At 66.3% G+C, this 340,747-nt stretch carries 313 protein-coding genes, 1 tRNA gene, 1 other RNA gene and 3 pseudogenes; 174 read left to right on the top strand and 144 right to left on the bottom strand.

Going from position 1 to position 340,747, the window contains the following annotated elements:
• The 5 genes from sucB to AAIO73_RS14255 all read left to right on the top strand — a co-directional run.
• Positions 1-712, top strand: a 712-nt coding sequence (gene sucB / locus AAIO73_RS14275) for a dihydrolipoyllysine-residue succinyltransferase (protein ID WP_345878861.1), incomplete at its 5' end; no start/stop codon positions are given.
• 23 nt (positions 713-735) lie between these two features.
• Positions 736-1,227: a DUF1877 family protein gene (locus AAIO73_RS14270; RefSeq protein ID WP_345878860.1), complete on the top strand. Its 492-nt coding sequence runs from the start codon at positions 736-738 to the stop codon at positions 1,225-1,227.
• Positions 1,228-1,242: 15 nt separating this feature from the next.
• On the top strand, positions 1,243-2,643 hold the full coding sequence (gene lpdA / locus AAIO73_RS14265) for a dihydrolipoyl dehydrogenase (protein WP_345878859.1): 1,401 nt from the start codon (positions 1,243-1,245) through the stop codon (positions 2,641-2,643).
• A 294-nt stretch (positions 2,644-2,937) separates the two neighbouring features.
• Entirely contained in the window at positions 2,938-4,485 is a 1,548-nt protein-coding gene (locus AAIO73_RS14260; protein WP_345878858.1) for a TadA family conjugal transfer-associated ATPase, read from the top strand.
• The gene (locus AAIO73_RS14255; RefSeq protein ID WP_345878857.1) at positions 4,476-5,687 is read left to right on the top strand and encodes an aspartyl protease family protein; all 1,212 of its coding nucleotides are present in this window, start codon (positions 4,476-4,478) and stop codon (positions 5,685-5,687) included. The genes AAIO73_RS14260 and AAIO73_RS14255 overlap by 10 nt, the downstream gene beginning before the upstream one ends.
• Here the strand turns inward: AAIO73_RS14255 and AAIO73_RS14250 are convergent.
• Together AAIO73_RS14250 and AAIO73_RS14245 are read right to left on the bottom strand one after the other, a co-directional pair.
• Positions 5,681-6,460 (bottom strand): c-type cytochrome, encoded by a 780-nt coding sequence (locus AAIO73_RS14250; protein ID WP_345878856.1) that lies wholly within the window; start codon positions 6,458-6,460, stop codon positions 5,681-5,683. The genes AAIO73_RS14255 and AAIO73_RS14250 overlap by 7 nt on opposite strands.
• An 81-nt stretch (positions 6,461-6,541) precedes the next feature.
• Positions 6,542-6,739, bottom strand: a complete 198-nt coding sequence (locus AAIO73_RS14245; RefSeq protein ID WP_345878855.1) for a hypothetical protein — start codon at positions 6,737-6,739, stop codon at positions 6,542-6,544.
• Between the two features lie 25 nt (positions 6,740-6,764).
• Between AAIO73_RS14245 and AAIO73_RS14240 the strand changes: the two genes are divergently transcribed.
• The gene (locus tag AAIO73_RS14240) at positions 6,765-7,565 is read left to right on the top strand and encodes a class I SAM-dependent methyltransferase (RefSeq protein WP_345878854.1); all 801 of its coding nucleotides are present in this window, start codon (positions 6,765-6,767) and stop codon (positions 7,563-7,565) included.
• 123 nt (positions 7,566-7,688) lie between these two features.
• On the opposite strand, the gene AAIO73_RS14235 is transcribed toward AAIO73_RS14240, so the two are convergent.
• The 4 genes from AAIO73_RS14235 to AAIO73_RS14220 all read right to left on the bottom strand — a co-directional run bounded on the left by AAIO73_RS14235 (position 7,689) and on the right by AAIO73_RS14220 (position 12,202).
• A complete protein-coding gene (locus tag AAIO73_RS14235) occupies positions 7,689-8,252 on the bottom strand; it encodes a GNAT family N-acetyltransferase (RefSeq protein WP_242120888.1) in 564 nt (187 codons plus the stop codon).
• Positions 8,249-10,132, bottom strand: coding sequence for a signal peptide peptidase SppA (gene sppA, locus AAIO73_RS14230; protein ID WP_345878853.1), 1,884 nt, complete (start codon positions 10,130-10,132; stop codon positions 8,249-8,251). The genes AAIO73_RS14235 and sppA overlap by 4 nt, the downstream gene beginning before the upstream one ends.
• 141 nt (positions 10,133-10,273) lie before the next feature.
• Positions 10,274-11,386, bottom strand: a complete 1,113-nt coding sequence (gene dnaN, locus AAIO73_RS14225) for a DNA polymerase III subunit beta (RefSeq protein ID WP_242120892.1) — start codon at positions 11,384-11,386, stop codon at positions 10,274-10,276.
• Positions 11,387-11,542: 156 nt separating this feature from the next.
• On the bottom strand, positions 11,543-12,202 hold the full coding sequence (locus AAIO73_RS14220) for an outer membrane protein (protein ID WP_345878852.1): 660 nt from the start codon (positions 12,200-12,202) through the stop codon (positions 11,543-11,545).
• A gap of 131 nt (positions 12,203-12,333) precedes the next feature.
• Between AAIO73_RS14220 and AAIO73_RS14215 the strand changes: the two genes are divergently transcribed.
• From AAIO73_RS14215 to rlmN, 3 genes are all read left to right on the top strand, one after another.
• On the top strand, positions 12,334-12,999 hold the full coding sequence (locus tag AAIO73_RS14215; RefSeq protein ID WP_345878851.1) for a histidine phosphatase family protein: 666 nt from the start codon (positions 12,334-12,336) through the stop codon (positions 12,997-12,999).
• Entirely contained in the window at positions 12,996-13,439 is a 444-nt protein-coding gene (locus AAIO73_RS14210; RefSeq protein ID WP_345878850.1) for a hypothetical protein, read from the top strand. The genes AAIO73_RS14215 and AAIO73_RS14210 overlap by 4 nt, the downstream gene beginning before the upstream one ends.
• A gap of 270 nt (positions 13,440-13,709) precedes the next feature.
• On the top strand, positions 13,710-14,888 hold the full coding sequence (gene rlmN, locus AAIO73_RS14205; RefSeq protein ID WP_526023809.1) for a dual-specificity RNA methyltransferase RlmN: 1,179 nt from the start codon (positions 13,710-13,712) through the stop codon (positions 14,886-14,888).
• Positions 14,889-14,930: 42 nt separating this feature from the next.
• Here rlmN and AAIO73_RS14200 read toward each other — a convergent pair whose 3' ends face one another.
• A complete protein-coding gene (locus tag AAIO73_RS14200; protein WP_345878848.1) occupies positions 14,931-15,317 on the bottom strand; it encodes an HdeA/HdeB family chaperone in 387 nt (128 codons plus the stop codon).
• A gap of 190 nt (positions 15,318-15,507) precedes the next feature.
• On the opposite strand from AAIO73_RS14200, the gene AAIO73_RS14195 reads away from it, so the two are divergent.
• A complete protein-coding gene (locus tag AAIO73_RS14195; RefSeq protein WP_345878847.1) occupies positions 15,508-16,266 on the top strand; it encodes a sulfite exporter TauE/SafE family protein in 759 nt (252 codons plus the stop codon).
• 65 nt (positions 16,267-16,331) lie between these two features.
• Here the strand turns inward: AAIO73_RS14195 and AAIO73_RS14190 are convergent, their stop codons facing one another.
• Entirely contained in the window at positions 16,332-16,937 is a 606-nt protein-coding gene (locus AAIO73_RS14190; RefSeq protein WP_345878846.1) for a flavin reductase family protein, read from the bottom strand.
• A 78-nt stretch (positions 16,938-17,015) separates the two neighbouring features.
• Here AAIO73_RS14190 and AAIO73_RS14185 point away from each other — a divergent pair, with 78 nt between their 5' ends.
• Together AAIO73_RS14185 and AAIO73_RS14180 are read left to right on the top strand one after the other, a co-directional pair.
• Complete coding sequence (locus tag AAIO73_RS14185) at positions 17,016-17,705, top strand: cytochrome b/b6 domain-containing protein (RefSeq protein ID WP_345878845.1); 690 nt, start codon at positions 17,016-17,018, stop codon at positions 17,703-17,705.
• Positions 17,702-18,454, top strand: a complete 753-nt coding sequence (locus AAIO73_RS14180; RefSeq protein WP_345878844.1) for a molybdopterin-dependent oxidoreductase — start codon at positions 17,702-17,704, stop codon at positions 18,452-18,454. Before AAIO73_RS14185 ends, AAIO73_RS14180 begins: the two co-directional genes overlap by 4 nt.
• Here AAIO73_RS14180 and AAIO73_RS14175 read toward each other — a convergent pair.
• The 5 genes from AAIO73_RS14175 to AAIO73_RS14155 form a co-directional block, all read right to left on the bottom strand.
• Positions 18,430-19,527, bottom strand: coding sequence for an NAD(P)/FAD-dependent oxidoreductase (locus AAIO73_RS14175; protein ID WP_345878843.1), 1,098 nt, complete (start codon positions 19,525-19,527; stop codon positions 18,430-18,432). The two genes, AAIO73_RS14180 and AAIO73_RS14175, sit on opposite strands and share 25 nt — an antisense overlap.
• A complete protein-coding gene (locus AAIO73_RS14170) occupies positions 19,506-20,192 on the bottom strand; it encodes a methyltransferase domain-containing protein (protein WP_345878842.1) in 687 nt (228 codons plus the stop codon). The genes AAIO73_RS14175 and AAIO73_RS14170 overlap by 22 nt, the downstream gene beginning before the upstream one ends.
• The gene (locus AAIO73_RS14165; RefSeq protein WP_345878841.1) at positions 20,189-21,268 is read right to left on the bottom strand and encodes a type III polyketide synthase; all 1,080 of its coding nucleotides are present in this window, start codon (positions 21,266-21,268) and stop codon (positions 20,189-20,191) included. The genes AAIO73_RS14170 and AAIO73_RS14165 overlap by 4 nt, the downstream gene beginning before the upstream one ends.
• Positions 21,269-21,307: 39 nt before the next feature.
• The gene (locus AAIO73_RS14160; protein WP_242120916.1) at positions 21,308-21,916 is read right to left on the bottom strand and encodes a class I SAM-dependent methyltransferase; all 609 of its coding nucleotides are present in this window, start codon (positions 21,914-21,916) and stop codon (positions 21,308-21,310) included.
• A gap of 161 nt (positions 21,917-22,077) precedes the next feature.
• Positions 22,078-24,366 carry a CDC48 family AAA ATPase gene (locus AAIO73_RS14155; RefSeq protein WP_345878840.1) on the bottom strand — a complete coding sequence of 763 codons (2,289 nt, stop codon included), beginning with the start codon at positions 24,364-24,366 and terminating at the stop codon, positions 22,078-22,080.
• A gap of 279 nt (positions 24,367-24,645) precedes the next feature.
• Here AAIO73_RS14155 and AAIO73_RS14150 point away from each other — a divergent pair, with 279 nt between their 5' ends.
• Entirely contained in the window at positions 24,646-25,533 is an 888-nt protein-coding gene (locus tag AAIO73_RS14150) for a LysR substrate-binding domain-containing protein (protein WP_345878875.1), read from the top strand.
• Positions 25,534-25,669: 136 nt separating this feature from the next.
• On the opposite strand, the gene AAIO73_RS14145 is transcribed toward AAIO73_RS14150, so the two are convergent.
• Positions 25,670-26,131, bottom strand: coding sequence for a peptidylprolyl isomerase (locus AAIO73_RS14145; RefSeq protein WP_242120920.1), 462 nt, complete (start codon positions 26,129-26,131; stop codon positions 25,670-25,672).
• 125 nt (positions 26,132-26,256) lie between these two features.
• On the opposite strand from AAIO73_RS14145, the gene mgtE reads away from it, so the two are divergent.
• The gene (mgtE, locus tag AAIO73_RS14140; RefSeq protein WP_345878839.1) at positions 26,257-27,648 is read left to right on the top strand and encodes a magnesium transporter; all 1,392 of its coding nucleotides are present in this window, start codon (positions 26,257-26,259) and stop codon (positions 27,646-27,648) included.
• 31 nt (positions 27,649-27,679) lie between these two features.
• The gene (locus AAIO73_RS14135; RefSeq protein WP_345878838.1) at positions 27,680-28,078 is read left to right on the top strand and encodes a DUF1489 family protein; all 399 of its coding nucleotides are present in this window, start codon (positions 27,680-27,682) and stop codon (positions 28,076-28,078) included.
• 188 nt (positions 28,079-28,266) lie between these two features.
• On the opposite strand, the gene msrA is transcribed toward AAIO73_RS14135, so the two are convergent.
• The 5 genes from msrA to pabB form a co-directional block, all read right to left on the bottom strand.
• Positions 28,267-28,923, bottom strand: coding sequence for a peptide-methionine (S)-S-oxide reductase MsrA (gene msrA, locus AAIO73_RS14130; protein ID WP_345878837.1), 657 nt, complete (start codon positions 28,921-28,923; stop codon positions 28,267-28,269).
• Between the two features lie 60 nt (positions 28,924-28,983).
• Positions 28,984-29,130, bottom strand: coding sequence for a hypothetical protein (locus AAIO73_RS14125; protein WP_242120926.1), 147 nt, complete (start codon positions 29,128-29,130; stop codon positions 28,984-28,986).
• A 150-nt stretch (positions 29,131-29,280) separates the two neighbouring features.
• Positions 29,281-30,462 carry a GGDEF domain-containing protein gene (locus tag AAIO73_RS14120; RefSeq protein ID WP_345878836.1) on the bottom strand — a complete coding sequence of 394 codons (1,182 nt, stop codon included), beginning with the start codon at positions 30,460-30,462 and terminating at the stop codon, positions 29,281-29,283.
• Between the two features lie 70 nt (positions 30,463-30,532).
• Positions 30,533-31,732 (bottom strand): pyridoxal phosphate-dependent aminotransferase, encoded by a 1,200-nt coding sequence (locus AAIO73_RS14115; protein ID WP_345878835.1) that lies wholly within the window; start codon positions 31,730-31,732, stop codon positions 30,533-30,535.
• A gap of 38 nt (positions 31,733-31,770) precedes the next feature.
• A complete protein-coding gene (pabB, locus tag AAIO73_RS14110) occupies positions 31,771-33,531 on the bottom strand; it encodes an aminodeoxychorismate synthase component I (protein ID WP_345878834.1) in 1,761 nt (586 codons plus the stop codon).
• A gap of 85 nt (positions 33,532-33,616) precedes the next feature.
• Between pabB and AAIO73_RS14105 the strand changes: the two genes are divergently transcribed.
• The 9 genes from AAIO73_RS14105 to AAIO73_RS14065 all read left to right on the top strand — a co-directional run bounded on the left by AAIO73_RS14105 (position 33,617) and on the right by AAIO73_RS14065 (position 42,295).
• On the top strand, positions 33,617-34,276 hold the full coding sequence (locus AAIO73_RS14105) for an MBL fold metallo-hydrolase (protein ID WP_345878833.1): 660 nt from the start codon (positions 33,617-33,619) through the stop codon (positions 34,274-34,276).
• 292 nt (positions 34,277-34,568) lie between these two features.
• On the top strand, positions 34,569-34,748 hold the full coding sequence (gene rpmF / locus AAIO73_RS14100) for a 50S ribosomal protein L32 (RefSeq protein WP_055762192.1): 180 nt from the start codon (positions 34,569-34,571) through the stop codon (positions 34,746-34,748).
• A gap of 26 nt (positions 34,749-34,774) precedes the next feature.
• Complete coding sequence (plsX, locus tag AAIO73_RS14095) at positions 34,775-35,806, top strand: phosphate acyltransferase PlsX (RefSeq protein WP_345878832.1); 1,032 nt, start codon at positions 34,775-34,777, stop codon at positions 35,804-35,806.
• Positions 35,803-36,771: a beta-ketoacyl-ACP synthase III gene (locus AAIO73_RS14090; protein ID WP_345878831.1), complete on the top strand. Its 969-nt coding sequence runs from the start codon at positions 35,803-35,805 to the stop codon at positions 36,769-36,771. Before plsX ends, AAIO73_RS14090 begins: the two co-directional genes overlap by 4 nt.
• A 25-nt stretch (positions 36,772-36,796) precedes the next feature.
• Positions 36,797-37,141, top strand: a complete 345-nt coding sequence (locus AAIO73_RS14085) for an integration host factor subunit alpha (RefSeq protein WP_345878874.1) — start codon at positions 36,797-36,799, stop codon at positions 37,139-37,141.
• Between the two features lie 10 nt (positions 37,142-37,151).
• On the top strand, positions 37,152-37,511 hold the full coding sequence (locus AAIO73_RS14080) for a MerR family transcriptional regulator (RefSeq protein ID WP_345878830.1): 360 nt from the start codon (positions 37,152-37,154) through the stop codon (positions 37,509-37,511).
• A 190-nt stretch (positions 37,512-37,701) separates the two neighbouring features.
• On the top strand, positions 37,702-40,212 hold the full coding sequence (locus AAIO73_RS14075; RefSeq protein WP_345878829.1) for a penicillin-binding protein 1A: 2,511 nt from the start codon (positions 37,702-37,704) through the stop codon (positions 40,210-40,212).
• A gap of 197 nt (positions 40,213-40,409) precedes the next feature.
• Positions 40,410-41,537 carry a peptide chain release factor 2 gene (gene prfB / locus AAIO73_RS14070; RefSeq protein ID WP_345878828.1) on the top strand — a complete coding sequence of 376 codons (1,128 nt, stop codon included), beginning with the start codon at positions 40,410-40,412 and terminating at the stop codon, positions 41,535-41,537.
• Entirely contained in the window at positions 41,537-42,295 is a 759-nt protein-coding gene (locus tag AAIO73_RS14065; RefSeq protein WP_345878827.1) for a class I SAM-dependent methyltransferase, read from the top strand. The genes prfB and AAIO73_RS14065 overlap by 1 nt, the downstream gene beginning before the upstream one ends.
• 341 nt (positions 42,296-42,636) lie before the next feature.
• Here the strand turns inward: AAIO73_RS14065 and AAIO73_RS14060 are convergent, their stop codons facing one another.
• The gene (locus tag AAIO73_RS14060; RefSeq protein ID WP_345878826.1) at positions 42,637-43,161 is read right to left on the bottom strand and encodes an NUDIX hydrolase; all 525 of its coding nucleotides are present in this window, start codon (positions 43,159-43,161) and stop codon (positions 42,637-42,639) included.
• Positions 43,162-43,238: 77 nt separating this feature from the next.
• Here AAIO73_RS14060 and mscL point away from each other — a divergent pair, with 77 nt between their 5' ends.
• Complete coding sequence (gene mscL / locus AAIO73_RS14055) at positions 43,239-43,703, top strand: large conductance mechanosensitive channel protein MscL (RefSeq protein WP_345878825.1); 465 nt, start codon at positions 43,239-43,241, stop codon at positions 43,701-43,703.
• A 202-nt stretch (positions 43,704-43,905) separates the two neighbouring features.
• On the opposite strand, the gene rpmG is transcribed toward mscL, so the two are convergent.
• Entirely contained in the window at positions 43,906-44,073 is a 168-nt protein-coding gene (gene rpmG / locus AAIO73_RS14050) for a 50S ribosomal protein L33 (protein WP_055757016.1), read from the bottom strand.
• Between the two features lie 180 nt (positions 44,074-44,253).
• On the opposite strand from rpmG, the gene AAIO73_RS14045 reads away from it, so the two are divergent.
• From AAIO73_RS14045 to AAIO73_RS14030, 4 genes are all read left to right on the top strand, one after another.
• On the top strand, positions 44,254-44,538 hold the full coding sequence (locus tag AAIO73_RS14045; protein ID WP_345878824.1) for a hypothetical protein: 285 nt from the start codon (positions 44,254-44,256) through the stop codon (positions 44,536-44,538).
• An 11-nt stretch (positions 44,539-44,549) separates the two neighbouring features.
• Positions 44,550-45,110, top strand: a complete 561-nt coding sequence (locus tag AAIO73_RS14040) for a TMEM165/GDT1 family protein (protein ID WP_345878823.1) — start codon at positions 44,550-44,552, stop codon at positions 45,108-45,110.
• A 107-nt stretch (positions 45,111-45,217) separates the two neighbouring features.
• Positions 45,218-45,709 carry a Dps family protein gene (locus AAIO73_RS14035; RefSeq protein ID WP_056455515.1) on the top strand — a complete coding sequence of 164 codons (492 nt, stop codon included), beginning with the start codon at positions 45,218-45,220 and terminating at the stop codon, positions 45,707-45,709.
• A gap of 49 nt (positions 45,710-45,758) precedes the next feature.
• On the top strand, positions 45,759-47,369 hold the full coding sequence (locus AAIO73_RS14030; RefSeq protein WP_345878822.1) for a cisplatin damage response ATP-dependent DNA ligase: 1,611 nt from the start codon (positions 45,759-45,761) through the stop codon (positions 47,367-47,369).
• A gap of 107 nt (positions 47,370-47,476) precedes the next feature.
• Here the strand turns inward: AAIO73_RS14030 and AAIO73_RS14025 are convergent, their stop codons facing one another.
• From AAIO73_RS14025 to AAIO73_RS14010, 4 genes are all read right to left on the bottom strand, one after another.
• Positions 47,477-48,286, bottom strand: a complete 810-nt coding sequence (locus AAIO73_RS14025) for a glutaminyl-peptide cyclotransferase (RefSeq protein ID WP_345878821.1) — start codon at positions 48,284-48,286, stop codon at positions 47,477-47,479.
• A 31-nt stretch (positions 48,287-48,317) separates the two neighbouring features.
• On the bottom strand, positions 48,318-49,268 hold the full coding sequence (locus AAIO73_RS14020; protein ID WP_345878820.1) for a glutathione S-transferase family protein: 951 nt from the start codon (positions 49,266-49,268) through the stop codon (positions 48,318-48,320).
• Positions 49,269-49,366: 98 nt separating this feature from the next.
• The gene (locus AAIO73_RS14015) at positions 49,367-49,723 is read right to left on the bottom strand and encodes a bleomycin resistance protein (RefSeq protein WP_345878819.1); all 357 of its coding nucleotides are present in this window, start codon (positions 49,721-49,723) and stop codon (positions 49,367-49,369) included.
• Positions 49,724-49,819: 96 nt separating this feature from the next.
• Positions 49,820-50,635 (bottom strand): cold-shock protein, encoded by an 816-nt coding sequence (locus tag AAIO73_RS14010; protein WP_345878818.1) that lies wholly within the window; start codon positions 50,633-50,635, stop codon positions 49,820-49,822.
• A gap of 218 nt (positions 50,636-50,853) precedes the next feature.
• Between AAIO73_RS14010 and AAIO73_RS14005 the strand changes: the two genes are divergently transcribed.
• From AAIO73_RS14005 to rpoN, 6 genes are all read left to right on the top strand, one after another.
• Entirely contained in the window at positions 50,854-51,672 is an 819-nt protein-coding gene (locus AAIO73_RS14005) for a TerC family protein (protein ID WP_345878817.1), read from the top strand.
• Between the two features lie 9 nt (positions 51,673-51,681).
• Positions 51,682-52,302, top strand: coding sequence for a ribonuclease D (locus AAIO73_RS14000; protein WP_345878816.1), 621 nt, complete (start codon positions 51,682-51,684; stop codon positions 52,300-52,302).
• Between the two features lie 9 nt (positions 52,303-52,311).
• Positions 52,312-52,950 (top strand): LPS export ABC transporter periplasmic protein LptC, encoded by a 639-nt coding sequence (lptC, locus tag AAIO73_RS13995; RefSeq protein ID WP_345878815.1) that lies wholly within the window; start codon positions 52,312-52,314, stop codon positions 52,948-52,950.
• A 5-nt stretch (positions 52,951-52,955) separates the two neighbouring features.
• The gene (locus tag AAIO73_RS13990) at positions 52,956-53,501 is read left to right on the top strand and encodes an LptA/OstA family protein (RefSeq protein ID WP_345878814.1); all 546 of its coding nucleotides are present in this window, start codon (positions 52,956-52,958) and stop codon (positions 53,499-53,501) included.
• 123 nt (positions 53,502-53,624) lie between these two features.
• Entirely contained in the window at positions 53,625-54,410 is a 786-nt protein-coding gene (gene lptB, locus AAIO73_RS13985) for an LPS export ABC transporter ATP-binding protein (RefSeq protein WP_345878813.1), read from the top strand.
• 5 nt (positions 54,411-54,415) lie between these two features.
• Positions 54,416-55,897, top strand: a complete 1,482-nt coding sequence (gene rpoN / locus AAIO73_RS13980; protein ID WP_345878812.1) for an RNA polymerase factor sigma-54 — start codon at positions 54,416-54,418, stop codon at positions 55,895-55,897.
• Between the two features lie 518 nt (positions 55,898-56,415).
• On the opposite strand, the gene AAIO73_RS13975 is transcribed toward rpoN, so the two are convergent.
• Positions 56,416-57,087: a glutathione S-transferase family protein gene (locus tag AAIO73_RS13975; protein WP_345878811.1), complete on the bottom strand. Its 672-nt coding sequence runs from the start codon at positions 57,085-57,087 to the stop codon at positions 56,416-56,418.
• Between the two features lie 45 nt (positions 57,088-57,132).
• On the opposite strand from AAIO73_RS13975, the gene AAIO73_RS13970 reads away from it, so the two are divergent.
• Both AAIO73_RS13970 and AAIO73_RS13965 read left to right on the top strand, forming a co-directional pair.
• Positions 57,133-57,711 carry a hypothetical protein gene (locus tag AAIO73_RS13970; protein ID WP_345878810.1) on the top strand — a complete coding sequence of 193 codons (579 nt, stop codon included), beginning with the start codon at positions 57,133-57,135 and terminating at the stop codon, positions 57,709-57,711.
• 130 nt (positions 57,712-57,841) lie between these two features.
• Entirely contained in the window at positions 57,842-58,186 is a 345-nt protein-coding gene (locus tag AAIO73_RS13965; protein ID WP_345878809.1) for a hypothetical protein, read from the top strand.
• Between the two features lie 18 nt (positions 58,187-58,204).
• Here AAIO73_RS13965 and gltB read toward each other — a convergent pair whose 3' ends face one another.
• The 6 genes from gltB to AAIO73_RS13935 form a co-directional block, all read right to left on the bottom strand.
• A complete protein-coding gene (gene gltB, locus AAIO73_RS13960; protein WP_345878808.1) occupies positions 58,205-62,737 on the bottom strand; it encodes a glutamate synthase large subunit in 4,533 nt (1,510 codons plus the stop codon).
• Positions 62,734-63,207, bottom strand: coding sequence for a hypothetical protein (locus AAIO73_RS13955; protein ID WP_345878807.1), 474 nt, complete (start codon positions 63,205-63,207; stop codon positions 62,734-62,736). Before AAIO73_RS13955 ends, gltB begins: the two co-directional genes overlap by 4 nt.
• On the bottom strand, positions 63,204-63,503 hold the full coding sequence (locus tag AAIO73_RS13950; RefSeq protein ID WP_345878806.1) for a nucleotidyltransferase domain-containing protein: 300 nt from the start codon (positions 63,501-63,503) through the stop codon (positions 63,204-63,206). Before AAIO73_RS13950 ends, AAIO73_RS13955 begins: the two co-directional genes overlap by 4 nt.
• Complete coding sequence (locus AAIO73_RS13945; RefSeq protein WP_345878805.1) at positions 63,500-64,945, bottom strand: NAD(P)-dependent oxidoreductase; 1,446 nt, start codon at positions 64,943-64,945, stop codon at positions 63,500-63,502. Before AAIO73_RS13945 ends, AAIO73_RS13950 begins: the two co-directional genes overlap by 4 nt.
• Positions 64,946-65,096: 151 nt before the next feature.
• Complete coding sequence (locus tag AAIO73_RS13940; RefSeq protein WP_345878804.1) at positions 65,097-65,942, bottom strand: undecaprenyl-diphosphate phosphatase; 846 nt, start codon at positions 65,940-65,942, stop codon at positions 65,097-65,099.
• Positions 65,939-66,883, bottom strand: coding sequence for a complex I NDUFA9 subunit family protein (locus tag AAIO73_RS13935; RefSeq protein ID WP_345878803.1), 945 nt, complete (start codon positions 66,881-66,883; stop codon positions 65,939-65,941). The genes AAIO73_RS13940 and AAIO73_RS13935 overlap by 4 nt, the downstream gene beginning before the upstream one ends.
• Positions 66,884-67,026: 143 nt before the next feature.
• Here AAIO73_RS13935 and AAIO73_RS13930 point away from each other — a divergent pair.
• Positions 67,027-67,113: transfer RNA gene (locus tag AAIO73_RS13930), tRNA-Leu, on the top strand.
• Positions 67,114-67,632: 519 nt separating this feature from the next.
• Here AAIO73_RS13930 and AAIO73_RS20305 read toward each other — a convergent pair.
• From AAIO73_RS20305 to AAIO73_RS13900, 6 genes and pseudogenes are all read right to left on the bottom strand, one after another.
• Positions 67,633-68,706, bottom strand: a pseudogene (locus tag AAIO73_RS20305) (recombinase family protein); the annotation flags it as partial.
• 13 nt (positions 68,707-68,719) lie between these two features.
• A complete protein-coding gene (locus AAIO73_RS13920; RefSeq protein WP_345878801.1) occupies positions 68,720-68,974 on the bottom strand; it encodes a hypothetical protein in 255 nt (84 codons plus the stop codon).
• Positions 68,975-69,002: 28 nt separating this feature from the next.
• On the bottom strand, positions 69,003-70,346 hold the full coding sequence (locus tag AAIO73_RS13915) for a hypothetical protein (protein WP_345878800.1): 1,344 nt from the start codon (positions 70,344-70,346) through the stop codon (positions 69,003-69,005).
• Positions 70,347-70,393: 47 nt separating this feature from the next.
• Positions 70,394-72,283 carry a hypothetical protein gene (locus AAIO73_RS13910; RefSeq protein ID WP_345878799.1) on the bottom strand — a complete coding sequence of 630 codons (1,890 nt, stop codon included), beginning with the start codon at positions 72,281-72,283 and terminating at the stop codon, positions 70,394-70,396.
• Positions 72,284-72,323: 40 nt separating this feature from the next.
• The gene (locus AAIO73_RS13905) at positions 72,324-73,121 is read right to left on the bottom strand and encodes a hypothetical protein (protein WP_345878798.1); all 798 of its coding nucleotides are present in this window, start codon (positions 73,119-73,121) and stop codon (positions 72,324-72,326) included.
• Positions 73,118-73,753, bottom strand: a complete 636-nt coding sequence (locus AAIO73_RS13900) for a hypothetical protein (RefSeq protein WP_345878797.1) — start codon at positions 73,751-73,753, stop codon at positions 73,118-73,120. The genes AAIO73_RS13905 and AAIO73_RS13900 overlap by 4 nt, the downstream gene beginning before the upstream one ends.
• A gap of 238 nt (positions 73,754-73,991) precedes the next feature.
• Between AAIO73_RS13900 and AAIO73_RS13895 the strand changes: the two genes are divergently transcribed.
• Positions 73,992-76,502, top strand: coding sequence for a MobA/MobL family protein (locus AAIO73_RS13895; RefSeq protein WP_345878796.1), 2,511 nt, complete (start codon positions 73,992-73,994; stop codon positions 76,500-76,502).
• On the opposite strand, the gene AAIO73_RS13890 is transcribed toward AAIO73_RS13895, so the two are convergent.
• Positions 76,490-76,789, bottom strand: coding sequence for a hypothetical protein (locus tag AAIO73_RS13890; protein WP_345878795.1), 300 nt, complete (start codon positions 76,787-76,789; stop codon positions 76,490-76,492). The two genes, AAIO73_RS13895 and AAIO73_RS13890, sit on opposite strands and share 13 nt — an antisense overlap.
• Positions 76,790-76,994: 205 nt before the next feature.
• Here AAIO73_RS13890 and AAIO73_RS13885 point away from each other — a divergent pair, with 205 nt between their 5' ends.
• The 7 genes from AAIO73_RS13885 to AAIO73_RS13855 all read left to right on the top strand — a co-directional run bounded on the left by AAIO73_RS13885 (position 76,995) and on the right by AAIO73_RS13855 (position 82,955).
• Positions 76,995-77,810 (top strand): ribonuclease H-like domain-containing protein, encoded by an 816-nt coding sequence (locus AAIO73_RS13885; protein WP_345878794.1) that lies wholly within the window; start codon positions 76,995-76,997, stop codon positions 77,808-77,810.
• 77 nt (positions 77,811-77,887) lie between these two features.
• Complete coding sequence (locus tag AAIO73_RS13880) at positions 77,888-78,502, top strand: hypothetical protein (RefSeq protein WP_345878793.1); 615 nt, start codon at positions 77,888-77,890, stop codon at positions 78,500-78,502.
• Positions 78,499-79,434, top strand: a complete 936-nt coding sequence (locus tag AAIO73_RS13875) for an AAA family ATPase (RefSeq protein ID WP_345878792.1) — start codon at positions 78,499-78,501, stop codon at positions 79,432-79,434. Before AAIO73_RS13880 ends, AAIO73_RS13875 begins: the two co-directional genes overlap by 4 nt.
• A gap of 86 nt (positions 79,435-79,520) precedes the next feature.
• Positions 79,521-80,072 (top strand): hypothetical protein, encoded by a 552-nt coding sequence (locus AAIO73_RS13870; protein WP_345878791.1) that lies wholly within the window; start codon positions 79,521-79,523, stop codon positions 80,070-80,072.
• Between the two features lie 26 nt (positions 80,073-80,098).
• Positions 80,099-81,004 (top strand): MobA/MobL family protein, encoded by a 906-nt coding sequence (locus AAIO73_RS13865; RefSeq protein WP_345878790.1) that lies wholly within the window; start codon positions 80,099-80,101, stop codon positions 81,002-81,004.
• 18 nt (positions 81,005-81,022) lie between these two features.
• Positions 81,023-81,508 (top strand): hypothetical protein, encoded by a 486-nt coding sequence (locus AAIO73_RS13860; RefSeq protein ID WP_345878789.1) that lies wholly within the window; start codon positions 81,023-81,025, stop codon positions 81,506-81,508.
• Between the two features lie 271 nt (positions 81,509-81,779).
• A complete protein-coding gene (locus AAIO73_RS13855; protein ID WP_345878788.1) occupies positions 81,780-82,955 on the top strand; it encodes a hypothetical protein in 1,176 nt (391 codons plus the stop codon).
• Positions 82,956-83,065: 110 nt separating this feature from the next.
• On the opposite strand, the gene AAIO73_RS13850 is transcribed toward AAIO73_RS13855, so the two are convergent.
• The gene (locus tag AAIO73_RS13850; RefSeq protein ID WP_345878787.1) at positions 83,066-83,521 is read right to left on the bottom strand and encodes a very short patch repair endonuclease; all 456 of its coding nucleotides are present in this window, start codon (positions 83,519-83,521) and stop codon (positions 83,066-83,068) included.
• Positions 83,522-83,595: 74 nt separating this feature from the next.
• On the opposite strand from AAIO73_RS13850, the gene dcm reads away from it, so the two are divergent.
• Positions 83,596-85,104, top strand: coding sequence for a DNA cytosine methyltransferase (gene dcm / locus AAIO73_RS13845; RefSeq protein WP_345878786.1), 1,509 nt, complete (start codon positions 83,596-83,598; stop codon positions 85,102-85,104).
• Positions 85,105-85,108: 4 nt separating this feature from the next.
• Here dcm and AAIO73_RS13840 read toward each other — a convergent pair whose 3' ends face one another.
• From AAIO73_RS13840 to AAIO73_RS13820, 5 genes are read right to left on the bottom strand one after another with little or no spacing between them, the layout of a single operon-like run.
• Positions 85,109-86,911 carry an AIPR family protein gene (locus tag AAIO73_RS13840; RefSeq protein WP_345878785.1) on the bottom strand — a complete coding sequence of 601 codons (1,803 nt, stop codon included), beginning with the start codon at positions 86,909-86,911 and terminating at the stop codon, positions 85,109-85,111.
• The gene (locus tag AAIO73_RS13835; RefSeq protein ID WP_345878784.1) at positions 86,908-87,915 is read right to left on the bottom strand and encodes a PD-(D/E)XK motif protein; all 1,008 of its coding nucleotides are present in this window, start codon (positions 87,913-87,915) and stop codon (positions 86,908-86,910) included. Before AAIO73_RS13835 ends, AAIO73_RS13840 begins: the two co-directional genes overlap by 4 nt.
• Positions 87,899-90,766: a Z1 domain-containing protein gene (locus AAIO73_RS13830; protein ID WP_345878783.1), complete on the bottom strand. Its 2,868-nt coding sequence runs from the start codon at positions 90,764-90,766 to the stop codon at positions 87,899-87,901. Before AAIO73_RS13830 ends, AAIO73_RS13835 begins: the two co-directional genes overlap by 17 nt.
• Positions 90,763-92,211, bottom strand: a complete 1,449-nt coding sequence (locus AAIO73_RS13825; protein WP_345878782.1) for an ATP-binding protein — start codon at positions 92,209-92,211, stop codon at positions 90,763-90,765. The genes AAIO73_RS13830 and AAIO73_RS13825 overlap by 4 nt, the downstream gene beginning before the upstream one ends.
• 39 nt (positions 92,212-92,250) lie before the next feature.
• Positions 92,251-94,566, bottom strand: a complete 2,316-nt coding sequence (locus AAIO73_RS13820) for a sigma-70 family RNA polymerase sigma factor (RefSeq protein ID WP_345878781.1) — start codon at positions 94,564-94,566, stop codon at positions 92,251-92,253.
• A 471-nt stretch (positions 94,567-95,037) separates the two neighbouring features.
• Here AAIO73_RS13820 and AAIO73_RS13815 point away from each other — a divergent pair, with 471 nt between their 5' ends.
• From AAIO73_RS13815 to hemN, 7 genes are all read left to right on the top strand, one after another.
• Entirely contained in the window at positions 95,038-96,054 is a 1,017-nt protein-coding gene (locus AAIO73_RS13815) for a helix-turn-helix transcriptional regulator (protein ID WP_345878780.1), read from the top strand.
• A gap of 50 nt (positions 96,055-96,104) precedes the next feature.
• On the top strand, positions 96,105-97,817 hold the full coding sequence (locus AAIO73_RS13810) for a hypothetical protein (protein WP_345878779.1): 1,713 nt from the start codon (positions 96,105-96,107) through the stop codon (positions 97,815-97,817).
• A 64-nt stretch (positions 97,818-97,881) separates the two neighbouring features.
• Positions 97,882-98,631 (top strand): PGN_0703 family putative restriction endonuclease, encoded by a 750-nt coding sequence (locus AAIO73_RS13805; protein WP_345878778.1) that lies wholly within the window; start codon positions 97,882-97,884, stop codon positions 98,629-98,631.
• Between the two features lie 11 nt (positions 98,632-98,642).
• Positions 98,643-100,145 carry a DUF2779 domain-containing protein gene (locus AAIO73_RS13800; protein ID WP_345878777.1) on the top strand — a complete coding sequence of 501 codons (1,503 nt, stop codon included), beginning with the start codon at positions 98,643-98,645 and terminating at the stop codon, positions 100,143-100,145.
• Positions 100,142-100,567 (top strand): hypothetical protein, encoded by a 426-nt coding sequence (locus AAIO73_RS13795; RefSeq protein ID WP_345878776.1) that lies wholly within the window; start codon positions 100,142-100,144, stop codon positions 100,565-100,567. Before AAIO73_RS13800 ends, AAIO73_RS13795 begins: the two co-directional genes overlap by 4 nt.
• Positions 100,560-101,483 (top strand): tellurite resistance TerB family protein, encoded by a 924-nt coding sequence (locus tag AAIO73_RS13790; RefSeq protein ID WP_345878775.1) that lies wholly within the window; start codon positions 100,560-100,562, stop codon positions 101,481-101,483. The genes AAIO73_RS13795 and AAIO73_RS13790 overlap by 8 nt, the downstream gene beginning before the upstream one ends.
• A gap of 409 nt (positions 101,484-101,892) precedes the next feature.
• Positions 101,893-103,215, top strand: a complete 1,323-nt coding sequence (gene hemN, locus AAIO73_RS13785; RefSeq protein ID WP_345878774.1) for an oxygen-independent coproporphyrinogen III oxidase — start codon at positions 101,893-101,895, stop codon at positions 103,213-103,215.
• Here hemN and AAIO73_RS13780 read toward each other — a convergent pair.
• Positions 103,199-103,369, bottom strand: coding sequence for a hypothetical protein (locus AAIO73_RS13780; protein ID WP_345878773.1), 171 nt, complete (start codon positions 103,367-103,369; stop codon positions 103,199-103,201). The two genes, hemN and AAIO73_RS13780, sit on opposite strands and share 17 nt — an antisense overlap.
• Between AAIO73_RS13780 and AAIO73_RS13775 the strand changes: the two are divergent.
• A pseudogene (locus AAIO73_RS13775) lies at positions 103,322-103,459 on the top strand (Crp/Fnr family transcriptional regulator); the annotation flags it as partial. The gene AAIO73_RS13780 and the pseudogene AAIO73_RS13775 overlap by 48 nt on opposite strands.
• A gap of 223 nt (positions 103,460-103,682) precedes the next feature.
• The gene (locus AAIO73_RS13770) at positions 103,683-103,805 is read left to right on the top strand and encodes a hypothetical protein (RefSeq protein WP_345878772.1); all 123 of its coding nucleotides are present in this window, start codon (positions 103,683-103,685) and stop codon (positions 103,803-103,805) included.
• Here the strand turns inward: AAIO73_RS13770 and AAIO73_RS13765 are convergent.
• Together AAIO73_RS13765 and cydD are read right to left on the bottom strand one after the other, a co-directional pair.
• On the bottom strand, positions 103,802-105,400 hold the full coding sequence (locus AAIO73_RS13765; protein ID WP_345878771.1) for an amino acid ABC transporter ATP-binding/permease protein: 1,599 nt from the start codon (positions 105,398-105,400) through the stop codon (positions 103,802-103,804). The genes AAIO73_RS13770 and AAIO73_RS13765 overlap by 4 nt on opposite strands.
• Positions 105,382-107,028 (bottom strand): thiol reductant ABC exporter subunit CydD, encoded by a 1,647-nt coding sequence (cydD, locus tag AAIO73_RS13760; protein ID WP_345878770.1) that lies wholly within the window; start codon positions 107,026-107,028, stop codon positions 105,382-105,384. The genes AAIO73_RS13765 and cydD overlap by 19 nt, the downstream gene beginning before the upstream one ends.
• Positions 107,029-107,152: 124 nt before the next feature.
• On the opposite strand from cydD, the gene AAIO73_RS13755 reads away from it, so the two are divergent.
• The 4 genes from AAIO73_RS13755 to AAIO73_RS13740 are packed head-to-tail and all read left to right on the top strand — an operon-like array spanning position 107,153 to position 110,772.
• Entirely contained in the window at positions 107,153-108,721 is a 1,569-nt protein-coding gene (locus tag AAIO73_RS13755) for a cytochrome ubiquinol oxidase subunit I (RefSeq protein ID WP_345878769.1), read from the top strand.
• 12 nt (positions 108,722-108,733) lie between these two features.
• Positions 108,734-109,873, top strand: coding sequence for a cytochrome d ubiquinol oxidase subunit II (cydB, locus tag AAIO73_RS13750; RefSeq protein WP_345878768.1), 1,140 nt, complete (start codon positions 108,734-108,736; stop codon positions 109,871-109,873).
• A 14-nt stretch (positions 109,874-109,887) separates the two neighbouring features.
• Entirely contained in the window at positions 109,888-110,004 is a 117-nt protein-coding gene (gene cydX / locus AAIO73_RS13745; protein WP_028966425.1) for a cytochrome bd-I oxidase subunit CydX, read from the top strand.
• Between the two features lie 57 nt (positions 110,005-110,061).
• A complete protein-coding gene (locus AAIO73_RS13740) occupies positions 110,062-110,772 on the top strand; it encodes a Crp/Fnr family transcriptional regulator (protein ID WP_345878767.1) in 711 nt (236 codons plus the stop codon).
• Here AAIO73_RS13740 and AAIO73_RS13735 read toward each other — a convergent pair.
• Together AAIO73_RS13735 and AAIO73_RS13730 are read right to left on the bottom strand one after the other, a co-directional pair.
• A complete protein-coding gene (locus AAIO73_RS13735; RefSeq protein WP_345878766.1) occupies positions 110,769-111,305 on the bottom strand; it encodes a hypothetical protein in 537 nt (178 codons plus the stop codon). The two genes, AAIO73_RS13740 and AAIO73_RS13735, sit on opposite strands and share 4 nt — an antisense overlap.
• A 65-nt stretch (positions 111,306-111,370) precedes the next feature.
• A complete protein-coding gene (locus AAIO73_RS13730; RefSeq protein ID WP_345878765.1) occupies positions 111,371-112,408 on the bottom strand; it encodes a sigma-54-dependent Fis family transcriptional regulator in 1,038 nt (345 codons plus the stop codon).
• A gap of 185 nt (positions 112,409-112,593) precedes the next feature.
• On the opposite strand from AAIO73_RS13730, the gene adh reads away from it, so the two are divergent.
• From adh to AAIO73_RS13710, 4 genes and pseudogenes are all read left to right on the top strand, one after another.
• Entirely contained in the window at positions 112,594-114,105 is a 1,512-nt protein-coding gene (gene adh, locus AAIO73_RS13725; protein ID WP_345878764.1) for an aldehyde dehydrogenase, read from the top strand.
• A gap of 68 nt (positions 114,106-114,173) precedes the next feature.
• On the top strand, positions 114,174-115,205 hold the full coding sequence (gene adhP / locus AAIO73_RS13720) for an alcohol dehydrogenase AdhP (protein ID WP_345878763.1): 1,032 nt from the start codon (positions 114,174-114,176) through the stop codon (positions 115,203-115,205).
• A gap of 50 nt (positions 115,206-115,255) precedes the next feature.
• Positions 115,256-115,661: pseudogene (locus AAIO73_RS13715) on the top strand (propionyl-CoA--succinate CoA transferase); the annotation flags it as partial.
• 89 nt (positions 115,662-115,750) lie between these two features.
• Positions 115,751-115,888, top strand: coding sequence for a hypothetical protein (locus tag AAIO73_RS13710; RefSeq protein ID WP_345878762.1), 138 nt, complete (start codon positions 115,751-115,753; stop codon positions 115,886-115,888).
• Positions 115,889-116,306: 418 nt separating this feature from the next.
• Here AAIO73_RS13710 and AAIO73_RS13705 read toward each other — a convergent pair whose 3' ends face one another.
• The 5 genes from AAIO73_RS13705 to AAIO73_RS13685 all read right to left on the bottom strand — a co-directional run bounded on the left by AAIO73_RS13705 (position 116,307) and on the right by AAIO73_RS13685 (position 125,711).
• Entirely contained in the window at positions 116,307-117,431 is a 1,125-nt protein-coding gene (locus AAIO73_RS13705; RefSeq protein WP_345878761.1) for an acyltransferase family protein, read from the bottom strand.
• Positions 117,428-119,740 carry an alpha-N-acetylglucosaminidase gene (locus AAIO73_RS13700; protein ID WP_345878760.1) on the bottom strand — a complete coding sequence of 771 codons (2,313 nt, stop codon included), beginning with the start codon at positions 119,738-119,740 and terminating at the stop codon, positions 117,428-117,430. Before AAIO73_RS13700 ends, AAIO73_RS13705 begins: the two co-directional genes overlap by 4 nt.
• Before the next feature lie 74 nt (positions 119,741-119,814).
• Positions 119,815-122,589, bottom strand: coding sequence for a TonB-dependent receptor (locus AAIO73_RS13695; protein ID WP_345878759.1), 2,775 nt, complete (start codon positions 122,587-122,589; stop codon positions 119,815-119,817).
• A 498-nt stretch (positions 122,590-123,087) separates the two neighbouring features.
• Positions 123,088-123,927 (bottom strand): SUMF1/EgtB/PvdO family nonheme iron enzyme, encoded by an 840-nt coding sequence (locus tag AAIO73_RS13690; RefSeq protein WP_345878758.1) that lies wholly within the window; start codon positions 123,925-123,927, stop codon positions 123,088-123,090.
• Positions 123,924-125,711, bottom strand: a complete 1,788-nt coding sequence (locus tag AAIO73_RS13685) for an arylsulfatase (RefSeq protein WP_345878757.1) — start codon at positions 125,709-125,711, stop codon at positions 123,924-123,926. Before AAIO73_RS13685 ends, AAIO73_RS13690 begins: the two co-directional genes overlap by 4 nt.
• Positions 125,712-125,886: 175 nt before the next feature.
• On the opposite strand from AAIO73_RS13685, the gene AAIO73_RS13680 reads away from it, so the two are divergent.
• Entirely contained in the window at positions 125,887-128,274 is a 2,388-nt protein-coding gene (locus AAIO73_RS13680; RefSeq protein WP_345878756.1) for a TonB-dependent receptor, read from the top strand.
• A 166-nt stretch (positions 128,275-128,440) separates the two neighbouring features.
• Here the strand turns inward: AAIO73_RS13680 and AAIO73_RS13675 are convergent, their stop codons facing one another.
• From AAIO73_RS13675 to AAIO73_RS13620, 12 genes are all read right to left on the bottom strand, one after another.
• Positions 128,441-129,877 carry a TolC family protein gene (locus AAIO73_RS13675; RefSeq protein WP_345878755.1) on the bottom strand — a complete coding sequence of 479 codons (1,437 nt, stop codon included), beginning with the start codon at positions 129,875-129,877 and terminating at the stop codon, positions 128,441-128,443.
• Positions 129,874-130,956, bottom strand: a complete 1,083-nt coding sequence (locus tag AAIO73_RS13670) for an efflux RND transporter periplasmic adaptor subunit (RefSeq protein ID WP_345878754.1) — start codon at positions 130,954-130,956, stop codon at positions 129,874-129,876. The genes AAIO73_RS13675 and AAIO73_RS13670 overlap by 4 nt, the downstream gene beginning before the upstream one ends.
• Entirely contained in the window at positions 130,940-132,625 is a 1,686-nt protein-coding gene (locus AAIO73_RS13665; RefSeq protein ID WP_345878753.1) for an ABC transporter transmembrane domain-containing protein, read from the bottom strand. Before AAIO73_RS13665 ends, AAIO73_RS13670 begins: the two co-directional genes overlap by 17 nt.
• 198 nt (positions 132,626-132,823) lie before the next feature.
• Positions 132,824-133,237, bottom strand: coding sequence for a Na+/H+ antiporter subunit G (locus AAIO73_RS13660; RefSeq protein WP_345878752.1), 414 nt, complete (start codon positions 133,235-133,237; stop codon positions 132,824-132,826).
• The gene (locus AAIO73_RS13655; RefSeq protein ID WP_242118594.1) at positions 133,234-133,503 is read right to left on the bottom strand and encodes a K+/H+ antiporter subunit F; all 270 of its coding nucleotides are present in this window, start codon (positions 133,501-133,503) and stop codon (positions 133,234-133,236) included. The genes AAIO73_RS13660 and AAIO73_RS13655 overlap by 4 nt, the downstream gene beginning before the upstream one ends.
• On the bottom strand, positions 133,500-133,988 hold the full coding sequence (locus tag AAIO73_RS13650; RefSeq protein WP_345878751.1) for a Na+/H+ antiporter subunit E: 489 nt from the start codon (positions 133,986-133,988) through the stop codon (positions 133,500-133,502). The genes AAIO73_RS13655 and AAIO73_RS13650 overlap by 4 nt, the downstream gene beginning before the upstream one ends.
• Complete coding sequence (locus AAIO73_RS13645) at positions 133,985-135,508, bottom strand: monovalent cation/H+ antiporter subunit D (RefSeq protein ID WP_345878750.1); 1,524 nt, start codon at positions 135,506-135,508, stop codon at positions 133,985-133,987. The genes AAIO73_RS13650 and AAIO73_RS13645 overlap by 4 nt, the downstream gene beginning before the upstream one ends.
• Positions 135,505-135,858, bottom strand: a complete 354-nt coding sequence (locus AAIO73_RS13640) for a Na+/H+ antiporter subunit C (RefSeq protein WP_345878749.1) — start codon at positions 135,856-135,858, stop codon at positions 135,505-135,507. The genes AAIO73_RS13645 and AAIO73_RS13640 overlap by 4 nt, the downstream gene beginning before the upstream one ends.
• A complete protein-coding gene (locus tag AAIO73_RS13635) occupies positions 135,855-138,665 on the bottom strand; it encodes a monovalent cation/H+ antiporter subunit A (protein ID WP_345878748.1) in 2,811 nt (936 codons plus the stop codon). The genes AAIO73_RS13640 and AAIO73_RS13635 overlap by 4 nt, the downstream gene beginning before the upstream one ends.
• 558 nt (positions 138,666-139,223) lie before the next feature.
• Positions 139,224-140,093 (bottom strand): MipA/OmpV family protein, encoded by an 870-nt coding sequence (locus AAIO73_RS13630; protein WP_345878747.1) that lies wholly within the window; start codon positions 140,091-140,093, stop codon positions 139,224-139,226.
• A 68-nt stretch (positions 140,094-140,161) separates the two neighbouring features.
• Complete coding sequence (locus AAIO73_RS13625; protein ID WP_345878746.1) at positions 140,162-140,536, bottom strand: DUF2141 domain-containing protein; 375 nt, start codon at positions 140,534-140,536, stop codon at positions 140,162-140,164.
• Positions 140,517-141,329: a sterol desaturase family protein gene (locus AAIO73_RS13620; RefSeq protein ID WP_526023807.1), complete on the bottom strand. Its 813-nt coding sequence runs from the start codon at positions 141,327-141,329 to the stop codon at positions 140,517-140,519. Before AAIO73_RS13620 ends, AAIO73_RS13625 begins: the two co-directional genes overlap by 20 nt.
• A 323-nt stretch (positions 141,330-141,652) precedes the next feature.
• Here AAIO73_RS13620 and crtY point away from each other — a divergent pair, with 323 nt between their 5' ends.
• The 4 genes from crtY to AAIO73_RS13600 all read left to right on the top strand — a co-directional run bounded on the left by crtY (position 141,653) and on the right by AAIO73_RS13600 (position 146,140).
• On the top strand, positions 141,653-142,816 hold the full coding sequence (gene crtY / locus AAIO73_RS13615; RefSeq protein WP_345878745.1) for a lycopene beta-cyclase CrtY: 1,164 nt from the start codon (positions 141,653-141,655) through the stop codon (positions 142,814-142,816).
• On the top strand, positions 142,813-144,291 hold the full coding sequence (locus tag AAIO73_RS13610) for a phytoene desaturase (protein ID WP_345878744.1): 1,479 nt from the start codon (positions 142,813-142,815) through the stop codon (positions 144,289-144,291). The genes crtY and AAIO73_RS13610 overlap by 4 nt, the downstream gene beginning before the upstream one ends.
• Before the next feature lie 326 nt (positions 144,292-144,617).
• Positions 144,618-145,199 (top strand): LOG family protein, encoded by a 582-nt coding sequence (locus AAIO73_RS13605; protein WP_345878743.1) that lies wholly within the window; start codon positions 144,618-144,620, stop codon positions 145,197-145,199.
• Entirely contained in the window at positions 145,196-146,140 is a 945-nt protein-coding gene (locus AAIO73_RS13600; protein WP_345878742.1) for a phytoene/squalene synthase family protein, read from the top strand. The genes AAIO73_RS13605 and AAIO73_RS13600 overlap by 4 nt, the downstream gene beginning before the upstream one ends.
• Positions 146,141-146,258: 118 nt before the next feature.
• Here the strand turns inward: AAIO73_RS13600 and AAIO73_RS13595 are convergent, their stop codons facing one another.
• A complete protein-coding gene (locus AAIO73_RS13595; RefSeq protein ID WP_345878741.1) occupies positions 146,259-147,323 on the bottom strand; it encodes an AI-2E family transporter in 1,065 nt (354 codons plus the stop codon).
• A gap of 174 nt (positions 147,324-147,497) precedes the next feature.
• Between AAIO73_RS13595 and AAIO73_RS13590 the strand changes: the two genes are divergently transcribed.
• On the top strand, positions 147,498-149,582 hold the full coding sequence (locus AAIO73_RS13590) for a TonB-dependent siderophore receptor (protein ID WP_345878740.1): 2,085 nt from the start codon (positions 147,498-147,500) through the stop codon (positions 149,580-149,582).
• Positions 149,583-149,648: 66 nt separating this feature from the next.
• On the opposite strand, the gene AAIO73_RS13585 is transcribed toward AAIO73_RS13590, so the two are convergent.
• On the bottom strand, positions 149,649-150,182 hold the full coding sequence (locus AAIO73_RS13585; protein WP_345878739.1) for a thiamine phosphate synthase: 534 nt from the start codon (positions 150,180-150,182) through the stop codon (positions 149,649-149,651).
• A 22-nt stretch (positions 150,183-150,204) separates the two neighbouring features.
• Between AAIO73_RS13585 and AAIO73_RS13580 the strand changes: the two genes are divergently transcribed.
• Positions 150,205-150,867 (top strand): YggS family pyridoxal phosphate-dependent enzyme, encoded by a 663-nt coding sequence (locus tag AAIO73_RS13580; RefSeq protein ID WP_345878738.1) that lies wholly within the window; start codon positions 150,205-150,207, stop codon positions 150,865-150,867.
• A gap of 19 nt (positions 150,868-150,886) precedes the next feature.
• On the top strand, positions 150,887-151,570 hold the full coding sequence (locus AAIO73_RS13575) for an HAD family hydrolase (RefSeq protein WP_345878737.1): 684 nt from the start codon (positions 150,887-150,889) through the stop codon (positions 151,568-151,570).
• A gap of 238 nt (positions 151,571-151,808) precedes the next feature.
• Here the strand turns inward: AAIO73_RS13575 and AAIO73_RS13570 are convergent, their stop codons facing one another.
• Entirely contained in the window at positions 151,809-152,489 is a 681-nt protein-coding gene (locus tag AAIO73_RS13570; protein ID WP_345878736.1) for a c-type cytochrome, read from the bottom strand.
• Between the two features lie 169 nt (positions 152,490-152,658).
• On the opposite strand from AAIO73_RS13570, the gene AAIO73_RS13565 reads away from it, so the two are divergent.
• Entirely contained in the window at positions 152,659-153,549 is an 891-nt protein-coding gene (locus AAIO73_RS13565) for a prephenate dehydratase (protein WP_345878735.1), read from the top strand.
• A gap of 4 nt (positions 153,550-153,553) precedes the next feature.
• Here the strand turns inward: AAIO73_RS13565 and nudC are convergent, their stop codons facing one another.
• Genes nudC through AAIO73_RS13550 form a run of 3 tightly spaced genes read right to left on the bottom strand, consistent with a single transcriptional unit; the run spans position 153,554 to position 156,749 of the window.
• A complete protein-coding gene (nudC, locus tag AAIO73_RS13560) occupies positions 153,554-154,402 on the bottom strand; it encodes an NAD(+) diphosphatase (RefSeq protein ID WP_345878734.1) in 849 nt (282 codons plus the stop codon).
• Positions 154,399-155,721 (bottom strand): serine hydrolase domain-containing protein, encoded by a 1,323-nt coding sequence (locus AAIO73_RS13555; RefSeq protein ID WP_345878733.1) that lies wholly within the window; start codon positions 155,719-155,721, stop codon positions 154,399-154,401. Before AAIO73_RS13555 ends, nudC begins: the two co-directional genes overlap by 4 nt.
• Positions 155,718-156,749 (bottom strand): A/G-specific adenine glycosylase, encoded by a 1,032-nt coding sequence (locus AAIO73_RS13550; RefSeq protein WP_345878732.1) that lies wholly within the window; start codon positions 156,747-156,749, stop codon positions 155,718-155,720. The genes AAIO73_RS13555 and AAIO73_RS13550 overlap by 4 nt, the downstream gene beginning before the upstream one ends.
• 28 nt (positions 156,750-156,777) lie before the next feature.
• On the opposite strand from AAIO73_RS13550, the gene AAIO73_RS13545 reads away from it, so the two are divergent.
• The 8 genes from AAIO73_RS13545 (at position 156,778) to AAIO73_RS13510 (ending at position 167,214) form a co-directional block, all read left to right on the top strand.
• On the top strand, positions 156,778-157,311 hold the full coding sequence (locus tag AAIO73_RS13545; RefSeq protein WP_345878731.1) for a DUF721 domain-containing protein: 534 nt from the start codon (positions 156,778-156,780) through the stop codon (positions 157,309-157,311).
• Positions 157,311-158,006, top strand: coding sequence for a DsbA family protein (locus AAIO73_RS13540; protein WP_345878730.1), 696 nt, complete (start codon positions 157,311-157,313; stop codon positions 158,004-158,006). The genes AAIO73_RS13545 and AAIO73_RS13540 overlap by 1 nt, the downstream gene beginning before the upstream one ends.
• 25 nt (positions 158,007-158,031) lie before the next feature.
• Positions 158,032-158,763, top strand: coding sequence for a thioredoxin domain-containing protein (locus tag AAIO73_RS13535; protein ID WP_345878729.1), 732 nt, complete (start codon positions 158,032-158,034; stop codon positions 158,761-158,763).
• 46 nt (positions 158,764-158,809) lie between these two features.
• Positions 158,810-162,208: a chromosome segregation SMC family protein gene (locus tag AAIO73_RS13530; RefSeq protein WP_345878872.1), complete on the top strand. Its 3,399-nt coding sequence runs from the start codon at positions 158,810-158,812 to the stop codon at positions 162,206-162,208.
• 81 nt (positions 162,209-162,289) lie between these two features.
• Complete coding sequence (locus AAIO73_RS13525; RefSeq protein ID WP_345878728.1) at positions 162,290-163,507, top strand: argininosuccinate synthase; 1,218 nt, start codon at positions 162,290-162,292, stop codon at positions 163,505-163,507.
• A gap of 42 nt (positions 163,508-163,549) precedes the next feature.
• The gene (locus AAIO73_RS13520; RefSeq protein WP_345878727.1) at positions 163,550-165,157 is read left to right on the top strand and encodes a hypothetical protein; all 1,608 of its coding nucleotides are present in this window, start codon (positions 163,550-163,552) and stop codon (positions 165,155-165,157) included.
• A gap of 87 nt (positions 165,158-165,244) precedes the next feature.
• A complete protein-coding gene (locus tag AAIO73_RS13515) occupies positions 165,245-166,885 on the top strand; it encodes a hypothetical protein (RefSeq protein ID WP_345878726.1) in 1,641 nt (546 codons plus the stop codon).
• An 11-nt stretch (positions 166,886-166,896) separates the two neighbouring features.
• A complete protein-coding gene (locus AAIO73_RS13510; RefSeq protein ID WP_345878725.1) occupies positions 166,897-167,214 on the top strand; it encodes a hypothetical protein in 318 nt (105 codons plus the stop codon).
• 157 nt (positions 167,215-167,371) lie between these two features.
• On the opposite strand, the gene AAIO73_RS13505 is transcribed toward AAIO73_RS13510, so the two are convergent.
• From AAIO73_RS13505 to AAIO73_RS13485, 5 genes are all read right to left on the bottom strand, one after another.
• On the bottom strand, positions 167,372-168,556 hold the full coding sequence (locus AAIO73_RS13505; protein ID WP_345878724.1) for a GNAT family N-acetyltransferase: 1,185 nt from the start codon (positions 168,554-168,556) through the stop codon (positions 167,372-167,374).
• Positions 168,557-168,655: 99 nt separating this feature from the next.
• The gene (locus tag AAIO73_RS13500) at positions 168,656-169,936 is read right to left on the bottom strand and encodes a mechanosensitive ion channel family protein (protein WP_345878723.1); all 1,281 of its coding nucleotides are present in this window, start codon (positions 169,934-169,936) and stop codon (positions 168,656-168,658) included.
• Entirely contained in the window at positions 169,933-171,126 is a 1,194-nt protein-coding gene (gene metC / locus AAIO73_RS13495; protein WP_345878722.1) for a cystathionine beta-lyase, read from the bottom strand. The genes AAIO73_RS13500 and metC overlap by 4 nt, the downstream gene beginning before the upstream one ends.
• Positions 171,123-171,944, bottom strand: coding sequence for a sulfurtransferase (locus tag AAIO73_RS13490; RefSeq protein ID WP_345878721.1), 822 nt, complete (start codon positions 171,942-171,944; stop codon positions 171,123-171,125). The genes metC and AAIO73_RS13490 overlap by 4 nt, the downstream gene beginning before the upstream one ends.
• Before the next feature lie 80 nt (positions 171,945-172,024).
• Entirely contained in the window at positions 172,025-173,572 is a 1,548-nt protein-coding gene (locus AAIO73_RS13485) for a cryptochrome/photolyase family protein (protein WP_345878720.1), read from the bottom strand.
• Between the two features lie 29 nt (positions 173,573-173,601).
• Between AAIO73_RS13485 and queF the strand changes: the two genes are divergently transcribed.
• From queF to AAIO73_RS13470, 3 genes are all read left to right on the top strand, one after another.
• Entirely contained in the window at positions 173,602-174,045 is a 444-nt protein-coding gene (queF, locus tag AAIO73_RS13480) for a preQ(1) synthase (RefSeq protein ID WP_345878719.1), read from the top strand.
• Between the two features lie 140 nt (positions 174,046-174,185).
• On the top strand, positions 174,186-176,453 hold the full coding sequence (locus AAIO73_RS13475) for a glycosyltransferase family 4 protein (RefSeq protein ID WP_345878718.1): 2,268 nt from the start codon (positions 174,186-174,188) through the stop codon (positions 176,451-176,453).
• Positions 176,454-176,491: 38 nt separating this feature from the next.
• Positions 176,492-177,772: a glycoside hydrolase family 130 protein gene (locus AAIO73_RS13470; RefSeq protein ID WP_345878717.1), complete on the top strand. Its 1,281-nt coding sequence runs from the start codon at positions 176,492-176,494 to the stop codon at positions 177,770-177,772.
• Between the two features lie 172 nt (positions 177,773-177,944).
• On the opposite strand, the gene glpX is transcribed toward AAIO73_RS13470, so the two are convergent.
• The gene (glpX, locus tag AAIO73_RS13465) at positions 177,945-178,904 is read right to left on the bottom strand and encodes a class II fructose-bisphosphatase (RefSeq protein ID WP_345878716.1); all 960 of its coding nucleotides are present in this window, start codon (positions 178,902-178,904) and stop codon (positions 177,945-177,947) included.
• A 115-nt stretch (positions 178,905-179,019) separates the two neighbouring features.
• Between glpX and AAIO73_RS13460 the strand changes: the two genes are divergently transcribed.
• Together AAIO73_RS13460 and AAIO73_RS13455 are read left to right on the top strand one after the other, a co-directional pair.
• Positions 179,020-179,379: a hypothetical protein gene (locus AAIO73_RS13460; RefSeq protein ID WP_345878715.1), complete on the top strand. Its 360-nt coding sequence runs from the start codon at positions 179,020-179,022 to the stop codon at positions 179,377-179,379.
• Positions 179,380-179,436: 57 nt separating this feature from the next.
• A complete protein-coding gene (locus tag AAIO73_RS13455; protein WP_345878714.1) occupies positions 179,437-179,712 on the top strand; it encodes a hypothetical protein in 276 nt (91 codons plus the stop codon).
• A 37-nt stretch (positions 179,713-179,749) separates the two neighbouring features.
• Here the strand turns inward: AAIO73_RS13455 and AAIO73_RS13450 are convergent, their stop codons facing one another.
• Both AAIO73_RS13450 and hisN read right to left on the bottom strand, forming a co-directional pair.
• On the bottom strand, positions 179,750-180,265 hold the full coding sequence (locus AAIO73_RS13450; RefSeq protein WP_242118679.1) for a YciE/YciF ferroxidase family protein: 516 nt from the start codon (positions 180,263-180,265) through the stop codon (positions 179,750-179,752).
• A 61-nt stretch (positions 180,266-180,326) separates the two neighbouring features.
• Positions 180,327-181,109 carry a histidinol-phosphatase gene (gene hisN / locus AAIO73_RS13445; protein WP_242118962.1) on the bottom strand — a complete coding sequence of 261 codons (783 nt, stop codon included), beginning with the start codon at positions 181,107-181,109 and terminating at the stop codon, positions 180,327-180,329.
• 98 nt (positions 181,110-181,207) lie between these two features.
• On the opposite strand from hisN, the gene AAIO73_RS13440 reads away from it, so the two are divergent.
• The 3 genes from AAIO73_RS13440 (at position 181,208) to AAIO73_RS13430 (ending at position 183,969) form a co-directional block, all read left to right on the top strand.
• Positions 181,208-182,203, top strand: a complete 996-nt coding sequence (locus tag AAIO73_RS13440) for a phospholipase A (protein WP_345878713.1) — start codon at positions 181,208-181,210, stop codon at positions 182,201-182,203.
• Between the two features lie 40 nt (positions 182,204-182,243).
• Positions 182,244-182,795, top strand: a complete 552-nt coding sequence (locus AAIO73_RS13435; RefSeq protein ID WP_242118683.1) for a peroxiredoxin — start codon at positions 182,244-182,246, stop codon at positions 182,793-182,795.
• A 178-nt stretch (positions 182,796-182,973) separates the two neighbouring features.
• Positions 182,974-183,969, top strand: coding sequence for a GGDEF domain-containing protein (locus AAIO73_RS13430; protein ID WP_242118685.1), 996 nt, complete (start codon positions 182,974-182,976; stop codon positions 183,967-183,969).
• A 261-nt stretch (positions 183,970-184,230) separates the two neighbouring features.
• Here AAIO73_RS13430 and AAIO73_RS13425 read toward each other — a convergent pair whose 3' ends face one another.
• A complete protein-coding gene (locus tag AAIO73_RS13425; RefSeq protein ID WP_345878712.1) occupies positions 184,231-185,853 on the bottom strand; it encodes an NAD(P)/FAD-dependent oxidoreductase in 1,623 nt (540 codons plus the stop codon).
• 78 nt (positions 185,854-185,931) lie between these two features.
• Between AAIO73_RS13425 and AAIO73_RS13420 the strand changes: the two genes are divergently transcribed.
• Positions 185,932-188,322 carry a DUF3772 domain-containing protein gene (locus AAIO73_RS13420; RefSeq protein WP_345878711.1) on the top strand — a complete coding sequence of 797 codons (2,391 nt, stop codon included), beginning with the start codon at positions 185,932-185,934 and terminating at the stop codon, positions 188,320-188,322.
• A complete protein-coding gene (locus AAIO73_RS13415) occupies positions 188,319-189,071 on the top strand; it encodes a dienelactone hydrolase family protein (RefSeq protein WP_345878710.1) in 753 nt (250 codons plus the stop codon). Before AAIO73_RS13420 ends, AAIO73_RS13415 begins: the two co-directional genes overlap by 4 nt.
• A 265-nt stretch (positions 189,072-189,336) precedes the next feature.
• Here the strand turns inward: AAIO73_RS13415 and AAIO73_RS13410 are convergent, their stop codons facing one another.
• Positions 189,337-189,759 carry a CoA-binding protein gene (locus AAIO73_RS13410; RefSeq protein ID WP_345878709.1) on the bottom strand — a complete coding sequence of 141 codons (423 nt, stop codon included), beginning with the start codon at positions 189,757-189,759 and terminating at the stop codon, positions 189,337-189,339.
• A 1-nt stretch (position 189,760) separates the two neighbouring features.
• Entirely contained in the window at positions 189,761-190,732 is a 972-nt protein-coding gene (locus tag AAIO73_RS13405; protein WP_345878708.1) for an Mrp/NBP35 family ATP-binding protein, read from the bottom strand.
• Positions 190,733-190,801: 69 nt separating this feature from the next.
• Between AAIO73_RS13405 and hflK the strand changes: the two genes are divergently transcribed.
• The 8 genes from hflK to ribA all read left to right on the top strand — a co-directional run bounded on the left by hflK (position 190,802) and on the right by ribA (position 200,258).
• A complete protein-coding gene (gene hflK / locus AAIO73_RS13400; RefSeq protein WP_345878707.1) occupies positions 190,802-191,920 on the top strand; it encodes a protease modulator HflK in 1,119 nt (372 codons plus the stop codon).
• Positions 191,917-192,786 carry a protease modulator HflC gene (hflC, locus tag AAIO73_RS13395; protein WP_345878706.1) on the top strand — a complete coding sequence of 290 codons (870 nt, stop codon included), beginning with the start codon at positions 191,917-191,919 and terminating at the stop codon, positions 192,784-192,786. Before hflK ends, hflC begins: the two co-directional genes overlap by 4 nt.
• A 94-nt stretch (positions 192,787-192,880) precedes the next feature.
• On the top strand, positions 192,881-194,413 hold the full coding sequence (locus AAIO73_RS13390) for a Do family serine endopeptidase (protein WP_345878705.1): 1,533 nt from the start codon (positions 192,881-192,883) through the stop codon (positions 194,411-194,413).
• A gap of 116 nt (positions 194,414-194,529) precedes the next feature.
• Complete coding sequence (locus AAIO73_RS13385; protein WP_345878704.1) at positions 194,530-196,200, top strand: helicase HerA-like domain-containing protein; 1,671 nt, start codon at positions 194,530-194,532, stop codon at positions 196,198-196,200.
• Between the two features lie 74 nt (positions 196,201-196,274).
• The gene (locus AAIO73_RS13380; RefSeq protein WP_345878703.1) at positions 196,275-197,129 is read left to right on the top strand and encodes a hypothetical protein; all 855 of its coding nucleotides are present in this window, start codon (positions 196,275-196,277) and stop codon (positions 197,127-197,129) included.
• 404 nt (positions 197,130-197,533) lie between these two features.
• Positions 197,534-198,154 (top strand): LolA family protein, encoded by a 621-nt coding sequence (locus AAIO73_RS13375; protein ID WP_345878702.1) that lies wholly within the window; start codon positions 197,534-197,536, stop codon positions 198,152-198,154.
• Between the two features lie 251 nt (positions 198,155-198,405).
• Positions 198,406-199,200, top strand: coding sequence for an exodeoxyribonuclease III (locus tag AAIO73_RS13370; RefSeq protein WP_345878701.1), 795 nt, complete (start codon positions 198,406-198,408; stop codon positions 199,198-199,200).
• Positions 199,197-200,258: a GTP cyclohydrolase II gene (gene ribA, locus AAIO73_RS13365; RefSeq protein ID WP_526023806.1), complete on the top strand. Its 1,062-nt coding sequence runs from the start codon at positions 199,197-199,199 to the stop codon at positions 200,256-200,258. Before AAIO73_RS13370 ends, ribA begins: the two co-directional genes overlap by 4 nt.
• Here ribA and AAIO73_RS13360 read toward each other — a convergent pair whose 3' ends face one another.
• The 3 genes from AAIO73_RS13360 to AAIO73_RS13350 are packed head-to-tail and all read right to left on the bottom strand — an operon-like array spanning position 200,259 to position 202,218.
• A complete protein-coding gene (locus AAIO73_RS13360; RefSeq protein ID WP_345878700.1) occupies positions 200,259-200,708 on the bottom strand; it encodes a c-type cytochrome in 450 nt (149 codons plus the stop codon).
• Positions 200,684-201,535, bottom strand: coding sequence for an SGNH/GDSL hydrolase family protein (locus AAIO73_RS13355; protein WP_345878699.1), 852 nt, complete (start codon positions 201,533-201,535; stop codon positions 200,684-200,686). Before AAIO73_RS13355 ends, AAIO73_RS13360 begins: the two co-directional genes overlap by 25 nt.
• Before the next feature lie 26 nt (positions 201,536-201,561).
• A complete protein-coding gene (locus tag AAIO73_RS13350) occupies positions 201,562-202,218 on the bottom strand; it encodes a GntR family transcriptional regulator (RefSeq protein ID WP_345878698.1) in 657 nt (218 codons plus the stop codon).
• 208 nt (positions 202,219-202,426) lie between these two features.
• On the opposite strand from AAIO73_RS13350, the gene AAIO73_RS13345 reads away from it, so the two are divergent.
• Together AAIO73_RS13345 and AAIO73_RS13340 are read left to right on the top strand one after the other, a co-directional pair.
• Positions 202,427-203,116 (top strand): extensin family protein, encoded by a 690-nt coding sequence (locus AAIO73_RS13345; RefSeq protein WP_345878697.1) that lies wholly within the window; start codon positions 202,427-202,429, stop codon positions 203,114-203,116.
• 49 nt (positions 203,117-203,165) lie between these two features.
• Positions 203,166-204,029, top strand: a complete 864-nt coding sequence (locus tag AAIO73_RS13340) for an LOG family protein (RefSeq protein WP_242118718.1) — start codon at positions 203,166-203,168, stop codon at positions 204,027-204,029.
• A gap of 185 nt (positions 204,030-204,214) precedes the next feature.
• Here the strand turns inward: AAIO73_RS13340 and AAIO73_RS13335 are convergent, their stop codons facing one another.
• Positions 204,215-205,783, bottom strand: coding sequence for a lysine--tRNA ligase (locus tag AAIO73_RS13335; protein WP_345878696.1), 1,569 nt, complete (start codon positions 205,781-205,783; stop codon positions 204,215-204,217).
• Between the two features lie 81 nt (positions 205,784-205,864).
• Between AAIO73_RS13335 and AAIO73_RS13330 the strand changes: the two genes are divergently transcribed.
• The 4 genes from AAIO73_RS13330 to AAIO73_RS13315 all read left to right on the top strand — a co-directional run bounded on the left by AAIO73_RS13330 (position 205,865) and on the right by AAIO73_RS13315 (position 210,540).
• Positions 205,865-206,758: a bestrophin family protein gene (locus AAIO73_RS13330; RefSeq protein WP_345878695.1), complete on the top strand. Its 894-nt coding sequence runs from the start codon at positions 205,865-205,867 to the stop codon at positions 206,756-206,758.
• A 49-nt stretch (positions 206,759-206,807) separates the two neighbouring features.
• Positions 206,808-207,128: a hypothetical protein gene (locus AAIO73_RS13325; protein WP_345878694.1), complete on the top strand. Its 321-nt coding sequence runs from the start codon at positions 206,808-206,810 to the stop codon at positions 207,126-207,128.
• Positions 207,129-207,307: 179 nt separating this feature from the next.
• Positions 207,308-210,010: an ATP-dependent DNA helicase gene (locus tag AAIO73_RS13320; protein WP_345878693.1), complete on the top strand. Its 2,703-nt coding sequence runs from the start codon at positions 207,308-207,310 to the stop codon at positions 210,008-210,010.
• Positions 210,007-210,540: a SixA phosphatase family protein gene (locus AAIO73_RS13315; protein WP_345878692.1), complete on the top strand. Its 534-nt coding sequence runs from the start codon at positions 210,007-210,009 to the stop codon at positions 210,538-210,540. Before AAIO73_RS13320 ends, AAIO73_RS13315 begins: the two co-directional genes overlap by 4 nt.
• Positions 210,541-210,833: 293 nt before the next feature.
• Here AAIO73_RS13315 and AAIO73_RS13310 read toward each other — a convergent pair whose 3' ends face one another.
• On the bottom strand, positions 210,834-212,120 hold the full coding sequence (locus AAIO73_RS13310; RefSeq protein WP_345878691.1) for an N-acetylmuramoyl-L-alanine amidase: 1,287 nt from the start codon (positions 212,118-212,120) through the stop codon (positions 210,834-210,836).
• A 464-nt stretch (positions 212,121-212,584) separates the two neighbouring features.
• On the opposite strand from AAIO73_RS13310, the gene AAIO73_RS13305 reads away from it, so the two are divergent.
• Positions 212,585-215,353, top strand: coding sequence for an Rne/Rng family ribonuclease (locus AAIO73_RS13305; protein ID WP_345878690.1), 2,769 nt, complete (start codon positions 212,585-212,587; stop codon positions 215,351-215,353).
• Between the two features lie 57 nt (positions 215,354-215,410).
• Here AAIO73_RS13305 and AAIO73_RS13300 read toward each other — a convergent pair whose 3' ends face one another.
• The gene (locus AAIO73_RS13300) at positions 215,411-216,814 is read right to left on the bottom strand and encodes a PAS domain-containing protein (protein ID WP_345878689.1); all 1,404 of its coding nucleotides are present in this window, start codon (positions 216,812-216,814) and stop codon (positions 215,411-215,413) included.
• 234 nt (positions 216,815-217,048) lie between these two features.
• On the opposite strand from AAIO73_RS13300, the gene AAIO73_RS13295 reads away from it, so the two are divergent.
• Positions 217,049-217,558: a Ros/MucR family transcriptional regulator gene (locus AAIO73_RS13295; RefSeq protein WP_345878688.1), complete on the top strand. Its 510-nt coding sequence runs from the start codon at positions 217,049-217,051 to the stop codon at positions 217,556-217,558.
• A 38-nt stretch (positions 217,559-217,596) separates the two neighbouring features.
• Here AAIO73_RS13295 and AAIO73_RS13290 read toward each other — a convergent pair whose 3' ends face one another.
• The 3 genes from AAIO73_RS13290 to AAIO73_RS13280 form a co-directional block, all read right to left on the bottom strand.
• Complete coding sequence (locus tag AAIO73_RS13290) at positions 217,597-218,697, bottom strand: ATP phosphoribosyltransferase regulatory subunit (RefSeq protein ID WP_345878687.1); 1,101 nt, start codon at positions 218,695-218,697, stop codon at positions 217,597-217,599.
• Between the two features lie 110 nt (positions 218,698-218,807).
• Positions 218,808-220,385, bottom strand: coding sequence for a phosphoglycerate dehydrogenase (gene serA, locus AAIO73_RS13285; RefSeq protein WP_345878686.1), 1,578 nt, complete (start codon positions 220,383-220,385; stop codon positions 218,808-218,810).
• A gap of 126 nt (positions 220,386-220,511) precedes the next feature.
• Positions 220,512-221,642 carry a phosphoserine transaminase gene (locus AAIO73_RS13280; RefSeq protein WP_345878685.1) on the bottom strand — a complete coding sequence of 377 codons (1,131 nt, stop codon included), beginning with the start codon at positions 221,640-221,642 and terminating at the stop codon, positions 220,512-220,514.
• Between the two features lie 183 nt (positions 221,643-221,825).
• On the opposite strand from AAIO73_RS13280, the gene AAIO73_RS13275 reads away from it, so the two are divergent.
• From AAIO73_RS13275 to AAIO73_RS13250, 6 genes are all read left to right on the top strand, one after another.
• A complete protein-coding gene (locus AAIO73_RS13275; protein ID WP_345878684.1) occupies positions 221,826-222,272 on the top strand; it encodes a response regulator in 447 nt (148 codons plus the stop codon).
• Positions 222,273-222,343: 71 nt separating this feature from the next.
• The gene (locus AAIO73_RS13270; protein ID WP_345878683.1) at positions 222,344-223,699 is read left to right on the top strand and encodes a M48 family metalloprotease; all 1,356 of its coding nucleotides are present in this window, start codon (positions 222,344-222,346) and stop codon (positions 223,697-223,699) included.
• Between the two features lie 2 nt (positions 223,700-223,701).
• On the top strand, positions 223,702-224,433 hold the full coding sequence (locus tag AAIO73_RS13265; protein WP_345878682.1) for a DsbA family protein: 732 nt from the start codon (positions 223,702-223,704) through the stop codon (positions 224,431-224,433).
• A gap of 39 nt (positions 224,434-224,472) precedes the next feature.
• Positions 224,473-225,408, top strand: a complete 936-nt coding sequence (locus tag AAIO73_RS13260; RefSeq protein ID WP_345878681.1) for an ABC transporter ATP-binding protein — start codon at positions 224,473-224,475, stop codon at positions 225,406-225,408.
• Complete coding sequence (locus AAIO73_RS13255; RefSeq protein WP_345878680.1) at positions 225,405-226,172, top strand: ABC transporter permease; 768 nt, start codon at positions 225,405-225,407, stop codon at positions 226,170-226,172. The genes AAIO73_RS13260 and AAIO73_RS13255 overlap by 4 nt, the downstream gene beginning before the upstream one ends.
• A gap of 10 nt (positions 226,173-226,182) precedes the next feature.
• Positions 226,183-226,962: an SDR family oxidoreductase gene (locus AAIO73_RS13250; protein WP_345878679.1), complete on the top strand. Its 780-nt coding sequence runs from the start codon at positions 226,183-226,185 to the stop codon at positions 226,960-226,962.
• 210 nt (positions 226,963-227,172) lie between these two features.
• Here the strand turns inward: AAIO73_RS13250 and AAIO73_RS13245 are convergent, their stop codons facing one another.
• A complete protein-coding gene (locus tag AAIO73_RS13245; protein ID WP_345878678.1) occupies positions 227,173-229,290 on the bottom strand; it encodes an AsmA family protein in 2,118 nt (705 codons plus the stop codon).
• Between the two features lie 156 nt (positions 229,291-229,446).
• Here AAIO73_RS13245 and rpmI point away from each other — a divergent pair, with 156 nt between their 5' ends.
• The 7 genes from rpmI (at position 229,447) to AAIO73_RS13210 (ending at position 236,850) form a co-directional block, all read left to right on the top strand.
• On the top strand, positions 229,447-229,650 hold the full coding sequence (gene rpmI / locus AAIO73_RS13240; RefSeq protein WP_056457646.1) for a 50S ribosomal protein L35: 204 nt from the start codon (positions 229,447-229,449) through the stop codon (positions 229,648-229,650).
• Positions 229,651-229,663: 13 nt separating this feature from the next.
• Entirely contained in the window at positions 229,664-230,035 is a 372-nt protein-coding gene (gene rplT, locus AAIO73_RS13235; protein WP_055757215.1) for a 50S ribosomal protein L20, read from the top strand.
• A 167-nt stretch (positions 230,036-230,202) separates the two neighbouring features.
• A complete protein-coding gene (locus AAIO73_RS13230) occupies positions 230,203-230,541 on the top strand; it encodes a GIY-YIG nuclease family protein (RefSeq protein ID WP_526023805.1) in 339 nt (112 codons plus the stop codon).
• 34 nt (positions 230,542-230,575) lie between these two features.
• Entirely contained in the window at positions 230,576-231,745 is a 1,170-nt protein-coding gene (gene pheS, locus AAIO73_RS13225; protein ID WP_345878677.1) for a phenylalanine--tRNA ligase subunit alpha, read from the top strand.
• On the top strand, positions 231,742-234,105 hold the full coding sequence (gene pheT, locus AAIO73_RS13220) for a phenylalanine--tRNA ligase subunit beta (protein ID WP_345878676.1): 2,364 nt from the start codon (positions 231,742-231,744) through the stop codon (positions 234,103-234,105). Before pheS ends, pheT begins: the two co-directional genes overlap by 4 nt.
• Entirely contained in the window at positions 234,102-234,971 is an 870-nt protein-coding gene (locus AAIO73_RS13215; RefSeq protein ID WP_345878675.1) for an aldose 1-epimerase family protein, read from the top strand. The genes pheT and AAIO73_RS13215 overlap by 4 nt, the downstream gene beginning before the upstream one ends.
• Positions 234,972-235,278: 307 nt before the next feature.
• On the top strand, positions 235,279-236,850 hold the full coding sequence (locus tag AAIO73_RS13210; RefSeq protein ID WP_345878674.1) for a peptide chain release factor 3: 1,572 nt from the start codon (positions 235,279-235,281) through the stop codon (positions 236,848-236,850).
• A 116-nt stretch (positions 236,851-236,966) separates the two neighbouring features.
• Here the strand turns inward: AAIO73_RS13210 and AAIO73_RS13205 are convergent, their stop codons facing one another.
• Both AAIO73_RS13205 and AAIO73_RS13200 read right to left on the bottom strand, forming a co-directional pair.
• On the bottom strand, positions 236,967-238,178 hold the full coding sequence (locus tag AAIO73_RS13205; RefSeq protein WP_345878673.1) for a spinster family MFS transporter: 1,212 nt from the start codon (positions 238,176-238,178) through the stop codon (positions 236,967-236,969).
• 167 nt (positions 238,179-238,345) lie between these two features.
• A complete protein-coding gene (locus tag AAIO73_RS13200; protein WP_345878672.1) occupies positions 238,346-240,583 on the bottom strand; it encodes a TonB-dependent receptor in 2,238 nt (745 codons plus the stop codon).
• 113 nt (positions 240,584-240,696) lie between these two features.
• Here AAIO73_RS13200 and AAIO73_RS13195 point away from each other — a divergent pair, with 113 nt between their 5' ends.
• Complete coding sequence (locus AAIO73_RS13195) at positions 240,697-241,317, top strand: TetR/AcrR family transcriptional regulator (RefSeq protein ID WP_345878671.1); 621 nt, start codon at positions 240,697-240,699, stop codon at positions 241,315-241,317.
• A gap of 203 nt (positions 241,318-241,520) precedes the next feature.
• Here the strand turns inward: AAIO73_RS13195 and AAIO73_RS13190 are convergent, their stop codons facing one another.
• Positions 241,521-242,039, bottom strand: coding sequence for a YceD family protein (locus tag AAIO73_RS13190; protein ID WP_345878670.1), 519 nt, complete (start codon positions 242,037-242,039; stop codon positions 241,521-241,523).
• Positions 242,036-242,548 carry a ubiquinol-cytochrome C chaperone family protein gene (locus AAIO73_RS13185; protein WP_345878669.1) on the bottom strand — a complete coding sequence of 171 codons (513 nt, stop codon included), beginning with the start codon at positions 242,546-242,548 and terminating at the stop codon, positions 242,036-242,038. Before AAIO73_RS13185 ends, AAIO73_RS13190 begins: the two co-directional genes overlap by 4 nt.
• A gap of 116 nt (positions 242,549-242,664) precedes the next feature.
• On the opposite strand from AAIO73_RS13185, the gene AAIO73_RS13180 reads away from it, so the two are divergent.
• The 6 genes from AAIO73_RS13180 (at position 242,665) to AAIO73_RS13155 (ending at position 248,166) form a co-directional block, all read left to right on the top strand.
• Positions 242,665-243,141, top strand: coding sequence for an outer membrane protein assembly factor BamE (locus AAIO73_RS13180; protein ID WP_242118779.1), 477 nt, complete (start codon positions 242,665-242,667; stop codon positions 243,139-243,141).
• 193 nt (positions 243,142-243,334) lie between these two features.
• Positions 243,335-243,844 (top strand): RcnB family protein, encoded by a 510-nt coding sequence (locus tag AAIO73_RS13175; protein ID WP_345878668.1) that lies wholly within the window; start codon positions 243,335-243,337, stop codon positions 243,842-243,844.
• A gap of 251 nt (positions 243,845-244,095) precedes the next feature.
• Positions 244,096-245,472, top strand: coding sequence for a glycosyl transferase family protein (locus tag AAIO73_RS13170; protein ID WP_345878667.1), 1,377 nt, complete (start codon positions 244,096-244,098; stop codon positions 245,470-245,472).
• A 236-nt stretch (positions 245,473-245,708) separates the two neighbouring features.
• The gene (locus AAIO73_RS13165; RefSeq protein WP_345878666.1) at positions 245,709-246,446 is read left to right on the top strand and encodes a hypothetical protein; all 738 of its coding nucleotides are present in this window, start codon (positions 245,709-245,711) and stop codon (positions 246,444-246,446) included.
• A gap of 47 nt (positions 246,447-246,493) precedes the next feature.
• Positions 246,494-247,408, top strand: a complete 915-nt coding sequence (locus AAIO73_RS13160) for a sulfite exporter TauE/SafE family protein (RefSeq protein ID WP_242118788.1) — start codon at positions 246,494-246,496, stop codon at positions 247,406-247,408.
• Complete coding sequence (locus AAIO73_RS13155) at positions 247,405-248,166, top strand: TIGR02186 family protein (RefSeq protein ID WP_345878665.1); 762 nt, start codon at positions 247,405-247,407, stop codon at positions 248,164-248,166. The genes AAIO73_RS13160 and AAIO73_RS13155 overlap by 4 nt, the downstream gene beginning before the upstream one ends.
• 39 nt (positions 248,167-248,205) lie before the next feature.
• Here AAIO73_RS13155 and AAIO73_RS13150 read toward each other — a convergent pair whose 3' ends face one another.
• From AAIO73_RS13150 to AAIO73_RS13100, 11 genes are all read right to left on the bottom strand, one after another.
• Complete coding sequence (locus AAIO73_RS13150) at positions 248,206-248,703, bottom strand: MmcB family DNA repair protein (protein WP_345878664.1); 498 nt, start codon at positions 248,701-248,703, stop codon at positions 248,206-248,208.
• A 61-nt stretch (positions 248,704-248,764) separates the two neighbouring features.
• Entirely contained in the window at positions 248,765-249,382 is a 618-nt protein-coding gene (locus tag AAIO73_RS13145; protein ID WP_345878663.1) for a cell wall hydrolase, read from the bottom strand.
• Positions 249,383-249,530: 148 nt separating this feature from the next.
• Positions 249,531-249,866, bottom strand: a complete 336-nt coding sequence (locus tag AAIO73_RS13140) for a DUF1491 family protein (protein WP_345878662.1) — start codon at positions 249,864-249,866, stop codon at positions 249,531-249,533.
• A gap of 2 nt (positions 249,867-249,868) precedes the next feature.
• Positions 249,869-250,327 carry a PaaI family thioesterase gene (locus tag AAIO73_RS13135; RefSeq protein WP_345878661.1) on the bottom strand — a complete coding sequence of 153 codons (459 nt, stop codon included), beginning with the start codon at positions 250,325-250,327 and terminating at the stop codon, positions 249,869-249,871.
• Positions 250,314-250,781, bottom strand: a complete 468-nt coding sequence (locus AAIO73_RS13130) for a PTS sugar transporter subunit IIA (RefSeq protein ID WP_345878660.1) — start codon at positions 250,779-250,781, stop codon at positions 250,314-250,316. Before AAIO73_RS13130 ends, AAIO73_RS13135 begins: the two co-directional genes overlap by 14 nt.
• A gap of 1 nt (position 250,782) precedes the next feature.
• Positions 250,783-251,382, bottom strand: coding sequence for a ribosome hibernation-promoting factor, HPF/YfiA family (hpf, locus tag AAIO73_RS13125; protein ID WP_066692624.1), 600 nt, complete (start codon positions 251,380-251,382; stop codon positions 250,783-250,785).
• Positions 251,383-251,440: 58 nt separating this feature from the next.
• Positions 251,441-252,127: a DNA polymerase III subunit epsilon gene (dnaQ, locus tag AAIO73_RS13120; protein WP_242118803.1), complete on the bottom strand. Its 687-nt coding sequence runs from the start codon at positions 252,125-252,127 to the stop codon at positions 251,441-251,443.
• A gap of 7 nt (positions 252,128-252,134) precedes the next feature.
• The gene (coaE, locus tag AAIO73_RS13115; RefSeq protein WP_345878659.1) at positions 252,135-252,731 is read right to left on the bottom strand and encodes a dephospho-CoA kinase; all 597 of its coding nucleotides are present in this window, start codon (positions 252,729-252,731) and stop codon (positions 252,135-252,137) included.
• 136 nt (positions 252,732-252,867) lie between these two features.
• Entirely contained in the window at positions 252,868-253,677 is an 810-nt protein-coding gene (gene aroE, locus AAIO73_RS13110; RefSeq protein WP_345878658.1) for a shikimate dehydrogenase, read from the bottom strand.
• Positions 253,674-254,270 carry a Maf family protein gene (locus tag AAIO73_RS13105; protein ID WP_345878657.1) on the bottom strand — a complete coding sequence of 199 codons (597 nt, stop codon included), beginning with the start codon at positions 254,268-254,270 and terminating at the stop codon, positions 253,674-253,676. The genes aroE and AAIO73_RS13105 overlap by 4 nt, the downstream gene beginning before the upstream one ends.
• Positions 254,267-255,085, bottom strand: coding sequence for a pyruvate, water dikinase regulatory protein (locus AAIO73_RS13100; RefSeq protein ID WP_242118812.1), 819 nt, complete (start codon positions 255,083-255,085; stop codon positions 254,267-254,269). The genes AAIO73_RS13105 and AAIO73_RS13100 overlap by 4 nt, the downstream gene beginning before the upstream one ends.
• 307 nt (positions 255,086-255,392) lie before the next feature.
• On the opposite strand from AAIO73_RS13100, the gene hemE reads away from it, so the two are divergent.
• From hemE to AAIO73_RS13050, 10 genes are all read left to right on the top strand, one after another.
• The gene (gene hemE / locus AAIO73_RS13095) at positions 255,393-256,427 is read left to right on the top strand and encodes a uroporphyrinogen decarboxylase (RefSeq protein ID WP_345878870.1); all 1,035 of its coding nucleotides are present in this window, start codon (positions 255,393-255,395) and stop codon (positions 256,425-256,427) included.
• Positions 256,424-256,879 (top strand): CopD family protein, encoded by a 456-nt coding sequence (locus tag AAIO73_RS13090; RefSeq protein WP_345878656.1) that lies wholly within the window; start codon positions 256,424-256,426, stop codon positions 256,877-256,879. Before hemE ends, AAIO73_RS13090 begins: the two co-directional genes overlap by 4 nt.
• A 141-nt stretch (positions 256,880-257,020) precedes the next feature.
• Complete coding sequence (rho, locus tag AAIO73_RS13085) at positions 257,021-258,277, top strand: transcription termination factor Rho (protein ID WP_242118816.1); 1,257 nt, start codon at positions 257,021-257,023, stop codon at positions 258,275-258,277.
• Positions 258,278-258,646: 369 nt separating this feature from the next.
• Positions 258,647-258,877 (top strand): DUF6489 family protein, encoded by a 231-nt coding sequence (locus AAIO73_RS13080; RefSeq protein ID WP_242118819.1) that lies wholly within the window; start codon positions 258,647-258,649, stop codon positions 258,875-258,877.
• Positions 258,867-260,156 carry a tRNA uridine-5-carboxymethylaminomethyl(34) synthesis GTPase MnmE gene (mnmE, locus tag AAIO73_RS13075; RefSeq protein WP_345878655.1) on the top strand — a complete coding sequence of 430 codons (1,290 nt, stop codon included), beginning with the start codon at positions 258,867-258,869 and terminating at the stop codon, positions 260,154-260,156. The genes AAIO73_RS13080 and mnmE overlap by 11 nt, the downstream gene beginning before the upstream one ends.
• Before the next feature lie 21 nt (positions 260,157-260,177).
• Positions 260,178-262,004 carry a tRNA uridine-5-carboxymethylaminomethyl(34) synthesis enzyme MnmG gene (gene mnmG, locus AAIO73_RS13070; RefSeq protein WP_345878654.1) on the top strand — a complete coding sequence of 609 codons (1,827 nt, stop codon included), beginning with the start codon at positions 260,178-260,180 and terminating at the stop codon, positions 262,002-262,004.
• Complete coding sequence (gene rsmG, locus AAIO73_RS13065) at positions 262,001-262,621, top strand: 16S rRNA (guanine(527)-N(7))-methyltransferase RsmG (protein WP_345878653.1); 621 nt, start codon at positions 262,001-262,003, stop codon at positions 262,619-262,621. Before mnmG ends, rsmG begins: the two co-directional genes overlap by 4 nt.
• Positions 262,618-263,397: a ParA family protein gene (locus tag AAIO73_RS13060; protein WP_056457743.1), complete on the top strand. Its 780-nt coding sequence runs from the start codon at positions 262,618-262,620 to the stop codon at positions 263,395-263,397. The genes rsmG and AAIO73_RS13060 overlap by 4 nt, the downstream gene beginning before the upstream one ends.
• Positions 263,394-264,320 carry a ParB/RepB/Spo0J family partition protein gene (locus AAIO73_RS13055; protein ID WP_345878652.1) on the top strand — a complete coding sequence of 309 codons (927 nt, stop codon included), beginning with the start codon at positions 263,394-263,396 and terminating at the stop codon, positions 264,318-264,320. The genes AAIO73_RS13060 and AAIO73_RS13055 overlap by 4 nt, the downstream gene beginning before the upstream one ends.
• Before the next feature lie 73 nt (positions 264,321-264,393).
• Positions 264,394-266,007, top strand: coding sequence for an ATP-binding protein (locus AAIO73_RS13050; RefSeq protein WP_345878651.1), 1,614 nt, complete (start codon positions 264,394-264,396; stop codon positions 266,005-266,007).
• On the opposite strand, the gene AAIO73_RS13045 is transcribed toward AAIO73_RS13050, so the two are convergent.
• Complete coding sequence (locus AAIO73_RS13045) at positions 266,008-267,459, bottom strand: M23 family metallopeptidase (RefSeq protein WP_345878650.1); 1,452 nt, start codon at positions 267,457-267,459, stop codon at positions 266,008-266,010.
• A gap of 199 nt (positions 267,460-267,658) precedes the next feature.
• On the opposite strand from AAIO73_RS13045, the gene AAIO73_RS13040 reads away from it, so the two are divergent.
• The 6 genes from AAIO73_RS13040 (at position 267,659) to AAIO73_RS13015 (ending at position 273,037) form a co-directional block, all read left to right on the top strand.
• A complete protein-coding gene (locus tag AAIO73_RS13040) occupies positions 267,659-270,166 on the top strand; it encodes a helicase-related protein (RefSeq protein ID WP_345878649.1) in 2,508 nt (835 codons plus the stop codon).
• Positions 270,166-270,489, top strand: a complete 324-nt coding sequence (locus tag AAIO73_RS13035; RefSeq protein WP_345878648.1) for an RNA-binding S4 domain-containing protein — start codon at positions 270,166-270,168, stop codon at positions 270,487-270,489. The genes AAIO73_RS13040 and AAIO73_RS13035 overlap by 1 nt, the downstream gene beginning before the upstream one ends.
• Before the next feature lie 39 nt (positions 270,490-270,528).
• Positions 270,529-270,867, top strand: a complete 339-nt coding sequence (fdxA, locus tag AAIO73_RS13030) for a ferredoxin FdxA (protein WP_242118839.1) — start codon at positions 270,529-270,531, stop codon at positions 270,865-270,867.
• Positions 270,868-271,129: 262 nt separating this feature from the next.
• Positions 271,130-271,663, top strand: coding sequence for a CarD family transcriptional regulator (locus AAIO73_RS13025; RefSeq protein WP_345878647.1), 534 nt, complete (start codon positions 271,130-271,132; stop codon positions 271,661-271,663).
• A gap of 119 nt (positions 271,664-271,782) precedes the next feature.
• Positions 271,783-272,478: a head GIN domain-containing protein gene (locus tag AAIO73_RS13020; protein WP_345878646.1), complete on the top strand. Its 696-nt coding sequence runs from the start codon at positions 271,783-271,785 to the stop codon at positions 272,476-272,478.
• Between the two features lie 40 nt (positions 272,479-272,518).
• Positions 272,519-273,037, top strand: a complete 519-nt coding sequence (locus tag AAIO73_RS13015) for a GIN domain-containing protein (RefSeq protein ID WP_345878645.1) — start codon at positions 272,519-272,521, stop codon at positions 273,035-273,037.
• Between the two features lie 160 nt (positions 273,038-273,197).
• Here the strand turns inward: AAIO73_RS13015 and AAIO73_RS13010 are convergent, their stop codons facing one another.
• Positions 273,198-274,286 (bottom strand): alkene reductase, encoded by a 1,089-nt coding sequence (locus tag AAIO73_RS13010; RefSeq protein ID WP_345878644.1) that lies wholly within the window; start codon positions 274,284-274,286, stop codon positions 273,198-273,200.
• Between the two features lie 94 nt (positions 274,287-274,380).
• Here AAIO73_RS13010 and AAIO73_RS13005 point away from each other — a divergent pair, with 94 nt between their 5' ends.
• Positions 274,381-275,253, top strand: a complete 873-nt coding sequence (locus tag AAIO73_RS13005; protein WP_345878643.1) for a DMT family transporter — start codon at positions 274,381-274,383, stop codon at positions 275,251-275,253.
• Here AAIO73_RS13005 and AAIO73_RS13000 read toward each other — a convergent pair whose 3' ends face one another.
• The 6 genes from AAIO73_RS13000 to AAIO73_RS12975 all read right to left on the bottom strand — a co-directional run bounded on the left by AAIO73_RS13000 (position 275,254) and on the right by AAIO73_RS12975 (position 279,466).
• A complete protein-coding gene (locus tag AAIO73_RS13000; protein WP_345878642.1) occupies positions 275,254-275,859 on the bottom strand; it encodes a hypothetical protein in 606 nt (201 codons plus the stop codon). It lies immediately after the preceding gene.
• Positions 275,856-276,875 (bottom strand): M48 family metallopeptidase, encoded by a 1,020-nt coding sequence (locus tag AAIO73_RS12995; protein ID WP_345878641.1) that lies wholly within the window; start codon positions 276,873-276,875, stop codon positions 275,856-275,858. Before AAIO73_RS12995 ends, AAIO73_RS13000 begins: the two co-directional genes overlap by 4 nt.
• Positions 276,872-277,057 (bottom strand): hypothetical protein, encoded by a 186-nt coding sequence (locus AAIO73_RS12990; RefSeq protein WP_345878640.1) that lies wholly within the window; start codon positions 277,055-277,057, stop codon positions 276,872-276,874. The genes AAIO73_RS12995 and AAIO73_RS12990 overlap by 4 nt, the downstream gene beginning before the upstream one ends.
• Complete coding sequence (locus tag AAIO73_RS12985) at positions 277,054-277,833, bottom strand: hypothetical protein (RefSeq protein ID WP_345878639.1); 780 nt, start codon at positions 277,831-277,833, stop codon at positions 277,054-277,056. The genes AAIO73_RS12990 and AAIO73_RS12985 overlap by 4 nt, the downstream gene beginning before the upstream one ends.
• 98 nt (positions 277,834-277,931) lie before the next feature.
• Positions 277,932-279,122 carry an amino acid aminotransferase gene (locus AAIO73_RS12980; protein ID WP_345878638.1) on the bottom strand — a complete coding sequence of 397 codons (1,191 nt, stop codon included), beginning with the start codon at positions 279,120-279,122 and terminating at the stop codon, positions 277,932-277,934.
• Between the two features lie 89 nt (positions 279,123-279,211).
• On the bottom strand, positions 279,212-279,466 hold the full coding sequence (locus AAIO73_RS12975; RefSeq protein WP_345878637.1) for a glutaredoxin domain-containing protein: 255 nt from the start codon (positions 279,464-279,466) through the stop codon (positions 279,212-279,214).
• Between the two features lie 99 nt (positions 279,467-279,565).
• Between AAIO73_RS12975 and AAIO73_RS12970 the strand changes: the two genes are divergently transcribed.
• The 3 genes from AAIO73_RS12970 to feoB are packed head-to-tail and all read left to right on the top strand — an operon-like array spanning position 279,566 to position 282,425.
• Positions 279,566-280,252 carry a COQ9 family protein gene (locus tag AAIO73_RS12970; protein WP_526023804.1) on the top strand — a complete coding sequence of 229 codons (687 nt, stop codon included), beginning with the start codon at positions 279,566-279,568 and terminating at the stop codon, positions 280,250-280,252.
• Positions 280,253-280,302: 50 nt separating this feature from the next.
• The gene (locus AAIO73_RS12965; protein ID WP_345878635.1) at positions 280,303-280,560 is read left to right on the top strand and encodes a FeoA family protein; all 258 of its coding nucleotides are present in this window, start codon (positions 280,303-280,305) and stop codon (positions 280,558-280,560) included.
• An 11-nt stretch (positions 280,561-280,571) separates the two neighbouring features.
• Positions 280,572-282,425 (top strand): ferrous iron transporter B, encoded by a 1,854-nt coding sequence (gene feoB / locus AAIO73_RS12960; RefSeq protein ID WP_345878634.1) that lies wholly within the window; start codon positions 280,572-280,574, stop codon positions 282,423-282,425.
• A 133-nt stretch (positions 282,426-282,558) separates the two neighbouring features.
• On the opposite strand, the gene AAIO73_RS12955 is transcribed toward feoB, so the two are convergent.
• Positions 282,559-282,735 carry a DUF4169 family protein gene (locus AAIO73_RS12955; RefSeq protein WP_345878633.1) on the bottom strand — a complete coding sequence of 59 codons (177 nt, stop codon included), beginning with the start codon at positions 282,733-282,735 and terminating at the stop codon, positions 282,559-282,561.
• Positions 282,736-282,853: 118 nt separating this feature from the next.
• On the opposite strand from AAIO73_RS12955, the gene AAIO73_RS12950 reads away from it, so the two are divergent.
• Positions 282,854-283,753 (top strand): endo alpha-1,4 polygalactosaminidase, encoded by a 900-nt coding sequence (locus AAIO73_RS12950; RefSeq protein ID WP_345878632.1) that lies wholly within the window; start codon positions 282,854-282,856, stop codon positions 283,751-283,753.
• Positions 283,754-283,821: 68 nt separating this feature from the next.
• On the top strand, positions 283,822-284,388 hold the full coding sequence (locus AAIO73_RS12945; protein WP_345878631.1) for a single-stranded DNA-binding protein: 567 nt from the start codon (positions 283,822-283,824) through the stop codon (positions 284,386-284,388).
• A gap of 139 nt (positions 284,389-284,527) precedes the next feature.
• Here AAIO73_RS12945 and AAIO73_RS12940 read toward each other — a convergent pair whose 3' ends face one another.
• Together AAIO73_RS12940 and AAIO73_RS12935 are read right to left on the bottom strand one after the other, a co-directional pair.
• Positions 284,528-286,024: a glycoside hydrolase gene (locus AAIO73_RS12940; RefSeq protein ID WP_345878630.1), complete on the bottom strand. Its 1,497-nt coding sequence runs from the start codon at positions 286,022-286,024 to the stop codon at positions 284,528-284,530.
• A 56-nt stretch (positions 286,025-286,080) separates the two neighbouring features.
• The gene (locus AAIO73_RS12935; protein ID WP_345878629.1) at positions 286,081-286,785 is read right to left on the bottom strand and encodes a FadR/GntR family transcriptional regulator; all 705 of its coding nucleotides are present in this window, start codon (positions 286,783-286,785) and stop codon (positions 286,081-286,083) included.
• A gap of 159 nt (positions 286,786-286,944) precedes the next feature.
• Here AAIO73_RS12935 and AAIO73_RS12930 point away from each other — a divergent pair, with 159 nt between their 5' ends.
• The 10 genes from AAIO73_RS12930 (at position 286,945) to AAIO73_RS12885 (ending at position 302,137) form a co-directional block, all read left to right on the top strand.
• Positions 286,945-289,788, top strand: coding sequence for a TonB-dependent receptor (locus AAIO73_RS12930; protein WP_345878628.1), 2,844 nt, complete (start codon positions 286,945-286,947; stop codon positions 289,786-289,788).
• A gap of 60 nt (positions 289,789-289,848) precedes the next feature.
• Positions 289,849-290,550, top strand: coding sequence for a DUF6445 family protein (locus AAIO73_RS12925; protein ID WP_345878627.1), 702 nt, complete (start codon positions 289,849-289,851; stop codon positions 290,548-290,550).
• Positions 290,547-292,064: a tryptophan halogenase family protein gene (locus tag AAIO73_RS12920; RefSeq protein WP_345878626.1), complete on the top strand. Its 1,518-nt coding sequence runs from the start codon at positions 290,547-290,549 to the stop codon at positions 292,062-292,064. The genes AAIO73_RS12925 and AAIO73_RS12920 overlap by 4 nt, the downstream gene beginning before the upstream one ends.
• Before the next feature lie 55 nt (positions 292,065-292,119).
• Complete coding sequence (locus AAIO73_RS12915; RefSeq protein ID WP_345878869.1) at positions 292,120-295,320, top strand: glycoside hydrolase family 2 TIM barrel-domain containing protein; 3,201 nt, start codon at positions 292,120-292,122, stop codon at positions 295,318-295,320.
• Complete coding sequence (locus AAIO73_RS12910; RefSeq protein WP_345878624.1) at positions 295,320-296,675, top strand: family 43 glycosylhydrolase; 1,356 nt, start codon at positions 295,320-295,322, stop codon at positions 296,673-296,675. Before AAIO73_RS12915 ends, AAIO73_RS12910 begins: the two co-directional genes overlap by 1 nt.
• A gap of 275 nt (positions 296,676-296,950) precedes the next feature.
• On the top strand, positions 296,951-298,162 hold the full coding sequence (locus AAIO73_RS12905) for an alpha/beta hydrolase (RefSeq protein WP_345878622.1): 1,212 nt from the start codon (positions 296,951-296,953) through the stop codon (positions 298,160-298,162).
• Positions 298,163-298,231: 69 nt separating this feature from the next.
• Complete coding sequence (locus AAIO73_RS12900; RefSeq protein WP_345878620.1) at positions 298,232-298,420, top strand: hypothetical protein; 189 nt, start codon at positions 298,232-298,234, stop codon at positions 298,418-298,420.
• Between the two features lie 115 nt (positions 298,421-298,535).
• Positions 298,536-299,432, top strand: coding sequence for an amidohydrolase family protein (locus AAIO73_RS12895; protein WP_345878619.1), 897 nt, complete (start codon positions 298,536-298,538; stop codon positions 299,430-299,432).
• Between the two features lie 9 nt (positions 299,433-299,441).
• Positions 299,442-301,127, top strand: a complete 1,686-nt coding sequence (locus AAIO73_RS12890; RefSeq protein WP_526023808.1) for an alpha-L-fucosidase — start codon at positions 299,442-299,444, stop codon at positions 301,125-301,127.
• Positions 301,124-302,137 (top strand): zinc-binding alcohol dehydrogenase family protein, encoded by a 1,014-nt coding sequence (locus AAIO73_RS12885; RefSeq protein WP_345878614.1) that lies wholly within the window; start codon positions 301,124-301,126, stop codon positions 302,135-302,137. The genes AAIO73_RS12890 and AAIO73_RS12885 overlap by 4 nt, the downstream gene beginning before the upstream one ends.
• A gap of 114 nt (positions 302,138-302,251) precedes the next feature.
• Here the strand turns inward: AAIO73_RS12885 and AAIO73_RS12880 are convergent, their stop codons facing one another.
• Both AAIO73_RS12880 and AAIO73_RS12875 read right to left on the bottom strand, forming a co-directional pair.
• The gene (locus tag AAIO73_RS12880; protein WP_345878613.1) at positions 302,252-303,328 is read right to left on the bottom strand and encodes a serine hydrolase domain-containing protein; all 1,077 of its coding nucleotides are present in this window, start codon (positions 303,326-303,328) and stop codon (positions 302,252-302,254) included.
• Positions 303,329-303,420: 92 nt separating this feature from the next.
• Entirely contained in the window at positions 303,421-304,722 is a 1,302-nt protein-coding gene (locus AAIO73_RS12875) for an MFS transporter (RefSeq protein ID WP_345878868.1), read from the bottom strand.
• 216 nt (positions 304,723-304,938) lie between these two features.
• On the opposite strand from AAIO73_RS12875, the gene AAIO73_RS12870 reads away from it, so the two are divergent.
• From AAIO73_RS12870 to AAIO73_RS12855, 4 genes are all read left to right on the top strand, one after another.
• Positions 304,939-306,711, top strand: a complete 1,773-nt coding sequence (locus tag AAIO73_RS12870; protein WP_345878612.1) for a sensor histidine kinase — start codon at positions 304,939-304,941, stop codon at positions 306,709-306,711.
• On the top strand, positions 306,692-307,996 hold the full coding sequence (locus AAIO73_RS12865; protein ID WP_345878610.1) for a sigma-54-dependent transcriptional regulator: 1,305 nt from the start codon (positions 306,692-306,694) through the stop codon (positions 307,994-307,996). The genes AAIO73_RS12870 and AAIO73_RS12865 overlap by 20 nt, the downstream gene beginning before the upstream one ends.
• On the top strand, positions 307,993-309,333 hold the full coding sequence (locus AAIO73_RS12860) for an FAD/NAD(P)-binding protein (RefSeq protein ID WP_345878609.1): 1,341 nt from the start codon (positions 307,993-307,995) through the stop codon (positions 309,331-309,333). The genes AAIO73_RS12865 and AAIO73_RS12860 overlap by 4 nt, the downstream gene beginning before the upstream one ends.
• Positions 309,334-309,397: 64 nt before the next feature.
• Positions 309,398-310,696, top strand: coding sequence for a dicarboxylate/amino acid:cation symporter (locus AAIO73_RS12855; protein ID WP_345878867.1), 1,299 nt, complete (start codon positions 309,398-309,400; stop codon positions 310,694-310,696).
• 2 nt (positions 310,697-310,698) lie between these two features.
• On the opposite strand, the gene AAIO73_RS12850 is transcribed toward AAIO73_RS12855, so the two are convergent.
• Entirely contained in the window at positions 310,699-311,295 is a 597-nt protein-coding gene (locus AAIO73_RS12850) for an ankyrin repeat domain-containing protein (protein WP_345878607.1), read from the bottom strand.
• A gap of 54 nt (positions 311,296-311,349) precedes the next feature.
• On the opposite strand from AAIO73_RS12850, the gene AAIO73_RS12845 reads away from it, so the two are divergent.
• Genes AAIO73_RS12845 through AAIO73_RS12835 form a run of 3 tightly spaced genes read left to right on the top strand, consistent with a single transcriptional unit; the run spans position 311,350 to position 313,180 of the window.
• Positions 311,350-311,958, top strand: coding sequence for an SCO family protein (locus tag AAIO73_RS12845; protein ID WP_345878606.1), 609 nt, complete (start codon positions 311,350-311,352; stop codon positions 311,956-311,958).
• On the top strand, positions 311,946-312,389 hold the full coding sequence (locus tag AAIO73_RS12840; RefSeq protein WP_345878604.1) for a YcgN family cysteine cluster protein: 444 nt from the start codon (positions 311,946-311,948) through the stop codon (positions 312,387-312,389). The genes AAIO73_RS12845 and AAIO73_RS12840 overlap by 13 nt, the downstream gene beginning before the upstream one ends.
• Positions 312,386-313,180, top strand: coding sequence for a M48 family metallopeptidase (locus AAIO73_RS12835; protein WP_345878602.1), 795 nt, complete (start codon positions 312,386-312,388; stop codon positions 313,178-313,180). Before AAIO73_RS12840 ends, AAIO73_RS12835 begins: the two co-directional genes overlap by 4 nt.
• Here AAIO73_RS12835 and AAIO73_RS12830 read toward each other — a convergent pair.
• The 11 genes from AAIO73_RS12830 to rimP all read right to left on the bottom strand — a co-directional run bounded on the left by AAIO73_RS12830 (position 313,147) and on the right by rimP (position 326,629).
• Positions 313,147-315,297 (bottom strand): transglycosylase domain-containing protein, encoded by a 2,151-nt coding sequence (locus AAIO73_RS12830; protein WP_526023803.1) that lies wholly within the window; start codon positions 315,295-315,297, stop codon positions 313,147-313,149. The two genes, AAIO73_RS12835 and AAIO73_RS12830, sit on opposite strands and share 34 nt — an antisense overlap.
• Positions 315,298-315,434: 137 nt before the next feature.
• Positions 315,435-317,771: a polyribonucleotide nucleotidyltransferase gene (gene pnp / locus AAIO73_RS12825; RefSeq protein WP_345878601.1), complete on the bottom strand. Its 2,337-nt coding sequence runs from the start codon at positions 317,769-317,771 to the stop codon at positions 315,435-315,437.
• A gap of 230 nt (positions 317,772-318,001) precedes the next feature.
• Positions 318,002-318,271, bottom strand: coding sequence for a 30S ribosomal protein S15 (gene rpsO / locus AAIO73_RS12820; protein WP_242118915.1), 270 nt, complete (start codon positions 318,269-318,271; stop codon positions 318,002-318,004).
• Between the two features lie 11 nt (positions 318,272-318,282).
• Positions 318,283-319,290: a tRNA pseudouridine(55) synthase TruB gene (gene truB, locus AAIO73_RS12815; protein WP_345878599.1), complete on the bottom strand. Its 1,008-nt coding sequence runs from the start codon at positions 319,288-319,290 to the stop codon at positions 318,283-318,285.
• Entirely contained in the window at positions 319,290-319,853 is a 564-nt protein-coding gene (locus AAIO73_RS12810; RefSeq protein WP_345878597.1) for a thymidine kinase, read from the bottom strand. Before AAIO73_RS12810 ends, truB begins: the two co-directional genes overlap by 1 nt.
• A complete protein-coding gene (gene rbfA, locus AAIO73_RS12805; RefSeq protein WP_345878595.1) occupies positions 319,854-320,261 on the bottom strand; it encodes a 30S ribosome-binding factor RbfA in 408 nt (135 codons plus the stop codon).
• 3 nt (positions 320,262-320,264) lie between these two features.
• Positions 320,265-320,870 (bottom strand): hypothetical protein, encoded by a 606-nt coding sequence (locus AAIO73_RS12800; protein ID WP_345878594.1) that lies wholly within the window; start codon positions 320,868-320,870, stop codon positions 320,265-320,267.
• Positions 320,867-323,704: a translation initiation factor IF-2 gene (gene infB, locus AAIO73_RS12795; RefSeq protein ID WP_345878592.1), complete on the bottom strand. Its 2,838-nt coding sequence runs from the start codon at positions 323,702-323,704 to the stop codon at positions 320,867-320,869. The genes AAIO73_RS12800 and infB overlap by 4 nt, the downstream gene beginning before the upstream one ends.
• A 4-nt stretch (positions 323,705-323,708) precedes the next feature.
• Complete coding sequence (locus AAIO73_RS12790) at positions 323,709-324,464, bottom strand: DUF448 domain-containing protein (protein WP_526023802.1); 756 nt, start codon at positions 324,462-324,464, stop codon at positions 323,709-323,711.
• Complete coding sequence (nusA, locus tag AAIO73_RS12785) at positions 324,445-326,067, bottom strand: transcription termination factor NusA (protein WP_345878590.1); 1,623 nt, start codon at positions 326,065-326,067, stop codon at positions 324,445-324,447. Before nusA ends, AAIO73_RS12790 begins: the two co-directional genes overlap by 20 nt.
• A 1-nt stretch (position 326,068) precedes the next feature.
• Positions 326,069-326,629, bottom strand: a complete 561-nt coding sequence (gene rimP / locus AAIO73_RS12780; protein WP_345878588.1) for a ribosome maturation protein RimP — start codon at positions 326,627-326,629, stop codon at positions 326,069-326,071.
• 185 nt (positions 326,630-326,814) lie between these two features.
• On the opposite strand from rimP, the gene AAIO73_RS12775 reads away from it, so the two are divergent.
• A complete protein-coding gene (locus AAIO73_RS12775; RefSeq protein WP_345878586.1) occupies positions 326,815-327,981 on the top strand; it encodes a PQQ-dependent sugar dehydrogenase in 1,167 nt (388 codons plus the stop codon).
• Here the strand turns inward: AAIO73_RS12775 and AAIO73_RS12770 are convergent.
• Together AAIO73_RS12770 and ubiG are read right to left on the bottom strand one after the other, a co-directional pair.
• Positions 327,978-328,394, bottom strand: coding sequence for a DUF1810 domain-containing protein (locus AAIO73_RS12770; protein ID WP_345878584.1), 417 nt, complete (start codon positions 328,392-328,394; stop codon positions 327,978-327,980). The two genes, AAIO73_RS12775 and AAIO73_RS12770, sit on opposite strands and share 4 nt — an antisense overlap.
• Positions 328,391-329,158, bottom strand: a complete 768-nt coding sequence (ubiG, locus tag AAIO73_RS12765) for a bifunctional 2-polyprenyl-6-hydroxyphenol methylase/3-demethylubiquinol 3-O-methyltransferase UbiG (protein ID WP_345878583.1) — start codon at positions 329,156-329,158, stop codon at positions 328,391-328,393. Before ubiG ends, AAIO73_RS12770 begins: the two co-directional genes overlap by 4 nt.
• A gap of 53 nt (positions 329,159-329,211) precedes the next feature.
• On the opposite strand from ubiG, the gene AAIO73_RS12760 reads away from it, so the two are divergent.
• A complete protein-coding gene (locus AAIO73_RS12760; RefSeq protein ID WP_345878864.1) occupies positions 329,212-330,459 on the top strand; it encodes an aspartate kinase in 1,248 nt (415 codons plus the stop codon).
• A gap of 140 nt (positions 330,460-330,599) precedes the next feature.
• On the opposite strand, the gene AAIO73_RS12755 is transcribed toward AAIO73_RS12760, so the two are convergent.
• Positions 330,600-331,016: a secondary thiamine-phosphate synthase enzyme YjbQ gene (locus AAIO73_RS12755; RefSeq protein ID WP_345878863.1), complete on the bottom strand. Its 417-nt coding sequence runs from the start codon at positions 331,014-331,016 to the stop codon at positions 330,600-330,602.
• A gap of 89 nt (positions 331,017-331,105) precedes the next feature.
• Between AAIO73_RS12755 and AAIO73_RS12750 the strand changes: the two genes are divergently transcribed.
• Positions 331,106-332,092 carry an NAD(P)H-dependent flavin oxidoreductase gene (locus AAIO73_RS12750; RefSeq protein ID WP_345878862.1) on the top strand — a complete coding sequence of 329 codons (987 nt, stop codon included), beginning with the start codon at positions 331,106-331,108 and terminating at the stop codon, positions 332,090-332,092.
• Between the two features lie 263 nt (positions 332,093-332,355).
• On the opposite strand, the gene AAIO73_RS12745 is transcribed toward AAIO73_RS12750, so the two are convergent.
• Entirely contained in the window at positions 332,356-332,751 is a 396-nt protein-coding gene (locus AAIO73_RS12745; protein ID WP_345878582.1) for a hypothetical protein, read from the bottom strand.
• 93 nt (positions 332,752-332,844) lie between these two features.
• Positions 332,845-333,858: a polyprenyl synthetase family protein gene (locus tag AAIO73_RS12740; protein WP_345878580.1), complete on the bottom strand. Its 1,014-nt coding sequence runs from the start codon at positions 333,856-333,858 to the stop codon at positions 332,845-332,847.
• Between the two features lie 120 nt (positions 333,859-333,978).
• Here AAIO73_RS12740 and AAIO73_RS12735 point away from each other — a divergent pair, with 120 nt between their 5' ends.
• A complete protein-coding gene (locus tag AAIO73_RS12735) occupies positions 333,979-334,269 on the top strand; it encodes a chorismate mutase (protein WP_242118945.1) in 291 nt (96 codons plus the stop codon).
• Positions 334,266-335,375, top strand: a complete 1,110-nt coding sequence (locus AAIO73_RS12730) for a glycoside hydrolase family 130 protein (RefSeq protein WP_345878577.1) — start codon at positions 334,266-334,268, stop codon at positions 335,373-335,375. The genes AAIO73_RS12735 and AAIO73_RS12730 overlap by 4 nt, the downstream gene beginning before the upstream one ends.
• Positions 335,376-335,526: 151 nt before the next feature.
• On the opposite strand, the gene AAIO73_RS12725 is transcribed toward AAIO73_RS12730, so the two are convergent.
• Together AAIO73_RS12725 and ssrA are read right to left on the bottom strand one after the other, a co-directional pair.
• On the bottom strand, positions 335,527-336,300 hold the full coding sequence (locus AAIO73_RS12725; RefSeq protein ID WP_345878575.1) for a TSUP family transporter: 774 nt from the start codon (positions 336,298-336,300) through the stop codon (positions 335,527-335,529).
• A 78-nt stretch (positions 336,301-336,378) separates the two neighbouring features.
• Positions 336,379-336,724, bottom strand: a transfer-messenger RNA (tmRNA) gene (gene ssrA, locus AAIO73_RS12720).
• Between the two features lie 43 nt (positions 336,725-336,767).
• On the opposite strand from ssrA, the gene AAIO73_RS12715 reads away from it, so the two are divergent.
• Positions 336,768-337,199, top strand: coding sequence for an RrF2 family transcriptional regulator (locus AAIO73_RS12715; protein ID WP_345878573.1), 432 nt, complete (start codon positions 336,768-336,770; stop codon positions 337,197-337,199).
• 57 nt (positions 337,200-337,256) lie between these two features.
• Here the strand turns inward: AAIO73_RS12715 and AAIO73_RS12710 are convergent, their stop codons facing one another.
• The gene (locus tag AAIO73_RS12710) at positions 337,257-337,559 is read right to left on the bottom strand and encodes a hypothetical protein (RefSeq protein WP_345878571.1); all 303 of its coding nucleotides are present in this window, start codon (positions 337,557-337,559) and stop codon (positions 337,257-337,259) included.
• A gap of 88 nt (positions 337,560-337,647) precedes the next feature.
• On the opposite strand from AAIO73_RS12710, the gene AAIO73_RS12705 reads away from it, so the two are divergent.
• Entirely contained in the window at positions 337,648-338,070 is a 423-nt protein-coding gene (locus AAIO73_RS12705) for a CBS domain-containing protein (RefSeq protein ID WP_345878570.1), read from the top strand.
• A 47-nt stretch (positions 338,071-338,117) separates the two neighbouring features.
• Positions 338,118-339,044 carry a hypothetical protein gene (locus AAIO73_RS12700; protein ID WP_345878568.1) on the top strand — a complete coding sequence of 309 codons (927 nt, stop codon included), beginning with the start codon at positions 338,118-338,120 and terminating at the stop codon, positions 339,042-339,044.
• Here AAIO73_RS12700 and AAIO73_RS12695 read toward each other — a convergent pair.
• Positions 339,041-340,510 carry a lipopolysaccharide biosynthesis protein gene (locus tag AAIO73_RS12695; RefSeq protein ID WP_345878566.1) on the bottom strand — a complete coding sequence of 490 codons (1,470 nt, stop codon included), beginning with the start codon at positions 340,508-340,510 and terminating at the stop codon, positions 339,041-339,043. The two genes, AAIO73_RS12700 and AAIO73_RS12695, sit on opposite strands and share 4 nt — an antisense overlap.
• Before the next feature lie 53 nt (positions 340,511-340,563).
• On the bottom strand, positions 340,564-340,747 hold a 184-nt coding region (locus AAIO73_RS12690), incomplete at its 5' end, for a hypothetical protein (RefSeq protein WP_345878565.1).

Genomic DNA, 340,747 nt, shown 5'->3' with positions numbered 1-340,747 from the left:
CGCCGCCCCGGCGCGTGGCGAGGAACGCGTCAAGATGACGCGCCTGCGCCAGACGATCGCCCGCCGCCTGAAGGAAGCGCAGGACAATGCCGCGCTGCTCACCACCTTCAACGACGTCGACATGACGGCGGTGATCGAGGCGCGCGCCAAGTACAAGGACCTGTTCGAGAAGAAGCACGGCGTCCGCCTCGGCTTCATGGGCTTCTTCGTGAAGGCCGCGACAATGGCGCTGAAGGACATTCCGGCGGTCAACGCGCAGATCCAGGGCGATGAGATCGTCTACCACGACTATGCCGACATCTCGGTCGCGGTCAGCGCGCCGCAGGGTCTGGTCGTCCCGGTCATCCGCGACGCCGACAAGCTGTCGGTCGCGGGCGTCGAAAAGACGATCGGAGACTTCGGCAAGCGCGCCAAGGACGGCACGCTGAAGATGGACGAGATGAAGGGCGGTACCTTCACCATCTCGAATGGCGGCGTGTTCGGATCGCTGATGTCGACCCCGATCATCAACCCGCCGCAGTCTGCGGTGCTGGGCCTGCACCGCATCGAGGAACGCCCGGTCGTCCGTAACGGACAGGTCGTGGTGCGCCCGATGATGTATCTGGCGCTTAGCTACGACCATCGCCTGATCGACGGTCGCGAGGCGGTGACCTTCCTCGTCGCGCTGAAGAACGCGATCGAGGACCCGACCCGCCTGCTGATCGACCTTTAAGGGCGAACGCGAAACCGATGGGCATGGTGATCTATCTGCGTCGAGCCGGCGATGCCGACATCGACCGGCTGGTCGCCGACCCATCGGTGTTCGAGGATTTCCTGTTCGAGGAAGGCGTCGAGAATCTCGACTTCCTCGACCTTGGCGAAGCGTGGCACGCGGTCCATTATCTGTTGACCGGGTCGGCCGACGATATCGGACACACGCTTGGCATCATCATCGCCGCGCTGCCCGAATTGGGCGCCGATGAGAATGGCGAGGGCGGGATCGGTCTGATCGCGCCGTCGCTGATGCAGGCGTTCGCCGACGCGCTCGACAAGATCGATGACGCCACGCTGGCGGGCCGTTTCGACCCCCGTGCGATGGCGAAGGCCGATGTCTATATGGCGGACACCTTCGGCAGTGCCGACGCGCTTGATTATGTGATGCAGGGGATACCGGCCCTGCGACAATTTGCGGCACAATGCCGCCGTACCGGCGACGGCGCGATCCGCGTGATCGCCCACAACGACTAGGACGGGATAGAGACTATGGCTGAATATGACTTCGACGTCCTCGTAATCGGTGCCGGCCCCGGCGGCTATGTCGCGGCGATCCGCGCCGCGCAGCTGGGGCTGAAGACGGCCTGTGCCGAGGGTCGCGAGACGCTGGGCGGTACCTGCCTGAACGTCGGGTGCATCCCGTCCAAGGCGCTGCTGCACGCCTCCGAACTGTACGAGGAAGCGACCGGCGGCCATCTCGCCAAGTTCGGCGTCGAGATCCAGGGCGCGTCGCTCAACCTCGACCAGATGCATGCCGAAAAGAAGAAGGCGGTCGGCGAGCTGACCGGCGGCATCGAATATCTGTTCAAGAAGAACAAGGTCGAATGGCTCAAGGGCTATGCGTCGTTCGAGAACGACCATAGCGTCAAGGTCGGCGATCGCACCGTCACCGCGCGCGATATCGTTATCGCCACCGGTTCGTCGGTTACCCCGCTGCCGGGCGTGCCGGTCGACAATGACGCGGCGATCATCGTCGATTCGACCGGTGCGCTGGCGCTACCCAAGGTGCCCGAACATCTGGTCGTGATCGGCGGCGGCGTGATCGGCCTCGAACTCGGCAGCGTGTGGCGTCGTCTGGGCGCCAAGGTCACCGTGGTCGAATATGCCGACCAGATCCTGCCGGGCTTCGATGGCGAGGTCCGCAAGGAATCGGCCAAGCTGTTCAAGAAGCAGGGCTTCGACCTCAAAACGTCGACCAAGGTCACCGGCGCGTCGGTCGATGGCGCGACCGCTACGCTGACGCTCGAACCCGCGGCGGGTGGCGAGGCGACGACACTGACCGCCGATGCGGTGCTGGTGTCGATCGGTCGCCGTGCGAACACCGAACATCTCGCGCTCGACAAGGCCGGGCTGTCGGTCAACCAGCGCGGACAGGTCGATATCGACGACGAATTCCGTACCAAGGTCGACGGCATCTGGGCGATCGGCGACGTGGTGCATGGGCCGATGCTGGCGCACAAGGCGGAGGACGAGGGCGTTGCGGTTGCCGAGTTCATCGCCGGCCAGACCGGCATCGTGAACCACGACGTCATCCCGAGCGTGGTCTACACCATGCCCGAAATCGCGGGCGTCGGCCTGACCGAGGAAGCCGCCAAGGAAAAGGGCGAGGTGAAGGTCGGCAAGTTCCCGTTCGCCGCCAACAGCCGCGCCAAGACCAATCGCGACACCGACGGTTTCGTGAAGGTAATTGCCGACGCAAAGACGGATCGCGTCGTCGGCGTGTGGATCGTATCGAGCCTTGCCGGCACGATGATCGCGCAGGCGGCACAGGCGATGGAATTCGGCGCGACCAGCGAGGACATTGCGTACACCTGCCACGCACATCCGACCCATGCCGAGGCGCTGAAGGAAGCGGCGATGGCGGTGCAGGGCAAGCCGATCCACATCTGACCGAGTCCGCGAACGCGACATAGGGGGCGGGGCATGGCGACATGCTCCGCCCTTTTGCTGTTGGCCTTCCGGCCAATGATATCTCGGGCCCAATCGTCCTGAGTAGTCGTTGAGCTTGTCGAAATGGCGTATCGAAGGACCGCCGAAGGTGCTTCGATACGGGTCTTCGACTTCGCTCAGCCCCTACTCAGCACGAACGGTTGGGGTTCACCCATCGCGCCCCCCAGACATGCTTAGGCAATTGTAAAAGCTTCCCTCCTAGCCTGCCCGTCACGAATCAGAAGGGTGGCGGGCGTGAACGCATTCGGACGGCGGAGCGGCATAAGCGGGGCGGGCGGCGGCAGGCCGTCCTTCGGGGTGGCGCGGCCGATGCAGGGATCGGGGCCGGCGCGGGCCGCCGATCTCGACCTCGCCTCGCAATTCCCGCCGCTGACCCAGTTGCCGCTGTCGGGCGACGATTTCGCGCCGATGCCCGGCGAACAGGCGGGCAGCCTGCCGCAGGGGGTGGGCGACGCGATGCAGCGGCTCGCCGATCGGCAGGCGCTGTCGGGCGAGGCGGGCAACAGCCGTGTCGAGGGGTTCGAATCGTCGATCCACCGTATCAAGGAACAGGTACTGCCGCGCCTGCTCGAACGCGTCGATCCCGAAGCCGCCGCGACGCTCAGCAAGGACGAACTGGCCGAGGAATTCCGGCCGATCGTGGGCGAGGTGCTGGCCGAATTGAAGCTGACGCTGAACCGGCGCGAGCAGTTCGCGCTGGAAAAGGTGCTGGTCGACGAGTTGCTGGGCCTCGGGCCGCTCGAGGAATTGCTGGCGGATCCGGCGGTCAGCGACATCATGGTTAACGGCCCGGAACAGACCTTCGTCGAGCGCAAGGGCAAGCTGGAACTGGCCAATATCGCGTTTCGCGACGAGGAGCATCTGTTCCAGATCGCACAGCGCATCTGCAATTCGGTCGGGCGTCGCGTCGATCAGACCACGCCGCTGGCCGACGCCCGGCTGAAGGACGGCAGCCGCGTCAACGTGATCGTGCCGCCGCTCAGCCTGAAGGGCACCGCGATCTCGATCCGCAAATTCTCGGCGAAGCCGATCACCATCGACATGATGGCCGGGTTCGGATCGATGAGCAAGGAAATGGCCACCGCGCTGAAGGTCGCGGGCGCCAGCCGCTTCAACATCGTCATCTCCGGCGGCACGGGTTCGGGCAAGACCACCATGCTCAACGCGCTGTCGAAGATGATCGACCCCGGCGAGCGCGTGCTGACCATCGAGGATGCCGCCGAACTGCGCCTGCAACAGCCGCACTGGCTGCCGCTCGAAACCCGCCCGCCCAATCTGGAAGGGCAAGGCGAGGTCACCATCCGCGATCTGGTCAAGAACGCGCTGCGTATGCGCCCGGACCGGATCATCCTCGGCGAAATTCGCGGCAGCGAGTGTTTCGATCTGCTCGCGGCGATGAATACCGGCCATGACGGATCGATGGCGACGCTCCACGCCAACTCCCCGCGCGAATGCCTCGCGCGCATGGAGAACATGGTGATGATGTCGGACATCAAGGTGCCGAAGGAAGCGATCAGCCGCCAGATCGCCGATTCGGTCGATCTGGTCGTGCAGGTGAAGCGCCTGCGCGACGGTTCGCGCCGCGTCACCAACATCACCGAAGTGATCGGGATGGAAGGTCCGGTGATCGTCACCCAGGAACTGTTCAAGTTCGAATATCTGGACGAAAGCGCCGACGGCAAGATCATCGGCGAGTATCGGTCGATGGGGATGCGCCCCTATACGCTCGACAAGGCACGGCAATATGGCTTCGACCAGGCGTTGCTGGAGGCGTGCCTGTAGCGCCGGTCAAACGCGCGCCCTACATCCGGGTGGTGCTGTTTCGCCTGATCCTCGCGCTGCTGCTCTGCGCGCCCGCCGCTGCCCATGCGCAGGGCACGCTGTCCGCCGATGCCGAGGCGCGCTGGGTGCCGTTCACCCTCACCGCCGCCAACCATCTGCGCTTCGCGATGACGATCGACGGCGTCGCGGCGCAGGCGCTGCTCGACACCGGGCTGAACCATAGCGCGGTCAGTCGGGAGTTCGCCCGGCGGGCGAAACTGACCATCGATACGAAGGACGCCGCCGCCGGGGTCGCGCTGGGCGGGTCGATCCGTGTCGACTGGGCAGCGACCAAAGCGGTGGCATTCGGCGCGCTCAGCCGCAGCGGCGGGCGGGTGGCGGTGATCGACCTGCCGAAACTGCTCGCCAGCGCCTCCGGCGATGCCGACATATTGGTGGGAACCGACCTGATCGGCCCGCACGCGCTCGACATCGATTTCGCCAATCGCCGTTTCCGGCTGCTGCCGAGCGGGCGGATGCCGTTCACCGGCACCCGCGTGCCGATGTCGCTGCAGTCGGATAGCGGCCTCTACCTGACGCAGGCGACGCTTGGCCGGACCCGCATCCGCCCGTTGCTGGTCGATACCGGCGACGGCGGGGCGCTCAGCATCGCGCGCAGCCAGTGGCGGGCGGCAGCGATCAAAGGCGCGCGCGTCACGTCGACCATCGCCTATGGCGCGGGCGGGGTGGTCGATGCCGGGCTGACCGTGACCGACGCCGTGGCGCTGGGTGGGCTAAGGACCGGTCCGATCGAACTCAGGATCGAAGCGGACGGCGGCTTCGCCAAACAGGTCCGAGTCGCCGGGCGGATCGGCACCGGCCTGCTGCTGCGCTACCGCGTGCTGCTCGATCCGGGGTCCGGACAGATGCTGCTCTCGCCCAATCCCGCCGCCCCGCCCGCCCCGCTCAAATCGACCAGCGGGCTGCTGCTCGGCTATGACCGGGCGCGGCTGCGCGTGCTGCACGTCATGGCCGGCAGCCCGGCCGCCAAGGCGGGGTGGAAGGCCGACGAACTGATCTGTCAGGTCGATGGACAGGCGGTGGCGCTGACCCCCGATGGCGGTGTCGATGTCCGCTGGGGCACCGATGCGCCTGGCCGCGTCGTGCGGCTGACCCTGTGCGATGGCGCGACAAGGACGCTGACACTGGCGCAATTTTACTGAACGCGCGGCGTTGCGCCGTTACCCGGCGCCGCCGCTCTGGCGACCAGATATGCCTGGATCGCCGCCATCTCCTGCCGGGTCAGGCTCGACAGACGCTTGCGGGCCTCCTGCGCCATATCGCCGGCGGGCTGGCCGTTGCGGTTGATGCCGGTCGTGAGCAGGTGTGCGAACTCGCCCGGCGTATAGGCGGCGGCGATCGACAGGTCCGGCGGATCGCCCGGACGCGGATCGCGTGGGCCCGACAGCTCCGGTCCGTGGCATTCGGCACAGGCGATCGTCGCCAGATAGCGTCCCTGCCGGAACCGGTCGTCCAGCACGACCGGCTGGCGCGCCTTCAGCTGTTCGGCCTGCGCCGCCGAGTCCTGAAACCCATGCTCCATCGCCACCGCGAACATCGGGCCGCGTCGGATCGGTGGATGGTCGGTCCCGCTCGGCGGGACGGTGCGCAACCATGCGATCAGGTCGCGCAGGTCATCGCCCGATAGCTGGCGTTGCGCGAACGTCGGCATGAACCAGAGCGCACTGCCATCCGGCCGTCGTCCGCTGCGCAGCACCTGTTCGATCTGCCGATCGGACCAGCGCGGCAGGATGCGCGACAGGTTGCTGCTCCAGGCAAGGGCGAATTGCGGGTCTTCCTCGAACAAATGGCCGTCGAGCTTCGCGCCATGGCAACTGGTACAGCCCATAACCGTCGCCAGCCGATGGCCATGGTCGATATCGGCCGATCGCCGTGTCGTCCCGCACCCGGCCAGCAGCAACAGCGCGTCAACCATTCCCCATGATCGCATGACGTCCCCCCGACGCATCCTGTCGGGGACAGGATAGCAGCTTTGCGACCGGCCGGAAATCGTGCCCTATTTTTGCGCCAGCGCCATCGCGACGCTGAACACCATTAGCAACACCGCCAGCAGTTGCAGCAGCGTCCATGGTACCCACCCGACCCGATCGGGATCGCGCCTGCGGCTGCGGCGGCGTTCGGCCAGTACCGAACCGGCGAAGAGCATCGCCGCGCCCGTCGCAATAGTCCATAACATCATCATCCTATCGTCCACCCAGCGCCCCTTTCGGAGAATCGCCATGCGTCGAACCGCCCTGTTGCTGCCAGCGTTAAGTGTCGCGCTGCTCGCCCTGACCCCGGCCCCGGCGCAGGCGCCCAAAGGGCCGATCGCCGCTGCCATCGCCTCGCCGCTGCGCGATCCGGCGAATACGCCCCGCGACCGTTATCGCCACCCGGCCGAGACGCTGGCGTTCTTCGGGGTGAAGCCGACTGATACGGTGGTCGAGATCTGGCCGGGCAATGGCTGGTACAGCGAAATCCTCGCCCCGATGCTGCGCGAAAAGGGGCGCTATGTCGCCGCCGGTCCGCTGCCGCGCACGGCCGAGATCCTGACGAAGCTGCAGACCCGCGACGCGACCGCGTTCGGCAAGGCACAGGCCGTCGCCTTCCCGACCGATGCCGGGCAGGCCGGCGTGCCCGACGGCGTGGCGGACAAGGTGCTGACCTTCCGCAACGTTCATAACTGGCGCTTCGGCGGGGCGGATCAGGCGCAGGCGGCGTTCAATGCGATGTTCCGGATGTTGAAGCCGGGCGGCGTGCTGGGTGTGGTCGAACACCGGCTGCCGGAAGGTCGCGATGCCGCCGCCGAGGAAAAGTCGGGCTATATGAAGGAAAGCTCGGTCATCGCCTTTGCGACCAAGGCTGGGTTCAAGCTGGCAGGCAAGTCGAACGTCAACGCCAACCCGAAGGACACCGCCGACTGGCCGCAGGGGGTGTGGACTCTGCCGCCGACCTATCGGCTGAAGGATGTCGACCGCGCGAAATATGCGGCGATCGGCGAGAGCGACCGGATGACGCTGCGCTTCGTCAAGCCGAAGTGAAAGGGGGCGGTACCACGCCGCCCCCACGAGTATCGCAGTCGAGGAGGAGTGCATCCCGCAGCGCCTCCTTGACGGACGCTCCTCGACTTCGCGCCAGGCTGCTCGAACCGAACGGGACAGGGTTCAGCTTCGAACGACCCCGGTTTCGCGGAACGGCCGCGGCTCCTTCGGCGGAACCGTCCCTTCGTTCAGTCGGCATTGCCAGAAGCCGACATCGATCCAGCGGCCCTGTTTGAAGCCGACCTCGCGGTACACGCCCGCGCGGCGGAAGCCGACCGCTTCGTGGAGCGTGATCGACGCGTCGTTGGGGAGCGACAGCACGCCGATCGCCTGGGTAAAGCCTTGCGCGCGCAGCGTGTCAATCAGCGCCTCGTAGAGCAGCCGCCCCGTCCCCTTTTGCTGCGCGCTGCCGGCCATGTAGATCGAGGTTTCGACGACATAGCGATAGGCGGGTCGTTCGCGGAATTTCGTCGCATAGGCATAGCCAAGCACGGCGTCGCCATCCGCCTCGCCCGTCGTCGCGACCAGCCACGGATAGAAGCCGTCGCTCGCGGCCATGCGGTGGCGGATTGCGCGGGTGTCCGGCGCCTCGGTTTCGAACGACACCGTGCCGCCCAGCACATAGGGGGCGTAGATCGCGGCGATCGCGGCCGCGTCTTCGGGCCGGGCGGCACGGATCGCAATCATGCGAATAGCCGTGCGACGATCAGGTCGAACAGCGACGCATCGTCGGCCGACGGGGTGACCGGCCCCAACCCGGCACATTCGAGGCAGCGCGCCTGCACGCCGGTCCGCGCGGTCAGCATCCGCCGGGCATCGCCCAGCGCCTGCGCCATCAGCGCGCGCTGTTCGATCGCGGCGGCGCCGAGTAGGTCGGTGGCGGCGTCGGTCGTCTCGCCCTTCTCGCGATCGGCAAAGCCCTTCATCAGTTTTTCGAAGGCGCTGGGTTCGCGGTCGAGATAGACGGCGCGCGCCTTGGCGGGGTCGAGCTTCGCCCGGCGCGCGGCCTCGGCGACGGCATCGCCCAGATTGCCGAAGCGGTCGACCAGCCCCAGTTGGCGCGCGGTGCCGCCGTCCCACACCCGGCCCTGCCCGATCTGATCGACACGCTGCGGCGTCAGCTTGCGCGAGGTGGCGACGAGGCCGGTGAAGCGGCGATAGATATCCTCGACATTGCCCTGCATGATCGCGTCGAACGCCGGGCTGGTACCGCGCATCACGTCGGGCTGGCCGCTCAAGGGGGTGGTGGCGACACCGTCGGCAGTGACGCCGATCTTGGCGAGGGTGTTTTCGAAGGTTGGGATGACGCCGAACACGCCGATCGATCCGGTGATGGTATTGGGTTCGGCGAAGATCACGTCACCCGGCGTCGACACCCAATAGCCACCCGATGCGGCGAGGCCGCCCATCGAGACGACGACCGGGATCTTCGACACTTGCTTGGCCTGCAGGATCGCCTGCCGGATACGTTCGGAGGCGAGCACCGACCCGCCCGGCGAATCGACGCGGACGACCAGCGCCTTCAGATCCTTGGTGGCGAGCCCATCGAGCAGCAGCTTGGCGACGGTGTCGCCGCCCGCCGTCCCCGCCTTCGCCTCTCCATCGACAATCGTGCCGGCGACGGTGATGACGCCGACCGCATCGCCGCCGGTCGGGACCGGGTTCCCCGCCAGCCAGTTGTCGTACTTGATCGTGCGGAAGCTGCCGGCGCCCTTGCCCTTGTCCTCGCCCGCCAGTGCGGCGACGCGGTTGCCGAAGGCGATGCGGTCGCCGAGCTGGTCGACAAGGCCGCCGCGCAGATTGGCCTGCGCGATATCGCCGCCCGCCGCCTGCACCGTTTCCGCCGGGCGGGTCAGGAAGGCGTCGATTTGCGCCTTGGGCCGCGCCTTATGCACCGCCGCGCGCCATTGGTCGAAGATCGCGCCGTACAGCGCCTGATTGGCGGCACGCGCCGGTTCGGACTGGTCGGCGCGGGTAAACGGTTCGACAGCGGACTTAAATTGCCCGACGCGGTAGACATGCGCATTGACGCCGAGCTTGTCGATCAGCCCCTTGTAATAGGGCTGCGAGCCACCGGGGCCGCGGAACAGCGTGCCGCCGAAGGGATTTTCCCAGACCTCGCTGGCGTTCGACGCGATGCGATAGCCGCCATCGGTGTAGAGCGTGGCATAAGCGAGCACCGGCTTGCCAGACGCGCGCACCCGCGCGACCGCGTCGCCGACCTCGGCCAGCGCGGACGGATAGCCGCCCGCGAACTTGTCGAGGTCGAGCACCACGACCTTGACCCGCGAATCGCCCTTTGCCGCATCGAGTGCGCGGACGACGTCGCGCAGGCGCAATTGCTGTGCCACCGGCTGGCCGCTGAGCAACGCGACCGGATCGGCCTCGGCCGGTTGCTCGACGATCGATCCCGACAGGTCGAGCAGCAGCGCGCCGTCGGTCACCCGCGTATTGGGGCGGCTCGACAGGGCCGCGAACAGACCGCCGAAGAACAGCAGCATCAGGATCAGGACCAATGCGTCCTTGATCCCGACCAGCAGCTTCCACGCACCCCGGACCAGTTTCACGGCAATTCCTTCATTTATCGTCTAGCGATAAATAGCTTGATGGTCGGGGGAGTAAAGCAGAGTCCGCATCTTCCCCCGAACGAACGACGGCCCCGCACGCGAGCTGCGTACGGGGCCGCGGGATGGCTCGGATGCGGCGCGTCAGACGCGCATCGGCATCAGCACGTAGAGCGCGGGCGACGCGTCGTTCTCGCGGATCAGCGTCGGGGCAGCCGCGTCCGAGAGATGGACCTCGCACAGATCGCTGTCGATCTGGCCGAGAATGTCGAGCAGATAGCGGCTGTTAAAGCCGATCTCGAACGGGAGCGCGGCATATTCGCCGGGCACTTCCTCCGCCGCCGCGCCGTTTTCGGGGCTGGTGACGGACAGGGTGATCTTGTCGCGGTCGAGCGCCATCTTGACCGCGCGGGTCTTTTCGGTGGCGATGGTCGACACGCGATCGACGCCGGCCATGAAGCTTTTCGGGTCGAGCTTCAGTAGCTTGTCATTCGCGGTCGGGATAACGCGCGAATAATCGGGGAAGGTGCCGTCGATCAGCTTGCTGGTCAGGATCGCCTGTCCGAGGTCGAAGCGGATCTTGCTGCCCGACAGCGATACGCCGACCGAACCGTCGACCTCGTCCAAAAGCTTGCGCAGTTCGGCGACGCATTTGCGCGGTACGATGACGTCGGGCATCTTCTCCGCGCCCTCGGGCCGGTCGACGGTCATGCGGGCGAGGCGATGGCCGTCGGTCGCGGCGGCCTTCAGCACCGGCTTGCCGTCATTTTCGGCGACGTGCAGGAAGATGCCGTTCAGATAATAGCGCGTCTCCTCGGTCGAGATCGCGAAACGGGTCTTGTCGATGATCGCCTTCAGCGTGGTCGCGGGCAGTTCGAATTGCGTCGGCAGTTCGCCCTCGGCAATCACCGGAAAATCGTCGCGCGGCAGCGTGGCGAGGCTGAAGCGCGCGCGCCCGGCCACCACGGTCAGCCGCCCTTCGGCCGCCGACAACTGCACTTGCGCGCCCTCGGGCAGCTTGCGGGCGATGTCGAACAGCGTGTGCGCCGACACGGTGATAGCGCCTGCCTGATCGATCGCCGCCGCGATCGTCTCGTCGATCTGAAGATCGAGGTCGGTCGCCATCAGGCGCAGCGTCGATTCGCCCGCTTCGATCAGGACGTTCGACAGGATGGGGATGGTATTGCGCCGCTCGACCACGGACTGGACGTGGCTGAGGCCCTTCAACAGGGTCGCGCGTTCGATCGTCGCCTTCATGATGTTCCCCTGCGCGGATGCGCTCGCACTCGGGCCGGCGGATTCGGTGCCGACCCCTTAGAAAACCGAGCAGGGTGTCTAGCGCAAAGAAGGGCCGGAGCAAACTGCTCCGACCCTCCTCGCGCAACTTGGTTACCGAGATGTAAACAAGTGGGTTCAGAAGCGGATGCCGACGCCCGCGACGACCTGATGCCGGTCGGTGTCGATGTCGAACTGCGACGTGGTGCTGCCGTCGCGGAACTGCAAATCGGCGTTGTTGTAGTTCGAATAACGATATTCAAGCTTGGCATAGGCGCGCGAGCCGATCGCCTGTTCGACACCGGCGCCCAGCCGATAGCCGTTCAGTTCAAAATTCTCGCGGCTGTCGACGGTGCCGTCGCTGGCCAGCACGTTGAGCCGGGCGTTGGTGTAGCCGCCCTTCACATAGGCGAGCGTGGTCGGCGCGACGAGCAGGCCGGCACGGGCGCCGACATAGAGGTCGCGGCCGGTCGAGACGCTGCCGAAGCCGAAGAAGTTCGGATCGGTGCGCGCGGTCTCCACCTTGCCGGTCGATCCGGTATATTCACCCTCGACACCGATCAGGAAGTTGCTGAGCGCGAAGTCGTAGCCGGCATCGACGCCGTAGAGCAGGCCGTTGACGGTCTGGTCGTCGCCATCGAGGTCGGTATCCTGGGTGCTGCCCGGACGGATACCGTCATAACCGGCAAGCGCGCCGACGCGGAAACCGGTAAAGGCCGGGTTGACGTCCTGCGCCATGGCGGGCGCGGCGGAAAGGGCAGTGCCGGCAGCGGCAAGACCGAGGATGAGGGTACGCATAGTCGAAACTCCATTGTCACCGCCCATATGGGCGCCGGGGTTCAATGGACGCATTCGCCGGGCGTTGCATGAACCTCACCTAAACAGCGAAAACCGTTGCAATCGCGCAACACGGGCTTGAAAGCAGGACCATGACGACCCATCCCCACGCCGCCCGCAAGGGACGCGACTTCATCGCCCGCCACGGCGAGACCGTGTACAATATCGCGCAGCGGATGCAGGGCGATCACCCGCACACCCCGCTGACCCGCAAGGGCTTCGCACAGGCCGATGCGATGGGCGCGGCGTTGCGCGAACTGCTGGGGGCGAAACCGAAGCTGACGCTATGGGCGTCGAGCGCGGGCCGCGCGCTCCAGACGCTGGCGATCATCGCCGAGCATCTCGAACTCGATTGGCACGCCGCGCGGCGCGACGACCGGCTGGTCGAGATCGGCATGGGCGAATGGTCGGGGCGCTATTATCACGAACTGGTCGGGGCGGACGCCGACTTCCTCGATGTCGAGGCGCGGCTGTACCGCCGCCCGGCGCCCGGCGGCGAATGGTATGACGCGATTGCGGCGCGGGTCGGCGCCTGGGCGAGTGATACCGACGCCGATCCCGGCGATCGGCTGGTCATCATGCACGGCATGTCCAGCCGGGTGCTGCGCGGCGTGCTGACCGGCGTGGACGTGCTGCCGCAATTCGACGCGCCGGTCGCGCCCGACCTGCCGCAGGGATCGATCGCGCTGATCGAGGGCGGGCGCGAGACGATCGCGCATCTGGGCAGTGGCGGACCGTCGATGGCGGCGCCGGCTTGATCGCGTTGCTGCTGGCGGTGGCGGCACCGCAGGCGATCGGCATCCACCAGCGCTGGGGCGCGTTTCGAGATGAGGCGCCGACGCGCTGCTATGCGATCAGCCGTCCGGTGCGCGGGAAGACCGGCGCGCCCTTCGCCAGTATCGGCAACTGGCCGGCGGCCGGCGCGCGGGGGCAGGTCCATGTCCGGCTGAGCCGGCCGCGCAGCGACCGGGCGCAGGTGGTGCTGGCGATCGGCGAGCGGCGGTTCGAACTGAAGGCCGGGCGGGTCGACGCGTGGAGTCCCGACGCCGCCACCGACCGTGCGATCGTCGCAGCGATGCGTGGTGGGCGGTCGATGAGCATCGAAAGCGTCGCCGAGAGCGGCGCGCCGTTCGTCGACGTCTATGCGCTGGCGGGGGCGGCGACGGCGATCGATGCGGCGGCTTTGGGGTGTTTATAAGAAGCGGCGGACATCCGTTCGTGCTGAGTAGGGACTGAGCGAAGTCGAGGATGATGGGGTCGGATCGTCCCCCGGACGATCCTGAACCATGCGGGGCATGGTTCACCGCATCATTATCGAAGTACACGCCCCAAACGGTCCTTCGATACGCCATTTCGACAAGCTCAACGGCTACTCAGAACAAACGGACAGTGGCCGGTAGATCGGCGAGTGGAAATCCCACCTGAAATCGGCTATATCCCGCCGATGCTGACAGTCTCGTCGCCCCCCATGCCGATTCCCGGCCATGTCGATCCCGTGCCCGTTCCGCGGCCGCTGGCGCCGCGTCCCGATGGCCGCACCGATCTGGTCGGGCTGTCCAAGCCGGAAATCCGTGCCGCGCTCGAAGCCGCCGGGTTCGATGCCAGACAGGCGAAGCTGCGTGCCAAGCAGATCTGGCACTGGATCTACAATCGCGGCGCGACCGAATTTTCGGCTATGACCGACATCGCCAAGGCGCAGCATCCGACGCTCGACAAGCACTTCGTCATCGGCCGCCCCAATGTGAAGGAAGCGCAGGTCTCGACCGACGGCACGCGCAAATGGCTGCTGACCTCGCCCGACGGGCAGGATTACGAGATGGTGTTCATCCCCGACGCCGATCGGGGGACGCTGTGCGTGTCGAGCCAGGTCGGCTGCACGCTCAACTGCACCTTCTGCCACACCGGCACGATGCGGCTGGTGCGCAACCTGACGCCGGGCGAGATCGTCGGGCAGGTGATGCTGGCGCGCGACGCGCTGGGTGAATGGCCGAGCCAGCCCGAGGGGCGGATGCTGACCAACATCGTGATGATGGGCATGGGCGAGCCGCTCTATAACTTCGATGCGGTGCGCGATGCTCTGAGCGTCGTGATGGACGGCGACGGCCTTGCCCTCAGCAAGCGGCGGATCACACTCAGCACGTCGGGCGTGGTACCGATGATGGCGCGCGCCGGTGAGGAAATCGGCGTGAACCTCGCCGTGTCGCTGCACGCGGTGACCAAGGAAGTGCGCGACGAGATCGTGCCGCTCAACCGCAAATACGGCATCGAGGAATTGTTGCAGGCATGCGCCGACTATCCCGGCGCCAACAATGCCCGGCGCATCACCTTCGAATATGTGATGCTGAAGGACAAGAACGACAGCGACGACGATGCGCGCGAACTGGTGCGGCTGTTGCGCAAGTACCAGCTGCCGGCAAAGGTGAACCTGATCCCGTTCAATCCATGGCCGGGCGCGCCGTACGAATGCTCGACGCCCGACCGCATCCGCGCGTTCAGCGACATCGTGTTCGAAGGCGGCATCTCCGCCCCCGTCCGCCGGACGCGCGGGCAGGATATCGGCGCGGCGTGCGGACAGCTGAAGACCGCGGCCGAAAAGAAGAGCCGCGCGGAACGCGACCGCGAGGCGGCGGAAGCGGCGGCGATCTGAACGATGCGGCCCGGCGGCGATGTGCCGCCGGGCCGCATATCGTCAACCGCGGTGCTTCAGCGCGGCGTCGACCGACGCGGCGAAATGATCGCCGGGCCGCGCCTTGCAGCTTGCCACCACCATCGGCCGGATCGTTTCGACACCCGCGACGGTGACGGTCGGATGCGGCTTGCCCTTCGGACCGTAATTGGCGGCATAGCGGATCGCTTCCGGCTTGAACGATTCGTCGAGCATGTTGAAGTCGCGACAGCTGACGGTTTCGAGGTTCCTGCCGCTCTTGATGACGGCGACGGTCCGTTCGGTGCCGGCATGACCTGGAAGCTGCGCCGCTTCGGTTACCCATGGCTTCTTCGCCGGCTGGGTAGCGAGGGCGGCCCCGCCGCTCAGAACGCCAAGGGTGCCGACGATCGCAAAAACCAGTTTCTTCATGATGTCATCTCCTCTTTGCCAGAGGCCGATGAATCGCGCGAACCGATGGGTTGTTTCGCCTCCGATCCGAATATGACGGACGTTTAATCGCACGACGCGCCGTCCTTCCGTACGGAATGAAATGGCGGTAATGTGTGTCGGATCGGGTGGCCCCTCGACAGTCCCGGGCCGATAGTATCTAGCCCGCCCGATGCTCGATACCTCCTCCCTGTTGCTCGCGGCCGGTGCCGGTGTGGTCGGCGGCGCGATGAACGCGCTGGCCGGTGGCGGCACGTTCGCGACGATGCCGGCGCTGATCGCGCTGGGGCTGCCCGGATCGATCGCCAATGCGACATCGAACGTGGCGTTGCAGCCGGGCGCAATCGCCAGCGCCTGGGCCTATCGCAAAGGACTGGGGCCGCTGGGGGGGCTGCCGATCCGGTTGCTGGCCGCCATCACCTTCGTCTCGGGACTGGTCGGCAGCCTGTTGCTGGTATGGACGCCCAGCGACCTGTTCGACGTCATCGTGCCGTGGTTGCTGCTGGTCGCCTTCCTCGCCATCGCCCTCGGCAAACGGGCGGCGGTATGGTTGCACGACCGGGTGACGATCGGGCCGGCGACGCTGGTCGTCGCGCAGGCGCTGCTCGGCGTCTATGGCGGCTATTTCGGGGGTGGCGTGGGCATGATGGTCACCGCGACCTATGGCCTGCTGGCCGGGACCGATCCCAAATCAATGGCGGCGCCGCGCACGCTGATGCTGGCCACCGCCAACAGCGCGGCGGCGATCGTGTTCATCGTGGGGGGCATGGTCGCATGGGCGGCCTGCATCCCCATGCTGCTGGGCGGGATATTTGGCGGCTGGCTGGGCGCGAAACTGGGGGTCAGGCTGACATCCGGACAGGTGCGGGCGTGGACGTTGCTGGTGACGTTCAGCGTGACGGTGGCGTTTTTCGTCCGCGCGTACGGATAGCGCTCGTCCGCGGGACGCCCCCTCCACCATGCTGCGCATGGTCCCCCTCCCCGTCCCGGGGAAGATTATTTTGGCCGGCGCAGGTCGAAGCGTTCGCCCGGTTCGAAATAATCCCCCGCCCCGCCGCCGCGCAGGATCGGATGGGCGCGTTCGGTGCGGTAGATGCCGTCCTCCAGCAAGGCGGGGTCGATATGGACCTGCACCACTTCGCCGAGCACCAGCCACGTATCGATTTCGCCGCCGGCATGATCGGTCAGGCGGACGATCTGGGTCGATCGGCATTCGAACTGGACCGGCGATCCCGCAACGCGCGGCGGAGCGACGGTCGTCGACGCAAGCGTGTCGAGCCCGGCGAGCATGAACTCGTCGGCGTCGGTCGTCGCCGACGTCGCGTTCATCGCATCGGCCTGCGCCCGGGTCGCTAGGTTCCAGACGAACTCGCCCGTCGCGCGGACATTGGCGAGCGTGTCCTTGGCCCCGGTCGAGGCGAAGCCGATGATCGGCGGGCGATAGTTGAAGGCGTTGAAGAAACTGTAGGGCGCGAGATTGCGTTTCCCTTCCGCCGACATGCTGGCGATCCAGCCGATCGGGCGCGGCGCGATGATCGCGTTGAACGGATCGTGCGGCAGGCGATGGCCCGCGGCCGGCGCATAGGAGTGAAATTCGGTCATGCCCGCCCCCAACGCACGATCCGCACCATCGACGCAAGCACCCTTCGCACGCGCCCTGATTCGGCCTAGACCAAAAGCATGACGCCTTCGATCCATCGCCACCGACTGGCCACGCGCCTGTGGCATTGGGTCAATGCGGTCGCGATCATCATCCTGATCGGCAGCGGGCTGATGATCCTGAACGCGCATCCCCGGCTCTATTGGGGGCGCTATGGCGCGAATTTCGACCATGCGTGGTTGACCTTCGACCGGTTTCCGGGATGGGTGACGATCCCGCAAAATTACAATCTGGCGCTGGCGCGCAACTGGCATCTGAGCTTTGCCCTGGTGCTGGGTTTTGGGCTGCTGGCCTATATGGTCGCGAGCCTGCTCAACCGGCATTTTCAACGCGATCTGCGCATCCGACGGCGCGAATTGTCGCGGGCGCATCTGATCGCCGATATTCGCGCGCATCTGGCGTTCCGCTTCCATGATCCCGAGGCGCCGGGCGACTACAACGTGCTGCAGAAACTCAGCTATGTGCTGGTGATCTTCGGGCTGCTGCCGCTGGTGATCCTGACCGGGATCGCGATGTCGCCGGGGCTGAACGCGGCGTTTCCATGGGTGCTGGAGGTGCTCGGCGGACGGCAGTCGGCGCGCTCGATCCATTTCCTCGCCGCCAGCGGCATCACCCTGTTCGTCATCGTCCATCTGGTGCTGGTGATCCTTGCGGGCGCGGTGAACGAGGTGCGGTCGATGATCACCGGGCGCTGGCGGGTGCCCGAATGAGCCGGCTGCTCTCCCGCCGGTCGGCGCTGGTGGTCGGGGCCGGCGGGTTGGTCGCGGCGTGCGACCGGGTGGCGCAACTGCCGGCGGCGCAACAGCTATCGGGCGGGGCGGAGGTCGCGCATCGCGGGTTGCAGCGGGCGATTACCGCGCGTGATGCGCTGGCGGTCGAGTATCGGCCGGAACAGCGGTCGCCCATCTTTCGCGCCAACGGCACCAACAATCCCAACACGCCGGACTATAACGCGCACGCCGCGAACCGCTTCGCCGACTGGCGGGTAAGCGTCGACGGGTTGGTGACGCGCCCGCTGTCGCTGCGGCTCGACCAGATCCGGTCGATGCCGTCGCGTCAGCAGATTACGCGGCATGACTGCGTCGAGGGGTGGAGCGCGATCGGGAAGTGGACCGGGCCGCGGCTGTCGCGCATTCTCGACCTCGCCGGGCTGCGGCCAGACGCGCGCTACCTCGTGTTCCACTGCGCCGATGCGATCGGCGGGCGGCCTTATTATGAATCAATCGACCTGATCGATGCCTTTCATCCGCAGACGATATTGGCATGGGCGCTCAACGACCGACTGCTCGGCGTGCCGAACGGCGCACCACTGCGGCTGCGGGTCGAGCGGCAACTGGGCTATAAGCACGCCAAATATGTCGAGCGGATCGAGGCGGTGGCGTCGTTGAACCCCATTGCCGGCGGCAAGGGCGGCTTTTGGGAGGATGTCGCCGGTTACGACTGGTATGCCGGCATCTGATCGACGCGGGTCCATGCCGCCGCCTTGCCGACCAGCCATGGCACCCGCCCCCCTGCCAGCAACGGCGCGCTGCCCCGCCGGTCCTCGGCCAGCGTCCTGAGCAGCCCCGCCAGCATGATCGGGCGGCGGAGCGCAGCGGCCAGATCGCGCTGATAGCCGATCGCGCCCGCCGCCCCCTGACGCTGCCACGCCGCGACCGCGCGGATCGCGCTGGCGATGGCGATGCCCATGCCTTCGCCGGCCAGCGACGGGATCACCCCCGCCTGATCGCCCAGCCGGTACACCCCCGCCCCGGTCGTGCGCGCGCGCCAGCCATAGGGCACGTTGGCGACCGCATCGATCGTCGGGGTTTCGGCCAGATATGCCAGCCGTTCGCCGAGCGCCGGACATTCGGTCGCCAGCACCTGCAACAAGCCCGAAAGATCGCCCGCCGCGCGCAACCGCGAGCGACGCAGCGCCATGCACAGATTGGCGCTGCCATCTTCCTGCAGTACCAGCCCGCCATAGCCACCGGCAAAGGCGTGGAGTTCGATCGCATCGCCGACCAGCCGGGTCAGCGCTGGATGTGCGGCGAGCCGGACCCGTACTCCCATCGCCGGATCGGCACCCGGATCGGCATCGCGCATTGCCCCGCGCAGGTCATGCTTGCCGGTGGCGAGAAACAGCGTCTCCCCGACAATATCCGCCCCGTCGCCGGTATGGAGCGTGCGCTCGTCGGCCGACCGGATCGTCACGCCGCGTTCGCCCCCCGCTCCCGCGGCCTGCGCCGCTGCCAACAATTGGGCATCGAGCCGCCGCCGCGACAGGCCGATTGCGGGCGCGGGCAGCGGTGAGTCGGATCGCCCGCCCCCGGCGAACAACACCACCCGGCGTACGACATGGCCCTCCACCTCGATCCCGATCTGCCGGAGCGATGCCAGCGTCCGCCACGACAGGAATCCGCCGCACAGCGCATCAGGCGTGCCGCGCGATCGCTCCAGCAGCACCGGCCCGGCCCCGCCGCGCGCCAGCAGCAGCGCCGCGACCGCCCCGGCCGGGCCGCCGCCCGCGATCAGCGCCGACGTTCGACGCATAGCCGGAAGGGGAAGCGCCGCCGCACCTGCGCGTCCGCAATCCCCGCCTCGGCAAGGATCGGCGCCCATTCGTCGGGGCGATAGGAGCGCGCGATTGACAGCGTGCCATCCGCGCGGACAATCGGGTGCCAGCGCATCAGCGTAGCGAGCAGCGGATAGCCGCGATGCGCGAAGCGGTGGCGATGCAGGTCGTTGACGAACCAGCCGCGTGCCGCCTCCGCATCCATGAAACGCAGGAACGCGACCAGCTGCTCGTGGGTCATGTGGTGCGCGACAAGGCTGGAGACGATCACGTCCCAGCCCTGCCCCGCCAGATCGGCATAATCGCCGGTGCGATAGGTGATCGGCAGGTCCGATGGCGTATCGGCGCGGGCGATGGCTTCGCTGCGCGGGTTCAGGTCGATCCCGACCAGTTCCGCTTTCACCCCCTTGGCCGCAGCCCAGCGCGCGATCCGGCGCAGCATGTCGCCATCGCCATAACCGACATCGAGCAGCTTCAGCCGATCGCCCCGCCCGACGATCCCCGACAGAAAGGCGAGCGTGGGCCGCGCCGCCATCGTCACCCGATTGACCCGCGCCAGATCGCGCAGCACCGCCGCATAGATTGCCGGATCGAGCCCTGGATCGTCCATCGCCTCCTCGGCATGAACCCGCGCGAAGCTCATGAAGCGCTCCGGAAGCCGAACCCCTCGGCGGCAAGGCCGGGGCCGAAGGCGAGCGCGATGCCATTGGCGACCGGTGGACCGGCGAGCAGTTCGGCCAGGACGAACATCAGCGTCGCCGACGACATGTTGCCGTTCGCCGCCAGCACCCCGCGCGACGCGTTGAGCGCGTCCTGCGACAGCGACAGGCTGCGTTCGACCGCGTCGAGGATCGAACGTCCACCGGCATGGACCGCCCAGCCATCGACCTCGGCCAGCGATCGTCCGCCGGTCGCCGCCGCCGCGAAACCCGGATCGGTCAGCGCGGTGGCGATGCGCCCGGGCACTTCGCCCGACAGATGCATCGCGAAACCGGCGTCGGTAATGTCCCAGCGGATCAGATCGGCCGAATCGGGCAACGCCGCGGCAAACGGCGTCTCAATCGCGATACCGGCCGGGTCGGCAGTCACCAGCGCCGCCGCCGCGCCATCGCCGAATTGCAGCATCGCCAGCAATGGTTCGAGGGTGACCGCCGGTTGCAGATGCAGCGTCGACAGTTCGACGGTGATGACCAGCACCCGTGCACCGGGTTCGGAGCGGACGATATGGCGGGCGCTGCGCAGCGCGGCAACGGCGGCGTAGCAGCCCATGAAGCCAATCAGCAGCCGCTCGGTCGCAGATGGCAGGCCAAGCCGCGCGGCAATGATCTGATCGATGCCCGGCGCGACGAAGCCGGTGCAGCTTGCGACGACGACATGGGTGACGTTCCCCAGCGGATGCTGCGCAGCAAGCCGATCGATCGCCGACATCGCCAGGGTCGGGGCGGCATCCGCATAGACGGTCATGCGGGCGGCGGTGCCCGGCATCGCATCGGCATAGAAACCGCCCGGCGCGACCGGCGATCCACCATCGACGCCCGGTGGCAGCACCGACCAGCGCCGGCCGATCCCGGCGCGCTCGACCATCCGGTCGAACAGCCGTGCCTCCCGCAACGGCAGTCGCGCGCGCGCCCAGTCGATAAAGGCGTGATGAATGTCGTGGGCAGGCGTCGCGGTGGCGACCGCGTTGAGCCAGGCGACGGGCGCTACGGGAGAGGTCATTGCGGCTTCAACGCACTGGGGCCGCAAATGGCTACGAAATCAGTCCTTCCACGCCCACCAAAGCTGGGCCGGCGGCACGTTCCACCATTCCATGTCGTGATCGATCCGCGCGAATTGCCGGTCGAGGAAATCACGGACCCGCGGGTTGAATTGATAGACGAGAAATGCCCCACCCGGCCGCAACACCGCCTGCGTCGCGGCGGCAATATCGTCCCCCACGCCGGCGGGGAGCGTCGAAAAAGGCAGGCCCGACAGCACGTAATCCGCGTGCGGCTGACCATGATCGGCGACGATCCGTTCGACATCGGCCGCCGATCCATGGACCGCCGAAAAGCGCGAATCGAGGATCGTGGCGTTCAGATAGTCGATGAAATCGGGGTTGGTATCGATGACGATCAACTGCGCATCGGGGGCGAGGCGTTCGAGGATCGGGCGGCAGAAGGTGCCGACGCCCGGACCATATTCGACCACCACCTTGGCCGTGGCCCAGTCGATCGGGGCCAGCATCTTACGGATCAGGCGGTTCGACGACGGGATGACCGACCCGACCATGACCGGATGCTTCACGAACCCACGGAGGAAAATGCCGGCCGGCGATGGTACGCCGCGCGGCTTCCGTCGGGTCGCGGCGTTGGAAGTCGTCGTCATGGAAATCCTCGAACGGATGGCCGGGCGGCCATGGTCATCGCGTCGTCGCAAAAGCGAAACGAACTTGCAAGCATATCGGTTTCGCTTCGGCGTTTCGGTCCGCCGCACGTCGTTCCATTTCGATGCCGCTCCGCCACCGGCGGGGCGGCATCGCTAACGTGCTATCCCTTCGGTCCGCGTCCCTCGACCATGCCCGGCGCGATGAAGCCAAGCGGCTGGATGGACAGGGCATCCTGCTTCAGCCGCGACGACATGGCGCGATATTCCTCCTCCATCTCGGGCGTGACCGATGCACGCGATTCCCCCAGCGCCGCCTCGAAATGCGCCATCGTCACCGCGCGCGTGTCGAGCGAGTCGCGCAGCGCAAACAGGCCGGCACGGCGCACCACATCCTCCAGATCGGCACCGGTGAAGCGTTCGGTGCGCCCGGCGATGACGTCGAGATCGACGTCATCGGCCAGCGGCATCTTCTGCGTCTGGATGCCGAGAATGCGTGCACGTCCCGCCCGGTCGGGCACGCCGACATAGATCAGCTCGTCGAAGCGGCCGGGACGCAGCAGCGCCGGGTCGACCATGTTCGGCCGGTTGGTCGCGCCGATCACGACGACCGACTGCAATTCCTCCAGCCCGTCCATCTCCGCCAGAATGGTGTTCACGACTCGCTCGGTCACCTGCGGCTCACCAAGGCCACCGCCGCGCGCGGGGACCAGCGAATCGAGTTCGTCGATGAAGATGACGGTCGGCGCGACCTGTCGGGCGCGCGCGAACAGGCGGGTGATCTGCTGCTCGCTCTCGCCATACCATTTGGACAGCAGGTCGCTCGATTTGGTGGCGATGAAATTCGCCTCGGCCTCACGCGCGACTGCCTTCGCCAACAGCGTCTTGCCGGTGCCGGGCGGGCCATAGAGCAGGAACCCCTTGGCCGGACGAATGCCCAGCCGCCGGAAGGATTCGGGCGACTTGAGCGGCAGCTCGACCCCTTCCTTCAGCTTGACCTGCGCATCATCGAGGCCGCCGACATCGTCCCAGCGGACGGTCGGCGCCTGCACCATCACCTCGCGCATCGCGCTCGGCTGCACGCGCTTGAGCGCCTCGACGAAATCATCGCGGGTCACCGACAGGCTGTCGAGCACGTCCTGCGGGATCGTGCCTGCCGACAGGTCGATGCGCGGCATGATCCGCCGCACCGAATCGATCGCCGCCTCGCGGGTCAGCGCCGCCAGGTCGGCGCCGACGAAACCATAGGTCGTGCGGGACAATTCGCTCAGATCGACATGCTCGTCGAGCGGCATGCCGCGGGTGTGGATGCCAAGGATTTCGCGCCGCCCGCGCTCGTCAGGTACGCCGACTACGATCTCGCGGTCGAACCGGCCGGGCCGGCGCAGCGCCTCGTCGATCGCTTCGGGCCGGTTGGTCGCGGCGATGACGACGATGTTGGCGCGTGACTCAAGCCCGTCCATCAGCGTCAGCAGCTGTGCGACCAGCCGCTTCTCCGCCTCGCCCGATACCTGCCCGCGCTTGGGCGCGATCGAATCGATCTCGTCGATGAACACGATCGACGGCGATGCCTTGGTCGCTTCCTCGAACACCTCGCGCAACCGCTTTTCGGACTCGCCATAGGCCGATCCCATGATCTCGGGACCGTTGATCAGGAAGAATTCAGCATCGGATTCGTTGGCGACCGCGCGCGCAAGCCGCGTCTTGCCGGTGCCGGGCGGCCCGTGCAGCAACACCCCCTTGGGCGGATCGACGCCCAGACGCTGGAACAGTTCGGGATAGCGAAGCGGGAGTTCGACCATCTCGCGCAGCTGGTCGATCGTCTGGCCCATGCCGCCGATATCGTCATAGGTGACGTCGGCGCGGCGCGTCTCGCGCGGCTCCTCATATTCCGAGCGCAGCTCGATCTCGGTCGATTCGTCGATATGGACGACGCCCTTGGGCGTCGCCGAGACGACGGCGAGGCGAATCTCCTGCAGCGAGAAGGCGGGTGCGTTCACATAGCGGCGGACATTGGGCGACAGATTGTCGACGCGCTGGTGGCCGGTGGTCGCGACGATATCGCCCTGGCACACGGGCCGCCCGAAAAAGGTGCGCTTGAGCGCGTTCGACGATCCCTGCAGCCGCAGATTCTGCTGCGCCGGCGCAAAGACGACGCGCGTGGCCGGGCGCGATTCGGCCTTGCGGACCTCGACCTGGTCACCTGATCCGACGCCGGCATTGGCACGCTGCAACCCGTCGATGCGGACGATGTCGAGGCCCTCGTCCTCGGGGTAAGGCGCGATGGCGCGCGCGGGCGTCGTCTTCTTGCCGACGATCTCGACCACGTCGCCCTCGTTGATGCCGAGCAGCGCCATGACCGAGCGGGGGAGATGGGCGATGCCGCGCCCGCTATCCTCGGGCCGCGCATTCGCCACCTGCAACCGCCGTCCGCCTGTTTCGCTGTCCGCCATGCACTATCCCGTCCTGCTGGAACGATTTGAACAGCGGAGATAGGCGGCAGGTTGCCCGCAACAAGGCGAAAAAAAAGGCCGATCGCAAAGGACCGGCCGGAAAGTTTTTAGGAGAGGATGCCTGAAAGGCCTGCTCTATGTGCAGTGCGGGATGGTTTGCTGCAAGTGCGAACGACGCAATCGATATTGCAAAAACTGCAATGGTTAATTGCGGCGGTGGTTGCAACGGAGACGATCGCGGTGCAGCTTGTGCCGCACCGCAACCAGATAGGGACCCGGATGCGCCGCCTGCCGCCACTCACCGCAATCGAAGCGTTCGTCCACGTCGCGCGGCTGGGATCGGTCAAGCTCGCCGCCGACGAACTGGCGCTGTCCTCCCCGGCGCTCAGCCGGCGAGTGCAGGCGCTCGAGCGCTTCATCGGCAAGCCGCTGTTCGAACGCCGGCATCAGGCGCTGCGCCTGAACGACGATGGCGAACGGCTGCTGACGCTGCTGTCGGGGGCGCTCGACACGCTGTCCGACGCGGTCGAGCAGATGTCGGGCGCGGTCGAGGTGCTGCGCCTGCGCCTCGGCGTATTGCCACTGTTCGCGATCCAGCGGTTGATGCCGCGCATGGGCGACCTGCACGAAAAGCATCCCGAACTGCATCTTGATTTCGATACCGCGCATCACGGACTGGGGCGGCTGGGCGAGGGGATCGACGTCGCGATCGTGCTCGACCATGCGATCGATCCCGCGCTCTACGCCCGGCGGCTCGACCGCAATCGCGTCTATGCCATTGCCGGACGCGCGCTGATCGACCGGTCGCCGATCACCGATCCGGCGCAGCTGGCGCAGCACACCGCGCTGATCCACCGCGACATGCCCGATACCTTTGCCGACTGGATGCATGCGGCAGGCCTACCCGATCTGGAACCGGCGGCGATCGATCGATTCGATTCGGGAACGCTGATGCTGGAGGCGGCGGCACAGGGGCTGGGCGTCGCCTTCATGCTCGAATCGCATTTCGAGACGGCACGCGACGAACGGCTGGTGCCGCTGTTCGATCGCGCGGTCGATTCGACCTACAGCCACTGGTTCGTGTGCCGCCCGCGCATGTTGCAGCAACGGCCGGTGAAGCTGTTTCACGACTGGCTGGTGCAGGCGCTGAACGCACCGGCGGAGTAGGAAACCACCCCGCCCCCGCCGTCATTCCGACGAAGGCCGGAATCCATCGTGTCGGACGTTCCCGATCGATCGCCGCCGTCCCCCAAACCGTGGATCCCGGCCTGGCGGGATGACGGACGAGGGACGGCTGGTCGAACTACGCCTCGCTGCGTGCGGTCACGATCTTGCCCGGGTTACGCGGCGGCTCGCCCTTGGGCAGTGCGTCGACGGCGTCCATGCCGCTCTCGACCACGCCCCACACCGTGTACTGACGGTCGAGGAAGGTCGCATCGTCGAGGCAGATGAAGAACTGGCTGTTGGCCGAATTCGGGTCCATCGTCCGCGCCATCGAGCATACGCCACGGACGTGCGGCTCGGCGTTGAATTCCTGCTTGAGGTTCGGTTCCTTCGAGCCGCCGGTGCCGTCGCCGCGACCGCCGTCGCCGCCCTGCGCCATGAAGCCGTCGATCACGCGGTGGAACGGCACGCCGTCATAAAAGCCCGAATCGGCGAGCTTGACGATGCGTTCGACATGGTTCGGCGCCAGATCGGGGCGCAGCTTGATGCGCACTTCGCCGGTGTCGAGCGTCATCACGAGCGTGCTGGGGGTATCGGCCATTAAAAGCTCCTTGAAAGTCGGGGCCTAGCTAGGGTGCCGGAACCGCACTGGCAACCGCACAGGGTTTGCACGGCGATGCAGCATGGCTACAGCGTTGCGACGCACGCGGCAGGAGGGTTGCGACCATGACCGAACTCGACCTTCCCGACGCGACCGGCGAACTCGACGAAGACGACCGGCTGAAGCCAGAATTCGTCCGCGCCGTCTGCGAGGCGGTCGATCGTGGCGACGACGAGGCCGCGCGCGAGCTGGTCGAACCGCTCCACCCCGCCGATCTCGCCGACCTGTTCGAACTGGTGCCGGGCGAACAGCGTGCTGCACTGGCGGCGGCAATCGCCGAGCGGCTGAACGGCGACGTCCTCGCCGAGATGAACGACTGGGTGCGCGAGGCGGTGATCGAGGCGCTGACCGCGACCCAGGTCGCCGATCTCGCCGCGCAGCTCGATACCGACGACGCGGTCGCGATCATCGAGGATCTCGACGATGCCGAGCAGCGCGCGGTGCTGCGCGCGCTCGACCCCGACGATCGCGCCGCGATCGAGGAAGCGCTGTCCTACCCCGAGGAATCCGCCGGCCGCCTGATGCAGCGCGAGCTGGTCGCCGTGCCCGAACACTGGACCGTCGGCGACGCGCTCGACTATCTGCGCGCCGACGAGGCGCTGACCACCGACTTCTGGGAAATCTTCGTCGTTGATCCGGCGCACCGGCCGGTCGGCACCTGCCAGTTGTCGTGGATCCTCCGCACGCCGCGATCGGTCGCGATCAGCGACGTCATGGCGCGCGAGCAGACGTTGATCCCGGTCGACATGGATCAGGAAGAGGTGGCGCTCCGCTTCCAGAAATATGCGCTGATCTCTGCCGCGGTGGTCGATGGCAGCGGGCGGCTGGTCGGCATGATTACCGTCGACGACGTGGTCCACATCATCCAGGCCGAAGCGGGCGAGGACGCGCTGCTGCTGTCGGGTGCCGGCGAAGGCGACATCAACGAACCGATCCGCGATTCGTACAAGGCGCGGGTGCGGTGGCTCATCACCAATCTCATCACCGCGCTGCTGCCGGCGACGATCATCGGCGCGTTCGGGGCGACGATCGACCGGATGGTGACGCTGGCGGCGCTGATGCCGATCGTCGCCGGGCTTGGCGGCAATGCCGGCACCCAGACCATGGCGGTCACCGTCCGCGCGCTCGCCACCAATCAATTGACCCAGTCGAACACGCTGCGCGCGATCCGGCGCGAGATGGTGATCGCGCTGATGAACGGGGCGACCGTCGCCGCGCTGATCGGCACCGGCGTGACTTTGTGGTTCGGCAACCCGCAACTGGGTGCGGTCATCGGCAGCGCGATGCTGCTTAACGTCGTCATCGCCGGCTTTGCGGGGGTGTTCGTGCCGCTGACGCTCGACCGGTTCAATGCCGACCCGGCGGTCGCGTCGTCGATCTTCGTGACGATGACGACCGATTCGATGGGGTTTCTGGTTTTCCTGGGGCTTGCGACCGTGAGCGGACTGACCGGTTGAGGAGGAAGCCGGCGCTTCCCATCTGGGGCGCGTGCCGCTGCATCTGACCAAAGTCGCCTTCGCCATCGAATCGGTCGAACAACTCGCCGACCGGCTTGCCGTCCGCCATGCCGAGGGCGGGGCGCTGACCACGCGCTACCTGCCGAAACGCGCCGCCGAGATCGCGGGCGGATCGCTGTTCTGGATCCTCAAGCACCGGCTGGTCGCACGCTCGCCGATCCTGGGGTTCGGCGAGGCGGAGGGCGGGCGCGTCGCGATCCATCTGGGGCCGAAACTGGTGCTGGTCGAGGCGCGGCCGAAGCGCGCGCATCAGGGCTGGCGCTATCTGGAGGAAGCCGATGCCCCGGCCGATCTGGGCGGCGAAGGGACGGGAGCCGATGAACTGCCGTCGCGGCTGATAGGCGAGTTGGTGGCGCTGGGGTTGTTGTAAGAAAAAGGAAGGTCGTTTTCACGCGAAGGCGCGGAGACGCGGAAGAGGTTGCGTTCGCTGCAACTGGATCGCGTAGCGATCTGTCCTTCCGATCATTGCCATAGGTATAAAGGGTTCCGCTGACGCGGAACGGCAGGGAGCCACGCCCCTCCGCGTCTCCGCACCTCCGCGTGAAACCGAATCTTCTTCTACCCAACCAACCCCGGATACGCCGCCCGCGCCATAGCGACCTTCGGCTTGTCCCAGCGCACGATATAGGGATGCGTCGGGTTCCGCCGGGCAAAATCCTGATGATAGGCTTCGGCTGGATAGAAGGCGCCGGTTTCGACCTTCGTGGCGATCGGTTGGGGAAACGCCTTTGCCTGCGTCAGTTGCGCGATATAGCGGCGCGCGACCGCAGCCTGTGCCGGGGTCTGTGGAAAGATCGCCGAGCGATAGCTGGGACCGCGATCGGGATATTGGCCGTCGACCTGGGTCGGGTCGTGCGCGACCGAGAAATAGAGCCGCAGCAACGTGCCATAGCTGACGATGCGTGGATCATAGGTGATGCGGATCGCTTCGGCATGGCCGGTGCGTTCGGTCGATACCCGGTCGTAGGTCGCGGTGTCGCGGTTGCCGCCGGCATAGCCGCTGACTACCGACTTGACCCCCTTCACCCGTTCGAACACCGCCTCCATGCCCCAGAAACAGCCGCCCGCCAGTACGGCGGTGGCAAGGCCGGGGGTCGGGGGCACATCGGTGGCGATGGCGGGGACCGGCACCGCGCGTTCGGCGGTGGCGGGCGGGATCGAGAGCGCGGCGGCAATACCGATCGCGGCGATCGACAGTGGCAGCAGGGACTTCATGACCGGTTCCTCGCAGGACGAACCGACAGAAGATGGGGCGCGGGCGGCCGCCGCGCCAGATCAGCCGATACGTTCGACGACGGCGGGTGCGGAACGGACCGACTTTGCATCGCTGGGATCGGCGACCTGCACCGCAACGAGCGCGACCGCGCCCAGTGCGAAGCCGCTGATGAAATGGCGAAGGAAACCGGTGCGCTTGCTCGTCATCTGCCTCATCCTCTTGCCGGACCGCGCGCCCCCATGGTGCGCAGCAGCGGATCGATCGCCATCGCGGCGGACGACCCGTTCGTTCAGCGGCAAGATATAGTGGGTGGCGGTGAACCGACGCTGGCGCGTCCGTTCATCTCCTGCACAGCCTCAACCATGTTGCGCGTGCGAAATCAAGCCGCTGGAGGGACCGGTTTCGGCAACGCTGCGTTGCGTGGACAGCGCCTCGACCCGATTGCGCTGCTTGATGCCGTACATGTCCCGGTCGGCTTCGTCGATCAGGTCGGTGACCCGGTCGAGCGTCCCGGTCGCGCTGCCGATACTGAGCGCGATCGGCAGGTCGGGTGGTGCGATCGCGGTCATCGCATGGGCATAGCGCACGGCGATGGCGGCGGCGGTGGCATCGGCCCCCGCCTGATCGGTACCGGGGAGCACGCAGACGAACTCGTCGCCGCCCCAACGGAACACCAGCCCGCCCCGGGGCACTGCCGCCGACGCCGCGCGGACCAATGCCACCAGTGCCGCATCGCCCGCGGCATGGCCGCAGCGGTCGTTGAGCGGCTTGAACTGGTCGAGATCGATCATCAGCACTGCCCCCTCGCCCCGCCATTTCGCGAGCCGCCGGTCGAAACCGGCGCGGTTGAGCGCGTTGGTCAGCGGATCGCGTTCCAGCAGCGTCGACAGCAGCTGATGCCCGCGCTCGGCATCCATGGTCAGCAGCGACACGCCGCGAAACAGGATGAACGAGATCGGAAGTACCGTCAGCCACGCCGCCGCCCCGTGCTTCAGTCCGATCAGGCTGGTGCCGATATCGCCGTTGAACGCCGACCATGCGCGCGCAATGAAGAGCGGCACGGTCGGCGCGAACAGGGCGACGACGATCCACGCGCTGTGCAGCGACTCGCGCCGCGCCAGCCGGATGGCGATCAGCACGATGGCACAGTCGAACAGCGCGCGCAGGATGCTGAGATAGCCGACGCGAAACCCCAGTTCGGCGGTGCTGACCGAAAAGAACAGCGGGATGGCCGCGACCAGCGCCGCCGCGAGGATCAGCCGGTTGCCGCTGTCCGGATAGGCGAAGGTCCTGAGGCCGATGAAGATCGCGGCATAGGCGACCACCGCCAGCGGATTGCCCAGCCAGACGATATAGTCGCCGCCGCCCATCTCGCGGAACACGGCGGCGCCGGCGGTGATGCCGAGCAGGATATGGCCGAACCCCCACCACGCCGCGGACGAATCGAACCGCCCGGTCGCCCACGGGACGACATGGATGACGCCGGCAACGATCGATGCCAGCGCGACCATGACGTACATAGTGGAAAGGTCGAGCAAATCATCCTCACTATCGCGAACGGTGCCGCGATAGATCGGGATGCACTAATAGTCCGTTTAATCTATGGACTTACTTCAGAGCGGCGCAAGCGGTACGAATACGCGCGCAAGCCTCGCGCAGCAATTCGTCCGACGTTGCATAGCTGATCCGCATCGCCGGCGACAGGCCGAACGCCGCGCCCTGCACCGCCGCGACCTTGGCATCCTCCAGCAGATAGCCGACGAAATCCTCGTCGGTCTCGATCCGGCGGCCACCCGGCGTCGTCTTGCCGATCAGCCCCGACAGCTCGGGATAGACGTAGAAGGCGCCTTCGGGCGTCGGGCAGGTCGCGCCTTCGATCGCGTTCAGTTCGGCGACCACCATGTCGCGACGACGCTGGAAGGCAGCATTACGCTCGGCGAGGAACGACTGGTCGCCGTTCAGCGCGGCGACGGCGGCGGCCTGCGCGATCGAACACGGGTTGCTGGTCGATTGCGACTGCAGCTTGGCCATCGCCTTGATCAGCCATGCCGCACCACCCGCATAGCCGATGCGCCAGCCGGTCATCGCATAGGCCTTCGAACAGCCGTTCACGGTCAGCGTGCGGTCGTACAGGGTCGGGTTCACTTCCGCGATCGTCGCGAACTCGAAGCCCGGATAGACGATGTGTTCGTACATATCGTCGGCGAAGATCCAGACATGCGGGTGCCGTTCCAGCACCTTGCCCAGCTCGCGCAGTTCGGCGCGGGTATAGCCCGCCCCCGTCGGGTTGGACGGCGAATTCAGGATCACCCACTTGGTGCGCTCGGTGATCGCCGCGTCGAGCTGTTCGGGGGTGATCTTGTAATTCTGCGCCGCGCCCGCCGCGATGAACACCGGCGTCCCGCCCGCGAACTGCACGACATCGGGATAGCTGACCCAATAGGGCGCGGGCACGATCACCTCGTCGCCGGCATCGACCGTCGCGACCAGTGCGTTGAACAGCGTGTGCTTGCCGCCGACATTCACGCTGATCTGGTTCGCGGCATAGGTCAGGCCGTTGTCCCGCTTGAACTTCGCGGCGATCGCGTCCTTCAGTTCGGCGGTGCCGTCGACGTTCGTGTACTTGGTCTTGCCGGCACGGATCGCCTCGATCGCGGCATCCTTGACGAATTCGGGCGTGTCGAAATCGGGTTCGCCCGCGCCCAGCCCGATCACGTCGACGCCCTGCCGCTTCAGTTCGAGCACCTTCGACGTGATGGCGAGGGTCGGCGACGGATTGATGCGGTCGAGCGCGGCGGAGGGCTTCATGGGACGTCCGATGCTGAGAAGGAACAGGTGCCGCGCCCTTAGCCGCCCCGTTCCCCGTCCGCAACCAGCCGCGCATGAATCAATCCGCGAACCGCGTTGCCGATGTAAAATCCTTGCGCGAGATCGGCGAGTGTCAGCGGCATCTCGACCGCTTCGCCGCGCGCGATCAGGTCGTCGCGCAGCACGCCGGGCAGCAATCCCCGGTCGATCGGCGGGGTCAGCAACTGCCCCCCCTCCTCCCGCCGGACGAAGATGGAGGTGAAACTCCCCTCGGTCACCTCGCCATCGGGGCGAATGAAAATCGTTTCGAAACAGCCGGGCGGCGGTGCCGGCCAGAAGCGCCGGTCGCTGGTCTTGTAGGCGAGACGCAGGTCGGCGACCGACAGCGGCAGGGGCGCGATCGCGACTGCCACCGGCCCGGCGGGCGGCGACGGCAATGGCGTGACATCGACCGCGATCGCCCCCGATCGCGACAGCAGCAGCCGGATGCGCGACGGATTGCGCAAACGAAAGGTCGCCGCCTGCAATTCGTTGCGCGTCGCATGCCGGTCGATCGCGAAACCCAGCCGCCGCGCACTTTCGGTCAGCCGCGCGACATGACGTTCGAGCAACGCGATGCCGTTCAGCGGATCGAACGCCATCGTCTCGACCAGATCGAATCGCGCCGGCGGCAGGTCAAGGAAGCGCGCCTTGGCCAGACATTCGCACCATTCGTCGGCAGCGGACGAATCGGCAACGATCCCCGATCCCAGCCCGAGCGTGGCACGGCTCGCGCCGGCAGGGAGGTGCAGCGTCCGGATCGCGACGTTGAACGACGCGTCGCCCTTGCCGTCGATCCAGCCGATCGCCCCGGTATAGATGCCGCGCGCGCGATCCTCGATCGCATCGATCGCCTCCATCGCCCGCTTCTTGGGCGCGCCGGTAATGGATCCGCACGGGAACAGCGCCGCCAGCGCATCGACCGCGGTCTTGCCCGGGGACAGTTCGGCGGTCACCGACGACACCAGCTGGTGGATGCTGGGATAGGTTTCGACGACGAATCGCTCGGGCACGCGCACGCTGCCCGCTACGCCGACGCGCGACAGGTCGTTGCGCATCAGGTCGACGATCATCAGATTTTCGGCGCGCTGCTTGGGATCGGCGGCCAGGTCGCGCGCGGCGACGGCATCGCGCACCCGATCGGGATCGCGCGCGGCGGTCCCCTTCATCGGCCGGGCAGTGATTCGCCGCCCCTCCACCGCAAAGAACAGTTCGGGCGAGAAGGACAGGATCCAGTCCTCGCCGGTCCACACCACCGCGCCATGCCCCGCCGCTGCGCGCGGCCGGATCGCGGCATAAATGGCGAGCGGATGACCCGCGATCGGCACCGTCGCCCCGAAGGTCAGATTCGCCTGATAGAGATCACCCGCCGCGATCAGGTCGAGGACCGTGTTGCACTGCGCCGCATAGCGCTCGGCGTCGATCGCCGGCTCGACCTCACCGATCCATGCACCCGCCGGGTCGGGCAGCCCGGCGGTGACATCGACCGTATCGGCCGAATCGAACACGCCGAACCACAGCAACGGGGCGGCAGCGCTGCGGGCGTTCAGCCCCGGCACCAGCGCCGCGCCGGCTTCATAGTGGAGATAGCCTGCGACCGACGCACCTTCGCCGATCGCGCGCGACAATTCCGCCAACGCCGCCGGCACTTCTGCCGCGCGATCGGCGCGGATGATGCGAATCGGTGCCTGATACAGCGTTGCCGAACCACCCGGCCGGGCATCGTCGAACAGCACGAAAGGCCGGGTCGTATCGAACATCGCCCACGCTTGCCGCTTGCCGCGGCGCGGGGCAAGCGCCGAACCGCGCTTTGTCGTTACGGCTTTCGCGGGTAAAGGCAGCGACATGACTCCATCCCCGATCCGTGCGGCGATCATCCCGGTGACTCCGCTCCAGCAGAATTGCACGTTGTTGTGGTGTACGAAGACGATGCGCGGCGCCTTCGTCGATCCCGGCGGCGACCTGCCGCGCCTGATCGCCGCCGCCGAACAGCATGGCGTCCGGATCGAAAAAATCCTCCTGACCCATGGCCATATCGACCATTGCGGCGAGGCGAAGCCGCTGGCCGAGCAACTGGGCGTACCGATCGAGGGACCGCACGAGGCCGACCGGTTCTGGATCGCGCGGCTCGACGAGGACGGCAAGCGCTGGGGCCTGCGCGGCGTGCCGTTCGAACCCGATCGCTGGCTGGTCGAGGGCGACACCGTGACCGTCGGCGAGGCCAGCTTCGCGGTGTACGAGACACCCGGCCATACGCCCGGCCATGTCATCTTTCACCATGAAGACGCGAAGTTCGCGCTGGTCGGCGACGTCCTGTTCCAGGGATCGATCGGCCGTACCGACTTTCCGCTGTCGGATACGCAGGCGCTGATCGATTCGGTGGTGACCAAACTGTGGCCGCTGGGCGACGACGTGGCGTTCGTGCCGGGGCACGGTCCGGGCAGCACCTTCGGCCATGAACGCGCGACCAATCCGTTCGTCGGTGACCGGGCGCTGGCTGGATAGGCCGGTCCGTATCCCCGCGTAGGCGGGGATCGAGGGTAAAGCAAAGCGGCGGCAGCGTTCGACGCTCTGGATCCCCGCCTGCCTCGGGATACGACGAAAAAGCCGGAGGGTGTTCCCGCAACCCGAAGCTTGCAACCTTTCGCGAAAACGCTATAGGCGCGGTTCGCTTCGCGACCAGCCTGTCTGCCGGTCCGGCGGGTCGCCGGTCGCGAAAAGCGGTCGGGCACTTGCCTGGGCCGCGTCGTCAGTTGGTGGCGAAACCAAGTGATACCCAAGTTATAAAGGTGCCGAAATGGCAGTTCCCAAGAGAAAGACCTCGCCCTCCAAGCGCGGTATGCGTCGCAGCCACGATTCGCTGAGCGTCGAGTCGTTCCAGGAATGCCCGAACTGCGGCGAACTGAAGCGTCCGCACAATCTGTGCAACGCCTGCGGCCATTATAACGGTCGCGAAGTCGTCTCGGTCGAAGCGTAACCGCCAGACCGGACAGGGAAGCACGCATGGCCGACGGGTCCTGGATCGCCATCGATGCGATGGGCGGTGACGAAGGGCTTGCCACCATGCTGGCGGGCGTCGCCCATGCGCGACGCCGCCACGAATCGATGCGGTTCCTGCTGGTCGGGGACGAAGCGGCGATTCGTGCCGGGCTCGAATCGCACCCCAACCTGTCCGCCGCGTCGGAAATCGTCCACGCCCCCGAAGTCGTCGGATCGTCGGACAAGCCCAGCCAGGCGATCCGCCGGGCCAAGACGACGTCGATGGGCGTCGCCATCGGTCTGGTGAAGCAGGGTCGCGCCGCCGCTGCGGTGTCGGCGGGCAATACCGGCGCACTGATGGCGATGGCGAAGCTGGCGCTGCGCACCATGCCGGGCATCGATCGCCCGGCACTGGCCGCGCTGTTGCCCAGTCTGGGCGACAATGACCTCGTCATGCTCGACCTCGGCGCCAATGCCGAGTGCGATGCGCGCAACCTGGTCCAGTTCGCGGTGATGGGTGCGGCCTATGCCCGCACCGCGCTCGACCTCGAATCCCCCCGCGTCGCGTTGCTGAACATCGGCACCGAGGAACTGAAGGGCATCGACAGCGTCCGGGAAGCGGCAGCGATCCTGCGCGCCTCGCCGCATCTGCCGATGACCTTTTCGGGCTATATCGAGGGCGATCGCTTGTCGCGCGGACAGGTCGATGTCGTGGTGTGCGACGGTTTCTCGGGCAATATCGCGCTGAAGACCGCCGAGGGCACCGCGCGATTCGTCGCCGATCTGCTCAAGCGCGCCTTCCGGTCGTCGATCCGCTCCAAGATCGGGTTCCTGATCTCGCGGCCGGCGACCGAATTGCTGCGTCATCACCTCGACCCCAACAATCATAATGGCGCGGTCTTCCTTGGCCTCAATGGGCTGGTGGTCAAAAGCCATGGCAGCGCGAACGAGGCCGGTATTTCGAACGCGATCCAGGTCGCGGCCAAGATGGTCCGCGACGACCTGACCCGCAGCATCGCCAGCGATCTGGCGGGTATAGAGGCACGCGCGGCATGATCCGTTCGGTCGTCACCGGCACCGGTTCGGCGTTGCCGGCGCAGCGCGTATCGAACGCGGAACTCGCCGAGCGCGTCGACACCTCCGACGAATGGATCGTCGAGCGCACCGGCATCCGCTTCCGCCACATCGCCGCCGCACATGAGACGACGGCGACCCTCGCCGCCGATGCCGCCCGCGCGGCGATCGCGGCCGCTGGCGTCGAGGCGCAGGCGATCGACCTGATCGTGCTCGCGACCGCCACCCCCGACCAGACCTTTCCGGCGACCGCGACCAAGGTGCAGGCGATGCTCGGCATCGACGACTGCGTCGCGTTCGACGTGGCGGCGGTGTGTTCGGGCTTCCTCTACGCGGTACAGGTCGCCGATGCGATGCTGCGCACCGGTGTTCACCACCGGGCACTAGTGATCGGAGCCGAGACATTCAGCCGCCTCCTCGACTGGGAAGACCGCACGACCTGCGTCCTGTTCGGCGACGGGGCGGGTGCGATCGTGCTGGAAGGGCGCGAGGCCGAGGGTGACATGCCGCGCGGCATCCTGTCGACCCGGCTCCATGCCGATGGCCGCCATAACGGCCTGCTCTATGTCGATGGCGGTCCCTCGACCACCGGCACCGTTGGCAAGCTGCGGATGAAGGGCAAGGAAGTGTTCCGCCACGCGGTGGTCAACCTTGCCAGCGTCATGGGCGAATCGCTGGAACTCGCGGGACTTACCCCCGACGATGTCGACTGGGTCGTGCCGCATCAGGCCAATGCCCGCATCCTCGATGCGACCGCGCGCAAGCTCGGCCTCGCGCCTGAGAAGGTCGTGGTGACCGTCGACGTCCACGCCAACACCTCGGCGGCGTCGGTCCCGCTTGCGCTCGACGTCGCGACGCGCGACGGCCGCATCCAGCCGGGCGACATCGTCGTGCTGGAAGCGATGGGGGGTGGTTTCACCTGGGGCGCTGCTGTAGTCCGTTGGTAATCCTTTAGTATTTTTGAATCTTCGTATACGCTGTGCTAGCGGAAGCGGCGTACACGAAAAGAGGATTTCTCCAATGGTTTCCGATGGTACGCTGACCCGCGCCGATCTCGCCGAAGAAATGCATCGTGAGATCGGTCTGTCGCGTGCCGATTCCGCGCGCGTCGTCGAACAGATTCTCGACCATATGTGCGAGGCGCTGGCCGCGGGTGAGAACGTCAAAATTTCGGGCTTCGGCAGCTTCGTGCTGCGCGACAAGGGCGAACGGATCGGCCGCAATCCCAAGACCGGCATCGAAGTGCCGATCGCGCCGCGCCGCGTGCTGACCTTCCGCGCCAGCCAGATGATGCGCGACCGCATCGTCGCCAACTGAACGGATCCGGTTGCCACCCCCGGTCGACAAATCCGCCAACGCCTATCGCACGATCGGCGAAGTGGCGCGCGACCTGGGGGTGCCGCAGCATCGGCTGCGCTATTGGGAAGGGCGTTTCCCACAGATACGCCCGCTGACCCGCGCCGGCGACCGCCGCTATTACCGGCCGGAGGACGTCGCGCTGCTGCGCCGGATACAGGCACTGCTCGGCGAACAAGGCTATACCGTGCGCGGCGTCCAGCAATTGCTGGCGCAGGAGGCGAAGGCCCCGGCGGTGCCGGTCGCGCCGATCACCCGCCGCGCCGCGCGGATCATCGAACTGCGCGCGATCCGCTCGCTGCTGGCCGATGCGCTGGCAGCGGACGACTGATCCGCGTCCTCCGTTCGTCCCGGTCAGTCGCTGAGCCCGCCGCAGCCGCGTATCGAAGGACTATTTCCGGCGGCGTTTCGATCGGGGTTTTCGACTTCGCCCAGCCCCCTGCTCGGCACGAACGGATCATCGGCGGTCGCTCCGTCCCCTCCCTTTCCCCAACGGCCAAACCTGCTAAACCGCGCGGGCAATGAGCGTATCCGATACCGACACCTCCCCCGCCCCCTCCCGGCGGGCCCGTTTCGCCCGCATCCGGCGACGGTGGTGGTTCCGCCTGCCCGCCATTGCCCTGCTGCTGTCCGGGATCGGTGTGTTCTTGATCTGGCTGCTGCTGTGGCGGACCCTGCCCTCGGTCGATTCGCTGCGTGCCTATGAACCGCCGCTGCCGACCAATGTCCGCGGGATCGGGGGCGATCCGATCCACAGCTATGCCCGCGAACGCCGCGTGCAGCTGTCCTATGCCGAATATCCGCCGCTGCTGGTCCGTGCCTTCCTCGCCGCCGAGGACCGGACGTTCTTCGAACATCACGGCGTCGACTATCCGGGCATCGCCGCCGCGATCCTCACCAATTTGCGCAACGACGGCCGCCCGATCGGCGCGTCGACGATCACGCAACAGGTCGCCAAGAACCTGCTGCTGACCAACGAGGTCAGCTATGTCCGCAAGGCGAAGGAGGCGCTGCTCGCCTATCGGATCGAGGACGCACTGACCAAACAGCAGATCCTCGAACTCTATCTCAACCAGATCGCGCTCGGCCGGAACGCCTTCGGCGTCGAGGCGGCGTCCCACGCCTATTTCGGCAAAGAGTTGCGCGAGCTGACCCTGCCGCAAATGGCGTATCTGGCGATACTGCCCAAGGGGCCGTCGAACTATACGCCCGAACGCGGATATGACCGCGCGATCACCCGCCGCAACTGGGTGCTGGGCGAAATGGAGCGCAACGGCTTCATCACTGCCGCCCAGCGCGCCGCCGCCATCGCCCAGCCGCTTGGCACCATCCCGCGCCAGACCCCGCGACAGGAAACCGCCGGCGGCTATTTCATCGAGGAAGTCCGCCGCCAGCTGCTCGGCCAGTTCGGCGAGAATGCGAAGGACGGCCCGTACAGCGTCTATGCCGGTGGCCTGTGGGTGCGCACCTCGCTCGACCCGAAAATCCAGCAGGATGCGCAGGACGCTTTGCGCAGCGGGCTGATCCGCTTCGATTCGGGACGCGGCTGGTCAGGCCCGCTCAACAAGCCGCGCGCGACGATCGATGGCGACAATTGGCAGCAGGCGCTGCTCAACACCAATATCGGCGTCGATTATCAGGATTGGCAGGCGGCGATCGTCATCGACAAGGAAGGCGATTCGGCACGGATCGGCTTTGCCGACGGCCGCACCGGCACCCTGCCGCGCGGCAATGCGCAGATGCCGGTCCGCGGCGGCAACGGCAATGCCTTCGGCGCGATCCGGCGCGGCGACATTCTCGCCGTCGCGCCGGCCGGAAGCCAATGGTCGCTGCGCTCGGTCCCGCGCGTGTCGGGAGGCATGGTGGTCGAAGACCCGCGCACCGGCCGCATCCTCGCCATGCAGGGCGGGTTCGACAGCCGCATCCAGTCGTTCAACCGCGCGACACAGGCGATGCGCCAGCCCGGATCGACCATCAAGCCGATCGTCTATGCCGCCGCGCTGGAGGCGGGGATGACCCCGGCCTCGATCATCGTCGATGGCCCGTTCTGCGTGAATCAGGGCGGGCGGCTCGGCCAGAAATGCTTCCGCAATTTCGGCGGCGGCGGTGCCGGCCCGCACACCATGCGCTGGGGCATCGAACAGTCGCGCAATCTGATGACGGTGCGCGCGGCGGCGCAGACCGGCATGGACAAGGTCAACGACCTGATCCAGCGCGTCGGCATCAGCGACCAGAAATTCCCGCCCTATCTCTCCTATGCGCTGGGGGCAGGCGAAACGACGGTGCTGCGCATGGTCAACGCCTATTCGATCCTCGCCAATCAGGGTCGCGAACTGAAGCCGACGGTGATCGATTTCGTGCAGGACCGCCGCGGCAAGGTGATCCTGCCTGCCAACTGGCGCGCCTGCGACGGGTGCAACGCCCCCGACTGGGATGGCAAGCTGATGCCGCGGCCGCAGATCAAGTCGCGCCAGGTCATGGACGCGATGAGCGCATACCAGATGGTGCATATCATGGAAGGGGTGATCCAGCGCGGCACCGCCACGACGCTGCGCGATTTGAACCGCCCGATGATGGGCAAGACCGGCACCTCGACCGGACCGACCGACGTCTGGTTCGTCGGCGGCACGCCGCAGATGATCGCCGGGCTGTATCTCGGCTTCGACAGCCCCCGCAATCTCGGCGGCTATGCGCAGGGCGGGACGATCGCCGCGCCGATCTACAAGACGTTCGCGGTCAAGGCGTATCAGGACATGGAGGTCCTGCCCTTCCGTGCCCCCGCCGGCATCCGCATGGTCCGCATCGACCGCGCCAGCGGCCGCCCGGTCTATAGCGCATGGCCGACCACCGATCCGAAGGCGGCGGTGATCTGGGAAGCCTTCAAGCCCGAGACCGAGGCGCGTCGCGCCACCGGACGCCTCGGCGAGGCACGCGCGGCCGTCACCCGCGATCCGACCCGTACCGCACCGACACAGCAACAGGTACAGCCGCGCGACAGCGACTTCTTGCAACGCGAAGGGGGAATCTACTAGGCCGCTGGTCGGTCAACACTTGAAACCGTTCATCCTGCGTAGCCATTGAGCTTGTCGAAATGGCGTATCGAAGGACGTTTGGGGCAGGTGCTTCGATACGGGTCTTCGACTGCGCTCAGCCCCTACTCAGCACGAACGGTTGCGCCTAAGGTGCGTTTCCACGGCGTGCCGTTCATTACGTTTTCCGGAGTTTTCCCATGCGCGCCGAAGCGCAAGCCCATGTAGACAAGATCAACGATGCGCTCTCGCTGCTGCGCCGCTTCCTCGACTGGGACCGCGCGCTCCGCCGGCTCGACGAGCTGAACGCGCGCGTCGAGGATCAGGCATTGTGGAACGATCCCAAGGCCGCGCAGGACGTCATGCGCGAACGCCGTCGGCTGGACGAGGCGATCACCGCTACCCGTACCATCGAGCGCGAACTGGCCGACACGGTCGAGCTGATCGAGATGGCCGAGGAGGAGGGCGATGCCGAGATGGCCGACGAAGGCGTCGCCAATCTCGCCGAACTCGCCAAGCGCGCCGACCATGACAAGGTACAGGCACTGCTGTCGGGCGAAGCCGATGCCAACGACACCTATATCGAAATCAACGCCGGTGCCGGCGGGACCGAGAGCCAGGATTGGGCCGGCATGCTGCAACGCATGTACACCCGCTGGGCCGAACGCCGTGGCATGAAGGTCGAACTGGTCGACCAACATTCGGGTGAACAGGCGGGCATCAAGTCGGCGACGTTGCTCATCAAGGGCGAGAACGCCTACGGCTTCGCCAAGACCGAGGGCGGCGTCCACCGGCTGGTTCGCATCAGCCCCTATGACAGCGCCGCGCGCCGCCACACCTCTTTCGCGTCGATCTGGGTCTATCCGGTGATCGACGACAATATCGAGGTCGAGTACAACGAAAGCGACCTGCGCATCGATACCTATCGCGCGTCGGGCGCCGGGGGTCAGCACATCAACACCACCGATTCGGCGGTGCGCATCACCCACATCCCGACCGGCATCGTCGTCCAGTGTCAGAACCAGCGCTCGCAGCACAAGAACAAGGCCGAGGCCTATAACCAGCTCCGCGCCCGCCTCTACGAGCGCGAACTGGCGATCCGCGAGGCGGAGGCCAATGCCGAGAACGCGACCAAGACCGATATCGGCTGGGGTCACCAGATCCGGTCGTACGTGTTGCAGCCGTACCAAATGGTGAAGGACCTGCGCACCGGTGTCGTCTCGACCGCACCGGGCGACGTGCTCGATGGCGCGCTCGACCCGTTCATGGCGGCGGCGCTGTCGCAGCGCGTGACCGGTGAATCGGTCGATGTCGAGGATGTCGACTGATGCGCCACGCGCTCCCGCTTGCACTATTGCTATTGGCCGGCTGCGACGCGACGCAGCCGAGCGCGGTGGCCAATGGGCAGCGGGAGGAACGTCATGACTTTCCCAAGGCCGACCGGCCGGTGGCGACGATCGTGTCGGCGCGCTGGTCGACCGAGGAAGCGCGCGACCGGCTGAACGAGGCCGAACTGGTCATGGACCGCGCCGGCATCGCGTCGGGCATGACCGTCGCCGATATCGGCGCGGGCGAGGGCTATTACACCATCCGCATGGCGCAGCGGGTTGGTCCCGATGGCCGCGTGCTGGCCGAGGACATCATCCCGCAGATCCGCGACGCGCTGGCCCAGCGGGTGGCGCGCGAACGGCTCGACAATGTCAGCGTCCGGTTAGGCGAACCCGACGACGCGAAGCTGCCGGCGAATAGCTTCGACCGGGTGCTGATGGTCCATATGTACCACGAGATCGCCGAACCCTATGCGTTCCTGTGGAACCTGCGTCCGTCGCTGCGCGCCGGCGGACAGGTGGTGGTGGTCGATGCCGACCGCCCGACCCAGAATCACGGCACCCCACCCGCGCTGCTGAAGTGCGAGTTCGAAGCGGTCGGGTACCGGATGGTCGAGTTGCAGAAAATGCCCTCGGCCGGCGGCTATATCGCCATGTTCACGCCCGACGGTCCGCGCCCGGCGCCGGAAAGGATCGTGCCGTGCCGCGTGCCGGGTCCGACGCCGAGCGCCAGCCCCAGCGGCAACCACCAGGGCTGACCGGCGCCCGCCTTAACCTGGCACTGTCCTCATCCAACCCGTTTAGTTCGAGCAGCTTCGAGCCTGCCGAGAAGCGTCCGTCGAGAACCTGGTCGCTTGAGGCACCGCCTTCTCGACTTCGGTTCTCGACAAACTTAAACCTCCACTCGAAGCAAATGGGTGGGGGAAGAGACGGAACGGGACAGGAAAGGCCAATCCCCAAACCCCAACCGTTCGTGCTGAGTAGGGGCTGAGCTTGTCGAAGACCCGTATCGAAGCACCTCGGGCGGTCCTTCGATACGCCATTTCGACAAGCTCAACGGCTACTCAGTACGAACGGCAGGGGACGCATATAGCGGTCGTCATCCCAGAAAAACCGCCCCCAACAACAGCAGCAGCTTCACATCGACCGCCTTTCCCGCCGTCCGCTGCTCCGCAACGAACCCGGCCAGCTCCGTGAGCGCCACCCGGTGGACGATGATCTCCTCCCCCGGCACCCCGCCGCCATCCCCCACCCGCGTCAACTCGCCGGCGCGGAACAGCGTGAAGCTCTCCGACACCATCCCCGGTGACGAATGATATTCGCCGAGCGAGGTCATGCTGCCGGCGCGATAGCCGGTCTCCTCCTCCAGCTCGCGCGCCGCCGCCACCGCCGCCGCCTCGCCCGCCGCATCGTCGCCGACCAGTCCGGCGGGCAGTTCGATGCACGCCCGCCCCAATGGCACCCGATATTGCTCGACCAGCAGGACATGACCGTCGTCGATCGCGACGATCACCGCCGCCCCGATGCCGTTCGCCCGCCCGACATATTCCCAGCGCCCGCGTTTTTTCGCGGTGATGAAGCGCCCCGCCCACATCACTTCTTCGGGAGCGTCGCTGTCGATCATCGAACTTCCTGTCATGGCCCTTGCCTGTACGCACCGTATCGAAGCACAACAGCGTCCTCAACCATGGGGAGATGGTCATGGGAATGCTCAAGGAATTCCGCACCTTCGTCGCGCGCGGCAACGTCCTCGACCTCGCGGTCGGCGTCATCATCGGCGCGGCGTTCGGTACGATTACCAAATCGCTGACCGACGACATCATCATGCCGGTGATCGGCTATCTCTTCGGCGGCTTCGATTTCTCCAGCTACTTCCTGCAACTTGGGCCGATTCCAGCAGGCTATACCGGGTCGCCGACCAACTATGCCGCGCTGAAGGCGGCGGGCGTGCCGCTGTTCGGTTATGGCGAATTCATCAGCGTGGTGATCAATTTCCTGATCCTCGCCTTCATCGTGTTCCTGCTGGTCAAGTTCGTGAACCGGGCGATCGCGGTCGTCCATGAAGAGCAGAAGAGCGGCGAAGCACCCCCAGCCGCTGATCCGGCCGATATCGCGCTACTCCGCGAAATCCGCGACGAACTGCGCGCGGCGCGGGAAAGGGACTGATCGCCCTCCGGACGATGGCGACGGCAGGAGTCGCGAACGGTTCCGGTTCCAACCTGAAATCGGACGCACGGACGACGCTCGGTCTGGCCGGACCAGCCGCCCGATCGAAACCGACACAGCAAAACCCGCCGGTCGTCCATCGACATCCGGCGGGTTTCGAAAGCCCCGAGTGGCACGTCCGGTCCGGCTGGACCGGCGCGGCTTACTTGATCTTCGCTTCCTTGAACTCGACATGCTTGCGCACGACCGGATCGTACTTGCGGAAGGTCAGCTTTTCGGTCTGGTTGCGCGGGTTCTTCTTGGTGACATAGAAGAAGCCGGTATCGGCCGAGCTGACGAGCTTGATCTTGACGGTGGTCGGCTTTGCCATGACCCAAAAACCCCTTGGGCCTGACGCCCGCGAATTGACAATAAAAAGCGGCCCGCCACATGGGGGCTGCTGCAAGACATGGGCGCATGGGCCAAATGCGCGCCGAAGTCAAGGCGAGCGGTCTTCACCGGAACGTAACCAAGTCATCCTAGGTTCTGATTCAAGGCTTTGGAGGTCGGGATGCGGATCGAGGCAGCACATATCGATGCGGAACGGGCACTGCGCGTCGGATACCGCGCGTGCCCCCTTGCCGAGATCGAGGCGATTCGCGCCATCGCCACCGCCGAATCGAGCCTCCCCGCGCTGAGCGTCCTCGCCGTCGTCGATGCCGCCATGGCGCGCGGCGAACGACGGTCGATCGGCGAATGGACCGCGCTCGCCCGCGAAGCGATGCATTGCGGCCGCAGCGACGTCGCGACGGCACAGGCCTATGCCGCGGCCTGCACGGTGCGCCTCGCCGACTGAACCGGCACCCGATGGACCCGCTCGTTCCCGCGTTCGTCGCGGTCCTGCTGGCGGGGGTGAGCGACCGCCCGCCGCTGCTCGCTGCGATCCTGTCCGATCGGCTCGGACGCGGTGCGCTATGGGGGGCTATCGTCGCGAAGACGATCGGCTTCGGGCTTGCGGCGATCGGCGGGATGCTCGTTGCGCCGGCCATGACTCCGAACGCGCGCAACGCGATGCTCGCCCTCGCGCTGATCGCAGCGGCCACCGCCGCGCCGATCCCGGCACGGATCAAGGATCGCCTCGACAGCTGGCGGCTGCCGCCCTTCCCGACCGGACTGCTCGGCACGGCGGTGCTGGCGCTCGGCGATCGCAGCCAGTTCCTCGTCTTCGCCCTCGTCGCGCGCACACCCGATCCGGTGGCCGGCGCGATCGGTGCGTCGCTGGCGGGCGCAGTCCTGCTGCTGGCCGCCGCGACGCTGGGCGAGCGCGACTGGCAGAAACTGCCCTTCCCCGTGATTCGTATCGTGACGATGCTGCTGCTCGGCCTGACCGGTGCGGTCGTCGGCCTTGGCGCGCTGCGGCTGCTGTGATCCAGCCGGACGATCACCGCGACCGGATTTTTGACTGGAGCGTGGCGGAAAGATTCGGCAGCGCGATCGTTGCTGAACCGAACCATATCCAGCCGGAGACTTTCCCCGTGACCAATCCCGCGCTCGACACGCCGACCGACCTGCCCAACAACAAGACGGTGACCGTCGCCGACGGGCTGAACGCCGCGCTGGCCGACTGCTTCACCTTGTATCTGAAGACCAAGAATTTCCACTGGCATGTGTCCGGCCCGCATTTCCGCGACTATCACCTGATGCTCGACGATCAGGCGTCGCAGATCCTGGCGGTCACCGACGTCATTGCCGAGCGCGTGCGCAAGACCGGCAACACCACGCTGCGCTCGATCGGCGATGTCGCTCGTCGCGCCGCGATCAAGGACAATGACAAGGATTTCGTGAAGCCCGACGACATGCTCGCCGAGCTGCGCGACGACAATCTGAAGCTGGTCGAGCGGCTGCGCGAAGCGCGTGAGGCCGCCGAAGACGCTGGCGACACCGCGACCAGCAGCCTTGCCGACGACTGGATCGACCAGGCCGAGGAACGCGCCTGGTTCCTGTTCGAAGCCGCTCGTAAGGGCTGATCGGGCGTGCGGGGCGGTCCATGCCGCCCCGCCTGTCCCGCACGAACCGATGCGCGCCTTTGCCGACCTGCTCGACCGCCTGATCTACACCCGGTCGCGCAATGCCAAATTGGCGCTGATCGGCACCTATCTACGCGACACACCCGATCCCGATCGCGGCTGGGCGATTGCGGCGCTGACCGGCGATCTCGACCTGCCCGCCGTCAAATCGGCGACAATTCGCGCGCTCATTACCGAACGCACCGATCCGGTCCTGTTCGCGATGAGCCGCGATTTCGTCGGCGACACGGCCGAGACGGTCGCGCTGCTATGGCCCGAACCGCCGCCCGGCGCGATCCCTGATAGCGACCCGCTGACGCTCGACACCGTCGTCACCCGCCTCGCCAGCCTGTCGCGTTCCGACGCACCGCGCGCACTGGCCGACATGCTCGACCGGCTCGAATCGGACGAACGCTATGCGCTGTTGAAGCTGGCGACCGGGGCGTTGCGCGTCGGCGTGTCCGCCCGCCTCGCCAAGACCGCACTGGCGCAGGCGTTCGGGCTCGATGTCGATGCGGTCGAAGAGGTCTGGCACGGTCTCGCCCCGCCCTATGTCGAACTCTTCGCCTGGGCCGAGGGGCGCGGCGAGCAGCCGCATGCCGCCGATCTGCCGGTGTTCCGCCCGTTCATGCTCGCCCATCCGCTCGACGACGGCGTGGTCGACCTCGCCGACTATGCCGCCGAATGGAAATGGGACGGCATCCGGGTGCAGCTGGTCCATGTCGGTGGCGAGACCCGACTCTACAGCCGCGCGGGCGACGACATCACCGCCGCCTTTCCCGAAGTCGCCGCCGCCTTCCGCACACCTGGCGTACTCGATGGCGAATTGCTGGTCCGCGGCGAGGGACAGGGGGCGAGCGTCCATGAAGACGCCGGTGCCGCCAGCTTCAACGCGCTGCAACAGCGGCTGGGGCGGAAGATCGTGTCGAAGGCGATGCTGGCGGACTATCCCGCCTTCGTCCGCCTCTACGACATTCTCTTCGATGGCACGGAGGATTTGCGCGACCAGCCCTGGACCGCCCGTCGCGCCCGGCTCGAAGCGTTCGTGCCGCGCCTCGACGCCCAGGTCTTCGACCTGTCACGGCTGATCGACGCCGCCGACTTCGATGCGCTGGCCGACATTCGCAGCGGCGCGCGCGACGCCGCGATCGAGGGCGTCATGCTTAAGCGGCGCGACTCACCCTATGTCGCCGGGCGTCGCGTCGGGTTGTGGTACAAATGGAAGCGCGACCCGCTCGTCGCCGATTGCGTGATGATGTACGCACAGCGCGGTAGCGGTAAACGCTCGTCCTTCTATTCCGACTATACCTTCGGCTGTTGGACCGCCGATCCGGCCGAGGGCGGCGAGCTGCTGCCGGTGGGCAAGGCCTATTCGGGCTTCACCGATGCCGAACTGAAGGACCTCGACCGCTTCGTCCGCCAGCATACCGTACAGCGATTCGGCCCGGTGCGCGAGGTCGAGAAGACGTTGGTCCTCGAAGTCGCGTTCGATTCGATCCATGCCTCCAAACGCCACAAATCGGGCGTCGCGATGCGCTTCCCCCGCATCAACCGCATCCGCACCGACAAGCCAGCGGCCGAGGCCGATCATGTCGCGACGTTATTGAAGCTGGTGAGCTAGCCCCTCGCCCGACCCGTACCCCCGCGCAGGCGGGGGTCCAGAACCCAGCAGAACGACCGTAGCTTCCTGCAACCCCGGACCCCCGCCTGTGCGGGGATACGGAGCGATCACCCGGCAACCGGCTCCAACGCGATCTCGAACAGCGTCGGCCACCATTTCCCCGTCACGAACAACCGCTTGCCCGCTGCATCCCAAGCAATCCCGTTCAACACCGCTTCCGGGTCGAGCGGTCCCAGTTCCGCACGCAGCGGCGCCAGATCGACCAGTCCGTCGACCGCGCCCGTCGCCGGATCGATCCGCACGATATAGTCGCGGTGCCAGATATTGCCCCACAGCTTGCCGTCGATCATCTCCAGTTCGTTCAGGTTATGCACCGGCCGGCCATTGGCGGTCACCGTCACCCGCCGCCGCTCCTTGAACGTCTTGGGATCGAGGAAGCGCAGCGTCGGCGTCCCGTCAGACAGGATCAGCGACTGGCTGTCGCTCGCCAGCCCCCAGCCTTCGCCCGGATAGCGCGCGCTTCCGACCGCCTTCAGCGTCTTCGGGTTCCAGCGATGCGCGATGCCGTCCTGCCATGTCAGGCTGACCAGTTGTTGCCCATCGACCGCCAGCCCCTCGCCGAACTGCTGCCCAGGCAGCCGCGCCCGCGCCAGCACCTTGCCGTCGGTCAGGTTGACCCGCCGCACATCGGACACGCCCGGCTGCCCGGTGCTCTCGAACAGCGCGCCGTCATACCACACCAGCCCTTGGGTAAAGGCAGTGCGATCATGCGGATAGCGCGCCACGATCCGCGCCGAAATGCCTTCGACCGGCACCGGCTGCACCGGCGCAGGCGGCGGCGCAACGGCCTGGGCCGACGCGACGGAGGCGAGCGCAAGGCTCACCGGCAGGAACCAGCGGATCATGGTCGTCGTCATCCTCGCATTCGCCTTGCCACCCCCTGAACGATCAGAACGGCACCGCCGGTCCGGCGGGCACGATCCCGGTCGGGTTGATGTCCTTGTGGCTGCGATAATAGTGCGTCTTGATCTGGTCGAGGTCGATCGTCGCCGCGACCCCCGGCAGCGCCGCAATCCGTTCGGTCAGCGCGCGCAACCGCGGATAATCGAGCAACCGCCGGACATTGCATTTGAAATGACCATGATAGACCGGATCGAACCGTACCAGCGTGGTGAACAACCGGATATCCGCCTCGGTCAGTCGATTCCCGACCAGCCATTGGCCGGTCAAGCCTTCCTCCAGCCAGTCGAGCGACTCGAACAACGCTCCGACCGCCTCGTCATAGGCCGCCTGCGTCGTCGCGAAGCCGGCGCGATAGACGCCGTTGTTGACGGTGCCATAGACGCGGTCGTTGACCGCATCGATCTCGCCACGCAGCGCCTGTGGATAAAAGTCGCCCGGCGTCGCGCCCAGATCGTCGAACGCCGTATTCAGCATTCTGATGATCTCCGACGATTCGTTGTTGACGATCCGCCGTTCGACCTTGTCCCACAACACCGGCACCGTGACCTTGCCGGTCATGTCGGGGTCGGCAAGCGTATAGAGTTGATGCAGATGGTCGACGCCGTTGACCGGATCGCCCGTCCCGCCGAACGCCTCAGCAAAGCTCCACCCCTGCGCCCCCATCAGCGGCCCGACTACCGTCACCGGCAGCAAATCCTCCAGTCCTTTCAGCGCCCGCACCACCAGCGTCCGATGCGCCCATGGACAGGCAAGGCTGACATATAAGTGATAGCGCCCGACCTCGGCCGGCCAGCCGCGCTGCCCGTCCGGCCCCGCATCGCCGTTGCGCGTCAACCAGTCGCGAAACCCGCTCTCCGCCCGTTGGAAATTGCCCGACGCATCGGTCGGCGCGACCGGCGTATCGTTGGTCCAAACCCCGTGCTGCAACATGCCCATCGGCGATCCCTTCGCTGTCCGGCAGTGCAACGAGCGAGGATGGGTCGGGGTTCTCGACCGTAAGTGTGTCGCACCGGCGCAATCGGACGTCGAACCCGTCAGGGATTCTGGATCAGCCGCAACAACGAACTATCGGGGTCGAGCAACGCGCCGATGCGCAGGCCGTTCTGTTCGCGCGCCGGTTGCAGCCGGGGAAATCCCGTCGGTTTCTCCGCAATGCCCGCCGCCTTTGCGACCGCATAGAAAGCGTCGAGGTCGTCGAGCCGCAGGCAGCTGCCATAGCCGCTCGTCGTCGGATCGAAGTCGGGCCAGGGAAAGAATTCGAGCTTCAGCGACCCGCGCTCCAGGATCATCCACGTCGCATCGCGCCACGTTTCGACGAAGCCGAGCGCGGCGAAGAACGCCGAGGTCACCGCAAAGTCGCGCGACGGCAAATTGGGTGTCGCCAGATCCATTCGAAGCTCCGAGTCGCGCGCGCACGCCGCGCAAACGAAAAGGGCCGGTCACCCCTGCGAGCGACCGGCCCCTTGTCTATCGCCGAAGCGCGAACCTCAAAGCTTGTTGAGGTTCACCGCGGCGTGCTTGCCGCGACGGTCGACTTCGAGTTCGAACTCGAGACGATCGCCTTCATTGAGCGTCGGCAGACCCGCACGCTCGACGGCCGAGATGTGGACGAATGCGTCCGGCTGGCCATCGTCGCGCTGGATGAAGCCGAAGCCCTTCATCGCGTTGAAGAACTTCACGACGCCGCTCGCGCGCTCGCCGGTCAGCTGCCGCTGCGGGCCGCCCATGCCGCCGCCACGCGGGCCGCCTTCGCGCGGTTCGCGCGGGGCGCCGCCGCCGGTGACCGGCATCGGCTCGCCGTCGATCTTCAGGTCGGTCGCCGAGATGCGGCCGCCACGATCGACGAGGGTGAAGCCCATCGGCTGACCTTCGGCCAGCGCGCTCAAGCCAGCCTGTTCGACGGCAGAGATGTGGACGAACACGTCTTCGCCACCATCATCACGGACCACGAAACCGAAGCCCTTCTGCGCGTTGAAGAACTTGACCACGCCGGTCGCTTCGCCGACGACCTGTGGCGGCATGCCGCGGCCACCGCCGCCGCCACCACCAAAGCCGCCACCGCCGCCGCCGAAGCCGCCACCGCCGCCGCGGAAACCACCGCCGCCGCCGCCGAAGCCGCCGCCGCGATCACCGTAACCGCCGCCGCCGCCGAAACCGCCGCCACCGAATCCACCGCCGCCGAAGCCACCGCGATCGCCGCCGAAGCCGCCGCCGCCATAGCTGCCGCCTTCGTCACCAAAACCGTCGCGCTTGTCCCTGCCGCGCCCACCGCGCTCGCCGCGCCGTCCTCGATCGAAACTCATTGCCCTGTTCGTCTTCCCGGTTCGCCCAACTTCATTCTAAACCCAAGCGCCGAGCGAAAAACGCAGGTGTCCGGGCACCGCCAAACCGGGTGCCACAGCCCTGCCATAGCGTAAAAGCGCGCGGCCCCAAACGAATTTCGCCGTTGCAATCGTTCCGGTGGCCGCGAACCTCGCGATTATCTTGCGGTTATGTGGCGAAGACGGCACAGAATCCTCGCATGGACACCATCTTGGCGCTTGTCGCCGATCCGACTGCCTGGGCAGCCTTTTTCACGCTGGTCGTGCTCGAAGTCGTGCTCGGCATCGACAATCTCATCTTCATTTCGATTCTGTCGAACAAGTTGCCGGCGCATCAGCAACAACTGGCGCGGCGAATCGGTATCGGTCTCGCGCTGGTCATGCGACTGTTGCTGCTGTCGATGATCGCCTTCATCGTCTCGCTGACCAACCCGGTATTCGACCTGGGTATTCAGGGCCGGCCCGACGGCTATGGCCGGCCGAGCTTCGAAACCGCCTTCTCATGGCGCGACCTGATCCTGATCGCCGGCGGTCTGTTCCTCGTGTGGAAGGCGACCAAGGAGATTCATCACACGATGGATGACGAACCCACCGGCGAAGCGCTCGACAAACAGGGCAAGACCGCGTTGTCGTTCGGATCGGCGATCGCGCAGATCGTCGCACTCGACATGGTGTTCTCGATCGATTCGATCCTGACCGCGGTCGGCATGACCGACGAAGTCCCGATCATGATGGCGGCGGTGATCGTGACCGTCGGCATCATGCTGGTCGCCGCCGATCCGCTGGCGCGCTTCATCAATGCCAATCCGACCGTGGTCATGCTGGCGCTCGGCTTCCTGCTGATGATCGGCGCGGTGCTGATCGCCGACGGCTTCGGCGTGCATGTGCCCAAGGGTTATATCTATGCCGCCATGGCCTTCTCGGCCGGGGTCGAGACGCTCAATATCGTCTCGCGCCGATCCAAGGCAAAGAAGCGAGCAGCGCGCGAGGCCATTGAGCGCGCCCCCTCCAACCGCTAGGCGCATTCGATGACCGTTTATTTCCACGAAGAAGATCTGCCCGAAGGCGTCTTCGCCCCCGGCGCCGACATCGCCGTCGATACCGAGACGATGGGCCTCATCACCCCGCGCGACCGGCTGTGCGTCGTGCAGCTGTCAGACGGCGGCGAGGACCAGCATCTCGTCCGCTTCAACCCCGGCAGCGACTATGCCGCCCCGAATCTGAAGGCGGTGCTTGCCGATCCGGCGCGGGTGAAGCTCTATCATTTCGGCCGGTTCGACCTCGCCGCGATCCAGCATTACCTCGGCGTCACCGCCGGCCCGGTATTCTGCACCAAGATCGCGTCGCGACTGGTCCGCACCTACACCGACCGCCACGGGCTGAAGGAACTGGTCCGCGAACTGCTCGGGCAGGAACTGTCCAAGCAGCAGCAATCGTCCGACTGGGGCGGTCCGGTGCTGTCCGATGCGCAACGCGACTATGCCGCCTCCGACGTCCGCTTTCTCCACGCTCTGCGCGAGGAACTGGCCAAGCGGCTGGCGCGCGAAGGCCGCACGCATCTGGCGCAGGCCTGTTTCGATTTCCTGCCGCACCGTGCCGCCCTCGATCTCGCCGGCTGGCCCGAGACCGACATCTTCGCGCATATGTAAGGGACGCCGATGTCGGAAATCGCCCGCCAGGAACGCTCTCGCCGGCAACGCCGTGCCGCGCCCGGCAGCGCGCATGATCGGCTGATCGCGGTGCTGATGGTCGCGCTGCCGATCGGCATCGGCGTGCTGGCGGCGTTTCTGGTGATGGCGCCACTATTCATGCGCGGCGATACCAGCTTCGTGCTCGACAAGAACAAGGTCGATGTCGCGCAGGAACGGATGCGGCTGCGCGCCGCCGAATATCGCGGACAGGATGCCAAGGGCCAGCCCTTCGTCATCGATGCCGGGTCGGCGGTGCAGAAAAGCTCGGCCGAACCGGTCGTGCAGCTGCAGGAACTGGCCGCAGCCATCCGCCTGCCCGATGGCCCCGCCCGCCTGACCGCGCCGCGCGGCCGGTACGACATGCGCGACGAACAGGTCGATGTGAACGGCCCGATCCGCTTCCGCGCGGCGGACGGCTATACGCTCGATACCAACGACGCGACCGTCGACCTGAAGACCCGCCGCCTGCAAAGCGGCAGCGCGGTAACCGGCACGACGGCGATGGGCACGTTCAGCGGCGACCGGCTCGATGCCGATCTCGAGTCGCGCACCGTGCGGCTGACCGGCAATGCCCGCTTGCGTATCGACCCGGCACGCACGAAATAGCCGCGATGATTCGTCAAGCGCTACCGGGCCTTATCGCCACCTTCGGCTTCCTCGCCATTGCGGGTTCGGCTCCGGCGCAGACGCGGCATGATTCGAACGCGCCGATCGATTTCTCGGCCAATGCCATAGAGTTGCAGGATCGCGCCAACCGCGCGGTGCTGACCGGCGGGGTGACCATCCGCCAGTCGACCATGACGCTGACCGCCGACCGCCTCGTCGTCGCCTATACCGGCCAGATTACCGAAGGCGCCTCGCCCCAGGCATCGCGCATGGACGCGACCGGCAACGTCACCGTCACCCGTCCCGATCAGACCGCCAAATCGCGCTTCGCCGTCTATGACGTCAACCGCCGCGTCGTGACCATGATCGGCGGCGTGCAGTTGACGCAGGGGGCCAACACCCTGACCGGCGGGCGGCTGTCGATCGACCTCGACACCGGCCGCGCGACGATCGACGGCTCGGGTGTCGGCACGACCCGTGCCCCCGACGGCTCGGTCCAGCAAAGCGGTGGCCGCGTCACCGGTCGCTTCTCGGTACCCCGGCGCAACTAATCGCACTTTCCGGGCGGGTCGGTGATCGGACCTTTGCTTGCATACGCCTTTCATGCAATATTCCTGCCAATCGAACCGTCCTAACGGTACGGTAACTATTGCAATGCGATCAGGACGCTGCCGATGACCGACACCACCCTGTTGTCCCGCAGCGCCGATGCTGTCCCGGTCCACGAACTGCCCTCCGACACGGGGCTGTCGGTCGTGTCGATCGCCAAATCCTATGACAAGCGGGTCGTGCTGTCCGACGTGTCGATGTCGGTCGGGCGCGGCGAAGTCGTTGGACTGCTCGGACCCAATGGCGCGGGCAAGACGACCAGCTTCTATTCCGCCATGGGCCTGGTGAAGCCCGATGCCGGCCGCATCCTGCTCGATGGCGAGGATATCACCGCGCTGCCCATGTATCGCCGCGCGATCCTCGGGCTGGGCTATCTGCCGCAGGAAACCTCGATCTTTCGGGGCCTGTCGGTCGAAAAGAACATCCTCGCCGTGCTCGAACTCGCCGAACCGGACAAAGCGGCGCGTGCCGCGCGGCTCGAACAGCTGCTCGACGAATTCGGACTGACCCGGCTGCGCACCGCATCGGCGATGGCGCTGTCGGGCGGCGAGCGGCGCCGCGCTGAAATCGCCCGCGCGCTCGCGGCCAATCCGACGATCATCCTGCTCGACGAACCCTTTGCCGGCATCGATCCGATCTCGATCGCCGACATTCGCGATCTCGTGATCCAGCTCAAGTCGCGCGGCATCGGCGTGCTCATCACCGACCACAATGTCCGTGAGACGCTCGAAATCGTCGACCGCGCGTACATCATCTATGACGGCCGCGTGCTGTTCGCCGGATCGCCGGCCGAACTGGTCGCCGACGCCAATGTCCGCCGCCTCTATCTCGGCGAAGGCTTCGAACTCTAACCGCGATGAGCCTCGCCCCGCGCCTCGACCTGCGCCAGTCGCAATCGCTGGTGATGACGCCGCAGTTGCAGCAGGCGATCCGCCTGCTCGCGCTGTCGAATCTGGAGATCGAAGGCTTCCTCGCCGAGGAGATCGAAAAGAACCCGCTGCTCGAATCGGGCGGCAGCGACGATGACGGCCCCGCGCCCGAAGCGCCCGAACCCGCTCCTTCCGGCGAACCCGCCGGGTCGGACGAACTGCTTGGCCTCGGCGCGGCAAGCGGCGAGTCGCTCGACCTCGATCTCGGCGACACCTTTCATCATGACAGCGCCTCGGACGGCGTCGGCTCGCTCGACGGCGGCCTTGGCCTCGCCGCGACCGGGGCGGGCGGCTATGAGGACGCGCCCGATCTCGACGCGCTGGCCAGCGCCGATGTGTCGCTGGTCGACCATCTGCTGCAACAGGCCGGGGCCTGCGTGTCCGGCGCCGACCTGTTCATCGCCAGCGCGATCATCGACCAGATCGACGATTGCGGCTATCTGTCGGGATCGCTGCTCGACATCGCCAACCGCCTCGGCGTGCCGCTCGCGCGCGTCGAATCGGTGCTGACCATCGTCCAGACCTTCGACCCGAGCGGTGTCGGCGCGCGCAGCCTTGCCGAATGCCTTGCGATCCAGGCGCGCGAGGTCGACCGCTACGATCCGTGCATGGCGCGGCTGCTCGACCATCTCGATCTTCTGGCACGCGGCGCGCTGCCGCAACTCCGCCGGATCTGCGAGGTCGATGAGGAAGACCTTGCCGACATGATCCGCGAATTGCGCGGCTATGATCCGAAACCCGGCTGCCGCTTCGGCGGCGAACGCACCCAGTCGGTGGTCCCCGACCTGTTCGTCGCGCCGCGTGGCGACGGCTGGGCGGTCGAGATCAACGGCGCGACGCTGCCGCGCGTGCTGGTCAATCGCGGCTATTTCGCGGAACTGAGCGCAGGCGGCACCAAATCGTCCAAGGCATGGCTGTCCGACTGCCTCGCCAGCGCCAACTGGCTGGTAAAGGCACTCGACCAGCGCCAGCGCACCATCCTGAAGGTCGCGACCGAGATCGTGAAGCAGCAGGAGGCGTTCTTTCGGCAGGGCGTCGCCCATCTTCGCCCACTGACGTTGGCGAAGGTGGCGGAGGCGATCGAGATGCACGAATCGACGGTCAGTCGCGTGACGTCGAACAAATATCTGTCCTGCCCGCGCGGCCTGTTCGAACTGAAATTTTTCTTCACCTCCGCCATTCAATCTGCCGACGGTGGCGAGGCGGTATCGGCGCTCGCGGTCAAGGAAGCGATCCGCACCCTGATTGCAGGCGAGGATCCGAAGAAGATCCTGTCCGACGACACGTTGGTCGAACTGCTCAACGCCAAGGGCTTCGACATCGCCAGGCGGACGGTCGCGAAATATCGCGAGGCGATCGGCCTGGGGTCGTCGGTGCAACGGCGGCGGCAGAAAGCGCTCGGCGGGTAAGGCTTTCCTACAGGGGACGGCGGCGGCAGGATCGCGGGCGCTCTTTCCTGCCGTAGATTCCGCCGCCCTGCCGACAGGGCAAGGTCATGCGCGACGCAAAATGCGCACGAGTGTGAACTTTGTGAACTTTGGCCGTCGCCAATTAGCTAAGTGCTTCAGATCCCACCAGCCGTTCAATTCGAGCAGCTTCGAGCGAAGTCGAAAAGCGTCCGTCGAGAACGCGCCCGCTTTGGGCACCGCCTTCTCGACTACGGTTCTCGGCGAACTCGAAGCGAACGGGGAAGAATGATTGGATACATCGTGCAACCGTTCGTGCTGAGTAGGGGCTGAGCGACGTCGAAGACCCGTATCGAAGCACTTGTGGCACGGGTCCTTCGATATGCCATTTCGACAGGCTCAATGGCTACTCAGGACGAACGAAGCGGTTGCCGTTCTCTTCGCAGAGCCGCGTTCTCGACGGACGCTTCTCGACTTCGCTCGAAGCTGCTCGAACCAAACGGGATGCAAGCGAGCGCCCGCTAAACGTCCAGCTTTTCATAATCCGCCGGCGGCGGCACGCCTTCCATTCGCTCGGCCAGCAGCGGCCGGAAACTCGGCCGGCTCTTCATGCCGACATACCAGCGCTTGGCGAGGTCGTGGGTCTTGAAGTCGATCCCGCCCAGATAGTCGGCAATCGAAATCTGCGCCGCCGCCGCAAGATCGGCGAGGCTCATCGTCGCGCCGCCGATCCACTGCCGGTGATCGAGCAGATAGTCGATATAGTCGAGGTGCTCGACCGCCGCCTTCATCGCCTCGCGCAGCACGCGCGTATCCGGGGTCTGGCGGTGGACGATGCGCTTCTCCATCCGCTCCATCAGCAGCGGGCCGGTAATCTCGCGATAGAATTGGGTGTCGAACCACGTCACCAGCCGCCGCTGTTCGGCGCGGTCGGCGGCGCTGCCGTTCAGCATCGCCGGCCTGTCGCCCGTCTCCTCGATATATTCGCAGATCGCCATCGAATCGATCAGCCGGATGCCCGCCGCTTCGTCGATCATCACCGGCGTCTGTCCCGCCGGGTTCAAGTGCAGAAACTCGTCGCGCCGCGTCCAGGGCGATTCACGAACCGGTTGATAACCGATACTCTTTTCCGCGAGCAGCAGACGGACCTTGCGCGAGAAGGGACATAACGGGAATTGCAGGAGCTGCCACATGGCTTCGTGTTAGGCGGCACGGCTGCGGTGCGGAAGGGGATTCGTGTGGGATTACTGATTGCGCTGCTGTGGCTCGGTGCCGCGATCCTGCTGGTCCGCATATCAACCCTACCGTTGGTCCATGCCGCCGCGATCGTCTGCGCCGGGATCGCCGGCACCACCCTGCCCGATCTCGACCTGTTGCTGCCGATCGGCCACCGCAGCGCCCTGACCCATTCGCTGCTGCCGCTCGGACTGGCGCTGTGCGCGCGCCACTGGCGTCCGGTCATGGCCGGATTGGCGATCGGCATCGGCCTGCATCTTGCCGCCGATGCCTTCCCCAATGCGATGCGCGGCTTCGCGACGGTGAAGCTGCCGGGCTTCGGTTCGCTCGGTGTTTCCGGCTCTTATGCTTGGCTGGGCGTGCAGGCGGTGGTGGCGACCCTTGCCGGCGCCGTCCTGCTCGCGGCAACGCTGCCGGTCGGCCTTTCCCTCGCGACCGCGCTGGTCCTGACGCTGATCGGCGTCGCCTATCTGTTCGCCACCGATGGCGGCTGGTGGGCCCTCGGCTGCTATGCCGCGCTTGGCTGGATTGCGATCGGAGGCAATCGAAATGCCGCCTCGGCATCAGACGGATCAGCCTAATTGTCTATCCGCGCACGCCATCTTTTCGGCAGGAGTATACGATCCGGAAACCGTTGCGCGCCACGATAATGCGATGGAAGCAACCTTTACCCTTACTGCCGACTCAGGGTCGGGGATCTTGCGGATCACGATGAGTGGGTTCTTCGAACCCCCGGATATCGCCCGCCTCAACGCCGCGATCGGCGACGGGGTGGTGCGACTGAACACCGCTCCCAACCAGCATCGGACGCTAGTCGATATGCGGCATGTCGATATTCAATCGAGCGAAGCCGTCGCCGAGTTTCAGCGCATCCTCGCCAATCCGCGTAACGCGGCGTCTTGTATCGCATTCGTGGTCGCGAAGTCGCTGGCGGCGATGCAGGTCCGCCGCGCGGCAGCGGGGCGCGTCGCCCGCTATTTCGATACTATCGAGGCGGCCGAGGCATGGCTGCGCTCGACCGAGCTCGACACGGCGCCGCGACGATCGGTCGGCTGACCGTCGCGGCGCGTTGGTTCAGGCGGCGGCGACCGCCTGTCCCGGTTCGCCCGCCGCATCGTCGAGCAACTGGTGCGGCAGCCGCGTCAGCATCTCCTTGGGCACCACCTGCCAGAAGCGGCCCTTGCACCGGTCCCAATCCTCGAGGATCGCCCCCGACCAGCGGCTGTCGGTCGCGGCGTGGTGCTGTTCCACCAGGTCGCGCAGGGTCGCTTCCCAATGTGTCGAGCCGAGCCGGTGCAGCGTAATGCTCTCCGGGTTGTAGTGCCGCTCAAAGCTGTCGTCATGGTCGTAGACGAACGCCATGCCGCCGGTCATCCCTGCGCCGAAATTCGTGCCGGTCCGCCCCAGCACCACCGCGACGCCGCCGGTCATATACTCGCAACCATTGGCGCCGCAGCCCTCGACCACCACCGTCGTGCCGGAATTGCGGACCGCGAAGCGTTCGCCCGCCTGTCCCGCCGCGAAGAGCCGGCCAGAGGTCGCGCCGTACAGCACGGTGTTGCCGACGATCGTGTTCTCATGGCTCTTGAGCGGCGACGACACCATCGGCCGCACCACGATCGTCCCGCCCGACAACCCCTTGCCGACATAGTCGTTGGCGTCGCCGAACACTTCGAGCTTGATACCCTTGCACAGGAACGCGCCGAGGCTCTGCCCCGCGCTCCCGCGCAGCCGCACCGTCACATGGCCATCGGCCAGCTTCGACATGCCGAAGGTCCGCGTGATCTCGCTCGACAGGCGGGTACCGACCGCGCGGTGGGTGTTGCGCACCGAATAGGTCAGCTGCATCTTTTCGCCGCGCGAGAACACCGCCGCCGCATCCTTGATCATCTGCGCATCGAGGCTGTCGGGCACGTCGTTGCGGAACGTCGACAGGCTGAAGCGCCGCTGGCTCTCCTCGGCATCGACCTTCGCCAGGATCGGGTTGAGGTCGAGATCGTCGAGATGCTCCGCCCCACGGCTGACCTGCCGCAGGAACTCGGTCCGCCCGACCACCTCGTCCAGCGACCGCACGCCCAGCCGCGACAGGATCTCGCGAACCTCCTCGGCAATGAAGGTCATCAGGTTAATGACCTTTTCCGGCGTGCCGGTGAACTTGGCGCGCAGCCGCTCGTCCTGCACGCACACGCCGACGGGACAGGTGTTGCTATGGCACTGGCGCACCATGATGCAGCCCATCGCGACGAGGCTCAGTGTGCCGATGCCGAACTCCTCGGCACCCAGGATCGCGGCGGCGACGATGTCGCGCCCGGTCTTGAGCCCGCCATCGGTCCGCAGCACCACCCGCCCGCGCAGGCCGTTGAGGGTCAGCGTCTGGTTGACCTCCGACAGCCCCATTTCCCACGGCGTACCGGCGTACTTGATCGAGGTCTGCGGGGACGCACCAGTCCCGCCGACATGGCCCGACACGAGGATGACGTCGGCATGCGCCTTCGCCACACCCGCCGCGACCGTGCCGATGCCGGCCGAGCTGACCAGCTTCACGCACACCCGCGCCTTGGGATTGATCTGCTTCAGGTCGTAGATGAGCTGTGCCAGATCCTCGATCGAATAGATGTCGTGGTGCGGCGGCGGGCTGATCAGCGTCACCCCCGGCGTCGCATGGCGCAGCTTGGCGATGAACTCGGTCACCTTGAAGCCGGGCAGCTGCCCGCCCTCACCGGGCTTGGCGCCCTGCGCGACCTTGATCTCGATCTCGTCACAGGCGTTGAGATATTCGGCGGTGACGCCGAAGCGGCCCGATGCCACCTGCTTGATGACCGAATTGCCGTTATCGCCATTCTCGTACGGCTGGTAGCGGATCGAGTCCTCGCCACCCTCGCCCGACACCGCCTTCGCGCCGATGCGGTTCATCGCGATCGCCAGCGTCTCATGCGCTTCCGGGCTGAGCGCGCCCAGCGACATGCCCGGCGTCACGAAGCGCTTGCGGATCTCGGTGATCGCCTCGACCTGATCGATCGGCACGCCGGTATCGGGGAAGTTGAATTCCAGCACGTCACGCAGGTAGACCGGCGGCAGGTCGCGCACCCCGCGCGAAAACTGCATATAGGTCGAATAGCTGTCGGTCGCGACGGCGGTCTGGAGCAGGTGCATCAGCTGCGCCGAATAGGCATGCGCCTCGCCACCGCCACGCTGGCGATAGAAGCCGCCGATCGGCAGCGTCGCCACCGCCGTATCGAACGCCGCCTCATGCCGCTGCGTCGCGTTGACGTGCAACGAGTGATAGCCCTCGCCCGAAATCTTCGCCGGCATGCCAGGGAAGAAGTCGTTGACCAGCGCACGGCTGAGACCGACCGCTTCGAAATTATAGCCGCCGCGATAGCTGGAGATCACCGCGATCCCCATTTTCGACAAGATCTTCAGCAGTCCCTCGTCGATCGCGGTGCGATGGCGCTTCAGCGCCTCGTCCATGCTGATCTCGCCGAACAGGCCGCGCGCATGGCGGTCGGCGATCGCGGCTTCGGCCAGATAGGCGTTCACCGTCGTTGCGCCGACGCCGATCAGCACCGCATAATAATGGGTGTCGAGGCATTCCGACGACCGCACGTTGATCGACGCGTAGGAGCGTAGCCCCTTGCGCACCAGATGCGTATGGACGGCGGCGGCGGCCAGCACGCCGGCGATCGGCACCTTGGTCGCGTCGAGATGCTCATCGGTCAGGAACAGCTCGCTGCGCCCCTCGCGCACCGCCTGTTCGGCCTGTGCGCGGATGCGGGCGATGGCGGCGCGCAGCGCCTCCGGCCCCTCACCCGCCGGGAAGGTGCAGTCGATCTCGGCGGCCTGGGCGCCGAAATGCGCCTTCAACCGCAGCCAGTCGGTGTTGGTCAGCACCGGGCTGTCGAGCACCAGCACCGCGCTGCCCCGGTCGGCGGCATCGAGGATGTTGGCCAGATTGCCGAACCGCGTCTTGAGCGACATGACGTAGCGCTCGCGCAACGGGTCGATCGGCGGGTTGGTGACCTGCGAGAAATTCTGGCGGAAGAAATGGCTGATCAGGCGCGGCTTGTCGGAAATGACCGCCAGCGGCGTATCGTCGCCCATCGACCCGATCGCTTCCTTGGCCCCTTCGACCATCGGCGACAGGATCAGCTCCATGTCCTCCAGCGTCTGCCCAGCGCACACCTGCCGCCGCGCCAGTTCGGCACGGTCGTAGCGCAGCGGCTCGGCGGTGGCGGCGGGCAGGTCGTCGATGGTCAGGAACTTGCCGGTCATCGCGGCATAGTCCGCCTCGCCCGCAATCTTGTCCTTGATCGCACGGTCCTTGTAGAGCTTGCCCTCGCCCAGATCGACGGCGAGCATCTCGCCCGGCCCCAGGCGGCCTTTCTCGACTACCGTCGCTTCGGCGACCGGCACCATGCCCGCTTCCGACCCGACGATCAGCAGCCCGTCGCCGGTCAGCGTATAGCGCAACGGACGCAGCGCGTTGCGGTCGAGACCCGCGACCGCCCAGCGGCCATCGGTCATCGCCAACGCGGCGGGGCCGTCCCATGGCTCCATCACGCTCGCGAGGTAATCATACATCGCGGTATGCGCTTCGGGCATGTCGGCGGCACCCTGCCACGCCTCGGGCACCAGCATCAGCTTGGCGGTCGGCGCGTCGCGGCCCGACCGGCAGATCGTCTCGAACACCGCGTCCAGCGCCGCCGTGTCCGACGCACCGGCCGGAATCACCGGCTTGATATCCTCGCTGCGCTCACCGAACGCGATGCTTGCCATCTTGATCTCGTGGCTGAGCATCCAGTTCTTGTTGCCGCGGATCGTGTTGACCTCACCGTTATGAGCGAGGCAGCGGAACGGCTGCGCCAGCCACCATTGCGGGAAGGTGTTGGTCGAATAACGCTGGTGGAAGATCGCGACACGCGATTCGAAGCGTTCGTCGGTCAGGTCGGGATAAAAATCCGACAGGCTCTCGGCGAGGAACAGCCCCTTGTAGATGATCGAGCGGCACGACAGCGAACAGAAGTAGAAGCCGGTGATCTGCGCGGCGATGATCCGCTTCTCGATCCGGCGGCGGACCAGATACAGGTTCTTCTCGAACTCGGCCTCGTCCATCTCTTCCGGCGCGGGGCCGGCGATCATGATCTGCTCGATCTCGGGCCGCGTCGCCTGCGCCTTCATGCCGATGACCGACACGTCGACCGGCACCTGCCGCCAACCATAGATCGACCAGCCTGCCTCGATGATCTCCGATTCGACCAGGGTGCGGCAGGTTTCCTGCGCGCCCAGATCGGTGCGCGGCATGAACACCATGCCGACCGCGAGCCGCGCGTGCAGCGGCTTGTGCCCGGAGGCAGCGATCGCATCGTCGAAGAACCGGTGCGGCAGATCGACATGGATGCCGGCACCATCGCCGGTCTTGCCATCGGCATCGACCGCGCCGCGGTGCCACACCGCGCGCAACGCATCGATCGCCGACTGTACGACGCGGCGCGACGGCTTGCCATCGGTCGCGGCGACCATGCCGACACCACAGGCGTCGCCCTCGAACTCGGGACGGTACATGCCTTCGGTGGCGAGGCGGAGGCGTTCGGAGGTCATGTCGGTCATGCCGCAAACCCTTTCTTGGAAAGATACGTTACGATGGCTGTGACGATCGACTGCAACTGCGTCGCGGCATCCCAGCATTGATTGACCCGGCGGACCTGCTCCGCCTCGTCGATCGGATATTCATGGACCAGTCGGTTGCGCAGCAGCGTCAGGTCGACCCAGTGATCGGCATCGTCGACGAACCGGCTTTTTTCCATCCAGTTCGCAATATCGCGCCGGGTCATCGTCGCGGTGTCGAGCAATTCCCAGACGGCGACCAGTCGGACCAGCCGCGCGATCATGTCTTGCAACTGCTCGACACGTTTGAGCAGGGCGATCGATGCGACCCGTTCGATCAATGGCAGCGTTTCCAGTTCCGACACCGCGGTCGGCAGATGCCCCGACAAGAGTGGCCGTAGCTCGTCGATACCGTCCGACAGGCGTCGGCACCTGAGCAAGGTCGAACGCAGGACCGCATCGGTATCGGTCATGGCAACATCACCGCTTGCGGCGCGACCATCCGAGCGAAATCGGACCATTCGCCCGATCGCGGCGCGAAGACGACGTCCACCTTCTGCTCGTCGATCCGCTCGAACAGGCGATCGCGAAACCGGTCGGCCAATGCCTCGGTCGCCATGCTCGCCTCGACCTCGACCAACAGATCGATATCCCCGCCGCGTAGGTCGTCGCGTACCCGGCTGCCGAACAGGCGCACGACGACATCCTCGCCGAACGCTTCACGCGCCGCCGTCTTGATCGCCTGCACCTCGTTCGGCTTCAGCCTCATGCTGCGACCCGCGCCGCCTTGGCCTTCGCCTTGAGATAGGCGTGCATCCGCTCGGTAACGTCACGCCCGTCGCGGATCGCCCACACCACGAGCGAGGCACCGCGCACGATATCGCCCGCCGCGAACACGCCATCCAGCGAAGTCATCATCGACTTGCCGTCGACGCGCACCGTGCCCCAGCGGGTGACGCCCAGTTCGGGCGCATCGAACAGGGTCGGCAGATCCTCGGCATCGAAGCCCAGCGCCTTCACCACCAGATCGGCGTCGAGTACGAATTCGTTGCCCGGATCGGTCTCCGGCGCACGACGGCCCGAGGCGTCGGGCGCGCCCAACCGCATGCCGGTCGCTCGGACCTGCACCACTTGGCCATCGCGATCGTCGAACGCGGCGGGGGCGGAGAGCCAGACGAACTCGACGCCCTCTTCCTCGGCATTGGCGACCTCGCGCTGCGATCCGGGCATGTTGGCGCGGTCGCGGCGATAGAGGCACTTTACCGACTTCGCCCCCTGGCGGATCGCGGTACGGACACAGTCCATCGCGGTATCGCCGCCGCCGACAACGACGACATTCTTGCCTACCGCGTTCAGCGAACCGTCGTCATAGGCGGCCACGCTGTCACCGAAGCCGATCCGGTTCGACGTGGTCAGATAGTCGAGCGCATCGACCACGCCACCGCTGCCGACGCCCGGCGCCTTGATCGCACGCGGCTTGTAGACGCCGGTCGCGATCAGGATCGCGTCGTGCTTTTGCCGGAGTTCGTCGAGTTTCGCGTCGCGGCCGACCTCGAACCCTTCGTGAAAGACGATACCGCCTTCCTTCAGCCGCTCGACGCGGCGCATGACGACCGGCTTTTCGAGCTTGAAGCCGGGAATGCCATAGGTCAACAGCCCGCCCGCCCGGTCGTACCGGTCATAGACATGCACTTCGTAACCGAGGTTGCGCAGCCATTCCGCCGCCGCCAGCCCCGCCGGGCCTGCCCCGACGATCCCGACCGACTGGCCGCGTACCGGGCCGACCGCGACCGGTTCTACCCAGCCATTCTCCCACGCGGTGTCGGTGATGAACTTTTCGACCGACCCGATCGTGACCGCGCCGTGCCCCGAAAATTCGATGACGCAATTGCCTTCGCACAGCCGGTCCTGCGGACAGATGCGCCCGCAGATCTCGGGCATGGTCGAGGTGCTGTTCGACAGTTGATACGCTTCCTGCAACCGCCCCTCGGCAGTCAGGCGCAGCCAGTCGGGGATATGGTTGTGCAGCGGGCAATGGACCGAGCAATAGGGGACGCCGCATTGCGAGCAGCGTCCCGCCTGATCCTCGGCGGTCGGCGGTGCGTAGCGCTCCGCGATCTCGCGAAAGTCTTCGGCGCGCAGTTCCGGTTCCCGCTTGGCCGGATAGGCCTGCGGACGCGAAACGAACTTCAGCATTGCTTGATCGGCCATAATGCCCTCCGACCGTTCGGAAAGCATATTTTGACGGCGGAGTCACGCAATAAACCGTCGGTAGGTAAGAATTACTGACCTTATTACGCAGCGTGACCGTGGTTACTAATGATATCCATTCTTAACTAGCTAAATAATGGCCGAAACGGGCCTAACCCAGTGGCGTGATCCGTCCCTGAGAAAGCAGCACAATCAGCGCGCTACCCAGCAGCACGCGATAGACGACGAACGCCATATAGCCGCGGGTCGACACGAGCTTCAGGAATCCGACGATCGATGCATATCCCACGACGAACGAGATCGCGGTGGCGAGCAGCGTCGGCCCCGGCCCATAGGGACCGAACTCTCCCCAGGTCTTGAGCAGCTGATACAGCCCCGACGCCAGCACGGCGGGGATCGCCAGCAGGAAGGAATAACGCGCCGCCGCCTCACGGGTAAAACCCATGAACAGCCCGGCAGTGATCGTGCCGCCCGAACGCGAGACGCCCGGCAGCAACGCCATCGCCTGCGCAAAGCCGAAGGCGATGCCGCTGCCCCAGCCGAGCCGGTCGATGCCCCAGCGCCGCCGCCCGACCCGGTCGGCGATACCCAGCAGGATACCGAAACCGATCAGGCTGAAAGCCGTGAACCATAAATTGCGCAACGACGTCTCGATCGCGTCCTTGAATAACAACCCCAACAAGACGATCGGCAACGTACCGACGATGACCAGCCAGCCGATCCGGGCATTGTCGGCGTCATGCGCCGCCTGCCGTCCGAAGAACTGGCCGAGCCATGCCGTCGCGATCCGCCAGATATCCTTGCGGAAATACAGCAGCACCGCCGCCTCGGTCCCGATCTGGATGATCGCGGTGAAAGCGGCACCCGGATCAGTCCCCGACGGCAGGAACGCGCCGGCGATGCGCAAATGCGCGCTGGACGAGACCGGCAGGAACTCGGTCAACCCCTGGATCACGCCCAGGATCGCGGCTTCGAGCCACGATTGCGCAGTGCTCATATGCGGGCGGCTTTGTTGAAGCGGCCATTCTTGCGGTACGCGACCAGCCATTCGGGCGCGACCGTCGCCAACGGCACCGGACGGATGTCAAACGCCTCGATCCCCTGCACATCGCCGGCGACGACATTATCGCGCGACAGCATTGCCCACTGATCCTTGCTGATCGGCGTGAACGGCAGCGCCGCGATCAGCCCGCCCAGTTCGTTCGCGACCTCGACGAAGCGGACATCTCGCCCGACCGCGCGCGCGATCCAACGGTTCAGTTCCCCCATCGAGATCACATCAGGACCGCCGATCGCATAGGTCTGTCCGCCGAACCGGTCGGGATCGGCCAGCGCCTTCACCACCACCTGCGCCAGATCGACGACATAGATCGGCTGGAACCTGGTCGCCGACGCCATGACCGGCACGATCGGCCGCCCGAGCAGCGCCGGCGCACCGGCGATCATGCCGGCGAAGCGGTTGACGAAGCCGTCCTCACGCCCGAACACGATCGAGGGGCGCAGCACAGTCGCCTTCGGGAATGCCGCCCGCACCGCGTCCTCACCCGCCGCCTTCGACCGGCCATAGGCGGAGGGCGATGCCGGATCGGCACCGATCGCCGAGATCTGCACAAACGCCCCGACACCCGCCGCAGCCGCTGCCTCGGCGACATTGCGCGCGCCAGCGATATGCACCTTGTCGAAATCGCCCTCGAGAATGCCGACAAGGTTCACGACTGCGTCCGATCCCGCCACTGCGCGGGCGAGGGTGTCGGGGCGCGACAGGTCAGCGGCGACGAACTGCGTCTGACCAAGGCCGCCTTGGGTGCGCAGGTACAGCGCCTGGCGCGGATCGCGTTGCGCGATGCGGACCCGTGCGCCCGCCTTCAACAATTCCTGTACGACATAGCGGCCGACGAAACCGCCACCGCCGAACAGCGTCACCAACTGGTTCTTCATCGTGCCCGCCTTTGCTTGGCCCACATGCCTCTATGCCAGCCCCATGCCGCTCCCGCAGCAAAACGGCAAGGACAACGTAAAAATCGCAAAACAAGTTGTTGACACCCCGCCGCACCCCCCGTAGAGGCGCCCTCCTACCCCGTGCCCAGATGGCGGAATTGGTAGACGCACCAGCTTCAGGTGCTGGCGATCGCAAGGTCGTGGAGGTTCGAGTCCTCTTCTGGGCACCACTTCCGGTCAAAACCGCGAACTGCGGTTGCGCCGGTCATATCCCCCTTGGTCGCTGCTGCTTCAAGCACGGCCGTGCAGCCGGCGATGACGATCTCGTTGTCGTTGACTGAAACGTCGCCGACCAGCATCCGAACGTAGGAACGCCGCAGTTCCGCGTTCTCCCCAAGGATTTCGGCGCGGAGCATCGCACCAAATCGTTCGACTGCGGCTTCATCTACGAGGCGGGTGCCCGTGCCTAGCTGCGTCTGCAGGCTCCGCTCGGTTTCGGTCAGTGCGGTGATCGAGGCGCGGACCTCGGCGAGCTTGTCGCCGAAGATCGGGTCGCGCGGGCTCATCAATCCTTCTTCTACCAGTTCCAGCAGGCGACGGAGCCGGCCCTCTGCTGCGATCCGCTCGCGGCGTACACGATCGAGATCGTCCTTCCTGCGCTTTTCGGCGTCGTCCGATCGATCGAGGACTTCCGCCAAAAGCATCTTCAGCCGTTCGGGCTGCAGGATGCGACCGAGTAGCCCCTCGAGCACGATGCCGTCGAGCGCATCTTCGCGGATCGCCTTGCTCGGGCAACTTGCTGCCCCCGCCGTCGCCTTGCGATTGCAGACATAATAGCGATAGGCGCCGCCCTTGCCGGTGCGCAGCACCATGCCGGAGCCGCATTCGGAATGGCCGCAGGTCGCGATACCGCCCAGCAGAACGGGTGAATTCGTGATCCTCGGCGGTGTGACGGAGGGTGCTGCCCCGGCGCGAATGGCGGCAACGCGGGCGATCTGATCGGGTGCGACGATCTGCGGGCATGTAACCACGATCGCCTCGGCTTCTGCTGGCTTGATGCCTTTCGCGTCCATCGTGCGATCGCGATAGAAACCACCGTAATGCTGCCGCGTGAGGATGCCGTCGACGTTGCTATGGTAGAACGGCTTGCCGCGTAGTGTGTAACCGTTAGCGTTCAGGTGCGCGGCAATCGCCCGCGTTCCCATGGGCCGACCGGTGAGGCCCACGTCGGCGAGATCATAGATGAGCCGGACAACTGCCGCCTCGCTTTCTGCGGTGAAGAGCTTCTTGCGGCCCTTGCGGCCGTCGGTCACGACCACGCGCGATTCGTAACCGAAAGGAACGGGGCCGCCATTCCAATAGCCGTTGGCAGCGTTCCCGCGGCGGTCGCGGGCGGTAAAGATCGAAGCGTCGTTGGCGTATTTCTCGTTTACCAGACCGATCATGCCGCGCATGAAACGGCCATTCGCGTCATCGGCGATGTTCTCGATCACCGACACCAACTTGACACCTGCTCCATCCAGCTTGTGTTCAGCGGTCATTTGGGTGAGCAGCCGCCGCGCAAATCGGGAAAGTGCGTAAACGACGATCATATGCACAGGTCGGTGCGCGGCTGTCGCTTGCGCAATCATCCGGTCGAACTGTCGCCGCTTGAGTTTGCGCCCGGAAACGTTCAGCTCCTCGAATTCCTCGACGACTTCGACGCCTTCCTTCTCGCACCAGGCGCGACAGGCGGCGCGCTGAGCGGCGCCTGAGGCGTTGTTGCCGTCCTCGTCGTCGTTCGAAACACGAGCGTAGATGTAGGCACGAAGCGGCTGGGTCATGTGTGTCTTCCGATCAGTCGGCAGCATCGTCGAACAGCCCCGCAAGCCGACCGCGCAGATACTGGTATACGAGCGCCGCCTCGCCCGGCAGGAGCACATCGAGCCGCTCGGGGATGTCGGTGCTGACGCCCTTCGCATCAGAATCGACCGGACGCGATCGGTCAACCCCGGTGGACGGGACCGATAGACCCGTCTCGTCCGAAAACGAGTCACCCGCGCCCGCCGTCGAGTTTTCGGGCGACGAGATCGGAAGATCATGATCGGCCACGACCGAATCCCTGATGCGGTCGGTAGCCTCAGAAACCGAGGAGCCGGTCGACCGCCTCGTGGACAAGGTGGCGCACCTCGGCCTTTCGACGATCTTCCAGCTTGGTCATGTCGACCAGCAGGCGGATGCTCGGGAGCTGGTCGGCGCCCATCTCGACCATGGCGACGGCGTCGCCGCCGGAGTCCTCGACGCAGTCGATGATCGTCGGGGCCACGAGTTCGGAAGCCGGGGCGGAAACGTCTTCCGGTCCGTTCTTCGCGGAGGTCGGCTTAGCCTTGTCCGACTTGCCGATACCGAGCTTCGCCAACGCCTCCGCGGTGGCGAAGCGTTCGGGCTTCGCGAGCAGCGCCTCCAGCCTCGCGTCGAGCTTCGCGACCGCGCCCTTCTCGGGCGCGCGCTTCGGATGTGCCCTGTCATCCGCCGCGGCTTCGGCCCGAGCCTGCTGGACCTTGTACATATAGTCGATCGGCGGGTCGTCGGCCTTGACGTGGAGTTCGGCGAAGCGCGGCGCCTCCAGCATCGCCTGGGCGGCAGCCAGCTCGCGCGTGACCCGGCTGTCGATCCAGCCGATCCGGGCGCCCAGCACCAGCTGCGGCACGTTCCAGGCGAGGTGAAACTGACGAAGCAGGATCGACTTGTCGATCTTGCGGCTCTTGAGCGTCAGGAACGTCGCGGCGAAACGGTTGTAGAGGTCCGCGTCGTGCGTGCCGTCCCACTCGATAGCGCGGACCAAGAGGTTCGCGCTGTTGCCGAACTGGTAGCGCATTGCCATGACGCGCGCCCAGCCATCGACGACGTGCCAATCTTCCTTGACCTTCATCACGACGATGGGCGCAATATTTTCCGGCGTCTGAACCGCGTGGAGCAGCGCCTCCCCTGCGCCGCTGTCGAAGTCGTAGATGCCGCCCGGCGACTGGTCGCCGATCAGAAGGTCGCAAAGCGCGACCTTGAACTCGCCCGGCTGGCTCGGCGCGGCGGGGAAGTCGGCGAAGAGGCCGCCGTCGGTCCTGATTTCGGCGCTCTCCGTTCCCAGCGGATCGCCGCCAACCAGGTGCGCGGTGCTCCCCTCGACATCGCCATCCGCGTCGCCGGCCAGTTCCTCCTGCGTCAGCGACATGTCCGACGCCGCGGGGTCAGCGCTGCCCTGCGATACGGTCGTTTCCTCCGTTTCTGCTTCGTCGCTGATTGCGAGCATTGTATCCGGGTCGACGTCGTCCCCCGGCAGGATGGCTGCGTTGCCTTCCTCATCGGAGGCGATGTCGTGCGGCGGGGTGTCGTCTCGGTCTGCCGCAGGATCGTCGGTCGCACCGACAGGCTGGAGGGCTGCCGCGAAATCGGCGGCGATCTGGGTGAAGTCGGTCTGGTCGGTCACGTTCTGTCTCCCGTCGCGCGGCGAGTCGCCGGCGAGCGGGAGACCAATTATCGCTTCGTGGCCTTCGGATTTACCGGACCCCCCATCCCGGCGAGCCTGAGCCGCTCGAGCAGCAGGCGCTGTGAGGCGGTCGGCGGTAGCGGCGGCGCTGGCGACCCAATTGCTGCACGTCCCCGGTTGGGCGACCGAATACTGTCGGGCTGGCGGCAATGGGGGTCGCGCAGCATGTCGGTCGCAGCGACCTGCTGGCGCGCTGCGACCCGCAGGCAGAAGGCGAGCTCGTCCGCCGGTATCGACCGGTCGAAGCAGCGGGGGAATGCCGCCTCGTGATCGCGGCCGACATCCTCCCAGGCGACCTGCAGTCCCACGGTCTCACGATAGGGTTCGAACCAGACTTGCGGCATGAAGCAGATGGAATGACCGAGTGCCGGGAAAGCGGCCGAGATGAATTGGGAAGTATCCTTCTTCGCCTTTTTGACCATCCCGGCAAAGGCGTCGTGGCCGAGCCATTTCGATTGCGCGGTAATTGAGCCGGTGATTGGTAAGCCCTTTCTGAGTTCTGCACGCCATCGACGTGGGTTCGCGACGATGTCACTCAGAGTAATCGGGTGGTCGGGTTCCGCAGGGTTGTCCGCGATCTTCGCGCTGAATCGAGGCGCGCTTCGTACAGCAGTGATCGTTTCCGTTGCCTCCCGGATGATCGATCGGGCCGTGTCGGGGCAAATGCGTGCAATCATGAGCAACGCCAAGCGGCCGATTGCACTGTCAGTTTCGATCTCGAACAGCGGTGGCCCCAACACCGCCTTGCGCCCTTTCGATCCGCCGAGCCACGCCCGCACCTCGATCAGGAAGCGGATCGCCAGCGACCGGACATCGCGCCCTGCCAAGAAGGCGACGGGTTCCTCGCCTTGGACGTCGCGCAGACGTGAGTCGAGCGCGAAGGGCGGCGCGGTGCGGGCATTGAAGCCGGCGAGGTCGAGACCTGCGTCGCTGACGCAACCCACGATCTCGTCGGTCACATTGACATCGCCGCCGGGGCCGAGCGATCGGTGCGGGTGGCGAGCGTCATGGCCGGTCGCCAGCCCCTCGTCGAACAGCAGGGCCAGCGCGCCGCGATGACACCACATGCTGCCGACGTAACGACCGGTCGGATCGTCCGCCGCCACGGCGGCGCCCAGCATCGAGGTGGATGCAAGCGCCGACAGCAGCCTGGTCATCGTCACACGGTGCCTGCCACCGATCGCGTGCATGAGCTCGAACGCCCTTTCGGCCTCCCAAAAGATCGCGACGACGGTGCGCAGCTTGTCGGCAGAATCCTTCCTGACGCGCAGGAACGGCATGTCGGGCAAGCGCCGGTTCTGGCGCGAGAGGTGGTCGACGGCCTTGGCGTCGCGGTGCCAGACGGCGTCGAACATCGCCGGCCATGTGACCCGCAGCGTCTCAAGCAGGCCGATCCAGTCGATCAGGGTGACGTCGAGCACTTGGCGAAGCAGCTCGTCGGGGACGTGGTCGGCGTCATAAGCATGTCCGGCGTAAGCCGGATCATCGGCCAGCCTGCCGTTGTCATCGCGATACACGCGACAGAGATCGGCATCGACGCCGAACCAGTTCGACCAGCGATAGATTGCCGCCCGCCACAGGTCGCTGGCGCTGACCGGCGACCGAAGCGCCGCCTCCCGCTCGGGCGGCACGTTCTTCTCGTAACGGCGGGCCATGACCATCATCCGGTCGAACACGGGGTGGAATTCCCCCACCATGTCACGCAGGCCGGGCAGCCGCCCATGGCGCCATCCAGCGCGTCGAGTCTCATGCCCCATGATGTGGATGCCCGCCGCGGACGGGGCCGACCAGTCCTTCGCCTTGTCGAGAACGGACGTCGGGACGGCATCAGGGTCGGCGGCGATCTCCGTAGCGATGCCGGCGGCAACGCTGGCCATCAGATGATTTGGCTGTTGCCGGAAGCGCAGCGCGCTGGCGCTAGACATTGCGGCCATTGGACTTCTCCAGTTCGTCAAGGAACGCCATGGAGTGGCTGCGGGCAACAGCGATCACGTGTGCGGTCCATCGGGTCATGGTCCTTTCTAGGATCGACACCCGGTCCACCGCGAGTCGGCCTGCTTCCAGCGCCTTGATCACGTCCCGGATCGGGACGTCGGCCGCCAGTTGCGGCCGAAGGCGCGAAAGGTCATCCGCCAGCGCGACATATTCGCGCTCGATCTGCCGCAGGTCACGCACCTGGTGGTAACGCATGTAGCGATCGGTCCATTCGAACCCGGGCGCGCTCGGCGGCAGCGGCGTCCGGCGGGTTGCCGAATGCGCGAACAACAGGGTGTGCGCTTCGCCGAAGGTGGAAGGGATGATCGCCGCCCGGCCATCCCGGATAGCCTGCCTCCGCAGCACCGACATCTGGTCAGGCGTCGGAGGCACTGCCAAGGCTGCGGGGTCGTCACCGCATGCCTCGCGCTGCTCGTAGCTACGGTGCAGGCTGCGGAGGAACGAGGCGTCCAGGTCGATCTGCTCGATCATCGCCACAGCGCGCATGGCCTCGTGCCGGACGAAGCACTGCAGGTCCTGCTGCAGCGCCATCAGCCGCTCGCCAAGCGCTGCCGCCTCATCGTACGCTGCCACGAACACGGCGTCATCGGTACTCGCGAGCCTGGCACCCAGATCGAGCAGTTCCAGCCTGATCTCCTGTCGCTCGCGCTCGATATCGTCGTCGGTCGAGAGGTCGTGCATCACGCCGTGACGGTCGGTCCAGCTAAAGGTCGTCGTCACGCGCTCACTCCCTTGTAGCGCAGGTTGGCACGCGCGGCGTCGAGCCAGTCGTGTGCGCTGCCGCGCAGCAGATGCCCCGGCAGATCGATTTCCCACAGCGCACAGGTCGCGCGGATCAGGTCCTGCTGACCCATCGTCATGCGCCGCTGGCGCCAGCCACCTGTGAGGCGCATCTCCTCGTCAGCAGCGAGCCACGCGTCGTGTTCGCCGAAGTAGCGATCGGCGCGGCGTTTCCACGCAGCATATTCCCCTCTCGCCGCCAGCTCGGCAGCGGCAAGGTCGATCGCGCGCACCAGCACCGCGCCGGCATCGCCGCCGGGCAGATGGTGCGCCGCCTCGGTCAGGCGCTGGATCAGTTCGTCGACGCTTCCGCTCAGCAGGCCATCGAGCCGCCAGCTGTCGGCAGCACCCAGCCCGCGACCGCGCAGGACGAAGCCGAGCGCGATGGCTCCGGCAACGTCCTTGGGGTCACGCTGGACCAGCGTCGTATTCGCGGCCAGCAGCGCCCTCCGCCGGAGCGCGTTCGCCGTGTGGCGCGCGATGAGCAACGCCTCACTGGCAACCCCTGCCGCGTCGCCCTCCATATCGATCGTCTGTCCAGCAACGCCGATCGACTCGCTGTCGTCATTCATGGTCTGGCTCCTTCCAGGAGCCATCAACCAGATCGACGCAGCTTTATTTACCGGACCCCCCTTTGTTGAGCGGTAAATGGAAAAGTAGCGGCATTGAGGGGGCAGGCATCAGGTATTAAGATAGTGAAGTTCAAGAGGGGGTGTTGGCGAAATAAATCTTTCAGCTCGCTGAAAGCATCGCGACCCGCCTTGTCGGGTCTTTGATGGACACCCCCTCTTCTTTGTTTGGATGTGCGGCGTGCAATTGCAAATTTGCAATTCAGGTGAGGTCTGGACCTCGATCACGGCAGCCCAGGCGCACCGGATCGTGCGCAAGCGCACGGGCGCGATCGCCCGGATGATCCGCGATGCGCGTAAGGCCGAGAAGCAGGAAGCGCGCGAATACCGCCGCGCTGAGCGGGGCTTGCAGCAAGAATTGCGCGAGGCGGATCGGCGCAGCCGGGCGCTATGGAAGCGCATCAGGATAAAGCCGGATGACCGGCCGCGGACCGCGATCGAACGCAAGCCGGAGATGCATCGGTCGACGCGAACCGGCTGGCTTGCGGCCGCCTCGCAGCTGCCGCGTTATTCAGGGCAGATCACCGACCGAGCGGGACGCGTGGGCATCTTCTTCCGCGTGCGCTACTACGGGCACGCTACCAAGGCGGGAGTGAGTCGCCGCGCGACGCTGTACATCTGGCAGGGCGCGCACGAAACGGACGATGGCCGCATACTGTTCATGTCCAACGTCGGCGAGACGGTCGAGGAGGCGGTTGCCGCACTTGAAGCTGTCGAACTGTTCAACCGGGAGGCGCAGGGCGGGGCGAAGGTACTGTTCCACGCCATCGCCAACGTGCCGTATCAGTTGCTGGAAATGGATCGCGGCATCGAGCGCATGTTCGAGATCGGCAGGCGCTTCGCCGAGGAGCAGTTCGGCGATCGTGATCTGCCCTTTGCGCTGGCGCTGCACCCGCCGTCCGAAGACGGCGATCAGCGCAACTGGCATCTGCACCTCCTGTTTTCGACTCGTCCCATGGTTCGCACCGGCGACCATGAATGGGATATCGGCAGAATGATGCGGCGCGAGATCGACAACCCGGACGCGTTCGAAGCAATGCGCCACCTTTACGCTGCCGTCCAAACCGAGGTCGTGCAGGAAGCGGGGCTCAGCATTCGGTACACCGCCTTGTCGAACGCCGAGCGCGGTTTGCCCATCGCGCCACAACAGCACCTTGGTCCGGCGCGGACGGCGCGTGTCCGCCGAGGTCAGCTGGACGCTGTCAATGAACGAAACTGGGAGAAGAGCCTTGCGGGCGAGGCGGCGCTGCTCGACGAGCACCTCCGACACGCGCAGGAAGACACAGCGGCGGAAATGGCGTTGCTCGATCGCGTCAGGGAACGTGCGGCACCGATACTGATTATGATGACACCTGTGCCACATCTGTCGATCGCTGCAGCAATTCCGCAGGGACTGTCGATCGCCGACGTTCCTGGCGTTGTCGCAACCATCGGTGACGATGCGCTACCGCGGCCGATGACGATCCAGGTTGCAAATTTGCAATCGGTCGTCCGGCCGATCCCGGCTATCCCGGCTGCGGCTTTGCTCCCGGGACCCTCGAAGACCCCTGCGATACCTGGCGTGACGGCAGTGCGTGACCGGCAGCATCGGCTGAGCGCCGTTCCAAAGAGTATGGACCGCGACCAGGTCCGCATCATACCCTCGCTTTCGGTCAGCGCCGTGACGCCGATGCCGCACCGTCCGACAATTTCTGCATTCAGCCGTTTCGCGGCATCTCGCGTGAACGCTGCTGTTGGGCATGACCCGGGACTGTCGATCGGCTTCTCGCAACACGCTGTGAAGCGAACGATCGACGTGCCGAAGCAGGCTTTCGCGTTGGAGGTCGACGCGGTCAATCGGAACGTCCAGCAGATATTCGATCTGCTTGAACGGCGTAAAGCCGAGGCGGCGGCGACACGAGATCGCCTGCGCCGTGAGCGGCTGACACTGCAGCGCATCCAAGCCGAACGTCTGCTTGAGGAGGACCAGCGCAAACGCGAAGAGGAGCGTCAGCGCGAGGAAGCGGCAGACGCCCGGCGTGTCGCGGCAGAGTACAACTCAGCCAAGATTCTCGACGCGATGCTGACGGCCGTTGAGGCCGAACGAATTCTGATAGCGTTCGACGGCGACGACCGATGCGTGGTCAACGATGCCGTTCTGACGCGCTTCGGTGTCGAGCCCGCCATCATCTCTTCTCGAAACGTGCAGACGCGGCTGGATGAAATTGCTGATCGCCAGCGTGCTGAGATTTCACGCCTTGGAGTTTACCTCGCCTCCCACGCCGGTGATGCCGTTCATGCCCCTCAAGGATGGACTCTGTCGGCGAGGGCACCTGCTGACCTCCGCCGCATAGCCAAAGCTTGGCGGCATGAGCCCGCGCTGCAAAGGGCCTTCTCTGAAACCGCTGCGGCGTTCAAGGCATCGCAGAAGCGGATACCGTGCATGTCAGCACCAATGCCCGCTGCCTCCTCCGCCGTGCGGCGCGGTGTCGGGCCTGCACGAGCCGGGGCCCGGCTGCCCGCGCAATCGCAGGCCATGCGGCAGGTTCTCGCCATAGCCGCGGCCCAGCGCGAGGCCTTGAACAGGCGATGGGAGGAGGACCGTCGACTGGATGAGGCACATCTTGCCATCAGGCCGGCGACTGAAACGCAGATGCCGGCGCAGACACCGGCACGACGACCGTCGCCGACGAACCGCAGTCAGGAGCGCTGAGAAGCCCTTTCGTCGATGAGCTTGGCGACAGCTTGCTCGCGGCCATCACAAAATTCGATCGGAGTTTCGCCTGCGCCCCAGGTCATCCGGTGCATCACCGAGCAGTGGCAGAACAGTTCGTCTCCCTCGGTCCAATACCACATTGACGAAGGACAGTCGCGGCAGGCGACCTGATGGCCAGGCACTGGCTCACCGAGACCATGCTCGAGATGATCAAGCGTCGGACTGAAATACGGATTTACCGGCACATCGCTATCGGTGTCTTCGTCGTGTGCCGAGTTTTGCATTGGGAACCAATGAAACCAAACGCCTTAACATCCCGTTGGGATTTCTCCGTCTGAACGGCAGCCGTTTGTTCAGACGATCGAGAAGCCGGCCGGTGACCGGCGTCCGCGATTAGGGTGTTGAAGGGGAAAAGGTGCGTGTTCGCGCCGGTCCCGGCGCTCTGATCGTATCCGCGGGGGCGTCCCGCTTTTCATGATGAGGTGAAGCATGAGCGCATCTTCGCGCCCGCCAGGCCATGCCGGCACATCCGGCGCGGTGCTGGCCTACGATCTCGAGACTATCGCGCCGCCGATGCCGGACGGGTCGTTTCCGCCGTGGCCAACCCATGTGCCGGTCGCTGCCGGCTTCGCCGAAGCACGGCTGCGGGGTGGAGAATGGGCCTTCGACATCGCCGCGCTGGTCGTGTCCGGCGACACGCAGGAGGCCGACCTGATCCTTGAGGCCGATCGACGGATGGCGGCAGCGCAGGTCGTGACGTCGTACAACGGTCGCGGTTTCGACGCGCTCGTCCTGCGCCTCGCTGCCCAGCGGAACCGGTTGTGGAACCTGAAGGCGATAGCCGACCATGCGGCGGCCAACCGCTTCGGCGGCGAACATGCCGATCTGGTGGACCTCTACAGCAGCCACGGCCGCAAGGTGTCGCTTGCGGCGATCGCCGAGCAGATCGGCGTGCCGGTCAAGACCGATATCGCCGGCGGCGATGTCGCGGCATTGTGGGAGCGTGGCGAGGTCGAGCGCATCCGCCGCTATGTGGCGGAAGATGCGGTCGCGACGCTGATCCTCTGGTTCGCATGGACGGCTTCGCGCGCCGCGAACGAGACGCTTGTCACCCGGCCGATGGCAGCACTTGCCCGGCATCTGGAGCGCACGCCGAACCTCGGTCATCTCTCCGGCTTCGTCGATTGCGCGTTGATGCGCTGGTGCCGCCCGCGCGCGCTTCATGCCGATATCGCTGCCGCACTCGATCGGGTCACGGCGAAGCTCGGACGTGAGGAGGACGAACGGGCCTTCGCGGCCGCCTGACCGCTACCCGCATCGCCAGCACCGCCGGCCCGGCCATCCCCGTGATGGCCGGGCCGTTTCTGTTTGAAGGACCCTGCATGAACACCGATACCGTCATCCTCGCGACCGCGTGGATCCATCAGCCCGCCCTGTCGACCCGCCCTGCACGCACGCTCATCGTCGGCGCGGCCACGCTCACCGTGCGCTACCGCTTCTGCGACCTCGGCTTCGATCTCGAAGCACACAGCACCACCGTCACCGACGACCCGCACGAAACCATGACCTGGCTCGCCGAGCGATTGCACGTTCCCCCCGCGCGTCTGTTGCTGTGGCGCGCCGAGGATATCGTCGTCCCCTCGCTGATCTCGGCCTGCGATACCGCGCGGGACACGATGGCGGCAGCGCGACTGCTGCGCGAACTCAAGCTGGTTTTCGAGGGCGACGTGATCGACGTCGCAGAAGGATATGGCGGACAAGCCGCGACGTCGTTCGACGCGGTGGCCCACGGGGCCGGTGCGCCGTTCGTACAGCTGAGTTCCGCCGATCTGGCGGAGGCGCATCGAACCGGGTGCCACGGCGCGATACGCCAGCACCTCGCCGCGCGGGTGAAGGCGACATGGCAGCTGTGGCTGAAGGGGCGCGAAGATGGCGATTCGCTGATCGCGGCGACTGATACCTGGCTGAACACGCCAGACGCGGAGGTGCGGGCATGATGGTGCTTTTCGACAAGCCGCATGTCCGCCCGTGCGTGTCGATTCCCTCTGACGGCAACGAGGCCAATGAATGGATCGCGTCGATCCCGCACCTGTATGAGCAGCTGACGTTCCCGCTGCCACTGGCGGGGGCGTCAACGCTGCCGCGATCCCGTGGCGGCGATGAGCCGCGCCTCGCCGCGGCCCTTCGGGCCGAAGCGCCATGGCTGGGCAAAGCCATCGACCGGATCGCCGATCAGGCGGCAGTGCAGTTGTGGGCGGGGCGACCGTGGCTGGCGTTCCGGCCGCTGCTGCTCGTCGGGCCGCCGGGTGCAGGCAAGACGCATCTGGCGCGGCGGATCGGCGAACTGTCGGGCTGCGGCAGCGCGATCCTGTCGCTGGCCGGGGTCAGCAGCAATTCGGAACTGGCGGGTAACCCGCGCGGCTTCCGCCACGCCCAGCCGTGCTTCCCGGCGATGGCGATGCTGCGCGCACAATGCGCCAACCCCGTCATCGTCATCGACGAGGTCGAGAAGGCTGCGTGCGGCGACATGGGGGATCCGGTCGGCACGCTGCTCGGCCTGCTCGAACGATCCACCGCCCGTCGATACTTCGACGGCTGCCTCGCCGCCGAGATCGACCTGTCCCATGTCAACTGGATCCTGACCGCCAACCGGGTGGATCGCCTGCCGGCGCCGCTGCTGTCTCGGGTCGATGTGGTGGAGGTGACCGGTCCCGGTCCTGACCATGCCGAAGTGGTTCTGGCCGGCCTGTGGCGTGCCGTCGCCCGGGACGTCGGCCTGCCGCCATCGGCGCTGCCGCGTATCGAGGCGGCGGCAGAGACGGCGCTGATGCGCCTGTTCCGCAACACCCGCTCCGTCCGCCGACTGCGGCGCGCGATCGAGACGGTGGTGGCGGTGTCCGCGCGACACGTGCCCCGCACGGTCAACTGATGCCCTTCGGGAATGAGGATGATGAGCACCGTGGGAAACGGGAAAAATGCTCCGGCCACAGGCCGTCACCAGAATGGAGTAATAAGATGACGACGACCAAGACCCTGCCGATGCAGGTCCGGCACCAGAACTGGATGCTCGCCCTGCGCGCGCTCGCCGGCGTGCCGACGTTCAGGCCGGTGAACGAAAGCATCCTGTTCTGCGCGACCGGCCCCGGCGGCATCGAGCGCGGGATGGAACTGGCCCGTGTCGCCCAGGAGGCCGAGCGCGACGTCATCTGCGCGCACTGGGCGAACACCAAGGCAAAGCGGCCCTCCGGCTACACCGTCGTCCTGCGCAACGTGCTGTCCGTCGACGTGCTGAGCGGCTGCACCGCCTACATGCTGGAGGAGGGGCCGCTTGCCCTGGTATCGACCAAGGAGAAGATGACGGTCTGGGTCGGTGACCGTGGCCTGCTGCAGCGTGGCCATGGGGTGCCGCATCACTTCGCTCGGGGTACACGGCTGGCGGCCGCCCGTATCCGCGATGCCGCCGATGGCCGGGATACCGAACTCCTCGACGGCAACCGCTTCATGCCGATGGGTGGCGAATGGACCGCGTCCGACGCGCCTGTCGACGCACCGGTCCGCCTGTCCTGACGAGCCTGCGGGTGCCGCCCGCCATCATGATGATCATCGCCGACGCCGCCCCTGACCCGGGCGGCGTCGGCGTTTTTAAGGAGCTTGCGACGATGTTCATTACCAAGGCAGACGTGGCGCATGCCCGCCGCACCCTGTTCCGCGACGACGATGCCGACGCCGAGATGGACGAACAGGGGCTTGGTCACCCGGACCGCCGGATCGACTTCACCATCCGGCCGGTCAGCGCCGAATGGCGGCTGGTCGGCCGCAAGCCCGCCTACCGCACGGCGCGGGCGAACGTGCAGTATATCTGGCGCGACAGCGTCGGGCGCGACCGCTTTGGCGCGATGCCACGCTGGTTCGGTGAGCGGACCTACGACCTGCGATCCTTCGGGCTGCTGCTGCCCGGCAGCGCACCGCGATGGGCGGCCAAGGATTACGCAATCTGGGACCGAGTCGATGCGGCCACGGCCGCCACCGGCGATCCAACCGAGGTGTCCGCGTGGCACATCCTGGCCGAGTTGCCGGCGGGACTCGATGAACGCTGGTGGGAATGGCTGGCGACCACGTTCGCCGAACGAAACCTCGTCCGCCTGGGTGCCCCGGTGGCCTATGCGGTACACGCGCTTGCTGCCCCGGAAGGCGGCTGGGCGATTGCGCCCCATGTCCACATGATCGTGCCCGCGCGGCGCTTCCGGTCGGGAGCCCAGCATGGTCAGCGCATGCCGACCTGGGCGGGCTATGCAGGCAGCCAGGTTCGGCTGGAAGGCGCATGGCGCGCTACCTGTGGACTGGCGAAGGTGAAGGGTCGGACTTCCGCGCCTTTCATGGTCGACGACCGGGCCATGACGGACGCGGCAACATTCCGGTGGCTGGCACGCAGCCTCAAGACCGAATGCACGGTGTCACCGGATAACAGCGAACCTCGTGCGGCGATGCCCGCGGCCTGACGAATGAAAAGGATGACGATGAAAAGGAATATCGATGACCAGATCGGTCAGAAGTTCGCCATCGCGGCCGGCATGTTGATGGCGCGGATGTTCTCGACCCCGCTGAAACCGAACCCGCGGCGCTGCTCGTTCGCAGCCGGTCCTGCATCGGTGGGAGCGCGTGTCACCCTGCCAAGTCCGGACTCGAGGTTCGATGTGGTCGGCCTCGGGTTCATTCCCGGCCGGGAGTGGAAGGGGCCGGTGGAGGTGTTCGTCGAGGAGATGCGCGACAACGAGGCGAAGGTCTGGACCGGCTGCAGCTTCTGGGCGGGCACGCATGACGGTCCGCTTTACCTGCTGACGGACGATGCCAACGTGTGTTTCAGCTTCGACGGGCACGCGCTCATCCCGCTTGCCGGCGACCCAGGCGATCGCGCCGCTGGCATCAAGCGGGCGCAGGCACGCCTGAAGCAGGCGGCTTTACGTTTGCCGCTGCACGAGATTGAGCGGCAGCGGATGATGTAATTGCGCATGAGTCACGCCCTTGGCCCGGCAACGAATCTGATAGTGTCACCACATCGAAGGCGACGGTCAAAATCTACCGCTCGCCATCGCGTAATGCGGTATATTGCCAGATTACGAGCGCAGACTTAGCATCCGTTAACATGCACCAGAAGGATGTTCAGTTCCTATTGCCGATCGTCGTCGTGGCTCGTGAGAACAATACTGATTGCGGCAAGCGATGTCGCCTTTCAACGCCAGAATGCATGACTGAAGCGCGTGGACCGGGGGCGACGTGACACGCTCCCGTTCGCGAACGTTGCGCGGGCATGCCGCACTTCAGGCCGCTGTCGAATGGTTCGGGCCACCCACTGATCGTCCCGAGGAACTGCGGGGCGTTCCCGCCCGCAACGATTACGCCAACCGCGAAGCAATCCTTGCATTCCTGGCTGATATGGATGCGCGTGGGAGCCGGCGCGTTTACCTCAGGCCAAGCGCTTTCGATGGCGCGCAGGACAGCGTTCCCCTCGGCTCTGCGCGCTTTCGCCCTCTCATCGGCGATCCTGATGTTGATGGCGACGGTGGGGTTTTCGGCTTTGGCCGTTGGGGTTGCAGCCTTGAAGGGGTTCGCATTCGCATCAGCGCGCCTGGCGTGCTCGAGATGGGCGATCGCTGGGGTGACGGCGAATCGTTCGGCAGCCATGCGGATGCCCCATTCGATGATACGATCTGGGACACTGACGAATGGGACTTGCCCGTCCCCGTCCAGCCGCTGAGCATTCCCGCCAGCGCCTTGGAGCATTTCTTGCCCCGCGCCGCAGCCATCGCAGCAGACGTTCTCGCGACGCATCCTACCGATCGCGCCACTGCCGGTGCGGCGATTGCTGGGCACATGAAGGCCTGCCGCCCTTGGTCCAGTCCTCCGCCGGTAACCTGGTTCGCAAGCCCCAGCGCTGCCCTAGACGCGCGATCTGCAGCGAAGATCGGCTACGGCAATCTCGCACGTGATCTGCGAGATCGACCGCTCTTCAACTTCGATCAGGAAACCACCGTAAGGCTGAACGGCAGCGCCGCCAGTTACGGGCATTCGTTATGGGACAAGGGCTGCGGCACCGCTGTACGGGATGCGGTATGGCGGCTGGCCAGCGCGGCGCTGGGGTATGATGCACATCGGGCCATGCTCGATATGATCATCGCACGCGGTGTCCAGCAGGGCTTCGACCATATGGGCCTTATCGCTGATCATCAGCGTCTCGCCTTCTACGAGTTCCTGCGGGCCAACGGCGCGGATCTGTCGGATATTGTCGCGACCTTCGCCACCATGACTAGCGCCGTCTGGTTGATGTTCCCGACACCTACCATGGTTTTCGCGGTTGATCGGCCCGTGGCAGCGGTTGCAGATGAAGAAGGGATCAGGCTCGTATTTTCGGACGACAGTCGTCTGTTGCTACCGCGCTTGGTCGGAGATTGATGTCCGCTTGGTCAACGCAGTTAGCTTCGTTCAGACTATTAAATCCTTTCGAAAATACGGACCGACAAAATATCAATAGGCGGTGACAGGACAATAGTCCGCGATGCTGTTCATTCCGGCAAACATAACGGCCATTCGAATCGTCCGATCGACGAGGAGAGCAAAAACTGCTCCACCCGATCTACTGTCGTAATCTCCGTATCTTTACTCAACACGCATTCCCAGACCAATCCGAAGCGCCAGCCCAGTTCCACAAGCTCGGCCTCGGTCTTTACATCGCGCTCAACGTTTTGGCGAAACTTCAACGCCCAAAACTCGGAATTCGTCGACGGGTTGGTTGTCTTCTTGCAGCCATGACGATGCCAAAAACATCCGTGCACCTGAATGACGACACGATGTTTCGGAAACACCAGATCGGGTTTTCCGGGAAGGTCCCGGACGTGAAGGCGGAACCTGAACCCGCGCGCATGCAATGCGGATCTCAGGACGAGTTCGGGCCGCGTATTCCGCCCCCGGATGCCCGACATCATCCGGGACCGAGTTTCCGGCGAAACTATGTCGGCCAATCGGCAGGCTCCAGCGGTTTCGGCCTGGTCAGGGCCACCGGAAGACATATAGGAAACTTTCTCAGGGAGGCCATGTGAGCGGCGCAATTGAAATTATAGACCTGTTTGCCGGTCCCGGCGGGCTCGGTGAGGGATTCGCTACGGCCGGGCGTCAAACGGCCAATCCGATGACGATAAGGCTCTCGGTCGAGAAGGATCCGTACGCGATCCGGACTCTTCGGCTGCGTGCCTTTCTGCGCAGCTTCGAAGGCGGTTTTCCTTCCTCTTATTACGACGCATTGAATGACATGCGTCCTTTGCCGGACTGGGGCAATCTTCATCCGGCGAACTGGAAGCATGCGCTCGAGGAAGCGCAGCAACTTGAACTAGGCTTGCCAGGTGTATTCGAGCGCCTTTCCACTACACTGGACAAAGCGCGGGAGAGATGCGCTGGGCGCACGATCCTCATCGGCGGACCGCCCTGCCAGGCATATTCATTGGCGGGCAGGTCCCGCAACGCGGGGAACAGGGCTTATGTCGCGGAGAGCGACAACCGGCATTTCCTTTACCGTGAATATGTCTCGATACTCGATCGCCTCAGGCCGGCCGTATTCGTCATGGAGAACGTCAAGGGGATGCTGTCGAGTCGGGTGTCCGGCGGGGCAATAGCGGACAGGGTGTTCGACGATCTGCGCGGCGCCGGCGACGGCTATGTGCTGCTTCCGCTCACAGCGGAAGGCGACCTTCTGGGCGACCGCCATCCGCGGGAATTTGTCCTGCGGGCCGAGGAACACGGCGTTCCCCAGGCAAGGCACAGAGTAATCATCGTAGGCCTGCGATCCGACGTCGCCCGGGGTCGCCGTTTCACAGGCCCCCTGCTCGTCCGAACGCGACCCTCGGCTGATAACTCGGTGATATCGACAATAGGCAATATGCCGAAACTGCGAAGCGGTCTCAGCCGGAATGACACCGGGACGGCATGGGTACAAACTGTTGGCAATTGGGCTCAGCAGTTGGCAAACGACTCTGCTCTCTCTCCAGAACTCCGGGCCGAATTTCGTAATGTGGCGAATTCCTGTCCAGCACAGTCGCTCACCCGCGCTACCAGCCGGCAGGCTTCACCGATCTGTTCCGCCCCTCTTGCGCTCTGGCTCGAGGATCCGAAACTGGACGTGCTTCTCGATCACGAAACGCGAGGACATATTCCAGCAGATATCGGACGCTATCTATTTGCAGCGGGTTTTGGCCAGATCAACGAGCGATCGCCAAGCCTTGTCGAGTTCCCGGACTACCTTCAGCCACATCACGCTAACCGGCAGACCGGCGCGTTTGCCGACAGGTTCCGTGTTCAACTGGCAAAGGGGCCATCGACCACGGTAACAAGCCATATCGCGAAGGACGGGCATTATTTCGTTCATCCTGACCCGACGCAGTGCAGATCACTGACAGTGAGAGAGGCTGCCCGTCTCCAGACTTTTCCCGACAACTATTTCTTCTGTGGACCGAGGACCGAACAATACAGACAGGTCGGCAATGCCGTTCCGGCGTTGCTCGCACGACAGATAGCACAGGTCGTGCACGATCTGATCGACGGCAGCATCTAATAGGTCAACGCTCGGCCAACTCCGGAATGCCTTTTGGTGGTTCGGGGAAGCTGGCAGCCTTGATCGCTTTCCATGTGTCAGCCCGTTTGGCTACTTCCGAAAATTGTCGGCCGGGGGCAATCTTTTCAAAGGTCGTGTTCACGACCCTTGCCCAGTCCCAAAGGAGGCGCATGAATTGAGCGGATACGGTCTGCTGCTGCCACACCAGATCGAAGTCTATCTGACCGGCAAGCCTTTCCGACAAGGCAGCAACCGTATACGTCGTGATGTTGACCCAGCCTTGGCGGAAAGTCTCCTTGGCCTCCTTTTTCTTGATTGCGCTCTCGATCGCCCTGAAAATGATCACCTTCGCGATCATTGCACGATACCAATCGGGAGTGAGCGGGTTGGGTACAAGCTCGGGATTTTCGTCGAGCGCCGACATGAACGCCGCGAAGTTCTTCTCTCCGGCAAGGGCGACCTGCGCTGGCCGGCCCCTCCACGCTTCGTGAAACTTCGCAATGTCGTTCTTCGAGAGCTTGTGCCGCGTCGGAACCATACGTTGGAATTCCCGCCGCTTGGCGTCCGTGCGCTCGCGGAGCAGCCGCACCTGATAGGCTCCTGCTGCTCTTTCGTAGAACCAGCGGCTTGCTCCATCGGCACACCAGACCTCCTCCGACAGCTTCTCTAACTGAACATGGAACGGCCTGTTGGCGGAGAGGTCCGATGTCTTGACTGCGTTCTGGCTGTTCGCGAACCGTGAAATGTTACCGATCAGTCGCTCGCGCGCATCATCGTCCTCACCCTTGAGGATGATGATCTTTGCCGGAACCATCACATGGCTGAGGTCGATTTCCTTGCGGTCGCGCGAGGCAAAGAAGATCGACGACGTGGTCTGTCCGCCGTTTACGATCTGAAGGCCGCTCATCAACGAGAAACCGAGACCGCCGTCCTCGCATCTGCTCAGCTGCGCGCTGTCACAGACCATGACGAGTCCGTTGTTGAACGCCATGAAATGTTCGGGTTCCCGCAGAAGCGTGTCCGCGATTCCTTGGTTGACCCTGCTTCGATAGCCAAGAAACGTACGAACATTCGCCTCCAGCAATCGCGGTCCATAGCGAAGGTATAGTTCGCGGATCACTTCGCCGGGGATCGCGGTTAGTGCATACTCGTAATCGGCGTCCGGGTCCGGCACATGAATGCACGGGAGTGGTCGCCCAATTGTCTGCTCGAAACTTATCGAAACTTCCTCGCGCGGCTTACCGGACGTGTGCCGATACAGCCGTTCGATATCCATAGCCTCGATCGCAACGATCTTCTCCTGAACCTCCTTCGGTGCGAACCGCTTCGACTTTGTCAGACCATCGGTCACTACGAAGATACGCAGTTGCTGGAGGCTCGACCATTGCTCTCTTATGAAAAGGACTAGCTCGTAGATCTCGCCACTTGCTTCAATCCTTGTGCCGAGCCGACCGCTGGCGGCTTCGAACAGAAACTTGATCCCCTCCTTCGCAGTTGACGCCGCTTCCGCGTCACGGAGCGTCTCGATCTCGTCAGTGCCAAAGTAACGGGTGACGAACAAGTCGAGGCAGGTTTCGTCCGCAGATTGTGCGTATCCTGTGATCCGCAATCGTGCGTTTCCGATTGTGCCGGTCCAGTGGCAGACGGTCGGCGACTCGCAGATATTGGCATTTGCGATCTGATCCATCGCAAGTTCAGCGTAAATCAGTTCCTCGGACGGGAAGCTGCCTTCATCGCTACTGAGTCTCTCAGCAACGACAGCCTGCAACTCCGCACGCAGGTTACGATGGAATTCTTCGATGCTCATTCAACGATTCCCAGCGCCGATAGGGCTTCCGAAAGTTCCATACCCGGCTGCGGAACGGAACTCAGGTCAAGTGTATATGCTGCGCCGGTGATCTGAGCTGGCAAGGCCGCCCGACGAAGCGCGGGGAATTCCTGGTCAACTGCGAAACATTTAAATTCGCTCACGTTGAAAGGGCGTTCGTACAGCGAAGCGTGTTCGTCGTAATATCCGGCGAGGACCAGCATTGCGTCGAACGCCCTCCGCCGGCCTCGAACATCGGCAATATCTCGTATGACAGCGACCAGCCACGACAGGCTGATGCCGGCCGGGTCGTCAGTCAGACGGACCGCGCCGACGAACATCGGTTGTCTTTCGGAATCGAGCTGCTCGATGCTGTTGATTCGCGCCTTGAATGCGTCACTGGTCGAAGTTGTCTTCACCTCAAGGGCGCCCGATCCAAGATGGAAATCCTGCGCCGAGTGCATCGGTCCCTTCCATGAATCGAAAGGAAGGCTGCCGGGCATTACGGCGGCAAGAAGGCGCAAGGTGGCGAGTTCGCCGTAGAGGCCCGCCTGTGCTTCCTGCGAAAGCGGCCTGGAGCCGCGGGACATGAAGGCCTGCCACTCCCGTACACGCTGCAGGAATGCCGCGACGAGTGCCCGGCCGTCCTGCGTCTTCCGGTCGTCCAAAAATCGCAACAGGTCGACCGCCATGATGACGAATATGTCGAACGCGCCTTCCACTCGCCGGATAAGCGCGACCACGTCCTTGCCCATGAAGGCGGCATGTCCCCCGATCACTGCCGCTTCGAACCCACGACCATCCGGAAGGCTGGTCGATTTTCCAAACCAGCCGGACGGAAAGGCGACGACCAGCGCTTCCCTGCTGTCGGGAAAGTGACGACCCGCCTGGACCGTGACCAGACCGATGGTGGTGAGGCTTACTAGGCGCCACTCCTCGTCGCCTTGCGGCTCGGCAAGGGCTCGCCAAGATCGGATCAGCCCGTCCTCAGTCCACCCAGGCATTGAGGCCCTCCCACATTACGCTGTTGCCCATATAGGCGGCATTGCTCACCCTTCTCGTCGAACTGCTGCCGGGGAAGCTGACGGCAAAGCCAACCACCGGATCGGCATCCCTGATCGCGTCAACACCGCTATCGGCCGGATTCAGCAGGTACAGGAGAAGCAGTCCGCGCTCCGGCTGTGCAGCCACGCCGGTTGCAGGATTTCCCTCGCCGAGCGTTTTCCGGATCGCAGGCCCCCTCGGTTCAGCCGGCGGTTCCCGCCCGTCGTTCCGTTCCGCATCGCGGCGCCAAGTGTCGCGACTCAGCTCAAGCGCGGCCTCCCATTGCGCCTTTGTCAGATCGATCGCTTGGTCGCGAGGCGAGATCAGCGTCTTGATGGAATAGCGATCCTCATGGTCCACGGTTTTCTTGCGGGTGAGCATGGCTGTTTCGAGGCCAGCGATCAGGCGCTTGTCCTCCGGGCCGGGATTGTCTTTCGACACCAGTGCCACGGTCCATTTCGTAAGCTCGTCGTCCTTGTTCATCTCATCAATGAAATCGGCAATCAGCGGGCTCATGATCCGGAAGCTTGCAGGATGTGTCCGGTATTCCCGCAGGAAAGTCGTAACCTGCTGCGAGGGAACCTCCCGCCACAGGTGGCCTGCCCATCTCTGGCCCTCCGGCACGTAATGCTGGTCGGCGAGGTCGAGGGCAGGTCCGAGTCTCGCGACGAACCGTTCAGTCGCGGCAAAGTTGGCCGCAATTTCGTCAGGCCTGTTGGGAAACACGATCGTCTGGAGCAGGTCGCCAGAGTAGGTGAAGGATATGGGGCGTGCGTTTCGCATTTTCGCCCGGGACGTTATCGTCAGGACGGAATGCGACCTGACGCGAAGCCCGAAGTCCTTGGGCGTGCCCCCGGCGGCCACCATGTTGTCGAACTCCTGCCTCAGCTCTTCGGCGGCATCAGCGATGTGGCCGAACCATTCGACAAGCTCAGTTGTGGTATACAGCCTGCAGACATCGAGATAACCGTCCCTGTAGCCGAACCAGCGCCCCATCTGCATGAGCGTATCGTACATCCGCGCGCTGCGCAGGAAGTAGCTTGTGCATAAGCCTTCCAGGGTCAGGCCGCGCGCAAGCTTGTCGCCACCTATCGCTATGACCTTGAGACCGGTCTGCTCATTCTCCGCGTAGTCAAGGGCATCCTTGGCTGTGCCGTTTATCTCTCTGACCCTGATGTCGGCGATGACGTCCGGAAGCACGTCCCGGACCTGTGACCAATCGAAATCCTTTAACTTCTCGTCCTCAACGAGATCCGCCCGAATACGGGCCATGCCCGGCCGGAAGCGGCTCTCGTACTCCTCACGCATCAGCGCCTCGGTATCAGCCAGGTCGATGCCGCGCTGGTAACGCCCCTTCAACTGCCTGACATACTCGGCGACCTGCAATACCACTTCTGCTTGGACGGACGTGAAACGCGTCACGTGAATCAGCATCGAGGCATGACGGCTGCCCTGTCCCCTGAGCTTCCTGACAGCGCAGGCATACACGAACGAGCGCACCGCCTCCTCCAGCGAATCTGGCAACTTGGCCTGCCCGTTCCACCTTGGGCGGTAGCCGTTCTTGTGCCGTTGCGGCATCCACGAGATGTATTCGGCATCGGCAAGCGCTCTCGTCAGCGGCAGGTCTACCGCAGTCGACGACGCGGAGCCGAAGACCCTTCCCGGACCGATATAGTTCGACGGGGCAGCAAGGTTCGTGATGAACGCCGACGGGAAAAGGTCAGGGCCATGCTCTTCCGTGGCACCCTTGTCGTGGATGAAGATATTCGCGAACGGGGTGGCGGTGTAGCCGACATATGCCGACCGGGCGAAGTGATGCAGGACGGACCGGATCAGCCGATTGATGGTGGTAGGTTGGTGTTCAAGATCTGGCTTGCCATTCTCGTCAAGCACATCCTCGCCGGTATCGACCGATCCGTGATCCGACTCGTCGTCGATCACCAGTATCGGCAGATTGGTTACCAGCCTCCGTCCTGTTACCGGATCCGTGTAGTCCGCAACCCGGTTTCGAATCCAGCCGAGCAACCGTTCGAGGACCGTCTTGTTCTTCTTGATAACAAACAACCACGGCCTCTGCTCAGGGGTAACCCCAAGCTTGGCGGCAGCCTGCTTGTTGAAATCACCGTTCTCCGTGCGGTTGGTTGCATAGTTTGGCCGGATCGAATGGTCTGCATCAATAAGACCCACACCGACGGGTGGGAGATCGTCGGCATTCGCAAGGGTGGCAAATCCGAGGAAACCTTCATCAAGACGAATTTGCGTCTGCGCCCTCAGATTGTTGTGAAGCCCAGCAAGTACGATTATTATCTTGTATCCTGCATCGGCCGCTTTGCAGATGAGCCCCGTGTAGTTTCCGGTCTTGCCAGACTGAACGTGACCTACCACCAGTCCACGCCGGTCCCATGTGCCGGTGCGTCTCGGATCTTCAAGGTGCCCCAGAACTTCGTCGGTGGCCTCGTCCAGCGCATCGAGCGCGACAAGCGGAATCTTTGCTTCCATGTATTCCGAATATCGGCGCCAGTAGAGCCAATCCTTTTTCCGTTCCGCTGTGAGCCAGGGAACGTGATCGGTGTCGTCGGAAAGGGTCGCGTTACGGCCGATCGTGTGGCTGTAACGACGGATCAGTTCGTCAACGAGCCGGTCACGCTCCACCAACTCGAAATCGTCTTCCATGATCGCCTCGAGCTTGTTGAGCTCGGAATCGATCATCTCGGGCGTGATTGCGTCGCCCGTCTTGGCAGATGTGCGTCGAAGGAGATTCTGTGCCATGCTCAAGATCGAGTCGAAGGCACGCTGATCTGTTGTCGTCATTCGCTGTTTCCGCCAATTCTTTGGACAATATCGGGATGCTGGTCGAACGGAGGCGTGCGAGAAAGCCGCAGCCGCGCTTCATCTGGGCTAAGTCCTCTAAATTCGACCAGAGCTTCGAACAGACTGTTCAGTGTCGTCTCGATTTCGTCGGGTGCCGCTGCAAAGCCACCCCGGGACACGTTGGTCTGCTCGGCGGTATCGAGCCAGATTTTCTGCACCGGCACGGTCTCGGCAATCAGACTGAGCAGGGATATTATGTCAGACCTTAGCGATCCCGCGCGGTCCAAGATCGAGGCGACGAGATCATGCTGCTTGGATATGCGGTACGAATTGCCCTTCGTAGAATGATGCACAGCCCATACGTCGGGGATGCCGCCACTGGCCTCTGCCCGTCCGGTGGTCAGCCGGCCGCGATGCGCAAAGACCCGTTTGGCGACATCCCGGGTTTCCGATGCTAGCCGGGTCAGCTGCGTTCGCAGGCGGACCGGCACGCTGGCCGTCGACTTCAGTATATTGATCTTCCATTCGGCGTCGGCCGTGTTCGGGATATCTAGGCGTATCCGCGCAAGGCGGTGAGCCTCGTCGCGTGTCCAGCGTCGTCCGCGGTCGCCCAGTCCCAGCCATCCGCCGGCGAGAAGCAGGCGACGGTTCCTGTAAATGTAGAATCCTTCCTGGGCGGGCCAGCCAACCGGGCCGGCTGCCGCCTCGTATTCGGCAGGCTTCAGCAAATCCTTGTGCGGAAGGACGTGGCACTGCGCCATAACACCTGTTGCGTTCTGCAGGCGGTACTCCACGCTTTCCATGGCCTTTCCCGGATGGCCTGTAAGAAACGGATCCCAGCTTCGTACGGGCCGACCATTGATCCGGAGTTTCAACCCTTCATCAATCAGCCGGTGAAACGTCATCGCAAGATGACTTTCGACCTGTTCGATCAGGTCAATCATGTCCTGCGCGGTGAAGCCGTCCGTCACGACTCGATCGAGGTTTTCCCACAAAACAACTGTGCCCGTCTCGCCGGTCAGTCCGGCGGCAATGCGACTTTCCGAACCGGACCGCGCCCCCTCATGCAGCAGCCAGCTTCCTTCTGCGCCGCCGAGCTGATCCAGATCCCAGCGAAGGCAGCTTCGCTCGTGATCGGCCTTGGTGGTCGCAACGGTCAGTATTCGCCCTTGCGAGAAACTTGCCGTCTTCAGGCCCATGCCAAATCTGCCGAGATCATCGGCACGCCGTTGTGCCCGCGGATCACGCGCGCCCAGCCGCATTGCGGCTTCGAGTTCCGCGTCGCTCATTCCACGGCCGTTGTCACCAATCCTGATCCAACTGTCCGAACCGTTCCATTCGAACAGCACGTCCACACAATCGGCTTTCGCACTGACCGAATTGTCTACCAGATCTGCAATTGCGGTCGCGGTAGTATAGCCGAGCCCACGCAGAGACTCGAGCATTGCTCCTGCAGCTGGTGGGATATTTCTAGTGGCCGACATTTAGAGCAGCCCGCGCAAGGCGCGTCTACGACTTGGATGAGAAAGCTTTTGAAGCGCCTTTGATTCAATTTGCCGAATTCGTTCACGTGTGACGCCGAAGACCTTGCCGATCTCTTCCAGTGTCATGTCGTTGTCACGACCTATGCCAACCCGCATCCGGATTATGGCTTCCTCGCGTTCTGATAATTGATTCAGTTCTTGGCTAAGGATGCTGGCGATTTGGTTGTGCGTTACCACTTCGTCTGGCCCTTCAGCACGTGATGCAATGCTACTCTCAACTCGATGGAACGGAATCGGGTCAGAAAGAGCAAAATCCAGCATCCTAATTATTGCGACTTCGATGCCAGCAGATGTTGCCACCTCCATTTCTGTCGGGGAGCGCGAATGCGCATACTCGAATTCCTCGGCATGCGCCTTGACCTTGTCGTGAAGTTGCATCCGATGCACGGGAACACGGATCAATGACCCTTGGTCCGCCCTCCAGCGACCTATCCGCTGCCTGATCCAGAGCAGGGCGTACAAATAGAAGCGAACCCCGCGTTCGGGATCAAAGCGTTCTGACGCCCGCCGAAGACCGAAATATGCTTCCTGGAAGAGCTCTTCCGCATCCTCATCGTCTTTGACAATCTTGGCTGTTTCCCGACGCATGAATGAAAGATGCGAAAGCACGAGCTTTTCGGTCGCGCGGTCGCAGACGCTCATCAGCCCGCGTATCGTCTCGCCCGCTGTCTCGCCTTGGCTGGCCGCAAGTTCGACCAAACAATCTTGGCGAATTTCCAGGTCCTCAAGCGCTTGAATCGCATTTCGCCGGAATCGACCTCCGTTTTCGATACCCTGCTCGACCGCATTGTGGAGGATTTCAATATTTCCTCGAAACTCTTCCACATCTGAGTCGGCGTCGACGTCGATACCCAAGTCCGTGAAGTCGTCGGGTGCAAGCTCGCCTGCCAAGACAAGCTCGCCGCGCCTGACGACCTCGCCCAAGACACCGTGAGTGTCGAGAATGCCGTTCAGCAAACCCCGACGGGCGTTTGCAATTTCGCGAAGAATTCTCTCTTCGCTAATCCGGTCGAGAGTGAAGGGGGCGCTGCCAGGAACAACCGTATTACGGGTGCAGGCGGCAACGATTGCCTCACTCAGTACGGTCGCATCGATCAGGTCGAGGGCAACGTCGGGAAGAGGCCGAAAATCTTGGGCATCCTGAATCACGGGTATACCCGCAGCCGTGAGCACCTTGCGCAAGTTGCCCTCGATATCTTTCCGATGCGGGTTCCCCCGGCACGCGCCCACCAAATCCCGGATTGCCTGATCAGTCACGGTACCGATGGCAAGGGCTTCGACCACAAAAGCGTGCGCAACATCCTCGGACAGCGCTAAGCTTGTGTTTCTGAGCTTCCGGGGTTGGCGCGATCGACGGCGCGCGGAAGAATGCGAGAAATCTGCGGCGTCGTCGATGCCTGGGGACCGACTGGCCTCAGATCGGGACAGACCTGCTACGTTTACCGTAGCGAGACTTGCTGGCAGTTCCCAGTCTTCATTATCTTCCGATCCGCCGGTTCGCATTCCGGACCGGGGGAAAATGGCGGTAAAAGTTGCCGATGCCGTATCGTTCGACTGCCGCGCGAAATATTCTGCTGGCTCCTCGATCCCGTCGAAATCGATCAGATCGACGCCAACATTCATAAACGGCTGCGCCGCTTTCTCGTCAGGTTGCAGCACGGCGAGAACCGGGGAAGCGGGACTTGGCGCGACAGGTTCCGGACCGGCAAGAAGTCGGGCGAGGTCAAGATGACCGGCTTCTGCCGCCATCGCCGCGGGGGTCTGCTTCGCGTCGTTCCGGGCTTCGGGATCGGCACCCGCTTCGAAGAGCGCGTTGCACGCGGTCAGATGGCCGCCCGCAGCGGCCAAATGAAGCGGGGTATCGCCCTTAGGGTTGCGACAGCCCAGCCGGCCATTCGCGATGATCGAGGAAATGACGCGCTCATCACCGGATACAAGCCCGCGCTGCTCGGCGGCGTCCAGCAGTTCCGGGCGAGTCGACGTCGGCTTGACGATGCCAGCCGCTTCACGGCGGGGAGGTAGCGCATCCAGCGAACGGGCAAGGGCAGCATATCCCGCAGCCTTGGCAAGGTCCGCAGCGGTCCGACCTGAATTGTCCCGTGTCGAAGGGTCACAGCCGGCAGCGATGTAGATCCGGCACACGGCTGCCTTGCCGGACATCGCAGCGAGGTGGAGGTGCGATCGTCCGCCTGCGTCCACTTCGACCAAGTGGGCAGGGTCGCGAGATGCGCGATAGGCCCGCTCCTCTTCGGTCATCGATGCGACACCAAACGACACGGACCTCACCACCTTCGGTCGGCCAAGTGCAGGTGAAGCACTGCTTGCGACATGCGTACCGTGTCAGGGAGGTGGCCCGCCGCCAAGCCGCTCAGCCGGCTTGGTGCCGAAACCCCAGCATCGAACAGCGGCTTCGATTCCACCATTTTCACGCGGTCATTCGCCAACAGGGTTTCGTCCAAGGCGTGCCCCGCCCAAGTCGCCGATCGATCCGTGCGGCGGCCAGCACACAACGGGCGGCCTTGTGATCGAACGATGAATCCTGTCGTGAACATCCAGTCCCCAAAAAATCTAACGGCGTAGCTCTGCCAAGACGCGATGCTTCCGCGCGATCCGAAGCTCGTCAAGCCTCGACATTCTGTCGAAATATTCGATTTGGTTCTTGTCACCCGAGTCAGCTGGAATGAACATGCGACAGAAGCGGACGCAGAGGGGCGCATGACCGAAAGAATGGCCAAGCTGGACCGGCTGCTCGCACTTGTCCATGCGCTATCCGAAACAATCGAGGGACTGACGCTCGACGAAATGGCAGAGCGGCTCGATGTTAATCGGCGCACGGCGGAGCGGATGAGGAACGTCATTGCCCGGCACTTCGATCTGGACGAAATCGCCGACGACCGCCGCAAGCGCTTCCTGATTCGCGACAGCCTGCGCCGCGTCTACACCCGGCCGACCGCCGCCGAGGTCGCCGCCCTTCAGGCAGAGGTGGATGGGCGCATATTGGCGGGGCAGAAAGCCCGCGCGGAGCAACTGGCGAGCCTGCTTGCCAAGGTGAAGGGCGCGCTCGACGACCGGGAGAAGCGGCGGCTCGACCCTGATCTCGATGCGCTCGCCCGGCTCCAGCGGACGATGGTGACGGCGGGGCCGATAGCCACCGTGGCGCCGGAAACCGTGACCGTCATCCAAAGCGCCATCCTCGCCGGCCGCTGCGTGGAGTTCCACTATGTGACCGAGGATAGACCCGAGCCGCGCTGGCGGCGGGTGACGCCTTACGGTCTCGTCCACGGCCCGCTGACCTATCTACTCGGCAAGATGCCGGGCCGCGACGAGCAGCCGGTCTATTTCCGGCTCGACCGAATGACCGAGGCGATTGTCAGCGATACGCTCGGCTGCGCGCCGGACGACTGGGACATTGACGCCTGGCTGGCCGAGAGCTTCGCGGTGTGGCGCGACGATAAGCATGACGTGGTGCTGCGTGTGCCAGCCTCGTCCGCAGCCCGCGCAAGGGGCTGGCGCTTCCATCGTCTGCAACGAATCGAAGAGTTGTCCGATGGCGGGCTCAGCATTCGATTCAGCGCCGGCGGCATGCGCGAATTGGCGGAGCATCTGTTCACTTGGGGCGGCGAGTTGGTGATCGAGGAACCGAACGTGCTCATCGAGACGATGCGCGAGCGCCTTGCGGCGGCACAGACAATGCTGCCAGCCTGTTCGGCGTCCGATTCTGTCGCTGACGATGCGGATAATTAGAGCTTGATGGCACGGATGCTGCTTTTCTGTTGCCGGGGATCGTGGGCAATATGATCGTGATTTTGCGCGCCTTAATGCGATGGACCGGGTGGCTGATCCTCTCGTTCCTCATCGTCGTTGCCGTATTGGCGCTGCTTCACGATCTCCCAGGTCGCGTTTCGGCATCGAGGCAGGAAGCGAACGCCGCGCGAGCGAACGCGGACAATCTGTTGTTGGCAAGGCCCATCTTTGCGCGGCAGGCGCGAGATGCGATCTCCAACGCCGATCAAGAAATTGCTATGCTGCGCCGCGCCGGAGCAAACGAACTTGGTCAGGCCGAGGCAGATATCGCGCGCCGGCGCCACGAGGCGCGAGGCCGGGTGCTCAGCACGCACGAGATCCACTGGGCCGTTGCGCGCGGACAAACCGATAGGATTGTCGCCAGCTACCGCGCAAAATACCTCGAATTGCCGTTGCTCGATCGCGCCGCCGCGCTAGCTCAGGTGCGTTTGGGCAACCTGCGAGAGCGTGCAAATCACGCGACCCAGCTCGCCTCCGTACGCAAACGGATCGCTATTCACAAACGGGAAGTGGTAGACTTTAATCGCCGGATTCAAGCCTACAATGCGTTGCAGCAGCGGGCTAGAATGCAATGGCGTAATCCGCTGTGCTCGCAGACTGCTATGCCGCTCGTCTGCGCAGACGTGCGCCAGCTCAGAGAACTCAAGAAGGATTTGGACCACCGCCGACATTGGCTGGATCAAGAGAGGCGCGTGCTAGAGGCCGAAAAAGCAGCGATCCGCGCGCTTCGACTTGAGCGCGAGGCGGTTGCGGACGGAAAACGCATTGCCGGCGAAGCTATAGCTGCGCTCGATCGTGCGGCAGAGAAATACTCCGACGACGCCGAGAATTTAGCGTGGAACAAGACCGCGGGTGCGTTGCGCCGCTATGGCTGGCAGGCGTTCTGGATCGTAATCGGCAGCGTTCTGCTGCCGCTGCTGCATAAAGCGTTCGCATTCTGGATCATCGCGCCGCTCGCCAGCCGGACGGCACCAGTGCGATTGTGCGAGCCTGGGCTGATGCTGCGCGCATCGCCATCCGGCGTCGCTGTCGACGTGCCGATCGACCGCGATACCGAGTTGCTGGTGCGATCCGGCGTGCAGGATCGATCGAACGACATCCAGGTCGATGACAAGCTATTCCTGAAGAACCGCATGTTCCTGGCGTGCATCGCTGCGGGGCTCGTCAATCTCCAACGATTCCGAAGCAGTCGGCAAGATCATGTCACCGTGACTGGGACCGATGACGAACATTATGAGGTGGCTTTAATCGAGGTGCCGGAGGGGGGCGCGATGGTGCTGCAACCGCGGGCGCTTGTCGGTGTAGTCAAACCGCGATCTCGGACGTTGATTATAAGACGGCTGTGGCGATTGCGCTGGCTGATCTCGTGGATCACCTTCCAGTTCCGCTACATCGTCTTTCACGGGCCATGCACGCTGATCGTCCAGGGTCGGCGTGGCGTGCGGATCAAGGATGCGGCGGAGGGCCGCGCAACCAACAAGCGCCTTGTCCTCGGTTTTGACGCCGGCCTCGCTTACGGCGCTGCCAGATCAAGTTCGTTCCGTCCATATTTGCTCGGCCGGACAAGCCTGTTTGATGATCGGTTCACAGGACGCGGGCGATATGTTTACGAGGAGCGGCCGGCAGGCGCCGGAAAAGGCAGTATCTGGGGACGAGGATTAAAGGGCATCGGCGACACAATCCTGAGTGCGTTGGGCATATGATCGCATTAAGCTTATGATACACCCGACGACCATTTCTGTCGCAGTGGCCCGCCACAGCTAAATCATGATGACTCGCCAGCCCACCTTCCTGTCCGGCGTGCCAGAGGATCTGGTCCGCGCAGCCCTCAGCAAGGCCGGCGGCAATGAGATCGACAGCGGCAAGCTCGACAGTCCGGAGAGCAGCGCGGCGCTGGCGATCAACGCGTTCGGCTGGTTTCTGGAACGGCCGGCTGACCTGCCACCGTTCCCTTCGCTCGCCGATCTCAACTGGCCGGCAGTTCGCGTCGATGTCGAGCGACAGATGCGTTTCCCATGGCGCGGTGGGCGGCATCCTTGGCTCGACGCGGCGGTCGAAACCGCGACACAGTTGGTCGGCGTCGAGTCCAAGCGGTTCGAACCGTTCCGCGACGCCAAGTCGATCAAACTGTCCGACGCCTATGATCGCGACGTCTGGGGCGAGCGGATGGCGCCGTTCATGGCGATGCGCGACCGCCTGCGCACCGGCGATGCTCGCTATGTCCACCTCGATGCCGCGCAACTGGTCGAGCACGCCTTCGGTCTGGTCACGGAGGGGCGCCGTCTGGAGAAAATGCCGGTGCTGCTTTACCTCTACGCCGAACCGACGCACCGAGGCACTACCGCCATTCCGGCCACCGCGATCGAGCGGCATCGCGCCGAGATCGCCGATTTCGCCACCGCGCTAGCGGGCGCCAAGGTGCGGTTCGCCGCCTGTTCGTGGCGTGAATGGCTTGCAGGCTGGACCGGCGACACCCGCGATCACGCCAATGCGCTCATCGAGCGCTTTCAGGCATGAGGGGGACGACCATGACCGATCGCCCGCGCCGCTTCGGCCTCTCCAAGTCGAAGATCACGATGTTCGAGCAATGCCCCAAGCGGCTGTGGCTGTCGGTGCATCGCCGTGAGCTGGCCGAGCAGGACGAAGGTGCCGAAGCACGCTTCGTCACCGGGCACGAAGTCGGCGCGATTGCCTGCTCCTTGCTGCCGGACGGCGTGATGGTCGAGGCCGAGCCGGACCTCGCAACAGCGCTCGCCACTACGCAGGCGCTGCTTGATGGCGAACACAATCGACCGATCTTCGAGGCAACGCTTCAGCACGACGGCGTCCTCGTGCGCATCGATGTGCTGGAGCCGGATGGTGCAGGCGGCTGGCACATGGCGGAGGTGAAGAGCTCGACCAAGGCCAAGGACTATCACGTCGGCGACCTCGCGACCCAGCTCTGGGTCGCGCGCAATGCCGGTGTGCTGATAAGCAGCGCGGCGATCCGACATATCGACAGCAGCTTCGCTCTCGAACGCGCTGGCGATTACGATGGCCTGTTCGCCGATACCGATCTGATGGCGAAGGCCGAGCCGATCATCGCCGGTCGAGGCGAGACCGTCGCGGCCGCGCGGGCGACGCTGGCCGGTGCCGAACCGGATACCGCGCCGGGCGCCCATTGCGATGCGCCGTTTCCGTGCGAGTTCGCCGGCTATTGTCACGCAGCGCTGCCGCCCGTGCCGGAATGGCCCGTGTCCGTGCTGCCGCATGGCGGCGGCAAGCGCTGGATCGAACAGGGTGTCGTCGATCTGCTGGCCGTCGATCCCGCCGCGCTGACCAATGCCGTACACGCTCGGGTCCATCGCGCAACCGTGTCAGGCGAGGTGTATCACGATGTCAAGGGCGCCCGCGCAGCGATGGCCGGCTGGGCGTTCCCGCGCACCTGGCTAGACTTCGAGACGATTGGTTTCGCTGTTCCGCGCTGGATCGGCACGCGACCATACAGCCAAGTGCCGTTCCAATTCTCGGCCCACGTCGAGACTGCGGACGGCACCATCACGCATCTCGAATTCCTGAGCCTCGACGGAAGTGATCCGCGGCGCGCGTGCGCCGAGGCGCTGGTCGAGATGGTGCCGCCGACCGGCGCGGTCATCGGCTACAACGCCAGCTTCGAAAAGGGGCGCATCCACGAACTGGCCGCCGCGTTCCCGGACCTTGCCGACGCGCTGAACGCGATTGCGGCGCGCGTCGTCGATCTGCTGCCGGTCACCCGCGCGAACTGGTATCACCGCGACCAGCGTGGCAGCTGGTCGATCAAGGCCGTGCTGCCGACGATCGCCGCCGAGATGGACTATGCCGCGCTCGAGGTGAAGGACGGCGGCAGCGCACAGGAGGCTTACGCGGAGGCGATCGCGGCGGGCTGCACGCCGGAGCGCAGGCTGGCGCTGGATGCCGCACTGCGCGCCTATTGTGGTCGGGATACCGAGGCGATGATCGTGCTGGCGCGGCGGCTGCAACTTCATGATGATGTGTGCGGAGGGGAGAAATGAAGATGGACGACGATGCCAATTCGCTGGTGCTGGAATCGATGCCGCCGAAGCGCGTGCTTCGCGACCGCATCGACCGCCTGTCGGTGTCGGCGGATGCAAAGGCGCTGCTGAACGATCTGCTCGAGATGGCGATAGAGGTCGGTGGTCGTGTCATCGACGCCGGCCGACGAATCCTCGCCTTCGTCTTCGATCTGGTCGAACGCTTTCCGAACACCGCCTTCGGCGTGATCGTCGCTTCGGTGGTTTCCACGCTGATCGCGTCGATCCCGCTGCTCGGCCTGGTGCTCGGTCCGCTTCTTTCGCCGCTGTTGCTGGCTTTCGGCCTGACTGCCGGCGCGATCGCAGACCTCAAGGATGCCCCGCTACGAGCACGGGTGGGCGCGCTGGAGCGCCATTTCGCATCCGCGACCCAACATGCGTGAGGGTGGCGCAACCGACCTGACGCTGAAGGAACGGTTCGCCTCCGTCGATCGCGTGGTGGCGGATCCGGTACGCTTCAAGCTGCGCCTCGGCATCGGTGAGGAGGCGTACACATCGCTGCGTCTGAAGAACAACGTCCTGAAGGTCTGGGATATCGGCAGTTGGGGCGGGACCGGCGCGGCAGTGGCGTCGTCGAAGATGGTCGCCAGCACGTTCTTCGCACCGACCGGCTTCATGGCGCTGATCGGCCTTGGCACCGCGGCGACGCCGGTCGGATGGGTCGTGGCGGCGGCGGTGACGTCGGCCGGCGCCTATTACGGCGTGACGCGCCTGTTCGGCCGCTATGCCGGATCACGCGTCGACACGATCCCCAAGTTCATCAACACGCCCATCGACGTCCTCGGCGCTGCCCTGCTGGACCTGATGGGCGGGCTGGCGATCCGTGTCGCCGCCATCGACGGCGAGATCGACGATCGCGAGATCGAGACCATCGTCGATCACTTCGTCGCCGATTGGGGCATGGATCGGGACTACGTCGAACAGGCGCTGTCAGTGTTCCAGGCAAATATCGCCAAGGCAACGATCAAAGAACTCGCGGGCGAGCTGGCGAAGTTCATGACCGCCAACCCTGATTGCAACGCGACCGCAATGTCGGCAACGCTGACCGCCTTTCTGCGGGATATCGCGATGGCCGATGGACGGATCGACGAACGCGAAGACCTGGCGATCGACGCTATCGCCGTTGTCATGGCACAGTCAGAGCCGGGAATGATCGTCAGACTTGGGGACGGTGCGAGCCGTGCATGGTCGGCGACTACGGATGCGGTCGCAGCGGTCGCGCAGACCCTGCCAGACAAAATGAGAAATCTCTATGCGCTAGGCGGGAAGCAAACCAAGGCGAGCAGTGACGAGGCCTGACGGAAGCTGTCCCTGAAAGCAGAGCTGAGGCCAAGCAGCGCCAAATCGCACCTCCATCACTGACGACGCACCGAAATTATCCAACAATCTGAGTGCCCAGCTTTGTCCCCTGTGGGGCACCATATTCTAGAACCGGCAGAAACGCTGGGTTTTGGCTGATCCCATAGAGGACTATCTGAGAACTCGTGATTGCGCAGGCAGTCGCGACTTCACCTGCTTTCCACGATCATGCCCTCGCGGCGAGTGCCAGCAGGACGACGGTGGTTATGATGGCGGTCACCTTTCATCTCCTGTGTGAGCACAGACGGACCGATTGAGAGCGGACCGCCCCGGCTGCCTGGACCGTTGACAAAGGCTGGTTTGACCGTGGTCAAAGGCCCGTCTTTAGGATCTGGGCATAGCATCCGCCATGTGGTCCTATCATCCCGAACTGCTCGCCCGGCTCGTGCCGCGCTACACCAGCTATCCCACCGCCGCTGAGTTTGGCGACGGGGTAGGTCATGCCGACATGGCCGCCACGCTCGATGCAGTCGATGCGAACGCGGACGTGTCGCTCTATCTGCATGTCCCCTATTGCCGAGCAATCTGCTGGTATTGCGGCTGCAACACCGGCGCGGCGAACCGCTCCGCGCGGCTGGATGCCTATCTGACCCGGCTGCATGCCGAGATTGACATGGTCGCCGCCCGCCTGGAGGGCCGAGGACGGATCCGGCGGATTGCCTTTGGCGGGGGCAGTCCCAATGCCATTTCGCCTAGCGCGTTTGCGGCGCTGGTCGCGCATCTGCGCGGGGCCTTTGCATGTGAAGACGCATCGCTATCACTGGAAATCGATCCACGCGGCTTCGCGCCGGACTGGGCAAGCATCATAGCCGCGACCGGCGTCGCGCGGGTTAGCCTGGGCGTGCAGACCTTCGATCCCATGCTCCAGGCGGCGATCGGCCGGATTCAGCCGCGCGAGGACATCATCCGCGCCGTCACGCTGTTGCGCGGGGGCGGGGTCAGATCGATCAATTTCGACCTGATGTACGGCCTGCCCGGACAGACCGACGCAGCGCTTCAAGCCACGCTGGAAGAAACGATCGCACTTGCGCCCGAGCGGCTGGCGGTCTTTGGCTATGCGCATGTCCCTCACCTGATCCCGCGCCAGCGCCGGATCGACGCGACAGCACTCCCCGGAGCGGCGGCGCGCTTCGCGCAGGCCGCAGCGGCGCATGAGCGGCTGACGGCGGCGGGCTACCGAGCAGTCGGCTTCGACCATTTCGCCAAACCGCATGATCCGCTGGCACAGGCGGCGGCAAACGGCACGCTGCGCCGCAACTTCCAGGGTTTCACCGACGATCCCGCCGAGATCCTGATCGGCCTGGGTGCCAGCGCGATCAGCGAATTTCCCGACCGCCTGCTTCAGAACGCGAAGAAGGCGGGCGATTGGCACCAGGCGATCAGCGCCGGTCGATTCGCGACCGCGCGTGGTATCCACCGGACGCCGCTCGACCGGCGGCGGGGCGCGGCGATTGCGGGGGTGCTGTGCCAAGGAATCGCCGATACGGACGGCCTGCCGGAGCGGGACGCCATTCATGCCCGGCTGTCACGCTTCGAGCAGGCCGGACTGCTCCGATGGAAAGGCCACCGCCTTCGCCTGACCGCCGACGCGCTGCCCTATGCCCGCAGCATTGCCGCCGCCTTCGACGCCTGGCGCAGCGAGGACGACACGCATTTCAGTCATGCCGTCTGACCTGCCGCCGCGCTGCGCCACCGATGCGGCGCGTGACATGGCGCTGTGCGACGGACTGGGCGGCGCGGCGCTGGCCGCGCTTCACGATATCGGTCGTCGCCGCCGGTTGAGCGCCGGACAGGTATTCGGCGGGAGCGGCGATCCGGCCAGCCATTGGGCCAATCTCGTCTCAGGCGTGCTCAAGGTGTCGCGCGTAGAGGCGAATGGCGGCGCTAAGATCGTCGGGCTGCTCTATCCCGGCAATTTCGTCGGCACGCTCTTTGCCAAACATTGCGTCGACACGATCGCAGCGCTGAGCGATGGCGACGCTGGCCGAGGTGAGACCTGGATGCCAATGCTGGCCCGTGCAAGAGCCGAGGCGCGGGTCGCCGCATTGCTGCTCGACATGGCGCGTAGGGGTGAGGTGGAAGAGGACGAAGCATTCCGCCTGCCGCTGTCACGGGCTGCGATGGCGGAGGCGCTGGGCCTTGGCGGTCGAGACGGTCAGCCGTCACATGACCGCGTTCCAGCAGGGCGGACTGATCGCACTATCCGGGCTGAGGGGCGTGCGCCTGCTCGACCGGGTCCGACTAGCCGGGATCGCGGGTTAGGCGGCGGATCGGCGGCTTGCCGCGTCGGCCACCCATTGCCGATCACAAAGGGCCGACAGCGCCGGGCGATGGCTGACCATGATCATGCCCTGCCCGGTCGGCTTCAGCCGCGCGTCCAGGCGCCGCGCGACCTGCGCCGCCACCACCGCATCCAGCCCCTCGCCCGGTTCGTCGAGCAGCAACCAGGACGCTTCCGCCAGATAGGCCCGCGCCAGCAACAGCCGCCGCCGCTCACCGCCCGACAGCCGCGCGCCATCCTCGCCCAGCCAGGTATCCAGCCTCTCGGGCAAGGCGCGCACCACGTCGTCGAGCGCAGCGTCGTGCAACGCCTGCCACAGCTGGTCGTCGCTTGCCTGGTCGTCGGCCAGCCGCAGATTGTCGCGAACCGTGCCCGCCATCAGCGCCGCGTCCTGCGGCGCCCAGGCAAAGGTAGCGCGCAGGGTTTCAGGCGCGATGGAGGCGGCATCGCGTCCCCCGATCATGATCCGGCCGGGTGACAGCGGACGAAGGCCCAGCAATCCCTCGACCAGACTCGTCTTGCCACAGCCCGATGGCCCCGTCAGGGCGATCCGGCTGCCGGGCGCGAAGTGGGTGCCGTCGATCAAGAGGTCCGCGTCCCCCGCCCCGTCCGCAACCGGATGCTCCCTCGCCGCATCAAACAGCGTTTCCAGCCGCGCCTCCGCCTCGCGCAACCGTCCGCGTTCGGTCATCGCGCGGAGGATCGGCGCGGTTGCGTCGGCCGTCATCGCCGCCGCCAGCGCTGCCAGCGCCGCGATCGGGGCGCCCGCGTCCGCCGACAGGAGCAGCGCCAATGCCGCCGCGAGCGCTACGCTGATCGCGTGCAGCGCCTCGAACCGGGCTACGACCGCCGCCTGCCGCGCCTGCGCCTCGGCCAGCCGGTCAGTCGCCGCCACGATCCGGGCGGCCGCCCAATCCTCCAGCGCGAAGCAGCGGAGTTCCGCCGCCGCACCGCCGATCGTCGCCAACTCCTCGCGCAGCGCGCCCATCGCCTGCTGCACCGCGCGGCCGGGTTCCTCCAGCCGGTTCGCCCAGACTCGCGCCAGCCCAAGCGCTCCCCCGACACAGGCCAGCGTCGCCACCATGGCCAACCATCCGCCGAGCAGCGTCAGCGCCGCGCCCGATGTCAGCGCCGCCGCGACGCCCCAAGGCCCCGACAGGCGGACGAAGCGCCATTCCACCGTATCAACATCGCCGATCAGCCGTGCGGTCGCCTCGCCACGCCCGAGCGCCAGCGCCATCGCGGGCGGCGCGGCCGAGAGCGCACGATAGAGCGCAGGCCGCAGCCGAGCGAGCGCACTAAAGGCCGCGCCATGGCTAGCGAGCCGCTCGCCATAGCGCGCCCCGGTTCGCACGATTGCCAGCAACCGGATCGCGGCGGAGGGCAGCATATAGTTGAACGCCTGCGCCGCGACGATCCCCGCGCCCCCCGCCAACGCGGCGGCAGTCAGGAACCAGCCCGACAAGGCGAGTAGCAGCACCGACGCGATCGCAACCAGCGCGGCACAAAGCCCCGCCTGTCGCAGGCGACGGCGTTCCCGCCAGCGTTCGACGACGATCAGCCTGTGGAGTGGCATGCAGTGTGTCCCAGATGAACGACGCGGTTCGCGATGGCGGCCAGCGCGGGGCTATGGGTGGCGATCAGCGTCGTGCGCCCTTTGGCGGCGCGCGCGATGGTTGCGATCAGTGCGGCTTCGGCGGCGGCGTCGAGATGCGCGGTCGGCTCGTCGAGCAGCAGGAAGGGTGCGGGGCAGAGCAGCGCGCGGGCGAGCGCGATCCGTCGCCGCTCGCCCCCCGACAGCCCGCTGCCCCGCGCATCGAGCGTTGCGTCGAGGCCACCCGGCCAAGCAGCGAGCATCGGCCCCAAGCCCGCCGCCGCGACCGCACGCTGGATCGCCAGTTCGTCCGCGTGGGGATACGCGAGCGTCAGATTGTCGCGGATCGTACCCGCGATCAGCAGGGGATGCTGGCCCACCCAGCTCGCCTGCCCCGCCAGCGAGACCAGCGGGACGCCGCCCGCCTCGACCGTTCCCGCCGATAGCGGCGCGAGGCCCAGCAGCAGGTGCAGGACACTGGTCTTGCCGCTGCCCGACGGGCCGAGCAGCGCCACCGTCTCGCCCGCCTCGATCCGCAACGACAGATGCGAGACGGCCGGGGCGTCGCTGCCCGGATACTGGATGGCGACATTGCGCAGGACCAGCGGAGCCGCTACCCGAACCAAGGGCACAGGCGCCGGTTCGGCCAGCGGCATCAGCGTATCGGCCGCCGTCTCCGCCGCCTGCTTGTCGTGATAGGCCGCCGCAAGGCGGCGCATCGAGGCGTAGAATTCGGGCGCAAGCGCCAGCACGAAAAACGCTTGGGCGAGGGTCAGCGTCTCGGGCACGACGAAGGGCAGCAGGCCGAGCAGCGCGAAACCACAATAGACCGCGACCAGCGCGACCGACAGCGCCGCGAAGAACTCCAGCGCGGCGGAGGACAGGAACGCCACCCGCAGGACCCGCATGGTCCGCTCGGCCAGTTCCTGCGCCGCCGCAGCGATCGCCTCGGTCTCGCGTGTCTCGGCCCGGAAGGCCAGCACGACCGGCAAGCTGCGCACCCGGTCGGCGAAGCGGGCCGACAGACGGTGAAGGGCGACGAATTGCCGCCGCGACTCGTTCGCCGCCGCCCCGCCCGCCAAGATCATTGCGGCAACGAACGGCAACAGGGTGGCGGCGAGAATGACTGCCGCCACCCCACTGGCACAGGCGGTCGCAGCGAGGACCAGCATCGGCGCGATGGCGGCGGCCCGGCGCGCGGGCAGGAAGCGAGCGACATAGCCGTCCAGCGCCTCGACCGCATCGACGGCTTGGCTGGCGAGCAGGCCGCTGTCGATCGGGGTGCCGGGCTTGCGACGCAGCGTGGCGGCCACGGCGCGAAGCCGCTGCGCGCGCTTGACCGCCCCCGCCCTCCCCGCGCCCCGCCGCAACGCCAGGGTGGCGAACACCCCGCGCAACGCTCCCATGCCTAGCATCAGCACAGCCCAGGGCAGCACCGCCCGCTGCCCCGTCACGGCCGTCACGCCGCCCGCGATCCCTGCCGCAAAGCCGATCGCCGCCAAGGTATCGAGCAGCAACAGCCCCGTCACGCCGTCGCGCTGTCCGGTCGCATCCTTCAACCAGCGGTTGCGCGCCTTGGGTGTCGAGGGAGCATGAGTGATCGTCGTCATGCCCCGACGGTCGCCCCGACCGCTCCCATAGTCTTTGACCGCGGTCAATGTCGGCACGGCGCGCCAAGCTTAGCGAGTCCCTCGACAAGGGGCCGGGGGGCGGCTCCTTTTATGGAGACATGCCATGGACCCCGGCGTCGTAGACCTGTCGCGACTGCAATTCGCGGCGACCGCCTTGTATCACTTCCTGTTCGTGCCGCTGACGCTCGGCCTGTCGATGATGCTGGTCATCATGGAATCGGTCTATGTCATGACCAACCGCCCGGAATGGCGCGTGACCACGCGCTTCTGGGGCAAGATCTTCGGCATCAACTTCGTGCTGGGCGTCGCCACCGGCCTGACCATGGAGTTCCAGTTCGGCACCAACTGGTCCTATTTCTCGCATTATGTCGGCGACATCTTCGGTGCGCCGCTCGCGATCGAAGGGCTGATGGCCTTCTTCCTAGAGGCGACGTTCGTCGGGCTGATGTTCTTCGGCTGGGACCGTCTGTCGAAGCTCGGCCATCTGATCGTCACCTTCATGGTCGCGCTGGGCACCAATTTGTCGGCGCTGTGGATCCTGATCGCCAATGGTTGGATGCAGAATCCGGTCGGCGCGAGCTTCAATCCCGATACGATGCGCATGGAGGTCACGGACTTCGGCGCGGTGCTGTTCAATCCGGTCGCCCAAGCCAAGTTCGTCCACACCGTCAGCGCGGGCTATGTCTGCGCTTCGGTCGTGGTGCTGGGTGTGTCTGCCTTCTGGCTGTTGAAGGGACGCTTCCTGCCCGTCGCGCGCCGGTCGATGACGGTGGCGGCAGCGTTTGGCCTCGCCTCCTCGCTGTCGGTCGTCGTGCTGGGCGACGAGAGCGGCTATGCGCTGACCGACAACCAGAAGATGAAGCTCGCCGCGATCGAGGCGGTCTGGCACACCGAGCCTGGTCCCTCGGGCCTGACCCTGTTCGGCTATCCCGACACCGTCGCGCGCGAAACGCGGTACAAGGTCGAGATTCCTTGGCTGCTCGGCCTGATCGCTACGCGCAGCCTGGACGGTACCGTCACCGGCATGTCCGAACTGGTGCTGAAGGCGCAGGAACGGATCGCCTCGGGCGTGATCGCCTATGACGCGGTTCAGCGGTTGAAGGCGAACCCGCAGGACATGCGCGAGCGCAACCGGTTCGAGGCGCACAAGCGCGACCTGGGCTATGCCCTGCTGCTCAAGCGCCAGATGGCCGATCCGCGCACCGCGACGCCGCAACAGATCGAGGCGGCGGCCTGGGACACGGTGCCCAATGTCGGCCTGCTCTTCTGGAGCTTCCGCATCATGGCGGCGATCGGCTTTGCGATGATCGCGCTGTTCGCCACCGCCTTCATTCTGTGTTCGCTGCGGATGCACATGGATTCGCGCTGGTTCCTCCGGCTCGCGGTGGCGGCGATCCCGTTGCCGTGGATCGCGATCGAGCTGGGCTGGGTCGTCGCCGAGTTGGGCCGCCAGCCTTGGGCGATCGAGGGCGTGTTGCCGACCTTCCTGGCAACCAGTTCGCTATCGCGCGGCGCGCTGTGGACCACGCTTGCGGGCTTTACCGCGCTTTACGGCGTGCTGGCGGTGATCGAGGTCCGGCTGATCCTCGCCGCCATCGCGCACGGCCCGGAGGAGCGGAACGACCAGCCCGCGCCCGGACCGATCCCCGCCGCCATTCCCGTCACCGCCTGAAGGAGCCAGGACATGTTCGATTATGAGATATTGCGCCTGATCTGGTGGGCGCTGCTGGGTGTGCTGCTGATCGGCTTCGCGCTGACCGACGGGTTCGACCTGGGCGTCGCCGCGCTCCTGCCCTTCGTCGCGCGAACCGATGCCGAGCGGCGGATGGTCATCAACTCGATCGGGCCGACCTGGGAGGGAAACCAGGTCTGGTTCATCCTGGGCGGCGGTGCGATCTTCGCGGCGTGGCCATTCGTCTACGCGGTCAGCTTTTCCGGCTTCTACCTTGCTATGTTCCTGGTGCTGGCCGCGCTGATCCTGCGACCGGTGGGGTTCAAGTATCGCTCGAAAAAGCCGGATCCGGCCTGGCGCAGCCGCTGGGACTGGGCGCTGTTCGTCGGGGGACTGGTGCCCGCGCTCGTCTTCGGCGTCGCGGTCGGCAATGTGCTGCTCGGCGCGCCCTTCCGCCTCGATAGCGACCTGCGCGCCTTTTACGACGGGACGCTGCTCGGGCTGTTCACGCCCTTCACGCTGGTCTGCGGGCTGTTGTCGGTGGCGATGCTGGTGCTGCACGGTGCGGCGTGGCTGTCTATCAAGGTCGAGCATGGTCCCGTCCACGACCGGGCAAGGGCATTCGGCACGGTGGCGGCCATCGCCTCCATCCTGCTCTTCGCGGTCGGCTTCGCCTTCGTCGCATGGGGCGATATCGGCTACCGGATCGTCGGCACGGTCGATCCCCTCGGCCCGTCCAACCCCTTGCGCATGACGGCGGAGCAAGCGGGCGGCGCATGGCTCGACAATTATGCAACCTACCCGTGGATGATGGCGCTGCCCGCGCTGGGCTTTGCCGGGGCCGCGCTGGCGCTGATCGGTATCCGCAGCGGACGCGAAGTGCTGGCCTTTGCGGGGTCGTCGCTCGCCGCGACGGGGATCATCGCCACCGTCGGCTGCGCGATGTTCCCCTTCATCCTGCCGTCCAGCATCGACGCGCATAGCAGCCTGACGGTGTGGAACGCCTCGTCCACGCAGAAGACGCTGGGTATCATGTTGTTCGTCACGCTCGTCTTCCTGCCGATCGTGCTCGCCTACACCGCCTGGGCCTATCGGGTGATGTTCGGCCGCGTGACGGCGGACGCGGTGCGCACCAATCCCGACTTCTACTGAGAAAGGAACGACTCATGTGGTATTTTTCCTGGGTGCTGGGGCTCGGCCTCGCGATCGGCTTCGGCATCCTCAACGGCATCTGGCACGAATTCCATCTGCCGCAGGAGGATGACGTGTCACCGCGACACTGACAGATAGGACAATCCGTCCGGCGACAGGGGAGCATGGCCGCGCTATAGGGCAAGGCCATGATCCCGAACGACATCTGTGCCGATTGCGCGGTGCGCGACCGGGCCTTGTGCGGCAGCCTGGACGACCGGGAGCTGCTCACCCTGAACGCCATCGGTCAGCGCCGCCGGGTCGCGCGCGGCCAGACCATCGCCTGGGCGGGCGACGAGGCGGTGATCTGCGGCAACCTGCTGACCGGCGTGCTGAAGCTGGTCGCTGCCACCGTCGACGGCCGCGAGCAGACGGTCGGCCTGCTCTACCCCGCCGATTTCTTCGGGCAGCCCTATGCGGGCGATGTCGACTTCACCCTGACCGCGCTGACCGAGGCGGAGCTGTGCGTCTTTCCCCGCGCCGCCTTCGAGCGGGTGCTGGAAGATCATCAGCGCATGGAGCGCCTGTTGCTCCAGCGCACCTTCGAATCGCTGAACGAGGCGCGCGGTCGGATGCTGGTGCTGGCGCGCAAGTCGGCGGGGGAAAAGCTGGCGGGCTTCCTGCTCGACATGGCGGCGCGCGCCGGGACCGGCGGGTGCCGGGCCAGCCGCGACGGGCCGGTGACGTTCGACCTGCCGCTGACGCGCGGGCAGATCGCCGATGTGCTGGGTATGACGATCGAGACGGTCAGCCGCCAGCTGACCCGGATGAAGCAGAGCGGGGTGATCGGCCTGCCCGGCGGCCGCGCCATCACGATCAGCGACCGCGAGGCGCTGGCGGCACGCGCCGAGGCTGCCTAAGCCGCCAGACTCTCCGCCAGCGCATCGACCAGCAGGCCGCGCGCCTGCGGGGTCAGTCGCTGTCCGGCGAGCGCAATGATGGCCAGTTGCTCGAAATCAACCGCGCGGCGACATCCCGTGAAGAAGCTGCGCAGCATATGGCCCAACGTCTCGGGCGCGGCGAAGGCATCCGCCTCGGCAAAGGCTGCGACCAGCTCGCGTGCCGCCGCCGCATCTGCCTCATGCCGGTGGCGGACATGGTCGAGGAGCGTGGCGGTAAGCAGATCGGCCCGCCCGTTGGACAGCATCGCCTCTAGATAGACGCCATCCGCCTGCTCGCCCCGCATCACCAGCGTTTCGAGCGCCTGCAGGAACAGCGTCATGGTCGCGGCGACGGGACGATCGGGCAAGGCATCCGCCATCGCCTCCGCCTGCCCGCACAGCGCCAGCCGACGACGATGCTCCTGAAGCAGGCGGATCAGGTCGATTTCCTGGATGCTGTGCCAGCGCCGCGCGAACGGCACGACGCTGCCTTGAAATGGGTTGCGATCCATGGCGGGTCTTCTCCTTCGCCTTCCTGGTGACGAAGGAACGCGGCCGCCGCATTGACGATGGTCAATCAGTGCTGGCGGGCGAGGTGCCGGTGGATGGTGCTGCGATGGACGCTCAGTTGCCGCGCCGCCGCCGAGACATTGCCGTCATGCGCCGCCAGTGCCGCGTCGATCGCCTCGGCCCGCTCGTCGGCCAGTGGGCGGGCGGCCGGGGGCAGTTCGACGCCGCCCCGCCCCTCGGCATCCCAGCCGCCGATCAGGGTCGCGCCGTTGGCCAGGCGCAATCGGCCCCGCGCCGCCTGCCCCTGCATGTCGACCAGTTCACCAAGCGCCGCATCGTCCAGCGCCTCCCAGCTGCGCCCGACCAGCGACAGCCCGCGCCGGTTGGCGGCGACCAGCCTTTCGTCGCGGAACACCAATATCCCCTCGCGCGCGGTGCCCAGCATCGCGGCATCGTCATGCATCCGCAGCACGCCGCAATCGACGAACCGGTCGCGAAACAGCCGATGCTCGATCTGGTCCACCGCCAGCCGGATCAGCCCCAGCGCATGGCCATGGCCGATGGCCGATGGCCCCGAAATGTCGAGCGCCCCGACGATCGCGCCACGCGGGTCGAGGATCGGCGTCGCCGCGCAGCTCAACATCGCATGTTCGGCAAAAAAATGCTCGGCGCCGTGGACCGCGATCGGGCGACGCTCGGCGATCGCGGTGCCGATCGCGTTGGTGCCGGTGCTCGCCTCGGTCCATGAGACGCCGGGCCGCAGCGCCACCTGCGCCGCGCGGGACAGGAAGCCGGTATCGCCGATCGTGTCGAGGATCATGCCATCCGCATCGGCCAGGATCACGACGCTGCCCGTATCGCGCGCCTCGCCCGCCAGCATCTCCAGCTCCGGGCGGCATAGGCGGCGGAGCGACTCGCGTCGCTGGCGCAGCGCTCGGAGTTCGCTTTCGGCCAGCGGCCCGCTGCCCATAAGCCGTCCCTGCGCCAACCCCATGTCGGTGCATCGCAGCCAAGATCGCAGCACCGGCTGGCGCACGGTTTCGAGGGGCAGTTGCCCTTGGTCGAAATAGGCGCGTCGCCCCTGTTCTATACCGGCGCCGTCCATCGCCGCATCCTTCTCCACCTGTCGCGATTTGCGACACCGGCCCGTCGTTCGCGTCGCGCCTTGCGACACATGCTACGCTTGCGGCACAGAAAGTCCATCTTCACCCACACGCTTTGTCGCGGACGGGCTTGCCCCCAAGGGGCTGCAGGCAGAGCCTTTGTTCAAACAAACGAAGGAGAGGTTCGATGACGATCCAACAAGCCATCAAGGCCCGCACGGCGCCGTTCAAACAGCGCTATGCCAACTTCATCGGCGGCCGCTGGGTCGATCCGGTCGAAGGACGCTGGTTCGACAACCGATCCCCCATCGATGGGCAGATCATCTGCCAGGTCGCGCGCAGCCAGGCCGCCGATATCGAGCTGGCGCTCGACGCCGCGCACAAGGCCAAGGACGCTTGGGGCCGCACCAGCGTCGCCGAACGCGCGCTGATGCTCCACCGCATCGCCGACCGGATGGAAGAGAACCTGTCCCTGCTCGCAACCGCCGAAACCTGGGACAATGGCAAGCCGATCCGCGAGACGACCGCCGCCGACCTGCCGCTCGCCATCGACCATTTCCGTTATTTCGCGGGCTGTATCCGCGCGCAGGAGGGCGGGATTTCGGAGATTGACCACGACACGGTCGCCTATCACTTCCATGAACCGCTGGGCGTGGTGGGGCAAATCATCCCGTGGAACTTCCCGCTGCTGATGGCCTGCTGGAAACTGGCGCCCGCGCTGGCGGCCGGCAATTGCGTGGTGCTGAAGCCCGCCGAGCAGACCCCTGCCTCGATCATGGTGCTGGCCGAACTGATTGCCGACCTGCTGCCCGAGGGCGTGCTGAACATCGTCAACGGATACGGCGTGGAGGCGGGCAAGCCGTTGGCGCAGAACCCGCGCATCGCCAAGATTGCCTTTACCGGCGAGACCGGCACCGGACAGCTCATCATGTCCTATGCCGCGGAAAACCTGATCCCGGTGACGCTGGAACTGGGTGGCAAAAGCCCCAACATCTTTTTCGGCGACGTGGCTGCCGAGGACGATGATTATCTCGACAAGGCGATCGAGGGGTTCGCCATGTTCGCGCTCAACCAGGGTGAGGTCTGCACCTGCCCCAGCCGCGCGCTGGTCCACGAATCCATCTATGACCGCTTCATGGAAAAGGCGGTCGCCCGCGTCGAGGCGATGATCCAGGGCGACCCGCTCGACCCCGCCACCATGGTCGGCGCACAGGCGTCGCAGGAGCAGATGGAGAAAATCCTCGGCTATTTCGACATCGGCCGCGACGAAGGGGCCAAGGTGCTGACCGGCGGCACCCGCAACCGGCCCGAGGGGCTGGAGGGCTATTACGTCAAGCCGACGGTACTCAGCGGCAACAACACAATGCGCGTCTTTCAGGAGGAGATTTTCGGCCCCGTCGTCTCGGTCGCGACCTTCAAGGACGATGAGGAGGCGCTGCGCATCGCCAACGACACACTGTACGGGCTGGGCGCGGGCGTGTGGACGCGCGACGGCACCCGCGCCTACCGCATGGGCCGTGCGATCCAGGCGGGGCGGGTGTGGACCAACTGCTACCACGCCTATCCGGCACACGCGGCGTTCGGCGGCTATAAGCGGTCCGGCATCGGGCGCGAGACGCACCGGATGATGCTCGATCACTACCAGCAGACCAAGAATCTGCTCGTTAGCTACTCGGCCAAAAAGCTCGGCTTCTTTTAACCCCGATCAAGGCGGGGTCGGCGCATGCACTCATCCCCGCTCCAACATCATCCGAGAGGAGAATATCCATGGCCAAGACCATGAAGGCAGCCGTCGTCCGCGCATTCGGCGAACCGCTCAGCATTGATGAAGTCCCCGTGCCGGAGGTCAGCGACGGCCTGATTCAGGTCGCGATCCAGGCCTCTGGCGTGTGCCACACCGACCTGCACGCCGCCGAGGGTGACTGGCCGGTCAAGCCCAACCCGCCCTTCATTCCGGGGCATGAAGGCGTCGGCTATGTCTCGGCGGTCGGCAAGGGCGTCAAGCACATCAAGGAGGGCGACCGGGTCGGCGTGCCGTGGCTCTATACCGCCTGCGGCCACTGCGTGCACTGCTTGGGCGGGTGGGAGACGTTGTGCGAGAGCCAGCTCAACACCGGCTATTCAGTCAATGGCGGCTTTGCCGATTATGTCATCGCCGACCCCAATTTCGTCGGCCATCTGCCTGCCAATATCGGCTTTACCGAGATCGCGCCCGTGCTGTGCGCCGGGGTGACGGTCTATAAGGGGCTGAAGATGACCAATACCAAGCCGGGCGATACGGTCGTCATCTCCGGCATTGGCGGCCTGGGTCACATGGCGGTGCAATATGCGGTCGCCATGGGGTTGAACGTCGCGGCGGTCGATGTCGACGACGCCAAGCTGGACCTCGCCCGGCGGCTGGGTGCGAAGATCACCGTCAATGCGCGACACGGCGATCCGGCCGAGGCGGTCAAGCGCGAGACCGGCGGCGGCGCGCAAGGTGCCCTGGTGACGGCGGTCAGCGAAAAGGCATTCGCGCAGGCCGTGGGCATGATGGCGCGCGGCGGCACCGTCGCCCTCAACGGCCTGCCGCCGGGTGACTTTCCGCTCAACATCTTCGGGCTGGTGCTGAACGGTATCACCGTGCGCGGATCGATCGTTGGCACCCGGCTCGACCTGCAGGAGTCGCTCGACTTCGCCGCTGACGGCAAGGTCAAGGCCACGGTCGCCACCGCGCCGCTCGCCGAGGTCAACCAAGTGTTCGACCGGATGCGCCGGGGCCAGATCGAGGGCCGCATCGTCCTCGACCTCGCTGCGTGACACCGTGGCGGGCGGCGGTTTCGGCCCCGCCCGCCGCCTTGGGAGTGACAATGACCGATCGTATCGCCTGCCCCACCCTGCGTTCCCGTATCACCGATGCCGACACCGCCGCCGCCGCCCTGATCCGCCCCGACGAGACGGTGGCGACCAGCGGCTTCACCGGCTCCGGCTATCCCAAGACGGTGCCGCAAGCCTTGGCGCGGCGCATGGCGGCCGAGCATGCCGAGGAACAGCCGTTCCGCGTCAATCTGTGGACCGGTGCCTCCGCGGCGCACTGCGGCGGTCGACGGCATCACCCAGCGTCTGCCCTATAGCGGCGACCCGGTCGCGCGCGAGAAGATCAATCGCGGCGAGGTCGACTATCTCGAAATGCACCTCAGCCAAGTCGCGCCGATGGCATGGGAAGGCGTACTCGGCCCGCTCGACACCACGATCACTGAGGTGTCAGGCAATCGCGTGATCTTCCGTGCGGCCGGGGCCCCGTCACACGCCGCCGACTGTCTGCTCGCCCGGCATGCAGCGGCGCAAGCCCAGGAGGTGGCGGCATGACGCTCCTGACCCCCGAACTGCGCCTCGCCCTGCGCACCAACGACCTGGCCGCCGTGCCGCCGCGCGTGCTGGTCAGGCCGGACCGGACTCCATTCCGAATGTATGCTGAGTTAAGCGACGGTTATGCCGCCTGATTATTAGATGGACGCCCGAATGCTGCAGCGTTCGAGTTAGTCATGTCCTTGGGACAAAAATTTCCCAATGTTCTGAGTGCCCATCTTTGTCCCCTGTGGGGCACCACTTCCCCTTAGGGCGAGGGAAACCGAAAAATCGGTAGTCTCCGGCAGCCAGTGGCATCTGAACCCACTACGTAGGAAGTCGCCGAAGTCACCCGCACAGCATTGGTCGGGGTGATGCATACTGGTTCTTAAAGCTGATGCTGAAGGGCGATAAGTAGGAGCGGATGCCGCGGCGCATCATTGGGGATGAACAGGAGCGGGTCTTCCGGGCGCCGTAATCGGGTCGTTATCGGCTTCGGAAAGCCGCCGTAACCATCTCGCTATGGTCACTCCGGTCGCCACAATCCTGCGGCGCCGATCAGCGTCCACTCCCCTAGACTTTGAGCAGCCAGCCGCGGCGGTCTAGCCACCAGCCAAACGTCCAGCAGACCAGCGCGTAGCAGATGGCGCAGGCCAGCGACCCGACCGGGCCGGGGGCAATCGTCTGGAAGACGGCGATGCCGATCCAGTCGTACAGCCCGCCATAGGGCGGTACCGGCACCAGTTGCAGCGTCACGACCAGCAGTTCGGAGAAGATATAGATCGCGAGCGGATTGCGCCCGAGGATGGTCAGGAAGCGCCGCCCGACGGCAACCCCGCGCACCTCGATCGCCCAGACGAAACCGGCCAGCAACAGCATGTCGATGCCGATCGTCAGCAACGCGAACGGCCCGGTCCACAGCCGCTTGCCGATCGGAAACCAGGGCGACCAGAGAAGCGGGAGCGCGATCGATCCCGCGCCAGCGAATGCGATCCCCGCGACCGACCGGGCATGGTTGCCAGCCCGTTGCACCCGACGGCCAACCAGAAAGCCGGCAAGGACGTTGACCGTCGCCGGCAGCGTACCGAGCAGCCCTTCGGGATCGAACCCGCCCATCTTGCGATAGAGATGATCGCGCCCGAACAGGGTCAGGTCGATCGTCGTGCCGATATTGCCGAGCGGGGCATACGCTTGTCCCGCCGGACTGAACCCCAGCAGGATCAGCCAATAGCCGATGAGCAACGCAGCACAGATCACCAATACCGCGCGCGGCGAGCAATAGCGGGCGATCGGCGCGGCCAGCAGATAGCAGAGCGCGATCCGTTGCAGCACGCCGGGGATCCGCGCATCGCCAAGCGACTTTGCCACGAAGCCGCCATCGGGTCCGGGTGCCACGAACGGATACCAGAACATCAGAAAGCCGAGCAGGAAGATCAGCGCCGCCCGCTTCGCCACGCGCGTAAGAAAGGCGCGGGCGGCAAGGTCGGGCCGCAGCGCGAAGCTCATCGCATTGCCCACCGCGAACAGGAAGGTCGGGAAGATCAGGTCGGCCAGAGTAAAGCCGAACCATGGTGCATGGCTCAGTTGCGCGAAGGGCGCGGCGCCCGGCCCGGCGGTGTTGACGACGATCATCAAGAAGATCGTCGCGCCTCGGAACATGTCGAGCGAGACGAAGCGCGCGCGGCCGGGTGCGCTCATTCGGCGTCTGCCAGTACCAATACCGTGCGCGCCTGTGCGATAACGTCACGCGGGCGCGTGCGGCGATAGACCTTTTTGTCATGCACCCAGTCGCGTTCCCATGCCTTCATCGCGGTGCGGAAGGCGGCATCGTCGAACGGCTTGCCGGTGACGGCGGCGGCGCGACGGTCCTGGAGAAAGCGTTGCCAGCGCGGCAGGTAGAAATCGGCGACCATGCCCTGCCACGCCTTCGACGCATAATCGGCGAGATTGCCGTCACCACCCCAGACCGTCACCTGCGCCTTGGCATTGGCGACGAAATCGCGCGCGTCGGTGGGGGTCCGGGCATAGGCGCGGGCCATGTCGATCCAGCTCGACAGCGTCTCCTGCTGGTTGCCGAGCAGCAGGTCGACGGCCCGCGCCAGCGGCGCGATCCCCGCTGCCGCCCGGTCGCCGTCGGCGACGTCGCCCGCAGCATAGGCGGTCACCGCCCGCTTCACCCGCGCGTCGAGCCGAAGCAGTGCGTAATGGCGGGTGAAGTCGACCAGATCGTAGCGATAGAGCGCCTCCCCGTGCAGTTGCGGTGCCTGACCCAGCAACCGGTCGATCCCGGCGCGCAACGCCGCCGGGTCGCCCGGCGATGCCGGCCAAGCGGTCGCCGCCTCGGTCGGACGCTTGAAGAACAGATAGGCGCCGGCCTTGCTCTCCCACCAGCGCGGCGTCCAGTAACGGCTGCTATAGGCGCCCTTCGCGATGTCGGCCCAGGCGGCATCGATCGCCGGGTTCGCCGAACCATAGCGTGCCGCTGCATAGTCGTGCAGCCAGCCGGCGATCGATGCGCCGCCGCGATTCCATGCCAGATCATAGCTGTTGGCGTAGACGATAGAATTATTGTGCAATCCTTCGGGGAACATGCCGAACCCGGTCAGCCGCCCCTTACCCCCATCGGCGGCGAGCGCCGCCAGATCGCGGCGATAGAAATCGAGATCGCCATAAACCGGGTTCGACCCGCCGTAATTATGGACATAGCCATAGACCCAGTTCTTGCCGTCGAATGCGTTGGTATCGTGCCAGATGCCGGGATAGCGATCGTTGCCGATATCGAGCAGCAGCATCCGCTGGTCCGGCACCTTCGACAGGAAGGCGGCGATGGCGTCGGGCGTCCAGAAATGCTTGTCCGCGCCGAACAGCCAGCCCTGCATGACCCAGGTCGCGCCCGGCGCGGCATCGGCGATCGAACGGTACAGCCGTTCGCCATAGGCGGCGAGCCGCGCGGCGCGGACTTCGGGTGGCAAGGCCGCGGCGCGCGCGGCGGCGGTGTTGGCGATGCTGTCGCCATACACCGCGCTGGCGGCGTCGCTGCCGTCCTCGGCGATCGGCGGCACCATTTCGTTGAAGGCGTCGGCTAGGTAATATTGCCCCGGGCCATATTCGCGGGTGTAGAGGTCGATGAACCGCTTCGCCAGCACCGCGAACAGCGGATCGGACGGGTCGAGCCAATAGGTGGCGTTGAACCCTTCCCATGCCCGCATCTTGTAGATCCGCGCCTTGGGATGGGCGTCGGCGAACGCCTTGGGCACATAGCCGGCAAAGGCGGGCAGCACCGGCGTCATGCCAAGCGCACGCATCCGCGACAGGATACGGCGTTGCAGCGCGTGCTTGTCGTCGATCCAGTTGGCCGACAACGGGCCGCGATACCCCTCGATATTGCCCATGCGCTGCCACGGGAGAAAGGCGGGACCGGACATCGACGCGGCGATCGCGGCATCGGACAGGCCGTTCTCCCGCCACAGCGCGCGCCAGATATATTCCTGCCCCTCCATCGCCAGCGGCATGTCGACGCCCTGCGCCGCCATCCAGTCGATCTCGCGTTCCCAGCGCGCCCAACCCCAGAAGGGCGTGGTGTAGCCATAGGTGCAGGTGTTCAGATACACGCGGTGCGCGAAGGGCGACATTACCGGTCCGGTCGTGCCCTGTGGCAGCCGCGCGGGCAGCGCGATCCGGTCGCCCTCCCAACTGAGCGACGCCGCGCCCGCCGCGTTCCAATAGCTATAGGTGCCACGCACCAGCGCCACCGGCGAGGTCGCGTCGATGCGGGTGCGGCGACCATCGGCGGTGATGCTATAGGCCGGATCGGTACCGGGGGTCAGCGTCAGCACGAGCCGTTCGGGTGCGAGCCGCAACCGGGCGAGCGCCGCCCGTGCCGCCGCGACGCCGGTCAGTTCGGCCTTCAGCGCGGGGTCCGTCAGGGCGGGGCGGGCGGAAAGGGGAGTGGCGATCCCGGCCAGCACCATCGCCCCGGCCCAGAACAGCGTCCTCGAAATCGTCATCGCACACCCCCGCCGGAACGCGATAGCGACGGGATGGGGGTAGGTCCGGCACCCCCCATCCCGCCATCACCGGATCAGAAGCGCGCGGTCGCCGACAGGTAATAGTTCCGGCCGGTGACGCTGCTCATCTGCCAGCGATCGGTGAAGTCCTTATACGCTTCCTCGCTGGCGTCGTTGAGGTTGATGACCCCCGCCGCGAAGTTCAGATGCTCGTTCACCGCATAGCCAAGCGCCAGATCGACCTGGGTGCGGCCTCGCACGGTATGGCCTTCGCGCGCAAAGAAGCTGTCGGAGAAATCCTGCTCGTACGAGCTGCGGCGATTGACCGATGCCCGGATCGAGAAGGTGTCGTCCTCCCAATAACCAGTGAAGTTCCACGTCTGCCGCGACAGGTTGCGGACGCGGTAGCCCTGACCATTGGCGACCTTCTCCGGGATCACGCGGGTATAGTTGCCGGTAAAGCCGAAGCCGTCGACCGGCAGCAGATTGTCCAGCGACTGGGTCCACGCCGCCTCGAACCCCTTGATCGTCACCGTCGAGCTGTCGTTCAGCGTTTCGGTGATGTCGTAATATTCGCCATTGGCAGCCCGGCATTCGCCGTCGCCGTCGATCGCGAGCGACGCTCCTTCGAAGGTCGAGGGACAGATCAGCCGCGAGAAGGTGCCGTTGCGGATATCTTTCCAGAAACCGTTCAGGCTGAGCGCGTTGCCCTGTCCGTAATAATATTCGACGCCGAGATCATACTGCTTGGCGGTCAGCGGCGACAGGTTCGCCTGACCCAGATCGATATTGTTGAACACCCGGTTCTGGCTGTCGCGCGTGGTCGATCGGACCTGCGCCAGCGAGGTGTTCGAATTGAGCAGCGGGCGCACCAGCACCTTGGCGGCCGCCGCGCGCACCAGCACCCCGTCGGTCACGTCAAGGATCAGCGCCGCGCTCGGCAGGAAATTGCCATAGTCCTTGCGCGTGACATATGTGCCGGCGACCGCGTCGACCTCGGCCCCCGGCACGTCGCGGGTCAGATAACCCGCGATCTTCTGCTTGGTCCGTTCGTAACGGCCGCCGATATTGCCGCGCACTCCCATGCCGAACAGCGTCGTGTCGATGTTGGTCATCGCATAGACCGACGGGATGAAGCGATCGACCTGATAGCTCGATTCCGGCGCGAACAGGTCGGGCACGGTGACGTTCTGGTCCTTCAACGCCTGTTCGTTGGCGGCGAGCGACGGCGCGACCCAGCTGTTCGGGATCGACATCCGCCCATTCAGGAAGTCGGTGACGAGGTAATTGGCACTGGCGATCGTCGGAAAGGCGGTGAACGGTACCGCGCCCGATGCGTCGCGATCGTGGCGCGAGACATGCCGGTCGAAGCTTTCGTGCCGATACTTTGCACCGATCGTCACCGACTTGAGGAAGCCACCGTCGAGATCGCGGGTCAGGTCGAATTGCGTCGCGCGTTCCGCTGCGTCGGCCAGACGGGTGGCACCGTTCGGATAGGTCGCGCGCAACAGGCGATTGGTCGCATATTGGTTCGTATCGGTCAGCGGCGTCGTGACGCTGAACTTCACATCATCTGGGTCCGAATAGTCGAGCGAGAGCCCGTTCATATAGACCGAATAGATCGCCGCATCCTCACGCTGCAGTGAGTCGCCCTTGGTATAGTGACCGACCAGTTGCGCGTGCCAGCCCTCGCTGTTCCACTTGGCGGTCGCAGTATAGGCGGCGCTCGACAGGTTGCGCTTCTCCGCCTGCCGGTTGTTGTCGGTATAGACATTGTCGGCGGTGATCGCCGAATTGGTCAGGCCCTGCGTCTTGGTGATGGTCTGCCGGGTGCGGTCGAACCCGAATACCTGCTGATTGACGTCATAGGTCGTGTGGTCGCGGGCATAGATCGCACTGGCCGCCAGTTCGAGCGTCTCCGTCGGCTGATATTGCAGCCCGGCGTTGAGCAACAGGCGGTTGGTTTCGCGATCGATCCGGCGATAGCGCAGGCGGCGCGGTGTATAGACGGTGCCGGCGCTGGTTGCGGTGGTGAACCAGCGGTCCATCCACAGATAGTCGGCGCGATCCTTCAGCTTCTGGTAGCTGGCGTTCAGAAACACACCGAGCCTGTTGTCGAGATATTTGTTCACATAGGTCGCGCTGACCTTCGGCGTGATGCCGCCATCGGCATTCTCCGCCTTCTGACCCTTCACCGACAGGATGATATGATCGCCGCGATATTCCAGCGGCTTGAGCGTATCGATATTGACCGTGCCCGACAGGCCGCCGGCGTCCATATTGGCGGTCGGCGACTTGATGACCTGAATGCTCGACGCGAGATCGGTCTGCACGACGTCGTAGCGGAAGCCGTCGGTGAAGTCGGCGCTCTGGAACGTCTGCCCGTTGATCGTCGTGTTGGCATATTGCGGGCCAAGGCCGCGGATGCTGATCGTCGCGCCGCGTCCGTTGACGTTCGACATCTGCACGCCCGAGATGCGCTGCACCGCTTCGGTGATGTTTTCCGACGGGAACTTGCCAATATCCTCCGACGAAATGCCGTCGGTCACGCGCACATCGGCGCGCTTCGCCTCCAGCGCGGTCGCGATCGAGCGGCGATATCCGGTGACGGTGATCTCGCCACCGCCCGCATCCTCCTGTCCGGTCACGACTTCCTGCGCGGTCTGTGGCGCGGGCAGGCTCGGCTTGGGCGTCTGCGCCTGCGCCTGCGGGTCGGCGGGCGGTTGTGCGGTTGTGGACTCCTGCGCCAGCGCGGGGCTGGTCAGCAGCGCTGCGCCGCCCGCGATCAGCAAGGCGCGCCATGAGATTCGCGAGGCGGCGGGGGAAAACTGGTGGACGCGCATAATCATCTACCTCGTCAAAGGCATGGAAAGGATCGGCGGATACGCGGGACCGGGCGAAGCCCGTTGACTAGGTTCCGACACGGTATTCCGTATGCGGATGGCGACTTGTCAGATGATTGCGATTGGTCGTCAAGATGGTCTTACCAAAAAAAGTACCAATCTAGACCGGTTTGTCTTGCCGCAACTTCGTAAGTCGCCGAATAAATGGGCAGCCGACTATGGTGTCGGTATCTCACCTTTATGGCCCGCGATGTTTTCGCCTTGAAAACAGCGCACTACCGTCCGACTCCAAACCGGAGGCGTTGCCTGAAAATTGGTCAGCCTGCTCGCATTCGCGTCACGGCCGATTCAAAAAATTTCGGATGGCGGTTTTGAACCGCGCGGCAGGACCGGCGCGGCCGCTGGAAAGGACGCTCGCCTAGAGGTTGCATCGGCAATCTGCGGTTCGTCCCGCATCCGCGCGGATGGCGCAGGCCAGCTTCCGGCCGAGGTCCGCGGTTCCTTTTATTCGGAGTAGGCGATTCGGAAGCCAATGTGCGACGTCGGGAAATCCTGTTCCTGTGCCTGGAACGCCGCAGGGCGGAAATTCGCGCAGTAATTGGTGGCACATAAGAAGCTGCCGCCCTTGACCAGTCCGACCGGACCGTCCCCCGCGACCCATTCCCAGACATTGCCGACCATGTCGTACAGGCCGAAGTCGTTCGCGGGAAAGCGCGCGACGGGGGCGATGCCGGCATAGCCATCGTCGGCGGTATCGCGCATCGGGAAGACGCCTTCCCAGATATTAGCGCGCGGCCTGCCATGGTCGAACGCCCATGCCATCGCATCGCGCGCGGTGGTCTGACCGCCGCGCGCGGCGCGTTCCCATTGCTCGACATCGGGCAGGAAGCCGCCGGCCCATGCGGCATAGGCGGCGGCGTCGGTGCGGTCGACATGCACGACCGGGTCCTGCCAATGGCCGTCGATCGCGCTGCCCGGCCCCTGCGGATGGCGCCAGTCCGCGCCTTTCACGAACCGCCACCAGCGTGCGGCGTTGTCGAGCGGCACCGGTTCGGTAGGTGCTACGAACACGGCCGAGCCACCCTCGCGTTCGGCGCGGGTGCGATGGCCGGTGGCGGCGACGAAGGCGGCGAACTGGCGGTTGGTCACCTCATGCGCGTCGATGCGGAAGGCGGCGACGGGGGTTGCCCGGCCGGGTCGGCCGGCGCCGTCTTCGCCCAGCAGCACGGTGCCGGCTGGGATCGCGACGCAAGGATCGGTCGCATCGCAATGCACGGCGGGGCGGTTCGCGCCGATCGAACCCAGCCCGGCCATCGCCGCGAGCAGCGCCGCCGTCCGCCTCATGGCTTGGCGACGCCGGCCGCCGGGGTTTCGGCGGGGGGCAGCGGCACGACGCCCTTGTCCTTCGCATAGGCGTCATAGGCGGCGACCAGTTCGGCGAGCCGCGCCGGTTCGGCAGCGGCCAGATCGCGGGTCTCGCCCGGATCGCGCGCGACATCGAACAATTGCCACCGCCCGGTGCTGACCCCCTTGCGCGTATAGCGGTTGGTCCCAGCGGGCAGGTACACGACCTTCCAGTCACCCTTGCGCAGCGCACGGCGGTAGAAGAGTTCGTAGCCGACCGCTTCGTCGGCGCTTCGCACCGTCGGGGCGGTCGCCGCGAGCACCGGGCGCAGGCTGTGCCCTTGATGCGGCAGGATCGCGCGGCCGGCAAAGGTTGCGGGCTGGGTCAGCCCGGCATAGTCGAGCAGCGTCGGTGCAATGTCGCGCACGTCGAGATTGGCGGTGGCGATGCGTCCGCCGCCGGTCACGCCCCGGCCCGCGGCGAAGGCGCTGACGCGAATGCCGCCCTCGCTCGGATAGCCCTTCACCAGCCACGACGGCGTCGAATTGGCCTGTGCCCAGCCCGGACCATAGCCGACATAGCTGGTCGCCTTACCGATATTGGCGAGACGGTTATCGATGCGAAGCGACGGATCGGGCAGCGTCGGCGCATCGGGGTCGGCCGGCGGCGCCTTCAGATCGGCGACCTTGAAGCGGGGGGAGGGCTGTTCGATCACATTCCCCTCCGGCCCATTGTCGGCAAGGAACAGGATGACCGTGTCGTCATAGCGGCCCTGCGCCTTCAGCGCCGCGATCACCCGCCCGACATTCTGGTCGAGCCGGTCGACCATCGCCGCATAGACCTCCATCTTGCGGGCCTCGATCGCGCGTTCCTCGGCCGAGAGCGACGCCCAGGGGCGGACCTGTTCGGTGGCATGGGCAACGGCATCGGCGGAGACAAGGCCGAGTTGTTTCTGACGGGCAAGGCGAGCGTCGCGCAGCGCTTCGTAGCCGGCGTCGTAGCGGCCCTTATATTTCGCGATCGTCTCCGCCGGGGCCTGTAGCGGCCAATGCGGCGCGGTGAAGGGGAGATAGGCGAAGAACGGGCGGACGTCACCCGCGCGCTTCGCCTGATCGAGATAGCCGATCAGGCGATCGGCGAAATAATCGGTCGAATAGCGGCCGGCGGGGAGCGCGGCGGGCTTGCCGTCGTCGCGGTAGCTGGGGTTCAGGCCGGCCTTGGTCCACGCCTTGTTCTGGTCTGCGCCGAAATGGTTCGACAGGCCCTGTAGCAGCGCGAAACTATGTTCGAAACCGCGCGCCGCCGGTTCGCGATCGGGGGTGAGGCCGAGATGCCATTTCCCCGACATCAGCGTGGCATAGCCGCCGGCGCGCAACAGTTCGGCGATCGAGGCGACGCGGTCGTTCAGATACCCCTCATAGCCCGGCCGGCCGGTCGTCGCGTCGCTGAGCAGTTCGGCCATGGTGCCGAGGCCGGCCTGATGATTGTCGACGCCGCTCATCAGCATCGAGCGGGTCGGCGAACAGGTGGGCGCGGTGTGGAAGCCGGTGAAGCGCACGCCCGAGAGCGCCAGCGCGTCGAGATTCGGGGTCGCGATCTCGCCGCCGAACGCACCGAGGTCGGACCAGCCGAGGTCGTCGGCGACGATCACGAGGAAATTGGGAGCGTTTTTGGGCGCGACCGCCGGCGCGGGCGGAACCGGCGGGGTGTCGGGGGCGGCGGCGGCGGGGAGCGCGAGCAGCAGCGCGGGGAAAGCGGCGGCGATCAGGGGCTTGGCCGGCATGGGCACTCCAAAGGTGACGAAGGTTACACGCACGGCATAGCCACCCGTTGAGTTCCAACAATAAAGAATATCTATCAATTAAATGGGAATTAGTCTGTTCGTTTCGATGGCGTCCCTATCCTAGCCAGTGGCGGTCCGGCGGGTGCCGCCGCCATTCGTGACCGAAGGACCATCGATGCCGATTTCGCCCGCCCGCGCCTGCCGCCTGTCCCTGTTCGCCGGCGCCGCGCTGTTCGCCATGCCCGCCTTTGCCGCCGATCCGGTGCCGACGACCGCCGAAGTTGACAACGAAGCCCCAAAGGACACCGCGACCGGCGAGGATATCGTGGTCACCGCACGCCGCCGCGCCGAACGCAGCCAGGACGTGCCGATCGCGATCAACGCGTTCGGCGCGGCGCAGATCGAGGCGACGCGGACCTATAATCTGCGCGACCTGCAACAGCTGACCCCCAGCCTGGTCGTCACCAACACCAACCCGCGCAACACCAGCATCAACATCCGCGGCCTCGGCAACAATGTCGCGGTGTATAATGACGGGCTGGAGCCGGCGGTCGGGGTCTATGTCGACGGCGTCTATCTGGCGCGGCCGGGACAGACGGTGTTCGACCTTGCCGATCTGGAGCGGATCGAGGTGCTGCGCGGGCCGCAGGGGACGCTGTTCGGCAAGAATACCTCGGCCGGCGCGGTGGTCGTCACGACCAAGGCCCCGACGTTCGAACCCGAAGCGGGTGGCGACGTGTCGCTCGGCAATGTCGGGTTCCGCCAGCTCCACGCCTATGTCTCGGGTCCGATCACCGACAGCCTCGCCGCGCGGCTGTTCGTGTCGAAGACCGATCGCGACGGCTTTACCCGCAACCGTTTCGACGGGCGGCTGGGGCAGGATTTCCACGACCTGAACCTGCGCGGGCAGTTGCTGTACAAGCCGACCGACACGCTGACGCTGCGGCTGATCGGCGATTGGGGACGGCAGCATTCGTTCACCGCCGGCAGCATCCTGCTGGGTGCGATCCGGAGCTATGACAACGGCACCAACTTCGCGAACAACTATTACGATCGCGCCGCGCGGCTCGGCTATACCCCGGTCCCGGCCGATCCTGCGTTCCGCACAACCGATGTCGATGCCAATCCGCGCTATGCGATGAACCAGCATGGCATCAACCTGACCGCCGATCTCGATCTCGGTGCGGCGACGCTGACGTCGGTCACCGCCTATCGCGCGTGGAACTGGTATCCTCATAATGACGGCGACAGCACCAGCATCGATGCCGGCGCCGATTTCCACCAGAGCAACGAACAGCGGCAGGTCAGCCAGGAACTGCGCATCGCATCGAACGGCGACCGCCCGGTCGATTATGTCGCGGGTCTCTATTATCTCTACCAGTCAATCCGGGCGGAGGCAGTCAATCGCTACGGCACCCGCGCCGCCGACTGGTTCCTGCCACCGACCACCAACGCGGCAGTCGGCGCGGCGGCGCTCAACGATTACAATGTCGTCAGCCAGTCGCGCCCGGTCACCGACAGCTATGCCGCCTTTGCCCAGACGACATGGCATGTCGTCCCCGGCGTCGATCTGACCACGGGGCTGCGCTATACCTATGAAACCAAGACCGGTTATTTCGATCAGGTCGCGACCGGGCGGTCGCTGGCCGGGCTGACCGCGGCGCAGCAGACGGCGGCGCAGACGATCCGCTCGCGCTACGGCATCGCCAATCGCTATGAGGCGGAGACCAAGGCCGGGCGGCTGTCGGGACAGGCGACGCTGTCGTGGAAGGTCGCCGAACCGGTGCTGGGCTATGTCACCTATGCACGCGGCAACAAGTTCGGCGGGCTGAACCTAGCCAACATCACCACCACCGGACAGTTCGCCGCCAACCCGGTGATCGCGCCCGAGACGATCGACAGCTATGAGGCGGGCGTCAAGACGACGTGGTTCGGCGGGCGGCTGACCGCCAATGCCGCCGCCTTCTGGACCGATGTGAAGGACTATCAGACGACGATCATCGATATCGAACGCAACGGCGTCAGCTTCTTCACCAATGCCGCCAAGGTCCGCACGCGCGGGTTCGAAGGCGATGTGCGCGCGACGCCGACGCGGTGGCTGACGCTCTATGCCTCGGGCACCTATGACGATGCGCGTTACATCTCCTATGCCAATGCGCCCTGCCCGATCGAAATTACGGGCCGCACGCTGTGCGATCTGTCGGGGCAGCGATTGCCAGGCGTGTCGGAATGGGCGGCATCGGCGGGCGGCGAGGTCCGCGCGCCAATCGCGAACATCGCCGGCCGGTCGGGCGAGGTCTATTTTGGCAGCGATTACAGCTATCGCTCAAGCACCAACACCACCGCCAGCCTCAGCCGCTATTCGGTGATCCCGGCTTATGATCTGGTCAATCTGCGATTCGGATTCCGCACCGACGACGGGCTGTTCGATATCCAGTTGTGGGGCCGCAACGTGACCGACGAAACCTATTTCCTGTCGCGCGCCGCCGCCAATACCGGCGCGATCACGGGCACGCTGGGCGATCCCCGAACCTATGGTATCACGCTGCGCACGCGGCTGTAACCGAAGCTGTGCCGGACGAATGCGCGGTATCGGGGAGCTGGATGTTTGATCCAGCCAATCGCAAGCGGCGCCCCGGCGCAGCCTGCTGGCGCTGACGGGTGTCGACGGACCGGGCGTGGTGTCATCGTCGGCGCAGGAATGGATCGGCCGCTGCCGATTACCCCCTTTAGGGATCGAGCCCCAGCGCCGCACGATCCGCCGTCGCGGCGGCGAGTTCGGCGCGGGCGGCGGCGATGCGCGCCTGCGCGTCGATCAGGCGGACGCGGGCGTCGTTTGCCGTTTCCTCGCGCTGGTTGACGAGGAAGAAGTCGCTCGACCCGAGTTCGAACCGGCGCCGCTCGGCCGCCGCCAGCCGTTCGGCCAGTTGCCGTTCCTGGTCGGCGATCGCCGCCAGTTGCTCGGCCGCGCCGACGCCGATCGCGATCCCCTCCACCTCGACGGCGATCTGGTCGCGCAGGAAACGGCTGCGCGCCGACAGCGCGTCCAGTTCGGCCTGCGCCTCAACCACGCGTCCCTTGGCGGCGCGGTTCTGCAGCGGCAACGAGAAGCGGAAGCCGACCGCCGCCTCCAGCGGGGTGCGCGACGGCCCACCCAGCCCGACCGGGCCGACATCCTTGCCGACCTCACCGCGCAGGTCGAGCCGCGGGCGCAGATCGTTTTCCGCCAGCGCCAGCCGCGCCGTCCCCTGGTCGATCCGCGTCAACAACATCTGCAGGTCGGGGCGGCGCTGCACGAAATCGTCGCGGGCGACGGCGGCGACCCCGGCCAGTGCGCCGATATCGCTCGGCCGCCGTTCCGGTCCGACCAGCAGCGGTTCGCCCGCGCCATCGCGATAGTAGAGCGACAGCGCATTGGCGGCGGCGGCGAAATCCCCCTCGGCCCGCACCACCAGCGCGCGGCGGCGGACGAGATTCTGGTCGTTCTCGGCCAGCAATATCTCGGGCCGCGCGCCGAGCTGGACCTGCCGCGCCAGCCCGCCGCGCCGGCTTTCGGACAAGGCGAGCAGGTCGCGATAGGCGCGCAGCCGCAACCCGGCGGCGACCCAGTTCTGATAGGCGTCGATCGCGCGGCGCTGCACGCCGATCGCCACCGCGCCGCGTTCGAACCGGGCAATGTCGATATCGCCCGCCGCCAGTGTCCGCTTCGTCCGCCGCTCGTCGATCAGCCGGTCGCGCAACAGCGCATAAAGCGCGCCGACCTTCGCCTCGCCCAGCCGGTTGGTATATTGCTCGTCCTCATAGACCGGGAAATCGCCGCGGCTGACGCGGTAATTGCCATAGACATAGCCGCCATTGCCGGTCAGCGGCCGCGTCGCGCGCCCGGCGACATAGGTGCCGTCATAATAGCCGAGCGCGCGCGAGCGCCCTTCGGCATCGAACACCGTGTCGAACGCGCCGTCGGCGGTGATGGCACGGCCTTCGGCGGAGCGGACCTTGGCCAGCGCCTCGACGATCTGCGGCGCGGCCCGGGCGGACGCACGCAGCACCTCGTCGAGCGTCAGCGGCGCGGTGGCGGGCGCCGGGGTCGCGGGCGGAGTCTGCCCGCGCGCCACGGGGGCGAGCGGAAGCTGCGCGGCGAGCAACACGGACAGGAAGCGGATCATTTCGGCTTGCCCGCCTTCGTCGCAATCTTCTTGTCCTCTTCCTTGTCGCCGGCCTGCCCCGTCTTATCGGTCGCGGCCTGTCCGAATTCGAGCGGGAAGTCGTTCAGCTGCCGCCACAGTTCATAGCCGACGGTGACCGTCTCCCCCTGCACCCAGCCATAGACCTTGCCCCCCAGCCGGACGAAGCGCCGCTCGGGCCAGGCGGGCTTGCCCGGCGCCGGTTCGACGAGGATGCGGAACAGCCCCTGCGCATTGGCATTGGGATCGATCGTACGGACGCGCCCGTCGAAAAAGCCATAGGCGACCGACGGCCAGCCGCTGAACTGGATCGCCGGCCACCCTTCGAACTCCAACCGCACCGGCCGTCCGGGCCGCAGCAGCGGGACGTCGCGACCGTCGATCAGCAATTCGACCGCGCGCTCGACCCGCTCGGGCGCGACCACCGCCAGCACCGTGCCCGCCGACACCAGCGCGCCGCCGGTCGCGGCGCTCAGATTCTGGATGCGGCCGTCGCGCGGCGCACGGACCAGCTGCGCCGACTGGCGGTTGAGCTGCACGTCGATGCGGTTCAGCTTGGCGCGCGATTCGGCGAGCTTCGCCCCCGATTCGGCAACCTTGATCTGGGCCTGTTCATAGTCGCGACGCGATGCCAGGCCTTCGGAAAAAAGTTGCCGCATCCGGCCGACATCGATCTGTGCCACCGCCTGCGACTGCTGCACGCTGGCGATCTCCGCCTGCACCTGCGCGCGTTCGGCGGCCAGCCGCGACAACAGATTGGGATCGAGGTCGACGATCCGCGCGATCGGATCGCCGCGCGCGACATGCTGGCCGTCATGGACATACCAGCGCTCGACCCGCCCGGGGACCAGCGCGGTCACCTCCTGCGCGCGGTCCTCGGGATCGAGCGAGACGACCTGCCCGCGCCCCTGCGCGGTCTGCAGCCAGGGTACGAAGAACAGGACGAACACCGCCGCCACGACCCCGATCACCAGCAGCCACGCGACGGCAACGGCGACGCGCGGCGGGCGCAACGTGGCAAGCGTGCGGAAATGCGCCATGGTTTCAGGCGGATGCGGCATCTTCGCCCTCCTGGTTGGCGGCGGCCTGCAGATCGGCGAGCCGTTCGAACCGGCGTTGCCGGGCCAGGCCGAGATGGAGATAGCCGTCGAGCGTCAGATCCTCGGGTCGGCCGGTACATAGCAGCACGGTTGTGCCATGCGCCTTGAGCAACCGCAGCGCCGCGACCAGCCGTTCGGGCGGCAACAGGTCGAAGAGCTGGCCGAGCAGCAGCAACCTGGGCCGGACCAGCAGGGCATTGGCGAGTTTGAGCGCCATGGTCTCGCCGACGCTCAGGGGATAGCCGGTCGATCCCAGTTGCGTGTCGAGCCCCTTGGGCAGGCTGGCGATGCGGCGTTCCAGCCCGACCGTCGCCAGCGCCTCCATCGCCGCCGTATCGAGTTGCTCGGAGGCGAGCCGCAGATATTCGCGGATCGTCGCCTCGACGATGGTCGATCGGTCGAGCACCGTGACGTCCGAACGCAGCCGGTACATGTCGAACGAGCCGAGATCGGCCCCGCCGATGCGGACCAGACCGCGTTCGGGCACCGCATGCCGCTTGAGCAGCATCGACAGTCGCCGCTCGGCCCCCGGTTCGGCGACCGTGACCAGCTGTTCGCCCGCCGCCAGCGTCAGGTCGTAGCGGGCATCGTCGAACACCACGTCGGTCAGCTTGACCGAACCGTCGCGCGGACCATTCTCCCCGCGCACGGTGGTTTCCTGCGGGATGGCGAACAGCAGCGACAATTCCTCGGAACTGGCGACGAGGTCGTAGAAGGTGTCGAGATACCAGCCGAATTGCGAGATGCCGTAAAAGACCCCCGACAGGATCAGTTCGGCCGCGACCAGCTGTCCCAGCGACAATTGCCCGCGCAGGATCAGCATCCCGCCGAGCAGCAGCAGCCCGGCGCTCGCCAGCGCATAGGTCAGCAGGAACGCGACCGTCTGAGCAAAGTGATAGCGGAAATAGCGCCGGTGACTGGAGACATAGGCGGCGGTCACCGCCTCCGACCGCTGCATCGCGAAATCGAGGTGACGGGACGATTTGTAGAAACCGTTCGATCCGCCGACGCTTTCGAGCCAGCGCGCGGCATTGTGCTTGGCATGGCTCACGCCCACCGCGCTGGTGATCGCGCCACGCCGCCACAACATCCACACCAGCAGCAGTGCCGCCACCAGCACGGCGTTGAAGGCGAGGAAGACCGGGTGGTAGAAGCTGGTGATGGTCAGGCCGATCACCGCCTGCAGCATGATGGTGAAGGCACCGATCACCAGGCTGGGGACCGCTTTCTGCACGACGACCAGATCGAAGAAACGGTTGAACAGGTCGCCGCGATTGCCATCGGCGAAGAACGGGTCCTGCGCATGGACCGCGCGCAGCGTGACCTCCGCGACGACGCGCGCGAACAGCCGGCGTTCGAACGCCGCCATGATCCACACGCGCAGCGCACTCAGCACCGCGACCATCAGCAGCAGCAGCAGCAGGATGCCCGACAATGCCCAGAGCGGGGCGGGCATCGCCGTATTGGCCACGCTGTTGATGAGCAGCTGAACCGAAATCGGCGTGGCCAGCGCGAGCAGGCTGATCGCGATGGTATAGACGATGCCGAGCCGCACATAGGCCGAATCAGGTCCGATGATCTGCGACAGCCAGCCGATCGCATCCCGGAAACCCAGTCGTTGCGTCGCCAAAACACACCCCTTTTCCTGCGCCCCGGCCCATTGACATGGCCGTACGACGCGATGTTCGCTCCCCTCCCCGGTGATGGACCACCCCTGATCCATGCCGCTACAGCGTAACGACATATCATCAAGCCCGGCAATCCGATTTATGGTGGATCGCCGCTTTCAACGGGCTATGGCGCGGTGGGCGGCTACGTTCCGAACGGGTCAGCTGTTCGCGGTCGATGCCGGCGTATCGCGGGCGGGTGCCTCGAACGTCGCCCAGTCGCCCTCCTCGCCCGGCCGGGGCGGCGGTCCGGCGATCCCGGCGGACTCGTTCGTCGCGCCGCTGCGCAGCCGGTGGAGATGGACCTTCGCGATCATGTTCGCCGAAATCGGCGCGGTCAGGAACAGGAACAGCGAAATCAGCAATTCGTGCGCGGTCCACACCCCTAGCTGCGTCCGGAAATAGACGACCGAAGCGAGGAGCAGCGCGCCGAGGCCGAGCGTCGTTGCCTTGGTCGGCCCGTGCAGCCGCTCCATCGTCGCGGGCAGCCGCACCAGCCCCCAGCTGCCGATCAGCGCAAAGCCCGCCCCCAGCAGCAGCAACGCGACGACGACGATCTCGGCCAGCGTCCTCATTCGACGATGTCCCCGCGCAACACGAACTTGCAATAGGCGATGGTGCTGACGAACCCGACCATCGCCAGCAGCAGCGCGGCTTCGAAATAGGTGGCGTTGCCGCCGATCATGCCGATCAGCACGATCAGCGCGATGGCGTTGATGACCATCGTGTCGAGCGCGACGATCCGGTCGCCCAGCCCCGGCCCGCGCAGCAGCCGCCAGCCATTGAGGATCAGCGCAAGCGCGATGCAGCCAGCGGCGATGGGGAGCGCGATGTCGATCATGCGAAAATCCGTTGCAGTCGTGCTTCGTAGCGCGCCTTGATCCGCGCGACCTCTGCCGCCGGGTCGGCGGCGTCGAGGGCATGGACCAGCAGGAACCGGCCATCGGCCGAAACGTCGGCCGTGACCGTGCCCGGCGTCAGGCTGATCGTGCCGGCCAGCATCGTGATCGCCTCCGGACTGGTCAGCTCGATCGGCACGACCAGCCAGCATGTGCGCAGATCGGCGTTGCGGCGGAACAGGATCAGCGCCGCCACCTGAAAATTGGCGACGACGATGTCGAACAGCACGATCGCCAGATAGCCGGCGAACGCGCGGCCGAAGCGCATGCGCGGCCGGGCTGGCCAGAAGGGCTCGGTGAATTTTGGCAGGATCAGCGCGAGGCATCCGCCCAGCACGATGCCGCCGACGGTGACGCTGTTGGCCATTAGCAGCCAGACGATCAGCAGCATCGCCGACAGCGCCGGATGGGGCAGTAGCCGCCTCATCGTGCCGCTCCCAGGATCGCGGAGGCATAGCGTTCGGGAGCCATGACCTGCCGGGCGGCGGCATCCGCCTGTGCCGTCGCCCACCCGGCGGCGACGGTCAGCGCCGCCGACAGTGTCAGCAGCACCAGCGGCGCGATGAACTCGGCGGCGGATCGCGCCGGCCCGGCGACCGGGTCGGCATCGGGCGGGGCAACCTTCCAGAACAGGGTCGATCCCGTGCGCGAAAAACCGATTACGCCGATCAGCGTAGTGCCAAGGATTGTCGCCCAGATCGCCTGCCATCCCGGCACGGCGAAACTGGCATTCAGGATCAGCAGCTTGCCGACGAAGCCGGCGAGCGGCGGCAGCCCGACCGCCGCGATCGCCGCGACCATATAGAGCAGCCCCGCCGCATCGCGTCCGGCAAAGTGCGGCGCGGGTACGATCGCATCGGCATATTGCCCGCGCCGCCGCAGCGTCACGTCAGCGACGAGGAACAGCGCCGCCCCAGCCAGCGTCGCCTGCACCAGATAGTAAATCGCTGCGGCGAGCGTCGCCTCGCGCCACGGCGCCACCGCCAGCAGCAGCGTGCCCGTCGAGGCAAGCACCCCGAACGCCGCCTGCTCGCGCAATCCCCGTGCCGCCAGCACGCCGATGAATCCGAGGATCGCACCGGCCATCGCCGCGGGCAGCAGCCACGGCGCCGGCACCCATGCCGCGGCCCCGGCACCGTCCCCGAACAGCAGCGGCACCGTCCGGATCATCGCATAGACGCCGACCTTGGTCATGATCGCGAACAGTGCGGCGACCACCGGCATCGTCGCCGCATAGGTGCGCGGCAGCCACAGATGGATCGGCACTACCGCCGCCTTCAGCGCGAATACCGTCATCAGCAGCAGCGCGGCGATGCGCAGCAATCCCTGATCGTCGCTGCCCAGCGTCGCGATCCGCCGCGACAGATCGGCCATGTTGAGCGTCGCGGTCAGGCCGTAGAACAGCCCCAGCGCGATCAGGAACAGCGCCGATCCGACGATGTTGACGACGACATAGGCGATCCCCGCCTTCAGCCGCAGCGCACCCTGCCCGTGCAGCATCAGTCCATAGGAGGCGATCAGCAACACTTCGAAGAAGACGAACAGGTTGAACAGATCGCCGGTCAGGAACGCGCCGTTCAGCCCCATCAACTGGAAATGGAACAGCGGATGGAAATGCCAGCCGCGCCGGTCGGCGGCGGTGACGATCGCATGGCCGAGCACAACCAGCCCTAGTACGGCGGAGAGCAGCAGCATCGTCGCCGACAACCGGTCGAGCACCAGCACGATGCCGAATGGTGCGCCCCAGTCTCCCAGCGCATAGCTGCGGAACGCATCGTCCTGCGCCATGACGAACAGCGCGATCGCCGCCGCCAGCATCGCGACGCACCCGCCGATCGACAGGATCAGGCTGAACACGCGCCGGCGCCGCATCATCAGCATGGTGATCGGCGCGACGACCGCCGGCACGAGGATGGGCGCGATCAGCAGATGGTCGGGCGCGGTCATGCACCGTCCTCCGCGTCGCGGTCGGCACGGCCGTCGACCTGATCCGATCCGGTTTCGAGGAAGCTGCGCAGGCTCAGGATCACGGTCAGCGCGGTCATGCCGAAGGTGATGACGATCGCGGTCAGCACGAGGGCCTGCGGCAGCGGATCGGCATGCTCGACCACCCCCTTCGCCCAGAGCGGCGGGCGGTCGACGACCAGCCGCCCGACCGCGAACAGGAACAGATTGACCGCATAGGAGAGCAGCGTCAGCCCCAGCACCACCTGAAACGTACGGCCCCTGAGCGCCAGATAGATGCCGCCCGCGACCAGCACCGCAATGGCGGAGGCGACGAGGAATTCGAGGCTCATGCCGCGCCCTCCCCGTCGTGCCGCGCGGCACGCTGCGCGACATGGGCGAGTTGCGCCAGCGCCATCAACACCGCCCCGACCACGACGCAGGCGACGCCCAGATCGAACAGCATCGCCGTCGCCAGCTCGACCTCGCCGATCAGCGGCACATGGAAATAGCCGAAGCTGCTGGTCAGGAACGGCGCCCCGAACAGCAGCGACCCCGCGCCGGTCGCCGCCGCGATCAACACGCCGGTGCCGATCAGCGCATGTTCGCCGAACCGGCGCCGCTCGTCGGTCCAGTCGAAGCCCGAAGCGAGATATTGCAACAGGATCGCGATCGAGAAGACCAGCGCGGCAATGAACCCGCCGCCCGGCTGATTATGCCCGCGCAGGAAGATATAGCTGCCGACCAGCAGCGCCAGCGGCAACAGCAGCCGCGTCGCCATCACGAACATCATCGGATGCCGCTCGGGCGAATGCGGATCGCTCGACCGCCATGTCCGCAGCCGCCGACCCGCCACTCCGCGCGCCGCCGGTTCGAGCAGCGCGTAGATGGCGAGCCCGGCAATCCCCAGCACGATGATCTCGCCCAGCGTATCGAAGCCGCGGAAGTCGACCAGGATGACGTTCACGACATTGGTCCCGCCCCCGCCCGCATAGCTGTTGTCCCAATGGAAGCGGGCGATGCCGTCGCGCGCCGGGCGGGTCAGCACCGCCCATGCCAGCCACCCCGCCCCCAGCCCGCCGGCACCGGCGATGATCCCGTCGCGCATCCGACGCGACACGCTCGACAGGCGCGGCGGACCGCCTGGCAACAGATGCAGCGCCAGCAGCATCAGCAGGATCGTCACCACCTCCACCGCGATCTGGGTCAGCGCGAGGTCGGGCGCGGACAGATGCACGAACGCCAGCGCGATGACGAGGCCGATGACGCTGATGAACAACAGCGCCAGATAGCGTCGCCGGTCGACCGCGACCACCGCGACGGTCGCCGCGACCAGCGCCCCCCATGCGACGATCGCGACCGGCGAGGCCGGGGTCGTCACGCCCTCCCCCGCCGGCACCGCGTACGACCACCCCGCCGCGACGCCCAGCGCAATGGCGACGACGAACAGCACCGACAGATACCGTTGCAGCGACGCGGCATGGATCGATCCCGACCCCCGCCGCAGTCCGGCGACGGTCGCCGTCATCATCGCATCGAACATCCGCTTGGCATCGGGCGCGGGGATGCGTGCCACGCCCGTAGCGATCGACCGATAGCGCCACAGCAGCACGATCGCGCCCAGCACCGCGCCGACGCTCATCCACAGCGCCGGATTGATGCCATGCCACAGCGACAGATGCAGCACCGGCGATGCGCCGCCGCTCACCGCCGCGCTCACCGCCGCCACCAGCGGCCCCGCCAGCGTCATCGGCGCCAGCCCCAGCGCCAGCGCGGCGAGAGCGAGGATCGCCGGCGGCACCAGCAGCATCGCCCCCGGGTCATGCGGTGCCGCGACCTCGCCCGTCCGCCGCGCCCCAAAATGCAGCGCCACCGCATAACGCAGCGCATAGGCCGCCGACAGCAGCGCGGCGATCGTCGCCAGCACCGGCACCAGCAGCGCCTGTCCGGCGAACACCGCGTGCGCGCTTTCCTCCAGCATCATCTCCTTCGACACGAACCCACCCATCGGTGGCAGTCCGGCCATCGCCGCGGCGGCGAGTACGCCCAGCGTCGCGGTCAGCGGCATGATCGCCGCCAGCCCGCCCAGCCGGCGGATGTCGCGCGTCCCGGTCTCATGGTCGACGATGCCGGCATGCAGGAACAACGCCGCCTTGAACGCGGCATGGTTCAGCAGGTGGAAGATCGCCGCGCTCACCGCCGCGCCGGTGCCAAACCCCAGCAGCATGACCATCAGCCCGAGCTGGCTGATCGTCGAATAGGCAAGGATCGCCTTCAGATCGTGGCGGAACAGCGCGACCGCCGCGCCGAACACCATCGTCGCCAGCCCGACCGATACGACGATGCCGAACCACCATTCGGTGCCCGCCAGCACCGGCCACAGCCGCGCGAGCAGGAACACCCCCGCCTTCACCATCGTCGCCGAATGGAGATAGGCGCTGACCGGCGTCGGCGCGGCCATGGCGTGCGGCAGCCAGAACTGGAACGGAAACTGCGCCGATTTGGTGAAGGCCCCGATCAGGATCAGGACCAGCATCGCCGGATATAGCGGCGACGCCTGCACCGCGTCGGCGCGCGTCAGGATGGTGGCGAGGTCATAGCTGCCCGCCGCCTTGCCCAGCAGTACCATCCCGGCGATCAGCGCCAGCCCGCCACCACCGGTGAGGGCCAGCGCCATCCGCGCGCCCTGCCGCGCCGCCGCCTGCTCGCGCCAAAAACCGATCAGCAAGAACGAGGCAAGGCTGGTCAATTCCCAGAACACCAGCATCAACAGGATGTTGCGCGACAATGCGATGCCGATCATCGCCCCCTGGAACAGCATCAGGAACGACAGGAACCGTGCCATCGGCTCGGTCTTCAACAGATAGCCCTGCGCATAGACCACGACCAGCAGCCCGATGCCGAGGATCAGCCCGGCGAACAGCAGCGCCAGCGGATCGAGCCACAGCGCGAGGTCGAGCCTCAGCGCCGGCACCCAGGCGATGGTCAGTCGCGGCACCAGCCCGGATAGCGCCGCCCCCGCCTGCGACAGCAGCACCGCCAACCCTGCGCCGCTCGCCGCCGCCGCGATGCCGACCTGCACGCCCCGCCCCGCCCGCCGGCTCGCCAGCAGAACCAGCACCGCCACGAACGGCAGCGACAACAGGATCAGCAACGCCATATGCTGCCTCCCGTGCGGTAGCGGCTTCTGCGGTAGCTACTCTCTTCCCTCGACGCAGACCCCTGCGAGACGCTCTTCTTGCACTCCGGCGAAGGCCGGGGCCCAGTTGGGGGACGTCGGTAAGGTACGGACAAGCCTTCCCGACTGGACCCCGGCCTTCGCCGGGGTACGGGGTTTTCCAGGTGATCGGGCGACTTTCGCGGCGGTCTCCCAGACAGGATGGGCTGGCGGGTTGGCCCGAAAGGAAAGGTCACGACCGTCGACGGGCGGCCCCATCCCCTGCCCCTCGCTTTCAGCGAGGGGAGGGAAACAGCCGCTCTGGCGGACGCGAGGCCCCTGCGCGCGACGCCGGCTCCCCGCCCGCACCGGACGATCCGCACGTCAACACATCGCGACAGGAAAACTCGATCGGACAATCCGATGCTCCGGGCAATAGGGTTCGTCGCTGGCGGCCCGACCAGCGATACGAACCTGCCCGCCCCCGATCGGGACGGACACCCATGGCCGAAACTGCCCGATCGGCCGCTGCGATACAAGCCGGTTTGGCCGCGCGCCCGATCAGAAGCTGTAGGCGATTCCGACCGCACCCAGCCACTGGTTGCTCGACCCGTTGCGCGCGACGATCGGGCTGTCGGCGAAATCGTTCAGCAGCTTGCGATAGACGACCGTCCCGAACAACTGCCAGCCCGAGCGCAGGTCGCCGCTGATCGACCGGCCGCCAAGGACGCCGAGCGTCCAGTTCTTCCACCCGCCGCGCGCGTTATAGACGGGCAGACCGCTCGCCAGCGACTGCGCCGGCGTGATCGAGAAATAGCTGTCGGCATAGCCCTCGCCGACCCGCTCGGCCGACACGATCACCCCGGCGATGGCACGGGTGCTCAGCGGGGTGACATAGTTGATCGTGGGGGCGAGCACCGTCGACTTGTGCCCCCCGCCGACATCCTTGCGGTAGCTGAGCGACGCCGACAGCCGGTCGAACTGCGAGGTGACGACCCCGGTCTTGCCGATGCCGACATAGCCGCCCAGTTCGATCGCGGTATCGACCGTGCCCAGCGCGCGGACCTGCGCATCGTCAATGCCCTTGGTCGAATTGCGGTTGAGGTTGACGACCGCGATCGGTCCCGCCTGGAAATCCCAGGTCGGCCCGACGCCGTCGGGGATCAGGTCGACGCTGAACCGGTTGCCGGCCAGCAGGAAGTTGAAGCCCGAGACGCGTCCGGTCGCGGCCGGCACCGGGCTGAACGAATAATCGTCCGACCCCTCGTAATCGGGCAGCACGGCGGCGCCCAGCCCGACGACATAGAAATCGGCACCGGTATCGGTGTTGGGCAGCGCCGATGCCGGCACCGCCGGCGTCGCCGCCTCCTGTGCGAAAGCGGGCGTGGCGAAGGCGGCTACGGTCAGGACGGCGGCAAAAATGGCGCGCAAGGGCGTGGCTCCGAGAAAATATTACTCCCCCGTAACGCTATCCCGCCCGCTTCGGTCCGTGCCGACTACTAGAGGAGATAGCGAATCCGCACCTGTTGCATGGTTACATCACCCGCGAGCGGGAATTCCGCTGCGCTGAACTTGGGCGGGCCAAAGCGGATCGCCGGGTTGCGCGAGAAACCGAATCCTTCGCGCGGGATACCGGCAAAGGTGTCGAGCTTCGCATTGTTGTTTTCGTCGTGGATCACCGACACAGCATAGTCGCCGCGCCCCAATCCCGCGATGCGCACCCCGCGCTCATCGGCTGCGAAAGTGCGGGTGACCGCATTACGGTCGTCGGTGCAGCCGGGAAAATTCTTCGGATCGGCGGTCAGGCAGAGACGGATGACGCCCTTGGTCGAACGCAGGTCGGCGATGCGGACGTCAAGCGTGCCGGTCGGCATGGCCCCGGGCAGCATCGCCAGTGCCAGCGCCGCCAGCGCGATTCGCCCGCCGCGCGACGCGCGCGCGTTCCTTTTCGAAATCGCCAAGACCGCCATCGGTGCCGCACACCCGGTCCCAGAAGCGGAAATAGAGCCCGAAATTGCAGCCATAGCGCTCGTGATGCCTCTGATGATGGCTGGCGGTAATCAGCCAGCCGCCCAATCGCCCCGCCCACATGAACCGGGGGAACATTTCCCACCCCATATGGTTCGTGACGCCCATAACCGTCATGATCGTCAGCACCAATGCCAGCGCGCCGATATGGATCGGAATGACGAACACCAGTAGCGGAATTACCACAGCGCCGGTCAACGCCTCGATCGGATGAAACGCCATCGCCGCCCATGCGGTCGGCGGTCGGCTGGCATGGTGGACGGCATGGGCGATCCGAAACCATTTCGGCCGGTGCATCCAGCGGTGCGTCCAGTAGAACCACGTATCGTGCGCGAACAGGTACAGCAGCACCGACAGCGGCAGATACCAGAGCGGATACGCGTGAACGTCGCGGTAGATCTGCGTCCATCCGCGATGTTCCCATCCCCATGCGACGATCCCCGCCGGAATGCCATAGATCGCGGCCGACAGCAGCGACCAGCGGATTTCCTTGGCGATCTGCGCGTCCAGCCCGCGGTACAGGCCGGGATGTTTGCTGCGCGTCGCAAAGGCGAACCCCGCCGACGCCAGCAGATAGCGGACACCGACGATCACCGTCATCGCCACGGCGGACAAAAGGATAGCCAGCGGGATCGACATGCCCGCGCTGTAGCGGATTGCGCAGACGGATGACACCCGCAAATCCTCCCCGGCACGGGGAGGGGGACCGCGCCCCGAACGCAACGACGGCGGCACCCCAAAATCCTCCCCACCCCGTGGGGAGGGGGACCGTCGCCGAAGGCGATGGTGGAGGGGGGTGGCGGCGCAACGCAACGCTCCCGTACGCGGCTACCCCCCTCCACCATGCTGCGCATGGTCCCCCTCCCCGTACCGGGGAGGATTTCACGTCCCGCTCCCCGCGCGCGGGCAGGAATCTTCCGCTAGCGTTTGCCAGCCCTTGCCCGCTCCCCTAGTGCACCCCCATGCCAACCATCCATCACTGCGACCTCGCCATCGTCGGCGGTGGCCTTGCCGGTGCGTTGATCGCGCTGGCGGCGGCGAAGCGGCGGCCCGATGCGCGCATCCGCCTGATCGAGGGGGCGGCGCAGTTCGGCGGCAACCATGTCTGGTCGTTCTTCGGCAGCGACGTGTCGGACGAACATCGGGCGCTGGTCGCCCCGCTCGTCGCCCATGCATGGCGCGGCTATGACATCGCCTTTCCGGCCCATGCCCGGACGCTCGACACCACCTATTACTCAATCACCTCCGAACGACTCGACACGGTCGTCCGCCGGACGCTGTCGCCCGAAACGCTGATGGCCTCCGCGCGCGTGCTCGGCGCCAGCCCGACCGCCGTCGTCCTCGCCGATGGCGACCGGGTCGAGGCGCAGGGCGTGATCGACTGTCGCGGCCCCGGCGACGTGTCGCTGCTCGATCTCGGCTGGCAGAAGTTCATGGGGATGGAGCTCAAGACCGCCTATCCGCACGGCGTCGAACGGCCGATCGTGATGGACGGCTCGGTCGAGCAGCTCGACGGCTATCGCTTCGTCTATACCCTGCCGTTCGATACCTCGACGCTGTTCGTCGAGGACACCTATTATAGCGACACCCCCGATCTCGATACGCAAACGCTCGCCCGGCGCATCTCCGCCTATGCCGCCGCGCAGGGCTGGGACGGCGTCAGCATCGGCCGCAGCGAGACCGGGGTGCTGCCGGTCGCGATGGGCGGCGATTTCGAGGAATATTGGCGCTCGGGCGGCAATCGCGTGGCGAAGGGCGGGATGCGCGCCGGGCTGTTCCATCCGCTGACCGGCTATTCGCTGCCCGATGCCGTCCGGCTCGCGCATCTGGTCGCCGACAGCGGCGACTGGTCGGGCGGCGCGCTGCACACGCTGACCCATGATTATGCCGCGACATTGTGGCGGCAGCGGCGATTCTACCGGATGCTGGCGACGATGTTGTTCCGCGCGGCCGATCCGGCGGAACGCTACCGGGTGCTCGAACGCTTCTACCGGCTGGACGCGGGACTGGTCGGGCGCTTCTATGCCGGGCGGTCGACGCTGTTCGACAAGATGCGGGTGCTGACAGGCAAACCGCCGGTACCGATCGGACGTGCGGTACAGGCGTTGATGGGGAGACAGGGGTGAAGACGGCAGCCGTTATCGGCGCGGGGTTCGGCGGCCTCGCGCTCGCCATCCGCCTGCAATCCGCCGGGGTCCAGACGACGCTGGTCGAGGGTCGCGACAAGCCCGGCGGCCGCGCCTATTACTGGGAACGCGACGGCTTCGTCTTCGACGCCGGCCCGACCGTCATCACCGCGCCCGAAGCGCTGCAGGAATTGTGGCAGTTGACCGGCCGCGACATGGCCGAGGACGTGACGCTGCAGGCGGTCTCGCCCTTCTACCGGCTCAACTGGCCCGACGGCACCAATTTCGATTATACCAACGACGACACGCTGCTGCGGTCGGAAATCGCCAAGCTCGATCCGGGCGACATCGCCGGCTACGCTCGCTTCCTCGAATATTCGGCGGGCGTGTATGAGGAAGGCTATGTGAAGCTCGGCCATGTGCCGTTCCTCGACTTCGCCTCGATGATCAAGGCCGCGCCGGCGCTGGCGAAATATCAGGCATGGCGGTCGGTCTATTCGATCGTGTCGTCGTTCGTGAAGAACGAGAAGCTGAGGCAGGCGCTGTCGTTCCACACCCTGCTGGTCGGCGGCGATCCGATGAAGACCAGCAGCATCTATGCGCTGATCCACAAGCTGGAGCGCGACGGCGGCGTATGGTTCGCGCAAGGTGGCACCAACAAGCTGGTCGCCGGCATGGTCCGCCTGTTCGAAAAATTGGGCGGCACGCTGATCCTGAACGATCCGGTCAAGAGCATCGACACGCTCGGCGACCGCGCGACGGGGGTCACGACGAAGAGCGGCGTGGTGATCGGCGCCGACATGGTCGCGACCAATGCCGACCTGATGCACAGCTACAAGGATCTGCTGTCCGGATCGCGCAGCGCGCAGCGCAAGGCCAAGCGGCTGGAGCGCAAGCGTTTCTCGCCGTCGCTGTTCGTCGTCCATTTCGGCATCAAGGGGACGTGGCCGGGCATTCCGCACCACATGATCCTGTTCGGCCCGCGCTATAAGGGGCTGCTCGCCGACATTTACGATCACGGCGTGCTGAGCGAGGATTTCTCGCTTTACCTGCACCATCCGACCGTCACCGACCCGTCGATGGCGCCGGAGGGGCATTCGACCTTCTATGCGCTGTGCCCGGTGCCGCACACCGGCAAATTCCCGGTCGACTGGGACCAGATCGGCCCGATCCTGGAAAAGCGCATCCTCGACGAGGTCGGCCGCCGCCTGATCCCCGACATTCACGAACGGATCGTGACGAAGTTCAGCTATATGCCGAGCGACTTCACCCGCGACCTGAATGCGTATCAAGGCTCGGCCTTCTCGCTGGAGCCGATCCTGACGCAGAGCGCCTATTTCCGGGCGCACAATCGCGACGACGATATCCCGAACCTGTATGTCGTCGGCGCGGGAACGCATCCCGGCGCGGGGATCCCGGGCGTGGTCGGCAGCGCCAAAGCGACGGCGGCACTGATGCTGGGCAGCGAGGACTGAAGGCTCTGCCAAGATAGAAACCGTTCGGTTCGAGCAGCTTCGAGCGAAGTCGAGAAGCGTCCGTCGAGAACGGATTGGCAATCACCCGCCCCCCTGCCGTTCGTGCTGAGTAGGGGCTGAGCGAAGTCGAAGACCCGTATCGAAGCACCCTTGACGGTCCTTCGATACGCCGCTTCGACAAGCTCAGCGGCTACTCAGGACGAACGGAAATACCGCTTTCCTCACAGCGGGGTTCTCGACAGACTTGAACTTGCACTCGAAGCAAACGGTTGGGCAGGGGGGGAGTATCTTGCCCCCCACCCCCCGATCGCCTACCGCTCCCCACCATGCAGCGTCTGGCCATCTATTGCGGGTCCGCGACCCCCGCCGATCCCGTCTATATCGACTCCGCCCGTGCCGTCGGCCGTGCGCTGGCGGAACGCAACATCGGCGTCGTCTATGGCGGCGGCCGCCTCGGGCTGATGGGCGCGGTCGCCGATGGCGCGATCGAGGCGGGCGGCGAGGTGATCGGCGTCATCCCGACCGCGCTGGTCAAGGCGGAGGCGGCGCATAAGGGCCTCACCGAACTCCATGTCGTCGACACGATGCACCAGCGCAAACAGGCGTTCACCGACCTGTCCGACGGCTTCGTCACCATTCCCGGCGGCACCGGCACGATGGACGAATTGTGGGAGGCGATGAGCTGGGCGCAGCTCGGCTATCATGCCAAGCCGGTCGGGCTGCTCAACACCGCCGGCTATTACGACCATCTGATCGCCTTCGTGGAAAAGATGGCGGAGGTCGGCTTCATGCGCCCTATGCACCGCGATATCCTGCTCGTCGCCGATACGCTGGACATCCTGCTGGACAAGATGACGGCGCATACGCCCGTACAGGCGATTATCCATATGAGCAGCAAGGACCTTTGATCCAGCCCCGCGCCGACCTCGTCGCGCATGCCCGCGACACGATCGCGCGCGGCTCGAAGAGTTTCGCGGCGGCGAGCAAGCTGTTCGACCCGGTTACCCGCGAACGGGCATGGCTGCTCTATGCCTGGTGCCGCGCCTGTGACGACCTCGCCGACGGACAGGACATGGGCCACGGCATGCAGCGGCTCGACGATGCCCCCGCCCGCCTGCTGCTGATCCGCGAGCGTACCGCGCAGGCACTGTCCGGGCAGCCGACCGGCGATCCCGCCTTCGATGCGCTGGGCGTCGTCGCGGCCGAGGTCGGCCTGCCGCACCGGCTGGTCTATGACGTGATCGACGGGTTCCAGCTCGACGCCGATGGCTGGCAACCGGTGAGCGAAGCCGATCTCTACCAATATTGCTATCATGTCGCCGGCGCGGTCGGTGGATTGATGGCGGTGGTGATGGGCGTGCCCGCTGGCGACAAGGACACGCTCGACCGCGCCTGCGACCTCGGCCTCGCCTTCCAGCTTGCCAACATCGCCCGCGACGTACGCGAGGATGCCGACGCCGGTCGCTGCTACCTGCCGCGCGACTGGCTGACCGAACAGCGTATCGACCCGGCCGATCCGATGGCGACACCCGATCGGGTAGCAATCCTCGCCCGGCGCATGGCGACGCGCGCCGCGCTCCACGAGGAGAGCGCCCGCGTCGGCGCCGCCCGGCTGCCATGGCGCTCGGCCTGGGCGGTACTCGCCGCCGCCGACATCTATGGCGGCATCGCCCGCAAGGTCGCCGCCGCCGGCCCCGCCGCATGGGACCGGCGGCAAACCACATCAAAGGCGGAAAAGATCGCCGCCATCGCCCGCGCCTTCATCGCCGCCCGCTGGCGATCCGCCCGCGACAAACCCCGCAACCCGGCGCTGTGGACGAGAAATATCCCACCGGTTCGTGCTGAGTAGGGACTGAGCGAAGTCGAAGGCCCGTATCGAAGCACCTGCCCCAAACGGTCCTTCGATACGCCCCTTCGACAAGCTCAGCGGCTACTCAGAAAGAACGGGACGGGGCAGTGGAGAAGCCTCACTCCTCCTTGACCTTGTCCGTCGCAACCGTGATGTCCCGCCCCAGCAACGCCTGCACGTACACCCGCTGCACCAGCACGAACACCACGATCGTCAGCGGTGCCGCCAGCAACACCCCGATGAACCCGAACATCAGCCCCATGCCGATGACCGAGAACAGCAGCACGGCGGGCGGCACGTCGACCGCATGCTTCTGGACGATCGGTTGCAGGATATTGCCCTGAATCTGCTGGACGATCAGGAACACGCCGATCGTCCACAGCGCGGTCGACGGGGATACGGTAAAGGCCAGCATTACCGCCGGCACCCCGGCAATGATCGGCCCGACATAGGGCACGACGTCCATCAACCCGGCGATCAGCCCCAGCCCGATCGCGGCGGGTACGCCCAGCAGCCACAACCCCGTCCCGGTCAGCACCGCGACGACGATGATCGCCACCGCCTCGCCCTTCATCCATCCGCGCAGGCCGCCTGCGGCATCGTCGACCGCCTTGCGCGCGACCGGCTCGGCCTTGGGCGGCACCAGCTTCACCAGCCCCCGGCGATAGAGTTCGGGATCGGCCGCGAGGAAGATTGCGCCGACCAGCACCAGCACCGCATCCGACAGCCCCGACCCGATCGACAGGACATAGCTGCCCGCCCGCGACATGATCGTCGACAGGTCGCTGCTCCCTTGCGACAACAGGTCGCGCGCCGGCTCGCCCAGCCCCCAGCTGTCCAGCTGCCGCTGGATCGCCTGCAATGCCGGCGGAATCTGTTCGCGGATCGTGTCGAACTGCTCCACCAGCTGCGCGCCGAAGCCATAAAAGATGCCGATCACGATCCCGAGCAGCAGGATGATCGATAGCGCCAGCGCCAGTCCGCGCGGCAGCCGCGTCCATTTCTGGATCCGGCGCGCGACCGCGCTGAACAACACCGCGATGACCGTTGCCGCGAACACCAGCAATATCAGCCGCATCATCGAGATCAGCAGATAGCCGGTGCCGATAATCGCCAGCACCATCACCGTCATCGCCGCGACCCGGCCATAGCTCGGGCCCTGTCGTTCCGTTCCGCCGTCCATCGCCGCTTCCCCTTTGTGCGTGAACGGACCATGACGCCGCCGCGTTCCGGTTCGGCTCCGTCACGATCGACCGAAAATCGTATTCGAACCAATTGCCCTTGCGGCACACCTTCGCTAATGCGACCGCCTATCAATATCAGGGGGACGGTAGTGAAGCGTTGGTGGATGCCCGCGATGGCAATATTCGTCGCGAGTCAGGCGGCGGCGCAGGACCGTTCGTCGAGCGACGACGCCGACATCATCGTCGAAGGGCGCGCCCGGCAACTCTATCGCACCACGCTCACCACCGTCGGCAAATCGGCGCAGGATCCGCTCGACATTCCGCAGGCGTTGCAGGTCATCAACAGCGACCTGTTTACCGATCAGGGCGCGCGCGACGCGACCGACCTCTATCGCAACATCTCGGGCGTCAGCGCCTACAGCTATGCCGGCGTCACCTTTCGCGGCTTTCGACAGGACGAATCCTTCTACGACGGGATGCGCGGCAATCCGTTCGTCGGCTTCACCGTGCCGCAACTGTTCAACATCGACCGGGTCGAGGTGCTGAAAGGTCCGGCGGGGCTGTTCTTCGGACCCGGCGCGCCGGGCGGGATCATCAACTATGTGTCGAAGACCCCGTCCGATCGCGCCAGCCTGCGCACCGTCGCCACTGCCGGCAATTACGACCGGTTCGGCATCTCGGCGGAGGCGACGAACCGGATCGATGCCGATGGCGTCGTCTCCTATCGCATCGGCGGCTTCACCGAATCGATGCGGCCCTATCGTTTCAATACGCTGCATAAGGCGCTGATCGGCGATGCCGGCCTGTCGATCCGCACCAATCCCGGCGGGCTGCTGACGCTGCAGGTCACGACCTACGACAATTATCTGCGCGCCAACCGGCTGCGCGGGGTGCTGGTCGATGACAGCGGCCGCTTCCGCACGTCGATCGACTGGAACGCCAATGAGCGGAGCGACTATCTCCACCTGACCTCGACCGCATGGGCCGCGCGCTATGCGACCGCCATCGGTGAAGCGGTGACGTTCGATGTTGGCGCGCGCTATTTCCGTTCGACCGAACGGCAGAAATATCACGAACCGCGTGGGACAAGCCCGACCAACCCCGACCTCGTCCTGCGCGAATTCCGCGATCAGGTCCGCCCCGTCGATGGCCTGTCGTTCATGGCCAACGCCACCGCGCGCACGACATTGTTCGGCCTGTCGCATCGGTTGCAGGTCGGCAGCGACTGGTATCGCGAAGCCAATGGCCTCGAATCGCGCATCCTGCGGGCCGGCGTGGCACCGCTCAGCCTGTCCAATCCGGTCTATGGCCGGTCCGACGGTGACGCGCTGCGCGCGATGACACTGCCCTTCACCGTCACCGACACCGATGCGCGCCGCTTCGGCATCTATGCGCAGGACCAGATCGACCTGACCGATCGGCTGCTGCTGGTCGCGGGCGTCCGCTACGACCGGTTCGAGGATCGCACCCGGGTCGCCACCGCCGGGCGGTTCACGTCGAACGCGCGCTATAACGACCACGACGTCACCTTCCGCACCGGCGCGATCTACAAGCCGCAGGACGATCTGTCGCTATATGTCAGCTGGTCGCAGGGCTTCGATCCGCAGGCCCCGGCCAGCCAGCTTCCCGCCGCCGGCGGCCCCTTCGCGCCGATCACCGGCAACCAGATCGAAACCGGCGCCAAATCGCGCCTGTTCGACGGTCGGCTACAGGCCAATGCCGCGCTGTATCGCATCGTCCGCCGCAATCTGTTGCAGGTCGACCCCTCGCTGCCCCCGGTCGGCGGCGTCGACCAGCTTCGCCCGATCGGGGAGGTGACCAGCAAGGGGTTCGAACTCGACCTCGCCACCGATCTGACGCCGAACTGGGTGCTGCTCGCCAATTACGGCTATAACGACACCCGCGTCACCGGCAGCGTCGCCGGACAGGCGCTGACCGATGCGGTCGGCAGCCATTTTCCCAACGCGCCCGCGCACAAGCTCGGCTTCTGGACCCGCTATCAGGTCGCGCCGATCCGGACCGCCTTCGCCGTTGGCGGCGAGCATGTCTCGCGCCGGATCAGCCGCTCGGGCCAGCCGGTGTTGCCCTACACCATCTTCGATGCGTCGATCACCCACCAGTTGGGCTTTGCCGAACTGATGCTGCGCGTCGATAACATCTTCGACAAGGTCTATGCCGCTTCGGGCTTTACCGCGATGAGCGGCCATTTCCCCGGCGACCCGCGCACCGTCTTCGCCGAACTACGGACGCGGTTCTGAGCTTCGGTCTGGAAAACTCGCGAAAGCGCGAATTCTCCGGGCGGTGCCGGCCCGCAAAACGCGCCCTCAGCGCGTTTTCGAACCATCCGCCCACGCATCGATCGCTGCCCAGCCGGCAATGCCCGGCAACGTCCGCGCGCGCCGCTCGGTCATCGCGCCCAGCGCGATGACCGGCAGGCGCGCGCCGCGGATCAGCATCGCGAACCGGATACGGCCGAGCGGCCTCGCGCCCGGATGCGAGCGGGTGGCGAAGACGGGGGAGACGAAGGTTGCATCGACCCCCGCGCGCTCGGCAGCGATGCGTTCGCGCACCGAATGCACCGGCCGCGTCGCCAACCCCTTGCTCTTGCGCGCATTTTTCCCATGCACGCCGTCACCACCCGGCAGAAACGGTCCGGCGATCAGCAGCGTTATCCGCCGCGCCCGTGCGATCCGCCGCACCTGTGCAAACATCCGCCGTCTTTTCCCTTTTGGCGTAGCATATTGGCGGAAGACGACACCGCTGCCGCGTGGCAACTTCGCCACCTTCGCCGCCAGCTCGTCGCCAAGCCGCTCGTCGGTCATCATCCAGCGGCGCGGCAAAGGGTGGCGGCGATCCATGACCCCCTCTATAGCGCGCCCAATGACCAACGCCGCAACCTCGCTTGGCCGCATTCGCGACCGGATCGCCCATGCCGAATCGATCGCGCGCCGGGACGCAGGCGCGACGACGCTGATCGCGGTCAGCAAGACCCATGACGCCGCCGCGATCCAGCCGCTGATTGACGCCGGACAGCGCGTGTTCGGCGAAAACCGGGTGCAGGAGGCGCAGGCGAAATGGCCAGCGTTGCAGGCGCTTACCCCCGGCATCGAACTGCATCTGGTCGGACAGCTGCAATCGAACAAGGCCGAGGACGCGGTCCGCCTGTTCGACGCGATCCATTCGGTCGACCGCCCGTCGCTGGTCGCCGCGCTTGCCAGGGCGATCGACAAGGTGGGTCGCGCGCCTGCCTGTTTCGTCCAGGTCGATATCGGCGACGAACCGCAAAAGGGTGGCTGCGCGCTGTCCGACCTCCCCGCGCTGCTGGCCGAGGCACAGGCGGCGGGCCTGCCGGTCGCCGGGCTGATGTGCGTGCCCCCCGCCGGGCTCGACGCCGCGCCCTATTTCGCGCTGACCGCCAAACTGGCCCGCGACAATGGCTTGGCCGGGCTCAGCATGGGCATGTCCGACGATTTCGAAACCGCCGTCACGCTCGGCGCCACCCATGTCCGCGTCGGCTCGGCGCTGTTCGGCCCGCGCGCCTGATCCTTTCCCGGAGCTTCTGATGACCCGTCCGCAAGCCTTGCTCTTCGATTTCGACGGCGTGCTGCTCGAAAGCGAATATGCCGGCAACCGCCAGATCGCCGAGTTTCTCACCCAGGCCGGCCACCCGACCAGCGCTGCCGACTCGATGGCCAATTTCATGGGCCTGTCGGGCAGCCACTTTACCAACGCGATCGAACGCTGGGTCGGCGGACCGATCCCCGCCGGCTTCTTCGAGGCGCGCGCCATCGAGGATGCGCGGGTGCTGGAGGAAGGTGTCGAGGCCGTCGCCGGCGCGATCGCCTTCGTCCGCTCGCTTCCCGCCGATTTGCCGCGCGCGATCGTGTCGTCGAGCACGACCCACTGGATTTCCACGCATTTGCGCCATCTGGGCATCGCCGACGCGTTCGGCGATCACATCTATAGCGGCAAGGAGCATGTCGCGAACGGCAAGCCCGCGCCCGACCTCTATCTCTACGGTGCGAAACAGCTGGGCGTGCCGATCGAGCAGTGCGCGATCATCGAGGACTCGCCGGTCGGCGTTACCGGCGCAGTCGCATCGGGCGCGCGCGTGATCGGCCTGTGCGCGGGCACGCATTGCGGTGTCGGTCACGATGCCCGCTTGCGCGAACTGGGCGTAACCGAAATCGCGCACGGCTTCGACGAAGTGGCGCGGTTGCTCGGACTGGAGCCCGCGACGGTCTGAGTTTCTCGGATTCACGCGAAGGCGCGAAGAAAGATTGGGTTTCGCGCAAAGGCGCAAAGGACGCAGAGGATGTTTGTGCAGTCATCGGCACGTCCGATCGGCAGGCCTATACGTCCTTTCCGATCAAAGCGTAGACCGCTGACGGGGATCGGCCACACATAGGCAACCTCTTCGCGTCCTTTGCGCCTTTGCGCGAACCATCATCCTGATGGCCCCCGCCCGAACGCGGAACGAAGCGTTACTCGCCCTTCTTCGCCGCCTGTTCCGCCGCCGCGGGATCGACCGACGGCGCACCCGAAGCGGGCGTGGCCGCATTCACGATGTCGGCGGTATTGGCGGTCGCGCCTTCCTCGACATTCTTCACGCCTTCGTCGGCCGGCGCGGCCCCGGCGGCGGGTGCGGCGGGCAGCGGCAGGTTAGACCCCTGCGAATTGAGATAGGCGATGACATTCGCCCGGTCCTCGGCACTGCCGAGGCCCGCGAAGGTCATCTTGGTGCCCGGCGCATATTTGCGCGGCGACGTCAGCCACGCGTTCATCGCGTCGAAATCCCAGTTGCCCGGAATGCCGGTCAGCGCGCTCGAATAGGCGAAGCCCGGCAGGTGCCCGTGCTTCTTGCCGATCACGCCCCACAGATTCGGGCCGATGCCATTGGCCCCGCCCTGGTTGACGGTGTGACAGGCCGCGCACTTCTTGAACACTTCCGCGCCCTTGGCGACATCGGCGGTCGCAAGCAGCGTCGCGATCGGCACCGCCGCCGCAGCACCCCCGCCGCCCGCCTCAGCCGCGCCTTCCACCGGATAGCCCGGCTTCTCCGGCGGGCCGGAATGGAAGATCATGCCACTGGCAATGGACAGTCCGAGGGCCGCGGCACATCCGGCCAATACCCAACCCGCGATCGTGTTCGTCCGGTCGTCCATGCGCTGAGCCGTCTCGCCTAAGATGGTTTTGTTTGGGGCCATGCTTAGAGGCGGCATCCCGTACTGGCAAGTCAGGCTTGCCGGGCCGTACTGGCAAGTCAGGCTTGCCGGACCATACTGTCAAGACAGGCTTGCTGCTTGCGCGCTTGACCGATAATCGCCGCGACCCATGCACAAATATGCCGCACCGGCCCGCCCCCTCGTCGCGCAGATGACCGAAGCCGCCGCCCGCGAGCCGCATCGCGCGGTGGCGTTTCAGGGCGCGCCCGGCGCCAATTCGCACGTCGCGCTGGCGCAGGCGTTCCCCGACGCGCTGCCCTTGCCCTGTTTCGGCTTTGCCGATGCGATCGACGCGGTGCGCTCGGGCAAGGCCGATTGCGCGATCATCCCGATCGAAAACTCGCTGCACGGCCGCGTCGCCGACATCCATTTCCTGCTGCCCGAATCGGGGCTGGTCATCACCGGCGAACATTTCCTGCCGATCCGCCACGCCTTGCTGGGTCTCGGCCCGATCGAGGCGGTGAAACAGGCGATGAGCCACGAACAGGCGCTCGGCCAGTGCCGGCACTGGCTGAGCGCGCGCGGCATCGAGCCGGTGGCGCATCCCGACACCGCCGGCGCGGCAGCCTCCGCCGCGGCGATGGCCGATCCCGGCGTCGCCGCGCTCGCCCCGCCCGCCGCCGCCGCGCTATATGGTTTGAAGATACTGGCCGACGACATCGCCGATGCCGATCACAATACCACCCGCTTCGTCGTCCTCGCCCGCGCCCCGCTCGCCGAACTGCCCGCCGGGCCGTGCATGACGACCCTGGTGTTCGAGGTGAAGAACGTGCCCGCCGCGCTGTACAAGGCGATGGGGGGGTTCGCGACCAACGGCGTCAACATGACCAAACTGGAAAGCTATCAGCGCGGCGGCACCTTCGCCGCGACCGAATTCTTCTGCGATATCGAAGGGCGCCCCGGCGAACCGCATGTCGACCGCGCGCTGGAGGAACTACGCTTTCATACGAAGAGCATGCGGCTGCTGGGCAGCTATGGGCGGGCACGCGAGCGGGGGTAGGCCGTCACCCTGCCCACGCCACCAGCAAACTATGCGCGATCGCATAGGCCGGGGGCGCCACGAACCGCCCGCTCTCCCCCGCCAGCGCCGCGCGAACCTCGTCGCGCGTCGCCCAGAACGCGTCCTCCAGCTCGGCCGTGTCGATCCGCAACTGGTCATCCTCGGCAACCGCGACGCACCCGATCATCAGCTGCGACGGAAACGGCCAGGGCTGGCTGGCGACATAGCGCACCGCGCCCACCCGTACGCCCGCTTCCTCCAGCACCTCGCGCCTGACCGCTTCCTCGATCGATTCACCGACCTCGACGAAGCCGGCGAGCGTCGAATAGCGTCCCGGCGGCCAACTCGGCTGCCGGCCGAGCAGCACCCGGTCGCCCTGTTCGACCGCCATGATGACCACCGGATCGGTCCGCGGAAAATGCTGCGCGGTGCAGTTGCCGCACGCCCGTGCCCAGCCGGCGCGCGATACCGACGTCGCCTGCCCGCAATTGGCGCAGAAGCCATGCCGGACATGCCAGTCGATCAGGCTGCGGGCGATGCCGTACAGCGCCGCCTCCCCCGCCGGCATCGCGGCCAGCGCAGTCATCAGCGTGGGCGACCGCATGGCAGGCGCGGTCGCGACACCGTCGCCGATCGTGAACAGCGGCGTCCCGTCCAGATTGCCGAGCAACAACGCGTCGCCGCGCGCCGGGTCCATCGGCACCAATGCCAGCCGGTTGTCCGCGACCGGCGGTTCGAGACCGTGCAGCACCAACAGCCGCGCGCCCGGATGCGTCAGCGCCCGTGCAAAGGCGGCCGGATCGTCGCGTTCATGGTCGACCCGCTCAAGCGTCGCCCCGGTAAAGCCGATCATCGCGCCGCCATCAGGTCGCTCGCCAACGCCTTCACCAGATCGTCGCGCAACGGAAAGCGATCGGCCGGGAAATAATTGACCATCACCGTTCCCCGCACCTGCCGTACCGGATCGACGAACGCCACCGTCCCTGCCGCGCCGCCCCAGCCATAGGTGCCCTTGCCCGGCCGCCCCGGCAGCGTTTCGAGATAGACCGAACCACCGGCACCAAAACCCATTTTGGGGCCCGCCTGTCCGCCGGTCGCCCCGTCGACGCCGCCAAAGGTGACGCCGGCGGGCAGCAGGTTCGACATGGCGAGCGCCACCGTCTCCGCCTTCATCACCCGCTTGCCGTCCAGCGTCCCGCCATTTTGCAACATGTGCAGGAACCGGTCGTAATCCCGCGCCGACATGGCAAGTCCCGCTCCGCCGTAAGCGAAACTAGGTCGCTGCAACCACACCGACGTCGCCGCCGGATCGACCGGCAGCAACGCCTCACCCGCCCAGGCATAGTTGCTCGCAAGCCTTGCCTTCTCGCGCTCGGGCACCTGCCAATAGGTCGAGGTCATGCCGAGCGGGCCGAACATCCGCGTCTGCAGGAACTGCTCGAACGACATGCCGCTCGCCACCTCGATCACCCGCCCCAGTACGTCGAGGCCGATCGAATAGCTCCACTTCGTCCCCGGTTCGGCGATCAGTGGCAACGTCGCGACGCGATCGGCGAATTGCTCGAGCGATTTGGGCCGGACCGGCGCCATCGCCGCCTCGGCCTGAACATTGACCGCGGCGGGAATGATGCCCAGCCGCTCATATTCCTTGAGCAACGGCCCCTTGGTGACGATGGTATAGCCGAGCCCGGCGGTGTGGGTCAGCAAGTTGCGAACCGTGATCGGCTTCGTCGCCGGACGGCTGGCGAGGCTGTTGTCGGGATCGGTCAGCACCTTCATCGACTTGAAGGCGGGGATGAAGTCGCTGATCGGCTGGTCGAGCTTCAGCTTGCCGTCCTCGACCAGCATCATCGCCGCCATGCCGGTGATCGGCTTGGTCATCGAATAGACGCGCCACAGCGTGTCGATATTTGCGGCAGGCGCGCCGGCCTCTACGGCGGTGCGTCCGGCGGCATGGGCGCTGGTCCAGTCCGGACCGCCCACGACCACGACCATGCCCGGCACCTTGTTGACCGCGACATAGCGCCCGACCATTGCCTCGGTCGCGGGCAGCGTCCGGGTTGCGGGGGCGGCCGGCGTTCGCGGCGGCGCGGCCTGTGCGAACGCCGCTACCGGTTGCGCCAACAGCACCGCCAGCGCCATCGATCCGTGCGCCCATCGTCCGATCGTCATCGCATTCCCTCCACCACCGCGATCGCCCGCGCGAACAGCGTCGGCAGCCCGGCATCAGCGATCTTCGCCACCGGCCACCATTCGCCCTGCGCGACGTCGTCGCCTGCATCCGCCACCATGACGGTGCAGGCAAGATCGAAATGGGTAAAACCATGGCGAACCAATCCGATCGCGCGCCAGTCGGCGGAAAACGGTGCGCCCTCGGTCCCCGGATCGCTGTCGGACCAGGGGCCGGTCGGCAGCGCGCGCATGCCGCCCAGCAGCCCCTTGTCGGGCCGCCGCACCAGCAGCACCCGTCCGTCGCGCTCCGCCCAGAACAGCGTGCCATGGCGTTGCGGCTTGGCCTTCTTCGCCGCCTTGACCGGAAAGGCTTCGGGCGCAGCCGTTTGGAATGCGACGCAATCGTCGCGCAAGGAACAGAGCAGGCAGCGCGGGTTGCGGACCGTGCAGACCGTCGACCCCAAATCCATCATCGCCTGCGCAAAATCGCCTGCGCGGTCGTCGGGGGTGATCGTGTCGGTCGCGGCGCGGATCGCCGCACGGGCGGCAGGTAGCGGTTCGGCAATCGCGAACAGCCGCGACACGACGCGCTCGACATTGGCATCGACCACCACCGCGCGCCGCCCGAATGCGATCGCGGCGATCGCCGCGGCGGTATAGTCGCCGATCCCCGGTAAGGCGCGCAGCCCCGCTTCGCTGTCGGGCAGCGCCCCCAGCGCCGCGACCGCCCGCGCACAGGCCAGCAGATTGCGTGCCCGCGCATAATAGCCAAGCCCCGCCCATGCCGCCATGACATCGGCATCGTCCGCCGCCGCCAGCGCCGCGAACGATGGCCAACGCGCGGTCCATGCTTCGAAATAGGGCCGCACGCTCGCTACCTGCGTCTGCTGCAGCATCACTTCCGACAGCCACACCCGATAGGGATCGGGCGGCGGGGTGCCGGGCGGGCTGCGCCACGGCAGGCTGCGATGATGGCGGTCATACCAGTCGAGCAATCGTTCGGCGACAGAGAGATGCTTGGCGTCCACGCCGGCTCTATGGCATGGGGTGGCGACAATGACGACGCGTCCCCGCCCCCATGCGACGATTCCCGAACCCCGCCGCCGTGGGGGAGCGCGCGCCGTGGCCGAATTGCTGCCCGAAATCGGCGGTGCGGCGTTCCGCAAATTCGGTTTCGTCCAGTCGGCGGTGGTCAGCCGCTGGGGCGAGATCGTCGGCGAACGCTTCGCGCGGGTATCCGCCCCCGAATCGATTCGCTTTCCCCCGGGCAAGCGCGCCGACGGCACGCTGACGCTGATCGTGTCGGGCGCGCACGGCACGATGATGCAGCATATCGCGCCCGAGATCGTCGAGCGGGTCAACCGCTTCTTCGGCTATCCCGCGGTCGCCCGGTTGCAGTTCCGCCATGGCGAGGTCCGCGCGCCCCGTGCGGTGCCGGTGCGACGCGATCCGCCGCCGATCCCGGCCGACATGGGCGAATCGATCCGCGACATCGCCGATCCCGAGCTGCGCGAAGTGCTCGCCGCGCTCGCCGGTGCCGTCGCCGCCCCGCCGCCCCCCGCCATCCCGATCCTCGGCAAGGTCCGCTGATGCGTATCCTCCTCCTCGTCTGTACGTTCCTGCTCGCGCTGTTCGGCCTGCCGCCCGCCAAGGCGCAGGCGCCTGCGCGCGCCACCGCCAGCCGCGACTGGTCGACCAATGTCGTGATGCTGCCGACCGGCGGTATCGTCGTCGGCAACCCGATGGCCCGGGTGCAGCTGGTCGAATGGGCCAGCTATACCTGCCCCCACTGCGCCGCCTTCGCCACGGAGGCGAAGGCCGATTTGCCGGCGATGCTGAAATCGGGCCGCGTGCGGGTCGAATATCGAACGCTGCCACGCGACGCGCTCGACCTTGCCGCCGCGATCCTCGTGCGCTGTGGCGGACCGAACCGCTTCCTCGCCGCGCATGACGCGATCATGGCGCAGCAAAAGGAGATGCTCGACAAGGCCGATGCCTTTGCGCAGACGCCCGCCGCGCAGACCCGGACCGCGACGATCGCGATCCGCCTGCAGCAACTGGCCGACGCCACCGGCTTGCGCGCGCTGATGCGTGGCCACGGCCTCGCCGATGCGCAGATCACCGCCTGTCTGAACGACGAAGCGGCCCAGAAGCGCGTCATCGCCATCGCCGAGGCGGCACAGGCGGCGAATGTCGCAGGCACCCCCAGTTTCGAAATCAACGGGCAGAAGGCCGACGTCCATGACTGGGCGGCGCTCAAGCCGCTGCTGCTCGCCGCCAAATAACCCTATCGCCAAGAGAGTATCGCCCATGCGTTTCGCACTTCCCCTGATTGCGCTCGCTTCGCTGTCGGCCTGTGGTGGCGGCGGTGACGCCGGCGGCAATGGCAGCGCCGCGGCACCGGTCGCCAATGTCGCCGCGCCGGCCGGGCAGAAATGGACCGACATGGTCGCGGTCACGCCCGAGGGCGGCTATCGCATCGGCAACCCCGATGCGGCGGTGAAGCTGGTCGAATTTGGGTCGCGCACCTGCCCGACCTGCGGCGCGTTCGGCCGCGAGGGCAACGAGCCGCTCATCAACAACTATGTCTCGACCGGCAAGGTGAGCTTCGAATTCCGCGACTTCGCGATCCATGGGGCACCCGACCTTGCTGCTGCGGTGCTCGGCCGGTGCAACGGCACCGCCACCTTCTTCCCGTTGCTCGAGGCGATGTATCAGGATCAAGCCGCGACGCTCGACCGGATGCAGGCGATCCCGCAGGCCGAACAGGCCCGGCTCCAGTCGATTCCGCCGTTGCAGGCGGTCTCGACCTGGGCCGATGCGGCGGGCTATGTCGACTTCGTCAAGCAGCGCGGCGTGCCCGAGGCCAAGGCGCGCCAGTGCCTCGCCGACCAGAATCTGCTGCAACAGGTGGTCAAGATCACCGAAGAGGGCGGCGCGGTCGTCACCGGCACCCCGACCTTCCTCATCAACGGCGAGAAGGCCGAGAATGCGCTGTCGTGGCCGCAGGTCGAAGCGGCGCTGAAGGCGGCCGGCGCCTGACCCCATGGCCGCGCCGGATGACGCGGCCATCCCTCCCGCGCCGGGGCTGACGCTCCGGCGGCTGCGGCTGAGCGGGTTCAAGAGCTTCGTCGACCCCGCCGATCTGGTGATCGAGGCGGGGCTGACCGGCGTCGTCGGCCCCAATGGCTGCGGCAAGTCGAACCTGCTCGAAGCGCTGCGCTGGACCATGGGCGAGAACAGCGCGAAGTCGCTGCGCGGCGCCGGCATGGACGACGTCATCTTCGCCGGCACCGCGACGCGGCCGCAGCGCGATTTCGCCGAGGTCGCGATCCTCGCCGAAGACGCGGCGGGCGACGAGGTCGAGATCGTCCGCCGCATCGAACGCGGTGCCGGTTCGGCCTATCGCATCAACGGCCGCGACGTGCGCGCCAAGGACGTGTCGCTGCTGTTCGCCGATGCCGCGACCGGCGCGCATTCGCCGGCGCTGGTCAGCCAGAACCGGATCGGCGCGGTCATCGCCGCGCGCCCCGCCGAACGCCGCGCGATGCTGGAGGAAGCGGCCGGTATCGCCGGGCTGCACGTCCGTCGCAAGGATGCCGAGGGCAAGCTGCGCGCCACCGAAGCCAATCTCGAACGCTTGGGCGAAATGGCGCAGGAACAGGATGCGCGCGCAGCGACCCTCCGTCGACAGGCGCGGGTCGCGATACGGTATCGCGAACTGACCGACGCGATCCGCGTGGCGGAGGCACGCGCAATCTATGCCCGCTGGCGTGACACCGTTGCCGCGGCCGAAGCCGCCACTACCGAAGCCAAGACCGCCGAGGCGCTGGTCGCCAGCCACGCCGGGATGCAGGGCCGGACCGCTGGCGACCTGTCGGCGGCGACCCAGTCGCTCGCCACCGCCCGCGGCGATGCCGAACGCCTGCGCCAGCAACTGAGCGACGTCGGCCATGCCCGCGAACGGGTACAGGCACAGGCCAATGCCACGACGCGGCGGCTGGCCGACCTGACCGCACAGACAGCGCGCCTGACCGAAGACCGCGCACGCGAGGCGGCGCTCGCCGGAGACGCCGAAACGGCGCTCGCCCGGCTCGACGGTGAACGCGCGCAGCTTGCCGACGCGCTGGCCGACGCCGTCGCGCGCCTGCCGCTGCTCGATGCGGCACTGGACGCGGCGATCCGTGCTGCAACCGTTGCCGACGCCGCCCATGCCGAGGCGCTGGCCGCACAGGCCGCCGAACTGGCCGAAGCGCGCGTCGCCACCGCCGCGCACGATGCTGCCCGCGCGCGACTCGACCGGGTCGGGCGGGAAGAGGCGCGGCTGCTCGCCGAACAGAGTGCCTTGTCGGCGGTCGCCCCGTTGCTCGCCGAACGCGAGGCAGCGGCCGAACGGCGGGCGGCGGCGCTGACCGACGCAGACGTCGCCCGCGCGGCAATTGCCGCCGCCGAAGCCGCCGACCGGTCCGCCCAGGAAGCACGCGGCCGTGCCCAGTCCGACCGCGCCGCCGCCGCCGCCGAACTCGCCGCGACCGACAGCGAGATCGCCGCGCTCGACCGCGCGCTGCGGCGGACCGGGCGGGCGCGGATCATCGATTCGGTCGTGGTCGAACCGGGGTTCGAAGCGGCGCTGGCGGCGGCACTCGGCGACGATCTCGATGCCGGCACCGACCCCGTCGACGATCGCCACTGGCAGAACGACGCCGTTGCAGGTGACTCGCCGCCGGTACCGGCCGGCATCGGCCGCCTGTCGGCGCATGTCACCGCACCGCTGCTCGCCCGGCGGCTGGCGCAGATCCTGGTCGTCGAACAAGATGACGGCAGGCCGCTGGCGGTCGGGCAGCGATTGGTGACGCTGGACGGGGCACTGCGCCGCTGGGACGGGCTGCGCAGTCGCGCCGGATCGGGAGCGGCGGCGGCCGAGCGCCTCGCCCGGACCAATAGGTTGCGCATGTTGCGCGAGGGGCGCCCGGCGCTGGTCGATCGGCGTAGCATCGCTGACGCCGCGCTGGCCGCCGCCGACACCGCCATCGCCGAGGCGCGCGCGACGCTGACCAGCGCCCGCCGCGCGCTCGACACGGCCGAAAGCAGCGCCCGTGAGGCCGCCCGTGCCGAGGATCGCGCCGCCGCCGCGATCGAGCGGGCACAGGCGCGTGCCGACGATGTCGCTGCCCGCCTGCAACGCCTGCGCGGCGAACTGGCCGAAGCCTTCGCCGATGCCGACCGCGCTGCGGCCGCGGTCCGCGCGCTCCCCGACCGGACGCTGGCCGCTGCGCAAGTCGCCACGCTGATGGCCGAGGCCAACGCCGCCCGCGCGCGGGTCGCCGATGCCCGCGCCGCCCGGTCGACGCTCGACGCCGCGCTGGCCCGCGACCGGGCGCGGTCCGTTGCCGCCGCGACCGAAATCGCATCGTGGCATGCCCGCGCAGGCGACGCCGCCGGGCGCGTCGCCGAGATCGATGACCGCATGACGACCATCGCCGCCGATCGCGACGCGCTGCGCGACCGTCCCGCCGCGCTCGCCGCCGAACTCGCCCGGATCGAGCAGGACTTCGCCCGGTTGCGCACCGCCGCCGCCGAAGCCGCGACCGCCGAACAAACCGCCGACGCCAGGCTGCGCGCCGCCGAACGCGCCGCCGGCGATGTCGCCGAAGCAATCGCCGCCGCCCGCGAAACCCGCGCTGGCGCTGCGGCGCGGGCTGAGGGGCATGAACAGCGCCGCCTCGAACTTGGCCGTCTGTCGGGCGAGCGCTTCCAATGCCCCCCGCCGTTGTTGCCGCGCATCGGCTTCGTAGGGGGCGAGGTCGGCGACGCCGCGGCCGAGACGGCGGCGCACGACCGATTGCTTGCCGACCGCGACCGCATCGGCCCGGTCAATCTAATCGCCGAGACCGAACTCGCCGAACTGGAAGCGGCGCAGGGCGAAACCGCCGCCGAGCGCGCCGACCTCGTCGAAGCGGTCCAGCGCCTGCGCGGTTCGATCGGCACGCTCAACCGCGAGGGTCGCCAACGGCTGCTCGCGGCGTTCGAGGCGGTCGACGCGCATTTCCGCCGCCTGTTCGGCGCGTTGTTCGACGGCGGCCAGGCGCAGCTCGAGCTGATCGACTCGGACGATCCGCTGGAGGCGGGGCTTGAAATCCTCGCCCAGCCACCGGGCAAGCGCCAATCGCTGACCTTGTTGTCGGGCGGCGAGCAGGCGCTGACTGCGGTCGCGCTGATCTTCGCGCTGTTCCTGACCAATCCCGCGCCGATCTGCGTCCTCGACGAGGTCGACGCGCCATTGGACGACGCCAATATCGACCGCTTCTGCGATCTGCTCGACCGGATGGCCGCCGATACCGATACCCGCTACCTGATCGTCACCCACAATGCCGCGACGATGAGCCGGATGCACCGCCTGTTCGGCGTGACGATGATCGAACGCGGGGTCAGCCGGCTGGTATCGGTCGATCTGGGCGGCGCGACCAGTTTGCTCGCAGCGGAGTAACTCCCCGCGCATCCTTGCACCCCGGCCCTGCCTCGCCTAGTCGCGCGCCAATACCTATCACGACCCCCAAGGAGCCTGCCCATGGCCGAGTCCATCAACCGCGTCGTCCTCGCCTATTCGGGCGGTCTCGATACCAGCGTCATCCTGAAATGGCTGCAGCAGGAATATAAGTGCGAGGTGGTGACCTTCACCGCCGATCTCGGCCAGGGCGAGGAGCTGGAGCCGGCGCGCAAGAAGGCCGAGCTGATGGGCATCAAGCCCGAGCATATCTTCATCGATGACCTGCGCGAGGAATTCGTCCGCGACTTCGTGTTCCCGATGATGCGCTCGAACGCGCTGTACGAAGGGCTGTACCTGCTCGGCACCTCGATCGCGCGCCCGCTGATCGCCAAGCGCCAGATCGAGATCGCGCGTCAGGTGAATGCCGACGCGGTCAGCCACGGCGCGACCGGCAAGGGTAACGATCAGGTCCGCTTCGAACTCGGCTATTACGCGCTGCAGCCTGATATCAAGGTCATCGCGCCGTGGCGCGAATGGGACCTGACCAGCCGCACCGCGCTGATCGCCTTCGCCGAACAGCACCAGATCCCGGTGCCCAAGGACAAGCGCGGCGAATCGCCCTTCTCGACCGATGCGAACCTGCTGCACACCTCGTCCGAGGGGAAGGTGCTGGAGGATCCGTGGGACGAGGTGCCGGATTACGTCTTCTCGCGCACCGTCAATCCCGAGGACGCGCCCGACACGCCGCAGGTCATCACCGTCGCGTTCGAGCGCGGCGATGCGGTGGCGGTCGATGGCGAAGGAATGTCGCCCGCCACGCTGCTCGCCAAGCTCAACGACCTTGGCCGCGTCCACGGCATCGGCCGGCTCGACCTGGTCGAGAACCGCTTTGTCGGCATGAAGTCACGCGGCATGTACGAAACGCCGGGCGGTACGATCCTGCACGCCGCGCACCGTGCGATCGAACAGATCACGCTCGACCGCGGTGCCGCGCATCTGAAAGACGAACTCGCCCCGCGCTATGCCGAGCTGGTCTATAACGGCTTCTGGTTCTCGCCGGAGCGCGAGATGCTGCAGGCGGCGATCGACCATAGCCAGCACAAGGTGTCGGGCGAAGTCCGCCTGAAGCTGTACAAGGGTGGCGTCCATGTCATCGGGCGTCGTTCGCCCAATTCGCTGTACAGCGAAAAGGTCGTGACGTTCGAGGACGATCAGGGTGCCTATGACCAGCGCGACGCGGCGGGCTTCATCAAGCTGAACGCGCTGCGCCTGCGCCTGCTGGGCCGGCGCGACCGGTAAGGCGCTAACGCGCGCTTAACCATACCGGGATAGGCACGGGCGATGCCAGCCCCTGCCGCACCGGCCACGCGCACTGCTTTGCTCGCGCTCAGCCTCGCTTCGGGGATGGGCGCGGCATGGACTATGGTACGATGGCGCGACCTGCTGGCGCGCAACCTGCCCGACCCCGACGATCTGATGCGGCTGCAACAGATTGACGACTGGCTGGCCGGACAGGCTTTCGGGGACCTGACCCAGCACCGCATCGGGCTTCACGGCGTGGCGATGCACTGGTCGCGGCTCCCCGATCTGATCCCCGCCGCGCTGCTCCGCGCGCTGCGTCCGCTGATCGGCGGTCCCCCCGCCGAACTGGCGATGCTGATACTGTGGCCGACGCTGCTGTTCGCGGCATTGCTGTGGGTTGCGGCATCGCTGGGGCGGCGCATCGGGGTTCGCCCAATCGAAACGATGCTGGTGGCGCTACTCGCCTATCCGCTGACCCCGTTGTTCGCGCCGGGGCGGATCGACCATCATGGGCTGCAGATGGTGCTGCTGCTCGCCGGACTGCTGGCGCTTGGCGGCCGCGCGACGCTGCTTGCCGGCATCGGCGGCGGTCTGGCGCTGGTCGCATCGATCGTCGTGGGAATGGAAACGGTGCCGCTGTTCGTCGTGGCGGTCGCCGTCCTTACGCTGCGCTGGTGCGGCGATCGAGCCGAGGATGCGCGGCTGACCGGCCTTGCGCTGGCGACGGGCGGCGCGGCGGTGGCGGCGATGCCGGTCTTCGCCACCGATAGCTGGGCGCTGTCGGCATGCGACGGTTTCCTGCGCCAGAGCTGGATCGCGACGATGGTCGGCGCGGTCGCGCTCGGTTCGCTCGCCGTGGCCGGACGCTTCGCAACGACACGGGTCGCACGATATTGCTGTGTGGCGGTCGCCGGCATCGGCACGGTTCTGGCAATCGCCGTCCTGGCGCCCGCCTGTCGCAATCCCTATGGCGCAGTCGATCCCCTGTTGGCGCGGCTATGGCTGCGCGACGTCGGCGAGGCCGGCAGCGTCCTGACTGCCGATCCGCGCTGGTCGTTGCGCTATACCGGCTTGCTGGTGGCCGCGATCGTCGCCGGCGTCGTTCGCGAACGCGCTTCGCCCGACGCGCCGCATCGCATGCTGCTGGCGGTGGCGTTCGCGTCGCTGGCGCTGGCGGCGGTGCAATTGCGCGGCGCCTATGGCGGGATCGCGGTGGCCACGATCCTGCTGGCCGACGCCATCGCCGTGGCCCGGCGGCACGGTGTCGCCGCCGCATCGGCGATGCGGCTGGCGGGGGCGGGTATCGCCTATCCGCTGCTTGCCGCCGCATTGCCCGTCTCCGCCCGATCGGCCGGCCCCCCGTCCTGCGTTACGCCAGCGACCCTGCAGGCGCTGGCCGCACTGCCGCCGGCCCGCATCCTCGCGCCGGTCGATCTCGGGCCATGGCTCGTTCGCCACGGGCATCATGCCATTGCCGCACCCTATCACCGCAACGCCGCCGGCATCCTTGCGACCTATCGCTTTGCCGCCGCTGGGGAGCGGCAACGCCGGACGCTGCTGCATCGTCTCGACACCGACTATGTCGTCGGATGCGACGGACGCGGATTGATCGCAACCGCTACCCCCGCACTATGGCGGGTGCCTTGACCGCGGGGGACATGGCCAGCTCCGGCCACGTCGGAGCCACATCAACAACGCTTGTCGGAACCGGCGCCGACCCTATAGAAGCGGCACATGAACGGGGGCAAAGCGGCTTGGTGGCAGACGCGATGGTTCGTCGCGCTGATGGCGGTGCTGGCGGTCGTCCCGCTGCTATGGCCCGACGTCCCGCCGCTGGTCGACCTGCCCGGCCATATGGGGCGCTACCGTGTCCAGCAGCTTTGGGACACCGGACAGGCACCATGGTTCCACGACTGGTATAATTTCGACTGGAGCCTGATCGGCAATCTCGGCGTCGACCTGCTGGTCTGGCTGTTCGAGCCGCTGCTCGGCCTCGAACCGACCGTCAAGCTCATCATCATGGCGATCCCGCCACTGACCGCGGTCGGGCTGCTGTGGATCGCGCGCGAGGTGCATGGCCGCATCCCGGCGACCGCGCTGTTCGCGCTGCCAATCGTCTACAGCTTTCCGCTGCATTTCGGCTTCGCCAATTTCGCGCTGTCGATGGCGCTCGCGCTCAACGCCTTCGCGCTGTGGCTGCGGCTGGGGCGGCAGGGGCGGTTGCTGCTGCGCGGGATCGTGTTCGTGCCGATCGCGGGATTGATCTGGCTGACCCATACTTTCGGCTGGGGGACATTGGGCGTGCTCGCCGCCTCGGCCGAGCTGATCCGCGAACATGACAAGCGGCGCAACTGGTTCGCCGCCGCTTTCCATGCCGGGCTGCACTGCCTCGTCCTCGCTCCGCCGGCGCTCCTGATGCTGCTGTGGCGTTCGGGCGGGCATGTCGGCGGGCAGACCGCCGACTGGTTCAACTGGCGCGCGAAGATGTTGTGGATGACCATGACGCTGCGCGACCGGTGGCAGCTTTACGACCTCGCCTCGGTCGCGGTCTTCTACCTCGTGTTGTTCAAGGGGTTGCGCGATCCCAATATCGGCTATTCGCGCAATCTGGGTCTCTCGGCGCTGTTCCTGATCGCGGTCTATATCCTGTTGCCGCGCATCGTGTTCGGGTCGGCCTATGCCGATATGCGGCTGGTCCCCTATCTCTTCGGCATCTGCCTGATCGCGCTGCGGCCCAAACCGGGCCTCTCGATCCGCCATGCCGGCGTGCTTGCCGCGATCGGCCTTGCCATCTTCGTCGTGCGGATCGGCGCGACCACCGCCAGCTTCTGGCTGTACGACCGCGACTATGACCGCGAACTGGCGGCGCTCGACCATGTTCCGGTCGGGGCGCGGCTGGTCACCTTTGTCGGCGAAACCTGCTACAATGAATGGCGGATGACCCGGCTGCAGCATCTGCCCGGCATGGCGCTGACCCGGCGGCTCGCCTATGCCAACGACCAATGGTCGATGGCGGGCGGCCAGTTGCTGACCGTACGCTATACGCCCGCCCGCGGCTTCTCCCACGACCCCTCCGAACTCGTCACCGACGTCAAATGCCCACGTGAATATTGGCGGCCGGTCGCCGGCGCGCTGTACAAATTCCCGCGCGATGCTTTCGACTATGTCTGGCTGATCCGCCCGCCGAAATATGACCCGCGCCTCGAACAGGGGCTGGTGCCGATCTGGCGCAGCGGTCGCAGCGCGCTGTTCCGGATCGACCACCGCGTGCCCCCGCCGGTGCTGACATGGAGCGATCTGGGCAATCGACCGTTTGCCAAGCCCCGCCGCCGCCCGTCGCGCCAGTTGGCGGCGCGCGACACCATCGTCCGGTAAAGGAGACGCCCATGGACTTTCTCAACAACGCGCTGAACCTTGCCGGCCGCTTCGACCTGCCCGCCATTGCGGAAAAAGCCGGCATCACCCCCGAACAGGTGCAGACGGTGATCGGCCTGCTCGGCAAGTTCGCCGGCCATGCCGACCCGGCACAGGACGCCGCCGACCATAGCGGCGTGTCACGGCATCAGATCGAGGCGATCCTGTCCGAGATCGGCGGCGCCGACGCGCTGGGACAGGTGGCGCAGGCATTCGGCTTCGACCTCGATCCGAAGGGCGGCGCCGGCGACGTGCTCGGCAATCTCGGCGGGATGTTCGGGCGGAAATAAGCGTGGAATCCAGACCTGTACATCCGTTCGTGCTGAGGTGGGGCTGAGCGAAGTCGAAGACCCGTATCGAAGCACTTGGCAAGCGGTCCTTCGATACGCCGCTTCGACAAGCGCAGCGGCTACTCAGGACGAACGGATTGCCTCTGACGGTCGCCGACTACCCCCGCCGAAACGGGGTCAGTTCCCCCAGATATTCCTGTTCCTGCCCGATCGCCGCGCGCTCGCGTTCCAGAAACTCGGCGACTGCGCGGCGGAAACCGGGATCGGGCAGGAAATGCGCCGACCACGTCGTCACCGGCACATAGCCGCGCGCCAGCTTGTGCTCGCCCTGCGCCCCCGCCTCGACCCGTTGCAAGCCCCGCGCGATCGCGGCATCGATCGCCTGATAATAGCATAGCTCGAAATGGAGGAACGGCACCTCCTCCACCGCGCCCCAATAGCGCCCGTACAGCGCGTCGCCACCGATCAGGTTGAGCGCCCCCGCAATCGGCCGCCCGTCGCGCTCGGCAAGGATAAGCAGCACGGCGTCGCCCATCGTCTCTGACAACAGCGGAAAGAAGCTGCGCGTCAGATAGGGCCGGCCCCATTTGCGGTTGCCGGTGTCCTGATAGAAGGCCCAGAATGCATCCCAATGTTCGGGCCGGATGTCGCGTCCGGTCAAATGCCGCACGGTCAGCCCGTCGAGCGCCGCCGCGCGTTCCTTGCGGATCGCCTTGCGCTTGCGACTGGCAAGGTCGTTCAGGAAATCGTCGAAGCTGCCATAGCCGCGATTGGCCCAGTGAAACTGCGTTCCCGCCCGGGTCAGCCAGCCCGCCGCCTGAAACGCCGGCAGTTGCGCTTCGTCGACGAAGGTCGCGTGCGCCGACGACAGGCCATTCTGCCGCACCACCGCCTCGATCGCACCGATCAGCGCCAGGGCCTGTTCGGGATCGCGCAGCAGCAACCGGGGGCCGGGCACCGGGGTGAAGGGGACGGCGATCTGCAGCTTGGGGTAATAGTCGCCCCCCGCCCGCTCCCACGCATCGGCCCAGGCGTGGTCGAACACATATTCGCCCTGGCTGTGCCCCTTGGCATAGGCGGGCGCGATCGCGACCGGCATGCCGGCGGCATCGTCGACGATGATCGGCAGCGGCTGCCATCCCGACCGCCCGCCGACGCTGCCCGACGCTTCGAGCGCCGACAGGAAGGCGTGGGAGAGGAACGGATTGCCCGTGCCCGCGCACGCATCCCACTGATCGGCAGGAACGGCGCGGACGCCCTCGGCGATGCGGGCGGTGATGGCTGTCACGGGAGGGAAGATAGGGGGCGGCACGTGAGTTCGGTAGCCCCTGCATCGCGTCATCCCGGCGCAGGCCGGGATCCATGGATACGGGCGTTCTCGCATGATCCGCGACGTCACCAATCCATGGATTCCGGCCTTCGCCGGAATGACGAGCGCACCCTACTCCCGCGTAACCGTCAACCCATCCCGGAACAGCAACTCCCGCCGCGGCACCGGAATCTCGATCCCGTTCTCCTTGAACAGGTCCCACAGCCGGTTGAGCACGTCGGACCGGACATTGCCGACCCCCTGTTCGGGATCGCTGATCCACGCCAGTATCTCATGCTCGACCGCATAATCGCCGTACGAGATCAGCCAGACATTCGGCTTGGGACTGCGCAGCACACGCGGGCTTTCCACCGCCGCCTGCAACATCAGCTTCTGTGCAAGGCGTAGATCGGTCTCATAGCCGACCCCGACCGGAATCCGTACCCGGACGTTGCGGTCGGAAAAGGACCAGTTCTCGACCTCCTGCGTCATCAGATTTTCGTTGGGGATCAGATGTTCCTTGCCATCGCGGGTGATGACCGACACCGCGCGCACCCCGATCTTGTTGACCCACCCAAAACTGTCGCCGACGACGATCACGTCGCCCGGCTTGATCGACCGGTCCATCAACAGGATGATCCCCGCGATCAGATTGCCGACCGTCTTCTGCAACCCGAAGCCGACCGCGAGGCCCAGCCCGCCCGAAAAGATCGCAAAGGTCGTCAGGTCGATGCCGAGCAGGTCGATGCCGAAGAAAAACGCGGTGATGACCACCGCGATCGACGCCAGCTTCTGCGCCAGCAATTTCTGCGCCGGATCCAGCCCCTTCGCCTGCGCCACGCCATGCGCGACCAGCTTGTTGACGATCCGCACGATCGCATAAAGCACCACGGCGGTCAGCAGCGTGCTGACCAGCGCCAGCAGCGACAATCGCCGCCGCCCGATCGAAAAGCCGATCGCGTCGAGCGTATCGGTAATCGGCTCCAGTCCGCCGATCGCGCCCGACAGCACGGCGACGAACAGGATGAACCCGACCGTCCACGCCATCCACCGCGCCAGATGGACGCCGCGCAGCAACTGCACCGCCAGCCGGGCGACCGCCGCGCCCAGCGCTACGCCGACGACGATGTCGGCCAGCGCCCCCCAGTCGCGTCCCTGCGCGACGATCGCCAGCGCCAGCACCGCGACGAGGTGACGGACGATGTCGCACAGCCGTCCGACGATGCCGGTGGCATGCTCGCCCACCCGGTCGCGCCACAGCCCGGTCAACCCCGGCCCCGCCCAGCGCCCCGCAAACCAGCCGAGCGCCAACGACAACAGCACGAGGCCGAGCGCTACCCCCGCCTCGATCAGCCCAGCGCCGCCGCCGACCGGCAGGCCGCGCGCCGCCAGCCAATCGGCGACCCCGTTCACCGCGTCGCCCGGAACCGCGCCAGACCGGCGTCGAGATCGGCGATGAGGTCGTCGGCATCCTCCAGCCCGATCTGCAACCGGATCATCGGTCCTTCGGCCGCGCGCCGGGTGACGCTGCGATAGCGATGCGGATCGATCGGCAGCGCAAGGCTCTCATACCCGCCCCAGCTGTAACCGATGCCAAACAGCGCGAGGCCGTCGATCAACGCCGCCCGCGCATTGTCGCTCCCCCCGTCGAGGACGAAGGCGAACAGCCCGGCACTCCCCCGGAAATCGCGGACGAAGACGTCGTGCCCCGGACAGCCGGGCAGCGCGGGGTGCAGCACCCGCGCAACGCCCGGCTGCGCCATCAGCCATTTGGCGATTCGGATCGACGATTCGCCATGCTGCTTCAACCGCACCGCCATCGTCCGGAGACCGCGTGCGCCCAGCGCGGCGTCGTCCGGCCCGACATGCTGGCCCAGTTGATAGGTCGCATCGCGCAATGCCTGCCAATGCGACGCGACCGCCGTCGCCGATCCCAGCATCGCGTCGGAATGGCCGACGACATATTTGGTGCAGGCCATGATCGTCACGTCGACGCCATGCGCCATCGCCGGGAACAGCAACGGCGTCGCCCAGGTATTGTCGAGGATCGTCGTGATGCCCCGTTCCCGCGCAATGGCGGTCATCGCCGGCACGTCCTGCACCTCGAAGGTAAGGCTGCCGGGGCTTTCGAGGAACAGCACCCTCGTGTTCGGCCGGATCAGTTCGGCGATGCCGGCACCGACGACCGGATCGTACAGCGTCGTCTCGACCCCGATCGTCTTGAGCATGCCATAGGCGAAGGCGCGGGTCGGATCGTAGGCGCTGTCGGGCAGCAACAGGTGATCGCCGGGCTTCAGATAGGCAAGCAGCGCCGTCGTGATCGCCGCCACGCCCGACGGATAGAGCAACGTCCCCTCTGCCCCCGGCTCCAATTCGGTCAGCGCCTCGGCCAGCGACCATTGGGTCGGCGTACCGCGCCGCCCGTAATAGAGCCGGTGATGGGTGTCCGCGCCCGCCGCCGCGCGCAGGTCGGCGACATCGTCGTACAGGATCGTGGACGCACGCCAGACGGGGACGTTGACGACGCCGCCGGTCCATTCCTCGCGCCGCCCGCCGGTGACAACGCGCGTCGCGGGCGATTGCGGAGTGTCGTGCTTGCTCATGCGGTCACCTTCGGCGTCTGCGGGTCGGCCGCCCATTCGCTCCAGCTACCGTCATACAGCGCCGCGTCGCGCCCCAGCAGATGCAGGGCAAAGGCGGGGATCGCAGCGGTGATGCCCGAGCCGCAGGTCGTCGTCACCGGACGGTCCAGATCGACGCCTTCGCCGGCGAACAGCGCCGCCAGTTCCTCGGGCGACCGCCATGTCCCGTCGTCGCGGAAAAAGCGCGCATAATGCAGGTTGCTGCTCCCCGGAATATGCCCCGACGGCAGCCCGCGCGGATCGGCCTCGCTTCCGTCGAACCGGCCTGGCGAACGGGCATCAATGAGTTGCGCACCATCACCTGCCAATATCATGGCTTTAGTCCGCACTGCCGCCAGATCGGGATCGGCGACGAACCGCACCGGTTCCGTGACCGCCTCCCCGCTCTCGCCCTGCCGCCCTTCGCTCCGCCACTTCGCGAAGCCTCCATCGAGGATCGCGACCGGCAGCGCCGGCGCGAACCGCCGGAACAGCCACCATGCCCGCGCCGCCGTATGATGCGGCGAGTTGTCGTACAGCACGACCTGCGCATCCTGACCGACACCAATCGCCCCGATCCGCTGGGCGAACTTGTCCGCCGCCGGCAGCGACGTCGCCTGCCCCGTCGACAGACCGCGCAAGTCGAGAAAGCGCGCACCGGGGATATGCGCGGCGGCATATTCAGCGGCCTCGTCGCGAGGCGGATTGGGCTGGACGGGCACGAACGTCGCGTCGAGGACGATCAGGCCGGGCGTACCGAGCCGGTCGGCCAACCATGCAGTGGAAACGAGCGATTGCATGGGCGAGAGGCTTAGGCTGCCCGCACCGCCGGTCAAGCGTCGTTCCTATCCTCCCTGAACAAGGATGGGGAGTAGCAGTGTCAGTCCTGGTACTTCGGCGCTTCATCCAGCGCCTTCAAAAACCCCGCCGCCTGCTTCCGCAAATCCCGCTGCGTTTCCCCGGCCATCTTGTCCCAGCTGCGATAGGGCATCGCCATGCGCGGATTGTTGCCGAACTTGTCGCGATTGCGGATGACGAAATCCCAATACAGCGCGTTGAACGGGCACGCATCCGGCCCGATCCGCTGCTTCACGTCATAGCGGCAGGACCGGCAATAATCGGACATCCGGTCGATATAAGCCCCCGACGACGCATAGGGCTTCGACCCCAACAGCCCGCCATCGCCGAACTGGCTCATCCCCAGCGTATTGGGCAGCTCGACCCATTCATAGGCATCGGCATAGACTTCCAGATACCAGCGATGCACCTGTTGCGGCTCGGCCCCGATCAGCAACGCGAAATTGCCGGTAATCATCAACCGCTGGATATGATGGGCATAGGCATTGGCCAGCGTCTGCCCGATCGCCTGGCTCAGGCAGTGCATGTCGGTTTCGCCCGTCCAGTAGAAGCCGGGCAGGTCGCGCTTCGCATTCAGAAAGTTGCGATTCACATAGTCCGGCCCCTCGCGCCAATAGATGCCGCGGACATATTCGCGCCAGCCGATCACCTGCCGGATAAAACCTTCTGCGGCGTTGATCGGCACTTTGCCGGCGACGAACTGTTTTTCGACCGCCCGGCACAGGTCGAGCGGATCGAGCAGCCCGGCGTTGATGTAGGGCGATAGCACCGCATGCCACAGATAGGGCTCGTCGGTCAGCATCGCGTCCTGATTGTCGCCGAACCCGGGCAGCGCATGGGTCAGGAACGCACGTTGCTGGCGCAGCGCATCCTTGCGCGTCACCGCGAAGTCGAACCCGTCGAGCGTGCCCGCATGATCGCCGAACCGTTCGCCGACCAGTTTCAGCACGTCCCGCGTCACATCGTCGGGCGCGAACGACAGCGGCCGGGGCATCAGCATGTCGCGCTGCGCCGGCTTGCGATTGTCGTGGTCGAAATTCCATTTGCCGCCGACCGGCTTGTCGCCGTCCATCAACAGCCCGGTTTCGCGGCGCATGTCGCGATAGAAATACTCCATGCGCAGCTCGCGCCGTCCCTCCGCCCATGCCGAAAACCGGTCGTGCGAGCAGATGAAGCGCGTGTCGGGACGGATCGACACGGGTACGCCAAACACCGTTTCCCATGCCTCCAGCATCGCCTGCACCCGCCATTCGCCGGCTTCGGTGACGACGATGCGGGTCGGATCGTGCCGCTCGACGGCGCGGGCGATCTCCCCGGTGAAGCTGCCGGCATTGTCGGGATCGTCAAGCGTGACGTAATCGACGGTCCACCCTGCCTCGCGCAGCGCCGCTGCATGATGCCGCATCGCAGCGAACAGGAACGCGATCTTCTTCGGATGATGGCGGACATAGGTGGCTTCCTCGACCACCTCCATCATCAGGATCGTGCTGTTGTCCGGCTCGGCATCGGCCAGCGATGACAGCGAAAACGACAGCTGGTCGCCCAGCACAGGGATCAGCACCCGTTCCATTCGCCTGCGCCTTCCATTAAACGGCGGCCATGGACCCGAAATTCCTTGGCCAGGCCAGCCCGCTTCCCGCCAACCCGGAAGCCGCCGAACTCGATTATGTTCCGAACCCGCGGACCACGCCCTATCTGGTGCGCTTCACCGCGCCGGAATTCACGTCGCTGTGCCCGGTGACCGGCCAACCCGATTTCGCGCATCTGGTGATCGACTATGTTCCGGCCGCGACGATCGTCGAATCCAAGTCGCTGAAACTGTTCCTCGGTGCGTTCCGCAACCACGCCGCATTCCACGAAGACTGCACTGTCGGCATCGGAGAGCGCCTGTTCCGCGAAATGCAGCCGGTGTGGCTGCGCATCGGCGGCTATTGGTATCCGCGCGGCGGCATTCCGATCGACGTGTTCTGGCAGTCGGGGGAACAACCCGCCGGCGTCTGGATTCCGCATCAGGACGTACCCGGCTATCGCGGGCGGGGCTGATCGTCGCAGCGAGGCCACGTTTCGCCACGCTTAACCTGCCGCAATGCACAATTCGTGCAACCTTTCTTCGTTTCGAAATGTTTCCATTTGCGGACACCGCCCTTCGGGTGCGGGTTATTGCATCGCAAAGAGGAACGCTGATGGACCATAAGGTCGCCTTGGAGCCGCTCGACCGTATCGCGCTGATCGGTAACTTCCTGCCGCGCAAATGCGGGCTCGCGACCTTTACGACCGACACGTACAACGCGCTGCGCGACCGCTATCCGGATCTGGCGGTCGACGTCTATGCGATGGACGACCGGCCCGGCGCCTATGCCTATCCGCCCGAAGTTACCCATGCGATCGCCCAGAATGATCGTATCGCCTATCTCGACGCCGCTCGCCGCATCGAGGCGAGCGGTGCGCAGGCGGTGTGGGTCCAGCACGAATATGGTATCTATGGTGGTCCGGCGGGCGAACATATCGTCGCCCTGCTCGACCGGGTGAACGTGCCGGTCGTCATTACGCTGCACACCATCCTCGAAACCCCCAATGCCGACGAACGCCGCGTGCTCGAATCGCTGCTCCGTCGCGCTGCCAAGGTCGTGGTAATGGCCGACAAGGGCCGTGAGATTCTGATGCGCGTCCATGGCACCGATGCGCGCAAGATCGTGATGATCCCGCACGGCGTCCACGACCGTCCGTTCGTGGTGCCCGATACGATGAAGGACCGTTTCGGCTGGGAAAACCGTCCGGTCATCCTGACCTTCGGCCTGCTCGCCCCGAACAAGGGGATCGAGACGATGATCGACGCGATGCCGAAGGTCGCGGCAAGCCATCCCGACGCGCTCTACGTCGTGCTCGGCGCGACCCACCCGCATCTCGTCGCGCATGAGGGCGAAGCCTATCGTGACCGGCTGAAGGCACAGGCGGCCCGTCTGGGGGTCGCCGACAATGTCTGCTTCCTCGACGGCTTCGTCGAACAGGACGAGCTGCTCGATTATCTCCAAGCTGCCGACCTGTACGTAACCCCCTACAGCAACCCCGCGCAGATCACCTCGGGCACGCTGTCCTACGCGGTCGGGGTAGGCAAGGTCGTGGTATCGACCCCCTATGTCCACGCTACCGAAATCCTCGCCGACGAACATGGTGTCATCGTCGATTTCGGCGATGCCGACGCGTTCGCTCTGGAAATCAACGACCTGCTCGACAATGATCTGCGTCGCGACACGCTGGCGTTGCGCGCCTATGCCCGCGGCCGGACGATGCTGTTCCCCTGTTTGGCCGAGGCGGCGATGATAGAGATCGAACGCGCAGTCGCCGCCCGCCCCAGCCGGGTTCGGCCCAGCGCCGACCTGACCGCGCTGACGCCGGACTTCGCCGCTGTCGAACGGATGAGCGACGCGACCGGCATGTTGCAGCATTCGATCTATTCGGTGCCCGACCGCCGCCACGGCTATTGCATCGACGACAATGCCCGCGCGCTCATCCTGATGTCGCAGATCGACGACCTCGATCCCGTCCAGCGCGACAAATGGACGACGATCTACGCGTCGTTCGTGCAATATGCGTGGAACCCCGACAAGCGCCGCTTCCGCAACTTCATGAATTTCGACCGGACCTGGTGCGAGGACGAAGGATCGGAGGATTCGAACGGCCGGACGTTGTGGGCGCTGGCGATCACCGCCCGCGACGCGAAATCGCACAAGCATCGCGACTGGGCTACCGCTCTGTACGAACAGACCGCGTCGATCGCGCTCGATCTCGGTTCTCCCCGTGCCCGTGCCTTCGCGATGCTGGCCGCGGTGGCAATGCTGGAGGTCAATGCCGGCCATGCCCTTTCGAAGGAAATCGCGACCCGCTTCGGTGCCGAACTGGTTACCCTGCTCGACGCGACCCGCCGGCCCGAATGGCAGTGGTTCGAAATCGTCCTCGCCTATGACAATGCCCGCCTGCCCGAAGCGATGATCCGCGCGGGCAAGGCACTCAAGCGCGACGATTTCCTGAAGGTCGGCCTCGACACGCTCGACTGGATCGTCAGCCGCCAGACTTCGCCCGAGGGTCGCTTCCGCGCCGTCGGCACCGAAAGCTTCGGCCGCGCCTACGCCGATCCGCTGCCCTTCGACCAGCAACCGCTGGAAGCACAGGCAACGGTGGAGGCTTGCGCTGCCGCGTTTGAGGCGGCCGGCGACCGGCGTTGGCGGGACGAAGCGGTGAAGGCGTATAACTGGTATTTGGGCGCCAATGATCTCGACCTGCCGCTGGCGACAGTGGCCGATGGTGGCTGTTTCGACGGACTGATGCCGACCGGCCTCAACCGCAATCAGGGGGCGGAGTCGATTCTCGCGCTGCAATTGGCATCGTGCGCGATTTCAGCCCTTTCAAAGCGCCGCGCATCCGTGGCAGACCCTCGCCGCGCCGTGGCCTGATCGGCCACGGCTTCGGCCGGGACTAGTTGGACGCGCGAATGCTGGATATCTACAACCACCCCTTGCGGCTGTACGCCGATCCTTCGCGCGTGGTGGTGCGCCCGTTTCATATCGCGTGGCAGCGTAACGGCTCCGCCCCCAGCCGTACCGAGCGGCTGGTCGGCGAAGTCCTTGCCATGTCGCCCGCCGAAACCCGCGCCCAGCTCGAAACGGTGCTCAAGGACTTCGAGGCGCGCCATTGGCAGACGCGCCGCGTGTTCATGACCCGCTATGACGAGATCGAAACGGTGCTGGGCCTGAACGGCGCCGAGATCGGCGACGAGAAGCGCCAGCTGATCGGCGCCTATTTTTGTCACGAATACAGCTATGCCGCCGCCGCGCTGATGAACCCCAGCGCGGTGCCGCATTTCGATCAGTCGGGCATGCCGGACGGGTCATTGCGTATTCTGATGTCGCTGCGCGCGGTCGGCGAAGGCCATATATCCTCGGTCGCGTTCCGCGAAGGCATCATCACCGACGAGAACGAACTGACGCTCGCTCCCGAACCGCCCTTCGCCACTGCCGCCGACGCGATCGGCGAAGAGGATGAAGCGCCCGAGGGCGAGGTCACCGTGTTCCGTCATCGCGACTCGACGCTGTCGGGCACCGTCATCTTTCCAATCACCGAAGCCCAGTCGAAGGGGCTGGAGGACATGCGCCTCGTCCGCTTCCAGCATGACGATGGCAGCTTCGAATGGCTCGGCACCTACACCGCCTATAACGGGTCGATGATCCAGTCGGAGCTGCTGCGAACCCGCGACTTCCGTGCGTTCGACCTGGTCCCGATGACCGGCAGCGCTGCGCGGAACAAGGGCATGGGCCTGTTCCCGCGCAAGGTCGGCGGCCAGTATATGATGATCGGTCGGCAGGACGGTGAAAACCTGTTCCTGATCAAATCAGACACGCTGACCCATTGGGACGAGGGCGAGATGCTGCTCAAGCCCGTCTATCCATGGGAACTGGTCCAGATCGGCAATTGTGGCCCGCCGATCGAGATCGACGAGGGCTGGCTGCTGCTGACCCATGGCGTTGGCGCGATGCGCAAATATGCGATCGGCGCGGTGCTGCTCGACAAGGACGATCCGTCGAAGGTCATCGGCCGCACCCGCGACCCGATCCTCGCCGCCGCGAACGAGGACCGCGAGGGCTATGTCCCGAACGTCGTCTATTCGTGCGGCGCGATCCGCCATGGCGACCGCATTTTTATCCCCTACGGCGTCGCCGACAGCTCGGTCGCCTTCGCCTTCGTCACGATCGAGGCGCTGCTCGGCGCGATGTGAACGGCTTTCGATCGTTGTTGGGAGTAGCCAGTGCGACAAGCGCAATGGCTACTCAGGACGAACGAGTCAGGTTCCGGCCGTCCGCATCTAGGCCCTACCCGGCTCTACCTGTTCGCACGACGCCGCAATTGCACCGGAAAGCGCAGACTTCTGCGTGTTTTCTATTGAGCGATCACAGGCGGTGCTCGCCCTTCACCCAGCGGACCGTGCCCGAGCTGGCGCGCATCACGACGCTCTCGGTGGTCATCTTGCCCTTCAGCCGCTTTACTCCCTCGAGCAGCGAGCCATCGGTGACGCCGGTCGCCGCGAAGATGCAGTCGCCGCGCGCCAGTTCGGTCAGGTCGTACTGCTTGTCGAGGTCGGTGACGCCCCATTTGGCGGCACGCGCGCGTTCGTCGTCGTTGCGGAACAGCAGCCGCCCCTTGAACTGCCCACCGACGCAGCGCAGCGCGGCGGCTGCCAACACGCCCTCTGGCGCGCCGCCCGACCCCATATACAGGTCGATGGTCGTGTCGGGGTCGCTGGTGGCGATCACGCCCGCGACGTCGCCGTCGCCGATCAGCATCACGCCGCATCCGACCGCGCGCAATTCGGCGATCAGCGCTTCGTGCCGCGGGCGATTGAGGACGCAGACGATGATGTCGCGCGGGTCGACGCCCTTGGCCTTGGCCACCGCCGTCACATTCTCGGTCGGCGACTTGTCGAGGTCGATGATGCCGTCCGGATAGCCCGGCCCGCACGCGATCTTGTCCATATACACGTCGGGGGCGTTCAGCAGTCCGCCCTTCTCCGCGATCGCCAGCACGGCGAGGCTGTTTGGTCCGGCGGTGGCGCAGATCGTCGTGCCCTCCAGCGGATCGAGCGCGATGTCGATTTCGGGACCGGTGCCGGTGCCGACCTTTTCGCCGATATACAGCATCGGCGCCTCGTCGCGCTCGCCCTCGCCGATCACCACGGTGCCGTGCATGTCGAGTTCGTTGAGCGCGGCGCGCATCGCTTCGACGGCGGCGGCGTCGGCGGCCTTTTCGTCGCCCCGCCCGACCAGCGTCGACGCGGCGATCGCCGCCGCTTCGGTGACGCGCACCATTTCGAGAACGAGGACGCGGTCGAGGGTATTGCTGACAGGCTGCATTGGACGAAGCTCCTAACCGTTAAACGGGTTAAACGAGCGATAGGCGAGCGATGCTTGCCGGGCAAGCCGCGTCGTTCGATAAGAAGGCGAAGGGTCGTTCGCGAAAGGCACAGACATGACGGCGTGGATCGTGTTGCTGGCGATGCTGCAGGACGAAGGTCGGGCGGCGGCAATGATTGCACGGGCGCGCAGCGTCACGCAGGTCGCGCAGGCGTGCCGTACCGATGCCGATCCCGACGAAATCCTCGTCTGCGCGGCGCGTACCGCCGACCGGTTCCGCGTACCGTTGACGACGGCGCCGGCCGATGGCGATCCGCGCGCTGTCGACGCATTGGGGGAACGCGAGCGATTGCTGGCGGTGCCGCAGCCGTCGTGCGGCACGGCGGCGTTCCTGCAAGGGTGCGGCTTCGTCGGTGTAACCGCCTCGACCCGGCGCGGCGGCAGCATCGGCGCGCCGCGGCCGTTAGCGAAATAGGCAACTATCGCCGCGATACCGGGTTGGGATACCGAGCCTTTTGGGGGGAGCAAGCCCATGTCGATGACGCTGTTGTTCGCGCTGGTCCTGCAATCGGCGCCGGTCGCAACGAAGCTGAACGTCGCCGAACCCGTCGACTGTGTCGTCACGCCGCGGGCGCTGGGCTGTCCCGAGCGGCGCAGCGACCGGTACCGGTTGGGCGACGACGACGAACCGGCGTTCGATCGCAAGGCGGATGGATTGAAGCAGGACGGGCGACAATGCGGGCTGCTCGGGTCGCAGCAATATTGCACGCGCAAACCGCGCACGATCCTGTCGGCACCGACCAACTGAACGGACGGGACGGCCCGGCGCCGCCCCGTCCCGCCCATCACGCTTCCGCCAGTTCGGCCTGCGCATTGACCTTATGCTCGGCCATCGAGGTCAGCTTCTCGTCGGTGGCGCGTTCCTCGGCCAGCGTCTCGGACAAGAGCGCGGCGCAGTCCTCGCGGCCCAGTTGCCGTGCCCATGCGATCAGCGTCCCGTAGCGGGTGATCTCATAATGCTCGACCGCCTGCGCCGACGCGATCAGCGCGGCGTCGAGCACCTTCTTGTCGGCGATGTCGCCGGCGACCTCGTTCGCTTCCTTGATGATGCCGTCGATCGCGGGACAGGTCACCGCCTTCTTGGTCGCGCCGTGCAGTTCGAAAACCTGCTCGAGACGACGGATCTGCCCTTCGGTTTCGGCCAGATGGCGTTCGAACCCGGCCTTCAGCTCAGGGTCGGTCGCCTTCGCGATCATCTTGGGCAGTGCCTTGGTGATCTGGTTTTCGGCGTAGTAAATGTCCTGGAGCTGGTGGACGAACAGGTCGTCGAGCGTCGCGATATCCTTTGAAAACAGGCCCATGACGGTTTCCTTCGCTGCGGGGTGATGCCCCCCTCAACGATGCGGAGCGGCGCCGGTTGCGTCACCCACCGCGACAGGCCAGCAGTTCAACGACATCCTCAAGACGCGCCGCATCCCCCAACGCAATCACCTCGCCGATGCTGCCGGCATGGAGCGGATCGCCCGACCAGTCGCTCATCGTGCCGCCGGCGCCCTCGACGACGGGTACCAGTGCAGCGAAGTCGTGCAGCTTCAACCCGGCCTCGACCACCAGATCGATATGGCCCGACGCCAACGTGCCATAGGAATAGCAATCGCCGCCGAGCACGGTCGAGCGAACCTTCGCCTCGACATGTTCGAAGCCGTGCAACTGCCCATCGTCGAACAGCGCCGGGCTGGTCGTCGCCAGCAGCGCGTCGGCAAGGTCGCGGCAGCGGCGGGTCTGTGCCGGCTGCCCGTTGAAGGTCGTGCCGCGCCCGACCGCGCCGAGCCAGCGTTCGCCGATGATCGGCTGATCGATGACACCGAGCACCGGCCAGCCATCCTCGACCAATGCGATCAACGTGCCGAAGATCGGCCGCCCGGCAATGAACGAGCGCGTACCGTCGATCGGGTCGAGTACCCAGACGCGGCCGCTGGTCCCGTCGCGGACGCCATATTCCTCGCCATGAATACCATCCGACGGCCGTTCGCGCTCGATCAGGGTGCGCATCGCCGCCTCCGCCTCGCGATCGGCCAGTGTCACGGGCGAGGCGTCGTCCTTGATCTCAAGGCCGTAATTGCTGCGGAAGCGCGGGCGGATCGCGGCACCGGCGGCGTCGGCCAGTTGCGCGGCAAGGGTCAGGTCGGCGGCGGTGACGGGCATGATGGGCCTTTGCATTGCGGAGTGCCAGATAGGCGGTCAAACGGGCAAAGCGCAAACGCTGCTCGCGGTTGTCGCAAATGGCTGGCACAGAGGGGCGCATGATCGCGCTCGCCCTGCTGCTCGCCGCCCCGCAAAGCCTGCGAATCGTTGCCGAACCGCCGGCATCGACCAGTGCCGCGGAGGCCGGGGTGCAGGTCTTCGCGCTCAACGAAGGCAGCGAACCGGTCGAGGCGGTGCCGACCGAGATGACCGTCGTCGCCGCCGATGGCGCGCGGCTGCGGATCGTGCCGGTCGAACCAATGGCGGCGACCGTCGCACCGGGCGGATTCCGCGCGCTGCGCTACCGACTGGCGCCGGCCATGGTTGCGGAGGTCGCGCCGCCGGCCTCGGACGAGACGGTCGTCGCGACGGCTGAGGGCAGCAGATCGGGATTTCTCGACCGGTTCGAACCGCATGCGCCGATCTATGGGGTCTTCGGCCTCGGATCGGACGGGGCGAAACTGCAGTTCAGCCTTGCCGTCCGCCCCTTCGACGGTGCCGGGCTGTTGGACGGGGTGCGGGTCGCGTGGACGCAGACGATGTTCTGGGCGATCGATGCGCCGTCCGGCCCGTTCCGTAGCACCAATTACAGTCCCGAAATCTATTATCAGCGCACGCTGGGCGATGACGTGACCGGTGCGGTCGGCTATGCCCATGACTCGAACGGGCGCGATGCCGGGTCGATCGACGTCAACCGCCTGTTCGCCACCGCCAGCTATGCCCTGCCGATCGGCGATGGCTGGCAGGTAGAGGCGACGCCGAAGCTGTGGACCTATGTCGGCACCGGCTATCGCGATCTCGACCGTTATTGGGGCAACTGGTCGCTGGCCGCCGCTGTCGGGCAGGTCGATGGATTGCGGATCGCCGCGACGCTGCGCAATCCGCTGGGCAGCCGGCGTGCAGGCGAATTGTTCGCCTCCTATCCGCTGACCCGGATCGGCGGCGGCGCCGGACTGTACGTTTTCGGACAGGCATATAGCGGTTACGGCGAGGCGATCGACGATTATCGTCTGCGCAGTTCGAGCGCGCGGCTTGGCATTGCCTTCACGCGTTAGCATAACCGACCCCAAGCTCTTTCCGACAAGGAACCGCCCGATGCGTATCGCTTTGCTCGCCGCCGCCCTGACCCTGCCCTTCGCCGCCCCGCTGTCGGCGGCACTCGCGCCCGGGGCGAAGGCTCCCGATTTCACCACCCAGGCGGCGATCGCGGGCAAGGCGTTCACGCTCAACCTGCGCTCGCAGTTGCGCAAGGGACCGGTCGTTCTCTACTTCTTCCCCGCGGCCTTTACCGGGGGCTGCAACGCCGAGGCGAAGGCGTTCGCCGATGCGGTCGACCAGTTCAAGGCCGCCGGCGCGACCGTGATCGGCATGTCGGCCGACCCGATCGGCAAGTTGCAGGCGTTTTCGAACGAACATTGCGCCGGTCGCTTCGCCGTCGCAAGTGCCGGCCCGCGTGTGATTCAGGGGTTCGACGTTGCGCTCGATCGTCCGGCCGGCGCCGATGGCAAGGCGCGCACCATGACCACGCGCACCAGCTATGTCATTGGTCGCGATGGCCGGATCGCCTTCGTCCATTCCGACATGAACCCCGCCGACCATGTCCGTACCACGCTGGCGGCGGTACGCGGCCTCGCCGCGCCGCGCTGAACGGGGGGGGCCGCCCATCGTTAATCGTGGATAGAGGGTAAATCCCGGCGCAACGCGATCTTAGCAATCGGGGCATACTCCGTTGGCGAGAGTTTCGCGGGGGCGGAGGGAAGACGCGGTGTATCTGGAAAGAATCGGTAGCGGGACCCCGGTCGGAAACGGCCTGGTTCGTGCGATCATGGCTTTCCTCGAAAACCAGCGGCTCGAACCCACGCCCGTCAACTACACCTTCGCCTATCATGTGCTCAGCGATCCGGCGGGCGATCTTGCGCGCGAGGTCGCCCGGCGGACCGATGGCGGCGTCCGGTTGAGCGGCAGCGAGGTCGCGGAACTGGGCAACGCCATCGAAGCCGCCGCTCTGGGGCATGTCGGCCCGGCACCGACGTGCCCGGCCGCCGCAACGGTCCCGGATGAACCGGGTCCACGCGTTGCCGAGACACAGCGCCTGGTCGCCGGGTTCGAATCGACGGTCACCGCGATGCAGGACGAAACCCGCGACTTCGGTCGCGACCTTGCTGCGAGCGCCGATGCGTTGCGCGCGGTACCGTGCATCGACATCGTGACCACGATCGCCGATCTGGCAAAGATCACCGCGACGATGCGCGCGCGTGTCGAGATCGCCGAGTCGCGGCTGGCGCAGGCAAAGCGTGAGGCGAGCGAGTTACGCGAGGAACTGGCTGCCGCGCACGAGGACGCCCGGCGCGATCCGCTCACCGAACTGCCCAATCGTCGCGCGTTCGAAGCGGCGCTGGCCGGCAAGACCGGCGGCCCGTTCCACGTCGCCTTGTGCGACGTCGATCATTTCAAATCGATCAACGACCAATATGGCCATCCGGTCGGCGACCGCGTGCTCAAGGCGATTGCGGCGACGTTGACGCGCGAGTGCGCCGGGCAACTGGTCGCACGCTATGGGGGGGAGGAATTCGCCGTGCTGCTGGACGGAATCGATCCGATGGCTGCGGGCGCCCTGCTCGAACGCGCACGACGGGCGGTGGGAGCCCGACGCTACCGGTTGCGGGAAAGCGATACGGTGATCGACGGGATCACGCTGTCGGCCGGGCTGGTGACGCTGCGTTCGGATGAGACGATCGTCGAAGGCGTCGCGCGGGCGGATCATCTGCTATATGCGGCGAAACGCGGCGGGCGGAACCGAATGGTTGGTGAAATGCGCTAACTGCTGGCGGAGATTGCGCCAATATCGCGAGAAGGAGGCGCTTCTCTGGAATTAAGTCGTTTATAAACAATCACTTACAAATTTGGCATGACCCCTGCAAAGCGCTCCGCATCGCCGGTGAAATGGTTCACACGGCCAAGCAAGGAGTAACTTCGATGACCCGTCTCGACCTTCGCCAGCAGTTCGCCGCCGCCTTTGCCGCGTTCTTCGTTTCCGCCGTCCTGTTGTCGGCCGCCGCACCCGTCGTACCGATCGCCTGAACTATCGGACAAGGGCGCGGCCGACCGCCTCCGCGACCTTGATGCCATCGACCGCCGCCGACAGGATGCCACCGGCATAGCCGGCCCCTTCGCCGGCGGGGAACAGGTTGGCGGTGTTGACGCTCTGGAAATCGTCGCCTCGGGTGATCCGCACCGGGGACGATGTCCGGGTCTCCACACCGGTCATCACCGCATCGGGATGGTCATAGCCCGGAATGGTGCGACCGAACGCGACCAGCGCCTCGCGCATTGCGGCCACGACGAAATCGGGCAGGCATTCCGACAAATCGGTCAGGTGAACGCCGGGGCGATAGGACGGTATGACGCTGCGCAGCGCCGTCGACGGACGGCCCGCCAGGAAATCGCCGAGCAGTTGAGCCGGAGCGCGATAGGCGCCGCCGCCCGCGGCGAAGGCGCGTTCTTCCCAATGGCGTTGCAGCGCGATGCCGGCCAGCGGATGGCCGGGATAGTCGCGCGCCGGAGCGATGCCGACGACGATGCCGGAATTGGCGTTGCGTTCGTTGCGCGAATATTGGCTCATGCCGTTGGTTGCGACGCGACCCGGTTCGGAGGTTGCGGCGACGACGGTACCGCCCGGACACATGCAGAAGCTGTAGACCGTTCGTTCATTGGTGCAGTGATGCGACAGCGTATAGGCCGCAGCCCCCAGATCGGGATGGCCGGCGCAGGCACCGAAGCGCGCCTGATCGATCCAGCTTTGCGGATGTTCGATCCGCACGCCGATCGAGAACGGCTTGGGTTCGAGGAACACGCCGCGATCGTGCAGCATGTGGAAGGTGTCGCGCGCGCTGTGCCCCAGCGCCAGCACGACCGGGCCATCGGCGGCCAGCGTCTCGCCGGTCGACAGCTTCAGCGCGGACAGCCGGCGCGTGCCGTCGGGGCGTTCGTCCAGTTCGATGTCGTCGACGCGGTGCGAGAAGCGATATTCGCCGCCCAGTTCCTCGACGGTCGCGCGCATCGATTCGACCATAGTAACGAGGCGGAAGGTGCCGATATGCGGATGCGCTTCGGTCAGGATTTCCTCGGGCGCGCCGGCCTTCACGAATTCGGTCAGCACCTTGCGGCCGAGATGGCGCGGATCCTTGATCTGGCTCCACAGCTTGCCGTCGGAAAAGGTACCGGCGCCGCCTTCGCCGAACTGCACGTTCGATTCGGGGTTCAGTTCGCTGCGCCGCCACAGGCCCCAGGTGTCCTGTGTCCGCTGCCGCACGACCTTGCCGCGTTCGAGGATGATCGGGCGGAAGCCCATCTGCGCAAGGATCAGCCCGGCGAACAGCCCGCACGGGCCTGCGCCGACGACGATCGGCCGCGGGCCGGCATAGTCGACCGGTGCCTTGGCGACGAAGCGATAGCCGGTATCGGGCGTCGGGCCGACATTGCGGTCGCGCTTCGTGCGTCCCAGCACCTGCGCTTCGTTGCGGACGGTGACGTCGACCGAATAGACGAGCTGGATATCGTCCTTGTCGCGCGCGTCATGCGCCCTGCGCGCGATCGTGTATCGAACCAGGTCGCGCGGGGTGATGCGCAGCCGATCGCGGATCGCGGCGGTCAGTGCCTCCTCGGGATGGTTGAGGGGCAGTTTGAGTTCGGTGATGCGAAGCATCCGGCCATCTACAGCCTGTCGACGAAGCGGGAAAGCGTCGCGATTGTCCCCGCAGCGCGATGGCGATAGGCCGGGGGCATGATGGCATTGCTCCGAACCCTGTTGTCGTTGCTGCTGATGGTGACGGCGATTCCGGCGCTGGCACAGGGGGGCGGCGATGTGGCCACCCGCCTCGACGGCGCCGCCAGCGAGTTGGGATTGGTCGACGGGGCGCTCGACACCAAGCTGGAACAGAGCGACCGCGCGGCACTGCGCGCACGGGCACAGACCGTACGGGCAACGACGCTGGATGCCGCGCAGCAATTGACCGCCGATCTGGCGCAGATCGATGCGCGGCTGGCGCAACTTGGGCCGGCGGCCTCGGGCGAGGACGCTTCGATCCGCAGCGAGCGGACCGCACTGGCACGACAGCGCACGACGATCGATTCGGCGACGAAGCGCGCGCGGTTGCTTTCGGTGGAGGCCCAGCAGCTTATCGATGAGATTCAAGAGGGGCAGGCGGCCGAGATCAGCCAGAAATGGTTCGGTCGCGGTGCGTCGCCGCTGACGCCGGCATTCTGGAGCGCGATATTGCGTGCGGTGCCGCGCGATGCGCACCGGATCGAGCGCTTCGTCGCGGCAGAGGCGCGCACGGTCGCCACGGCCGCGCCAGGACGGATGTGGCCGGCGCTGCTGGGCCTTGCCATCGCGATCCTGTTGCTGGGACCGGCGCGGCTGGCGGCGGGGCGGGTCGGGCAGCGGCTGCTGATCGACGGGGCGCCGGGACGGCGGGTGCGACGGTCGGCCAATGCGCTGGGCCGGGTGCTGGTCGGTACGCTCGCGCCGCTGCTGGCCGCCGCCGCGGTGCTGGCCGGATTGCGCTGGGCGGGGCTTGTCGCGCCCAGTTGGAGCACCATGCTCGACCAGTGGCTGGTGGCGATCGGGTTCACCGCCTTTACCAGTTCGGTGCTGGGCGCGGTGCTGATGCGGGGCAGCCCGAGCTGGCGGATCGCGCCGATCGGCGATGCGCTGGCGGCGCGGCTGCGGCCCTATTCGTTCCTGCTGGCACTATTGGCCGGCTTCGCGATCGCGATCGATGCGGCCCATGGCGCGATCGGGACCAGCGCCGCCGCGCGCACCGCGACCGCCGCCCTGCTGGCGCTGGCGCATATCCTGCTGATCGCGGCGGCGCTGTTCGCGATCGGCCGGTTGCGGGCCGAGGCGAGCACGGGCGAGGATGCGCCGGCCCGCACCGGAGCGGCCGCGATCGCGCTGTTCGCATGGGGCGTTGCCGGCGTCGCGCTGCTGGCATTGGCGGCGGGCTATATCGGGTTCGGCCTGTCGGTCGGGCAGATGGCGGCATGGACGCTGGTGCTGGGCGCGGCGGTCTATCTGGCGCTGGCCGCGATCGACGATGTCGCGACGACGGTGTTCGAACGGTCGAGCCCGCTCGGCCTAGCCCTGACCCGCGGTCTCGGCCTGCGCGGCGGGACGGTCGATCAGTTCGGGGTGCTGCTGTCGGGCGTGCTGCGCGTCCTGCTGGCCGTGCTGGCGCTGGCGCTGTGGCTGTTGCCGTTCGGGGGCAGCGGCGTCGCCGATATCTTCACCCGGCTGGGCGATCTGGCGCGCGGCATCCAGGTCGGCGGGGTGACGATCTCGCCCGGGGCGATCCTGCGATCGGTCGCGGTGCTGGCGATCGGGCTGACGCTGGTGCGCGGCTTCATGCGCTGGCTGGAGGGGCGGTATCTGCCCGCCACCGAACTCGACGGCAGCGGGCGCAATTCGGTCAGCCTCGTCGCGCGCTATGTCGGCATCGCGCTGGCGGTGATCTGGGCGCTCGCCTCGCTCGGCATCGGGGTCGAACGGATCGCGCTGCTGTTGTCGGCGCTGTCGGTCGGCATCGGCTTCGGTCTGCAGGCAATCACCCAGAATTTCGTGTCTGGTCTGATCCTGCTCGCCGAACGGCCGATCAAGATCGGCGACCTGATCCGCGTCGGGACCGACGAAGGCGATGTGAAGCGGATCAGCGTGCGCTCGACCGAGATCACGCTGGCCGATCATTCGACGCTGATCGTGCCCAATTCCGAACTCATCACCAAGTCGGTGCTCAACAAGACGCTGGCCAGTCCATTGGGGCGGATCCAGGTGCAGTTTTCGGTGCCGCTCGGTACCGATGCGGCGCGCGTGCGGCGGCTGGTGCTCGACGCCTTTGCCAATGAGGAAGCGGTGCTGGCCGATCCGGCACCGTCGGCGTTCATCGACGCGATCGTCGACGGCCGGATCGCGTTCAACTGCTTCGCCCATGTCGAATCACCGCGTGCCGCCTATGGCGCACGCAGCAACGTGCTGCTCGAACTGCTCACCCGCTTTCGTGCCGAGGGAATCGAGATGGGCACGGTGCCGCAGCGGCTCGAACTGGTGACGGGGTCACCCTCCGATCCCGTTCCCCCCTTGCCAGCCGATCCCGGCGGGAGCACGGCGCGGCCATGATCCTGCTGAGCGACGAATTTGCCGACCTGCCCTGCACCGATGGTGGCGTGATGCGCACCCATGTCTTTCGCCCGGCGGGCGAGGGGCGGTTTCCGGGGGTCGTGCTCTATTCGGAAATCTATCAGGTGACCGCGCCGATCCGGCGGCTGGCGGCGTTCCTTGCCGGCCATGGCTATGTCGTCGCGGTGCCGGAGGTCTATCACGAATATGAAGCGCCCGGCACGGTGCTCGCCTATGACAAGCCGGGTACCGACCGCGGCAACGACCTGAAGTTCCTTAAGCCCGTTGCCGGGTTCGATGCCGATGCGGCGCTGGTGATCGATTTTCTGGAAGCGCATCCGGCCTGTTCGGGGCGGATCGGCGTGGCGGGGGTCTGTCTGGGCGGACATCTCGCCTATCGCGCGGCGCTCGACGCCCGGGTGCTGGCGGCGGCGTGTTTCTATCCGACCGATATCCATTCGGGGACGCTCGGTGAGGGGCGGTGCGACGATAGTTTGGCGCGGATCGGCGCGATCGGTGCCGAGATGCTGTTCGTCTGGGGGCGGCAGGACCCGCATGTGCCCTATTCCGGACGGCAGGCGATCCGCGATGCGTTGGAGGCGGCGGGGACGACATACGAATGGCATGAGGTGAATGCCCAGCATGCGTTTCTGCGCGATGAGGGACCGAGATACGATCCGGCGTTGTTCGTGAGCGCGACGGGGTGGATGCAGGCAATGTTCGCGCGGGTGCTTGGCGGGCAGGTTTGACGAATAGCTCACCCGCTCTATCCGTTTGCTTCGAAGCTGCTCGAACCGAACGGAGTTGGGTTGGAGTAAGGTGTACTCATCAACCGTTCGTGCTGAGTAAGGGATGAGCCTGTCGAAGACCCGTATCGAAGCACTTGGCCACTAACAGTCCTTCGATACGCCATTTCGACAAGCTTAATGGCTACTCAGGACAAACGACTGGGGTTCGGCGCCGGGCAGGGTTGTGCTTGGGCTGGGACTGATCCGCACGGGGTACCGATCGCAGCTACCCGACCGCTGCGACCCCCAGCCGCGGAATCTCGATCTTCGGACAACGGTCCATCACCACCTGCAAGCCGGCGGCTTCCGCCCGCGCGGCGGCGGCTTCGTTCACGACGCCCAACTGCATCCACACCGCCTTCGCGCCCGCTGCGATCGCGGCATCGACCGCTTCACCGGCGGCCGCCGAGTTGCGGAAGATGTCGACGATATCGATCGGCTCCCCGATCTGGTCGAGGTCGCGGAACACGAATTCGCCGTGAAGATGCTCGCCGGTAATCTGCGGATTGACCGGGATCACGCGATATCCCTGCCGCTGGAGATACGCCATCACGCCATAGGATGCGCGGTCGGGCCGGTCCGATGCGCCGACCAGTGCGATCGTTCTTGCCTCGGTCAGCAGGGTGCGGACGCCGTCGTCGTCGAGCATGTCAGTTTCTCGCCAGCCAGTCGCCGACCTGTGCGGCGATATGCCTGAACGGATCGGCCTCCGCGCCGTTCCCGGCGGCCGGGGGCGTGCCGGCGTCCGATGCGCTGCGAATGGCGAGGGTCAGCGGCACGCGGCCGAGGAACGGGATGCCGAGCGCCTTGGCCTGTGCCTCCGCGCCGCCGCTGCCGAACGGGTCCGACATTTCCCCGCAATGCGGGCAGACATAGCCGGCCATGTTTTCGACGAGACCGATGATCGGCACCCCGGCCTTGGTAAACAGGTCGATCGCGCGGATCGCGTCGATCAGCGCAAGATCCTGCGGCGTCGAGACGATGACGGCGCCGGCGGGCTTGTGCTTCTGGATCATGGTCAGTTGCACATCGCCGGTGCCCGGCGGCATGTCGACGACCAGCGTGTCCGCCATCTCCCAATGCGCATCGACCAGCTGGGTCAGCGCACCCGCCGCCATCGGCCCGCGCCACGCGATCGCCTGTCCGGCCGGAACCAGCTGCCCCATCGACAGCAACGGCACGCCGAGCTTCGTCGCGACCGGGACCAGTTTCTTGTCGTGCGCCTCGGCCTTGATCCCGTCGACGCCCATCAGGCGCGGCTGCGACGGGCCATAGATGTCGGCGTCGACCATGCCGACCCGGCGGCCCGAACGGGCCAGCGCGATGGCGAGATTGGCGGCGAGGGTCGATTTGCCGACCCCGCCCTTGCCGCTGGCGACCGCGACGATGCGCTGGGCCACACGTTCGCTGGTCTGCGCCACGCGGACGGCGGCGATGCCGGGCGCGGCGAGGGCTGCGGCGCGGACATCGGTCTCCAGCGCGTCCCGCGCGGCGGGGGGCAGGCCGGTCACGTCGAGAATGATGCTCGCCTGATCGCCGGCGACGCGGACCGTGGCGCGTCCGGCGGCGACGGGGGCGAGCAGTGCGTCGAGCGCGGCGGCGGCGGGCGAAGGTGCGGTCATGGCCGCGATGTAGCGTCGCCAAGGCGCGTTACCACTGTAAAACGCAAGGCGGCCCCCTATAAAGGATGGATGCGATGGATCATGGGGCGGCGCGGACGCGCGCAAGTGGTGGGGATGAGCGACAAGGGCCCATGGGGTGGCGGCGGCGATTCGGGCAACGGATCGGGCGGCGGCGGCGATGACGGCCCACGCAATCCATGGTCGCTGCCGCCCGCCGGCAAGCGCGGCCGGGTCGGCGGATCGACCTCGCTCGACGAATTCCTGAAACGTGCACGCAGCGGCGGTCCGGGCGGCGGGCCGTCCTTCCCGGCCAATGCCGGCAAGCTTTGGCTGGCAGCGGTCGCAGCGCTGGTGCTGGTGTGGATCGCCTTTACCAGCTTCCATTCGATCGGGCCGCAGCAGCGCGGCGTGGTGACGATGTTCGGCCGCTATACCGGCACGTTGAACCCCGGCATCCAGTTCACCCTGCCCGCGCCGATCATGCGCGTGCAGGTCGAGGACGTGCAGAACACCCGCACCGAATCGTTCCCGGAGGGCAGCCAGCCCAATCTGATGCTGACCGGCGACCAGAATATCGTCGATCTGGCCTATTCGGTCCGTTGGAACATCAAGTCGCCCGAAGACTATGTCTTCGAGATCAAGAATCCGAAGGAAACGGTGCGTGCCGTCGCCGAAAGCGCGATGCGCGCAGCGGTGGCGGGCAAGAACCTGACCCAGGCGATCGGTTCGGGCCGCGGCGAGATCGAGGCCGAAGTGCAGACGCGGATGCAGGCGCTGCTCGACGAATATCAGTCGGGCGTGCGCGTGCTGGGCATCAGCATCCAGAAGGCGGCGGCGCCGGCCGAGGTCGACGACGCGTTCAAGGCGGTGACCGCCGCGCAGCAAGAGGCGCAGTCGAACCTGAACCGCTCGCGTGCCTATGCCCAGCAGGTGATCGCGCGTGCCCAGGGCGACGCGACCGAGTTCGACAAGATCTACGAACAATATCGCATGGCCCCCGACGTGACCCGCCGGCGGCTTTATTACGAGACCATGGAGCAGGTGTTGAACCGCGCCGACAAGACGATCGTGCAGCCGGGTGTGCAGGCCTATCTGCCGCTGCCCGAGGCGCGTCGCCGCCAGCAGGCGACCCCCGAGCCAGAGGCGCCCGCGACGCCGCAGGCGCAACCGACGGGAGCTGCACGATGACCCGGTGGCTGCGCAATCCGATGGCGGCGGGTATCGCGCTGCTGGTGCTGGTCATCCTGTTCTTCAGCACAATCGTGATCGTGCCGGAGACGCGACAGGCGGTGATCCTGCGCTTCCAGCAGCCGGTCGGCACCCTCAACCCCTATCGCGCTGACCAGCCGTTCGGCCGGACGGGCGCGGGGCTGGTCGCCAAGATCCCGTTCCTCGACCGGGTGGTGTGGATTGACAAGCGCGTGCTCGATATCGAGCTGAACAACCAGCCGGTGCTGTCGACCGATCAGCTGCGGCTGGAAGTCGATGCCTTTGCCCGGTTCCGCATCGTCGATCCGTTGCAGGCGGTGATCTCGACCGGGTCGGCGTCGAACACCGAAGAGCGGGTCGCGGCGCAGCTCGAACCGCTGCTGTCGTCGGCCCTGCGCGCCGAGCTCGGCCGGCGGCCGTTCGCTACGCTGCTCAGCCCCGAACGCGGCGCGGTGATGGACAATATCCAGAACGCGTTGCAGCGGACCGCGCGCCAATATGGTGCCGAGATCGTCGACGTGCGGATCAAGCATGCCGACCTGCCCGACGGCAGCCCGCTCGAATCGGCGCTGACCCGGATGCGGTCGGCCCGCGAACAGGAAGCGGCGACGATCGCGGCACAGGGCCAGCGCGACGCGCAGGTGGTGCGCGCCAATGCCGAGGCGGAAGCGGCGCGCATCTATGCCGCGAGCTTTGGTAAGGACGCCGATTTCTATGCGTTCTGGCGGGCGATGCAGTCGTATCGCACGACCTTTGCCGGGGCGCCGAACCAGAGCGGATCGACATCGATCATCATGTCGCCCGAAAACGGCTATCTTCGCGAATTCGGCGGGCGGGAACGCTAGACGTCCGCCGAACATTCAAACCGCGTTCAGCAAGGCAATGGCAGGTTCGCGCCCGAAGGGGTTGTGAGCCAATTTCGAAGAGGACCATCCGACTGTGCGTTACGCCTACGCCATTACTTCCGCTCTGTTGCTGGGCGGCGCTGCCGCGACCCTGACGCTCAATCCGTCGGGGGCGCAGACCGCGCAGAACGAACCCGGCGCGATCAACGCCATTTCCGCCCCGCGCGCGGGCGCGCCGATGAGCTTTGCCGACATGGTCGCGCGGCTGTCGCCGGCGGTCGTCAACATCTCGACCACGCAGCGCATCACCGTTCAGCAGCAGGCGAATCCGTTCCAGGGCACGCCGCTCGAGCAGTTCTTCGGCGGGCGCGGCGGTGGCGGCGGCGGGGGCCGGACGCAGGAGGCGCAGTCGCTGGGATCGGGCTTCCTGATCTCCAACGACGGGTACATCGTCACCAACAACCATGTCGTCTCGGCCGGTGCCGAGGGCGCCACGGTCGAATCGATCACCGTGACGCTGGCCGACCAGAAGGAATATAAGGCGAAGCTGATCGGGCGAGACGCGCTGTCCGACCTCGCGGTGCTCAAGATCGACGGTCCGAACTTCCCGTTCGTCCGCTTCGGTGATTCGCGGCAGGCACGGGTTGGTGACTGGGTGGTGACGATCGGCAACCCGCTCGGCCAGTCGGGCACGGTGACCGCCGGCATCATCTCCGCGCTGAACCGGGTGGGCCAGGGGCCGTATGACCGCTTCATCCAGACCGACGCCGCGATCAACCGCGGCAATTCGGGCGGGCCGATGTTCGACATGCAGGGCAATGTCATCGGCATCAATTCGCAGATCCTGTCGCCAACCGGCGGCAATATCGGCATCGGCTTTGCGATTCCTGCCGAACAGGCCAAGCCGATCGTCGACAAGCTGATGAAGGGACAGTCGGTCGCGCGCGGCTATCTGGGCCTCGGCCCGCAGGACGTGAGCGAGGACATCGCCAACGCACTGGGCATCCGCAAGGATCGCGGTGCGCTGGTCCGCAGCGTTTCGCCGGGCGAACCGGCGGCACGGGCCGGCATCCGCGTCGGTGACGTGATCCTCGCCATCAACGGCAAGGAGATCACGCCGCAACAGTCGCTTACCTATCTGGTCGGGCTGGAGTCGCCGGGCAGCCGCGTCATGCTCGACGTGCTGCGCGACGGCCGTCGCCAGCAGATCCCGGTCACGCTGGGCACGCGTCCGTCGGAGGAGCAGTTGCTGGCGCAGGACGAGCGCTTCGATCCAAACGAGGCGCCGAAGACCCCGCCGGCGAATGACAGCCTGTCGGCAACCGCCGGCATCGCGGTGCAGCCGCTCAACCCGTCGATCGCGCGACAGTTGGGCCTCGAAGGGACGACGCGCGGCGTCGTGATCCTCGCGGTCGATCCGGACAGCGATGCGGCGGCCAAGCAGTTGCGGCGCGGTTTCGTCATCCTGTCGGCGGATCGCCAGCCGGTCACGTCGTCGGCCGAACTGGCCCGTGCGGTCGCCGCCGCGCGCGCCGCCAAGCGCAAGCTGTTGTTGCAGGTCCAGCCGATCGGCCCGGGCGGGTCGGTGCCCCCCGCGTTCGTCGCGATCGCCGTCGACAACCAGTAAGCGGCGACAAATGAAACAGGGCGGCGACGAAAGTCGTCGCCCTTCTTCATTTGGAATCACGCAATTTACGCGGGCAGCAAAGCGGGTAATATCTTGCCACGATAAAGGGCAGGGACATGACCGATACGACCGAATTGTTTCTGGGCGCGACCGCCGGGGGTGTCCGCCAGTCTTTGGTCCTCAAACGCGCCAACCGTCATGGGCTAATCGCGGGGGCGACCGGCACCGGCAAGACAGTGACGTTGCAGGGCTTGGCCGAAAACTTTTCCGCTGCAGGCGTGCCGGTGTTCGTCGCGGACGTGAAAGGCGACTTGTCGGGCATCGCCATGGCCGGAAGCGCCACTGCCAAGCCGCACGCCGCCTTTGCCGAGCGTGCCGCGGCGATCGGCGACAGCGACTGGCAGTATCGCGACACGCCGGTCGTGTTCTGGGACCTGTTCGGGGAAGCCGGCCATCCGATCCGGGCGACCGTGTCCGAAATGGGGCCGCTGCTGCTTAGCCGAATGCTCAATCTGAACGACGTACAGGAAGGGGTGCTGACCATCGCCTTCCACGTCGCCGACGAGGACGGGCTGCTGCTGCTCGACCTCGACGATCTGCAAGCCATGCTGGCGCATGTCGCGGAGCGGGCCGACGAACTGACCACCCGCTATGGTAATGTCGGCAAGCAATCGGTCGGCGCGATTCAACGCGCACTGCTGCAATTGCGGACGCAGGGCGGTGATCGATTCTTCGGCGAACCGGCGCTCGATCTCGCCGATTTCCGGCGGGTGAGCGAGGATGGGCGCGGCCTCGTGTCGGTACTGGCCGCCGACAAGCTGATGGCGTCGCCGCGGCTCTATGCGACGTTCCTGTTGTGGATGCTGTCCGAATTGTTTGAGACGCTGCCCGAGGTGGGCGACCCCGATAAGCCGGTACTGGTCTTCTTCTTTGACGAGGCGCATCTGCTGTTCGACGATGCGTCCGACGCTCTGGTCGACAAGGTCGAACAGGTGGTGCGGCTGATCCGGTCGAAGGGCGTCGGCATCTATTTCGTGACGCAGAACCCGATCGACATTCCCGATGCGGTCGCGGGGCAGCTCGGCAACCGGGTGCAGCATGCGTTGCGTGCGTTCACGCCGAAGGAAGCACGCGCGATCCGCGCGGCGGCGGAAACCTTTCGTGCCAATCCCGGCGTCGACGTCGCGCAGGCGATCACCGAATTGAAGACCGGCGAGGCGCTGGTGTCGGTGTTGCAGGCCGATGGATCGCCCAGCCCGGTCGAACGCACGCTGATCCGCCCGCCGCGATCGCGCGTCGGTCCGGTGACGCCGGTCGAACGTGGCGTGCTGATCGAGACCGATGTGATCGGCGACCGCTACGACACGCCGATCGACCGCGAGTCGGCTGCCGAATTGTTGGGCGCGAAGGCTGAGGAAGCCGCTGCCGCCGCCGCTGCTTCGAAGGCGCAGGTCGCCGCCGACAAGCAGGCGGCGTTGCAGGCGAAGGAGGATGCGCGCGCCGCCAAGGAGGCCGAGCGCCAGCGCATCGCCGAACAGCGGGCCGCCGACCGCACAGCGCGCGAGGAGGAGAAGGCGGCACGTGCGGCCGAGCGCGAGGCGGCGAACAATCCATGGGCGCGCGCGACGCAATCGGCGACGCGATCGGCCGGGTCGGCGGTTGGGCGGATCGTCGTCAACGAAATCGGCAAGCAGGTGTTCGGTACCGGTCGGGGTGGCCGCGCGAAGAGCGGTGGCGTCGTCGGCGGGCTGCTGCGCGGCGTGCTCGGTGGGCTGTTCCGCGGTTGAGCCGGATGCAGCCGGTCGTCGGAGGGACCGAGACGCCCGACATTCCACCCGCATTGTTCGCGATGCCGCCCGGCATGGCGATTCGGTACGAGCAGCCCGATCCGGCGCTGGCCGATTTCACGACCGGCTATCACCTTTATGCCGCCAGCGGGCCGGCATCGATCGGCATGGAGAACTGGTTCCTGCCCGGCACCGCCAATGTGCGGGTGACGCTGAACGCCGGGCCGATCGCGGTGTGGATCGGCAACCGCGTGTTCGATCCGATGCCGCAGGCCAGCCTGTGCGGCCCGAGCAGCCATGCCCTGCGCACGATCACCAATGGCGGGATCATGATCGGCTTCGGCGTAAGCGCGCTCGGCTGGTCGCGCCTGTTCGCAGGGAGCGCCGACCTGTATGCCGACCGCATCGTGCCGCTGGCCGATGCCGCGCCGCCGGGCTTTGCCGAACGGCTGGTGGCGACACTGTCGGCAGTCGAGAGCGAACATGGCGTCAAGGCGGCGCTCGACGCGTTCCTGCTCGCCGAAATGGGGCCGCCCAGTCCCGACGCGGCGCTGATCCGCCGGATCGCGCGGCTGGTGGTCGACGACGCCCCGGGCGGGCTGGCGCAGGCGGCGCGGGAATGGGACATTTCGCCCGAGGTGCTGCGCCGCATCTGTCGCCGGCATTTCGGGTTCCTGCCGAAGACGCTGCTGATCCGCGCGCGCTTCCTGCGGTCGTTGATTCCGCTGATCGAATCGCGGGGCGAGATCGATTATTCGACCATCGATCCCGCCTATTTCAGCGCATCGCATTTCCTGCGCGATGCCCATGCCGTGCTCGGCACCACCCCGCGCCGGTTCCTGCACGAGCAGCTCGATTTCCTGGTCGCCAGCCTGCGCGCGCGCGCCGCGGTGCTGGGGAGCGCCACGCAGGCGCTGCACCGGTTGTAAGTTTGCAATTCCGGACCCGAGAACAGGACCGTTCGGCCTGCGGGTCCGACCCGTTATTAAGCTCTGGCGATTGGTCTTGTGTGGGTTTTGACAGAAGCAAGGTTCCACCGAGCTTCCTGCGCCTGTTCGGAGGCTTCATAGTTGTTACAGTCGTTGGCCAAACCCCGGTTTCGACCGAGCCATGCGAAAGTCCCCTTGACCACCCATCGCGGTGGTTCCCGAACGAAGTGTCCGTCGGGTTGCGAACGGGTGGTACGCTCCATGGTCCCCCTTGGATCAGCGATGGCACGCAAGGATTGGTTGGCCGGATGTCGTCCAGCTTGACGCGATCGGCGTTACACTTGATGGCAGTCGCAACCCACGGGTTCACGCCGCGTTCAATGCGCCGATCCTATCCCGGCCCCATGACACGGAGACTGACCATCCGCCCGCTCGCTCTTGCCGTCGCGCTTGCCGCGCCGGTCGCACTGCATGCGCAGGCCCCGCAGAACGACCTTGCCGCGGTTCAGCGGCATTTGTCGGCGACGCAGACGATGACCGCCGATTTCAGCCAGACCGATCGCAACGGCCGCGTGCTGACCGGGCAGTTGACGCTGAAGAAGCCGGGCAAGATCCGCTTTCAGTATCAAAAGGGCGTGCCGATCCTGCTCGTATCGGACGGCAAGTCGCTCTACTTTCTCGACTATCAGGTCGGGCAGAAACAGCGTTGGCCGATCGGCAACTCGCCGCTTGGCATCCTGCTGAACCCCGAACGCGATGCGTCGAAATATGCGCGGGTCGTCCCGTCGAACGATCCGCGCATTGTCAGCGTCGAAGCCTATGATCCGAAGCGTCCCGAATATGGCCGGATCACGATGGTGTTCGCGCGCCAGCCCTCCGCCCCCGCCGGGCTGATGCTGCAGGGCTGGGTCGCGCTCGATGCGCAGGCCAACCGGACGACGGTGCGCCTGACCAACCAGCGTTTCAACGTGCCCGTCGCCGACAATGCGTTCCGGTTCAACGAACCCCGCCGGACCCGCCGCTGACGCCGGTCCGGAGAATCGCATCTATCCGGCTTTTTTGAAATATTACCGGATGTGTTCATCTTGGCGACAGGTTCGCGGCCCTAAGGCTGATTTCGCGGTGTTGGAGCGCGTCCGGGATTTTCCCCCCTGTTGCCCGGGTCTCCAGCGCCCGCCTGCGTAACGAACGCCAGGTCGGCCCTCGCTCCATGCCCCCGGAGCGGGGGCCTTTCCATGTCTGGCGCAGGCGCTTCTCCGGCGATACAGGCTGCGCCATGGACACGCTTTCGGTCGCTTCGTGGAACATCAACTCGGTCCGGTTCCGCATGGACATCGTCGAGCAATTCCTGCGCGAGGCGCAGCCCGACGTGCTGTGCCTTCAGGAAACCAAGGTCGAGAATCGCGACTTCCCGCACGATCCGCTGCGGCGGCTGGGCTATAGCCATATCGCGATCAACGGGCAGCGGATGCACCACGGGGTCGCGGTGATCTCGAAAGTGCCGCTGGCCGAGGACGACCGGCTCGACTGGCAGGCGAATGGCGAGGCGCGCCATTTGGGCGTGCGGCTGGCCAACGGCTTGCGGATCGAGAATGTTTATATTCCCGCCGGTGGCGACGTGCCCGACCGCGAAGTGAACCCGAAATTCGGGCAGAAGCTCGATTTCCTCGAACGCATGATCGACTGGTCGAAGGGGTTGGCGGGCATCCCGACGCTGCTGGTCGGCGATTTCAACGTCGCGCCGCTGGAAAGCGACGTGTGGAGCCACAAGCAGTTGCTCGACGTAGTCAGCCATACGCCGATCGAGGTCGAGACGCTGGCACGGTTGCAGGCGGCGAACGACTGGATCGATCTGGGGCGGCAGTTCGTGCCCGCGCCGCAGCGGCTCTATACGTGGTGGAGTTACCGCGCGAAGGACTGGGCTGCGTCGGATCGCGGGCGGCGGCTCGACCATATGTGGGCCAGCCGGGATGTGGCTGCCAAGGCGACCGCGCACCGCGTCCACGAACCCTGCCGCAGCTGGCTGAAACCCAGCGACCATATCCCGATCGTTACCGAGTTCGCATTTTGAGCGAGACGCGGGATGTCGCGCGCGCGATCGACGCGCTGCGCCGCGGCTGGCCGATCGCGATTGCGGCGCCGGGGGAGCCGGCGCTGACGCTGCTGCCGATCGAGACCGCCGATCCCGAACGGCTGGCGCGGTTCGATCCCGACGGCACCGGCCAGATCCTGTTGTCGTTCGGCCGGGCCGAGACGCTGCGCATCGTCAACCAGCGCGCCGCCGCCCAGCCCGATCATCCGGTCGCGATCCGGCGCGAGGCATGGACCGACTTCGCCGCCGCGACCGCGCTCGCCGATCCGCAGCTCGACCTCGCCACGCCGATGAAGGGGCCGTTTCGCAGTGTCGAGTTGGCGGCGCCGGTCGCCGCTGGCGCCGCGCTGCGCCTTGCCCGGGTGGCGGGGCTGTTACCCGCCTTCGTGACCGGCGGGACCGGTGCGGAGGTGACGATCAGCCCGGCGGCGATCGATGCGCATGAGGATGCCAACCGGCTGGCGATCGTAACCCGTGCGCGGCTGCCGGTGACGGGAGCCGAGGATAGCGAGATCGTCGCGTTCCGCACCCCAGATGCCGCGGGCGAGCATGTCGCGCTGGTGATCGGTCAGCCCGATGGCCGCCCGCCGCTGGTACGGCTGCACAGCGAATGCCTGACCGGCGATGTGCTCGGCAGCCTGAAATGCGATTGCGGGCCGCAACTGCACGCGGCGATTCATGCGATCGCCGATGCGAACTGGGGGATATTGCTGTATTTGCGGCAGGAGGGGCGTGGTATCGGGTTGGTCAACAAACTGCGTGCTTATGCGCTGCAGGATCAAGGGTTTGACACGGTCGACGCCAATACGCGGCTGGGCTTTGCGATCGATGCGCGCGATTTCGGCGTCGCGGGGCGGATGCTGGCGTTGCTGGGGCAGCGGCAAATCCGGTTGCTGACCAACAATCCGGCGAAGGTTGCGGGGCTGGAGGCGACCGGGATCACCGTCGTCGAGCGCGTGCCGCATCACCTGCCCGCCAACCCGCATAACGAACGCTATCTGGCAACCAAGCGCGACCGGACCGGGCACCAGCTATAGTCAGCGGCTCTCCGACTGGAGATAGGCGATGAGGTCGGCGCGCTCCATCGGATCGCGGACACCCGCAAAGGCCATGCGCGTGCCCGGAACCACCCGCGACGGGGCGGCGAGCCATGCGTCCATGCGTGCGGCGTCCCAGCGCCCGCCATGGTCCTTCAACGCCTGGGTATAGCCGAAGCGGGGATCGCCGGCGACGGCGCGGCCGAGGATGCCGTGCAAATTGGGTCCGGCCAGCGCCTGCCGCCCTTTGCCGATCGTATGGCAGGCGGCGCACTGACCGAAGGCGCGGCGGCCGGCATCGACATCGGCATGCGCGAGCAGCGTCGTGAGGTCGGCATTCGCCCCCGCCGCGCGCAGCCGGCCGGCGCGGTCGGCATCGCCGCCGCCGCATGCCCCCAGCAGCAGCGCGAGGAACAGCCAGCGCATCAGTTCTGCCGCAGCGTCTTCCACGCGACGCGCTGCAATGCCTTGGCGACCGCCGGGGTCAGGCCGAGGTCGCGGGCGGCGCGTTCGTCCGGTCCCAGCCGGCGGACGTCATAGCCGGTGACCCGGCCGAAAATCGTCAGCGCTTCGAGATAATAGCCGGCGGTGCTGCCATGATAATGATCGTCGGCCCACAGCCCGACCTTGCCCGGGTCGATCCCGTCATAGGGGTTGGCGTCGGCGATGCCGGTCGCGATCGCGTCGTTCCACGCGCTGCCGACCGGGATCGTGCCAGCGATCCCCGGAACGGTCCGCGCCACCTGTCGATTGGCCGCTGCCAGATCGTTGGCCATCGTCGCGATCGGCTTGCCCGACCAGCGGCTGCCGGGGCGATAGGTCAGGTCGGCGCGCGACCAGGTTTCGACCAGCTCGACCCGCGCCCGGGGGTTGCGGGCATGGAACAGCGCGGCGAGCCGGCCCGCCGCTTCGCCGTGCCGCGTGGCGTCGCCCGGTCGTTTGGCGTCGAGCGTCGAATAGCCTTGCAGGATCACCACGTCCCAGCGCCGGTCGATCGCCGCGCGCCGGTTGGCGTAGTGATAGGCCAGATCCTTGCCCGGCGAAGTCTCGAGCGCGACGGTCCAGTCGAGCCCGGCCTGTTCGGCGAAGGTACGGAACAGCGCGGGGACGCCACCGATCTTTTCGTCGTTCAGGTCGGTGACGCTGTCGGGGCGGTAGCGCTCGACCGGCGCCCCCGCGCCGAAGGTGAAGCTGTTGCCGATGAACAGGATGTCGCGCGCCAATGCCGGGGCGGCGGAGAGCGAAAGAGCGGTCAGGGTCAGGAGCAGACGGATCATGCGCCCTTCTACCCCAGCCGCCCGCGTCAGGCGACCGCCGCCGCGGCGAATTGCACGCGCAAATCCTCGATCGTCGCTTCCAGATGGCGGGTCAGCATCTCGCGTACCGCCACCCCGTCGCGGGCCAGCCATGCATCGAGCAGCGCGCGATGCTCGACATAGGCGCGGTCGCCGCGCCCGGCCGGGCGCAGATGCGCGACGACATAGCGTTCGGCAAGCACCGACAGGCGCTGTACCAGTTCGATGGTCAGGTCACGCCCGTTCGCCGCCACCAGCGCGGCGTGGAAGGCACGGTTGCGTGCCGCCGCCTCCAGCAGGTCGCGCGGCGCCGCCCCGTCGAGTCGTTCGAACGCGTCGATTGCTGCCGTGCGGCGCTGCTCATCGGCGTGGATCGCGGCATAGGCCGCCGCCCCCGGTTCGACCGACAGGCGCAGTTCGTAGATTTCCTCCGCCTGCATCGCCGACATCGGGCGCACGGTATAGCCGCGATTGGCCTGTCCGGCGACCAGCCCTTCCTGTTCGAGCCGGGCCAGCGCCTCGCGCAGCGGGATCTTGCTGACGCCCAGTTCGCTGGCCAGCGCGTCCTGGCGGATCGGGAAGGTCTCTGGCAGCGCACCGCTGACGATTCGTTCGCGGACGATCTCGAACACGCGATCGGACAGGGTTCGGACGACGATGGTCACGCTGCATTCCTTTGCGAAGCGGTCCGTTACCGGATGACGAAGAAGATATCCGGATCCCGGACATCCAAAAGTCGTACATATTCAAAAAACCGGCCAGTAATCAATCTTTTCGTGACAGCGGTTACCGGTAGTCCGTATCACGGCGCGGCAGCACGGCCGGTCGCATCGCGGCTTGTCGCAGCCGCGGCGACGTGGAACCAAGATGGGGATGGCCCTTCCCCGTTTCACCGCCCTGTTGCCGATATTGCTGCTGTCGGCCTGTATCGGCGGCGACCGGCGCGAACCCGTCCCGCCGCCAGCGCGGCCGATCGCGCCGCGCGCATCGGGTCCGGTCACGTTGTCGGGGCAGACGCCGCGCGATACCCAGCAATGTTTCGCCGATCTGTCGCGCGCCGAGGTCCGTTTCAGCCCCCTCCCCGATCGCGATTATGGATCGGGCTGCGTCGTGTTGGGGGCGGTGCAGTTGCTCGACATCGGCACGCCGATAAATGGGCTGAAGGCGATACGTTGTCCGACGGCGCGCGCGCTGGTCGGCTGGGTCCGCCACGGCGTCCGCCCGGCGGCGCGGCAATTGCTGGGCAGCGACGTGACCCGCATCGACAGCTACGGCACCTATGTCTGTCGCGGAATCGTCGGCGGTGGTAGCCGCGCGGCAGGGCGGGTGTCGGAACACGGCCTCGCCAACGCCGTCGATATCGGCAGTTTCGTGCTGGCGGACGGCCGGCGTATCTCGATCGAGCGCGACTGGAACAGTCCCGACCCGCAGGTTCGCGAATTCCTGCGCATCATCCACCGATCGGCGTGCAAGCGCTTCGTCACGACGCTCGGCCCCGAATATAATGCAGCGCACGCCAACCATTTCCATTTCGACATGGGCGGGCGGCCACTGTGCCGGTGATGCAAGGCGCTTGCCGCTGTCTGCGGGCGTGCTTACAACTTCGCCACCTATGACCGATACAAAAGTACCGTCCCGCGTGTTCCGCGGGGCCAAGCAGGAGGCCGAGGCGGCCCGCGCCCAGCTTTCCACCCCGCAGACCGAGCATCCCGCCTATCGGTTGGCGTTTCAGGACATGGAGTTCCTGCTGCGCGAGGATCTGCGGCCGGTGCGGTTCCAGCTGGAACTGCTCAAACCCTCGCTGCTGCTCGACGAGGCGAACATCGCCTCGACCTTCGTCATCTATGGCTCGGCACGCATTCCCGAGCCGGAAAAGGCCGAAGTGCTGCTCGACCTCGCGCAGGACGACAAGGCGCGCGCGATCGCCGAGCGGATCGTCGCCAAGTCGCATTATTACGACGTGGCGCGAGAGCTGGCCTTCAACGCCAGCCAGTTTCCCAATGACGTCAACGGCAAACGCCACTTCGTCGTATGTTCGGGCGGTGGCCCGTCGATCATGGAAGCGGCCAATCGCGGCGCGAACGAAGCCGGCGCCGAGTCGATCGGGCTGAACATCGTCCTGCCCCACGAACAGGCCCCCAACCCGTACGTCACGCCGGCGCTGTCGATGCAGTTCCACTATTTCGCGCTGCGCAAGATGCACTTCCTGCTGCGCGCGCGGGCGGTCGCGGTGTTCCCCGGCGGCTTCGGCACGTTCGACGAAAGTTTCGAGCTGCTGACGCTGATCCAGACCGGCAAGATCGAACCGATCCCGGTGCTGTTCTATGGTCGCGAATTTTGGGACCGGGTGGTCAACTGGGACGCGCTGGTCGAGGAAGGCGTGATTTCGGAACGCGATCTCGACCTGATCACCTTCGTCGAAACGGCAGAGGAAGGGTGGAACGTAGTCAAGAAGTTCTACGAGGACCGGAAATAGGGCGACCTGCTCCCCTCCCTGCGAAGGGAGGGGGATATGGGTGGCGCATGGCCCTGCCAATTGCGTCAATTCCGCGCAGGCGGGAGTCCATAGACGCTATCGTTGCAGATGGAACCGAAACGTCGGTGCTTATGGATTCCCGCCTGCGCGGGAATGACGGGCAGTGATAAGATTGACGCCGCTCCCTACCGCGCCAGTGCCTCGGCGATCAGCTTCCGGCTGTTGTCGATGCCGTAGAGCGCGATGAAGCTGCCCATGCGCGGACCCTGCGCCGTGCCGAGCAGCGTTTCGTAGCATGCCTTGAACCAATCCCTGAGCGACTCGAACCCGGCGGTCTTGCCGATCTCGTACACCGCGTTCTGGATCTGCTCGGCGCTCGCATCGGCCGGCATCGCCGCGAGTTCGGCATCGAGCCGTTCGAGCGCGGTGCGTTCGATCTCGGTCGGCGCGCGGCGTTCGGGCTTTTCCGCCACATCGCGGACATAGGCCAGCGCATGGTCGATCAGCGCGTCGAGCGCCGGGTAGCGTTCGGGCGACGCATGTTCAACGTAGTTGGCGAGATAACCCCAGACCTGCGGCTTGGTCGCATCGCCCATCACGCCGACCAGATTGAGCAACAGGCCGAACGTCACCGGCAGTGTTTCGGTGGGCGGCGGGCCGCCATGGATGTGGTGGACCGGGTTGCCCAGCTTCTGTTCGATCGGCTGGTCGGCATAGTTGCCGCGGAACTGCCAATATTCGTCGATTGCGCGCGGGATCACGCCCAGATGGAGCTGCTTGGCCTTTTTCGGCTCGCGATAGGCGTAGAAGGCGACGCTTTCGGGCGGGCCATAGGTCAGCCATTGTTCGAGGCTGAGTCCATTGCCCTTCGACTTCGAAATCTTCTGGCCATGTTCGTCGAGGAACATCTCGTAGTTGAAGCCCTCGGGCGGGCGGGCGCCGAGCACGCGGGCGATCTTCGACGACTGGGTGACCGAATCGATCAAGTCCTTGCCCGCCATTTCGTAATCGACGCCGAGTGCTGCCCAGCGCATTGCCCAGTCGACCTTCCATTGCAGCTTCGCGCCGCCCGACAGGACCGATTGTTCGACGCGGGTGTCGCCGTCGATGAACGCGACCATGCCGGTGTCCGCATCCAATACCTCGACCGGGACCTGCAATACGATGCCGCTGGTCGGCGAGATCGGCAGCACCGGCGAATAGGTCGCGCGGCGTTCGGCACCCAGCGTCGGCAGCATGATGTCGAGGATCGCCTGCATATTGCGCAGGACGTTCTTCAGCGCGTCGTCGAACCTGCCGCCGCAATAATAGTCGGTCGACGAGGCGAATTCATAGTCGAAGCCATATTGGTCGAGGAACGCACGCAGCCGGGCATTGTTGTGCGCGGCGAAGCTGGCATGCGTACCGAACGGATCGGGGATTTCGCTGAGCGGCTTGCCGAGATGTTCGCGCAGCATGTCGCCGTTCGGCACATTGTCCGGCACCTTGCGCAGCCCGTCCATATCGTCCGAAAACGCGATCAGCCGGGTCGGCTGATCCGACAGTTCCTCGAACGCGCGGCGGACCATCGTCGTGCGCAGCACTTCGTTGAACGTGCCGATATGCGGCAGCCCCGACGGGCCATAGCCGGTTTCGAACAGGATCGGCGCGCCGCCGGGTTTTCCGTCGGGATAGCGCTTGAGCAGCTTGCGCGCCTCTTCATACGGCCAAGCCTTTGAAACCAATGCTGCATTGCGGATGTCTGCGTCGATCATCCGGTTCAGATACGCGGTCGGCCGCAATATTTCCACCTGTTGCGACGCAACCTTGATGCAGGTTGGGCGTAGCCTGTTGCGATGATCGTATCCGACGCACCCCGCCTGTCCCGCATCGTCTCCGAAGTATGGAAGCCCGCGCTGGCATTGTTCATCTGGGACGTGATCGTCACCGGCGTCTATTTCGTGCTGCCGTTCAAGGCGCCGTCGCTGCCGCTGACGATCTTCGGTTCGGCGCTGGCGCTGTTCCTCGGCTTCCGGGTCAATTCCGCCTATGCGCGCTGGTGGGAGGGGCGGTCGCTATGGGGACTGATGATCAACGCGTCGCGCAACCTCGCGCGTGGCGCGATCTCGTTCATCGGGCCGGAGAATGAAGGGCAGAAGCGCGACCTGAAGCGGTCGATCGTGCTGCGGCACATCGCCTATGTCCATGCGCTGCGCTGCCAGTTGCGGCGGCAGGATTCGAAGGACGAGGTCCACCGCTTCCTGTCGCGCGACGAGGCGGGCGAGCCGCTGGGGAGGACGAACGTCGCCAACGGACTGCTCGACGGGACCGGCGCGCGCATCGCCGAGGCGCAGCGGCGCGAGTGGATCGACAGCATCCAGCAGACCAGCCTCGAAAGCGTGCTGATCGACATCGCCAATGCGCAGGGCGGCATGGAGCGGATCAAGAACACGCCACTGCCGGTGCAATATCGATTCCTGCCGTCGCTGTTCACGCGGCTGTTCTGCATCGTGCTGCCGATCGGGCTGGTCGAGACGCTGGGCATCGCCACGCCGCTGGGGTCGGGGCTGGCCGGATTGATGTTCCTCGCGGTGTTGCAGATCGGCGAGGATCTGGCCGATCCGTTCGCCAACAACGTCCACGACCTGCCGCTGACCGCGATGTGCCGGACGATCGAGATCGATCTGTTGCAGGCGATCGGCGATCCCGCGCCCGAACCGCTGAAGCCCGAAAAGGGCGTGCTGTGGTGACGGAACGCCGCCGCGACTGAACGGGTTGGGCCATGGACGGAGGATGACGATGGCCGACGAACACAAACCGACGAAGAAGATGGCGGCGAATGCCGAAAAGGGCCTGAAGCTGCGCGAGAAATTCGATCGCGGCGGGACCGAGGCTGGCGTCAAGCGCGCAAAGCAGATCGCCGATGGCGGGCCGATGTCCGACGCCGACGTGAAGTCGATGCACAGCTATTTCGCACGGCACGGCGTCGACAAGGATACGAAGGCGCATAGCTGGGGGGACGATGATGACCCGTCGGCGGGTTATATCGCTTGGCTGCTATGGGGCGGCGACGAAGGCAAGGCATGGGCCGACCGGCAGCGCGAGAAGATCGACGACTAATTCCTCCCCGGCACGGGGAGGGGGACCATGCGCAGCATGGTGGAGGGGATCGCCGCATACGCCGTCGTTCCGTATGTGGACACCCCCCTCCACCAGCTTCGCTGGTCCCCCTCCCCGTGCCGGGGAGGATTTCGCGCGTTCGACTTCCGTTCCGCGTTCGTGGCGCTATGTAGGGCAGGATGCTCCCCTATCCTGCCCTGCACGCCAGCCATTCGGGTGTCTGGATCGCCGATGCGAGTGGCACGCGCGAGGTCAGTCGGGGGGAGGCGATTGCGTGCGTTGCCGATACGCCGACCATCGTCCTTAACGCGCCGCTGATCGGGCAGCGGCTGGGCTATGCCGAGCTGTCGGGGCTCGACCTGCTCGAACTGTTCGCCTTCGTCCATCCGGCGCGCTTCGCCGTGCCGACGCCCAAGGGCATCGCGCAGGCGCTGGCCTTGCCGCTGCCCGCCGAGGAAGCCGGTGTCGCGGCATTGTTGCGCGCGGCAGCGGCGGCGTTGATCGCGACCGCCTCGGCGCCATGGCCCGAACAGGAGGGAGCGTGGACCGCGGCGCAATCGCTGTTCCGGCTGCGCTGGCCGTGGGCACCGGCACTGGGGCAGGTGCTGCCCAAACCGGCGACCGCCGAACGCTGGCTGTTTGCGAAGCTGCCCGAATGGGAGGAAGCGCCGCCACGGGGGCACCCGCGGACGGTGACGCTCGCCCCCGACGCGGTTGCCGAACGGTTGACGACGCTAACCGGTCAGGGGGCCGAGACGCGGCCCGGCCAGCGCGCCTTCGCTGCCGCCGCCGCCGATGCCTTTGCTCCGCGCGTCGTGCGCGACACGCCCAATCTGGTGCTGGCGGAGGCGGGAACGGGCATCGGCAAGACGCTCGGCTATCTCGCGCCGGCATCCTTGTGGTCGACACAGGCCGATGGCGCGGTCTGGGTGTCGACCTTTACCAAGGCGCTGCAACGCCAATTGGCGCAGGAAAGCGAGCGCGTCTTTCCCGATCCGGCCGAGCGCCGCCAGCGCGTGGTCACGCGCAAGGGGCGCGAGAATTATCTTTGCCTCCTCAACCTAGAAGACGCGTTGCAGGGCGGGTTTCAGGGGCGGGCGGCGGTGCTGGCGCAACTGGTCGCGCGCTGGGCGGCGTATAGCGCCGATGGCGACATGGTCGGCGGCGACCTGCCCGGCTGGCTGCCGACGCTGTTCCGGCGCAACGGATCGACCGCACTGACCGACCGGCGCGGCGAGTGCATCTATGCCGGCTGCCCGCATTACCGGAAATGCTTCATCGAACGCGCGGCGCGGGCGTCGGCGCAGGCCGATATCGTCATCGCCAACCATGCGCTGGTGATGGTCAACGCCGCGCGCGGGCGCGAGACCGGCACGCGCCCGACGCGCTATGTGTTCGACGAAGGCCATCACCTGTTCGATGCCGCCGACGCGATGTTCTCCGCCGCGCTGACCGGCATGGAGGCGATCGAGATCCGCCGCTGGGTGCTGGGACCCGAAGGCGGCGGGCGCGGGCGGCGGCGGGGGCTGGCCGCGCGCCTGTCCGATGTCGCCAGCTATGATTCGGCGGGGGCCGAGGCGGTGGCGGCGGCGGTCGATGCCGCACGGTTGCTGCCCGCCGATGGCTGGCTGGCGCGGGTGCAGGAAGGCAATCCGTTCGGCCCGGTCGAGGAATTGCTGGCCTGCGTGCGCGGCGCAGTGTTCGCGCGGGCCAAGGATGGCGAGGCGGGCTATGGGCTGGAGACCGAGCTGACCGAGCCGCCACCCGAACTGGTCGATGCGGCCGGGCCGGCGGCGCAGGCGCTTGATGCGCTGCTGCGTCCGCTCATTGCGCTCGGCAAGCGGCTGGAGGCGGTGCTGACCGAAGGGCCCGACTGGATGGACGGTCCGGCGCGCGCGCGGATCGAGGGGGCGATCGCCTCGCTCGGCTGGCGGGCGGAGACGGTGGCGGCATGGGGGCGGCTGCTGGCGCGGGTCGGCGGGCCGGTCGATCCCGATTTCGTCGACTGGCTGACGGTCGACCGGGTCGAGGGGCGCGAGTACGACATGGGGCTGCACCGCCACTGGCTAGACCCGAGCCGGCCGTTCGCCGAAACGGTGCTGAAGCCTGCGCATGGCGTGCTGGTGACCTCGGCGACGCTACGCGCCGGCGGTGACTGGGACGTGGCCGATGCGCGGATCGGCGCGCCGCACCTGCTGCGCCAGCCGACGCATTTCGCCGCGACCAGCCCCTTTGCCTACGCGAAACAGGCCGAGGTGCTGATCGTCACCGATGTGAAGCGCGGCGACCTGCCGGCGCTGGCCAATGCCTATGGTCGGCTGATCGTCGCAGCCGGCGGGGGCACGCTGGGGCTGTTCACCGCGATCCGGCGGCTGCGCGGGGTGCATGCCCGCATCGCCGACCGGTTGGCGCGCGACGGGCTGCCGCTGTACGCGCAGCATGTCGATCCGATCGACACCGGTACGCTGGTCGATATCTTCCGCGACGACCCGCGTGCGTCGCTGATCGGCACCGATGCGCTGCGCGACGGGGTCGACGTCCCCGGCCATTCGCTGCGGATGGTGGTGATGGAGGGAGTGCCGTGGGTGAAGCCGGGCGTTCTGCACGCCGCGCGACGGCTGGCCGGGGGCGGCAGCGCCTATGACGATCGGATGGTGCGCGCGCGCCTCGCCCAGGCGTTCGGGCGGCTGATCCGCCGGGCGGACGATCGCGGGCTGTTCGTGCTGCTGTCGGCGGCGATGCCGTCGCGGCTGTTGGGCGCGTTCCCCGATGGGACACCGGTGACGCGCTGCACGCTCGACGAAGCGGTCGCGCGCGCCCTTTCCTTGGGTAAAGAAGTGGGGCATGGGGCGCTTGCCCTGCCGATGGAGCCCTTGCCATGAAGACGCTGACGCTGCTGCGCCACGCCAAGTCGAGCTGGGACGATGCCATTGCGCGCGATTTCGACCGGCCGCTGAACGCCAAGGGCGCGCGCGCCGCGACCGCGATGGGTGCGCATCTGCGGCAGTTGGGATTGAAGTTCGATCATCTGGTCGCCAGCCCGGCGGTGCGCGTCGTCGAGACGCTTGACCATTTTCGGCGCGGTTACGGCACGTTGCCCGACGAACAGAGCAACCGTGCGCTGTATCTGGCGTCGGCGGGGACGTTGCTCGACACCGTTCGCGCGCTACCCGATACGGTCGATCGCGCGCTGCTGGTCGGGCATAATCCGGGGCTGGAGGATCTGGTCCTGCGGCTGTCGGCGGAGAGCAATCCGCTGCGTGGGGCGGTCGAGGAGAAGTTTCCGACCGCCAGCGTCGCGGTGCTCGAACTGGACGGCGACTGGGGCAGCGCATGCGATGGCTGCGGGCATCTGGTCACGTTCGTGCGGCCACGCGATCTGGACCCGAGCCTGGGGCCGGGGCACGATTGAGGCAAATTGCCGATCCATTCGTACCGAGTAGGGGCTGAGCAAAGTCGAAGACCCGTATCGAAGCATCTGCCACCAACGGTCCTTCGATACGCCATTTCGACAAGCTCAATGGCTACTCAGGACGAACGGGTTGGCTTCATGTCATCACGATCTGGCCGTTCGTGCTGAGCAGGGGCTGAGCGAAGTCGAAGACCCGTATCGAAGCACCTGACCGGCGCGGTCATTCGATACGCCGCTTCGACAGGCTCAGCGGCTACTCAGGACGAACGGATCGGCAAAATTTGCACCCGGCGTCACCGTGCCGCCATGCGCCGGGCGAAATGGATTTCCACCGCCTGCGTCACGCTCTTCGCGATCGCCTTGCGACCCTCGACCGAATCGAGCCGCTTCGCATCGCCCTCGTTCGACAGATAGCCGGTTTCGAACAGGATCGACGGCAGGTCGGGCGCCTTGAGCACCATTAGTGACGCCATGCGGTGATAGTTGGATTTGAGCGGGATCACGCCCTTCGCTTCGCGCCCGAGCAATCGGGCGAAGCCGGCCGATTCGTTCATCGTCTCGCGCTGGGTGAGGTCGATCAGGATCGAAGAGATATCGGCCGATTGCCGGCCGAGATCGACCCCGGCGAGAATGTCCGCCTTGTTCTCGCGCGCCGCCAATCGCGCGGCTTCGCGGTCGGAGGCGACTTCGGACAGGGTATAGATGCTGGCACCGCTGGCGTCAGGATTGTCGGCGCTGTCGCAATGGACCGAGATGAACAGGCTCGCCCCCAGTCGGCGGGCGATGGCATAGCGTTCCTGCAACACCAGAAACTGGTCGCGATCGCGGGTCATGGCGACGCGGACCCGGCCACCCGCCAGCAGCGCGTCGCGGATGGTGCGGGCGGTCTTGAGCGTCAGGTCCTTCTCGCGCAGCCCGCCATGCGGAGAGATCGCGCCGGGATCATGCCCACCATGACCGGCATCGATCACGACCAGCGGCCGGTCGGCATCGCCGTCCACCTTGGGCAATGGCAGGCCACGCCGGGCGCGGGTTCCCGGTACTGCGACGCTGGCGGTCGCGCGCTGGCGGCGGTCGACGACCATCGCCGCCGAGGAAGACGCCGGCACGATCGCGCCAACCACCGGCTGGGGCAGGAAGCGCATCCGTCCGCCCCCGGCCGCGCGCGCGAAACGCTGCACACTTACCGGGCGAAGGTCGAGCGTCAGACGACGTCCCCCGTCGGAAAAGCCGCCACCGGTAACCATCGCGAATTCGGCAAGGTCGAGCACGATGCGGCTGCCATCGTCGCCGCGCATGCCCTGCCGTACCGCGCGTACCGATCCGCCGGCATCGCTGCGTCCGCCGGGACGGATACCGTCGAGGTCGATGACGATGCGGTCGGGGCCGGCTATGGCGAAGCTGCTGGCGGCGCGGGCCGACGTGTCGAGATCAACGACGATCCGGTCGCTATCGACCTTCACGCCATCGATTCGCTGGGCGGCGGCGGGGGATGCGAGGGTCGCGCACGCCAGAGACAGCGCGACCGCGTGCCGCACGCCGGGACGTCCGATCCGAAAGCTGGTCCCGCGCAAAGCCATGACGAAACGCCTCTTCCCCCTTTTTCGCGAACCCGCGTCCTACCGGCTTCGGCGACAAACAGGTCCTAATAATCATGGTGAAGGTTAACTTAACCTAAAACGCCCGCCAATTTAACCGTATAAGGAAGCATGGCCGCGCTGTTGCCGTTCACGGTGACGAATGCTACGCCTATGCCCACGTCGGTGCCGGGCCTGTCCCGGCGGAGCCGACGCGACATCCCGCGCGCAACCGCCTGCGGGATTTATTCAGGTTGATGTTCGCATGTGGCAAGTTCCGTCCCGTACCGCCTGTGCCGCTGTCGCGGCCGGCGTCGGGGCGACGGTTGTCCGCCCGGAGGTTTCCGGACTGCCCGTGCAAGCAGACGCATATCCCAGCAATCGCGCGCAGGCACCGGGCACAGACCCCGCCGCGCGTTTAGGCGCGCCGACTGGCACAGCCGTCCCGCGCGCCCGGAGAGACTATCATGACCACGCGGATGTTGATCGACGCTCGCCACCGGGAGGAAACCCGGGTCGCCGTCGTCAAGGGTAACCGGATCGAGGAATTCGATTTCGAATCGGCCGAGCGCAAGCAGCTCAAGGGCAATATCTACCTCGCCAAGGTGACGCGGGTCGAACCGTCGTTGCAGGCGGCGTTCGTCGATTACGGCGGCAACCGCCACGGCTTCCTCGCCTTTTCGGAAATCCACCCGGATTACTATCAGATCCCGAAGGAAGACCGCGACGCGCTGCTGGCCGAGGAAGCCGCGCATGCCGCCGAGGAAGCCGCGCTGCGTGCCGGCGAGCATGACGACGATGTCGATTATGACGATCACGATCATGACGACGATGCCGAGGGCGGTGTCGAGGTCGTCGAGCGTGACGAGGACGAAGACGAGCATCACGACGACGAGGAGGGCGAGGACGCCCCCGCCCCGCGCAAGCGCAAGAGTGGCGGCGACGACGCCGCGGTCGAGGCGCTGCGTCAGCGCCGGCTGAACCTGCGTCGCCGCTACAAGATCCAGGACGTGATCCGCCGTCGGCAGGTGCTGCTCGTACAGGTCGTCAAGGAAGAGCGCGGCAACAAGGGCGCGGCGCTGACCACCTATCTGTCGCTCGCCGGCCGGTACTGCGTGCTGATGCCCAACACCGCGCATGGCGGCGGCATTTCGCGCAAGATCAGCTCGGCCGCCGATCGCAAGCGGTTGAAGTCGATCATGGCCGAACTGACGCTGCCGGCGTCGATGGGCTGCATCGTCCGTACCGCCGGGCTCCAGCGGTCGCGCCAGGAGATCAAGCGCGACTTCGATTACCTCGCCCGGCTGTGGGACGGGATTCGCGAACAGACGCTGACATCGTCGGCGCCGGCGTTGGTCTATGGCGACAGCGACCTGATCAAGCGCGCGATCCGCGATATCTACAACAAGGATATCGACGAGGTGATCGTCGAGGGCGAGGACGGTTTCCGCCACGCCAAGGACTATATGCGGCTGCTGATGCCCGCGCATGCGCGCCGGGTGAAGCAATATGCCGACGCGGTGCCGCTGTTCCAGCGCGCGCATGTCGAGGATCAGCTGGCCGCGATGTACAATCCGGTCGTGCAGCTGAAATCGGGCGGCTATCTGGTCATCAACCCGACCGAGGCGTTGGTGTCGATCGACATCAACTCGGGGCGCTCGACCCGCGAGCATAATATCGAACAGACCGCGACCGCGACCAACCTCGAAGCGGCGCAGGAAATCGCGCGCCAGCTTCGCCTGCGCGACATGGCCGGTCTGGTCGTCATCGACTTCATCGACATGGACCATGGATCGAACGTCCGTAAGGTCGAGAAGGCGATGAAGGAGGCGCTGAAGAACGATCGCGCCCGCATCCAGGTCGGCCGCATCTCCGCCTTCGGCCTCATGGAAATGAGCCGCCAGCGGCTGCGCACCGGCGTACTCGAGGCATCGACCCGCCAGTGTCCGCATTGCGAAGGCACCGGTCTGGTCCGCACCGCTTCGTCGGCGGGTCTGTCGGCGCTGCGCCTGATCGAGGACGAGGCCGCGCGCGGTCGCGGGTCGCTGATCGTGCTGCGCGCCAGCCAGGAAGCGGCCTTCTATGTCCTCAACAAGAAGCGGGCGGACATCGCCGAGGTCGAGGACCGGTACGGCGTGACCGTCGAGATCGTGCCCGATGCCGAGATCGAGGGCGCGCGTATGGCGGTCGAAGCGTCCGGCCCGCCGCCCGCGCATCCCCCGAAGATCGAGCCGCTGGTCGTCATCGACGACGAGGACGATGCCTATGACGACATCGAGGACGAGATCGACGACGAGGTCGAGGACGAAGCGGTCGAGGAAGTCGCGCGTGCGCCGCGCGGCGATGACGAAGGCGAAGGTCGCGGCAAGCGCCGCCGCCGCCGTCGCGGTCGTCGCGGTCGCAATCGCGAGGAAGGCGAAGCCGAGGGCGATGCCGGTGACGGTGCCGATGGCGAAATCGACGCCGACGAACCGGCCGATGCCGAAGCGGGCGAAGCCGAAGCGAGCGATGGGGCCGCTCCCGAAGCGGAAACTGCCGAAACCGCCGATGACGGCAGCCGGCGCAAGCGTCGTCGTCGTGGCCGCCGCGGTGGTCGCCGGAGCGAGGGCGCGTTCGATGCCGCCGATGGTGCTGGCACCGTCGCCGACCTGCCCGCCGACGACGACGCCGTCGAACCGGCCGCAACCGAGGAACCCGTTGCGGCCGAGCCGGTCGCCGAGGTGGAAGCGGTCGAGGCCGAACCGACACCCGCGCCCAAGCGGACCCGTCGCCGCCCGAGCGCACGTGCCAAGGTCGAGCCGGTTGCCGAACAGGCGCCGGCCGAACAGGCGCCGGCCGAACCGGCGACCGTCGAAGCCGGCGACGCGGCGCCGATCGTGACGCCGGAGCCGGTCGAGGCCCCTGCGGTCGAAGCCGAACCGGTTGCTGAGGCACCCAAGCCGAAGCGGACGCGCCGTCGCAAGGCTGATGCCGAGCCGGCCGTTGCCGAGGAGGCACCGGCACCCGCCGAGCCCGAAGCGGCGCCCGCGCCCAAGAAGCGCCGCGCGCCGCGCCGCAAGGTCGTCGAAGCGGAAGTGGAAGGGGTGGAAGCGGCGCCTGCGCCAGAACCGGCCGCACCCGAACCGGCAGCGCCCGAACCGGCCGCTGCGGAGCCGGTCGCTGCCGAAGACGCGTCCGCCGATGGCGACAATCCGACGCCGCGGCGCGGCTGGTGGCAGCGCACCTTCGGCAACTGATCGCGGCGTCCGGCGCTACGAACGAGAGGGCGGCCCCGACGGGTCGCCCTTTTCGTGTCAGTCGGCGGCGTCGGTCCGGGGTTCACGGACCAGCGCGTCGCACGCGACCTCGATCTGCACCGCCAGCCCTTCGTGTCGCCAGTCGCGCGTGATCGTGCCGGCCAGTTGCTGTTCGATGCTGAGCGTCGCCAGCCGGGTACCGAAGCCCACCGTATCGGGCGCGCCGACGATCGCCGGACCGCCAAGTTCGCGCCAGTCGATCATCAGGACGCCCCCCCGGCGGCTCGTCCGAATTGAAACCCGTCCGTCGGCGGTCGACAGCGCGCCATATTTGGCGGCGTTGGTCGCCAGTTCGTGAAACAGCAACGCGACCGGCGTCGCTCCGCGATCGTCGATCGCCACATCGTCGCCGGTGATCTGCCACTGTTCCGCGGCATAGGGCGCCAGCAGGTCGCGCAGTACGTGATGCAGCGTCGCTTCGCCGACCGAGGGGCGCGATATGTCGCTGTGTGGCCGGGCAAGGTCGTGTGCCGCGCCCAGTGCCGCGACGCGTGCGGCCAGTTCGTCGGCAAAGCCGCGCATCGCCGGCATTCGCCGTGCGGACATGCGGATCAACCCGGTGATGATCGCGAAGATATTCTTGATGCGGTGGCTGAGTTCGCGGCTGAGGATGTCGTTCTGCTCGGCGGCGCGCTTGGCCGAATCGATGTCGGTGCAGGTACCGATCCAGCGAACGATCCGCCCATCGCCATCGCGTACCGGCAGCGCCCGACCCAGAACCCACCTGTATTTCCCGCTGCGATGGCGCAGCCGATATTCGATCTCGTAATCCTCGCCGGTCGCCAGACTGTGCCGCCAGCGCGTCCATGCCCGGTCCTGATCGTCGGTATGGAACATCCCGTTCCAACCTTCACCATCGGTCGATCCCTCGGGCACCCCGGTGAAGCGATACCATTGCGCATTGTAGAAATCATGATGACCATCGGGACGCGTCGCCCACACCATTTGCGGCATCGCGTTGGTCAGCGTGTTGAGTTCGGCGCGCGTGGCGGCGCGGGCGGATTCGGCCTCGCGGCGCGCGGCGTCACCGGTCGCCACCGCCGTCCAGCGGCAATTGCCGGCCGCATCGGGATGTGTCGGTGTGACGGAGAAGACGGTTCCGTCCTCGTGATCGCCGATGCGCACAACGAAGGGACGACCGCTTGCCGTTCCCGCCCGCCATTCGTCCACCGCCGCGCCCCGTGTTTCCGCAGCCAGCGAACAGAACCAAAGATCACCCGACGATACTGCGCCGTTCTCGTCCTGCCAGGGACGATTGGTCCATAGGAGCCGGCCGTTCCTGTCAGCGGTCCATGCCGGAACCGGTATCTGATCTGCGATATCGCGCCACACGGGATCACTGGTTTCGATCACCGGCACGTCCATTCGTCCTTCGTCCTTCTGCCGTTCGCGGTGCAGCATTGCCGCGTCCAAACTGTCCCATTCCCGGTCCGAACCGCGTAATTACCGCAAGTCAGTTACGGTACGGACCTGTTCGCCCTACCCAAGTCAATCCAGGATAATCCATTGCCCCCGGACTGTTGTGAGCGGTAAAATATTTCGCATAAACGTTTCAAAACTGCCATCTAACCAGATCGGACCCATTGACCTGATGGTTGATGCGACGCAAAGCCGGCATCAGAAAAGGAGAACTCCATGTCCGAAGACGGATCCGAACTGAACGCGATCGAACTGGCGACCGAATTGACAATCGCCTGGTTGAACAATGGCAACAACCGCGTCGCCGCAGAGGATGTTCCGACGTTCCTGCAAACCATGCACGCGACGGTTCTCGGTCTGGCATCGGGCAATGTCGAACCCGAAGAGGCCGCGCCGCAGCAGGAACATGTCGCCGCGGTGTCGGTGCGCAAGTCGCTGGCGTCGAAGGACCACATCATCTCGATGATCGATGGCAAGCCGTACAAGACGCTGCGCCGTCACCTTGCCGGCCACGGCCTGACGCCCGAGACCTATCGCGAGCGGTACGGCCTGCGTCCCGACTATCCGATGGTCGCCGAAACCTATTCGCAGAGCCGCCGCGACATGGCCAAGCGCATCGGCCTCGGCCGCAAGGCGCGCGGTGCCGAGACGGCTGAACCCGCCGTCGAAGGCGAAGCAGGCGAAGCGCCGCGCCGCCGTGGCCGCAAGCCCAAGGCTGGCGAATAACCGGATAAGGGGCGGCCGATGTGCCGCCCCTTTTCTTATCAGCGCGGTGTGATCGCGCCGTCCGTCCACCGATGGGTGCATAGCTGCGCCCCGGGCGTATCGTCGGCATCAAGCGCCGCAACCGTTACCCAGCCTTCGCCGCGCAGCCGCGCCGCCTCCGCCGGATCGGTGCCGAGCGGCAGGAACAACCGCCGCCGGTCCTTCGCACCCAGCCCCGCATCGAGCAGCGCATCGGCGTAAAGCGAGAAGCCGACCGCCGGCTCCTCGCGGCCATCCACATGGCACACGGTATAGCTGCCACCGCGCCCGATCTCGCCCAGCACCCCTTGCGCGAACAGCGAGAAGCCCAGCCAGCTCTGATATTCGAAGCCATGCCGCTCGGTCGGATCGAGCGTCACCGCCACCCGGCCCGCAAGCGTCGCCGCCACCGCCTCGATGGCGTCGAGCCGCGAGGCCAGACGCCCGGCCTGGTCGGTCGCCCGAAGGCGCGCGAGGGCGGCGTCGAACGGTCCCGCCGCTTCGACCAGCGGCAGATAGGCGGGATCGATCGACGCGACGCGCCCGGCATCCTTCGCGTCGAGCGCCGCGATCAATGCATCATGCTGCGGTCCCGGCGGATCGCCGGCCAGCGTCGCGACCAGATCGGGCAGGGTGAAGTCGATCGAGACGTCGGTGACGCCCGCCGCCGCCAATGCCTCCACCGCGACGGTCACTATCTCGGTCGCGGCCGCTACGCTGTCGAGCCCGATCAGTTCGGCGCCCATCTGCCGCAGCGCGCGGCGCGGGGCGAGCTCGCCTGCACGCAGCTTGAGCACCGGTCCGGCATAGGACAAGCGCACCGGGCGCGGGTGATGGCCCATGCGCGTCGCCGCGATCCGCGCGACCTGCGCGGTGATGTCTGGGCGGATGGCCAGCGTACGCTGACTGACCGGATCGACGAAGCGCACCGCATCGGTCGCCGCCGTCCCCTTCAGCCGCCCGGCCAGTCCCGCTTCGAACTCGGCGAGCGGCGGGTCGACCTGTTCATAGCCATAGCCATGCGCGACGCCCAGCACCGCTCCTTCGAAACGGCGCAGGCCATCGGCGGCGGGGGGCAGGCGGTCGTGAAACCCTTCGGGCAGGAGGCCGGTATCGTTCATGGCGCTTCCCCTAGCGCGAGTCGTGGCGCGGCGAAACCGTCGCCGCGCCGGATGCACGAACGGGCTGCCGGATCGCTCCGACAGCCCGTGCGCTCACAACAACAAACCGATCAGAACTTGAGCGGCATCACCGTCTTCACGCCCGGAAGGGCACGGACCTTCGCGACCAGTTCCGGCGTCACTGCTTCGTCGACCGACAGCAGCACCACCGCTTCGCCACCGGCATCGCGACGACCGAGGTGGAAGGTACCGATATTCACGCCCGCTTCGCCCAGCGTCGTGCCGATGCGGCCGATAAAGCCGGGCGCGTCTTCATTGACGACGTACAGCATGTGTCCGGCCAGGTCGGCCTCGACCTTGATGCCGAACAGTTCGACCAGACGCGGCTGCGCGTTGCCGAACAGCGTGCCCGCGACCGACCGTTCGCCGGCGTCGGTCTTGAGCGATACGCGAACCAGCGTGTGGTAATCGCCCTCGCGGTCGTTGCGCACTTCGCGCACCTCGATGCCGCGTTCCTTGGCGAGGAACGGCGCGTTGACCATGTTCACCGTGTCCGACTGGACGCGCAGGAACCCGGCCAGCACCGCGCCAACGATCGGCTTCTGGTTCAGCTCGGCGGCGGCGCCTTCGCTATGCACCGACACGCGGGCGATGACGCCGGTGGTCAGCTGTCCGACCAGCGAGCCGAGCTTTTCGGCAAGCGCCATGTACGGCTTGAGGCGCGGCGCCTCTTCGGCCGACAGCGACGGCATGTTGAGCGCGTTGGTGACGCCGCCCGACACGAGGAAATCGGCCATCTGCTCGGCGACCTGGATTGCGACGTTGACCTGCGCCTCGCTGGTCGACGCACCCAGATGGGGGGTCGAGATGAAGTTCGGCGTGTTGAACAACGGCGACTCCTTCGCCGGCTCCTGCACGAACACGTCGAGCGCCGCGCCAGCGATATGACCGCTGTCGAGCGCCGCCTTCAGCGCCGCTTCGTCGATCAGCCCGCCGCGCGCGCAGTTGATGATCCGCACGCCCTTCTTCGTCTTGGCGAGGTTTTCCGCCGACAGGATGTTGCGGGTCTGGTCGGTCAGCGGGGTGTGCAGCGTGATGAAGTCGGCGCGGGCGAGCAGCTGATCCAGCTCGACCTTCTCCACGCCGATCTCGATCGCGCGTTCGGGCGACAGGAACGGATCGAAGGCGATGACCTTCATCTTCAAACCCTGTGCGCGGTCCGCGACGATCGAGCCGATATTGCCGGCACCGATCAGGCCCAGCGTCTTTGCGGTCAGCTCGACGCCCATGAAGCGGTTCTTTTCCCACTTGCCGGCCTGGGTCGAGGCATCGGCCTCGGGCAGCTGGCGGGCGAGCGCGAACATCAGCGCGATGGCATGTTCGGCGGTGGTGATCGAGTTGCCGAACGGAGTGTTCATCACGACGACACCGGCGGCCGATGCGGCGGGAATGTCGACATTGTCGACGCCGATGCCGGCGCGGCCGACGACCTTGAGATTCTTGGCAGCGTCGAGGATCGCCTTGGTGACCTTGGTCGAGGACCGGATGGCGAGGCCGTCATAGTCCCCGATGATCGCCATCAGCTCTTCGGGCGTCTTGCCGGTGATCTCATCCACCTCGACCCCGCGTTCGCGGAAGATCTGGGCGGCCTTGGGGTCCATTTTGTCGGAAATCAGAACTTTTGGCATGTCGAATTCCTTACCTCCCTCTTCCCTTAAGGGGAGAGGGCCGGGGAGAGGGGAAGTCGGGGAGCGGGCGGAAAGGTGGCACGACTACCCCTCTCCCAACCCTCTCCCCTGAAGGGGAGAGGGCTTTTATGCCGCCTTGGCGGTCGCGTAGGCCCAGTCGAGCCAAGGGCCGAGCGCCTCGATATCCGCCGTATCGACGGTCGCGCCGCACCAGATGCGCAGGCCCGCCGGGGCATCGCGGTATCCCGCGACGTCATAGGCGGCGCCTTCGGCCTCGAGCAGCGATGCCATTTTCTTGATGAGCGCCTCGTCGGCACCCTCGACGGTCAGGCAGACGCTGGTCTTCGACCGGGTCGCCGGATCGGCGGCGAGATGGCCGAGCCAGTCGCGCTCGTCGACGATCTTGTCGAGCGCCGCGGCATTGGCGTCGCTGCGCGCGATCAAACCGTTCGGCCCAAGCGACTTGCCCCATTCGAGGCTGAAGATCGCATCCTCGACCGCCAGCATCGACGGCGTGTTGATCGTCTCGCCCTTGAAGATGCCTTCGGTCAGCTTGCCCTTCGACACCAGACGGAAGACCTTGGGCAGCGGCCAAGCAGGGGTATAGGTTTCGAGGCGTTCGACGGCACGCGGGCCGAGGATCAGCACGCCATGCGCACCCTCGCCGCCCAGCACCTTCTGCCAGGAGAAGGTCGCGACGTCGATCTTCGCCCAGTCGATGTCATAGGCGAACACGCCCGAGGTGGCATCGGCGAACGACAGTCCCTCGCGGTTGGCGGGAATGAAATCGGCGTTCGGCACGCGCACGCCCGACGTGGTGCCGTTCCAGGTGAACAGGACGTCGTGGGTCCAGTCGATCGCAGTGAGGTCGGGCAGCTGGCCGTAATCGGCGCGCACGACGGTCGGATCGATCTTGAGCTGCTTGACCGCATCGGTCACCCAGCCCTCGCCGAAGCTTTCCCATGCGAGCGCGGTGACCGGACGGGCGCCCAGCATCATCCACATCGCCATTTCGAATGCGCCGGTGTCCGAACCGGGCACGATGCCGATGCGATGGGTGTCGGGGAGCTTGAGCAACTCGCGCATCAGGTCGATGCAATATTGCAGACGCTGCTTGCCGATCTTCGAGCGGTGCGACCGGCCGAGACTGACGGGATTTAGGCGGTCGGCGGACCAGCCCGGCGGCTTGGCGCAGGGGCCGGACGAAAAATAGGGACGCGCAGGGGTCGTCGCCGGCTTCGGCGGAAGATCAGTCATGTCAGTCTCTCCTCACAGAGAGCACGCGCTGCGTTGGGACAGCGTGGCCCGCCGCGGCCATTAGCGGCGTCGTTGCCGCTATACAACCCATGTTGTTGCGAATATCGGCGACTATGCGCACGATCATTGCCGGCGACGGCAACCGGAACCGGATGCGACCTTGCTGCGTTGCCAGCGGTTGATATGTCCCATGCGTACCCTTCCTCGCCCACTGTCCTGATCGTCGAGGACGAGATGCTGGTAGCGATCGACCTCGAAGCGTCGCTAGAGGAACATGGCTATCGCCCCGTCGGCATTGCCGCCGACATGACAGGGGCGATGGAACTGGCGACGGCGAGGCCCGATGTCGCGCTGGTCGATTGCAATCTACGCGATGGGCCGACCGGGCCGATGATCGGGCGGATGCTGGGCCGCAACTATGGTACCACGGTCATTTTTCTGACCGCCAACCCAAATTTGCTGGACGACGGCATCGACGGCGCGCTCGGCGTCGTGTCGAAGCCTTGCGGATATGATTCGGTCGGGCGTATCGTCGATTTCGCGGTGCGGGCGCGCGGCGGCGACCTTTCCAAACCGCCACTGGGCATCAAGCTGTTCGGCGCGCCTTCGCAACTGCGCGCGATCGCTTAAGCCGCGGTTCAGCGCCCCCCGGCAAGAGGCGGCGTTGACCCGTGTCCGGCCGATGGCCGATAAGGACGTTCATGAAGCGCGCGCTGGGCGGCATTGCTGCCGCTATTTTCCTGTTCGTACAGCCGGCCGCCGCGCAGTCGTTGCTGCGCGATGCCGAGACCGAGGCGTTACTGAACGACATGTCGCGGCCGATCGCGGTCGCGGCGGGGCTCGATCCACGCAACTTCAACGTCGTGCTGTTGCAGGACAAGTCGATCAACGCCTTTGTCGCGGGTGGGCAGACGGTCTATATCCATTCGGGTCTGATCGACGCCGCCGACGACGCCAACGAGGTCCAGGGCGTCATTGCCCATGAAATCGGTCATATCGTCGGCGGGCACGTGCCGTTGGCGGGCCGCGGGATGGCCCCGGCGACCGGCATTACCGTGCTGAGCCTGTTGCTGGGCGTCGCGGCGATGGCGGCAGGTGCCGGCGAGGCGGGCGCAGGCATCCTCGCGGCGGGACAGCAGGCGGCGATGAGCAGCTATCTGGCGTTCAGCCGGACGCAGGAGAGTTCCGCCGACGCCGCCGGTACCCGATTCCTGCGCAGCGCCGATGTGTCGGGACAGGGGATGTTGGACTTCTTCAAGAAGCTCCAGAACATGGAATATCGCCTCGCCATCCCGCAGGACAATAGCTACCAGCGCACCCATCCGCTCAGCGGTGAGCGCATCGCCAATCTGACGCAGGACGTGCAGTCCTCGCCTTCGTTCAAGACACCGACCGATCCGGCGCTGGAAGTCCGGTTCAAGCGGGTGCAGGCGAAGCTGCGCGGCTATGTTAGCGATCCCAAGGATACGCTGCGTCGCTATCCGGCCAGCGATCAGAGCGTCTATGCCCATTACGCGCGCGCCTATGCCTATCACAAATCGGGCTATCCCGAGCAGGCGGCGGACGAAACGCTGGCGCTGGTCAAATCGGCGCCGGACGATCCCTATTTCCTCGAACTCGAAGGGCAGATCCTGCTCGAATCGGGGAAGCCGAAGGAAGCATTGTCGGCACTGCGCGAGGCGACCGAGCGGACGCGGTCGTCGCCGCTGATCGCCGCTAGTTTCGGTCATGCGCTGATCGCGGCGGAGGACCCGGCACTGCTCGACGAAGCCGAACGGGTGCTCAAACAGGCGGTGGCGCGCGACAACCAGAATCCGTTCGCGTGGTACCAGTTGAGCATCCTCTACGAACGGCGCGGCGATCCCGCGCGCGTCGCGCTGGCGATGGCGGAATATACGTCGCTGATCGGCGATAACGGCATGGCGCTGGCCAGTGCGCGGCGGGCGATGGCGCTGTTGCCGCAGGGGTCGACCGACTGGATACGGGCACAGGATATTCAAATGACGTCGCAGACCGCGTTCGAGGAAGAGAAGCGCAATCGCAGGCGGCGGGGCTGACCATGGGCCGGATGGGCAATATCGCGATGCTGGTGGCAGCCGCGCTGGCCGGCGCCGGCGGGGCGATCGTCGCGCAGCGGGTGGCGACCGACCAGACCGCGACCGAGACGGTGGTGCGCGACTACATCCTCGCCAACCCAGAAATTCTGCCGGAAGCGATGCGGCGGTTGCAGGCAAAGGAAGCGGGCAAGGCGGTCGCCGCCAATCGCGCGGCGATCGTCGAACCCTTTCCCGGTGCGATCGCGGGTAACCCGAATGGCGATGTCAGCGTCGTCGCGTATCTGGATTATGCCTGCGGTTTCTGCCGGGCGAGCCTGCCGGCGATCAGCGGGTTGATCGCCAGCGATCCGAACGTCCGCATCGTCTATCGCGAGCTGCCGATCCTGTCGCAGGGCAGCCGCACCGCCGCCGAGTGGGCGCTGGCGGCGGCGCAACAGGGCAAGTTCAAGCCGTTCCACGACGCGCTGTACGCGGCCGGGCGGGTCGATGACGCCACGATCGGCGCGGCGGCGAAGGCGGCCGGGCTCGACGTCAATGCCGCCCGCGCTGCGATCGCGTCGCCACAGATTGCGGGCGAGATCGAACGCAATCTGAAGACCGCGGGCGTCCTCGGCTTCAGCGGCACGCCGTCATGGGTCGTAGGCGATCAGGTGCTGGGCGGTGCCCAGACGCTACCGGCATTGCAGGCAGCGGTCGCGGAGGCGCGCAAGGCGAAGACGGCGCCGGCCGCCTGAGCCTTTTCTCCGTCATCAAACCATGGAACAAGCCGTTCCATGGAAACCATTCTTTCGATCCGGGGCGTCGCCAAGACGTACAAGTCCGGCACCGTCGCGTTGCAGCCGACCGATCTCGATATCGGCAAGGGCGAGATCTTCGCGCTGCTGGGACCGAACGGGGCGGGCAAGACGACGCTGATCAGCATCGTGTGCGGCATTGTCACGCCGAGTGCGGGGACGATCACCGCCGCCGGGTTCGACACGGTGCGCGATTATCGCGAGACGCGGACCCGGATCGGGCTGGTACCGCAGGAATTGCTGACCGACGCGTTCGAGACGGTCATGGCGACCGTTACATTCTCGCGCCGGCTGTTCGGGCGGCATGGCGACGCGGCGTTCATCGAAAAGCTGCTGCGCGACCTGACCCTGTGGGACAAGCGCGATGCGAAGATGACCGAATTGTCGGGCGGCATGAAGCGCCGGGTAATGATCGCCAAGGCGCTGAGCCACGAACCCGACATCCTGTTCCTCGACGAACCGACCGCGGGCGTCGATGTCGAGTTGCGCCGCGACATGTGGCGGCTGGTCCACGAGTTGCGCGAACGGGGCGTCACCATCATCCTGACCACCCATTATATCGAGGAGGCCGAGGAAATGGCCGACCGGGTGGGCGTGATCGCCAAGGGCCGGTTGATCCTGGTCGACGAGAAGGCGGCGTTGATGCGCAAGCTGGGCAAGAAGACGCTGACCCTGACCCTGTCCGAACCGCTGGCGGAGGTGCCGGGCGCGCTGTCGCACTGGCCGCTGACGCTGACCGACGAAGGCCATGCGCTGACCTTCGCCTTCGACGCCAATGCCGAGGATAATGGCGTGCGCGCGCTGCTGCGCGCCGCCGACGAGGCGGGGATCGCGTGGAAGGATATCGCAACGAAGCAGTCGAGTCTCGAGGATATCTTCGTCGGCCTGGTGCACGAACAGGAGGGCCGGGCATGACGTTCAACTGGCATGGCGTGCTGGCCATCTATCGCTTCGAACTCGCCCGGTTCGGGCGGACGATCTGGACCTCGCTGATGACGCCGGTCATCACGACCTCACTATATTTCGTGGTGTTCGGCACCGCGATCGGCAGCCGGATGAACGAGGTCGGCGGTGTGCCGTACGGCGCGTTCATCGTCCCCGGCCTGATCATGCTGACGATGCTGACCGAAAGCATCTTCAACGCCAGTTTCGGTATCTTCATGCCGAAATGGTCGGGCACCATCTACGAACTGCTGTCGGCGCCGGTTTCGGCGCTGGAAACGCTGGTCGGCTATGTCGGGGCGGCGGCGAGCAAATCGTGTATCGTCGCGCTGGTGATCTTCGCCACCGCGCATCTGTTCGTCGATGTACAGGTCGCGCACCCGTTCTGGGCGCTATGCTATCTGCTGCTGGTGGCGGTCACCTTCTGCCTGTTCGGCTTCATCCTCGGGCTATGGGCCAAGGGGTTCGAACAGTTGCAGGTCATCCCGCTGTTGGTGGTGACGCCGCTGACGTTTCTGGGCGGCGCCTTCTATTCGATCGACATGCTGCCGGGCGTGTGGCGGACGATCAGCCTGTTCAACCCGATCGTCTATCTTATCAGCGGGTTTCGCTGGACCTTTTTCGGGGTCGGCGATGTTCCGGTGGCGGCGAGCCTGGGTGCGACCTTCGGGTTTCTGTGCATTTGCGTCACGGTGATCGCCGTTATCTTCCGCACCGGGTGGCGGCTCAAGAAGTAGGGGACGAACGATGGATCTGGGAATTGCCGGCCGCAAGGCGATCGTGTGCGCGTCGAGCGCGGGACTGGGTCGTGCGTGCGCGCTGGAACTGGCGCGGGCCGGGGTCGATGTCGTCGTCAACGGACGCGACGCGGCGAAACTCGCCGCGACCGCAGCGGCGATCCGGGAGGAGACCGGCGTGACGGTGACCGAGATCGTCGCCGATCTGTCGACCGAGGAAGGGCGTGCCGCGCTGCTCGCCGCCTGTCCCGATCCCGACATCCTCGTCAACAATAATGGCGGACCGCCGGTCAAGCCCTATACCGAACTGGAAGCCGACGGCATTCGCGCGGGACTGGAAAGCAATTTCGTCACCCCGGCGCTGCTGTTGCAGGCGGTGCTGCCCGGCATGGTCGAGCGCGGGTTCGGACGGGTGGTCAACATCACCTCGGGCTCGGTCAAGATGCCGCTGCCGGGGCTGGACCTGTCGAGCGGAGCGCGAGCCGGCCTCACCGGGTTCGTCGCCGGCATCGCGCGACAGGTGGCGGGATCGAACGTGACGATCAACGGCCTGTTGCCCGGATCGTTCGACACCGCGCGCATCGCATCGATGAGCGAAGCGGCGGCGCAGAAGAACGGAACGACGCCCGAGGAGGAGAAAGCGAAGCGGGCGCAGGCGATTCCAGCCAAGCGGATCGGCGACCCGGCCGAGTTCGGTGCGGCCTGCGCGTTCCTGTGCTCGGACCGGGCCGGGTTCATCACCGGGCAGAGCCTGTTGATCGATGGCGGGGCGTTTCCAGGGATTATGTGAGGTTCAGGCTGAAGGCAGAGACACGAAGAAAAAATAGAAAGGATGATTTTCGCGCGAAGGCGCAAAGGGCGCTAAGGGGTTGCGTACGCGGCGGCGGTAGCCTGTCCGGCGAAGCCTCTTATGCGCTGCACAGTGATGGAAGAGCCGCGTCGCGGCATGGGAACCCCCTTTGCGCCCTTTGCGCCTTCGCGCGAACCCCGATCTTCTTCTTCAAAAAATCCCCAGAAACTTCTTGCGCTGTTCCTTGCGCTCGCCCCGGTTTGAGCGGCCATTCTCCGCCTTGGCGGTCGTCCCTCGACCAACGTCATCCCGCGGTTCGCCGTCCTTGGTCCGCTGCGCCCGGGCGGTCGCGCCGGCGAGGACCGGGCCGCACGCCGCGCCCTTCGCATCGCCCGGATCGACGAAGGCCAGCACGCCCGCCAGTGGCGTCGCCACCACCGCCAGCCCCAGCCCGGCCCCGGCACGCCCCAACAGTTCGGGACTGATGACCGAATAACGCGGCTGCGCGAAATAGCCGCCGATGCCGACCGGCGACTGGCCGGCGAACAGCGAGAAGCGCTTCGAATCGGCGCGAACGGCGAGGTCGATCGATTCGTTGCGGAAGCTGAAACCCCCGCGTCCGACCATGACATTCTTCTGGGTGTCGATCAGGATCGGGTCCGCCGCCGCGACCCCGTTCCGGACGGTAAAGCCGATCAGGCCGCAATTGATGCGCACCGGTTCCTTCAGCCGCCCCTCGAACATCTTCTGCGCGAAGGTGCCAAGGTCGAGTTCGGACAATTGCACGTTGCGCGTCCAGAAACTGCCGGCGGGCAGGATGACCGCGATACGGCCGTTCGAACTGGCCAGCGAATCATGGACCGTGTCGCCGGTGCCGGTCAGCTTCACCCGCGCCTTGACCGTGCCCGACGTGCCCGCTTCCTCGACGCCCCAACCGGCAAGCAGCCGCCCCATCGGCGTCGGTGACAGGCGGATGTCGTAATCGGTGACGGCGGGGCGGCGACGCGCGTCGATGACCACGTCGGATGCGACATTGCCGCGCGCCATTGCGAAGGTCAGCGGCGAGAGTTTGAGCAGCCGGTCATTGAGGTCGAGCGTGAGGTCGACGTTCGACACCGGCAGGCTGCGCGCACGGACCGTACCGACCTTGTACCGGACCTTCGCATCGAAATTGCGCAATGCCTCGACGTTCAGCTTCGCATCGGGGAGCAGGCGGGGGGCGCCGCCTTCGCGCTCGATCACGCCGGCCGCGCCCTGCGCCTCGACGCGCTCGAGATCATAGCCGACGAACGCCGACATATCGACGATGTCGAGTGCGCGCGACGTCAGGTCGGCGGTCAGCAACAGCCGCGGCTCGCGCTGGGTCACGGTCAGGCTGCCGGCCAGATCGCTGTCGCCGAACACCCCGCGCAGCCGCGTGAATTTCCAGTCGGGACCGTCCTTGGTCATCCGCCCGGTCAGGCGATAGGTGCGGGTGTCGGGGGTGACGATGCCGAGCACCGCGAACACGTCCGACAGGTTGCGCCCGCGCAGCCGCACAGCGAGGTTCGATCCGTCAAGTTCGGTCGGCCCGGGCAGGGTACCGGCGAGGATCGCGACCGATCGCGCGACCTCGATACGGGCGGTCAGTTGATTCTGTCCGCCGCGGATCGTCGCATCGGGCGACTGCAACTGTCCGGTCAGGCGGAACGGACGGCCGCGCACCGTCCCCTGCCCGGTCGCACGGATCGCGCCGGCGAATTGCGCGTCGCTGGTCTCGACCGTGTCGAGCGTGAAATTGCCGTCGAGCAGGAATTGCGGGTCGCGATAGCGGATGCGCGTGTCGCGGAACGTGCCTGCGCGCACGATCGGCAGGTCGAGCTTCTTGCCCGGCTTGTTCGGGTCGCCGAAGGTCCAAGTGTTGCGCTGGCGTGCGACGTCCCAATGGAGGTCGGCACGCGCGCCGTCGAGTTCGAGCCAGTTGACCCGCCGCCGCCCGAACAGGAAGGTCAGCGTCGCGGTCGAGCTGTCGAGTTTCCTCGCTTCGAACAGATTGCCGCCGCCGGCCCAGTCGGGGTTCGACACCGATAATCCTTCGGCAAGAAATTTCAGGTCGACCGGATTGAAGTAGAACTGAAAATCGCCCGCGACGCGGACAGTGCGGCCACTTTGCGACGATGCGATCCGTTCGAACGTTCCTTTCAGGAACCGGCCCTTGGTGACGAACAGGATCAGCCACGACAGGAAGATCGTTCCGACCACGCCGACCAGCGTCCTGAGCGCGATCCGCCGCCAGTTGCGGGCGCGGGGGGCGTCTGGGGCGCCGTTCGTCGGGGAAACTTCGGCCATCGTCCCTCAACCGTTCGCTGCCGTAACGAGTTCCGGTGGTTGCGTTCCGCGCGCATCCGGGTTAGGGGCGCGCTCTTTCCACGACCTTTCGGGATTCGCCCGGCCATCTGGGGCTGCCGCGGCAATCCGCACGTCGTGATTTTTGAGGAGACCAAAATGCCCAAGCTCAAGACCAAGAGCGGCGTCAAGAAGCGCTTCAAGTTCACCGCCACCGGCAAGGTGAAGCACGGCGTCGCCGGCAAGCGCCACCGCCTGATCTCGCACAACGCGAAGTATATCCGTCAGAACCGGGGGACCTCTGTCCTCGCCGATGCCGATGTCGCGCACATCAAGGCATGGGCACCCTACGGTCTTCGCTAAGGAGTAACGAGACATGGCACGCATCAAGCGCGGCACGACCACCAAGGCGAAGCACAAGCGGATTTTGGATCAGGCGAAGGGCTATTATGGCCGTCGCAAGAACACCATCCGCATCGCGCGCCAGGCCGTCGAAAAGGCCGGTCAGTACGCCTATCGCGACCGCAAGGTGAAGAAGCGGACCTTCCGTGGTCTGTGGATCCAGCGCATCAACGCCGGTGTCCGCGCGGAAGGCATCACCTATTCGCAGTTCATGCATGGCTGCAAGCTGGCCGGCATCGAACTCGACCGGAAGGTCCTGGCCGATATCGCGATGCACGAGGAAGCCGCCTTCAAGGCGATCGTCGCGCAGGCGAAGGCCGCCCTGCCGGAACAGGCCGCCGCGTAACAGCTGCGGTTCCTGTTTGGGACTAGAGAAACGCCGGCGGGGAAACCCGCCGGCGTTTTTTGTGCTCATCGTCATCCCGGCGCAGGCCGGGATCCATGGACACGCGACGTTAGCGGTAGCGCGCTCCATCAGCCTTCCCCCGTCCATGGATCCCGACTTTCGTCGGGATGACGAGTGGGGTAGCTTCCAAATATGAAGCCAGCCCGGGAACCCTGCGTCTATATCGTCGCCAGCGGACGGCACGGCACGATCTATACCGGCGTCACGGCAATCTGATCCAGCGCATCCATCAGCATCGCGAGGGTACCTTCAATGGTTTCTCCCGCCGCAACCGCTGCCACCGCCTCGTCTGGTTCGAGTGTCATGAAACGATGAAAACCGCGATCCAGCGCGAGAAGCGGATCAAGGAATGGCAGCGAAACTGGAAGCTGACCTTGATCGAAACCACCAACCCCCAATGGTCCGACCTATCCACGGGGCTAGGCTTCGCCATCGTTCCGCAATAAAGCCTCGCTCCATATCCAGACCAGCGGAGCGACCGTGACCCCCGATCTCGACCAATTGCGTGCCGACCTGCTCGCCGCCATCGACGCCTCTGCCGGCGTCGACGCGCTGGAGGCGGTGCGCGTTCATGCGCTGGGCAAGCAGGGGGCGATTACCGGCCTGCTGAAGACGCTCGGCGCGCTGTCGCCCGAAGAACGGCAGACGGTGGCACCCGGCATCCACGCGCTGCGCGAGGCGGTGACGAGCGCGATCGGTGCGCGCAAGGCCGATCTGGAGGCAAAGGCGCTGGCGGCGAAGCTGGCGAGCGAGCGGGTCGACCTGACGTTGCCGGTCGATCGGCCGGCGCCGGGCGGGGTCCATCCCGTCAGCCAAGTGATGGACGAACTGGCGGAGATTTTCGCGGATCTGGGCTTCGCGGTGGCGACGGGGCCGGAGATCGAGGACGACTGGCACAATTTCACCGCGCTCAACATTCCGGAGACGCATCCGGCGCGAGCGATGCATGACACGTTCTACGCGCAGCGCCGAAACCCGCAGGGCGAGACCGGCGCAAGCGCGGGCGGCGCTGTCCAGGCAGCGTCCGACGACGGTGGCTCCGCCGCCGGCGCGACCGAACGCTACGTCCTCCGCACGCACACCAGCCCCGTCCAGATCCGCACGATGATGTCCCAAAAGCCGCCGATCCGCATCATCGCGCCGGGCCGGGTCTATCGCAGCGACAGCGACGCGACCCACACGCCGATGTTCCACCAGATCGAGGGGCTGGTGATCGATCGCGGCATCCATATGGGGCATCTCAAATGGACGCTGGAGACGTTCCTGAAGGCCTATTTCGAGCGCGACGACATCGTGCTGCGGCTGCGACCGAGCTATTTCCCGTTCACCGAACCGTCGGCGGAGGTCGATATCGGTTATACGCTGGAAAAGGGGCGGCGCGTGGTCGGCGGTGACCCGACCAAGGGCAATGGCGGCTGGATGGAGGTGCTGGGCAGCGGCATGGTCCACCCAAAGGTCATCGCGGCGTGCGGGCTGGACCCGAACGAGTGGCAGGGCTTCGCGTTCGGCACGGGCGTCGATCGTCTGGCGATGCTGAAATACGGCATGGACGACCTTAGGCCGTTCTTCGACGGCGATCTGCGCTGGCTCAAACATTATGGATTTTCGGCGCTGGACGTTCCCACGCTGTCGGGGGGAGTGACGGCATGAAGTTCACCTATGGCTGGCTCCAGCAGCATCTCGACACCGATGCGTCGCTCGACACGATCCTCGAAGGGCTGACCCGCATCGGGCTGGAGGTCGAGGGCGTCGAGAATCCGGGCGAGAAGCTGGCCGCGTTCCGCGTCGCCCGCGTCCTGACCGCCGAACGGCATCCGCAGGCCGACAAGCTGCAGGTGCTGTCGGTCGATGCCGGCGACGGTCCGTTGCAGGTCGTGTGCGGCGCGCCCAATGCCCGGGCGGGGCTGGTCGGCGTGTTCGGCATGCCGGGCGCGACGGTGCCGGCCAATGGCATGGTGCTGAAGGTCGCGGCGATCCGCGGCGTCGAATCGAATGGCATGATGTGTTCGACCCGCGAACTGGAGTTGGGCGAGGATCACGACGGGATCATCGAACTTCCCGACGACGCACCGGTCGGCACCCCCTTCCCCGCCTATGCCGGGCTGGACGATCCGGTCATCGATGTCAGCATCACCCCGAACCGGCAGGATTGCATGGGCGTGCGCGGGATCGCGCGCGATCTGACGGCGGCGGGCTATGGCACGCTCAAGCCGCTGGCGGTGCCGGTGGTTGCGGGCGAGGGCGCAGGGCCCGACGTGCGGGTCGAGGATGAAGCAGGCTGCCCGGCCTTCTACGCACAGGCGGTGCGTGGGCTGCGCAACGGCGAGTCGCCCGACTGGATGCGCCGCCGGCTGACCGCGATCGGGCAGAAGCCGATCTCGACGCTGGTCGATATCACCAATTACGTAATGTTCGACCTTGGGCGGCCGCTGCACGTCTATGACATGGCGAAGCTGAACGGCGGTCTGGTGGCGCGCAAGGCGATGGCCGGCGAAAGCGTCGTTGCGCTGAACGGCAAGTCCTACACACTGGCCGGCGGCGAGACGGTGATCGCCGACCATGCCGCCGTCCACGACATTGGCGGGATCATGGGCGGCGAGCATTCGGGCGTGTCGGAGACGACCACCGACGTGCTGATCGAATGCGCCTATTTCACGCCCGAGGCGATCGCGCGGACCGGGCAGAAGCTGGCGTTGACCAGCGATGCACGGACGCGGTTCGAACGCGGGGTCGATCCGGCGTTTCTGGACCAGGGTCTCGCCATCGCGACGGATTATGTGCTGCAACTGTGCGGTGGGACCGCCAGCGGCGTAACCAAGGCGGGATCGCCGCCGGTTGAACCGCGGACGATCACGCATCAACCGGAGCGGGTGGCGACGCTGGGCGGGCTGGACGTGGCCGAGGATAGGCAGCGCGATATCCTCGAACGACTGGGCTTTTCGGTCAGCGATGGCTGGCAGGTGACCGTGCCGTCGTGGCGGCGCGATATCGACGGGACCGCCGATCTGGTCGAGGAAGTGATTCGGATCGAGGGGCTGGACAAGGTACCCTCGACCCCGCTCGACCGGCCGGCGGGCGTGGCGGTGCCGACCGCTACCCCTGAGCAGAAGCTGGAGCGCCGCATCCGGCGGGCGGCGGCGGCGCGTGGGCTGGCCGAAGCGATCACGTGGAGCTTCATCGCCGAGGACGAAGCCGCGCCCTTCGGTGGCGGCGCGTGGGAGGTGGTGAACCCGATCGCCAATGACATGCGGATCATGCGCCCGTCGCTGCTGCCCGGTCTGCTGAGTGCGGCGGGTCGAAACCTGAAGCGCGGCCAGTCTAGCGTGAAGCTGTTCGAGATCGGGCGGCGCTATCTGGCCGATGCCGAGCGGATGACGCTGGGCATCGTGTTCGCGGGCGAGCGCGCCCCGCGCGGCTGGCGCGGCGGCAAGGCGCAGGGCTTCGACGCGTTCGATGCCAAGGGCGAGTTGCTGGCGCTGCTCGAAGCGGCGGGGGCGCCGGTCGGCAATTTGCAGGTTATGGAAGCATCGGGCGACGTCTATCATCCGGGGCAGTCGGCGACGCTGCGGCTGGGGCCGAAGACGGTGCTGGCGAGCTTCGGCGTGCTGCATCCGACGATTGCCAAGGCGTTCGACCTGCCGGCCGGTACGGTCGCGGCCGAACTCTATCTCGATGCGCTGCCGGCCAAGCGTGGCGGCGGGGCGATGCGTGGAGCCTATGCACCGCCGGCATTGCAGGCGGTGACGCGCGACTTCGCGTTCGTCGTCGCCGACAGCGTGACCGGCGATCAACTGGTGCGGGCGGTGCGCGGCGCGGACAAGGCGGCGATCGTCGATGCGCGGCTGTTCGACGTGTTCGCCGGTGCCGGCGTCGAGCCGGGGCACAAGAGCCTCGCGATCGAGGTCACCTTGCAGCCGGGCGCCAAGAGCTTCACCGATGCCGAATTGAAGGCGATATCGGACAAGATCGTCGCTGCGGCGACCAAGATCGGCGGGAGCCTGCGCGCATGACCGTGACCCTGACCAACGGCACGCTGACCGTCGCGGTCGAACCGCTGGGTGCCGAGCTGCATTCGATGAAGGATGCCGATGGCCGCGAGTTGATGACCAATGCCGATCCGGCGTTCTGGACCGGCCATGCGCCGATCCTGTTCCCGATCATCGGCGCGGTGCAGGATGACCGCTATCATGTGAATGGCGAGGTCTTCCACATGGCCAAGCACGGTTTTGCGCGGCGGCGGAAGTTTACGAAGGTTGCACAGAGCGACACTTCCGTCCGGTTCGAACTGGTCGACGATGAAGAGACGCGGAAAGTGTATCCGTTCGCGTTCATGCTTCACGTGGAACACTGGCTGGACGGCGCTACCCTCCATAGCGAGGTGACGGTGACGAATACCGGCGATCGCGACCTGCCGGCGAGCATCGGTTTCCATCCGGCGTTCGCATGGCCGCTGCCTTATGGCCGGCCGCGGGCGGAGCATCGGATGGTGTTTTCGGACGCGGAAGTTGGCACGGTCGCCGCGATTGCCGCCAACGGGACCATCGCGCCGGAGCGGCGGCCCGATCCGGTGGTCGATCGGGTGCTGACGCTGACCGACGAACTGTTCGCGAAGGATGCGCTGGTTTTCGATCCGGTTCGAAGCACTTGGGTACGCTACGGGGCCGAGGACGGGCCGCGGTTGCGGGTCGATTTTCCGGGGATGCCGAAGCTGGGTATCTGGACCAAGCCGGGTGCAAGCTTCGTTTGCATCGAGCCATGGGACGGGATTGCCGATCCGGAAGGGTTCGATGGCGATATCTTCGATAAGCCGGGCATCCACCGCGTCGCGCCGGGGCAGTCGCATCAGGCGGCGATGTCGGTGACGTTGGAGGATTGATTTTCACGCGAAGGCGCGGAGACGCGAAGAAAAGAAGTTAGGCTGGGTTTCGCGCAAAGGCGCAAAGGACGCAGAGGGGTTGCGGTCTTGGCGACCGGGTGCCTTCGGCAGACCGTTACTACGGTTGCGGCAAGGAGAAGGCCGCTATCGCGGCGAAGCTTCTTCTCGGACGCAACCTCTCTGCGTCCTTTGCGCCTTTGCGCGAAACCAAACTCCGCGCCTTCGCGCCTTCGCGTGAACCCGCCTTCTTCCCCCGCCACACGAACCCAAACTTGCCGCCTCCTGCCGCCCACACTAAAGGCCGGCGATGGACCATATTTCCGATCGCCGCACCTTTGCGATCATTTCCCACCCCGACGCCGGCAAGACCACGCTGACCGAAAAGCTGCTGCTGTTCGGCGGTGCGATTCACTTGGCCGGCGAGGTCAAGGCACGCGGTGCCGCGCGGCGGGCGCGGTCGGACTGGATGAAGATCGAGCAGCAGCGCGGGATTTCGGTCACCTCGTCGGTAATGACGTTCGAACGGAACGGGTTGACCTTCAACCTGCTCGATACGCCGGGCCACGAGGATTTTTCCGAAGACACGTACCGCACGCTGACCGCGGTCGATTCGGCGGTGATGGTGATCGACGCGGCGAAGGGCATCGAGCCGCAGACCCGCAAACTGTTCGAAGTGTGCCGGTTGCGCAGCGTTCCGATCATCACCTTCGTCAACAAGGTCGACCGCGAAGGGCGCGATCCGTTCGCGCTGCTCGATGAAGTCGCCGACATGCTGCAACTCGACGTCTGCCCGATGACATGGCCGGCCGGCATGGGCGGGCAGTTCGAGGGCATTTACGACCTGGTCGACAACCGGCTGTTGCAGCCCGAGGCCGGGACCAAGGATTTTCAGGGCAAGGTCGAACAGTTCACCGGGCTGGACGACGCTCGCATCGATGCGGTGCTGTCGGCGGAAGGGGCGGAGCGGCTGCGCGAGGAGGCCGAGCTGGCGACCGGGGGCTATGCCGCGTTCGACGCCGCGGCCTACCGGGCGGGTGATCTGACCCCGGTCTATTTCGGGTCGGCATTGAAGGAGGTCGGCGTCGATTCGCTGATCGATGCGATCGCGCGCCACGCCCCCCCGCCCCGCCCGCAGCCCGCCGAACCCGCCCCGGTCGATCCGACCGACGATCGCGTCACCGGGTTCGTGTTCAAGGTGCAGGCGAATATGGACCCCAATCACCGCGACCGGATCGCGTTCATGCGGCTGTGTTCGGGGACGTTCAAGCGCGGCATGAAGCTGACCCCGACCGGCCATGGTAAGCCGATCGCGATCCATTCGCCGATCCTGTTCTTCGCGCGCGAACGCGAACTGGCCGACGAAGCCTATCCGGGCGATATCATCGGCATTCCCAACCATGGCACGCTGCGGGTCGGCGATACGCTGTCGGAACGGGCCGATGTGCGCTTTACCGGGCTGCCGAACTTCGCGCCGGAAATCCTGCGGCGGGTGGTGTTGAAGGATCCGACCAAGACCAAGCAGTTGCGGAAAGCGCTGGACGACATGGCCGAGGAAGGCGTCACGCAGGTCTTCTATCCCGATATCGGGTCGAACTGGGTGATCGGCGTGGTCGGGCAGTTGCAGCTCGAAGTGCTGCTCAGCCGGCTGGACGTCGAGTATAAGGTGGCGGCGGGGCTGGAAATGGCGCCGTTCGAAACGGCGCGGTGGATTTCGGCAAGCGACCCGGCGGATCTGAAGGCGTTCACCGACCTGCATCGCTCGGCGATGGCGAAGGATCGCGACGGCAACCCGGTGTTTTTGGCGAAGAGCGCGTGGGAGGTCGGGTATATTGCCGATCGGTATTCCAAGGTGACGTTCGCGGCTACGCGGGAACGGTAACGCGCACCCTACCCTTCAGTACCTCCGCGCAGGCGGGGGTCCAGGGTTTCGAACGCGACGTTGCATTGCTTGGCTCTGGATCCCCGCCTGCGCGGGGATACGGGCAGGTGGCACGGTTACGCGACCCAGTCGCGCCCGAGTCGGCGGCTGGCGAGCGCCATCAGTGCGCCGGCGACCAGATACAGGCACAGGGCGGCGGCGATCGCATAGCGGAGCGACTCGCTGCCGTAGGTCGGTGCCAAGCCCTTCGACAATTGTCCCACGACCCAGCTGCCCAGCCCCAGCCCGATCAGGTTGTTGATGAGCAGGAAAGAGGCCGAGGCCGTGGCGCGCATATGTGCCGGGACCAGATGCTGGACCGCGGTCAGGACCGGGCCGAGCCAAACATAGACCAACGCCTGCGGGAGCAGGAACAGTGCGAACGCAGCGACCCAACCGCTCGACAATACACCCGCGATGAACAGCGGCGTGCCCAGCACATAGCAGAGCGCGGGCAGCAGCGCGTACCAGCGCTTGTCGCGCGCACCCAATCGGTCGCCGAGCGCGCCGCCGAGCAATATGCCGGCCACCCCGCCGGTCAGCAGCAGCGCGCCGAAGAACTGGCCGGTCTGGACCAGATCGAGGCCGAAGCTGCGCATCATCAGGCTGGGCAGCCAGAAGGCCACGCCATAGCCGCACATCGAACCCGCCGCCGCGCCAAAGGCGAGCAGCCAGAAGCTGGGCTTGCGCGCGAGGATGCCGAAGACGCGGCCGACGGGAATGCGATCGGCGCTGGCGGCGGCGCGGGGCGGATCCTTGACGATCAGGCGGAAGAAGGGGGCGATGACCAGCCCGGCCAGCCCAACGGTGTAGAAGGCGGTGCGCCATTCCACGGCCTGCGCGATATAGCCGCCGAGCAGGACGCCGCCCGCCGCGCCCAGCGGAATGCCGAGCGAATAGATGGCGAGCGCGCGGGCGCGACGTTCGGGGGGAAAGGTGTCGGCGATCAACGCATAGGATGGCGCGACGCCGCCTGCCTCCCCTACCCCGACCCCAAGGCGGAACAGGAACATCTGGGTAAAATTCTGCGCGGTGCCGCACAGTGCGGTGAACGCGCTCCAGACGGCGAGGCTGAGCGTGATGACCCAGGTGCGGCTGGTGCGGTCGGCGATCAGCGCCAGCGGAATGGCCAGCGTCGAATAGAGCGCGGCGAAGGCGAGGCCGCCGAGCATCCCCATCTGTCCGTCGTCGAGGCCGAGGTCGCGCTGGACCGGCTGGGCAAGGATCGAGAGGATTTGCCGGTCGAGGAAGTTGAAGCTGTAGACCAGCAGCAACATGGCGAGGGTCATGCGGGGGTTTTTCATGTCGTCCCTGGAAATCCTCCCCGCTCCGCGGGGAGGGGGACCATGCGTAGCATGGTGGAGGGGGGTCGCCACCTTCACCATCGTTGCGTTCGGGGACGCCCCCCTCCACCACCGCTTCGCGGCGGTTGCCCTCCCCACCATGTGGGGAGGAGTTAGAACTTCACCTCGAACGTTGCGGTCGCGGTGCGCGGCGGGCCGTAATAGCCGATGATCGAATTGCCGAAGAGCGCGCCGGGGAAGTTGTAGCCCCCTACCCGGTATCGCTGATCGGTTAGGTTGCGTAGCGCCATGCCGATCCGGTAGCGGCCATCGCCCGAAATCCAGTTGGCCGAGGCGTTGACCAGCGCATAGCCGTCCTGATCGAGTGCCGGCGTCGGGATTTCGAACAGCGAATAGTCGCTGCGCAACGTCACTTCGGGCGTCACCGACAGTGCGCCGCCGGCGAAATCGGTCGAGGCGGTGAAGGAGGCGGCGGCGGTGAATTCGGGCGTATTCTGGAACACGCGCTGGTTGGCGACGTCGACGGGCGTGGTGCCTCCGTTGATGAAGGTCAGGAATTCCTTGTAGTCGGCATTGGTGTAGCCGAACGAGACCTGCGCCGAGAAATTGCGCGACGGGACCATCCGCCCTTCGATCTCCAGCCCGTAGATATCGGCCTTGCCGGCATTGTCGACGAAGCTGGCGATGCCGCCGGCGATGTTGGGCACCTGGATCGTGACCTGCTGGTCGGTGTAGCGCGAAAAATAGCCGGCCATGTTGAGGAACAGGGTGCGGTCGAGGAACGCGCCCTTCATGCCGACTTCGTAGCTAGTGATCTTTTCGGGATCATAGCCATTGACGGTCGTCGGCGTGAACACCGCGTCCCCGCGCATGTCGAAGCCGCCTGATTTGAACCCCCTGCCCCATGACGCATAGAGGTTCAGGTCCTGGCGCGGCTCGTAGCTGATCGAGACGCGCGGGGTGAACTGGTCGAAGCTGCGGTCGTTGGTGTAATCGGTGCGGATCAGCCCCGGCACGGCGGCGGCGTTGCCGAAACGTGGGCTACGAATGCCAGTGTAGTTGCGGCGGAAGACGGTGCCGGTCTTGTCGTCCTTGGTATAGCGCAGGCCGCCCGAGATCTTCAGCTTGTCCGTCACGTCGAAGCTGATGTCGCCGAACGCGGCATAGCTCTTGGTCTTCACCTGTCCCGAGGTCAGCGTGGTGAGGTTCAACCCGCCGACGACCGTGTCGAACGCGCCCGAGGCATCGGCGTTGAGGTAATAGAGACCGACGACGCCCTGCACCCGGTCGCCCTGCAGCAAGAGCTGCAGTTCCTGCGTGAACTGCCAGTCGTCATATTCCGCCGGCACGTCGAGCGTGGGGAGCGCGGTGTTGTCGAAATCGATGACGGTGTTGGTCGCGCCTTCGCGGTACGCGCTGATCGATTTGAAGGTCAGCAGGTCGCTCAGCTGAAACTCGCCGGTCAGCGACAGGCCTTGCGCCACCACCCGGTTGCGGTCGCCGATGCCGGCGCGGGTGTCATAGACATTGCCGGTCGGGGCATAGCGCGGGTCGCTGCCGTTGCCGACCAGCCGGGTGCCGTGGCGTGGGTTCGACCGGTCGAGCGTGCGGTCGCCGGCGACGCGGACGAAGATCGCGTCGGTCGGCGTCCATTCGGCCGAAACGCGCGCGGCGAGCACGTCCTTGTCATATTGGTCGGCGCCGGTGGTCAGGTTGGTGCCGTATCCGTCGCGCTTGTAGCGGGCGATCGCCCCGCCGATCGCGAAGCTGTCCCCGATCGGCACGGTCACCTGCCCCACCAGATCGAACTGGTTGTACGAGCCATAGGACGCACGCGCCGTCGCGGCATAGTCGTTACCGAGCCGCTTGGTCACATATTTGATCGCGCCGCCGATGGTGTTGCGGCCGTAGAGCGTCCCCTGCGGCCCGCGCAGCACCTCGACCCGTTCGACATCGAAGATATCGAGCACCGCGCCCTGCGGCCGGGCAACATAGACATCGTCGAGATACAGGCCGACCCCGGGTTCGAAGCCCCAGAGCGGGTCCTGCTGCCCGACGCCACGGCTGAACGCGATCAGGGTCGAGTTGGAGCCGCGCGCGATCTGCAGCGTCAGGTTGGGCGTCTTGTCCTGCAGCGCGGTGATGTCGACCGCACCGGTGCGGTTTAGCTGGTCGCCGGTTACCACCGACATGGCAATCGGGACGTCGATGAGGCTTTCAGCACGTCGCCGCGCGGTGACGACGATGTCGCCATCGCCCTGATCGGCGACCACCGATGCCGATTCGGCGGGGCTTTCGGGGGGCGTTTCGGTGGTTTGGGCATAGGCCGGCGCCGTGGCGACTGCCGCCCCCAGCAACAAACCGGCGCGAATTCCGAACGTGCGACGCATCGACCTCTCCCTGCTATGAACGTCACCCGTTTGGCCGGGTTGTACGTCGTTGCGCTTGGTTATACTGAAAGATGAACCGGGTTTCAACTTATGCCCGGACCGGGAGAGTGATTATGGTCGAGACGGGGGCGAGCAGCGCCGGCGACGACAAGATGCCGCGCACCGAACGCGGTCGCCGCACCCGTCGCACCATCCTCGACGCCGCCGCCGCCGAATTCGGGGAAAAGGGATTTCACGAAGGGTCGATCAGCGGGATCACGCGGCGGGCCGGCGTGGCGTTGGGCAGTTTCTACACCTATTTCGAATCGAAGGACGCGGTGTTCCGGGCGCTGGTCGCCGATATGTCGGCCCAAGTGCGCGACCATGTCGCACCCGCCATTCGCGAGGCCGACGGGCAGGTCGCGGCGGAGCGTGCCGGGCTGCTCGAATTCATCCGCTTCGTGCGCGCGCACAAGGAAATCTACCGGATCATCGACGAGGCCGAGTTCGTCGATCCGGCGAGCTTCCGGCTGCATTATTCGACGACGGCGGACCGGATCGCGGCGCGGCTGCGCGCGGCGGCGGACCGGGGCGAGGTGTCGGGCGAGGTGTCCGAAGTCCATGCCTGGGCGATTATGGGGATGAACGTGTTTCTCGGGCTGCGCTATGGAGTTTGGGCGGAGGATCGTTCGCCTGAGGATGTGGCGGACGCGGTCGCTACCTTGCTGGCAAGGGGGATGGTTGGTTTGCGCTAAGACACCAAGAAGAGAGAATGATTCGCGCAAAGGCGCAAAGGACGCAGAGGCGTTGGACGCCAGGCAGAGATATGGCGATCCGGTGATGAAGCGCCTGGATGGTCGGGAGGTAATTGCTGCTGGCGCAGCGAGCGGACCGTCTTTGCGTCCTTTGCGTCTTTGCGCCTTTGCGCGAATTCCCCTTCGTACCTTCGCGTGAACCCTTATTTCTTCAGCAGGTCCTTCAACCCGCTCAACGCCGACAGCGGCCCTGCCTCTTCCTCCTTCAGCACGCCGGCTGCGCGCAATGCTTCTTCGGCATGCGGGCTGCGGGGATAGGGGTCGAGCGCGAGAGCGAGCGTTTCGGCGGCGGCTTCGCCGAGGTCGATCGATGCGCCTGCGTAGAACATCGTGTCCATGGCATCGTCGTCGAGTTCGAGTTCACCGCCTTCGACGCTGCCTTCGGGCAGGAAACGCAGGGTGAAGGGTTCGTCGATCGATTCGGGCACGGGTTCGCCGCTGGCGACACAGGGTTGCGCGACCTGTGCCGTCAACCGGCCGGTGGCGACGATGTCGGCGGCGTCGCGGCGCAGGCTATAGTCCGCCTCGAGCGAATCGAGCGCGAGCAGGCCGAATCGGCCCATCAGCCGGCGCCGTTCGTCGGCATCCGCCGTGATATGCTGGCGGGTCTCGCCCTCGCCGATATGGTCGATGCGCACGGGGCGGTGGAATTCGGGAGTCATTCGGGCAGCTTTCCGGCAAGAAGATCGTCGACGGACACGGTAGCGAGCGCGGCGCGCAGTCGCCGCAGATGGGCAGCCACGTAGACGAGCGCATGGGCATCGGGTTCGACGCCGCGATAGAGGTTGCGGACCAATGCCGCCTCCAGCGATCCGTCGGCAAGCCCGTCGCGATACGCGCCCAGCCGCCCGCCAAGCATCGCCATCATTCGCCCGATATGCTTGCCGACGACCATGTCGCCGAAACCGATCTGGCGGAGCTGCCCATCCATGTCGTCGACGAAACATTCGGCGAGCGACGCGGCGGGTGCGGCCCCTGCCCCCTCACCCTCCAGCCGCAGCATTACCATCGCAAGGATCGCCGCGATCATGTCGAAGCGGCCGTCGAGCGTATCGGGCACCTGCCCGTCGAGATACCAATGCGGTTGCCGCCCATGCGCGACGACCGCGTCGTACAGGGTGGCGGCGACCCGTGGGGGCGGCGCGCGACGGAACAGGCGTGGCAGGCGCATGACTCTCCGGCAGACAAGGGCGCGCTTGTGGATAACGCGGGTCCGTCATATTGAACGCGTGGCCGCGCGATGCAATCGGGCGTGGCCCGGTCGCGCGTTCGCTGGACGGAGATTTTATGGTTCGCTTCCCCACCCGTGGCGCAGTGGCGCTGATGATCGCCTGTGCCGCGGCGGGCCTGGGAGGTTGCACGAAGCTGCGCAGCCATCAGGGCTATGTCATCGATCCCGATCTGGTCAACGCGGTGCAGCCGGGCGTCGACACCCGCCAGTCGGTGTTGCAGACGCTGGGCACGCCGACCTTTGTCGGGCAGTTTTCGGACCGCGAATGGTTCTATCTGTCGCGCGACAGCCGCAACCTGGCGTTCAACCGTCCGCGCGCCGTCGATCAGACGACGCTGAAGATCACCTTCGACCAGGCCGGCAACGTGACCAAGATCGACCGGACCGGCATCGATCAGGTCGTCGGCATCAGCCCGTCGGACAAGAAGACACCGACGCTGGGCCGCGAGTCGAACTTCTTCAGCGATCTGTTCGGCAATATCGGCACGGTCGGTGCACCGGGTACGGGTGGACCGGGGCCGGGCCAGCAATAAGGGTCGGGTAAGGGCGTTGCCCTTTGCTCAGCGTTCATTCCCGCCTGTGCGGGAATGACGTTCTCGATCGTCGGAATGACAGACCGACCATAAAGTCCGCCCGACCCTGTCGGAAAGCTGACAACCGCATTCGCCGATCGTTCAGCGCGACTCGGGCATCCCGTCGTCATCCACCGAGGACGGGAGAGAGTATATGCGTAAGATCATCCTCGCCGTGCTGGCCGCGACGGTCGCCGTGCCGACCATGGCCGCACCTGCCAGCGCGCAATCGGCACGCGAGCTGCGCCGCGACCGCGCCGAATATCGCGATGCACGACAGGAGTATAACCGCGCCCTGCGCTATGGCAGCCGCCGCGACATTCGTGACGAGCGCCGCGACCTGAACCGGGCGCGCGCCGACTATCGGCAGACGTTGCGCGAACGCCAATGGCGGCGCGACGACTGGCGCGGCTATCGCAACGGGCATCGCAACCTGTATGCGCGCGGCAACTGGAACGCGCCGTTCCGCTATCAGGCATTTCGCCCCGGTGCGGCGGTCGGTCGTCCCTTTTATGGACAGCGTTACTGGGTAAGCGATCCCGGCCGCTATCGCCTGCCTCCGGCGCGTGGTGCGCAGCGCTGGGTCCGTCATTATGACGATGTGGTGCTGGTCGATACCCGGCGCGGACGGGTGATCGACGTGGTCCGCAACTTCTATTGGTAAAGCAACGGGCTGGGCCCAGACCCAGCCCGCGGTTCGGCCGCGCCGTCAGTACGCTCGGCGCGGCCGGTGCGCGGGGGCACCAGTCCCGAAAGGGGATTTAGGACCGGTTTTGCGAACGTCCGGGACTCGCAACGGTTCAACTGCAACGCACAAAAATCTTAACCAGCCCTTTCGTGCTTTAGGGTGAGGCTGCTTGTCGCGTCCTTCGCCGTCCGCCTAGCGTCGCCACCGGGGCATCATCGGGGGCTGAGATGGACGCGGCGATCGCATGGATCGACGGCATTGCGCGCGAAACCATGTTGTTCGCCGCGATCGGATTCCTGATCGGCGGCATCGACGACCTCGCGGTCGATCTTGCCTATGTCGTGCGCGCGATCCGCCGGCGGTGGCGCGGATCGACGGTCCCGGTGATGGCCGACTTTCCGACCACGACCTGTACCGGGCGGATCGCGGTCCTAGTGCCGGCATGGGACGAGGCGGCGGTGATCGGCGCAATGCTGCGCGCGACGCTCGGCCGGTTCGATCATCCCGACTGGCGACTCTATGCCGGTGCCTATCCCAATGACGCGGCGACGATCGCCGCGATCGCGTCGGTGGCGGCGGAGGACGACCGCGTCCGGATGGTGCTGACCCCGCGCCCCGGCCCGACGACGAAGGCCGACTGCCTCAACGCCTTGTGGCGCGCGGTGCTGCGCGACGGCGCGGCGGAGGGCAGGGCGTTCAGTGCAATCGTGCTCCACGATGCCGAGGACGTCGTACATCCCGGCGAATTGCGGCTGTACGACCATATGTTGCGCCATGCCGATGCGGTGCAGATCCCGGTATTGCCGCTGCCCGACCCGGCGTCGCGATGGGTATCGGGCCATTATATCGACGAGTTCGCCGAGGCCCATGGCCGGCAATTGCCGGTGCGCCACGCGCTGCGCGCGGGACTGCCGTTCGCGGGCGTCGGCTGCGCCATCTCGATCGCGATGCTGGCACGGATTGCCGAGGCGCGCGGCGGTTTGCCGTTCGACGACGCCAGCCTGACCGAGGATTATGAGCTGGGCCTAACCGTCCGTGCACTCGGCGGGCGGGGGGTGTTCGTCCGGGCACTCGAAACGCCGGACGGACCGCCGGTCGCGGTGCGCGCCTATTTCCCGGCGACGCTGGCCACCGCGATCCGGCAGAAGGCGCGCTGGATGACCGGCATCGCCCTTGCCGGATGGGACCGTACCGGCTGGCATCGCGGCTGGCGCGACCATTGGATGCGGATGCGCGACCGGCGTACGATCCTGGCAATCCCGATATTGGCGACCGCCTATGTCGCGCTGGTGACGTGGGGGCTCGACGAAGCGATGCATAAGTGGCGCGGCAGCGCGCCGATGGCGATCGATAGCGACATGCTCTGGGTGCTGTACGCCAATGTCGCGCTGTTCGCGTGGCGGATGGCGGTCCGGTTCGCCATGGTGCGGCGCGCTTATGGCGGGCGCGAGGCGCTGCGATCGATCCCGCGCGTGTTCGTCGGCAATTTTGTCGCGCTGTTCGCCGCGCGGCGGGCGGTGCTTCGCTATGCGGCGCTGCTGCGTGGGCAGCCGGTGCGCTGGGACAAGACAGCGCATCATTTTCCGACCGATTTGCCGGCATGATGGCGCCGGGACGGGGACGGCCGGTCCGGTTTTTCGCCATCGTTCTGTTCGGCTGGGTCAGTACGCGCGTCGTGCTGTTGTGGCCCGATGCGGTGGAAATCGTGACAGGGGGAGCGGTTGGGTTGGCGGTGCCGAACGTCGTGGCGGCGCCGGTACCCGACAACCCGAAACTTCGCACTGCTTTCCCACAGGCTTTTCAACAGACCTATCCACAAAGGCCCGTTTCTCGATCCGCTGTGGCACCGATGAATGCGGTGGAATTGGCATTGGTCGCGCCGGTCGTTCCGGCGGTATCGCAACCGGTCGAGGCGACTGCGGGCCTGCCGGTCCTGCCGCGACCCGATCTGCCGCCGGGGTCGGCGCGGCCGGGACTTCGGGGCAGCGCGTGGGTGGCGGTGCGCGGCGGTTCGGCGACCGGCGGACCGGTGCAACTGGGCGGCGGGCAGGCGGGGTTGCGTCTGCGGCTGCCGGTCAATGCAAGCGACCGGGTCGCGCTGATCGGACGGATCGCCGCGCCCTTGGCGGGGCAGGGGAGCGAGGCGGCGTTCGGCGTCGAATGGCGGCCGGGCGGAGGCGCGCTGGCGATCGTGGCGGAGCGGCGGATTGCACTCGACCGGGGCGGCGACGGGACCGGGCTGGGGGTAATCGCCGGGATGGACCGGGCGATCGGCGAGCGGATTGTCGTCGAGGGCTATGGCCAGGCGGGAGTCGTGCTGCGGTCGGGTACGCAGCCTTATGCCGATGGCGCAACGCGGGTGCTCTACCGCATCGGACCGGGGCGATTGCGGCTGGGGGTCGGCAGCTGGGGCGTCGCACAGCGGGAGGGGGCGCGGGTCGATATCGGGCCATCGGCAGTCGCGGTCCTGCCGCTCGGCAAACAGGCGGTGCGGCTGTCGCTCGACTGGCGGCAGCGGGTGGCAGGAAAGGCAATGCCGGGGTCGGGATTGGCGCTGACGCTCGGCAGTGACTTTTGAGGGCAGCGGCTGGCCGTGGACCCGCGAACGCGGTAACCGGGGCAGCCATGGATCTGTACCTTCCCATCGCCAACCTGTCGGTCAATGCGTTGGTCATCGTCCTGCTGGGCGGCGGAGTCGGGTTCCTGTCGGGGATGTTCGGGGTCGGGGGCGGGTTCCTGACCACGCCGCTGCTGATCTTCTACGGCATTCCGCCGACCGTCGCCGCCGCATCGGCCGCCAGCCAGGTCACCGGAGCGAGCGTGTCGGGCGTGTTCGCGCATCTGCGGCGCGACGGGGTCGATTTCCGCATGGGATGGGTGCTGGTCGCGGGCGGCGTGCTGGGCTCGATCGCCGGGGCGGGCATTTTCCGGCTGCTGCAATCGAGCGGGCAGATCGATACCGTCATCGCCATCCTCTACGTGGTCATGCTCGGGTCGATCGGCGGGCTGATGCTGAAGGAGGCGATCGGCGCGGTGCGGGTGCTGCGCGGCGCGATCCCGCCGCGTGCGGCACGGCGACGGCACCACCCGCTGGTCGCGGCGCTGCCGCTGCGCTGGCGATTTTATGCGTCGGGACTGTATATCTCGCCGTTCGCGCCGTTGCTGCTGGGGTTTGCGACGGGCATCCTGACCGTGCTGCTGGGGGTGGGCGGCGGCTTCATCCTCGTGCCGGCGATGCTGTATCTGCTCGGCATGGGGACGCGGGTGGTGGTCGGTACCTCGCTGTTCCAGATCCTGTTCGTCACCGCCGCGGCGACGATGGTCCATGCGCTGACGACCAAGGCGGTCGATATCGTGCTGGCGGTGCTGTTGCTGATCGGATCGGTGACCGGCGCGCAGATCGGCGCGCGGTTCGCGCAACGGGCCAAGCCCGAATATCTGCGGCTGGCGCTGGCGATCATCGTGCTGGCAGTGGCGTTCCGCATGGCGCTGGGACTCGGATGGCGGCCCGACGAGATTTACACGGTGCAGCCGGCATGAAGCGGGCGCTGACCCTCGCGCTGCTCGCGCCGCTGACGATGGCGGCGACGGCGCCTGTGCTGGTCCCCGACGTATCGAGCCGCGACGTGCGGATCGCGTACAGCTTTACCGGCGCCGAGCTGCTGCTGTTCGGGGCGATCCTCTATCCCGGCGGCCGGGTGCCACAGGGCGATACCCCGGCAGAGGTCGTGGTCGTGGTGAAAGGTCCGCCGGAATCGATCGTCGTGCGCGAGAAGGAGAAAGTCGCCGGGATCTGGGTCAATGCCGACCGGATGCGCTACCGTTCCGCGCCGTCCTTCTACGCAATCGCATCGGCACGGCCGATCGAGCGGATCGTCGACGAACGGACGCGAGCGATCTACGAACTGGGACTCGACAGCCTGCAATTATCGCCATCGGCGGGCACGTCGGCAGAGGATCAGGCACGCTTCGCCAAGGGGTTCGTAGGGCTCAGGGAACGCGCCGGCCTTTATGTCGAGGCGCCGAACGCGGTCGAGATCACCGACGACGTGCTGTACCGTGCGACCATCACCATTCCGGCTCGCGTGCCGGTCGGCAAGTTCACGGCGGAGACGTTCCTGATCCGCGACGGGCGGGTACTGGCCGCTGCGGTCCGCGACATCGATATCCGCAAATCGGGGTTCGAACGGTTCGTGGCGATCGCGGCGGAGCAGGCGTCGGTGCTGTACGGGCTGGCGGCGGTGTTGTTGTCGGTCGGGTTCGGCTGGGCGGCAGGAGCGCTGTGGCGGCGGTTCTGAGCGGTTCTTGGTGGGGATGCGAGGATCGTTGGCCGGCCTTCAAAAACCCTGGATCGCGTCGGGATCGATCGCACCGATCAGGCGGCGGGCGGCGCGGCGGGCGAAGGCGAGGGTGCAGCGTTTACGGACATGGGCGGGCAGGGAGGTGGTCGATGCTTCGCGCAAGATGGTCGCTTCGTAGCGATCGGCGACGATGATACCGGTGCGATCGGGCAGGAACGCTTCGCCGCCGAGCGGCGCCACGTCGAATCCGGCGGGCACCGCCCAGAAATAGCGGTCGCAATGCCCGAGATAATCGGTCCATTTGCCGTCGCCGAGCAGGTCGGCGCGCGAAACCTTGATCTCGACGATGACGATCTGTCCGCGCGCATCGATCGCCATCAAGTCGGCACGGCGTCCACCGTCGAGCGGGACTTCGGCCATCGCGGTCAGATCATGCGCCAGCAGCATGCGGGTGACGCCGCGGGCAACCTCGGCAGCGATCAGCGGGTGGGAGTCGGGCGCGGGCGGCAGGGCGCCGAGGGCTAGGCTGGCCATCCCCGCATCATAGGAACATTATGCGAACAAGGGAAGCGCTCTCTGCCGTACCGATCGCGCGTCAGCGATAAAAGACGTGATTTCCCAGCGATGCGACGCGGGTGTGGTTCCATTTCGGGCTGACGCGGCGGGCATGGAAGAACAGTGCGCCTTCGGCCGGGCTGTCCCACAGGTCCTGCGTCGCGATACGGGCGATAGCCACAGCGGTCTTCCATGCCGGGCGGCTAGTGTCGACGTCGGGCAGGCGACCGCCCTTCACGAACGAGAACTGCCCGCGCTGGGTCAGCACGCCACAGACCGAAGCCGGGAAGCGGCCGGAGGTGGTGCGGTTGAGGATTACGTCGGCGACGGCGAGTTGGCCGGCGAGTGGTTCACCCTTGGACTCGTAATAGACGCCGATGGCGAGGCAGTTGAGTTCTTCGTCGTCGATCGTGGCGGTCTGGGCAGCGACGGCGGCGTCGAGTGTCGAGAAATCCGCATCGGCATCGGTAGCGACAGCGGGTTTGGCAATTTCCTGAACGATTTCAGCGGGAGCAGCGAATTGCACCGGAACCTTTGCCGGGCTCGACAAGTTGATTACGCGCCCGGGTGAGGCGGTTTCCTCGGCCGATAGTGGTGCGCCCAAGCCGGCGAAAAGGGACATGGCGGCGAGAACCGCCATGGGGAAGCGCAGCTTCATCCGTCGTCACTGTCGTGCGGTGAACCGGCACGCCAAACCCGTTCCACGTGGAACCCGTGCGCCTGCCCCCCGACTGCGCCACCGAAATCCTGACCGGTCCAGCGCTGATCTTCGTTGCAGCGCGGGTACGGCTCCAAAGGTTAACAGGTCAATTCGCCCACAGCGTTTCAGCGGCCAACGGTTCGACTGCTGCGACGATCGCCTCTACCACCCATAAATCGGGGTCGCGGGCGCGGCGCTCCTGCCAATAGTCGGTCAGCGCCGCTTCACCCACCATATCCGGTTTGCGCCGGACGATGCGCGACCGTCCGTCGAGGTCGCGTTCCCGTTCGAACAGGCGGGCGATGCCGTCGCGGTCGATCGCCAGCAACAGGATGATGCCGGAGTCCCGGTCGCCCTTCGCCAATATCATCGCGCTCCCGCCGGCCTGCTCCACGGCACGCGCGAAGGCGTTGACGCGCAAAGCCGTCGGCCAGTCGTTCATGGCTAAGCGTAGCCGGGCAGGGTAGCGAGCGGGATGCGGCTTTTCATGAACGTACCGGTACCGCGTGCCGCTTCCTCGCCCTCCGCGTCGATCAGGTGGGCGTCGGCGATGAACACCCGCCGCTTGCCGCTGACCCAGCGCCCCTCGGCGATCACCCGCCCGGGGCCGAGCGGCCGTTGCAGCAACAGGTTGAAGGCGGTCGTCAGCAGAAAACGATCGGTGACGAGGCTGTTGGCGGCGTAGAAGGCGGCGTCGTCGAGCATCTTGAAATAGGTCGTGCCATGTGCTGCGCCAGCGGCGTGGAAATGGCGTTCGTCGATGGTGAAATGAATGCGCGCCACCCCGGCCTCGACAATTTCGAGCCGGGAATCGAACAGGCGATTGATCGGGGCGGCGGCATATAGCGCCTCCAACGCCCGGAAATGCGCCGCTTCTCCGGCGGGCGTCTCAGGCGGCGTCACGTGCCTCGACACCCGACAGCAGCGCGTAGAGTGCGTCGGCCGAACCCGCCCCGCGCAATTTGGCGCGGAACGCCGCATCGCGCAGCGCGCGCGAGATGCGTGCCAGCGCCTTCAGATGATCGCCACCGGCATCGGCGGGCGAGAACAGCGCGAAAACGAGGTCGACCGGCAATTCGTCGACTGCCCCGAAATCGATCGGGCGGGCAAGCCGGACGAACACGCCACGCACCGCACCCTGCCGATCGAGCCGCGCATGGGGAATGGCGATGCCACCACCAAAGGCGGTGGTACCCAGCTTCTCGCGATCGGCCATGCGATCGGCGAGCGACTTCGCATCGACCCCCGTCACCGTTTCGGCAACGGAGGCGATGTGGGCGAACAATGCCTTGCGGGTGCCGGCGGCGTAATCCGCCAGCACCGTTTCAGGAGTCAAAAGATCATGAAAATCGTACAAGTCAGGCTGCGCGATTGGGCTCGACCCAACCGATCGTGCCGTCATGGCGGCGATAGACCATGTTGAACGACCCGGTGCCGCTATTCTTGAACAGCAGCGCGTTGGTGTTGCGCAGATCGAGCATCATCACCGCGTCGGACACGCTGGCATCAGGCACGTCGACCCGCGTCTCGGCGATGATGAGGGGGGCGTCGGCAACCTCCTCTTCCTCCTGCTCGCTACCGCCGAACACGGTATAGCCGGCATTGTCGAAACCATTGTCGTAGCCGCCGGCCTCGTTCATCGCCACGACCTGCGCAGCGTTGCGATCCTTCAGGCGACGGGTGTAACGGCGCAGCTGCTTCTCGATCTTGTCGGCGGCACCGACGAACGCGCCCTGCGCCTCCTGTCCGCTATTATGCCCCTTGAGGACCAGCCCCTGCGTTACGTGGCAGACAATGTCGCAAACGAAACCATTGTCGTGCGGCCCCTTGCTGAAGGTCGCGGTCGCCGAAATCGCGCGCTGGAAATATTTGTCGGCGATGCCCTGGAGACGCTCCTGGACCATCTCCTTCAGTGCGTCCCCAGTGTCGACCTGGTGCCCCGAAACCCGGATGTCCATGTAATCCTCCGTCGTTGTGAAATCGTGTGAGCCGCTGAAAGCGGGTGGTGTCAACGCCTCACGTCGGCGACTGGCCCCATAACGGGTCCTTCAAAGTCGCGACGAAGGCGGCGTGGACCGCGAGTTCGTCGGCGCTGGGCGCGAAATGGCGCGGCGGCCGGGCGCGCGACGGTGCGATCCGGTCGACCGTTTCGACGAGGATGGTCGGCGACGTGTCGAGACCGAAGCCGATCTGGCGCCCGCCCATCAACTCGACATAGACCTGCGCCAGCAATTGCGCGTCGAGCAGCGCGCCGTGCAGCACGCGGCGACTGCGGTCGATACCGAAGCGGACGCACAACGCATCGAGCGTATGCTTGGCGCCGGGATGGCGGCTGCGCGCCATCGCCAGCGTATCGACCATGCGCGAGAGGCAAATGGGATCGCGCCCGCACGCGCCGAGTTCGCCGTTCAGAAAGCCGAAGTCGAAGGTCGCGTTGTGCGCGATCAGCGGACTGTCGCCGATGAACGCCAGCAGATCGTCGATCGCGGTATGAAAGGCCGGCTTGTCGGACAGGAAGGCATCGGACAGGCCATGGACCGCTTCCGCCTCCTTCGGCATCGGCCGGCCGGGGTTGAAATAGGCGTGATAGACATTGCCCGTCTCGACACGGTTGACCAGTTCGACACAGCCGATTTCGACCAGCCGATCGCCTTCCGAAAATTTGAAGCCGGTGGTTTCGGTATCGAACACGATTTCGCGCATGGTGATCTTATCCGCCTTCGCCGCCCCCCATGCAAGCGACGAGCGCGGCGACCTGCGCCCTGGTCGCGTCTAGTGTGGTGTCGGTGTGGATAAGATGCGTGGCGCGCGCGCGTTTTTCGGCGTCTGGCAGTTGCGACGCGAGAATCGCGGCAAAGGCCGACTCGGTCATGGTCGGGCGGGCGAGGACACGGGCGCGTTGTACGGCGGGGGCGGCGGTCACGACGGCTACGGAGTCGCAGCGCGACTCGCCACCGGTTTCGAACAGCAACGGCACGTCGAGCACGACCAACGGGGCGGTGGCATGAGCGTCGAGGAAGCGTTGCCGCTCCGTCGCGACCGCCGGATGAACGATCGATTCGAGTCGTTTGCGTGCCGTCGGGTCGGCGAAAATCCGGTCGCGAAGCGCCTTGCGATCGACTCCGGTTTGACCGGTCGTCCCGGGAAAGGCCGCCTCGATCGCCGGCAGCAGCGGACCATTCGGACCCTGCAGCGCATGGACGGTCGCATCGGCATCGAACACGGGCACGCCGAAGTCGCGGAACATCTGCGCAACGGTCGACTTCCCCATGCCGATCGATCCGGTGAGACCGAGGATATGGGTCATTGATCCAGTCCGTTCCGCTGCTTCCATACCCCGGCGGATGCCGGGTTAGAGTTGGGGAACGGCTGAGGACAGCCGGCACCGCTCCTTAGCTGGACCCCGGCCTTCGCCGGTGTACGGATCATGCGGGTTGGAGCGCTCACCCCAGCAACCGCGCGCGCAGTTCATCGTCGCGGTCGCGGGGCGGGGCCGCGCCGAAGAAGAGTTCGAACGCCAGCGCCGCCTGTCCGACCAGCATCTCGAGGCCATCGACGGTATCGAGCCCGCGATCATGCGCCTGCGCCAGCAGCGGCGTTTCGATCGGGGCATAAACCGCGTCGTAGACAACCGCATCCTGCGGCAGTGGCGTCAGGTCGATATCGAGTGGTGGCTGACCGGTCATGCCGAGCGTGCTGGCATTCACCACCAACTTCGCCGGGGGCAGCGGAGCGGAGAGGGGCAGGGCGTCTCCTTTCAAGCCAAAGGTAGCAAGTAGCGCCGCGGCTTTCAGCGGATTACGGTTCAGGATCGTTACCCGACCGACGCCGAGTTTCGACAGCGCGAACAGGATCGCGCGGGCGGCGCCGCCCGCGCCGATCACTGCGACCGGCTGCCTGGTTAAGTCGAGACCGGCGATCGGAGCGTGGAAGCCGGCGGCATCGGTATTGGTACCGATCCAACCGCCATCTTCATCGCGGAACACGGTATTGATCGCGCCGATCGATCCACGCACGTCGCCCGGATCGGCGACATGATCGAGTGCGGCCAGCTTGTGCGGAACGGTGACGTTACACCCGCGCCAGTTCGGGTCGGCACGCCGCGCGGCGAAATAGTCCGCCAACGCCTCTGGTTTCACGTGGAACGTTCGATACTCGGCGTCCATCCCCAGCTGGTCGAGCCAGAAGTTGTGGATAACCGGTGACTTGGAGTGGGCGATCGGATCGCCGATCACCTCGGCATAGGGTTTCATGCGGGTAACATTCCCCGTTGACGCAGATAGCGCGCGATTTCGAGCAATGGCATGCCGAGGATCGTCCAGTGATCGCCGTCGATCCGGTCGAACAACTGCACGCCCGGCCCCTCGATCCGGAAACAACCGACACAGCCGGCGATGGCGGGCCATTCGGCGTCGAGATAGCGATCGATGAACGCGTCGGACAGCGGCCGGACGGTCAGCTTCGCATGCCCGATATGCCGCCAGACAGGCCGCCCGCCTTCGACGAAGACGGCTGCACTGAACAGATCGTGGCGTCCGCCGGACATGGAACGCAGATGCGCGGCGGCATCGGTACGATCGACCGGCTTGTCGAGCACCGTTCCGTCGGCGAGCGCCACGACCGAATCGCCGCCTAGCACCATCGCGCCACCGACGCGGGTGGCGGCACGTATCGCCTTCATCTCGGCCAGCGCGTCGGCAAGGTCGCGGGGTTTCAGCTTCTCGCCGGCCAATGCCGCCTTGGCCGCTTCCTCATCGAGACCGCTCGGGATCGCGTCGTGCGGGATGCCGGCGGCATCGAGCATCGCCCGGCGGGTGGCGCTCATCGAGGCGAGGACGAAGCTCATGCGCGCGCCTCCAGCTGGCGTTCGTTGCACAGGGTGATGATCGCCGCGGCGGTTTCCTCGATCGAGCGTCGGGTGACGTCGATCACCGGCCAGCCATTATCGGCGAACATCCGCCGCGCGAATGACAGCTCGCGCACCACCGCATCCTGTTCGACATAATCGGTGTCGGGCATCTGGTTGAGCGACAGCAGCCGGTTGCGCCGGATCGCGATCAGCCGGTCGGCGCTGGTGGTCAGCCCGACGACCAGCGGCCGTTGCAGGCGAAACAGAATCGACGGCGGCGGGCTTTCGACGACGATCGGGATGTTGGCGGTCTTGTACCCGCGGTTGGCGAGATAGATCGACGTCGGCGTCTTGGACGAACGCGATACGCCGGCAAGGACGATATCGGCCTCTTCCCAATCCTCCGACGCGATGCCGTCGTCATGGGCGATGGTCCATTGGATCGCATCGACCCGGGCGAAATAGGCGGCGTCGAGGCTGTGCTGCCGCCCCGGGCGTGCCTTCGCCTCCTGCCCGAGCAGGCTCGACAGTGCGTTGCTGACCGCGTCCATCGGCGCGACGATCGGCAGGCCCAATGCGGCGCAACGCGCCTCCAGCATGCGGCGGATCGCCGGGTTGACCAGCGTGTAGAGCACCAGCCCCGGATTGACCGCGATCTCGGTCAGGATGCGTTCCAGATGCGCTTCGGAGCGGACCATCGGCCAAAAATGGCGCATCGTGTCGACATCGTCGAACTGCGCCAATGCCGCCTTGGCGATATTCTCCAGCGTCTCACCGGTGGAGTCGGACAGGAGGTGGAGGTGCAGCCGCATCGGGCGCCTTTCTGCACAAGGCTGTGGATAAGTCGGGGGCAGGGGCTAGCGTAACTCGCCCCCGCCGCCAAGCTGTGGAAAAGCCCCCGATCGATCCCGACTTATCCACAATCCCGACACAGGCGGCGATTCAGCCCACAGGCTGTGGATAATGGGGATGGCTCTCCGTGAATCGGCGGACTTCCGCGACTCTCCCCCGGTCAATCTGTTGGCATTTCGGGTAATCCACCATAAGCCCCGTTACCCACCGCCCAACCACTTCCAACCATCCTATTAGATTCTACTTCTTAGTAGAGGAGCGACGACGCTGACCCTTTCCCTCTCTCCGAAACCGCTTCTCCGAGTGCTTGCCGGCGAGAAGCTGTCGGTTCCGCCGATGTGGCTCATGCGACAGGCGGGGCGCTATCTGCCCGAGTATCGCGCATTGCGGGCCGAGAAGGGCGGGTTCCTCGATCTGGTGAACGATCCGGCAGCGGCGACCGAGGTGACGTTGCAACCGCTGCGCCGGTTCGCGTTCGACGGGGCGATCCTGTTCAGCGACATATTGATGGTGCCGAACGCGCTGGGACAGAAATTGTGGTTCGAGGCGGGTGAGGGGCCGCGCCTTGCGCCCGAGTTGCGGACGCGGGCGGCGATCGATGCGCTGGTGCCCGACGCGGCGATCCTCGACCCGGTCTATGCGACGGTGCGCGGGGTCGCGGCGGTATTGCCCGAAGCGACGACGTTCCTCGGCTTCGCCGGATCGGCTTGGACGGTCGCCACCTATATGATCGCCGGCAAGGGCAGCCGTGAGCAGGCCGAAGCGCGGCGCATGGCCTATGGCGATCCGGCGGCGGTGCAAGCGCTGATCGACCGGATCGTGGCCATGACGATCGACTATCTCGTCGGTCAGGTCGAGGCGGGCGTCGAGGCGGTGCAGTTGTTCGACAGCTGGTCGGGCAGCCTTGCCCCCGCCGAGTTCGAACGCTGGGTGATCGCGCCGACGGTGGCAATCGTCAAAGGGTTGCGGGTACGGGTCGATGTGCCGATCATCGGCTTTCCCAAGGGCGCGGGCGGCAAGCTTGCTGCCTATGCGCGCGAGACAGGGGTCGATGCGATCGGACTGGACGAGACGGTCGATCCGGTCTGGGCCAATCACGAACTGCCGATGGGTCTGCCGGTACAGGGCAATCTCGACCCGCTGCTGCTGATCGCCGGCGGCGAGGCGCTCGATGCCGGGGTCGACCGGGTGCTGGCGGCATTTGCCGACCGGCCGCATGTCTTCAACCTCGGCCATGGCATCCAGCAGGATACGCCGATCGCGCATGTCGAACGGCTGGTGGCGCGGGTGCGCGGGGCATGAGCGGGTTTCTCGGCGGCGCCTATTTGTGGATGAAGGCGGCGCATATCGTCTTCGTCATCTTCTGGATGGCGGGGTTGTTCATGCTCCCGCGCTATCTGGTGCATCATCAGGAGGGGTTGGACGATCCCGCCGAACCTCCACGTTGGATCCGGCGCGAGGCGCTGCTCAAGCGGATGATCCTGACCCCGGCGATGGTGATCGTATGGGTGCTGGGGCTGTTGCTCGCCGCCAATGTCGGGTTGTTCGACGGGGGCGCGGGGTTGGGCTGGCTGCATGCCAAGCTGTTGGTGGTGGTGTTGCTGAGCGGCTATCATGGCTGGGCAGTAGGTTATGCGAAGAAGCTCGCGGCCGGGCGGCCGACGCTGACGCCGAAGCAGTTGCGGCTGGCCAACGAACTGCCCGCGCTAGCGGCAATCGCAGCGGTCGTACTGGCGGTGGTGAAGCCGTTCTGAGCGGCGGTGCTTGACTTGACGCCAGCCGCGACCTAGGTCTTCCGACAGTGGCGCCCGGTCCTCGGTGCGCCCGTCCCAGCCGCTTGCGTCCGCCTTTCCTGCCGACCTTGCCTCCTATTCGCTGATCTGGACCACCCCCCGATGCATCTCAAAGACTTAAAGAAACACGCCCCCGCCGAACTGGTCTCGATGGCCGAAGAGCTGGGCGTCGAAGGCGCGTCGACGATGCGCAAGCAGGACCTGATGTTCGCGATCCTGAAGGCGCGCGCCGAAAATGGCGAGCAGATCATGGGCGTCGGCACGATCGAGGTGCTGCAGGACGGCTTCGGTTTCCTTCGTAGTCCGGAGGCCAATTATCTGGCCGGGCCGGACGATATCTATGTCTCGCCGAACCAGGTTCGCAAGCATGGGCTGCGCACCGGTGACACGGTCGAGGGCGAGGTGCGTGCGCCCAAGGATGGCGAGCGCTATTTCGCGCTGAGCAAGCTGGTCTCGGTCAATTTCGACGATCCTGACGCGGTCCGCCATCGGGTCAATTTCGACAATCTGACGCCGCTCTATCCCGAGCAGAAGCTGACGCTCGACCAGCTCGACCCGACGATCAAGGACAAGTCGGCGCGGGTGATCGACATCGTGTCGCCGCAAGGCAAGGGGCAGCGCACGCTGATCGTCGCGCCGCCGCGCGTCGGCAAGACCGTCATGTTGCAGAACATGGCGAAGGCGATCACCGACAATCATCCTGAAGTGTTCCTGATCGTCCTGCTGATCGACGAACGCCCGGAAGAAGTGACCGACATGCAGCGCAGCGTGAAGGGCGAGGTGATCTCTTCCACCTTCGACGAACCGGCGCAGCGCCACGTCCAGGTCGCCGAAATGGTGATTGAAAAGGCCAAGCGTCTGGTCGAGCACAAGAAGGACGTGGTGATCCTGCTCGACTCGATCACGCGTCTGGGCCGTGCCTACAACACGGTCGTGCCGTCGTCGGGCAAGGTGCTGACCGGCGGTGTGGACGCCAATGCGCTGCAGCGGCCGAAGCGCTTCTTCGGTGCCGCGCGTAACATCGAGGAAGGCGGGTCGCTGTCGATCATCGCCACCGCGCTGATCGATACCGGCAGCCGCATGGACGAAGTGATCTTCGAAGAGTTCAAGGGCACCGGCAACTCGGAAATCGTCCTCGACCGCAAGGTGGCGGACAAGCGTATCTTCCCGGCGCTCGATGTCGGCAAGTCGGGCACGCGCAAGGAAGAGCTGTTGGTCGACAAGACCAAGCTGTCGAAGATGTGGGTCCTGCGCCGCATCCTGATGCAGATGGGCACGATCGACGCGATGGAGTTCCTGCTCGACAAGATGAAGAATTCGAAGACCAACGAGGATTTCTTCGACAGCATGAACCAGTGATCGAATGCGGCAGGCAACGTGCCGTTGCCTGACACGCATCGATCCGGCCGGCGGGGCAGCGCCCCGACCGACGACGCGGGCTTCGCCCGCGTCCGCCACCAACGACCCGCCCGTCTTTTCAATAGGAGAAGGCGGGCGTTGTCTTATCCAGGGCCGATCGACATCCAACTCCCTGTACGCAGACGACTGCTTCACCCGGCATCGTCATTTTCGCGGAGGAGGGAGCCGAGCGCGCAAAGAGAACCCGCGCTATGCCGGGGTAACGGCAATGTGGCGCGATGACTCGCTATCGCACGGACAAGCCTTCGCTTATCGCCATCCACAGCTTTTCCGCCTATCGTGCCCATAAACCACATCGGGAAGGCTCCCATGAAAATCCACGTCGAAGTCGATTGCACCCCCGAGGAAGCGCGCCGCGCGATGGGCTTGCCCGACTTCACGCCGGTCCATGAACGCTATGTCGCGATGTTGACCGAGACGATGGAAAAGGGCGCCAGCCCCGAACTGCTCAACCAGTTGATGCAGAGCTGGGCACCGATGGGCGAGGCGGGCATGACCTTCTGGCGCAAGATGTTCGAGTCGGCGGGCCGTGGCGGCTGACACGATCTTCGCGGTGTCGAGCGGGCGTCCGCCCGCCGCCATCGCCGTGCTGCGAATTTCGGGGGTCGGCGCGATCGACGCGGCGACCCGCCTAGCAGGCAAGCTGCCGCCGCCCCGACGGGCAGGCGTGCGTGCGCTGCGTGATCCTGCGGATGGGCAATTGCTCGACCGTGCGCTGATACTCGTGTTTGCGGGACCGGCGACGGCGACCGGGGAAGATCTAGTCGAACTGCATCTGCACGGTGGACGGGCAGTGGTGGCTGCGGTCGAACGGGCCTTGGCGGCGATCGACGGGTTGCGTGCTGCCGAACCGGGAGAATTCACGCGGCGGGCCTTGACGCACGGCCGGATCGATCTGACCGAAGCCGAGGGTTTGGGCGACCTGTTATCGGCGGAGACCGATGCGCAGCGCCGCATGGCACTGGCCAATAGTGACGGGCGGCTGCGGCGGACGGTCGCCGACTGGAGCGCAGCTGCGACGCGGTTGTCGGCGATGGTCGAGGCGGTGCTCGATCACGCCGATGAAGACGATGTCGATGCCGGCGACGATGTGCTGAAGTCGGTCCGTCGCGAGGCGATCGCGCTGGCCGAGGCGATCACGGCGGTGCTGGCGGTACCCCCGGTCGAGCGGTTGCGCGACGGCATCCGGGTGGTGCTGGCCGGGCCGCCCAATGCCGGCAAGTCGACGCTGTTGAACGCGCTGGTCGGGCGCGAGGCAGCGATTGTCTCACCGCTGGCCGGCACGACGCGCGACGTGATCGAGATACCGGTGACTCGCAGCGGCATCGCATGGTTGTTCCTGGATACTGCCGGACTGCGCGCGGACAGCAGCGATCCGATCGAACGGATCGGGATCGATCGTGCGACCGGGTCGATCGCCACGGCGGATATCGTGCTGTGGCTGGGCGACGATCCTGCGCCGGTCGAGGCGATCGCGCTTTACCCACGTTACGACGTTCGCGACGACATCGCCGTTCCGGCAGACCGCATCGCCGTATCGGCGACGACCGGGCACGGCCTCGACCGGCTGTGGCAGTTGCTCGTCGATCGTGCGGCCACGTTGCTGCCCAAAGTCGACGACCTCTCGCTCAACCGGCGACAAGCGGCACATGCCGGTACTGCGGCGGCTGCGTTGATGCGTGCGAGCCAGCAACAGGACCCGCTGTTGCTGGCCGAAGAACTGCGCTATGGCGTGCAGGCATTCGCGGCATTGACCGGGATGCGCGCGACCGAGGCCGTCCTCGACGATCTATTTGGTCGCTTCTGTATCGGCAAATGATGTTCCACGTGGAACCTGTGCATGACCTTTGATGTGATAGTGATAGGTGGCGGCCATGCCGGCACCGAAGCGGCGTCGGCAGCGACGCGGCGCGGCGCGACGACGCTGCTGATCGATTTCGATCCAACGCGGATCGGGGCGATGTCGTGCAATCCCGCGATCGGCGGATTGGGCAAGGGGCATATCGTCCGCGAAATCGATGCGCTCGACGGGCTGATGGGGCGCGCGGCCGATGCAGCGGCGATCCATCACCGCATGCTGAACCGATCGAAGGGATCAGCGGTACAGGGACCGCGCGTACAGGCGGACCGTGTTCGCTATGCCGCGGCGGTTAGAACGTTGCTCGCTCATCCGAAGCTGACGGTGATGGCCGGCGATACCGTTGCGCTAATCGTCGAGGCTGGCCGAGTTCGGGGCGTCGAACTTGCCGACGGCACGACGATTGCTGGGCAGAGCATCGTTCTGGCAACCGGCACCTTCCTTGGCGGAACCATGTTCCGAGGCGAGGAACGGGAGATCGGTGGCCGGACCGGCGAACGCGCGGCGACCCGACTGGGAGCGCAGCTACGCGACCTGGGGCTGCCGATCGCGCGATTGAAGACCGGTACGCCACCACGGCTCGACGGGCGGACAATTGACTGGGCGGTGCTGCCCGAGCAGCCGTCCGATGCCGATATTTGGACGATGTCGCCGTTGTCCGATCCCGCGCAGCGGCTACCGCAACTGGCCTGTGCCATCGCGCGGACGACGGCGGAAACGCACGATATCATTCGCGCCGGGCTGGACCGGTCGCCGCTGTTCGGCGGTTCGATCGAAGGGCGGGGGCCGCGCTATTGTCCATCGATCGAAGACAAGGTGCATCGCTTCGGCGACCGCGACGGGCATCAGATCTTTCTCGAACCCGAAGGGCTCGACACGCATCTGGTCTATCCCAATGGCGTATCGACGTCGCTGCCGACCGATGTTCAGCTGGCGATGCTGCGCAGTGTCGCCGGTCTCGAACGGGTCGAGATCGTCACGCCCGGCTATGCGGTCGAGTATGATTATATTGACCCCCGCGCGTTGACGCCGACGCTGGCGCTGCGCGCGCTGGACGGACTGTATTTCGCCGGGCAGATCAACGGTACGACCGGATATGAGGAAGCCGGCGGGCAGGGGCTTGTCGCAGGGGCGAATGCGGCCGGTGCTGCGCTCGGGCTGGACCCGCTGATCCTGCCGCGCGAGTCGAGCTATATCGGGGTGATGATCGATGACCTGGTGTTGCAGGGCGTGTCCGAACCCTATCGGATGATGACTGCCCGCGCTGAATATCGACTGCATCTGCGATCGGACAATGCGGCGACCCGCCTCGGGGCGATCGGGGCGGCGGCGGGACTATTGTCGGTCGAACGCGTAGCGCAACAGGATGCCCGTGCCGCGCGTCGGGAAGCGTTGCGCGAGCGGCTTGCACAGCGTCACGTTGCGAATGTGCTGGCGACCAAAGGGGCGCCGGTGAATGGAACTGATACGCGCAGTGGCGCCGAATGGTTGTTGGTCGCTGGCATCGCGCCCGAGCATCTTGGCATTGCGGAAGACGACGACGTGCTGAGCGAACTGATCGAGGACGCACGCTATGCACCGTATCTGGAACGGCAGGCGGCGGAGCTGGCGGCCGCGCGGGTCGATCATGTCGATCTGGCGCCTAACTTCGCCTATCGCGCGGTGCCGGGGCTGTCGAACGAGATGGTCGAGCGGCTGACATTGGCAGCGCCGGAAACGCTGGCGGCGGCGGGACGGATCCAGGGCGTGACGCCTGCCGCGCTGGTGGCTATCCTGCTCCATCACCGGTCGGGCAAGCTGGCGGCATGATCGAAGCAGACGCGCGCGACTGGATCGAGTCGCGCTTCGGCAGCGAACGGACGGCGTTGCTGGCGCACTTTGCCGAGCGCATCGTCGCTGAAACCGCGCATCAGAATCTGATCGCGGCATCGACGGTCGATCATATCTGGGACCGGCATTTGCTCGATTCGGCGCAGCTGGTGCCGCTGACCGACGATGCCTCGCCCGGCGACTGGGTCGATATTGGGTCGGGTGCGGGTTTTCCGGGAATCGTCGCGGCGGTCCTGACCGATCGGCGGGTGGTGTTGGTCGAACCGCGCGCACGCCGGGCGACGTTGCTGACCGAAATGGCGCAAGCACTCGGCCTTACCAACGTCGTCGTGCATCAGGCGAAGATCGAGAAACTGGCTGCCGACCGTCCCGCCGCGATCATCAGCGCGCGTGCCGTCGCGAAACTTTCGGCGCTGTTCGCAATCGGCCATCGGCATAGCGACTCCGATACGATATGGGTGTTGCCGAAGGGACGTTCGGCTGCCGAAGAGGTCGCCGAAGCCGGCACCGAATGGGTCGGAACGTTCCACGTGGAACACAGCGTAACCGATCCGACCTCGTCGATCGTGGTCGCCAGGGGAGTGCGCCGAGCATGATTTGCATCGCCATCGCGAACCAGAAGGGGGGCGTCGGCAAGACCACTACCGCGATCAATGTGGGCACCGCACTCGCGGCGACCGGACTGGACGTACTGATCCTCGACCTCGATCCGCAGGGCAATGCCTCGACCGGGCTGGGTATCGGTCGCAACGATCGCGAATATTCGACCTATGACCTGCTGGTCGGTGACATGATGCTGAACGAGGCGGCCGTCGCGACGCGAGTGCCGCGGCTGTCGATCGTGCCGGCAACGGTCGACCTGTCGGGGGCCGAGATCGAACTGATTGAGTTCGAGGCGCGGACCCACCGGCTCGACCGGGTGGTTGAAGCGAGCGGCGGGAAATGGGACGTCATCCTGATCGACTGCCCGCCATCACTGGGGCTGTTGACGATCAACGCGATGGTCGCGAGCCATGCGCTGCTGGTGCCGCTGCAATGCGAGTTCTTTGCGCTGGAAGGATTGAGCCAGTTGCTGACCACCGTCGAGCGTATCCGCGGGCGGTTCAATCCGGGGCTTGCGATCCTCGGGGTAGTGCTGACGATGTATGACCGTCGCAATCGACTGACCGATCAAGTGTCGGACGATGTGCGCGCGGTGTTGGGGAAAGTAGTGTTCGATACGGTGATCCCGCGCAATGTCCGCCTGTCGGAGGCGCCGAGCCATGGCATGCCGGCGCTGATCTATGATTATCGCTGTGCCGGGTCGGAAGCCTATATCGCGCTAGCCCGCGAAGTGATCGCACGACTGCCCGGTCTGGCGGAGGCGGCATGAGCGAACAGGCTGCACCGCGTCGTCCCCGCGCCGGGGGATTGGGCCGGGGACTCAGTTCGCTCCTGGGCGAACCCGATGGCGAAGGATCGAGCCCGCGCGCGTCGAGCCCGCCCAGCGGCGTTCGGCAAATGCCCGTCACCGCGCTGTCGCCATTGCCCGGACAGCCGCGCCGCTTTTTCGATGAATCGGCCCTCGACGAACTGGCAGAGTCGATCGCGGCGCGCGGTGTCATTCAGCCGATCGTCGTACGACCGCATGGCAAGGGCTATCAGATCGTCGCGGGCGAACGCCGCTGGCGCGCGGCACAACGTGCGCGACTGCACGAAGTACCGGTGGTCGTTCGCGACTTCACCGATGCCGAGACGATGGAAATCGCGCTGGTCGAAAACATCCAGCGCCGCGACCTGACCGCCATCGAGGAGGCGGAGGGTTATCGCCGGCTGATCGACGAATTCGGCCATACGCAGGAAGCGTTGGCTAACCTCGTCGCCAAGTCGCGCAGCCACGTCACCAATTTGCTGCGCCTGCTCGAACTGCCCAAGCCGATTCAGGACATGGTCGGCGACCAACGGTTGAGCATGGGCCATGCCCGTGCGCTCATCAACGTGCCCGGCGCGGAGACGATTGCCGAGAAGGTCGTCGCCAAAGGGTTGTCGGTGCGCGATGCCGAGCGACTTGCGCGTAACGCCCGCGAACCGCGTGAGAGCAAGGCGCCACGTCCACCGCGTCCGGCGAACGAAGGCGGCGGCGGGGACGGTGCCAGCGATGCGGACCTGCGTGCGCTGGAGCGGCAGTTGGGCGACGTGCTCGGGCTGAAGGTCGATATCGTCTTCGGCGAGAAAGGCGGAACGATCACCGTCAACTACTCGACGCTCGGCCAGCTTGACATGGTTTGCCAAAGGTTGAGCGGCGAGCGGATCTGACACGCAAAATTTACGGTCCGCCAATATCTTGGCGGGCATGACGCTTCATACCCGCCCGCCATCGTCCGTTCCCATGGCGGCCGAATCGATCGATGCAGCGGGGCCGATCGGGGTCCTGCTCGATATCGCCGGCGCATCGAGTCGCCTGCTGCTCGACTTGCCGACGCTGCAGGCGCTGGCGAGCGACCCCGACGATCCGGCCGGACAGGTGGGGCAGGTAGGTTCGCTGGTGACGATGCAGGTCGGGCGGATGTGGATCGTCGCCGCCATCCGGTCGATCCGGCTGGGCGATGACGGTATCAATCTGGTCGCCGATGTCGACCTGATGGGAGAAGCCTATCAGCCCGAGCCGACGCAGGGGCTGCGCGGCTTTCGACGTGGCGTGACGCGCTATCCTCTGCCGGGAAGTCCGGTCTATCCGGTGACGCGCGACGCGCTGCGACAAATCTATGCAAAGCAGGACCGGCCGCACATCACCGTCGGCCATGTTCATATGGCGCCCGATATGCATGCCGCCCTGTATGTCGATGCACTGCTTGGCAAGCATTTCGCGCTGGTCGGATCGACCGGCACCGGCAAGTCGACCTCTGCAGCATTGATCCTGCACCGTATCTGCGAAGCCAGTCCGCATGGACATATCGTGGTGATCGACCCGCACGGCGAATATGGCGCGGCGTTCGTCGGTACCGGCGAACTGCTCGATGTGACCAACCTTCAGCTTCCCTATTGGCTGCTCAATTTTCAGGAACATTGCGATATCCTGCTGTCCCCCGGCGGCGCGGCGCGGCAGGTGGAGGCGGATATCCTTGCCCGTTGCCTGCTCGCCGCCAAGAGCAAGAGCCGCATGGCGCAGGAGGTCGCGCGGCTGACCGTCGACACCCCGATCCCCTACCTGCTGACCGACCTGTCGAACATCGTTCAGGCGGAAATGGCACGGCTCGACCGTGCCAGCGACAATGCACCGTTCCTGCGGCTGAAGGCCCGGATCGAGGAACTGCGCGGCGATCCCCGCTACAGCTTCATGTTTTCGGGCATGCTCGTCGCCGACACGATGGCGGCGTTCGTCAAGCGCGTGTTTCGTTTGCCGGCGCAGGGCAAGCCGATCTCGATCATCGACGTGTCGGGTGTGCCGTCCGAAATCACGTCGGTCGTGGTCGCGGTGCTAAGCCGGCTGGTGTTCGATTTCGCGCTTTGGTCGCGCGGCGAAGCGTCCCGACCCGTGCTACTCGTTTGCGAGGAAGCGCATCGGTACGTGCCGAACGAACGGTCGGGGACCAATTCGGCGGCGGCGAACATTCTCAGCCGGATTGCGAAGGAGGGGCGCAAATATGGCGTGTCGCTGGGGCTGATCACGCAGCGGCCGTCCGATCTTGCCGAAGGGGTGTTGTCGCAATGCGGCACGATCCTGACCATGCGGCTCAACAACGAACGCGATCAGGCGTTCGTGCGTGCGGCGATGCCCGAAGACGCGCGCGGCTTTCTCGACTCGATCCCGGCGCTGCGCAACCGCGAATGCATCATCGTCGGCGAAGGGGTGACGACGCCGATCCGGGTCGCGTTCGATCCGCTGGAGGCCGAACGTTGCCCGGCATCGGGTTCGCCGTCGTTCACATCGCTGTGGCAGGAATCGGGGGGCGAGGAGGCGATGGTCGAGCGTACCATCCGCCGTTGGCGGACGGGACGCTGATTAGCGGGCGGTGACGCCCATCAGGCGACCGACCAGCGCCCGGAAACGTCCGAGTTCCTCCCCCTGCAACCGCTGCACCGTCGCGAAGGGGACCGAGCGCGGATTGACCGCCACGCCGTTCTTCCACAATTCGTAATGAAGATGCGGCCCGGTCGACAGACCGGTCGACCCGACATAGCCGATCACCTGACCGCGGGCGACGCGGGTACCGGGCGCGACGACGATCCGGCTCATATGGCCATAGCCGGTGGCGAGGCCGCCGCCATGGTCGAGCTTCACGAAATTGCCATAGCCGCCATGGCGTCCGGCGATCGTGACGCGACCATCGGTAGTGGCGCGGATCGGACTGCCATAGGCGGCGGCGAAGTCCATGCCCTTGTGCAGGCGTTTGAAGCCGAGCACCGGATGGACGCGCCAGCCGAAATTTGAGGAAATGCGCGCGGCGACCGGCCAGATCATCGATCCCTTGCGCTCGCCCACGCCCTTGGGATCGAGCCATTCGGTGCGGCTGCCATCCTGCCAGCGGACGAGCCGGACGTCCCGGCGCCCTTCTAGCCCGGCATAGAGGAGCTGGCCGAGCTGCACCTCGCCGGTGGCCGCGCGGGCCTGTTCGACGATCAGGTCAAAACGATCATCCTGTCCGACCTGTCCCATCGGCACGAGGCCGGAGACGGTGCGGATATAGGATTCGACGGCTTTGGCCGGCGCACCGGCGGCGCGCGCGGCACGGTACAGGCTGGCACCGACGCGCCCCTGGATACGCAACGGGGTATGGTCGATGGCGATCGGCCGCGCATCGAGGCGCAAGGTGCCGCCTTCACGGACGACTTCGAGTGCCAGATCGAATTTCGCGCGGAAGGCGAGTCGTTCGAGCGGGCGCGGCAGGCTCGGCGTCTCGCGTCGTCCGAGCGTGACGTCGAGCCGGGTGCCGGGCATCAGTTCGGCGGGATCGACGCGGCTGGCGATCATTGCCGCGACGTGCTGCGCTTCGCTCACGCCGACGCCGGTGCGCTGCAATGCGCCGGCCACGCCGCTGCCGAGCGTCGCGGTCGCTTCCACGATCGGCCGTTCGGGGGTGTTGGCCAGCGGGCGGACCCGCGACGTCGCAGCAAGGCGCATGCCGCTCGTGCCGCCGAGCGCGCTGGCGCCGAAGGAGAGGCTGCGCGCCTCGTCGAGTGCGCTGCCGTCGAGTGCGGCGGGGACGGCGCTGTAGATCGGTCGGTCGAAGCCGGGTGACAGCATCCACACCGTACCGCAAAGGGCAATGCAGGTGGCGAGACCCCGCCACCAGTCGCGCGATCCGATGTCGGCGCCGAGGTCAGGGGTCCAGTCGAACGAGTCGATCCGCCTGCGCCATGCGGCTGCGGGGGCGGCGATGACCGGCGCACGACCGAAGCGCAGCGCGCTGGTGCCGCCGGCGAGTTCCAGTCCTTCATCGGTACGCAGGAACACCTGTAGCCCCCAGTTTCGGCCGCCCGACCCGGCCCGTTCCGATCCCCCTGTGAAGCCAAAGATTTAAAGTCAAATGAACCGTTGGCTGGACAGGCGGTGGCTGCGACAAGGCGTGGTCGGTCAGCGCCGGGACGAAAGCGGATTGCGGAACCGTCGAAAGCCGTTGCGTCATGCCACGACAGTCCCGATGTTAAAGGAGATGAGCCAGTTCGCGCGTAGCCCGGTCACTGCTGTGCTGGGGCCGACCAATACCGGCAAGACCTATCTCGCGATCGAGCGGATGTGCGGTCATGCGTCGGGGATGATCGGATTTCCGCTGCGGCTGCTGGCGCGCGAGAATTACGACCGGGTCGTCGCGCTGAAGGGCGTCGAGAATGTCGCGCTGGTCACGGGCGAGGAACGCATCGTCCCGCCCAAGGCGCGTTGGTTCCTGTGTACCGCCGAATCGATGCCGCTGGAGCGCGAAACGGCCTTCGTCGCGCTCGACGAAGCACAGTTGGGTGCCGATCCTGAGCGTGGCCATGTCTTCACCGACCGGTTGCTGCGCGCACGGGGGCGCGAGGAGACGATGATCCTCGGTTCCGATTCGCTGCGGCCGATGGTCCGGGCGCTGGTCAAGGATGCCGAGATCATTTCGCGCCCGCGTTTCTCGACGCTGAGCTATGCCGGCGCGCGGAAACTATCGCGCCTGCCACGCCGGTCGGCGATCGTCGCCTTTTCTTCGGAAGAGGTCTATGCCGTGGCCGAGGCGATCCGCCGCATGCGCGGCGGGGCGGCGGTGGTCATGGGCGCATTGTCGCCACGGACCCGCAACGCACAGGTCGAGATGTTCCAGTCAGGCGAGGTCGATTACCTCGTCGCGACCGATGCGATCGGCATGGGGCTGAACCTCGATGTCGCGCATGTCGCCTTCGCCTCGTTGCGCAAGTTCGACGGGCGGCGGCAGCGGCGGCTGACCATCGCGGAGATGGCGCAGATCGCGGGGCGGGCGGGCCGCCATCACCGCGACGGAACGTTCGGCGCGCTGGTCGAAGAAGGGCCGAACGCCTTCACCCCCGAAGAGGTGATCGCGATCGAGGGGCATCATGTGCCCCCGCTCGAGCGGCTTTACTGGCGGCGCGGCGAACCCGATTTCTCCAGCCTCGATGCGCTGATCGACAGCCTGTCCGAACGGCCGACCGATCCGGTACTGACCGCCGCGCCCGAGGCGATCGATCTGATCGTGCTGAAACGGCTTGCCGAAGAAGATTGGGTAAGGGCGCGAACCCGCTCGCCGGTCATGGTCCGCCGACTCTGGGCGGCGTGCGGGGTGCCCGATTTCCGCAAGCTCGGCCCCGATCCGCATAGCCGCTTCGTCGGGCGCATCTTCGGCCATCTCAGCGAGGGGGCGGGGCATATCCCGCACCAATGGTTCGCCGACGAATTGCAGCGGCTCGATCAAATGAACGGCGATGTCGAGACGATCGCGGGGCGAATCGCGGCGGCGCGCAGCTGGGCCTATATCGCCCATCGCGCCGACTGGCTGCTCGACCCCGAACATTGGGCGGCCCGCACCCGGGGTGTCGAGGAGAAGCTGTCGGATGCGCTGCACGACCGGTTGCGCCAACGCTTCGTCGACCAGCGAACGACCTTGCTGCTCCGGCGGATCGGTGCGGGTGCCGCCGACCTGCCGGTCGATGTCGCCGTCGATGGTGCGGTCAGCGTCGATGGCCACCTTCTCGGCCGGCTGACCGGGTTCCGGTTCGAAGTGTCGCCGGACACCAGGGTCGCCGACAAACGACTGTTGATCGCTGCCGCCGAAAAGGGGCTGGCCGCCGAACTGCGCAAGCGGGGTGCCGAACTGACGGTCGCGGGCGACGCCGAACTGGCGCTGGTCGCGGAACCCCGCATGGCGCCGGTGCTGACGTGGAACGGGCTGGAGGTGGCGACGCTGACCGGCGGGACGACGCTCGACCGACCGGTGGTTACCCTCGACCGCAGCCTGCAGGTGCTCGATCGCGCGGCGCAGGGGCAGGTACGCGATCGGCTGGCGGCATGGATCCAGGCTGAGCTTACGAAGCGCGCCCCGACGCTGGGCGCGCTTGCAGCGCTGGCTCGCGATCCGGCGGCGAGCGGGGCGTTGCGCGCGGTGGCGGCGGCGCTGACCGAAGTTGGCGGCATCGCGCCCCGCGACGGGTTCGAGGCGATGCTGATTCCCTTGACTGGTGACGACCGGCGACGGTTGCGTAAGGCGGGGGTAGCGATCGGGGCGCTCGACCTGTTCGACGCACGTTTGTTCAAACCGGCTGCGGCGCGGTGGCGGGCGGCATTGCTGGCCGCCCGCGACGGCCACGCGATCGAACCGCTCGCCCCCAATGCGGCGACGGTGTTGCCGGCGGGGCAGGGGGCATGGGGCTATCGTCGCTTCGGTCCGCAGGCGGTGCGCGTCGATCTGATCGAACGGCTCGCGCGTGCCGCGCATGATGCGCGACAGGGCAATGCGCCGTTCGCGCCCGATCCGGCGCTGGCGACCTCGATCGGACTGAAGGCGGAGACGATCGCCCGGATGATGGCGCATCTCGGCTTTCGCCCGATCGCCGGCGAAGGCGACGCGCCGCAATGGCGCTGGCATCCGCCGCGTCGGCGCGGTCCACCGTCAGTCCAGCCGCCTCGACCGCGTCCGGGCAATGCCTTCGCCGCGCTCGCCGACATCGAGTTTCGCCGTTGATGGCGACGCCGGCCGCCGAGCATGTGCCGCAAGTGCGGTTGGACATGTTCCTGTGGTATGCTCGTTTCGCCAAGACACGCAGCGCGGCGCAGGCAATTGCGATCAAGGGTCTGTTGCGAATCGACGGGCGTCGCATCGATCGCGCCCATTGCCCGGTCCGGGTCGGCATGGTCATCGCCTTTCCCCACAATGGCCGGGTGCAGATCCTGCGGGTCGACGCATTGCCGCATCGACGCGGACCACCCGTCGAAGCGGCGGCACTCTACACCCGGCTGGAACCGACGGGTGCCGCCCCCGTTGACGGAGGCGAAGACCCGGCATAACGCGGGTTCGATTCGATTTTCCCGGAGCTTGTTCGACCCATGACCTACGTCGTCACCGACGCCTGCATCCGCTGCAAATATATGGACTGCGTCGAAGTGTGCCCGGTCGACTGCTTCTATGAGGGCGAGAACATGCTCGTCATCAATCCCAGCGAATGCATCGACTGCGGCGTCTGCGAACCCGAATGTCCGGCCGAAGCGATCCTGCCCGACACGGAAAGCGGGCTGGAACAGTGGCTCGAGCTGAACAATACCTATTCGGCGCAGTGGCCTAACGTCACCCGCAACGCCAACCAGACCCCGCCCGACGCCGACAAGTGGAAGGGTGTCGAGAACAAGATCGAGCATTTCTCGCCCGAACCCGGCGCGGGCGACTGATCGATCGGCCGGTTCGATCGGCTGTCCCAAATCGTTTCACGTGGAACCACGGCCGGTCCGCACATGCGGTTCCGGCCGCGTGGCTTTGCACTGGTAATTTTCTTACCAAGATGTTATAGACTGACGAGACGGAGGCAAAATTTTCATGCCCCGCCCGGAGATCACCTTTAGCAACGTTCCTTGACCACCCTGCCAGCCGCCGTTCGAACAGCGATTGGCGGAGGACGATGGCATCGGAACGACGACCACGGAAAGGTTACCAATGGCTGCCAAGGCATTGTCCTTCGATGTCGGCGATTATGTCGTTTACCCCAAGCACGGCGTCGGCCGTGTGATCGAACTCCAGCGTAGCGAAATCGCTGGCATGCAACTCGAACTCTATGTGCTGCGCTTCGAAAAGGAGCGGATGACCCTGCGCGTTCCGACCAACAAGGCGGAAAGTGTCGGCATGCGCAAGCTGTCGTCGGACAAGACGATGCGCGAGGCGATGGAGACGCTGAAGGGCAAGCCCAAGGTCAAGCGGACCATGTGGTCGCGCCGTGCGCAGGAATATGAAGCGAAGATCAATTCGGGCGACCTGGTGTCGATCGCCGAAGTGGTCCGCGACCTGTTCCGTGCCGACGACCAGCCCGAGCAGAGCTATTCCGAACGCCAGATCTTCGAAGCGGCGGCCAGCCGCCTCGCCCGCGAACTTGCGGCGATGGAACAGGTCGACGAGCCGAAGGCACTGGAGCGGATCATCGAGATCTTACGCGATGCCGCCGCGGTCTATAACAAGGAAAAGACCGCGGCCTGAACGGTCGATCGGTCCGATCGAACAGGGGGCGGCCGGCAACGGTCGCCCCTTTCTCGTTGGTCGTACTGGCACATCGATCCGCCTTGGTGTATCGCATCACCAATACACAGGAGATGACGATGCGGTGGATGCTGGCAGCGACGTTGGGACTGGCGGCCTGTAGTGCAGGCGATAAGGGCGAGCGGGATGCGCCGCCGAGCAACGATGCCGCCCTGCGCGACTTTACCGGCGTGACATTGTCGAGCAGCGATGCGGTCGAGATCGTTCAGGGACCAGCCTTCGCCGTACGGGTCGAGGGGACCAAGGCCGCAACGGAGGGCCTAGAGATCCGTCGTGACGGCGACATGCTGAAGATTGGCCGAAAGAGCGACACTTTCTGGGGCAAAGGCGATGACGGTGCGCGCATCCGCGTCACCATGCCGACCATCGCTGCGGCGGCGCTGGCCGGATCGGGCGATATCAGTATCGATCGGACCGGCGAAAACTTTGCCGCTACCCTGAGCGGATCGGGCGACATGACGATCGGCCAGTTGCGCGGCGACCGCGCCGCGTTGAGCGTTACCGGTACCGGTACGATCGCCGCGGCAGGCGCGGTACGCCATTTGACGCTGTCGGTGGCGGGCACCGGCGATATCGACGCGAAACAGGTCAAGGCCGGCGAAGCAACCGTATCGATCGCGGGGACGGGCGATATCAGCGCCGATATTAATGGCCCAGCCGACGTGTCGTTGGTCGGCGCCGGATCAGCCACGCTTGGCCCCGATGCGCGCTGCGTAGTGAACCGGGTGGGTACCGGCACCGTCGATTGCGGCTGACCGACTTGCCCGTCTGGCGGCGGTGCAGGATATAGGTTGCATGTTCGCCACCCTGATCGCGCTCGCACTGGCGGCACCGGCTTTCCCGCCTGCCGAAAAGCGCCTGATGCTGACCGGATATGATCGCATCCGCGTCGACGGCCCTTTCACCGTGCGGGTCATGGCGGAGCCGTCCGCGACCAACCGGATCGTCGGAGAGCCGGCAGCGATCGCGACGGTACAGGTCCGTGTCGAGGGGCAGACGCTGGTCGTCGTGCCGGCACGCGACGATCGGGGACGACCGATCGTCGCCACCGGCGCGGCGCCGGTGATCGAGCTACGCAACGACCGACTTGCCGCCGTGGCGCTGCGCGGGGCGGGTAGTATCGAGGTCGAGCGGACCACCGCCGCCCGCGTCGATCTGGCGCTGACCGGCGACGGCATGATTCGCATCGGATCGCTCGGCAGTGGATCGGTCCAGGCGACGCTGATCGGTGCCGGAACGATCGCCTTGGCGGGCAAAAGCGGGCAGGGCCGCTTCACGATCAACGGCCCGGGTACGATCGACGCCGATGCCTGACGATCGATGCGTTGCAGGTTCGCAGCGAAGGAAGCGGCGGCGGGCGCTACCGCGCGCGCTACACCGCCGAGGTGACCGCGACGGGGGGGCGGCGCGGTCACCGTCGCGGGATCGCCGCAATGCCGCAAGCGCGGCACCGCAACGATCCGTTGCGGCTGAATTACGCTGCTTCGCGCTCCAGCATCGGATAGTCGGTATAGCCTTCCGGCCCGCGCGAATACCACGTCGCCATATTGTCGGCATTGAGCTCGGCCCCGGTCTGCAACCGCTGCGGCAGGTCGGGATTGGCGAGGAACGGCCGGCCAAAGGCGATGGCGTCGGCAATGCCGGCATCGAGTTCGGCCTGCGCAGTGTCGCCGCGATAATCCTGGTTCAGCACCAGCGGACCGGCAAAGACTTTGCGAATCTCGGGCGACACGCGCGGCTGGGTCGCGCTGCCGAAGGTACCATTGGGGCCGGGTTCGCGCAGTTCGAGGAAGGCGATGCCCTTGTCCGACAGCAGCTTCGCGGCGGGCGCGAACACCGACGCCGGATCGCTGTCGATCACCCCCTGCGTATCGCCATTGGGCGAGAAGCGCACCGAAGTCCGGCCGGCACCGACTTCGGCGATCAGCCGGTCGACGACTTCGCCCAGCAGCCGGATGCGGTTTTCGGGCGATCCGCCATAGGCGTCGTCGCGATGGTTGACCCCGTCACGCAGGAACTGGTCGATCAGATAGCCATTGGCGGCGTGCAACTGCACGCCATCGAACCCGGCGGCCTTGGCATTGCGCGCGGCGCGCGAATAATCGTCGAGCACCCGGGCGATATCGTCGAGCGTCGCGGCGCGCGCGGCCTCGTACGGCTTCTTCCCGTCATAGGTATGCGCCTGTCCCGGTGCGGTCGTCGCCGACGAGGAGAGCGGGGCCTCACCGCCCAGAAAGTCGGGATGCACCACCCGGCCCATATGCCATAGCTGGGTGACGATCCGGCCGCCGGCGCGGTGGACGGCGTCGGTCACTGGCTTCCACGCCTCGACCTGCTCGTCGGTCCACAGCCCCGGCGCGAACGGCCAGCCCAGCCCTTCGCGACTGATCCCGGTTCCTTCAGAGATCAGCAGCCCCGCCGATGCACGCTGCGCATAATAATCGGCCATGATCGCGGTCGGCACATGCTCGCGCGTGGCCCGACCACGGGTCAGCGGCGCCATCAACACACGGTTGGGCGCTTCGATATCCCCCAGCGTGATCGGATCGAACAGGGTCGGCATAGGGTAAACTCCACGAAACTTTGAATTCAGGCGACGCCAGAAAGATAGGGCGGTAGGGGGCGGCATGCAGCCGGTAACGCCTGAAACAAAAATTATGCCGCACCCAAGAACACCGCGTCGCGCGATTGCCGCAGTCATCGTCGCCAATGTGGCGCTGGCATTCGGGCCGTGGTTCGTGCGGCTTGCCGATACCGGGCCGGTGGCCGTCGCCTTCTGGCGGATCGCGCTGGCGTTGCCGGTGCTGCTGGTCGCCGCTTTGTGGACGGATCGCCGTGCGTTGGGGCGGGCGGGGTCGATATTGGTGCCGCTGCTGATCGGCGGCATCGCCTTTGCCGTCGATCTCGGCGCATGGCATATCGGCATCCTGCGCACGACCCTCGCCAACGCGACGCTGTTCGGCAATTGCGCGGTGCTGATCTTCCCGATCTACGGCTTTTTCGCGATGCGCCACTGGCCGACGCGGGCGCAGGGCGGTGCGCTGCTGCTGGCGGCCGTCGGTGGGGTATTGCTCCTAGGGCGCTCGGCCGAATTGTCGTCGCGCCATCTGGCCGGCGACCTGTTCTGCGTGCTCGCCGGCGTGCTGTACGCGGTCTATTTCATCGCGATGCGCCGCGTACGCCAGACCATGGCACCGGTGCCCGCGCTGGCGCTGTCGAGCATCGCCAGCGTGCTGCCGCTGCTGTTGCTGGCGATCGCGCTGGGCGAAACGATCCTGCCGACCATATGGGGTCCGCTGCTGGCACTGGCGCTGGTCAGCCAGATCGCCGGGCAGGGGCTAATGATCTATGCGCTGGGCCACCTCAGCCCGCTGGTCGTCGGCCTAGCGCTGCTGGTCCAGCCGCTGGTCGGTGCGACGATCGGCTGGGCGGCCTATGGCGAGCGGCTGACGATGCTCGACGCGGTGGGTGCGGTGCTGGTCGCCGCCGCGCTGGCGATGGTCAGCGCGCGGCGGGCACCCGCGTCCTAATCAGGACAGCGTCGCCGTATCGGTCAGCGCGCGGAAATCGGCCAGCGACCGGTCGAAGAAATGCGTCCGCGGCGCGTCGAAGGTCGCCATGTACAGCTTGCCGCCGATCAGCGTCGCGCGCGCCTCGCCCCTGCGCGGCAGGTGATCGCTGTCGACATAGCTGTAGCTGAAGCGGATACCAGGTTGGCCGAGGAACGGGTCGGGCGCCGATCCGGTGACCTGAAAATCGCCGATTTGCCGTTCGGTGCGATAGGTCGTCTCGAGCAGTTCGGGAATCTCGACCAGCAACGTCGATTGCTTCAGCTTCGGCAGTGGTTTCTGCTTGCGGCTGGTTTCGCGGACCAGCGGCTCGTTGGCCGCGATCCCCGCATACCAGGTGACGTCGTTGAGCTGCTCGCCGTCCAGCGTCCAGGTCTCCGCCTTCTTGCCCGGGCGGATCGACAACAGGTTCCAGTCGCGCGGCGGCGTCACCCGAAGGGTCGACCCGGCGATGACGACCGGTTTCCCCTTCTCGCGATAGCCATTGGCGGCGACCGGGGTCGCGATCATCGTGACGGCGGCGAATAGCAGCGCGGTGCGGCGCAGGCGGCGGACGGACATGGTCATGGCTCCACGGGTTCGGCCGGGGCAAGCATGGCGATCATGCCCGCATCCGGCGCATCGGGTTTCAGGTGCAGATAGCGACGCAACGCGGTGCGCCCCTCGCTCGGCCGGCCGGTCTTGAGCAGCGACAGACCCAGGCCGCGATAGGCGTCGGCCAGCGCGGCGTCGGCGGCGATGGCGTTGGCATAGAATTCGGCGGCGTTGACCAGGTCGCGCGGATTGCCACGCGTCCGGTACAAATCGCCCCGCGCCAACCACAGCCGCGGGGTCCAGCCCGGTTCGGCCAGCATCGCGATCAGATAGTCGCTGGCGCCGAAATCGTTGAGCTTGATCTGATCGTCGAGAAAGGTCGGCAGCCATGGCGCCAGCGCCTTCGCATAGCGATCCGCGCCATCGTCGCGGCCATCTCCCTGCGGATCGGCGAGCGCTGCCATCGTCGCCGCTCGCTCCACGTCAGGCGGATGCGAGGCCGAAAAGGCGAACAGGTCGTAGCGTGGCTTCGACAAACCGCGAGCGCGCGACGAAGCCTCGGCTTCGGCCATGACGTTGCGCCAGACGCTGGCCGCTGCCTGCGGGCGTAGCATCCCTGCGTTCAGATAACCAAGGCCCAGCAGATCGGCTTCGCGTTCCTGATCGCGCTTGTACCGGTACAGCTGGCCGTACACCGACCACCGCATGTCGTTGTATCCGGCGCGCGTCTGATAACCCGGTGCCATCGACGCCAGCACCGCTGCCCAGCTCAGCAGGTCGGTGCCGGTCCGCTGCGCCTTGAACCGTTCCAGCGAATGGCGGCGTTCGAAATGGCCGAACTCATGGCCGAGGATCGCGCCCAGTTCCGCCTCGTTACGAACGCGGAGCAACAGGCCGCTATACACTCGCATCGTGCCGTTCGGAGACATGCTGGCATTGAAGACCGGCACCCGTAGAACGTAGATGCGGGTCGCGGCGCAGCGGTCCTTGCCGACCGTCGCGCACAGCACTCCGCGCACATAACCGTTCAGCGCCTCGTCGCGGATCACCTCGGGGCGTTGGCCAGCGCGCGTTCGTCCTCATCGGCCTCGCGCCACGCGCCGATCTCGTCAACGCCCTGCGGCTGGTAGATGCCGGCATAGGGGGGCGGGGGCGGCGCCTTGCCGATCGGGGCTGCCGCGATGGCGAGCAGCGCGACCAGCGCCGCGGCGCCGCGCGCGAACGCGGTCATCGCGCCGCGGTCTTGACCGGTGTCGCCGCTGCGGCCGGTGCCGCCGTGCTGCCGGGAATCCCTTCGAGCAACTGGCTGATCCGCTTCTGCGCACCCTCCGGTGTCCGCACGTCGCCACCCATCGCATTGTCGGCGTTCAGCCAGACCAGTTCGCCGGTCTTCAGGTCGACCAGCCCGGCATAGCCGGCATGTTCGCCCGATTTGACGGCAACGCCCGGCCCGAGGAACGCCACGACCTGCAGGATCTTGCGCCCGGTCGATCCGTAGGCGTCCTTGTTATACAGGAACAGCGCATAGTCGGCGTTCTTGGCACCGGGCAGCGCGGCGATGCCGCTGCCCAGCGACCAGTCGAACACGCTCGACTTGTTGTCGCGCTTCTTGGTCGGCAGGCGATTGCCGGGGAAGAACTGGTAGTTGATGACCGATTGCGACACCGCCGCGAACAGCCCGGCATATTCCTCGACCATCTGTGCATCGGCGCCATAGCTGTCGGGGGCGGAGATCACCTTGTTGCCCAGCCGCTGCTGCTGTTCGGCAAGCGCGGTTTCGAGGTTCTTGCGCGCCTGTTCGGTCCAGTCGCCATTGGGTTCGAACATGCCGCCGGTCGACTGTGCCCCGACCGATACGGTCGGGCGGAAGACGAGGATCGTCTTGCCGCTGCCGGCGGGCAGTTCGAACCCGGCCTTTGCCGCGGTGCGTTCCTGCGCGCTCGCGTCCACGACCGCCAACGCCAGCACCGCCGCAACCGCGACGGCCAGCACTCGACCTACGTACATGAAGCCCCCCAGCTTGATATACGATCGACGATATCGCCGCGACCGTCATCGCGCAAGCCGGCGGCAGCAGACAGACCGCAAGGTTTCGGGGCGATCGGTCACACGATGCCGGCGCGCGCCAGATCGACCAGCGCTTCACCGAAGCGCGTGATGTCGCCCGGCGCGAAACCGGCAATGTTGATCCGGCCCGACCCTGCCATGTAGATGCCGTGCGTCGCGCGCAGCCATTCGATCTGCGACGGCGACAGCGGCAGCGTGGCGAACATGCCCTTGCCCCGGCCAAGCGGCGCCAGATCGACGGATCCCGCCCGTCCGATCGCGGCCAGTTCGGCGCGCAGCCCCTGCAACCGGCTACGCAGCGCATCGAGTTCGCGGCGCCAGTCGGCCGCAAGCTGTTCGTCCTCCAGCACGATCCGCACCGCCGCCGCGCCATGATCGGGCGGCATCGACCAGTTGGCGCGGGCCAGCGCCAGCAGGTTCGACAGGACGATGTCACGTGCCTCGGCATCGGGCGCGGTCACCCACAACGCACCGGTGCGTTCGCGGTACAGCCCGAAATTCTTGTCGCAGGAATAGGCGACCAGCGCGAACGGTACCGCATCGATTACCGCGCGCGCGCCCGCTGCGTCGCTCGCCATGTCGTCGCCCAGCCCCTGATAGGCGAGGTCGATGAACGGCACGAGCCGGCTATCGGCGATGGCGACGGCGATCGCCTGCCAATCGCTGGCAGTGGGATCGATGCCGGTCGGATTGTGGCAGCAACCGTGCAGCAGGATCGCGTCGCCCGCCTCCGCCTGTCCGATCGCCGCCTGCATCGCGGGCAGGTCGACCGTCTGCGCCTCCATGTCGAACATGGCATGGGGAACGACGACGATGCCCGCCGCGGCGAATACCGGCGCATGATTGGCCCAGCTCGGCTGCCCGATCAGGATGCGGCGCACCCCCGCCTTGGCCAGCAACTCCGCGCCCAGCCGCAGCGCACCGGTGCCGCCCGGCGTCTGCAATCCGCAGCGGCGGTCGGCGGCCGGGGCAGGGCCGAACACCAGCGGTTCGAGCAGCGCGACGAAGCCCTTGTCGCCCTCCGGCCCCAGATAGGCCTTGCTGTCCTGCGTCGCGATCAACCGCATCTCGGCCTGCTTCACGGCCTGCATCACCGGGGTATGGCCATGATCGTCGCGAAACACGCCGACGCCCAGGTCGATCTTGTGGGCCCGCGGATCGGCCCGGAACGCACCGATCAGGCGCAACAGGGAATCGGCGGGCTGGGCGACGAGCGAACGAAACGGCATGAACATCCCCGAAATGGCGGTAACGCCGCGCCTATAGGCCGATCGATGCGGCGAAGGCAGGAAAAAGCGGCGTTCCACCTTTCGGACGATTACCCCGCTTGCCCGGCCAGATAGCGTTCGAGATCGTCGCTGCCGCCGATCCGCTCGCCATCGATGAACACCTGCGGGGTCGTATCGACGCCCTGTTCGGCCTTGAACGCGTCGACCTCCTCGCGCGATCGCAGGATCCGGTCGTCGACGCTATAGCCCGCCGATTGGAGCAACTGCTTGGCATGGACGCCGAACGGACAGATGTGATCGGGCAGGACCATGCGATAGAGCGTGGCGTTCAACGTATCGGCCATCGTGAAATCCTTCTGGAATAGGCTGTCACCCGCACAGCGTCCGGACCGTCCCCCGGTTCCGCCGTTGCCGTTTCCGGCACCACGCCCTAGCTAGGAGCGATGATGGAGGATGCGATGGCCCCGCTGGCACCTGCCGACCTGACGCTCGACGAACTGCGTGCGGCGCTCGCCCCGCTGGTCGCCGCCAATGCCGCGTTCGACGGCTGGAACGACAAGGCGGTCGCGGCGGCGGCACAGAGCTTCGGCGCCGATGCCGATGTCGCGCGCCTCGCCTATGCTGGCGGGGCCGTCGACATGATCGACGCGTGGTTCGGTGAGATCGACCGGCGGATGATCGAAGCGCTGCCTGCCGACCGCCTGTCGGCGATGAAGATCCGCGAACGCATCACCGCCTTGATCGAGGCTCGGCTGGCGGCGGTGGCGGGCGAGCGCGAGGCGCTGCGTCGCGCGCTGGCGATCCTCGCCATGCCGCAGAATGTCGCACGCGCCGCGAGGCTTGGCTGGCGGACGGTCGACCTGATGTGGCGGCTGGCCGGCGACAGCGCGACCGACTACAATCATTATACCAAGCGGGCGATGCTCGGCGCGGTCTACGCCGCGACCATCACCGTCTTCCTCGACGACGAAAGCGGCGGCCATGCCGATACCCGCGCCTTTCTGGCGCGGCGGATCGACGGCATCATGCGCTTCGAAAAGTTCAAGGGGCGGATGCTGGCGTCGCGCGATCCCGAACGACGGCTGAGCTTGTCGCGGTTCGTCGGACGACTGCGCTATCCGGCCGTCTAGTCCGAAAGAATCCCCTTTCCATGGCGCGGGCTTATTGCTAATTAGTCGCAATGCTTGCTCCCAATCTCAATCTCGCCCAGTTGCCGCGGACCCAGCAGGCCACGGTCGCGTCGATCGAATGGGAGCGGATGTCGCCGACCGAGGCACGACGCCTGCGCGAGTTCGGCCTCGATGAGGGCGTCGATATCGAACTGCTCCACCGTGCGATGCTATCCGGCGGACCGCTCGCTTGTCGGATCGGGCGGATGACCGTTGCGTTGCGTGCCCATGTCGCCGGCGCGATCCGCGTCGCACCGTTGGCAGGCTGACCGGACCCGACGTGAACCCCGCACCTCTGGTCGCGCTTGTCGGCAATCCCAATGCCGGCAAGACCGCGCTGTTCAACGCGCTGACCGGCGCCCGGCAGAAGGTCGGCAACTATCCCGGCGTCACCGTCGAACGCCATTCGGGCCGCCTCGCACTCGACGACGGGCGACCGGTCGAGCTGGTCGACCTGCCCGGCACCTACAGCCTCGATCCTTCCAGCCCGGACGAAGCGGTCACCCGCGACGTCGTACTCGGGCGGCAGGCGGGCGAGCGCGTGCCCGATGCGATGATCGTCGTCGCCGATGCGACCAATCTCGACAATCACCTGCGATTCGTTCTCCAGCTCAAATCGCTCGGCCGGCCGATGGTGCTGGCGCTCAACATGATCGACATGGCGGCGCGCGACGGGTTGAAGATCGACCTGGCCGTGCTGTCCGCCGAACTCGGCCTGCCGGTGGTGGCGACGGTCGCGGTGCGCAAGCGCGGGCTCGACGAATTGCGGGCAGCGCTGGCTGCCGCGCTGTCGGGTGGTGCGCGGTCGGCACCGATCGACGAGGTCGATGCCGATATCCGCCATTTCCAGCGCGAGGCGCGCCGCATTGCCCGCACCGCGGTGGTCGAACAGCCCCGCTCGCGCGCGGTCACCCGCGGCGTCGACCGCATCGCGTTGCACCCGGTTGCCGGTCCGATCCTGCTGCTCGCCATCCTGTTCGTGATGTTCCAGGCAGTGTTCAGCTGGTCCGAAGCGCCGATCGGCTGGATCGAGGGCGTACAGGGCTGGCTGGCCGACACTGCAGCTGCGACGCTGCCCGATAATTTCCTGCGCGACCTGCTGGTCGAAGGGGTCATCAACGGCGTCGGATCGGTGGTGGTGTTCCTACCGCAGATCCTGATCCTGTTCGTGTTCATCCTGCTGCTCGAGGCATCGGGCTATATGGTCCGCGCCGCGTTCCTGATGGACCGGTTGATGAGCGGGGTCGGCTTGTCGGGTCGCGCCTTCATCCCGCTGCTGTCGTCCTTCGCCTGCGCGATTCCCGGAATCATGGCTACGCGCTCGATCGACGATCCCAAGGAACGGCTGACCACGATCCTGATCGCGCCGCTGATGACCTGTTCGGCGCGGCTGCCGGTCTATGCGGTCATCATCGGCGCGTTCATTCCGGCGCGCCAGGTGCTGCCAGGCGTGGGACTACAGGGGCTGGTGCTGCTGGTGCTGTACTTGACCGGTATCCTCGGCGCGGTCATCGCCGCCTTCGTGCTGCGCCGGACCGCGACCAAGGGCGTCGGCGGCGGTTTCCTGATGGAAATGCCGCGCTATCAGCTCCCCTCGATCCGCGATATCGCCATCGGCCTGTGGCAGCGCGCCTATGTGTTCCTGCGCCGCGCCGGCACGATCATCCTGCAGGTGACGGTCGCGCTGTGGCTGCTGACCTCTTATCCGGTCGCGCCGGCGGGGGTGAAACAGTCCGAATATTCGATCGCCGGTCGGATCGCGTCGGGGCTGGAGGTCGTGCTGCGCCCGATCGGCTTCAACCACGAAATGTCGCTGGCAGTGATCCCGGCGATGGCCGCACGCGAAGTCGCGGTGTCGGCGCTCCAGACCGTCTACGCCATCGACGCGGCGGACGAGGAACAGGGCGCACAGGAACTGGGCGGGCGGCTGGCCGGGCGCTGGAGCCTCGCCACCGCGCTCGCCTTCCTGGCGTGGTTCGTCTTCGCGCCGCAATGCCTGTCGACCATCGCGGTCGCGCGGCGCGAGACCAATGGCTGGAAATGGCCGCTGGTGATGATCGGCTATCTGTTCGCACTTGCCTATATCGCGGCGGGCGCGACCTATTGGACGGCGGTTGCCTTCGGGTTGGGATAAAGGGCAGAGGCTGCCGTTCGTCCTGAGTAGCCATTGAGCTTGTCGAAATGGCGTATCGAAGGACCGCGCCGGGGGTACTTCGATACGGGTCTTCGACTGCGCTCAGCCCCTACTCAGCACGAACGGTTTCGTTCTACTCCTCCCGCTTCACCCCATCCAGCAACGCCTTACGCCGCGCGGCATCGGCGTCGTCGCGTGCCTTCTCGACGGCGGTCCGTCCGAACTTCGCGCGGTTGGCGTCGGCTTCATGGGCACGTTCCGCCTTGGCGCGGGCCTTGCGGAAGCGGTTGAGGTTGATGACGTCGCCCATCGCGGTTCCTTTCGATCCGAATGTGCCGCGGCGTCGCCGAATTGACCAGACCGAAACCTGTGTTGCCGCAAAGGACGCCGTCGCGTAGCGGGCGCCGACGGGGAAGGGCGATAGGCGGATGGGAACGGGCAGGACGGCAGCGCTGGCGCTTGCGCTATTGGCGACCGCATGTGGTGGCGGCGGCGCGGCGGAGGGCGGCACGGTGGTCGCCCCGAATCCCACCCCGACGCCAGCACCTTCGCCGCATCCGACCCCGACCCCGACACCCGCCCCGACCACGACCGGCTGGTGGCGTCCGGCACCCGTAACGACGTGGCAATGGCAGCTGAGCGGAACGATCGATACCCGCTACGCCGTCGACGCCTATGACATCGACCTGTTCGACACGCCGCCCGCGACGATCGCCGCGCTGCACGCCGCCGGACGCCGCGTAATCTGTTATTTCTCCGCCGGATCGTCCGAAAACTGGCGCAGCGACGATGGCGAGTTCACTGCTGCCGATCGCGGCGCGGCGCTCGACGGCTGGGCGGGGGAGCGCTGGCTGGCGGTCACTTCGACCAATGTCCGCCGGGTGATGGCGCTGCGGCTCGATCTGGCGAAGGCCAAGGGCTGCGACGCGGTCGAGCCGGACAATGTCGATGCCTATGCCAACCGCAACGGCCTCGACATCACCGCCGACCAGCAGCTCGACTATAACCGTTTCCTCGCTGCCGAAGCGCATAAGCGCGGCCTGTCGATCGCCCTGAAGAACGATCTCGATCAGGTGGCGGTGCTTGCTCCGGCGTTCGACTTCGCCATCAACGAACAATGCCATGAATATGCCGAATGCGACCGGCTGGCCCCGTTCCTGACCGCCGGCAAGGCGGTGTTGGTGGCGGAGTATAAGGACGCCTATCGCACCAACAGCGGCGAGGCGCGCGACATGCTGTGCGCATCGTCGCGGGCGGCGGGGTTGCGGACTTTGGTGCTTCCGGTCGAACTCGACAACCGTTTCCGGTTCAGCTGCGACGGAGACTGACGCCACTGGCAATGCGCGGCGCACTCGCATAACAGCGACGATCAGGTTTCGAACGAGGAATTTCAGCCATGGCTGGTAGCGTCAACAAGGTCATTCTGGTGGGCAATCTGGGCCGCGACCCCGAGTCGCGCTCGTTCCAGAATGGCGGCAAGGTGGTGAACCTGCGCATTGCCACGTCGGAATCGTGGAAGGACCGCAATTCGGGCGAGCGCAAGGAAAAGACCGAATGGCATTCGGTCGCGATCTTCAACGAAGGGCTGGCGAACGTCGCCGAACGCTTCCTGCGCAAGGGCTCGAAGGTCTATATCGAAGGCCAGCTCCAGACGCGGAAGTGGCAGGACCAGAACGGCCAGGACAAGTACAGCACCGAAATCGTGCTGCAGGGCTTCAACAGCGTGCTGACGATGCTCGACGGTCCCGGCAGCGGCCAGGGCGGCGGCGGTGGTCGCAGCGGTGGCGGCGACTTCGGTGGCGGTGACGATTTCGGCGGCGGTTCGGGCGGCGGCTATGGCGGCGGTCAGGGCGGTGGATCGCGCGGCGGCGGCAGCGGCGGCGGTTACAATTCGGGTGGCAACAAGGGCGGCAATTTCGGCGGCGGCTTCGGCGACGATCTCGACGACGACGTTCCGTTCTGATCGGGCAATGGATCGGCTCCGTGCGAGCTGAATAGGCGCTGAGCCTGTCGAAGATCCGTATCGAAGCATCCGTCGTTGAATGGTCCTTCGATACGCTGTTTCGGCGAGCTCAACCGCTACTGAGGACGAACGGCTTCGATCAGCGGCGCAGGACGAAGGTCGTGACCGACCGGGGCTGCGACACCATCTGCTGTCCTGCGACCGGCGCGGCATTGTGCGTCGCGTCGGTCACGATCGTCTCCGACAGGCGATAACCGGCAGTGGCCAGCGACAGGTCGCGGCGGACGACACCTGCGTTCACATGCACCACCACCAATGTCGCGCCATCCGGTGACAGGGCGGCGATGCTGTCGATATCGTCGATCGGGACCAGCCGGTATCCCGGCCGGATATAGCGGCTGAAATTGGCCATCGCCCAATATTTGCGGGTGATGTGGATCGATTGCGGACCCGGTGCGGATGCGGTCAGGTCCATCTTGATCAGGCCCCAGTTCGACCCCGGCTTGCCGTTGCGCCCGCTCAACGTCTCGACCGCCTGCCAGAACACCCATGCCGCCGGTTCCAGCCGCCGGAAATCGCCGACCAGATGCTCGGCAAAGGCCAGCGGCGTCGTCATGCTCTCGAAATTCTCGAGGTCCTTGTCGGCACTCATGTCGTGCTCGCTCATCCACAGGCGGATGTTGGCGGCACGCGCGATGTCGCGGACGGCGGTCTGGTGGATATTGCCGTAGCTGTGGACGTTCAACTGCCCGACCCGCGCCCGCGTCGCCGCGCTCCAGCCGGCCCAGTCGGCGACGAACAGCGTCGAATTGGTTTCGTCGGGGGCGGCGATTACCGTCTTCAGCCCGCGTGCCTTCAGCGCGGCATCGGCGGCATCGATCATCTGCCCCTGTCGCACCGGGTTCCAGTGCGCGCCCTCCTGCGTATTGGCGGCGAACCAGTAATCGGTATTCGGCTCGTTGACTGGCGATAGGGTACGGAAGGTGATGCGGTGGCGGCGTTGCAGTTCGTCCACCACCCGCGCCAGATAGGCTGCGAATTGCGGCTCGGCACCGGGGCGCAGATTGTCGTCGGTGCCCTTGGTCGCGCCTGACACCCGCCCGCTGACGGTCATGAACCATGGCGGTGAATTGGAGAATGCTTCGAAGATCGGCTGGCGGACGCGGCTGCGGATCGCATCCAGCCACCAGCGTTGGCGGGCATCGGCCGACCAGTCCCACATCGCCGAATCGTCGGGACGCCACCAATCGGTACCCGACGCACCGACCGGTTGCCGCCAGAACCCCGGCACGGCGGCACCGGTGCGCAGATAGGGCGGCGTATCGGCGGCATTGCCGCCGCCGATATTGTAGCGCGCGATCGTCCAGCCGAGCCCGTCCGGACCATAGAACAGATCGGCCAGCCGCTCGCGCGTCGCATCGGGATAGCCGCCGGTGACATTCGCGAACCAGGCAAGCGCCGTGCCCCAGCCTTCGAAGGTCGTCCCGGGCCGTTCGGTCGCGACATGCAGCCTGATCGCGACCGTTGCCGGTGCCGCCTCGGTCGGCGTCTGCGCCACCGCCGGCGTGGCCATGCCGGCCAGAAGCAGCATCGCCGCCAGTTTTCGCATCGTCCGCCGCCGTACCGCCATCATCATTCCCCTATTGTCCGACAAGTATCACATGGTGGACGGCTGATCCATTTCCTGAAACGTCATCCGATCGACGATTGCGTATCCTCGCGGGCCTGTTGCAACAGCGCGACCGTCGCCTCACGTGCCCCGGCCGCATCCCCGCCGGCGATCGCCCCGAACAGCTGCCGATGCTGCGGGATCGAATCGCGCGGCTGTCGGCTCTTGCGGTGCTTGAACATCGTCGTCCACCGCACCGCCGCCCCGATGCTTCCCGCCAGACTGACCAGCAATTCGTTCGCGGTCGCCTCGAGGATGATGTGGTGGAAACGCTGGTCGGCGGCCTGCCCGGTGGCGCTCGCAAGGCCATGGCGCGCCATTTCCTCTAGCGCATGGCCCATTTGCGACAATTGCTCGCCGGTACGTAGTTGCGCCGCCAGTTCTGCGGCGGCCGGTTCGACGATCATCCGCAACTGGAACAGGTTGTCGACGAAACCGGCGGGCGGCTCCCCTTCGAACATCCATGCCAGCACGTCGGGGTCGAGCAGGTTCCACCGCCCGCGGTCGCACACCCGCGTGCCGGTCTTCGGCTTGCTGACGATCAGCCCTTTGCCCGACAACATCCGCAATGCTTCGCGCACCACGCCGCGCGAAATGCCGCGCTGCTCGGCCAGATCATATTCGCCGGGCAGGATCGACCCGGGCGGATGGCGTCCGGTGACGATGGCGATGCCGATATCGCGTGCCGTCTGCGCGTGCGCCGATGCCGTGTTCCGGTCGTTCGTCAATGCTGTGCCTCGCTCCTGCACCCCTAACCTGAAGCAATCCGAAAAATCGTCAACACGGTATATTGTTTAACAAATAGGATACGGTTATTAAGTCGGACAACTGGACGGCGTCACGAGGCGATCATGCGCGACGACCGCCCGGTAAAGGGGAGGATGACGATGGCTTCTTTGCGTAGTTCGTTCCGTTTCGGCGCATCGCTGACCGCGATGGGGATCGCCGGACTGGCGCAGGTCGCGGTGGCGCAGGAAGCGCCGACAAGCGGTTCGCTCAATGCGGCCCAGGCCGCCGAACAGGGTGTCGACGGCGACGATATCGTTGTGACCGGCGTGCGCGAGAGCCTTCGCACCGCGCAGGCGATCAAGCGTAACTCCGACCAGATCGTCGATTCGGTCAGCGCGCAGGACATCGGCAAACTCCCTGACGTCAACACCACCGAAGCGTTGCAGCGAATCACCGGCGTGCAGATCCAGCGCCGATATGGCGAAGGCGCCACCGATTTCGACCACCGGACCCAGCCGGCGATCACCGTCCGCGGCCTGACCCAGGTACAGAATTTCCTCGACGGCCGTGCCGTCTATTCGGCGTCGGGCGGCCGCGCCTTCGACCTCGAAGGGATCCCGCCCGAACTGCTCTCGGGCATCGACGTGTACAAGAACGCGCCCGCCAACATCATCGAAGGCGGCGTCGGCGGCGCGGTCAACCTGCGCACGCGCCGGCCGTTCGATTCGAACAAGGAAGTCATCAGCGTTACGGCCCGCGGCAACTATTACGACCGGGTCGACAAGCCGGGCTATGCCTTTTCCGGCCTCTATTCCAACCGCTACGACACCAGCATCGGCGAGATCGGCCTGTTGGTGAACGCGGTCTATTCGAAGAGCCAGTATCGTCAGGACGGCCTGCTCGCCGGCCCGTTCGGCGAAGCACGCCCCGGATCGATCGCCAATGCGCCGTCCAACGCGCAGATCCCCTATGGCTTCGAAGTCTATGACGATACCGGCGACCGCAAGCGCTTCGGCATCGCTGCCGCCGTGCAGTGGCAGGCAAGCGATGACCTTTTGCTGACCGCGCAATATCAGGGGACCAAATACTGGTTCAACCGCACCGGCGCCTATTACTATGACTTCAACAATCTGCCGGGTAACCAGTATGATTCGCAGGGCCGGGTGACGCAGTACAATACGCTGCCGACGCCGGGCGCCGCCTTCACCTTCAACGACAATGGCTATGCGACCAGCGGTTCGCTGTCGCCGCAGACCTTCGAGACCGGCCGTTTCGATCAGGAATTGTGGAGCGCGTCGCAGAACCTGACGTTCAACGCCGCATGGCAGGCGACCGACCGCGCCAAGGTCAGCTTCGACGTCCAGTATCTGACGTCCTATTACAATGCCGACCGCAACGGCCATGTCCTGTCGCTTTACAGCCGCACCGGACAGAATGCGACCGGCCAATATGGCAGCACGGTCGCGCCGCACCCGTCGACCGTCATCTTCGACCTGCGCGGCAAATATCCGCGCTGGGACGTGACCGATCCGTCGGTGCTCAACAATCCGGCCAATTACTCGCTGCCGTTCATCGCCGATTCGCTCCAGCGCAACGACGCCGATACGCTCGCGCTCGCCTATGACCTCGAATATGAGGTCGAGGGCAATTTCCTGAAGAAGCTGCGCGGTGGCGCGCGCTATGCCGACAACTCGATCGAGCTGCGCGGCACGTGGAACGGCGTCTGCCTGTATCAGGGGATCGCGCCGGGCTGCCGCGACGTGCCGCAGGGTACGCCGCTGATTCCGCTTACCAACTTCCCGCAACTGGCGATGAAGGGCCCGTCGAAGAACTGGTTCGACGGCAACACCGTGACCGGCGGCATCCTTTATCCGGCCTTCCCGACGGGCGACGGTGTCTGGGAACAGACCAAGGCGCTCTACGCGCTGTTTGGTGCGCAGACCAAGGACGCGTTCACGCCGGGCGACCTCAATACCCAGACCGAAAAGACCTATACCGCGTGGGGCATCGCCGATTACGCCTTCGACGCCGGCGGCGTGCGGTTCGACGGCGGTCTGGGCGTTCGCATCGTCAAGACCAAGACGACGTCGATCGGTACCCAGTTCAACAACGATGGCAGCGTATCGCCGCTGTCGGTCGGCAACGACTATACCAACGTCCTGCCGAGCGTGAACATCCGCGCCCGCTTCACCGACCAGTTCCAGATGCGCTTCGCCTATTCGAAGGGGGTCGCGCGGCCGAACTTCGACGTGCTGTCGACCAACGTCACGTTGCAGAATCCGAACCAGGTCGATCCCAGCAACGGGCTGCCCTTCGCCAATTCGGGCAACCCGTATCTGCGCCCAATCAAGTCGGACAATCTCGACCTGACCGCCGAATGGTATTTCGCGCCGACCGGATCGCTGACCGCCGGCCTGTTCTACAAGTCGGTCAACGGCTTCCTGTCGAGCGGCCGGTTCATCGGCACCTATGGCGGACGGTCGTACAATGTGAATTCGTCGGTCAATTCGGGCGACGGCACGGTCAAGGGTCTGGAGGCCGGCTATCAGCAGTTCTTCGACTTCCTGCCCGGTCTGCTGAGCGGCTTGGGGGTGCAGGCCAACTACACCTATGTCGATTCGAACGTGGAAAATCCGTTCTCGTCGTCGGCCAACAACCTGCCGTCGTCGCTGCCGCTCGAGAAGCTGTCGAAGCATAGCTACAACCTGATCGGCCTGTACGAAAAGGGGCCGATCACCGCCCGCGTCGCGTGGAACTGGCGGTCGAGCTATCTCGAACAGACGACCGGCAGCGGCGCCAACGGCCAGGGCCAGTTCGCCAAGCCCTATGCCTCGCTCGACGCGTCGATCAGCTACAACCTGACCGACAAGATCGCCGTATCAGCCGACGTCGTGAACCTGAACAACCGCATGAACGTGCTCTACATCGGCACGCCGTCGGCACCGCTGCAATATCAGCTGAACGACCGCCGTTTCGGCCTGTCGGTCCGCGCGACCTATTGATCCCCACCTGCCGGCGTGGTGACGTCCGCCACGCCGGCAATTTTTTGGGGTAGAGTTTCGATGCGGATCGCATTGGATCGGGTGACCGTCCACCATGTCGGGAACGAACGCGAACCCGTCGTCGTGATCGACGGCGCAACCGGCGCGGCCGATGCGTTGGTCGATCACGCCGCGACCCGCGCCACCTTCGCACCGGCAGCCAGCGTCGGCAGCCATTATCCCGGTCTGCTCGGCACCGCACCGACCGCCTATATCGACGGGCTGGTCCGCGATGTTCTGCCGCTGCTTTCCCGCCATTTCGGCGGACAGGCACTGCGCCCGGTCCGCGCGCGCGGCAATTTCTCGCTGGTGACGACCGATCCGGCCGAACTGTCGGTCGAGCAGCGCGCGCCGCATGTCGATGCCGCCGACCGGCTGCAATTCGCGGCGGTCCATTATCTGTGCGCCGGGGATCAGGGCGGCACCGGCTTCTTCCGCCACAATGCGACGGGTTTTGAAACCATCGATCCCGATCGTCTGCCCGCCTATGACGCCGCCCGGCGGAAGGAGGAGGGGCGCTCCAGCGATGGCTATCCCGGACAGGGCGACGATCCCGCCTTCGCACCGATCGCCCAGTGCCGGACGGTGCGCGACCGGATCGTGCTGTACCGCGCGGCGCTGCTCCATTCGGGACTCATCGCACGGGTGCCCGACCATGCCGACGATCCGCGTCGCGGGCGGCTGACCGGCAATCTCTTCCTGCAATGCGCGGTCGCGGCATGAGCGCGCCACTGACCAGCATCGCGATCGTCGGCGGCGGCACCGCTGGCTGGATGGCCGCCGCCGCCCTGTCGCGGGTCCTCGGCCGATCGGTCGCGATCACGCTGGTCGAATCCGAAGCGATCGGCACGGTCGGGGTGGGGGAGGCGACGATCCCGCCGATTCAGGCGTTCAATGCGCTGCTCGGCATCGACGAGGATGATTTCGTCCGCGCGACGCAGGGCAGTTTCAAGCTCGGCATCGAATTCGTCGATTGGGGGGCGAAGGGCGAACGCTATTTCCACCCGTTCGGCGTGTACGGCATCGATTTCGGACCGATCCCGTTCGAGGCGATGTGGCACCGGCTGCGCGCCGCCGGGGCGGCGGGGCCGCTCGATGCCTATTCGATCTGTGCGGCAGCGGCGCGGGGCAACCGGTTCCAGCGGCCGCTCGACCCGCCCGGCAACACCCCGCTCCACCATATCGGCTATGCGTTCCACTTCGACGCCGCGCTCTACGCCGCCTATCTGCGACGGCTGGCCGAGGCGGCGGGCGTGGTCCGGCGCGAGGGGCAGGTGGTCGATGTGGTACGCGATGCCGCGGACGGCCGGATCGAGCGCGTGACGCTCGCCGATGGCAGGCAGATCGCTGCCGACTTCTTCATCGATTGTTCGGGGTTCCGCTCGCTCCTGCTCGGCGAAACGCTGGGCAGCGGGTTTCAGGACTGGTCGCACTGGCTGCCCAACGACCGGGCGGTCGCCGTACCCAGCGCCAATGTCGGACCGCCGACCCCCTATACCCGATCGACCGCGTGCGCGGCGGGCTGGAAGTGGCGCATCCCGCTCCAGCATCGCACCGGCAATGGCTATGTCTTTTCGAGTGCGCATTGTTCGGAGGACGAAGCGACCGCGACGCTGCTGGCCAATCTTGACGGCGCACCGCTCGCCGATCCGCGCATGCTGCGTTTCCGTACCGGTCGGCGGCAGCAATGCTGGATCGGCAATTGCGTCGGGCTGGGGCTTTCGACCGGCTTTCTCGAACCGCTTGAATCGACCAGCATCCACCTGATCCAGGCGGGGATCGCCCGGTTGCTCGAAATGCTGCCGGATCGCGATCCCGATCCGGCGATGGTGCGGCGCTACAACCGGTTGATGGCGGCCGAGTTCGACGGCATCCGCGACTTCATCATCCTGCATTTCCACGCCACCGCGCGTGACGATACGCCCTATTGGGACCATGTCCGCACCATGGCCGTGCCCGACACGCTGGCCGACCGCATCGCCGAATATCGCGCGACGGGGCGGGTGTATCGCGAGGCGGACGATCTGTTCACCCGGACCAGCTGGCTGGCGGTACTCGATGGACAGGGAGTGCGCGCCGCCGGCCATGATCCGTTGGCGATGGCGGTGCCGCTCGACGAAGCGCGCGAACGGCTGGCACGGATCGCGGCGGTGACTGCAGCGGCGGCGGGACGGATGCCGCCGCATGGCGCTTTCATCGCCGCGCATTGTGCCGCGCCGATTGCATCGCGAGCCTGATTGTATATTGTCAGACAAAATTAGCGTTCGGGAGAGTGTTGTGAAGCTGAGCAGGATGCTGATCGGGGCCGGCGTGATGGCATTGGCGATGCCGGCAATGGCGCAGGCGCCGCAGGTCGATCCGGTACAGGTCGATCCCAGCCGACCCGACTGGGAGAATCCGGCGGTCTATGCTCGGGGCAAGATGCCGGCCCATGCGACCGGCTTCGCGTACGAGACCCGCGACCGCGCACTCGCCGGTGATCGGGCGCAGTCGAGCCGTTTCCTGTCGCTGAACGGCGACTGGCGCTTCAACTTCAGCCCGTCGGTCGACGGCGCGCCCAAGGGGTTTCAGGCGCCGGGTTATGATGTGTCGGGGTGGAAGACGATTCCGGTGCCGGCGATGTGGCAGGCGCAGGGCTATGGACAGCCCAAATACAACAACATCACCTATCCGTTTCCCGCCAACCGCCCGCTCGTGCCGCACGACACCAACGAAACCGGCTCCTACCGCCGCGATTTTGACATGCCCGCGACGTGGAGCGGCGACGATGTGATCCTGCATATCGGGGCGGCGGGATCGGCCTATCGCGTCTGGGTCAACGGACAGGATGTCGGCTATTCGGAGGACAGCAAGCTGCCGTCCGAATTCGACGTGACCCGCGTCGTGAAGCCCGGCCGCAACACCGTGGCGGTACAGGTCATCCGCTGGTCCGACGGGTCGTATCTGGAGGATCAGGATTTCTGGCGCGTGTCGGGGATCGAACGCGAAGTCTATGTCGCGGCGGTGCCGAAAACGCGGATTGCCGATTTCTTCGTGCATGCCGGGTTGGACCCGCAATTTCGCGACGGTCGGCTGGCGGTCGACGTCGCGGTCAAGGGGACGGGTGCGGCCAGGGCGCGCATCGTCCTACTCGACGGCACCCGCGAAGTCCTGTCGCGCGAGGCGGCGGTCGGCGGGCGCGGCGATGCGCGCGCGGTCACGCTGAAGGCCGATGTGCCGGGGGTGCGGCAGTGGAGCGCGGAGACGCCCAATCTCTACACGCTGCTGGTCGAACTGGTCGATGCGCAGGGCCGGGTGATCCAGTCGACGCCGCAGCGTATCGGGTTCCGCGACGTGCGGATGCTGAACGGCAAGGTGACGGTCAATGGCCGCCCGATCGTGATCCGCGGCATCAACCGCCACGAGCACGATCCGGTGACGTTCCACGTCATTTCCGACGAATCGATGCGCCGTGACATGGAGTTGATGAAGCGTAACAACTTCAATGCGATCCGCACCTCGCACTATCCCAACGACCCGCGTTGGTACGCGCTGGCCGACGAGATGGGCATGTATGTGATGGACGAGGCCAATATCGAGAGCCACGCGTATATGGATTACGCGAACAAGAACCCGGAATTGCGCCCGAAGCTGCAGATCGGCTTCGATCCCGCATGGGAAGGCGCGCATGTCAGCCGTGTGATGAACATGGTCGAGCGTGACAAGAACCACCCCTCGGTCATCTTCTGGTCGCTCGGCAACGAGGCCGGCATCGGTCCGAATTTCGAAAAGGCGGCAGCGGCGATCCGCAAGCGCGACAGCGGCCGGCTGGTCTCCTATCTCGGCTGGGGCACGCTCGACTGGAACCACGCGCCCAACCCTTACGTCGATATCTATGCGCCGATGTACGACGACGTCGAAAAGATGGTCGACTGGGCCAAGGATCCGAGCCGCAAGCAGCCGATGATCCAGTGCGAATATGCCCATATGCAGGGCAATTCGGGCGGCAATTTCAAGGAATATTGGGACACCATCTACCGCTATCCCGACAAGCTGCAGGGCGGCTTCATCTGGGACTGGGTCGACCAGTCGATGTATCGGACGAACAAGGACGGCAAGCGCTATTGGGGTGACGGTGGCGAATACGGCCCCAATCCGGGCGGCGATATCGAATTCGGCGACGGGCTGAACCAGCCCGACCGCACCCCAAATCCGCAGCTCTATGAGGTGCAGAAGGTCCTCTCCCCGATCCAGTTCGAGGGGTTCGATCCCGCGACCGGCCGCCTGACGGTTCGCAACCGCCATGATTTCCGCGACCTGTCGGGCTTCGCCTTCGACTGGGTGATCGAGGAGGACGGGGTGGCCGTAGCGACCGGGCAATTGCCGCCGCTGACCACCGTCGCGCATGGTACCGAGGCAGTCACCGTGCCGCTGACCGCGCTGCAGCGCAAACCGGGCGCCGAATATTTCGTGACGGTCCGCGCGCGCGCCAAGCAGGGCGCGGTGCCGATGGTCCCGGCCAACTACATCGTCGGCTGGGAACAGTTCGCGCTCGGCAAGTCGGTGGCACCGGTCGCGGTGCGCAAGGGGAATGTCACGGTCGCCGACAGCGCCGATGCGGTCCGCCTGTCGGCGAACGGCGCATCGCTGTCGATCGATCGCAAGACCGGCTTGCTAGAAGGCTATCGCAGCGGCGGCACCACGCTGGTGCAGGGCGGCGCACCCAATTTCCACCGTGCGCCGACCGACAACGACCTCGCCAACGGCAACCTAGCCGACACCGCCGCCTGGGATCCGGTCGCTGCCAACCGGCAGGTCCGCTCGGTCACGACTGAACGCGGCGCCGACGGTACGGCCAGCGTGCGCGTCGATTATGAAATGGGCGCGGGCGCGGCATCGTTCGTCACTACCTATACCATGGCCGGCGATGGTTCGGTGGCGGTGGTCGGCGACTTCGTGCCGCTGAAAAGCGACCTGACTGCCCCGATCCGCATCGGCATGGCCTATACGCTGCCGACCTCGCTCAAGACCGTCGAATGGTATGGCCGCGGCCCGCACGAAAGCTATGTCGATCGCAAGACCAGCGCCGCGATCGGGCTGTGGCGGGGCGCCATCGCCGACCAGAACCACGATTACATGCGGCCGCAGGATACCGGCAACAAGGTCGATGTCCGCTGGATGGAACTGAGCGGGGTCGGGCGCGGGGTTCGCGTCGTCGGCGAAACGCCGTTGATGATGCAGGCGCTGGCCTTCCCCTATAGCGACCTCGACCGGCGCCAGCCCGGCACGTGGAAGTCGAGCGATATCGTGCCGCACGATCAGGTGTCGTTGAACATCGACGCCGCGCAATGGGGCGTGGGCGGCGATACGACGTGGAGCCATGTCGGTCAGCCGCACATGGAATATCGCACGAAGCTGGTGCCGACGCGCATCGCCTTCCGCCTCGAACCGTTCAGCGGCGAGGGGACGACACCCGACAAGGCCCGTCCCGCCCGCGCGACGGAGCCGCAGTGATGCGCGGCGTACGTGTCGCGGCGCCGCTGGCAGCAGCCTTGCTGGTCGCCGCCGCCGCCCCAGCGCCGCGCTGGGACAGCCCCGGTGCGGCTAATCCGCTGCTGCCGGGCTATTTCGCCGATCCCTCGATCGTGCGCGACGGCAACCGCTGGTACATCTTCGCCACCATCGATCCATGGGGCGACGACCGGCTGGGACTGTGGACGTCGGACAATGGCCGCGACTGGCGCTTCTCCATGCCCAACTGGCCGACCAAGGCGGCGGCAACCAGCCCGACCTCGGGCGATTCGAAGGTCTGGGCCCCGTCGGTGGTAAAGGCCGCCAATGGCCGCTGGTACATGTATGTCTCGGTCGGCAGTGAGGTGTGGGTCGGCAGCGCCGCCTCGCCCGCCGGGCCATGGGCCGACGCCAATGGCGGCAAGCCGCTGATCAACAAGAATTTCGACCTGCGCTATCACATGATCGACGCCGAAGCGTTCATCGACGAGGATGGGCAGGCCTATCTCTATTGGGGATCGGGGCTGAACTGGGTGAACGGCCATTGCTTCGTTGTGAAGCTTAAGCCTGACATGGTGACGTTCGACGGACCCCCGCGCGACGTCACCCCGCCCAATTATTTCGAAGGGCCGTTCATGGTCCGGCAGGGAAAACACTATCTGCTGACCTATAGCGACGGGAAGACGACCACCGATACCTACAAGGTCCGCTACGCGATCGGCGACACGCCGTTCGGGCCGTTCCGCGAAGGGCCGGACAGCCCGATCCTGTCGACCGACGCGGCACGGCAGGTCATCAGCCCCGGTCATCATGCCGTGTTCCGCTCGGGCGGTCAGCCCTATATCCTCTATCACCGACAGGGCCTGCCCTTTCCGCCGCCTGGTGACGCCGTGCTGCGCCAGCTAGCGGTCGATCCGCTGACGATCCGTGCCGATGGTAGTATTGCGAAGGTGGTGCCAAGCCATGGCAGCGCGGTGAACGGCTTCGCCGCACGGCGCGACGCCGGCTTGCGCTGGCGGGCAAGCGGGCAGGGCAGCGACAAGCTGCACGGACCGGAACGCGCGGCCGACGACAATTATGCGACATGGTGGGCACCGGCCAAGGGGGCTGCTCCGCAACTCACCGCCGATCTGGGCGCAGTGCGATCGGTCAGCGGCAGCGCGCTGCGCATGCGCTTTCCGACGCAGCGCTACACGCTGTCGGTGGAAGGATCGCGCGACGGGCGGGTCTGGCGGAAGCTGGCGACGGTGGTCCAAGCGACCGGATCACGGATCGACCTCAGCCACCCGGCCCAGGTCCGCTATCTGCGGCTGCAGGTGCCGGCCGATGCCGGCGTCTGGGAGTGGACGGTGCGGTAGTGCGGTACGCCGTGCTGCGATGAAACACTGATGCCACCGCCGTGACGCGGCGAAAAAGAGACGGCCTGCCATACGAAGATGGGCGTCTTTCCCTCTCCAACCGGGAGAGGGAAGGAGCGGCGCAGCCGCGGAAGGTGCGGGCGACCAACGCTGGTCGCGTTCGTGCCTATGTAGCAGGAACCGTTCTGCCTGTCGTCTTCCACACCGCCAATTTTCCGTTGCGCGACCGACGACTTTCCCCAACCATGGTCGCAACGAACCAGGGGGAGGGATCGATGAAGGCACGGGTTTTGCTCGCGATATCGGCATCTGCGCTATGGCCGGCGGTCGCGTCGGCGCAAACGCCGGCTCCTGCCGCGCCGGTTGCCAATTGCCTGCCGAAAAGCTGGCTCGACATGCAGCCGCCGTACAAATCGGTCGAGGTCCTGTCCGACGGACGGGTAACGTTCCGGCTGTGCGCTCCCCTCGCGCGCGAGGCGAAGGTCATCAGCCCCGATCTGGGCGACCTGATCCCCGGCGGTGCGACCGATGGCGTCGCCAACGGGCTGGCGCTGACCCGGGATGCGACCGGGCTGTGGACCGGCACGACCGGCCGCGCGGTACCCGCCGCGCCCTATCGCTTCAGCTTTCAGGTCGATGGCGCCCCGGTACCCGATCCGCAGGGCACGATGGTGTCCGAACGGCTGACCGGGGTGACCAGCGTGTTCGAGGTTCCCGGTCCCGCTGCCGCATTTCAGGAATATCGCAAGGACGTCGCGCACGGCGTCGTCGGCACGATCGAATATTGGTCGAACGGTCTGGGGCTGAAGCGGCGGGCGCATGTCTATACCCCGCCGGGCTATACCGGCGATGCGCGGCGCTATCCGGTACTGTATCTGGTCCATGGTGCCGGCGACAGCGACGATAGCTGGACCAGCATCGGCCATGCCCAGTACATCCTCGACAATCTGATCGCCGCCGGACAGGCGGTGCCGATGATCGTCGTCATGCCCGCCGGCCATACGCCGATGCGGCCGAACCAGAACATGCTGGTCAACACAGATTTCGGCAGCGACCTGACCACCGACCTGATCCCGCTGATCGATCGCAGCTATCGCACCGTCGCGAAGCCCGAAATGCGGGCGATGGCGGGATTGTCGATGGGCGGCGCGCATACGCTGAACTTCGGCCTGCCGCGCTCCGACCTGTTCCGCTATGCCGGCATCTTCTCGATGGGACTGGGGTTTCAGGATCCCGCGAAGGAGATTGCCGACTATGAAACGCGCAATGCCGCCGGGCTGCGTCGTTCGGCAAAGGACATGAAGCTCGTCTGGTACGGCATGGGCAAGACCGATTTCCTGTACGGCACGGTCGCGCCGACGCGGGCGATGCTCGACAAATACGGCATCCGCTACACCTATGTCGAAAGCGAGGGCGGGCATGAATGGGGCAATTGGCGCAGCTATCTCAACCAGTTCGCGCCGAAGCTGTTTCGTGTCGGACGCTGACGCAAATCTACCCGGCATGCGGTAGTTCTGCACGATATGGCGGACCCGGTGGCGGAGGTAGGATCGGCCATGCCCAACCAGACCCCGCCCCAGCCGCACGTGATCCCCGAGCCCGAGGACCGCGACTATCTGCTCAAGCGCGCCGACCAGCATCGGCGACAGGGCGAACGATGCGACGATGCCAGCCGGACGATCCATGCCCGGTTTCAGCGCATGTATGAGGATCGCGCTGCCGCGCTGCCGCTGACCGACGACTGATCGCTTGCCACCGGGCCGTTTCGCGAATTAGGATCGCACCCATAAAAAGGTCGCGCATCGGCAAGCGGCCTGTGGGTGAGGCGGCATCGATGCGTCGGCAGCGACAGGGACGGCGGTGACCGCAGGCGACGACCATCGCTCGCCGTTCGTCGACGCGCATTTCCACCTGTGGGACCATGCCGTGCTGCGCTATCCATGGCTCGACGATCCGGCGCAGGCGGCGATCGCGCCCGATTACCGGATCGACGACTATCGGCGCGAGACGGCGGCGTGGAATCTGGTCGGTGCGGTGCATGTCGATGCCGGGGCGCATCCCGATCAGGGGCGGGCCGAGACCGAGTGGCTCGCCAGGGTCGCGGCGGCGGACGGCCTGCCGAATGCGATCGTCGCCCGCGTCGCGCTCGACCGGGCGGATGTCGAGAGCGAACTGGCATGGCAGGCGGCGCGACCGGGCGTGCGCGGTATCCGCCACCTTATCAACTGGCACCCGCGCGATGCGGCGCGCCGCGCCTATGACCGCGACCTGACCCGCGATCCGGACTGGGCGCGAGGCTATGGCCTGCTCGGTAAATATGGGCTGAGCTTCGATTTTCACGGCTTTCCGCCGCAACTGGCGGGGCTGGTCGAACTGGCGCGCGCGCATCCCGACGTGCCGGTGGTGCTCAACCACCTCGCGCTGCCGATCCTGTCCGATGGGCTGGACGAGTGGCGGCGCGGGCTGATCGCCTTTGCCGACCTGCCGCATGCCGCGATCAAGCTGTCGGGGGCGGGCTTTATCGATCCAGCGCTCGACCAAGCGGTGCTCGCGCCGATCGTCGGCGAGGTGATCGACCGCTTCGGTCCCGACCGGGTGATGATCGCGACCAATTTCCCGACCGACCGGCTGGCGGCGGGGCTCGATGCGACGCTGTCGGCCTATGCGGCGCTGTTGTCGGACCTGTCCGACGACGAACGGCGGGCGGTGTGGGGACGAAGTGCCGGTCGCTTCTATCGGCTGGACCTCGATCTGTAGGAGAGAATGATGAAGGCGACACGGCGCGAGATGATCGGCGGCAGCCTCGCTGCGACCGCGATGGCACCGGCGGTGGCGTCGGCGGTGACGACCCAGCCGACGCCGATGGGCGCAGGCCGCGCGCTGAAGGTGCCGCCGCCGGCGCGCTTCACCTCCGACTGGCAATCGCTGACCTCCGGGTACAGCACGCCCGACTGGTTCCGCGATGCGAAGTTCGGCATCTGGGCGCACTGGACCGCGCAATGCGTGCCGGAGGCGGGCGACTGGTATGCCCGCGATATGTATCTGCCGGGCAGCCGTGCCTATGCGCATCACCTGAAAACCTATGGCCATCCCGCCGATCGCGGCTTCATCGAGATCCAGAATCTGTGGAAGGCCGACCGCTGGGACCCCGCCCGCTTACTCGACATCTACAAGAAAGCCGGCGCCCGCTACTTCATGGCGCTGGCCAATCACCACGACAATCTCGACGCCTATGCCTCACGCCATCACCCATGGAACACGACGCGGGTCGGGCCGAAGCGCGACATTGTCGGCACCTGGGCGAAACTGGCGCGTGAACGCGGGCTTCGCTTCGGCGTATCGAACCATTCGGCGCATGCGTGGCACTGGAACCAGCCGGCCTATGGCTATGACCCCGACGGACCGCGCGCCGGCCAGCGCTACGACGCGTACAAGCTGACCGCGGCACAGGGACGCGGCAAATGGTGGGACGGGCTCGACCCGCAGCAACTCTATACCGGGCGGCACATGCCGATGCCCGACGGCATCCGCACCCGCGCGGAAGCCGATTTATGGCACGAGGCAACCGATCGGCTATGGACCGAGGGCGTGCCGGCCAGCAGCGACTTCGCGCGTAACTGGGAACTGCGTTGCCGCGACCTGATCGAGCAGTACCGCCCGGATATGGTCTATTTTGATAATTTCGACCTGCCGCTCGAACAGCACGGGCTCGACCTGACCGCATGGTATTACAACCAGTCGATGGCATGGAATGGCGGCCGGTTGGAAGCCGTGGTTACCGCCAAGACGACGCCGCCGCAGCGGCGTATGGGAATTGTCGATGACGTTGAACGTGGCGGCAAGAGCTATATCGAGCGTTTCCCTTGGCAGACAGATACTTGCCTGGGCAACTGGCACTATGACGCCGATCTGGCCGCGCGCGACGGATACAAGTCCGCGGCCACCGTCATCCATACTTTGTGCGATGTCGTGTCGAAAAACGGGAATCTGATGCTGTCGGTGCCGATGCGCGGCGACGGCACGATCGACGACAAGGAAGAGCGGATCGTCGGCGAGATCGGCGACTGGATGCAGCGCTTCGGCAGCGCGATCTATGCGACGCGGCCGTGGAAGCGGTTCGGCGAGGGACCGACCCGCGCGGGACAGGGGCTGTTCTCGGAAGGCGGTCCGAAGTCGCCCTATGGTGCGAAGGACATCCGCTACGCGACGCGCGGCGACGACCTACATGCGCTGGTGCTCGGCTGGCCCGAAGATAATGTTGTGCGACTGACGCTGCTCGGCAGCGACGACCCGACGCTGACCGGCGAGGTGCGCCGCGTGACCCTGGCCGGCGACGCCACGCCGCTTTCGTTCCGGCGCACCGGCGATGCCCTAGAGGTGACGCTGCCCGCCGCCGCGCGCCATCCGATCGGTGTCGCGCTGATCCTGTCGGGGCGGGGGCTTGCCGCATGAAGGCGCTGGTCTGCGCCGAGCCGTTCGACCTGCGCCTCGAGTCCCGCGAACCGCCCCGTCCGGCGGCGGGCGAGGTGCTGCTGCGCATGCGGCGTGTCGGGCTGTGCGGCACCGACTATCACATCTATGCCGGCAAGCATCCGTTCCTCGAATATCCCCGCCTGATCGGCCACGAACTGGCGGCCGAGGTCGTCGAGGCTCCGGCGGGCAGCGGCCTGGCGGTCGGACAGGTGGTCACGGTCAACCCCTATCTGCCGTGCGGCACCTGTCGCGCGTGCCGGCGCAGCAAACCCAATTGCTGCGCAGCAATCCGCGTGCTCGGCGTGCATGTCGATGGCGGGCTGTGCGAATGGATGGCGGTACCCGAGGCGGCGGTGGTCGATGCGACCGGCCTCAGCCTCGACCAGGCGGCGATGGTCGAGTTCCTCGCGATCGGCGCGCATGCAATCCGGCGGGCGGAGGTCGGCGCGGGCGACCGGGTGCTGGTGGTGGGCGCCGGACCGATCGGCGTGGGCACCGCGCTGTTCGCGCAGATCGCGGGAGCAGAGCGGATCGTGCTGGCCGATACGCGGACGCCACGGCTCGACTATGCCCGCGCGCAATTCGGTTTCGAGGAGACGGTGGTCGCCGATGTGACGCTGGCCAGGACGCTGGCGGCGATGACCGATGGCGAGATGTTCGATCAGGTGTTCGACGCCACCGGCAATATCGCGGCGATGCGCGCCGGCCTCGCTTATGTCGCGCATGGCGGCGACTATACGCTGGTCGGCGTGTGCAAGGACGATCTGGTCTTTGCCGATCCCGAATTCCACAAGCGCGAGACGACGCTGCGCGCCAGCCGCAACGCGCTGTCGGTCGATTTCGACCATGTCATCGCCAGCATCCGCAGCGGCCGGATCGCGACCGATCGCATCGCCACGCACCGCCTGTCGATCGATGAGGCACCGAAGCGGATGCCGCAACTGATCGATGAGGCGGACAGCGTGCTGAAGGCGATCGTCACGGTTTGAGGCGACTGGCCCAGTCCACTCCGTTCGTGCTGAGTAGGGGCTGAGCGAAGTCGAAGACCCGTATCGAAGCACCTCTGACGGTCCTTCGATATGCTGTTTCGACAAGCTCAACAGCTACTCAGGACGAACGGTTGCACCTGTTGATGGCATTCCGGCCCCCGCCTCGGCCGCCGGGATCACCCCGTCCGCCACCAGCCGGTGCAGCGCGTCGATATGGCCATTGTCGCGCGCGGCGTCAGCCACCGAGGTCATGACGACGGTGAGGCGCAGGTCGGGAACGACATAGACCATCTGCCCGCCATAGCCCCAGGCGAAGCGCACCGGGTGACCGCGCATCTCGGTCAGGAACCAGCCATAGCCATAGGCCTGCCCACTCCACGGCGACACCGCGCGCGGCGTCCAGCTGGTCCGCACCCAGTCGGCCGGCAGGATGCGCTTGCCGCCCACCACTCCATCGAGGCGATAGAGTTCGCCGAACCGGGCCAGCGCGCGCGGCGACAGCCGCATCTCGTTGCCGCCGAAGTAAATGCCCTGCGGGTCGGCGGGCCAGACCGGAATGGTGATCCCGAGCGGTTCGCCCAGCCAGTCGCGGGCATTGGCGAGCGTATTGCGCCCGCTCGCCTTGGTCAGCGCCGCCGACAGCAAATGGGTCGATCCGGTCGAATAGAGCATCGCCGTTCCCGGATCGGCGACGAACGGCCGCGACAGCGCGAAGCGGACCCAATTGGGGCTCGATACCCAGCGTCCGTAATATTCGCCCGAGGTCCGCTCCAGCCCGGCCTGCATCGACAACAAATTGCCGATCGTCACCCGCGCGAGCCGGGGATCAGGATCGGCGGGCGCATCGCCGCGCAGGATCGGCAGCACCGGCTGGTCGACGCCGGTGAACACGCCGCGTTCGATGGCGATACCGACCAGCGCCGACATCACCGACTTCGACGCCGACTTTATGTTGACCGGTCGGTCGAGCGGCGGGCCGCCATTGAATACGCGTTCGGTCAGCGGCTGACCATCGCGCAGCACCAGCAGCGACCGCAAGCGGGGAAGCCGTTCGGCGTCGGCGATGGTCGCCCGCATCGCGGTGGTATCCAGCCCGCGTGTCCCGGCCGTAGCGGCAGGTTGCGGCGGCGGCGTCGCACCGCCGTCACAGGCGGCGGTCAGCAGCAACAGGCAGGGGAGCAGCGCGCGCATCGCTCCCATGTCGGCGGTCGGCGGCCACATACAAGTCGGGCGGCAGGTTGCCCCGCCGCCCGTCGAAGGTGGAAGGAGATCGGGAAAGCCGATCAATCCTCCTGGATAAGGCTGTTCTTTCCGGAGTCCCGCATCCGCAGATAGACGATCAGCGAGATGCCGATCATCGCGGTGACGTACCAGTAAAAGCCACGTTCCCAGCCGGCATCCTTGAACTTCAGCGCGACGAATTCCGCCGTGCCGCCGAAGATGGTGTTGGCGAGCGCATAGGGCAGTGCCACGCCCAGCGCGCGGATATGCGCCGGGAACAGCTCCGCCTTCACCACCGCATTGATCGAGGTGTAGCCGGTGACGATGATGAGCGCGGCCATCACCAGCAGTCCGGCGGTCGTGGCGTCGCGCGTCTGTTCCAGCGCACTGAAGATCGGATAGGTGAACAGCACGCCCGCAATGCCGAACGCGACCATCAACGGCTTGCGCCCGATCTTGTCCGACAGGCCGCCGGCGATCGGCTGCAACAGCATGAACACGAACAGGGTGATCGCGTTGATCTGGGTCGCGGTCTCCTTGGAAAAGCCCGAGGTGTTGACCAGGAACTTCTGCATGTAGATCGAATAGGCGTAGAAGGCGAGCGTACCGCCGGCGGTCAGCAGCATGACCAGTGCGGTTTCCTTCGGATGGTTGCGCAGAAGCATCAGGAAACCCGACTTCGGCGCATCGGTCTTCTTCGCGTTCTTATAGCTTTCGGTCTCGGCAAGGCCGCGTCGCAGATAGAAGACGACGACGGCCAGCACGGCACCGACGAAGAACGGAATGCGCCAGCCCCATGCTTCCAGCTCGGCCTTCGGCATCACCGATTGCAGCAACAGCAGCAGCAGGATCGCCAGCAACTGGCCCGAGATCAGCGTGACATATTGGAAGGACGAGAAGAAGCCGCGCCGATCCTTGCCCGCCATTTCCGACAGATAGGTCGCGCTGGCACCATATTCGCCACCGACCGACAGCCCCTGCATCAGCCGCGCGAGTACCAGCAGCGCGGGAGCGATCAGGCCGATCGATTCATAGACCGGGGTACAGGCGATGATCAGCGAGCCGGCGCACATCAGCGTCACCGACAGCGTCAGCCCGGCCTTGCGGCCATGGCGGTCGGCATAGATACCCATGATCCACGCGCCGATCGGGCGCATGACGAAACCGATGGCAAAGACGGCCGCGGCGCTCAGCAGCTGTGCGGTCTGGCTGGTCGACGGAAAGAAATGCGGCGCGAAATACAGGGTGAAGGCGGAATAGACGTACCAGTCGAACCACTCGACCAGATTGCCGGTCGATCCGCCGATGATCGATTTCAGGCGCGAATTGGTCGACGGACCGGCCGCGACCGATGGATGGGGTATGGAGGCCACAGCATCTCTCCCAAGATTGCCCGTGCGGACATTGATGCCGCACTACGGACCGAAGAATGGCCCATGCCGGACATTCTATGAACCATTTTTCGTGCAAGCGTAAGTCACTGTAAAATAACAGTATATTGTCCTGATAGCTGCGATGTATGCCGAATCCGCGCAAAAATCCGCATGGCGCCGCCCGGCGTCGTGCGGTAAACTGCACGCATGGGCTGGCTGTACCGCAGGACGACGCTGCTCGCGGGGATCATCGCGGCAATCGCCACGATCGGGATGATCTGGCTGGCGGCGTTCATCTGGTTCGAACGATCGGGCCTTGCCGAGCTACGGGACGATACCGCCCGGACGGCGCGGCAACAGGCGCGACTGTTCGCCAGCGACCTCGCGAAATTCCGGCTGCTGCCGATCGTGCTCGGCGAATATACCGATCTGCTCGATACGCTCCGGCGGCGCGATCCGGCGGCGACCGACCGCATGAACGGCAAGCTGGCGATGCTGGCACAGCGGACCGGTGCGCCGGTCATCTACCTCTTGGATCGCGACGGGATGACGGTGTCGGCGTCGAATGCCGGCACGGCGGAAAGCTTTGTCGGGCGCGACTATCGCTTCCGACCCTATTTCGTCCGGGCGATGCGGCAGGGCGCGGCCGAATATTTCGCGGTCGGCAATGTCAGCGGGCGGCCGGGCCTGTTCCTCGCGCGCCGGATCGGCACTGCCGGCGACCCGGCGGGCGCGATCGTCGTGAAGGTCGAGTTCGACGACCTGATTCGGGCATGGTCGAGCGATCCGGGACAGACGCTGGTGAGCGACGGGCGCGGCATCGTGCTGTTCGCGACCGATGCCGAAGAACGATTCCGGATCACCCGGCCGCTTTCCGCCGCCATCCGGGCCGATATCGCCCGCAGCGGTCAATTCGGCAATGCGCCGCTGTCGCCCAGTCGCTATCGCTTCGGCGCCGACATGGCGCGGGGGCCGGGCGGCGACGACATGCTGCTCGCGCGTGTCGCCATGCCGCTGGCCGGATGGCAATTGCTGCATGTCGTCCCGACGCAGCGGACGCTGCGCGATGCGGCCGCGCTGGCACGGTTGACGACGATCGCCGCGTCGCTGGCGATCGCTGCGCTGCTCGCGCTGTTCCTGTGGCGTTCGGCACGGGCGGCGCAGGCGGCCCGCTATCGGGCGTCGCTGGAAAGGGCGGTGGCGGAGCGGACCGCTGCGTTGCGCGCGGAGATTGTCGAGCGGACCGCGATCGACCGCCGGTTCCGCGAAGCGCGCGAGGAACTGGCGCAGGCCAATCGGCTGGGGTCGCTGGGATCGATCACTGCGGGCCTGGTCCACGAGATCAACCAGCCAGTGGCGACGATCCGGACGCTGTCCGAAAATGCGCAACATCATCTGGCCAGCGGGCGGATCGACCGGGTGGCGGCGAACCTGGCGACGACGGTCGACCTGACCGCGCGGATCGGTGCGATCACGCAGGAGATGCGGCGCTTCGCCCGGCGGGGAAAGGGAATGGTCGGTCCGGTGCCGCTCGATGCGGTGATTGCCGGCGCGCTGTTGCTGGTCGGCGACCGGTTTCGCATGGCCGGGGTGGCGCTCGACCTGCCGACTGCCGGGCAGCCGATGGTGCGCGCCGGGCGGGTGCGGCTCGAACAGGTGCTGGTCAACCTGCTGACCAACGCGCTGGAGGCGGTGCAGGGCACGCCCGATCCTTGCGTCGCGGTGCAGGTCGAACCGTCCGGCGATCGAGTGCTGCTGACCGTTGCCGATAACGGCCCCGGCATCGATCCGGCGATCGCCGACGACATCTTTCAACCCTTCGTCACCGCCAAGGCCGATGGGCTGGGTCTGGGGCTGGGGATCGTGCGCGACATCGTCACCGAATTCGGCGGCATGGTGACGGTGGTGCCGTCATCCTCGGGCGCGACGTTCCGCGTGACATTGCAGAAGGAGACGGGCGATGATCCTGCTGATCGATGACGACGACGCCCTGCGGACGGCGCTGGTCGACTCCTTCGCCATTGCTGGGCTGGAGGTGGCGGACTTTGCTGATGCGACCGCCGCGCTGGCGCGCGTCACGCCCGACTTTCCCGGCATCGTCGTCACCGACATCCGCATGCCCAAGATGGACGGCCATGCCGTGTTCGAGGCGGTCAGCGCGCGCGACGGCGAAATTCCGGTGTTGCTGATGACCGGGCATGGCGACGTCGCGATGGCGGTGGCGGCGATGCGCGACGGGGCGTTCGACTTCATCGCCAAGCCCTTTGCCGCCGATCACCTGATCGCCAGCGTCCGCCGCGCGCTGGAGGTACGGCGGCTGGTGCTCGAAAACCGGCGGCTGCGCGCGTCGGTCGATGCGGCGGCGGAGGACGATTATCCGCTGATCGGTACGACGCCGGCAATGGATGCGCTGCGCGACAAGCTGCGGCAACTGGCGCAGATCGACGTCGATGTGCTGATCGAGGGGGAGACGGGCACCGGCAAGGAGCTGGCGGCGCGGCAACTGCACCGCTGGAGCAAGCGGCGGCATCACGGCTTCGTTTCGGTTGATTGCGCGGCGCTGCCCGACCATCTGGTCGACGAAATCCTGTTCGGCACGCGCGGCAGCGGCGGGCGCATCGCCGAGGCGGATCGCGGCACGCTGTTCCTCGACGAGATCGACAGCATGTCGAGTGCGGTGCAGGGCAAGCTGCTGCGCGTGATCGAGGAGCGCGAACTGCCCGCCAATGGCCGCGAACCGCCGCGCGTCGTCAATCTGCGCGTGATCGCCGCCGCCAAGTCGAACCTGGCGCAAGAGGTCGCGAACGGGCGGTTCCGCGAGGATCTGCTGTACCGGCTGGAGACGATCCGGCTGCGCATCCCGCCGCTTCGCGAACGCCGCGCCGACGTGCCGATGCTGTTCGCATGGTTCCTGCGCGATGTGGCCGCGCAATATGACCGGCCGGTGCCCGCGATCACTGCCGAGGTCGAGGCGCGCCTGATGACCGATCCGTGGCGCGGCAATGTCCGCGCGCTACGCAACTTCGCGGTGCAAACCGTGCTGGCGCTGACCCGCGACGATCCGGGCGAGGCGGGGCTGTCGCTGACCGAACGCCTCGCCCGGCTGGAGGCGGCGATGATCGGGGAGGCGCTGCAACAGGCCGGCGGCGACGTGACCGCGACCGCAGAGGTGTTGGGGCTGCCGCGTCGCAGCCTGTATGACCGGTTACAGCGCCATGGCATCGACGCCAGCAGCTTCCGCCGGCGCGAAGGGGATGCGGCATGATCGATCACGTCGCGATCGTTGGCGCGGGTTTTTCGGGAACGCTGCTCGCCATCAACCTGCTGCGCCATGACGGGCCACGTGCAACGCTGATCGAGCGCGGCGGGGCGGCGGGGCAGGGGGTCGCGTACGGCATGGCGCAGCCCGACCATCTCCTCAACGTCCGCGCCGCCAATATGAGCGCCTTTCCCGACCGGCCCGACCATTTCGTCCGCTGGCTGGCCGAACGCGGCGACACGCAGGGCGCCGGCGATTTCGTGCCACGCGCGACCTATGGCGCATATCTGCGCGAACTACTCGCCGGGGCGCAGGCAGCGGCGCCCGATCGGCTGACGATCGTCGAAGGCGAGGCGATCGATTGCGACGGCGGGCGAGTGACGTTGCGCGACGGGCGGACGGTCGCCGCCAATGTCGCGGTGCTGGCGGTCGGCAATCTCGCGCCGCAGGTGCCGCCGGGATTGGAAGCGGTGATCGGATCGCCGGCCTATGTCGGCAATCCATGGGATGCACGCGGGACGGCAGGGTTGGGTGACGACGATTGCGTACTGCTGGTCGGCACCGGGCTGACCATGGTCGATGTCGTGCTGACGCTGGAGGCGCGCGGGTTTGCCGGGCGGATGGTCGCGCTGTCGCGGCGGGGGCTATTGCCGCATCGTCATGCCCCCGCCACCCCCGGCGATCCACCGCGGTCCGAACGTCCGCGTCCGCCGCTGTCGGCCCTGGTGCGCGAGGTGCGCGCGCGCGGGGAAGTGATCGGCTGGCGCAGCGCAATCGACGAACTGCGCCCCTTTACCCAAGGCATCTGGGCGGCGGCGGAGGGCAACGAACGTCGCCGTTTCCTGCGTCATTTGCGGCCTTGGTGGGACATTCATCGCCACCGTCTGGCCCCCGCCGTTGCCGTCCGGATCGCGGCGCTGGTCGACAGCGGGCGGCTGACCGTGCTGGCGGGCAAAACCTGCGATGCGGTGCCGAACGGCGATGGCATCGACGTCCGGTGGCGACCGCGCGGTGCCGAAGCCTGCGAAACGCTGCACGTCGCGCGCATCATCTGCTGCACCGGGCCGCAAGGCGATCTGGCGCGGACCAACGATCCGTTGCTTTGCCAACTGCATGCGCGGGGTAGCATCCGTCCCGATCCGGAGCATCTGGGCGTCGAGGTCGAATCGACCGGCCGCGTGCGGCGCGCCGATGGCGAAACCGACGATTCGCTGTTCGCGATCGGTCCTATGACCCGTGGCGCCTTCTGGGAGATCGTCGCCGTCCCCGACCTGCGTCGCCAAGTATGGGACGTCGCACGCTATTTATCGAATGCGCACTGGGTCGGCGGCGAAGGCCTGTAATGCTGCGTTGCGGCGATGCTAGAATTGCTTGGTTGTCGTCGACGAAGCAGTCTCCAACATGCCCATGATGCAGAAATCCACATATCGGCCGTCGTTCGGAGTCCAGGTTGCGATCGGCATGGCCGTGGGCATCGGTTTGGGGTTCCTCGCCGCGCAGGCCGGCGGCGCCGATGGCACGATCGGGACGACACTGCACACGATCGGGCAGATTTTCGTCCAATTGCTGAAGGTGCTGGTCCCGGCATTGGTGTTCACGGCGATCGTCGGATCGATCGCGGCGCTGCGCGATTTGCCCAATGCCGCGCGGCTGGTCGGGCAGACGCTGTTGTGGTTCGCGATCACCGCGTTGATCGCGGTATCGATCGGCATCGTGCTCGCATCGGTCATCCAACCCGGCTTGCAGAGCAGCGCGGCCGTCGCCACCGCCGCCGCGCCGACCACCGTGGGTAGCTGGCTCGATTTCCTGAAAGGGCTGGTGCCGGCCAATCTGCTCGGCCTGACCGCGACGACGAAGGTCGTCGATGGCGCGGCGACCACCGCGCTGGGCTTCAACGTCCTGCAGATCATCGTGGTCGCGATCGCGGTCGGTGCCGCCGCCGTCCGGGTCGGGGCGGCGGGCGAGCCGTTCCTCGCCTTCAACACCTCGGCGCTGATGATCCTGCGGCGGCTGCTCCGCTGGGTGATCGCGCTGACCCCGATCGGGTCGGCGGCGCTGATCGGCGATGCGATCGTCCGCTATGGCTGGAGCACGCTTTCGTCGCTCGGCGCGTTCGCCGGCACGGTCTATCTCGGCCTCGGCATCGTGCTGCTGGTCGTCTATCCGCTGTTGCTGGCGGTGCATCGCATCGACCCGCGCTGGTTCTTCCGCCGGGCATGGCCGGCAATCCAGCTCGGCTTCGTCACCCGCTCGTCGGTCGGTACGCTGCCGGTGACGCAGGAGCTGACCGAGCGTGCGCTGGGTGTGCCGACCGCATATGCCGCCTTTGCCGTGCCGCTTGGATCGACGACCAAGATGGACGGATGTGCGGCGATCTATCCGGCGGTCGCGGCGATCTTCGTCGCGCAATTCTTCGGACTGACGCTGCACGCCGCAGATTATGCGCTGATCGTGATGGTATCGGTGCTGGGATCGGCGGCGACCGCCGGGCTGACCGGCGCGACCGTCATGCTGACGCTGACGCTCACCACGCTCGGCCTGCCACTCGAGGGGGCGGGGCTGTTGCTGGCGATCGATCCGATCCTCGACATGGGGCGCACCGCCGTCAATGTCGCCGGGCAGATGCTGGTGCCGACGATCGTTGCCAGGCGCGAAGGGCTGTTGGCCGAACGAACGGCGCCCGTCGACGTCGCACTGGCGGGCTGAGCTTACAGTCGCGGGCCGGCGACAGGCGCCTTTTCGACTGCGGCGGGCTTGTCGTTGATCGTCTTGAGCAGCACCGGCGTGCGCGTATCGCGCTTGGCATAGTCGCGCGCCGACATGCCGGCGATCACGTCGGGCTGGTCGGGATTGGCACCGGCGGCGATCAGCGTGCGGACTATGTCGACATTGCGCAGTTGTACCGCGCGGATCAGCGGGGTCTCGCCGCTGCTGTTGCCGAGGTTCAGATTCGCCTTGCGTGCCGCCAGCGCGTTGATCGCCTCGACCGATCCGGCCTCTACCGCCAGCAATGCGGGCGTATTGCCGCGATTGTCCTGAATATTGGGATTGGCCCCCTTGGCGAGCAGGAAGCGGAGATAGGTCAGGTTGCCGTTCTTGGCGACGATGTGCAGCGCGCCCTCTCCGGTCGAGCGGTCCTTGGTATTGATGATCGTCTGGCCCGGCTGACCGAGAATGTCGTTGACCTTGTTCCCGTCCTCATCGCGGATCGCCTTCAGGAAGACATAGCCCGGCGACATCTGCTGGGCCTGCGCGGCGGCGGGCAGCATCAGCGCGGCGGCGAGGAGGAGGCGGATGGCGGGCATGGAACAGGCTCCGAAAGAACGTTACGCGGCTTGCAAGGCGTCGCCTATCAGATCATGGCTGGCAACACCATGAACAGCATCGTCCGCATCCTCGCGCCAGCGCTCGCGCTGGCCCTTGCCGCCTGTGGCGGACAGGCCGAATCGCCGGGCACCCCGCCGCTCGCCGGGGCACGCATCGGCGGGCCGTTCGTCCTGACCGATTCGTCCGGCAAGGTGGTCCGCGACACGGACTTCGCCGGCAAATGGCGGATCATGTATTTCGGCTATACTTATTGCCCCGATGTCTGCCCGGTCGATGTCCAAAATATCGCCGCGGGCGTGAAGGCGTTCGAGGACGAATCGCCCGAGCTGGGAGCGAAGGTCGTGCCGATCTTCGTCACGGTCGATCCCGAGCGCGATACGCCGGCGGTGGTCGGCAAGTTCGTCGCCGCCTTCCACCCGCGCATGGTCGGCCTGACCGGCAGTGCGCAGGCGATCGCCGATGCCGCGCGTGCCTATGGCGTCACCTATGCCAAGTCGCAGCCGCCCGGCGCCACCGAATATCTGATGGACCATAGCCGCACCGCGATCCTGATGGACCCGCAGGGCCGCCCGGTCGCACTGCTGCCGCAGGATGAGGGCGGACCAGCGGTCGCCGCCGAGCTGAAGAAATGGGTCCGGTGAGCGGCCGTTTCTGGGAGGAACTGCCGCTCGCCGCGCTCGACCGCGCGCAGTGGGAGGCGCTGTGCGACGGCTGCGGCAAATGCTGTCTGCACAAGCTGGAGGATGAAGATACCGGCGAGATCCATGCGACCAACGTCGCCTGCAAGCTGCTCGACCGCCGGATGGGCCAGTGCAGCGACTATCGCCACCGCCATGCCTATGTCCCCGAATGCGTGCGATTGAACGCGCGCAATGTCGGCGAGATCGAATGGCTGCCCTCGACCTGCGCCTATCGGTTGCGCAACGAGGGCAAGCCGCTCCCCGACTGGCATTACCTGAACAGCGGCGACCGCGAGAGCGTGCATGCCGCCGGCCAGTCGACGCGCGGGTGGACGGTGTCGGAAAACGACGTCGGCGACCTTGAGAACCACCTGACCGACCGGACGTTGTGATCGACGGCGTCGAGGTCGTCCGCCACCCCCGCGCCCGCGTCGCGCGGCTGTCGGTCGATCCGGCGACCGGGCGGGTACGGCTGACCGTGCCGAAGCGGATGGCGCTTGCCAAGGCCGTTGCATGGGCGGGCGAGAAGGCCGACTGGATCGCGGCGCAGCGGGCGAAGTTGCCGCAAGGGCGGCCGTTCGTCGACGGCGCGCTGGTGCCGGTGGCGGATCGAGCGGTGCGGCTGCGGTGGATCGAAGGCGGCTCGCGGACGGTGCGCTTCGTCCCTGCCGCCGACCGTGCCCCCGCGCAGGCGGGGGCCCAGGGCCAAGCAGAACAGCCGTCAGCGATTGGGGCTCTGGATCCCCGCCTGCGCGGGGATACGGCTGAGGATGACGAATGGCTGCTCACCTGCGGCGGCCCGATCGAACAATTCCCCGCCCGCATCGAGCGCTGGCTCAAGCGCGAGGCTCTGCGCGTACTCGCCGAAGACACCGCGCATTATGCTGCCAAGGCCGGCGTCACCGTCGCGCAGGTAGCGATCGGCGATCCCAAGGCGCGCTGGGGCAGTTGCAGTTCGAGCGGCACGATCCGCTATAGCTGGCGGCTGCTGCTCGCGCCCGGCTTCGTCCGTCGCGCCACCGTCGCGCACGAGGTCGCGCATCGCGTCCATATGCACCACGGCCCCGCCTTTCACGCGCTGGTCGCCACGCTGTTCGAGGGCGATCCCGACGCCGCCCGCCGCTGGTTGCGGGCGGAAGGGGCCGGGCTTCACTGGTTCGGGCGGGCGTCCTCTTCCGGATAACCCGGCGGCGGCACCGGCTGGCGGCGGTCGGGTAGCGGCCGGCGTTGGGGCGGTACCGGCGGATCGGAGCGCGGGCCGCGACCGAGCGCGCGGTCGATCCAGTCCTGATCGAGCTGTTCGTCTGGGGCGCGCGGCTGCGCCGGTGCGTCGTCGCCCTGATCGACATCGCCCTGATCGTCACCGGTGCGCGGCTGCTCGATCGGATTGCCGTCGGGATCGACATACACCCGGTCGTCGGGCGCGCCGTAATAGCTCTCCGCGTCAGGTTCCTCCTGCCATTCGGGCAGCGTCACCTTGGTATTGAACTCCTCGACCGGCCGACTTGCCACCGCCTGGCGCATGAACGCGGCAAAGGCGCGCGCGGGCGCGGTGCCGCCCTGTAGTCCCGCCACCGCCTTCGCATCGTCACGGCCCATCCACACGCCGGTGGTGATGCCGGACGAAAAGCCCATGAACCAGCCGTCCTTGTACGACGTGGTCGTGCCGGTCTTGCCCGCGACCGGGCGGCCGATCTGTGCCGCGCGACCGGTGCCGGTATTGACGGCGGTCTGGAGCAGGTCGGTCATCTGCTGCGCGACATAGGGGGCGACCAGCACCCGCGAGCTGTCGACCTGATGCTGGTAGATGACCGATCCGTTGGCGGTGACCCGGGTGATGCCATAGGGGACGACCGCCGTCCCGCCGCTTGCCACCGACGCATAGGCGCGCGTCAGGTCGATCAGCCGCACGTCGGAGGTGCCGAGCACCATCGCCGGCTTGGTATTGATCGGGGTGGTGATGCCGAAGCGCCGCGCCATGTCGGCGACGGTCGCGAAGCCCACTTCCTGCCCCAGTCGCGCCGACACGGTGTTGAGCGAATAGGCGAAGGCGGTGCGCAGCGACACCTGCCCGCTATAGCGGCGCGAAGCGTTGCGCGGCGTCCAGCCGTCGATCGTGATCGGCGCGTCGTTGACCTGGCTGTCGGGGTTCATGCCGGCTTCGAGCGCGGCGAGATAGACGAACAGCTTCCATGCCGAACCGGGCTGACGCGTCGCCTGCGTCGCGCGGTTGTAGATCGACGACACATAGTCCTTGCCGCCGACCAGCGCCCGGACCGCCCCGTCGCGGTCGAGCGCGACCAGCGCGCCCTGCACGCCTGCCGGGGCGTTGGCGCGGATCGCGGTATCGGCGCTTTGCTGCATCGCCGGGTCGAGCGTGGTCCACACGTCGAGCGGTGCCTCGGTCTCATCGATCAGCGTTTCGAGCTGCGGCAGCGCCCAGTCGGTGAAATAGCGGACGCTGTTCTGTTGCGGCTCGGGGGCCAGCTTGATCGCCTGCGGATCGGCGTCCATCGCCTGCGCCGCGGTGATCGCGCCGGTTTCCTGCATCAGCTTCAGCACGACGCCGGCCCGTCCGACCGCCGCCTCGGCATCGGCGGTGGGGGAGTAGCGCGAGGGCGCCTTGACCAGCCCGGCGATCACCGCCGCTTCGGACAGCGACAGGCTGGTGCCGGGATGGTTGAAGAAGCGCCGCGACGCCGCGTCGATGCCGTAGGCACCGCCGCCGAAATAGACTTTGTTGAGGTACAGCTCGAGAATCTGGTTCTTGGTAAACTTTCGCTCCAACGCAAGTGCCAGGATGATCTCGCGGAACTTGCGCCCGACGGTGTAGCTGTTCGACAGGAAGATGGTGCGCGCGACCTGCTGCGTGATCGTCGATGCGCCCTGCAACCGCCGGCCGGTACCGCGCGTCTCGATCGCGAATTTGGTGATTCGCGCCAGCGCCACCGGATCGACGCCCCAGTGCGAGCGGAACCGCCGATCCTCGACCGCGACCATCGCCTCGCGCATCGGCGCCGGGATCTGCGAATAGGGAATCCATTCCCCATAACTCGGCCCGAGCGACACGAGGATCGACCCGTCGGCCGCCCGCACGCGAATCATCTGGCCATTGGGGGAGGATTTGAGCTGGTTGAAGCTCGGGATGTTCGATTTGGCGTTATAGACCGCGACGACCAGCGCGATCGCCGCCATCACCGCGAAGCCGAACCCGATCCCCAGCGTCCAGCGCAGGATGCGCCGCCAGCGGGAGGGAGCGGCGGCGGGCCGCTTCTGCGGACGTTGGGAAGAGCGTGCCATGAAGATGCGCCGGATACCGCTTCCGGGCGGGGGGGCACAAGCCCCGAGCGGTGATGCGCGCCGGAAGCGCCGCGTTCCGCCCAACAAAAAAGGGCCCGCGTCGCCGCGAGCCCTTCTTCAAATCGACCGGCGAACGATCAGTTGTCGGTGATGAACGACGGCAGGCCAGCATTGCCGCCTTCGTCCTTCGATTCCTCGCGACGCGGACGGTCGCCACGATCGCGGCGGGGGCCGCGGTCGCCACCGTCGCGGCGGGGGCCGCGATCGCCGCCTTCGCCGCGGGGACCACGGTCGCCGCCGTCACGACGCGGACCACGCGGGCCACGGTCGCCGCCTTCGCGCGGTTCACGCGCCGGGCGGGTGTCTTCCAGCTCGGCACCGGTTTCCTGATCGACGACGCGCATCGACAGGCGCACCTTGCCGCGCGGATCGACTTCGAGGACCTTGACCTTCACTTCCTGGCCTTCGGACAGGACGTCAGCGACCTTCTCGACCCGCTCGTTGCGGATTTCGGAGACGTGGACGAGGCCGTCCTTGCCACCCATGAAGTTCACGAACGCGCCGAAATCGACCAGATTGACGACCTTGCCGTTGTAGATCTTGCCGACCTCGGCCTCTTCGACCAGGCCCTTGATCCAGTTGACGGCGGCTTCGATCTGCGCCGGATCGGACGACGACACCTTGATGACGCCCTCGTCGTCGATGTCGACCTTGGCACCCGTGGTGGCGACGATCTCGCGGATCACCTTGCCGCCGGTGCCGATGACTTCGCGAATCTTCGACTTGTCGATCGAGAAGGTTTCGATCCGCGGCGCGTGAGCCGACAGCTCGGTGCGGGTTTCGCCCAGCGCCTTCGCCATTTCGCCGAGGATATGGGCGCGGCCTTCATTCGCCTGCGCCAACGCGACCTTCATGATCTCTTCGGTGATGCCGGCGATCTTGATGTCCATCTGGAGCGAGGTGATGCCTTCGCTGGTGCCCGCCACCTTGAAATCCATGTCGCCAAGGTGATCCTCGTCGCCGAGGATGTCGCTGATGACCGCATAATCCTTGCCCTCGAGGATCAGACCCATGGCAATGCCCGACACCGGACGCTTCAGCGGTACGCCGGCATCCATCATCGACAGCGAACCGCCGCAGACCGTCGCCATCGACGACGAGCCGTTCGACTCGGTGATGTCCGACAGGACGCGGATCGTGTAGGGGAACTCGTCCTTCGACGGCAGCACCGGGTTCAGCGCGCGCCATGCCAGCTTGCCGTGACCGACTTCGCGACGCCCTGGCGCACCGAAGCGGCCGACTTCACCGACCGAATAGGGCGGGAAGTTATAATGCAGCATGAAGCGTTCATAGTGCAGGCCGTTCAGGCCGTCGATCATCTGCTCGGCGTCCTTGGTGCCGAGCGTGGTGGTGCAGATCGCCTGCGTCTCGCCACGGGTGAACAGCGCCGAACCGTGCGCGCGCGGCAGGAAGTGGACCATCGCCTCGATCGGGCGGACCGTCTTGGTGTCGCGACCGTCGATGCGGCGGCCGTCCTTCAGGATGGCGGTGCGGACGATCTCGGCTTCCAGCTTCTTCACGAGCTTGAGTGTACCGAGATACTGCGCCGGATCGCTTTCCTTGAGGTCGGCGAAGGCGTCGCGTGCCTTAGTGCGGGCGTCGTTGATCGCGTTCTGGCGCGCCTGCTTGTCGGTCAGCTTATAGGCCGCGGTCAGGTCCTTGCCGATCAGCGACTTCAGCTTCTTCTTGGCGGCCGACTGGTCGGCGACCGGTGCCAGTTCCCACGGGTCCTTGGCAGCCTGTTCGGCGAGGTCGATGATGCAGTCGACGATCTTCTTCGACGCGTCGTGCGCGAACACAACGGCGCCCAGCATGACCTCTTCCGACAGCTCCTTGGCTTCGGATTCAACCATCATCACCGCGTCGCCGGTGGCGGCGACGACCAGGTCGAGATCGCCTTCCTTCACCTGATCCAGCGTCGGGTTCAGGACGTACTCGCCATCAATGTAGCCGACGCGGCCTGCGCCGATCGGGCCCATGAACGGCACGCCCGAAATGGTCAGCGCGGCCGAGGCGGCGATCATCGCGACGATGTCCGGCTCGTTTTCGCCGTCATAGCTCAGCACCTGGGCAATGACGTTGATTTCGTTGTAGAAGCCTTCGGGGAACAGCGGACGGATCGGACGGTCGATCAGGCGGCTAACCAGCGTTTCCTTTTCGGTCGCGCCGCGTTCGCGCTTGAAGAAGCCGCCGGGGATGCGGCCCGCAGCCGAATACTTCTCCTGATAGTGGACGGTCAGCGGGAAGAAGTCCTGCCCTTCCTTGACCGAGCGGGCGGCGGTGACCGCGCACAGCACCACGGTTTCACCCAGCGTCGCGATGACCGCGCCGTCGGCCTGACGCGCCACGCGGCCCGTTTCGAGGGTCAGCGTCTTGCCGCCCAGGTCCATGGTGCTTTTCTTGATATCGAACATTGCGTTTCCTTTACACCGGCGGCCCTATGCGCGCCGGGGCAGCTTGGGTGGTTGTCCACCCCGAGTGTCGGACCGTTTCGGCCCGGTGTCCCGCATCGCCGGATTGCGGCGGGACGGCTTGGCCGGAGATCCGGTCGCAAAGCCTATACCCCGTTTCGCGGGGAATTTCGTGGGCGGAGTTGGCCGCCCCCCATGGAAAAAGGGCGGCCCGTCGGACCGCCCTTTCTTCGTTACTTCCGAAGGCCGAGCTTCGCGATCAGCGCGCTGTAGCGCTCCGCGTCCTTCTTCTTCAGATAGTCGAGCAGCGAACGCCGCTTGTTGACCAGCATCAGCAGACCGCGACGCGAATGATTGTCCTTCGCATGGGTCTTGAAATGCTCGGTCAGGTTCTGGATGCGGGTGGTCAGGATCGCGACCTGCACTTCGGGGCTGCCGGTGTCGCCTTCGGCGCGGGCATGTTCCTGGATGAGGGCCTGACGGTTTTCAGCAGTGATCGACATCGTCGTCCTTTCTATTCGAGGTTGAAGCCGCGGACGACACGGGTTTCCCCGCCTTCGGTCTCGACCAGCGCCACCGGCACATCGTCCAGTGTCGCAAAGCCCAGACCGTCGTCCGCTGCAAACCCGATCAGTCGAAGCCCCTTGCGGAGCCGCCCTGCCTGATCGGGGTCGAGGGACAGAGCCGGGATGTCGTCCAGCCCCGCCCCCAGTGGCAGGAGCGTTTCTTCAAGCGCGTGGCCCTTACCCAATTCCGCCAGTTTGTCCAGCGAAATGGCCGGGGCGAGGGTGAAGGGGCCGGCTTTGGTGCGGCGGAGCATGGTGACGTGGCCCACCGTGCCGAGCGCGAGGGCGATGTCGCGCGCGAGGCTGCGGATATAGGTGCCCTTGGAGACGAAGGCGGAAAGGGTGATTTCGCTCAATTCCTCCCCGCTCGCGGGGAGGGGGACCGCCGGCGCAGCCGGTGGTGGAGGGGGGGTAGCGGCATCCACAGCCGTTGCGTTGCGCGGCGATCCCCCTCCACCAGCTTCGCTGGTCCCCCTCCCCGTGCCGGGGAGGATCCGCAGGGAAGATATCGTCACCTTGCGAGTCGCGAGGACGACTTCCTCACCCTTGCGAGCAAGGTCGTAGGCGCGTTCGCCATCGACCTTGAGCGCCGAATAGATGGGCGGCACCTGTTCGATCGGTCCGGTAAAGCGCGCCAGCACCGATTCGATGCCGGCGAGCGTCGGCCGCACCGGCGACTCGGCGATCACCTTGCCTTCAAGGTCGAGCGTATCAGTCTGCGTGCCGAACCGGATGGTGAAGTCGTAGCGCTTCGACGCATCGAGCATCCGCCCGGCAAGCTTGGTCGCTTCGCCGATCGCGACCGGCAGCACGCCGCTCGCCAGCGGGTCGAGCGTCCCGCCATGGCCGACCTTGTGCTTGCCATAGCCGCCCTCGCGCAGCGCCCGCTTGACTGCCGAGACGACCTGGGTCGAACCCGGCCCCAGCGGTTTGTCGATAATGATCCAGCCGTGCATCAGCGCATCGCCTCGCAGAAATGGCGGCGGCACAGCGCGACATAGCGGTCGTTGCCGCCGATCTCGGTCTGTTGCCCGGCGCGCACCGCATTACCCTGCGCATCGACGCGCAGGTTCATCGTTGCCTTGCGCCCGCATGTGCAGACCGATTTCAACTCGATCAGCGCATCGGCGATCGCCAGCAGTCGCGCCGATCCGGGGAAGAGGTGCCCGAGGAAATCGGTGCGCAGGCCATACGCCAGCACCGGTACGCTCAGTTCGTCGGCGATGCGGGCAAGCTGGTCGACCTGCGCCTCTGTCAGGAACTGCGCTTCGTCGACCAGCACGCAGCCGACCGGTTCGGCGGCGATACAGGCGTACAGATCGCTACCCTCGTCGAACGGAATTGCGGGGGCAGACAGGCCGATGCGCGAACCGATCACGCCCATGCCCTCGCGCGTGTCGATCGCGGCGGTGAACAGCATCGTCGTCAGCCCGCGCTCGCGATAGTTGAAATCCGCCTGGAGCAATGTCGTCGATTTGCCTGCGTTCATCGACGCATAATAGAAATAGAGCTTGGCCACTCAGTCCTCGGCCGTGCCGTTGTCCGGTTCGAGGTCGCGCGCGACCTTGGGATCGCGCAGCAGCTGGTCGATGCGGCTGCCTTCGTCGAAGCTCTCGTCGATCAGGAATTTGAGCTTTGCGGCATATTTCAGGTTCACCCGCTTGGCGACCTCCGACTGGAGATAGGCGGTGTTAGTGCGCAGCGCCTTCAGAACCACTTCTTCGTCCTTGCCGAGAAACGGCTTCACGAACACCGTCGCGTGGCGCAGGTCGGGCGACATGCGGACTTCGGTGACCGAGACGAAATGGCTGGCCAGCACCTCGTCATGCACGTCACCGCGCGCGAGGACGTCGGACAGGACGTGGCGGACCTGTTCGCCGACGCGAAGCAGGCGGACGGAGCGGGTTTCTTGCGTGGAGTCGGTCATGGCCTAATCGAATTGACAGTGGAACCAGTGGCTGTCGAGTCGCTGGCACCAGATGGTATTGCTGCCGAAGACAGCGGCGATGTCGGTGGCGACCGGTCCGCCGTTCCAGCCGCGCGCGGCGGCCAGGCGGTCGGTCGGGTCATGGACGATGCCCGCCCAGCTTCCGGTCAGCGCGTTAACGGTGCGAAAGGCGACACGCGAACCGGAACGTTCGATATCGCTGACGTGGGTCGGCATCGGACCGCCGGTCAGCGCCCGATCGAACGCGCTACGCTCCGATCGCACCAGCCACCATGACGGTGCGACATGCGACCAGTAAAGAGCGTGGCTCGTGAGAAAGGCGGCGAAGGGCAGTGCGATGATCGGCACGAAGCCGAATAACAATGCCGGCATGCCGGAGGCACGCCACCGCCAACTTTGCACCAGTCCGTCGATCAGCAGTCCCAACCAGCACAGCGCCAGCAAAGCTGCGACGATCGGTATCGCCCAATAGGGAAAAAGGTTGGCGACGAACAATGCCGCCGCCCCGCCGATTACCCAGACCGCGGCCAAGCGCAACCGGGGGCGGAGGGTGGCGGCAAGGGTTGCCCCCTGCCGCCCGTCACTCACAGCGTACGATCGCGTAGTTCGACTTCGTAGGTTTCGAGGAAGTCGCCCGCCTTGATGTCGGTGAAGTTCTGCGTGAACGTGACACCGCATTCCAGACCCGCACGTACTTCGGGGACATCGTCCTTGAAGCGGCGCAGCGACGCGATCTCACCCTGGTAGATGATGACGTCGTTGCGCGTGATCCGCGCCTTGAGCGCCTTGCGGATGATGCCTTCGACCACCAGCAGACCGGCGGCCTTGCCATGCTTGCCCGCCGAGAAGACTTCGCGGATTTCGGCACGGCCGACGACGGTTTCGAACGCTTCCGGCCCGAGCGTACCCGCCATGCCCGCACGGATATCGTCGGTCAGCGTGTAGATGACGTCGTAATATTTGAGCGCCACCTTGTTCCGCTCGGCGATCTCGCGTGCCTTGGCATTGGGACGGGTGTTGAAGCCGATGATCGGCGCGCCCGATGCCGCCGCCAGCGTCACGTCGCTCTCGGTGATGCCGCCGACGCCCGAATGCAGGATCCGCACCCGGATATCGTCGGTCGAGATCTTGTTAAGCGACCCGACAATGGCCTCGACCGATCCCTGAGTATCGGCCTTGACCACCAGCGGATATTCGATCGCCTGCTTCGACTTGAGTGCCGAGAACATGCTCTCGAGGCTGGCCGGCGCCTGGGTGGTGCGCTTCTGGAGCAGCACGCCCTGACGATATTCGGCGACCTCGCGGGCACGCGCCTCGCTCTCGACGACCTGCAACGGATCGCCCGCCATCGGCACGCCCGACAGACCCAGCACCTCGACCGGGGTCGACGGGCCGGCGGTCTTCACCTGGCGACCCTTGTCGTCGATCAGCGCGCGGACCTTGCCGCTTTCCGCGCCGACGACGAACACGTCGCCGACCTTCAGTGTACCACGACGGACCAGCACGGTCGCGACCGGGCCACGACCCTTGTCGAGCTTCGCCTCGATCACGCTGGCTTCGGCCGGGCGATCGGGATTGGCCTGCAGCTCGAGCAGTTCGGCCTGGAGCTGGATCTTCTCGATCAGCTGGTCGAGACCGGTCTTCTTGAGCGCCGACACTTCGACGTCCTGGGTTTCGCCGCCCATTTCTTCGACCTGCACGTCATGTTCGAGCAGGCGTTCGCGGATACGCTGCGGGTTCGCCTCGTGCTTGTCGACCTTGTTGATCGCGACGATCATCGGCTTGCCCGCGGCGCGGGTGTGATGGATCGCCTCGATCGTCTGCGGCATCAGCCCGTCGTCGGCCGCCACCGCGAGGATGACGATGTCGGTAACGTCGGCACCGCGCGCCCGCATTTCGCTGAACGCTTCGTGGCCGGGCGTGTCGAGGAAGGTGATCCGCGACTTGTCCTTCAGCGTGACCTGATACGCGCCGATATGCTGGGTGATGCCACCGGCCTCGCCGCGGACCATGTCGGTACCGCGCAGCGCGTCGAGCAGCGAGGTCTTGCCGTGATCGACGTGACCCATGATCGTGACGACGGGCGGACGCGGCTGCAACGCCTCGGCCGAATCCTCGGCAGTGTCGAGCGCCAGATCGACGTCCGAATCGCTGACGCGAACGATGTTGTGGCCGAATTCGGTCACCAGCAGTTCGGCGGTGTCCTGATCGATCGTCTGCGTCATCGTAACGGGCATGCCCATCTTGAAGAGCGTCTTGACGAGGTCGGCACCCTTTTCCGCCATGCGGTTGGCGAGTTCCTGCACCGTGATCGCCTCAGGCACCTGCACGTCGCGGACCTGCTTGATCTGCGGTTCGCGCGGGCCGCCAAAGCCACGCTTTTCCTTCTCGCGTGCACGCTTGAGTGCCGCGAGGCTGCGCGAGCGCGCACCGTCGTCGCCCAGCGCACGGGTAACGGTCAGCTTGCCCGATTGACGACGATCGTCGCCCTTGCGGTCGCGCGAAGGCGCGGGACGTGCCGGCTCGTTGCGACGCGGGGTCGCCTGGCCAGTGCCCGACGGCGTCGGACGGGCGGCTTGGCCGCCGGCGGCGGGACGCGCGGCCGGCGTCGCGGCCGCCGTCGGAGCAGGCGCGGGGGCCGGCTCGGGCTTGGGCTGCGGCTTGGGGATTTCCGGACGCTGCACCGGGGTGAAGCGACGCGGTGCCGGCCGGTTGGGGTCGGCAGTCAGGACGATCGGCTGCGGAGCCGGCACGGGCGCAGGAGCCGGACGCGGCGCAGGCTTGGCCTGAACCGGAGCAGGCTTCGGCGCGACCGGTGCGGGTGCAGGCGCAGGCGTCGGTGCCGGAGTTTCGGCGACCGGTTCCGGAGCAGGCGCAGGAGTCGGCGCTGCCTCGACAGGTGCAGGCGTCGGCTCGGGGGCCGGCGTCGGTGCGGCAACCGGTTCAGGAGCGGGTGCAGGCGTCGGTTCCGGAGCGGGCGTCGGCTCGGCAGCGGCGCGGGCCTTTTCCTCGGCACGGGCGCGCTCGGCCTCGGCCGCTTCACGGGCGAGGCGTTCGTCGCGACGACGATGTTCCTCGGCCGCATTCATCCGCGCTTCTTCGGCCTCGCGCAGCAGCTTGGCCTGCAGTTCGTGACGCGACAGGCCGGCGTTGCTGCTGACCGCCGGACGCGGGGCAGGGGCCGCCGGCGCTGGCGCCGGACGCTGCTGCGGCGCAGGTGCCGCTTCGGGGGCTGCCTGTTCGACAGGCTGCTGTTCCTCGCCGGGACGGCCAAGCACACGGCGGCGCTTCACCTCCACGACCACCGTGTTGGAGCGGCCATGGCTGAAGCTCTGCTTCACCTTGCCAGTTTCCACGGTGCGCTTGAGGCCGAGCGGCGCGCGGGTGCCCAGCTTCGGCTTGTCGTTGTCGATGTCGCTCATCCGGTTACTCAGGTTCCTGCTTCAATTGGTCGACGCCAATGTGTCCGACAACGTCCGTGCCGGAAAATTGCGCCGTCGATGCGCCCTGCGAAGATGTTTCGCAAGCCGCAGGGATAGGTTCGGGTCCGATAAAGTGCAGCCAGCGGGACAGCGCGTCATTGGCTCGCTGTGCCGCCCGTGCGTCGGTCAGGCCGACATGTACCACATTTTCGCGCCCAAGCGCTAACGACAATATGGTGCGCGGGACCGGCAATGCCAATCCCTTGCGCCCGGAACCTTCGTCATCGGTTCCGACCCGCCATGCCTGTGCCAGTTTTCCGGCGCCATCGGGGGCGGCGTCGGACGCATGGTACAGACCGTACAGCTTGCCGCTGCGTGCCGCCTTGTCGATCGCGGTGCCGCCGATCACGACGAAGCCCGACTTCGCCTCCAGCCCCAGCCGGTCGAGCGCGTGACGGCGCAGCGCATCCTCGACCAGTTGCGGCAGATCGGCGGGGATCGTCAACGCCGCGCCCTTGAACGCGCGCGCCAACGCACCCTTCAACCGCCCCTTGGCGATCGCGGTTTCCAGCTCGGCGCGGGTTACCCCGATCCAAGCGCCACGGCCGGGAGCCTTGGCACGCACATCGGGCAGTACGTCGCCATCGGGCGAGAGCGCGAGTCGGACCAGCCCGTCGCGCGAGCCATGCTCACGCGACAGGATGCAGCTGCGCTCGGGGCTGTCGGTTAGCCGCGCGGTGTCATTGTTCGGATTCCGCAACTGCGTCCTCCGACTCTTCGACCGCAGCGTCTTCATCGGCGAACCAATGGGCGCGGGCGGCCATGATGATCTCGTTACCCTGTTCGTCGGTCAGGCCATATTCGGCAAGGATGCCGCCCTTGGGCGCTTCGCGCTTCGGGGCGTCGTCGCCGCGACGGCGCGGTTCGGCCTTTTTCTTTTCGACCAGTTCGTCGGTGGCGAGGTCGGCGAGGTCGTCGAGCGTCTTGATGCCCGCCTTGCCGAGCGTGACCAGCATCGCTTCGGTCAGATAGGGCAGTTCGGCCAGATCGTCCTCGACACCCAGAGCGGTGCGCTCTTCGCGAGCGGCCTGTTCGCGGCGCTCGATCGCTTCCTGCGCCCGGCTTTGCAGCTCCTGCGCAAGGTCCTCGTCGAAGCCCTCGATGCTCGCCAGTTCCTCGATCTCGACATAGGCGACTTCTTCGAGTTCGCCGAAGCCTTCGGCGACCAGCAGCTGCGCCAGCGTCTCGTCGACGTCGAGTTCCTTCTCGAACATGCCCGAGCGTTCGATGAATTCCTTCTGCCGCTTTTCCGACGCATCGGCTTCGGTCAGGATGTCGATCGCCTTGCCGGTCAGCTGGCTGGCAAGACGGACATTCTGGCCGCGACGACCGATGGCGAGCGACAGCTGATCGTCGGGAACGACGACCTCGATTCGGTCCTCTTCCTCGTCGAGCACCACGCGGGCGACGTTGGCCGGCTGAAGCGCGTTGACGACGAAGGTCGCGGTGTCGGGCGACCACGGGATGATGTCGATCTTTTCGCCCTGCATTTCCTGCACGACGGCCTGCACGCGGCTGCCCTTCATGCCGACACAGGCGCCGACCGGATCGATCGAGCCGTCATGCGAAATGACGCCGATCTTCGCGCGCGAACCCGGATCGCGGGCCGCGGCCTTGATCTCGATGATGCCGTCGTAGATTTCGGGCACTTCCTGCGCGAACAGCTTCTTCATGAAGTCGGGGTGGGCGCGGCTGAGGAAGATCTGCGGGCCGCGATTCTCGCGACGCACGTTCAGGATCAGCGAGCGGACGCGGTCGCCAACGCGGACCGCTTCGCGCGGAATCTGCTGATCGCGGCGGATGACGCCCTCGGCGCGGCCGAGATCGACCACGACGTGACCGAATTCGACGCGCTTGACGACGCCGGTGATGATTTCACCCTGGCGATCCTTGAATTCCTCGAACTGGCGCTCGCGCTCGGCGTCGCGGACCTTTTGCAGGATGACCTGCTTCGATGCCTGCGCCTGGATGCGGCCGAATTCGATCGGGGGCAGCGGGTCGACGATATAGTCGCCGATGCCGGCACCCTTTTGCAGCTTCTGCGCGTCCTTCTCGCCGATCTGCTTGAAGTGATCGTCGACCAGCTCGACGACTTCGAGCACGCGCCAAAGGCGCAGGTCGCCGGTGTTCGGATCAAGCTTCGCGCGGATGTCATTTTCCGAACCATAGCGCGTCTTGGCGGCGCGCTGGATCGCGTCTTCCATCGCCTCGATCACGATGGCCTTGTCGATCATCTTTTCCGATGCGACCGAGTTCGCGATCGCGATCAGTTCCGCCCGATTGGCGGTGACGGCGGTGGCCATGTCAGTTCAGTCCTTCTGCGTCAGCCGGTTCGTCGTCGGCAGGTTCGTCTTCATATTCGTCGGCACCCTCAGTCGACAGCGGTGCCGTCGCTTTGAGCAGCGCATCGGTGATGATGAGCTTGGCATCGATGATCGCCGCGAAGGGCACGGTCATCGCCTTGTGCTTGCGCACGTCGATGCTGACCTGCTCGCCATCGGTGCCGAGCAGGATGCCGGTCAGTTGCTTGCGATTATCGATCGGCGCGTCGAGCGTCACGCGCGCCTCGAATCCTTTCCAGTCGTCATAATCGGCGAAGCGCGTCAGCGGCCGGTCAATGCCGGGCGACGAAACCTCCAGCCGATAGGCTTCCTCGATCGGATCCTTCTCGTCGAGCAGGTCGGAGATGCGACGCGACAATTCGGCGCAGTCGTCAATGGTCAGCTGGCGGGTGTCAGGACGCTCGGCCATGACCTGCAGCGTCGGGTCCGACTTGCCGCCCATCATCTTCACGCGCACCAGCGCGAAACCCAAGGCCTTGGCCTCCGGTTCGATCAATCGCCTCAGTTCGGCGATATCCGCCATGCCGTCTCCATCAGCTACGCCGCTTCGCTGCCGGTCCCTGTTGGAACCGGCCTCGGCACGTTAACGATGTCGAGGAAGCAACGTCCATATATGTAAAATTGCATGTCTCGGCAAGGGGCGCAGGATCGTCGCGCCCGGCACCGCGTTGCCACGGGCAAATATGTCGTTTCGAGAGGATGTCGCCGATGCTGCCGTTCCGTTCGCTGATCCCCGCCGCCGCCCTGCTGGCAGCGTGCAACGCCGGCAGTGATGTCGATGCGGCGCCGGTCGTCGTCTCGCCCGCGCCGACCGCCACCGCGACTCCGGCCCCCACGCCCAGCCCGACCACCGGCGGCGTGCCGTTCGCAACGCGCGACGTGGCGACGTTCAATGCCCCCTGGGCGATGACCTTCCTCCCCGACGGGCGGATGCTGGTGACCGAGAAGGGCGGCACGCTGCTGCTGGTCAGCGCCGATGGCAGCCAGCGGACCACCGCCGCGACCATTCCCGTCGATTCGGGGGGGCAGGGCGGGCTGATGGACGTGGTCCTTGCCCCCGACTTCGCGACCAGCCGCCGCGTCTATCTGAGCTATTCGGTGGCGGGCGATGGCGGCAAGGGCGTGGTGCTGGCGCGCGGGGTGCTCGACGGCAACCGCATGACCGGCATCACCGAATTGTTCCGCGCGACGCCGTTCGTGAGCGGCGACGGCCATTATTCGGGCCGCATCGCCTTCGCACCCGATGGCCAGCACCTGTTCTTCACCAATGGCGAACGGCAGAAATTCGATCCGGCACAGGACCCCAAGGCGACGCTCGGCAAGGTGCTGCGCCTGACACTCGACGGGCAGCCGGCGGGCGATCCGGGGCTGACCGCGAAGGGCTTCCATCCGGCGGTATGGTCCTACGGGCACCGCAATCTGCTCGGCATTGCCTTCGATGCGCAGGGCAATTTGTGGGAACAGGAAATGGGGCCGAAGGGTGGGGACGAGGTCAATCTGATCGTCGCCGGGCGCAATTACGGCTATCCCCTGGTATCGGAGGGCGATCATTATGACGGCCGACCGATCCCGCGCCACAGCACCCGTCCCGATCTGGAAGCGCCCAAGGTCGCGTGGAATCCGGTGATCTCGCCGGGCGGGCTCATCGTCTATTCGGGCAAGCTGTTCCCGCAATATGCCGGCGACCTGTTCATCGGTGGCCTGTCGAGCGAGGCACTGGTCCGGGTCGACGTCAACGGCACCAATGCCGCCAAGGGCGACCAATGGCCGATGAATGCCCGCATCCGCGAGGTGGAAGAGGGGCCAGACGGTGCGATCTGGGTGTTGCAGGACGGGGCGAATGCCAAGCTGCTGAAGCTTACCCCGCGCAGCTAGAGACGGGCGAGCGTGGCCGAATCACGCTCGCCGTCATAAAAAGCGTCGAGGATCGCAGCGAAGATGGGTTCGCTGCCATCCGCCGCCGCCTCGAACAGCGTCATCGACGAACGGAGCTTGATTGCGTCGATCGATCCGAGGATGCGGCCAATGTCGGTCCCACGATGCGGCAGCAGCGCCTGCGCCGACTCGCGCAGCCGTGCCCCGAGCAGCGGATGGTCGAGATAGGCGCGGGCTTCGGCGAGGTCGCGAACCGCGAAGTGGCGCGCGGTCGGGCTCTGGCCGAGGCCGGCGATCTGGGGAAAGACGAACCACATCCAGTGGCTGCGCTTGTCCCCGGCACACAGTTCGGCGAGCGCAGTGGGATAGCTGTCGCGCTGGGCGTCGGTGAAACGGTCGAGCGTATCGCTCATCCGGCAGTCGCCGTCAGGAAATAGTCGAGCGACACGTCGTCCGACAGCTTGAAGCCGTGCGCGGCGGAGAAGGCGAGGCCGGTCGGCGGGGATACGGTCATGCCGCCGGCCCGCAGATGCGTGGTCAGCTCGTCGGGCGTCAGGAACCGGTCCCAGTCATGGGTGCCGCGCGGGATCAGGCCAGTGCCTTCGCCGACCGCGATCATCGCGAGGCGCGACAGCGCGGTGCGGTTCGGCGTCGACACGATCAGCAGCCCGCCCGGCGCCACCGCCTGCGTCAGCGCATGGGCGAAGGCGGCGGGGTCGGCGACATGCTCGATCACCTCCAGCGACGTGACGAGGTCGAACTGCCGTCCCGCGACCGCTTCGACGCCGCCGGCCAGATAGTCGATCGACAGGCCGGACTGCGCGGCATGGGCACTGGCGGCACCGATATTCTCGGGCGCGGCATCGACGCCGGTCACCTGTCCGCCGAGCCGGGCGAGCGGCTCGGCGAGCAGTCCGGCGCCGCAGCCGACATCGAGCACCGTCCTGCCAGCCAGCGGGGTGAAGCCGAGACCGTCGCCGCCCCAGTGCGAATCGATCGCGGCGCGGACGAAGGCGAGGCGTACCGGGTTCAGTCGGTGCAGCATCGCCGAACTGCCATGCGGGTTCCACCAGTCGGCGGCGAGCTCGCCGAAATGCGCCGCCTCGCGCGCGACGACGCTTGATTGCGCGACCGCGGCTTTTGGGGACATAAAGATTGCTTCGCTTGCGTTCGTCATGGCGCTCTCCTATCAGCCGCCGCCATTCCCCCCAAGGATGAATGGCAAAACGCATGGCGCGGATCGTGATGAAGTTCGGTGGCACCTCGATGGCGGGGATCGAACGCATTCGCAACGTCGCCCAGCGCGTCAAGCGCGAGGTCGAATCGGGCAATCAGGTCGCGGTGGTCGTGTCGGCGATGGCCGGCGATACCGACCGGCTGGTCGGCTTCTGCCGCGAGGCATCGGCGCTGTACGACCCGCGCGAATATGATGCGGTGGTGTCGTCGGGCGAGCAGGTGACCAGCGGGCTGCTGGCGATCGCGCTGCAGGCGATCGGCGTGCCGGCGCGGTCGTGGCTGGGCTGGCAATTGCCGATCCGCACCAGCGACGCGCATGCCACCGCCCGCATCGAATCGATCGACACGACCGCGCTGGACGAAAGCCTGGCGCGCGGCGAAGTGGCGGTGATCCCCGGATTTCAGGGCGTGACCGACGAGCAGCGTATCACGACGCTGGGGCGCGGCGGGTCGGACACGTCGGCGGTGGCGATGGCGGCGGCGATGCAGGCCGATCGCTGCGACATCTACACCGACGTCGACGGCGTCTATACCACCGACCCGCGCATCGTACCGCGCGCGCGCAAGCTGGCGCGGGTGACGTATGAGGAAATGCTCGAGCTCGCCTCGGTGGGGGCGAAGGTGCTCCAGACCCGATCGGTCGGGCTGGCGATGAAGGAACAGGTCCGCGTCCGCGTGCTGTCGTCGTTCGACGATACGCGCGACGAGGACGGATATCGTGGAACGCTGATCGTCGGCGAAGAGGAAGTGACGGACATGGAACGGCAGCTCATCACCGGCATCGCGCACGACAAGAACGAGGCGAAGATCACGCTGGTCGCGGTGCCCGATCGCCCCGGCGCGGTCGGATCGATCTTCGCGCCGCTGGCCGCCGCTGGCATCAATGTCGACATGATCGTCCAGAATATCGCCCATTCGGCGGGGTCGACCGACGTGACCTTCACCGTGCCCGCCGCCGAACTGGCCCGCGCGCTCGACACGCTGGAAAAGGCGAGCGGCGATATCGGCTTCGCCAAGCTGCTGCACGACACGCGGGTCGCCAAGATCTCGATCGTCGGCGTCGGCATGCGCAGCCATGCGGGCGTGGCATCGACGATGTTCCAGACGCTGGGCGACCGCGGCATCAACATCCAGGCGATCACCACGTCGGAAATCAAGGTCAGCGTGCTGATCGAAGAAGACTATACCGAATTGGCGGTGCGCGTGCTGCACACGGCGTACGGGCTGGACGCAGAGGGCTGATCGTTCCTCCCCGGCACGGGGAGGGGGACCAGCCGCAGGCTGGTGGAGGGGGTTGGCCGTCCAACGCAACCGTTGTGGATGCCGACACCCCCCTCCACCACCGCTTCACGGAGGTCCCCCTCCCTGCGAAGCGGGGAGGATTATTCGCCTAGCAGGTGGACGGCGATCCTGCGGCGATGCGCCGCGCGACGGTGTTCGAACAGGTAGATGCCCTGCCACGTGCCGAGTACCGGGCGGTGGCCGATCACGGGAATCGACAGCGACGTGTTGGTCAATGCGGTGCGCAGGTGCGCGGGCATGTCGTCGGGCCCTTCCTCGTCATGGGCATAGCGGTCGCTTTCGGGCGCGAGGCGGCGGAAATAGCGTTCGAGATCGTCGCGCGCCGCTTCGCTGGCATTTTCCTGCACCAGCAGCGAGGCCGAGGTGTGGCGGCAGAACAGCGTCAGCAGCCCGCTGGCGATGCCCGTAGCATCGACCCAGTGCCGCACCTGTCCGGTAATCAGCACCAGCCCCTGTCCGTTGGTGGTGACGACCAGCTCGCCATGTTCCTGTCGCATCATCGTCCCTGCTTGCCCGAAGCCGTCCGCCCGCGCTAGGCGGGGCAATGACCAACGCTTCGATCGGCGCCGAGCGCCTTGAGCGCCGGATGGCGCGTGGCTGTGACTTTCTGGGTACCGAGACCGCGATCCTGTGCGGCGCGATGTCGTGGGTGAGCGAGCGCAACCTTGTCGCCGCAATCTCCAATGCCGGCGGATTCGGGGTGATCGCGTGCGGGGCGATGACCCCCGAGCTGCTCGATGCCGAGATTGCCGGGACCAAGGCGCTGACGACCAAGCCGTTCGGCGTGAACCTGATCACCATGCATCCGGCGCTGTTCGACCTGATCGACGTGTGCGGACGGCACGGCGTGACCCATGTCGTGCTGGCCGGCGGCCTGCCGCCCAAGGGGTCGCTGGAGGCGATCAAGGCGACCGGGGCCAAGGTCATCGCCTTCGCGCCCGCGCTGGCGCTGGCGAAAAAGCTGATCCGTTCGGGCGCCGATGCGCTGGTGATCGAGGGGATGGAGGCCGGCGGCCATATCGGCCCCGTCTCCACCAGCGTGCTGGCGCAGGAAATGCTGCCCGAGGTGGCGGATCAGGTACCGGTGTTCGTCGCGGGCGGGATCGGCCGGGGCGAGGCGATCGCCGGTTACCTCGACATGGGCGCGGCGGGCGTACAGCTCGGCACGCGCTTCGTGTGTGCGACCGAATCGATTGCGCATCCGGCGTTCAAGAAGGCGTTCTTGCGCGCATCGGCGCGGGACGCCGTCGCCAGCGTCCAGATCGACCCGCGGCTGCCGGTGATTCCGGTGCGCGCGCTCAAGAATGCGGGGGGCGAGCTGTTCACCGCGAAACAACGCGAAGTCGCGCAGATGCTCGACGAGGGCGGCGTGGCGATGGCCGAGGCGCAGTTGCAGATCGAACATTATTGGGCAGGCGCGCTGCGCCGGGCGGTGATCGATGGCGATGTCGAGCATGGCAGCCTGATGGCCGGCCAGTCGGTCGGCATGGTCACTAAGGAAGAGCCGGCGGCGGAGATCATCGCGACGCTGATGGCCGAGGCGGCGCAAGCGCTGGAGAAGCGCGCGGTTTGAGTCCAAAGTTCACAAAGTTCACACTTGCGCAGGGTTTGTGTCGGTCACGTCGGTGGAGTGACGCACCCGCGGCGTTTGGCCGTGCGGGTCGAGTTAGGACGATGCGACAGAACGTTGGGCGAGCCTGTCACAGCTTTGCGATGTAGGAAAGCGCCGGTCGGTTGTCGGATGGCGTAGCGGCGGAAAGGTGAGGGCGATCTGTCCTGCCCTTGCCAAGCCGAAGAAGCGAGAGGCGGGATCATGCCCCGGGGGTACGGGTGGGGCTAGGCCCTTCCATCTTCGCGCAGCCAGACCAGCGCTTCCTCGCGCGAATCGAACATCGGCAGATGGGGCAGCGCGCGCCGCACCTGCATCGATAGCAGCGCGCTGTTGCGGACCAGCGCGATCCGGCGCGAGGTGGTGCGCGAGCGGTCGGCGATTTCGCCGATCGCGGCGAGTATCTCGGGCGACTGGACAGCGAAGCCGGTGATGTCGAACAGCGCGACCTGCTCTCCCGGACGCACGCCGAGCGAAGGTAAGCGCGCGACCGCATCGCGCAGCGCCGCACCGAACCGCTGGACGGTGCCGAGGTCCCAATGGCCGAACAGCGCGAAGTCGAGCATCCACGGCGCAGAGGTGATGGCCCCGCGAAAGGCGGGATCGTCGGCGATTCGCATCATCGTCCTATGACATAGCGGCGCATATCGTGATGCGCGGCATGTAACGTCACAGGATATTGTTTAGAAAGCGTTTCCTGCCAAATTGCCAAGCAATCAGTAAGCGCGGCGCACCGCGAATTCGACCGCCTCGACCATCGCGTCCTTGGCTGGACCGTCGGGGAAACGACCGATCGCGTCGATCGCGCGCTGCCCGTAATGGCGGGCGCGGGCGAGCGTATCGTCGACCGCGCGCGACGATTGGACCAGGGTGATCGCATGGGCGAAATCGGCATCGCTCGCGCGCTTGCCCGACACCGCGTCGCGCCAGAAACTGCGCGCGGTTTCATTGCCGCGGGCATAAGCAAGGATGACGGGCAGCGTCATCTTGCCTTCGCGGAAATCGTCGCCGGCATCCTTGCCCATGGTATCGGCGTCGGACACGTAATCGATCGCGTCGTCGACCAGCTGGAAGGCGATGCCGAGATTGCGGCCATAGGCGTCGAGCGCGGCTTCGTCCGCGTCCGAACGTTCGGCGACGATCGCGGCGATGCGGCACGCAGCGGCGAACAAAGCGGCGGTCTTGGCACCGATGATGTCGAGATAGCGGTCCTCGGGCGTATCGATGCGGCGGATCGCGGTCAGCTGGTTGACCTCGCCCTCGGCGATGACCGCCGAGGCACCCGACAGGACGCGCAGCGCCTTCAGGCTTTCGGCCTCGACCATCAGTTCGAAGCTCTTGGAGAACAGGAAGTCACCGACCAGGACGCTGGCCGGATTGCCCCAGATAATGTTGGCGGTGCGCTTGCCGCGGCGCAGGTCGGATCCGTCGACGACGTCGTCGTGGAGCAGCGTCGCGGTGTGAATGAATTCGACCGCGGCGGAGAGCAGGTGATGGCGTGTGCCGCCGTACCCGATCAGCTTCGCACAGGCGAGGGTGAGCATCGGCCGCATCCGTTTGCCCCCGCCCGCGATCAAATGGCCGGCGAGTTCGGGGATCAGCGGAATCTTCGACTGCATCCGGTCGAGGATCACCGCATTGACGCGATTCATGTCGTCGGCGACCAGCGCCATCAGCGGATCGAGCGAGGGTTCGGTCCGCTTGTCGAGGCGGTGCAGGGTAGCCGTCATGTCCCAGCGATGTGGCGGTTCGCGCTTGCGAACGCAAGGGAAAGGCGGGGTTGCGCGACGCGCCCGGTCGCGCGAAAGGGGCGGACCCCCGGCACCCCCCGCCGTTCAGGAAGGATCGCCATGTCCGATGCGACGCTGCAACGCTTTCGCCAGAGCATCGACAATATCGATGCCGCTCTGGTCTTTCTGCTCGCCGAACGGTTCAAGGTGACGCAGGCGGTCGGCCGCTACAAGGCCGACGAAGGACTGCCTGCCGCCGATCCGGGGCGCGAGGAGGCGCAGATTGCGCGGTTGCGGTCGCTGGCGCGCGATGCCGATCTGGACCCGGAATTTTCCGAGAAGTTCCTGCGGTTCATCATCGACGAAGTGATTCGCCATCACCGGTCGATGCAGGATGGCGACGCGGCGTGAGCGACGACCGGATCGTCTTCGCGCCGGACGATGTCGATCTGACGCGATCGCCGCTCCGCCGCGACATATCCGAGCCGACCTATGTATTGGGCGCGTTCAATCCGGCGCTGACGCGGTTGCCCAGCGGCAATCTGTTGCTACTGGTGCGGATCGCCGAGGCTCTGCGTGAGCCGGTGCGGGGCGGGCAGGTGCGTTCGATCCGCTGGACGCCACGGGGCTATGTGCTCGACGGGTTCGCGGCAGAGGCGGCCGATGTGCGCGATCCGCGATTCTTCGCGCTGACCGGCGGGGCCTATCCGTTCCTCGGACTGACTTCGCTGTCATGGCTGTTACCGGTAGAATTGTCGGCCGATGGGCAGCGGGTCGTGGCGGTGCATTACGACCGCGCGGTCGAACCGTCGGGGCCTTATGCGCAGTACGGCGTCGAGGACCCGCGCATCGTCGTGATCGACGGCGTGTATTGGATGACGGTATGCGGCGTGTCGGGCGGGCGGCTGTGTACGGTGATGTACCGGTCCGAGGACGGGTTCGACTGGCGGTCGCATGGGATCGTCCTTGACCATGGCAATAAGGACATGGTGCCGTTCGAGGGGCGGGTGGGGGAGCGCTATGTTTCGCTGACCCGGCCGCTTTCCGATGCGTGGTTCGTTGCGGCGCCGGACGGGGCGGAAACGAGCGGGCCGAGCATCAACCTCGCCACTTCGCCCGACATGCTGCACTGGCGCCCGCTCGCCGAACCGGCGCTACGCCCGCTCAAGGGGGCGGCGGCGTACAAGCTGGGTGGCGGCACGCCCCCGGTGCGGACGGCGCGCGGGTGGATGCTGCTCTATCATGGCGTCGAGAAACAGGGCGCGGTGGGGGTGTACCGGACCTATCGCGCGCTGATCGATGCGGAAGCGGGCTGCGTGCTGGAGCGCGACGAGTCGCGACCGGTGCTGGAGGCGGCGTCCGACTTGATCGCACCGATCGCGCACCAGGCTTATCTGCCGCAGCCGGTGGTGTTCACGACCGGGATCGTGCGCGACGGCGCCGACTGGATCGTGGCGTCGGGCGAGGCGGACCTTGCGTGCCGACTGACGCGGATCGAGGGGCGGCGGCTGGACTGACGCCCGTTTAGTTCCGTCAAAAGTGGAACCGTTCGTGCTGAGTAGGGGCTGAGCGCAGTCGAAGACCCGTATCGAAGCACCTGCCACAGACGGTCCTTCGATACGCCCCTTCGACAGGTTCAGTGGCTACTCAGGACGAACGGGGTAGCGTTTAAATTTCCAGCCACACTCTCAACGGATTGGCCGGGTCGGCCATCAGCTTCACCGTCAGCGCCAGCGAGATGACGACCAGCAGCGGCCGGATCGCGCGCCCGCCGAACCGGATGGCGAGCGCCGCGCCGACCTGTCCGCCCGCAAGGCTGGCGAGCGCCATGGCGAGGCCGAGCGTCCACCACACATGCCCACCCGCGACCAGCACGGTGACGCCGGCCAGATTGCTGGCGAGGTTCAGCAGCTTGGTATGCGCCACCGCTCGCGTCGCGCCCATGCCGGCGGCGGTGACCAGCAACAGCGTGAAGAAGGATCCGGTGCCAGGGCCGAAGAACCCGTCATACGCGCCGATCGCCGCGACCGCGAGCAACAGCCCGGCCGGCGCGAGGCGGGTATGGGTATCGACGTCGGACAGGCGCGGACCGAACAGGAAATACAGCGCCATCGCGACCAGCAGGACCGGCAGCACGCCCGAGAGAAAATGCGGGTCGATCGCCTGCACCAGCGCCGCGCCGGCCGCCGCTCCGCCGAACGAGGCGAGCGCGGGCAGGGCGAACCGCCGCAGGTCGATATGCCCCTTACGCCAGAAGGCGAAGGTCGCGCCCGCCGTGCCGCACGAACTTTGCAACTTGTTGGTACCGAGGGCGACGACCGGCGGGACGCCCGCGGCGAGCAGCGCGGGCAGGGTGATGAGCCCGCCGCCGCCCGCCATCGCATCCAGCGCCGCCGCGCCGAACGCGACCAGCATGAGCAGGGCGATGAGGTCGATGTCCATGGGCGCGGGCGTAGCGGGCATGGGCGTGTTGCGAAAGGGAGTGGGGAGCTTCTGTTGCCCGGTGCTCCCCGTACCGCTGGAATCCGATTCTGTTGCCCGGTTCGGTCCAACCGCGCTATTTTGGAGTAACTTCAGGCCGTGAGGCCCTTAGTTACGCCGCAATCGCGAGTGCTTCGTTATCGTTGGCACTTGTGTGTATGGGCCGTTGCGGTGGTCCCATTCCGAACGAAAACAGCGCTTTTCAACACACGTCGATCCTGGTTCGGCCCCGTCAGAAACGGTGTCCAGAAACACCACCTTATGGTGGAGCCGCCGGGTACTGCCCCCGGGTCCGCTGCGTCTATTGCACGCCGCAGTTTATCGTCATAGCCGGCTGGAAGCCGACGGGAGGGATATAGGCGCTTGTCCCGGCTTTGAAAAGAAGCGTACTTCCCTTGCCGTGTCGCAAGTGGCATGGGCATTGGACGATGTTGACCCAGCGTTCCCGCTATGCGTTGCGCGCGATGCTGTTCCTTGCCGAACAACCCGCGGGCGAGGCGCCCATGCCGATGCACCGCATCGCCACCGCCGCGAACGTGCCGCGCAAGTTCCTCGAGCTGATCCTCGCCGATCTGCGCGAGGCGGGGTTCCTGCTGTCGACCAGGGGCAAGGCGGGCGGCTATCACCTCGCGCGCGCGGCGCATCTGATTTCGCTCGGCGAGATCATCCGCGTGATCGAAGGCCCGCTGGCGCTGGTCCCCTGCGTCAGCCGTACCGCTTATCGCCCGTGCGGCGACTGCAAGGATGAGGCGAGCTGCGCGATCCGCCACGCCATGGCGCGCGTCCGCGACGAGACCGCGCGCATTCTCGACGGGACCAGCCTGGCACAGGCGGCGGCGCTGGAACTGGCGGCGGCGTGACCCGGTAATCGGGCGTCTTCCGGTTTTGGACGTCTCGACCGGGAATCGCGCAGCACGTCATTCCCGCCGATCGCGCCCCGGATCGCGATCGGCGTTGAAGGCATCGACCGCCGCGTCATGCCCCGATCCGTTGCTCAGGAACACCAGCGCCATCAGCGCACCGCCCAGCATCACCGACAGCCCGACTCCGGCCAGCGTCGCGGCGGCGATCACCCAGTTCATCGACCCGATCCACCACCAGATACCCCCCAGCGCCAGCAGCGCGGCTACGGCCGAGATCGCGGCCATCACCTTGAGCAGCCAGCGAAACCTGCTCCAGGCGAACGCAGCATATACGGGGTCGTCGAGATCGTTCGCCATGGCTTTTCAATGGTGGCGAAGCGTGGAATTCTCAACCCATGGATGCCCCTGTCGCGTCGGACCGGGGCACCGGTGGGAGGAGAGGGCGATGACCATCGCGAAACTGTTGGGCAGGCGTGCGATCGTGTCGGTCGGGGCCGATGCGCGCGTGCGGGACGTCGTGGCGCTGCTGGCCGAACATCGCATCGGCGCGGTGCCGGTGCTGGAGGGGACCCGGGTCGTCGGTATCTTTTCCGAACGCGACATGATCCAGGCGCTGGTCGAACGCGGTGCGGCGGCGCTCGATCTGCCGGTCGCCGAACGGATGACCAGCCCGGCGATCACGGTCGATCCGGGCGCATCGGTGCTGGGCGCGCTGTCGCTGATGACGCAGCGGCGCATCCGGCATCTGCCGGTGATCGACGCCGAGCGGTTGGTCGGATTCGTGTCGATCGGCGACCTCGTCAAATATCGCATCGACGGGATCGAGGCCGAGGCGGAGGCGATGCGCGCCTATATCCAGCAGGGTTAGGCGCGCCGGTTGACGCCCGTTTAACCGGCGGTCGATAAGCAGGCGGCATGTCCTCGCTCGGCGAACATCTCAACTGGCACTGGAAGCAATGGCGGCACCGCCGGCTGGCGCGCGCCATTCTTGCGACGCCGCCGGCGACAATACGCGACGACGGCGTCATCGTCTTCTCGATGATCGGCAGCGCGGTGCTGCTCCCCTATCTGGTCGCGGTCAAATCGCTGCTGCATCATCTGCGGCGCGGCCGGGTGGTGATCCTCGACGACGGGACGCTGACCGCGGCGGACAAGGCGGTGCTGGCCGCGCAACTAGGCGACCCGCGGATCATCGCGATCGATACGGTCGCGACCGACCCCTGCCCGCGGCGCGACGTGTGGGAAAGGCTGCTGACGATCCTCGACCTGCGCGCGCAGGATTATGTGATTCAGCTCGATTCGGACACGGTGACGCTGGGTCCGGTGCCCGAGGTAGCGGCGGCGATCGATGCCGGGCGCAGCTTCACGCTGTTGGGGGAGGGTGACGCACGGCTGCTGCCGGTCGATGCCTTTGTCGCGACGCGACGCGCGGTCGATCCGTTGGCGAGCGCCACCCATGTCCAGGACGCTTCGGAAGCGGTGCTCGACCGGGTCGCCGTGCCGGGGCGCGAATCGCTCTATTATGTCCGGGGTTGTGCCGGGTTCGCTGGATTCGTGCGCAGCGAGGACGGGCGCGCCGTCGCCGAAACGCTGTCGCTGGCGATGGATCAGATTCTGGGGGAACGGCAGTGGCGCCGCTGGGGCAGCGAGCAGGTCGCCGCCAATTTCGTCGTTGCCAACGATGTCGAACCGGTGCTGCTTCCCTATGGCCGCTATTTCAATTTCTGGAATGCGGGCGTGCCGCGCGGCGCGGCGTTCGCGCACTTCATCGGTACCTATCGCTTCCACGGCACGGCCTATCTGCGCGCGACGCGCGACGCGATTCGGCAATTGCAGGGTTAGCGTCGCCGGACCATCGCGACCGCGTCTATGACCGCCGCACGGGCGAAGCACCACAACATGCCGGCATAAGCGCCGCCGCCGACCACGACCGAGAGCGCTAGCGTCACGACCGGCGAACTGGGCGCGATAACGGCGCGGGCCAGCAGGACCGCCCCCACCATCGCCACCCCGGCGGCAAAGGCCGGGCGGACGGCGGCGGCGAAGCTGCCGAGCGACAGGCCGATCACCGGCAAGGCGCGGTGGAGCACGATGCCGAGTAGGATGGGGTGCGCGAAGATCCAGGCCGCCGCCAGCCCGCTTATGCCGAAGCGCACGCCGACGAGGAACGCGAGCGGCAGCAGCACCGCGCCGATCGCCGTCGTCCGCGCGGTGATCCCCGGCCGCCCCAGCGCATCGACCACCGGCGGGAACAGCGTCTGCATCGCCATGAACGGCATGGCGATGCCGAGCAGCGCGACCAGCGGCGCCGCCTCCTGCCATTGTTCGCCCAGCGCGATCGCGACGACCGGTGCAGCGGTAACCGAAAGTCCGAGGAAGAAGGGGACCGCGACCAGCATCACGAGGCGCACCGACCGGACGAAGCCGTCCGTCACCGCCGTGCGATCATGTTGCATCCGCGCATAGGCTGAAAAGGCGACTTCATTAAGCGGCGGTACGACTTTGTTAGTGAAAATCTGGGTCAGGAACAGCGCGGTGGTATAGATGCCGACTACATGCGCATCGAACCAGCGCCCGGCGACGAGGATATCCGCCTGGCTCTGCGCGAAGCTCAGCAGGCTCGATCCGGCGACGACCCCGCCATAGCGGGCGAGATGCCCCGCGCCGCGAAAGTCGAAACTCGGCCACATCCATGCGTGGGCGGCGATGGTCAGTCCGATCGCGCGGGTCGCGAACAGCACCGCCGGGGCCAGTACCAGCGTCCAGACGCCGAGCCCGGCATAGGCACCAGCGATCGCAGCCAAAGCGCCGAGGAAGGAGGACAGCAGGTTGACCTGTGCCTGCCGATGGAAATCCATCCGCCGTGCGAGCAGCGCATAGGCGAAGGAGCTGAAGGGCGTAGTGACATAGAGCAGCGCCTGCACCCGGAGCAGGTCGGCGACGAACGGCTCGCGATAATAGGTGGCGGCCAGCGGCGCGACCGCAAACTGCACGCCGCCCAGCGTCAGGTTGAGCAGCAGCAACATCCCCAGCACTTGTCGCTGCTGTCGCTGCGATACCTCGCCGCGCTGGATCAATGCGTTGGCCAGCCCATGTCCGTTGAGCATGTTGAGCAACAACAACACGACCCCGGTCATCGCCACCAGTCCATAATCGCCGGGCGTCAGCATGCGGATGACGAGGAAGGTCGATGCCCATGACACGATCTGCCCGACAATCTGGCTGCCAGAGCGCCAGATCACGGCGCGCCGCACCTGTCCGTGCAGCGATTCGGTCGGGACAGGGGGCGATTCGGCAGAGGTGTCCATGCTGACACCTTGTACGCCAAGCGATTGAAACCGCGTAAACCCGCGGAAATCCGTCAATCTGCAACTTTCTCGAAACAAAATTGCAAAAAGCCGTTGACCGTTTCCAACATCGCCCGTAGAGGGCTGTTCACCGGACGGGGCGAGCCAATCGCTTCCACCGGGACAGCGAAACGCAGGCGACGCGAACCGCCCCTCCTAAAAAAGGGGTAGCGAAGCGACGCCGGTTTCTTTGTCCGC

Origin of the sequence: Sphingomonas epibiotica (assembly GCF_039615155.1) — a bacterium.
GTDB lineage: Bacteria > Pseudomonadota > Alphaproteobacteria > Sphingomonadales > Sphingomonadaceae > Sphingomonas.
Note: the sequence above shows the minus strand (reverse complement) of the source record. Positions and strands in the feature narration are given on the sequence as shown.

Bases quoted from the DNA above. Each gene is read 5' to 3' on its own strand.
- AAIO73_RS14270 (WP_345878860.1), top strand. From the start codon at position 736: ATGGTGATCTATCTGCGTCGAGCCGGCGATGCCGACATCGACCGGCTG.
- lpdA (WP_345878859.1), top strand. From the start codon at position 1,243: ATGGCTGAATATGACTTCGACGTCCTCGTAATCGGTGCCGGCCCCGGC.
- AAIO73_RS14250 (WP_345878856.1), bottom strand. From the start codon at position 6,460: ATGGTTGACGCGCTGTTGCTGCTGGCCGGGTGCGGGACGACACGGCGA.
- AAIO73_RS14240 (WP_345878854.1), top strand. From the start codon at position 6,765: ATGCGTCGAACCGCCCTGTTGCTGCCAGCGTTAAGTGTCGCGCTGCTC.
- AAIO73_RS14235 (WP_242120888.1), bottom strand. From the start codon at position 8,252: ATGATTGCGATCCGTGCCGCCCGGCCCGAAGACGCGGCCGCGATCGCC.
- dnaN (WP_242120892.1), bottom strand. From the start codon at position 11,386: ATGAAGGCGACGATCGAACGCGCGACCCTGTTGAAGGGCCTCAGCCAC.
- AAIO73_RS14220 (WP_345878852.1), bottom strand. From the start codon at position 12,202: ATGCGTACCCTCATCCTCGGTCTTGCCGCTGCCGGCACTGCCCTTTCC.
- AAIO73_RS14215 (WP_345878851.1), top strand. From the start codon at position 12,334: ATGACGACCCATCCCCACGCCGCCCGCAAGGGACGCGACTTCATCGCC.
- rlmN (WP_526023809.1), top strand. From the start codon at position 13,710: ATGCCGATTCCCGGCCATGTCGATCCCGTGCCCGTTCCGCGGCCGCTG.
- AAIO73_RS14200 (WP_345878848.1), bottom strand. From the start codon at position 15,317: ATGAAGAAACTGGTTTTTGCGATCGTCGGCACCCTTGGCGTTCTGAGC.
- AAIO73_RS14195 (WP_345878847.1), top strand. From the start codon at position 15,508: ATGCTCGATACCTCCTCCCTGTTGCTCGCGGCCGGTGCCGGTGTGGTC.
- AAIO73_RS14190 (WP_345878846.1), bottom strand. From the start codon at position 16,937: ATGACCGAATTTCACTCCTATGCGCCGGCCGCGGGCCATCGCCTGCCG.
- AAIO73_RS14185 (WP_345878845.1), top strand. From the start codon at position 17,016: ATGACGCCTTCGATCCATCGCCACCGACTGGCCACGCGCCTGTGGCAT.
- AAIO73_RS14180 (WP_345878844.1), top strand. From the start codon at position 17,702: ATGAGCCGGCTGCTCTCCCGCCGGTCGGCGCTGGTGGTCGGGGCCGGC.
- AAIO73_RS14175 (WP_345878843.1), bottom strand. From the start codon at position 19,527: ATGCGTCGAACGTCGGCGCTGATCGCGGGCGGCGGCCCGGCCGGGGCG.
- AAIO73_RS14170 (WP_345878842.1), bottom strand. From the start codon at position 20,192: ATGAGCTTCGCGCGGGTTCATGCCGAGGAGGCGATGGACGATCCAGGG.
- AAIO73_RS14165 (WP_345878841.1), bottom strand. From the start codon at position 21,268: ATGACCTCTCCCGTAGCGCCCGTCGCCTGGCTCAACGCGGTCGCCACC.
- AAIO73_RS14160 (WP_242120916.1), bottom strand. From the start codon at position 21,916: ATGACGACGACTTCCAACGCCGCGACCCGACGGAAGCCGCGCGGCGTA.
- AAIO73_RS14155 (WP_345878840.1), bottom strand. From the start codon at position 24,366: ATGGCGGACAGCGAAACAGGCGGACGGCGGTTGCAGGTGGCGAATGCG.
- AAIO73_RS14150 (WP_345878875.1), top strand. From the start codon at position 24,646: ATGCGCCGCCTGCCGCCACTCACCGCAATCGAAGCGTTCGTCCACGTC.
- AAIO73_RS14145 (WP_242120920.1), bottom strand. From the start codon at position 26,131: ATGGCCGATACCCCCAGCACGCTCGTGATGACGCTCGACACCGGCGAA.
- mgtE (WP_345878839.1), top strand. From the start codon at position 26,257: ATGACCGAACTCGACCTTCCCGACGCGACCGGCGAACTCGACGAAGAC.
- msrA (WP_345878837.1), bottom strand. From the start codon at position 28,923: ATGAAGTCCCTGCTGCCACTGTCGATCGCCGCGATCGGTATTGCCGCC.
- AAIO73_RS14125 (WP_242120926.1), bottom strand. From the start codon at position 29,130: ATGACGAGCAAGCGCACCGGTTTCCTTCGCCATTTCATCAGCGGCTTC.
- AAIO73_RS14115 (WP_345878835.1), bottom strand. From the start codon at position 31,732: ATGAAGCCCTCCGCCGCGCTCGACCGCATCAATCCGTCGCCGACCCTC.
- pabB (WP_345878834.1), bottom strand. From the start codon at position 33,531: ATGTTCGATACGACCCGGCCTTTCGTGCTGTTCGACGATGCCCGGCCG.
- AAIO73_RS14105 (WP_345878833.1), top strand. From the start codon at position 33,617: ATGACTCCATCCCCGATCCGTGCGGCGATCATCCCGGTGACTCCGCTC.
- rpmF (WP_055762192.1), top strand. From the start codon at position 34,569: ATGGCAGTTCCCAAGAGAAAGACCTCGCCCTCCAAGCGCGGTATGCGT.
- plsX (WP_345878832.1), top strand. From the start codon at position 34,775: ATGGCCGACGGGTCCTGGATCGCCATCGATGCGATGGGCGGTGACGAA.
- AAIO73_RS14090 (WP_345878831.1), top strand. From the start codon at position 35,803: ATGATCCGTTCGGTCGTCACCGGCACCGGTTCGGCGTTGCCGGCGCAG.
- AAIO73_RS14075 (WP_345878829.1), top strand. From the start codon at position 37,702: ATGAGCGTATCCGATACCGACACCTCCCCCGCCCCCTCCCGGCGGGCC.
- prfB (WP_345878828.1), top strand. From the start codon at position 40,410: ATGCGCGCCGAAGCGCAAGCCCATGTAGACAAGATCAACGATGCGCTC.
- AAIO73_RS14065 (WP_345878827.1), top strand. From the start codon at position 41,537: ATGCGCCACGCGCTCCCGCTTGCACTATTGCTATTGGCCGGCTGCGAC.
- AAIO73_RS14060 (WP_345878826.1), bottom strand. From the start codon at position 43,161: ATGATCGACAGCGACGCTCCCGAAGAAGTGATGTGGGCGGGGCGCTTC.
- mscL (WP_345878825.1), top strand. From the start codon at position 43,239: ATGGGAATGCTCAAGGAATTCCGCACCTTCGTCGCGCGCGGCAACGTC.
- rpmG (WP_055757016.1), bottom strand. From the start codon at position 44,073: ATGGCAAAGCCGACCACCGTCAAGATCAAGCTCGTCAGCTCGGCCGAT.
- AAIO73_RS14045 (WP_345878824.1), top strand. From the start codon at position 44,254: ATGCGGATCGAGGCAGCACATATCGATGCGGAACGGGCACTGCGCGTC.
- AAIO73_RS14040 (WP_345878823.1), top strand. From the start codon at position 44,550: ATGGACCCGCTCGTTCCCGCGTTCGTCGCGGTCCTGCTGGCGGGGGTG.
- AAIO73_RS14030 (WP_345878822.1), top strand. From the start codon at position 45,759: ATGCGCGCCTTTGCCGACCTGCTCGACCGCCTGATCTACACCCGGTCG.
- AAIO73_RS14025 (WP_345878821.1), bottom strand. From the start codon at position 48,286: ATGACGACGACCATGATCCGCTGGTTCCTGCCGGTGAGCCTTGCGCTC.
- AAIO73_RS14020 (WP_345878820.1), bottom strand. From the start codon at position 49,268: ATGGGCATGTTGCAGCACGGGGTTTGGACCAACGATACGCCGGTCGCG.
- AAIO73_RS14015 (WP_345878819.1), bottom strand. From the start codon at position 49,723: ATGGATCTGGCGACACCCAATTTGCCGTCGCGCGACTTTGCGGTGACC.
- AAIO73_RS14010 (WP_345878818.1), bottom strand. From the start codon at position 50,635: ATGAGTTTCGATCGAGGACGGCGCGGCGAGCGCGGTGGGCGCGGCAGG.
- AAIO73_RS14005 (WP_345878817.1), top strand. From the start codon at position 50,854: ATGGACACCATCTTGGCGCTTGTCGCCGATCCGACTGCCTGGGCAGCC.
- AAIO73_RS14000 (WP_345878816.1), top strand. From the start codon at position 51,682: ATGACCGTTTATTTCCACGAAGAAGATCTGCCCGAAGGCGTCTTCGCC.
- lptC (WP_345878815.1), top strand. From the start codon at position 52,312: ATGTCGGAAATCGCCCGCCAGGAACGCTCTCGCCGGCAACGCCGTGCC.
- AAIO73_RS13990 (WP_345878814.1), top strand. From the start codon at position 52,956: ATGATTCGTCAAGCGCTACCGGGCCTTATCGCCACCTTCGGCTTCCTC.
- lptB (WP_345878813.1), top strand. From the start codon at position 53,625: ATGACCGACACCACCCTGTTGTCCCGCAGCGCCGATGCTGTCCCGGTC.
- rpoN (WP_345878812.1), top strand. From the start codon at position 54,416: ATGAGCCTCGCCCCGCGCCTCGACCTGCGCCAGTCGCAATCGCTGGTG.
- AAIO73_RS13975 (WP_345878811.1), bottom strand. From the start codon at position 57,087: ATGTGGCAGCTCCTGCAATTCCCGTTATGTCCCTTCTCGCGCAAGGTC.
- AAIO73_RS13965 (WP_345878809.1), top strand. From the start codon at position 57,842: ATGAGTGGGTTCTTCGAACCCCCGGATATCGCCCGCCTCAACGCCGCG.
- gltB (WP_345878808.1), bottom strand. From the start codon at position 62,737: ATGACCGACATGACCTCCGAACGCCTCCGCCTCGCCACCGAAGGCATG.
- AAIO73_RS13955 (WP_345878807.1), bottom strand. From the start codon at position 63,207: ATGACCGATACCGATGCGGTCCTGCGTTCGACCTTGCTCAGGTGCCGA.
- AAIO73_RS13950 (WP_345878806.1), bottom strand. From the start codon at position 63,503: ATGAGGCTGAAGCCGAACGAGGTGCAGGCGATCAAGACGGCGGCGCGT.
- AAIO73_RS13945 (WP_345878805.1), bottom strand. From the start codon at position 64,945: ATGGCCGATCAAGCAATGCTGAAGTTCGTTTCGCGTCCGCAGGCCTAT.
- AAIO73_RS13940 (WP_345878804.1), bottom strand. From the start codon at position 65,942: ATGAGCACTGCGCAATCGTGGCTCGAAGCCGCGATCCTGGGCGTGATC.
- AAIO73_RS13935 (WP_345878803.1), bottom strand. From the start codon at position 66,883: ATGAAGAACCAGTTGGTGACGCTGTTCGGCGGTGGCGGTTTCGTCGGC.
- AAIO73_RS13910 (WP_345878799.1), bottom strand. From the start codon at position 72,283: ATGGCCAGCGTTGCCGCCGGCATCGCTACGGAGATCGCCGCCGACCCT.
- AAIO73_RS13900 (WP_345878797.1), bottom strand. From the start codon at position 73,753: ATGAATGACGACAGCGAGTCGATCGGCGTTGCTGGACAGACGATCGAT.
- AAIO73_RS13890 (WP_345878795.1), bottom strand. From the start codon at position 76,789: ATGCAAAACTCGGCACACGACGAAGACACCGATAGCGATGTGCCGGTA.
- AAIO73_RS13885 (WP_345878794.1), top strand. From the start codon at position 76,995: ATGAGCGCATCTTCGCGCCCGCCAGGCCATGCCGGCACATCCGGCGCG.
- AAIO73_RS13880 (WP_345878793.1), top strand. From the start codon at position 77,888: ATGAACACCGATACCGTCATCCTCGCGACCGCGTGGATCCATCAGCCC.
- AAIO73_RS13875 (WP_345878792.1), top strand. From the start codon at position 78,499: ATGATGGTGCTTTTCGACAAGCCGCATGTCCGCCCGTGCGTGTCGATT.
- AAIO73_RS13870 (WP_345878791.1), top strand. From the start codon at position 79,521: ATGACGACGACCAAGACCCTGCCGATGCAGGTCCGGCACCAGAACTGG.
- AAIO73_RS13865 (WP_345878790.1), top strand. From the start codon at position 80,099: ATGATGATCATCGCCGACGCCGCCCCTGACCCGGGCGGCGTCGGCGTT.
- AAIO73_RS13860 (WP_345878789.1), top strand. From the start codon at position 81,023: ATGAAAAGGAATATCGATGACCAGATCGGTCAGAAGTTCGCCATCGCG.
- AAIO73_RS13840 (WP_345878785.1), bottom strand. From the start codon at position 86,911: ATGAGCATCGAAGAATTCCATCGTAACCTGCGTGCGGAGTTGCAGGCT.
- AAIO73_RS13835 (WP_345878784.1), bottom strand. From the start codon at position 87,915: ATGCCTGGGTGGACTGAGGACGGGCTGATCCGATCTTGGCGAGCCCTT.
- AAIO73_RS13830 (WP_345878783.1), bottom strand. From the start codon at position 90,766: ATGACGACAACAGATCAGCGTGCCTTCGACTCGATCTTGAGCATGGCA.
- AAIO73_RS13825 (WP_345878782.1), bottom strand. From the start codon at position 92,211: ATGCTCGAGTCTCTGCGTGGGCTCGGCTATACTACCGCGACCGCAATT.
- AAIO73_RS13820 (WP_345878781.1), bottom strand. From the start codon at position 94,566: ATGACCGAAGAGGAGCGGGCCTATCGCGCATCTCGCGACCCTGCCCAC.
- AAIO73_RS13815 (WP_345878780.1), top strand. From the start codon at position 95,038: ATGGCCAAGCTGGACCGGCTGCTCGCACTTGTCCATGCGCTATCCGAA.
- AAIO73_RS13810 (WP_345878779.1), top strand. From the start codon at position 96,105: ATGATCGTGATTTTGCGCGCCTTAATGCGATGGACCGGGTGGCTGATC.
- AAIO73_RS13805 (WP_345878778.1), top strand. From the start codon at position 97,882: ATGATGACTCGCCAGCCCACCTTCCTGTCCGGCGTGCCAGAGGATCTG.
- AAIO73_RS13800 (WP_345878777.1), top strand. From the start codon at position 98,643: ATGACCGATCGCCCGCGCCGCTTCGGCCTCTCCAAGTCGAAGATCACG.
- AAIO73_RS13795 (WP_345878776.1), top strand. From the start codon at position 100,142: ATGAAGATGGACGACGATGCCAATTCGCTGGTGCTGGAATCGATGCCG.
- AAIO73_RS13790 (WP_345878775.1), top strand. From the start codon at position 100,560: ATGCGTGAGGGTGGCGCAACCGACCTGACGCTGAAGGAACGGTTCGCC.
- hemN (WP_345878774.1), top strand. From the start codon at position 101,893: ATGTGGTCCTATCATCCCGAACTGCTCGCCCGGCTCGTGCCGCGCTAC.
- AAIO73_RS13780 (WP_345878773.1), bottom strand. From the start codon at position 103,369: ATGGCTGGCCGGATCGCCGCTCCCGCCGAATACCTGTCCGGCGCTCAA.
- AAIO73_RS13765 (WP_345878771.1), bottom strand. From the start codon at position 105,400: ATGCCACTCCACAGGCTGATCGTCGTCGAACGCTGGCGGGAACGCCGT.
- cydD (WP_345878770.1), bottom strand. From the start codon at position 107,028: ATGACGACGATCACTCATGCTCCCTCGACACCCAAGGCGCGCAACCGC.
- AAIO73_RS13755 (WP_345878769.1), top strand. From the start codon at position 107,153: ATGGACCCCGGCGTCGTAGACCTGTCGCGACTGCAATTCGCGGCGACC.
- cydB (WP_345878768.1), top strand. From the start codon at position 108,734: ATGTTCGATTATGAGATATTGCGCCTGATCTGGTGGGCGCTGCTGGGT.
- cydX (WP_028966425.1), top strand. From the start codon at position 109,888: ATGTGGTATTTTTCCTGGGTGCTGGGGCTCGGCCTCGCGATCGGCTTC.
- AAIO73_RS13740 (WP_345878767.1), top strand. From the start codon at position 110,062: ATGATCCCGAACGACATCTGTGCCGATTGCGCGGTGCGCGACCGGGCC.
- AAIO73_RS13735 (WP_345878766.1), bottom strand. From the start codon at position 111,305: ATGGATCGCAACCCATTTCAAGGCAGCGTCGTGCCGTTCGCGCGGCGC.
- AAIO73_RS13730 (WP_345878765.1), bottom strand. From the start codon at position 112,408: ATGGACGGCGCCGGTATAGAACAGGGGCGACGCGCCTATTTCGACCAA.
- adh (WP_345878764.1), top strand. From the start codon at position 112,594: ATGACGATCCAACAAGCCATCAAGGCCCGCACGGCGCCGTTCAAACAG.
- adhP (WP_345878763.1), top strand. From the start codon at position 114,174: ATGGCCAAGACCATGAAGGCAGCCGTCGTCCGCGCATTCGGCGAACCG.
- AAIO73_RS13710 (WP_345878762.1), top strand. From the start codon at position 115,751: ATGACGCTCCTGACCCCCGAACTGCGCCTCGCCCTGCGCACCAACGAC.
- AAIO73_RS13705 (WP_345878761.1), bottom strand. From the start codon at position 117,431: ATGAGCGCACCCGGCCGCGCGCGCTTCGTCTCGCTCGACATGTTCCGA.
- AAIO73_RS13700 (WP_345878760.1), bottom strand. From the start codon at position 119,740: ATGACGATTTCGAGGACGCTGTTCTGGGCCGGGGCGATGGTGCTGGCC.
- AAIO73_RS13695 (WP_345878759.1), bottom strand. From the start codon at position 122,589: ATGATTATGCGCGTCCACCAGTTTTCCCCCGCCGCCTCGCGAATCTCA.
- AAIO73_RS13690 (WP_345878758.1), bottom strand. From the start codon at position 123,927: ATGAGGCGGACGGCGGCGCTGCTCGCGGCGATGGCCGGGCTGGGTTCG.
- AAIO73_RS13685 (WP_345878757.1), bottom strand. From the start codon at position 125,711: ATGCCGGCCAAGCCCCTGATCGCCGCCGCTTTCCCCGCGCTGCTGCTC.
- AAIO73_RS13680 (WP_345878756.1), top strand. From the start codon at position 125,887: ATGCCGATTTCGCCCGCCCGCGCCTGCCGCCTGTCCCTGTTCGCCGGC.
- AAIO73_RS13675 (WP_345878755.1), bottom strand. From the start codon at position 129,877: ATGATCCGCTTCCTGTCCGTGTTGCTCGCCGCGCAGCTTCCGCTCGCC.
- AAIO73_RS13670 (WP_345878754.1), bottom strand. From the start codon at position 130,956: ATGCCGCATCCGCCTGAAACCATGGCGCATTTCCGCACGCTTGCCACG.
- AAIO73_RS13660 (WP_345878752.1), bottom strand. From the start codon at position 133,237: ATGAGGACGCTGGCCGAGATCGTCGTCGTCGCGTTGCTGCTGCTGGGG.
- AAIO73_RS13655 (WP_242118594.1), bottom strand. From the start codon at position 133,503: ATGATCGACATCGCGCTCCCCATCGCCGCTGGCTGCATCGCGCTTGCG.
- AAIO73_RS13650 (WP_345878751.1), bottom strand. From the start codon at position 133,988: ATGAGGCGGCTACTGCCCCATCCGGCGCTGTCGGCGATGCTGCTGATC.
- AAIO73_RS13645 (WP_345878750.1), bottom strand. From the start codon at position 135,508: ATGACCGCGCCCGACCATCTGCTGATCGCGCCCATCCTCGTGCCGGCG.
- AAIO73_RS13640 (WP_345878749.1), bottom strand. From the start codon at position 135,858: ATGAGCCTCGAATTCCTCGTCGCCTCCGCCATTGCGGTGCTGGTCGCG.
- AAIO73_RS13635 (WP_345878748.1), bottom strand. From the start codon at position 138,665: ATGGCGTTGCTGATCCTGTTGTCGCTGCCGTTCGTGGCGGTGCTGGTT.
- AAIO73_RS13625 (WP_345878746.1), bottom strand. From the start codon at position 140,536: ATGCCGACCGGCACGCTTGACGTCCGCATCGCCGACCTGCGTTCGACC.
- AAIO73_RS13620 (WP_526023807.1), bottom strand. From the start codon at position 141,329: ATGTCGATCCCGCTGGCTATCCTTTTGTCCGCCGTGGCGATGACGGTG.
- crtY (WP_345878745.1), top strand. From the start codon at position 141,653: ATGCCAACCATCCATCACTGCGACCTCGCCATCGTCGGCGGTGGCCTT.
- AAIO73_RS13605 (WP_345878743.1), top strand. From the start codon at position 144,618: ATGCAGCGTCTGGCCATCTATTGCGGGTCCGCGACCCCCGCCGATCCC.
- AAIO73_RS13595 (WP_345878741.1), bottom strand. From the start codon at position 147,323: ATGGACGGCGGAACGGAACGACAGGGCCCGAGCTATGGCCGGGTCGCG.
- AAIO73_RS13590 (WP_345878740.1), top strand. From the start codon at position 147,498: ATGGCAATATTCGTCGCGAGTCAGGCGGCGGCGCAGGACCGTTCGTCG.
- AAIO73_RS13585 (WP_345878739.1), bottom strand. From the start codon at position 150,182: ATGGATCGCCGCCACCCTTTGCCGCGCCGCTGGATGATGACCGACGAG.
- AAIO73_RS13580 (WP_345878738.1), top strand. From the start codon at position 150,205: ATGACCAACGCCGCAACCTCGCTTGGCCGCATTCGCGACCGGATCGCC.
- AAIO73_RS13575 (WP_345878737.1), top strand. From the start codon at position 150,887: ATGACCCGTCCGCAAGCCTTGCTCTTCGATTTCGACGGCGTGCTGCTC.
- AAIO73_RS13570 (WP_345878736.1), bottom strand. From the start codon at position 152,489: ATGGACGACCGGACGAACACGATCGCGGGTTGGGTATTGGCCGGATGT.
- AAIO73_RS13565 (WP_345878735.1), top strand. From the start codon at position 152,659: ATGCACAAATATGCCGCACCGGCCCGCCCCCTCGTCGCGCAGATGACC.
- nudC (WP_345878734.1), bottom strand. From the start codon at position 154,402: ATGATCGGCTTTACCGGGGCGACGCTTGAGCGGGTCGACCATGAACGC.
- AAIO73_RS13555 (WP_345878733.1), bottom strand. From the start codon at position 155,721: ATGACGATCGGACGATGGGCGCACGGATCGATGGCGCTGGCGGTGCTG.
- AAIO73_RS13545 (WP_345878731.1), top strand. From the start codon at position 156,778: ATGACGACGCGTCCCCGCCCCCATGCGACGATTCCCGAACCCCGCCGC.
- AAIO73_RS13540 (WP_345878730.1), top strand. From the start codon at position 157,311: ATGCGTATCCTCCTCCTCGTCTGTACGTTCCTGCTCGCGCTGTTCGGC.
- AAIO73_RS13535 (WP_345878729.1), top strand. From the start codon at position 158,032: ATGCGTTTCGCACTTCCCCTGATTGCGCTCGCTTCGCTGTCGGCCTGT.
- AAIO73_RS13525 (WP_345878728.1), top strand. From the start codon at position 162,290: ATGGCCGAGTCCATCAACCGCGTCGTCCTCGCCTATTCGGGCGGTCTC.
- AAIO73_RS13520 (WP_345878727.1), top strand. From the start codon at position 163,550: ATGCCAGCCCCTGCCGCACCGGCCACGCGCACTGCTTTGCTCGCGCTC.
- AAIO73_RS13515 (WP_345878726.1), top strand. From the start codon at position 165,245: ATGAACGGGGGCAAAGCGGCTTGGTGGCAGACGCGATGGTTCGTCGCG.
- AAIO73_RS13510 (WP_345878725.1), top strand. From the start codon at position 166,897: ATGGACTTTCTCAACAACGCGCTGAACCTTGCCGGCCGCTTCGACCTG.
- AAIO73_RS13505 (WP_345878724.1), bottom strand. From the start codon at position 168,556: ATGACGCGATGCAGGGGCTACCGAACTCACGTGCCGCCCCCTATCTTC.
- metC (WP_345878722.1), bottom strand. From the start codon at position 171,126: ATGAGCAAGCACGACACTCCGCAATCGCCCGCGACGCGCGTTGTCACC.
- AAIO73_RS13490 (WP_345878721.1), bottom strand. From the start codon at position 171,944: ATGCAATCGCTCGTTTCCACTGCATGGTTGGCCGACCGGCTCGGTACG.
- AAIO73_RS13485 (WP_345878720.1), bottom strand. From the start codon at position 173,572: ATGGAACGGGTGCTGATCCCTGTGCTGGGCGACCAGCTGTCGTTTTCG.
- queF (WP_345878719.1), top strand. From the start codon at position 173,602: ATGGACCCGAAATTCCTTGGCCAGGCCAGCCCGCTTCCCGCCAACCCG.
- AAIO73_RS13475 (WP_345878718.1), top strand. From the start codon at position 174,186: ATGGACCATAAGGTCGCCTTGGAGCCGCTCGACCGTATCGCGCTGATC.
- AAIO73_RS13470 (WP_345878717.1), top strand. From the start codon at position 176,492: ATGCTGGATATCTACAACCACCCCTTGCGGCTGTACGCCGATCCTTCG.
- glpX (WP_345878716.1), bottom strand. From the start codon at position 178,904: ATGCAGCCTGTCAGCAATACCCTCGACCGCGTCCTCGTTCTCGAAATG.
- AAIO73_RS13460 (WP_345878715.1), top strand. From the start codon at position 179,020: ATGACGGCGTGGATCGTGTTGCTGGCGATGCTGCAGGACGAAGGTCGG.
- AAIO73_RS13455 (WP_345878714.1), top strand. From the start codon at position 179,437: ATGTCGATGACGCTGTTGTTCGCGCTGGTCCTGCAATCGGCGCCGGTC.
- AAIO73_RS13450 (WP_242118679.1), bottom strand. From the start codon at position 180,265: ATGGGCCTGTTTTCAAAGGATATCGCGACGCTCGACGACCTGTTCGTC.
- hisN (WP_242118962.1), bottom strand. From the start codon at position 181,109: ATGCCCGTCACCGCCGCCGACCTGACCCTTGCCGCGCAACTGGCCGAC.
- AAIO73_RS13440 (WP_345878713.1), top strand. From the start codon at position 181,208: ATGATCGCGCTCGCCCTGCTGCTCGCCGCCCCGCAAAGCCTGCGAATC.
- AAIO73_RS13435 (WP_242118683.1), top strand. From the start codon at position 182,244: ATGCGTATCGCTTTGCTCGCCGCCGCCCTGACCCTGCCCTTCGCCGCC.
- AAIO73_RS13430 (WP_242118685.1), top strand. From the start codon at position 182,974: ATGGCTTTCCTCGAAAACCAGCGGCTCGAACCCACGCCCGTCAACTAC.
- AAIO73_RS13425 (WP_345878712.1), bottom strand. From the start codon at position 185,853: ATGCTTCGCATCACCGAACTCAAACTGCCCCTCAACCATCCCGAGGAG.
- AAIO73_RS13420 (WP_345878711.1), top strand. From the start codon at position 185,932: ATGATGGCATTGCTCCGAACCCTGTTGTCGTTGCTGCTGATGGTGACG.
- AAIO73_RS13415 (WP_345878710.1), top strand. From the start codon at position 188,319: ATGATCCTGCTGAGCGACGAATTTGCCGACCTGCCCTGCACCGATGGT.
- AAIO73_RS13410 (WP_345878709.1), bottom strand. From the start codon at position 189,759: ATGCTCGACGACGACGGCGTCCGCACCCTGCTGACCGAGGCAAGAACG.
- AAIO73_RS13405 (WP_345878708.1), bottom strand. From the start codon at position 190,732: ATGACCGCACCTTCGCCCGCCGCCGCCGCGCTCGACGCACTGCTCGCC.
- hflK (WP_345878707.1), top strand. From the start codon at position 190,802: ATGCGATGGATCATGGGGCGGCGCGGACGCGCGCAAGTGGTGGGGATG.
- hflC (WP_345878706.1), top strand. From the start codon at position 191,917: ATGACCCGGTGGCTGCGCAATCCGATGGCGGCGGGTATCGCGCTGCTG.
- AAIO73_RS13385 (WP_345878704.1), top strand. From the start codon at position 194,530: ATGACCGATACGACCGAATTGTTTCTGGGCGCGACCGCCGGGGGTGTC.
- AAIO73_RS13380 (WP_345878703.1), top strand. From the start codon at position 196,275: ATGGCGATTCGGTACGAGCAGCCCGATCCGGCGCTGGCCGATTTCACG.
- AAIO73_RS13375 (WP_345878702.1), top strand. From the start codon at position 197,534: ATGACACGGAGACTGACCATCCGCCCGCTCGCTCTTGCCGTCGCGCTT.
- AAIO73_RS13370 (WP_345878701.1), top strand. From the start codon at position 198,406: ATGGACACGCTTTCGGTCGCTTCGTGGAACATCAACTCGGTCCGGTTC.
- AAIO73_RS13355 (WP_345878699.1), bottom strand. From the start codon at position 201,535: ATGATCCGTCTGCTCCTGACCCTGACCGCTCTTTCGCTCTCCGCCGCC.
- AAIO73_RS13345 (WP_345878697.1), top strand. From the start codon at position 202,427: ATGGCCCTTCCCCGTTTCACCGCCCTGTTGCCGATATTGCTGCTGTCG.
- AAIO73_RS13340 (WP_242118718.1), top strand. From the start codon at position 203,166: ATGACCGATACAAAAGTACCGTCCCGCGTGTTCCGCGGGGCCAAGCAG.
- AAIO73_RS13335 (WP_345878696.1), bottom strand. From the start codon at position 205,783: ATGATCGACGCAGACATCCGCAATGCAGCATTGGTTTCAAAGGCTTGG.
- AAIO73_RS13330 (WP_345878695.1), top strand. From the start codon at position 205,865: ATGATCGTATCCGACGCACCCCGCCTGTCCCGCATCGTCTCCGAAGTA.
- AAIO73_RS13325 (WP_345878694.1), top strand. From the start codon at position 206,808: ATGGCCGACGAACACAAACCGACGAAGAAGATGGCGGCGAATGCCGAA.
- AAIO73_RS13320 (WP_345878693.1), top strand. From the start codon at position 207,308: ATGCTCCCCTATCCTGCCCTGCACGCCAGCCATTCGGGTGTCTGGATC.
- AAIO73_RS13315 (WP_345878692.1), top strand. From the start codon at position 210,007: ATGAAGACGCTGACGCTGCTGCGCCACGCCAAGTCGAGCTGGGACGAT.
- AAIO73_RS13310 (WP_345878691.1), bottom strand. From the start codon at position 212,120: ATGGCTTTGCGCGGGACCAGCTTTCGGATCGGACGTCCCGGCGTGCGG.
- AAIO73_RS13305 (WP_345878690.1), top strand. From the start codon at position 212,585: ATGACCACGCGGATGTTGATCGACGCTCGCCACCGGGAGGAAACCCGG.
- AAIO73_RS13300 (WP_345878689.1), bottom strand. From the start codon at position 216,814: ATGCTGCACCGCGAACGGCAGAAGGACGAAGGACGAATGGACGTGCCG.
- AAIO73_RS13295 (WP_345878688.1), top strand. From the start codon at position 217,049: ATGTCCGAAGACGGATCCGAACTGAACGCGATCGAACTGGCGACCGAA.
- AAIO73_RS13290 (WP_345878687.1), bottom strand. From the start codon at position 218,697: ATGAACGATACCGGCCTCCTGCCCGAAGGGTTTCACGACCGCCTGCCC.
- serA (WP_345878686.1), bottom strand. From the start codon at position 220,385: ATGCCAAAAGTTCTGATTTCCGACAAAATGGACCCCAAGGCCGCCCAG.
- AAIO73_RS13280 (WP_345878685.1), bottom strand. From the start codon at position 221,642: ATGACTGATCTTCCGCCGAAGCCGGCGACGACCCCTGCGCGTCCCTAT.
- AAIO73_RS13275 (WP_345878684.1), top strand. From the start codon at position 221,826: ATGTCCCATGCGTACCCTTCCTCGCCCACTGTCCTGATCGTCGAGGAC.
- AAIO73_RS13270 (WP_345878683.1), top strand. From the start codon at position 222,344: ATGAAGCGCGCGCTGGGCGGCATTGCTGCCGCTATTTTCCTGTTCGTA.
- AAIO73_RS13265 (WP_345878682.1), top strand. From the start codon at position 223,702: ATGGGCCGGATGGGCAATATCGCGATGCTGGTGGCAGCCGCGCTGGCC.
- AAIO73_RS13260 (WP_345878681.1), top strand. From the start codon at position 224,473: ATGGAAACCATTCTTTCGATCCGGGGCGTCGCCAAGACGTACAAGTCC.
- AAIO73_RS13255 (WP_345878680.1), top strand. From the start codon at position 225,405: ATGACGTTCAACTGGCATGGCGTGCTGGCCATCTATCGCTTCGAACTC.
- AAIO73_RS13250 (WP_345878679.1), top strand. From the start codon at position 226,183: ATGGATCTGGGAATTGCCGGCCGCAAGGCGATCGTGTGCGCGTCGAGC.
- AAIO73_RS13245 (WP_345878678.1), bottom strand. From the start codon at position 229,290: ATGGCCGAAGTTTCCCCGACGAACGGCGCCCCAGACGCCCCCCGCGCC.
- rpmI (WP_056457646.1), top strand. From the start codon at position 229,447: ATGCCCAAGCTCAAGACCAAGAGCGGCGTCAAGAAGCGCTTCAAGTTC.
- rplT (WP_055757215.1), top strand. From the start codon at position 229,664: ATGGCACGCATCAAGCGCGGCACGACCACCAAGGCGAAGCACAAGCGG.
- AAIO73_RS13230 (WP_526023805.1), top strand. From the start codon at position 230,203: ATGACGAGTGGGGTAGCTTCCAAATATGAAGCCAGCCCGGGAACCCTG.
- pheT (WP_345878676.1), top strand. From the start codon at position 231,742: ATGAAGTTCACCTATGGCTGGCTCCAGCAGCATCTCGACACCGATGCG.
- AAIO73_RS13215 (WP_345878675.1), top strand. From the start codon at position 234,102: ATGACCGTGACCCTGACCAACGGCACGCTGACCGTCGCGGTCGAACCG.
- AAIO73_RS13210 (WP_345878674.1), top strand. From the start codon at position 235,279: ATGGACCATATTTCCGATCGCCGCACCTTTGCGATCATTTCCCACCCC.
- AAIO73_RS13205 (WP_345878673.1), bottom strand. From the start codon at position 238,178: ATGACCCTCGCCATGTTGCTGCTGGTCTACAGCTTCAACTTCCTCGAC.
- AAIO73_RS13200 (WP_345878672.1), bottom strand. From the start codon at position 240,583: ATGCGTCGCACGTTCGGAATTCGCGCCGGTTTGTTGCTGGGGGCGGCA.
- AAIO73_RS13195 (WP_345878671.1), top strand. From the start codon at position 240,697: ATGGTCGAGACGGGGGCGAGCAGCGCCGGCGACGACAAGATGCCGCGC.
- AAIO73_RS13190 (WP_345878670.1), bottom strand. From the start codon at position 242,039: ATGACTCCCGAATTCCACCGCCCCGTGCGCATCGACCATATCGGCGAG.
- AAIO73_RS13185 (WP_345878669.1), bottom strand. From the start codon at position 242,548: ATGCGCCTGCCACGCCTGTTCCGTCGCGCGCCGCCCCCACGGGTCGCC.
- AAIO73_RS13180 (WP_242118779.1), top strand. From the start codon at position 242,665: ATGGTTCGCTTCCCCACCCGTGGCGCAGTGGCGCTGATGATCGCCTGT.
- AAIO73_RS13175 (WP_345878668.1), top strand. From the start codon at position 243,335: ATGCGTAAGATCATCCTCGCCGTGCTGGCCGCGACGGTCGCCGTGCCG.
- AAIO73_RS13170 (WP_345878667.1), top strand. From the start codon at position 244,096: ATGGACGCGGCGATCGCATGGATCGACGGCATTGCGCGCGAAACCATG.
- AAIO73_RS13160 (WP_242118788.1), top strand. From the start codon at position 246,494: ATGGATCTGTACCTTCCCATCGCCAACCTGTCGGTCAATGCGTTGGTC.
- AAIO73_RS13155 (WP_345878665.1), top strand. From the start codon at position 247,405: ATGAAGCGGGCGCTGACCCTCGCGCTGCTCGCGCCGCTGACGATGGCG.
- AAIO73_RS13150 (WP_345878664.1), bottom strand. From the start codon at position 248,703: ATGGCCAGCCTAGCCCTCGGCGCCCTGCCGCCCGCGCCCGACTCCCAC.
- AAIO73_RS13145 (WP_345878663.1), bottom strand. From the start codon at position 249,382: ATGAAGCTGCGCTTCCCCATGGCGGTTCTCGCCGCCATGTCCCTTTTC.
- AAIO73_RS13140 (WP_345878662.1), bottom strand. From the start codon at position 249,866: ATGAACGACTGGCCGACGGCTTTGCGCGTCAACGCCTTCGCGCGTGCC.
- hpf (WP_066692624.1), bottom strand. From the start codon at position 251,382: ATGGACATCCGGGTTTCGGGGCACCAGGTCGACACTGGGGACGCACTG.
- dnaQ (WP_242118803.1), bottom strand. From the start codon at position 252,127: ATGCGCGAAATCGTGTTCGATACCGAAACCACCGGCTTCAAATTTTCG.
- coaE (WP_345878659.1), bottom strand. From the start codon at position 252,731: ATGACCCATATCCTCGGTCTCACCGGATCGATCGGCATGGGGAAGTCG.
- aroE (WP_345878658.1), bottom strand. From the start codon at position 253,677: ATGAAACCCTATGCCGAGGTGATCGGCGATCCGATCGCCCACTCCAAG.
- AAIO73_RS13105 (WP_345878657.1), bottom strand. From the start codon at position 254,270: ATGAGCTTCGTCCTCGCCTCGATGAGCGCCACCCGCCGGGCGATGCTC.
- AAIO73_RS13100 (WP_242118812.1), bottom strand. From the start codon at position 255,085: ATGCGGCTGCACCTCCACCTCCTGTCCGACTCCACCGGTGAGACGCTG.
- AAIO73_RS13090 (WP_345878656.1), top strand. From the start codon at position 256,424: ATGAGCGGGTTTCTCGGCGGCGCCTATTTGTGGATGAAGGCGGCGCAT.
- rho (WP_242118816.1), top strand. From the start codon at position 257,021: ATGCATCTCAAAGACTTAAAGAAACACGCCCCCGCCGAACTGGTCTCG.
- AAIO73_RS13080 (WP_242118819.1), top strand. From the start codon at position 258,647: ATGAAAATCCACGTCGAAGTCGATTGCACCCCCGAGGAAGCGCGCCGC.
- mnmG (WP_345878654.1), top strand. From the start codon at position 260,178: ATGACCTTTGATGTGATAGTGATAGGTGGCGGCCATGCCGGCACCGAA.
- rsmG (WP_345878653.1), top strand. From the start codon at position 262,001: ATGATCGAAGCAGACGCGCGCGACTGGATCGAGTCGCGCTTCGGCAGC.
- AAIO73_RS13060 (WP_056457743.1), top strand. From the start codon at position 262,618: ATGATTTGCATCGCCATCGCGAACCAGAAGGGGGGCGTCGGCAAGACC.
- AAIO73_RS13055 (WP_345878652.1), top strand. From the start codon at position 263,394: ATGAGCGAACAGGCTGCACCGCGTCGTCCCCGCGCCGGGGGATTGGGC.
- AAIO73_RS13050 (WP_345878651.1), top strand. From the start codon at position 264,394: ATGGCGGCCGAATCGATCGATGCAGCGGGGCCGATCGGGGTCCTGCTC.
- AAIO73_RS13040 (WP_345878649.1), top strand. From the start codon at position 267,659: ATGAGCCAGTTCGCGCGTAGCCCGGTCACTGCTGTGCTGGGGCCGACC.
- AAIO73_RS13035 (WP_345878648.1), top strand. From the start codon at position 270,166: ATGGCGACGCCGGCCGCCGAGCATGTGCCGCAAGTGCGGTTGGACATG.
- fdxA (WP_242118839.1), top strand. From the start codon at position 270,529: ATGACCTACGTCGTCACCGACGCCTGCATCCGCTGCAAATATATGGAC.
- AAIO73_RS13025 (WP_345878647.1), top strand. From the start codon at position 271,130: ATGGCTGCCAAGGCATTGTCCTTCGATGTCGGCGATTATGTCGTTTAC.
- AAIO73_RS13020 (WP_345878646.1), top strand. From the start codon at position 271,783: ATGCGGTGGATGCTGGCAGCGACGTTGGGACTGGCGGCCTGTAGTGCA.
- AAIO73_RS13015 (WP_345878645.1), top strand. From the start codon at position 272,519: ATGTTCGCCACCCTGATCGCGCTCGCACTGGCGGCACCGGCTTTCCCG.
- AAIO73_RS13010 (WP_345878644.1), bottom strand. From the start codon at position 274,286: ATGCCGACCCTGTTCGATCCGATCACGCTGGGGGATATCGAAGCGCCC.
- AAIO73_RS13005 (WP_345878643.1), top strand. From the start codon at position 274,381: ATGCCGCACCCAAGAACACCGCGTCGCGCGATTGCCGCAGTCATCGTC.
- AAIO73_RS13000 (WP_345878642.1), bottom strand. From the start codon at position 275,859: ATGACCATGTCCGTCCGCCGCCTGCGCCGCACCGCGCTGCTATTCGCC.
- AAIO73_RS12990 (WP_345878640.1), bottom strand. From the start codon at position 277,057: ATGACCGCGTTCGCGCGCGGCGCCGCGGCGCTGGTCGCGCTGCTCGCC.
- AAIO73_RS12985 (WP_345878639.1), bottom strand. From the start codon at position 277,833: ATGTACGTAGGTCGAGTGCTGGCCGTCGCGGTTGCGGCGGTGCTGGCG.
- AAIO73_RS12980 (WP_345878638.1), bottom strand. From the start codon at position 279,122: ATGCCGTTTCGTTCGCTCGTCGCCCAGCCCGCCGATTCCCTGTTGCGC.
- AAIO73_RS12975 (WP_345878637.1), bottom strand. From the start codon at position 279,466: ATGGCCGATACGTTGAACGCCACGCTCTATCGCATGGTCCTGCCCGAT.
- AAIO73_RS12970 (WP_526023804.1), top strand. From the start codon at position 279,566: ATGATGGAGGATGCGATGGCCCCGCTGGCACCTGCCGACCTGACGCTC.
- AAIO73_RS12965 (WP_345878635.1), top strand. From the start codon at position 280,303: ATGCTTGCTCCCAATCTCAATCTCGCCCAGTTGCCGCGGACCCAGCAG.
- AAIO73_RS12955 (WP_345878633.1), bottom strand. From the start codon at position 282,735: ATGGGCGACGTCATCAACCTCAACCGCTTCCGCAAGGCCCGCGCCAAG.
- AAIO73_RS12950 (WP_345878632.1), top strand. From the start codon at position 282,854: ATGGGAACGGGCAGGACGGCAGCGCTGGCGCTTGCGCTATTGGCGACC.
- AAIO73_RS12945 (WP_345878631.1), top strand. From the start codon at position 283,822: ATGGCTGGTAGCGTCAACAAGGTCATTCTGGTGGGCAATCTGGGCCGC.
- AAIO73_RS12940 (WP_345878630.1), bottom strand. From the start codon at position 286,024: ATGATGATGGCGGTACGGCGGCGGACGATGCGAAAACTGGCGGCGATG.
- AAIO73_RS12930 (WP_345878628.1), top strand. From the start codon at position 286,945: ATGGCTTCTTTGCGTAGTTCGTTCCGTTTCGGCGCATCGCTGACCGCG.
- AAIO73_RS12925 (WP_345878627.1), top strand. From the start codon at position 289,849: ATGCGGATCGCATTGGATCGGGTGACCGTCCACCATGTCGGGAACGAA.
- AAIO73_RS12920 (WP_345878626.1), top strand. From the start codon at position 290,547: ATGAGCGCGCCACTGACCAGCATCGCGATCGTCGGCGGCGGCACCGCT.
- AAIO73_RS12915 (WP_345878869.1), top strand. From the start codon at position 292,120: ATGCTGATCGGGGCCGGCGTGATGGCATTGGCGATGCCGGCAATGGCG.
- AAIO73_RS12910 (WP_345878624.1), top strand. From the start codon at position 295,320: ATGCGCGGCGTACGTGTCGCGGCGCCGCTGGCAGCAGCCTTGCTGGTC.
- AAIO73_RS12905 (WP_345878622.1), top strand. From the start codon at position 296,951: ATGAAGGCACGGGTTTTGCTCGCGATATCGGCATCTGCGCTATGGCCG.
- AAIO73_RS12900 (WP_345878620.1), top strand. From the start codon at position 298,232: ATGCCCAACCAGACCCCGCCCCAGCCGCACGTGATCCCCGAGCCCGAG.
- AAIO73_RS12890 (WP_526023808.1), top strand. From the start codon at position 299,442: ATGAAGGCGACACGGCGCGAGATGATCGGCGGCAGCCTCGCTGCGACC.
- AAIO73_RS12885 (WP_345878614.1), top strand. From the start codon at position 301,124: ATGAAGGCGCTGGTCTGCGCCGAGCCGTTCGACCTGCGCCTCGAGTCC.
- AAIO73_RS12880 (WP_345878613.1), bottom strand. From the start codon at position 303,328: ATGCGCGCGCTGCTCCCCTGCCTGTTGCTGCTGACCGCCGCCTGTGAC.
- AAIO73_RS12870 (WP_345878612.1), top strand. From the start codon at position 304,939: ATGGGCTGGCTGTACCGCAGGACGACGCTGCTCGCGGGGATCATCGCG.
- AAIO73_RS12865 (WP_345878610.1), top strand. From the start codon at position 306,692: ATGATCCTGCTGATCGATGACGACGACGCCCTGCGGACGGCGCTGGTC.
- AAIO73_RS12860 (WP_345878609.1), top strand. From the start codon at position 307,993: ATGATCGATCACGTCGCGATCGTTGGCGCGGGTTTTTCGGGAACGCTG.
- AAIO73_RS12855 (WP_345878867.1), top strand. From the start codon at position 309,398: ATGATGCAGAAATCCACATATCGGCCGTCGTTCGGAGTCCAGGTTGCG.
- AAIO73_RS12850 (WP_345878607.1), bottom strand. From the start codon at position 311,295: ATGCCCGCCATCCGCCTCCTCCTCGCCGCCGCGCTGATGCTGCCCGCC.
- AAIO73_RS12845 (WP_345878606.1), top strand. From the start codon at position 311,350: ATGGCTGGCAACACCATGAACAGCATCGTCCGCATCCTCGCGCCAGCG.
- AAIO73_RS12840 (WP_345878604.1), top strand. From the start codon at position 311,946: ATGGGTCCGGTGAGCGGCCGTTTCTGGGAGGAACTGCCGCTCGCCGCG.
- AAIO73_RS12830 (WP_526023803.1), bottom strand. From the start codon at position 315,297: ATGGCACGCTCTTCCCAACGTCCGCAGAAGCGGCCCGCCGCCGCTCCC.
- pnp (WP_345878601.1), bottom strand. From the start codon at position 317,771: ATGTTCGATATCAAGAAAAGCACCATGGACCTGGGCGGCAAGACGCTG.
- rpsO (WP_242118915.1), bottom strand. From the start codon at position 318,271: ATGTCGATCACTGCTGAAAACCGTCAGGCCCTCATCCAGGAACATGCC.
- truB (WP_345878599.1), bottom strand. From the start codon at position 319,290: ATGCACGGCTGGATCATTATCGACAAACCGCTGGGGCCGGGTTCGACC.
- rbfA (WP_345878595.1), bottom strand. From the start codon at position 320,261: ATGACCGACTCCACGCAAGAAACCCGCTCCGTCCGCCTGCTTCGCGTC.
- infB (WP_345878592.1), bottom strand. From the start codon at position 323,704: ATGAGCGACATCGACAACGACAAGCCGAAGCTGGGCACCCGCGCGCCG.
- nusA (WP_345878590.1), bottom strand. From the start codon at position 326,067: ATGGCCACCGCCGTCACCGCCAATCGGGCGGAACTGATCGCGATCGCG.
- rimP (WP_345878588.1), bottom strand. From the start codon at position 326,629: ATGGCGGATATCGCCGAACTGAGGCGATTGATCGAACCGGAGGCCAAG.
- AAIO73_RS12775 (WP_345878586.1), top strand. From the start codon at position 326,815: ATGCTGCCGTTCCGTTCGCTGATCCCCGCCGCCGCCCTGCTGGCAGCG.
- AAIO73_RS12770 (WP_345878584.1), bottom strand. From the start codon at position 328,394: ATGAGCGATACGCTCGACCGTTTCACCGACGCCCAGCGCGACAGCTAT.
- ubiG (WP_345878583.1), bottom strand. From the start codon at position 329,158: ATGACGAACGCAAGCGAAGCAATCTTTATGTCCCCAAAAGCCGCGGTC.
- AAIO73_RS12760 (WP_345878864.1), top strand. From the start codon at position 329,212: ATGGCGCGGATCGTGATGAAGTTCGGTGGCACCTCGATGGCGGGGATC.
- AAIO73_RS12755 (WP_345878863.1), bottom strand. From the start codon at position 331,016: ATGCGACAGGAACATGGCGAGCTGGTCGTCACCACCAACGGACAGGGG.
- AAIO73_RS12750 (WP_345878862.1), top strand. From the start codon at position 331,106: ATGGCGCGTGGCTGTGACTTTCTGGGTACCGAGACCGCGATCCTGTGC.
- AAIO73_RS12745 (WP_345878582.1), bottom strand. From the start codon at position 332,751: ATGATGCGAATCGCCGACGATCCCGCCTTTCGCGGGGCCATCACCTCT.
- AAIO73_RS12740 (WP_345878580.1), bottom strand. From the start codon at position 333,858: ATGACGGCTACCCTGCACCGCCTCGACAAGCGGACCGAACCCTCGCTC.
- AAIO73_RS12735 (WP_242118945.1), top strand. From the start codon at position 333,979: ATGTCCGATGCGACGCTGCAACGCTTTCGCCAGAGCATCGACAATATC.
- AAIO73_RS12725 (WP_345878575.1), bottom strand. From the start codon at position 336,300: ATGGACATCGACCTCATCGCCCTGCTCATGCTGGTCGCGTTCGGCGCG.
- AAIO73_RS12715 (WP_345878573.1), top strand. From the start codon at position 336,768: ATGTTGACCCAGCGTTCCCGCTATGCGTTGCGCGCGATGCTGTTCCTT.
- AAIO73_RS12710 (WP_345878571.1), bottom strand. From the start codon at position 337,559: ATGGCGAACGATCTCGACGACCCCGTATATGCTGCGTTCGCCTGGAGC.
- AAIO73_RS12705 (WP_345878570.1), top strand. From the start codon at position 337,648: ATGACCATCGCGAAACTGTTGGGCAGGCGTGCGATCGTGTCGGTCGGG.
- AAIO73_RS12700 (WP_345878568.1), top strand. From the start codon at position 338,118: ATGTCCTCGCTCGGCGAACATCTCAACTGGCACTGGAAGCAATGGCGG.
- AAIO73_RS12695 (WP_345878566.1), bottom strand. From the start codon at position 340,510: ATGGACACCTCTGCCGAATCGCCCCCTGTCCCGACCGAATCGCTGCAC.